Genomic DNA, 458,485 nt, shown 5'->3' with positions numbered 1-458,485 from the left:
CCTCCGGGAGAATCGGCTGCCCGAGGCCCGCACGGTCTTAAAACAGCTCTGGCTGCGCTACCCCCAGTCCCCCGAGGCGAAAGAAGCGAAGGTGCGATTGGAGACGGCGTTAGGCGGGGAGTCTTGGGTCCCGACTGCCGATGATTACGCGATTCGCGCGCAAGCCTTCCTCGGACTTTCAATGCAGGCGGAGGCGGTGGAGGAGCTGCGTCGATTCCTGGCTATGGCTCCTGGCCATCCCCGCCGGTTCGATGCTCGCTTGAAACTTGGGGTGGCGTATGTGCGCCTGAAACAGTACGACCAGGCTCGCGAAACTTTTCGAGGGTTGGTTGCCGATCGGGTGCAGGAGTCCGCAGAGGCGTCGGTGTGGCTGGCCCGGGTATATCTGCGGCAGGGGCAGGGCGAAAAACTGATTGAGTTGGCTCGATCGGTCGCTCAGAGCTCGTTGGCAGGCGACCAACGCGCGATGGTGCATCTCTTTGCCGGAGTGTGGTTGGAGGATCAGGGCAAGTTTGATGACGCCATCGGCATGTTCAGGCAGGTGGCGAAGCTGGGTGACTCGGCGAGTCAGCGGGCGGAGGGGTTGTGGCGTGCCGGGTGGGCGCAATATCGAACGGCTCGATATCGAGACGCAGCGGAGACGTTTCGTGCGGTGGTCGAGCTCCATGTCAATGGGTTTGAGCCGCAGGCCATGTATTGGGCGGCGCGGTCCGATGAACATGGAAAACCTGCCACCGTCGCGGGGCAATATGCCCGGATCTGTCAGCTGCATGCCTATAGTTACTATTGTCAGCTCGCCTCGCGCCGCGCCTCGCTGCCATCGGCATCGACCGCGGTCGCGGCGCCGGGCCGTCCTGTGGACGATGACGCCGAGCGGTTCCCGCAGAATCGTCGTCCAGAAATCGAACAACACCGCTTCTATCAGCGTGGCATGGAGCTGAAGCTGCTTGGCTTCGGCCAGGATGCAGCTCGCGAGTTGGGGGCGCTCACGGAACAATACAGCCGGGATCAGGATGTCTTGCTGGCGTTCTCCACCATGCTCAGTGAAGTGGGCGCCTATCATCCGGCTCTGCGGGTCGCCAAAGTGCATTTTAAAGAGAAGTTGGAGCGGAGCGGTCTCCCGACGGCACCGGCGCTCTGGACTGTGGCCTACCCAACCGGATTGGTGCCGACCATTGCGGCGCAAGGCGTTGCCGCAGTGGATCCCTACCTGGCTGCCGCCATCATCCGCGAAGAAAGTCAGTATGACGAGAAGGCGGTCTCCGTGGTCGGGGCGGTGGGGTTGATGCAGTTGATGCCGGTGACGGCTAATGCGGTGGCACAGCGGTACGGGTTTCCCACTGTCGGGCGGGAAGAGTTGTTCGATCAGGAAACAAATATCCGTCTGGGGGTGCGCTACCTGGGACAGCTACTCGAGCAGTACGGGGGAAACATGGCCCATGCCGTGGCGGCCTATAATGCCGGGCCCATCGCGGTGAATAGTTGGATTGCCGTCCATCGGGGACGGGAGCAAGATGAATTCGTGGAGCTGATCCCCTACCAGGAGACGCGGCTCTATGTGAAACGGGTCTTGCGCAGTTACGGGGAGTATCGTCGGCTGCACAACGGAACCTCGTAACGTCGGCCGTTTTCTTGACAAGGGGAGATGAACTTTCTATATTTCGCCCCCATTCAGCCAGCATAGGACCACCACTTTGTGATGAGGACATAATCATGACTTTAGATCGTCTCGACGCCCTTGAACTTCGCATTCGTGATCTCGTGAAACTGGTGCAGGACCTGAAGCGGAAGAACGCTTCGCTTGAAGATGAACTTCGTCTGGCGCGCGAACGGGTTGCGGTGCGCGATGACGAAAACCGCCGTTGGGAACAGGAACGTCTGGATATCCGGGCACGGATCGAAAAAGTGCTCGGGGAAATTGATCTGCTGGAATGCTTGGATGAACCCAAGGAGGTGGCGTTTGACTAAAACCATCGACGTGGAGATTTACGGCCAACGGTACAGCATCAATGGTGAGGCCGACGAGTCCTACGTGAAGAAATTGGCCGAGATGGTCGACACACAGATGAAGCAGGTGGCGGCCGGTATGCGGTCGGCCACCCCGGCCAAGCTGGCCGTCCTTGCCGCATTCAATCTTGCCCACGAGTTGCTGGAGTCGGAACGGAGGTTCCGCCAGGATGAAGCCGATGCGGACCGTCGTGTCGCATCCCTCATGGAATCCATCGATCAGCAGATGCCGTCTATCTTGTCGCGGTGAGTTTCGCCTTGCTTTCATTGCATTGCTTTGTTATCGTTTCTCGGTTGTCTTGACCTGAGGGTCAGCAAGAGCAGGAGAGGAAAGGACGCTTCGGACAAGGACGGAAATTCTGACGACGGTCTCTGAGCACTAAACATATGGAATCGCTGGTTTTTGTTTTGTTTCTCACTGTGGTCTTCGTTGCGTGGATGGGGCAGGTCACTCAGCCCCGTGTGTGTATGCGTCGGGTGCGACATCATTCGGTGTTGGCGGTTCGCGGGCAGCAGTTCATCAACACCTTGTGGCGTGCCAGGGACGCCGAACAGTCGAGTATTTATGCCGAACGGCTCAGGTTGCTGCGCGCACGCGCGGACCGGCCCAAGGATTCGGGTCGAGGCCGACCACTCCTCCACTTGAATTAGCGAGAGCGATTCCACACTGCTGTTTGAACCGGCTCAGGTAGTCAGGCATTTCCCTTCTCTCGTCGGCATCCCTTCTAGTCTCTCCGCTCCCCCCTCATCACACTGGCTGCGATTATTTGCAGGGTGACAGCGTGCTGTCCCGCTGCCGTAAGGGAGGTGGTTCCCATTTCTCTCAGCGTTGTTGCGTACATTATTGTCGGATTGTTGGGTGCGGCGCTCGGCGCCGGCCTGTTTGAAGTGCTGCGCCGTCGGTCTGCACTTGCCCGCCGGGCAGAGGCAGAGGACCAATCGGCGCAGGTGATTCAGTCTGCTCAGCGTGAAGCGGAGAATCTCCTCAAAGAAGCGAAGTTGGAGGCCAAGGACCTCGTTTTTCAATCGCGAATCGAACTGGAGAAGGAGCAGAAATCTAAACTCGCCGAAGTGGCCAACACCGAACGGCGGGTTGCCCAGCGTGAAGAGGGCCTTGATAGGAAACTGAGTCTGCTCGACAAGCGTGATCAGGATGCGCTGAAGCGGGAGCAGGAACTCCTCAAGCGTGAAGAGGCCTTGGCGCAGAAAGATGCCGCTTGCGCGCAGGCACTTAAGCAGCATCGTGATGCGCTTGAGCGGGTGGCCGGTCTGACGGCTGAAGAGGCGAAACGGCAACTGATTCAGGAGATGGAGAGCCAGGCGCGGTTGGAAGCGGCTGGTCTGGCGAAGCGGTTGCTTGAAGAGGCAAAAGAGAATGCCGAGCGCGAGGCACGCGAGATTATCGCCTGCTCGATTCAGCGGGTGACCCGCGATTATGTCAATGAGGCGACGATCTCCGTTGTGCCTATCGCCAATGATGCCATGAAGGGGCGGATCATCGGCCGAGAAGGCCGGAATATCCGTGCGATCGAAGCGGCCACAGGGATCGACCTTATCATCGATGAGACGCCCGAGGCGGTGATTATCTCGGGCTTTGACCCGCTGCGTCGTGAGATCGCCAAAGTGTCGCTCGAGCGGCTCATGCACGACGGCCGAATCCATCCCACCCGTATCGAGGAAATCGTCGAAAAGGTGAAGACGGACATCGAGAAACTGATGATCGAAGAGGCGGAGAAAGTCATCTTCGAGGTCGGTCTGTCCGATTTCCATCCGGAACTCGTCAAGGTGCTGGGGCGGCTGAAGTATCGAACCAGTTACGGGCAGAACAATCTGTACCATGCCCGTGAAGCGGCTTATATTTGTGGGATCATGGCGTCAGAACTAAAACTCGACGTCAAACTCGCGAAGCGCGGGGCACTGTTGCACGACATCGGCAAAGCCGTCAGTCACGAAGAAGAAGGCCCACATGCCATGCTGGGGGCGGAGATCGCGAAAAAATACGGCGAACATGCCAAGGTCGTGAACGCCATTGCGGCGCATCATGAGCAGGTGGAGCCTATTTGTCCCGAGACCGTGCTCGTCGCGGCGGCGGAAGCGCTGTCGGCTGCGCGGCCTGGGGCTCGTCGCGAGGCACTGGAATCCTATGTGAAACGCTTGGAGAAACTGGAGTCTCTGGCGACCGTTCACAAGGGGGTCCAAAAGGCCTACGCGATTCAAGCCGGGCGAGAGATCCGCGTGATCGTGAAGCAGGAGGATCTCACGGATCCCGAGTGTTTCCAGCTTTCTCGAGATTTGGCCAAGAAGATCGAGCAGGAACTGACCTATCCGGGTCAGATCAAGGTAACGGTCATCCGCGAAAGCCGGTTTGTCGATTTTGCGAAGTGAGTGATTGGGTATGAAAGTCTTGATGATCGGAGACATCATGGGCGAGCCGGGACGACGGTCCGTGGCTCGCCTCCTGCCGAAACTCATTGCCAATCACGCGATCGATGTCGTGGTCGGCAATGGCGAAAACGTCGCCGGCGGATTTGGAATCACGCCCGATCTCGTGGATGACCTGTTCGACCTGGGGGTGTCCGTCATTACCACGGGCAACCATGCGTGGGATAAGAAAGAAATCCTGGACGTGTTTCCCCGCGAACCGCGTCTGTTGCGCCCAGCCAACTATCCGGCCGGGGTGCCGGGGCGAGGCAGTTACGTCTTCACGACGCCGGGCGGCGAGTCGTTGGGCATTCTGCATTTAATGGGGCGGGCCTTCATGCCGACCATCGATTGCCCGTTTCAAGTCGCAAAGCGCGAGGTCGAGCGGCTCAAGACGCAGGTATCGGCCATTGTGGTTGATATGCATGCCGAGGCGAGCTCGGAAAAGATGGCCATGGGCCATTATCTCGATGGACTGGTGACGGTCGTGGCCGGGACCCATACACATGTGCAAACGGCTGACGAGCAAATCCTTCCGAAAGGGACGGCCTACATCACGGACATCGGCATGACGGGGCCTCTGCATTCGGTGATCGGGATCAAGAAGGAATTGGCGATTGAAAAGTTTTTGACCGGAATGCCCAGACGGTTTGAGGTGGCGTCGGGACCTACGGTCTTCTGCGCGCTCCTTGTCGACCTCGATGCGGCGCTGGGCAAGGTCGTGTCGGTAGAACGCATCCGAATGATGGATTGATCTCTTCTCGCGTCATTTCCTGCTGGCGCGGCACCGTATGACCGGGCACAATCTTTCGCTGCCTCTGCTGCTGTCCGTGTCCGATGTGACACGGCTCATTCGAGAATCGCTGGAAGACCAATTTCGGGAGGTCTGGGTCGAAGGCGAAATCTCCAATCTTCGCGCCCCGACGTCGGGGCACCTCTATTTCACGCTAAAGGATGCGCAGAGTCAGCTCCGCGGCGTGCTCTTTCGGTCCGGAGTCGAACGTCTTCGGTTTGCGCTGCAGGAGGGACTGGCCGTCGTTGCCCGCGGGCGCATTTCTGTGTACGAGCCTCGGGGCGAATACCAGCTGATCGTAGACGCGCTTGAACCGAAGGGGCTCGGGGCCTTGCAGTTGGCCTTCGAGCAGCTCAAGGAACGGTTATCGGCCGAAGGGTTGTTCGAAGAGGCAAGGAAGCGGCCGTTGCCGGAATTCCCGAGGACGGTCGGTGTGGTGACCTCGCCCACGGGAGCTGCCATACGCGATATCGTGGCGGTGCTCCGCCGTCGTTGTCCAGTCGTTGATATTCTTGTCGCCCCGGTTCCGGTGCAGGGCGAGGGGGCCGGCGAGCACATCGCGGCGGCGATTCATGCGTTGAACGAGATGCCGCAGGTAGACGTGTTGATTGTCGGGCGCGGCGGAGGGGCCTCGGAAGACCTCTGGGCGTTTAACGAAGAAGCGGTAGTGCGTGCGATTGCGCGGTCAAGGGTACCGGTGGTCTCCGCTGTCGGGCATGAAATCGACGTCACGCTGGCAGACTTTGCGGCTGATTATCGAGCCCCGACCCCTTCTGCGGCGGCAGAGGCGGTGGTGCCTGTTCTCGACGAGATCCTGGCGCGATTGGGTGAATTGGATGGTCGCCTCCGTCGTCTCGTGGACACCGGGATACAGATGCAGCGGCACCGCCTGGATCGGTTGATCGGTGGACTCGGCGAGATGCGGTTTCGAGTGCAGGCGCAAGCGCAGCATCTGGATGATCTGCATGATCGAGTGACCCGCACCTTGACCGAGCGCCTCACGGCGCTGCACCGTGGTGTGGTGGAGCACCGGCATGCCTTACTGTCGCTGGGGCCTCATAACCGGATTCGAGCCTCACTCGTCTTGCTCCCCCAACTGTCTCGGCGGTTGGAGCAAGAAGCTCGTCGCGGGATCGTTTCACGAAGGCAATCAGTGGCGGCGCGTGTCGCCGCGCTGGACGCCCTGAGTCCACTGGCCACCTTGAGCCGGGGATTTAGTGTCATACGGACCGTTCCTGAGGGGAAAATGGTGCGCAAGTCCTCCGACGTGACGGTCGGGCAGACGGTTCAGGCCAGACTTGCGGAGGGACAGCTGGTGTGTGTGGTCAGCGACGTGATCCGACAGTCGGCGTCTTGACCCCACTAGACGCGCGGGCAATAATGCGCGATCGATGACTGAGCAAAGGGAGTGGTTGTGGCTGCAGTAAAATTCGAATATGCCATGGCGAGATTGGAGACGATCGTCGCCGAACTTGAAAAAGGTGATCTGCCACTCGACGATTCGCTGAAAATTTTCGAGGAAGGGATCCGGTTGTCGAAAACGTGTCTCAAGATGTTGGAAGACGCGGAGCGCAAGGTAGAGATCCTGGTCCAGGAAAAGGACGGAAAGAAACGAATTCAGGCCTTTTCCCCCGGTGAGGATGAGACAGAGAGTTCGCAGTAGCAGTCTGATCAATGCGTGGGTCCACAGTGGCCTGCGTCCGCCGTCGCTGAAATTCCATCGCAGCCTATGGTTCAGAAAATCCGCCCAGAGCGAGAACGGCTCGATCGCGTGCTGGTGAATCGAGGACTCGTCGCGAGTCGGGAGGATGCAGCCCGCCTGATTCTGGCCGGTCTGGTCCGGGTGGATGGGACGGTCGTCGATAAGGCGGCGAAACTTACGTTGCCGGATGCGTCCGTAGAGGTGACTGGACCCGGTTCTCCCTATGTGGGACGCGGCGGGGAGAAGCTGGCGGGCGCGCTGGATCAATTTCAGGTCGATCCGAAGGGTATGACCTGTTTTGACGTCGGCTGTTCAACGGGAGGCTTTACGGATTGTCTGCTGCAGCGGGGAGCGAGTCGAGTGTATGCAGTGGATGTGGGATATGGGCAGTTTGAGTGGCGACTTCGTCAGGATCCTCGGGTTGTCCTCATGGAACGGACCAACATCCGCCATCTGCCCCCACACGCGATTCCTGAGCCGATTGATCTGATTGTGATTGACGTGTCGTTCATTTCACTGACGCTGGTGCTGCCCTGTGTTGTGTCATACCTCACGGCCTCTGGCTCCATCATCACGCTGATCAAGCCGCAATTTGAAGTGGGAAAGGGTCTTGTCGGGCGGGGAGGGATTGTGCGGGATGATGGATTACGACAAGGGGCGGCGGAAAAGGTTATTGCTTGTGCCCTGTCCTTGGGATTGGAACTGGCAGGTCGCATGGAATCGCCCATTGAAGGCCGAAAAGGGAATCGGGAGATTCTCGCGTGGTTCCGTCACAAAGCATCATCGGAGAAGGATATGCGAAAAAGGGGCGTCACCGGGGCGGACGAAAGTACTTTGCGGAAGTCGGCGGAAGGTGTAGGCTGATCTTCGACCTGCCGGTTTGGGTGTTGAATGCTGGGTTGATGAAGGGGAGTGAGGAGACGTATGAAAGTCTTGGTCACCGGAGGAGCGGGGTTTATCGGATCACACGTTGTCGATCGGTTGCTGCAAGAGGGCCACGACGTGGTGGTGGTCGATAATCTTGTGACGGGCAAGCGGAAAAACGTGCCGAAAGCGGCGCAGTTCTACAAGTTGGACATCGAAAATCCAAAACTAGAACGGGTGTTCCGTAATGAACGCCCAGCGGTGGTGTTTCACCTGGCCGCGCAGATGAACGTTCGGCGTTCCGTCGAAGATCCGATGTTCGATGCTCAGGTCAATGTGCTTGGTACCCTGAATGTGCTGGAGCAGGCCTCCAAGCATGGTGCACGCAAGGTCATCTTTTCATCCTCCGGCGGCGCGATTTATGGGGAGCAGCTGACCTTTCCTGCCCCGGAAACCCACGTCACCCAACCACTCTCTCCCTATGGGATCAGCAAATTGTGCGGCGAACACTATCTGTTCTATTACCAGCGAATGAGCGGTATCCAAGTGGTCAGCTTGCGTTATGCGAATGTGTATGGGCCCCGGCAGGATCCGGAAGGCGAGGCGGGCGTTGTGGCCATCTTTATTCAGAAGATGTTGCGGGGTGAGCAAGCAGTGGTGAACGGGAACGGCCGCCAGACCAGGGATTTCGTCTATGTTGAGGATGTGGTCGAGTCGAATCTCATGGCGATGGGCCCCGACGTCGAAGGTGTCTACAACGTGGGGACCGGGATCGAGACCTCGGTGAACGACCTCTTTCGAACGATCGTCGATCTGACCAAAGTGGAGTTTCGCGAAGTACATGGGCCGGCCAAGCGGGGCGAGCAGGCCAGGAGCGTGATCGATTCCACAAAACTCCACCGGAACCTTGGGTGGGAGCCGAAGGTCGAATTACGCGAAGGATTGCGGCGAACCGTCGAGTACTTTCGTGACGGACTCGGGTAGTGTGCCGGCCTAATAGCGCGGGACCGACGGATCGACTTGGGTTGACCAGGCGTCCATTCCCCCGATCAAATTTTTCACTTTTGTGAATCCCTGCTGCAGCAGGAATCCCGTGGCGTCCGCACTTCGCATGCCATGATGGCACACGGCGATGATCTCGGCTTCACGATCCAGTTTCCCGAGCGATTGCTGAAGGGTCGCCAAGGGGACCAAGACGGATCCCTCTAGTTTGCAGATCGCATATTCCCATGGCTCACGAACATCGACCAGGACGAGTTTGTCACCTTTATCCAGTCTCGACTTAAGTTCTGTTGGCGTAATTGTGAAGCTCATCGAGGGCACCTCCATCTATATGCTGTGCAGGGATCTTAAGGAGCAGGAAAAGGCGGTGTCAACCCTGGGATGTGCTGATTGTCCTTGTTGCGCTCAAGCCGGTCGCCTCTGGAACCGAAGGAGTTGGTACGGGCCGGCGGGCTGGGTATTATTGGGCGGACGGTCGGCAGATCATGCCCTAGGCAGAGCCCGTTTTTTGACGAAGTGTGCAAATCTTGCCTGGGCGAGATGTGAATTCGGGCACGAAATGACTCAGAGATCACCCATAACCCATTGATTTGCCAACATACTGCGTAGCTGCTGTGTGTCAGGAGGCACGCAATTTGCTTTGGCTGTGGGGGAGATGTGGACGCGGAAAGTTCAGCGATCATCGTGTTGGTGACGACCTCGACACAGGAAGAGGCAGAAAAAATCGGACGGATGCTCATTGAAGCCAAGCTTGCAGCGTGTACGAACATTGTCAGCGGGATCCGTTCAATATTTCGATGGGACAACAATATCAGCGTCGAGAACGAATGCTTGATGCTCATCAAAACAACACAGAAGCGGTTCGCAGAACTTGAATCGGCGGTGCGGCAACAGCATAGTTATTCGGTTCCGGAGATTGTTGCTCTCCCGGTGGTGGCCGGATCAGAGTCTTATTTGAATTGGGTCAGGGGTGAAACTGATAAGTAATTGAATTTGCTAGGCAGACTTTTGGGAAAACAAAGGTTGACCATCGCGGCCGAGATCAGTACACTGCAAAAAGTCAGTCGTCGAAATTCATCGCTGAATCCGTCAAAGGGAGCATCTTATGAGCCAGCAAACGGCCGAAACAAGTGATGCCTATACCGTTGTGGTATTCCGAGGGTCATCCTCGAAGCCACTGCGGTTTAGTTTTCCACGGAAATTCGTACGTAAGCTCCTGATTTTGGCTGCGATTATGATCGTGGCGGATCTGTTAGTCGTCTCCCACTATGTGATTCGAACCGGCGAAGTCTGGCAGTTGTCGGCCTTTCGGGCTGAAGCCATGGGTGCCAGGGAACAAACAGCCGCCTTTTCTGCGGCCATTGATGATTTGAAGAAACGTCTCTCTGCCATGGGCGAGGTGAACCAGCGCCTCCGCGTCATGTTGGGTATTGATGCGAGTAAGCCGGCTGGTGATCTTGCGAATGGACGCGGTGGTGAGGACGGCCCCTTGCCGGACGGCAAAACCGGCATTCAGGGGATCGGAGTCATGGGTTCTGGTGGAGAGAGCCGACAGCAGGTTTCTGAGCTACGGGAAAATAATCAATCCGGCCTCGACTTCTCCACGGAAAGCATCGAAGAGGTCACCCAGCAAGTTCGTGAAAGTTTGGAAGCTCTGACGAAGGAGGCGGCCCAGCAGGAAGAAGCCCTGGAAAATTTGACCCAAGTCGCGGAGCAACGCTCAGCTCAGTGGGCCTCAACCCCGTCAATTTGGCCTGTACGTGGGTGGGTGACCTCGGGGTTTGGTCCACGCGTTTCGCCTTTCACTGAGAAGCCGGCCTGGCATGATGGTCTCGACATCGGGGCTCAGGCAAACTCTCCCGTTCAGGCTCCGGCACTTGGACGGGTGGTCACGGTGGCGTTTGACTCAAAAATGGGGAATATGGTCAAGCTGGACCACGGTTACGGCATTGAGACCGTCTACGGCCACCTGGCGAAATCTCTTGTGAAGGAAGGTCAGCGGGTCAAACGTGGCGATGTGGTCGCACTGGTTGGGAGCACCGGCCTGTCGACGGGTCCTCACCTGCATTATATGGTCAAGAAGAATGGTCAGGCCCTTGATCCAACCAAGTTCATTCTTGATTAAGTGCTACATTTGCTCAGCCTGCAACGAGGCTGGGAGCGTGTGTCCCCTCTGGTTGTAATCCCCTTCTCGCGTATCTGCCATTCCAACTCGCTGGCGATTCTGACTCTTCCTCCTCGCGGTCCATTCTTGCTGCATGAATGTGATCTGTCCGTGCTATAGTTCACACCTTTCCCTTTATTTTCTGTTTAGGCGGGGGACTAGGCATGACTGATCTCGAGATAGCCCGTTCTGTTGATCACAAACACATATTCGAAGTCGCGCAGGCACTGGGTATTCATTCCGAGGACCTCATTCCGTTCGGGTGGTATAAAGCAAAAATTTCTCTCAACTTTGCTGAACGGGTCAAAAATAGACCTTGTGGTCGGTACATCCTCGTCACCGCAATCAATCCCACACCGCTCGGTGAGGGCAAAACGACGACATCGGTGGGATTGAGCATGGCGTTGTGCCGGTTGGGCCATCGCGCGGCCGTCACATTGAGGCAGCCTTCACTGGGACCGGTCTTTGGTGTCAAGGGAGGAGGGACGGGTGGAGGTCATGCTCAGGTCTGGCCCATGGAGGATATCAATCTGCATTTCACGGGTGATGCCCATGCGGTCTCTGCCAGCCACAATCTGCTGTCGGCGTTTGTCGATAACCACCTGTTTCACGGCAATGCGCTCAAACTTGATCCGCAACGAATCAGATGGCCTCGCACGCTGGGTGTGAGCGATCGAGCGCTCCGTGACATCGTGCTGAGTGTGGAAGGGAAACCTCGGCAGGGGCAATTTGTCATCACCGAGGCGTCGGAAATCATGGCAGTATTGGCGCTGGCCGCTGATCATGCCGATCTTCGTCAGCGCCTCGGCAGAATCCTCGTCGGCCTGACTGAGAGCGGCGCCATGACCATGGCCGAAGCATTCGGCTGTGCCGGTTCGATGGCCGTGCTGCTGAAGGACGCGCTGCTACCGAACCTGGTGCAAACCTTGGAAGGTACGCCCGCCTTCGTTCATGCGGGACCCTTCGGTAACATTGCTCATGGCAATTGTTCCGTCGTCTCGGACCGACTGGCCCTGCGTTGTGCAGAGTATGTCATCACCGAAGCGGGGTTCGGCAGCGACCTTGGCGCAGAAAAGTTCTTCAATATCAAGTGCCGTATGTCAGGACTTCGCCCGGATGCAGGCGTGGTCGTGGCAACCTTGCGCGCGCTCAAGTTGCATGGCGGGGGAGGGACGGTCAAGCCCGGATCTCCCTTGCCGACAGGGTTGACGGGACCAAATCAGGAAGCCCTGGAGCGGGGTTTCGCCAATCTCGAGCAGCACATCGCGAATGTACGAGCCCACGGTGTGCCCGTCGTGGTGGCCGTGAATGCGTTCAAGGATGATTCACCCGCTGAATTGAATTGGGTCTGCGAACGGGCGGTGGCTGCCGGGGCCTCGGCGGCTGCGGTGTCGACGCACTACGCCGATGGTGGAAAGGGCGCGGAAGAGCTTGCGCGCGCAGTCGTGAAGGTTGCGGCGCAGGAATCGCAGTTTACACACCTCTACGATGCGACGTGGCCCATCAAGAAGAAGATTGAGACCATTGCCACGACGGTGTACGGTTCGGCCGGTGTGTCCTATTCGCCTCAGGCGGAAAAGGACATAGAATTAGCGGCACGATTGGGATTCGAGCAGTTACCCATCTGCATGGCGAAGACGCCGTTGTCGCTTTCCCATGATCCGGCACTGAAAGGGCGACCATCCGGGTTCACCGTCCCCATCCAGGAATTGCGAATCCTGTCTGGTGCAGGTTTTCTCACAGCCGTCTGTTCTGGCATTCAACTCATGCCGGGTTTGCCGAAAAAGCCGGCAGGTGAGCGCATTGATATGGATCCCCGATCGGGCGAGATCGTCGGGTTGGCGTGATTCAACTTAGCGTTGCTTGAGGAACCGGAAATATTCGGAGTCAGGACTGACCAGGATCGTGGTTTTGTCTTTGAGGGTTTTGCGATACGCTTCCATCGTGCGCGTGAATTCAAAGAAATGTGGGTCTTGACGGTACGCATCCGCGTAAATTTTGAAGGCTTTGGCATCGCCGCCGCCACGAAGCTCTTCTGACTCGCGATAAGCTTCGGCAAGGATAATCTCTCGGTCCTTTTCGGCTTCCGACTTGATCTTTTGCGCCTCTTCGGCGCCTTCCGCGCGATATTGCTTAGCTTGCCGTTCCCGTTCCGCCTGCATCCGTGAGAAGACGGCCTTCTCGTTTTGCTCGGGAAGGTCTGCCCGCTTGATCCGCACATCTTGAATTTCAATGCCGTACGCCGAGGCCTTCTCATTGGCGCGTTGGGTCACCACGGCCATGAGTTGCGCGCGGGCCGACGAGACAATTTCCGCCAGGTCGTGTCGGCCCAGCTCGACGCGCAATTCCGAATAGATGATGTCATGCAGGCGTTGCAGTGCGCCACGCTGGCTTTGGAACGCCTGGTAGACCTTGAGGGGATCCGTGATCCGCCACTTGGCAAAGTTGTCGAGTAACAGAGTCTTTTTGTCCTGCGTGATGACATCCTGGGCGTTGGAATCATAGTCCAGCAGCCGCTTATCGAAATAGGTGACTTCTTCGATGAACGGCACTTTCAGATACAAGCCGCCCTCGGTCACATTTCTGACCGGCTTGCCGAGCTGCACCACAATGGCATTTTGGGTGACGTCGACAATGTAGAAAGGCGACGCGCCTAATACCAGCAAGCCGATGACGATGCCGATAAAGGCCACCGCAAATCCCTGCTTGCTCATGGCGTACGCTCCTGCGTCGCGCCGGCTGGGGCCGGCTTGCTGAGGCGATCCAGTGGGAGATACGGCAGAGCACGCTCTCCACCCTTGCCGTCCATCACGAATTTGTCGATGTGGGGAAGCACGTCTTCCAGTGTCTCGATATAGATCCGCTTACTGATGATGTCTTTCGACTGGTTGTATTCTTTGAGGGTGGCGAGGAAGCGATTGGCTTCTCCCTGGGCGCGATTCAATCGCGCTTGCGCATAGCCCTTAGCTTGATTCACCAATTGCGCCGCCTCTCCCTTGGCCTTGGGAGTGATATCGTTGCGATAGCCCTGGGCCTGGTTGATGAGTTTCTCGCGATCTTCTTTGGCGTTGGTCACGTCCTTGAATGCCGCTGCCACGGCTTCCGGGGGATCGACGTCCTGTAGTTGGACCGCGGCCACCTGTACACCGGTTTTGTACTCATCCAGAATGCGTTGGAGCAGTTCCTGGGTGTCCTGCTGGATTTGCGCCTTGCCCGTGGTGAGCGCTTCATCGATTTTGCTCTTCCCGATGACCTCCCGCATAGAGGCTTCCGCTGATTTCCCGATCGTATCGTCGATATCGGCGACGTTGAACAGGTATTCGCGTGAACTCTTGATCTTATATTGAACGATGAATTCGATGGCCAGAATATTCATGTCGCCGGTCAGCATCAAGGCTTCCTGCGGAATCATCTGCTGACGACCCTGTCGGTCGGTGCGAAACCCGATTTCCACCCGGTGCAACTTCGCCACTTTGGGCTGCAGCACGCTTTCGACCACAGGAATCTTCATATGTGGCCCCGGCTCGACCACACGAACCGGGATGCCGAATCGTTTAACGACCCCCTCTTCATCGGGAGCCACGATAAACGCGCTTTGCCAGATGAGGAAGACGGTGAAGGCGACGAGGAGCAGATTGCGAAAGCCACCGGTGGGGAGCAGGTTGCGTAGCTGACCCTGGGCCTGCTTGAAGGCCTGATCCAAATCGTCGCCCTTTTTACTCCAAGGGTCTTTGGGGTCCCAGACCATAGCGTGGCTCAATTGTGAGGAATGCTACAGATGCCGACGGTCACCTTAACAAAGTGACGACGTGTGAGCAATACTTAAGATGCGCAGAGGGAGAAAGACGCAGGCCGGTATCATGTTCAGCTCGAGGGAGAATCCTGTCGATGCCGTTCAAGTTTCGAAATCCGCGTTTCTAATTTTGTCACTCATGTCACCGCACCGCCGCAGGACGAGCCCGAGCCGGCCGCACAGCCGTAGCAATGGTTGCGGGTGACGATCTCCCGGTGATGGAGCTGTGCCGGATCGAAATCTCGGATGTGCGCGGGAGCGCCGTGAGCGACCGGAAGTTCCAGCATCTGATTAAAATCGCAATCGTAGAGCCTGCCGTCCCAGCCGACCGAGAGGGTGTAGCGACACATGACGCTGGCTGCGGCAGCGGGATTGTAGGCATTCGCCAACCGATCCATGTAGCCCTCGTAGTTGCCGCTCTCCAGCAAGAATTCAAGGAAGCGACTCACCGGCATATTCGTGATCGTATAGAGATGGTTGAATTCCACGCCATGCTTGGCGCGGAGTTCTTTTCGGAATTGCGCCTCGATGGCCTCCTGTTTGGGAGGCAGGAACGCGCCGACTGGATTGTGCACGAGATTCAACAATAACCCGCTGTCCTCACGGCCGTAGCCGAGCCCGTTCAGCAGCCGAAGCGCCTCGATGGATTTGTCGAAGATGCCCTCCCCGCGTTGCGCGTCGGTTTGCGCGGCACGGTAATAGGGGAGAGAAGCGACGACCTCGACACGATGATGCGCGAGAAACTCGGCCAAGTCCGCCTGCGAGGGCAACAGCAGCACCGAGAGGTTGCAGCGATCCATCACGTGGCGATTCAGGGCACGGGCCTGCTCGACCAGCCAGCGAAAGTTGGCATTGAGCTCCGGCGCCCCGCCCGTGATGTCGACGGTCGGAATGTCGGTCTGCGCCAAGGCCGCGATGCAGTGCTCGGCTGTCTCCCGGGACATGCGCTCAGGACGATCCGGCCCTGCGTCCACGTGGCAGTGGCGGCAGGTTTGATTGCAGAGCTTTCCCACGTTGATTTGGAACACCGTGATGCCGGTCGCGTGGAGTGGCGACAGACCACTTTGCCGTAGTTGTTCCTCAAACGGCAGGCAGGTCCCGACCTCCGCGAGCACCTTCAATTGCTCGGCGGAGGAGGCCAGCGGTTTGTGTTGGCCGACGAGCGTCAGTGCCATCAGGGACCATCCCAAGGAAAAAGGAATTCGTTCATAGCCCGCGTTCTCGCCTCAATGTTTCTGCCGCACGCTGAGCAACCTCGAGATGGGGAATCGCAATTCGCAGCAGCCGAAGTCCAGTACCTGCTTGCCTCGACTCTTCATTGCGCGCTGGACGGTGGGTTCGACTCGATAACAGACCTGTTTGCCGTGCCGATGCCCCTCTACCAATCCGGCATCCCGCAGAATGCGAAGGTGGTGCGATACATGCGGCTGCGAACAGCGGAGAACTTCCGTGAGATCCGTGACACATTTTTCGCCCATCAGGAGTGATTCCAAGATGCGGAGACGCGTTTCATCGCCCATGGCCTTCAGGACGGCGGCACACTCGCGCGGGGTCGTGAGGTTGGCGATGGCATGGCGTGGCATCAGCAGCAATTCCCTCCGGGCGAACAACTGACCGCCCCTCCCTCCACCAGGCTCGAGCTTCGGTGATAGATCGTAAAGTGGGGGCGGTAGGCGTCTTGGTTCAGGACGTGAAGGGTTTTGGAACAGATTTCCAAGGGCACTCCACGATAAAACTGGTGATGATCGTCATCTTCGGCGCTGATGACCGGCCCAGTGAGAATGGCATAGGCACCCTGCCAGACGCAGGGCGTCTGCTCCGGAAGGATCGCGCACCAGCGTGGATCGGCTGAATCGAGAGTGGTCGGGGTTGGACCGATGAGGAAGAGCGATCGGAGCGGGGCGGTTCGCAACAGCTGAGCGCGCTCCGCATCGATAGATTGCGGCACACCGCGCCGGTACTGTTGGCCCAGTTCGTCGGTCACGCTGGAGAACGGTCCGCAGAGGGTGGCATACAGCGCCGTGCCCTGGTCGATCACGGCCGGAAATTTGTATCCCGTCAAGGTGACGGAAAGAAAATGTATGCCGTCGATCGATTGCCACGCGGTCGACTTGATCTGGTGCACGGCGCGAAATCCGGCATCCACCATCCCGCCGATGTAGTCCTGGACCTGCAGGGCTCCGGAGAGGCAGTCGCCCCACTTGGCGCTATCATGAACCATGTATTGGGGAACCACTTGGTCTGACACGATATCCGAGATCGTGAAGCGACCGCCGGGTTTTAAGACGCGGTACATCTCGCGGAAGACCTTGCGCTTGTCCGGAGCCAGATTGATGACGCAATTGGAGATGATCAGGTCGATGCTGGCGTCCTCCACTGGCATGGCATCGGCCATGCCTTTGCGAAATTCCGTGTTGAGTTTGGGATAGCCGAGGTTTGCGGCGACGAGGGGGGCATTGCGGCGGGCGATCTCCAACATGGTGTCGGTCATGTCGATGCCGATGACCCGACCAGACGGTCCGACGACGCGCGACGCCTCGAAGCAGTCGATGCCGCCTCCTGAGCCGATATCCAGCACGGTTTCACCGGTCTCCACCGTGTCCAGCCCTGCCGGGGTCCCGCAGCCGTAGGAAATCTTGAGCACTTCCTCTGGGATGAAGGTTTTGAGGTGGCTCATGTCGTAGCTCGTCGGGCAGCACATCTGTTCCCCCGTCGATGCGGCCTTGGCGTAGCGTTCGCTGACTTTCTGGGTAATATCGTCGGTGGGCATACCCCTCTCATGTCTCCCTAGGATGATATGGAACGAACTCTATGTAACATATTTTGTAGGACTTCGGCCAACCGGGGTCACTCGGTCGGCCTTCCCTTGCATCGCTGAGGGTTTCGTGATACCTGAACAACCGTGAGCGCCTTCGGCACTAAGACAGACCGCCAGGATGAACCGGATGCCAAGATTCGGGCCGCCATTGTCTCGGTCTTGGAACGCCATCCCTCCGTGAGCATGGCCATCCTGTTCGGCTCTCTTGCCGCCGGACGAGAGTGCCCGGACAGTGACCTGGACCTCGCCGTGAGCGCAACCGCACCACCACTCACAGTCGATGCCCGCATTGAGCTGATCGACGACCTCGCCGCAGCCTTGGGACGACCTATCGACCTGATCGACCTTAACCAAGCGCATGGGCCACTCCTGCGGCAAGTGCTGACCACCGGTCGATTGATGCTCTGTCGGAACCGCACGGAGTATGCGGAACTCCTGCGGCGGCTGGCCTACGAGGAAGCCGACGTGATGCCGTATTATCGACGAATCTTGGCCACGCGAAGGCAAGCATGGATCGGGACCTCGTAGCGGCTAAACTGGAATCGCTTCGACGCTGTGTCGAACGGATTGCCGGGAAGACGCCGCCTTCTTCTCAGGATCTGGCCCAAAACGCAGATCTGCAAGACATTATCGCGCTCAATCTCCAGCGGGCTGTCCAGCTTTCTGTCGATGTGGCCTCCCATCTCATCGGGGACACCGACATGACGCCGCCCTCGACGATGGCGGAGCACTTCGATGCGCTCAATCGGCTTCAGGTGATCAGTCCTGCCCTGGCGGACCGCATGAAGAAGGCCGTGGGATTCAGGAATCTCGCGGTGTACAGCTATCAGGCCATCGATTGGAATATTGTCTATCAGATCTGCAGTCGCCACCTGGACGATTTCCGGCAGTTTGCCAAAGCCATTTCGATGTGGCACTCCGCTCCCTGACGGTTCGGGCCTCAAAAGAGGGCTGGCCGCGTATTGCGCAGCGATGATCTGTCGCACCGATCGTGATCACGAGGGCAGATTGTCTGAGCTGGCCTCGCCAAGGGCGTTCACGACGCAATAATCGGTCGGATTGTTCATCTGCCGCTAGGTGACGATGCACACAACGAGATCCGGATCTTGCAGATTACTAGGGCTGATTGTTGCTACAAGACCAAAGTCGATGCGGTACTGGCTGGGTGCCGACGGTCGAAGGTGCAATTTTATTGGAGAGATCGCAGGTGTTGAATTGCATGACCCGCACTGACACATAGCCCGTTCCTCCACAGCCTATTGACGGGGCGACAGTCATTGCAGGAAATACTGATCTATCCGGCTCCGCGACAAATGGGCCTCGTATTAGCCAGTAGCATGTAACAAGTCCCACATGGCAATTCCTGATTACCAGTCCGTTATGCTTCCGCTCCTTCGCCTAGCCTCCGATGGGCACGAACACACGTTGCGCGAGGCCGTTGAGGCACTGGCTGAGCAGTTCGAGCTTACGGAGGGAGAGAGGAAGGAACTCTTGCCAAGCGGGTCGCAATTCACGTTCGCGAATCGCGTCGGGTGGGCTCGGACCTATATGAATAAGGCGGCTTTGCTGGAAGCTACCCGTCGCGGATACTTTCGGATCACGCCACGAGGCCGAAGCGTGCTATCGAAAAATCCCCAGGAGATTAGCGTCAGATTCCTCGATCAGTTCCCTGAGTTCATTGAATTCCGGACAAAACACCGGAATTCCGGGCAAGCCACCGAGCAGGTCGAGACCGACAGCCTGCAGACACCGGGAGAACTTCCTGAAAGTGCCTATCAGAAACTGCGAGAGGATCTTTCTTCAGAGTTGCTGAAGACCGCAAAGGAATGTTCCCCGGCGTTCTTCGAGCGTCTGGTCATCGATGTACTCGTAAAAATGGGCTATGGAGGGAGCCGTAAAGAAGCGGGGAGGGCCATCGGTCGCAGTGGTGACGAAGGCATTGACGGAATCATTAATGAAGACCGACTGGGCCTCGATGTGATCTAGATTCAGGCCAAGCGCTGGCAGGCTCCAATCGGCCGCCCCGAGATTCAGAAATTTGCAGGGGCTTTGCAAGGGCACCGTGCCAACAAAGGCATCTTTATCACGACCTCCGGTTTCACTCGGGAAGCTGAAGAGTATGTGGCGAAAATTAATTCAAAGATCGTTCTCATCGATGGTGACCAGTTATCCCAACTCATGATTGATCACAATGTTGGGGTCACGCCAGTCACATCGTATGAAACCAAGAAAATTGACAGTGACTACTTCATTGAAGGTTAAACCGGCGGTATAGACGCGGCGGAGCGACCGTAGAGATCGCCCCGCCATAGTCCTGCTGAAATCGCGGCGGCTACCGCATCGACGCCATCGGCTTCTCGACGATATCGCCTTTCATCGGGCCGAGCGCGCCCAGCAACTCGTTCTTCTCCCGTTCCGGCACCTTGAATTTGTTCAGCGTGGCGACGAGGTCGCCGACCAGCGCATCGAAGTCGCTGCTGCTCACGCCCATGCCGGCGTGGGTGCTTTTCATGTCACGGCCGGTGTAGGTGCAGGGACCGCCGGAGGCCTGACAAATCTGATCGACCAGCATCGATTTGAGGCGGGGAATGTTGGCGTTCGCAAACTTGCCGTTGATGCGGTTGTCGGCGGCCACGCGGCCCACGAAGTCATCCACGACTGCGGTGATAGCGGTTTTACCGCCCAAGCGGTCGTAGAGAGATTTCTCCGTTGCGGCTGTGCCGGCTGGTGCCGAACCCATGCTGTTGCAGGCTGAGACGGTCAACGCAAGGCCGAGAACCATGGCGAGTGCTGCAATGCGATAAGACATGATGTGTCCTCCTGGTTAAGAATCTGAGTGGCGGGCCGCGGTCTTGTCCGCATCAACCGGCCGCTCTGTCTGTCTGTGATTACGAAGGCGGATGGCAATTGGATCTCCCACAAACGAAAAAAAGCGTCGTTGCACCACGGTGGTCCCGGTGCTACAGTTCCGCCAGATTCGGGCAAAGACCGGACATCCAAGCGAACGGGTGGGCTCGTAGAACGTGACGAGGCACCCATGTGTGACACCCAGACCGTGGCTAACGCACCTTCGATTCACGAGCAGGAATGGGCGGGACTCCTCGCGCGTATTGCCGTCGGCGATCAATCCGCACTGTCGGAGCTCTATGATGCCAGCAGCGCGAAGGTCTTTGGCCTGGCGATGAAGATTCTCGGAGATCGTGCGGCCGCAGAAGAAACGACGCTGGATGTGTATACGCAGGTCTGGCGACGGATCGCGACCTATGATGCGAAGCGGGGCACGCCGGGCAGTTGGCTCATGACGCTCGCGAAGCATCGGGCCATCGATCGATTCCGGAGCAGCTACCTGGAGCGGGGCAGGCAGGTGCCGCTGGATGAAGCGGCCGAGTTGCCGGGGCGCGAAGATACGCCGGAGCAATACAGCGCGGGCTTGGAACGGCAACGGCTGGTGCAGGATGCGCTCGCGACCCTCTCTGTCGAACAGCGTCAGGCGGTCGCCCTGGCCTACTATTGGGGCTTGAGCCAGAGCGAAATCGCCGACCAGCTCAAGTTGCCGCTGGGGACGGTAAAGACGCGGATGAGGCTGGGGATGATCAAGTTGCGCGAAGTGCTGGCGCCTCACGGGGAGGGGTTGTTGTCATGACCGATCCTCGGCACGAACAAGACTTGGCCGAACTCGCGGCGCTCTATGCGTTGGAGGCCCTGGGAGACGATGCGCAGCGTCAGTTCGCGCGTTCATTGGAGACGGCCTCGGCCTCCACACGCGAAGAGGTGGCGGCATTTCAAGATGTGGTGCAGGAGCTTGCGTATAGCGGCCCAGCCATCGCACCCCCGGCTTCCCTCAAGGATCGGCTCATGGCCCGCATCGCACAGGAACCGCAGGAGCCGGCTGAAGGCGCAGGCTTTACCTTCGTCCGCAGCAAGGGCCTGGCGTGGCAGGAATTGGCACCGGGCTTGTCGACGAAAGTGCTGTTTCACGATCCCGCGGCTGCACGCACGACCATGTTATTGAGGTTGGCTCCCGGCGGCACACTGATCGGCCACCGTCACCCGCAGGTCGAAGAGTTGTATGTGCTGGAGGGGAGTTGTCTCTGCGCCGGGGAGTTCCTGCAGGTCGGGGATTACCATCGCGCGGAGGCGGGCACCGTCCACCCCGTGACATCGAGTGAGCAGGGCTGCCTGGCTCTGATCATGACCTCATCAAAGAACGAACCGATTCGATAGCGGGCCGATAGCGAATCCATCGCTACGGGCTCTTACCTGCTGGCCTGAAGAACGCCAACCAGTACAGGGCCAGGTTCACCCCCAGCACGAGCAGGCCCAGCAGCATTTGGATCTCGCGCGTCAATGTTTCGGGATAGAGCAGGGGGGGAAGGTAGCGGCCGATGAAGTCGGCCTCCGTGGCCGACTCACCGGCCAGAGCGCGTAATTGGCTTTCCAGCGGCGTCAGCGGACAGATCCATCCGGTGAATTCCACGACCGCGCCCCAGACCGCCGCCGGCAGATGGACCCACGCGATGCGCGGCCATTTCAACAGCAGCAGCCCGCCCGCGATGACGAACAGAACAAAACCCAGGTGCAGCAAGAGGATCAGGTCGGCGCCGACGTGATACCACATTGCCGATAGTGTGCAGCAACCTCGCGATGAACACAATGAGCGGCAGAATGCTTACACCATCCGGAGGGTGGGGCTCTGATCGACTGGCGCTGGATACATCAGGCGGCCATCCTGGACCATCGCGAATGTCGTCAGTTGGTGTGGCTGAACCTGGCCAACTCCCAGGATATGGAAAACTTCCCAGCCGCGTACGACAAGCGCAACGGATATCAATCAGCCGTTGGATATCGTGGGATTGGAGGAGCACGAGAAACTCTTCGTTGGAGCGGGTCGAATGCCCAATGGTCCAGAGACGTCGAGGAGGCGTGGTGAGTTGCTGGCTCATGACTCGTGAGCGAGCATGTCCCGTGTGGAAGGAGGGTTATGAAACGGAAGCATCAATTGCGCAGTCGGTGGCGCAATGGCCCGGTGCGCCCAGACCTTCAACTGTTCGGCATCTTCCAGAATATCGATCGGCACTTCGTAATAGTGTTTGAGGAGCTGCTTGCCGTTCGGGCGAAACGGCTGCATGCCGCACGCGGCATATGTCGGTTGTGTCATCCCATTGGTTTTCAAGTAGAGCCGGCCCTTGTGAATGATGCCAAAGAACGTCTCGCGCTGATAGAGACCATAGCCGCCGAACATCGCTTTGCACATGAGTTGAGGGACTCGGCCGAGCTGATCCAGAACAAAGTCTTTGAAACTGTCGGCACGCATGCGCCACGCACCTTTCGCGGTTCCCCGTCAACCTAGATCGGTCAAGCATAGCGGCTTGACGTTCCAGCGGGAGCGTCGTGAATCGTTGCATCGGCGGGGAGTCAGCGAGCCTGACTCCGCCGCCGTGGCGCACTGTGCAACATTCCGGCATTCATTGCAATGCGTGGAGCGAGTCCCGGAGCTCCCGTACTTCCGTGGCAAACAGCTCCATGTGTTGACTGCGCTGAGGTTGGTCATCCTTGAACTTCCAGGCGCGCTTAAAAATCGCCCAGAGCTCCTTATTGTGCGTGACAAGCAAGTCATAGGCCGGTAGATCACGCTTGTTCTTGTCGACGCAGCAGATCGTGTTGTCAAAGGCATGGAGCTGGTTGTGCAGATCATCAAGAGCCTGATCTTTTCCTTTCCCCTGTCGGCCGGCCTTGGCAGTTGCTTCCATCATATCGGTCAGGTTGATCAAGGTCTCGATGGTCGTACCACCCTTTGCCTTCTCGGTGAAGTCCTTGGCCTGAGGATAGAACAGATAGCTGCACCCGCCGGCCGCAACAATTACGAAGCCTAAGAGGCTGCGAAGAATGAGCTGTCGCATGACCACTCTCCTTTCTCGACGAGATGGGTACACAGGCTGTCGGCACGAGTGTGTCGCCGCACGGTCAGTCGTTCAACTGGCGGTAACCCTAGTGTCATCCCATAGGACACTCGACACCCGAAAACTAGGGGATTCTCCAGTGGGGCGAGAAGCAGGGAACGCGCAGAGTAGGAAAAGCGGTTCACCTACACTCGGAGGACGGGTATGCGTACATTCATGACAGTGGCGATGATCGGTGTCTGTCTGTCGGTTGGCATGATGATCTCGGCCGAAGCCGGCGAAACGAAGGCCAAGATGGAAAAGGCCAAGGGGGCGGTGAAAGGTGAAATCGAAGAGATGAAGGGGGAAACCAAGGCTCTGCATGAGGAGCTCAAGGGGAACGACACGAAAGCAGAACTCGAACGCGCCAAGGGCAAGGTAAAGGGGGCCGGTGAGCGGGCGAAAGGAAAGATGAATGAGTTGAAGGAGAAGGCCAAAGACTAGTCGGCTGTGTGGCGCTCCCGGCCCGCCGTCCTGTTTGGGCGGCGGGCTGCAGGAGGAAGTCGGCGTAGTGCCTATCGAGGCTTTCTTGCGCTGACGATTCGCACGGCGATCGGCAAGGCCACGCCCTGTGGCCCACGATAGTCGTTCACTGCCTTGATGATCCCCTGTTCAGCCTCCACCTGTTGTGCCGGCGTCAATTGCGCGAAGAGATTTTGAATCGGCGCCGCGATATCCATCAGCCCGCGAAAGAATTCTTCACCGGACTCGTAGGCGACCTCGGCGGTAAATTCCTCATCATCCAACGGGGTGAGTCCAGCCCGCTGCAGCATGCCTGCGAGGTCGCCGGGTTTTGCCAGGCGAAAGATTCCCGGTGCTTCAGGATCCGGCGGGGGCAGAGGGGTAATTGATTTGATGATATCCATGGGAATCCGAATGAACGGATTCTTGTCTGGAGAGGACCAGACGGCGGCGGCGACATACCCTCCCGGTTTCAACACGCGGGCGATCTCCCCGGCGGCCTTGGGAATGTCCGGGAGGAACATCAGGCAAAACCGGCTGATGACGGCATCGATCGAGCCGGTCTCGAACGGCAGCGAAGTGACGTCACCGGTGCGAAAGCTGACCTGCTGCAAGCCGAGCGTCTTGGCCTTGCGTGTGGCCACTGCCAGCATGGATTCCGCCAGGTCGATCCCGATGACGGTGCCCTCCGCTCCGACCACTTCACCGGCGAGGATCGCCGGGTAGCCTGTCCCTGATCCAAGGTCCAAGACCCGAAGCCCCGGACGTACGCGGGCATCGGCCACCAGGCGGTGGTTGATGAACGCCATGGTACGGTTGAAGAATTGGTCCCATTTGTCCCAGCCCGGTGCGACGCGGTTCCAATCCTGGCGCTGCGCTTCGATGACGGCTTCCGGCGTGTGTGTTGGCATGTGCAGACTCCTACTCTTGCGCCCGGTGTGGCGTCGGTTACTTCACCCGTTCAAACGAAAACACCTTTGGGACATCCTTCCCCGCCTTGCTGAGCGTCCAGGTCTGGGTAATGTGATCGTGGTCTTTCACGTCGATCACCAGCTGTCTCATGTGCACATCGGTCGGGTTCTTGAGATTCGTGACGTCGACGAAGGCGAAGCTGATGCTCTTGTCTCCTTCTTTGACCGCCGCGGCGCGCATTCGTGGCTGATTGTTGAGCGAGCAATAGTGCGTCAACATCAACTGGTCGCCGTCGCTGTAGTACATGGTTGTCATGGGCGGGCTGTCGGGCGGGGTGAGGGTTTCGGTCAAGGTGGTTCCTCCAGAACTGAGGGCAAAGGCGATCTTGTGCGGCTTCCCTTCGGCGTCGGCACCCTTCCATTCTCCGGCAAGAAACTTTAAGGGGGCGAGGCTGGTGTCGGGAGCCGTGTCGGTGGCTGATGCGGAGAGCGGAGCGAGGAGCAGGGCGAGAGTCACGAGAAGGCGAAGACTTCCATGCGGCATGCAAATCCTCCATCAGGGAAGACGATGAACAATAAATTTCAGTCAAGCATGTCTCCAAGGTCCAGATCAAGACTTTTTCCGTGACTGTTGCAGGACGACACAGATTTCGTCGCGGAGTGAATCACAAATGCACGTATTCTCCGCTATTCATAGTGGCGTGAGTGGGAAACCTCCGACACGATTCTGTTCCGACACAGGTGGGAGCGCCCCGTACGATGATCAGGCGGTGACGAGGTCAGGGGGCGGCCAGGCCGGATGACAGAAGAGCTGTAATATTTCTCCCCCGCCTCCGTCTGTAGTGATGACGGCAGACATCACCACAGACAAAGGAGGATCACATGCTTCATTCTCACTCAGCCGGCACAACCCTATCTCTCCATCGCGGGACCGCCCAACAGCATAGCTGTGAAGAGGCTCATGGAGAGGTGCAGGGGATCCAGCATCGTCATCACCCGCATCACGAGCAGGGGCCGCGGGTGCAGGAGCATGATGCGGTCTCACTCAATCACACCGCACTTATGGCCACCCTGCATTGCTTGACCGGGTGCACCATCGGCGAAGTCGCCGGCATGGTACTGGGCACGGTGCTGGGGTGGGGCAATTGGCCGACCGTCGCCCTGGCCGTTGCGTTGGCTTTTACCTTCGGGTATGCCATGACGTTGTATCCCTTGCGGCGGGCGGGCATGGCTTGGGGAACCGCCATCGGGCTGGCGTTGGCCTCGGATACGTTGTCGATGACCACTATGGAATTGGTCGATAATGCGATCATGCTGGTGATTCCTGGCGCGATGGAGGCCGGCTTGCCTGATCCGCTCTTCTGGGGCAGCTTGACCTTGTCGCTGATCCTGGCCGGTGCAGCCGCGTTTCCGGTGAACCGGTGGCTGATTGCTCGTGGGCGCGGCCACGCGCTGGTGCATGGGCATCATTGCCACTGAAGCGAGTGCGTGAGGCGGCGAATACGTCGCCTCACGTGTGCGCACGGACGCGAGACGGTAAGCGCCCAGCCTCTGCCGCGAGGCGTCTGTTCACATCGATGAAGGAGCAATTCAGCATGGCGAGTGGATCAGACCTGCGCCGCCTGACAATCGTGGCCTTGGCCATGGTCGCGCTGGCGACGGCGGCGTGCAGCCAGTTCGAGCCGCGTGACAAGCGCTTTTACTATCGCGCGTTCTGGAATTTCGCCTTGCGCGAGGACTTAGCCGAACTCGACAGTGAGTTCAACGGCGTCGACTTCGGTCATTCCAATCTGTACGAGAATCTCTTGCTGACCGGCGGCAGGGACGTGGCGGCTATTGAAGAGCGGGCCCGGAAGGAAACCCTCGCGTTCATCGCCACCAAACCGAGGCTGAATCCCAATGAGGAGGCGATCGCGCCGACCTACATGAAGCTGGCCTGGCGCGCGCAAAACACCTTCGACGAAGCCCATGCCCTCCATCGGGCGACCTACGACATCGTGGTGTCGGACGAACCGGATAAGGATCGCGCCATCCGCGAGGTGCTGGAGTATTACCGAAACAGCGCCTATGCGCTCACGTCGAAGCGGCTGGACCATCGCCGCCTGGATCAGTTTCCCTATTCCAAGGCGTTCCGGACGCGCTTCCCGCTGTTCAACGCGACGATCTGGTCGTATCACTATTTGCAGGTCGCTGTGTACGATCCCTTGCAGGCGGCGACGAACCTGGCTGCCAAGACCAAGGCGGTTCGGCCGATTCTGACGACCTATCGGGGCTATCTTGATCAGCCTCCGGTGCAGTGGACCTTCATGCCGCTCGCGGCGGAGTATAGCCCGGCCTTTGCCGCGCGGTATCCGGAGGTGGCAAACATTTTCGACAACCTCCATATGCTGCACGACAACATCAGCGACATCCTCACCAGCGAGCGCCTGCCGACCTGGGAGGCCAAGCGGGAAGAAATTTATCGTGTGGTCGACCACTATTACCTGGCCAGCGCAGATGAGACCAATCCCATGATCGTCAGGAGCGAACAGGAGCATCACCATTGAATCCTGCGGGACGACAGGTGGCCGGGCTGTTGGCCCTGATTCTGCTTCTATGGCAAGCGATGCCCGCGCGGGCGTTGGATCATGACAATCTGGACCCCAATCGTCCTATCGGAATGGAAGATGCCTATGCCGTTCCCAAAGGAGAAATCGGGCTGGAAGGCGGAGTGCGCTTCAACGACCGCCGGGAAGGCCGCACGCAGGTGACGTTTCAACCGCAAATCATCTACGGCGCGTTCGACAACACGCAAATTGAAATTCAGGGGGATCTGTTCACCGATCCACGCTCCATCGTGGGCGCCAACAAGTCCGGGGATCTCCATCTCGGTGTCCTCTACAACTTCAATACCGAGACGCTGACCCTCCCGGCCATGGCCCTGCGTGCGGAGGTCGATCTGCCGACCGGCGTGAACTCGAAGGGAGTGGATACGCAACTCACCGGAATTCTGACCCGGTCGTTCGGCCGCCTGCGGGTGCATCTCAATGCGGGGTACACCGTGCTTGGCTCGCCACAAGGGCAGGAGCGCTCCGGCGCCTATCGGGGCGTCGCGGCCGTCAGTTATCCGTTGGGGTATCCGAACAGCTTCCGCGACACGCTTATCGCCAGTATCTATTCCAGACAATCTGACTTGCGCGGGCAACAGAATCACACCGGAATCGAGGTAGGCATCCGGCATCAACTGACCTCGCGCGTCGTACTCGACGGCGGCCTCGGCACCGAATTCCTCGGGCCTGCCGAGCGGGCGGCGTTGCTGGGGACCGTAGGCCTGTCAGTCGGATTCTAACGAACGGCCCCGTACAATCGGCCCGGTGAAAACGTTGACGTGGTTTGTTCTACAAGTGGATAATGCGCCCGTCGCCAGGAGGCGGGCATGGGACCAGCCGGTCGTTGTGCGGGCAGTATCGTCGCGCTGTGCAGTCTCCTCTTGGCGGTGGCCTGCGGCGATGCCTCGGTGGATGCCTACTGCGAAGCCAACGGCAAGGGCAACCGGGAGACCCTTGAACTCCTCACCCGTCTCCTCGACCAAAAACGCAACCAGACCGGCCTCTATCTCGCACGTGCTCGCTGTTATTATGTGCTCGGCTCCTATGCCCAAGCGCAGCAGGACGCATCGGAGGTCATTCGCCGCCTGCCCGATAGGCCTGAGGCTTATCTGATTCGCGCCAAGGCCGGGAAGATGCTCGGCCGGATTCCGCAGGCGCTGGACGACTATTCGACATCGATTCGCCTCCGTCCGACTGCGGAAGCCTATTATGGCCGCGGATTGACGTACATGCGGGATTATCAGGGGAAGGATCGCGAAGCCCTGGAGGATTTTACCGCCGCCATTCGTCTGGACGGCACACATGTCGGTGCCCACGCATTTCGCGCTCAAATCTACAGCCGCCACGAGCAGTATCAGAACGCCCTCGGGGATTCGGAGCAGGTGCTCAAGCTCGATCCCGCCACGCCGAATGCCTACTGCAACGTCGGATTCGCCCATTACGCATTGGGGCACGACGCACAAGGGCGCAAATTTCTGAACATCTGCTATCAAAAGGATCCGGATCCCCAAACGCGTGGCTATTATGAGACCGAAGTGAACAAGGTTTTGCATGCGCGGAGGCCCAGGAAGAATTTCGGCGGGAGTGACGTCGCCAAAGGCCGGGAGAAGACGCCCTACGATCGGGAAATGGAGCGGCAACAGAACGTCTACGAAAGCCTGCGCAACTCAGGCTTCAACGACCGGGCAGAGGCTTGTCGGATGGATGGATCGAAATGTTGAGTGGTGTGACGTGACTCCGTTCCCTTGCTCACGGAACGCGCGCCCTCAGAAGGGCCTCGTTCGACGTGCGCAGTTGGGAACGCACTCACGCCACCCTTTGGGAGGAAGGGGCAAGTGGAGGGAGCATTAGATTCTGACGCGCGGCTTCGAAAGGCCCTCGTTGACAGCAGTCTTCATCGATCGGTAGGCTAAGAAAAAAACCGGGAGGATTCGTGATGGCACTAATTCTCGCAGTCTTTCTCATCTTTTCCGCAGTCATTCCCGCAGCAGCCGCTGACAACACTCAGGCCACCGCCGCGTTGGTCATTAAGGCCGACGTCTTGTATTGGGAAGAGGGCGAACTGATCGTCAAGGAATTCTCTGGTCACGAAGAACGGCTGAAGGTGACGCCTGAGACCAAAATCGAGGGCGTGGTGGGTGGACGGTTGAAAACCGGCGACAAGATCGTGGCGCAGATTACCGATGACCGTACGGCGATCTCCATCAAGTTGCAGGTTCCCGACGGCCGATAGGAACCTTTCGTCAGCCTCACGTTCGTCCAATGCCGATCATGAATCGGCTCCACATCTATTTCAAGTCACCCGTTTCGGCCTTGCATCACCATAGTGCGAAGCTTCACTGGGACTGGCTTCTACTTAAACATGTCGTAATCGTAGATTGAGTGGTGGTGGCCGATGTATCGGAGTTCCACGTGGTTTGGGCCGAGGAATTTAAAGACGACACGATAGGATCGATCAATGCGAAAGCTCCAGACTTCATGATGTTTGGGGCGGAGCTTCTCTGTATGGAGTGAAGGGTAAAACGGATTCTCCCGGAAGAGATCCGTTTTGGAAGCGGCCTTACGTTGGATCGCCTTTGGAAGCTTGGCAAACAGGGCGTCGAAGGTTGTGGTTGTCGAGAGCTCGAGCATGATCGAGCTATGCAATCAACTCTCGTAGCGATTTGCGTTTGGTGACTCGTCCTGCCTTGTGATCCTTCTCGGATGCATCCAGGGCATCAAGGAACTCCCGGCGATAGAGGCCGATCGAATCACAAAACGACTCAAAGTTCTCTTTCGAGATCTTAAACTGAAAGCTGTCTTTCGTTCGTTTCACCACTTTTGCAGCCAGTGCCATGATGTTCCTCGTTGTGTTCTGATTCTAGCGCCTTCAAAGCCGAGAGACAATCTTAAACACCCAGCCATCCAGTTGCAGGCTATTCAGAGCGCCTATCCAGCAAGCCCGCAGTGAGCCTCTGAGCGAAGCGGAAATGATGCCGGGTTTCTCTGCACTCCGTTAATCGAGTATCGAGAAGGCCCCGATAAAGTACGGCCCCTTTGCAGCCTGAGCCCCACTGATCCGTACTTCGACCACATCCGGCACCCAGACGCCGACCAGCCAGGGATCGGGCGCCAGGTTCGACCAATACCACCAGTGTTGTTGCTCTTCTTGAATCAGAATTGAATCGGTTCCGCCCTCGTCCCCTGCGCATCCTAACAATCGTCTGGATACAGTGGACGAAAATGCTGCTATTTGTGTGAGGCTGGAAGCGGTACCGGATCGGATGCTGCCCCAGTACGTGGTCTCCTTCAGGACGGCGTGAGGCAAGTCGCTGCCGGCATGTGTCTAGGGCCGGACGGCACGGATTGACAGTATGCCCCGAAATACGTAGCCTAAGAGACCATTCGAGTTCCCCTTAGGCCCAGGGCGGTTGCTGCTCGTCAGGAGGCCTTCATGTTCACCCCGCCGTTTCGTATTCTGGTGTCGATCACGGTTCCGGTTGTGGCCTGCCTGCTGGTCTCCTGCGTGTCCCTGGAGTTCGACCGGATGACGGGCACGACCTTTCCTCCGCAACATACGGTGAACGGCCAGCTCGTGACGTTGGAGTCGATCTTCGACGATGCCGGTATCGCGTTGACGGTGGAGCAGGATGAGACGGGGATTCAGCCCCTCAACATCGCCGCCGACGAGTGCATCAGCGATGCCGAACTCTCGACATTGGAAAACGGCCATCGCCACCTGTCGCTGTTTCCCTCATCCGCCTGTCCCTTTGACTTCTGCAATACCTATCACCTCTACGGTGTGGTGGTGAATCACTACGGCGAGGTGCTCGATGCCTGTATCCCTGAATTCATCCTGGGCAAGATGTGGCAGGGTCACACCAGATCGGCCTTCGCTATTTTTTATCGCACGAACACCATCCAGACCAGCGGTCCGGAATACCTGCGTACGACGGCCCATGAGATCGGTCATGCCTTCAATCTCCACCACAGTGACGGAGACGGCACTTCGATCATGACGCAATCCGATGACCTGACGGGCGATCCGGCATATCGCTTTTCTGAGCAAAGCCGGGACCATTTGGCGAACCATCCGGGGCAGTGCAAATTTCCCGGCGCCATCGGGGCTGCGCCCTTCACATGGGTCGTCAACGACCACGCGGCCTGGGCCCATCCCCTGGAAGAACTCACGATCACCGATTGTCAGTGAGGCTGAAGAGCAGCGTATGAACCTCTATCCTGTCGCGTCCCGGTCCAGGAATGTGTTCTTCCTGTGCATGGTCGCGGTCCTGTTGCTGGCGGCGGGGGCATATGATGGTCTGGCGCAGGAGCGTCCCGGTTCGGCCACGCTCGAACTCACTCTTGAGCTTGGCACGTCCGCCTTGAATCTCGGTGAGCCGGTCTATGCCACCGTCCGCCTCGTTAATGCGGGGATGAAGCCGGTGGAGGTCGTTAAACTGCTCGACCCGCAAACCGGCGCGATCCAGATTGAGGTGTCGAGCGCGAATCGGCCGCGGTTCGTGTTTCTGCCGTTGTTCTACTCGGATGCCGTGCATGCCCGGACTGCCCTGGCTCCGGGCCAGGCTGTCGTGGCGGTGTTTCCAATTTTTTACGGCGCCTTGGGGTGGACGTTCGATCGGCCGGGAACCTATCGCGTGACGGCGGAATACCGTCCTCAGAGTGGCACTCAACGGGATCGGATACGGTCGCGCGCGGCAAGCGTGACGGTGGCCGACGAGCATGGAGCGGGTGCTTCCTTGCTGACAGGCTCGTCCGCCGGTGAGGAAGCGGCAAAGTTTCTGCTCTGGCAGCGGGGCGACCAGTTGCAGGCGGGACAGGCGCTGTTGACCGGGTTGCTGACGCAACAGCCCGATTCGCCGCTGGCCGATTATGCGCTGCTGGCGTTCGGGAGAAATCTGAGCCGGAGTTTTCGCAATTATGCCGTCGGAAAGATCCGTGAGGCAGATTGCGAGACGGCGTTGAGCTATTTTCAAAGGGTCCGATCAGAGCGGTTGCCGGTATTCTTGCAGATCCAGCAACGCCTAGATGAAGCCCGGTGTCTGATTAAGTTGTCTCGACCGGACGAGGCTCGAGCGTCGATGGAGCGAGCCGAAGGGTTACGCGCCGATCGTCCTGAATTAGCGCTCTTCTTCCAACAAGCGATACGGTTGGAACCGGCGCTGGGCGATCGCGCCGAGATCCACACACCACCCTGGTAATTCTCACCTCTGAACTCGACGACATTCTTTCTCGCACCCGGCTTGGAACCGTTCAGGCGTCGGAGTATTCTGATCCGGAGATGTCCGCTCAACGCCTCAATAGAACACCGTTCCGGTCTGTAAGTGGCTGGCTGGTGCTCACGGGTCTCTGCATGGCCCTGTCAAGCCTGCCCCTTTCCGTCGGTGCAACCGTCACGACATTCATTGCGGAAGACTATGTCTTCACCGGCCCGGAGCAGCTCGAATCCGGTCGGCAAACGGTGCGGCTCCTCAATCGCGGTCGGGATGTGCATCAGATCCAGTTTCTGGCCCTGCCCTCGGGCAAGAGCATCACCGATGTCGAACGGGCCTTGGCGTCCCGGTCGCCAAGCTTGCCGAATTGGCTACGGCGTCATGGGGGAGTGAATAGTGTTGCTCCCGGCGATGAGGCGTCCGTCAGCATGCAGCTTGAGTCGGGAGACTATCTGCTGCTCTGCGGCATTCCGGACGTCGCGGGTCGTCCCCACGCCATGCGCGGCATGGTACGGGCGCTTCGGGTAGTGGAGGCTGCGCCTTCCGGCGAGCCAGCGCCGCGAGCCGATGCCACTCTGCGTCTGACCGATTTTGCATTTTCGTTGAGTGGCCCGCTGCATGCGGGAGCCCGAACCGTGCAGCTCGTAAATGATGGCCGGCAGGCCCACGAAGCGGTGGTGATTCGTCTCGCAGAGGGCGCATCAGCGCAAGACTTCATTGAACGGTACCGGCCTGGAGGACTGCCCAATTCCGCCGGTCTGGAATCCGGCGGGGCGACCGGCATCGACCCGGGTCGTCAGGCCTCTATGCATCTCGATCTGGAGCCGGGGCGGTACGGGTTGCTGTGTTTTCTGGCAGACCCGGTGACCGGCGCGCCCCATTTTTCCCGCGGCATGTGGATGGACATTGAAGTCAAGATGGTGCTGACTCCCGCGGAGGGGTCGTGACATATCGCGACCTGATGCGTCCGGCGAAGGACGAGAGGAAGTCTACAGGGCGGGTCGGGGCCACTATGAACGAGGCTTCTTCACGGTAATTGGATTTGGCGGCACATGTGCGCAGGGCTTGGACTGGTTCCTCTGAAAACGAGTGATGTGTGATGCGAGATCCTGGCGGGGCGGCGCTGGAAGCCTGGACCGGAACAATCCGTCCTGCAAAGACAGAAGGGCGGCGTCAGCGGCGCTTTCGCAATCGCACCGGTTGTTTGCGCTGAATCCAATCACGAATGAGAGTTCCGATGACAAGAGCCGGTACCGCCAGCAGCCAGAGGTACCAGCTTGCCCAGAGCGCGGGGTCGTGCATGATCATGCCTCCTGTGTGTGTCTGACGAGAAAAGCAAGCCTCATACCGCCTCGCCATATTTCGCGAGAGAAGACCGTACCCTGCTCCACGCCGGTCCAGTTGCGACGATTGCGAGTTCTGACGGAAAGCGGCCGCCTGGCGATCTACGCTAGGCAATTTTTGCCGTCGCAAAAACCTCACAACGCGTGACGCGGTTCCCACAGGTGAGGAGTGAGAGGGACAGCGGTCCTGTGCTGATCAGCGAGACGGGAGCGAGCAATGGACCCGTCAGGTCGCCAGTAGGCTCATGAGGTGGGGGAGGAATGGAAGCAGGGCGACGCCGCAGCAGATCGAGAGTGCCACGATCGAGGTAACCAGATCTTCATCAAGCCCTGTGTTGGTGGCAAAGATCACTGCGGTAACGGCCGACGGCATCGCCGCGATCAGGATGGCGATCGCACGCTCCATGCCTGTGAGGTGTAAGACCTCAGTGACGGCCAGTCCCAAGAAGCAGCCGCCAAGCATCCGCATCGCCACGCCGAGCAGTGCCAGGAGCCAGGTGCGGCGGAGGGCGGTGAAATTGATCGACAGGCCCAGGACCAGGCTTGCCAGGGGTGTCGTCGTCAAGTGAACGGGCGTCAACACCTCACGGAGCCAGGTTGGGAGATGCCACTCCGCCACCGAACACAGGAGACTGATGCCGAGCGCCCATAACGGTGGCGAGGAGATAAATCGAACGAGTGCATATCGAAGGGTGGCCTCCTTGGTCCCGTGCCACACGGCAATGGCATAGAGCACCGTGAGTGTCAGCGTGGTTTGGCCCAAATCGAAAAGGATCGCGTGCGCGAGGCCGCTCTCGCCGAATGTGCCGAGTACCACGGGGTAGGCGAAGTAGACCGAATTAATGCAACCGGTGCCGAGCAGGAATCCACCTTGCGACACGCGCGGCAGGTGGAGGAGGCGCGCCAGCGGCCAGGCGCACAGCAACATGGAGACGGTGACCAGGCAAGCGGCGATGGGCAGTTTCCAGGCGTTGGGAGCCACGACGATGTGATCGAGTGACACGACAATGGTCGCCGGGAGGCTGATCGAAAACACGAACGAGGCGAGCCGTTCCGCATGGGGCTTCCCCAGAAGTCCCGAGGCACGAAGTGTGGCGCCGACCACAAAGATGGCGATGAAGGCTTGGAGCGTGGCGGGCATCGGGCGCAGGGTAGCAGAAAACCGCGCACAAGAGGAGGCGTGTCCGGTGTGGCCCGAGGCCGCCTTTTTCTGTGCGCCGGCGCGGCCGGCCTGGTACGATGGCCCCTTTTATGACGCACAGGCAGCCCTCCCCTCACCCGCGACAAGCGGCGATTGCGTTTATTCTCGTCACGGTCGTCCTCGACATGTTGTCGTTCGGGATCATCATTCCCGTCTTACCGAAACTGGTAGAGGAGTTCTTAGGGGGCGACACGCCGAGTGCGGCCGAAATTTACGGCCTCATGGGCACGGCATGGGCGCTGATGCAGTTTGTCTGTTCGCCGATCCAGGGCTCGCTGTCCGATCGATTCGGTCGACGCCCGGTCGTCCTGCTGTCGAACCTCGGGTTGGGCCTTGATTTCATTCTCATGGCGCTGGCGCCGAATGTGTCCTGGCTCTTCGCCGGACGGGTGATTTCCGGTATCGCCTCATCGAGCTTCAGCACAGCGGGCGCGTACATCGCCGACGTGACGCCTCCAGACAAACGGGCTGCGGCGTTCGGCATGATGGGTGCGTCCTTCGGACTTGGTTTCGTCTTGGGCCCGGCCGTGGGCGGGCTTTTGGGAGCCGTCGATCCACGCTGGCCGTTTTGGGGGGCGGCGGCGACCAGTCTGCTCAATGCGTGCTACGGGTTTCTTGTGTTGCCGGAATCGCTTCCGGTCGAAAAACGGGCTCCCTTCCGGTGGCGCCGGGCCAATCCGGTCGGCGCGTTGATCCTCCTGCGCTCCCATCACGAACTCTTCGGTCTGGCGACGACAAATTTCCTGATGAACTTGGCGCACGCGGTGCTCCCCAGCGTGGCGGTGCTGTATCTGGGGTATCGGTATGGATGGGGGCCGTCGGCGGTGGGGTTCACGTTGGCCGGAGTCGGGGTCTGTGCCATGATCGTTCAGGGAACGTTGGTGCGGCCGATTACGGCGCGTCTGGGAGAACGTAGGACCTTGCTCCTCGGGCTCCTGGCCGGGGCGACCGGGTTTGCGATTTATGGGTTGGCCCCCACCCCGCTCATCTACTGTTTCGGCATTCCGGTGATGGCATTCTGGGGGCTTGCGGCGCCTTCATCGCAAGTGTTCATGACGCGCCGTGTGAGCCCGTCTGAACAGGGACAATTACAGGGCGCGATCGCCAGCCTCACCGGAATCGCCGGGTTGCTTGGGCCCACGCTGTTCACCCAGACCTTTGCGGCCTTCATCGGTCCGCAAGCCGACTGGCACCTGCCCGGTGCGCCCTATCTGCTCTCGACGTTGTTGCTGTTGATCGGGGCGGGAACCGCGTGGCGCGCCACGCGATCCAGCTGAGGGAAGCGGCGGTCTCTAGCAGGCTGCGGAACAACTCGATGATTGCGTCACACGTCGCACACGGGCTGTCTCACGTCAGCATCGCCCGCAGGATGCGCAAAAAAGGCCGCCAGCAAGGCCGCAGCGAACGAAGAGGCGAATCGTACTCGTGCCGTACGGTGAGCCTCTAAGCGATGCGAGAACGCCGCTGGCGGACTTTTTCCGCATTCTGCTACCGGACACCGTGGACGAAGAGTTCCCGGCTGCGATAGATCGCGATGGCCCGTGCATCGGCTTGGTCGGCCTCGGCCTGCTGTCCCAATTGTCGATGGAGGTCGGCAATGAGCGACCAGGCATCAGCCTCACCGGCGGGGTCGCGGATCGATTGCGCGATCAACAGGGCACGTTTCGCCAGCGCGAGACGATCGGTGAGCGAGTCTTTGCCCTCGTCAAGCCTGGCAAGTCGGAGTTTGAGCATCCCTTCGAACGGCAGGTGATGTTCCGCTTCGGCGAGGGCCAGCGCCTCGACGTAATGGGTCCGCGCGTCATTCATATGTCCCAGCAGCCAATGGGCGTCGCCGAGCGCGACTGTGGCGGTGAATTGTTGCTCGACATGCCGCCGGTTGCGGGCCTCTTCTGCCGCCTGCTGCAACGCTGAGAGCCCGGCCTCGGTCTCGCCATCGACCACGTGTAACAGCCCTAGTTGCACCAGCGTATCGTTCCGTCCCCTGGCATTTCGCACACGTGTAAAGAGCGCGGCAGCCTGGGTGAGGGCTTCGCGTGAGACCTCGCGTTGTCCCAGTTGCGCCGCCACGCGCCCCGTGGACAGCAGCGCCTCGGCCTGCGCGGAGCGATCGGCTGTCTGAGCAAACAACGGCACGGCCTCCTGCAGCGAGGCATAGGCTTCTTGGAGCTTGCCCTGGCGCTCTTGGACTCGTGCGATCTTCATCAAAGCCGTGGCAACGCCCTGGGACTGTTTTTTCTCCCGGAACTTCGACAGGGCCAGCTGGTAATAGGTCAAGGTCTCGGGGAAGTGCTCCTGCTGATCGTGGATCTCGCCGATGCGCAGCAATTCATGGCCTGAAAGCTGGTTAGGAGAGGAGGTCGGGGCGCCTGACGCCGGTGACGCAGCGGACGACGAGAGCGCGGACGGCAGGAGCCAGCACAGGAGTAACCACAAACCAATCATGGTGATGTTTCGTTGGGAGGGCGCACAACTCGGGGTATCACACACTTGATGCATCGCCTAACCTTGCATCCACGTCGCATCGGCGTCAAGTGAGACGACGCGCTCGGGTACCGTGGCTTGCCTCGTCCGGTCAGGAGGGGTAAGATTCAAGCTCCCACCATATCGAGAGGAGGTGCTATGTCTATGACACGCGCAACTCCCACACCAATTCCTCTCTCTAGCCCGTCCTATCGAATGTTTGCGGGAGCCGTTAGCCGAGCGGGCCACCGATTGGGGCCAAGGACGTCCGCCCTGCAGGCTTGGTGACTATCACCGACGAAGCCCCGAAACGGGCTGATCTCTTGCGCAGGCCGCGTGAATCGGCTGCACGACCGACACTTGTGACCGGGGGCCGGCTTGGACCGGCGATCAGGTTGGTCTCGACAGCCGGGGGAGGTGGCATATGGGTCCGACCAAGGCAGTCGTCAAACAGCAGGCGCTCTATGACGCCGTGAGCGGGAAATTGATACAGGGTGGTTTTTCGAGTTATCGGGCACTGGCAGAGTATGTGAAGCAGCACTACATTGTGCTGCCTGTGCATGACAATGCCGGCAAGCCCTGGCAGCTTGATGGAAAGCCGATCTATTGTCTGCATGGCGTGCAGTACGAGACGGTGGATGATCGTCGAGTGCATCTGACGCGATGCCCCGATTGCGGCGGCATGGGGGTCAGAACGGAGGAATTCACCGTCGAGTCCGATTGTATTCGATGTGCCGGCTGCGGGCGTGAGTGTGATGCGCGTCTGGAGATGATGGAGACATAAGAGCGCGCTCGCCTGCTCAGTGTCCTGTCCTCGCGCAACGCGGGGTCGCAGAAGGCCCTCATTGGACGTGCGCAGTCGGGGATCACGTCAGTGTGAGGTGGGCGTCTGTCTTTCGGTGAGCAGAAGAAATTCAGCGACAGGAATGAGAACCGGTTATACTCTGCGTCTGCCCTCTTCATGAGGGGAGGCCCGTGGGTCATACTAGAACCGGAAAGGGACGAAGGATATGGCAGGTGCAACGGTGACTCGGCAACGCAAGAACGATCCGCAGCAGAACAAGAAGGCGCCTGCGAAAAAACCGAAGAAGGCTCGCGCTCAGGAGCCTTCCGGCGCGGTGATCGTGCTCTCAGGGGCCACGCCGCTGCGTCGACAGAAAGCGGCGGAGGTGTTGGCCGAAGAACTGCAGCTCCATCTGGCCAGCGTGGATCTTGCGGCGGTCGTCAGCAAACATAGCCGTGAAACGGAAAAGAATGTGAATCGCGTGTTCGACATGGCGAATCGCCATGGATCGATTCTCTTTTTCGACGAAGCGGATGCGTTGTTCGGGACCGGCAGTCGAGTGCAGGATGCGCATGATCGGGTTGCGCAGACCGACGTGTCGTATCTGCTGCAGAGTATCGAGAAACACCAGGGACTCGTTATCGTTGCGACGAACGGCAAGAGCCGGATCGAGGAGGCGTTCTCGCCGGAAAAGCCGGTAATCGTGTTGGGGGGGACCGCAAAAAGAAAGCCGTCGAGGACACCCGCCAAGCCGGCGGTGAAACCCAAGAAGAAGGTGGTGAAAAAGAAATAAGGTGGGGGAATCGTGCTGCCTGTTCGGCTGACGTGACTACGGACCGGCTGTCAGCAGCGCCTTCTTCGCCGTTCGGTCCAGTGATTTGATGGCAGCCTCACGCTGTAAGGCGGCGCCCTTGCTGTCCAGCAGCTCGGTATACCGCACCGTAAATGGCCCTCGGCGTTTCGTGTATTTTGCGCCCCTCCCGCTGGCGTGCGCCCGCATGCGACGATCCAAATCGTTGGTGATGCCGGTGTAGAGGCTCCCGTCGGCACATTCCAAGATATAAACGATCCAGGTCATCTGTGGTCAGGGTGAGGCGTTCCATTCGCCTCGTTTCATGCGATACGGTGGTCGCGGAGCTGGCACGATCATAGCCGAACGCGCGGAGGGACGCGACTACTTGACGGTGGGGTGGAAAATATCCAACCCGAGGCTCGAGAGCAGGGCTGCGAGGAGGAGGGCAGCGGCCAACGCCGCGAGCATAAACTTCCGGTCTTTGCGCGCCGAATCGTGGAAGCGGTACATGCTGGATTTGCGCATAGGATGAGTTGCCATGATCTGTTCAGGTGTTGCCGGTGGCGTCGATGTCAGGCGGCTGATGGCAATGGAGCACGAATCGTGGCGTGCACTATGCCTCGTTGGTGGGGGGAAAGGAATAGGGGATTCCCTGAAAAAGAGGGAAATTGTCCTGAGCCCGTATCGAGGCCTGTGTCGAGGCTGCCTCTTCGTGTTGACAGGTTCGACCATACAGCCGTAGCGTGATGACGCATGTCCGATTCTGTACGCATCGATCGAGAACTCTCAATGGCGAGGGCTGCTTGGGAGCAGGGGCAGGAAGGCAAGGCGCGGGTCTGCGCGAGGCGCGCGGTGGCGTTGGCCGATCGGGCCTGGTTGGCTGCGGCAGGTCACCCGTTGTGGCAGGGAGATACGATGGCACACCTGCAACGGATTCAGCAGGAGGTGGAGTTCCCGCTTCCCGTCAGACAGGCCGCTGAACGATTGACGACATCCGTGACTCGCCGGCACGACACCCCGTTTACCTGCGATCCGGTTAGCGATGCCGGTCTCATCATCGCCCATCTGACCGGGCATCGTCCGAGCGGGTTGCTCTCCTGAGTCCGGCCTCGGCGGTCGCCTCTTCCTTCGCATAGTGCACGCGTACGGTTTGGATCAAACCCTCGTCGTTGACGGTCATCACTTCAGCCGCCAAGAGTCCCTGGACGCTTCGATAATACAGGACCAGGCTGCCCACTCCTGGCAGGACGCGGATGAGGTCAAACTGCAGCTCCGGATAGGCGATGAGTCCCTTCTGAAAATAGGTCTGCAACGCGTCGCGGCCTCGGATCGTACCGGACGCATCCGCGGATAGCGCCGTGACAAAGGGACTGGTAAACTCGACGTCCGATGCATAGTGACGAAGAATGGCATTGAGGTCGTGCCGGTTCCAGGCGGCGATCCAGTCCTCGGCCAGGCTGTGTGCACACTGTTCGTTCATCACGGTGAACCGTTCATCGAGAGCCTATGGTTGGGAGTAGCCTAGGGGAAAGGGGGCTTGGTGAGCAAGCGCCAATCCTCGTCGTGCGGCTGGAAACGGCGTTATGACGGTAAAAGCGCCGGTGCGGCAGCAGACGAGCCTGGCTCCCATTGCCCTCTTCAAGGTCTTGAAAGGGTTGCTGGTCTTACTGGCCGGGTCAGGCTTTCTCCGGTGGATCGATCCCGAGATCGAGACCGTGCTTGCTCCCGTTCTGGACGCGCTGCACTTAAGCATCCACACGCGGTTCCTGCAGGCCCTGGCCCTCACGGTGGATTCGTTGCCGGGCCACAGTCTGTTCCTGATGAGCCTCGTCAGCCTGTCCTACGCGACGCTGCTGTTCGTCGAGGGGTTCGGCCTCTGGAGCGAAACCTCGTGGGCTGCCTATCTGACGGTCATCTCTACGTGTATTCTGCTGCCCGATGAGTTTCAGGAGGTCGTTCGGGACTGGTCGATGTCTGGGTTGGCGGTGCTGGCGGTGAATATCGTCATCGTGGGGTATCTGGTGCGCCGGTTGGCAGAAGAGACGTTGCGCTAAGGCCCGCGGAACCTGACCGCCTCCACTGACAATTTCGCTCTCCCGGGGAATCCCTAGCTGGCATCCTGTCCGAGAGGAGGTATACCACCCCCATTATAAAAGAGGAGGTCACGCCATGGTTGAGGTCAATTCCATGTATCAGGCCCGCATGAGGAGCGATGACATCAAGGCCCAGATCGAGAAGCTTGAAGGGTTGGCTCATGCGACCGTCGTGCATCCAACCTTCGATGCCTTTGATGGGGAGACAGAAGCGATGCTCGCGAGGATTTTCGGCGGTACGCACCAATATGTCGAATCCTACAAGTACGCCATGTTGGGTGAGGCCGAAGCGATCGTGAATTTGCCTGAATCAGCGCAAGAGCCGCAGACGCGGGATATTCCGAAGAAAGGCCTACAGCAGCGCCGCCAGCTCCTGCAAAGCATTCTGACCGAACTACAGGGGCTGGAAGCCCAAGAGGTCGACGTGCTCATGGGAGAAGATCGCGAAGATCCCCCCGGTCCGAGTTAGCAGTGTGTTGACCAACCCTACGTCGGACGTTCCTGGCATGGAGGCGGCGGATCCTTGGACTACCGGCCCCCGCCACGAAGCGTCGCAAGGTAGGCGACGAGGTCGCGAATATCCTCATCGCGCAGGAGTGTTTTCGGGTACATTGCCGTGCCGGGGTGTCCGCGTTTGATGGAGAGAAATCGATCTTCATCGTTCTCGGATTTCAGGGCGGCGGGGTCCCGGAGATTGGCAGGCGGCGCCGGGAGCGCGTCCAACCGTTGAGCCAAGTCCTTCGAGATCGGGGGCCGCCGGTCGAGATGGCCTTCAATGCCATGGCAAATGGCGCAGCCGCCCAGTTCATGGAAGAGTTGCTGCCCCTGTGCCGCATCACCTCGCAGGGGCGTAGCAGGCTCACGTGTGGGAACGGAGCGCGACGCAGTGCCACGGATCACGGCCAGGTATGGAAGCAGCGCACGTATGTCTTCATCCGACAGGGTGCCCTGCGAGAGCGGATACATGGCCGTACGGAGATGCCCGTGACGGATGATCTCGAATCGTTGTGTATCCGTGGTCAATGTCAGTGTGTCCGCCCGTCGTAAGTCAGGGGGGGCAGGAGTGAGTCGCTCAATGTTCTCTCGGATATGCGCGCTGAGTTGAGGGGGCAATTGATCTCTGTGGCCGTCGACTCCATGACAGGTTGAGCAGAGGCCCTTGCCGTTGAAGATGGCTCGGCCCTGTTCCGCCTTATACGGCCGGTCGGCCGTCTGAGGCTGATCCTGAGGGCCAGCCCAGAGAAGGGACCCAGCCAGCATGACGGACGCGAACCCCAGCCCAGCGGCGCATGCCGCGCCGGAGTACTGCGGGTGATGTGAGATGTCGCGGGAGGAAGGCCGCATCGTGGTGTTCCCGTTTTTCGGCCGATTTTCCCCGATGAGTTACATCATAGTCGACTGAGGGGATGCGGCGCCATGCCTATTTCACGAGATGGGGAGTCGACCTGTCGACTGGGCTGTGGGGGGCTGGTGATTCCAGCTGTACGCTCTGTAGAATAGACGTCCGGAGTTGTTCATGATCCGTACCGCCATGAATATGGTCGACCACCGGCATTGTCTCGCGCTGTCCGGTTGTTTTCGCGGCAAGCTTTGTGAGCAGTTGATGAGTAGGCCAGGCCAGCGTGTGCCGAAAGGTGGCCGCATCTACGGGCTCGGGGATGCCGCGCAAAGCGTCTTCTTTCTCCGGTACGGCTTTGTGAAATTGACTTCCCTGACCGAGGACGGGCGCGAACTGATTTTGCGTCTGCATCAGGCCGGCGAAGTCTTCGGCGAACTCTGCCATTGTACCGGTGAGCGCCGGGAGCAGGCCGTCGCAATGGAAGACAGCGAAGTCGTGGAGCTGAATTTCGAGGAATTCATCGCCCATCTGCAGAGCAATCGTCCGGCGTTTCTCCTGTTCTTGTCCAATGTCGCGCAACAATTGTCGGCGGCCTACGATCAGATTCAGACCCTCTCGTTCGGTAATACGATGGAACGGTTGGTGCGGACGCTCGGGCGGTTGGCCGATGAATTCGGCGAGCCGGACGGCGAATGGGTTCGTCTGACGCATTATTTCCGTCAGGATGATCTCGCGCAGATGATCGGCGCGCGTCGCGAGGTCGTCTCAACCCTCCTGAATCAGTTGCGCGAGCAAGGGCTCATCAATTACGCGCGAAAAGACGGACTGCTGCTGCGTCGCGCTGACCTTGATCAATTCCTGGGTTCCGCCGAGAAATCTTCTGCCGGTCTCAAGCACTCCGGCTTCTAGAATCGCGTCATTTTTTCTCCACTGTTATCGCGCTAACTTACAGCGCCGCTCCCGTTCAGTATCCTTGCCCATCGTAGCGACAGCCGGATTCCGGCCGATGCCGGCAGATATCGTCATGTGTCCAGGAGGTGGGCAATGAGTTAGTCCCAAGTTGTGTCCTGAAGCGGGGAGTCGTTGTGCGCCACCAATTTCTAAAAGGAGATCGATCATGCGTGAGATCATTCGTGTGTGTGCTGTGCTGATGGTGACTCTGTTCCCGATTGCCTGTGCGCATAGTGCCGATTCGACTGCTTCATCCGAGTCCAGGGCGGCGACCGCCAATCCCATCAAGGTGGCGGAAACGAAGGCCGTGTTGCGCGACCTCTGGCTGGGCCATATTCTCTCTATCCGGAATGTGGCTGTGGCGACGATGGATCAGAACGCTGCGGCAAGACGCGCGGCGGAAGCAGGGGTGGTGGCCAATGCCGAGCAGATTGCCCAGTCGATTGAGCCGTTCTACGGGAAGCCGGCGGCAGACAAACTCATGACCTTGCTGGCCGGGCACTATCAAGGCATTCGGGAACATCTCGATGCGACCGTGGCCGGGTCCGCGAGCCAACAGGACTCGGCAGTCAAGGCGCTCACCGCGAATGCCGCTGAGATTTCGACGTTCCTCAGCGGGGCCAATCCGAACCTGCCGAAGGACACGCTGATGGGCTTGCTCATGGCCCATGCCGCGCACCACCTCACGCAGTTTCAGCAATTGAAGGAGGGGGACTATGCGCGCGAAGCAGAAACCTGGAAGGGAATGAAGCAGCACATCTACCTGGTGGCCGATGCGCTTACACAGGCATTGGCGGCCCAGTTTCCTGCTCAGTTCTAACACGAAGACGAGGGGGCGGCCGGGATGCCGCCTCCTCTTTGAATTCCCAGGACAATCATTCGTATCAGGCTGCGACAGGAACAGCGCATGTTATGGCTGTCAGCTGCCGATGCACGTGTGCTTGAAAATCGAGCCCGCCCTTGCCTACAGTGCCCAGTCCGAAAGTCGAACATCACCAGAGGAGGACGTATGCGCAGGATCGGAGAATGGGGCACGTGGGTAGGGGCGTGGGTGCTGGCGATCGCACTGAGTGTGGTTCCTGTCGGCGCTCAGGCCGCTGAGTGGGTGCATGAGGGTATGGCCGACGATGGCAAGATGACGTATGGTTTCCGGGTCGGGCCGAGCTTTATGACGCAGAGTTCCGGACTCTCCACGACCGGTCCGGCGCTCAATTTCCAGGGTATGTATGGCATCAACAAATGGTTCCGCTTCGGGATGATGCTGGAGTGGGAAAACCATGGCCTGGATGCGCCACGCAACGGTTCGCTCAATACGATCACCCTGTTGCCGGTGAACCTGGAGTATCGCCCCGGACATTTCGGTGCATTGATTCCCTATGTCACCAGCGGGATCGGCGTGAACATCAACACCAAGGATCAGGCGGATTCGTTTGCTTGGCGGTTCGGCGCGGGACTGGACTATCCCATGACGAGTCTCTTCCAGGGCGCGCCCAAAGGCCTGATGCTCAATATGGAAACCGCCTGGAAGCGGAATTCCGCCGACGGTGACGGCTCCTCGATGGGCTTGCTCTTCGGCGTCCGTCACACCTTCTAATCTCAGACTCGAACGTTCCAACGAGTCCCCGAACAGGAATACGCCAGACCCCGGCGGTCAGCAGCGGCTCAGTCGTTGCTGGCGGCCCGGGTGGCTCCTGTATTCCCTGCCTCCGGCGATCATGCTTGCCACGAACTAGCGCCGCCGATGATCGTGCGCCTGCTCTGCGGAAATAACTGTTGTTCCGTTGATGGGCGGAAGACGCGTGTAGGGCGATGGTGTCCCGTTTTTCGCGAGGGGGAGGGCTGAGTGGTGAGCCACGGCTGCAATCGTTTCGCGATCAGCCGCTGGTGGAACCCTATTGAAGGTATGCGCGGAGCAGGTCTCGCCAGGTCACGATGCCTTCGAGCGCCCCATCCGTGGTGACGACAGGGAGGCAGGACACGCGATGCTCAAGCAGCAGTCGCGCCGCAACCTCCACGGTCGTGTCGGCTGTGACCGTGATTAATTTCCGGCTCATGATCTGATGGGCCCGTTTGTTCAACGTCGCCCGGTCGCGATCGGTTTCAGAGAGCGTTCCGATGTGTGGGCTCACGGCCTTTAGCAGGTCGCGATCTGAAATGATGCCAAGCAAGATCACGCCTTGCACAACCAGCAGGTGATGGAAATGATGTTCATTAAACAGTTCTCGGGCTCGAGCAAGGGAATCGTCCATGGTCACGGTCACGGTTCGTGTCGACATGATGGCACGAATTGTCGGTTCTCCGATGATCTCGGAGGGGGCTCCCGAGAGAGGCCTGTGAGGGGACCGGTCGAAAGCTGGTTGTGCCAAAGACGGACCTCGTGGACGGCCAGAGACCGCGCGCTGCGTTCTGTGTTCCCGCTCTGGTATCCTTATCGGCGGCCGGGAGACCATTCTTGAGGCACAGCGGAGCGGCGCGCACAGGGGCTGGAACGTCGGGTTGAAGAGTCGATTGTGAATGACTCGTGCGCGATGCGATCCACTTGCGGCTGCCTGCCTCCTCGTCCGACTAGAGAGTCCTTGCTGTTTCCTTCCGCCGCGATGTGTTATAAGCTGTCTGTTTCTTTACCGGATACGCTCGCCCTCGTGCGGGTGTATCGTCGAATTAATTCAGACCTTGTCGGATCGAACGATCGTCAGACCGTCAATTCCGAAGGCATGTAGAGGGGGGACCATAGCAGGATGAGCAAGAAGGAAATTGATGCGGCGCGGAGACTGATGAGCCTGATGTTCAAAGCGCATCCTTGGCACGGGGTGTCGATGGGAGACCAGGCTCCTGATCTGGTGACGGCCTATATCGAAATCGTGCCCAGCGATACGGTGAAATATGAGGTGGACAAGGCCACCGGCTTTCTCAAGGTCGACCGTCCTCAGCGGTTTTCAAACTTTTGTCCAGTCTACTACGGCCTCATCCCCCAAACCTTTTGCGGCGAGCGGGTGGCGAAACTGTTCGGCGCGCGCGCCGGTCGGCCGGACATGATCGGCGACGGCGATCCCCTCGATATCTGCGTGCTCACCGAGAAGGCGATTCCCCATAGTGATATTTTACTGACCGCCAGGCCGATCGGCGGGTTCAGCATGGCGGACGGCGGCGAGGCGGACGATAAGATCATCGCGGTCATGCGGGACGATGCCGTCTATGGGACGTTGACCGACCTCAAAGAATGTCCCATGACCCTCCTCGACCGGTTGCAGCATTATTTCCTGACCTATAAACAGGCGCCGGGTTCCACCGCACACAACAAGGTGGAGATTACGAGCATGTATGGCCGCGATGAAGCCATCAAAGTCATTCACGCCAGCCACGACGACTACAAAGAGAAGTTCCCCGAATTGGAATTTATGTGGCCCGCCGGCATGAACAGCTAGCGCTACGCAGAAAGGTTTAGCCCCTCCTCATGAAACACACCACGACGCCATCGCCGACAGAGCCGGCCGCCAAGGGATTTTCTCCCGGGTTTGCCGCGCTCGGATTAGAAGCCTCGCTGTTGACCACCCTTGAAGCCCTGGGCTACGAAGAGCCCACCCCGATTCAACGTGAAGCGATTCCCCCCTTGTTGGAGGGGAGGGACCTGCTGGGGCAGGCCGCCACCGGAACCGGAAAAACAGCGGCGTTTGCCTTGCCGCTCCTGCAGCGAATTGCCCACGGGCCACGGCAGCGCCCCACGGCGCTCGTGTTGGTGCCGACGCGGGAACTGGCGGTGCAGGTCAGCGAAGCGGTGCAGCGGTACGGCAAGGAGCTGCGGATCTCCGTGCTGGCGCTTTACGGTGGCCAGGCGATGGGTCCGCAATTGCAGGCGCTCCGGCGCGGGGTGGAGGTCATTGTCGCGACGCCCGGCCGGGCGTTGGACCACCTCCGTCGCAAGACCTTGAAGCTGGCTGATCTGCAGGTCGTGGTGTTGGATGAGGCAGACGAGATGCTCGATATGGGCTTCGCCGACGACCTCGACGCCATTCTTGAGGAAACCCCGGCGACGAAACAAACTGCGTTGTTTTCGGCGACCATGCCGCCTCGGATTGCATCCATTGCCCGCCGGCATCTGAAAAATCCCGTCGAAGTCACGATTGCACGGGAGCCGGTGAAAGCCGGTGCCGCCCCGCGCGTGCAACAGACCGCCTATGTGGTCGCTCGTCAGCACAAGGTGTCGGCGCTTGCTCGCGTGTTGGACATTGCCATGCCCAAGTCGGCCCTCGTGTTTTGTCGCACCCGCCTGGAGGTCGATGAAGTGACGGCGGCCCTGAATAGCCGCGGGTACCGGTCCGAGGCCATTCATGGGGGTATGAGCCAGGTGCAGCGGGATCGCGTCATGCAAGCATTTCGCTCAGGCCAGACCGAACTCCTTGTGGCGACCGACGTGGCGGCCCGCGGCTTGGATATTCCGTCCGTGTCGCATGTGATCAACTACGATCTGCCCTCCTCGCTGGAGGTGTACGTGCACCGTATCGGGCGCACAGGCCGGGCCGGACGGGAAGGTGCGGCCATGACCATCGTCGAGCCGCGTGAACAACGACTCTTGCGCGCGGTCGAGCAGCACACCAAGGCGCGCATTACGATCGCGGCCGTTCCGTCGCTCGGAGATCTTCTGGCCAAGCGGCTGGAACGCACGAAGTCGTCGATTCAAGAAACTCTGGAAGCGGGTGGACTCGAAGATTTTCGCCGTGTCGTGGACGCGTTGTCTGCGTCAGCCGATCCGGCGGATATCGCGGCGGCGGCTATCAAGTTGGTCTATCGGTCGCATGGCGGTGATCGGGAAGAAGAAGAGATTCCCGCCGTTCAGATGCGAGCGCCCGAGCCCTACCGGACGTCACGCCCGCCTTACGGTTCGGCTCCCCAGTCGGGGGATCGTGGGCGCGCGCCGCGAGGCGGGCCTGGTCGTGGCCGGGCAGCGGGAGCGGTGCGTGTGTATATCGGAGCCGGTCGAGCCATGGGAATCAGGCCGGGTGACCTGGTCGGCGCCATCGCCAATGAAGCCGGGGTACCCTCGCGTCTGATCGGGGCCATCGAAGTCGAAGAGCGGTTTTCCATCGTCGACGTGCAGGAAGAGGCGGCGCGACAGGTCATCGACGCCTTAAGCCGGACCAGGATCAAGGGCCAGAAGGTGGCCGTGCGGTTGTTTCGAGACTGAGGCGGGCCTGAGCATCCAGGGATGCCCAGGCCCTTGTGCTCACTTCGCCTGCACGTGAATCGTGACCGGCACCGGGTTCGTAATCGTGTCGTGAATCGGTGAGAATTTTGCCAACTCCCGCAACTGTTCGGGGCTCGCGTCCGACTGGACGGTGAACGTGACCCGAATGGCTTGATACCCGGGGCGAACTTGGTCGGACAGGCCGAGAAAGCCCTGGAGATCCACATCCCCTTCCAACGTCGATTCCAGCGACTCAATGTGAATGCCGCGCGCGGCGGCATGGTAGACCATGGACGTGGTCAGACAAGCGGCCAGCGCGTGCAGCAGATACTCTGCCGGGTTGGCTCCATGGTCCTCGCCCAAGAGCACGGGCGGCTCGTCCGCATCGAGCACGAACGGCTTGGTGCGCCCGCCGTCCTCCTGCCCTGCGCCGTAGAAGCTCTTGATCGTCGAGCGGTTGTGGCCGCCGTTGATCCACTGGTTCTTCGCGCGGAACCGGAAGTGTGCCAGGCTCGGTTGTTGTTGCACCGCCTGTGCGGTCGCCCCCATTCGGTCGACATCCACGCCGTTCACGGTTCCGGTGATTGTTGTTGGTGACATGGGATTCCTCCTTGGTTGTGAGTGAGTGATGATGGCTTGCCGAATCAACAGCCGGTCGGCATTCCGGCACATCCGTTCCCAATTCATGAGGGCACCCGTTCCAGCGAGAGTCGGCCGAAAATCGCCCCGCAGGGCGGCAGGGCCGTCTGACGCGAGAAGAATGTCCGACGCAGCATCGCCCAGGTCAGCGGCTGTCGACGATTCCACGGCGCCAAGGAGAGGGTGCGGGCCAGCAGGCAGTACCCGACCAGCACCCGTGCCGTCGTGCCGACGAGCTGTATGAGGTGTATCCACTGCAGTGGCGCCCACAATCCGGCCGCGAGCACCATCAAGTACGCCATCCGGACCTGCAGTGGAAACGCCGTTACGTCTCGGACAAGGCGAAACACATGCAGGATCTGGATGAGGCAGAGCGCCATGGCCAACCAGATGCCGGGCGACCATCCCAGCAGTCCGCTTCCCAGCAGTACGACGGTCGCCAGCCAGTACCACCAGCCGATGTCCTGCATCCTGTTCATCCTGTCCCTCCCGCCTTGTGGAAGCATCGTGATCGATGCCAGACCTATCAGCAGGAGTGATGCCAGGGAGTGGTCGGATGGGTTAGGTTGAAAAATCAGCCGGTTATGCCGGAGAGACTTGGAATGCGGGACGCGGGAGTTCGTGTGTTGCGAAATGTCACGAGCTCCGTTGCGAGATTTCGCGACGGGACAACGGTCAGCGAGGTTTGCGGATGCCCAAGGCCTTCATGCGGGAGGCCAAGGTCGAGGGATTGAGCCCGAGGCGTTTCGCCGCGCCCTTCTCGCCGGCGACGATCCATCCGGTCTCCTCCAGGGCGCGCAGGATGTTCGTTCTCTCCAGCGATTCAAATTCTTCGGCAGTGAGAATTCCGGAGGGGTCTTGGCGTCCGCTCGATGCGGGTGGTGCCTCTGATGGGGGCACTTCGGGGAGGGCACGATCCAGGTTCAGCGTGCCGTCGACGGCGGTGATCACGGCACGTTCCATCACGTTCTGCAGCTCACGCACATTGCCGGGCCAGCCGTACCGCATGAGGCGTCCGGCGCAGTCGGCGGTCAAGGGGGCGAGCGTGCGACCCATGGTGCGGGCACAGCGTTGGGCGAAGGCCGAGGCGAGATGCACGATATCGTCACCGCGCTCGCGCAACGGCGGCAGGGTGAGGGGGAAGACGTTCAATCGATAATAGAGATCTGCGCGAAACTGTCCTTCCTTGATGGATGTCGGGAGGTCACGATTGGTGGCGGCCAGGACCCGCACATTCACTTTCTTGGTGTGGGAGCTGCCCACAGGGTCGAATTCGCCTTCTTGCAGGACACGGAGTAACTTGGCTTGAAGGTCCAGCGGCAGTTCCCCGATCTCGTCGAGGAAGATGGTGCCCCGGTCGGCCAGGGCAAACCGGCCCTCCCGTTTCTTGGTCGCGCCGGTGAATGCGCCTGGTTCGTGGCCGAACAATTCGCTCTCCATCAACGTGGCGGGAATCGCCGCGCAATTGACGATCACGAACGGACGCTCGCGTCGCTGGCTGGCTTGGTGAATCGCGCGTGCAACTAACTCCTTGCCGGTGCCGGTTTCGCCGACGATCAAGACCGTGGCGTCCGTCGGCGCGACCTGCGCGATGTCGTCCAGTACCCGGCGAAGGGCCGGACTTTCCCCGATCAGCGTGCCTGGGTGACGTGACTGGAGTTCTTCGCGCAGGAGTTCGGTCTCCACGGTCAACGAGCGGATCTTGTGTTCAGCCTCGATCCGGTCGCGCACGTTGCGGAGGATCACGGTCGTGGCGGTACGGCGGCGCAACTCGAACCGGGAGAGCGTAGCCTCGGCGGGAAAGGAGCCGCCTTCGGGACAACGGGCCGTGAGGCCGCCAGGGATCCAGAGAGACCGTTCTCCTTCAGGGCGGGTGTCCAGTTCGGTGATCAAGTCGCTCACGCGCCGGGCGTCCTCGTCGCTCATGAACCGTCGGAAGTCCTGGCCGATCATCCGGGACCCGCCGCAACGAAACACCCGTTCGGTGGCTGGATTGACGCGGGTGATCCGCAGTTGATCGTCCAACTCGATGATGGCGTCCATCGCGCTTCCAAGGAGGCGCCCCACGGTTTCCTCCCGGTCCCGCACCTCGGCCTCGGCCCGCAGGCGCCGCAGTTCGGCGGCCGCCCGCGCGGCGAAGATCTGAAAGATGGCATGGATGCGCGGTTCTTCGGGAATGGGGCGGCGGTCGATGACGGCCATGTGTCCCAGGATGGCGCCGTTGTGGTCCTTGAGCGGCACGCCCATGTAGCTGACGGCCCCGGCCTGTCGCAACTCCTCTTCCTGCGGATAGATCTCCAGAATGCGGTCGGGGAAATGGACCAGGGTGGCGCTGTCGATCACCCGCTCGCAAGGCGTGCCTGCGATGTCGACTTCGTAATCCTTCACCCACTGGCCGTCCATCCAAAAGGCCAGGGCGCGCAGGCGGCGGGATTCCGGAAAATATTCCGTCACCCAGGCTCCGTGGGTCCCCAAGACGTCAGCGAGATTGCGGACCAGGGCGGCAAAAAAGTCGTGGCCGGTCTCCGTCGCCGTGCCCTGCAAAATGGCGCGCAAGACGGCGTCGGCTTCCAAGGCATGGAGCGGTTGGGCGGCTTCTGGACGCTCGGTCGACATGACGTGGTGCCGTGAGTATGCGACCACGGAGTCGGCGTTTCAAGGGGAGCGGCGGCTTCGTCGGCCTCTTGTTGCCCGACTGGTTTTACGATACCATCCCGCGTAGCCCACATTATTCTTGAGGGTTCGTGACGAAACCGACGAGACGCCACGCGAGACGGGCGCGCGGAGCCCCGAGAGGCCCAGGCATACTTGAAACGGTATGTTGAGGCTGCGAGGGGCGAGCCCGTCCGCCGGCATGCCGCTGAGCCGCATGCCGGCATGTCGCAGCGGCGTGTCGGCGGGTGTAGTAGAAGCCATCGTGAATAATGTAGGCCGGATATGATGTGTCTCTCCCATGCCGTGGCCGGCTGCCTCCGTGACGTGAGGGCCTGTCGGCCGCGTGTACGCCACACCTCATCATCGTCGTGACAAGCTGATCGTTCTCCTGGAAGCCCCCGGCTGCGGACCACTGCGGAGGGGAATTGTATGATGTGCGTAAAGACCGGAAAGATGGGCGGGACGGCGCGGAAGCGGCGCAACTCGTTGTTCGAGGCAAGGAGCCGGAGGAGCCCGGTAGTGCAATGGCCGTGACCCTCTCCCCCTGGAAAGCCGTGCTTCGTGATTGGCAGGTTCGCGCCGTGGCCGATGTGCTGGCACAGCCGCGTGAGGACTATCTCGTGACGGCCACGCCGGCGGCAGGGAAAACTCGCTTTGCGCTACGCATTGCCCATCACTATCTGGCTGCTCGCAGCGCCGGACGGGTGCTGGTGGTCTGTCCGACGAACCATCTGCGGACACAGTGGGCTTCCGCCGCCGGGCAGGTCGGCATTCAGCTCGATCCGGCCTTGTCGAACGAGCAAGCGCTGGAGGCACGGGATTATCACGGCGCGGTCGTGACCTATCAGCAAGTCTGTTTGGCGCCGGATGTGTTTCGCCGGGCCTGTCGGAGCCGCAAGACGCTGGTGATTCTCGACGAGTTACACCATGCCGGGGACGGCAAGGATTGGGGCAAGGCGCTGCGTGAATCATTCGGAGAAGCCGTGTTTCGCCTCGCCCTGTCCGGCACGCCGTTTCGCTCCGACAACAATCCCATTCCCTACGTGCGGTACGAGCAGGGCGAAAGTCAGGCGGATTTTACCTATGGCTACTCCCATTCCATCCGTGACGGGGTGTGCCGGCCGATTCTCTTCCCGAGTTATGAAGGGGAACTGACCTGGCTCTCTGATGGGCGCGAGCATCGAGCCACGTTCGAGGACGGGTTGACCTTCGAGCGTCAGCGCGAACGGCTTAAGACTGCGTTGCTCCAGGAGAGCTGGTTGGGACCGGTGTTGAGCGATGCCCATGCCGAGCTCCAGCGACTCCGCAAGCAGGAGCAGGCGGACGCGGGGGGCTTGATCGTGACGATGAACCAAGACCATGCGCGTCAGGTGGCCGACCTCGTGCAGAAGATTACGGGCACACGCGCGCAGGTGGCCGTCTCCGACGATCCGTCCGCCTCAAAAACCATCGAAACGTTCGCCCATCACAAGCAGCAGCAATGGCTGGTGGCGGTGAACATGGTCAGCGAAGGCGTCGATATTCCCCGCTTGCGTGTCGGAGTCTATGCGACCAACGTCTTAACGGAGATGTATTTCCGCCAGGTGGTCGGGCGGTTCGTGCGCATGCAGGAGAAAGTGCCGAAACCGCAGCGGGCCTGGCTTTACCTGCCCAAGGATGCGACGCTGGTGCATTATGCCAAGCGCATCAAGGTCGAGCGTGATCATGTGCTCGAAGACATCATGCCGGCCGTCCAGCGGACCCTCTTTGGGACCGCCGCGACGTCGTTGAAAGAATATATTCCGTTGAACGGTGTGGCTCGTCTCGATGCCTTGATCGGCGCCGAGGAGGGTGAGCCGTCCGGCGAAGGCAGGGGACAGCCGGAGCCGGCGGTCGCGCTACACGACCAGAAGAACAGCTTGCGGGACAGACATCGCCTGCTGGTCGGAGCCGTGGCGCGAAAGTGCGGAGTGGATCATCGGCAGCTCAATGCGGAGCTGATCAAGCGGACCGGTGGGCGAGTCGATCAGGCCACGATTCCGCAGTTGGAGCGGCGTATTGCCCTCCTCGAAAAATGGCGCGACTCCGGCTTCGATAAGAAGCGGTAAGCGCGAGTAGAGCATCATGAGACGAAGCCGTCACGCGGGCGAGCGATATGTTTGCCGGTGAATGGGCAAGAAAGGGAACCATGGTTGATACCAGAGTAAAGCAGCCGACGAGAAAGCCCGCAAGGAAGCGCGGCACGCAGACCGTGACCCCATCGGTGACGAAACAGGCCGCACCTGTGAGGCGTAGCCGCTCCGCTCGCCCGAAGCGGCCGACCGTGGCAGTGGTGGTGCTCTCCGGCTCGACACCGCTCCGCCGGAACAAAGCAGCGGAATTGGTGGCGGAGGAACTGAAGCTCGACCTGTCGAAAGTGAATCTTTCGTCCCTGGTCAGTCGGCGGGTCGGCGAAACCGAAAAGAATATCAACCGGGTATTCGACGACGCGGAGCGCAGCGGTTCGATCCTGTTTTTCGACGGAGCCGATGCGTTGTTCGGTACGCGACGCGGCGGTGCGAGTCCATACGCGGATGCCGGTGCCGCCCACCTGCTGCAACGCATCGAAGACCATAACGGACTGGTCATTCTGACGACCAACGGGAAAAGCCGGATCGATCAGGCCCTGTCGCGACAGGCGCGAGTGTCGGTGATGGTGGGGATCAAGAAGAAGAAGAAAACGTCAGTCTGACGAGTCGTGCTTCCCAAGGGTCGTTCGAGAAGCGATGTCATCAACACAGGATGGTCAAAAGGGCTGTTCATCAAGGCCGCAGCGAGGTCCACGGCGCGAAGAATAATGAGCGCCACGCTTGTGGACGCCGGCGAGGCGGTGAGCCGGCGGTGTCTTGAAGGTGAAGCGTACTCTGTCCCGTACGTTGAGGGGCCGGGCGATGCGAGAACGCGGCTGACAGGCTTTTTCAGCATCCTGTGAGGATTACTCCGTTTCTTCGCTCGCCTCCAAGCACTTGGTGCATTGCTCCAGATCGGGCACGCCATGCGCACTGCAGAATGGTCGGTGGCACAAGGCGCAGACCATATAGGTCATCTTGATTCGATCGTCGGCTTCGCAGCAGTAACAGTTTTTTGCGGTTCTTGCCTTCGGCATGGGTCCTCTCCTCGAAACCGGTATCGGCCTCAGTGTGTATCGTGATTGTCCGGCGGACCGATCGCCGATCGCGTCGGTGTGGTACGCCGCTTCATCCGTGCCGGTCCTGCTGCACGGAGGGCGTGGAAACGTCAGTCCCTGTGAGAGCGGGCAAGGCACCTAGGCCGAGTTAGCCTGAGGCGCTAAGGGCAGCAAGAGGTGTGATCGTGCTCGCGTCAACTCTCCGGAGATCGCCGGGGCGTTCCGGGGATGCTGCATCGTTATAACACATTTGAAGATTGCCGTGGCGGTTGGGGAGATGCGGCAAAACGAGGTCATCAGGTGCGCGGTGGGAGCCTCGTTGGAGAGGCGTTCTGTAATGCGCGGTGGATGGTTTCGGCTGCCACGCGGTTCCCTTCATCCGTCCAATGGGTATCGTCCGCAAGGTAGGTCGGAATGCCGGCGCGCGCTGCGGCTTTCAAGGCCGGCGTCAAATCGACATACTCTATGCGCGGATCTGATTCCTCCAGCAACTGCTGTACTTGGGTCGGCAGATCGCTGACGCGCCATTGTCGAATCGCTTCCGTCGTCAATGACACATTGTCGAGGTCATGGTAGACGCGGAATTTCTCCGGCACAAACGCCACCAGAAAGCGGATGTCTCGATCGCGGCAGAGTTTTGCCGCCTCGAGGATGGGGAAGAGTGCCTTGTGAAGGGTCCCACCTGACACCGGCTTTATTTCGGTGGATGCGAAAAACACCGTGCTGGCCCGGTGCGTGGCGTCGAGAAATTCGGCCCGGAATTCTGTTAGGGAACTATCCGGCATACATTTGTGATGTGGACGGAATAGAAGCGCCGAGACGTTTCTGGTTAATGATCGAAACCAGAAGTCTTGCCAGAAGTCGTGCCGCCCGTCGTTGATCGAGTGGCGAGTCTTCGTTTCATACGCTTCCGCGTCGGAAAAATCATTGCCTTCAAAAAACGCCCATACGACGGTCTTCGGCTGGAGTGGTAATCCGAACCGCCTGAGGACGGCCAGTTCCTGCTGAGGACCGTATCCTGAATGCCCGAGATTGGCGACAGACTTCCCTTGCAATTCACTCAGCCGCGTCGTGATCAAGTATTCGTCCGGCGTGAAGTAGCCCTCCATGTACGAGTCTCCGATCACGACGATCTCGGCCGAGTCGAGGTCACGGGCATTGCGAAATCCGTTCTGGTCATACCGGATGACAACCTTTCGTGCCGGATCAGGTGGAATGCACAGAGCTCCTCCGATGTTTCCCTGGTACGGCGCTTCATACTGATAATGTGGCTCGTGCCGCCACAAGAGTTCCCTGTCAAACTGCCTCCCCGTCACGCTCAAGGCCGTACCTGATTCGTACGCCCCGAGCAGCGAACGGTAGTCGACCGCACCGACTAGGACGGCTCCTTCGGCGAGCAACCAGCAGAAGACCAATGAGCCTGTCGTCAGAAGGAATCGTGTGCCCGCTTCCGAGAGCGGGATCGACGCGAACATTCCATACAATGCCCAGGCCAGTAAGTAGGCCGAGATCGCATTGTCGAGCAGGTGCCGGATGTTCGTCACCCCCGTGAAGAAAAGTATCCCGTATCCGATAAGGAAGACAAGGAAGGTCAAGATGGCGATGATTCTCCTGTGTGCCTCAGGTCGCATGATGAACTCGAATTGTGGCCGTGTGAGTGATGTGCCGATACCCGGCGAATAATCCGTTGCAGACTGAGAGCGTGCATCATATGAAGACTGCCGCTCCACAAGTGTCCAGTATTACTGGACACTTGCTGGGCTGTCAATGAGATAAGGACTCTGCTTGTCTCCGGCGATGCTGGGGTGGCTACTCGATCAACAGCATCAATGTATCAATCGTGTGGTTTTTCTTGATGACGAGGAGTAAACGCGAGTTGTGAGGAGGGTGCCGACCGTTTGGTGAGTAATGTACGTAAAGTAATACTGGACACAGTTTTGGTGCGAGGGCGTTGTGGCGCAGGAACTCGTCCCTGTCTCGAGGTGCACCGACTGCGGCAGAGAAGGTTTCGGTGGATAGATGCAGAACGGCAGAAGTCGCCGGAGAATCCTCAGCCGCTCGCTAGCCTTCCGCGGCGGCCACTTCCTCCCGCAGCAGAAATTTGATGGAGGGGTTCGATTTGATGCAATAGGCCAGCAGATGTTCGGTGGTAAACAGCATGACACCGCGGCCCTGCTGATCCACAAGACGAACGGTGTCGGAGGGCCAATAGACCGCAGCGATGGCGGCGGGATCACCGACGATCCAGCGGGCCATAGTGTGGGGCATGCGCTCGACGGAGGTTTTGACGCCGTATTCGTGCTCCAGTCGAGACATGACGACGTCGAACTGCAGTTCACCCACCGCGGCCAGCACCGGTTCGCGGCGCACGTGATCCGGTGAGTAGAAAATTTGCATGACCCCTTCCTCTTCCAGCTGCTTCAGACCCTTTTGAAACTGTTTGTGCTTGGAAATGTCCTGAGTCCGCAATAGGCCGAAACATTCCGGCGGAAAGTGCGGAATGGGATCGAAGGTCACCGTTGGGTCGGAGGTCAACGTATCGCCGATGGTGAAGAGGCCCGGATTCACTAAGCCCACCACATCGCCGGGGTAGGCCTCGTCGATCGTTTCGCGGTCGCGGCCGAAGAGCCGATGGGGCCGCGTCATCCGGATCTTGCGGCCTAGTCGAGCGTGATAGACCATCATGTCTTTTTCGAAGCGCCCGGAACAGATGCGGAGGAAGGCCATGCGGTCGCGATGCTGCGGATCCATGTTCGCCTGAATCTTGAACACGAAGCCGGAGAAGGTCTCATCCGTCGGTTGCACCAGGCCTTGGGCGCTGTGTCGGGGGCCCGGAGGTGGCGCGAGTGTCGTGAAGGCATCGAGGAAAGGGCCGACGCCGAAGTTAGTCAGGGCGCTGCCGAAGAACACCGGCGTGAGTTCACCGGCGAGAAACCGGTCACGATCAAAGGAGGTGCCTGCGCCCGTCAGTAGGCCGATTTCTTCTTGCAGCGGACCGTAGGCCTCGCCGAGGGTGTCCGCCAATTTCGGGTTGGGGAAGGCCTCCACGGTCATGGGGGCGCGCCGTTGGTTGTGCGAGGTGCGTTGGAAAAACAACACTTGGCGCTGTTGGAAATCGTAGACGCCCTGAAAGCCGGACCCTTCGCCGATCGGCCAATTGAACGGGACTGCCGTCATGCCCAGCGTGCGCTCGATCTCATCGAGTAGGTCGAAGGGGTGACGTCCGGGCTGGTCCATTTTGTTGATGAAGGTCAGGATCGGAATGCCGCGTTTGCGACAGACGGCGAAGAGTTTCTTCGTCTGAGGTTCGATGCCCTTGGCGCCGTCCAGTACCATGACGGCGCTATCCACCGCCATGAGGGTCCGATAGGTGTCTTCGCTGAAGTCCTGGTGTCCCGGCGTGTCGAGCAAATTGATCCGCGCGCCGTGATAGTCGAACTGCAGCATCGTGGACGTAATCGAAATGCCGCGCGCCTGTTCGAGTTCCATCCAGTCTGATTTGGCTTGGCGTTGGGTGGAGCGGGCCTGCACAGCACCGGCCAGGTGGACCGCCCCGGCATACAGCAGGAGCTTTTCGGTCAGCGTGGTCTTTCCGGCATCCGGATGGGAGATGATGGCAAACGTGCGCCGCCGCAAGACTTCTCGTCGTAGCTCGTCGGACGCAGACTTTTCAACCGGCAGGGACATAGATGGTCTCTTGGTGATGAAGCTGTCGACAGGACAGGGGCGATGTGGCTGCCTATCTTGGCAAATGACAACCCTTTCTTTTATCAGTCGGAGCGGGGCGGGGGCAAGAAGGGGGAGGGGCGTGCAGCCTGATACTCCCGTGCTCGCGCAACGCGCGGTCGCGGACTCCCCTCGTTGGACGCGCGCACTTGGGAGCACCAGGCTGTCCGCCCCAGTAGAGGAATAAGATGAGGGCCGAGAACGCGCACGATTGGCATGTGCTCGTCCCATGCGCACAGCCACAGACCCGCCTGACCCCCCCTTGGATAAGGGGGAGTGGAGGAATGTCGGAAGAAAGGCTACTGAACCGAGCCGGGGAGGCTATTTGCCCAATGGATTGGTCAACGCTCCCTTGGCGCCCTCCTTGATATCCTTGACGTCTCCCTTTACCTGACCGACGCCCTGCTTGGTTTTGTCGAGATCTAATTTCTTCGCGTCTTCTTTTGTTTGCGTCGCATCGGTTTTGAGTTTGCCGGTGGCTTCCGTCAAAGACTTGCCGGTGCCCTTCATCGCTTCTTTGCCTTCAGTGATGAGGCCGTCGGCATGGGCTGATGGCACCAGCGATGAAACAGCGCTTGCACCGAGACTGACGGCAACTGTGAGAGCGACGATCAATGCCTTCTGCATGATGAGCCTCCTTGGTGAGTGGGCACTATACCAGCCTCAGTTGCATCTTTGTTCCACTATTTGGTGCATCCATCGATCCTGGCTTGGCATTTTGGACTATGACTGAGACGGGTTACACAACTCTTGCGTGGGCCTTTTCCATAAGGTGCGCAATGCCGCCTGGAAAAGGAGTGACGAGGCAGTCGCGTGGTCCCTGTGCTCGCGCAACGCGCGGACGCGGACGTCCCTCGTTGGACGCGCGCACTTAGGCCCACACAACCACCTCGCACCTATGATGGCAGGACGACGATGAATGGTGTGGTTGGGAAATATATCGCTCCAGACTAGATACTACACTCTCCATTGAGGGAGGTTGTGTACATTAGGTGTCTGGATGGTTATTATTTCGCGGCAGCTCGGACGGCTTTGCAGAATCAGCACATGAATGAGCCTTGGACGCGCGATCAACTGCTTGTTGTTTTTAACCTGTATTGTAGAATTCCTTTTTCAAAAACCAAGGCGAATAATCCATTGGTCATCGAAGTTGCTCGTCAGATAGGGAGATCAGCCGCAGCGGTAGCGATGAAGCTGGGTAATTTTGGTTCATTCGATTCTGCGTTGCGCGCCAAAGGGATCAAGGGGCTTTCTGGGGCAAGCAGGGCGGACCGTGCTATTTGGGAGGAGTTCAATCAGGACTGGGCGAAGCTCTCGATTGAAAGTGGACTTGCGGCAGATCGCTTCCCAGGCAGTTCATTGGCACTGCCTCCGGAGCGGGATGTAGCGAGTCGGCCTGTCGACGGTTATCTTGCCAAGTGTGCTGATATCGTTAGCGGACCGAGTGAAACGGCCCGCGAAGTCAAAGTTCGGTTGCACCAGAGATTCTTTAGGGAGGCTGTTCTGGCCTCATATGGAGACAGTTGTTGCGTCTGTTCCAATCCGGTTCCTCAGTTGCTCATGGCTGCACATATTGTTCCTTGGGCCGAGAGAGAGGATCTTCGCGTTAATCCAAGGAATGGTTTGTGTCTGTGTTCGCTTCATCATGACGCGTTTGATAATGGACTATGGGCGATCGACGATACTTATCAGATAAAGTTGTCTTCTGCGCTGAGAGCCTACCTGCCAAGCAGAATTCTTGAGGTAAATTTCGTCGAGTTCTCATGTGCCCAGATTCGTATGCCGGACAAGTTCTGGCCAGAGAAGGAGTTCCTCGCCTTCCATCGTTCGAACCTATTTCGTGAATAATCTTGGATCCACTTGTGCGAGCCACAATGGAGAAGACATGACAACAAACGATGAGAGGGCACAGCGTGCCAGGACTGTTCTCGAGCTGTATGCCGTGCAATTTGGTGACCCTTATGATCCACGCGGAACTTTGATCGACGTGCTGACGGATCTTATGCATCTGATCGCCAAGGAGCCTGAGTTAGGGTTGGAATTTGAAAGCAGCTTAAAGATGGCCAGATTTCACTTCGAGGCTGAGGCCGAAGAATGCCTGGATACTTAACGAGATGAAATGGCAGAAACACTATCGAATCTTCATCTTCTAAGATTCTCAGCCATACGCCATACTTATATGACCACTTCTCATCCCCGCGATCCATTGCACGGCATCACGCTGGAGACCATCGTGACCACCTTGGTCGAGCGGCACGGGTGGGCTGAGCTTGGCCGTCGCTTGCCGGTGCGTTGCTTTCTGCATAACCCCAGCATCAAGTCGAGCCTCACGTTTCTGCGCAAGACGCAGTGGGCGCGCGAGCGGGTCGAGGGGATGTATATCGCAGAGCTCCCTTGATCGCCAGCTGTCCGCGCTGTTCAATCCAAACGCCCTACACAAGGAATTCACGGCTCCATGGCTCCGAATGCGACGATTTTCAAAGCAGTCCTCCACCTTGCTGACGTGGATCGCCATTATTACGAAGACCATACGGTCACCCTCGCCCGCCATCCGTCTGAAACCGACGAGCGGATGATGGTCCGTCTGCTGGCCTTTGCACGGCATGCGCATGACGCCTTGTCGTTCGGCCGCGGGTTGAGCAGTGAGGATGAGCCGGCGCTGTGGCAGAAGGATTTGACGGGTCTGATCGAGTTGTGGATCGAGGTGGGCTTGCCCGACGACAGGGCTGTCCGCCAAGCCTGCGGCCGCGCCAAGCAAGTCTGTGTCTATACGTATGGCGGCCGTGCGGCGGACCAATGGTGGAAGCAGCAGGAGGCGGCCCTCGATCGATTGAACAATCTCACGGTCTTGAACCTGTCGCCGGAGGGGAGCCGGGCCCTGGCTGGTCTCGCGCAGCGTCAGATGGACCTGCACTGCACGATACAAGACGGACAGGTGTTGATCGGTGACGGAACGCATGCCGCACAGATCGAACTGACCACGTGGAAAGCGGCGGTCACGGACCGGTAACCCATACAAGATGCCGGGCATTCGGTGCATGCCTCGGACTGGAATCAGACATCATGAAAGAGAAGAAACGCATTCCCACGGACGGAGAGGGCATGGTCTGGAAGAGCCCGTTCGCGGTCTTGAAACAGATCGAGGTGCCGCAGCAGACTCAGCAACGCGGCGCGGTCAATCCTCCCGAAGAGACCTCGCGTAAGCAGACGAACCCTCGTGGACGGGTGGATATCATCCGGCAGACGGCGCATCGCGGCGGGAAGACGGTCACGGTCGTCACGGGTTTTGCCGGTATCGGCCAGGCCGAGAAGGAACAATTGGCCAAGGAGATGCAGAAGGCCTGCGGGGTCGGCGGCACGGTGAAGGACGGGCGGATCGAGATTCAAGGTGATAAACGTGATGACGTCGCGCGCATACTCACCAAGGCCGGATTCCGTCCGGTCTTTGCGGGCGGGTGAGGGGCTATGGCGGAACCGCTCAAAAATCGTTTCGACCCGGAGGTGCCACGCACGATCGCGAGGATGATCAGCGCCGTCTATCCTCGATTCGACGAGAAGGCGTTCGTCCGGTCGGCGTTGGACGGGTATGAGGCTCTCGAACTCATGCCGCGCGGCCGGAAAATCGCGCATGAACTTCGCCGGTTCATGCCGGACGACTATGAGCACGCCATCGAGATTCTTCTGAACTCGCTCGATCAGCACCAGGGGCGAACGGCTGTCCAGGGCATGGGCGGCTTCCTCTTTCTTCCGCACGTCTTCTTCGTGGCCGAATACGGACTGGATCACTTCGAAGCCTCTATGCGCGCACAGTATGTGCTAACGCAACGCTTCACTGCAGAATTCAGCATCCGCCGGTATTTAGAGCGGCACCAGGCGGCCACGTTGGCCCGACTGGCTGAATGGACGACTGATCCCAGCGAGGATGTTCGGCGCCTGGTCTCGGAAGGCACGCGCCCCCGGTTGCCCTGGGCCCCAAGACTTCGCGCGTTCCAGGCTGATCCGCGACCGGTGCTGGCCCTCCTGGAACGACTCAAGGACGATCCATCACTCTATGTGCGTCGCAGCGTGGCCAACAATCTGAATGACATCGGCAAGGACCATCCTGCCCTTCTGGTCGAGACGGCTCAGCGATGGCTCGTGGATGCGACGGAGGAGCGCCGCTGGATCATTCGCCATGCCTTGCGCTCGGCGGTGAAACGCGGGGAGTCCGGCGCGCTGGAGGTCTTGGGATTCGGTCATGTCCCGCGCGTCGCGGTGGAGAAGGTGCGTATCATCCCGCAACGCCCTGCGATCGGATCCTCTGTGACTATTACCTGCGAGATCGCCAACAGGGCGACGGTCGCACAACCGGTGCTGGTGGATTTACGCGTGCACTACGTGAAGGCGAACGGGAGGACGACGCCGAAAGTCTTCAAACTGAAAGCGGTCGAATTGCCGGCGCGGGCGGCGGTGCGGTTGGCCAAGCGACTGTCCCTGTCGCAGCTCACCACGCGCACACATTATCCCGGCCTTCACCGGGTGGAACTCCTCGTCAACGGGCGTCCGCATTCGTTGGGCACCTTCCATCTGATCGCGGCCTCAAGACGGCGTTCGACGTCGGCATGAACGCACGCCGTGCCGTCAGGTCTCTCGCACGATTTCTTCCGTTGACAGCCTGTTCCTAAGGGTCTAGCCTAAGGCCGCCACGTTTCTACTCGTTCGCATGTGTCCCTCGACCGAGGTGATTTCATGCCGCACGTCTCCACCGAACTCATCCCCTGGTTTGATACCGACCTGACAAGCAGGAGGTCTTGCCATGTATACCGACTTCTATGGTCTCATCCGGGAACCCTTCGGCACCACGCCCGACGCCGACAACCTGTTCCTGAGCCCGAGTCATCGCGAGGCCCTCGGCTCGATTTTGTATGGGATCAAAGAACGGAAGGGTGTGATACTGGTCACGGGTGAGGTCGGCGTCGGGAAAACCACGATCCTGCGCCGTTACCTGCAGATCGCCGCACCGTCGCAACAATCGTCACCGCATCCACAACAGACCGTCCACCTCTACAATCCCAACCTGACGTTCGAGCGGCTCCTTGCCACGATCCTTCAGCAATTGGGCATTCAACCGGCCGGTGCGGAGCAGTCGGAGATGCTCAGGCAATTGCATGAGGCAGCCGGGGCCGAGCACGGAAGGGGCGGCACCATCGTCTTGGTCATCGACGAGGCCCAGTGCATGCCCATCGAGACACTGGAAGGCATCCGGATGCTCACCAATCTGGAGACGGCGCATGACAAACTCATCCAGATCGTGCTCACCGGTCAGCCTGAATTGGAAGCGTTGCTGGAGCGGCACGAAGTGCGTCACGTTCGAGAGCGCATCGCGGTTCGCGCCAGGATCTTGCCGCTTACCGAGTCGGAGAGCTTGGCCTATATCCAACACCGGCTCGACCAAGCCAGCCGGGAACAGGTCTCGATTTTCTCGCCTGCGGCGCTCCGCGTGATCGTCCAGGCGGCGCGCGGCATTCCCCGGCGGCTCAATATTCTCTGCGACAACACGCTGATGGCGGGATTTCGCCGGAGGGAGCCCATCATCTCGCGTCAAATCGCCCAGGAGGTCACGGCCGAGATCGATGACGTTCGGAGGGTACCGCTCTGGAAGCGCCGCGAGGCTGCCGTACTGGTGGCGTTGCTGGCTCTCGTCGTTCCGGCTGGTTTCTATCTGGAATGGTTCCCGACCGGGCATCAGGAAGGGCTTGAGCCGCCGGCGAGTGAGAGGCCGACAAGGCAGCAGGATAGGGGACTCGAGCAGCCCGCGCCCGCGTCGCCGGCCCTGCCGCTTGAATCCTTATCGCCGCTTGCGACGGCCCACGCGGAGCTCCCATGGGTCAAGCCGCCTGCACCGCTGCCGCCTCCGCGCCCCGTGCCGGTCCTGCCCGAGCTCGTGCGAGTGAGCGGGGCTCCTCCGGCGTTGCCGGAGAAGGATGCCGCCCAGACTTCCGAGGCCAGTGTCGTCCAGGTTGCCGTGGGCGCCGAGATGATTTCATCGGAGGATGCGGAGTCCGGGGAGACGGCTCGACTGTTGGTGGTCTTGCTGGACGCGGGCCGCGTGGTGCTGGGAAAGGCGCAGGCGTCGATCAACAACCCTCGCCTTGAAGACAAGGGGTTCTCCGGGGCGGTGTTTCACGTCCGGCTGCGCAAGGAATTCCTGGCGAGGACCGGGCATGACCTGCAGGCTCTGAATGCGGCCGCGATGCCGGAGCGGGCCAAGCCGCTGCTGAGCAAACTGGCCGGCCTCATGCAGAAGGCGGTGCAAGAGGTGCAGACAGACATCAACAAGAAGGGCATCGGGTTCAAGGGCTTCATTCCCGCGACGTTCGGGACGCAGGTGGCCGCGATCTTTTCACGGGATACCGGGCTTAAGTTACGACAGATCGGCCCGCCGGAAATTGAACCGAGGAACCCGGAGAATCGGCCGGACGAGCAGGAAACCGAAGCGTTGCTCACCATTCAGAAGAGCCATCCCCGGGTGGGAGACCACGTCATTTCGCAGCGTTTGCCGGATCATAGCGTACGGGTCTTGCTGCCGCTGTTCTACACGAGGGCTTGCTTGAGCTGCCACGGCAAACCCAAGGGAGAGGTCGATATCTCCGGCTACGAAAAGGAAGGCTTCAAGGAAGGCGATCTCGGCGGGGCCATTTCGGTGATCCTTCCCGCTGCTGCCGAAACCGCCATGAGTCAATGAGAGCGCTGAGTCGAACGAACTGATGCCGGCTAGGCGCTCAGCTGCCTCGGATCAATCGTCTGCCCCGTCATGGTCCCTTCCACGCTCGCCAGATAGGACTGCGCAACCTGATCCGCAGGGAGACCGATCGACGGGTCCATGCCTCTGGCGATCAGCGTTTCCGTCACCCAGGGCGGACTCACCACATTCACGCGAAGGCCGCGCGGCACATCGAGCGCAGCGGCGCGGACAAATCCCTCCAGACCCGCATTGGCCATGCTGATCGCGCAGCTGCCTTTCATGGGTTCCCGGCTGAGGACGCCGCTGGTCAGCGTGAACGAACCATGGTTGGTCACGTAGGCCTTGCCGATGCGGACCAGATTCGCCTGGCCCATGAGTTTGTTCTTCAGGCCGATGAAGTAGTCGTCGTACGTCAGATCGTCCAGGCTTCCGAATTTGGCGATCCCCGCCGTGCTCACGACGGCATCGCAGCTGCCGACCGCTGTGAAGAGGCTGGTGATGGAGTCCGGCGACGCCAGATCGACCTGATACGTTCCCTTCTTGTGTCCCACCACCACCACGTCGTGCCGCGTCGAGAGCAGCCTCACGACGGCTGAGCCAATGGTCCCTGTTCCTCCGATTACGATTACTCGCATGCCGTATCTCCCTTGTTCATGTGTCGCGCATGGTAGTCAGTCGGTTGTGCCGGACGCAAGCCTGCGGGTGTCGCTCACTCCGGGCAGTCGATGACATATTGCGGTCTGGTCGACGGATCGATGGCGGATTGAACGTAGCGGCAAGGGGGAATGTCTGCCTGCAATCGCCGCAGGAGCACGGTGATTTTCATATTCGACGGGACCTCGCAGAGCCACACATGCATGCCGGATTCCTGGTCGTCGAAATGCCGTTGTACGGTAAATCCCGGCTTCTCCATGAAATAGGCGGAGAGAAAGCCGTTGATGGCCTGGACGGTCCAGGGATGTTCTGTAATGTATCGGGAGGTGAGTCGAAGTTCCACGACCTGGTTACTCTGCTCTGCATCCATGCGGGCGGCGCTCCTTGCTGGTGATGGAGGGACACTGTAGCAGGTTGTGGAGAACGGTCGCCAGCGGCTTACACACTGAATCCGCGTCAGGCTGCGCCAAGTTTGGCTGGGTGGAACATTGAGACGACCGTGAGGATCTGTGTAAGGTACGGCATGGAGGACTTCACGTCATGCTGACTGCCTACAATCAGGTGCCGATTCCCTCGTTCATGTACGGAACCGCATGGAAAAAGGCCGCGACGACTCAATTGGTGCTGGAGGCCGTGGCCGCCGGGTTTACCGCAATCGATACGGCCAACCAGTTGATCCATTATCAGGAAGCGCTGGTCGGTGAGGCGCTCGTGGAGCTGGCGAAGCAGGGCACGCCTCGTGAGCGGTTGTTCGTGCAGACCAAGTTCACGCCGGTCAACGGCCAGGATCATCGCACGCCCTACGATGCGCAGGCCGATCTCACCACGCAGGTGAGGCAATCGTTCGACAGCTCGCTGGCCCATCTTCACACGGACTATCTCGACTCCTACGTCCTGCACGGTCCGTACTCTCGGCGCGGGTTGGGGGCGGAGGATTGGGAGGTCTGGGCCGCCATCGAAGCGTTGTACGATGCGGGCAAGACCAGAATGATCGGCGTCAGCAACGTGTCCGCCGAACAACTGACACTCCTCTGTGCCAAAGCGAGACATAAGCCGATGGTCGTCCAGAATCGTTGTTATGCCGCGCTGGGTTGGGATCAGGACGTACGGGAGATCTGCCGGAACCACCGGATCGTCTATCAAGGCTTCTCGTTGCTGACCGCCAATCGCGAGATCTTCGCCGATCCGGAGGTGCGGGCCATGGCCGTCAAATATGGCGTCGGGTTGGCGCAGCTGGTGTTCCGGTTCGCCATGCAGATCGGGATGCTGCCGTTGACCGGTACGACCAATCCGCAGCACATGAAGGAAGATCTCGAATCCGACCGATTGACGATTGCCTCGGAAGACCTGCGACGACTTGAGACGATAGGGATATAAGGACCGTTCGCGCCGAAGATCGATGGGGTGAGGCGCGCGACCGGCGGAAGACGAGTCTTCTTGGAAGATGGAAGGCCTGCACCAACTCGAAATCATCATCATGCTGTTGGCGGTAGTGCTCGCGTTGACCACGATCGCGCAGAGGATCGGTATTCCCTACCCGATTGTTCTCGTGCTTGGCGGACTGGTGTTGGGGCTCGTGCCGGGCCTTCCAAGGGTGACGCTCCATCCAGACCTCGTGTTTCTCGTCTTTCTCCCGCCGATCCTGTGGGCGGCTGCCTATTTCACCTCCTTTCGTGAGTTCCGTCGGAACCTCCGACCGATTTCCCTCCTGGCTATCGGATTGGTCTTGGCGACGACCGCTGGCGTGGCAGTGGCGGCGCATACGTTGTTGCCCGGAATCGGCTGGGCGGAAGCGATTGCGCTGGGTGCGATCGTTTCGCCGCCCGACGCTGTGTCCGCGACGGCCATCGGTAAACGGTTACGGATTCCGCGCCGTGTCGTCACCATTCTGGAAGGCGAAAGTTTGGTCAACGATGCCACGGCGTTGGTCTTGTATCGGGCGGCCGTGGGCGCCGCGATGAGCGGATCGTTTGCACTCGGTCATACGCTGTTTGAGTTCGTATTCGCCGCGCTGGCCGGGGTGGTCATCGGGATCGGTGTGGCCTGGATCACGCGGTGGACGCTCTGTGCGATGGAGGAGGGGTTTTCTCAGATCGGTGTGACGCTGCTCGCGCCGTACATCGCCTGGGTGTGCGGGGAGTTGGTGCATGCTTCCGCAGTTCTGGCTTGTGTCGCGGGCGGGCTGTACCTTCGTCAGTCGTTCAGCGGCGCCGTGTCGCCGGCCACGAGATTGCAAGCGCGCGCCGTATGGGATCTGCTGACCTTTCTGCTGAATGGTGTGATCTTTATTCTGATCGGGCTGGAACTGGGCGTGCTCCGCGACGCCATGCCGGCTGGACAGGTTCGTCCGGTCCTGATTGCCGGGCTGGTGATCAGCATGACGACGATTGTGGTGCGGTTTGCGTGGGTCCCTCTGGCGGCTCTCATCCCGCGTTGGCTGAGCGCGAAGCTCCGTGCGCGTGATCCCCTGCCGTCCTGGGCGGGGATCTTTCTGGTGTCCTGGACCGGCATGCGTGGGATTGTGACATTGGCGGCGGCGTTGGCCCTTCCCGTGTCGACCACAGCCGGCTCGCCCTTTCCGTTCCGGGCTGAAATTATCCTGATTAGCTTTACGGTTATCCTCGTCACGCTGGTTGTGCAGGGCCTGTCGTTGCCGCCGATCATCCGGCTGTTACGTTTCCAGGAGGAGGACGACCTCAAGCAGGAAGAAACGTTGGCGCGGGAACATGCGGCAACAGCGGCGCTGGCTCGACTGGATCAGGTGGCGACGGAAACCTGGGCCGTGATGGAGCAGGTGGAGCGTGTCCGTCTGCGGTATCTCCGACGACTGGAACGGCTGAGCAAGGCGAGTCTCCTCGATGAGGACACTGGTCCCGATACCGCCTCGTTCCAACGACTCCAGCATGAGGCCTTCACGGCGGAGCGTCGTGCCCTGATCGGCCTCAGGAACAATGGCACCATCAGCGATGACGTGCTGCATCACCTGGAACAGGAACTTGATGTGGCCTCTCTCCACCTGGGCGTCGGTGAGCGGCGCATGGGGAGGGCCCGCAGCTAGATCACGCGATGCCCGCCTCCGCTCCCGATGCCGATCGCATCGGCCCCAAGCCGTGCCTGTTGTGTTAGTCGCAGCCCTCGCTGTGACGCCTCCGCCTGACCATCCTCTTTCGTGTTAACCCCTCAGAGGACTGTGTTCTGAGCCTACGAATCCTCGATAGTGCGCCTCTGCAAGATATTCGACGGTGTTCATACAGAGGCCGTTCTTCCCGGCAAGCGCCGGGAATGGGGGAAGGAGTCCACGATGTGGGGCATACGGGTGGTGGGAGTGGTGGTGTTGTTGTTGATCTTCGGAGGGGTGTGCGGAATGGCCCAGCCAACCTATGCGGAGGAGGGTGACGTCGGCACCGAGGTTCCGGAGGTGTCATCTGCGTCACGGTGGGTGTTTTCAGTTCGAGGTGGTGTGGTCCAGGGAACGCAAGATCATGTATCCAATGGATCCCCCTCCCTGGGGGGCGCCGGGAGCGTTCAGCTTTTGTACCAATTCAACCCGCATGTTCGTTTTGGCGTGACCGTCGATGGTCAGCAGCAGGCACTCGATGTCAAAGGTGGGAGGGGAAAGTTCGGTGATCTCTTCACGGTGGCGGTGATGCCGACGATGGAAATGCGCCCCTTTCTGACCACCGTTGCCATTCCGTACCTTTCCGTCGGACTCGGCATGAACTTCAATATGTTCTCGGCTGAGTCCGGAGTCCCCGCTCTCGACTACAACAATACCTTCGCCGCCCGCATCGCCGGTGGCGTCGATGTGCCGTTGACGGCGCATTGGAGTCTCAATACGGAAGTGGCGTGGCGGCTGAATAAGGGAGAGTGGACACAGCTCGGACGCAGCGGCCCGTACGATGCGACGGCCGTGCTCGGTCTGATCGGAATTCGTTATCTCTTTTGATCTGCATCGGACGACTTGAAGCCTCTTGCAGTGCCGTGCGTATGGGCTGAGCGGATTTCCGAACACAACGCACCAGGCATTGCTCCACGAGAACCTCCTCCCGTTACTTGACGCGCGACTCTGCTCTCGGTAGGGTCGCGCCATGCCCATTCATCTCACCACGGCACAGCCGTCCAATGCGCCGACCATTGCGAGGCTGGTTGGTGACTTACTACAAGGGATTATGGCCGCCATCGGGACGCAGGCGTTTGCCTTTTCCCTGGTCGAGACGGAAGCGCGGACTCGGGCTTGGTTGGAGGATGGAAGTTATATCGTGCTGCTGGCGTGGGACGACGATGTCGCGGTCGGGTTTCTGACCCTGTCCGAATGTCGTGCGTTGTATGCTGAGGGACGGTTCGGGATCATCCCGGAGTTATATGTCTGTCCGGACCGGCGGTCGCAGGGGGTGGGGCGAGCGTTGATGACGGAGGCCAAGCGGCTTGCCCGCTCGAAAGGCTGGACGAGACTGGAAGTCACCACCCCGCCGTTGCCCCAGTTCGATCGGACCCTCGCGTTTTATGAGCGGCAGGGGTTTTCTGTGTCCGGCGGAAGAAAAATGAAGGTGGATGTGCGATGAAACCAGTTGTGCAGGAGGATCGAACCGGCTGTGGTATTGCGGCGGTCGCGGCGATCGCCGGTGTGTCCTATGCACGTGCCAAGGCAGTGGCTGCCTCGTCAGGGATCTTTGCGCACGAGGTGTCACTCTGGTCCGAGACGGGGCCGGTTCAGCGATTGCTCTCACGGTTTGGCTTGCGTGCCGCACGGACGACGAGGCCGTTTCGCTCGTGGGCCGACCTGCCGGATTGTGCGCTGCTGGCCATCAAATGGCACCTGGAGGGGCGTCGGCCCTGCTGGCATTGGGTCGTGTTTGTGCGTGACCGGGGACGCGCGTGCGTGCTTGATTCCAACGCGTCCTTGCGCACACATCTGCGCCTGGATTTGTGGCGTATGCAGCCGAAGTGGTTTCTCTCCGTCACGCTGTCGCCCCGCGACACGCTTCCCCCGCAGATCCGGCGCCGGGCCGGGTGAGTGCGCTTCCCCCTTCATCCATGGTAAGACAGCAGCACGAGTGCGAATTGCTCGCAGGCATTCACGGGCTCAGTCGAACGATCACATGAACATTGCCATTATAGGAGGCGGACCGGCCGGGCTCATGGCCGCCGAAACAGCGCTGGCCGGGGGCGTGCAGGTCGCGCTCTATGACTCCATGCCCTCCGTGGGCCGTAAATTTCTCCTGGCCGGGAAGGGTGGGTTGAATCTCACCCACTCCAATCCGTCCGACCTGTTTCTCACCAGATATGGCGATCGGCGTGCGCAGGTGGCGCCGTGGTTGGCCGAGTTCGGGGCCGACGCGGTTCGCGCTTGGGCTCAGGGCCTTGGGATCGACACCTACATTGGCTCATCGGGCCGTGTGTTCCCGAGGGATATGAAGGCCGCCCCGCTGTTGCGCGCCTGGCTCCGGCGCCTGCGTCAGGCAGGATTGGCCATTTACGTGCGGCATCGCTGGTGCGGCTGGGACGAACACAAAGCCCTCCGCTTCGACACGCCACAAGGGCCGACCTCCGTACGGGCGGATGCCGTCATCCTCGCGTTAGGAGGGGGCAGTTGGCCGAACCTTGGCTCGGATGGCGCGTGGGTGTCGGTGCTTGGCGCGCGTTCGATTTCCGTCGCCCCGTTGCGACCGGCGAATTGCGGGTTCGATGTGGGGTGGACGGAACATTTTCGTGCCAAGTTTGCGGGGCATCCGGTGAAAACCGTGGGCGTGGTGGCGAAATCACCGACCGGCGCGGTCATGCGTCGCATGGGAGAATTCGTGATCACGGAGACCGGCCTCGAGGGTGGTGTCATTTACGCCGTCGCGCCGTTCCTGAGGGATGAAATCGAAGCAACGGGCAAGGGCACGCTCCGGCTTGATCTGGCTCCTGATCGTGAGCTGCCGCGTCTGATCAAGGATTTGTCCCAGCCGCGCGGCAAAAAAACGATGGCGACCCATTTGCAACGGCGGGCGCATATCGACGGTGTGAAGGCCGGGCTGCTTCGCGAAATCGTGTCGAAGGACGATTTTACGGACCCGACCCGCCTGGCGGCAGCGATTAAATCTCTTCACATCACGGTGACAGCGCCGCGTCCCCTGGCGGAGGCGATCAGCACCGCCGGCGGGGTGGAGTTTAAGGCGCTCGACAAGCGGCTCATGTTGCGTGCGTTGCCGGGGGTGTTCTGCGCGGGAGAGATGGTGGATTGGGAAGCGCCGACGGGCGGGTATCTGCTCACGGCATGTTTAGCCAGCGGTCGGACCGCCGGAGCGGGGGCCGTGGCCTGGCTTGCGGAGCGTGCAGGCCGTGGTCGGTCGTAACGTGGCAGGCGGGGGGGCTGTGGCCCTGATCGTCCCGGGCATCGGTGATTCCGGGCCACGGCATTGGCAAACCCTCTGGATGCGGCACCATCCCCATTGGAGACGGGTGCGGCAGCGCGATTGGGACCATCCGCTGTTGGAGGAGTGGCTGCGGGGTCTCGATGCCGCGATGGTCGAACAGCCTCAGCCCACCGTCCTGATTGCCCACAGCATGGGCTGTCTGCTGGTGGCGCATTGGGCGCAACGCTCCTCACTGCCCGTGCGTGCGGCCTTGCTGGTCGCTCCTCCCGATCCGGCCGAACCGGCGTTTCCCCTCACCGCGCAGGGGTTTCAGACCACACCAACCGTCACACTTCGATTTCCCAGTCTCGTGGTCGCCAGCAGTGATGATCCGTTTGGATCGATAGCGTATGCCCGACGTTGCGCTGAGCAGTGGGGGAGCACATTCGTGAATGTCGGCGCTGCCGGCCATATCAATGCCGAGAGCGGACATGGTGACTGGCCGGCTGGGCTGGTCCTCTTGGACGGCTTGCTGAAGTCGTCGTAACCCGCTCGATCTCAGCGTTCGTCTCTCGTGAAACGTGAAGCGTATCTCGTCCATACGAGATGGTGTGTGGCGAAATACGAGATACGAGCGACGAGATACGGCGCTGCGCGTTAGAGCAGAATGCGCCGGGCGTTCGGGTCGGCGAGCGTCCCCGTTGTGAGATTCCAGTCGATGAGGAAGATGGCGGACTGTTCGCATGACAGGGAGAGGAGTCGCTTGCCCCCTTGTGCCACGACACTTTCGGCCTTCCTGAAATCCAGCGTACGGTCCTGACCGCTTCGATTGCAGACGAACAACGGCAGTCCCGTGTCTTTCGTGCAGCGTTCCCACTCGCCGTTCGGGCCATGTAGGCCAGGTGCCCAGGCAGCTGAAGAAACAAGAACCTTGGCTCGCTGCGCCTTCAGACTCTTGGCAATTCCGGGAGTATAGGCGTCGGCGCAGATGAGGAGGCCGACGCTGCCGAACGGCGCCAGGCAAAACGCGGTCGCCTCTGTGCCCGGGGTGGACCAGGCTTCAGATCTGACGCGCAGGGCATTGATCTTCCTGTGGCTACCCGCAATGCGACCGTCCGGGCCAATCGCAAAGACCGTGTTGTAGAGGTGCCCGGAACGTGGATCTTTTTCCGGGTGCGAGAGGAACAGGGTGACGCGGAGCCGGGCAGCGAGTCGGCAGATCCTGCTCATCCAGTGGTCCGGTTGCGGTTCGATCCACTCCGTCCCAAGTGCATCGGCGAAGGTATAGCCGCTGACCGCCAGTTCCGGGGTGATGATCCACGTGGCCCCTAGGCGGGCGGCGCTGCAGATGGCACTGGTGATGAGGTGACGGTTCCGCGCCAACGCTCCCGGAACCGGAGCCAGGTGCAAAAATGCGAGAGGGAGAATTGGTCCCGCCATCAATCCCATGCCTCCATTCGTCTGTCGAAGTAGTCGTGGGTCTCGGAGTGTAGCATAACCCTCACGTGCGCATGTCCGCTCCTGCCGACTCATGGAACAGGCAGTCAATGTGGAACCCTGTCTCAGCCCCAGCCCAGGCCTGCGACTTGTGTCTGACTCCTTCGCTGCGTACAGTGGAGCGACGGAGTCGCTTGGCATGAATCACACCATCGTCCCGCCCGTACTCAGGCGAATAGGACAATTGCTTCTGTTCATGATGCTGCTGCTGGCGATCGTCTGTGTCTGTGTGGTCCTGGCGCTGCCCTGGCTCGTGAGCCGCCCTGAGAGTACGGCGACATTGCTGCGGGAGATCGAAGCGCGGACGGGACATCGGATTTCCATCGAGCAATCGCATCTTGGGATCTTTCCCTCGCCTAGGCTGACACTGATGCAGCCCCGGCTCTACGACTCCGCTTCCAGCATGTCGCTGGTGATCGCGGAACGGGTGGAGATCGCCCTGCAGTGGCTACCGTTGCTGGAGGGACGCATCGTCGCCAAAGATCTGGTCATCGACCGCCCTCAGGTCACCATTCACCGGTGGCCGGATGGAACGTGGTCCCTGGGCAAGGATGATTCATCTTCGGACACTCCGGATTCCACTCGGCCGTTCGCGCTGTTTCAGGTTGTCCAGAATCTGTTCGTGAGTCACGGAGTCGTGACCCTTATCGATGAATCGGCGCCCGCGCCCGCTCCGCTCCCTATCACTGTGACGCAGGGTGCGTTATCGAGTGACATGATGGGGCGCCGGGCGATGCTGCATCTCTCCGGTGAGATTCCGCAGGCGCGTGGGCAGGCGGCATTTCTGTATGAGGGGCCGTTGACGCAAACCGACGAAGGAGGAAGAGTACAGGCAGAAGGGGATCTGCGGATCCACAGACTGGATGTGCGTCATGCGTTGTCCCACTGGCTGGGCGACGGCAGGGTCTCCGATGGTTTTGCGCAGCCTGCCCAATTGACGGCTCACCTCCGCTGGGTGCCACGGGCGGCGGGGTCTGATCTGCTGGCCGACGACGTGAGGGCAGAGCTCGCGGATGTATCCTTGCAGGGTTCCGGGGCGGTGCTCGATATCGGGACCCCACAGGCACGATTCTCGTCCACGATGTCCGCGCCGCCGGTGACCGTTGCACGCCTCTTGAATGAACTGCCGTCCGCCTGGATCTCGGATCAGTTGCGAGCCCAGTTTACGGACCATGCTGTGGACGGAGTGATCACACTTCAAACCTTGTCGATCGCCGGTGAAATCAAGCCCGGGGCACGGCCGCGCGTCAATGGTCTCGTGGCGATTCGAAACGGCCGGTTCACGCTTGCTCCGCAGTACCCGCCCCTGGAGGCCCTCTCCGTACATATGGGGTTCGATGCCGATCAACTCCGCATGACGGAGCTGCGTGCGCAATGTGGCCCTATCAGGCTGACGGGGCAAGAGTTGCTGATCACCCACTGGGCAACCGATCCGCATATCGACGTGAAAATCTCAGGTGCGGCACCGGTGGCCGGTTTGGCAGAGACGGTGCGCCGTTTGGATGAATTTCCGCTTCTGCGAGACTTGGTGACCGAGCTGGAGCAACCAACCGGGGATGTCGAGGTGATCGCCCATGTGATGGGGCGACCGCTGAGTGGGCAACCGCTCGCGCTGGTTGATGCCGATCTCCGGTTGCAGCGGGGCGGAGGGCGCAGTGCCCTGTTGCCGATGCCGGTGCGGCAGGTGGAGGCGCATGTCACCGCCACGCCGACCCTGGTGGCGATCGAGCATGTTGACGGGTGGATGGGGCCGGCTGCATTCAACATGCAGGGTTCAGTGACGATGGTGGACGGCAAAGCCTATTCCAATGTGACGCTGGCGATGAGCATGGAGGCGTCGGAGGTCCAATCTTGGTTGGCCGAGCGCGCGGAGGAGGAATTGATTCCTGAGCTGGACGGCACCATTCGCCTGCGCGCCGCCGTAACGGGGGTGCTCGGACACCCACGAATCAAAGGCAGCATTGATCTCGGACAGGCCGGGCTACGTGTGCAGAATTGGTTCACCAAGCCGCAGCAGGCTCCCGCCGAGGTAAGTTTTGAAGGGCAGCTCTCGCGAAACAATCGTCTGGAGATTCGACATGTCGGTATCAGGTTTCCTCCGGTCGCGGTTTCAGCATCCGGGGCGATCCATTTGGACGGGGAGGGGAAGTTTTCGGTGCATGTGTCGTCCGGCCGGATCGCCGTTGGCAGGCTGCCCAAAGGCATCGTTCTGGGACCCGTTCGGTCAGGAACGTTGGATGTCACCCTCGATATGGAGGGCCGGATGAACGACCGAGCCTCCTGGCGCACCACAGGCCAGATCACATTCGATGAGGGCACGATCAAGCTGGACGCCTTGGACGAGCCGATTCGCGACGCGTTCGTGACCCTGCGTTTCGATCAAGACCGGATTCATATTGGGCGTATGACGTGTCACGTGGGCGCGAGCGATCTGCGGATCTCCGGCTCGATCGCCCACTGGGCAGACTACCCGAAGGCCCGGCTCGTCGTGGAGTCCTCAGAAATCGATCTCGCCGCCTTTCAGATATCTCGGCCACGCCGGCCGCGAGCCGCCCGCTCTCGATCTTCGAGCCACCTCTGGTCGGACGCGACGCTGCACGCGTTCCTGTTTGCCGATCATGTGTACTACAAGAAGGTCCAGCTCACCGACCTCTCCAGCAAAATCACCTGGGAGCACGGACTTCTGACAGTTGAGCGGATCAGCGGGGACACAAATGAGGGCCAGCTCGCGGGCCAGGTCAAGATTCGCACGAGAAACGGGCAGATTGAGCAGGCCCGCAGCGCCTTCCGCGCCAGCGGCCTTCCGGTCGAGCGGGTCCTGTCGCCGTTCCAGCACAAGCCGGTCCTCTCGGGGTGGGTGACCACATCGGGGAAAGTCCAAGCCGAATTTGAGCGAGGCGTGCTGCTGCCTGCAAGTCTGACGAGTCGCCAACCGCTTCAAGTCCTCGTCCAGGACGGACGACTGTATCAGGTCCCGGTGTTATCTACCCTGCTGTCAGTCTTGAACCTGCCGGCTGTGTTGCAGGGGCAGGTGAATCTCGACGAAGATGGGTTGCCGTTTGCTCGGCTGAAACTGGTGGGTTCGCTGAACAATGGCGTCGTCATGGCAAAGGAATTCCTCCTCGACAGTCCCATCCTCAAGATCAGCGGAACGGGGCGATATGACCTCGTGGCGGATGAGTTTGACATGGTGCTGGCGACAAGTCCCCTCGGTTCGTACTCCGATATGTTGAAGCGCATCCCGCTGTTCGGTCACCTCCTTGCCGGAGACCGCCAGGGGTTCGATACCGCTGTGTTCGAACTGAAGGGGAGCGCCGACCGTCCGGACTTACGTTATCTCCCCACGGAATCGTTGATGACGGGGGTAAAGGGCACCGCACAATTAGCGTTCGATATTTTGGTCAATGCCATCACCCTGCCGCAAAAGGCCTTTTCGATGGTGGAAGAAGAGATCACCGGAGGAGAGGAAGAGGATTTTTGACGTTCAGCCCGTCGAAACTCGTCACGGCGCAGGGGCGGCGCGAATCTCCAGGTCGTTCTTCACCCGCCTCACCCCCGGTACCTGCCGCGCTAATTCAGCGGCCCGCGCCTTGCGTTCGGCCTTGTGCACGGTGCCGGTCAGGGTCACGGTTCCCCCTTCGGTCGTCACGATGATGTCGGACAGACCGCCCTGCTGATCTTCGGCCAACTTCGCTTCGACATTCGTGGAAATCGTCGCGTCTTTCGGCGTATCCGGCAAGGTGGAGGACGCGGGCAACAGGCATCCGGCAGAGAGGTGTACTAGAAGCATCGGGAGCAGCAATCGGTGGAATAGGTGCATGGGATCTCGCTGATATCGGCGTCTTCCTGGAAAATATTCAGGATCTTGGCATAGTGACGGCGCCGGTTTCCATGCCAAGTTTTACGATTGCGCGCCTTCTTCGCAACGGGCATCATGCGGCGGCAGGACTCAACCGATTGTTGACGAGGTGAAATGCCGGAGCCGGTGGTGGACTTGTGCGTGATCGGGGCGGGGGCGGCCGGGCTGGCGGCCGGCATTTTTGCGGCAGAGCACAATCCAGCCATCAGGGTGGAATTGTTGGATGGAGCCAAGAGTGTCGGGGCCAAGATCCTGGTCTCCGGTGGGGGGCGCTGCAATGTCACGCACGATGTGGTCACACCGGATGATTTTTTCGGCACCCGTCACCTCGTGCGCAATGTCTTAGCCGCGTTTTCGGTCCGTGAGACGGTCGAGTGGTTTGCCTCGCTCGGCGTCGAACTGAAATGCGAGGAGACCGGGAAGCTCTTCCCCGTGACCGATAAGGCGCGTACGGTGCTCACTGCGCTGCTGACCCGCGCCCGAGAGCTCGGAGTTGTATTGCGTCCCGGCCATCGCGTGTCGGCCATCACCAGGCTCGATACATCCAATAACGTCATTGGCACAGACCAGTCGTCCCGGTTTGTGATTCGCCACCGGGAGGGTGAGACATTGGCGCGGCGCGTCGTGCTTGCCACCGGGGGCCGATCGTTGCCTCGGACGGGGAGTGACGGGTCAGGATACGGACTGGCGCGCGCGTTGGGACACCGGGTGACCCCGACCGTTCCGGCGCTGGTGGCGTTGGTGTTGGATGACCGTTGTTTCCACGAGAGACTGTCAGGTCTGTCCCACGAGGTGGAAGTGGAGACCGTCGTAGAGGGACGGTCGGTGGATCGGCGGACCGGGAGCCTGCTCTGGACACATTTCGGCATCAGCGGGCCTGTGGTGATGGACGCGAGTCGATTTTGGTCTCTGGCGAGGGAGCGCGGCGCGAAGGTGGAGGTCTGCGGGAACTTTTTGCCCGGCAAGACAGTCGATCAGGCACGCGAATGGTTCTTGGGGAGGGCTGCCGACGCGCCTCGGCGGTCGCTGGTGAAACTCGTGGCTGAAGTAGTGCCGGAGCGTTGTGCCGAGGCGATCTGTCTTCACGTCGGAGCGGACTCGCAGCAGGCCTGTGGGCAGGTGCCACGCGCACTTCGCGATCGTCTGCTCGCGGCATTGACACGGTTCCCGTTTCCGGTGGTGCGGGATCGTGGGTGGAATTTTGCCGAGGTCACTGCCGGCGGAGTGCCGTTGGAAGAGATCAACTTCCGTACGATGGAGTCGAAGGTGGTGCCAGGGCTCTATCTAGTCGGGGAAGTGCTGGACTGCGACGGACGGATCGGCGGATTTAATTTTCAATGGGCCTGGGCGACCGGACGGGTCGCGGGTCGTGCGGCAGCGGCAAGTCTCACTGCGGGCTAGACGAATGTCTATTCAACGGAACTCATAGCCCACACCGAAGATCACGGCTTCATCGGTGGTTTTTCGCCCCGGCGCAGGTTGCGTGTTTAATCGCAGGTCGTATTCCACGTTGAAAAAGAGATTCTTGTACACGGTGATGCGGACACCCTGGTCGGCATTCACCCGGAAGGCGTTACCGGCATTGAGGTCATAAAATGCTTCGTGGCGATGAAACACCTTGACGCGATCCGGCCAGAGGGCGTGCTCCCACCGTACGCTCCATCGTGCGGAAGGGGTTTGTGTATTGGGGCTGTTCGTGAAATGTTCATTCACGTGCGCGAGACCGACGGAGAGCGCTAGGGTGGTGCGGGCCGTTTCGTAGAACTGGTAACCCAAACCGCTACCGATGGTGGAGCGGAGTTGCAGGTTCTGCAGGGTGTCCTTTTCCAGCATGCCGAACGTTTCGATGAAGATCTGCTTGCTGACAAAATAGTTGTGTTTCAGGCTCGCGAGCGAGTTACGGGCCGTGACCTGGTCGCCCGCCTGCCCATAGTTGTATTTCCCTTCGAGCAACAGCCGCTGGCGATAGGCTTGGATCGTCATGCGAGCGGCGCTGTTGAAGGCTTTGGTGCTGCTGTTCCCTGAGGTGCTGTTCCCGCCGACCGTGATGGTGCCCGTCACGCGGAGCGGTTCCAGATTGATCGCGGTAATGTCGGTCAGCGGGACGGGACCTTCCGGACCGAGTTCCCTGGCCTCCTGGAGGTCCTGCGCCCCGTAGAGGAAGTCACGCAGCACGTCGTGAGAGGCACCCGGTACCAGGATTTTGAGCGGGCTTGTCGATGTCAGGCGTTCGACTTTACCCCAATCCAGTTTGATCTCGCCGCCATAATCCGTCTGGAGGGTCAACACCCGCTCCTCCATCTTGACGATCGTGCCCGTCAGCCGGTCCCCGTTCTGCAAATGCACTTCATCGGCCCATGCGAGGCCGGACCAGAGGCTACAGAACAACAGTGCGCCGTGCTGAAGCAGGCGGCGATAGACGTCGTGACGGGACATGGATGTGAATGGGTTCCGGCGGACTCGCGACTCAAGCCGAGAGGCGGAGGGACCGCGGTCTGTTCAAGCAGCACCCTACTGGAGGGCCTCCGGGAGTTGCAAGCGGATGGAGTGAAAAACTGTCGCCTGCCTATTTCGCGATGGTGATACCGGGGACGCCGCTGCGAGGGACTTCGGTCACGGTCATCTGAAACAGTTGCGTCAGCAGCTTGAAGGCTTCACGATTCCACCGGCCCAGCGGGCCTTCCCCATTGACGGCATAGTAGCGTCCATGAGAGCGAACAAAGAGATCCGAGGCCTCGGGCGCTCGGTCTGAGATCAGCAACTCCATCGTGTGGACGGGATTTTCCGCCACAGGAGGCGTCCGAATATCCTTGGCGACGTCATATTCGCGTTCTTCATCGACGGCGCGGCTCAAGAAATTCAGCATGGCGTTGAAACTACGCAATCTGAAATCCCCGCGCATCGGCCATTCCCCGCCGACATGGCCCGGCCGAATATCGAAGGACACATCGTTCGCGGGCCGTTGGTCGGCGGTTTCGTGCAATCGAATCCGTTCCGCCGGCGGCAGGGTAGCGGGATCGTAGTTGGTGATGAGGATGCGACCCGATACCGGCTTGCGGAGGACGTAGGCTCGCTGCTCGGGGAGATAGGTGATCAGGTATTGCTGTTCCAGCGCAGCGAAGCCTTCCGCCGTGACGGATTCAGCGGGAATGGTCCAGGTGCGTTCGAACGTCATCGCTTCCGCATAGAGGCGGTTGGCGTCTTGAATGGCCGACAAATGCAAGACGACTTTGCGGAACATCTCGTAGTCGTCTTTGTCGGAAGGCCTGTTGCGGTAGGCGATTTCCTCGCCCTGGTGTTTCAGTCGGAGTTCCTTGGCCATGAGCCGCAGGAGGAGATCGATGTCGACGCCTTGCCGGAGCAGCAGGGTGAGTTTGCTTTCCTGGAACGGCGCCAGAAGCCGCTTGGTGAATTCTTCTCCTTCGATCGGCGCGATGCTGATGGTGGGGTTCTCCGCGATGGACCCGCCGAACAACGGCATCAGGGTGCGGCCATGTTCGCCGGTGAGGGTCGGGGTCGCCCCGGCAGTGACGCGGAAGTCGAACGTGGCGGCCACGTTGGCCACACCGGTAAAGTGAATCGGCTCGTGATGGTGCGCCCTGGCGATATTGATCAATAACTGTTTGGAGATCGCATCGGTGATGGCCTCGTCATAGGCGAGGACCGCCCGGTTCAAGGTGGGAGGGGACAGGCAACCGGACGAGCTCAGGGCGGCGACGATGCCGAACAGGCTTGCCAGTTGTCTCGTCCTCGTAGGGTTCGACACCGATCACCACTCAAGGGGTACGTCGTAAGCCTTCTAACACACCTGTTCCTGGAAGCCTAGCGGAAAGGCCTGCCTGTCAGTGCCCCGCGGATGGAAGGAAGGAGAGCACGATCGAGAGCGCGATCAAGACAATGATGATCCATTCCAGATACTCCATCCGCTGAGTCGTCGATCGATCAGCCATCTTGCTGTAGATGCTGTCCAGGGTTTGCAGTTTTCGCAGAATGCTGGCGTCCCACGCGTCGAGATGGAAGCGTTGCGAGGCCAGGCGATAGACACGGGCCAGGTATTGATCGCCGAGAAGTTTGAGGGTGTTCGCCACCCGTTCGAAGAGCACCGCACTCTCGACCTGCAGCTGCCCGATGTGGGTCACGGCTCGTTCGTGGGAACCCGGCAACCACAGCTTGCGGCCGGGCCTTCGCGTGAGTGCCTCGTACCCCTCGTCCAGGGCCCTGTCGAGCTGTTGATCCAGCGTGCGCATCTCGAGCAGTTCCACGTTGACGAACTCCAGCACTGCCCGCACGTCTTCCATGCCCTGCCCGAATATGAGGGCCGCATTCCAGTCGATGAGGGCGAGGTCGCCACGACTGAATGCGATGCGGCAGGACGTCGCCTCATGGATCTCCTGGTCCGACAGCGGCGTGGCCTCGCTGCGGAGCACACGGGCGAACAGATGATCGTAGAGGGTGCCGAGCGTGTGGATGTCGGACGGGGTACAACGTTCGATCGCAAACAGCAGATAGTCCTCGACGTCGTTCGACATCGTGGGCCGCTCGACAGCGGGCTGAATATCCCGCACCAGTTGTTCCAATCGCCGGCGAGACTCCGTCCGCAAGGTGTCATTTTCGTAGAGCGCTTCGCTTAATCCCAAGAGGTCTTCGAAGGGGCCTTCCAATGGAATGCGGTAGATGACGGTGACGGCACCGAAGTCGTAGAGCATGACCTCGACCGCGGCTTGCGAGCGATACGGGCCGAACTCCAGGACCTGCCCGTCTTGCATCAGGCGAAGCGGCGCCGGGTGGTAGTCGAAGTATTGCGGCGCACGCGCTTTATGCCGGATGCGGCCGCGCTCTTTGATGGCCGTGATATGCCGTTCCGCTTCGTCGAGGCGAATGGCCAAGCCGATGTCGTAAGCGAATAGGGCGTAACAGGTGCCTTGTTCGATACGCAGTGAGGTGGCGACAGGATTCGGCATCAGCGGCTCTCTTTCGGAACGTCACCTATGATGAGGTGAGTGGAAGCAAGACTGCAAGCCTGTACTCGGCTGACGGTCATCCAGGCATGGCAGGTCGGGCTCGGTCGAGAGGGGCACTGTAGAGGAGAGCGGTTACGGGAATATTAAGTGTTGATCAAGATCGTCGGTGTAGCTGGCAGGGTGCTGCGACGAACGGGTATTCTGACGTACAAGAAAGGCAGGTTATGGTGAAAGCGATTGTGTTCGATTTTGACGGCGTCTTGTTCGACACGGAACCGCTGCATTACGACATGTTCCGGCAGGTGTTGCGCATGGAAGGGATTTCGCTGGCGCCGGACGTCTATTACGCACGGTACGTCGGACTCACCGATCCCGCCTGTTTCCGCGCCGTCCTCGCCGATTACGGCAGATCCCCGGTCTCTTCCGAGACGGTCGCGCGGCTGGTACATCGCAAGACGGAGCTCATGCAGGCATCGCTGCGAGCCCAGTTGCCTGTTGTGCCCGGTGTCAGGGACTGTGTTGACACCGTTGCGTCGCGATACCGCACAGCCGTGGCCTCGGGGGCGTTACGGGAGGAAATCGTCTTGTGTTTGGAATTGGCCGGCATGACATCCATGTTTGAGCATGTGTCGGCCGCACAGGATGTGCACCAAGGGAAGCCTGCTCCCGCGCTCTACCTCCATGCTCTTGCTGCACTGAATCGCCGGTCGGCGCTGCGGGCCGACGAGTGTGTGGCCATCGAAGACACGCCGCACGGCATTGAGGCCGCTCATCAGGCCGGGATGCGGTGCATCGCGGTGGCCACCACCCTGCCGGAGTCTCGTCTCTCGGCAGCTGATGTCGTCGTCCCCTCGTTGCAGACCACGACACTCGAGCGACTGCTGTGCCGGCTGGCGTGATGACGTCCTCTTCCCCTCCGTCTCCCGGTCCATCTTGTTACACAACATTTCTGTGTCGATGAGCTATCCGTAACAGGTCGGCGGTATGATCGCGCCATATCGGCACGAGATATCCGCGGACGATCACCGGGAGGTGTTGATGAGTCGAACGACTGGGATTCCATCCGATACTTCTCTCCATGCAGCGGAACCTCGCCATGAACTTCATCGACAGGCCATTCAGTTTCTCGCCGATCTTCCGGCGTTGCCCTTTTCTCACGATGACATCACTGCCGGCTCCGAGAGCGAGCTTCAAGCGGCGGTCTGCGGCCGTTCCGAGGACGTGGATCTTCCGCGAACGATTCATGCTTCGAACTATGTGAAGAATATCCGGGAGCGGACTGCGGCGGGAGAAAGTCCTCGCATCCTCATCCGCCAGTTACAGGAGTTGCTGACGTCGTCCGACGCGACCGTGTGGGAAAACTCATGGGTCCGTTTTCCGCGGCGCTGCCTCAACCGGACAGCCAATCAACTCTTGGAGCGAGACCTGGCGGCCGATAAACGCGCCCCGCAAGGGCCTCGTCGCGCCGATGCCGACCGGTATCTGCTGGTCGAGCAGGGGGAAGAGTGGGTCCGGCTTCCCATCAGTTATCTCTTGACGCTGGCCTTGGCCGATGTCCTTGGTGAATTCGAACAGCACGTGCCGGCGCTGGCGAGCGAGAGCCGACGTCTGCTGAATCATTTCCTGAACGATAACAGTTCGCCGGAAACCTTTTCTTTCTATGTGTCTCGCATGGAACCGTCCATCGGAATGGGAACAGGGATTGCGAGAGAAACGGCAATTCGCTTTCTGCTGACCCACCTGTTGGTGCTGTATGCGAATAGGCGATTCGGATTGGAGAAGCGCGGGCAATCTGTTCTGGTGTATGCATCGCCTCATCCTCCCTTGCGGCAACGGCGCCTCAATCATCTCGTCTCCGATGCCTTCTATCGAGAACTGTTCATGAACCCCTGCCTCTCCGGATGGGAACGAGGCGAGGAGAAGTCCCGCTATATGGGACTCTGTCATGAAGTGTTGTCACGCAGCCAGCTGAATGCCGTGGTTCGATTGAAAGATGCCGGCATCATCACGCGCAATCTGGTGGTGTTACCGTCGACGTCGAACATCAGTCTGGCCAACAACGGCACGCACCTCAGCCTCGGCAGTCGACGCTTGAGCGAGGTGTTGCGGGCTGGGACCAAACGGTATACGCCCGCGCACGAGAAGGTGGTCGGGGATCTCGTCATCAAAATTGTGGAGCATTTTCTGCCGCTGTTTGTCGGGACCTATAGCGCGGCACCCTACCGCATGAATTTTCGAGATTTCCATCCCGAGCTGGCGCTGGGATTTCTGCCGCACGAACTGGACTTTACCCATTTGCGCATGTTGTGGCGGCGCTGGAAGAAGAAGGCGAAACTGTCGGTCTTTGGTCGGGCCATCACGCCGGTCGGTCCGGTATGGATGGATCGCGCCCTCAGTGCGCTTTTCCACCTTCGCGGAGACTACGTACCGGATTTCCGGCTCATCGACTATCTGGTGTCGCTGCTCTCGACCGATCAAAGTCCGGCGCTCGACGGCCTGCAGGGAAACGACTTCCGGCTCAAACGTGATCTCGGGCAACTCGGCGTGTTCGACGAACGGATGTCGCTCTATCTCTGCTACAAGCTGCGCGCGCAGGCGGTGATGGGATTCTCGGGTTTCGAAGGTCGGCACTACAGTCTGTTTTCGAATCATTTGGAAGATTTTGCCGATGCGGCCAGTCTGCAGGCATTGGTGACGGCGTTGGCGTTTCGGTACGTTGCCACGGGGCAGGTGACTCACGAGGACATTCCTGACGATCCGTTCAGCGAAAGTGAACGGCGGCAGTGCATGTTCGCCTCGGCCATCGGGATCGCGACAGTGAATGTGCGCGAGGCCGGTCCGAACCGGTTTCTGGCGCGTATTGTCGGCCGGACGCAGAAGACGAGAAGCAGCCGACGCTATGCGGGACATCTGCGAGTCCGGCTCGAGGACTATCGGTTGGCGCTCCTGTCGACGATTGAAGAGGATGCGCCGGAACTCGTCGAGGCGTTTCAACTCCGGGAGCATCTGATGCGACTGCGTCAACGACTCCTTGAACCGGATCGGTGCGGCACGGCCGGAAAGTTGGCGAGGGGGATTGTGGAGGTGGCGGGAGTCGATCGTCCGATGCAGCTCTCCGGTGAGGAGTTTGCCCAGTCGGCGGAACGTTATTACCGTGGGCCGTTGCGTGCACAGTATGTGCGGGAAGCCCTGACCTGCGTCGAGGAAGATCTGCGTGCGATCGACCAGGCTGAGGCCGAAACAGATCGACGGTGCAGGGGAATTGCGACCGCGCTGCTTGGCCCCCGTTCGGCTGCCGAGGCGCTCACGGAAGCGGCGCCGGAACTCCTTTCGGGATCGGCAGGTAGTCAAACGCTGCTTCGTTCCCTGGGGCTCTGCCTCCTGGCCATTTCGCGATCCCAGGCGTTGAACAGTCATCGGGACGAACGGTCGTTGGCCTCGTGATGACGCCGCATCAATATATCGACCGCGAGACGGGCGTGGTGCGGACAGAAGAGTTTCTTGGCGATCGATGGCTCAATTGGGCCTATCGCGCCTTGTGGGAAGATGCCGCATGGTTCATGAGGGCCCTGACCTCGCAGCGGATGACGCAAGTGTTGGGGTTCTTCAACTACGACCGGCCGTTTACCGCGACGCAAGAGGCGGTGACACGCTGTGCCAGGACGCTGGGTGTGGACCTGTCCGAGTGCCTGGATGATCCGACGCGACTCAATACGCTGCGCCGGCTGTTCCAGCGGCGGTTGCGGTATTGGCAGGTGCGGCCGATGGATGCCGATCCACGGGCGGTCGTGTCCCCCGCGGATGCCCGGGTGCTGCTCGGGTCCTTCGCCGACGACTCGTCGCTGTTTCTGAAAGGCAAGTTTTTCGACTATGACGAACTGCTCGGCTGCGATCCGGCGCCCTGGCGGGACCTGTTTCGTCGGGGCGATTGGGCGATCTTCCGCCTGACGCCAGACAAATATCACTACAATCACACGCCGGTCGCCGGCCAGGTGCTCGATTGCTATGAAATCTCCGGGCGCTACCATTCCTGCAACCCCGGGCCGGTGGTCGTCGCGGCCACGCCCTACTCCAAAAATAAGCGTGTCGTGACGATCCTCGATACGGAGGTTCCTGGCGGATCGCGTGTGGGAATTGTGGCGATGATCGAGATCGTGGCCCTCATGATCGGACAGATCGATCAATGTTACTCCTCGGTCGCCTATGACGATCCCAAAATGATGCATGTCGGGATGATGCTTGAAAAGGGGCGTCCGAAAAGTCTCTATCGACCGGGTAGCTCGACGGATGTGCTGCTGTTTGAACCTGGCCGTGTCCGCTTCTGCGAAGACCTCGTCCGGAATCGGTTGCGTTCCGGTGTGTACAGTCGCTTCTCGCAAGGATTCGGTCGCGCCTTGGTCGAGACCGATGTGAAGGTGCGTTCGACGATCGGGTGGAGAACGGAAGGATAACAGGATGGCTGTCAATGAACTTGTCGCCGCTGGACTGGTTGCCTTCTACGCCGGATTGTTCTGGTGGGCCTTTCGTGTCTTGCCGGGGGAGGGATGGCAGTTTCTCGCCGCGGTGCCGCTCACCAAACGGCCGGACGGGCAATGGGTCGGTCTCAACCTGACCTACTATGGCGCCTTCACCGCCAGCGCGGTCGTCATCGCGGTGGCGTGGAGCGTGGTGTTGATGGGCAGTGTGGGCCTGTCCCTGACCAGCATCCTTGCGCTGGCCATGATTGTCCTGGGCGTCTGCGTGCCCTCGGCCAAGGGGCTGGCACGCCTTATCGAAGGGAAAACGAATACCTTCACGGTGGGCGGCGCGTCCATGTTCGGCTTGTTCCTGCTCCCGTGGGTCGTCATGGCGATGAATGTCGGACTCGGCGCGTTGGGAGGAGACGCATTGCCCATGACGGCGGTCCTGGCGGTGGTGAGTATTGCCTACGCATTCGGTGAAGGGACCGGACGGCTGGCCTGTTTGAGTTTCGGTTGCTGTTACGGCGCTCCCCTGAAGCAGAGTCCTCCCTGGCTCTCCACCTTGTTTGCTCATCACCATACGGCCTTCGTGGAATCCACCAGAAAGGCGGCTTATGAACGGAACCTGGAAGCGATTCCGCTGATCCCCATTCAAGCGATGACGGCTGCCGTCTGCGTTGCTGCGGGAGTCGTCGGCTTATGGTTGTTCCTGCAGGGGCACATCCTCGCGGCATTTCTCGTCACGGTCCTGGTCACGCAGGTGTGGCGGGTCGTCTCGGAGTATCTGCGCGCCGATTACCGCGGTGGGCGTGCCTTTTCGCACTACCAATGGCTGTCCCTTGTCGGACTTGTTTATGCCGGATTACTGGCGTTGTGGCTTCCGGATAGTCCGTCTGCATTGCCGGATCTGCTGCGCGGGGTTCGCACGCTGTGGCAACCGGGCGTCCTCATCTGTCTGCAGATCTTGTGGGTCGTCATGTTTCTGTTCACCGGCCGGAGTCGGGTGACACAATCGACGCTGTCGATGCAGGTGATACAGGATCAGATTTGATCGTGCGCCGTCACGTCAGATATTCGCACCCTTGTATTGTCGGGCTTGCCTGGTGCCTGTTCATCTGTCCGGTCATGGCCGGTCAGGATGTCCTGCCCCTCGACTATCCCCAATCTCTCGAACGTGACCTTGCGGCACTGTTGTCCCGGCTGTCTGCGCAGGGCGATGAGCCCAAAGCGTTGCTGGAGGGGGCAGAACTTTATATGCAGATCGCCGACGATCTGTTCAGCGATGAGGGCCAGCGGCAATTGGCCTATGAGGCCGGTGCGGCGATGGCCAAGCGTGCGTTATACATCGATCCGCGTCAGGCCCATGCCCATTTTCTGTATGCTGCAACCCTCGGGAGTGCCGAGCGGTTGAAAGGCATCGCCGACGCGGGGCTGGTGCTGAATGACATCAAGCGCCATCTTCGAGAGGCGTTGGCCATCGACCCGACTCACCCGCAAGCGCTCCAGATGATGGGGGGGCTGTATGCCGAGCTGCCGTGGGTGCTTGGTGGGAGTGAGGCAGAGGCCGAGTCCTACCTGCGTCGTGCGATTGAGGCGGATGGGCGCTACACGAACGCGCATCTGATCCTTGCCCGCCTCCTCATGAAGCAGCGCCGGTTTGCCGAGGCGCGCCTGCATCTGCAGGCGGTCATCGATGTGCAACAGCCTCACTATCCCTACAGCTGGATGCGTCTGTTCAAGCCGGAAGCCGAACGCTTGCTGAAGGCTTTGCCTCCCTCCTGAGGCCGTTGCCTCGTCCGTGCCTCTCGCGCCGTACAATCCGGCAACGTTGAAGATCAGGAACAGGCGGCTTTGCGCCGTCATGGCATGGAAGGTGGACGGTCCGTCGGGAGCAGATGGGGAGTGTCTTGTCGCCGAGGCGGATGGGACGGATTGCCCCTCCGGCTCGGCAACGCATGGGGGCCGTCAGGCGAAGTGCCGGAAGAGCCAGAATAGGGTTCCCGACAGCAGGATTGACGCCGGCAGGGTCATAACCCAGGCGAGTGCAAGACTCCGGACCGTCTGCCACTGCAAACCCGAGCGATTGGCGGCCATGGTGCCCGCGACGCCTGAGGACAGCACTTGAGTCGTACTGACCGGTAGGCCGAAGAGGTCTGCCGCGCCGATGGTCGTCATGGCAACCAGCTCCGCACTGGCGCCTTGTCCATAAGAGAGGTGCGTCTTCCCGATCTTTTCCCCGACGGTCACCACGATACGTTTCCATCCGATCATCGTGCCCAACCCCAGCGCGATCGCCACGGAGGCTTTGACCCACACCGGAATGTATTTGGTGGCGTTATCCAGCAGGGATTTGTAGTGGAGCAGGATGTCGCGATCCGCTCGCGCAAAGGCCGGTTCGCGCGTTTTGTCCATCCAACGCAGAGATTCTCCGAGCAGGTACATGTCGTTGCGCACGTTGGAGGTCTGTTCCGTCGGGATTTGGGCGACGGTCGCATAGGAGGCGATCTGTGTGCGAACCATGCCGCTCAAGGCGCGAAGGGCGGGCAAGGTGTCCGGGCGAATTTCGTGCGTGCGGATATAGTCTGCTACCGTTTGCCTGGGGTCGGCCGGGGTCACAGCCGTTTTACTGTACCGCTGGAGAATGGCTTCCGATTTGGTCGATGTCTCCACGAAGGCGGGCGTGTACGACACATCCACGGTGCGATTGAGCGCATACACCGTCGGTACCGTGCCGATCAGGATGAGCATGATCAGGCCCATGCCCTTTTGTCCGTCATTGGAGCCATGGGCAAAGCTGACGCCCGTGCAGGTGAGAATGAGCAGGCCACGGATCCAGAGAGGTGGCGGCGTTTTACCGCGCGGCGGTTTGTACAATTTGTCGACGGGGAGGGCCTTCATGGCAATCAGGAGGAGAAACGCCGCGGCTGAAAATCCGATGAGAGGTGAGAACAACAGAGATTTCCCCACGTTGAGGGCCTGGGTCCAATCGACGCCGCTGGTATTGGTGCTCCCGGCCGCCATCAGCTGGTTGGTGATGCCGACGCCGATGACCGAACCGATCAATGCATGCGAACTGGAGGAGGGCAGCCCCAAATACCATGTGCCCAGGTTCCAGATAATTGCGGCAATCAACAACGCAAACACCATGGCAAACCCTGCTCCGGCGCTCACCTGCAGAATCAACTCGACCGGCAGCAAGGCGACGATGCCGAAGGCCACGGCGCCGGAGGCGAGCATGACGCCGATGAAATTCCAGATGCCGGACCATGCGACGGCAACGTGCGCCGGCAGGGAATGCGTATAAATCACCGTCGCCACCGCATTCGCCGTGTCATGGAATCCGTTGACGAATTCGAAGCCCAACGCGATCAGGAGCGCAAACCCGAGCAGGACGAACGGCCAGACCGACGAGGCGCGGACGTCGGACAGGTCTGAGGTCAACTCACCGGCGACATAGATTCCACCGATGGTTAGGAGCAGCAAGATAAGAAAAAGGCCGATTTGCGAGCTGTTTTCCTCGAACGACGCACTGAGCGGTCGGTCGACGACGGTTTCGATGGTGTCGAGGGGGGGCGGCGTCATGCAAGAATCCTTTCCGCTGAACGGGTGAGAGGTGGGCGCGTAGCCGCAACACTGTGTCAATGCGCCGTTACGCAGGGGTGGACATTGCATCAAGATTCCGTTAACTCTGTCGGGTTCCACCGGAGCTCGCCTCGGGGCGGCTCGATGGTCTATCATCGGACATGATCGGAAGCATCATCATCAGAATGAAGGTGAGTCAAACCGGATGTGTTGTGCTGGCGGGGCTGCTGATCCTGGCTATGAATGCGGCCGGCTGCGGGAGCTCGGCCAAGCTGATGTCCGGTCTGAGTATTGAAGAACTTAAACCGGTGCCGGGCGTCTTGCCCAATGCGAGGTTGATCAGAGGCACGGTCCGCGGCTTTTCAGGCGACCGTGTTGAGGTAGACACCGGGGAACGGATCCCGCGGTATCTGTCGCTCGAAGCCGGTGGAGATGAGGGGCGCGGATTGCAGGTGGGCGGGGTGGTAGAAATCATGGTCAACGATCGTGATGAGATCGTCGCCTATCAGCGGCCGGCCGATCAGTCGCCCACGAAAATTTTTCGCGGCTCGCTGGGACGAGTGTTCAATCCTCAAAAGGAACGCGTCACGATTCGTCTCGATACGGGGCGGGATGTGGGATTCTATGCGCGCACGGTCGCCATGGAGAAACTGGCGGCACTGGAGGTCGGCGAGACGGCCGATTTTGCCGTCGATCGCGCGTACCTGCTTGTCGATGTGGTTTCGCTGGGGAAGCCTCGGGAACTGACGTTCGGGTCTTCATCACGCGCGCCGCAGCGGCGTGTCGAGGGTGCGTTCGTCACGATCGGAGACGGGCGGATGCGGCTACGGATGACGCTCGACGACATTCAGTCCTTTCCGGTCCGGCCGCTCCTGCAGCCGGCGATCGAACAGCTGGATCCCAACGAGTCGGTCGCCATTTTTCTCGACGGGCAAGGACATGTCATTGATATGGTGCGAGTCGGCCGGCGGTGAGCCTGTCAGCGGCGAGTGGGGAGCTTGACGATTCGCGTGATGATCCAATCATTGAGCCGATCGGGAAGCAGGAGGGCGAGATAGGCCCGAATGGCGGCATCCGAGCCGATGAGGTACCGAGTTTTCGGCCACCGAGATCCAAGCGCGTGCGCGACGGCCGCGGTCACGATGCCGGCCGGTTGCGCCTGTTCCCCCGCCGCGGTGGCGGCCTCCTTGATCCGTGTAAACCCCTCCTTGTACATGTTCTTGAGGTCCTGGCTCCAAGTGGCGTCCCAGGTATCGACGTCTTTTCGCGTCTTGCCCCAAATGGGTGTGGCGATGGCGCCGGGCGTAATCAGTGCCACGCGGATCCCCCACGGCTGGACTTCGAGGCGCAAGGCATCGGTAATCGCTTCCAGCGCATGCTTCGAGGCGGCATAGGGAGCCATGAAGGGCATGGAGGCGCGTCCGGCGATCGACCCCATGTTGATGACGCGTCCTCGTCCGGTGCGAATCAACGGGAGAAAGGTTTGCGTGACGGCGATGAGGCCGAACACATTCACCTCGAATTGCCGTCGCCAGTCGGTTAGGGGCAACAGTTCGATCGGCCCCGCGACACCGATGCCGGCGTTGTTGACCAGGCCGGCCAGGCCGCGCTCGCCCACCATGGCCGCAACGGTGTGGCTGGCGGCGGAAATCGAGGCGGGATCGGTCACGTCGAGTCGGATGGGCATGAGGCGAGGACCGGCCTGCTGCTGGAGACGCTCACCGTCGGCGGGATTGCGGATGCCGGCGAAGACGCGATACCCGAGTTTGTCCAACGCGAGGGCGCACGCGGCCCCGATCCCTGTTGAGGCGCCGGTAATGACCACGGAGTCTGATGGGGAAGCGGCTGAGAACCAGTTCGGCATGTCTCGCATTCCTCGTGCTTGGGCGCGTACCCTACCATACTTTACGGCCCGACCCTACAGTCAGATGCATCCAGCTGAGGACATGGCGCAGTCTGTCTTCAGCGCGGGGCAGCGGGCGTGGAGAGGATGAAAGGAGCAGGCATGCAGAGAGCGAAATGGAAACGGGCGCTGCTGGTCATGATAGGGCTAGGCCTGGCTGCCTGCGTGTCTCCCCTCAGCGGCGGATCGGACCGGATAATGGCGACCTCTGCGGGGAAGCTCGTGACCGTGCAACCTCGTGAAATCGACGACGTGTTGTACAACCCCGGCATGGGGTTTGCGGATTTTCATTTCGGCTTCGGCCATCCGCCGCAGGCCGAGGAGTATCCCCATACGACGGTGGCCTATTTTCGCTGGCCATGGGCGGAACTCGAACCGGCGGAAGGTCAGTACAACTTTGCACTGGTCGATCGAGTCATCGAACAGGCCAAGGCCAAGGGTGAAACGCTCGCCATTCGCATCGTCTCCGAGTACAAGACCGGCACGCCGCAGTGGCTGCTCGACAAGGGCGTGGCCAGCGTGAAAGAGTCGGACGGCATTTTCCCCGATTACAACAATCCTGTTTTTCTCGACTATCATGAACGACTGATTCGGGCATTCGGGGAACGGTATGGGCGCTCGCTTGATATTGATCATGTGGATATCGGGTCGGTGGGGTGCTGGGGAGAATGGAATACGGCCTGCTGCGAAGGCGTGGAAGTGCAATGCAAGGCCTATTTCCCGAGCGAAGCGAATCAACTCGCCATTACGGATTGGTACTTCAAATATTTTGCGGGGACTCCGCTCGTGATGCTTCATGGCGGACAATTGCAGTATGCGACTGCGCGAGGGGCAGGTTGGCGAGGTGATTGCTTCGGTGACTATGGTTATTTTTCCCCAGACTGGAACCATATGGAGCATGCATATGCCCCGGTTCTGGAGGTGCAGGCGGTGGCCGACGCATGGAAGCATGGACCGGTGCAGATGGAAGTCTGCGGCTATATTCACGAATGGTACGAGCGGGGGTTCGATCTCGACCGCATCCTGAGCAAGGGGCTGGAGTGGCACGTCTCCGTGCTCAATGCCAAGTCGAAACCGGTCCCTGCGGCCTGGCGGCCGCGCATCAATGAGTTTCTGAAGAAGATCGGGTACCGCTTGGTGCCGGTCGAGATCACGCATCCGGCTGAAGGGCGTGCGGGTGAGCGCCTGCTGCTGCAGTCACGCTGGGAGAACAAGGGGGTGGCGCCTGTCTATCATGCATGGCCCCTGGCCTATCGGTTACGGTCCGAATCGGGTCATGTGGTGGCCCAATGGACGAGTGCGACTGATGTGAAGCAGTGGTTACCTGGTGCGCCGTATGAGGTTCAGGATTCGGTGGTGCTGCCAGGCACCCTGTCCCCCGGGACCTATGCGCTGGATCTTGCCGTGCTTACCGAAGATGGCCGCTCCGCACATGTCGACTTGGCGATCGAGGGCAAGCGGACGGATCGCTGGTATGGGGTGTCGACGCTCACGATTCGCTAGGCGGCTCGCACGGTGACATGCCGGTAAGACCCGACCGGTACGGTAATAGGAATCTGTGGAAATGAGGCTATGCGACCAGCATCTGGGGAATTGGGGCAAGATCGAGCACTGTAATGACTCGATTTCCCGTGCCGCGATATTCGATGTGATCGAAGCTGAGCTTGTTGGCCATGGCGATGCCTCGGCCATGGGTATCGAAAGCACGGTCGGGATCGAAGTCCAGATACTTCTTCCAGTCGAACCCTTTGCCCTGGTCGGTGATTTGTAAGGACAGCTTGGTAGTTTGACGGGCAAAGTGAGCCGTCGCCACCCGTGAGGCATACAGCGGATCGTTCAAGCGGCGAGTGATTTCTTCGTCTAGCGTGTCTTCCTCGAGCAGTTGCGTTTTCTGCGCGTACCCGATGTCCAGGTTGCCATGTTCGACGGCGTTCAAGGTGAGTTCCAGGATGCCGGTGACGACGCGGTTTGGATCAGGATAGGCATGGGCCAGCAGCGTGGCGAGGTTTTTGGCTTCCTCTGGCGATCTGAACGTGAAGGTGGCTGACTCCAGCAATCCCATCGTGGCGGTGGTGCGGCGGAGGTCCTGTCGTATCTCCAAGTAGTTGCTGTGATCACGCACGGCTGCGTCGACGATCGCCAGCAGCGTCGCTTTATCGTAGGGTTTCACTAGGTAGTAGTAGGCGCCGGCTTGCAGCCCCTCAAGTATCTGCTGTTGGGTGCCGGCCGCAGTCTGCATGATCACCGGAATCTGGCTCAGCACCGGGTGCTGCTTCATTCTCGAAAGAACTTCCATGCCGTCCATTTCCGGCATCATACGATCGAGCACGACGGCGCAAAACCGGTCCGGTTCCTGTTCCAAAAGCGCCCATGCGCGAACTCCGCTTGCCGCCGTCACGCAGGTATAGTCTTTCCCGCGAAGATGGTGTCTGAGCAGGTCAAGATTGACGGGTGAATCGTCCACCAGAAGCAACTGGGGAAGCTGTGCCTGCGTCAGCATTCGTGGTGACTCCGGCTGCCGGTTGGTGTGTCTATGCGGTACGGGTGGGTTGCGCATGCCGGCGCATATCTCCGGACCTGCTACCCTTATCGGCTGGGTTTTTAGAATACTTAATGAGGAAACGGGGGAAGGTGCCAAGAAGCGTCCGTCGGGGGTGCCCCGACGGACGTGTCCTGATTGGAGAGGCTATTGCTTCACGATATCAAGCAGTTCCACTTCGAAGACCAGAGTGGCCCCGGGCTTGATTACCGGGGGTGATCCACGGTCACCGTAGGCGATGCCGGAGGGGCAGACCAACTTGCTTTTGCCGCCGACCTTGATCAGTTGCACCGCTTCGGTCCAGCACTTGATCACCTGGTTCAGTGGGAATGTGGCCGGTTCGCCGCGTTTCACGGAGCTATCGAAGACGGTGCCATCAATCAGGGTCCCGTGATAATGCACCTTCACCGTATCCGTGGCTTTCGGGGTCGCTCCCTTGCCTTCCTTGATGGTCGTGATAATGGCACCCGATTCCGTCTTGTGGGCGCCCGGTTCCGCAGCGGCTTTGGTTAGGAACGCCGCCCCGGCTTTCTTTTCGACGTCGGCCAGCGCATTGGCCCGTACCTGCTGCATCTGTTGAATCTTCGGCCCGTACACGTTCAGGTCAACTTTTTGTGATCGCTTCAAGACCCCGTCGGCCAGGCCGGACTTCACGAACTCCAGTTCAGATTCGTTCAACGTGAAGGGCGTGAGTGATTGGCTGATGGCGACACCGAGGGCATACAACGTTTTCTGCTCGTCATTGGCCGGCTCAGGGGCGGCTGCCCAACTGAGTGAGGACATGAGGAGCACAACTGCGGACACGGCACCGGTTACATGGCGCATAGAGGATCCTTTCTGCTGAACAGCATGACTGTGCTCACCATATGCCAGGGACCCTCTGCGGCTCAAGAAAATTCTTGGGCAGGTTGCTGAAAATGGCCGCCTGCTTCGTTCTCAGTCGCGATTCTCGTTGCGACGTACCCCGAGGGTACGCCTCACTCGTGTCGCTCCTTGCGGCCTTGCTGGACGGCCAGTTTGAGCAGCCTGCTCAGATCGCCGGCTTGTCTGTGGGCGTGTTTCATTCAAAGCCTGCCCGGCGCGCGTCGTCTGCTCCCCAGCAGCCTGCCGGCCGGTGTGGCTCAGGAAAGTGTGTCCCTTCCGTGTGGGCTGAGCAGATCCAGTTGCGGACCGATGGGCACGATGCGGGTGGGGTTGATGTCGTCGTGCGTCATGTAGTAGTGCCGCTTGATATGGTCGAAGTTCACGGTGTCCGCGATACCGGGTACCTGATAGAGGTCCCTGAGATAGCCGGAAAGATTCGGGTAGTCGATGATGCGCCGGAGATTGCATTTGAAATGGCCATGGTAGACGGCGTCGAACCGGATCAGCGTGACGAAGAGTCGCCAATCGGATTCGACACATTGTCCGCCGAAGAGGTAGCGGTGTTGGCTGAGTCTCGTCTCCAATTGATCCAGCGCGGCAAAGAGTGATCGAGCCGCCTGCTCGTAGACGCGTTGAGACGTCGCGAATCCCGCCCGGTACACGCCGTTGTTCACCCGCTCATAGAGGAACGTGTTCATCTCGTCGATTTCCGGGCGGAGGGCTGGCGGATAGAGATCCAGCGTACTCGCGGTGAAGCGGTTGAACTCCCCATTGAGCATGCGCATGAGATCGTCGTCAGAATTGCTCACGATTCGCTTCGTGACGGTATCCCACAAGACTGGAACGGTGACGCGCCTCCGGTAATCGGGGTCGGTCAGGCGATAGGCCTCGCGCAGGAAGTGAAATCCATTGATCGGATCGATCGAACGGCCTGCTCCGTCGCGAAGGGCCCAGCCTTGCTCGTCGCGAAGGGGGTCTACCACGGTCATGCCGACGACCGACTCCAACTGTTTGAGTGTGCGGACAATGATCGTGCGATGCGCCCAGGGACAGGCCAGGGAGACATAGAGATGGTAGCGTCCGGCTGCGGCGAGGAATCCCGATCGCCCATCCTTGGTCACCCATTGGCGGAAGGCGTCCTCTTGGCGTTTAAATTCGCCTCCCTCGGTCTGCTCATTCGGAAATTGTGCCTGTCCGGTCATGATGTGGTGCTCCTTGAGCGGCACACCTTAGTCGCAATGGAGCGGGATCGTCAATCGCTGAGTGGTCCGGTGATTCGGGTTTGTATCACAGCCCGGTCAGCAGTGATCGACCGACGGCAGAACACCATCGTGGGGTTGACCATGTAGGTGCACGGAGGAATAGGAAGGGGACAAGCCTAGCGCGTTCCGCAGGTGATGGGAGCGGAGGCAGAAGGGCTGTGGGTGGCGTTTACCAGTGTCGGTGCCACCTTCCATAGTAGGGCCGATAGAAACGTGGCCCCCAGGCATAGGGGCGAGCGTAGAATGGTGAGCCGTAGATCCACGGACGTCCGAGATAAAGGCCGAAGCCCACGGACGGGTATCCATACAGCAAGCCGGGTGCGAGACCGGGGGACACGTAGGTGTATGTGGAAGGCGTAGAGGATTGTTGCGCCATTTGTCGCTGCAGGTCGGCAGTCATGGCGTCCTGTCGGTCGGCCTGCTCCTTCAACTGGCCGACGGTGTTCTGCTGGACCCGGACTTCCGCCTCCAGTTTCGAGATCTTGTCGCGCTGGATCTCGATGAACGCCTGCAAACATCGGGTATGCGCATCACCGGTATAGTTCGAGCATTCCCAGGGGCCTGCGCTGTCTGCCGCGTATACGGGAAGGGCGACAAGCACAGCGCTCAATCCCATGACGATCGGGGTAAGGTGATGCCGAAGGGATTCCAATCGGTGAGTCAGACGACGTACCATACGGCTCCTCCCTGGCGAGCTATTGACAGCGTAACATGGCTCTATCAGTGAAGGCCAGATCCGGCTCGTAGTGAGGGAAACGAATCAGGGTCTTGTTGGTTGACAGAGGTGGCGTAGAATTTGTGCGGTGACAGAGACAAGAGAGACAAAAGGAGAAGGGAATATGGGACAGAAGCAGGTAATTGCCGTGGTCGGGGCGACCGGCATGCAGGGGGGAGGACTCGTGCGGGCTATTCTCGCAGATCCCGCCAGCGGTCTCACGGTGCGCGCGTTGACCAGGGATGTGAATTCGGACAAGGCCAGGGAGTTGGCGGGGCTTGGCGCGGAGGTGGTGGCTGCTGATGTGCAGGACGTCGAGAGTCTAAAACGGGCCTTTGCGGGAGCGGCCGGGGTATTTTGCGTCACGTTCTTTTGGGCGCATATGTCACCGGAACGGGAGTTTGCCGAGGCGGAAGCGATGGCCAAGGCTGCTCAAGCGGCCGGAGTGCAGCATGTCATCTGGTCGACCCTGGAAGATACGCGGCGATGGGTACCGCTTTCCGATAACCGGATGCCGACGCTGCTGGGGAAGTACAAGGTGCCGCATTTTGATGCGAAAGGTGAGGCGGATCAGGTGTTCAAGCAACTCGGAGTGCCGACCACGTTTCTGCTGACCTCTTTCTACTGGGACAATCTTATCCACTTCGGGATGGGGCCGAAGCCGGGTCCGGACGGCATATTGGACTTTACGCTGCCGATGGGGGAGGCCAGGCTGCCGGGTATCGCGGCGGAGGACATCGGGAAGTGCGCGTTGGGGATCTTGAAGAAGCGGGAGGCCTATCTCGGGAAGACGGTCGGCATCGCCGGAGAGCATCTGACCGGCGTGCACATGGCGTCCGCTCTGACCAAGGCGCTCGGGCGAGAGGTGCGGTACCAGGCCGTGCCGCCGGAGGTCTATCGAACCTTTGGATTTCCCGGAGCCGACGATCTCGGGAACATGTTTCAGTTCAAACGCGATTTTAACGCGGTGTTTTGCGCGGCTCGTGAGCCGGCCATCGCCCGCGTGCTCAATCCCGGCTTGCAGACCTTTGCCCAATGGTTGGAAACGAATGCCACACGTATCCCCTTGGCCTAAGGGGCAAGGGACGGGGAGGCTGAAGTTTAATGCTGCGGCTTTGGCTTGGAGGCGTGGCACGAGGACGCAAACGGATTGCACCGTAGCCGGTGAATCTTGATCGTCCGCAGTTTCTCCGCTCCTGCCACGATCCTCGGTTCTTGCGGACGTTCCCCGTTACCGAGTGTCGGAAACGAAGCGAGTGTCGTCAAGATACAGATCGACAGGACGGCCACGACCCAAGCGAAATAGAGTGAGTAACGCATGTCCTAGTCGTAACACAGCCCGCTGCTGAGTCAACGAAATGATCGTTTTTCGTCATTGGTATCTGTTGGGCTCCGGTTCGTGACTGATGTGATCCATACGATTTCGCAATTTGTTTCAGCGATTGCCGTGAACGGTCCCTTGTCGCAGACTGTTCGACGCAAGTCCTGGGTGTCTTATCCCCCCTCATGTCGGAGAAGGAGAATGCCCATGAAACAGTCACCTCTGCTTGTCTCGGCGTTGTTGCTCGCGATGGTCGGTCTCTGTTCGCCCGGTTGGGCCGGTGAAGTGAACGCCAAGATGGAGGAACTGAAGGGAGACACCAAGGCCAAGGTCGAAGCACTGAAGGGTGAGGCGAAAGCCGTGGTGGAGGAGGCCAAGGGCAATAGGGTACAGGCGGAAGTGGAGCGCGCTAAAGGGAAGGGGAAGGCGGCCATGGAGAAAGCCAAGGGCAAGGTTCAGGAACTGAAAGCCAAGATGGAGTAACTCGTTTTACGCAGAGAACGAAGGGGCTTGCGCGGGACTCCGGTTCCTGCGCAAACCGCCGGTGCAAAGGTTCCCCCCCATTGATTCAGGCCCCACGGCATTGCGCAGACTAACGGTCGCCGCTACAATCGCCTCCCATGTTACCAGCCGCCGGGGGTGATCTCACCGATGCGTCGATAGCCGCATGCTTCTATCCTTCGTGATTCTGTATCTTGCCTGTTCGGTCGGGGTTGGGCTTTATGCGGCAACCCGCGTCCACAACACCAAAGATTTTGCCGTTGCCGGGCGCTGTCTCCCGCTTCCTGTGGTGACGGCCACCGTCTTTGCCACCTGGTTCGGGGCCGAAACGGTGCTGGGCATTTCCGCCACCTTCGTCAAGGATGGACTGCGAGCCGTGGTGGCCGATCCGTTCGGCTCAAGCCTGTGTTTGATTCTGGCCGGCCTGTTCTTCGCGCGTCGTCTCTATCGGCTGAATCTGCTCACCATCGGGGACTTTTACCGGTTGCGGTACAACCGGGCGGTCGAGATGCTGTGCACCCTCTGCATCGTGGCGTCCTATCTCGGCTGGGTATCAGCCCAGATCAAAGCCCTCGGCCTCGTGTTCAACGTCGTGACGGACGGCGCCATGAGTCAGCAGGCCGGCATGGTGTTGGGCGCGCTGATCGTGCTGACCTACACCACGTTCGGGGGCATGTTTTCGGTGGCGATTCTTGATTTTGTCCAGATCACGATCATCATGGGCGGCATGTTGTACATCGGGTCCGTGATCAGTGGCCTGGCCGGAGGAGTGGGGACGGTGGTCGCTCATGCGGCGGCGGCAGGGAAGCTCGAGTTCTTCCCTCCGGCCAATCTGGACCTGTGGATTCCGTTTCTGGGGGCGTGGGTCACGATGATGTTCGGGTCCATTCCGCAGCAGGACGTGTTTCAGCGCATCACCTCGGCGCGGGATGAACGAACGGCGGTGCGGGGTTCCGTGCTGGGCGGTACCCTCTACTTTTTCTTTGCGTTCGTGCCGATGTTTCTGGCCTATTCGGCCACGCTCGTCGACCCGTCACAGGTTGCAGGATTGTTGGCGCGGGACTCGCAGCTCATTTTGCCGACCCTCATCGTGCAACATACCCCGATGGTTGCGCAGATTGTATTTTTCGGCGCGCTGCTGTCCGCAATTATGAGTTGCTCGTCGGCGACCTTGCTCGCGCCGTCGGTGGCCTTCAGTGAGAATATCGTGAAAAGTTGCATGCCGACGATCAGCGATCGCGGCTTGTTGCTGGTGATGCGCTCGGTGCTGGTCGGGTTTGCCGGTGTCGTCTTGCTGTTTGCGCTCAATTCTGAAGCCAGTATTTTTAAAATGGTGGAGAGCGCGTACAAAGTGACATTAGTCGCGGCGTTTGTGCCGCTGCTGGCAGGGCTCTATTGGCCGGGTGCGACCACTCAGGGGGCGCTTCTAGGTATAGTGGCCGGTCTGGGAACCTGGTGGTTGCTGGAAACCTCAATCACGCCGGATCACGTCTGGCCTCCACAACTCGTCGGCCTGTTGGTTTCGGCAGCGGGCATGGCGGTCGGGTCTCTGTTGCCGCAATGGATTCCGCATTCTGCCGCCCTGGCCGGATCGGTGAACCAGCCTTCGCTCACGCGCCCTGCGGAGGAGTGATGAACAATGGGGCATTGCAGCAAGGGCAATGACTCATGCGGGCTAGGCGGGAGAGACCGGCTGCAGGATTTCGCGTACCAGCCGGATCAGGTCTTCAGGCGAGAACGGCTTTTGCAAAAAAGTCGTCTGTCCCTGCGACTCGTCTCCCGTGACCGGCGGATTGTCGCTATACCCTGACATGTAGAGGACCTTGAGGTCGGCGAAGTGACTGCGGAGACGCATCGCCAACTCCTTGCCGTTCATGCCGGGCATGACCAGATCGGTGATCAATAAATCCACGTGGAGCGAGGTGCGGCGAATCAGATCCAAGGCCTGGAAGCCGTCTTCCGCTTCATGCACCGTATACCCGTGGGTGCGAAGAATATGCTGCGTCAGCAACCGGACCGAGGGTTCATCTTCCACAAGGAGGATGATTTCCGTTGCCGTCTTGTGGTCGGGTGCGGGGGCGTTGGCCGGAAGTGCGATATGCGGAGGCATGACCTCCGGGAGAAAGACCGTCATGGTCGTCCCGTGCCCCACGGTGCTCTCCACCGAAATCGTCCCGCCGCTTTGATGCACGATGCCGTAGACGGTCGAGAGGCCGAGTCCTGTGCCTCGACCAGGCGGCTTGGTGGTAAAAAACGGCTCAAAGATCTTTGCCTTCGTGGCCGCATCAATGCCGGTTCCCGTGTCGTGGACGCGCAGCCGCACATAGGTTCGGGTGGTGCGTGCTTCGTGGTTGGGACCCCATACCTCTTGAGGAAATACCTGGGACGTGTCGATGGTCAATGTGCCGCCGTGCGGCATGGCATCGCGGGCATTCACGGCCAGGTTGAGCAGCACCTGTTCAAGCTGCACGGCATCGGCCTTGACCCACCGCGGCGTGGGATCGAGCTGCAACACGATCGTGACATGTTCTCCGATGAGGCTCTTGAGCAGTGCCATGAGGTCTCGAATGACTCGGTGTAGATCCAATGACACCGGGTGAAGCATCTGTTTGCGGCTGAAGGCCAGGAGTTGCCCGGTGAGGGCCGCGCAGCGTTCGCCGGCGCGTTGAATTTCCTGGACGAAGTAACGGGCTGAAGAGTTGTGACTGAGCTCCTGAAGCAGCACCGCGCTGTACCCGAGGATGACGGTCATGACGTTGTTGAAATCGTGCGCCACGCCGCCGGCCAATCGTCCCACCGCTTCCATTTTTTGGGCCTGCCTCAGCTGGTCTTCCAGTTCGCGGGCCTCGGTAATGTCCTCTGTGATCCCGCTCAGGCTGTCGACGTCACCCGTTTCGGAACGGTGGATGACCATCCGGTCGTGGATCCATCGGATTTTGCCGTCCGGGCGAACGATGCGATACAGCAGCTGCACATCCCGCCCGCTCGGATTCGTCAACTCGGCATCATAGACTTCCGTCACCATCCGCTGATCATCCGGATGGACACAATCCCGCCAGAGTTTGGGATTGTCGTAGAACCGCGCGGCCGGCAGTCCCCAGATCCGTTCAAACGCCGGATTCACGTAGAGAACTTGAGGCGGTTGGGCACGCGCGAACCAGACTCCCTGGTTGAGGTTGTCGGTGAGATAGTTGAAGCGTTTTTCACTCGAGAGCCGCGCGCCCTCTGTGAGGCGATGCTCACGCACCTCCTGCTGCAGTCTGGCATTGGCCTGTGCCAGATCGGCCGTGCGTTCGGCGATGCGCTGTTCCAAGTCGCTCTGAGCGGTGCGCAGATGCTCTTCAATCACACGGCGTTCGTGAATCTCTTTGGTGATTTCCTGATTGAGCCGTTCCACCGCTTCCGTGCGTGTGGTCAGTGACCGGATCAGGCGGAGCTTTTCCAACTGCAGCCGCATGGAGGAGAGCAGCACCCGATTGAAATTCCACGCCGAGTGGACGGTGGCGATGAGAAACAGGCCACCCATGACTCCCATGATCCCGTGGAATTCGTGCCCGCTGAACAGGAGGTGCCCGAGGGCAGGTACTGTCACCGGTACGGCATAACAGAGGAACAGGGGCAGAGAGACCGAAAGCACGGAGATCGCGCCCGCCGTCATCCCGCCCAACACAAAGAGATGGACGAGCTCATAGGGCAGGGGAATTTCCTGGGCCAGAAAATAGACACTGCTCCCCCAGGCGACGCCGGCCGCGGTGGTACCGACCAGCATCCAGCGGTGCCAGTCTGTGCTGCTCCAGTGGGAGGGAACGGCACGGCGATACTGAAAGATCAGGACGGCCCGCGCGGCGGCGATGACGCACAGGACGAGGACCCACGCCACCAGCGGCGTATGGGGAACGACCGACCACTCCACCGCGGCAAGAATCGCCGCATTGGCGGCGCTCGCCAACACACCGGTCGGCATGTTGCGATAGAGCACGTGCACTTGTTGGGCGTGGAGGTTCGTCGTAGGGTCGGCCTGAGACGGGCGATCCATGGAATGGCCTCGCTCGAAAACAGCGTCACTGCGCACAAGCAACCGGAGAGACGGTTAGAAGAACGCTGCGCATCGTGAGTGACGGTACTCTAGCACGATCAAGGAACGGCGGGGCATCAAAAATTCACCCGGAGGTTGATGGAGCCGACATGTAAGGTCGTGCGGTAGGTGCCGTTGACGGTCGGATTGACGTTGCCGGCGACTGTTCTATGTTCATACAAGATCGCCTGGTACGCGAGGTCGACGCCAAGCCCCTTGGGGCTGAGGGCCTTGTCTGATCCGCCGCAAGGAATGACTCCAAGAAACCGGCCATGCTCCCGACACATGAAGCCGATACCGGTGGATACGGCATGGTTGTCGCCGTCGGGGATGGCAGGGTTGAAGGTCTGGTCGGGAATCGCTTTCTGGGAATGCCAGTACCCGGCGCGCAAGGCGACGTCCCAATCGGGCAGCGGCGCGGGATTCAGCCACTTGTGCTCCGTGCCGATCATCACCGTGTATCCGCTGTTCCAGTTGGCCGGCGTGGCGACGGTCAGGCCGTTCGACAAGTGGGCGTCTAAGTTGCGGACCGATTTCCAACCCGTATAGTCCACATCCAATTCCAGTTTCCATTCCCGCTCTTTGTCGCGGACAGGCCAGAGTGCGATACCGGCTGTGAGTACTTGAGGGACGACAAACGTCGTGCGGGCGTCCGCCACACGGGTGCCGCCAGCCAGCAATTGACCGTCCAGGTGCAGGGTCGCTTGGCTGCGATAGATGAGGCCGATGTTCACGAGCGGGCGTCCGTCTTCGTTGCGCAATGGGGTGTACAGCAGGCTGGCATTAAAGCCGGCCGCCGTATCCCGTCCGTTCAGCTCCATGCCGGTCCCGGCAGGAATGCCGAGTCCCCCGGGCCAGCGAAACTGGCGCTCCACCTGTCCTTCACCAAAGGCTCCCGAAAACGTGTAGATGTCGGCGCCGAGGCCGATGGCCAGATCCGGTATCGGCCGGAAGGCGATGGAGGGGCGAATGTCGATGAGTTCGAAGGCGGCCTTGGTGGTGGCGGTGGAAAAGGGGCTGCTGTCCGACCAACGCGTCAGGGTGCCGAACGGGCTGAAGACGGCCAAGCCGACCGCGGTACTGTCTGATGAGCCGATGCCGAGATCCTTGAGGTTCGCGGTGATGTAAATATTCGACGGCGGCGGAACGGCCACACTGCCACGAAGATCCCCATTGGCTTGCGTGCCTGCAGCATTCTGGAATGAGAAGCCGCCGGCGATGAGGGTGGTGCCGGCAGACAATTGCACGCCGCGGAGTTGCGTCATGCCGGCTGGATTGTAATATCCCGCGGAGGCATCGTCGGCTTGGGCCGTGAACGCGGACGCCTGACCGGTGGCGGAGGCGCTGTGATCGTAAATGCGGAAACTGCCTGCCGAAACAGATGCCGGAAACGCGGTGAGGCCGGCCACGACGACGCCGCAGGCGAGAATCATCAGTCCGGTGCCGAGACGGCGGCATGTGCTTGCAGGTGTGCGGCGGCAGTTGCCTGGCCGCGGCAATTTCGCCGCACACAGGTCGATCGTCGGTGACACAGAGATGGCGTCCTTAATAGGGGAGAGTCTGGTCTTCACCGGGTCTTTCCTCATGTGATAAGTCTGGCAGGCTGTTGAAAAACGCCGCCGCCGGCGTTCTCACGGCGCGCAGAGGCTCCACGTACCGTAGCGAGTACGCATCGCCTCTTCGCTTGTTGCGGCCTTGCTGCACGGCATTTTTGAACAGCCTGCGAATGATGCTGGGTGTGTCCGTGAGAAGCCGAACAGCTATGGACGCCACGTTCTTACGTAGTGTGTCAACGACCTGCTAGGTACAAGGTCGTAGGCAACCGGCCCTGTGGCGCCCATCTAAGAGCACGGCGGGTGCTTTGTCAAGCCTGGCGCCCTGTCCGGCCATGATTCGCACGATGTCTCCGGATGTGATTTCGTCCGGCGGATCGCGTATGCTCGGTCCATGGGGATGTGGTGGTGACGGGCGTCGTGCGTTGGTTCGTACGAGGACTTCTGATCCTGGCGGGCATCGTGCTCCTTGTCGCAGGGAGCGCCCTGACCTATGGCCTCTACCTTTCCACCAGCCTCGCCCTGCCGACGGGCGATGAGCATCCGCCTCGTCTCATTTACGGCGCGCCGTTTCTGCTGAAACCTGATCTGGACGTTGCCGCCTCACATCTGCTCGAACGCCTCAACCGTCTCGGGTACCACCAGGTCGACACGACGGTTCGCTCGCCGGGGGAGTACCGTGTGACGCCGACCGACATCGACATTTACCTGCACGAGTTTCCCGATTTGCATTTGCGCCCCGTTCCGGCCCGCTTGGTGCTCGATCAGGGGCGTGTGGCACGGGTGCTCTCGATTCAGAGCGGTGATGAGTTGTTTCCCGCCTATGTGGAACCGCAACTCATCAGCGGATTGCGCGGTGCTTCCCGACAGGTACGGGAATGGGTGTCGTATGACGATCTGTCGCCACGATTCCTGGACATTCTCTTGGCGATCGAAGATCGACGCTTCTTCAACCATCCGGGCATCGATCCGGTTGCCGTGGTGCGTGCGATCTGGACGAATCTCACACGCGGAACCGTCATTCAGGGCGGGAGTACGATCACCCAGCAGCTGGCGAAAAACCTGTTCTATTCCCCGCAACGGACGTTCGGAAGAAAGCTGAAGGAGTCCATTGCGGCCTTGGTCTTGGAGGCGAAGTATCGCAAACAGGCGATTCTCGAAAGTTATGCCAATGAGATTTATCTCGGGCAAGTCGGCTCGGTCTCCATCTATGGGGTCGGGGAGGCGTCTCACCGGTATTTCGGGAAACGCATGGAGGCGTTGAGTCTGGAGGAGGCCGCGTTGCTGGTGGGCATGATCAAGGGGCCGAATACCTATTCGCCGTTGAGAAACCCCGCCCTGGCCAAACAACGCCGCGATGTCGTCCTGGGGCGATTGCATGAATTGGGCATGATCGACGAGGAGGCCCGGGCGCAAGCCGTCAACGCACCGGTTCGGGTGATGCCGCCGCAGGATACGTTGGCCGATGCGCCCTTCTTCGTCGATTATCTGCTTCGGCAGGTGGAGGAGGCCACCGGCACGCCGCTTCCCGACGGCGTCCGGGCGTACACGACCCTTGATCCCCTGTTGCAGCAGTTGGCCGCGCAGACGTTGGCGCGCGAGTTGATCACGCTCGAAACGGCGTATCCGGCGCTGAAACACCATCCCACACCCGTGCAGGGGGCACTAGTGGCGATTGATCCCGCCACCGGCGGGATTCTGGCCATGGTAGGAAGCCGTGATTATCGCCTGAGCCAGTTCAATCGGGCCGTGCAGGCGAAGCGTCAACCGGGTTCATTGTTCAAGCCGCTGGTCTATCTCGCCGCCTTGGAGGCTCGCCGTGAACTGGCCGGTGGGCAACCGATGACCGCCGCGACGGTGATTGTGGACGAACCGGTTACCCTCGACTCTGGAAACGGCGTCTGGGCGCCGCAAAACTATGATCACAAATTCCACGGGACGGTTTCGCTACGAGCGGCATTGGAACAATCTCTCAACATCCCGGCGGTCAAGATCGCGCAGGCGGTCGGGACCAAACGTATTCTCCATCTCGCTGAGAGTCTGGGAATCCGGAGTCCCTTGGCCGACAATCTGTCCATCGCGCTGGGGACCTCCGGCGTCTCGTTGTTGGAACTCACCTCGGCCTACGGAGCCTTGGCACATGGGGGCTTGATGGTGGCCCCGACGGCTGTGCAGGCGGTGATGACTCCGGAAGGGGATCCGGCCTGGCACCATACGCCGGTTCGGCGTCAGGCGGTGTCGCCCCAGGGAGCCTACGTGATGACGTCGCTCTTGAAAGGAGTGGTCGAACGGGGAACCGCGGCGAAAGCCAAAGCGATGGGGCTGCGCGGGGTCGTGGCGGGCAAGACGGGGACGACGGACGGGTATCGCGATGCCTGGTTCATCGGCTATACGCCGGAGCTGGTGGTGGGGGTGTGGGTGGGCTTCGATGACGAGGAGACCTTGCATTTGACCGGAGCGCAAGCCGCCCTGCCGATGTGGGTGGAATTCATGCGTCGGATCATGCCGGCGACTCCGCGTGATTTCGCCCAGCCGCCGGCGGTGGTGACGCGCGAGATCGATCCCCAGTCTGCGCAACTTGCCACCTCGAAATGTCCGCAGCGGGTGGCGGAGGTGTTTATCGAGGGCACGGAGCCGTCGGTTTACTGCGAAGTGCATGGCAGCGGATTCTGGGAACGGGTGAAACGCGGTTTTGGTTTTTTCTAGGTGTGACCGCGAAGCTGGTGTAGGCTCGCTCCATGTTGGGATGGTTCACAGGTTCATCGGCCACCGCCTGCGACAAGGAGCTCGTGATGATGAAGAAGTCCGGCTTTGTGGAAAGCGACAATATCACCCTGTTGGCCAAGGGCGTCTTGCTCAGAGGGGAAATTCATGTGGAGGGCACCGTGCGCATCGACGGTCGGTTGGAGGGCGACCTGCAGACCGCCGGCACCGTCGTGATCGGGGAAGACGGGGTGGTGCAGGGCACCATCACCGCCGGGATCGTGATCAGCAGCGGGAAGATCAAGGCCACGGTCCGCGCTACGGAACGGTTGCAGCTGCTAAAGACCGGTCTCCTCATCGGCGAGGTGCATACGCCGGCCTTTTCGATGGAAGATGGCGCAAAATTTCAAGGCACGTCGGACATGGGCGTGTCGTCTTGGGGCGAGGATGCGCAGAAACTCCCCCCCAATGTCCGTGATATTGCCTCGCAACGTCCCAAGGCTGTTGCCGCAGTGGGCGACAACGCCTGACGCGCGTGCGTTCGGGCGCGCTGGGCCTATGCCTCGGCGCTTTCCCAAGCCTTCCGTTTTCCTCCTCCTTCTCCTGCGTACACCCGCTCAGGCACGACGGTCGGAAGACCCGCGCGTGACATCCTGAGCGGGTTCTGTTATCAACGGCTGCAATGCGTTTGCCCGGTACACGTTTATGAACCGACGCCAGATATTCGCACTCTGCTTTTTCGGCGTCTTATTGGCGCTGCTGTATCAGATGGCTCTGATGTTCCGCCCCTTCGTGTTTCCGGTCCTCTGGGCGGTCATTCTGGCGCATCTGTGCTTTCCGCTGCATGTTCGTGTGACGGCGTGGTTGGGAGGCAGGGAGTCGCATTCCGCCGCACTGCTCACGCTGGCCGCGCTTGCGTTGGTTGTGGTGCCGCTGGTCGTGCTCAGCGTGATGCTCGTCAAGGAGGCCGGGTCGGCGGAGCGAGCGGTGCGCGAATGGATCGCTTCCGGAGGGGTGCAGCAATTGCCCGATCGCCTGTCGGGCTTGCCGGGCGGGAGCGCGGCCAGGGAATGGCTGGAGCGCGTGACAGGAAGGGAGAGCGATCTGGAGCAGTTCGTCCTTTCCAGCGCCAAGACGTTCAGCAAGTTCGTCGTGGGCGAGTTGAGCGATCTCGTGCGGGACATTTTCATGCTGGTGGCTGATTTTCTGGTCATGGTGTTTACGTTGTTCTTCTTTTTCAAAGACGGCCGGCATTGGCTGATGTCGCTGTATGGCCTGATCCCGCTCGAATCTTCACATAAGGACAAGATCCTCCTTCGCTTGGACCAAACCATTCGTGCCGTGGTGAAGGGGATCGTGTTGACGGCCATCGCCCAAGGCCTGCTCGCCGGCGCGGCCTATGCCGTCCTGGGAGTACCGTTCCCCATGGTGTTAATGGCACTGACTATTTTGCTGGCCCCGCTGCCGTTCGGCGGGACGGCGCTCATCTGGGGGCCGGTTGCGTTGTATCTCCTATGGACCGGGGCGGTGGGGAAGGGGTTAGTGATGCTGGCCTGGGGGATCGGGGTCGTCTCGACGATCGACCAGATTTTGAAACCGTTGTTTATCGGGCAGGGGGCACAGGTTCCCGTATTGTTGCTGACCTTCAGTGTGCTGGGGGGGCTGGCGGCCTACGGCATCCTGGGGTTGTTCCTGGGGCCGATTCTCGTCGGCCTCTTCCTCACCGCCTTGCAGATCTACCGGGACGAGTATCAGCCATCGGCGTCGTCGCTGGTCCAATCTTGACCAGTTTCCTGGCCATGCTCGATCAATCCAGGGGAATGGTGATAGTCATTCCGCCCATCACATCATTGAGCGCGAAGTCGCGCTTGGGGCTCAGCGGATGGCTGTTGTGGCACTTGACGCAGGCAGCTGAAATCGCTCGATCTGAGTAGATGGCCTGAAAGTATTGTTTGCGGCCGCTCGTGACGATGCCGGTGAACGGCCGGTCCGGGTTCTGCGCAAAACTTTCCAAGGCCTTGCGCTCCAAGTCTGTGGCGGGCGCGTTGCGCTGGTAAATCGGCCAGAGGCTGATGAGGCGGTAGCGAATGCCCCGTCCGGACTCCGCGACGAGTTTGCCGGAGTGTTGCAGGAATTGCGCGGGGAGAGGGAGCGCATTTTCGTGTTCCCAATGTTCCGCGGCGGATACGATCCCTTTGGCCTGCATGCGGTTGACCACTTGGTTGGTATAGATCGTCCGGTCGGCATCCAGTACGGCATGCACGAAGTCGGCGACCTTCTCCGGTGCAATCCCTGCCGGGGCAACGTCCTTGGCGTGTAACGAATAGGTTGAGGCGCACAGCAGCAGCAGTGCGAGCCATAACAGCCGTGTGTGGGCGAATGTCAGGATGAGACGCATGGCTCCTCCTTCCGTACCCCGGACTTGTCCGCCGGTAGTGTCATGACACAGGTGGTGCCCTGGCCTTCCGGGCTTTCCAGCCGGATCTCGCCGCCGAATTTTTTGATCAACCTCTGCGCGACGGTCAGGCCGAGGCCAGAGCCTTCTCCCTGTCCTTTGGTCGTATAGAACGGATCGAAGACTTTTCCGAGGTGCTGTTTGGGAATGCCCGGCCCGTTGTCGCGGATTCTGATGGTCACCATGTCATCCTGCTCTTCCGTCGTGAGCCACAAGTCGCCCTGCCCGTTCATGGCCTGAATGGCATTTGTGAGTACATTGATGAAGGCGAGTCGGAGCTGATCCGGGAGCGCGGTGACCGGAGACACCGCCACATAGTGTTTCTGGACGTTGAGGCCGAGACATTCATGAGAGGTCTGCACAATGGCCAGGGCCTGCTCCAGTTGGGCGGTGACATCGACGGGAATGCGCTGGCTCTTGGATTCCCGAGCCGCGACGCCGGTGAAGTCGCGGATAATTGCGGCCATCTTCCGGCCATGGCCGACGATGTCCTGTGCATACCCTTTGGCGCGCGCCAAATCCCCCTCTTCCTGAATGGCCTCGCCGAGACCGAGAATGCCGAACAGCGGATTATTGAGTTCGTGGCCGATGCCGGCGGTCAGGACGTCCAGGCTGCCGGACTTTTCCGCTTGAATCAGCTGATCCTGCAACCGGCTTTCATCGGTGGTGTCGCGCAAGACGAGTCCGAACCGTTTGCCTGCGCCGCTGCGACCTTCGAGCGGGAACCACTCGTAATGGTACAGGTGGGGACCGATACGCAGTTCCCGCCGGAGTGACGGGGGTGCGGGGCTGAGGGCTTGATTCAGCGGGTCTCGTGCTTCCTTGGGCGCCTGATCTCGATCTGCAGGGGGCGGGACTACGGGCATCCCTGCTTCAACCAAGCGCAGGTCTCGACGGAGGGCCTGGCGATGCTCGTCATCGATGGGCAGCACGTCAAACAACGGCCGGGAGGACCAGTCCTCCGCCTGTGCATGCAAGGTGTCCCGCGAGGCCCGGTTCATGTACTGGATCAGGCCTTGCTGGTCGATCATGATGATGGGTGTCGGCACGGCGTCGAGCACCTGGTCCGTCGATTTTTGCAGGTACTGCACTTCCTGGGTTTTTTCTTCGACCTGGGTGCTCAGGCCGGCAAAGGCCGCCTCCAGCTGTGTGTGCATGCGGTTGAATTCAACGGCCAGCTCTTCCAGTTCATCGCCCGTGTGAATGTTGATCGGCTCCTGTAATTCGCCGCGCCCGATCAGGCGGGCGGCTTCCTGCAGCCGACGGACCGGCGTCACGATCCGGCTGGCGGCAAAATATCCCAATGTCGCAAGCAGGCAGAGGGCCACGGAGGCAAGGATCAGCATCCACAGCATGAGATGTCGGATCGGCGCGAAGAGCTCGTCGGAAGACTGCCAGACAAACGTATGCCAGGCGCCGTTCTCCACGGATCCGTTAGTGGCGCGACTGGTTTCAGGCAGCAACGCGAATCCGATGATGGCGGTGCCTTGCCCTCCGTGGCCGTCGCTGTCAGCCGTGACCCAGCCCGGTTCCCGACCGGTGACCTTAGGAATCAGCGCCAGATCCGACAGGCGAACGCCGGTTGGAAGGATCGGGCAACTCAGCACAGTCCCCCGGCTGTCGATCAACATGACATGGCCGGTCTTGCCGAACCGGATGGGATGTGTAGAAGGAGAGAAGAATTCCTTGGCATCGATGACCCGGTGCAGGACCCCCACCACTTCATAGCGGAGACTGTCCATGATTGGCAGCGAAATGCTGAAGACATAGGTCTTGGCCTGCTCATCGAAGTGCAGGTCCTCGATAAAGAGCTGGCCCACCCCCTTGTTGTAGGTGCCCTTCCACCATGGACTGTCCGCATGGGCAAAGCCGGGGGAGGTCGTGAGCGCGGCGAAGAGATTGCCCTGCACGTCCGTGACGAACAGCTTTTTGGTGGCCGCCCGCACCACCTGGGGCAGCAACAAGTCGGATTCACTCTGTGAGCCGGCGTAAAATCCCCGCAGCAGAAGCGCGGTGGAATTTTCGGTGATGGCTCTAACCGCGACGGGGTCTCGGGCGGCCCAACTGGTGCGCTGCTGGGTGATGGCTGCCGGGGACACACGTTTATCGCCGGATTGCAACAGATCGCGGTGTCGCTCCAGTTGTTGGATGATTTCCGGGTGGACGGCGATGCGGGAGGTTCTTGCCACCTCTTCGGCCACGAGCAAATCCAACTTTCTGGCGGCCTCGGTGGCCAGGGCTTGAAAACTTTCGCCGCTGACGACTTGGATTTCCTTGGAACCGCGCAGGAAGGCCATGCCGAGGCCGAGCAGCAAAGGGACCACGCCGACCAGCAGCATGGAGACGATCAGCTTGCGCTGTAGTCCCCACCCAAGCGGGTTGGATGAGGGGGGCTTGGGGTTCGTCACAGGGGTGCGCATGATGTGGTCGGTTGCATCTGTGGAAATTCGATTCGGAACGTCGTGCCGACTCCGACGTCGCTTTCGACGCAAATGTGCCCGTCCATTTTCGAGATGACCGACATCACATTGTACAATCCCAACCCTGTCCCTTTCCCGGGTGGTTTTGTCGTGTACAGCGGTTCGAAGATTTTGGAGAAGGCTTCCTTCGGAATGCCGCACCCGGTATCGCTTACGGAGGCGCTGACCGTGCCGTCCGGTCCGATACGGGTTTCGAGCGTCAACGTGCCGCGGACCTGAATGGCCTGGACCGCGTTCGTGATCAAATTGACGAAGACGTGCAGCAGTTCGTCTGGATTGCCTTTGACGACGGCCTCGTCGACGTATCGCTTTACGACCGTGACATCCTGTAGCGTCACGGCATACCGGGCGATTCTCAAGGCTTCGTCGAGTTTCGTGTTGAGGTTGACCATGACGTCTTCGACGGCGCCCTTGCGTCTGGCGTATCGGGTGAGGTCCCGGCAGATGGCGCTGGTGCGTTTGACTGCCTCGGTGATGTCGCGGGCCTGCTCGTGGACGACGGCGAGGTCCTGCTCGTCTTCGAGATTTTCCGCAAGGCCGAGGATCAACTGCAGCGGATTGTTGATATCGTGTGCGATGCCGGCTGCGAATGAGCCCAGGCCCGCGAGTTTGTCGGCTTGAAACAGTTCGGCCTCCAGTTTCGATTGATGTTGGACGAGCTTCCAGAGCAGTCGAGCCGCTGCTCCGCTCAGGACCTCGGCGGTGGGGCGCTTCAAGGTCTGAATCATCCGCGTCATCGCCGGATCGCCCGTCACGTCCATGATCAGCGTGACGCGCTCGTTCTGGATGAGGTCGGCTGCTTGCGGTTCAACGAGCACATGGAGGTCCCGTGCTCGTTGAAGGCCAGGGGCCGCGGGATCCTTGTCCGTGATGCCGACGATGTCGACGTCGGGGATTTGATGAAGGAGATCCAGGAGCGCGACGCCGCCTTTGCCCGCTCCGATGATGGCTATCCTCGTGGCGTTCGGTGTCATGCCTGCGTTCCGTGTGAGAGTCGGAGGTTCGGTGCGCGGGTAGTCATGTCATGGCGCATTGTGTCGCCGGGGAGGCCATCCCGACCTCCCCGACACCTCATGAGCCATGTCTTCGACGACATGGTCGACGGCTACAATTGGGCCAGTTCCCTTTGCTCCATGGCCCTGGCGACTGCTGTGCGCAGCTTCTCGCCTTCCACCGGTTTCACCAGATAGTCGACTACGCCACTACGCAGGAAGGAAGTGGCCATGTCGGTATCGGGGAAACCGGTCAGGACGATGATCGGGACCCGTGGCCATTCCTGCTGGAAGTAGGCAATCGCCTCGACACCGTTGATCTTCGGCATGCGAATGTCACAGATCAGGACGTCCAACAGCAGCCGGTTTTCCCCGGTGTTGATGGCCTCGATGGCCTTTTCGCCATTCTCGGCCTCAAGCACTTCATAGCCCGCTTTCTGGAGGGTCATGCGAACGACTTTCCGGATGTCCGGTTCGTCATCGACGATGAGCACTCGGCCGTTACATGCAGTCTCACTCATGAAGAAGCCCGATTTGAAGTCTTCCATGATGCCCTCCTTGATGATGTGACGTTCGGTGGTTGCCAAGCCGTACTTGCTGTTGAGGTACAGCAACAGATGTGCCGGAGGGCAGCCATGGAAGAACATTGAAAATACAGGTGGTTAGCAGACAGGACTGACTGGACATTGCCGGCCTGGTGGTTGAGATCCACCAGGCCTGATGAAATGCACCACCGCGCTGGTGACCGGCAGAGCCCAGTGCGGCATGAAGAAAGGCGTGGCTCGGGAAGGAGGGGAGGCGCTCTTCGGCGAGCCGGTCTTACTTGCCTTGGGCTTGTCCGAAGAAATGGAGATCCTTGTCGCCCCGGATGTGTTCCGGGGTGATGACGTAGTGCCCGCCCATGGCGGGTCCCCAGATTTTGTCGGCCGTTGCCTTGTCGCCTCCAGTGAAGATGAAACCCATTCCGCCGGCGACCGCCCCCAACACCGCCACGGCCATCTTGATGCCCCCGTACGGCAAGGTGAGGAAGTAGCTTCCTAAGCCTTGGATCGCTTCCGAGCCGGAGCCGGCTGCAGAGGCCGGTCGCACCGAGACGGTCGCTTGGCAGACGAACGCAATCAGCAGCGCGCACAGGATCGTTTGGACCAGCGGACGGGGGCGGTATGAAACCCTCTGGATCATGAAGAAGCTCCTTTCATTCTACGTAGATGAACGGCATGAAACCGCCGCGCAAGTCGGTAGTGTAGCGGGCTGTGGCCTAAATTGCCATCCGCGACCGCATGACGTGTAGCAGGCGTGAGCATTGCTCCGTGGCCCGGATTGCCTTCGGCTTCCCGGATGCGTTATTCTCCACCCACGATGATTACCGCCGACGCCGTGACGACGTACATCCGACAGGTCTTCCCTGACGCTGCCGTGACCGTGATCGATAAGACCGGGACACAAGACCACCTGATCGTGCGGGTGACGTCGGCGGGTTTTTCCGAGAAGAATCTTCTGGACCGGCATCGAATGGTGTATCAGGCGCTGGCGGCTCCCATGAAAGACGGGCGCATTCACGCGCTGGAGATTACTGCCACGACGCCGGATGAAGTGAAATAAGAGGGAGGGACAGATGGCTGACCCGATTGAAGAAGAGATTCAGCGAGAAATCAAGGCGAACAAAATCTTGATCTACGGCAAGGGTACCAAGGCCATGCCGATGTGTGGGTTCACGCGGGAGACCATGCATTTTTTTGAGAAGTACGGGTACCCCTATGAGCTGATCGATGTGTTGTCCCAACCGGCGAAACGTGAGGCGCTGACCCGGTTGACCAACTGGCCGACCCTCCCGAAGGTGTTCATCGATGGGCAGTTCTACGGTGACACCGATATCCTGGACCCGATGGAAGCCAAGGGTGAGGTCGAGCCCTTGCTGAAAAAGGCGTTCGCCGCGTCATAAGGGAGCCGGCGGAGGAGGGAAGGGCTCTCGTCCATACCCGCTCCGCCTGGTACAGGTGGCGTCCGCCACCTGTCCATCCCCGGAGGGATCCCTACTCACGCAATTCTCCTAACTTCTTGCGCGACCGTCCCCTTGCCGATAGAATCCTGCCTACTGCTCATGGGTAAGGATTTACAAGCAAAACCCCCTCTCTGCGTCGATCTTGATGGCACGCTCATCAAGACGGACCTGCTGTGGGAATCCTTGTTGGTGCTGCTCAAGCAGAATCCGTTCCTCATTGTCCTGCTTCCCTGGTGGTTGTTCAAAGGCAAGGCCTATCTCAAGCATGAAATTGCCCGGAAGGTGACGCTTGACGCCAGCACGTTGCCCTATGACCAGGAACTAATCGAGTTTCTCGCAAACGAACGCCGCGAAGGACGAGAGTTGATTTTGGCCACCGCTAGTCATGTGAGTTATGCCCAGGCGGTGGCGACTCATCTTGGGTTATTCGACGAACGGGTGTTCGGAAGTGACCGCTCTGTCAATCTGAAGGGGGTGCGGAAAGTGGCCCTGCTGGTGGAGCGCTACGGTACCCGCCGGTTTGCCTACGCCGGGAATTCCACGGCAGATTTTCCTGTGTGGGCCGAGGCCAGCGAGGCGATCGTGGTCAATGCGTCGGCCGGCGTCGTCAGCCGTGCCCGTACGCTGACGACGGTCAGCCGCGTGTTCGGTACGCCGGTCAGATGGGTAAAGCAAGTCGCGAAGGCGTTGCGTGTTCACCAGTGGGCAAAGAATGTGCTGGTGTTTGTGCCGGTGATTGCCTCCCATCAACTGACCAATGGTCGGTTGTTGCTGCAGGCGGGTTTGGCCTTTTTCTCTTTCAGTTTGTGTGCCTCCTCGGTGTATATCGTCAACGATTGCCTCGATCTGGAGTCCGATCGCCGGCATCCGCGCAAACGAAACCGCCCGTTTGCTTCCGGTAGTCTCTCGATTCCCTTCGGTCTTGCCCTGGCCGCAGCCTGTCTCCTCGGCGGTGTCCTGCTGGCCTTTGCGCTTCCCCGGTTGTTTCTGCTTGTGCTGGTTGGGTACTTGGCGCTGACAACCGGCTATTCGTTTTATCTCAAGCAATTTGTGCTTTTGGATGTGATTGTCCTGGCGCAGCTCTATACCGTGCGTGTCTACGGCGGCGGGGCTGCGACCGGTGTCCCGCCGTCGCATTGGTTGTTGACGTTCTCGCTGTTCTTGTTTCTGAGCCTGGCGTTGGTGAAGCGGTTCACCGAGTTGCGACTCATGAGCCAAGCCGAAGGAAAGGGGTTGCATGGGCGCGGGTACTGGGTGACGGATCTGGAGCACATTTCGAGTATCGGAACGGCCAGCGGACTCCTGGCGGTGTTGGTGCTGGCGCTCTATATCAGCAGTAAAGAAGTGCTGCTGCTGTACACACATGCCGATGTGTTGTGGCTGGTATGTCCGGTGATGTTGTATTGGATCAGCCGGGTCTGGATGCTGGCCTATCGGAACCGAATGGACGACGATCCCGTGGTGTTTGCCGTGAAGGACCCCAAGAGTTATGCCATGGCAGCGGTCATTGGGGCCATTCTCTTTTTCGCCAAATGACGGCGACGCACCGTTAAATACCCCACCCCCCGCTGAGATGCAGGTTGGCGCCGTTCACATAGCGCGCGTCCTCGCTCAGTAAGTATCGGACGGCGCCGACCGTATCCCCCACGCTTCCGACGTATCCGGCAGGAATCCGTTTGACCACGCCAGCCAGCTCCTCCGGTGGCGCGCTCCCTGAATCAATGAAACCAGGAGAGATGGCGTTGACCGTGATCCCATAGGGTGCGAGCAATTTGGCCAATGTGCGCGTGAGGATCAGGACCCCGGCCTTGGCGATATAATGCCCAGTCACTTCCGGCTGAGCCACCATTTGGTCGGCATTGGCCATGCTGAAGTTGATGATGCGCCCGTGTCTCCGCGCCTTCATTCCCGGCGCGACGGCTTGCCCGAGGTAAAAAATCGGGTGCAGGTTTCCGTTGAACATCTCCTGCCACCCTGCCGTGGTCTCATCAAAGAGGTTCACACGGTGATAGGGGCCGGCTCCGTTGATGAGCGCATCAATTTGTCCCCACTGTGTTTCGACCTGCGAGACCAACCGCTGTGCCGCCTGCGGATCAGCGACGTCGCACTGCACGGCCAGGGCTTGGCCGCCAAGGGCCGCAATCGCGGCGCTGGTCTCCTGGGCGGCCGCGGCGCTGGTGCGGTAACAAATGGCGACAGACCAGCCTTGGCCGGCGAGATCCAATGCAATGGCACGGCCGATGCCTTTGGCTCCGCCGGTGATGAGGGCAACGTGGTTGGGCATGGGAAGCTCCCTTATGTCTGGCGTGTTCGAAGCCGTTTGGCGAGTAATTCCAGGGCGCCAGCGGTTCGCATTGAATAGACGCGCTCTTGTTTGGGGCGTGTCTTATCCGCCGCGCAGTCCTCGATCAGGTGCTGGAGGTCGTCGATGGTATCGACATCGTTCCAGGCCGGCAGTAGCGCGACGTTGAGCCCCTCTGCCTTCGCCTTCTGTTGCGTAAGCGCCGACACCTGATCCGTCGACCAGGGCATGCCCTCGAACAGGTGAGGATGAGGCGTCGTCATCCCGATCAGGTAGTAGCCGCCGTCCTGTGCCGGCCCCAACACCAGATCATGGCGAGAGAGTAATTCGACGGCATCGCGATAGTGGGTCAAGGGCAGCGAGGGAACGTCGGTGCCCACTAAGCAGACCCGCCGGTAGCCACGGGTACACAACGTGTTGAACGCCTGTCGCATCCGCATTCCCAGGTCCTCGCCTTCCTGGTCCAACAGGGTGACACCGTGGCGAGCCTCCATGATTCTGAAAAAGACATGGGCGCTTGACGGGGCGCAGGCCAGGTAGCGATCGACCGGAAGCTTGAATTTGGTGACGGCGGCCTTCGTCCGTTCGAGCGTATCAAGCACAAAACTGCCGTGCAGGGTTGCGGCCTCGTCTTCGGTCAGCGCGGGGCAGAGTCTGGTTTTGACCTGTCCCGGTATCGGGGCTTTCGCAAAGATCACCAGGGCTGCCGAGGCGGGTGGTTGACGGTTCGAGGGTCGTGCAGTCATGGATTTATCTCACCATCCTGTAGACATGTTGAAGTCGATGCGGGCTCACCCCGATCCAGTACAGGAAGCGAAGGGTCCACATCAACAGAATTGTGCGCAGCGGGCCCTGTTGCTCCCAACGGCGAAAGGCGGTTACGACCGTATCATGCAGGGGCGCGACCGCCCCGGCTCGTTTCATCCGACGCGTGAACTCGATATCTTCCATCAAGGGGATCTCGGCAAACCCGCCTATGTCCTCGAAGACCTTGCGCCGCACGAAGATAGCCTGGTCGCCGGTGGCAATGCCGCTGAGGCGGGATCGCACATTCATCAGGCCGGCGACAACGCGTGCCGTGAGGCAGGAAGAGTCAAAGCGCACATTAAATCGTCCGCCGACGCAGGCCTGGTTGGACAAGGCTGTCGAGACGGCCTGCCGGGCATTCGGCGGAAGCTGCGTATCGGCATGCAGGAACAGGAGGACGTCGCAACCGGTGGCGATGGCTCCTGCATTGAGTTGGCGTGCGCGTCCGGTCGGCGCCGTCAGCAGGCGAATGGGGGCCGGGGTGGATGGTGCCGGGCTGTGCTCCAAGGGAGAGGAAACCGGCCCGGCGAATGATTCCACGATCGCACGGGTGGTATCGGTACTGCCTCCGTCGACGATGACGAGGTCGTCGAATCCGAGCGTGGCAGTGCTGGCGAGTGTCTGCCTGATACAGAGGGCTTCGTTCAGAACCGGGATGATGACGGCGATGGTCATCGGGCGGGGAGGACGCGTGTGGGTAGAGGCGCCACCAGGGACCATTCAGGTCATCGGCTTGGTGTCTTTAAACATGAAATACATGACCACCGCGACGGTAGACCAGAAGACGACTTGTTTGTGCCAGAACAGCACCTCGCCATAGTGGAAAAAAGCCAGGCTGATCAGGACAGCGCCTGCCATGAGGGAATAGCGGATCGTCGGGTTTTCCACCACGGCATTCGCCCAGACCGCGATGCCGCCGAAGTAGATTAAGAGGGGCACGACGTTGATTTCGAATCCACCGCTGATCGACAAAAACACGTCGAGGAAGCCGATGAACATCAGGGCCGTGCCCACCATCATCCCGATGACATGGGCTTGCCGATCGGAATGGCTTTCCTCGTCCGGCCCCTCCTGGTTCGAGGGTGGTCTGGACGGACGTGTCGACACTTCGGGAAGATCGCTCGGTGGTGCCATGATCAGGCCTTAAAATGCTTGCTGAGGGTGAGGGCTTGCCGTTGGTATGACGAGCCGAGTGCCGTGCCATAGACCTGTGTCGGCACTGTTAACATCTGATCATACACTACTTTGAAGAAGGTTTGCCCGTCGTGAATGAGGAACGGAACGTCATGGGGGCGCACTTCCAAGACCACCTGGGTCCCTCGCATCTTGCCGTCTCCATAGCCAAACCCGGGATCGAAAAACCCGGCGTAGTGGGTGCGGAGTTCGCCACAGGCCGCTTCATAGGCCACCATTTCGGCAGCATATCCGGGCGGAACCCTGATCCGCTCTTTCGAGGCCAGAATATAAAATTCCTCCGGTTCCAGAAGAAGACTGTCGTGCCGGTGCCGTTTTAATGGCTCCCAAAAGTCGAGCGCCGCATAGTGCCCGACCTTCGCCAGGTCGATGACGTGGCTGTTTTTCTTCGCCCGGTACCCTATCACCGCGTCCTCCCGCGCGCTTCCGGTCAGGTCGATCCGCAAGAACAGGCCGCGCTCGGTGCGGAATTCCTTCTGGGGGAGCGCTTTTGGCGGCGAGGCGTTGCGGTACAGGAGCGGATCGGTACCGTGCAGTTTTTGCAGGGCGCTGTCCGAGACCGTCGCATCGCCACGGACGAAACGGATTTGATTCAACGAGTCGCCGGTGCGGACTTTGATGGCAAATGAACGGGGGACGACTTCCAAATACAGCGGGCCTCGATACCCCGCCCGGATCTCGTCGAAGCCCGCGTTCAAGTCGGTGACCACACGGGTGAAGACATCCAACCGTCCGGTTGTGCTTTTGGGGTTTGCCCGGGCACGAAGCGTGGCAGGAAGGTTCAACTGTTCCAGCAGCGGCACGAGATAGACGTGGCCTTTCTCGAGGATCGCGCCTTGCGACAGGTCCATCTCATACATCACGAGGTCGGATTGGTAGAAGTCGAGCACATTGAGCCGGCTGCTGATGGCCGACAACTCGGGCAGGAAGCTGCTGATCAGCCGGTAGGCCTTCTTGCCCAGACGCAAGTCGAGGCTGGCCGGCTGGATCTGTCGGTTTTCGATCGGGGCGTCTGATGTGATGGCGCCGTTCCCGATCAGCTGGACAATATCTTGATAGGGGAGAATTCCCTTCGAGGCCCGGGCCCGTTTCACAGGTGGTCGCTCCCTCCGTCGCACCCATTCGCCGTCGTGCCCCAGGAAGGGTGTGCGCCGACCATCGGTAACTCGCGCCCGTGCGCGGAGCCGGGTTGGGGGTAGTGATAGGTGTTATTTTCGTAGTTTCTCAGCACCGCGCTGTCTTCATCCAGATTGACCAAGTAATCCCCGGGGAGCAACGGGATTTTTCCTCCGCCGCCGGGAGCATCGATGACAAAATGCGGAACAGCCATGCCGCTCGTATGCCCCTGCAAGGCTTTGATGATCCGGAGGCCGGTTTCGACCGATGTCCGGAAATGGTTCGTCCCCTTCGTGAGATCGGCCTGGTACAAGTAATAGGGTTTGACCCGTGCCAACAACAATTGGTGCATCAGCCGCTTCATGATCTCAGGGTCGTCGTTAACCCCCTTGAGTAACACAGTCTGTGCGCCCAGGGGAACCCCGGCGTCGGCCAACATGCCGCAGGCGCGTTTGACCTCAGGGGTCAGTTCATCAGGGTGATTAAAGTGCAGGTTCATATAGAACGGATGGTACTTCTTGATGATCTCGCAAAGCTTGGGTGTGATGCGTTCGGGCAAGCTGCCCGGGACCCTCGTGCCGATTCGGATCACTTCCAAGTGCGGGATCGTGCGCAGTGATCTCAAAATCCGCTCCAGAAGATGATCAGGCAGCAGGAGCGGATCTCCTCCGGACAGAATGACATCCCGCACCTCCTGGTGTTCCCGCAGATAGGCAATGGCCCGGTCCAGTTCGCCCTTTTTGAGGAATCCCGGTTTGCCCACCAACCGTTTTCTCGTGCAGAAGCGGCAATAAATCGGGCATTGGTTGGTGACCATGAGCAGGACGCGATCGGGGTAACGGTGGACCAGATGCGGGACAGGGCTCATCAGGTCCTCTTCGAGCGGATCGTCCTCCGCATCGGCATCGGCCAGTTCTGCGCGATCGGGGACGACCTGCTTCCAAATCGCGTCCCCTTTCTCTTTGATGGTGCCCAACACGGTAGGTGTAATCCGCATGGGGTAGTCCCCCACGATGTCTTCAATCTCTTTCGGGTCGACCCCGAGCCGCTCAGCCAGATCCTTCGGCTTCACCACACTGTCGGCCAGGATGCGTCTCCAATCCTCCACTGGTCTATCCTTTCGCTGATGCCGAACCGGTATCTGGAGCCGTGGACAGCTGCGTCTGTCCGTGGCATCTCGTGCTCGCTCTGCCACTGGGCGTTTCCGATGCGGGGATCGGCGATCTCCTCACGGTCGTGCCTTGTCGTAGTGGGTGTCTAGGTGAGCGAGAATGTCGTGTGTTTCCGTCAAGATGGTGTCCCCGTCTTTCAAGACCGGTACGTAATATTGCCCCGAGACGTCATAGACTTGGCGGCGCATGGGACGAAAGTCCGGCACAATCACGTCCTCGTACGCGACCTTCAGTTTTTCAAGGCGGTCTCGGACAATCGCACAATCGGGACACCATTGAACATGATACAGCGTCAGGGCCATGGTTACCTACGATGAAAAAACGGGGTTGGTCATGAGCGAATACCTTGGTCTCTTGATTCCATGGTCACCACCCGCTAGGCCGGTATGTCCGGGCCGAGTGCGCAGGGTGCCAAAATGGCATCGACCATGCCATGGATGATTTTTTTGTTAGCGGGGCAGAGCGTCGCGAGGATTCCGCCGAGCTCGGCCTTGTCGCCGACGATAAAATAGTAGGGAGACAGACGTACTCTCCCGGACATCGGCACCACAGCATCGCTTCGCTCGTCAAAATAGGCTGAATCAAACAGGCAGCCTTTGTGAAACTCCTGCAGGACGTAGGGCGTTGTCGGAAATGCCTGGAGGGCCTGCTCCAAGGCCGAGGCCCATTCGACTTGCGGCAGGTCATGGCCGATGGAGACTCCCCGACTGCCCCAGGCCAGTTCCGAAAATCCTGAGGGCTTGATGACCAGTTGCCGTTCCTTCTGAGTGGTCTGCGCCAGACGGCGAAAGTCCGACACCGCGCGTCCACCGATTGTGAGGTGTGGAATGACTGCCGACGGGGGGATCGGGCGGGGGTCGAGAATCCAGGTTCGAGGCAACACCTGCTGTAATCTGGCCAGCAGGTCGGCGGACAGTGCCTGTTCCCAAAACGCGGCAAGCTCCGGGTGGTGAAACAGTCCAAAGGCCAATTTCTCCTCCAGCGCCGGCTTGTAGGGCGGAGTGACGGCGACCAGTCCCTTCTTGGCGGCATACATCATGAGCTCGGATTTGGGGATGTTCTTCAGGTCGAACAGTTCGAAGAAGCGATAGAGGAGTCCGATTCTCCGGGGTTGAGATTCGTGTTGGAGGAACAGGCCATCTTCCGTGAACTGCACGCCGCGGGGCTCGACACAGAAGGCCTGGTACCCGATTTCGCGCAAGCGGCCGGCCATCCATTCCATCTCAGCGCGGTATTCTTTTGCCTCGTCCGAGACCACGATGGCCAGGCAGCCCTCCTGCTCGCCTTGTTGGGTGCGTAGCATGGCGGCAAATCCCTGTAACATGCCGTCGCGCCCGGCGATCAATGGCGAGCGGTCCGGCGGCCTGTCGAGGGACGACGGGTCGAGCCTGAGCAGGTCATCGTACGCCCGGGTCAAGCAGGCCGTAAGCCCGATCCCCCCGGGAACCGAGTCCAGCTCGGTGATGACCATCCCATCGGCGGTCGGGATGACGTCCGGTCGAATGATACCGGGAAGCAGGTTCCGAAAGCGGTTCATCCGGCTGTAGGTGATCAGGGCTTCCGGCTTCCCTTGGTCAAGATAGGCCGCGACCCAGCTCGGTTGTGTGCCCCGAATGCTGTCCTGGTACACACGATTCAGCGCTTTATAGAAGGCCAGCAGGTCCTGCCCGAGTTGCTGGAAAAACGTCACGTCGGACGGGGGCAGGTGAAAGGCCGTCGGGGCCAGGCGAAACCGCAGGGGTTGGGGCGTAGAGCCCGTGGTCGTCGCAGTGTCTCCCGCTTCGACCGGGCCATACACACCGGCATGAACGAGCGCATCGCGGATTGCGAGACAACGTCGGCGGGCTTCGTCGGAGTTCAATGGCTCACGTGAAAGTTGTGCCAGTGCCAATGCAATGTCCTCGATGCTCGCAGCGCACTCGCGGGTGGATTCGAGGTGGGCAAATCGTACCATGGGCTCCGACACCGGTACAAGTCGCCGTGGTGATGGGAGGCGGCTTGCCCTGCTTGGGAGCGGGGCCGAGGGAGGGCATACAGGTCGAACAGTAGGACCCTTCGCGGGTTAGTGCTACAATGCCGCCACAGCGCATGACGAGTCCATTCGTTCAAGCTACCCCCGCGATTCCTTCACGGCCCGTAGGTCAGTCCCTCCTGCAGATCGTGCCAAGCACGGCCTGTCTTCACTGCGACGTTTGTTGCCGGTTTCCCGAGTCGGACAGTTTTCTTCGGCCCTTTTTTACGGCCGACGAAATTCGCTTGGCTGTGGGGGCTGGACTGGCGCCCGAGCGGTTTTCCGACGTGGAGGGTGCGCAGATCGAGGTGGTGCCCAATCCGTCGGGGGAGGGCTATCTGTGCCCGGCATTTGATCCCGCTACTTCGCATTGCCGTATTTATGATCGACGCCCGCTGGACTGTCGGCTCTACCCATTTGCTCTGATGTGGGATGCCTCTCACACCCAGGTCCTGCTCGGTTGGGACACGAAGTGCCCCTATATGCGGGACCTCCCCTCCGCGCCGATTGAGCAGGCGGCGGAGGGCACGGCTCGCTGGATCGAGGAGGATGCCACTCTGGAGATTCTCGCGCGGTATCCCAGGCTCGTCGGACGTTTCCAGGATGATGTGATTGTCCTCCGTCCCTTGGCGCGGGTGACCGAACGTCTTCAGCAGGGGAGGTTGCCGGTACGCATGCAGCCCCTGACCATTGAGGATCGACATCGGCTGGAATCTGCGCTGGCTGAGAGCCCCGGTGCTCAGGAGCTGCCCCTTGCCGCCGCCTCGTTTGCCTTTCATTATATCTGGCGACATCGCCTGACCTATTCCTGGGCCGACCTTCACGGGCATCTGTGTCTGTTTGCTGATTCCCCGGACGGGATCTTCATGGTCCTACCCCCTCTTGGAACGGGCCCGCTGGCAGAGCCAGTGGCCGCGGCGTTCCGCCTGATGCGTGAACGAAATGGTTCTTCCTCAGTCACGAGGATGGCCAACGTCCCCGAAGCCTCCGTGGCGGAACTGCGGGCCGCGGGATATGTCGTGACGGCTCAAGAGCCGGATTACCTGTATGCGGCAGCAGATCTGGCCGATCTCGTCGGAGACGCGTATCGGTCGCCTCGGGCGGCCTGTAATCGGTTCCTGCGTGAACATGACGGGGTGTTCGAACCCTACGACCCACGCGATCGACCAGCGTGCCTGAGTCTGTTCCGTGAATGGAGTGAACAGAAGCAGCGAGCCGGAGAAGATGATTGGGCTAAGGCCCTGCTGGAGGACGCAACAGGCGCCCATGAAGCGGCCTTGTCCGCCTATGATGAATTGGGGCTGACCGGGGCGGTCGTGCGGGTGCAGGGTCGTATACGGGCCTACACGATGGGGTTGTGGTTGAACCAGTCGGTGTTCTGTGTCTTGCTGGAAGTGGCGGATCGGGATATGGTGGGGGCGGGACCGTTCATATTTCGTGAATTCTGTCGCCAAGCTCGCAACAAAGGGGCATGTTGGATCAACACCATGGATGATTCCGGTCTTCCGAGTCTGGCTCGTGCCAAACACTGGTATCGTCCCGCGCGATTGTTGCCGAATTATACTGTGACGGAGCCCCGACGATGACCCCCTCTTCTCCCGCCGCGTCTTCACGCCGGTCCTATCCCTGGCTGCCTGTCCTGATCGTCGGTATGACGATTGTGGCGTTTGTGATCGGGGTCGTCATGCTGCGCTCGATTGAAGTGCGCATGGTGGAGGCGACCGGAGAAAACCTCACCCTTGCCTCGGCTGAGATTGCAGATAAGCTGGACCGGCTCCTCTTCGAGCGGCACGCCGACGTGCGCATGATGGCCAGGGCTGTTTCGGGTCGTGCCGCCGACAAGAAATTCATGAATGAGTACTTGCAGTGGATGAAGGAAACCTACGCACCGGTCTATCTGTGGCTGGGGGTGACCGATGCTCAGGGGCGTATGGTGGCGTCGACGGACTCCTCGACGATCGGTCAGGACTATGGGCGCAGCGGCTGGTTCGATCGTGTGCGTCAAACCGGCGCGGTGCAGGTCGATGAGGTCGAGGTTCACGAATCGAATCATAAGATCGAGTCCATCGCTTTCACGGCCCCTATCATCGCGATAGACGGCCGGTTTCTTGGTGCGGTCACGACGCGCATCGGACTGCCGATGCTGGAAGATGTGCTCATCGAAACGGTGCGTGAAATTCAGCAGACCGAAGGCGCCGTCGGACCCTTCGAGTATCAGTTCTTGACCAAGGCCGGAATGGTGTTTGTGGATTCGGCGTCGACCAGCGTGGAGCGGACCAATCTCCGTGAAATGGGATTGCCCTCGGTGCTGCTGAGTAGCTCGGGTAAGGCCGGGTATGTGGAGGAAATGCATGTGCGCCGGCGCGTACCCGTGGTCACGGGCTATTCGCAGACTAAGGGATATAGCGAGTATTCGGGCTTGCAGTGGACCATTCTCCTGCGCATCGATCGCGACGTCATCCTTCTGCCGATTCGGGCGATGATGTGGAAGCTTGGCATGGCCGGCGTGGTGGTCTGGCTTCCCATGGTGGGGTTGCTGCTTTGGGCCACCGGGCGACTGCGCGATCAGCATCGGCAGGCCCAGCAGGAAAGTGAATGGGCGCGGGCCGCCGAAGCCGCGCTCTTGCAGAGCCAGGAACGCAATCGCGTCATCGTCGACACGGCGCTGGATGCGGTCATTTCCATGGACGCGGGCGGCATCATTACCGATTGGAATGCTCAGGCCGTCAACATCTTTGGGTGGGAACGGGAAGAGGCTCTGGGCCGACGGGTGTCAGAGACGGTGATTCCTAGCCGTGACCGGGAAGCGCATGAACGCGGGTTGCGTCATTTCCTGGATACCGGACAAGGTGCGCTCCTCAATCGACGGATCGAAATGATGGGCAGTCACCGTGATGGCCACGAATTCCCTGTGGAAATTACCATTTCTCCGGCCAGATTGGGCGATGCGTATATCTTCAGCGCGTTCATCCGGGACATCACGGCTCGCAAGCGGACGGAGCGCCAGCTGGCGTCTCAGTATGCCGTCACTCGCGTGTTAGCCGAGTCACGGACGCTGGAGGAGGCCGGCCCAAAAATTCTGCAGGCGATCTGCGAAAGCCTCGAATGGGAATTGGGTATTTTCTGGCGGCTGGACCGGCAGAGCAGTGTGTTGCGTTGCCTGGATGTCTGGCAGTCCCCGGGGCTGAATGCCGAAGAATTTGTGTTGGAAACCTGGCAGCATACCTTCTCGATCGGCCAGGGGCTTCCCGGACGGATTTGGCAGGCAGGGGAGCCCACCTGGATCAAGGATGTGGTGCAAGAGGCGAATTTCCCGCGCGGCGCCGCGGCCTCCCGGGTGGGCCTGCATGGCGCGTTCGGATTTCCCGTCCGGGTCGGCACAGAGGTGGAGGGCGTCATCGAGTTATTCCGGCGGGAAATCAAACAGCCGGACGAGCAGTTGTTGAAGATGGTGGCCGATGTGGGACTCAAGATCGGCCAGTTCGGCGATCGAGCCAGGGCGGAGGAAGCCTTGCGTCGCACGGAGGCCCAGCTTCAGCAGTCGCAGAAGATGGAAGCCGTTGGGCGGTTGGCCGGCGGAGTCGCTCACGACTTCAACAACATGCTGACTGTGATTCGCGGGTACAGCGAGCTGGTGCTCAGCCGTCTTTCGCCCACCGATGGATTCCGAAAAGAGTTAGAAGAGGTGAAGAAGGCAGCGGATCGCGCGTCAGGCCTCACGGGGCAGTTGCTGGCCTTCAGCCGTCGGCAGTTTATTGCGCCGAAGGTGTTGGACCTGAATTCCGTGATCCACAATATGGAGGGCATGCTCAGGCGATTGCTGGGTGAGGACATCGTGGAGCTCTGCACGGTGATGGATCCCGGTTTGGGGCAGGTGAAGGCAGATCCCGGTCAGGTCGAGCAGGTCATCATGAATCTGGCCGTCAACGCGCGCGATGCCATGCCGAACGGGGGCCGCTTGACCGTGGAAACTGCCAACGTGCAATTCGGCCCGCGCCGCAATCGTCCGCCGATGGGCGCCGAGCCCGGTTCCTATATTGCGCTGATTGTGCGCGATACGGGGCATGGGATGGACGAGGACACCCAGTCGCACGTGTTCGAGCCGTTTTTCACCACCAAGGAAAAGGGCAAGGGGACCGGCCTCGGGTTGTCGACGGTCTATGGGATCGTCAAACAGAGCGGGGGGTTTATCGAGGTAGAGAGTAAGCCGGGCCGCGGGGCGACGTTCAAAATTTTCTTCCCCCGCGTGGAGGCCGCGAGTCCGGAAGCCGAATCCGTCGCTGTCGGTGGTGACTCGGTGCGCGGGCGTGAGACCGTGTTGTTGGTGGAGGATGAACCGGGGGTCCGGCGCTTGGTCAATGAGACATTGCGACTCCATGGATATACCGTGCTGGAGGCTCGGCATGGTATCGAGGCCTTGCTCACCGGCGCCAAACATGCAGGGCCGATTCATTTGCTCCTGACGGACGTCGTGATGCCGCAAATGAGCGGCCCTGAGGTTGCTGAGAAGCTGGCCACGGTGCGCCCGGAGGTCAAGGTACTGTACATGTCCGGCTATCCGGACCATCCGGCTTTTTCTAAGGGCGGCATCGATACTGAGCATTCCTTCCTGCAAAAGCCTTTCACGCCGACGACACTGGCTCAAAAGGTTCGAGAAGTGCTGGACGGCTCCAAGGTCGGCTGATGAATGGGAGACCCCGGCGTCGGCATCCCATGGCATCCGGCCGATCGCTTGAACTTCCTGCTCGTTTCCGTTTATCGTGGCGCACCATGCGGTTGACTCAATTCAATGTAGGGGTGTGGCGATGAACGAGGGGCGAACGGCGACGGTTTCGAAGGGGTACGAACAAGGCATCGACCAATACCGGATTGCCCAGGAGCCCTTTTATGCCGACGTGCGGGGTGAGGTGGGCCTGTTTACCATCGCCGCCAAGAGCCGGATGCCGGTCATGCTCAAGGGGCCGACGGGCTGCGGAAAAACGCGATTCGTCCAGCACATGGCCTATCGGTTGGGCCGGCCGTTGATTACCGTGGCTTGCCATGAAGACCTGACTGCTTCCGATCTCGTCGGCCGCTACCTCTTGAAGGGCCAGGAGACGGTGTGGATGGACGGTCCGCTCACGCTTGGAGTGAAGCAGGGGGCCATTGTCTATCTGGACGAGATCGTCGAGGCCCGCAAAGACACCACCGTCATCATCCATCCGTTGAGCGATGACCGGCGGCTCCTGCCGATCGAGAAAAAGGGGCAGGTCATCGAGGCGGTTGATGACTTCATGCTGGTCATCTCATACAACCCCGGCTACCAAAGCATCCTGAAAGATCTGAAACAAAGCACCAAACAGCGCTTTATGGCTATTGAGTTTGATTATCCAATGCCGGCGATCGAGGCTCAGGTTGTGGCGCACGAGGCCGGTGTGGGTGCCGAGATCGCGCAACGGCTTGTGAAGATTGCTGAGAAAGTCCGCAATCTGAAGAATCATGGCCTCGAAGAGGGCGTCAGCACTAGGCTGCTGATCTATGCCGCGACCTTGATCAAGCAGGGTGTTCCAGCTGAGCGCGCTTGCGATGTGGCCCTGGCCCGTCCGATCACCGATGATCCGGACATGTTGCGTAGCATTGTTGAAGTTGTGAAAGCGGTGTTCTAACTCAGGTGCCGGTTGTGGCCCGGCGTCCGCAGGCAGCGTGTGAGCAGCGCAGATTCCCAGCGCCAACGCCGAATTCCATCAGAAGCAGAGATCGTTCGCACCACGCCTGACGGCGCGATCATCGCGGTGCATGTCCAGCCGAAAGCTTCGCGTACAGCATGTGCCGGGATCCATGGTCAGGCGGTGAAGATTCGTGTGGCCGCGCCGCCGTCTGACGGGGCAGCGAACGACGAGTTGTGCCGCTTTCTTGCCCGTCTCTGTGATCTTCCGTCGAGTGCGGTCGTCATTCTGAGCGGAGCGGGGAGCCGGCAGAAACTGGTCCTAGTCAAGGGCCGTTCAGCGGAGCAGGTGCGTGCGCAACTCCAACTGCACTGAGTCTCCAAGCGGAGAGGTCCGGCGGGATCGTGGGTTATGCCGATGGGAGGCCGTATGCACGATGACCTAGAAGCCTGGCGGGCGTGGCTCGTTCGCACATTTAGCCGGATCGGAGCACGAGGCGCTCAAGGTCTCAGCTTCTTCATGATTCTGACTCTGGTTGCTTGCGCTGGCCCGGAGCCGATTCTCAAGCCAACCACGTATCTGCAGCTGCATGGCAAAGATCAGGCAGAACGTGAGGCAGCGGTGTGTGGACTGAAGGCAGAGCGGTCCGGGTTGGACCATGGGACCAACCGCAGCGGGAATGCCGGTGCCGGGGCAACCTTGGGCCTCATCGGAGGGGCGGCGGTGGGAGCCTCTGCCGGGTTGATCGGAGGGCCCACGGGCATTGCCATTGGGGCAGCTGCAGGGGGCGCGGTCGGCACGGTATTGGGCCTGCTGGCGGGCACCTACAAGCCGCTCCAGCCACGGCAGGACTATGCCGCCTTTGTCGAACGGTGCCTGAAGGACAAAGGGTATGAGACCGAAGGGTGGCAATGACCAGGTCGCGCGTGGTTCTGAGGCCCGTCGTGATTAGAAGGTAAAGCAACCTGAATAGTCGGCGATCAGGCATTGCACCCGAATAGAAATCCGTTCCAGCCGCTCCAGTTGTTGCGGCGTGGGCGCCGATCGGTCCAACTCCCGCATCCAGTCGACATCCTGCCGCAATTTCCTTAGCGACCAGCGTGACGTCCCGGGAATGAGTGTCTCCTCGTGAATGGCTTGTTCCACGATGCCGCGAAATGATGCGACTTCATCGGCGAACTCCACCCGTTGGGGGTGAAAGGTATACAGGGTCTCGTCCTGTCCCATCAGCGCGACGAGCTGGTTGAGCCATTCAACGGTGGCGGCCATGCGTTCGTAGTTAAGCGTACTGGCGACATCGCCTGCCGTGTGATAGCGAGGTGAGCGCGCCGCGGACAGAAAGAGAAACGGGATCTGGTGGTTGCGGAACACGTCATAATCGCTGAAGGCCTTGTGCCCGCGATCAGGGATTTCTTCGACAAGATGAATTCCAACCGGGAATACGGTGAGCGATGGCACCGACGTGCGAGTGACGTGTCTGTAGAATTCCGGGCTTTTCTCCGCGCCGGTGGCGAAAATCGCATTCTTGAGCGGTGTCCAGTGCACGCCTCCCATCAGGTCCATGATGATGACAGCTTGAAGATTGTCGGCAGCGCCGATTTCCGGTGGCGGGTGATGAAACAGAAATTGCGAGCCCATTTCCGGCGTACCGAAATACGGGGATTCCTCGCTGTTGAACGCTACGAACAGGATACCGTAGCGGGAGGCCTTGGCCAGGCTGCGGCCTGTTTCGATCAGAATGGCGATGGAGGAGGCGTTGTCGTCGGCTCCGAGGAAGGGATACCCCAGGTGGTCATAATGGGCACCGATCACAATCCAGCGTGTGGTGCCGGTGCCGTCGATCGGTGGAATGATTCCGAGGATGTTGTCGCCCATCCGTTCAGAGATGGTCTGCCGATAGCCGCCGAGGGAGGGGAGCGGTTGCAGTCCGACCGCACGAAACTGTTCCTCGATGTAGTGTGCAGCCTGGCGGTTGCCGATGCTACCCGGTTGGCGTCCGGACAATTCGGGACTGGCCAGGAAGGACACGTGGGCATGGAGTTGCCGAGCGGAGGGGCTGGTGACCGGCAAGGCTCTCGGATCGATGGCGTCCATCGTGCGGAGGCAACCGGTCGCGGTGACGGAGATGAGGGCTAACAACAGCCAGAGGAGAAGGGGTGGCACCAGTGCTTTCTGTCGTCGGCTGTCACTGCGCACGCTTACACCGCGGGATCCGGAGGGGAAGCAGGAGGTGCGTCCTTTGTCGCCATGGGCAGCGCCTTGTGCCGGAGCGCCCGGCCCTTGTCAGGAGTCGGATCAGGGACGAGGCCGTAGCATTGACGCCCTTCGTGGTCCTCGGGCAGGTACTCGGTGATTGGCATGCCTTCTTCGTTCACGAAGAGCAAACAGTGGCAATATTTATAGATCTGCATTTCGTCGCACGCGCACATCCAGCGCCGCAACTTGGATTCGGCCTGTTTGTCGGGGTAGAAGTTGCAGGGGCAGAGTGGCTTGCCTAACTCGTCGATGTGCGCGGCCAATCCCAGAACGACGGCGTTGGTCACCGCCTGATTCGGGTGCATGCTCGTGCCGCTCTTCTCAGCGAAGCCTTTGACATACTTCCACATCTTCTCGAGACTTTCTTTGCTTGGCTCAGCCATTCCGTCCCTCGCGTTCCTTTCGCCCAGGTAAACGTCTGCCGGTCATTGATAGGTCTTGCCCGTGCGGACACAGTTTACAAGCGAAATTGTGTCCTTTACAATCCACGACTTCCCTTACAACGGACTATTCAGCCATGGCGTCTGGGCGCGCGTCCCAACAACTTCTTGATCTGCTTGCCGACCAACTTGGAGGGGACTCTGCTGCGGCAGTGGTGACCACCATCGCCGAATCGTCCGTCAGGCCTGACACGTTGGACGGGGTATTGGTGCTGCTGGAAGAGCTCACGGATGAGGCCCCGAAAGCAGCGAGGGGAGCCATTGACGCCTTGGCGGAGTTGCAACGCCGGGGACTTCTTGCCGAGGTGTTGCCCTGGTTGGATTTGGGAGTGGCTCTTGCCGCGGATTCCGGGGCCTTGGCCCTGCGATTCTTTAAAGAAAGTCCGATCCTGCTGGGTCTGCTCGAACCGCCGCAACGACGAGTCGTGCTGACGGCGGGGCTGGAGCTTGCCGATCGGCAGGCCAACGTGGCGGTGGAGTTTATTCGGATTGCGCCGGACGTCATCAGCGTGCTGTCGCCGGACGACTGGCCCACCTGGCTGGACTTGGCCTGCGAACTGGCGGAGACGGATTTTGCCTTGGCCGTGGAATATATCCGTCAAATTCCCTCCATCGCGCCCGTGTTGACGCCAGAGCTGGTGCGTCCGTGGGTGCGGTTCGGGATGCAATTGATCGTGGAGAACAGTCTCGGTAAGCCGGATTATTTGGGGGCGTTGGAGTTTTTCCGGACAAGTCCCTCCATCCTGCAAGACATCGCTGATCAGGAGCAACGCCATCATGTCATGCGATTGGGCGCGCAGATGGCTGAGCGTTCGCCGGAAGCCGGCATTACGGCCTTGGCAGAGGCCCCGTCGATTCTTCGCGGTTTGCCGAACGACGAATGGCGGGTGCAGGTGTTGCGCTACGGACTGCTGCTGGCCGAGCGTGATGCCGACACGGCCCTGGCCTATTTCCGGCGTTGTCCTGAATTGGTCGCCCTGATCGGATCCGGCGACGGGGCGGTCGAGAAATTCCAGGCCTGGTTCGCTTCCGGCATGGAGGTGTTGGAATTCAGCCTCGACGGGGGACGCGCCTATTTTGCGATGGAATCGGAGAAGGCGTTGGGCGCGCTGTCGCAGGCGATGAGTGGTGTGCCGCTTCGCCAGATCGCGCGGCGTGTCAGCTTGTTTGCGCAGGCGCTCTGTGGTCGGGATGTGCGTATCCACGATCTGCCTCATGCGCTTGAGTCGGTCCAGCCCATGGCTCGCGCCACGGTCAGTGAAGACGGTCGGAGTATCGGACTTCCCTCTATCGTTCGACGTTATCCGACGTATGACGAGAATGTGCGCCTCTATATGGTTATGACTGCGCATGAAGCTGGCCACCTCGAATTCGGTACCTTCGACTTGCCCATCGCCTGCCTGCAGGACCTGACTCAGGAACTTGCGCAACGATATGGGCGCAAGGCCTCACGGGAAGCCCGCAGCCTGGGGGATGTGTTTGCACGATATCCTCAACCCGGTCTGATCCGCGATCTCTGGGCCCTCCTCGAGGATGCCAGGGTGGAGTATTTGCTGCGCGCCGAATATCCGGGATTGAGCCGGGATTTGGCCTTGATTGCCAAAGACGCGGTGAGTGTTCGAGGTCTTGCGCATGGGATGACGGTGCGGGAACTGGTCGTCGACCAGTTGCTGCTCCTCTCCACCACCGAGGCAGATTCCGTTTTGATTCCTGATGCCGTGAAACGTGAGGTCGAGGAGCTCTGGGGACTCTGTCGGACGATCTTTCATGCGCAAGCAAGTGCTGAGGAGGCGGTACGACTCGCCGATCGGCTCTATGTGCGGATGGACGAGTTGCTCAGGGTTCGCCGGGAAACGATTCCCACCCAGGATGAGGCAGAGGTGCCCGAACAGTCGATCCCTGCTCCCAAGTCGTCGGAGGATCTATCCGAGACCTATCGCTCTATGGACAACTGGGACTACCGCGGTGCGATGGATCCCAACCTGGTGAGAGATCGAGCCGACTCGAGTTCTGAGGATCGCGCGGCTTCCGGCCAGGGGGACAGCGAGGGTGGTACCGGCTTGGCCGGCGATTCCGGTGGCTCGTCAGGCGCCGGCACGGCGCGATCGCAGCAGACATCGCAAGAGATGTTGGTTGCTGGGCGACGCCCGCCCAGCATGGTGGAAGAGATGTTGGCGGTGGAGGGCGAGGGGCGCCAACCTCAGGATGAGAAGGCCGGGGCGACCAAGGCGGTGCGATACCATGAATGGGATGCCGCCATTCAGGACTATCGCATGAACTGGTCCCGCGTGTTGGAGCGAGAAGCGGCCGAGGGGGCATCGGAGTTTGTCGAAGCGACCTTGGCGGCTCAGCGCGGACCGGTCCGGCTGTTGAGACGGTATTTTGAGAGTCTGCGTCCCCCCGGACTTCGGCGAATGCCCGGCCAGGTAGACGGTGAAGACTTGGACATGGACGCCCTCGTCGGTCGGCTCGCTGATCTGAAGGCAGGTATTGAACCATCGGAGCGGATGTATGTGCGGCGGGAAAAGCGGGAGCGGGAGGTGGCGGCGGCGTTCCTAGTCGATCTCAGCGGTTCCACCAGCCGACAGGTGGAGCAGGGGAGACGGATCATCGACATTGAAAAGCAGGGGTTGGTGTTGTTGTGCGAGGCGCTCACCGCGATCGGCGACCAATTCGCGGTCTATGGGTATTCGGGACAGGGACGGCATCAGGTGGATTTTGTGGTGATCAAAGGGTTCGATGAGCCGGTGACCGGTCGAGCGGGCGCCAAATTGGGGGGGATCGTTCCGCTTCAGCAGAATCGTGACGGGGCGGCGATCCGCCATGCCACGAGTAAACTGCTCGCCCGCCAGGCGAAGACGCGATTACTGGTCGTCATCAGTGACGGACGGCCGTTGGATGACGGGTACAAGGACGAGTATGCGCTTGAAGACACCCGTGTGGCGCTGCGGGAAGCCCGGGCCTGCGGCATCGAGCCGGTGTGTATCACGATCGACAAGCAGGCGGATCCCTATCTGCGGCGGATGTACGGAGACGTACGGTACGTGGTCATTGATCGTGTGGAGGGGTTGCCGGAGAAGCTGCCGAGGATTTACCATCGGCTGACCGCCTGATCGGTCACCTCAACGGTTTTCAGTATTGGAGCACGCTACGATGTTTGAGCAGTCACCACGACCGACCGTGCCACCCTGGCTGTATAAGCTGTTCACGGGACATCAGTATCCCTATGTCCGGCGGCAGGCCAAGTTTGCGAATCGAGACATCAAGCCCGGCGAGGAACGGCCCGAGCCAACACGGGAGGAGATTGACGCGAAGTTTTGGGAGATTTATCCGCGTTGTACGGCCAAGCTTCTTGAGGAAGTAAAGTCCGGCATGATCGTGGTGTTTCATGAGTTGGGGGAATATCCACCGGGCGGATACCAGGGACTGGTAGATGCGCCGGAAGAGTTCCTCGCGACGACGTATGGAAAGAAGAAAATCAAAGTGAATTTTTATGACGGAGACAATTTTGTCTGCACGATCAATTTCAAGGTCGGCGGCTGGACGGGTCATGAACCGACGTGAAGGGTAAACGGTGGGTGCAAAGGGGACTTTGCGCCTGACGCTTCACGTTTCACGCTTCACGAGGTGGGATGATGGGACGACCAAAGATTACGGTAGTGGGTGCGGGAAACGTCGGGGGAACGGTCGCGCAGCGGTTGGCCGAGAAGGATGCCTACGAGGTCGTGCTCGTCGACATTGTTCCGGGGGTTCCGCAGGGCAAGGCCTTGGATATTACCCAGGCCGGCCCGGTGTGCGGCTACAGCACCAGAGTTGTCGGGACGAACGGCTATGACGAGACTGCGGGGTCGTCCATCGCTGTCATCACCTCGGGGATCCCCCGCAAGCCGGGCATGAGCCGTGATGAACTGCTGGCGACGAATGCCAAGATCGTCAGATCCGTCGTGCAGGAATTGGTGTCGCGTTCGCCGAACATCATTTTGCTCCTGGTCACCAATCCCTTGGACGCCATGGTGCATGTGGCACGTCAGGTCAGCAGGCTGCCGAAATCGCGGGTGCTCGGGATGGCAGGGGTGCTGGACACGGCCCGATTGCGGTCGTTCGTTGCGGAAGAGTTGCATGTGTCCGGGATGGATGTGCAAGCCATGGTGTTGGGCGGCCACGGCGATACGATGGTGCCGTTGGTGCGGCAAACGACGGTGGCCGGTACTCCCATTACCGACCGGCTGCCTCAGGATCGGCTGGCGGCGTTGATCAAGCGCACGCAGGACGGCGGGGCGGAGATCGTGGGACTGCTCAAGACCGGCAGCGCGTTTTATGCACCGTCGGCTGCGGCGGTTGATATGGTCGAAGCGATCATGAACGATCAGAAGCGTGTGCTCCCCTGTGCGATGTTGTGCGAAGGGGAATATGGGTTGAAGGATGTGATTGTCGGTGTGCCGGTGACGTTGGGCCGGTCCGGTGGAGAGTCCATTGTGGAATATGAGCTGACGGCCGAAGAACGGCGCGCCTTGCAGGCCTCAGCCGATGCGGTGCGAGAGCTGTGTGGTGTGGTTGATCGTCTGATGACCGCCTAGCCCACAGGCTTGAGCGCAACAGGGCAGGGCGTGCCGGTTCTTGACAAGCCTCGGCAGCCTGCAGTAGAGAACGTGGTTGGCAGTAAACCGTTACAGTTGGGGGGCGTATGAAATTTCTCGAGGATCCGTATCAGACATTGGGCGCAGGGTTTGCGCTTGCTGTCGGATTGATAGTCGTCTATTTGGGGATGGCGGGAGTGGGAGTGGGTGAGGCCGACTGGTTCGGACTGGTCATTCGCTGGGTTCATTTCCTGGCCGGTATTACCTGGATCGGACTGTTGTATTTCTTCAACCTGATCAATGCTGGCTTTCTCAAGAGCTTGGACGGACCGACGAAGAACATCGTCATCCCGAAGCTGATGCCGGCGGCGCTGAATTGGTTCCGACATGGGGCTACGGTAACCGTGCTTGCCGGCATCGTCCTCTATGGCTACCTCTATGCGAAGGGGGGGACCGGGGCCATGGCGCTAGGCATCGGTGGGCTGCTCGGCATCATCATGATGGGAAATGTGCATGGCGTGATCTGGCCAAATCAGAAGAAAGTGATTGCGGCGGTGGCTGCTGCCGCACAGGGCACACCAGCTCCGCCGGAGATGGCTCAGTGGGGTAAGACCGCGTTGTATGCTTCGCGGATCAACTTCCTGTTGTCGATCCCGATGCTGTTTTTCATGGGCGCTGGGAGCCATCTAAAGTAGCAGGGTGTCCGGATATATATGGGGATTGGTTATCCGAGAGGGTGATCAGTCCCCTTTTTCTTGCTTTCGCTCTTGCCGTGAGTTGCCCGCCGATTCCGGCGAGTCTTTGGGCTGAGTCGTCGTAGGTCCATCAGGCCTAACTGCTTGAGATTGAGGCCTAATCAGGCGAACGTGGCTTGACGGCTCTTGAATCGCAGCCGTATAGTAGCCACCTGCTAATCTGGGGGTGTGACCCCCGAAAGGGAACAACGTGACCCTACCTCAACCACGGGTATTGCAGAAGCTTGATGGGGCGCCATGGGAAATCGACCCCTACCTCAAGACCGGCGGCTACGACGCATGGCGAAAGTGTCTGAAGGACCTGACGCCCGCTGACGTGGTCGGAGAAATCAAAAAGGCCGGTCTGCGTGGGCGGGGTGGCGCCGGTTTCCCAACCGGTATCAAATGGGACAAGGTGCTCAATCATCGGGTGCAGGAGCGCTATTTCGTCTGCAACGCCGGTGAGCATGAGCCAGGGACCTTCAAGGACCGTCATCTCCTGAAACATATCCCACATCAACTGATCGAGGGCTGCCTGATCGCGTCACGAACAGTCAACGCGAAGGCGTCCTATATCTATGTGAACCATGAGTACGAGGAAGAAGAAGCGAATCTGAGGAAAGCCATTGCTCAGGCGCGTGAGCGCGGCCTGTTGGGGAAGAATATTCTGGGCACGGGTGTCGACTTGGATCTAGAGGTGTTCTCCGGTCACGGCAGTTATGTGGCGGGAGAAGAGACGGCGATGTTGGAATCGATGCAAGGGCGTCCTGCGATGCCCCGGCAGAAGCCGCCATTTTATCCCACGGACTTCGGCCTGTATGGGAAGCCGACGCTGGTCAACAATGTCGAAACCTTGTGCAATATCCCTCAGATTTTGAAGAATGGGGCCGCATGGTTCACTCAGGTCGGGACTGAGAAATGTCCCGGCACCATGCTCTTCTCGCTCAGCGGATCGGTCAATCGGCCTGGCGTGTATGAAATGCCGATGGGCGTCACGATTCGGGACCTGATCGAGACGTGCGGCGGGGGCGTTCCGAATGGACGGAAGATCAAGGCCGTGTTTCCTGGAGGCCCGGCGTTCTCAATGGTCACGGCCGACCAACTGGACCTGCCGATGGATTTTGATTCGCTCAAGAAGGCCGGGACCGGGCTCGGTTCGGCTGGAACTATCGTCATTGATGATGCGACCTGCATGGTGGCGGCAACCCTCAAGTATTCGAACTTTTTCAAGGGCGAAAGCTGCGGACAATGTCCTCCTTGCCGAATGGGTACGATCAATCTGGCTACGCTGGTCGAGAAAATTGAGCGAGGTGAAGGTAGCCAAAAGGATCTGGACTCTCTCCTGCAACTCTGCGGATTTGTGAAAGGCACGGGCTATTGTACGCTCATCACCGGCGCCGCAGTGTTGGTGCAGAGTAGTCTCCGGTTGTTCCAGCATGAATTTGAGGAACACATTCGACTGCAGCGCTGTCCGTTTCAGCCTGCGCACACCGGGGCCGGCGCGAAGAGCTAGAGGGGCTGTGGGATGCCGCATGTGAGTTTTCTCCATCCCCAGGGGCGCAGCGGGGAAGTCGACGCCAACCTCACACTGTTGGAAGCGGCCAAAGCGCTCGGTTTCCAACTGAATCATGATTGCGGCGGCAATGCGTCGTGTACGACCTGTCGAGTCGAGGTCCAGGCTGGCGGAGACAACCTGTCTGAAATCGATTTTGACGAACAGGATTTATTGGATCGCGAAGCCCTTTCAGAACCGTGGCATCGGCTTGGGTGCCAAGCGCGGGTGCTGGGTGATGTCGTGGTCAGAGTCCCCGAGACCAAATGGGCTCAACCGACGTCCTCGTCGTCGGGCCAGGGTGAGAAAAGAGGGGTCGGGCTTCCGTAAGTTCCCGCGAGATGGTAGAGTAAGACAACGTGCCGAACACGTAGACCAGAAGGAGGAACAACGATGGTAACGATTACGCAATTGGCCGAGCAGAAAATAAAAGAACTCATGACTGAGGAGAAGGACGTCGTCGGGCTGCGGATTTACGTCCGCGGCGGAGGATGCCACGGCTATCAGTATGGAATGGCATTTGAGTCGAAAATGGCCGATGACGATACGGTTATCGAAAAAGGTGATGTGAAGGTCATCATGGACTCCCAAAGTGCGCCGCTGCTGCAGGGGGCGGAAGTCGATTATGTCGATAGCTTGCAGGGGTCCGGATTCTCCATCAAGAATCCACAAGCGAAGACCACCTGCGGGTGTGGCAGCTCCTTCAGTGCATAAGACTTCCGGTGGCAGAGCCGGAATGTCGTGAGTTGAGTGAACCATCAAGCCGGGAGTGGCTCCCTTCCTAACGGGTAGCCCTCCCGGCTTGTTCGTTGTGTCAATCTGTCGGGGGTATTGCTCGGATGTCACAGGCTACCGTCACGCGCCGGTATCGGTTTTGCGCCGCCCATCGTCTGCATACCGACCAACTATCCGTGGAAGACAACCGGACCATTTTCGGCAAGTGCAACAACCCAAACGGACATGGGCATAACTATGTGGTGTTCGTCTCCGTGAGGGGGGAGATCGATCCCCGCAGTCACCAAGTGGTGGACGTATTGAAACTGGACGCCGTGGTCGAGCGGACCGTGGTGCGGCGTTTCGACCATCAGGACTTAAATCAGGATCCTGAGTTTGCGAGCCAAACGACGACGGGGGAAAACCTGGTCCTGCTGATCTGGAATCTGCTCGTGAACGAGATGCCGGCGGGACGGCTCGTCAAGGTCGGGGTGATCGAGACGCGAGACAACTACTTCGAATATTCCGGGTCCGCAGCGCAGACGCGGGCAGAAGATGGAGTGAGGCATGGCTAAAGTAGTTTCCGGATCCCGCGCCAGACGGTCGAAGGTGGCTGGCGAGGCGTCGGGTCAGGATCCGATTGAAGGGCTGATGACGCAACTCCTCGTGGAGTTGGGAGAAGATCCTGACCGAAACGGACTGCTGAACACACCGAAGCGTGTCGCCAAGGCTATGCGTTTTATGACGCAGGGTTACCGCCAAGATATCGATCACCTACTCAACGGAGCGCTCTTTCCCATCGAGTACGATGAGATGGTGATCGTGAAGGACATCGACTTCTTCAGTATGTGTGAGCATCACCTGCTTCCGTTCTTCGGGAAGTGTCACGTGGGATATCTGCCCAACAAAAAAGTCGTGGGCCTCAGTAAGATCCCACGAGTCGTCGATGCATTTAGCCGGCGGCTGCAAGTGCAGGAACGGTTAACGTTGCAGATCGCCGAAACGCTCAAGAAGAAGTTGAATGCCCATGGGGTGGCGGTAGTGATGGAAGCGCGGCACCTCTGTATGATGATGCGAGGCGTGGAGAAGCAGAATACGGTGGCGGTCAGCAGTTCCATGCTCGGCGTGTTTCGGACCCAGCAGCAGACGCGGGAAGAATTCTTGACGTTGATTCGCGGTAGTAGCGTGAGGGACGGAAATTAGTCGTTCACGCGCCCGGTGTGTTTGGTAGTCCCTCGACGAACCCCCGCAGCAGATCGTTAAAGACCTCAGGTTGTTCCCGATTACTCACGTGTCCGGCGGCTGGAATAACGGCCAGCCGGGCACCGGGGATTTCGCGCGCCATGAGCTCGGCGTCGGCGAGGGGAGTCGTGAAGTCTTCTTGGCCGATCACCACCAGCGTCGGGCAGGTGATGGTCCGGAGATGAGCCAGGGAGTCTGGACGGTCTGCCATGGCCATGAGGTCCACTAGAATGCCGCTCACTGGTGCCTGATGGATCGTCTCGCGCACGTAGGCCACCAATTCTGATTTGTGCTGCAGTGACGTCGTGCCGAGCAATTTCGAAAGCATGGTTTCCGCGACGGCCGTCGCTCCTTTCGTGTAAGCCGTTTGCGCCAGATGATAACGCCCCGTTCGTCCCTCTGCGCTATCGGCCTGGGCGCGGGTGTCGGCCAATATCAACGCCCGCAGTCGATGGCCGTATTTTTTAGAGAACGCTAGGCTGACATACCCGCCCATGGAGAGTCCGACCAGGACGGCTTGAGGAATGGCCAGGTGATCGAGCAGTGCTGAAACGTCATCGGCGTACTGGTCGAGTGAGAATGACCAGAGGGGGGCGTCCGATTCGCCGTGTCCACGGAGGTCGATGGCAATGGTTCTGAATTGCTGTGAGAGCGCGGCCACTTGCGGTGCCCACATGGAGCGATTCAACGGAAAAGCGTGAAGAAAGACCAGAGGGACACCCGTGCCATGGTCGTCGTACGCGAGTCTGATGCCGTTCACGTGAAAAAACATGATGCAATCCTTGCTGAACACGCCGCTCGATCGTTCGTAGCATTGCCGCGTGAGAGAAGCAAGAGCCTGAGTGATAGCAGAGCCTCAATTTGCGGTGATTCCGGTGCGGCGTATAGAATGACTGCGTTGCCGTGATGCGGAGTGAGAATGCAGGCCCACGATTCCACAGGCGATCTCTTTGCTGTCCCTCGGGGCTCGACCCCTGTCGGAAGGGTTCCATTGGCGGAACGCTTACGTCCGCGACACTTCGATGATCTGGTGGGGCAGGATGACGTGGTGGGGCCTGGCCGCCCGCTGAGGCAAGCGATCGAGGAGGATCGACTTTCATCGGTGATTTTCTGGGGGCCGCCGGGTTGCGGGAAAACCACATTGGCCGGGCTGGTGGCGCAGTATACGAAATCGCAGTTCGTGCCGTTTTCAGCAGTGACCGGAGGCATACCGGAGCTACGCGAGATTATCAAAGCCGCAGAGCAGCGGCGAGCCACGGGGCGGGCGACCACGCTCTTCGTGGACGAGATCCACCGGTTCAACAAAGCCCAGCAAGATGCCTTTTTGCCCCATGTCGAACGGGGAACGGTCGTCCTCATCGGGGCCACAACCGAAAATCCCTCCTTTGAACTGATCGCGCCCCTGCTGTCCCGCTCCCTTGTGGTTGTACTCCAGCCGTTGACAGGAGAGGCACTCGGCTCGATTCTCGAACGTGCCATTGCCGATTCGGAACGCGGCCTTGGTTCACTTCGGCTCACCATAGAGCCTGCGGCCCGTGAACGGTTGATTGCCTTCGGCAACGGCGATGCGAGGAGCTTGTTGACCACGCTGGAGTTTGTGGCCGGCCAAGCTCCAGTGAGCCGTGATGGCACGAGGACTATCGATGCCGAGCTCCTGGATACCGCGTTGATGGCTCAGTCACTGCGCTACGACAAGTCGGGCGAAGAGCATTACAATCTCGTGTCGGCCTACATTAAGAGCCTGCGGGATTCAGATCCGGATGGGGCGTTGTATTGGCTTGCGCGGATGCTGGAAGGTGGAGAGAACCCTCGATTCATTGCCCGCCGCATGGTGATTTTCGCGTCGGAGGATATCGGCAATGCCGATCCTCAGGCGCTGGTGATCGCCAATGCCGTCGCGCAGGCCGTAGAGTTCGTGGGACTTCCGGAGGCACAGATCAATCTGGCGCAGGGTACGACCTATCTTGCCTCCCGCCCGAAAGATAACGCGTCCTATGTGGGGTTACAGGAGGCACGTCGTGACGCTCGGCAATATGGCAACCTCGGTGTCCCGCTGCATTTGCGAAATGCCGTGACCTCGCTGATGAAGGACCTCGGGTATGGGAAGGGGTACCGGTATGTCCATGACGATCCGGCGGCCAGCCGCGATCAAGGCCACCTGCCCGATTCTCTGAAAGGCGCGCGCTACTATCGCCCTCGCACACCCTCCTCTGATAAAGAAAGGGGCTAGACAAACCTGTCGTTCCGGTTATACTGGGCGCCGAGGTGCCGATGCCGCGTCAGTCCCATTCAGCCGAGAGTGTCACCGAACGCCGAAAGTATGTCCGCGCGACCCTGGTTGGGTCGGCCCTGGTCTCGCCTCAGAGCGGCGCCAAGGGGTTCACGGCGGTGCTCAACAATGTCAATAAGATCGGCGCCGGACTGCATTCCAAAGAAACCCTGCCGATCGGCGCGAAGATTACGGTCTCGTTGGCGTTTCTTGACCCCCACCTCGTTGAGCAGCAGGAGAAATTGACTGCTACGGTGGCCTGGGCGAAACCGTGGGAGAAGGGGACGTTACTCGGGGTGGTGTGGGATGATCTGGTGACGAAAGAAAAAAACCGCTGGTTGTATTACTATCTTGAGGAGACGTTAAAGTCGGGGAATTAACCCGCCGCCGTCAGTTTCTCCCGCACGTCCTGCAACTCCTGCGACAACGACTCCCAGCGCGCAGTGAGCCGTTCCAGTTCTTTCTTCCAACTTTCTAGTTCTTGCTGGAGCTCTCCCCATCGACCATGTTCCCGATACAGTGCAGGATCGGCCAATTCCTGCTCCCGCGCTTTGACCTTCTGTTCCATGGTCGCGATCTCGGACTCCGCCCGTGAGACCTGCTTCTCGAGGCGTGCCTGCGTTTTGCTCAGGTCGCGCCGTTCACCGCCCTGAGATTTCGGTTGCACTTGCGAGGTCATGGCCTTCGTGGGGCCGGCGGATTTGTCCGCTTTGGCGGCGGCAAGCTCCGCGCTGCTTTCCTTGATCGATTCGAATTCCTGCGCTTTTTTCCACAGATAATATTCGTAGTCACCCAAGTAGTTCTTGGCCTGGCCGTCGTCCACTTCCACGATGAGGGTTGCGACGCGGGCGAGGAACGTCGGATCGTGGGAGATAAAAATGATGGTCCCGGGAAAATCCGTCATGGCGTCGGTCAGCATATCGACCGACGCGGGGTCGAGGTGGTTGGTCGGCTCGTCGAGCAACAGGGTATTGGCCGGTTCCACCAGCATGCGCGCCAGAGCCACGCGGTTGCGTTCGCCGCCGCTGAGGGCCTTGATCGGTTTTTTCTGGTCATCGCCTGAAAATAAAAATGCCCCGGCAATGCCGCGGAGGAAATTCGTTTCCGCCTGGGCCGAGACCTCGGCGAGGGATTCGAGAATCGTGTCGTCCGGGTTCAACGATTCGGCCTGATGCTGGGCGAAATAGTGGAGGGTGACACCGTGTCCGACATGGCGTGAGCCCTTTTCAAACGGCAGTACACCGGCGAGCATCTTGAGAAGCGTGCTTTTGCCGGCGCCATTCTCACCTACCAGCGCGATGCGTTGCCCGCGTTCCACCGCGAAATTCAGGGACTGGTAAATGATCTTTTCGCCGTAACTCTTGGCCACGCCCTTCAGCTCCAACACGTGGCGGCCGCTGGCTGCCGGCAGGGGAAACTTAAAGCGCACGCGCTTGGTGTCGCGTTGCCGCTCAATCAGCTTGACCTTGTCCAGTTGCTTGATGCGCGACTGCACCTGTTTGGCTTTATTCGCCTGGTATCGAAAGCGGTCGATGAAGTTTTGGACGCGAGCCACTTCCTTGCTCTGGCGGTTCGCGGCCGCTTCAATCTGGGCGTCCCTGGCGGCGCGTAGCTCCTGAAACTTCGTGTAATTGCCGCGGTACTCCTGCAGTGTACGATCGCGGAGTTCCCAAATGTGTGTGGCGATGCTATCGAGGAATTTCGTGTCGTGGCTGATCACCAGGAGCGTGAGATTGGAGTCGAGCAGAAACCGTTCAAACCACCGCTGGGTTGGTTTGTCCAAGTGGTTGGTCGGCTCGTCCAGCATGAGCACGTCGGGGTTCGAGAGGAGCAAATGTGCCAGGGCGACCCGCATGCGGTATCCACCGGAGAGATTTTCAATCGGGCGCGAAAAGTCAGCGACGGAAAAACCCAGCCCCATCAGGATGCGTTCGGCCTCATGTTCGGGGTACATGTCCCGGTGCACGGCATCGAGCACAGTCTTCCCGACGATGGTTTCCAATTCTTGCGGGAGATAGCCGACGCGCAGTCGCGGGCGTTTGCGAATGGTGCCCTTGTCGGGAGATTCCTCACCCAAGATCATCCGGAACAGCGTGGTTTTTCCGGCTCCGTTCGGGCCGACAAGACCCACGCGCGCACCGGGACGCAGGTGAGCCGTGGCTCCTTCGAGCAGGACTTTGGTCGAAAATTGCTTATGGACGGACTCAAGCTGAAGCATGGATCAGTATCACTCGGTGTATGGGGTGACGCGTTCGACGAGGAATCCGCTATGGAATGTCAGCGTTCGTGGATGCGCCGGTTGGCGGCCACGCCTTGACTGATGGAGAGTGGATATCCCCGCAGACATTCGGAATGTTGGCCGGACAAGCTTGATTTGGTGGAGCTGGCCGGGATTGAACCGGCGACCTCGTGAATGCCATTCACGCGCGCTCCCAACTGCGCCACAGCCCCACGCAAGCTTGCATCTGTATGTGCACAGGCACCGGAAACACGAGCACGGGTGCAGATGTAACTCTGCAATCTAGCACGGCCGGTTTTTGTCAGTCAAGAAAAGGGTGGGGAGACGGCGATGCGCCGTGCCCTGTTATGCTCGCGCCACGCGCGGCCGTGGAAGGCCCTCGTTGGACGCGCGCAGACAAAAGGGCGCGGCACATGCCATCTTGGGGAGCAGAGATAAGCAGTGAAGCCCCCAAGTGTTTGCGCGTTTGGCGGAAGAGCAGGGATCAGGAGATGGGTTCAAGACATGGCCAGATGTATCTCGTTTCGGAAAGAAAAGAAGTGCGGTTGCGGCGCACGGGCGAAAGCTCCTGCCTGAAAACGTTGCTTGACAAACCGGGAGGCGAATCCTACCATGATGCCCTTCCGGCTCTGATCAGTACGCGGTCAGGGCTTTTTTTTCGAGCGCAGCAAGGTCAGGAAGGAGCAGAGGCAGCGAACAATGGCGAATCTCGTCATCATCGGCTCCCAGTGGGGCGACGAAGGCAAAGGGAAGATTGTCGACATTCTTGCGAAGGATGCCGATATGGTCGTGCGGTACCAGGGTGGGTCCAATGCCGGCCATACCGTCATCAATGCGCGGGATACGTTCATCTTCCATCTCATCCCATCCGGCATTTTGTATCGAGGCACGCGGTGTCTCATCGGGAACGGCGTCGTGGTCGACCCAGGGGCCTTGATCGAAGAAATGGACCATTTGCAAGGGCAGGGCGTGAAGATCGCGAAGAATTTTGCCGTCAGTGACCGTGCGCACTTGATCCTGCCCTATCATAAAGCGATTGATAAAGCGTCCGAGCAGTCGAAGGGCGTGCGTCGCATTGGCACCACCGGGCGCGGCATCGGTCCCTCCTACGGGGATAAAATGGCGCGGATCGGGATTCGAATGGGTGATTTGCTGAACCCTCCGCTGTTCAAGCAGAAGCTCGAAGAAAATCTTGTCGATATCAATTGGTTGTTGGAACAACTCCACAAGGTGGACTGTTTCGAGTTGGAAAAGGTGTATCAGCAGTACATGGGCTATGCCGATCGATTGAAGAGTTACATCATCGATACGACCCTGGTCGTCAATAAAGCGGTGGATGCCGGCAAGACAGTCTTGTTTGAGGGCGCTCAGGGCACCCACTTGGATGTCGATTTCGGTACCTACCCCTACGTGACCTCATCGAGTTCATCGGCTGGCGGCGCCTGCACGGGAACCGGCGTGGGGCCCACGAAAATCGATGCTGTCATGGGGATTACCAAAGCCTACACCACGCGCGTCGGCAGTGGTCCATTTCCGACTGAATTAACTGACGAAGTGGGCGGTTGGTTACAGGAGCGCGGGAAAGAATTCGGTGCGACGACGGGGCGTGCTCGCCGATGCGGCTGGTTCGACAGCGTCATTGTGCGTCATGCCACCAGAGTGAATGGTTTGGCGTCGCTGGCCGTGACCAAGTTGGATGTGTTGGATGGATGCAAGGAGCTCAAGATCTGCACGGGCTATCGCGTGAATGGCAAGCTTCATCGAGAGATGCCGTCAGACTTGCAGGCGTTGACGAATTGCGAACCGGTGTATGAGCGGGTGCGTGGCTGGAGTGCCCCGACCACCGGCGTGACGACCTACAAAAAATTGCCTGCAGAGGCCAAGCGTTATCTCGCGAGGATTGAAGAGTTAGCTGAGTGCCGGATCGATATGATTTCCACCGGCTCGCGGCGTGATGAAACCATCATCCTCAACAATCCGCTTAAGGCCGGTCGCCGTATCCAGTCGAAACGTTCACGATAGGTATTGTATCATTCCGGCGACGGTGACTCGCCGTAGCGAACGGTCATGCGTCAATGGTATGATCCTTCCCGCCACGAGTCCAGACTGATAGTCGTGGCCCGCCGTGTGTTGGAGAGTCGGTAGCTCAGTCGGTAGAGCATCGCCCTTTTAAGGCGAGGGTCCTGGGTTCGAATCCCAGCCGACTCACCATTCAAATCAATGACTTCTGCAGTTTGCCCCACTGCCGCCTTAGTCTCATAGGACAATCCATAGGACAACGGATAGGCTTTTTCGAGTCCTTCCACGGCGGATCTCAGCTTTCGATCCCACTCCGGACCCCCATGTGAATAGTTCGCGGTCATGCCGGGCATGCGATGGCCAAGGAGCGCCTGCCGCACTTCGTAATCCACCCCGATGCGCTGGAGTCTGGTCGCGAACGTATGCCGAAGGTCGTGAAAGTGCAGATCGTGAATTCCGACTCGGCGACAGGTTTCACTCCAATATTCCTTAAATGCCCGCTGGTGCGTCCAATGGCGAAAGACACGGCCATCGGCAAGCGAAGGGATCTCAGCGCCTAAGGCAAGTAAGGCCGTGCGGTTCAACGGTACTTCTTTTGGGGTGCCCTTAATACGGCTTGCGGCGGGGGGGAGACACAGCCAATATCCATCTTCTCGCTTCTTCACCCACGACCGTTCGATCTCCAGAATTTTCCCTTCTCGTAGACCGACGGAGACGGCTACCTGAATAATGCGCCAGAGCTCTTGCCGGCATTCGAGCTTCGTCGGATCGTTCTCCCGCATCTTGCTGATGAGAGCCAGTTCCTCTGGTTCTGCGATTCTGGTTCGTTTTTCTGCGTCAGGTAGTTCGACATGCTTCAACGGGTTTCTGTCCAATTTCTCATAGCGCACGGCCACATTCAGAATCCGATTGAGCACCTGCCATTCACGCCGGACAGTGCCGGCCGTCGCTCCTTCGTCTAATCGTGCCTTCACATATCTGAGACCATCCTCCGGTTTGAGCGACGCGAGCGGCTGATGTCCAAAACGATGACTGCAGGGGAAGTCGTTTCTGACGCAGGCATGGCACGATAGAATGTGATTCTCCAAAATGCCTTTTGGTCGTGTGCGATCGATCCGCTTTTTAACTTCGAAGGCCTGCCAATACAACGGCAACACATCCCGTAGCGTCAGGAGCGAACGCGGTTTCTCGACCTCTTGCGTTTGAATTCTATGAATGAGTTCGATGGCACACTGTTGTGCTTGATCGGGCGAGAGGTCATAGCCGAGTAGGGGACGATACCGTTGCCCCTTCCACCGGAAATAGAGGTCAAAGGCGATCCCTTTGGTCGTGCGTCGCTTGGTAATCGTATAGGCCATGGGTCATCCCCGATATTTTGGGTTCCGATGGTAAACACTGGCAGTGGCGCTGTCCAGTGGGAAAACTGGCCCATTCGTCGCGGTCTCCATCGCTCTCACCTCGCCGTGTTTCACCCATGCCATCAGTTCGTCTTTGAAGAATCTGACTTCCCGTGATCCGGGCATGCGATGCCGGGGGATATCCTTTCGCTGATACAGCGTGGATTTCGACACGCGCAGATAGACCGCTGCTTCGGCCAGGGTCATGATTTCCAACGTCGCGCTGGCTTGCCGTTCCTGATTCATTCTTTTCCCGCTTTCACTGAAACGCCTTTGTACCGTCCGGTTTGGGTTGAGGAGTGAGCCCCCAGTGGTCACGACCCGTGGCCGGGGGAGCAGCGGACTGGCCTTCCTGGTCCCCTCCGTGCCGGTCTCCGCCCCTTCAGGCCTGCCCGCTGCGAGAGCCCCGTGCCGTCTCCTTCGTTACGCCCCACCCTTGGTTTGTGAAGGGTGGGGCTAGAACATAATTTTAGAAGGAGGCGGACATGTCCGTTGAAAGTTCTCTCGGTTCCTCGAACGGTGGACGGCCACTGAACCCGGTTCGAACATACGGTGTCCCTCGGTACCGCGTCACGCTTGTGCGGGAAGGCCGTGCCATTCCGGTTACTGAGTCGGTCCACACGTCGGAAGGCGCCGTGGCCATCCTCCGACCGTTGTTTACCGGTCTGGACCGCGAGCAATTTCTGATCTGCGGTCTCGATGCGAAACATGGTCTGATCGGGATCAATGTTGTCTCCACCGGGTCGCTCAATCTGACCATTGTCCATCCGCGTGAAGTATTTAAACCCCTGATCCTCATGAATGCCGGCGCCTGGCTCTGTGCCCACAATCATCCCTCCGGCGACATCACCCCAAGCCCAGAAGATCGCGTCTTGACCAAACGTCTCCGCGAAGCTGGAGACTTGTTCGGTATTCCATTGCTGGATCATCTCGTCCTGGCCGAAGAACGCTACTATAGCTTCGCCGACCAGGGCTGGCCCGGCGCTTAGCGCAGCAGCCGCAACACCCAGGCCGCTCCTGCGGCCACGAGTGCCAGGCCAATTGCTGCCGTTCCCCAGGCGACCAGGTCAGTAGCCAGCGCATTGCCGATGGTGTGAATCTGTTGCGCCGTCATCCTTAAACTCCTTTGCCGTCACACTGCTCGTGCTGTCATGTGCTGCGAGAAAGGAGGCAGGCTGCTGCCAGCCTGCCTCGATGGGCCTTACCCGCCCACAATCGCCTTCACGCGTTTAAACGCGTAGATGGCCAATGCCACCCCAATCAGGGCCGCCGCCCACAAGAGCAGATCGGCCCGCACCGTGGCCACATCCGCCGACACCGGAAACAACTGCGCCTGCGACAACGCCGGCACGCCCAAGGCGAAGACCAACGCCGTCAGGAACCCGGTGAGTCCCTTCACCCATCCCACACCCTTCATAGAGCACCTCCTTGTGCTATCTGGTGGATTCGTCCACCCGCGCCGCCGGAATACTCGCCGACGGTCGAGTGCCTCAGTGACTCTGAGGCAGAATCAGTTTGATGATCAGCCCCACGGCAAATCCGCCGAGCCAGAAGATCGCCGTGAAATAGGTCATCGCCTCAATCGCCGGCAGGTCCATAGAACACTCCTTCGCCAATCACCCGCATCGCGCCGTCCTCATAGACTTCGGAGACCATCAGGCCATAGCGCCCGGTAATCTGAGCAGCCGTCAGAATCTCGCCGCTGTCCAACAAGTAGCGCCAGCCTTGGCGATTCGCAGACGAACCGGCACCGCCAAGGATTCGCACCGTTCGCTTCGGTGGAACCAGAGTGGCTGCAGAGGGGACAGACGCACCGAAGGGATTCACGAAACTCCCCGGCGCCGATGCGGCGGAAGATGGAGGCAGAGTCGCAGTCCCACTAAGTCCAGCCGACGAAATGCCCTTCGTGCTGTTCAGGGACGACCAAGGACGCCAGGCCATGAGGCCAATGGCGAACAGGCCCGCGGCAATTCCGATGGCGATGCGCGCCGATTTGAAGATCGTATGACTCCGCTTCTCTTCCTGGATCGCCGCCGAGGCATAGCTGGAATAGTAGGCGTAGATTGCCGGTGAGTACGTGCCCACGAAGGCGCGAATCGTCTCGTGATCTTCCGGATTGCCTCGCACCTTGCCCTGATACTTTTTCGAGAGACCCACAAAGGCCAGCTTGCGAAACTTCACCGTCGCTTCGATCAATCGGGTGACGCCCTGCGACATCTGGCGAAAATCCTGACTCATGAGCAGAATATCCACGCCGTAATGCCGATGGGTTTCGAGCCAGCGCAACAGCCCCGGCTCGACCTTCTGCATGGACCGGAACACGGTCTGCGCCTCATCGATAATGACCGCCGACCCAGGCTCGACATGGGGAAACGCTTGCAAGACTTCGACGGAGTCTTTCCAAATCGTAATCTGTTGTTCGAGTGTTTCCAGATCGATGCCCGTAAAGAGTGCGAGCCGATCCAGATAAATCCCATCCACCGAGATATAGAGTCGTCGTCCTTGCCTCACCCAGGGTAAGAACTTCTCGCAGATTGCGTGATAGGACTTCCCGGAGCCCGGCACGCCTTCATACAGTTCGATCATCGACTACGCCTCCAGAGCAGCCAGAGGGTTCCCGCGAAAAGGGCCGTCCATCCATAGGCTAAGATCGACGGTATCGTTTTCATGAACCCCACCGCACAAATGGAATCGTTTGGAGAATGAATCGGGTTCCCATGGCGCTCGCCACAATGGCCAGCGCTTGGCTCATCCCCGTCGCGCCCAGCACCCACGCGTATTGATCGGGAATCACCGGCAGCGTGAGCCCTGCCGTGCCGATTGTGCTCAAGGTGCTGTCCGCCACGGAGAGTACCGAGTCCCAAATGCCCAGGCCCCAATCCGTGAGCGAGAAGAAGAACTCCTGCAGCCAGCAATAAATAAGCGTCAGAATGGCCGTCATGTGGTCTGGCCTCCGACAAAGATGATGCGATAGGCGGCAAAAGACGCAATGGCGATCACGAGCGTGCGGAGCACCGTGAAGAACCAGGCCCACTGGTTGAAGTCCACTTGCTGATTCCCGAACAAGACCGAAGGCAACGCGATCACCGGCAAGGTCGAGGGCCAGGTCAGCGATTTGAGTAAGTTGAGAGCGCTGAGCAAGCCACTACTGGCCCAGACTGTCTGATGGGCTTGCAACACCGTTCCGAACGTCCGGCTCTCGTGTGATCCCCCGGCACAAGAGGTGGTCGCTTGCGTCTCTTCGTGCTGCGTGGTGGAGCCGTCCGGATTCTGGGTCGTGGTGGTGGTCGTCGTGGTGGTTTGTTGCTGCGTATTCTGTTGTGGCGTGGTTCCCGGCGGTGCCACATGATCGGCCACGATGATATCGCCGGCGGGGATGGGCTTCGGCTTCACCGTCGTCGGCATCTCAGTGGGAGTGACCGGTTGTGAAATCGTCGTGTCTGCAGGCTGTGTCGCCCCATTCAGGCCAACCGGATTCGTATGAGATTCGATCGATTTGGGATCGCTGGCCGGCAGGCCTCCGACATAATTCGCCGCTTGTTGAGGCGTGGGCGGGATGAGGGCATCCTGAAGTGGTGGCGCACTTCCGGGAATGCCGACCCGATGACAAACATAGAGCGTCTGGCCGCCAACGGGTGGACCATTGACGAAGAAATTGCCGGGAAAGAAGACGGCGGTACTCACACTTTGAAACGGGCCCACCATCCAATCGTGCTGATACTCCGTATCGATGGCGCAGAGGGGCACATTGGTCGTGCTGAATTGAATGCTGGCGTTCGGATAACTCGCATTGCCCGGTGACGAAGACCCCATACCGGGAAAGGTCTGCGTCCCGGCATTGGTCGTCGTGACTTGCCAGCCCCCGGGGGTTGAGGCGGCAGTTTTGATCGCGGCGAGATCAGGCTGCGAGTAATACATTTGAGCCAGCACTAATCCGCCGGCCACACCTAAGGCTGCCCAGCCGACTGGACCGGCGACGAGCCGAAGCGCAAAGGAACTGGCAGACGGGGCTACAGCCGCCGATGCCACTTGGGTCGCTAAGGCTGAGCGTTGCGCAGCCAGATAGGCAATCCGTTCGGCTTGGGCCACCACACGCGCATATTGCGTGGTCTCAAGAGCGAGAGATTCGGCTGGTGCCAGACAAAACGACACGAACAGGAGCGAGATCAGCCCGAGATAACCCATGAGAGAACATAGTTTCATAACCGTCCGACTCCGAGGCCGGTGAGGAAGGCCAGTAATAAGACCGCGACGAGAATAATCGTGAGATCCACTGGCCTTCCTCCCTCTGCCGTTATTTCAAAACTTCCAATCCATATAGGTCGAAGAAGACCCGTCCGGTCTGTTCGAATTTCCGCACTTCGATCGAGACTTTCGCTTGCTTGCCCTCGGCTTGCTTGCAGGCTTCGATCAAGGGCATCTGATCGTCCGGAATCCCCAATCGAAGCACCCCCGGATCTCGGCCCTTCACATAGAGATCCACCGATCGGTACACTTTCCCCTCCCGACTTCTCCGTTCCACATACCCCTGCACCGCCCCCTCTGCTTTGACTTGCATCCTCGTGCCCTCCTGAATGATGAATTGAACTCGGATCAGCCAAGCGCCTGACCCACACGCCCCGGCCTTCAGACCGGACTTTTGGAATGAAGCAAAATTCCGAATCGCATTCCCGACAGCTCAGATACAGGGCGCCCTGTTCCCACTTGCACCGACAGCCCCTCGCGCCACATCCCGGACACATGCGTTGCCACCCTCCGTCACGAAATTGTAAGGACATAGGGTGTCCCTCTCCTCCGTTCTTTCAGCAGGGCATAATGCTTCTGCTTCCATTTTTTAGTCCCCGCATAGATCAGCTCCGTCAAAAATTGATCGCCTCGACAAGCCACCACCACGGCCAGCATCGAACTGACTGATTGCGCGAGCCAGGCGGCCACGTCATCTAGCCGTTGTTGAATCCGTTCGACCACGAGCCGGCATCGTCTGAAGCCTTCGGTGAGGCCTGCCCACCAGGCGAGGAGGGGAGCCCGATACTTTTCATACGATTCGGCTTCTCTGGTCGTCTCTCGGAAATCCACATAGGAGCGGAGCACGCCGACCAAAAAGGCCCGCCAGTCCTCTGAATCGAGTGTCAGTAACGCTTTCGCGCAGGCTTGGCCTCGATCCTGTTTGAGTTCCATCTCCCAGCGGACTCCGTATGAGGCCGCGTCTTCCCGGCCCTTGGCTTGGAGTTCCAGCCGTTTGTCATAGACCCGCAGCATGCTTTGACTTTCCCGACTGCCGAAGTAGAGTGTCTCGCCGGTCCGGACTCCCTCGCGATGATTCGACGCTTGGATCACTTTGAATTGCTTGGACCGGCTCACGACCTGTCCGGCTTCCACGGCTTGCCGAACCGTTTCGACTGCGACAGTCGCCTCCCGGTCGTCCAGGGCAACATCCACTCGTGTCACATGGCCTTTCTGGGCAAAGATCCACGCCAAGATGGTTTTCAGCTTGGTCTCATCCCACTGGGAAACAATCCCGGCTGAGAGATCCACATGCACTTCCTTCGGACTGCGAGGAGCACCCGTCCCTAGTTTCCCCACGCCCGTCTTGCCCTGCGTCATCAGTCTCGCGACGGGATACCCACGAAACCCTGTCTCACTCTGGAACCAGTCCCCACCAATCGTCTTAATGACCTCGTCCACCTCAGCCTTCGGGAGGGTGAAGGCCAGCCAGTCGATGGTTTGAGTGAATCCTCCTGACACTGTCATTTCTTCCTCCTTGGGGTCCGTGCGATAGACGCCCCCGTCTTACCAAGTCGGGGGCGGGTCCGCTGCGCGCGCCGCCGGCTGGCGCCGCCGGTCGCGCTGCGCGGTCCCTGTTTCTGTGTGGAGAAAGGAGACTGTCCGTGCCCGTTGCCCTGCATCGCTTCCTTCACCCGTTCGAGGTCAAAGCGCACGAACCGGCAGATCCGTTCCACCGGGATCTCGCCCTTGCGGTAGGCACGGCGAATGGACTTCACGCTGATCTGTAAGATGGCCGCGAGTTGATCGATTGTTAACAACAAGGCTTTCATCGCATCTCCTCTCAAGTGGTACCCGCTGCGCACGGTGTCGACCTTACCGAGGCGCACGTGGGTGGTGAAAGAGCCTGTTCGTGGACACTGGGGGACAGAAGGGGACAGGAAGGGACAGTAGTTTCAGGCGACTATGTATCGTGATTCGAGGGGACTCATGAAGTGTCTGGCAGTGATCGGATCATATGCGCCCCCACAGCTTTTGATCTAATGTTCACGGAAGCCGCTCTAGATCAATCAAAGTGACGACCGTGCTTTTCAGCTCGGAAAACCGACTATGAGAAGAGGACTTCAGAATCATTCCGACGAACTACGTACACGCGCGATTCCCCGTCGCGTTTTTATTCAACAATTATCCCTAGGGCCGAAAAACTACCGCTAGGGCCGGATGGCTCTATCTGGAGGCCATTGCTTACTTTGTGATGATGACCATAAACAACTAGGCCCACCGGTTTAGTGCAAAGTCAGTGCGAAAAAAAATGGCCTGCAACGTGGCTGAATGACTAGTAACACGCCATGTGCGACGATCGGGGCACGGGAACTGGTGCAAAAAATAGGCGTGAGAGAGGCAAGAAACGATAGGACAAATCTGGAAGTATGGATCAAAGTAGATTTGATCGAACAGAGCCGTGTGCACCGAGTGGGCGAGTCAGAAGGCAGACCGTCTTTGACCACGGCGAAGGACGAGGTCGCGCAATTCTTCCTGATTATTAAGTAGATCCTAAACAAAATTTGTGATTTGAGGCCTTTTCCCGTCGAATCTGGTGATTTTGTTGAGGGAAAGGGGTATTCTTCGGCGGCCTAATCAGCCATATCGATGGTCATCAAAACCCTATGCTGCTAAATCAGCTCAAACCAAACATCATTGTCAGGGGCGCGATCTTTCCTGAACCGGTTCAAGTAATTGTCGTTGTGCCGATGGGCGAGTCCGTAAAGCTTATCGGGAAAGGGCTTACATCTGGCAAGGTCCACGAACCGATTCTTAATGCTGAACAGCTTGCCGGACTGGAAGCTACCCCTGAGAAGGAGCCGTTCGATGGGGACCCACACAAGTTCAGGCTGGGTATCGAAGCGCTTCGTTTAGAATTAGCCTATGAATACGACCCTTACTTCTCCCTTTCGATCGCTCGGGTAGATCCGCTCCCGCACCAGCTCGAAGCAGTCTACGACTACTTCATAAAGTTGCCGCGCATCCGTTTCCTGCTTGCTGATGATCCAGGGGCAGGGAAAACTATCATGGCTGGCCTCTTGATCAAGGAGTTGAAGATTCGCGGTCTCGTGAAACGCACCCTCATTGTCACTCCGGCGAATCTCTCCTTTCAGTGGCAGCGTGAAATGAAGGACAAGTTCCGGGAGAATTTTGAGATTGTCCGGAGCGATGTCTTACGGGCGAACTACGGCACCAATCCCTGGCAGGAAAAGAATCAAGTCATTACCTCGGTGTCCTGGGTCTCGCGTATCGAAGATGCCAAGGAAAGCCTTCTGCGTAGCCATTGGGATCTCATAATTGTCGATGAAGCGCACAAGATGAGCGCCTATAGTGCCGAGAAGAAGACCCTGGCCTACCAGCTAGGCGAAGCCTTGGCAGACATGACCGATCACTATTTGCTGATGACCGCCACTCCGCACAAGGGAGATCCACAGAACTTTTGTTTGTTCCTCCAGCTCCTTGATCGAGACGTGTATGGGGATGTGAAGAGTCTGGAAGAAGCCATGCGGCGACAGGAGGCTCCTTGCTATCTCCGGCGGGTGAAAGAGGCCTTGGTCACGTTTCCTGATCCAGATACAGGCAGGGTCAAAGCACTCTTTACCAAGCGGCGGGTCCGAACATCGGAGTTCAAGATTGATGATGAGGAATGGGATTTCTACGACGCCTTGACTCGGTATGTAGAGGATCAATCGATCAAAGCGTCAGCCGATGATTCAGCGAGAGGCCGAGCCCTCGGCTTCACTATGGCGCTGTTGCAGCGTCGGTTTGCTTCGAGCGTCTATGCTGTCCGACGAACGTTGGAAAGGATGAAGGAGAAACGCGAGAAGATCCTTGCCGATCCCCAGGGGTATCGGCAGGAACAAATTCTTAAGAATGTGCCTGATGATTTTGACGATCTACCTGAAGAAGAACAGCAGGATATTATCGCCAGCCTTGAGAATGTTGTGGCGTCAGTGGACCCAGCGGCGTTGAAAGAGGAGATTCTCCAACTCACCAAACTCATTGATCAGGCACGTCTGCTGGAACAACGAGAAGTAGAGTCCAAGCTTGTCAGATTGAAAGAGGTGATCGCCGAACGCGGCGTCTTCCAAGACCCGAAGATGAAGCTACTTATCTTCACGGAACACAAAGACACTCTGGACTTCCTCGTCGGCAAGCTCCGCGAGTGGAAGCTCACAGTGACCCAGATTCATGGCGGCATGAAGATTGGGGATCGCGACACACCAGGCTCACGTATATATGCGGAACGGGAGTTTCGGGAGGAGTGTCAGGTTTTGGTGGCGACAGAAGCGGCAGGGGAGGGTATCAACCTCCAATTCTGTTGGCTCATGGTGAACTATGACATTCCCTGGAATCCAGTTCGTCTCGAACAACGGATGGGCCGCATCCATCGGTACGGCCAAGAAAAAGACTGCCTCATATTTAACTTCGTCTCGACCAATACACGTGAGGGGCGAGTCCTTCACAAACTGTTCGAGCGCATAGGGAAGATTGAGGACGATCTCGATCCTAAGCGTACTGGCAAGATTTTTAATGTCCTGGGCGAAATCTTTCCTGCCAATCAGCTAGAACGCATGGTTCGAGATATGTATGCCCATAACCTCACGGAAGAAGTCATCAAAAGCAGAATCATTGAGCAGGTAGATACGGAGCGATTCCGAAAGATCACCAATTCTACGCTCGAAGGCTTGGCAAAACGCGAGTTGAACCTGTCCGCCATCGTAGGCAAATCCGCGGAAGCGAAAGAGCGGCGGCTAGTACCGGAAGTCATCCAGGATTTCTTCCTTCACTCCGCTCCTTTAGCAGGAATCCATCCAAAAGAAACGGCCAAAGGGCAGCAGGCCTTCCGCATTGGGCGGGTTCCCCGGACGCTCTGGCCGATTGGGGAGAAGCTCGAACCGCGATTTGGGAAGCTCGGTCGAGAGTACAAACACGTCGTGTTCGATAAGCGGATGTTGACGGAGGACCCCACACTCGAATGGATCACGCCAGGGCATCCCCTCTTTGAAGTCGTGCGAGATGACGTATGGGATCGAGTCCAGAATGACCTACGTCAGGGGGCAGTATTTTTCGATCTCCACAGCAAAGCACCGGCCCGACTCGATGTGTTTTCAGCCGCTATTCGAGATGGACGAGGAAATGTACTCCACCGACACCTCTTTGTCGTTCAGACGGGTATTGATGGGGCCATGAGCATCCGACAACCCACTATCTTTTTAGATCTCGCCTTGGCTCCGGTGGGTACGGCAGTTCCTGATGATGATGGACTGCCAGGTCGTGATCGAGTCGAACGAGTTCTGGTTGAGGAGGCTTTGCAGCCCTTCCTGAATGCAATCACTGTGCAACGGGCAAAAGAGATCGAGACCATTTCTAAGCACATGGAAATCAGTCTCAATGAGCTGATTCATCGTCAAAACTTACGAATGGGTGATTTGCTGGAAAGTCACAGGACGGGAGATGCGAGCCCGCTACTAGCGGCGAATATCAAGACCACAGAGGATCGTTTAGATGAATTGAACGGTCGTCTAGAGCGCCGAAGAGATGAACTTCAGCAGGAGCGACGGTGCACGATCACCGACATCCATCACCACGGACGAGCATGGGCACTACCTCATCCAGAACGGACCTCCCCTCGTATTGCCCCGATGGTTCGTGATGAAGAAATTGAGCATCTCGCTGTGCAAGCAGTGATCGCGCACGAGGAAGCGCGAGGGTGCAGGGTGGAGAGTGTGGAGGCTGACAATCGCGGCTTTGATCTAATTTCGCGGAAGCCGCATCCTGAAGATCCACAAACAGTCATTGAGGTGCGGTTTATCGAGGTCAAGGGGCGGTCGGTCGTCGGAGAATTGGCGCTGACAACGAATGAATACAAGACAGCGGAACGCCTAAAGAATGACTATTGGCTATATGCCGTCTTTAATTGCGGATCCACACCGGAAATTCATGTGGTCCAAGACCCTGCACGGCTCGGCTGGGAACCGCTAGTGAAAATCGAACACTATCATGTCGCGGCGAAGGAGATTCTCGGCGCTGCAGCGGAAAAGAGTGCCGGTTCATGAGCGCGTTTTCGGTTGCCAATGACCTCACATTGACCAGATTGATCAGCCAGGCGCAGCGGCGCGTCATTTCCTTATCTCCAGCTGTGAGCAATGCTGTAGCTGAAGCTCTGGTGGCGTGCCTGGAACGCCTCGGCTCAGAAGCCGTTTCAATCACCCTCGATGTCGACGCGGAGGTTTATAGGCTGGGTTACGGTGATCGCAAAGCCTTGGCGCTTCTCTACGACGCGACGCGAAAACATGGAAAGCCGCTGACGCGTCATCCGGGGATTCGTGTCGGCCTCCTCATCGTAGATGATGCCATGATGATCTATGCCCCAACGCCCTTGCTGATCGAAGCCGGCCAACGGGAGCCCTTTGCACCGAATGCGGTAAGTCTTGGACCACCGCCCTCTTCTGTTATCCGGGAGCTTGGCCTTGGGGAGAGTGCGGTAAAGGACCAGACCGTTGGCCTCGATATCGCCTCGGCGGGCACAATCCAGCATGTTTCTAATGATCTAGAGCGAAACCCTCCACAGAAGTTCGACATTGCAAGAACAGTACGAATATTCAATGCGCATTTTGAGTTCGCAGAATTCGAAATGGTCGGAACGTCTATCAGCCGAAAAACCGTTCCCATCCCAAGCAAGCTTATGGGGTTTGCCGGTGATGAAAAAACAAAGAATCTCTTGAAGGCATCTTTCCAGGTTGTCGAATCAAGCGACAATCTTTCCGGCAAACACTTAGAGCACGACAAAGCTCTCATCGCCAAAATGTTTCTTAAATCATTACCTGGCTATGGCAATGTGATCCTTCGGGCACGCAAAGCTGAATTTGAAAAGGAAGTGGAGAAACTTCGCAGTGCCGTCACTGCGTTCGGAGTGGAGATCAAGGAGAAGTTACAGACCGCGATGGATCGAAACCGCGAAGCTTTGCGGGAGGCTCTCCTTCCCAGCCTGCTGAAGAATCCTCCGGAAGAGTGGACAATGTCAGATCGGTCAAAGCCCGATAACCAGAGGCTCAGCCAATTACTCGATGATGAGCTATGCCGGGCATTTGGAAGAGCCGACCGATTGGTTGGCAAGATGAATGTCAAACTTGTTTTCAAGGGTGTGACCTATGAGTCTCTGAAGGATCAGCGATTCACTGAGATAGCGAAGAAGGCATTTCCGAGTCTCAAAACACTCCTCGACGAATATAACGCCGCCGAAGGACAACCTGAATGAGACCCTCGTATCCCAAACGCCTTATCGAAGTGGATCTACCAATAAAGCGGATCTCCGCTCACGCGCGCCGGGAAAAGTCCATCCGGCATGGGCATATCTCCACCCTCCACATTTGGTGGGCGCGTCGGCCATTGGCTGCTTGTAGAGCCGTCATCTGTGCGGCGCTCTGGCCTGACCCTGCTGATCCATTCTGTCCCGAGGCATTCAGAGCCTCCGCTCGTGAGCTGATGGGGAATTGGGCCAGGGACCACCTCAAGCTCTGCGCAGAAGAAAGTGGCCCCCATTTCGTAGCAATTCAGAAAGACCCCAATCTCCTGAAAGATAATACGATCCTTCGCCGTGCGATGTTCGATTTCATCGCCGATTTCGCCAACTGGGACAATTCCACCGGCCGCGCATATCTAGAGACCAGCCGTGCCTTGACCCAGGCCGCGCATGAGGCGTTAGGAGGCGAACCCAGAACCCGTCCTCTTGTGGTGGACCCCTTTGCTGGCGGTGGCTCCATTCCCCTCGAAGCCCTGCGCGTAGGGGCGGACGCTTTTGCTAGCGATCTGAACCCTATCCCCGTCCTGCTCAACAAAGTCATCCTCGAATACATCCCCAAGTACGGCCAACGCCTTGCCGATGAAGTTCGCAAATGGGGTGATTGGATTAAGTGTGAAGCCGAAAAGGAACTCGCTGAGTTCTATCCCAAGGACGCGGATGGCGCGACGCCTATTGCCTATATCTGGGCCCGAACGATCCAATGTGAAGGCCCTGGTTGCGGTGCGGAAGTGCCTCTTGTCAGGTCCTTCCTGCTTGGTAAGCGGGACAGCGGTGCTATTGGCCTCAACCTTGAAATCTCACAAAAGCACAAAACTGTAACCTACACCCTCAAGAAGGCAGAGAAACCCGACTCGTTTGAACACGGAACATTGCGTCGAGGGTCAGCAACTTGCCCGATCTGTGGATTTACAGTTCCAGGAGCGAGAGTCAGAAGGCAGGCTGCCGAAAAAAAAGGTGGCGCTAACACTGCTCGGCTTTTAGCTGTTTATTGTAATTCACCCAAAGGTCGTTTCTATCGAGAGCCTAACGAACATGACGCGAAGGCATTCGCAAAATCCCACGACTATGTAAATGAACAGAAACGACAAATGTTGAAGGACGGAACCTCGACGGTGCCCGACGAGGAACTTCCATACTTGCGTAGCATTTTTAATATCAAGTTGATTGGCGTGGATCGTTGGGAACAAATGTTTACCTCTCGTCAGCTCGCCAGCCTATTGACTTTAACTAAGCTCGTGCGTGGGTGCTATGCCAACATTCAAAGCCAGGACGCCGAATTCGCTACGGCTGTTGCGACAACACTGGCGCTAGCCGTCGATCGCCAAGCTGACTATTCCAGTTCCATATGCACATGGGTCCAAAGTGGGGAATTTATCGGTCACACGTTTGCACAAGGGCAGTCCTTGCCGATCAAATGGGATTTTGCTGAAGTAGTCCCATTCGCATCAGGCTCCGGTAGCTGGGATGGAGCTATTGAATGGGTTAGTAGAGTTCTAGACAATATAACTAATTCGCGTCTGCAGCCGGGAACTGCTCTAAGGGCTTCAGCCACAAATCAGCCGTACCCAGATGATTCTGCTCAGCTCGTTGTGACAGATCCTCCTTATTATGATGCGGTGCCCTACGCAGACTTATCTGACTTCTTCTACGTCTGGTTGAATCGGAGCATTGGTTCCCTGCACCCCACTCTTTTTCGGGATCGCACAACTCAGAAAGAGGGTGAGATTGTGCAACTTGCAGAACGGAATCCGAGATATGCTTTTAAAACGCGAGAGTACTTTGAACGATTGATGGCTGAGGCGCTGAGGGACTGTCGCCGGGTTGCTGCGCCGAGCGGACTTTTGGTGATTGTCTTCGCTCACAAAGAAACGGCTGCTTGGGAAACGATGATCCAAGCACTTATATCCTCCGGCTGGATAGCGGTAGCTTCGTGGCCGATTGATACAGAAATGGGAGCTCGGTTACGGGCACGAAACTCAGCCGCTCTCGCTTCGTCCGTACATCTCGTCTGCCGTCCACGAGAGAATCCCGGCGGCTCGGTGTGCATAGACACAGTCGGCGATTGGCGCGACGTGTTGACCGAGCTTCCCAAGCGTATCCATGAATGGATGCCGCGTCTGGCTGATGAAGGTGTCGTCGGCGCGGACGCCATTTTTGCATGCCTCGGACCAGCCTTGGAAATCTTCTCTCGCTATTCTCGCGTGGAGAAGGCCAGTGGCGAGACTGTCACGCTCAAGGAATATCTCGAACAGGTCTGGGCTGCAGTCGCCAAGGAAGCTCTTTCACTGGTGTTTCGAGGCGCTGATGCCAGCGGTTTTGAGGAAGACGCTCGCCTCACGGCGATGTGGCTATGGACTCTTAGAACAGGTGAAGGAAATGGTGTGGCGGCTGATGATCTGGAAGAATCCCAACAGGGAGAGGATGACGACGAAGCAGCAGAGAGAAGTCGAAAAGCGAAAGTCACAGGATTCAGTTTGGAGTATGACGCAGCCAGGAAGATTGCTCAAGGGCTTGGCGCCCACTTGGAAGACCTAGCATCTCTCGTTGAGATCAAAGGAGATACAGCCCGTCTCTTGTCGGTTGCGGAGCGGACGCGCGCGCTGTTTGGGAAGGAAGAAGCTCAAGCGCCATCGACAGCGAGAGGAAGAAAACAGAAACAACTCAAACTAGGCTTTGAATCAGAATTGCAGGAGGCTGAAGAGTTCGGTGGTTGGGGTCAGAAGGGCGTGCCTAGAGTTGGAGACACCGTCCTCGACCGAGTACACCAGGCGATGATCTTGTTCGCAGCTGGTCGAGGAGAAGCGCTTCGACGATTCCTAGTCGATGAAGGGGTAGGGCGCGATGAGCGGTTCTGGAGACTTGCTCAGGCCTTGTCGGCCTTGTATCCGTCAGGTACTGATGAGCGTCGTTGGGTTGAAGGGGTTCAGGCCAGAAAGAAAGGCTTGGGCCTTTGAGTCGGAAGTTTCTACAGGAGGGCGCATGTATCTGAAGCCTTGGTATAAGGTCGTGACTCCGCGAGAGGATCTCCGCGAGGGGCGTCCGCTTGATGCGTCGGAGTTTGCCGTTCACCTCGACCACGTCCGCGAGGGACGAGCCCCTGGCGACTATCAAGATCCTGTTCGGTTTTTTGAACGGACGTTTCTTGCCAAGAATCTCGGCACCCTCGCAGCAGGAGTAGTTCGTCGTCTTTCCGGCATTAAAGTTGAGACATCTCCTGTCTATAACCTCACAACACAATTTGGAGGTGGAAAAACACATGCGCTCACACTGCTCTACCATCTAGCCAGGGGAGGACGCGCAGCCTCTTCTTGGAAAAGTGTGCCCAGCATTCTTGAGGCAGCGGGAGTTAAAACTGCGCCCGAAGCGGCTGTAGCTGTTTTTGTCGGGACTGAATTCGATGCGATTACAGGGCGTGGGGCCAAGAATGGAGAACCCGTCAGGCACACGCCTTGGGGCGAGATTGCGTTTCAGCTGGCCGGAACCGACGGATTTGCAGTTGTTGCGAAGCATGACGAACAACGAACTGCACCATCAGCTGAAGTCATTCGGCAGTTTCTTCCCAAGGATCGGCCAGCTCTTATCCTGCTCGATGAGTTGCTCAACTTCATGGGTCGTAATCGGAAGAGCGGCCTGACCGCACAGCTCTATGCTTTTGTTCAAAACCTGTCAGAAGAAGCCAGAGCTCAGGATCGAGTCGTGCTTGCTGTATCTCTTCCTTCACTTCTAGACGAAATGACGCCCGATGATGAGGCCGATTTCGACCGGTTTCAAAAACTCTTGGACCGGCTCGGGAAGGCGATGATCATGTCGGCTGAATCGGAAACGTCTGAGATTATTCGGCGCCGGCTCTTCGAATGGGGTGGGATCCCAGACGAGGGCCGTAAAACAGCCGGAGAATATGCTGAATGGGTTCTGGCTCATCGCAATCAAGTGCCTCAATGGTTTCCTGTCGATAAAGCAAAGGAGATATTTGCGGACACCTACCCGTTTCACCCCACATTGCTGTCGGTCTTTGAGCGCAAGTGGCAAGCCCTCCCGCGCTTTCAACAAACGCGAGGCATTCTTCGTCTGTTGGCTCTCTGGGTTTCTCATGCGTATCAGGCTGGATTCAAGGGTGCACACAAAGACCCGCTGATTGGAATGGGCACTGCGCCATTGGATGACCCGATGTTCCGGTCAGCGGTCTTTGAACAACTGGGGGGAGCGCAACTTGAAGGGGCGGTAACGACGGATATCTGTGGAGCTAAGGGCTCCCACTCTCTTCGACTCGACAAGGAGGCGGTTGATACGATTCGCAAGGCTCGTTTGCACCAAAAGGTCTCCACCGTGGTTTTTTTCGAGTCCAATGGGGGACAGACAAAAACCGAGGCAACGTTGCCAGAAATTCGTCTAGCGGTGGCAGAACCCGACCTCGACATTGGCAATATCGAAACCGCGCTCGAAACCCTAACGGATACCTGTTACTTCCTTTCAGCAGAAAAGAATAGGTACCGATTCAGTCTCTCACCGAACCTGAACAAGCTCCTCTCTGACCGTCGTGCCAGCATCCAACCGTCCAGAGTTGAGGATCGCATTCGTGCTGAAGTGCAGAAGATCTTTCGCGAGGGAAACGGGGTAGATAGGATCTTCTTTCCAGACAAGAGTAGCCTCATCACTGATCGTGCTGTCCTAGCATTAGTTGTTCTTCCACCCGATCGTGCCATCTCGGATCAAGGGACTCGCACATTCATAGACACTGCCACACGTGAGCACGGAACGTCATCTCGGACATTTAAGAGTGCCCTACTCTGGGCGGTCCCGGAAGGCCCAAATGCGCTGCGCGATGATGCTCGGAAAGTCCTGGCGTGGGAAGATTTGGAGGATGAACAAAGCGAGCTTCGCCTCGATGAGGGCCAATCCAGGCAGCTATCTGAGAACCTCAAGAAAGCTCAGCGCGATATCAAGGAAACTGTTTGGCGCACCTACAAGAATGTGATGCTCCTGGGGAAAGATAATGATTGGAAGACCGTAGACTTTGGATTGGTCCACTCCAGTGCGGCAGATACACTCGTGACGCTCATCCTTAAACGGCTTCGACAGGATGGAGACATTGCGGACGGGGTCAGCCCCAACTTCTTAACAAGAAATTGGTCGCCAGCGTTCAAGGAATGGAGTACCAAATCAATTCGCGATGCTTTCTTTGCTTCCCCGCAGTTCCCCAGGCTTTTAAATGGCGAGGTGATTAAAGACACAATCGTTCGAGGGGTCGAAAATGGCATGCTTGCGTATGTGGGAAAGAAGACCGACGGATCGTACTTCCCATTCCATTGGCAAGCATCACTTGGTTCACAAGATATTGAGATATCCGACGATATGTATGTCATCCAACAGGAATTGGCAGAAGCGTACAAGGCGGGAAAAACCGCACCGTCATCTCCCACTCCAACTTCACCCGCTCCTGGTGCGCCTAGTACGGGGCTGTCGTCAATCACTGGATCAACACCAGCCGGCCCAGATTCAACTGGCGCAACTTTATCGAACATCACCTGGAGCGGGGAGATCCCTTCACAAAAATGGATGAACTTTTACACCAAGGTGCTTTCAAAGTTTGCTGCAGGAATGGATTTAAAGCTGACACTGAAAGTCGAGGTCAACTCAGCCACCGGCATACCAACTCAGAAGGTGGAAGAGACCAAAGTCGCTCTTCGCGAATTAGGCTTGTCAGACAAGGTTGACGCTGACTGAGATGCTGGTAAGAAAAAGCTATAGCGTCGTATTTCTATTTGCGCCCATGGCCAGCGCCGTTTTTGTCTAGGATCCACTTAAACTGTTATGTCACTCAAGCATATCCTTTCTAGTCGTCCTCCGCGCGAAACGAGCGGTTCTTCCGCTGCCAACCGGTTCGACTTTCAGAAGGATTGGGTTGTCTGCGAAATATTGGAGCTTCACCGCAGTAAAGAGGACTATTCAATCCTATGCGACTATCATGAAGATGTTGTAATCCTTGATAAAGAAACAGATCCCCAGTTCGCAGAATTCTGTCAAATAAAAACTAGTACAGGAAAGAACTGGAACACAAAGCAGCTCATAAGCAGGCCGTCAAAAGGAACCGGGACATCCATCCTGGGGAGACTATATTCGAATTATCTAATGGCTCCTGGGAACACATCAGGGCTACATTTTATCTCTAATGCGCAGTTTGACGTCGAGTTAAAAAATGGCAAAGGGAGCCTAAGTTGCACTTCCATCGGGTGTGGTGAACTTTCTGAAGCCGAATTAACTAAGATAAATACTGCATTGGGAACAGAGAAGGGTGTGACATGCGAGTTTCCCGCACCCCCTCCATTATTTCTTAAGGTTACTCCTCTCAGCGTGCAAGACCATAGCGCACACACAAAGGGGAAGGTCGCTGAGTTCCTCGAAGAGTTGTTTCCTGGCCGACAAGGAGCCGTGACGGCCGTCTACCGGGTTCTCTTTGATGAAGTAAAAAAGAAGACGGATAGTGAAGGCTCATTCACAGATTGGCAGGCCCTAAAGAAAAAAAAATCCATCGCACGATCCACCATTGCTGAAATGCTTGAGAAATCAAGCGCCGGAGCTAATCCGGTACATCTGTGGGCAGAAGCTTGCCAGGCTTTGGTAGCGGAGAGCCTCTCACCTTTAGCTATACGAGCGATAGGTAGGGAATGGCAAACCTATATTGTGCAGCGAATGGATCCCACGAATGAGGTTCTCCTGAGGTTGCGGCAGAAGATTGTATGCACCGTTAAGCGTCTCACCCATGAGAAGCCACATATGAAGTTAAAGACCCTTATTTCTAAAGTGATTGCACAGATAGGACCATCTTATTTAGAAGCACCATACAATGCAGACTATATTAAGGCCATGACAATCTTGGAGGCTTATGAGCTCATTTCGTCGGCTCATCAGGAATATGAGGAAAAAACATAATGCACGGCTTCGGATTGGACGAGATCATCCTTCTGTCACACAGGGAAAGGCGAGCGAGGAAAGTCAAATTCCACCCAAACGTGACGTTGATAAAGGGGCAGAATGACACGGGCAAGTCCTCAGTAATTAAGAGCATATTTTGGGCATTTGGAGCCAACCCAGCCACGGTCCACCCATTATGGAAACAGGCAGATATTAGTTCGGTTATCCGCTTCCGCACTAACGAGACTCGATACTCTCTCTATCGTTATGGCTCTCATTTTAGCTTGTTCTCTCATACCGACGAATTATTGGGATCATTCCAAAGCATCTCAAACGAATTGGGTCCACATATTGCTGAGTTATTCGACTTCAAGTTGATGCTCACCGAGCAAAGTGGCGACAGTAAGGTCCCGCCACCGGCATTTATGTTTCTTCCTTTCTACATTGATCAAGATCACGGTTGGAGCAAGAACTGGGCGTCATTTGAGAAGCTACAACAATTTAAGAACTGGCGCCAAGACTTGGTCTATTACCACACGGGCATCCGCCCAAATAAATGGTATGTGGTCAATTCTCAAAAGAAGAGTCTAGAAGCTGAAAAAGAAAAGCCTTTGGATCGGGAACGGATCCTTGGTGAAGTGATGCGGTCTATGGAAAGTAGGATGGTAAATGTGAATTTCGATGTTGACGTCCGATCTTATAAGCGAGAGATCGACCGCCTCATCTCGAAATGCGAGACGCTGCGTAAGCTAGAGCAAAAGTATAAAAGTAAATTGATCGACCTAGAGTCAGATAGGATCCGACTAGAGGCCCAACGAGATATAGTGGCCCAGGCGCGGAATGAATTGGATGCCGACTATGAATACGCAGCCGATTTGGACGAAGATCATATCGACTGTCCGACCTGCGGTGCTGGCTATTCAAATTCCCTAGCAGATAGATTTGCGATTGCGCAGGATCAGGATAGATGCATAGGCTTACTACAGCAACTCTCGCAGGCTCATGCCGATCTAATGAAAAAGCTGGAACAACATCGGCTAACTCTTGCTGAGACTAGTAAGGAATTGGCAAGCGTAAACAGCATCTTAACCAAGAAGCAGGGAAAGATAACGTTAAAGACCCTAATCGAAAATGAAGGTAAGAAGGAAGTATCGTCAGTGCTGCGGTCAGATCTTAAAGATACGCAGCATCAGATAGCTCAAATCGATGAACGACTGCGGGAATTGCAGGCCATTATTAAGAAGTTGGATGACAAAGAAAGAAGGATGGCTACAGTTCAGGAATATCGTTCATGGATGCGACAATATTTGCAGCATCTTAACGTTCGAACATTGCCGGAAAAAGCCTATGCCGCTATTGATTCGAGTATAAAAGAAACTGGGAGCGACCAACCTCGAGCTCTGCTCGCGTATTTCCTAAGTATTCTTCAGCTGGTGAGATCTAGGGGCAATACTCCTAACTTTCCTATCGTAATAGATGCACCAAATCAGCAAGAACAGGACGAGAATAATATTCGCCGGATGCTCGAACTCCTCAAGGGAAAGAGGCCCCTTAACTCACAGCTAGTCTTGGGCTTGGTGGATGATTATGGCATTGATTTTGGGGGCACTGTCGTCGAAATGTCCGAACCACATCGTGCGCTTAGGCTCGAGGAGTATGAGGATCTGGCTTTCGAGATGAGATCGTACACGAATGCTAGTTTGTTGGGATAAGCTTATAACCACGACCGTGGCGAATAAACTTCCAGCTAATGAAATTGCTTCCATCGCTCAAATGTCTTCGTACTGCTCACCTGTGAGGAGATCGATTATACGAACATCTCTATCCGCGTTTACCCTATCAATAGCGCTAATCACTACGCGGCCAGCACGGTTACACTAATTGAGAGCGCCAGGTTGAATGTCCCTCTTTCAAAAAACCCCGTTGGTGCCCTGAACCCGCCTTCCATTAACAATAAAAATAGTATCCGCTCATACTCCTAATTTTAAACTGCTAAATGTGCAGATAGCCGTATGATTGGAGAGGCAGCGAGGTATGGAAGGACGCGTGTCCTATATAGGACATGGCAAGTGTAACCCATTTAAATACATGTCACTCTTCGGACAGATCCTCGCTAGTAACCCGTTGTTTACCCTCAATTTTATCGGCCATTTTAAAGCGGGGGGATCAAGCTGTGAAAGCTAAAACGTATAGCTCGAAAAAGATCGTCTTCCACTTTTTCGTGAATCTCGTTAGGTAGACCAAAACCTTTTGAATGCCTATTCAGACTGTGTGCGTGGGTACAACTTTCACCAGCCACACAATTCCCTTTTCCCAATCACGTTAATAAATCATGCGCCACCGGCTCGTCGATCCTCATAGGAATAGAATCGGACAGCGTTGACTGCAATTCCGACCGCTGCCATCCTGTTTTCTGCTCCCAATTTGACATATATATGTTCCAAGTGTTTGTGCACCGTGCGGCGGCTGATATTCAGAATCAAGCCAATTTCCGGATTCGTTTTCCCTCGTGCTACCCAGCCTAGAATTTCTGATTCACGTACGCTCAGTCCTAACTCCTTGAGAGCAACAAGTGAAGGCACCGTTCTGTATTCCTCCAGTATCAAGTCATAGTGTGGTCCTTGTGCAATAAGCCGGATACTAAGATGCCCCGAGTCGCCCTCGATAATAAGAGGTTGAATAGCCAGAGGAACATCGTCCGACCTCTCCATTAATTTCTTATGATACACGACCCAATCACGTAACCGCACAGGAAGCCAATGATCACCGGGTTGTGTCTGAAGGCCATAGTCTTTTAATAGCGCTCGTGCATTGGGGCTCGAAAAGCGAATCCCTCCGCGCTCTGTCACAGAAATCTTGGCCCGAGCTAAGCCCTCTATAGATTTGTGGAAGACATCTAACTCATTCTGCATCTGTGTGACAGTCAGAGCGTTCGTCAATGCCTGCTGGATGTGGGGATGTATCGCATTAAAGAGAGCTTTAGCGGAATCAGAAAATTCTTTATCGTTGCGATGGCGGCTAATGGATAGCATCCTTTTGTTCACTCTAAGCCCCATGAACAGTAAATAGGACATTTTGAGGGGCTTGTAGAATTCATTATACAGAACAGTGGTGCGAAATTGACGGATAGATGAAAAGTCCGAGAAGGTGTGAGCGGACTTTTCTTTTGTGTTAAGGAAGTGATTTACCAACCGATGTTCATGAAGATTCTGCTGAAGTACTTCAGCATAGTGTATGGGATCAGGGCAGTAAGGGAGTTGATCAGACTTGTAAGTAACGGTCTGATCTTCTGCCACAAACTCATTGTAGGATGTGAACTCGCCTTCCGTAACCGTTGGCAGGGCGGAAATGAGGTGAGTCGTAAACTGGTCATGAGTACGTAGTTGATACAGGTCACGCAAAAAAATCGACAGTGTACGCACCTCTTTTACTGTGAGTCGCCTCATTAACTGATGACTCCTACCTGACGCAGGTCGACGTCAATCGTCTACCACTCATCACAAACACACTAATCTAAATCCACTCTAGCATCCGGGATGCCCCGCCTCTGTTCGTTGACATACGTAATATGGCATAGGACAGCTCATGTACGCCAGTTGGCGTATTTAGCTCATTGCGCATGCCTGTTATTAAGGGGGCTGAGGAAAAATTTACAGTCAGTCGATGATTGGAATTCAAGGGACTGTAGATTCACTTGTATCGCGTGGTATTGAGGCCTCGTGTGCCATTAACCACTCTTAAATTGGAGGACTGTATGTTGACTTATTATCGTTTTTTTATGTTTGTCGTCGTAGCTTTTTGCATTGTTTGGACAAGTTCTGCTGGGAGGGCGTCACAGGAACTACCAGTAAAGAAAAAACTTGATGGGCAGATCTGGTTGAAAGAATCAGAGGCTCCCCCTTCGAGGTTACGCGGTGACAACAATCAATTAGAACCCAATGGGGGGCCTTGGTTTCGCTTGGATACACCTAAATTGAACGGAACGACTTTCTTTGAAAGAGATCTCGGTAGGTGGAAAGATCCGTTAACGCTTCCCCAGTCTCGTACCGAGTGCTCCAATTGGGCAAGCGGTGATATACCATTTGATGGACAGTGGCGAACCTGTGTCGGCTGGACGGTCCAATGGAGGTGGATGTATTCAACCCTGAGGGTTCAAGTTTCTACGGCTAAACAGGAAGACATTAGTAAAGCTCTAGACGAATGTCTCGCGACTGCGGGAGTTGCGGGTGCTCTAACTGCTATCGCCACAGGTGGCTCTGCTGGGTTGAGCGCGTTTGGAGCCTCGCTACAAGCATGCCTGATATCGAAGATTCCTAGTCTTGTAAGTGTCACCCCTTCATTGCCGGGCGGTTGGGGAGATTGGGAATAATAGAACTGCGATAATTTTTAGGCCAAGGGAGCACGGACCAAGGTTGGGTCGGTGCTCCCTACTGGACTATCTTCCGAAAATCCTCGTGCTCTTCATCGAGGAATACTGCAATGGCACTCGGTTTCATTTGGGGCTGGGCTACCAGCCACCAAATGAGTTTGGGTGCGGGCCCGCGTCCCGGCCTCCGTCTAGTGCAGCACGCAGGTCATTTTTTAGAATCATCGGAAGTTATTAAACGCATGATTAAGCGAAAAAACGGGGAACCCTTCGCAAAATCAACTTGCTATAGAAATACTACTTAGCAAGCTTTTAAGGCGAGGGTCCTGGGTTCGAATCCCAGCCGACTCACCATTTTAATTCAAAGACTTACTAGACATTCAGATTTCGAAAATCCTCAAAAAAAGCCCCTGAGCAAATAGTCTACTTAAAATGAAAGCGCCCACAATCTCCGGTGATTAGTATCAGATCCGCTTTGTCCCCATCGCTTTGGACTTTTGGAACCGTTCTTCGTAGACAACGCACATTTCAAATGGGGGAATTTCCACGTTTAGGCAAACGGCGTTCACCATCCCTAAGAGTCGCCCGCGTGCCAGCTTACTGACCTGAGATAAAATGCGGTAGCGCAACATCCTCTAAGCGCCACACTTATCCCTCACATTTAATGATGAGGCCAAAGAAAAAACGCTCTGGAAGCGATCTTGACGACCGATTCTCAAAGTGGTTATCTTCAGCGGGATTAGGCTTAAGTTGAAACGTCCTACTCACGGTGCCCGCATCACTTGTTCGTCTAATCAAGCTCGTCGGGAAAGGAATACCTTGTTCTCAGGGTTCTTATCCGCTGCAAGCGAAACCGACGCTCTCGCGTGCCGCCACATCGTCAGACTTGGCCGCCGATTTACGCTGAGCTTCCATTGTCGCTAGACTCGTCGTTAGAGCATCGTCATCCGTTTGGCCTCCCCGGTCGACGGAGCGCAGCAAGGCATTCACTACGATTTCTTGAACATACGCCATCGAAAACCCCTCCGATTGTCTCGCGACCTCTTGGACGGCTGCCATCGAGAACTGCCCTCTGGCCACTTTCACCAACAATTCCAAGCGCTGCTCGTATCGGGGCAATGGAAATCTCCAAATTCGGTCAAACCGACTAGGCCGGTGCAGCAGCGCCGGATCTAATTTCTGAGGCTCGTTCGAGGTGGCGATCACTAAAACCCCTTTAAATTCTCTTAGTCCATCCAAAAGATTCAGCAGATGAGCCAAAGAGATGCGATTCGAGCTAATGAGTTTGTCTAGGTCTTCTAGTATCACCACTGCCGGTGACTGTTGATTAGCAAGATTCAAAGCCCGTTCGACATGGTAATCTTCGACATCATACCGTCCGTCTACGGTCACGAAAGTGGCCGAGGTATGTGTGGTCAGTGCTCTGATAGTGGCGGTCTTGCCGCATCCCGGAGGTCCGGTAAAGAGGAATCCACGCCGATGGGGAAGGCCGAGTTGTTGATAGGTCTGCTCACTCCTAAAGAAACCTTCGACACTCGTCCGAATATCCTCCACCATGCCGGGTGGTAGCAGTAGGTCGTCCCAGGGGGCCGATCTCACGTCCACGTCATCGCCATTGATTACCGTGATTCGTCCAGGCCTTCCTTTCATTCTGACGTTACGCGCATAGTGGGCTAAGGACTGATGGAGGCTTCGTAAGGCCCGATTCGACTGGGTGGCGACGGTAAATACATCGGTCCATGAATACCTTGCCGACAGCGAGCTTGCGAGAATATGGATGGGAAAGTCTGCCCATTCGAATTCCAGCAAACCCCTCCAACCGCTTCCATTGAGATCTAATTTCACATCCCAGGGATTCCCCGCCGGCGTTGCATGCGCCACAAAAGGAGCGTCAAACAGCTCATCATCCGATAGGTGCCGGATTAATTCTCGGCGACTAATAGCTTGTGGGCAGTGATCCCTTAAGTAGTCTGGAAGAAAACACAAGAATAGTTGTGCGGCGATCGCTTCTGTATACCGATAGACTTTCCACCCCTTCTGATAAGGGTGGGCTAACAGAAATGCCTGTGCCTGTTCATTCTCCAATAAAGTCTCGCGCATGCTTTCTCCCTTCATAATGTACTGTGCAAGGAATCTCGCATGAAGTTGTGACAGGATAAGTCACATGTAAGCCGAACATTGGCCGTCAGAGCTAGAGTTCATTTATGGCAAGCACGCAAGTCATAGCAGACTGTTGCAAGGAACTACTCAACGCCGCCACCGCTTAAATAGGAGGACCTATTGGCCTTGTGATTTTCTCTTTGCCTTTCACAACCTGCTCCATGCCTCCTCTAATTGAATGCATCTCTCGTGAGCCTCCATAGTGGGCAATACCTTCATCAGATATTCTGGTGTAAAGTAATCCCAGTCGGAAGGGTCCTCTCCCTCCGCGATAAGCCGTGCTTTAATATCCTCTACAAAGGTGTCATCTATGACGAAGCTTTTGCCTCGCCAGTTTCTATAGATCAACGGTTTCATCCAGGCCTCCGTTGTGATGAAGATTACAACTGCATTCCTTGGGTGTACGTCTGTCTGCTATGGTCTAACACCGCAGCGTAACAACACGGTTCGGCGTAGTTTATCAATCGCGATTAAACGTATGAGAGGGTCATCAATGGTATTCGCCTCTTCGAATTCTTTTTTGGCTTCATTGAACTCTTTTCGGCAACTGATCTGCTCTTGTATTACCTGCGCGAGTGATTTGTTTAAGGTTACTTGCATGAGTGAGTCAGCAGGGATCACAATCTGCAAAATAAGTGGCAATAGCCATTCCATCCAGGGTTCCCTTCCTGACACTTGGGCGTTCTACCACCTCATATCAGGCTGAGTGACTGCGGTACGTCATCCAGAGTGTCAATAATGTTGAATGGCCGCACTCTACCACCCCAGTGTGACAGGCAATGTCACTAGGCGGCCCGCTCTGTCTTAGATGGAGAGAAAGGATTTCGGAAGGGATAGCTTAGCAGTAATTCTTCCGTGCCCGCGCAAGACGCGCCTTCACGACCTCAATCAGTGCTTGAGGTTCCAGAACTTTAGCATCTTCCGCCCAAGAGAGAACCCAAGAGGCCACTTCATCCATACCTCCTGTGAGAAAGTTCACCACGACAGAGCCATCCTCAAGGATGTCCACCGTTTGACTAGGATGCCAACGACGTTCCTTTACCAAATAGGCAACATTCGAAGTGAACTGAACACGGATGCGCTGAGCCGGCTCATCAATTAACCCGAATACCTTTCCATACATGGCATCAAGGTCGACCTCGTCGGGCAGACGGAAGCACTCTTCAAGAACTTTAGCCGACGCCATCCGTTCCACTGCAAACATACGAAGAGCCTTCGCTCGATGCGAATAGCCAACCACGTACAGCCCCGACTGGTGAAGCACTAGACGATAGGGATCGACACGATGCTCTACGGACTCGTCGTGATCTGGTCTCGCGTGAATCAATACGATTGTACGCTGAAGGAGCAAAGCCTTTTGCAATTGGTTAATGACCGTCTTCTTTCCAGCATAGTCCCGTAACGGTCCTACTCGCGGTAAAAACACTTGGTGGATACGCGCCAGGTGATTGAGAACTTTGTACGACAAACCCGCTTCTACTTTTGCAATGAGTCGGTCAAGATCATCCGTAAACGGGGTGCCTCGGAGATAATCCAGATGGCTTTTCGCACAATAGATCGCCATGAGTTCATAGGGAGAGACAGTAATGGGCGGAATCCCTTTATATCCCAGCGGTAGCTGCCAAGTCTTTTGCCCTTCCCCCTCTGACTGTTCGAGTGGGTGTCCTTGCTCGTGAATTTGATCAAGATCCCGGTACACCTGCCGTCTGGTAATACCAAACTCTTGCGACATATCTTTGACCGTCATAGCTCGACTTGCAAGCGCTCGTAATATACGGGCGAGCCGTTCAGCCTGACTGTAAGCTTTGGAGGGCCGACCTTTTTTGGGTGGTGCGTGGCTTCGCACGTCTTTCATGCCACTGTGACCTCCATAAGATTTCTCACGTTCTACTAGTAACAATGAAGGGGCAAAGTAAGAGTCGAACGTAAAGCCAGCTGGCACTTCAACACGGTCTCGACCACCCATAGATGTTGCCAGGACCGCATTTTCTGGAGGATTATATTGGCAACTCCTGGAATAGGCTCCCGGACTAGGGAGATGCACTGTGAATCAAATAATAGAAGCTGAACGGGATCAAGGGAGATCTTCTCACCGTTCGAATGGGCCCAGGATCGTCGAGGAGCAATTACTCCCATCGCTAATTGGCTTTACGGCCACATTCTCGGAAGTGATGCGGGACGCGATCGCTAAAGAGAAGGTCCTGCGCGAATGTGTGATACCAAGTCCTGATGGGCTAGAACTCTGCTTGGATACTTTTCAAAATCAATCCTGATCTTTCCTTCAAAAAGAAGGAAAAATTCTTCTCATCAAGAAGGTCTAGACCCTCGTGTTCCACTGGAATCAAGTGCCGCGTAACGTATAACTTAGGATCCTCCACGCTCAGTAGCCATTGCTTAAATGGTTTTGCCTGTTTCTCTCCCCGATTAGTAGCTGAATCAAGAAGTTGATAATTACGAACCGTATCAATGTCATGCTGCTGAACTCCAAGAGTTTCCATTTTCCCCATTAGCCTACTTCGTGGATGTATATGGTCTACATCATTTACTCGTATTTGACGTGCCTTTTTGTACATGAGGTATAGGACGAAATCCTGGTCCAATCGATCGAGATCGTCAGCATCAAGTCCACCATCTTTAAAGAAAGTAAGGGGGTATTCTTTGTACACTTTGAATATTGCATCAGTAGGAAATGGTTTTCCCTTTGTGCCTTGGATGGCTTCCAGAATTCTCGCCACACCGGTTCTATAAGCTATCCAACCAGCCCCCCTACTCTTAAAGGCACCGTTAAGAAGGGAATAATGAATCCAACGATATAAACCGGAAGTGTTCGTAGAATTAGATTTTGTGTCGAATCGATTAAACCATTCACTAAGCTTCGTTAGGTCAGCCGTCTGGTGATAGAGATGGTACGCAATGAAATAAAGTGGAATAGCAGATCTACGTCCCCCGGAGAAGAATTCATATAGTCCAGTCGCATGTAAGAACTGCTCCACCAACTTCAGGACGCACACGATACGCTCTTCGTTGCCTATAACAAATAGCGCATCCTCTTCACCGACCTCGGAGAACTCTCTCCTTGAATCGTCCTGTAGAATGAATAGCAGCCGAATTAACTCATCCTGACCCAAGCCAATCTGGGAATATTTTGATTGGCTATCCAGGAATGACTCCATCTTATAATTGAATCCTTTTAGCCTGGCAGCAATAAGATCGTACGCGCTTAACCTCGTTCCACCCTCATTCAACCTCCTAAATAATTCAACCACTCGAAGACGACGGTTTCTTTCTGCTTGCTCTCCCAATAAGTCGACCTTGCAAATTCCAACAGCGCTTTCAATAAAGATTCCCTGGTAAAATTCAGAAATGGTCTTGCGAATCCTTGTTTCCACCTGCTCATTGAGTTTTTCTTCCGAATTTTTATGGGCGATTATTTCTCTCGAAACGGCATCAGCATCATTCGCGCTCCGTAACCTCTCATACAAAGATGGCACTGAATACCAAACCTTCTGACGCTGAAGACCATCCTCATCCTTGGATTGCTTTGGTAACTGGGCTGATTGCGCAGTGAACCGGAGATCATAATCGGCGTTAAGACCGTCGCTCGCCAAATCTATATACAGAAGCTTTCCCTCTAAGGTCCCCTTCAAGCCGATGAAAAAAGCTTGAAGACGCTGTTGGCCGTCAATGACGAAAGAGCGATCCCTCTCGATGTGATCTGAGCGCTCCGTTGATTTGACCGGAGTCCCGTCGGAAGTGAATTCTCGACTTTCAAAAAGTGGTTTGTCATTTTTACGCTCTTGAAGCACCATAATTCCCCCAAATGCATTCCTCTTTATAGCGGAGTCGAATAGAAGTGCAATTTGGTCTTCAGTCCAAACAAGGCGACGTTGTATGACTGGCAACACAAATTCATCGTTATTTATTTCCAAAACAACGTCAGAAATCGTCTCACTTTTCCACTTGGACATTGTCTGTCTCCTTTATGCCAGATAGAAGGCAATATGAAAAAGTCGAGCCTGGAAGCCTTCAGTAGCATGCCCTCAGAACTTTGTCTACAGCATTGCAGTGTAGGACTAGCCCGAAAAAGTACGTCGCTCTAAATCCAATATTCGCGCTGAGAAGAAAGTCGGCTCGGTCGGGTTGTACTACGGGTGGGCTCAGACAGTATGTCGATAAGAAAACTAGTCATATGCCGCGGCGAACACATTTTGAGCGTTCGTGTAGGAACCGCAGAGACTAATACATTCATTTTGTCGGTGAGGTGATCGTCCTTGCAGACCAGAGTGGGTAGCCGAGCATGGCCATTGCCTGTAATCCGCGTCCTATATCGGACAGCCTATCTGTAAGCCATTGTAAAACGGTGTAGCAAATTGGAATGTTTCAGCGTGCAAACCATTGATTTTACTTGTCGCCTGGGGCCCTTTTAAGGCGAGGGTCCTGGGTTCGAATCCCAGCCGACTCACCACCATAAATCAATCGCTTACGAGACAATCTGCCTCTTCGGCCCACTCCCGATAGCTCTTGCCGCGCTGAATGTGTGCATGCTCACACGTCCTGACTGCTGGTGTCGTTGTAAGCTCCCCTGCAGGTGCCGCTAAGACAATCCTGGGCGTGGTTGTTGTGCGGCCAGATAGGTGGGCTCGCCTGCGTGATCGATCAACACGTGTTTTCAGTGTGCCGCCCTGCTTCAGAATCCAGGCGCCCGCTCGCGTCACGGCTTCGCGGTTTTCCAGCAAAGCGTCAGGAATCATGCAGGTAGGTCGGCCCGCTTCGTCTCCGTTCGCCTCGGGTCCTCACGCGCTCTGTCGGGGACTTCTTCGTCCGCCTCCATCAGGAACCACAAATCATTCATATGCGAAGTTCTCAGCGGGAGGCTTGCAGAAGCGAGCCGCTGTTCCCGAAACGCTTAGCCTGGCTGGTGTTGCACACGCAGTCTGTTGACCTCGACTCTCGAAGCCGACTCATTGTGAGCCTCCAACGAACTAGGGATGATACGAGCTCTCACTCACACACAATGTTGCTAGGTTGTCTCAACAGGCTGGTACTTGTTTCCACCAAAGGGAGGCTCGTTATGGCGGGGAAAACTACATGTGTATCCGGGGTCGTGGAGATGTTGAAGGAAGATCATGAGAACGTGAAGCGTCTGTTTGAAGAATTCGAAGCCGCCGATGGTCAGGCGCAAGGCGCGATCGCCGCGCGGGCGATTTCCGAGTTGGACATTCACGCCGAGCTTGAAGAGAAGGTGATCTATCCGGCGATCCGCAACGCTATTGATGACAGCGACATGATGAATGAAGCCGTGGAGGAGCACCATCTTGTGCATGTGCTGATCGCTGAGTTGAAGAAGCTCAAACCGAAGGACGAAAAGTTTCACGCCAAATTTTGTGTATTGACTGAGCTCGTGAAGCACCACATTGAGGAGGAAGAAGGTGAGATGCTGCCGGAGGCCGAACGCAGGGATATTGATTGGGAGGCGCTTGAGGTGGCGGTTGCGAAACGGAAGGACGCCCTGATCATGAAATCAGCGGGGAAAAAGAAGATGAGAGCGAAAGGCACCGGCAAGTCTTCACGACGGACATGAACAGCACAGAGAAACTGGGCATTGGGTGCTCATGGACAATGCATTGCTCTATGACCGGCTGCAATTTGCCGTCACGGCCACGTTTCACTATCTCTATCCGCAACTCACTATGGGCCTCGCGCTGTTATTGTTGTATCTGCGCAGTAGGGACCTTCTGAGTGGCGGCGATCATTTTCACGATGCGGCGCACTTCTGGACGGGCATCTTTGCGTTGACCTTTGCCTTCGGCGTGGTCACGGGCATTCCACTGGAATTTCAATTCGGGACCAACTGGGCTGCCTTCTCCGATTATGCCGGGGGTGTCATCGGGCAGATGCTGGCGATGGAAGGGGTGTTTGCGTTTTTCCTGGAGTCCTCATTCCTCGGCGTTCTCTTGTTCGGAGCCACGCGAGTCAGTCGGCGCGTGCTCTGGTTGACTACCCTCATGTTGTTCGTGGGTGCCTGGCTCTCAGGCTATTTCATCCTGGCGACGAGTGCCTGGATGCAGCATCCGGTGGTCTACCGGGTCACCGCCGATGGTCGTGTGACTGTCGAACAGCTGTGGGATCTGCTCACGAATCCTTGGCTCGTCTGGCAGTTCTCACATAACATGACCGCGTCGGTGTTGACCGCCGCGTCGGTCATGGCGGCCGTCGGTGCGTTCTACCAGCTTGCGGGGCAGTATCTCGCTCACGCCAGGACCTATCTTCGAACCGCCGTCATCGCGGGGGCGTTGGCGTCGGTGCTCGTGATCACGCCGACCGGTCATGAGAGCGCGCGACAGGTCTTTGAATTTCAACCGATCAAGGGAGCCGCGTTTGAGGGACTGTTCCGCAGTGAGCGTGGGGCGGACATCGTGTTGCTCGGGCAACCCAATGTAGAGACGATGACGATCGATAATCCGTTGGTGCTTCCCTCGGCCCTGAGTGTGCTGTTGTATGCCGATTTGTATGCCAAGGTTCAGGGGTTGGATGCGTTTCCGCGACACGAGTGGCCGGGGCAGATTGCGCTGCTTTACTACGCATACCACATCATGGTCGGACTTGGGACCTGGTTGGTCGTGGTGATGGGGGCGGCTCTCTTCTGGTTGGGCCGTGGAAGGTTGTGGACGTCTCGGTGGCTGCTTTGGCTCCTATTGCGCACTGCGCCCGTTTCCTATGTCGCCACGACCGCCGGTTGGATGACGGCCGAATTGGGGCGCCAGCCTTGGCTGGTGTACGGTCTGTTTCGCACGGCGGAGGGACTCTCGCCTCTTGTGCAATCGGGCAATGCCCTCTTCACGTTGCTCAGCTTCCTTGGACTCTATCTCGGTTTGGGCTTGCTGTTCGTCATGTTATTCATTGAGTTGATCCGGCGTGGTCCGACGGGACCAATGCACGCCTCAGTACAAGCAGGAAGCTAGTCGTGGAAACTCTGTGGTATGCCATCCTCATCTCTGTACTCACGGTGTATGTCGTATTGGATGGGTATGATGTTGGCGTCGCGATGCTCGTGCCCTTCGTGGCCCAACCGAGTCGGAACGAGGCATGGTGCGAGCCACGATTGGGCCTGTGTGGACAGGGAATGAGGTGTGGCTGATCGGGGGAAGCGCGCTGTTGTTCTTGGCTTTTCCAAAGGCCTACGCGGCCGGCTTCAGCGGGTTCTATTTGGCCCTGATGATTCTGTTATGGCTCTTGATCGGGCGTGGCCTGGCGTTCGAATTGCGAGGGCATGTGGAGCATCAGCTCTGGCGCGCCGGCTGGGACGCGATCTTTTCCGTTTCCGGTCTGCTGTTGGCCTTGTTGTTGGGGCTGCTTGTAGGGAATGTGAGTCGCGGTGTGCCGTTGAACGCGGAGGGCTATTTCTTTCTTCCCCTTTGGACAGACTCTCGCCCCGGCGTACATCCCGGCATGCTCGACTGGTTCACCTTGCTGAGCGGCCTGACGATGGTCCTGCTGCTCGGATTACACGGGGCCACGTATCTTGCGATGAAGACGATCGGCCCGCTCCGGGAGAAGAGCCGGAGTGTGGTTGGGACCGTCTCAGCGCTTGCAGCCGTATCGCTGTCGGCGTTGTATGTGGCTTGGCCATTCGTCCAACCAGCGGTGCGTGAGAATTATGTGACCAATCCTGCCGGGTGCGTCTGGCCTGCAACGAGTGTGGCCGCGCTGGTGCTAGTTCTCTTGTTTCATGTGCGACACCGACAGGTGGCCGCGTTCGTCTCCTCCTGCCTTCTGATCGCCTCGTTCCTTATCACACTCGCCTGGGGGACCTACCCGAATCTGCTGATGGCGATCGATCCTGCCAACAGTGTGACCATTGCCGGCGCTGCCGCGGAACGAGGCGCACTTCAAGTTGCCCTGTGGTGGGCGCTTCCGGGACTGACACTCGTGATGTGCTACCAATGGCTGATCCGTCGTCTGTTCGCCGGCCCGGTGGCGTCGGCATCTCATCATTCGCATGGGGCATGAATCAGTATCGGCGGAAGCGGCACGGGGTGAGGCGTCGCACCAGGGGAGCGCCCGGGCGTGCGAGAAGAGCAGGGCGTTTATGGTCGAGGAGACGTGCGGGTAAGTTCCGTTCGTATGTGATCCGCGAGCGCCCGGGCCGCCAGTTCATGCCCGCGCTCATTCCAGTGGCCGCCGTCTGCCGCATACACATCTTCGCCTCGGTCTGCCGCCGCCTGAACCACGGGGGCCACGTCTTCCCAATACGTAATACCGTGGTGCGTGGAGATGTCGCGGAACGCTTGATTGTACGGTTCGGCCTGCGCACAGTTAAACGCCATGATCGGGCGCGTGCCGACGCGTGCCCGCACCCGCCCCATCAACTCATCTGTGATGCGCACCGAGCGGGCAAACCCGGGGTGACGCAGGCCCTCGGCTTCAATATCCACCTCGACCGTGTCTCGCGTGCTAATGGCGCGGAGTCGGTCGAGCCTGGTGACGATGAAGTACAAAAAACGGCTGTGATGGTTGATCCAATCCCGGACCTGAATGGAGGATTCCTTCGGCGACAACAGCTGAATCGTCCCGTCGCGCCAGTAGGGCCGGACCCAGCCGTTGTTGTTGAGGCGGCTGAGGCGTTCGAGTTCATTATCGTTATTGATGAAGTCATTGACGCAGTATTGCCAGAGGATCACATCGGGTCGAATGGTGTCGAAGTACCGATCAAGGATGAGAAACTCCTGCAGCGTGCCGTACCCACCGGCTCCATAGGCGAAGACTTCGACGTCAAGCAGAGAGGACAGGAGTGCATGATAAGTCCGATCGTCAGAGACGGCGGTGGCATGGGTGAAAGAATCACCGATGACCAGCATCTTGGGGCGACGGGCGTTCACATCCCCATAACGGCGAAATCCGTACTGGGCTTGGGAACGCCGGACCTGGTAGAGCGCGCCGCCGTAGGTTTTCTCCACCAACGCTTCTTGATAGTGCTCGGTGGCCTTCCATCCCAAGTCTGAGTCCAGCGTAATCGGGCCAACTCTGCCGCCGGCGTTGCTTTCAAAGAAGGGGATCCCGTCCCGCAGGAGATGCACGGAGCGAATCACCACTTCCCCCAGCGCCAGGAGTAAGCCCAGGAGCAGAAGCATGAAGACGCCTGCCGCGGTCACCATCGCGAGTCTCTTGCTCATGGTACTCCTACGGCAGTGCGCAAGATGGCCCTCGATGTCATAGACTTGTTACGCTCCACATGGGGATTGGGTGAGGCGGCGTCAGGCACGTTCTCACGTTCTGCGTACAAATAGTATCAGGTAATTCCTGAGAGGCAATGAAATTGCCGGAGTCTGGGAGGCGTGGCGGCCCTCGCCGGCTCGCGTCCGTCGATCCCTCGGTGCTGTCTCGTACCTGACGGTGTTCAACATTTCAACTCTGTACCACATCCGGTCAACGGGCGGCGACGGCGCTTTTAGGGTTGAGGACGGGGCTGGAGACGTGCAAGATAGGATTACATCCTAGCGGTCGTTGCTCTGCTCGGTCACGCTCGTACCGACTCCTTGACCATCATCCCCATGGTACTCCCAACGTGGATGTGACACCGCATGGCCGGTGACGGCCGTGCACACGAAAGGAAGGACACGTCATGCTGAAACAGTTTCCCAAGCACTGGAGCTTGCGCGGTTGGACGGCGGCGGTATTGTTGGCGGCGGGGCTCACGGCCGGCTGTATGCATCACCCCGGCGGCATTGCTCCTTCGACGAAGCCGTTGGCTCCTGGCGGATATACCGAACTTGGGAAAGTGCGTGGGCAGGACTGTGTCTATTATCTGCTGGGATTCATTCCCGTCACCGGCGGGAATGAACTGCGCAATGCCGTTGAAGATGCGTTGCGCATCAAACCATTGGCCGACGCGATCGTCGAGGTGACGGTCGACGGCTACTTCCAATATTTTATCCTGTTCTCACGAGCCTGTACTCAGGTGCAAGGGATTGCAGTCGAGACGAAGTAATCCCCAGGCCGGCCGAGGGTGAATGTGGGAGCAAGGATCGGAGTGTGGTGTCCGGCGGGAGTCGTTAGTATATCGGCAGGAACGCCATGGGACAGGGACGACCGACAACGAACATGTCTCCTCCGGCAGAACGGCCCGGCCCGCCCGCCTTGTCGTGGGAGCGGTGCTGGGCGGCGCTGTTGGCCCGTGACTGCGCCATGGATGGACGCGTCTATTACTCGGTACGGACAACCGGCGTGTATTGTCGGCCATCCTGTCCCTCACGTCGGCCGCGGCCTGAGCATGTCCAGTTTTATGCGAGCGGCGAGGAAGCGGAACAGGCGGGATTCCGGCCCTGCCGACGCTGCCGACCCGAGCTGCCTTCTGCAGTCGAGCCGCATCTGGAGAGCATGGTGGAGATCTGCCGACTGATTGAGCAGTCCGACCACATGCCGTCTCTCGCTGAGCTGGCCAGGCGAGCGCGGTTGAGTGCTTCCCATTTTCATCGGCTGTTCACGTCGGTGGTCGGGCTGACGCCGAGGGCCTATGCCGCGGCACAGCGGGCGAAACGCCTGCGGTTGGAATTGGAGCGGGGGCGCCCGGTGACTGCAGCCATGTTTGACGCCGGCTTTGAGTCCAGCGGCCGGTTCTATGCCGTGTCTCATGCACTGCTGGGCATGACTCCTTCCCGATACCGTGCCGGCGGCACGCAGACCGATCTGTGGTTTGCCGTGGGCCACTGTTCGCTGGGCGCCATCGTGGTCGCCCAAAGTCTGCGGGGGGTCTGTGCCATTCTTCTGGGTGATGATCCGGAGCACCTGGTGCGGGATCTTCAGGCTCGTTTTCCCCGTGCGCACCTGATCGGCGGGGATGCCGCGTTCGAACGGGTGGTGTCGATTGTCGTGGGGTTTATCGAAGAGCCGCAGCGTGGGCTGAGCCTCCCGCTAGACATCCGGGGCACGGTCTTTCAGCAACTGGTTTGGAATGCGCTGCAGCGAATCCCTGTCGGATCGACGGCGACCTATCGTGAGATCGCCCGTCGCATCGGCAGGCCGGCGTCGGTGCGAGCGGTCGGGAAGGCCTGCGGGGCGAATCCTCTGGCCGTTGCGATCCCCTGTCATCGAGTCATCCGTCAGGACGGTGACCCGGCGGGGTATCGCTGGGGCGTCGAACGGAAACGTGTCTTGCTTGCCCGGGAAGCCGAGCGCAGCGGGCAGGTGGCCGGATCTTGCTCCACATCTGCAGATCAGCCACCAGACGGCCTTGCCTGAGGCCGGCTGCCTCCGTTTCAGCATGTGATGTCATCTGGTCATGGTGCAGTTGCACCATGGCTGGATTGATTCCACCACCGTTTTCCCCTCACCGCCGCCCGCAGAAGCCGAATTGCTTAGTAACCTGTTGAATTGGTGAGCCTGTTTTGCTCAATCCCTGAGGCGTCGTCCTTGCATTCTGTTATCGCACGTATACACGAGCCGGGAGGAAGGGAGGGCATCATGGGAATGGCGCGGCCGTTCGGGCAGGAGATGAGCGAGAAGGTGTGCCTTGGGCGAGTCTTGGTGGTAGACGACGAAGACTCCATCCGCACACTGCTCCGCAAGACGTTGACACAGGCGGGATATGATGTAGAGGAAGCAGAGGACGGCGGGCGGGCGGTCGAGGTCTTAGGCAGCGGCGACAACCCGCTAATGCTCGATGCTATTATTTGCGATATCCGCATGCCGCGGATCAATGGGGTGGAGGCCATTGGATATTTTCGTGCCCAGTATCCTTCTCTCCCGGTCATTGTGTTGACCGGCTACCATGATGAACGCCTGGCCCAGTTGCTACGAGAACAGGGCGTGGTGCTGTGGCTGGAGAAGCCGGCGGAGCGGGAGCAGATCCTCTCGTCGGTCGCGCAAGCCATTGCCGGGCGTCGATTTAGTTTTTATCCATGATCCCGGCCCCCTCCTTCCTGTTTGATTTTCGATGGGCGGCTTTCTAGAATCCTTCCGAACAACCGCTATTGTTGGCTCAGGAGGATCAGCAGTTATGTGTGACGTGATGGTGCGATTCATTCCCCGCTCTTTGCTTCACTCCCTCGCAGTCGCCGGTGTGGTGGGACTGTGTCTTACGGGGCTTCTCCCGGCCCCGCTCAATGCCGCACGAGGCGGGACAAGCCCTGGCGGTGGGAAGACCGAGGTGTTGCCGGTCCAAAAGGCCGCCCCGGCGGTCGTCATCATTGATGGGGCAGGGAATGAAGCGGAGCTGCGTCGACAGTTGCGGAGCAAGAACGGGGTGGCCGAACTCGGCGCCTCCACACCAAAAATGCTGTTCTCGCAGGCCCCCACCGGCTCGTTCGGCTTTATTCTGCCACGGCTTCTCGGCATGGCTCTGGTGACGCAGAGTCCGGATCTGGCGGTCGACCGCACGGCTCCCGTCGGCAATGCCTACGAAATCCATAAACTGGCCGACGGCAGCGGCATGTTGGTGGGATTTATGGAGAAGGAAACGCTGACCCAGGTGGCGCCGAGCCAACGGCCGAAGACCGTCCGTATCGCCCTGCATTCCAATCCGTCGGAGAAAGCGCCGCATATAGTCGCCGTGCCGCTGGTGAAGTTGGCGGCAGACCGGATGCCGAGTCGTTTGGATCCGAAGAATCCCGACGGCACCGTGGTATTTGAAATGGACCTGCAGGGCACGTCCACCCATGCCTCGACACAGGGTGGACAGTAGGACATCGCCGTAGCTGGGAGGCGGTCGCGTCTTCGCCGCCTCCCCGGTCACGCTCCTCGAAGCGGCTCGTGGTCCGTGTTATTCCCCGACGTTGACGGTAATGCTGTCCGTCGCAGACCCGGTATCCTTGTGGTCGTGATCGGCGATCTTAACCGTGATCGTATGCTCTCCCTTGGGCACGTGAGTAAAGGTACCCTTGAATCCCTTCTGATAGGCCCCATCCAGGTAGACGTGTGCGTGGTTGCCCGCCGGGGCGTTCAAGATTTCATATTTGATGTCAAACGTCCCGGCCACCGTTTCGCCGTTGCGCGGAGACAGGATGTTGATGGTGGTGGCACTTTCGGCGGCGCACCAGGAACTCACCGCGAGTGTCATGCCCACAGCCAAGCTGCAGGAGAGGAACAGCGCACGCGTCATACAACACCTCCTATTGACGAGAAAATTATTCAGCATGTTGGTCTCCAAGTCGTCGTCGCTGCGGATCCGGCTCGTTCTGGCTCTTCACCCGTTGTCGTAATGTCTGTTGCCAGCTTGCGGAGAGAAGGGGACAGCCGCTCAGGTGTTCAGCCGCGGTCCTGTTGTCCCGTTCGTGGTGCATGATGTGGTTGGCCGTGGCGATCGTCCATTCCGGAAACGGGCGTTCCATCAGGCGCAGGGCGGCATTCATTTCCACCATGCCCTCCTGCAGGACCCGGAAATACCAGCCCGTCAAACCTGTTTGTTCGACCAGGAGGGCCAGGTCTTTGCGCTGCCAGCGACGAGCCAGTTTCCAACAGGGTTGCCGCGGTTGTGAAATCTGAAGGACGGCCGAGCCCACTGAAAAGACATCCCCGATGCAGACGTCTTCTTCCGTGAGTCCTTGGAGCGTGAAGTTTTCTCCGAAGGCTCCGCCGGTGAGTTGATGCGGCGGCAGAGTTCCGTGCCAATGGAACCAATGTTCTGATGGATAGGCACAGACGGCCTTGTCCAGGCCTCCGTGGTGGATGAGATCCGCCTGACCGTCTCCCTCAAGATGATGGCGATATAGCCGGACCGGTCCGGACACGGTGTGCTTGAAGATCCCGGTGGTCCAGGCCTTCTGCGCCGGATCGTCGGGGCCTTCGTGGCCGCGTTGCTCTGGCAATCCCACCTGAATAGACCAGATGAGGCCGGTTGTGTGTTGCATGAGTGGATTCCTGTGAAACGGCCGGGGTGGTCGATCGACCCGCCTGCGGCAACCTAGTGCCCAGCCGGACCATGCGTCAAAGTGTTTGTTCTGATTAGAATCATCACTTCTAATTATGATAAGAGGTGGTATGGAATTTCGCCACCTCCGGTACTTCCTGGCCGTAGCCGATGCCCTGCATTTCACCAAGGCGGCCGAGGGGTTGCCGGTGTCCCAGCCGGCCCTGTCCGCTCAGATCAAACAACTGGAACAGGAAGTCGGGGTGCCGCTGTTCGATCGCGTGGGTCGCTCGGTTCAGTTGACGCGGGCAGGCGCGATCTTCCGCGAACATGCCCGGCGGGCCCTGCGGGAGATGGAGCTGGCCCAGGTGGCGATCGCCGAGGAGGAAGGCCTGCAGCGAGGGACGCTGACGGTGGGTGTCGTCCAGACCGTCAACGCCTATTTGGTCCCCGAAATCGTGAGTCGATTCTCGACGCTCCATCCGCGGGTGTTGCTCAAATTCGATGAATTGTCCGGTCCGGATATCGAAGATCGGATCAAGCACGGGACCGTAGACCTAGGCATCGGGTTTGTTCCGGCCGGGTCCGATCGCATTGAGAGTCAGCCGCTCTTTGAGGAAGACTTTGTGCTGATTGCCTCGTCCCGACACCGTCTGGCCTCACGCCGCCGGTTGCCGCTGGCCGTCTTGGCGGATGAGCCGCTGGTGCTCCTGCCGAATCTCTACTGCACCCGTCGGCTGTTGGATGCCAGTTTTGAACAAGTCGGGATCCGTCCCAGGGTGACCGTCGAAATGAACTCGATCGATGGCATTCTGGCGACGGTGCGGACGAGCCGGTTGGCGACCCTGCTGCCGCGACTGTCGCTGGGTTTGAAGGGGAATGCGGCACTCCGGAGCATCTCGTTGATGAATCCCACACCCCGGCGCGCGGTCGGATTGTTGTGGAGAAAGGGCGGGTATCGAAGCGGCGCGGCCAAAGCCCTGATGGATCACGTGCGGCTGGTCGTCGAGGAGCATTGGCCTGTGTAAACGGGGTCGAGGTGCCATGGCTGTGGACCGCCCGGTGGATAGGGTATGATGGGACGGGCATAGGCCAGGGGCTTCCAATTCCGGTGACGGAGGCCGAGCCGATGGTCGTGGCGGGAGACACTGTTAGGGCAGAACCTCTGCCGCACGATCGGCATGTCAGGGGACGGAAGGACGCAAAGCAATGGCTGAATCCGTGCGATTTGCGACGCTGCTGAAGCGCTGGTTGATCGGACTCTCCGCAGCCTGTCTGGTTGCGGTCGGGGCCTATGTGTTGATGACCAGGTCCGGGGAGGCGCAACCGCGTCAGGCGGAGAAACGCCCGTCACCGGCCGCGCGCAATACGCCGGTCGTGGCGGCCACGGCGAAAACCGGCGACCTCAATATTTATCTGAACGGCCTGGGGTCGGTCATTCCCATGAATACGGTCACGGTGAAGAGTCGCGTGGACGGGCAGCTGATGCGCGTGCTCTTCAAGGAAGGGCAACTCGTCCGGAGCGGCGAATTGCTGGCGCAGATCGACCCGCGTCCCTTTGAAGTACAGCTGATTCAGGCGGAAGGGCAAATGGCCCGCGATCAGGCGCAGATGAAAAATGCGCAGTTGGATTTGGAGCGATACCGGGATCTGTTCAAACAGAACTTCATTCCCAAGCAACAGCTGGATACGCAAGAAGCGATGGTGCGCCAGTATGAGGGGATCGTCAGGGCAGACCAGGGGCAAATCGATAACGCGAAACTGCAGCTGACGTATTCGAGTATCACGGCGCCGATCAACGGGCGAGTGGGGTTGCGCCTCGTCGACCCGGGCAATATCGTGCACGCGAACGATCCCAATGGGTTGCTGGTGATCACGCAGTTGCAGCCCATCACGGTGGTGTTCGCGTTGGCGGAGGATCATCTTCCGGCGGTCTTTCAACGGCTCAAGGCCGGCACGCCCCTGGTCGTGGAGGCCTTTGATCGCGAGCAAAAGCGCAAGCTGGCGACCGGGACCTTGCTGACCGTGGACAATCAAATCGATCCGACGACCGGCACCGTGCGCTTGAAGGCGGTCTTTGCGAACGAAGACGGGGCGCTCTTCCCTAACCAGTTTGTGAATGCGCGACTCCTGCTGGATACCAAACAAGGGGCCGTGGTGGTTCCATCCGCCGCCGTGCAGCGCGGACCGAAGGGGACCTTCGTGTATGTGGTCAACGAGGCCGAACACACCGTCAGCGTGCGCGCGATCACCGTGGGCGTGACACAGGGAGAAGAAGCCGCGATTGAGACCGGGCTGGCCTCGGGCGAGGTCGTCGTGATTGACGGCACTGAAAAGTTGCGCGAAGGCAGCAAGGTTGACCTGCGGCCTGCGGCGGGCGCGGTTCCGGCAGGCCAGGAGGGGCCGGCGCCCGGAGGGGAACGGCGCCCGGAAGGGAATCGAACGTGAACCCCTCGCGGCTCTTCATCGTCCGGCCGGTGGCGACGGTCTTGACGATGATCGCCATTCTCTTGGCCGGCGCCCTCGCGTACCGCCAGTTGCCCGTCTCCGCCCTGCCGCAAGTCGATTATCCCACCATCCAGGTGTTGACGTTCTACCCCGGCGCCGGGCCGGACGTCATGACCTCTTCGATTACCGCGCCGCTGGAGCGCCAGTTCGGGCAGATGCCCGGCTTGAACCAGATGACGTCCAGCAGTTCGGGCGGGAGCTCGATTGTCACGCTGCAATTCAGTCTGGACATCGAGCTGGATATTGCCGAGCAGGAGGTGCAGGCGGCGATGAACGCCGCGGCCGCGTTTCTGCCGCGTGATCTTCCGGCGCCGCCGGTCTACAACAAGGTGAATCCGGCGGATGCGCCGATTCTGACGCTGGCCCTGACTTCGGCCACGCTGCCGCTTCCTCAAGTGCGGGATCTGGCGGAAACCCGTTTCGCACAGAAAATTTCACAGTTGTCCGGTGTTGGGCTGGTGAGCATCAGCGGAGGGCAGCGTCCCGCCGTGCGCATCCAGGCGAATCCGCGCGCGCTGGCCGCCTATGGGCTGACCCTGGAGGACCTGCGTACGGTGGTGGCGACGGCGAACGTGAATCAGGCGAAGGGCGGGTTCGACGGGCCTCGGCGTGCCTCGATCATCAATGCCACGGATCAATTGTTTGCCAGCAAGGACTATCGGGCGCTGATCGTGGCCTATCGCAATGGAGCGCCGGTTCGTCTGTCGGAGGTCGCGGAGGTCATCGACGACGTCGAGAATTCCAAACAAGCCGCCTGGATGAACGAGATTCCGGCGGTGATCGTCAATATCCAGCGTCAGCCGGGCACGAACGTGATTGAAGTCGTCGACCGGGTGAAGGACTTATTGCCGCAGCTGCAGGGGACCTTGCCCTCTTCGGTGCTGGTGTCGGTGCTGACCGATCGGACGACCTCAATTCGCGCGACGGTCCGTGACGTGCAGGTGGAACTGGTTCTAGCCGTGGCGCTCGTGATTCTGGTGATTTTTGTGTTTCTGCGCACGCTGCCCGCGACGGTGATTCCGGCCGTGGCCGTGCCGCTGTCCCTCGTCGGGACCTTCGGCGTGATGCATCTGTTGGGATTCAGTTTGAACAATCTGACGTTGATGGCGCTAACGATCTCTACCGGCTTCGTCGTGGACGATGCCATCGTCATGATCGAGAATATCGCGCGTTATATCGAGCGAGGGGAGTCACCGTTTCAGGCCGCGCTCAAGGGCTCGCAGCAGATCGCCTTCACTATTTTGTCGCTCACTGTGTCCCTGATCGCGGTGCTGATCCCTCTGTTGTTCATGGGTGATGTGGTCGGGCGTCTGTTCCGCGAGTTCGCCGTGACACTGAGCATTACCATCCTGATTTCGGCGGTCGTCTCTCTGACCCTGACCCCGATGATGTGTGCGAGGCTCTTGCGAGAGCGGCGCGAAGCACACCTTGGTCCGGTGGCGAGGGCTTCCCAGCGGATGTTGGAACGCATCATCGCCGGCTATGGGCGCAGCTTGCAATGGGTGTTGCGCCGGCAGCGCGCCACGTTGCTGGTGACGGGTGCGACGGTGGCCGTGACGGTGGCGTTGTACGTCCTGATCCCCAAGGGTTTCTTCCCGCTTCAGGATACCGGCGTCATTCTCGGCATCACGGAGGGACCGCAGTCTGTCTCATTCAACGCGATGAGCGAACGGCAGCAGGTGATGGCGCGAGCGATTCTAGAAGAGCCGGCCGTGGAAAGTCTTACGTCCTTCATCGGCGTCGACGGAACCAATACGACGCTGAACAGCGGGCGTATGTATATCAACCTCAGACCGCTCCAGGAACGGTCGGGTAGTGCCGGCGACATCATCCGGCGACTCGAGGCGCGCGTCGCCGCGGTGGAGGGGCTGACGCTGCATTTGCAGCCTGTGCAGGATCTCACTGTGGAAGACCGGGTCAGCCGGACCCAGTTCCAATACACGTTGGAAGACGCCGATCCGGAGGAGTTGAACCGCTGGGCGCCAAAACTGCTGGAGAGTCTGCAACAGCGGCCTGAGTTGCGCGATGTGAGCAGCGATCAGCTCACGCAAGGACTCGCGTCCCTGGTGGAAATCGATCGGAATACCGCCTCCCGCATGGGGATTACCCCCCAGGTCGTCACCGACACCTTGTACGATGCGTTCGGGCAGCGGCAAGTGTCGACCATGTTCACGCAGCTGAATCAGTATCGCGTGATTCTTGAGGTGATGCCGGAGTTTCAGAAGGGCCCGGAGGCGTTGCAGGCGTTGGAAGTGCGAGGCAGCGGAGGATCCGTGCCGTTGAACGTCTTCACCCGGGTGACGGAAACCACGGTGCCGCTTGTGATCAGCCGGCAGGGACAGTTTCCTGCGGTCACGATCTCGTTCAACCTTGCGCCCGGTGGCTCGCTCGGCGAGGCGGTGGCGGCGATCCGGCAGGTGACGCAGGAGTTGGGGTTGCCGGCCAGCATCCGCGGGAATTTTCAGGGCGCCGCACAGGCGTTTCAAAGCTCCCTGGAGCATGAGCCGCTGCTCATTCTGGCGGCGCTGATCACCGTGTACATCGTCCTCGGCATTTTATACGAGAGCTACATTCATCCTCTCACGATTCTCTCGACGCTGCCTTCCGCCGGCGTCGGCGCGCTCTTGGCTCTGTTATTGTTTCGGATGGATTTCAGCATCATCGCGCTGATCGGCATCATCCTGTTGATCGGCATCGTGAAGAAGAATGCGATCATGATGATCGATTTTGCATTGGAGGCCGAACGCGTTGAAGGCAAGCCGCCGGAGCAAGCCATTTATGAGGCCGGGCTCTTGCGGTTTCGCCCCATCATGATGACCACCATGGCCGCGCTCTTCGGGGCCCTGCCGCTGGCGATGGGGTCTGGGGTCGGATCGGAACTGCGACGTCCGCTGGGCATCGCGATCGTCGGCGGGTTGATCTTGAGCCAGCTCCTGACCCTCTATACGACGCCGGTGGTGTACCTGGCGTTGGATCGGTTGGCGGCGCGTTTCCGCCGCAGCCCTGAGCGGGGCCTCGTGGGCAATGCGTTGCCGATAGGTCGTCCATGAACATCTCGGCGCCCTTTGTCCGACGTCCGGTTGCCACGACGTTACTGACCCTCGGGGCGACGTTCATCGGGATCGTGGCGTTTCCGTTCCTTCCGGTTGCCGCGTTACCCCAGGTTGAATTCCCGACGATCAACGTGTCGGCCTCGTTGCCGGGGGCCAGTCCTGAGACGATGGCTTCGTCGGTGGCGGCTCCGCTGGAGCGGCAGTTCACCCGGATTGCGGGAGTGACGGAGATGACCTCCTCCAGCACGATGGGCGGGACCAACGTCACGCTCCAGTTCGAACTGAGCCGCGATATCGACGGCGCCGCGCGCGACGTGCAAGCGGCGATCAATGCCTCCCGTGTGGACCTTCCGCCGAATCTGCCCAGCGCTCCTCGCTACAGCATCGTGAACCCGGCCGACGGTCCCATCCTGATTCTTGCCATCACCTCCGAACTGGTCACCCGCGGCCAAATGTACGACGCGGCCTCCAGCATCTTGCAGCAGAAGCTGTCGCAGGTCGAAGGCGTCGGCCAAGTCGCCGTGGGCGGTGGGTCGCTGCCCGCGATTCGGGTCGATCTCAATCCGACGGCGCTGAATAAGTACGGCATCGGCCTGGGGGACGTCCGTGAGGTGCTGACCAGTACGAACGTGAATCGTCCGAAGGGGCAGCTGACCGCCGCCGACCGCACCTGGCAGATTCTGACCAACGATCAACTGCACCAGGCGGAGGAGTATTTGCCGTTGATCGTGGCCTATCGCAACGGGCGGGCGGTGCATCTGTCCGATGTGGCGTCGGTGGAATCGTCGGTCGAGGATTTGCGGACCATGGGCGTGGCGAACGGAATCCCGGCGGTGTTGGTGATCGTCTACCGGCAGCCTGATGCCAACATCATCGACACGGTGGATCGACTTCGCGCACGGTTGCCGCAGTTGGAAGCATCGCTGCCGGGCAGCATGTCGTTGTCGATCGTCATGGACCGGACTCCCGTCATTCGCGCCTCTCTTCACGATGTGGAGCGAACCCTGGCCATCTCCGTAGCCCTGGTAATTCTAGTGGTGTTCGTGTTTCTCCGAAATGTGCGTGCCACCCTGATCCCGGCGGTGGCGGTCCCGGTGTCGCTGATTTCCACGTTCGGCGTGATGTATCTCCTCAACTACAGCCTCGACAACCTGTCCCTGATGGCATTGACGATCGCCACCGGCTTTGTAGTCGACGATGCGATCGTGGTGCTTGAAAACATCACGCGTTATCGTGAGCAGGGCGTGCCGGCCATGGAGGCGGCCTTACGAGGTGCGAAGGACATCGCGTTTACGGTGGTGTCGATGACCCTCTCCTTGGTAGCGGTGTTCATTCCGGTGTTTCTGATGGGCGGGATGATGGGCCGCTTGTTTCGTGAGTTTGCCGTGACGCTCTCGGTGGCGATCGGGGTGTCATTGGTGGTGTCGCTGACGACGATTCCCATGTTGTGCGCGCGGGTGTTAAAGCCGGAGGCGGACGCCGGCCATGGGTGGTGGTATCGCCTGAGCGAGCGGGGCTTCGATGCGATGTCGCGAGGGTATGCGGCGAGTCTGGCCTGGGTGCTCCGGCATCCCCGTACGATGCTCGTGGTGACTTTGGCAACGATGGCTCTCACGATCTATCTGTACATTCTCGTGCCGAAAGGGTTCTTTCCGCAGCAGGACACAGGACGCCTCTTCGGCAACATCCGCGCCGCGCAGGATATTTCATTCCAAGCCATGCGCGACAAGCTGACCGAGGTGGTGGGAATCATCAAGAGTGATCCGGCGGTGGCGAGCATCACGGGATTCACCGGCGGCGGGAGTCATTCCGGCACGACGAATACCGGTCGGATGTTCATCGCGTTGAAGCCGCTCGAAGAGCGGGGCATGAGTTCCGAGGAGGTGATTGCCCGGTTGCGCCCCAAGTTGGCAAAGGTTCCGGGTGCGCCGACGTATCTGCAGGCGATACAAGATTTGCGCATCGGCGGGCGGGCGAGCAGCGCGCAATATCAATATACCCTCCAGAGCGTGGACTTGGACGAACTCAACACCTGGGCACCCAAAGTCGAGAGCAAGTTGCGGACGTTGCCGGAAATCGTGGACGTAAATAGCGATCAGCAGGACCGTGGCCAGCAGTCATTGGTCGTGTTCGACCGGAGCACGGCGTCGCGACTCGGCCTGACGCCTCAATTGATCGACGACACGCTCTACGATGCATTCGGCCAGCGGCAGGTGTCGATCATGTATACGCCGCTCAATCAATACCATGTTGTGATGGAGGTCGCCCCGCAGTACTGGCAGAACCCTGCCGCGCTCCATGAAATTTATGTGCGCTCGCCCAGCGGGGCGCAGGTGCCGTTGAGTGCGGTGACCCGGTATGAGCCGGCCAATGCCATCTTGTCCGTCAATCACCAGGGGCAGTTCCCCGCAGTGACCGTGTCGTTCAATATGGCGGCGGGCGCGTCGCTCGGCGAGGCCGTGGCGGCGATCGATCAAGCGATGCATGACATCGGTCTGCCTACTAGCGTGCGCGGCACCTTCCAGGGAACCGCCAAAGCATTTCAGTCGTCCGCGGAAAATCAGCCGTGGTTGATTCTGGCGGCCCTCGTCACGGTCTACATTGTGTTGGGGATTCTGTACGAGAGCTACATCCATCCGCTCACGATTCTTTCGACCCTTCCGTCGGCCGGCGTCGGGGCGTTGCTCGCATTGCTGTTGTTCAAGACCGAACTGAGCATGATCGCCTTGATCGGGATCATGCTCTTGATCGGCATTGTGAAAAAAAATGCCATCATGATGATCGATTTTGCCTTGCAGAGCGAACGCATGGGGGAGGGCAAGACTCCCCAGGCGGCGATTTACGAAGCCTGTTTGCTCCGGTTCCGTCCGATTATGATGACCACGGCGGCAGCCCTGTTGGGCGCGCTCCCGTTGGCACTGGGCACGGGGGTGGGGTCGGAATTGCGGCGTCCGTTGGGCATTGCGATCGTCGGAGGCCTCCTTGTGAGTCAGGTCCTGACCCTGTACACGACGCCTGTTGTCTACCTGTTCCTCGATCGCCTGCGGTTGCGCTGGGTGCGAGCCAGGGCCGCTTCCCTCCATCCTGCCGCCTGAGGGACCGACAATCCCGCTCCCGCGACGTCCATCCTCACAATCAAGGCCTCGCCTGGCCGATCAGGAATTCGATCATTCTCTTTTCCCCTGGGAGGTACTAGGCTGGCGCCCTCAGTGTCACCAGTGCCGGGCATCGCAGGCCGCCGAGCACGACACGTCGGCCGCACCGATTGATCCAGAGAAACGACGACATGAGCGCCTCACCCTCGATCGATCTGGAACGCTTGTTTCATGAGCATCAGCGCGATCTCCTAGCCATGCTACGGCGCATGGTCGGATGCCAGGAAACGGCAGCTGATCTGGCCCAGGAAGCCTACATTCGTCTTGCCGATGTTCCCACCTCACACATCATCGTTTCCCCCCGCGCCTTCTTGTTTCGGACCGCGACTAATCTGGCCCTGGACCATTTTCGAAAGCAAAAGTTCCGCGGCCAGCGGCAGACGTCGCTGGAAGAGGCCGAACAGGTTCCCACCGAGTCACGACCCGTCGATGCCCAGGCCTATGACAAGCAGTTGGTGGCCACGCTGGAGAAGGCGCTGTCCACGCTCCCGGATCGCACGCGAACTGTCTTTGCTATGCGGAGGGTGTACGGGTATTCCTACCAGGAAATTGCGACGCAACTGGGGATGTCGGAACGTGCGGTCGAGAAACATCTCGTGAGAGCCATGATCTGCTGTCAGGACGCGTTGCCGTCCGAAGACCTGCCTGCGTGACGGGAGAAGGGGGAAAAGAGCGAGCTGACACGTCGAAGAGAAGAGCCTATAGTGCACCGATCGCTCTCACGTCCCCGGTTTTCCGATCTGTCATGGGCCACATGCGACCTGAAGACAACCGTTCGCCGTTTGGAGCCGGGCCCCTACCGCCCGATCCTGAAGTCATGAAAGAAGCGACCGTCTGGTTTATTCGCGAGGCCGCCGCCGGTTTTTCTCAGGCCGACCGCCGACGCTTGGACGAATGGTGCGCCCAAAGTCCGGCGCATGCGCGCGCCTATCAGCGGGTTCGGGCGCTGTGGCACGCACCAGAATTGCAACGCGCCGCGTTCGAGCGCATGCCGCGCGGTGCGGTCGATGCGGCACGGCGGTCGGCCGGCCTTGTCTGGCGCCGGGGAAGCATGGCGGCCGCAGCCGTCTTCCTGCTCGTCGGGATGGCGCTCTGGAGCGATGCGATCTTGATGTGGATCCATTCCGACTATTCGACGGATGTCGGAGAGCAGCGTGTCGTGACACTTCCTGATCAATCAACCGTCAGGTTGAATACCGACAGCGCGATCGCGGTTCGGTATGCGCCCGATCGGCGGCACGTGGACTTGTTGCGAGGAGAGGCCTTCTTTGCCGTTCAACCGAATGCAGAGCGGCCGTTTACCGTTGAGAGTCGCGGGGTGGCCACGACGGCCGTCGGGACGGAATTTGTGGTTCAGGATCGTCACACGAATGTGCAAGTCACCGTGCTGAACGGTTCGGTGCTGGTTGCCGACGGGAGGAGACGATCGGATCCCGCCGTTCGATTGGCCGCAGGCGATCAGGTGTCCGTCGGCCCGAATGGTGCCGGGGCGATCGATCGCGTGGACACGACTGCTGTGGCCGCCTGGATGCACGGTCGCCTGGTGTTCGTCCGCACACCCCTGTCCGATGTCGTGCATGATCTGGCCCGGTACCATCACGGGTATATCCTCATCTGGAATCCCGCCCTGCGCTCGCTCCCGGTCACCGGCATCTATAACCTTGCCGATCCGTCCCACGTCATCACCACGCTGGCGGATACGCTGCCCATTCATATGGTTCGACTCACGGACCATCTGATCGTAATTCGCTAGCCCGCGTGTGTCCGCAGGTCGCGGCCGCTTCACCGTCTTGACGGTGTGCACAGGCGTGACGCGTGCGCTTCAGCGCGTCGTGAACCTCAGAGGCTTACTGTGCCGTTGCGCGGCCATGCCTGACGCGTGCTCATCAGCGCTGGCCTCCCTTTCAGCGTTTCTCTGCCTGCCGCGAAAAATTCCGTTCCCTCTTGACCCTGCCGGGGGGATTTTCTCTTTGCCATACGTCCAGGCACAGGGAGAACACCACCATTGAGGAGCAGGGAGCCCCTCTCCTCGAAGTCCACCGACGGAGGTTTGAATGCGGAACAGTTCCTGTTACTCAGGTGCGTCTATGCGTTCATGGGGAGGATGCTCTGAGGCCTTCTGGACCATGAATCTGCGCATCCTGCTCCTTCTCGTTATGCTGGCATTCACTTCGGCGGGTGTCGGTCACGCCAACGCGCAGGGCGATGATACGAATGCCGGCCCGGAACCCAGACAAAAAATCCACTATCAGATTGCGCCACAACCCCTGAACACGGCATTGCGCGACTTTGCTTTGACGTCCGGTCTGCAGGTCAGCTTTCCCGACGATGTGACGTTGGGACGGATGTCACGCGAGGTCGCCGGGCTCTATACGCCGGAAGAGGCCTTGTCGGAATTATTGGCTGGAAGCGGACTCTCATTCCGTTTTACCAGCGTCGATACGGTGACGCTGGAGCGGGCAGGCCGTTCCATTCTTTCACCGGCACCGGCTGGAAAGAGTCACAGCCCCGCCGCGAACGCGAGTCGTGTCCCATCATCGGAATCCCCGGTCGCCGTCAAGCCCGTGGTCGTCCCTGAAATTGTGGTGAAAGACGTGCACGAACGGAACGAGCCGGATCAGGAATCCGTCAAGGACATCGCGGGAGCGGTGAATGTCGTCACTCGCGAGGAGATCCAGCGAGCTCGGCCGAAAAACGCAGACGAAATGTTGCGACGCGTTCCCGGTGTCAACGTGCTGGACGAATACGGCCAGGGGTTGCGGCCCAATATCGGCATCCGGGGCATGGATCCCCGGCGCAGCAAAAATATTCTGTTGATGATGGACGATATTCCCCTACAGCCGGCCCTCTTTGGAGATGCCTCGACGTATTACATGGTCCCGATCGAACGGATCGACCATATCGAGGTGATCAAAGGCGGAGCCACGGTGCTCTATTCACCCAATACCCAGGGTGGCCTCATTAATTTCATTCAGAAGCGGATTCCCACCACACCGATGTTCTCCACCACGAATACGTTCGGCAGTTTCAATTTGCTTCAGTCTGACACTCAGTACGGGGGCCATTGGGGAAATTTCGGCGCGCAGCTCGGCTACCTCCGGCGCCAATCAGACGGTTTCAGAGACCGAAGCAAATCGCAGTTGGATGATTTCACGATGCGATTCGAAGCCAACCCTGATGATCGGACCCGCATGACGACGAACATCTCCTGGTACGACGAAACGACGCAGACACCCGGAAGCATTACGCCCAGTCAATACCGGAACGACCGCACATTGGCGGGCAAACCGAATGATGAATTCAAAGGTCAGCGTGGAGCCATCGACGTGACGGCAAGCCGGGAGATCGATGCCCACAACACGGCCAAGATCATCGTCTACGGCAACGTGTTCGAACGAAATTGGTATATCCAGGACCAAGCTGCTAACGGCACGCTGCTCTCCACCAGCACGAACTTTTTGCGCAAGTTCAATGTCTTCGGCGTCATGCCGCAACATCAGTTCAAATTCTCACTGTTTGGATTGGATCAACAGATCACCTCCGGCGTTCGGTATCACGCCGAGCGTCTGACCGACATCACCGGAATCGGGACAGCCGGTTCAAAGATCAGTCGCACGACCAACAACGCCGATCTGGAATCGGTGGCCTATGCCGCCTATACGGAAACGGCCATTCGCCTGACCGAAGCCTTCACCATTTCCCCGGGCATCCGGTGGGAGCAGGTCAATCAGAGTCGTGAGACGATGAACGCGGTCCCACCGGCGGGAGGGAACTTCAAGGGTTACAAAACGACGCAAGGCCTGATTTACGGGACAGGGGTGAAGTATCAACTCACCCCTGACAGCATGCTGTTCGGTCATGTCCACACGACATTCCGGCCACCGACCTTCGCCAATGCGGTCGATCCAACGAGCGGGACCACGCAAGACCTCTCAGCAGAGCGCGCGTTGAGTTCAGATGTCGGCATCCGGTCCATCCTCGTGCCTGGTGTGAGTGCCGAAGTTGCGTTGTTTCGCACCGAATTCAGCAATCAGATTGTCCAGCAAGGCAGCCGGTTCGTGAACGCCGGCAAGACACTCATGGAGGGAATCGAGAGCACCGTCAGCCTCGATTGGGGCGAAATGGTTCGCCCGCTGCAAGGCTTTGTCACCAGGGGCAGCATCACACTCTTACGGCCGAAATCGCTGTTCGGTGCGACGGATGGGAAAGACCTTCCCTATGCCCCGCGCATGACCTTCTACGGATTGGTGGGATATTACCACCCAACCGGTGCGTCGATTGAAGCCGATGCCATGTATATCGCGCAGCAATTTACCGACGGCGCAAATACCCAGACAGAAAATGCCCTGGGAACGAACGGCGCCATCCCTTCCTATACGATCTGGAACCTCCGGTTCAATTATGCCCCGCCGAAGGCGAAGTGGGCCATCTTCGCCGGTGTGCGTAATCTGACGGATGAGTCATTTATTGCACAACGGACCACCGGCAGTTTCATTGGGATTCAGCCCGGTGAAATCCGGAATTTCTACGGCGGTGTCTCATGGAGATTCTAAAAAGAAGCTGTGGTGTACGGCCGACATTGAGAAAGGAGTCACGCTGATGAATCGCAACATCGTCAATCGTGGATTGTGGGGCATCCTATTGATGGCAGGGTTGTTGGAAGCTATTCCGGCGGAGGCCCATTTCGTCTGGGTGGAGACGGAAGCCACGGCACCCGCTGAACAGGGACAGCCAGTGAAGGTGTACTTCGGTGAATATGCCGAATTCTTACGGGAAGAGCGTGGGGGGCGGCTCGATTCGATCGATGGCGTCACACTGCGCGTGCAAGATCCGAAGCGCGGGAAGACCGACGTCCAGCTGACGAAGCAGATCAACCACTTTGCGGGTGCCCTCTCATCCTGTGTGCCAGGGCGGAACGCGGTGGTGGTGGAACAGGCGAAAGCGCCGGTGCAGGATCTGCGCAAGCATGACCTGGGCATCGTCAAGCCGATGTTCTACGCCAGGACCTATTTCGTCTGTCTGGAAGAGGGCCGGGTCAATGAGCACGAACGGGATCACTCGACACCACTGGCGCTGGACCTGATCCCGCTGACGACAGGGCTGAATCTTGCCTCCGGCCGCGTGACCCCAGGGCCCGGCGGCGAGATCGTGGTGAAGGCGCTCTTTAATGGCCAACGTCTCCCGGGGACGCAAGTGTTGGTACATGCGCCGAATGGTTGGGACAAGGAGCTCAAAACGGATGCCGATGGCATCGTGTCCTTCACGCCGCTCTGGCCCGGTCGATATGTGCTGGAGATGATTCATGTCGAAAAGACACCAGGGGAGTTCGAGGGGACGACCTATGAGGCATTACGCCATCGCAGCACCTTGGCGCTGCAGGTGCGGGCCGAGCGCCCCGCGGAGCAATAACATGAGTCGCGGTGCATCTGAACGGATCATGAGACTGGCCCATCGTTGGCTTGGCATGGGGGCGTTGGGCTTTCTCTTGCTCTCCGTCGTCACCGGCCTGTTGTGGGCGGATGCGAAATTTCTCTATTGGGATGACCATTATAAGGAGAAGGTTCGGCCGCTGCCTGGCCCGTCGCTGGAAACGGCTACGCTGCCGGTGGATCGAGCGATCGTCCTGGCCAAGGAGGCCGTGGGCGGGCGGGCATTGGTTGAACAGGTGCTGCTGCGGTCGGATTTCGGCCGCCTGTTCTATGAACTCAAATTGCGGGTTGATGGGGTGTCCACCACGCTCTTGTTCGATGCCAAGACCGGCGAGCGTCTCTCGCCGATTTCACCGGACCTGGCGCCGGTGATTGCGCAGCAGTATGTGCGGACGCCGGCAACGGTGACGGGTGTGGAACTTGAGCGGTACACGCCCCGCAAGAAGAAACGGGCTCAGGATGCAGTGCGGGTACGCTTCGACGATGCGGATGCCACGGAGATCGTTCTGGACCGGCAGACGGGGGAGATCCTCGAGGACGAAGGTCGATGGCGGCGGGTGCATTTTGCCGTGATGCAACTGCACCAGCTGAACTTCTTCGGGTTTGAGAAGACCTTGCTCAACATTCCGGGTGTGCCCATTTTCCTGATGAGCCTGTCGGGCGGCGCCTTATGGCTGCTTCATCGTGCCCGGGTTCGCCGGTCGCGCGCGGCGATGCTCGCTCGGGATCAGTCGTTGTTCACGGCCCATTCAGCGGGCGAACCAAAGGAGGTTTCTCGCCTGTCTTGATCGTCGGCCGGCTGACGGTACGGTGGCGTTTTCTTCCGCCGGTTGTTTAGAATGTCTCCTCTGGGGTGGGGATGACGATTCGTACCATCAAGGGCCGTATTGTACTCGCCATCGTGTTGGTGGGTTGTATTCCGTTGTTGATCGGGCTGGTCCTCGCCTACATGTCCGGCATGCAGTCGCTGCGTGACGTCATCGGCGGCAACCTGCAAGCCGTGGCGATCCAGGCCGCTGACCGGGTGACGATGCTGGTGCAAAGCGAGATCCAGGCCGTTCGGCTGTTGGGGTCCGCACCATTGCGAGTCCGCCAGCCAGTTGAGGCGGCCAACGCCTCCTATCCGCAAGACCCTGCAGACACCCAGCGCATCATCCAGACCCGTACGCAGGTCTGGGAGAAGGGGAAGGGAGCCGCCGCGCAACTCCTCCATCGAGATCTCTCGCGGTTTCTTCTCGATACCAAAGTCAGAAGCGGCGACAAACTCGTCGGGTTGCTGATTGTCGACCAATACGGAGCGCTGGTTGCTTCGAGTTCAGAGCCCGATCATTACTCATTCAGCGGGGAGCCCTGGTGGGAAGCGGTGCGTGCGGGAGGCATCGACCATGTCTACCTGAGCGGAATGATGCCCGCGCAAGTGGGCTCATTTCGAACGCCGGAAGAAACGTTTGATATCGCCGTTCCCATCCTCGATGACCGGCATCACACCGTGATCGGTGCCGTCAAAGCCTCTTACCGTTTCGATACCCTCTTCGGCATGATCAATCAGATCCGCATCGGGCAGACCGGTCATGCCATGCTGTTCAATGCGGCAGGGGAGCCGCTCGTCTGCCCCATTCTTCCCCGTCAAGCGCATCGCATTCCCGGGCAACTGATGACCATGATCGTGTCAGCCGGGCCCGGATGGGGGATTGCGGATGACGACGGCCATGGCGGGACAGACACGGTGGTGGGATTTGCGCCTGTCACCGGCCTGATGTTGCCCGATAACACCTGGCACATCTTTGTGCGGCAGCAACCCGTGGAGAGTTATGCTCCGATCCGCGATCAGCTGAGAAATCTCGCGGCGATCGGTCTGGTCATGGTCGGGCTTCTCTGGGCGATGGGGCGCTATGTGGCGACCAGAATTGCCCGACCGATTCAGGTGCTGAAGACCGGCGTCGAGGCGATCAGTCGCGGCACCTACGATGGACCGCTCGATGTCAAAACCGGCGATGAATTTGAGGAGCTGGCCGTCGCGGTGCACCGCATGGCCGACCGGTTGCAGGCGTCGCGCGCCGAATTGGAATCCTTAAACGCCGAATTGACGCACCGGGTGGAGGAGAAAACGGCGGAAATTACGCGGCAGATGAGGAAACTGGAGTTGTCCGAACGGCTGGCGACGCTGGGCAAGGTCGCCAGCGGCATCGCGCATGAAATCAACAATCCGCTGAGCATCATTTTGAACCGGATTGAATGTATGGAGGCCGACGCCGCCCAGTCGAACATTTCGGCGGAGGTCGCCCGCGATCTGCTCACGATTCGCTCACAAGCGGAACGCATCTCCCGCGTGACACGGAGTATTTTGACCTTCTCCCGAGGGACTGTGTCGATGCTGAAGCCGCTGGATCTCAACTGCGTGGCGCGTACCTGCGTGGCCATGGCGGGGGAACGAGTGGCGGCGCTCTCCGTCCGCATCAAGGCGGAATTGGCTTCGGAGTTGCCCCCGGTGATGGGAGACCGCGACCGGTTGGAAACGGTGTTGCTGAATGTGCTCAATAATGCCATCGACGCCGTGATCGCTTGTGGAGATCACGGGGTGGTGACCGTGCGTACCGCCTGGATGCAGCTCAATGGGGACGAGTGGGTACGGGTCAGCGTGTCGGATAACGGACCGGGTGTGCCGGCCGCGATCGTGGACCGTATCTTCGATCCTTTTTTTACCACCAAACCGGCCGGCCAGGGGACGGGCTTGGGGTTGTTCTTGAGTTATGGAATTGTCTCGGACCATCGCGGACGCATCGAGGTGCGCAACGACACGGTCGGCGCCGTCTTCGATGTGTATTTGCCGGCGGTGGGGCTCGGCGAGAGCATGCGTGAAGGAGTACCATGGGGATTGCAGGAAAAATCCTGATCGTCGATGACGAGCAGGATGCGCTCGATAATTGTCGCCGGATTCTCAGTCGTGGGCCGTACGATTGTCTGACCGAGTGTAATTCCACTCGCGCCCTCGATGTGATTCAGCGCGAGCGGCCCGGGCTGATTCTCACGGATTTGCGCATGCCCGATCTCGACGGGATTGAAGTGTTGGCTGCGGCCAAACGCTTTGATCCGTCGGTACAGGTCGTGCTGTTGACGGCGCATGCCACGGTGCAGACGGCAGTCACCTCCATGCGGTATGGCGCGTTTGATTACATCACCAAGCCGTTTACGAGTACCGACCTCCTGCAAGTGGCCCGGCGTGCATTCGGCGAGGATGGGGGGGGAGTTCCGACGGCAGCGGGAGCGGGTGAAGTGGCGGCCTTGCGTGATCAGAGCCGCACCGGAAAGCGGACGGGCCTGTCGCGAGTCATCGGGGAAAGCCCTGCGATGGAGTCGGTGTTCAGTTTGATCGACAAGGTCGCGCCCACCCATTCCAATGTGCTTGTTTATGGGGAAAGTGGAACAGGCAAAGAACTTGTTGCGCGCGCGATCCACGACGCCAGTTTGCGGGCAGACCGACCCTTCATCCCGGTGGACTGCGTCTCGTTGCCCGATACGCTCCTGGAATCGGAACTGTTCGGCCATGAGAAGGGCGCCTTTACCGGCGCACATGTCTCGAAGCCGGGATTGTTCGAAGTGGCGGCGGGCGGGACGGTGTTTCTGGACGAGGTCAGCGGGATGAGCCAGACCTTACAGTCGCGATTGTTGCGGGTGTTGCAGGAGCGGCAGATGCGGCGGGTCGGCGGCATCCGATTTTTGGATGTCGATGTGCGGGTGATCGCGGCGTCGAACCAGGATCTTGAAGCGGCATGCCGACGCGGAGAGTTCCGCGAGGACCTGTATTACCGTTTGAATGTCATTCCCATCGTCTTGCCGCCGTTGCGGAGGAGGGAGGGTGATATTCCAATGCTCGCGCGTGAATTTCTCCGGCGATTCATGAAGCAGCAGGGCTCAGCTCCGGGCGTTGCCCCGGATCTGGACCCCACAGCCACGGAGTTGTTGTGCGGGTATGCCTGGCCGGGGAATGTGCGCGAGTTACAAAACGTCATTGAACGGGCGGCCGTGCTGGCCGATGGCCCGCTGATTACAGCCGCGCATTTGCCCGAACGCTTGCGCCAGGTTGTCGCCGATGAGGCGGTGTTGGGAGAGGCCGGTTCTTTTAAACATGCGAAGCAGGCGGCAGTCACCACGTTCGAGCGGAGTTTTTTGATCGATCTCCTCAAGCGACATGACGGCCACATGGGCCGGGCTGCGCGGGAGGCCGGGGTTGATCGGAAGACCATCGAGCGGATGGTCAAGAAACACGGGCTGCGCGAACGCTCCTGATCCGTTTCCTGTCACGACTCACCGTGGGGATTCACGGTGCCTGATTTGGCTCTTATCCTCTGCTTCTCGATGGGGCGTCAATGTCCCATTGGGGCAAAAGTTTCGGACAGTCCGATAGCCCCTTTTAATTCAATGGATTTTCGCTGATTTCGTTTTGTCGATGGGGCGACGGCGCCCCATTTCTTTTTCCGTTCTCCCTGCCACTGTCTGAAATTTCCAACAAAGTTTGAGTTTCCAGTCTCGAGCAATCTGGAACGAGAGTTGCTCTAAGTACCGCCGTCTTTTTGTGCGCATGGCTATTCGATGGGTGCACCATCGTGCTCTTGTCGCGGATCAAGGGTGTGGGAACCGAAGGACCGGCCTCCTGGTGTTTCCACTCCATGAGGTGCAGGCCTTCACGGGCCTGCACCGTGCGCGACGCGAGGTTGATGGCAGAGAGTGGGGTGCGGAGGTTGTATGGTTTCAAGAGGAGGTAGGTCTAATGAGATCGGTACGTAGCGGGCCTAAAAAAGTCAGTCAGCGCAGGGCCCAAGCGGCCTGGAAGCTCCTGTTGGGAGTCATGCTTCCATCGGTCTGTGCCGGGGCGTTCCAAGTGGCCTCGGCAGCGGCGCCGGAGCTGCATGCGGCTGCCCATAATCAACCGGCATGGGCTGAGCAGTTGAAGGGACAGACCATTGTCGAGGATGCGCAGGAAGGTCATGTCGAGCGCACCGCGATGATGGAGCGCCAGCACCAACGCATTATGGACAAGATCAACGAGCAGTTGGTCCATGATGCCGAAGTGCAGCGGACGGGCGGCCAGTACAACAACGTCAACATGCTGCACCAGTACGGCGCCGGCAACCAAGATTTGTTGTTGATGTCGAACAGCGGGGCCGAGCCCGTCTCGTCAATGGGCGGGAAGTGTCCGGCCAGTGCGCCGGTCCGCTCCTACGACGTGTCGGCGATCAATGTGGAAATCACCTTGAACATGTGGCTCGATTTCTATCCAGGCTACATGTACACGCTGACCGAGAACATTGAGAAGGTCCGCGCCGAAGAGACGAAGAATAAAGAGGCGCGGGACAAGGAAGGCTACGATCCGGGCGGCGTCACCAACGGATTGCAGAATCAGTTCATTCAGCCCCTGGTCCTTCGTGGCAATCAAGGTGATTGCGTGAAGTTGACGCTCCGCAATCAGCTGGAGGGTGATGAAGAAGTCAGCCTGAACATTCATGGTTCCAGCATGGTCATGTCGGCTACGGGACAGCCGGCCACGACCACCAATCCCGATAGCATTGCGGCCAAGGGCAAAGCCGTGGAGATGGAATGGTACATCCCCCCGACTCAGCAGGAGGGTAGCCGCCAATTCCATTCCTATAGCAACGATCGTGAGTTGACCGTGATGGGCCTCTTTGGGTCCTTCGTGATCGAGCCAAAAGGGTCTGAGTACCTCGAACCGTTGGGAACGGGCGATCCCCAACCGACCAAGAGCGGCTGGCAGGCAATCATCAAGAACGGCAGCGGCCCTGACTTCCGGGAATTCGTGCTGTTCTATCATGAAGTCGGCGACGAAGCGTTCCGTCCATTGAACAAGAAGGGCGACTTCATCCCGCAGCGCGATCCGCTTACCGACGTGTATCGTCCGGTGGCCCGCGCGTTGAACTACCGTAGCGAGCCGTTCGGCGTCGACAATATGCAGACGCAGCACGAATACTTCGGCTTCGAAGATGAGTCCATGGCGTACAGCGCCTATACATTCGGCGATCCGGCCACGACCATTCCGCGCAGCTACCTCGGTGACCCGGCCAAGTTCCGGCTGGTCCACGGTGGTTCCGAAGTGTTCCACTCGCACCATCCGCACGGCGGATCGATTCGTTGGCCGCGGAGTCCGCGCGCTATCGACGAAATGCCATTGTGGCATGCGGCCAAGAACGGTCCCGTGAAATATCCCGTGATCCGGACGAAGTCCGATCGCGTCGACGTGGAAGTTATCGGTCCGTCCGAGACCATGGATCTGGAAACGGAGTGCGGATCCGGTCTCTGCCAACAGTTGGCCGGAGACTTCCTGTTTCACTGTCACGTGGCGCATCACTACATCGCGGGCATGTGGGGATACTGGCGTGTGTACAACACCATTCAGCAGGGTGCGAATCACAATGACGTGATGCCGGATCTGCTGGAGTTGCCGGACCGCAAGGGCCGCATCAAGGTGGGTGTCACGTCGGACGAGCTGATCGGCAAGACCGTCGATTGGTTCGGCAAGCAGTTCAAGATCATCGAGAAGGGCAAGACTGATTGGAAGGCCGACCCGGCCATCGTGACCATCAAGGACTGGGTCGACATGCAGTTCCCGCCGCAGGGGCTTCCAGGCCACAAGAAGGATGAGCGCGATCAGACCCGCTCCTATGATGCCAGCGTGTTGAACTGGAGCTGGCAGGGTACTCGCGCCATGACCGAGCCGGAGAATACGGTGCCGAATCCACGCTACCAGTCGGCCCATCCGGGCGAGCGGCTGCCGATCGTGTTCGAGCCGTTGACCGGGAAAGTCTCCTGGCCACACTTGAAGCCGCACTTCGGTCGTCGCGTGCCGTTCTCAAAGAGCCACAATCCGTCCCCCTGGTTGGAGATGATCCATCTCGATGAGGACGGCCAGCCGAGTTCCTATCCCGCCAAGCCTGGTGAGAACGGACGCTGGAGCCTGTGTCCCGAGAATGCCGGCTCGAAGAAATACAACGTGCACTTCATCCATACGCCGATGATGCTTGCCGACAAACAAGGCGACACCCCGGCCATCATGGATGAGGGCGGGTTGATTTATGTGTTGCATGAAGAGGAAGCGGCCATTCGGAAGAACAACGATCTCAAGTTCCCGTTGGTCGTGCGGTCGAATATCTACGATTGCGTCGATTGGATGTTGACTAGCGAATGGGACGACGACGATTTCGGCAATTTCCACGCGTCGAAGGTCAACACCCATTGGCACTTCCTGCAGTTCGACAACCAGTCGTCGGACGGCGTGATCACCGGCTTCTCGAACGAACAGTCGGTGCGTCCGTTCACCATGCTGGAAAAGAAGACGGACAAGGGCTTGCCCTTGCCCTTGAACACGATCTTCACGAAGGCGGGGAAGAAGGGCGATCGCGTGATCACCCTGAAGAACGCCGCACAGTATCATCCGGGCATCGAGATTCTCATCGGTGCGGATAACGTCGGCGGGAATGAGGTGGGACGGATCCAGTCGATCAAGGGCAACGAGATCACACTCGTTCGGCCGTTGAAGAACGATCATCCCGTAAAAGATATCGTGACGGTGGAATTTGTCCGGCAGCGTTTCTGGGTGGATTCCGATGTCGGCACCGTGTTCTGGCACGACCATGCGTTGGGCCGGATTACCTGGGGCCACGGCGGATTCGGCACGATGATTGTTGAGCCGGTCGGATCGACCTATCACAATCCGAAGACCGGAGCGCCGATTCGGAGCGGTCCGTTGGCGGACATCCGCACCGCGGAGCCGGTGGGCTACGGGGTGAACGGCAGCTTCCGTGAGTTGCTGGTGCAGTTGAACGACAGTGTGCCGCACACGATCAATATCGTGACGGCGGGCAATCCTCCTGGGCAGCCGGTGGAAGTGGCCCTGGAAGCAGGAAAGACGATCTCGTTCCCGATTCCAGACCACATCAAGATGACGCCCATGCCGTTCCTGAACGGCGGGACCCATACGACGGGTGGCAGTCTCAACTTCAGGGCGGAGCCGATCAGCGGTCGCCTGAAGGCGAATCCGGACCCGTCAAAACTCTTCAGCAGCACCGTGCACGGCGATCCGTACACACCCATGGTGCGAGCCTATTTGGGGGATACCGTGGTGTTCCGGTTGCTGCAGACGATGACCAACGAAAGCATGGTCTGGACCCTGTCCGGTCATACCTATCTGACCGAGCGGTATGCCGGCGATGCCAACCGGAAGAACTCCATCCATGTCGGTATCGCGGAACGATACGACCTGGTCGTGCCGCAAGCCGGCGGACCACGATTGCAGGCGGGTGACTACATCCACTTCAATGGTCGTTCATCCAAGTTCTCGGAAGGCGCTTGGGGTATCTTGCGCGTCCTCGATAAGGACGTAACGGATCTGCAGAAGTTGCCTGCCGGATACAGCGGCCGCAACGAAATTCCTCAGGCCCCGGCGGTCTGTCCTGCCGATGCGCCGGTGAAGAATTTCAATGTGTCGGCCATCGATTTCCCGTCGATGAAGTTGAACCCGAAGGCCCCGGATGCCATCGAGGTCGACTTCGAGCGGACCATCCAGATGGTCAATCCTGATGCCAAGATCTACGTCTTGGATGAGGATGTCGCGACGGTGGCGTCCGGCCTTCAGCCGATGCCGCTGACGTTGCGCGCGAACGTCGGGGACTGTCTCAAGGTGAAGTTGAGCAACAAGATGAAGCAGGGCCGTGCATCCTTCTCGGCGCTGGGCCTGGCCTTTGATCCAAAGGATTCCCTGGGAGCGAACGTCGGCAACAATCCGGGCGAGCAAACGGTCGCCCCGGGGGAGAGCCGCGTCTATACCTACTATGCCGATCCGTTCATCGGGGAGACCGCGTCTCTCGTGTGGGATTGGGGGAATGTCATGACCAATCCGCGCAACGGCCTCTACGGGGGTATCGTGATCGGACCCAAGGGGGCGACCTATCGCGATCCGAAGACCGGCGCGGATATTTCCACGAAGAACAGCTGGGTCGCCGATGTCATTGTGGATCGGACGATTCAGGGCTACGAACATCGCCAGAACTACCGCGATGTGGCGCTGTTCTTCCAGGATGAAGACAACATCATCGGAACGAGCTTCATGCCCTACGTGCAAAACACGGCGGGACTGACGGCCGTGAACTACCGTTCGGAACCCTATAAGTTCCGAGAAGCCAGCGGATGCACGCTGGGCAAGGTGTTCCAGCCATGTTCGGTGGACAAGCCGGAGAGCATTGCCACGCCGCTCATCGAAGCGCATGCGGGAGATCCCGTGCGCATCCATGTGTTCGGTGCCAGCAATGAACAAAATGGCATGTTCAGTGTGGAAAAACATGAATGGCCGATTGAGCCGTTCATGCGCGGCGCCGATCAGATCAGCGTCGTGGAGTTCTCAGCGTCGGAATCGCTGGATGCCTTTATCCCTGCCGCAGGCGGAAGTTTCCGTCTGCCGGGTGATTATGTGTGGAGCAACCAGCGGTTGCCCTATGCCCAATCTGGGCAATGGGGGCTATTGAAGGTGTTGCCTGTGGACGATCAACGAATCCTCCCGTTGAGTCAGCAGGCGCCTTCGATCAAGCGGGCGGGGTCCGAGGCGGGAGATCCCATTGTCTCTCGCGCGTCGAATCCCATCCAATAGGGTGAGGACGGCGGCTTTCCCTCACGGGGAGGCCGCCGAAGGATGCAGCGCCGGTCCTAATCACCAGACTGCGGGAGAGCCCAGGTGCTCTCCCGCAGTTGTTTTTTGACCAGGGAAATATCGGAACGGTTTGATCGTGGGCTGGGAGCATTGAGACAGCCATGCTGTCGGACCGGGCATGAAGGCTGGTCGTTATCTGCCGCGTACCTGTGCCACCAGGTTTTCCAGCATCTTCAAATCCATGGCGCCCGGTACCAACTCCGTGCCGACGATAAACGCCGGTGTGCCGCTGATACCGAGGGTCTTCGCGAGACTACGGTTGCGATCGATCACCGTTTGCCACTCTGGTCTATTGAGATCTCTGTCGAGCCGCTCGATATCCAATCCCGTCGATTTGGCGATGCGAAACACATGGTCTTTGGTAAGATCCTCTTTCGTGGCCAGCAGGGCTTCATGAAAAGCCTGGTGTTTCCCTTGCAGATGTGAGGCCAACGCTGCTTTGGCGGCCAGTTCGGACGTCTCGCCGAGAATCGGGAAGTCTTTATAGACGACCCGAATGCCGGCATCCCGTTGTTGGAGCTCAGTCAGCGCGGAAGCCGCTCGTTTGCAATACCCACAGCGATAATCGAAAAATTCCACGACTGTGATGTCACCGGTTCGATTTCCGCTGATGGGGGAGTTCGGATCGTTGAGTAACTCCTGCTGGTGGGTCGCAATTGCGGCTTTCTGCCGTTGTTGCTCCTCAGCCGCCCGTTTGTTTTCCAACGCCTGCAGGGATTGTTCGATGACTTCAGGATGGGTGCGGATGTAGCGTTCAATGAACTGTTCCAGCATTGGTCCTGTCAGGGGATCGGTGATCGGTTCAGCCGGCCAGGCGTTCACGGGAACCAAGGACCACCATGAAGCAAAGAAGAACACAGCCAGAACGACAACGCGATCGGTGCCCGGTTTCATGAGGCCTCCCGTTGAATCAATGTGGAGCACGTCGTGGAGTGCCGTGCTGTAGCCGGGCATTATACAAGAATTGCGGTCGGGGGGTGCTGCCGATCCCTAGAATGGCGCGGTCAGTTCGCCGGGTCAGTGGGCAGCTTGGTGATCTTGACGAGCTTGTTGTCCTCGTTGATCTCGAACGTGACATGGTCGCCGACAGTCAGGCCGTGCAGGACGCGAGCGTCACGCACGGGAAGGGCGCGCGATTCCCCGGAAGGGAACAGAATGGTGAGCGTCAGGGTCTCCTGGTCGATCGAGACAACCGTGCCGCCAAGCAGGGCGGCTTCCGCGGCCGGGGCCGCAACCGCGAGTCCCGTCGGCATCATACAGGGGAAGACGAGGATGATGACGCCAAGTACCAGAGGGAGCATCAGGTACCATACCGCGTTCACGGTTGAATCGGACCTAGCCGTTTACCTTGGGTGGCAAGGGCAGAAGACCTAGGTCCAGTCTGCTGTGAGATGTGATTGGAGGGCACGAGGCGAGGATTTTACGGTTGCGCTGATCTTGTGGTCGATCTATGGTGAAAGGAGCAGAAAGGACGCTCATGCCCAAAGCCGATCGCGATGCCTCTGCGTTGCTCACCGTCAACGCCGGATCTTCCAGCGTGAAATGGGCGCTGTTTCGAGTGGCCACACCGCCGATCCGGACTGAAACGGGCCACATCGAGCGGATCGGGTTGCCGGACGGGATCGTGACTGTGACGGACCCCGCCACTGGTCGGCAAGCGCGTCGCGTCGCGCAGGTGCCGAGTCATACGGAGGCCGCACGGCTGTTGATTGAACATCTCACGGAGAGCGGCAAGGGCGCGGGGATCCAGGCCATCGGTCACCGGGTGGTCCACGGGGGAAATCGCTATGCCGATCCCAATGTGGTGTCGGGGGAGATGCTCGAAGAGTTACGGCGGCTGAGTCCCTACGATCCGGAGCATCTCCCGGCGGAACTCGCGTTGATTGAGGCGTTGGCCGGTCGGTATCCGCAGGCGCCCCAGGTGGCCTGCTTCGACACGGGGTTCCATCAACATCTGCCGCCGGTTGCGCGATTGATGGCGATCCCGCGCCGGTATGAGAAGCAGGGAGTGAGGCGATACGGATTCCACGGCCTGTCCTACGCCTATCTCATGGAGGAACTGGAACGGGTGGCCGGCCGGGAAGCCGCTCGCGGCCGGGTGATCCTCGCTCATCTGGGCAATGGCGCCAGCATGGCCGCCGTGCGGGATAGCGTCAGTATCGACACCACCATGGGTTTCACGCCGACCTCCGGTCTCCCGATGAGCACAAGATCCGGTGATCTCGACCCGGGCCTCGTGTCCTATTTGGCCAGGACTGAAGGTCTGACGGCGGACCAATTCCACCATATGGTGAATGCCCAGTCTGGGCTATTGGGGATCTCGGAATTGAGCCCTGATCTCCGCGATCTTCTTGCGCAGGAAGGCCGCGATGCGCGTGCGGCTGACGCGGTGGCCCTGTTGTGTTATCAGGGGAAAAAGTATCTCGGGGCCTATGCCGCGGCGTTGGGCGGTTTGGATCAACTCGTCTTCAGCGGCGGCATCGGCGAACATGCGGCCGTCGTACGGGCGCGGATGTGCGAGGGCCTAGAGTTTCTCGGTATCCATCTGGATCGGGCACGCAACGACACGAATGCCCCGATTATTTCGAGCGGCCAAAGCCGCGTGACGGTGCGCGTGATCCGGACCGATGAAGAGAGTCAGATTGCCCGCTCACTCTGCCGGCTGTTGGCGCTGCACGCCAACCAGTGATCGCGTATGAGGAGCCGGCGGTCGCATAGCAGTCATTCATCACGCATGACTTGAACTTGAATGAGGGAACGCATGAACCAGACGACGCCGGTCAGTCAGCCACTCAGCCCCGAGATGGTGGAGCGAATCCATGCCTATTGGCGTGCGGCGAACTATCTATCCGTCGGCCAGATCTATCTGTATGACAATCCCCTCTTAAAGCAGCCGTTGAAGCGGGAGCATATCAAGCCACGCCTGCTCGGCCATTGGGGGACGACGCCGGGTCTGAATTTTATCTATGTCCATCTCAATCGCATCATCAAGGAACGGAACCTCTCGGTTCTGTATGTTGCGGGTCCCGGGCACGGCGGTCCCGGTCTCGTGGCGAATGTGTATCTCGAGGGGACGTATAGCGAGGTCTATCCAAACATTTCGCAGGATGAGGCCGGGCTGCAGCGGCTGTTCAAACAGTTTTCCTTCCCCGGCGGCATTCCGAGCCATGTCGCGCCCGAAACGCCCGGTTCGATACACGAAGGCGGCGAGTTGGGGTATTCCCTGGCCCATGCCTATGGCGCGGCCTTCGACCACCCGGAGTTGCTCGTGGCCTGCGTGATCGGCGACGGGGAAGCGGAAACCGGACCGCTGGCCGGGAGCTGGCACGGAAACAAGTTTCTGAATCCCGTGCATGACGGCGCCGTGCTGCCCATTCTCCATTTGAACGGGTACAAGATCGCCGGGCCGACCGTCTTGTCACGCATGCCGCCGGATGAACTGGAGTCGCTGTTGATCGGCTACGGCCACCAACCGTTTTTTGTCGAAGGCGACGATCCGGCGACCATGCATCGACTGATGGCCTCCACCTTAGATGAAATCGTGGCGACCATCGGGCGTATTCAACAGGAGGCTCGCACGAAGGGATTTACGACCCGCCCACGCTGGCCGATGATCGTGTTGCGGTCGCCGAAGGGCTGGACCGGTCCCAAAGTAGTGGACGGCAAGCAGACGGAGGGGAGCTTCCGCTCTCATCAAGTGCCGATGGGCGACATGGCCAAGCCTGGGCATGTCGAGCAGCTGGAAGCGTGGTTGAAGAGTTACAAGCCGGAGGAACTATTCGACGCCTCGGGCAAGCTGGTGCCGGAACTGGCCTCGCTCGCGCCGACCGGGGAGCGGCGCATGGGCGCGATTGCTTGCGCGAACGGCGGCAGCATTCTGCGGGATCTCCACTTGCCCGACTTTCGGCAATATGCGGTGCCGGTGGGGAAGCCCGGCGCGGACGAGGCCGAAGCGACCAGGGTGCAGGGGCTGTTTCTGCGCGATGTGCTGAAGCAGAATGCTCACAACTTCCGGATCTTCGGACCGGATGAGACGGCCTCGAACCGATGGGGCGCCGTGTTCGAGGTGTCCGACCGTTGCTCGATGGAGCAGATTCTCCAGAGCGACGAACATGTGGCGCATGACGGGCGCGTGATGGAGATCCTGAGTGAGCACCTGTGCCAGGGCTGGCTCGAAGGGTATCTGCTGACCGGCCGCCACGGGTTCATGAACTGTTACGAAGCGTTTATCCATATCGTCGATTCCATGTTCAATCAACATGCGAAGTGGTTGAAGACCTCGCTCGCGATTCCCTGGCGTCGGCCGATCGCCTCGCTCAACTATCTGCTCACGTCGCATGTGTGGCGGCAGGACCACAATGGATTTAGCCATCAGGATCCGGGCTTCATCGACCATGTGGTGAATAAGAAGGCCGAGGTCATTCGTGTCTACCTGCCGCCGGATGCGAATACGCTGCTCTCGATCACCGATCGGTGCCTACGAAGTCGCGATTGCGTCAATGTGGTGGTGGCGGGTAAACAGCCGGCGCCGCAGTGGCTGGATATGGAGTCCGCCATTCTGCACTGCACCGCCGGTATCGGCATTTGGGAATGGGCGAGTAACGATCGGGGGAGTGATCCCGATGTGGTGATGGCCTGTTGCGGGGATGTGCCGACCATGGAAACCTTGGCGGCGGTGGAGATTCTGCGCATCGCCCAGCCCAACCTCAAGGTGCGAGTCGTGAATGTGGTCGATCTGATGAAGCTGCAGCCGGCCAGCGAACATCCCCATGGGTTGTCGGATAAGGAATTCGATGCCCTGTTTACGACCGACAAGCCGATCATCTTTGCGTTCCACGGCTATCCCTGGTTGATCCATCGGCTGACCTACCGGCGGACGAATCATCACAATCTGCATGTTCGTGGTTACAAGGAAGAGGGCACGACGACCACGCCGTTCGACATGGTGGTCCTGAACGATCTCGACCGGTTCCATCTCGTGTCCGATGTGGTGGATCGTGTGCCGCAACTCGGTGCCCGCGCTGCCTATCTCAAGCAGGAAATGCGCGACAAGCGCATGCAGCACAAGCAGTATATCGAGCTGCACGGGGCCGACATGCCCGAGATCAGAAACTGGAAATGGAGCGGAAAGCGCTGACACCATGGCGGAACCAACGGTGGTCGTGCTCTTCGATGTCGACAACACGCTGCTGGACAATGACCGGATCGCGGCCGACCTCACGCAACATTTAGATGAGGAAATCGGGACCAGGGGAGAGCGGCAGTACTGGGCGATCTTTGAAGAATTGCGGGAACAGCTGGGGTACGTGGACTATCTCGGCGCCCTTCAGCGGTATCGGCAGGCCTATCCGCGCGACCCGCATCTGCTCACGCTCTCACGGTTTCTGCTCAACTATCCCTTCGCCGAACGGTTGTTTCCGCAGGCTTGCGCGGTGGTGCGGCACGCGGCGGAGTGGAGCAGGCCGGTCATCCTGTCGGACGGCGACGTGGTGTTTCAGCCGCGCAAGATCGATCGATCCGGATTGTATGAGGCGGTGGAGGGCAATGTCCTGATCTATATCCACAAGGAGCGGGAACTGGATGATGTCGAGCAGCGCTATCCCGCCGACCACTATGTCCTGGTCGACGACAAGTTACGCATTCTCACGGCGGTGAAGGCCTATTGGGGAGAACGGGTCACGACGGTGTTTCCGCGCCAGGGCCACTACGCCACCGACCCGGATGTGTTGGGGACCTTTCCGTCCGCTGACCTGTCGATCGATCGCATCGGGGACCTGTTGAATATCAATCAAGCGGCGCTGCTCGACGCGGCGCGACGGCGCTGAGTTGCTCTCGAGCCCGTATGTTTGACATCGGAGCAGCCGACGCGTAGCGTAACGATTCCACCCCCAACAGAGCAGGTCATCCATGGCCCCCGAGCATACACACGAAGCCATCTGGTCCACTCCGCTCGATCGGCGTCAGCTGTTGAAACGGCTGGGCCTGGCCGGCTCTCTTATGGCCCTCGGCAGTCCAGGCTCTCTGGCCGAATCCTTGGCCGCTGGTGTTACTCTGTCCGGAACGACAACCGGCGAGATCCCGCTCCGCCCGCTCGGGAAGACCGGCGTAAAGGTGTCGGCGATGTGTTTCGGCGGCGCGCATTGGGGACGTAATCCCGACGAAGCCGAAGCCATTCGCATTTTGCACGAAGCCATCGATGCCGGCATGACGTTCCTCGACAACGCCTGGGAATACCACGGCGGGCGCAGCGAGGAACTGATGGGGAAGGGCCTGCAGGGAAAGCGGCAGCAGGTCTTCCTTATGACCAAGGTCTGCTCCCACGGTCGCGACAAGAAGGTCGCTATGCAGCAACTGGAAGATTCGCTACGCCGCTTGAAGACCGACTATCTCGATCTCTGGCAGATTCACGAAGTGGTGTACGAAGACGATCCCGATCGGCACTTCGTCCCGCACGGGGCGGTCGATGCGTTGCTGGAGGCGAAACAGCAGGGAAAAGTGCGGTTCGTCGGCTTCACCGGCCACAAGCATCCCAACATCCACCTCAAGATGCTGTCACACGACTTTCCGTTCGATACCTGCCAGATGCCGTTGAACGTGTTTGACGGCACCTACCGCAGTTTCGAACATGAGGTGTTGCCGGTGTTGGCACAGCGCGGAATCGCCGCTCTCGGCATGAAAAGCCTGACCGGTAACGCGGAGCCGATTAAGCAGGGGATCGTCACGCCCCAAGAGGCCATTCGGTATGTGTTGAGTTTGCCGATCGCGTCGTTAGTGAGCGGGATCGATTCGCCGCAGGTCCTCAAGCAGAACCTCGACATTGTCCGTCGCTTCACTCCCATGACGCTGGCCGAAATGGAAGGGTTGCGCGCGCGCGTGGCCTTGTATGCGATGGACGGCCGGTTTGAACTGTTCAAGTCCACCAATCGCTACGACGGCGGCATCGGCCGCCAGCAGCACGGACTCTCCTAGGAGCAGGCCTCATCTCATCCGCTCACCGCCAGTCGACCGCCCCGAAGCCCGATGCCCCCAAGAGCACATACATCAAGCTGACCGTGCTGACGGTCTGGTCGCGGTACTCGACGTTCGGATCGCCAGATCATGGTGAAGAGCACATTGATCCAAGATGCACGTGCTGAGTCACTAGGGAGGCCCCTAGTCGGCGGATCGGTGGGCCTTCACCAATGTGACCTGGCCGGTTGTCCCCCTCGCCCATCTGGCGAATTGATGGGTCAGGCCCCGCACCTGGCCGAGGTAGGTGGTCACGTCATGGTCGCCGCATTTCTGGTGAGGCGTGAGACGGAATCCCCTGGCGGCAAAATCCCGTCCGGCCCCGGCTCCGCACAGATGGATCAGCGCGGCGAGGTCCTGCCTCTGCCGTGCGCCGGCGGGCGTCCCACGGCGAACCGCGAGAGCCGAGTTGATGTCGCGATCGAGAGAGGCCGCCGTCAGTTCGATCGCATGGCTCGGCAAGACGCGACTGTAGAGGCTGTTGAACCAGCAGGAGCGCAGATCGTGCCAAGGACCGTCCTGCACCACAGCATGATCGTGGACGCAATAGCGTTTAGCCGCACGGAACGTTCCGTCGGTCATCTGGTACATTCCCACCGCGCTGGAGGCGGGACGGTACCACTCGAACGGATTCCATGACCAACGCCACCGCCAATAGGTTCGCGCGACGGGATTTCCAGCACCTTCCACCTGCGCCAGCGCCGCGAGGAGCTCAGGCGCAACGGACGGGGTGGCATGCTCACGGAACAGCGAACCATACTGTCGCCAGGTTTCGTGCGGGCTCTTGTCTAACGTGTTGTCCAGCGGGAAAAAGACTTCGGTCGGTTTCTGGACCGCGTGGTAGATCCAGTTTGCCCCGAGCCAACAGCCAATGAGCAATCCCACGGTGATCACGATGCGGAGAACGGGGTGCGTGTGTCCTACGGCACGGAGGAAGGCGCGAAGGTTTCGCCAGCGAGAGGAAACGAAATGGCGGGCTGCCGAAAAGGTGACACGGCGGCGAGCGTGGCTTCTGCGGTGTGAGACATGGCTCGTATGGTGAGCAGATCGAGACGCCATGCCTTCACTATAACTGAAATCGATTCGCGATCCGCGCCTTATTCGAGGACGCACTGGGCGGCATCTGGTCGGCAACGCGTGGCCTGCCAACGTCATGGCCACCTGAGATGTCACTCAGCGCGTGTCAGCGGCCGCGGGGACCACCGCCCCCGTAAGCACGTCCGTTGCCGCTCATCTGTCCACTGGATGAACGCGGTGCCATGCTGACAGGCGGGCCCTGGCGCGAGGGCAGTGAGGGACTCTGAATGTTGGGCGGGCTGGGGCGCCAGAAGTGGTTGGGATGCAGTTGATAGGGCGGCGGCTGCGGCCGGTATTGTGGGGCCACCGGAACGGATCGAGGTGTCGGAATCACCACCACATCCCCGACCTTGGCCGGCTGTCCCTGGCTGTTAAGCAGCGGCGGAGCCTGGTGCGGGTGCAGGTGTGGGAGGGGCGGCACCAGCAGTGAGGGGCGCGGCGGCGAGGGGATCGGCGCTTGGGCCGGTGGAGTGCTGTTGCCGTACGCCGTGATCGTCCGTTGCGCAAGCGGGAGGCGGCGATGGCCTGGATAGAGGCGTTGCGCTTGGAGCAGGAGGCCGTTGATGCCCGGTGCCCCGAACCAAGGATAAGAATAAAAGCCTACGGTGGGATAGGTCCAACTTGTCCAGGCCTGTGACAGGAGGGCGTTGGCCTGGAGTTGGTTGAGCATATCCTGCCGCTCGTCGGTGTATTGCTGCACGTCGGAAGGAGTCGCGGCGGAGGCTAGGGCACGGTTGGTGTCGTCGAGTTGGGCCTGGAGTCGATCGGTCTCTTCCCGAAGTGCGAGCAGTTCATGGCGGGCCTGCTCATTCTCCCGGAGGGCTGCGATGGCCTGGGTGACATCCTGGGGATCGATTTCCGCCGTGAGATCGACCCGAACGACGACGTGGTCTTGCTCCAGCCTGGTGGAAACCGTCTGATCGAGCACTTTCACGATGCCCGCCGTGAAGCTACGGATATCATCCCGCGTGACGTTCATATCATGCACTTCCGTAATGCGTTCGACGTACGTCGCCACCTGCTCAAGCGCGTCCTGCTTCGCGGATTCCGTCGCCAGGCGGATGGCATCGGCGCGGTTGTCGTGATCACCCATGCGGTATTCGCCGCCGGCGGTGATGGTGCGTGTATCGGCTGAACGCATCGGAGGATCAGCGGCCACGGCTGGTGGTGGTCGATCAGAAACGGCCTCTGTCTCGAAATGTCGCTGCGTGAGTTGCCGGCGGTACTTCTCCGGTACCGCGTCCAGTTCGTTGGTGAAGGTCTGGACGCCCTCGTCGTTCGTGTAACTATAAATGGTGGTGGACGCGAGGGTCGGAACCGCGGGGAATATAGAGGCGGAGCACCAGAGTGCGAGTAGTGCGGCACTGGTCAGCCCTGTGCGGGAGCGGAACATGATACAGCCTCCCGTGTGTTAACCAACTCAGGATAACACAAGGCGGAGCACCGATACTGCGGGGTGCGGCTTAGATATGTTGGGGGAATCAACAAGCAGGTTTGTCGGGTGTACGGTCGTTCGGTAGCGGTGGGATCGTCGTGGGCGAGGCTGGCCGTGTCTGGTGAAGTGGCCTTGGGGCTTGGTGCCGGTGTCTCGCAGGTTGGTCTGTACCCGTTCTCCTGTCGATCATGACTGCATTAGAGGCGCCTCAGCTTTGGGCCTTGATCGAAAGCGGGTTGGTCTACCGCAACCGCCTTGCCCCCGACCGACGGGTCACCTGGCTGCGATTGATATGTGTTTGGAGTACAATCGTCAATTCTGCCAAGACCAACCACCGAACACATTGCCGAGAGGCTCTGATGGACCTGGAGAATAAGTCCGACGCCGAAATTCTGGCCATTGCCGATCCGATCATGGACAATCTGATGGAGGCCTCGACGGCCATCGACCATGCCCGCCATGTTCGGGATTTTACCGACCGACTGAAAGCGATCGTGACGAAGGACTATCTTGAGCGAGTATGCCGGCAGTATCAGACGGAAAAAGGTACGTTCGGGGCACGAACACCGGTCGCGGTCTTTCGCCGTCCTGGGTCTATCGCGATTGTGTGGCGGCAGCAATTCACCGACTCGCCCGGCGATTATGTCGCGGAGATGGTTCTCGTGCAGCAGGGCTCTCGTTATCTCGTCGACCATGTGTTCGTGCTGTGAAAAATGTCGCTCTCGTTTTTGCAGACGTTCATCTTGCGCATCCCTTCTCTTGCACTTCATTGACCGCATGTGTTGATAGTGATAGCATCCTGCTATCATGTTGGTCCTGTAATTTGGAGGCCGTTATGGCTCAGGTCCTTGTGCGGCATCTTGATAGCAATGTCATTGGCCGGTTGAAGAAGCGGGCGAAGGAGCATGGCCGCTCTTTGCAGTCCGAAGTAAAGACGATCTTGGAAGAAGCGGTGCCGGACTATGAAGCGGCTTGGAAGCGAATCGAGAGATTCCGTGAGCGACTCAGGAAGTCCGGAAAGACATTTAATGATAGCGCTGACCTTATCCGGGAAGACCGCGACCGGTGAGCGGCTATGTCGTGGATGCCAGTGTCGCGATTAAATGGTTCATCCCTGAAATCCATTCTGATGCCGCGCTCCTCGTGACTCGCCTTCATGAACACCTTCATGTTCCCGCTTTCATGGTGTTGGAACTCGGCAGCGTTATCGCCAAGAAGATTAGGCGAAAAGAACTCACTCGTGCGGAGGGTAGCACTATCCTCAAGGAGTTACGGCATCTTCCGCTCCAGCGACATGCCGACGAGCGACTGTTTCCGGCTGCCTACGAACTCGCATTGGATACGCAGCAGAGTTTGTACGACTGCCTGTACCTTGCTCTTGCGGAAGTCGTTGAGGGACGCTTGATCACGGCCGACCGAAAATTCTATAGGGCGTTAGCTGCTCACCCGTTTCATGATTGTCTCGTGTGGGTGGAGGATCTGGAGTGACAGACCAGGCCCATCCCTTCACTCCTAGTCCGCCCTGTTTCCCTGGTCACAGGAAAGCGAGGGACTCACGCGGCCTGCGTCCCATTTCCAAAACATACAGAAGTCGGTGCGATGAGATTCGTGAAAGATATCCCGGTAGCAGACTGTCCCATGGTAATAGAGCGCTGACTTGGCCGTCTGTATGGCCGTGACCTCCTCGGCAGTCAACGGCGCCTCGCGGACCGTTTCCTTTCGCGGGACCTTGCCCACGAACCACTTGCGTTTGTCCGGTTGCGAATCGTCCGGGGGACAGGTCACCCGCTCGAAGTTTTTGATCAGCGGGTAGTCGGCTACGGTGATGAAGGCCTGGATGGCATCGTTGTAGGCCGGCGTTCGCCCGGTGTTGTGGATTGTCTCCCTCACCCGGGGCGACACGCCTTCCTTCAGTGCCGGTGGCTCGAGCGCGCGGACGTTGACGTAGGCACGCAGCTCGAGTTTGGCTTCTTGCTGCGAGATGTATTCCTGCCATGTCGGATACCCCACGAGCGCGCCGATGATCGCAATGATCACCACAGAGGCGAACACGGCCAGCCTAATGTGAAAGTTGCGTTCGTCGGTGGGACTGGAATCGGTCGAGGGGTGAGGTACGAGAATGTCCGGAGAGGAAGGGCTACGCGGTTGATCAGTATCCATGCTCAACCTCCTCGTTCCAAGACTGTAGCGTAGCGATTCTGGAACGTGGGATCAAGCGAGGCAAGGGATCAATCTTCACAAAGGGACTCGGGCCTTCAAGGGGACACAGGTCTCAACCTTCCAGCATCCCAAACGTTCACCTCGTACTTTGCTCAGGAAGCTGAATCGCGTATCGTTGAGAGTCATGGGAAACAAGGCATCCTTGCGTGGCATGTCGGTGCTCGTGGCGGGGGCGGGGCTCGCCGGGCTGACTGCCGCGTGTGAACTGCAACGGCGCGGCGCGCGGGTGACGGTGGTGGAGGCGCGCGACCGCCTGGGCGGCCGGGTGTGGACGATGCGGGAGGGATTTGCTGAGGGCCAACATGCCGAAGCCGGGGGCGATCTGATCGATCCCGATCAAGAGGCGATTCGGGGGCTGGCGAAAGACATGGGGCTGACCCTGTCGCCGATCCTTCGAGGCGGGTTTGCGTTTGTCGGCTCAGGTACCCGTGGTTCCAGGGTCGAGTCGTCGTCGAGGGCTGGGAGCGTCTGGGAGGAATTGGCACAAGCGGCGGAGCCATGGGTACGAGCCCATCGATTGAACGAGCGCCGGTGGGATGGTCCGATTGCGCGGCAGCTCGCTGACCAATCTGTTGCGGACTGGCTCGACTCTATCCGAGCTCACCGGCAGTTACGCGCCCGATTGAATGATTTGAGAGGATTCTTTCTGGCCGACCCTGAAAATCTGTCGTTACTTGCCCTCGTCGATCAATTGGCCACGGAGTCACCCGGAGCGCATCACTTCTATCGCATCAAGGGCGGTAATGATCGTCTCGCCACCGCCCTCGCGGAGAGACTGCAAGAGCCGGTTCGATTCAAGACCAGGGTGCGCGCCGTAGCGCAGCGTCGAGGCAAGGTGCAGGTGACCGTGCACAGAAAGGACGGGCAGGCTCACATGATCGCCGATGCGCTGGTACTGGCGCTGCCCGCCACTATGGTGCGACGGCTCGTCTTGACACCGCCATTGCCTCCTCCCCAATGGAAAGCCCTTGGAGATCTACAATACGGACCGGCAACCAAGAGCCTTTTGCAGTTCGATCGGCGATTCTGGCGGCGCCCCGATCGGACACTCGCCTACGGCACCGATCTGCCGATCGGGGCGATCTGGGATGGCAACGAGGAACAGCGAGGAGAACGCGGCATCCTGACGATGCTTGCAGGCGGGTCGACGAGTCGTGATACGAAGCAACTCCTGAGCAAGGGAGGGGCCGAGGCGATGGCGGAGCGGCTGACGTGGTTGGGGGCGAAGAAGGCCGTTCTGTGCGCGTCGCGCCATGTGTCATGGGAAGACGATCCATTCGTGCGTGGCGGGTACGCGGTGTTCCGCCCGGGATATGATCCGGAGCAACGGGCCTGGCTGTCCCGTCCGCATGGACGGATTCTGTTCGCCGGCGAACAGACCAGCCTGCGTTGGCAAGGCTACATGAACGGGGCCGTCGAAAGCGGGCTGCGAGCGGCGTTGGAGGTGGAGATGTTGTTTCGACGCTTAAAATCGCAGGCCCAATGACACCAACGCAAAGTTGTACCAACCGAAGGCATACCGGTCGTTGTCCACTCCGCCTTCGAACACACGGTATCCAGCGGTCATGAACCAGTGGTTAGTGAGGTCATAACGAACTTTGATGGCCGCATCGATCGCCCGCCCTTGCGTGCTGACGAGTCCGTCGAAGTCCAGCAGGGCCGTCCAGCGCGGCGCGATGTCGTATTCCAGACTCGTGCTGAGCAGCGGCACAAATCCCACGTTGCTGTCGGACGCCACCATGCCCTGCTGGCGTAGCTCGACCCGCGCGTCTCGAATGAAGGCCGTGGCCCCGATGCGCCAGCGCCAGCGTTCCGACTCATGCACGAGATACCGATAGGTCAGCCGGTAGGAATCGAACTTGTACTCGGAATCGACCGGGACGCCAGGGGCAAAGGTGCCGCCCGCGAAACGCACAGGGAAACCGAACGAACCGGTGCCGGAGAAGCCGAGTGGCGCATAGACGAACCGGAGCGAATGCCGATGGTTCATATTCCACGTGAGCTCCACACGCCGTTGCGCGTCAGGGCCGTTGCCTTGAATGTCGGTCAAGCCGAATCGGGTTCCGGCGCTGCTGTCGGGAATCTGTATCTGATTGCGCGATTGCCATACGGCGCCTGTTTCAAATTCCAGGGAGAAGCGATGGTCGCGGGACGTCACGCTTTCGGCTGATACGAGAGCGGGCAGCGCGACGATGGCTATGACGGAGAGCCGGATCAGAACCCTGGTCACAGGGGTAGCACCGCTTCTGCATCTGTGCAAGAGTCTCTGTATGATCACCGGCCATTCCCTTTCTTGTCGGCTTGCTTGGTGAGAAATTCTTCCCGGAGCATGCCGTAGAGTTCAACGTCGATGCGTTGGCCGAAACGAAGATAATGCTCACGCAAGCGGCCTTCATGGGTCATGCCCACCTTCTGTAACACTCGCCCGGAAGCCGGATTAGTATGGAAATGCGGCGCGTAGATTCGGTGCAGCTTCAGGCTGTTGAAACCGTACCCCACGAGAGCCGTAACGGCTTCCGTCCCATAACCTCGATTCCAGTAAGGCCTGCCCAACCAATAGCTTAACCGTCCCTGTTCATGAGCTACGACGAGTTCCATGCCGATGGCGCCGATCACCTGTCCGCTCTCTGCAAGGGTGATCGCGAAGGTTACGCCTCTGCCTGCCGCCTGCTCCTCCACACGTTCGGTGATCCAGCTCAGGGCCGCCTGCCGATCCATCGGATGGGGGAGAAAGGTTCCGGCGGCCACGGCTCTGGTGCCGGCCAGATGATGCATGGCCTCCGCATCGGTCGTCTGAAAAGGCCGAAGGAGCAACCGCTCGGTTCTGATCATGTGGTCGGATGTCATCGATGGATCTCATCATATCGCCGGGGTCGTACACAACTGTCGGCTTTCGCCGCGTTTCTTGACGCCTCTTCCGTTCGCGGGTAGGGTGGCGCCAGGGTTCTACTTACGGGGATACCATGGACCTTGCGCAAGTGTTGATCGCGATTGTCGGGATGGGGGCGTCGGTCACGACGTATTGCCTCATGCGATTTCCCCATATGCGCCGTGACCGGTTCAGACAGTATGGGGCATTTTCAATCGCCTGGTCCTGCTTCGGCGCACTCGTCGTGTTGTGTTTCTGCCTGCTCCTGCTCATTGCTCAAAGTGCCTGGCAGTCCCACTGAGTCGCAGCTGATTACTTTTCGTCGCACCCACGCACACGATACATCTGCCGTTTCTGTCAGGCTCCTGCCTGTTCGATGGCGACGGATTGCTCGGTCTCGCGGTTATCGTCGAACCAGAGTGCTGGGCCAGGTCGTCGACCAAGTGCCTGCGCGTCTTGGCCTGTTCATGATCGGCTGCCTCTTCCCGTTTAGTCGACTCCGTGGCCGAGCTCGCGCACTCCAGCAAAGAAGGCTATTGATTGATGATGTGTAAAGGAGCGTGAGGGGGACGGTGGAGCACCGGACCCAGGGAACGCTGCCCATGTGCAGGATTTGAGAGAGCCGTCAAAACATTTCGCTCTCACGATTACTTGCTACGGCTACCCAAGAATGTGACGACATGACCTCGCAGGCTGCTGCGAAGCGGCGAAAGGTGAGGTCTTCGGCTGGCTGTGTGAGTTTGGTTTTTCTTGAGTTGGTGGCCATCAAGAAGCAGGAGGCGGAATAGAGCCGCTCTAATATTAAGCGGCGGCAGAGCAGTTCGTACCGTGTGCTATAGGACACTCCTCGATACCGGCGAATTGCTGTTGGCGCCTTGGTATATGTTTCGCCTCGGAATTCCGGATCCACCTGAAAGTACGGTTCCTTGTTGCCGACTGGTGTTTTTACATTGTCTCGATCTTCCAATAAGAAGAGATAGCCAAGAAATGGAGGAGGGGGCTGCCCAAAGCGGCCTTCTCGGAATGCCGTCCAGATGTCTTTTGCGCTGCCTACGGCTTCTTCTGCCCGATTGGATCTGCTTTTCTTTATTCCGCCGCCGCGCGTCCCAATAGCTTTGGACCGCGGCCTGTAACCGCTTCTCAATGTCCAAGTACGGCCTCCATCATGCGAGGGCTTATCCCATAGATCTCACCAGCCATGAGGGTCGCTCGATCTCTATCGCGATGACGGAAGGCCTCCCTCAATTCATCGGACTGTGTACTGGACAAGGTTTTGGGATCCGGGACTCGAATCCGGCGCAGGTACTGTGCCTGAAAACGCAGATAGCCACCTCGCATGCGGACTCCGTACGATTCGACAAAAAACTGGCAGAATTTGGACAGGAGGACCCCCCCAAGTACTTCCAGGTCCCACTCCTCCGACTCAATGAAGTACAAATTGTGATGAGGATAGGTTTCCCCTTCGTCCAAGACGGGTTCCAGGCGGTTCTTAATATCCGGGATAAAGAGTTTGCGTGTGTGTGTCAGGGAGGGATTGACGCGGTCGATCGTCTTGTACCAGCCGATGACAGACTTCTCCGCCGTGTGACGGCGTTTCAACTCTGTTGCGTGCTGCTCGTAGTAGGCGCGAAGTTTGGGATAGTCGATCAGATCGACAAGGCCATTCTCGTCCCAAGGGCTCACGAGATAGTGTCCAGACCAGTGTAGAGTTCCTCCAGCCAGATCTTTCGCAACTGCGAGTTTCAGCAACCGGGAGGACTCCACAAGCGCGTCATTGGTCGTAATGTAGATACGGTCGTTTCCTGTGGCGACCCCGATCCCTACTTTGGCACTCATTTCGAGGGCAGGAAACCGCTCTTCCAGTTGTCGAAGAAGTGCCAATTGTTCCGGGGAGTGGCAGGGCCAGGGAACCGGGCCCTTGAACCATGTGTTTACCACGGCCTTGTGAATGCCAGCGGGGAGCGCGAGGCTACCTTCTCCCTGCAGTGCGGTCGCTAATTGTAGCGGCTGAATGGTCTCAGCCTCCTGCCCTGCACTGGCAACAATGGTTGAGCGTTGAGTTTTGCGTCGAATGACCGTAATAGCAGGATAGGCATCCACCTCGTCATCAAATGCGTTGGCATGATGCATACTCACGAGCATGTCGACACTGTAAGCTGAGCTGATCAGCTTCCTGAGTTCGGCTCCGTATTGATTGCGCATCCATCGATCAGCGCAGATAAATGCACAGGTGCCGTGGTTCTTCAGTTGTCGAAGCGCTGCCTCGAAAAATGCAACGTAGAGATCAGCGCGCCCGCGCATCGTGGGATAAGCATTGCGGTAAACCGAGGCTGTTTCCTCAGGGATGTCTTCGAGGCGTACGTATGGAGGGTTCCCTACGATGAAATCGGCCGGTTCATGTCCGGCCTCCAGAAGGTAATCACGAGTGAAGACCCAGGTATCGGCCAGGGTGCTGGCCAATGACGGTTGGGCCCCATGGCGCACCAGAATATTGCGGATCAGGGCACGAGAGCGAGCGGCGCTTGTCTCATTCAGCTCATAGGCGACTAATGATTTCCGGCACTCTGCTAGAGGAAGACCAAGGTTTCGACAAGACTGTAGCAAGCGTTCGACCATGGGCACGAGAAATGCTCCCTCACCGCAAGCGGGTTCGATAGCCAGCGCATCCACCAAATTCCTGTCAGGACAATAGCCGCTTAGGTCGAGGAGTAGCTCGACGACCCAACGTTTGGTGTAGACCACGCCTTTGGGGCCGATGGGGGTAGCGGAGGCAGGCTGGTGTGTCGGTGCAATGAGCTGGAGTTGAATGCCCTGCGTTGTTTCGGGTGGACTCAGTTGATGATGTGCCACTAGGGCCTCATGGTGCTTTCGAGGTCTCGGCGGAAAGAAGCTCGTGATATTAGCTCGTTCGCAGTCATCGATCAATACTGGTTTGGTGTAGCTCCCCTTCCCGTCTCCACCCTCGCAACCATACGGTCAAAGGATTACAATCCAGTCGATGCCGATCTGTCGCATGGCTCTTACCATCTGACCGAGGAGTGCTGCCGATGTTGAAACCCGAACCGGCCGGTGGGCCGACCCCGCAGTTGTTCTTCCAGACGGCCAATGCCTATCAGCGGTCGCAGGCCCTCAAGGCCGCGATCGATCTGGATCTCTTTACCGCTATCGGGCTGGGACACGACCAAGTGCCGACATTGGCCGAGCGCTGCGGGGCAGCTACGCGCGGCGTGCGCATTCTCGCGGACTATCTCACGATCCAAGGCTTCCTCACCAAAGAAGGTGACCGGTACAAGCTGACGCCTGACAGTGCCCTATTTCTCGATCGGCGGTCGCCCGCCTACATGGGGTCCGTGTTGGGGTTTCTGCATGCGCCGAAGTTCATCGCGGCTTTCGAGAATCTCACCGAAGCGGTGCGGAAGGGTGGAACGGTGGCCGGCGAGGCGGGGACGGTATCTCCCGAGCATCCCCTCTGGGTTGATTTTGCTCGTTCGATGATTCCGATGATGGCCAAGCCGGCGGAGGAGATCGGCATGTTCGTGCGGCAGTCGCAGCCGAACGTGAAAAAGGTCCTGGATATCGCGGCGGGGCACGGACTCTTTGGAATAGAGATCGCGGCCCGTTGCCCGGAGGCCGAGGTGACGGCCTTGGACTGGCCCAACGTGTTGACGGTGGCTCGCGAGCTGGCCCACAAGTCCGGCATCGAGTCGCGTTACCATACCATCGCGGGCGATGCGTTTCAGCAGGAGTTCGGCGAGGGCTACGATCTTGTCCTGCTCACCAACTTTCTCCACCATTTTTCGATGCAGACCTGCGAGTCGTTGTTGCGCAAGATCCATCGATCGCTGGCGCCCGGTGGACGGGTCATCACGCTGGAGTTCGTGCCGCATGACGATCGGGTCACCCCGCCGCCGGTGGCGGAGTTCAGCTTGATCATGCTGGCGACGACGCCGGAAGGAGATGCCTACACCTTCCGGGAGTATGAGCAGATGTTCGCGGCGGCGGGGTTTGCCAGAACGGAGTTGCATCCCGTGGCCGGCTCGATCGAACAGGTGCTGGTGTCGATGCGCTAACCCGGGTCGGGCTGATTGACAATGGGCTTGTGCGACTCCTAAGCGAGAGCTCAGTGGTGCGTGTCTCGGTGGGCTATGCAACCTAAACTTCGGTCCCCGCGTGAGCGGCTGGGGGGCTATGTCATCCTGCCGCGGCTGATCGACAAGGTCCGGCTCCATGCGCAGGGATTCTTGCCTGAACCGTATGTGCCGTTCCTCCTTCGTCCCGGCTTACCTTTGGATGGACGGTTTCTCGCGTTCACCGGGTTGCAGCCGGAGGCCCTTCGGGAGGCGGTGCTCTTGAAGAACGATGACAGGGACATCCTGGCCTGGGTGACGCAGGAGGCGGTGCGCCACGGTCCTCAGGACATCGAGGGGTGGAGTCACGCGTTGGAACAACTCCGGCCGGACCGAGTGTTGGCCAGATTCTTGGGCAGGCTCAGCCCCGAGCTGGCGAAGCAGGTGGATTTCACGCAGCACCCCCTGTTCGATGTGATCGATATGGATGAAGGACGCAAACCGATCCCCACCGGTTTCTGATGTGCCCAGCCCGTCTCGATCTGCCGACCGCGTCCGAGAACTAGGGCTTTCCAGAGGTGCCTTCTTCCCACCGGCAGTGTTCAATGGTCCTAGGCATCTGCGGCCGACCATCGCATGGTGCTGATCACGTACGTGTCGTTGGTTACCCCCTCTTTATTCAGCCGACGCGCGTGAGTGCGGCGCTGGGTGCGAAGAGGGCGAGTTGGACGAGGTCAACGGCTACCAGGCCAAGAGGAGGCTGCCATGTTTCTGAAGTGGGCTGCCATTTTTTTCGTCATTGCCATGGCTGCCGGAGCGATGGGATTCGGCGGCGTCGCGCAAGGTGCCACGGAAATTGCACAGATTCTCTTTTACATCTTCCTCGCGATTTGTGGAACGTTCATCGTGGCAGGCATTCTCCTCGCGGAGAAACTGACCTCGTGAGCGGTGGGGTAGCGTTACAGGCGGTGAAGGCGCTACCGGACGGTAGAGACCTCTGGTCAAAACCCCCGGCCGCCTCCACCGCCGAAGCCTCCACCGGATGATCCGCCTCCACTGAATCCTGATCCGCCTGAGCTGCGCGGTGCCGAAGTCATCGTCGAACCGGTGCGCGACGCCATGTCACTCATGCGGCTGGTGAAACCGCGTGCATTGAATTGGGCGAGGTCACTTCCTTGGTACCAGGCCGGAGCGGTCATCACGATGGATTCGAACGCACGGGCCCAGTTTGTCTCCACGCCCAGCGCCATCGCATAGGGCAGAAACTTTTCGAACAGCTCCGGTGTTTTGATCACCCGCTCGAACCGATCCGCCTCGACTCTCGTCAGAAATTCCTCGAAGCCCAGTACGCCTTCCAGGGCGCGTGTTCCTTTCACCGTTCTGGCCGGCATGATGCGGCCGAAGCCGGCCACGATCACTCCTGAGAGGAGGCCGGCGGTAAAGAAGGCCGGCGGGGCAAGTCCCCAGTTGTCGGCCACGGCAGCAAGCGCGAAGGTGAGCCCCAATGCCAGCAAGCCTCCGGCCAGGTAATAATTCTGTTTCACGCGGTCTGGCCGTTGCCCATAGTAAGCGCGGCCTTGGAGCGAGTCGAAGACGGCATCACGAATTCCCGGCAGGGAACGATAAAATCTGTTTTCCAAACTGCTGAGCGAAACCTCGTCGCCGCCTTCATCCTTGTACAGGGCTTCCAGGAGGAGGCGCTCGTGCTTCGGAAGTCCGGCCCAGTCCTGCTGAGGCTTGATGCGGTGGAAGACGTAATCTGTGCTTGTCCAAAGGCCGAAGAGCTGTTCGGTCTTCTGTTCCTTGATGCGGAGGTATCCGCGCACGGCGAGATTCACCACGGTGGCGGTAATGTCCCGCACGTCGGGGCTCTCATCCGCCAGAGTGCCGACTTCCGCCGGGGTCAGGTTGTCGGGTGGCTCATAGGCGACCACGATGGGCCGCAGGCGCGGGTCTCGTCCTCTGGTCCACCAGAGCCGCAGCATCACGGCCAGTACGAGCGGTGGAATGAGCAACGGCCAATTCGCTCCAAGGAACTGCTGTGCCTGGTCCACCGGCGTGGGCGCAGCGACGAGGCCCTTGTCCCATCCGACCACCGCGGTGAGGCCCTCACGGAATCCAAGTTGTCGGGGCATCGTCATCGTGATGCGTGATCCGTCGATGGAGATCGTCGCCGCCTCCTCTCTCGCTCCGTACGCGCCGGTGAAAGCGAGGGCGCGCACGCCGGCCGCATTTGGCGGAAGCAGGATGCGAGCGGATGCCTGCTCGATCGGGACGTCCCACTCATCACCGGTGACATTCCAGTAGAGTTCGTCGTGATCGTCGAAGAACTTCAGCCCGTTGCGGACCCGGTATTTCAACACAAACGTGCGGGTGGTATCCGTCGCGCCCGGAATCCAAATGCGAACGTTTCGGTAATGCCGCTCGCGGCTGCTCTCATATTTGAGCGCGGTTCCCTGCTCATCGGTGACCGAAACCAGGTCGAGCTGCAGCTGGTAATTGAAGCCTTGCGGCGTCCGGTATTCCACGGGGATCAGGCGCTCGATGCCGTTCCAGGATCCTTCGAATCTGGGGCTGACCGTTTCCGTGACGAGCAGGGTGCCGCTCGGGAGCACCTGGAGGTCGACGTCGAAGCGGCTGAGTACGAACGATCGTGCCTCAGCAAAGGGGAGATGCCCGAGTATGAGGAGGCAGAGGACGACCAGGTGTAGGAGTATCGAGAAAAGAGGTGTGGCTGGTCTACCGCTCACGGACGTGCCGCAGTGGCGAACCACGTTAGAATTGCACCCGTGGCGGTTCGCGTTGGACGGTGTCCGTCAATTCGAAGAACTGCCGCCCCACGAAGCCGAACCATTGCGCGATGAAGTTGGTGGGAATCTCGAGACGTTTGGCGTTGTAGTCGCGCACCACCGCATTGTAATAGCGGCGGGCGTTCTGCACCGCGTCTTCAATCTGGTTCAGGCTGCCTTGCAATTGCGTGAAGGCCTCGACGGCCCGCAGTTGCGGATAGGCTTCCGCCAGCGCAAAGAGTGATCGCAACGACTGGGTGAGTTGGTTTTCGGCCGCGGCTTTGGCTTCAGGCCCCTGCGCCGCCATGGCCTTCGCCCGGGCGTTGATCACCGCTTCAAGGGCGCCCTTCTCGTGGGCGGCGTAGGCTTTCACGGTTTCGACGAGGTTCGGGATCAGGTCGTACCGTCGTTTCAGCTGAACATCGATATCGGCCCAGGCGCTTTCGCACGCGGCGCGGAGCCGCACCAGGCCGTTGTACATCCCGATGACGATTAGCACAAACAGCACGAGCACGGCGACGACGATCCAGCCCATTAGTGTCTCCTTGCGGATTTGGGTGAAGGTACGTACGGAGCTTGGCTGATGATAGCCTGCCCCTGAAAATCTGTAAAGCTGTCGAGGAGTCCCTGCCTTGCGAGGCACACCACGCACCAGCAGTCGTTGGCCTCAGATGCGACTCGGTAGTGTGGCCGCGCGTGACTTTCTGTGCTTGCCCAGGTATTCTCCCCGCGACGTGACCGGGGAATCGCCATCAAGAAGCCTGGAGTCGGAGAGTTGTCAATTCAAGGAGGCGTATATGTGGCGTTGTAAGAGACAAGCCGGGCCGGGAGTGATCATGCTGCTCCTCTGTCTGCTTGGAGAGTTTCAGGTTATTCCGGCTGCTGTATCGGCGGAGGAAACGGCGGTCGAACTCAACAGTCCGGATGTTGTGCGCCAGTTGCTTGAACAGCAGGTGGGGAAGCGGGTAAAGGTCAAGCTGCTGTCCGGGCAGGATGTCGACAGGAAGGTGGCGAAGGTCGGCACACAGGCGATCACGCTCAGCGAGTTGTTCGGGATGGAATTGTTTGATGCGACCGTACGACTCATCAGGTGGCCGCGGTGATCGTGCGCCGCGCGAAGTAGTCGTGGCACAGGTGGATCACTCACCGACGATCCATCTATACCCCATCCCGAGTCCACCAACGCTGAGATGCCCCGCCCAATCCTACGCAGGACCGTCGACCTATCCGGCTTTCCGGATCTCGTGGTCATCTATCTCGGCATGAGGGTCAACCACTGGACGGGACTCAAGACCCTGTTCGGCTTTGGTCCGAAGATTGCGCGGTCTGTCGAGGCCCAACCGGACGGGTTGTTGCTTCATGAACCGCTGCTCTGGTCGATGCTGCCGCCACATGTCGGGATGCGGCAATATTGGCGTGACTTCGATGCGCTGGAGCGTTGGGCGCGTTCCGATCCTCATCGCCAGTGGTGGCAGCAGTTTCTTCGTGATACCGGGGGAACAGGATTTTGGCACGAAGCCTATTTCATGCGCGGCGGGATGGAGGCGGTGTACAACGACATCCTGGTGGAGATCGGGTTCCTGCGATTCGCTCCAGCGCAGGCGGCCAAAGGTCCCCTGTTCACCGCCAGAAGTCGAGCGGGCCGAACCGGTGAATCGGCATTGCCAGCGGCGGTGACGGAAGAGGATCTAGACCGGTGATTGCAGGAAGCCTATAGTTTCCTGCAAACGTTGGGTTTATGCGTCAGGCGTAATAAGTTTGTAATATGCGCTAAATAGAATATTGTCAACTTATTGAATTTGGCGCATAATTGCCTTTCTGAATAGTGGCATGACCATGAATGACTTAGCGCGCGATCCAAGACAGATTGGAAATCTGGTGCGACGTGCCCGGAAGAGGCAGGGGCTCAGCCAAGCCGCGCTTGGCGAGAAGGCGGGCATGCGGCAGGAGACGATCTCTCTGATCGAAACGGGGCATCCGGCAGCAAAACTGCAGACCATTCTGAGCGTGCTGGCGGCGCTTGATCTCGAGCTCCGGATCGTGCCGCGATCGAAGGCCCGGGCTGCGGACCTTGAGGAGATATTCTGATGCCGCGCCGCCGGGCCCATGCGCCGTTGCGCGTACTGCTGAATAACCGGCCGGTGGGCCGGTTGACCAAGGCAGCCACTGGGGCCATCGACTTCCTGTATGAACCTGCATGGCTCGAATGGGAGCATGCGATACCAGTGTCGTTGTCGCTTCCTTTACGAGAGGACGCGTACCGGGGTGCGGCGGTTGCGGCGGTATTCGACAATCTGCTGCCGGATTCCGATGTGCTGCGCCGGCGCGTTGCCGAAAAGGTGGGGGCGGGCGGAACAGATCTCTACAGCCTGTTGGCGGCCATCGGGCGCGATTGCGTGGGGGCGCTGCAATTCATTGGGGCAGATGATGCGTCAGATGAAGGCGATAGGGACGCGATCACAGGCGAAACGATTAACGATTCGGCGATAGAGAAACTCCTACAGGGGCTGTCGCAGGCTCCACTGGGCCTGAGCTGTGATGAAGATTTCCGGATCTCCGTGGCCGGGGCACAGGAAAAGACAGCGCTGCTCCGCCACAAGGGGCGGTGGTGGAAACCTTCTGGCACCACGCCGACCACGCATATTCTTAAAAAACAGATCGGCCGACTTCCGGACGGAATCGATCTGTCCAATAGTGTCGAGAATGAATTTTACTGCCTGAAGCTTGCCGGGGCATTCGGGCTGCCGGTCAACAAGGCGGAGGTCCATGACTTCAATGAGACCCGGGCACTGGTCATCGAACGGTTCGACCGGCGGTGGACCGCGGACAAACGTCTGCTCCGCCTGCCACAGGAGGATTTCTGCCAGGCGCTTTCAGTGCCGCCGACGAGAAAGTATCAGAGTGAAGGCGGGCCGGGACTGGTCAAGATTCTTGATGTGCTGAAGGGCAGCGACAATCCGGCTGCGGACCGGCAGACGGTGTTCAAGGCGCAGATTTTCTTCTGGCTGATCGGGGCCACGGACGGACACGCGAAGAATTTCAGCATGTTCCTCGGTCCTGGCGGCAGCTATCGTCTGACGCCGCTCTATGATGTGCTGACCGCCCAGCCAAGCCTTGATGCGGGACAGGTGCAACGTAAGCAGATGAAACTCTCAATGTCGGTCGGCACGAACCGTCACTACCGGATAGACGAAATCCAGGGCCGGCACTTTGTGCAGACCGCAACAGCGGCCGGGCTCCCGAAATCGGCGATTGCCGCGGCTCTCGAAGAAATCGCGGACGCGGCGCTGAAGGCGCTGCAGAAAGTTGAGGCTGGCCTGCCGAAGGATTTCCCAGCCCCTATTCATGCTTCCGTGAGCAAGGGTGTGAAGGAGCGCCTGAAGGTCCTTGCCGCTCTACAGTAGAAGGAACGCGATCGAAGGAATAGTTGCTGTGTTGAATAGGATGTCGAGCTAGGAAGATCGTGGGAAGACTGGTTGGCAGTTTTCTCGCAGCAGCGGTACTGGCGCTCTCCGCTTTTGCGCCGGCAACGACCAGCGCCGCGGATGTCGGTTTCTGCGCGACGCCCGCCAAAATGACTGAAGTGCTGAAAGCGGAAGGGCAACGCTCCCTCGCCTTCGGCAACCAGCGCATCCTGTTCGAGGAACAGCCCGACGGCGCCTGAATAAGCCTGTGTCATGAGCGCGTTTCGCTGATCGCACTGCCGCCATCACGCAGGCTTTTCAGACAGGACAATCTTCACCGAGATTTCGAGCGCGAACCGCCCGCGTCCGCGTGGCACGAGGCGCACGTCGGGGCATTTCTGTTCCAGCCGTTTGCGCAATAGAATCAATCGCGTTTCGAAGTTATCTTTCCACTCCGGCAGGCCCAGCCAACTATCCATCCGCAACTCGCGATTCGTGAACTCCACTCGTTGTTCGTCCTGATGTTGTTTCAGAATCCGCCAGAGAATGCGTCCCGGGACGTTCTTGATCAAGTATTCGCCGTCGACGAAGATGCAGTCATCCGCATGATAGAAGCAGAACGAGCGGTGCGAGGAGACTGAACGAATCGGGGTCGGAGCCGCGACAGGGGCGTCCACAGGAAGGTGCTCGTCTGCCTCGTGCGCTGACTGCTCGATTCCGGCGGCCAGATGACCGGCCACAATGGCCATCAACGCTTCTTCGCGAATCAGTAACGTCAGTGGTTCCAAGGTTTCAGCGACCAACACACCCAGGCAGCGATTCCGGATCATCAGCGGGACCGCGATCTGCGTCGAGGCATTCGACAGACCGGGCAGGGGAATCTCGCGACAGACGGCATCGGGACCGGAGACCGCTTCGGCGCGATCATGGACCGCGCGGGCATAGCGCAACGTGTGGTCGAGCCCGGAGAGCCGCAGCGGCAGTTTCGCCGTTGCGACCGTCCCGATGAGGCCCTCCCCGAAACCTACCTCGGAGCCGACCCCGTTCTCCCGGTAACCGCGGCTTGCAATGGTCTGGAGTGTGCGGCGCTTCTCATCCACCAGCAGTAGCATCGTGTGGTGCAGGCCGAAGAACTCATCCAGGCAGTGGAGCGCGGTCTCCAACAATTCGCCGAGGCATTCGGTCCGGTTCAGCCGTTCGGCGATGACCCGCAACGCGTGTAGGTCCGGCTCAATGAACAGGGACGGAGGTCGTTCGTCGCGCGGCGGGGTGGGGAGTGAGGTGATGCCCTCGACTCGCTCGATGCGGCGCACGGCATAGATATCGGCGGCCCGGAGACGAAACACGTCGGACATGCCGGCATGGGAGGCAATGGCCTGCAGTTGCAACGACATGGCGTGAAACAAGGGGCCCGAGGATTCCGATCGCTCATACTTCAGGGACAGCCGGTAGGCCTGTATGGCGCGCGGGTCCAGGACCATCACGCAGGCGAAGGGATGTTCGGCGATGTTCTTGCGGGTCTTGTTGAAGAACTGAAACGAGATCGCCACATGCTCGGGATCGACGTAATGGACCTGACTGACGTAACTGATGTTGGGGTGCCGTCTTTCGCGCAGGTCGCGATGGTGGCCGGAATGATACCTTCGAAGCAGGCCCAGAGGTCTTTGAGCGTCAGCGTGGCGCGCTCCATGCGTCAGACCTTTTCGCCGGCGCCTGGGCCGGGTGTTTGGGCGAAGACACCGGTCACGTGCACTCCCACTGAAACGGCGGGCTCCATGATGATGGCGTCGGCCTGCTCGGCCGGAACCCCGACTGCGATGAGTTCCCCAAGAAACGCCCGACGCCACTGCCGTTGTCGGGCATAGTCCTCTGGGGTTGCCGGACGAATGTGCGTGACGTTGCCCTTGAGTTGGCAGGTCACGTGGTCGGTAGGCCGTGAGCAGGTGATGGCGATGAGCCCGTTCTCGCGGAGGTTGGCGAGGGTCTGTGCCGACGCGGATTCCGTGAGCAACAGGGTCACCGCCTGACGCTCGTCATCCACCCAGATGCCCCAGCCCCTGGTGCATTCCGGCAGAAGATCCGCATCGCGAGTGCCGACATTGACGGAGACACCGGTGCGGAGCAATTCGACGATGGCAGGGGGGATCATCGCAGGCGCCGTGGCAGCAGGTTAGGAAAAATTTAGGGACACCATAGCATATTCTTAGGAAGGAAGTCGGCGCCTTCCGTGGTACACCTTCCTTCGCGAGGGAGACGGTGTTGGACGTAATTCACGATCAAGGAGGATGACCATGAAGGCACATATATTGGCTTTGCTCTGTGTGCTCGCGTTGGCCGCAACGAACCCAACCGGACAGACGCTGGCGGCGCAGCCGGGGCAGTTCACCATGACCGCGACGGACTATGGCTTTATGGGTCCGGAGCAGGTGCCCTCCGGTCTGACCGCCATCGAGGTGCTGAACCAGGGCGCTGAAGTCCACCATGCTCAACTGGTCCGGTTAGCACCGGGCAAGACGCCGGCCGACTTTGCCGCAGCGATGAAGGCCGATCCTGAGCATCCACCCACCTGGGCAACCTTCGTCGGGGGACCGAACGCCGTGGTACCCGGCGATCGCGCAACCGCGGTGATGGAATTGCAGCCGGGGCAGCACCTGGTGCTCTGTCTGATTCCCAACAAGACCGGAGTCGCGCATGTGGCGTTGGGCATGGTCAAGCCTTTCATGGTGACGGAGGCGGTCGGGACACGCATGACCGAAACGAAGCCCGACGTGGTGATCACCGCCCGGGATTTTCAGTTCGTGTTGTCCAAGCCCATCACCGCAGGGTCGCACACCATTCAACTGGTGAACGAAGGCACGCAGGCCCACGAGGTCGTGTTGGTGAAACTGGCACCGGCCGCGAAGGCCAAGGACTTCATCGCGGCGTTCGAGCCTGGGGCAGCCGGGCCTCCGCCGGGGCGGCCGCTGGGGGGCATTGTTGGGATTGAGCGAGGAGCCCGGGGCATCTTCACGGCGCAGTTCGATCCAGGTCAGTATGCCTTGATCTGTTTCTTCACCGATTCGAAGACCGGCGCGCCGCATTTTGCGCAGGGCATGACGTGGGAGTTCGATGTGCGGTGACGATCCACTGGGTGAACGGCTGGGCCACGTCGAGACAGTTGCATAGGAGCCCGGATGGCGCCGTATACTATGCCCATGCATGAGACGATTTCAGGCAACCTTGGGTCGGCGGTCACCGATCACGGAGCCGCCTTGCTGCAGGTGGCGGAAGAGATCGCCGCGCACCACGATTTGCCGTCGCTCTTTCAGGGCCTGGCGCAATGCCTGCCTGAGGTGGCGCCGTTCGATTTCGTTGGGCTGGTGCTGCATGATGCCGCGAAACACGTGATGAAGGTCCATGTGCTGGAAACGGCGGAGGCGCGGCGGGTGACGCGATCTCTCGACGGCCTCGAGATCCCGATGAAGGACTCGGCCAGCGCATGGGTGTGGGAGCAGCAACAGCCGATCCTGATTCCGTCGCTTGCGGAGGAGACGCGGTTTCACGTCGGAATGGACGCCTTGCGCGGAATCGGCGTCCAATCCGTCTGCTTCTTTCCGCTGACGACCGCCATGCGCCGGTTGGGCGCCATCGGGTTCGGCAGCGTGAAACCCTTTGCCTTCGACGAAGGCAGCGTGACGTTCCTGCATCAGGTGGCCAAGCTGGTGGCTGTGGCGGTGGATAATGTGCTGCATCACCAGGATCTGGCGCACGATCGCGACCGGTTGCGCCTGCTACTCGAAGTCAACAATGCGGTGGTCTCGCATCTGGATTTGGACCAATTGTTCCCCGCCGTCAGCGCCTGCTTGCGCCGGGTCATTCAGCATGACGGATCGAGTCTGCTCTTGTGCGATGAGGCAACCGGCCGCTGGCGTATCCATGTGCTGGATTTCGACCGGAATGAAAGCTTCATCGAGGAAGGGCGCATCGAGGAAAGTACACAGTCGCCGTCCTGCCTCGCGATTACGACGGGCAAAGTGGCCCTGTTCGGAGAGCGAGAACTGCTGGCCATGGCGGGTACGTCGCCCTGTGCGCAGGATCTGCTCGATCGCGGCCTCAAGTCGTTCTGTTCCATACCGCTCCTTTCGCGCAACCATGCTTTGGGGGCGTTGAACGTCGGTCGGCGCAGGGACGCCGGGTTCGATCCGGACGATGTGCAGTTGCTGGGGCAGGTCGCACAACAAATTGCCATCGCCGTCGAGAACGCCTTGGCGTTTCGCGAGATCGCAGCACTGAAAGATACACTGGCCAAGGAAAAGGTGTACCTCGAAGAGGAAATTCAAACCGCCTACAACTTTGAGGAGATCGTCGGGGACAGCCGCGCGCTGAAACAGGTGTTGAAACAGGTGCAGACTGTCGCCGCGACCGATTCCACCGTGTTGATTCTCGGGGAGACGGGGAGTGGCAAGGAACTGATTGCGCGCGCCCTCCACAATCTGAGCGACCGCCGCGAACGGACCTTCGTGAAGCTCAATTGTGCCGCGATTCCCACCGGTCTGTTGGAAAGCGAACTCTTCGGGCATGAAAAGGGCGCTTTCACCGGAGCCATCGCCACGAAAATCGGGCGATTCGAATTGGCCGATCGCGGCACCATTTTTCTCGATGAAGTGGGCGAGATTCCGCTGGAATTGCAGGTCAAACTGCTGCGCGTGCTCCAGGAACAGGAATTCGAGCGGTTGGGGAGCACCAGGACGATGCGGGTCAATGTCCGGGTGATCGCCGCCACGAATCGAGACCTGGGGCAGATGGTGGATGAACAGAAGTTTCGTAGCGATCTCTATTACCGATTGAAGGTCTTCCCCGTGACCGTGCCACCGCTTCGGGAACGAGTCGAGGATATTCCTGTACTGGTCCGGCACTTCGTCCAGAAGTTCGCGTCGCGTATGAAAAAACGAATTGAATCCGTCCCGGCCGACGCCATGCGGGTGCTGCAGGCCTATGGGTGGCCCGGCAACGTACGCGAGCTGGAAAACTTCGTCGAGCGGGCTGTGATCCTGTCATCCGGGTCGGAGCTTTTCGTGCCGGCTGCGGAGTTGAAACGCCCGGCGTTACCGCCCAACGGGTCTGCCACCACGCTGGAAGAGGCGGAGCGCGACCATATCCTCAAGGCCCTTCGGGAGACGAACTGGGTCATCGGCGGATCGTCCGGCGCTGCCGCCCGCTTAGGGATGAAACGCACTACGCTCCAGTCCAAGATGCAGAAGCTCGGCATTGCCCGGCCGGTGTAACTCCCGCTCCCGCAGCGACGACAGCTGGGAACTTCCCCAGGATGCTCCGGCACATGGTCCGCGCTAGAGTCTGCAGATGGACCCGAAGCGAATGCGTGTGGTGATCATCGGAGGCGGATTCGGCGGATTGGCTGCGGCCGAAGCCCTGCGAAAAGCCGACCTCGACATTACGCTTATCGACCGCACCAACCATCATCTCTTTCAGCCGTTGCTGTACCAAGTGGCAACGGCCGCGCTCTCCCCCGGTGATATCGCCTGGCCCCTGCGGACCATCTTCCGGTCTCAGTCGAACATTCGTGTGGTGATGGGGGAAGTGCAGGGGATCGATCGTGCGGCCAGGCAGGTCCAGGTTACGGACTACCCACCTGTTTCCTATGATGCCCTGATCGTCGCGGTCGGCTCCCGACACGCGCACTTCAGCCGTCCCGAGTGGGAGGACCATGCTCCAGGGCTCAAGACCCTCGTTGACGCGGTTGCGTTGCGCACGCGGATGTTGCTGGCCTTCGAGGAGGCGGAACGCCGGGCCGCCACGTCAACCGGTACGACTCCGTTGACCTTCGTGATTGTGGGCGGCGGACCGACCGGAGTGGAACTCGCTGGGGCCATGGCGGAGATCGGCCGAAACGCCATGCTCCCGGACTTTCCCTTTCTGCAACGACAAGCGGTCAGGATTCTGCTGGTAGAGGCGGGATCCAGGGTCCTTTCGGGCTTTCCTCCCGATTTGTCTGCGAACGCACAGTCTGCGCTGGAGTCGATGGGCGTCACGGTGCTCCTCAATCAGAGGGTGCGTGACGTCGGCCCGAAGGGCGTGTCGCTCGACGGACAATTCATCGAGACCGGCCACGTCATCTGGGCTGCCGGCAACCGCGCCTCTCCACTCTTGTCCTCGCTCAACGTTCCCCTGGATCCAGCCGGCCGGGTGTTTGTGCGGCCGGATCTGACGGTTCCGGATGATGAATGGCTGTTCGTGATCGGCGATGCCGCAGCGGTGCAGGACGCGCAAGGCCATGTCCTGTCCGGGCTGGCTCCGCTTGCCATGCAGGAGGGGCGGTATGTGGCGGCGGTGATTGCAGCGCGGACAATGTCGGGCCGGCGGGCGGCCTTTCGTTATGTCGATCGAGGGACCTTGGCCACCATCGGCCGGGCCAAGGCTGTGGCGCAATTCGGATCGGTGCATGTGTCCGGTCTCTGGGCCTGGCTGCTCTGGTGCACCGTCCACATCTTCTTTTTGATCGGCTTCCGCAATCGCTTCCGCGTCGTCTCCGAGTGGATCTGGTACTACGTGACATTCAAACCAGGCGCTCGCCTGATCGATTAGTCCCACGAGACACCCCACGTCTAATTTCTCTGGTGCCTGAACTCGTTCGTCCATGGGGCGACGATATTTCGGCAGGTGCCGACGGACAGGCAGTCAGCATTCGGCACCAGCGGCCAGGCTGCATGGTCTTGTCCCTGTCTCTGCTCGCTAATCCCCTCAGACAACAGGGAATCCTGTGCCTGTGACAGGACCGCAGCGGGTGGAATGAACCCTGCTTACCACCCGCTTGCGTCGTGATGAGAAATGAGCCAAGGGGAGGGGCAAATGGAATCGGTGAGTGGCTTATTGGAGCAGCATGGAGCGTGGGTGTTATTCGGTGGGGTGCTGGCCGAGCAACTCGGGTTGCCGTTTCCGGCATTGCCGCTGCTGGTCGCGGCCGGTGTGCTGGTGGGGACCGGCCACCTCTCCTGGTCGGGCGCCCTGGTCGCCGCGCTCTCAGCCACGCTATTGGCGGATGTCATCTGGTTTTTCGCCGGGCGGTGGCGCGGGCGGCCCGTGCTCACGCTGTTGTGCCGGATCGCCTTGGAGCCGGACGCCTGCGTGCGGCGGACGGAAGACGTGTTTCGCAGGCATGGCGTGCAGTCCTTGCTGGTGGCGAAGTTCATCCCGGGTTTGAGCACGATCGCCCCACCGTTGGCCGGGATCGTGGGACTGGGGCTCCCCTTGTTCCTGCTCTACGATGCGCTGGGCGCTGTCGCGTGGGCCGGGTCGGGATTGGGTTTCGGCCTGCTCTTCAGCGGACAGGTAGAGCAAGCCCTGGCCTATTCGGAACAGGTAGTCCCTGCGCTCCTGCTCGCTGCGGGTATCCTATTGCCGGCCTACATCGGTTGGAAGGCCTGGCATGTTCGCCGGCAACTTCAGGCGGTTCAGAGGATGACGGTGGCGGAACTGCTGGACAAACTGTCGGCCCCCGAGCCCCCGCTGCTCATTGATGTGCGACCACGACCGACCGTCGAGGCAGAGCCTGGGATTCCCGACGCTTTGCACATGTCCTTGGATGAATTGGCGCATCGGCATGGAGAGCTACCCCGCTCACGCGATCTGGTGCTGTATTGTGCCTGCCCGGCTGATGCCGCGAGTGCGCAAGGAGTCTTGCTGTTGCGACGCAAAGGATTCTCGCGAGTGTGGCCGCTTGCCGGTGGTCTCGATGCCTGGCGGGCGAGCCGGGACGGGATGGAGCCGGTGGGATTAATGCAGGTGAACAGGCTGGCGATCTGACGGCGGGAGACGATCCCGCGTCAGCCATGCAGGGAGGGCCACCATGGAATTCAGAATACCTACGGCAGAACAGGCGCATTGGGGATTACGCGCCATGAAAACGGTCGCACTGGCGGACGGCGCGCTCGATGAATCTGAACGGCATATGCTGGAGGCGGTGCAGCGGGCGTTCGGCACCAACTTTCAAGTGGACGGGCTCGACACGATTGCGCCGGAGGAATTGTCGGTAGGGTTGCCCGACCAGCAGATCCGGAACCAGCTGGTGAACGGGCTCATCGTGATGTCGTTGATCGATCAGGAGGTGAATCCCGTAGAGTCCGAGTTGGTCGAGCGGTTTGCATCGGCGCTTCAGGTCACTGTTCCTGAGGTGGGCAATCTACGCCATGTGGTGAAGCGGGAGATGTTTCACTTACGCCTCGATCTGGTCCGGCGCTTCTGGTTGCGCGAGAAGGTGGCGGAGATTTGGAATCAGGAAGGGTTGCGAGGGTTGGCGAAATTTGTCGGCGGGCTGGCCGGAACCTACGAGAACGCCGAATTGGCGGCCCGGTACCAAGCATTGGCGGAGTATCCTGCGGGATCGCTGGGGCGGAGTTATTGGGATTATTGCCGCAGCAACGGGTTCGCGCTCCCGGGCGAGCGGAACGGCGCTCCCGAGGCGATTCTCTTCCATGATTGCGCCCACATCCTTTCCGGGTATGGCACGGATCCGCATGGAGAAGTGCAAGTCGCCTGTTTCAGCGCGGGCTTTCAGCGGCGCGATCCGTTTCTCTTCGTGTTTTTTGTGCTGTTGCAGTTCCATTTGGGGATTCGCATGACCCCGATCACCAAGGCTCGCACGGGATTCTTCGATCCGGAATTAGCCTTGATTGCCATACGGCGCGGCGCGGCCATGACCGTGGATCTCAATCATGGGTGGGACTATTGGCCGGTCATGCGGGAACCGGTTGAAGTGCTTCGGCAGCGGTACAACATTGTGCCGATGGAGGCATTTTGCCATCAGTCCGATGTGGCTGGTACTCAGAGGGCCAAGCGATGACCGTGCCGTTATTTCGGCAGGTGCCGACGGAAAGGCAGCCGGCATTCGGCACAGGTTCCAATCGAAGCCTGGTCTCGAGGAGATGTGGCGTGAATTGTCTCGAAGTGGCCGTGGGTTAGCTGAAGCGGCGGAGATGGGCCCGACAGGAATGCCGTTTGCTGTGTACCGGGTAGCATGGTTCGGTAAGCGACATGAGTGAGTCGCCTGGTTCATCTGTATCGGTGGGAGGAATGGTCATGAATCGTCGTGGGTGGATTGGATCGTCGCTGCTGATGCTGACGGTGATCGGAGTCGGGGTGGGGTTGGGGGTGTGGAAATACGGCAGCATCCAGGACCAAGCCGCCGCATCAGCCAACCAGCCGGAGCCGATGGAAGTCGTCACCCTTGCGGTGGCGAAGGCGGTGGATCACCACCAAACGTCCACCTCGATCGGGACGGTATTGGCCCTCCGCTCCATTACTTTGCGCAATGAATTAGCCGGGACCGTGAGTCAGGTGCGGTTCACTCCGGGCCAGGTTGTCGAGGCCGGCACGGTCTTGGTTGCGCTCGATGTGTCAGTGGAGGAAGCCGACCTTCGAGCACAGCAGGCCCAAGCGGTGTTGGCGCGCACGGTCCTCGACCGGCGTCGAGCGCTGACTCAGGACCTGGCTGCGGCACAGGAAGAGGTCGACCGTGCCAGGGCGGATCTTGATGTCGCGCAGGCTCAAATCGCCCGCACGAAAGCCTTGATCGCCCGCAAGACCATTCGCGCACCGTTTCGTGCCCGGGTCGGCCTGGCCGATGTCCATCCCGGACAGTATCTGAATGAAGGCACGCAACTGACGACCCTGCAGGGCATTGATGATGCCGTGCATGTCGACTTTGCGGTGCCGCAGCATGTGGCGGCCGGGTTGCGGCACGGTGATCTGGTGGATGTGTATCCGGCCGGTGAGGCTTCGGCTGTTCAAGCCAAGATCGTGGCGCTGGACGCCCGTATCGATCCCGCGACGCGCAATGCCATGGTCCGCGCCAGGATCGATCGGTCTCCCGCGATGCCTGTGCCCGGCGCCGCGGTGCGAATCAAGGTGCGGGTGGGGGCGCCACGTAGCGCAGTGGCCATTCCGGTCAATGCGTTGCGGAAGGGGCCAGGCGGTGACCAGGTGTTCGTGATCGGGCCTGACGGACAGGGCAAACCACGCGCGCACCTCCGTCAAGTGGAGAGCGGCGCCATGTCGGGGGATGACATCATCGTGTATGCAGGATTGGCCGCCGGCGAGCAGGTGGCGGCCTCGGGTGCGTTCAAATTACGTGACAGTGTGCTCGTCGTGGCCGCCGGCGATCCCGTCGCCACGTCCGATTCCACCCGTTCGCCGGAACAACCGTGAGTCAGAGAGGCTCGACCATGCGTTCGTTTACCGATGTCTTCATCAAGCACCCGGTGTTGGCCGTGGTGATCAACCTGGTCATCGTGCTCGTCGGCTGGCGCGCACTGACCACGCTCCCGGTGCAGCAATATCCCAAGATCGAAAGCTCGTCGATCATCATCACCACGGTCTATTACGGGGCCAGTGCCGAGACGGTGCGGGGGTTTCTGACCACGCCGATCGAACGGGTGGTGTCGGCCATCAGCGGCGTCGACTATTTGGAGTCCACCAGCCGTGCCGGGATGAGTACCGTGACGGTTCATCTGAAGCTCAATCATAGCAGCACGGCGGCGCTGGCCGAAGTGACGGCGCGGCTTCAACAGGTCCGGTCGGAGCTGCCGTCTGAGGCGGAGCCACCTGCGGTCGAGGTGCAACGGGCGGATCGTCCCTATGCCTCGTTTTATCTGAGCTTCACGTCACCGGAGCGCACCGTCCCGGCCTTGACCGACTGGCTGCTGCGGTCGCTCCAGCCGCAATTCGCCACCCTGACCGGTGTGCAACGCGTGACCATCGAAGGCGGGCGCCAGATCGCCATGCGTGTCTGGATCGATCCGGACCGTCTCGCGGCGTACAACCTCTCGCCCGGCGACGTGCAAGCGGCGTTGCGGCGGAACAACTACCTGGCTGCCGTCGGTCGGACGAAGGGCAACCTCGTGCAGGTCAATCTCCTGGCAAACACGGATCTGCGGAGTACTGAAGAGTTCGAAGACCTCATCGTCACGGATCGCGGCGGGGCCATCGTGCGGCTGAGAGATGTCGCGCGAGTGGAGAACGGGGCTGAGGAAGCCGAGATGGTCGCCAAGTACAACCGCACGGAAGGGGTGTATCTCGGCATCTGGCCACTGGTGGGTTCGAATGAGATCGAGGTCGCCCACCGGCTGCGGGAGGAGATGGACCGGATTCGTCCCACCCTGCCGAAGGACATCGATATGCAGTTGGTGTGGGACGGCACCATGTTCATGCGGAGCGCCTTGGCGGAAATCACCAAGACGCTCGGTGAAACGATTCTGATCGTGGCCACGGTGGTCTTTCTGTTCATGGGTTCGGTGCGGACGGCCTTGGTGCCGCTGGTGGCCATGCCGGTGTCGTTGGTCGGCGCGGCGATCTTCATGTATGCGTTCGGCTTCAGCCTGAATCTGTTGACGATTCTCGCCATTGTGTTGTCGGTGGGCTTGGTGGTGGACGATGCCATCGTGGTCGTGGAGAACGTCGAGCGGCACGTGCGCGAAGGAAAGTCCCGCATGCAGGCCGCGTTGCTGGGGTCGCGCGAGCTCGTCGGCCCCATTATCGCCATGACGATCACGCTGGCCGCTGTCTACGCTCCGATCGGGTTTCAAGGAGGCCTGACCGGGTCGTTGTTCTTGGAGTTTGCGATGACGCTGGCCGCCGCCGTGGTCCTGTCCGGCGTGGTGGCGATCACGCTTTCGCCGGTGATGAGTTCGTACTTTGTCCATCCTGAAGGCAAGGAAGGGCGATTGACCAAGTTGGTGAATCGGGTCTTCGATGCCACGCGCGCGGGGTACGGTCGCTTGCTTGACGGTGCGTTGGAGATGCGTTGGACGATCGTCGTCGCGGCCTTGTTGGTGATGCTGGCCGCCTGGCCGCTGTACCAGTTCTCGCGGCAGGAGTTGGCGCCGGTGGAAGATCAGAGTCACATCAGCCTGTTTCTCGAAGCGGCGCCGGATTCGACGGTGGCCGCCACGAATCGGGATTCCTTGAAGGTCATCGAGGCGCTTCGAGCGTTTCCCGAGGCGCGCTTTACCTGGTCGCTGACGTCATCCTGGGGCGGGTTCGGCGGATTGGTGGCGAAAGATTGGCGCGAACGGACACGTTCAACCGAGCTGATGTACGGCGAGGTGTATGGCGCCGTGTCGCAAATCCCCGGGCTGCGGGTGTTCCCGCGGCTCGATCCGCCGCTGCCGACGCCAGGACAGTATGATGTCGAACTGATCCTGGAAAGTCAGTTGCCTGCCGAGCAGTTGCTGGAAACCACAGGGGCCGTGCTGGGGGCCGGTTGGCAGAGCGGAAAATTCCTTTACGTCGATACGGACCTCAAGATCGATTTGCCCGAGGCTCGGGTCGTGATCGATCGGGAACGGCTGGCCGACTTAGGATTCGATCTGGCCCGTGTCGGTCAGGAGTTGGGCACGTTGCTCGGCGGCGCCTATGTGAACCGGTTCAATTTCTATGACCGGAGCTACAAGGTCATCCCGCAGATCGGCGACAAGGATCGGGCGACACTCGACCCGCTGCTTGACTTGAAGATCAAGACGCCCGGCGGGCAGTTGGTCCCGGTCTCGACGTTTACGCGCATTGAGACCAGCACGGCTCCACGAACCTTGAATCGTTTTCAGCAACGCAATGCAGTTCGCATCTTCGGCGGCGTGAAACCGGGAGTAACGAAGGACGAAGCGTTGCGCGTGCTGGAAACAGCTGCCGCGGCCGCCGCCGGTTCTCGCGCGACGCTTGATTATGCCGGCGAATCGCGCCAGATCAGGCATGAGGGGTCGGCGCTGATCGTGACGCTGGGCTTTGCAGTCGTGCTGATTTATCTGGTGCTCGCCGCGCAGTTCAAGAGTTTTCGCGATCCGCTGATTGTGCTGCTGGGCTCGGTGCCGTTGGCCATCTCCGGGGCGCTGGTGTTCAGTTTTTTGGATCTGACCACGATCAACATCTATTCGCAAGTCGGCTTGATTACGCTGGTGGGGTTGATCGCGAAGAACGGCATTCTCATCGTGGAATTCGCAAACACGTTGCAAGCGCGCGGCCTGTCCAAGACGGCAGCATTGCGTGAAGCGGCCATGACGAGACTGCGGCCGGTGTTGATGACCTCGGCGGCGACGGTGTTCGGCCATCTGCCGTTGGTGTTGGTGTCGGGGCCAGGTGCGGCGGCGCGGAACAGTATCGGGATGGTCCTGGTCACAGGCATGACGGTCGGGACGCTGTTTACGCTGTTTGTCGTGCCGGTGTTCTATTCGTTGATCGCGACGCGACATCAGCCGGTGGAGGAGCTTGAAGCCGCGGAGGAGCCTAGCTTGCAGCTTGCCGGTGCAAAGGGGTGAATGGAGAACCATGCTGAAGATTACGTCGGAGCAGACAGGAGATTCCGCTCGTCTGACCCTGGAGGGAAGTTTGAGCGGGCCTTGGGTGACGGAACTGGAACGGGTGTGGCAAACCGTGCGGCAATCCGGGATGTTCGCCCCCGTCGTGGAATTGGTCGGCATCACGTTCATTTCGGAGGAGGGCAAGGCCCTGTTGGCCAGGATGTGGCGGGAAGGCGCGGCCTTGATCGCCCATGGCTGCTGCACCAGGCACATCGTGGGTGAAATCACCGGGACGGGACCGGTCGGGGCGTCCGGCCAGTGTGATCCCGCATAGGATTGGTAGATCATGCGTATTGTCGCCTTCATCATCGGGCTCGTTGTGTTGACCGGCTGTGCGGTCGGCCCCGACTACTCACGTCCGGACCTGCAGGTGCCGAACGGTTTTCGAATGGCGGTCTCGGCTCAGGAAACGGAGTCCTTCGCCAATCTTCCCTGGTGGGACCTGTTGCAGGATGAGGAACTGCGCCGCCTCATTCGCATCGCACTCGCGGAGAACAAGGACCTGCAGCGGGCGGTGGCGTCCGTCGAGGAATTCCAATCGCGCCTGTTCATTTCAAAAATGGATTTTGCCCCGAAGGCCGATGTCACGGCCAATGCGCCCTCCTTCGGTCGCAAGGCGAACTTTCTATTTCCAGGGTTCCCCAATCCATTCAACTACTATCTGCAGGGAAATTTGTCCTGGGAGATGGATATCTGGGGACGGGTTCGCCGCTCGAATGAAGCCGCGAGGGGAGACCTGTTAGCCAGGGAAGAAGCCCGGCGCGCGGTGGTGCTGCAACTCGTGAGTGGTGTGGCGGAGGCCTATTTTGAGTTGCTGCAGTTCGATATGCAGCTCGGCGTCGCACAACGCACGCTGAAGTCCTGGGAGGAATCGGTCCGGATTGCCGAGGCCCGATTGCGGCAGGGCATGATTTCGCGCATCGACGCGGATCAATTCGAGGCGGAACGGGCCAACGCTGCGGCTCGGGCGGCGGAGTTGACCAGACAGATGGTACAGAAGGAGAACCAGCTGAGCCTTTTGCTTGGGCGGCCGCCGGGGCAGGTGGCGCGGGGACGTTCCCTGACGGAGCAGGTGTTGCCGCCGGAAGTCCCTGCGGGGCTTCCATCGGAATTACTCCAGCGCCGACCGGACCTGGTACAGGCCGAACAGGAGTTGGCTGCGGCCACGGCAAGGATCGGTGTGGCCAAGGCGGATCGATTTCCGAAGCTGAGTATCACGGGCATTCTTGGTGTGGCCAGTCCGCAATTGTCACGACTGGTTGCCAACGAGACGGCGTTCGGAGTCGTCGGGCCGGGTGTGGCGGGGCCGTTGCTGAATGCGCAAATTCTTGGCTTTCAGCAGGATGCAGCCGAGGCCCAGAGCCGGGAGGTGCTGGCGCGATACGAACAGGCGGTGCTGGTCGCGTTTCGTGAAGTGGAGGATGCCCTGGTCGCGGTGCGTACGGCGCGGGAACAGCGGGACGCGCAGGCGCAACAGGTCGACGCCTTACGGTCGGCCTTGCGGCTGGCGAATCTTCGCTACAAGGGCGGGCTGGCCAATTACCTTGATGTGCTGGTTGCGCAACGCAATTTGTTTGAGGCGGAACTGGCTCTGACCGGCACCCACCGGTTGCAACTGGTGTCCGTGGTTCAACTCTACAAAGCGCTGGGTGGCGGATGGTCACCGCTGGACATGGCGCAACAGCAGCCGGGACAGGCGCCGAGAACGCGAGGACCAGCAGTCCCAGCGACCGGTGCGGTACCACCTGGTCGTGGATGACCGGCTCGTTGGTCCGGCTGCCTCCTCCCAGCCTTTCGCCTCGTTGGATCATCCTTCTCGCTTCCCCGTCTGGAACGTTGACAGTCTGCCCATCAGGCAGTAGGGTCTGTCGCTGATGAAGGGGCGAGCGAACCGGTCATGAGACCAGCGAGTCGAGCGTACGACGGAAGCCAAGGGATGGCAGAGGCAGACAAGGAACGGCCGGGACCCATCACGACCTTGCTGGCAGAGGATCACCGACGACTGGACGGGCTGTTGTGCTCGTCGGCAGCCACTGCCGATCAGATTGATCAGACAACCTACGATCAATTTCGCGCAGGACTGCTCAGGCACATCGGCATGGAAGAAAAGCTGTTGTTGCCTGCGGTGCAGCGCTGGCGTGGCGGGGCCCCGTTGCCGGTGGCGGCAAAGCTACGGCTCGACCATGGTGCGCTGGCGACTTTGCTCATGCCCACCCCGACGCCTCAGATCCTGGCGACGATTCGCCGGATCCTCTCGGACCACAATCGATTGGAAGAAGGTCCCGAGGGACTCTACTCCCTCTGCGACCAGTTGCCGACTGCAGAGATGGAACCGCTGCTGGCTGCCCTGCAGGCCGCGCCGCTTCCGATCGTCATGCGGCATTCCGACAGCCCGGCGGTGAGGAAAACCCTAGAGGGTGCGTTGGCTCGGGCGGGGTATCGCCTGGAACCGATCGCTGCGCTTGACGTGATTGAGCCACGATGACAGTGCGGAAGGGGCCGACACGATGACGATCCGCCACCCGCGACGGCTCCCGCTGCTCGCACTCGGCATGATGGCCTTGCTGACGGGGGTCTGGGCCGGACTCGCCCGTCTCGGCTGGAATGTTCCGCTCCCTCGTCCGGACTTCTCGTCTTTGCATGGGCCGCTGATGGTCTCAGGCTTTCTCGGGACATTGATCAGTCTGGAGCGCGCGGTGGCTCTCGGCCAACCTTGGGCCTATGCGGCGCCGCTACTCACTGGTCTTGGCGCTCTGGTCTTGGTCGCAGGCGGTCCACTGGTCGCGGCACAACTGTTGATGCTGGGCGGCAGTGCAGGTCTGGTTGTGATCTTCGCGGCCATCATCCGTCGGCATCCGGCACTGTACACATCGACGATGGGCGTTGGTGCCGTCGTGTGGCTGTTAGGCAATCTGCTCTGGTTTCTCGGTCGGCCCGTCTTTCTGGTCGTCTTCTGGTGGGCGGCCTTTCTACTCATCACCATTGCCGGTGAACGGTTGGAGCTGGCCCGGTTGCAGCAGGTGCCGAGAGGGGCTCAGGCGGTGTTTCTGTTCCTGGTGGGACTTCTTCTGAGTGGGCTGCTCCTGTTGGAAGGGTCGTTCGACGCCGGGGTTCGTCTGGCCGGTGCGGGGTTTATCGGCCTGGCCCTGTGGTTAGGTCGTCATGACATTGCCAGGAGAACGGTCCGGCAAACCGGGCTGACGCGCTTCATCGCCGTCTGCCTGCTCAGTGGCTACGCCTGGTTAGGCATAAGCGGGTTGGCGGCCTTGATCTATGGCGGTGTGCCGGTGGGCCCACAGTACGACGTCATCTTGCACGCGTTTTTTCTGGGCTTCGTGTTCGCGATGATCTTTGCCCATGCGCCGATCATCTTTCCGTCGGTGCTCGGCGCGCGGATGGCGTATCGTCCGTTGTTTTATGCGCATGTGGTGCTGTTGCACACGACGTTGCTGATGCGGCTGGCCGGTGACGCGGCCGGGTGGGGTGCGGGACGTCAGATCGGCGGGTTGCTGAATGCCGTCACGCTGGTGCTGTTTCTTGCGAATACGGTCACGGCGTTGGGGAGCCTGCCGGAGCGGCCCGGTACCACGACTCGCGCGCCGACCTGATGCGGACGATGGTGAAAGATGGTGAAAATGGTGTCGTGCCCAGCACAAGGGAGCGTTGGATGACCACAGAGAAGTACGGAACAGGAGCAGACCCTCGGGTGACGGAGGCCCTGCGTCAAGTGGTGGATCCCGAGTTGGGGATCAACATTGTCGACCTGGGGTTGGTCTATGGCAGCGAGGTGCGTGATGGTCAGGTGCATGTCACCATGACGATGACCACCCCTGCCTGCCCGATGGAAGAGCTATTGATGGAGATGGTGCATTCGGCGATCTTGCGCGAGTTGTCTGAGGCGCGCTCGGTCGACGTCGATCTGGTATGGGACCCACCTTGGAAGCCGGACATGATGAGCCAGGCAGCGAAGGCCCAACTCGGCCGGACATGAGGCGAATCCCGTGACTGCGGGCAGGGACCCGGCTGTACCTGTCCGCGAGGGGCCTTGTCATGAGCGAGGAGTCACCCACATCTCTCCGTGCGGTGGTCGAGGAGCTGTACCGGACCCAGTCGCGGCAGGTCCTCGCCACGCTGATCCGTCTGCTCGGCGATTTCGACGCGGCGGAAGAAGCGCTGCACGAAGCCTTTACTGTGGCTGTGGAGCAGTGGGAGCGGGAGGGGATTCCCGCGAATCCACGGGCCTGGCTCGTGTCCACCGGCCGCTTTAAAGCCATTGATGGCATGCGCCGCCGCGCTCGCTTCGACGCATCCCTGGAAGAACTCGCCCGTCAACTTGAAACCGCTTCGGTCAGCCTCGATGCCGAGTTGTTCGACGGACAATCGGTGGAGGACGACCGGCTGCGGCTGATCTTTACCTGCTGCCATCCCGCCCTGACGCCGGAGGCGCAGATCGCCATGACCATGCGGGAAGTCTGCGGGCTGACGACCGAAGAAATCGCGCGGGCATTTTTGACCAAACCGGCGACCATCGCGCAACGAATTGTCCGGGCCAAGGCCAAGATTCGTGATGCCCACATCCCCTATGAAGTGCCGCCACAAGAGGAGTTGCCCGGGCGAGTGGACGCGGTCCTGCGCGTCGTCTACCTCGTGTTCAACGAAGGCTATTCCGCCTCGTCCGGGGACGCCGTCACCCGCCATGATCTGTCCGGAGAAGCCATTCGTCTCGCTCGTGTCCTCGTGCAACTCCTCCCAGACCCGGAAACGATCGGATTGCTGGCGCTCCTGCTGTTGCAGGATTCGCGGCGCGACGCGCGCGTCTCGGAATCCGGTGACGTGATTCTGCTCGAAGATCAGGATCGAACACGTTGGAACAGGGATTACATCACGGAGGGGGCGGCACTCGTGCAGCGGGCTTTCTCGATGGGGGAGGTCGGCCCCTATGCGATTCAATCGGCGATCGCCTCTATCCATGCGCAGGCGGCCAGCGCGGCTGCGACCGACTGGTGCCGCATCGTCGATCTCTACGATTTGCTGCTCAAAGCTGAACCATCGCCGGTGGTGGAACTGAATCGTGCGGTCGCCGTTGCGATGCTTCATGGACCGGAAGCGGGGCTGAGGTTGATCGATGATCTGTTTGCGAGGGGGGAGCTGAAGACCTATCACCTGGCCCATGCGGCGCACGCGGACCTCTGTCGCCGGTTGGGACGGACCGAAGAAGCGATTCGTGCATATAAGCAGGCGCTCAGCCTCACCCAGCAGGAGCCAGAACGGCGATTTCTTGAGCGCCGGCTGCTGGAAGTCTCTGGCCAGGGCTCCTAAGCAGGCGATCGCTTGCCTAACCAGTTGAACAATCGAGGAATCAGGTGGTGTATCGAAAAATAATCGAGCCTTGTCGATTTTGGACGAAGTCGACGACTATCTTGTGAACCGGGCGAGCGGGCTCAGGGGAATCACGAGTCGACTATCGGAGGGGGAGGATGCCATGGCGAAGATGACACGCTCGCAAACGGCCAAGACGGGCACGATGCCGGCGACGCATGTACCCGGGGTAGGGCATCACCGATTATGTGGCGGTCCTTTCGATCAGTCAGTCAGTCGGTCGGCCGGTTGGGCGGAGGCGAAGGCGCAGCTACTCGGCGGCTCGATGTGCAAACCGAAGACTGAGGTGCCGGGCATGGGCTCCTTCGCCATTTGCGGGGACATGGAAGGCAATGTGTTTGGGCTGTGGGAGCCGCTGCAACGTAACACCTAGGACGGTCTCCAGGTGTTATCCGGAAGAGGGAGGATAGGATGAAATACCTCTGTTTGGTCTACATGGAAGAAAAGCACCTGCACGCGATGCCGCAGGCCGAGCGCGTCGCGTTGTCCGACGAGTCGATGGCCTATTGCGAGGCTCTGACTAAGCAGGGTGAGATGTTGTCTGCCTCGCCATTGCATCCGGTGGAAATGGCCACGACGGTTCGGGTCCGCAACGGGAAGGTGACGACCACCGACGGGCCCTTCGCCGAAACAAAGGAACAATTGGCCGGTTATCTGTTGATCGATGTTCGAGACCTGAACGATGCGTTGCGTGTGGCGGCGAAGTTTCCCGGCGCGCGGTACGGCAGCATCGAAGTCCGGCCTATCAAAGAAGGCGGTTGCGCCTAATCACTGGTCGGCCTCACGACACATGGAGCTTACGATGAAATTCATCCTGTTGGTGCATCACGATGAAACGGCGTTTGAGACATTCAGCGAGGAAAAGAAACGTTCGCTACTGTCCGACTCCATCGGCCTCTGTCATCAGTTGGATACACAGGGCCAGTACGTTCATGCTTCTCCGGTCCACCCGGCGGCAAGCGCAACCTTAGTCAGGGTGCGAGACGGCAAGCCCATCGTCACGGACGGGCCGTTCATCGAAACACGAGAACAGATGGCGGGGTACTTCTTGATTGACGCGAAGGATCGCGAGGAAGCGGTGGCCATCGCCGCCCGGGTGCCTGGAGCCACCATCGGGACGGTCGAAGTCCGGCCGGTGCGGGAGGTGGAGGGGTTGCCATAAGACGGGAAGCGTGAAGAACTGCTCGCTTACCGCCTCACGCGAGGTACGAGTTCGTAGAGGAAGGAGTCAGATATGAGTCGAGTACGAGTCTTGGTGGGGACGAAGAAGGGCGGGTTCATCTTGTCATCGGATGGGTCCCGAACGCAGTGGGAAGTGCAGGGGCCATTGTGGGGCGGATGGGAAATCTATCACCTGACCGGCTCGCCTGCCGATCCCAATCGGCTGTACGCCTCGCAGACGAGCAGCTGGTTCGGGCAGGTGATCCAGCGATCAGATGACGGAGGGAAGACCTGGAACCCTCCCGGTACGAAGCCGGAAGATCTCGTGGGGCCGGACGGCATGCCGAAGGGCGAGAGCAACATGTTTCTCTACGACCAGTCCGCGGAAACCGGCAAGCCGTTGACGACCCACCAGCATTACGACGGCACGCAACGTCCCTGGGAATTCAAACGCGTCTGGCATTTGGAGCCCTCGCCGACGGAACCGGACACGGTGTTTGCCGGTGTCGAGGACGCGGCCCTGTTCAAATCGACGGACGGCGGACGGACCTGGAAGGAGCTAGCAGGATTACGTAGCGCAAAGGGGAAACTGTGGCAACCAGGCGCCGGTGGCATGTGTCTTCACACGGTCCTGCTGGATCAGCGGCAACCGAACCGCATGTTCGTGGCCATCTCGGCAGCCGGCACATTTCGGACTGAGGATGGGGGCCAGACCTGGCGGCCCACGAATAAGGGGTTGTTGTCCCAATACGAGTTGCCGGATCCGGATGCGGAGGTCGGCCATTGCGTGCACCGCATCACCATGCACCCTTCTCGCCCCAACGTGTTATTCATGCAGAAACATTGGGATGTCATGCGGAGCGATGACGGTGGCGACTCCTGGCATGAGATCAGCGGCAATCTACCGACCGATTTCGGCTTTCCCATCACGGTCCATGCGCACGAACCGGAGACGATCTACGTCGTGCCGATCAAGAGCGACTCCGAACATTATCCGCCGGACGGGAAGCTGCGGGTCTATCGCAGTCGGACCGGAGGACACGAATGGGAAGCGCTGACCAAGGGGTTGCCCCAGGAACATTGCTACGTGAACATTTTGCGAGATGCCATGGCGGTCGATATCTGCGATCCCTGCGGGATTTATTTCGGTACGACCGGTGGGCAAGTCTATGCGTCGGCCGACGGGGGCGACAGCTGGACGGCGATTGTGAGCAATTTGCCGGGGGTCCTCTCCGTAGAGGTACAGGTGTTGTCGTGAAGCGTGAAGAAAACCCCCTCGCAGCTTTCTATTTGCGAGATACGAACGATGCTTCACGAACGACGTGACCGCAAGCGACACGTTACGAGATACGCAGCAGAGGAGCGCGAATGGCTGATGGCAAATGGCCAGCGAGGAGTAAGAGCTTATAGCCGATCGCGTATAGCACGGAACGCTGATGGCTGATCGCTGAAAGCTGTTCGCTATTCGTGCGAGCGACGCGTTACGAGACACGAACGACGTCTGGAGGCGACCAATGGTACGCGTGATCTTGCCGCAACATTTGCGAACGCTGGCCAAGGTTGACGGTGAAGTGTCGCTGGAGGTGGTTGGGCCAGTGACGCAGGGTGCCGTGCTTGATGCGCTGGAGGCGCGGTATCCTGTGCTGCGGGGCACAATTCGTGACCATGCCAGCAAGCGCCGACGGCCGTTCATTCGATTCTTCGCCTGCGAAGAAGACTTTTCGCACGAGCCGGCTGACGCGTTGTTACCTGAGGCTGTTGCCACGGGCAACGAGGCGTTGCTGATTGTCGGCGCGATGGCGGGGGGATAGCAGGTTGTTGAACATGGCTGTCAGCCCTGTTCTCAGTCGCGACGTTCCGACGTACCCAGAGGGTACGGCTCATTGGCATGGCTCGCCGTGGACCTGCTGAGCAGCCGTTTGAACAGCCTGCATCGTTGCTCCGTATCTCGTTGGTCAGGGGAGGTGAGGCCCTGGTTTAAAAATCCCAGGCATAGGAAGACTTGAGACAGAGAAGGAGGCCAGTGATGAAATTTATGATTCTGGTCAAGGCGACAAGGAATTCCGAGGCAGGGTTGATGCCGAGCCAGGAATTGCTCACCGCGATGATGCAATACAATCAAGCGTTGGTCGACGCCGGTATCATGCTGGCGGGCGAAGGGTTGCATCCGAGCAGCAGGGGCGCCCGTGTCCGATTCTCCGGTTCCAAGCGAGTCGTGACAAGCGGCCCCTTCGCCGAAACGAACGAGGTCGTGGCCGGATACTGGTTGTGGCAATGCCGCTCAATGGAGGAAGCGATCGAATGGGTGAAGCGCTGCCCCAATCCCATGCCCGGCGAGGATTCCGACATCGAGATTCGTCCGCTGTTCGAAGCAGAGGATTTCGGAACGGAGTTCACGCCCGAACTCAGGCAGCAAGAAGAACGGATGCGTGACCAGATTGACGCGCGCCGTTAGCCGGAATGTCGGCGGGCGAGAGTTTCAAAACAGGAGGCCGGTATGATCAGCAAGATTTTCGTGAATCTACCCGTGAAGGACCTGGAGAAGTCCATGTCCTTCTTCAGGACGGTCGGATTTTCTTTCAACCCACAGTTCACCGATGCGACCGCGGCCTGTATGGTCATCAATGAGGATATCTTCGCGATGCTGTTGACTCACGGCAAGGTCAAGGAGTTTACGAACAAGCAGATCGCCGATGCTCACAAGACCACCGAAGTGCTCACCGCTCTGGCCGTCGATAGCAAGGCGACGGTGAATGCCATGGCGGACAAGGCGCTCCAAGCCGGAGGCAAAGAGGCCTACCAGCCTAAGGACCATGGGTTCATGTTCGTCCGGAGTTTCGAAGACCCGGATGGACACATTTGGGAGCTGTTCTGGATGGATCCTGCTCACGTACAGGCGCAATAGCCAGTCTGGAGAGCGTTCCTAAAGGAGAAAGGGGCCATGGCTAGGAATTGCCCCGAGATAAAGGCGCGACGTCATTCCAGTGGAATTCGCACTGGCCGGTTACTCGTACCGAGCGTTGAACGCGGGTACAAACGATGAATGTTCGCGACGTGCATCATGCAGGAAAGCCAGACCGATGCGACCGGCTTTCGGTAAACACATCGGCGGTCAGGTGGGCCGCCGCTTACCATAAGGAGGTTTCCATGCGACGTTCATATGCCACGATGCTGTGCCTGTGTGCCGTGTTGGTAGCGGTTCCTGCCCTGGCCAAAGAGCAGAAGGCCGGAAAGAAGATGGACGAACAGGCGATGATGGAGCTCTGGAAGCAGATGGCCACGCCGGGGGAACAGCACAAGTTACTGGCCGGGCTGGCCGGCAGTTGGACGACGAAGACCAAGGAATGGATGGAGCCCGGTAAGCCGGCGATGGAATCGGACGGGACCGCAGAAATCAAAACTCTGATGGACGGCCGGTTCATTTACCAGGAGTATCACGGGCAGATGATGGGGCAGCCTTTCTCCGGCATCGGCATCGACGGGTACGACAATATGAAAAAGAAGTATGTCACCGCCTGGATGGATAGTATGGGCACGGGCATCTTTATCATGGAAGGCACCGCAGGCGGCGACGGCAAGACGATCACCCTGAAGGGCTCGCACCCGGAGCCGGGCGGAGGACAGATGCACCATCGCGCGGTCTGGAAGATCGTCGACAACAATAACCAGGTCTTCGAGATGTACGGTGCGCATCACGGCCAGAAGGAATCGAAGGTGCTGGAAATCGTCTACAGCAGGAAACCGTAAGACCTTGTCGGCCCTGGGCGACCAACAGCGCGGTGATTGACCATACCCAAACCGATGGTCACGTCCGATCAGGACGGTCGCGGACCGGTAGACCTGTTCGGGCCGGCTGGTTGGCGGCTGCTCGACTTCGCGGTGACGAAATGTCTGATGAGGCATAGATCATTGACCGGCAAAGGAGGACACCATGCAACGTGTGATCGGATCGCTCATGATGGCGCTCATGCTGACCACCCTGAGTGGGTGCAGCTACCTGTTTTATCCGCGTGCCGGCGACTACGCGGTGCAGGCGAAGGGGGGCAACGGGGTAGAGACCATGGCGAATCTGACCAGCATGATGGAGGCGACCGCATCGAAAGCAAAGGGCGGCAAGGGTGTCGATTCGGCCTTTGACGATCTCCACAATCAATTCCATGCTCTGGATGATTCGTTTTGTGGGGTGACGGATGCGCAAAGCAAGACTCCGGCGTATGCGCTGGCGGTGACGCACAAGAAGGAGCTCGGTGCGATTTTCCGGCGGCTCTGGAAGTTTAAGGATGATCAGCCTCAGCGCGATCAGCACTTGGATCTACTGATGGCCGAGTTGAAGGAACTGCGCGAGACGCTCCACGCCATCAAGTAGGTTCCGCCGAGGGATGACGGTGGCGGAGAAGGCTTGTTGTCTCATCGTGAAGGGACGGCTGTCCTTCCGCCTCCGTCTCCCGCGATGCCTTGGCCTCACCGCAGCACCTCTTCCATTCGCCAGCCGCTGTGCCAGTGCGACACACCCGGGTCGTGTTTCCGCGCGCCTGATGTGACGTGGGCGGAGCGACCCAACAGGCTGTGACTCCGTTGCTTACCTGGCAGCCAACCAGTAAGATGGACTCGCGTTCATATGAGCACGCCCACCAATTGAGATTTTTTATGGAGTACGCATGATCAGGCGACTGCGATGGTCCGCTCTAGCGCCGATGTTGTGCGGGTGGTTCGCGTTGGCACTTGTGCCTGGTTGCAAGCAGGAGGCCGGTTCCGCTCCGCCACTTCAGGTGCCGGAGGTGGGGGTCGTGGTCGCGACCGCTCAGGATGTGCCTGACGAGCCAGAGTTCATCGGCCAGGCAGAGTCGTCGCGTCCCGTGGAAATTCGATCCCAGGTCACCGGCATTTTGAAACAGTGGTTTTTTAAGGAAGGGCGCGACGTCAAAAAGGGCGATCGGCTTTATCAAATCGATCCTGTTCCGTTCCACGCCGCGATGCTGAGTGCCAAGGCCAAAGTGGCGCAATCGGAAGCCCGGTTGGTGCAGGCCAAGCAGAATCTGGCGCGCGTGAAGCCGCTGTTAGCGGAGCAGGCGGTGAGTACGAAAGACGTGGATGACGCGGTGGCCGAAGAGTTGGCGGCCAAGGCCGCTCTGGAAGGGGCCAAAGCCGAACTCGTCAAAGCCAAATTCGATCTCGACAATACGCTGATCATCGCGCCGATCAATGGGATGATCGAACGGACTCGTGTGTATGAAGGCCGATTGGTGTCGGCGCAAACGGATCTGTTGACCATGATCCATCAAGTCGATCCCATGTATGTCATCGTGAGTGCGCCGGAGAGTTTTTTGCTGAAACGGAAGCGCGATACCGATGCCAAACGGATTCAGCATCCCGGCGTGTACCAGTTGCGCGGCGTGCTGACGTTTGTCGACGGCACCACGTACCAGCATGAAGGGGTCTTGGATCTGCTCGATGTGGGATTGAAAACCGATACGGGCTCACGACAGGCACGGGTGGTATTTCCCAACCCGGATCGGGTGTTGCTGCCGGGGCAGTTCGTGCGGGTACGGTTCAAGGGCACGCTCAAGACCGGGGCGATTCTGGTGCCGCAACGTGCGGTACAACAGGGCGCCAAGGGCTCCATCGTATTTGTGGTGGGCAAGGACGATAAGGTCGAGATGCGGGAGATTGTGGCGACCAGTTGGCAGGGCAACCAATGGATTGTGGAGGAGGGATTGCATGTCGGCGATCGCATCATTGTGGAGGGCCTGCATAAAATAGCGCCCGGGGCTCCGGTGAAGCCCGTACCGGTTCCCGCCGCCGGCGCAGCGACCGTTCCGACTGCCGCCCCGACGCAGCCGGAGAGCGCCTCGTGATTTCACATTTCTTTATCGACCGCCCGATTTTCGCTTCGGTCTTGTCGATCGTCATCATGGTGCTCGGCTTGGTCGCTTTACAGGCATTGCCGGTCGCCCAATTTCCAGAAATCACCCCACCGGTCGTTCAGATCGAAGCCGACTACCCCGGCGCCAATGCGGAAATCGTGGCTGATTCGGTGGCGCGCCCCATTGAGGTGCAACTGCCCGGTATCGACAATCTGCTCTACTACGATTCGACCAGTACGAACGACGGACATATGTCGATCAAGTTGACCTTTGAGATCGGCACGGATGTCGATATCGCGCAGGTGCAAACGCAGAACCGCGTGAAACTTGCGGAGCCGCAGTTGCCGCCCGAGGTCGTCCGGCAGGGCATCAGTATCAACAAGGTGTCGCCGGACCTGTTGGCCGTCGTCGCGTTGAGTTCGACCGATCCGACGCACGACACAGTCTATCTCTCCAATTATGCGATTCTGCGCGTCCTCGACAACCTGAAGCGCCTCCGAGGCGTGGGCAACGCGGTGGTATTCGGTTCACAGAACTACTCCATGCGGCTGATTCTGGATCCGATCCGCATGGCTCAGCTCAGTTTGACACCGACGGATATCGCCAATGTCGTGCGTGAACAAAACCGGGATTTTCCTGCGGGCACCATCGGCCGGGAGCCGGCATTGAAGGGGACGGAGCTCACGATCCCCGTCATCACTCAAGGCCGGCTGACTGAAGTCAAAGATTTCGAGGAGATGATCGTTCGCGCGATGCCGAACGGATCGATGGTCCGGCTGAAGGATGTCGCGCGTGTGGAGTTGGGAGCGCAATCCTACACCCTCGAAGGCCGTTGGAACGGTCAGCCGAACGTGTTCTTGCTCACCTTTCTCTCCCCCGGGGCCAATGCGCTGGAAACCGTGAAACGAGTGCGGGCGGAGTTGTCAGAGGTGTCCAAGGGGTTTCCGACCGGCGTCTCGTATGACATTCCCTATGACACCACTCGCTTTATCGATGTCTCCATCAAAGAAGTGGTCAAGACGTTGGCCGAAGCGATGGTCCTGGTCATCCTCGTGGTCTATCTGTTTTTGCAGAGCTGGCGGGCGACGTTGATTCCAGGCGTAGCGGTACCGGTGTCTCTGATCGGGACGTTCGCCGGCATGCAGGCGCTCGGCTTTTCGATCAATACCCTCACCCTGTTCGGTATGGTGCTGGCGATCGGTATCGTGGTGGACGACGCGATCGTCGTCGTAGAGAATTGCGAACGGCACATGACGCAAGGCAAGCTGTCGGCAAAGAATGCTGCCAAGCGGGCGATGGAAGAAGTGACGGGGCCGGTGATCGCCATTGTATTGGTGTTGTGCGCCGTGTTCGTCCCAGTCGGATTTCTGGGCGGGATCACTGGAGAACTCTACAAGCAGTTTGCCATCACCATTTCCATCGCTGTCATCATCTCCGGCTTCGTCGCGCTGACCTTGAGCCCCGCGTTGTGCGCGCTGGTGCTCAAGCCGGGCGAGGAATCTCATCGCGGATTGTTCGGCCGGTTCAACCGGATCTTCGCCTGGATGCAGGGGCGATATACCTCGACCGTCACCCTGACTCTGTCGCGGCGGCTGCTCTCGATGGCGCTCTTCGGCGTTCTGCTCGTGGGCGTGTTCATGCTGTTCAAAATCACGCCGAACAGCTTTTTGCCGGAGGAAGATCAGGGGTATTTCATCACGATCGTGCAACTTCCCGACGGGGCGTCGAAGCAACGTACGGATGCCGTGTTGAGCAAGATCGAAAGCTATTTCCTCGCGAGTCCTGCGATTCATTCGACGGATGCACTCTCGGGGCAAAACTTCGTATTCAACACTCGAGGGTCCAATGCCGCGACGATGTTTGTGCCGCTCAAACACTGGGATGAACGGACGGCGCCGCAACACCACGTCAAATCGCTGATCGGGGCCGCGTATGGGGAATTTGCCAAGATTCCAGAAGCATTGATTCTTGCCTTCAACGCCCCGTCGATCCGGGGGCTGGGCGCCACGGGCGGGTTTTCGGTGCAGCTCCAAGATCCGAGCGGAGGTGATTTTAATAAGTTCTCCGCGGTGGCTCAGGAGTTCGTGTCCAAGGCCAGGCAGAATCCGGCGATCGGCGCCATCGGGACCAGCTTTCGCGTAAGCGCCCCGAGGATTTTCGCCAAGGTGAACCGTGAACGCGCCAAGGCGTTAGGCGTGCCGATTTCCGAAGTGTTCGACACGTTGCAGGCCTATTTCGGGAATCTCTACATCAACGATTTTGTCAAATTCGGCCGGGTATTTCGGGTGCAGACCGAGGCGGAAGCGCAGTATCGGTCAACGCCGGACGATATTTCCAAGATTTATGTGCGGGCGGTCGGTGCGCAGGGACCCACGATGATTCCCTTGGATACGGTGGTGAGTACGGAGTTCAGCAGCGGTCCCGATCCCGTGACGCATTTCAACGGATACAACACGGCGCTGGTCCTTGGCGCCGCCGCGCCGGGAGTCAGTTCGGGGCAGGTGTTGGATGCGCTCGATACGTTGGCGAAAGAGGTCTTGGTGCCGAAGGGGTATGGCATCGACTGGAGCGGCATTTCCTATCAAGAGCGAATGGTCGGGAACCAGTCCTTCTACGCCTTCGGGTTTGGATTGTTGATGGTGTTCCTAGTGCTGGCTGCCCAATATGAGAGCTGGGTAGTGCCGTTTGCAGTCATTCTGGCAGTCCCTATCGGATTGTTCGGCGCGCTGAGTGCGGTGTGGCTCAAGGGGATGACGAATGATATCTATTTCCAGATCGGCCTGGTGACGTTGATCGGACTCTCGGCCAAGAATGCAATCCTGATCGTGGAGTTTGCGAACAAACGGTATGAGGAAGGGCATCCGTTGTTGGATGCGACGATCGAGGCGGCGAAACTGCGCTTCCGCCCGATCGTGATGACGTCGATGGCGTTTATTTTGGGGGTGGTGCCGCTGGTGGTCGCGACTGGAGCGGGTGCCGCCAGTCGTAACTCGATCGGCACGGGCGTGTTTGGCGGCATGGTGGCTGCGACGTTTTTGGCCATTTTCTTTGTGCCGTTGTTCTTTGTCTTGATCCGCTCGTTGAGTAGCCGTGGAACGAATCCTGGCTCTCCGTCTTCACCGCAAATGCACGATGGACCGGAAAAGGAGCGCGACTATCAGCATGCGTAGATTGGCGTTGGTGCTGGGTGCAGGGTTATTGGCCGGGTGTGCCGTCGGTCCGGATTTCACCAGACCTGAGGCGACGACGCCGGATGCCTTCCGTATGGCGGAGTCGGGTGGCGATGTGGCGTCGATTGCCAATACGCCCTGGTGGGAATTGCTCAAGGATCAGGAGCTGCAGAAGCTCATTCGCACAGCACTGGAGGAAAACAAAGATTTGAAACGTGCGGCGGCGGCCGTAGAGGAGTTTCAGGCTCGCATATTTGTTGCGAGGACCGACTTCGCCCCGCAGATGAACGTGACCGCCAATGCCCCGCTGTTTGGCCGCAAGACCAATTTTCTCTTTCCGGGATTTCCCAACCCCTTCAACTACTACCTGCAAGGAAATCTTTCATGGGAGATCGATATTTGGGGCCGCATCCGGAGGTCGAATGAAGCGGCTCGTGGAGACTTGCTTGCGCGTGAGGAAAATCGACGAGCCATCGTGCTCCAGTTGGTGAGCGGTGTGGCGGAGGCCTATTTCGATCTGTTGCAGTTCGACATGCAACTCGACATTGCCCGGCGTACGCTCAAGTCTTGGGAGGAGTCGGTTAGGATCGCTCAGGCACGTCTGCGGCAGGGGATGATCTCAAAGCTCGACGCAGACCAATTTGAAGCCGAACGGGCCAATGCCGCGGCAAAGGCGGCGGAGTTTGAGCGACAGAAAGTGCAGAAGGAGAACCAACTGAGTGTATTGCTGGGCCGGAATCCCGGACGGATTGCCCGCGGGCACTCGTTAACGGATCAAGTGATGCCTCCTGATGTTCCGCCTGGGCTTCCTTCCGAGCTCCTCCAGCGGCGCCCTGATATTTTGCAGGCAGAGCAGGACCTTGCTGCCGCAACGGCTCGTATCGGAATGGCCAAAGCCGACCGGTTCCCGAAGCTGAGCATCACCGGAATTTTGGGGGTAGCCAGTCCGCACCTTTCGCGCCTCGTGGCCAATGAAACCGCCTTTGGGGTGGCTGGGCCAGGGCTGGCCGGACCACTCTTAAACGCGCAGATTCTGGGTTTTCAACAGGAAGCTGCCGAAGCCCAAGCCAGGCAGGCTGTGGCGCAGTATGAGCAGGCCGTGTTGGTGGCGTTTAAGGAGGTCGAAGATTCGCTGGTCGCGGTCCGGACGGTTCGCGAGCAACGGACAGCGCAATTGCAACAAGTCGACGCACTCAGGTCGGCCCTGAGTTTGGCGAATCTCCGGTACAAAGGAGGATTGGCAAATTATCTGGATGTCTTGATTGCTCAGCGCAATTTGTTTGAAGCTGAACTCGCTCTTATGGGAACTCATCGATTGCATCTAGTGTCGATCATTCAGTTGTATAAGGCACTCGGGGGAGGCTGGTCGCCCGAGGGCCAGACGCCGGTTGAGCTGTCACGGCCGGTATCGGACATTCGTAACGAGACTCGATAGGCAAGCTGCATATCTCCACTCTCCCGCAATTTCTCCCGCACGTTGTCGGCTCGTGTTCTCGGGTGTCCCGTTATCACAGAGGGTTGCGATGTCAGTCGCACTGCTCGCTGAGGCTACCGGACCGGTGGTTTGTGCAGACCGTCGACTCTTTTGTGTCGATGAAAGGGTGCGGGAGGCGTGAGCATCATGGACAGGGTTCCGCCAAGGGCGACCATGAGGATGACTGTAATGCCGCTGTGAATCCAGGAGGCAGTGCTTTGCAGTCGCAATGCGACGTTGAGGAGGTTGCAGGTCCAGAGGGTTGCCGCTACCCAGGCGAGATGCTCGACCCGGTCTGAATTGACCCGGATTCCAGATGCCAAAAAGCCAAGCGCTCCCGAGAGTAGGTTCGCCAAGTAGGCGGTCCACGGACTGCTTTGAAGTGTTACTCCGATCGAGGCCATGCCGATCCCGGCTGCAAAGGTCAGCCCATACACAATCCCTGCGTCTCGTAGAATCGCCCAGGGCCGAGAGGTCATTTCAGGGGGTCCTGCTGGATTTCGTTAACCGGATGAGGTGTTTCCAACTGCTTGAGGATAAAAAAGAGGAGAGTCTGTGGGATACCATCAGGCCGTTGAGCTTGCGAACCTACACGCTGGGCTGTTTTGGGTCGGGAACTTGTCACTGAAACCTCCTTGTATATGCAGGAGCAAGCCGTTGACAGAACAGTGGGCGATCCACCTGCGTGCTGGATGATCGCCTGTCTGTGCTGATGTGGGTGGAGTCGTTGAACACCGAGTTATCCCGTTACGGCCTTTTTTTCTGAGTGGAGATGGGTGAAGGGGATGCAGTGCGCGACGATTTTCGATCGTGCATCCAACGGCTCAATCGTCTGGACAAGGCGTAGACCAGGTTATCGATTGCAAGTACCACGGCACCGATTATGAATAGCCCTAGGATGAGGGCCAGCTCTACATCAATTGACATGGTAGTCGTTCCACAAATTCGGTGATGACATGGTTGTGAGACCTCACCAGGCCGTTCGCGGTTGCCCTAGGCCGCCAGCTGGTCGAGACCGTCGGTGCTTAACGGGAGGCTTTCAGCGTTCGCACGCTGGGCGATGGCGGTCGATGCACCCATCTGCGTTTCCTTGGCCAGCCGGTTTTGCTGCAACACACGTTCATAAATATTTCCGCAGTTCATGCAGCGCCATGCTTTGAGCCACATTGGGCCGGATGAATCCTCCATATCCAACAAAAAGTCTTCGATCATGCATCCTTCGCAGCGAGAACAGTTCGTCATAGGTTCCTCCGTTGTTCAGTGCCTACGTGTAAGCTTAGATTCCGATGCTTCTGCCCGGTAGACCGGAACGAAGTACCTCCTTGGAGGGACCCTGCTCAGGGCGGCTCCGAGCTGCCACGACTGTTTCCTTCCTTTCCGAATGACTTCGTGACAGCTGGATTCCTTCGCGCGAGTCGGAGAGAGTTGCGTATTGTAGGGACTACCTGATGACAGGGGACGAGGCATAGGAGGGGTACTGTTAAACCGGTGATGCTCGTTGTCTTGGAGCATCAGTCATTCTGCCGCGCGAATGATGAGTTCTGATCGCGCATCCTGAACGTGCAGCTCCAGGAGGGGAGTAGTTTCGAGGAGTTGACTGAGCAGAACGTATTCATCAGCGTCCATGATGAGCGGTTCCACGGCGAATCGCGCTCCTTGTACCCACAGTACTCTCGCTAGACGAACCGAAAGGGGACGGCGATCATTGTGTTGATGCAGCTGAAGGGCGAGATAGTCGCCGTCGATGAGTCTGTGGAAGGTTGTGCGCTGCAAGGCGCTGCGTTCCAGATAATAAATCTGCGCCAGGTCCGCGAAGCCGGTAGCCACATCAGAGAGTGTGCAATGGACAACGAATTTCACCGTCTGCGGTCGTCTCACCTTCCCCCTCCCCACCTAACTGAGTGCTCGCACGCATATCGTGGCCGAAGGTATCGCGCTTCTGACTCGTCGGATAGTCTGCGAAGGAGGTAGGTCTAGCGAGGGGACAGCGGTTGAGAAAGCCACTGGAAGGAGAGATCGCGACGAGTCGGCTCAAGGTTTCATGACGGATCTGAGAGTACGGGCACGCTGCTCGTGGGTCTGGTAGTCGGGAAGAGGTGGGTAAGGTCGGGAGTGTTTGCGTGTCGAGTGCCGAGGTGCGGTTTCAGCCGTGGAGCTCACAATCCTGGGATGGTGTAAATGCGAAGTTGCGCGGTGCAGGAGGACTGACGGGCGTACCGCGACAACTCATTCCTTTCCGGAAATCCAGTTAGCGAAATGTGAGCAGGCTGCTCAGGCCTTCGTTTTTCGGTCTGTACGAGTGGGTTTGGAGCAAGCGTGTGTGGACGGATCCGTCTAGAACTTCGGTATTCGTGCCGGTTTGCATGACTGGTCGATAGAATCGTGAGTGAATCCACTTTCGGAGCCCAACAAAAGACTCACCGAACGAATCGTGAACCGGACTGAGCGCATCTATTTCCCCTTGCAGCGCGTGTCTATCAATTGCCAGGCCGTTCATCCTTGAAATGTGTAGCATCCACGCCAGGGGTATATCCGCTAATCCACGCTCAGGATAGGTTCCCCCGAGATCTCCATGTGCTCCGGCGAACCATCGCTGCTCAATGAGTTGGCCTGTTCTTGCAGGAGAGGTCCATAGGGTCGCGTTGTAGTCTGCCCGGTGTTCATCAATGGCGAGCGCGTGGTAGGCCCGCTGCACGATGGGGCTTAGCTCGGTATCGTGAAAGTTGTAACGAGGCTCATTCAGCCATTTGAGTGCATTTGTGGGGATTCCCAGCGGGCCCACGGTGTCCCAAAGTCCGAGAAATGTGATGGAAACACCTTGGAATCCGCGGCGTCTCGACGCGGCGGCCCTGGAACTCTCGGTGCTGGGGTGCGCGCTGCGATAGCGTCGATATGCATCGTCAATGACATAGCCTGAGGGATTGAGAATCATTTGATCAAGGCAGTCAGTCAAATCAGGCGTCTCCGTAGTGTTGCCTGCGGCCAGGTTCGCGGTTTTACGAGTGAACTTGACCAAGTCTTGGTTCAGAAGGGTACCCGAAGGAAGGCCTACGGTTGCGAGCATGCCCACAAGGGACCTTGTGGTATAAGCCCCTCGACTGAATCCGTAGAGGAAGAGCTCATCGCCCGGTTCGTAGGTTGCGGCCAGATAGGCATAGCTCAGGAGGATGGTTCTGTCGAGCCCATAGCCGAACGATCCGTCTCGGAATCGATGAAACCACGCCATGCCGGTGCCGGACTCATACCACCTCTGTTGCTCGAGCCCCTTCTCTGTCCGCGGAAGAATCGATCGGTAGAGGTGGTACACGTTCGTCTCCCGATGCGAGGGGCATTCGGGGCAGGAACGGCGAGGTGTCTTGGCAGCACGTACTGCAGAAGGCCAGACGCCAGGGTCTGGAGGACGGTCCCATTCGCCATCGAAACACAGAACTATACGCTTAGACACACCGACACACTCTCTCCGGCGGCGATGAGGCCTTCCTACGAACGGCTCGTCTCGGTTCAGGGGAAGGCAAGGTGGAGCCCGTAGATTGCGGACCGAGTGATGAGCAAACACGATGCCAAGATTGTGACGGTGTGCGGAAAAATATTTGAGATGAGAATAACCAGGTCGTGAGCCATGAGGACGCAAAATGTGCGGTGAGAAAAGCCGGGCGCTCAACAATCGGATGCCAGAATCTGTATCGGAATTGATACGGGCTCGTATCCGAACGTATACGGCGATTGCACACATTCGGACATCAACCCGTACTCGCTCTCGCCTGTAGCGCCGGAGTTTCGGATGATGCTGTGTTAGGAGTTCTGAGCGCCCTGTGGGCATGCAGCGAGGTGAGCGTATTCTGATTGTGAGAGGACTTGTGGTGCGTTACCGGCGGGTACCCTTCATAATCAGGTCCCGATCTGCCTCAATCTGGGTCGCCAGTTGCTGTAAGGCTTGACTGGTAGCCTCTGCGATAGGGTCTTGGTCGGAGGCGGTGCCCCATCGCACTGACGACCCCAGGGCCTCTCCTTCCGCAGCGTAGGTTTTGATCGGTGCTTGCCCAGGGAATGAGACGTCGGATTCTAAGTGCACACGGTAGAGATAGCGGTCCGGAGCACGTAGGGTCAGCCAAGCCTTGACGACGAGGCGCAGATCACCAGGTTCAGATCCGATGCTCGTGAACGTCTGGCGCTGAGTGAAGTAGTGAGTGATGGTGTGTCGAAGCTCTTTCGCCGGCCATTCGAGTAGGGGAATTCCCGGCATATGATCCGCACCTTCTATGGCCAGAAACGGTACCTCAAGTTGTGCGCTCGCTGGAATGGGTGCGGTACTGGTGCCATTCGCGGGAATCGACAACTGAATTTTGTGGACGCATCCGGTTCCGATGAGGCAGGCGGTGAGCAACAGAACGGTCAGGCGATGTTTTGATGTCAGCATTGTGCGAGCGTGCCGTTTGTCATCGTTCGCGTGCAGCCGGGGTTGGGCTGAGCAGATCAAGATCGCGAATGGCCCGTGCAGCTTGTTCGCGATAGGTTCGTTCGGTCGCGCCGGTATACGTATCGATGACGCGTTGGTACGTGGCGCGAGATTGAGCGTACTGCTTTTTGATCGAGAGATATTGCCCCAGCGCCAGCCAATTTTGGGCGGCCGTTTCGTTGGCGGTGCGGAGGTCCGTCCATTCGCGATCGACCTGATTGGTCCCGGGGCGGTTGACTCGCTTCGTGATGATCTCCCCCAATTGCGCGGAGAGCTGTTCAATGGCTTCGTTTTCCCGGACCGCGGCGGCCACGCGATCGTGCGTCAAGTGATCGTAGAAGGCTTCGACATGGTCCTTGACGGTGTCGGCGCGTTTCTCATGGATGTCATGGGAGCAATGCGTGAGCATGAGGCACAGAATGAACAGTCCCACGCTCCGATAGATCACAGGTATGCGGATGCAAATCGCCATTGCTGCCTCCTGATTGGTCCCAAGATTCCTGTGGGAGATCGGTACCGTGATCCTACCTGAGCGGAAGCGGAAAGGCGAGTCGAAGCGTCATGCTAGGCGGCGGGTTTAAAGAAGAGCACGGCCAGCGGCGGCAACGTCATAACTAAGGAATGGGTATGGCCGTGGGCGGGAACCGGTTCAGTCGACAGACCGCCGAGATTTCCCATTCCACTTCCGCCGTACGCCGAGGCATCACTGTTTAACAACTCTTTCCAGTACCCACCCTTCGGGACGCCGACGCGATACTGCTGGCGCGGCACAGGCGTGAAATTGCAGACGATGGCAATGCTGTGCAGAGACGATCGGTCATGGCGCAGGAGGCTGATGGCGCCGGTATCCGCATCCTGACAGTCGATCCATTCAAACCCGCGAGGGTCGAAGTCACACTCATGCAGGGCCGGCTCGGTACGGTAGAGGCGATTCAGGTCGGCAACCCACCGTTGCACGCCTTGATGAGGCGGATATTGGAGCAGGTTCCAGTCAATGCTGTCGTCATGGGCCCACTCCCGCCACTGGCCGATCTCGCCTCCCATGAAGAGCAGTTTCTTGGCCGCCTGCGCGTACATGTAGCCAAAGAGCACACGGAGGTTCGCGAATTTCTGCCAGTCGTCCCCGGGCATCTTTCCCAGGAGGGAGCCTTTCCCGTGCACGACTTCGTCATGGGAGAGAGGAAGCAAAAAGTTCTCTTGAAAGGCGTAGAGCATGCGGAAGGTCAGATTCCGGTGATGGTGCTTGCGATAGACGGGATCGAGTGCCATGTATTCAAGGGTATCGTGCATCCAGCCCATATCCCACTTCATGCCGAACCCCAGTCCGCCAGCATATGTCGGCCGCGAAACTGACGGCCAGGAGGTGGACTCTTCCGCATAGGTCTGCACGTCCGGGTGCCGGCGATAGACTTCCTCATTGAGTTGACGAAGAAAGCTAATCGCCTCCAAATTTTCCCGCCCGCCCTGGCGGTTGGGGATCCATTCGCCTTCTTTGCGCGAGTAGTCCAGATACAGCATCGAGGCAACGGCATCCACCCGGAGTCCGTCCGCGTGATACTGCTCCAGCCAGAAGAGGGCGCTGCTGATGAGGAAGCTGCGCACTTCATTGCGGCTATAGTTGAACACGGCAGTGCCCCAATCGGGATGGAGTCCCTGGCGTGGGTCAGCATGTTCGAAGAGATAACTCCCGTCGAACCGGCTGAGGCCGTGCTCGTCCGTCGGAAAGTGCGACGGTACCCAGTCCAGAATGACGCCGATATTGCGTTGATGTAATTGGTCGATCAAGTACATCAAATCCTGCGGCGTGCCATAGTTGGCGGAGGGGGCAAAATAGCCCGTGGTTTGGTAGCCCCAGGATCCGAAGAAGGGATGATCCATGAGCGGCAGGAATTCCACATGGGTGAACCCCAATTGTTGTACATACTCGATCAACTTCGGGGCAGCTTCACGATAGCTGAGGGAGCGATTGCCGTCACCGGGGACGCGCATCCAGGAGCCGAGATGGACTTCGTAAATGCTGATGGGGGCATCGAGTGCATTGTGCCGGACGCGGGATTGCATCCAGTCCTGATCATGCCACGTGTAACCCAGGTCCCAGACCACGGAGGCGGATTTCGGCGGAACTTCATTCAGGCGGGCAAATGGGTCGGTTTTGATGAGTACTGCCCCGTGGTTTCGCGAGCGAATATGAAATTTGTATAAGGTGCCGCGGCCCACTCCAGGGACGAACCCTTCCCAAATGCCGGATGATTGGCAGGGGTGGAGTGGATGGCGGGTCGGGTCCCAATGGTTGAACGTTCCAAACACCGACACCTGCTCGGCTTCCGGGGCCCACACGGCGAAATACGTTCCCTCTACGCCGTCGAAGGTTGCGGGGTGCGCCCCGAGTTTGTCGTACAGGTGAAAATGGGTGCCTTCGTTGAAGAGATAGAGATCATCCGAGGTGAGAAGGCTGCGACGGTCCCGGAAGGTGTCCTGTTGAGGCGAGGCCGAAGTGAACGGCTGAATAACCTGGTTCTGTTGGGAGTGATCCATAGGGGCAGAGTACTTCGGCTGAGGGCAGGGCGTCAATTGGCGGCAAACGTTGTCCGTCTCCACTCTTTCATGAACGCCCACAAAAGAGAACTTGCAAGGGGCTAGTGACACCTCTCAAGCAAGTATGATATGAATCAACCCGCCAATACAGGTCTCTCTTCGTCCCCATCGTCTAGCCTGGCCTAGGACATTGCCCTTTCAAGGCAGTAACACGGGTTCAAATCCCGTTGGGGACACCACACTTCTCCAGGTTGCTTGTTGGCAGACTGTTTCGGAGGACGGCCGTCTCTCCGATATGGCAGTCTGCACCAAATATACGTGATATGACGGCTTCATGGAGGATGGTGCCTGTCGTGGGAGAGGACCCGTCAACGGTTTGCCGGTAGGCTGAGTCCGCTATCGGGTCTCGACTACGAAGCAGTGTGCGCCCCGCCTCATGATCCGACGTCCTTGTGAGACAACGACGTACGGAGTGTCTGTGTGACCAGTCTCGGCTCTCGCTGGCGGCGGTACCGATCGACCCCTTTTCATGGTGGCTGGACAGCATGGTCGTGGCATGCCCTCAGTGCGGTAAGCCTTCTCGGCACGGCCGCGCTCGATGTCTTGACTCCCCTCACACCTGTGGGCGGCGCGGGATACGTGCTGGCCGTGCTGGCTGCCGGCATGATTCCTTCCTCCGGAGCTCCATGGGTTGTGGCGATCGCGGCAACCGGATTCGCCGGGCTGGGCGCTGATTGGTCCTCGATCGGCGGAGTGGCATGGACCCAATTCTTCAGTTGCGGCATCTCCGTTGGCGCCGTCTGGCTGGCGGCCTGGATCGTGGCCCAGTGGCAGGCCACGTCCAGAAGCCGGGCCTATGCCTTGTCTTCGCGGTTACAGTCGTTGCTCACCAATAGCCACACCATTATCTTCGTCAAAGATCTCGACGGTCGGTTCTTAGAGGTCAGCGATCAGTTTGCGGGCTTGCTCGGGCTGCCGGCTGATGCGGTGATCGGGAAGACCGATCATGATTTTTTTCCCGCCGAGTTTGCGGACTCGTATCGACAGCATGATGCGGAAGTTGTGACGGCCGGGACAGCGATGAATTTTGAGGAAGCGGCACTGGTCCATGGCAGCCTCCGCTGGTATGTCGCCCGTAAGTTTCCCTTCCGCGACGAGACCGGTCGAATCATTGCTGTCGGTGGGGTGGCGACGGATATGACCGCGCGATTGCTGGCTGAGGCGGATCGCCATGAAGCGCAAGAGCGTTTGGATCTGGTGGTCGGCGCGACCCAGACGGGCATTTGGGATTGGGATCTACAAACCAATCGGATGTATTACTCCTCCCTGTGGAAAGCCACGTTAGGCTATGAGGAAGAGGAGATTTCGGATTCGCCCGGCGAGTGGGAGTCCCGTCTGCATCCCGAGGACCATGCGCGCATCATGGCGCTTGTCGACGACTATCTCTCCGGTCGAAGTGCCTCGTATGAATTGGAGCACCGGTTGCGTCACAAAGACGGGGCGTATCGATGGGTCTACACGGTTGCGGTGTTGCAGCGAGATGCGGATGGGCGTCCCCGGAGGATGACGGGGTCGCATGTGGACATTACGACGCGTAAGCAGGCAGAGCAGGCCCTAGCTCAGAGCGAAGGCACGCTTCGCAGTTTTTTCGACAGTGGTGTGTTGATGATGGGAATCGTGGAAGTCGTCGACGGCGATATCCTGCACATTTCCGATAATCGGCGAGTGGCGTCATTTTTCGGTACGACACCGGAACGGATGCAAGGACGACGGGCTTCGGAAATGGGAGTGCCCGCAGAGGTCATCCAGCTCTGGATTCGGCACTACGAGGAGAGTGCCTGCACAAGCCAACCGGTTCGGTTTACCTATGTGCATCGGGACCCGTGCTCCGGGAGCGAGCTGTACTTATCCGCGACGGTCTGCTGGATCGGTGCCGGTTCCGTGGGACCGTCTCGGTACTCCTATCTCGTCGAGGACGTGAGTGAGTCCCGGCGGCTTGAAGTGACGCTGCGAGACACTGCCGAGCGGTATCGAGGCGTGGTGGCGGCGCTTGCTGAAGGCGTATTGGTGCATGACGTGCAGGGGCGGATTATCGCCTGCAACCCTAGTGCGGAACGTATCCTAGGCCTGACGGCTGATCAACTCATGGGGCGAACACCGGTTGATCCTGGCTGGCAGGCGATTCATCCGGATGGGAGGCCGTTTGAAGACGACCAGCGGCCTCCGTCGGTGACGCTTCGCACCGGTCGTCCTTGTACTGAGGTCGTGATGGGCTTGTGTCGGCCGACGGGTGAATTACGATGGGTGTCCATCAATACACAGGCCCTAACGGAGCCTGGGCGAGAGCGACCCTATGGTGTGGTGGGGTCGTTCCACGACATCACAGAGCGCCGGCGAGCCGAGCAGGCCTTGTTGGAGGCCCAGAGTGAATTAGAGCGTCGGGTGCAGGAGCGCACCGCGCGGATTCAGGAGCTGGAGTCCCAGCGCTCTCAGACTGAAAAGTTCGCGGCGCTCGGCCATTTAGCGGCCGGTATCGCGCATGAAGTGAACAATCCCTTGGCCGGCATCACCAATGCCTTTCACCTCGTGAAACAGGGAATCGATCGCGACCATCGACATTATCGATTCGTGGAGCTCATCGACCGCGAAATCCATCGACTGACCGCCATCGTGAAGAAGATGTACACCTTATACCAGGGAGTACCGGCGGGTAAGCGTGAGGCGACCGATATTGCGGCGCTTCTGCAGGATCTGACCGTCTTGCTTGGCCACAAGTTGGCGTCCAAGCGTGTTCGTTTGCGGACGGCAGTGGAGATCGTGCGGGAATGTGTCGACGTACCCCGGTCCGACCTCCTTCAGGTGTTGCTCAATCTTGTCCAAAACGCCATCGATGCCTCCAGCCCCGATAGCGAGGTCCTGTTGCGCGTGGTTGAGGAGGACGGCCAGCTTCGCTGGACGGTGACTGATCAGGGTACCGGTATCCCGCCACATATCCTGCCGCGCGTCTTCGAACCATTTTTCACGACGAAGATCGGTTCCAGTTGGCAGGGGCTGGGGCTCGGCCTATCCGTCTCTCGCGGATTGGTGGAGGCCATGGGGGGCAGGATCGACATTCAAACAACCGTTCAATGTGGCTCGACCGTTACCGTTGTGCATCCGCTGACAGCCGGCGATGGTATTGAGCGAGGTGGTGCCTCACCTCCGATGCGAAAGGGACAGCAAGATGATGACTATGCAGCGACGCATTCTCATTGCTGATGACGAGGAGGCGTTTCGGGAGACGACCGCGGCGCTTCTGGCCGAGGCAGGGTACGCGTGTAGCTCGGCCAGAGACGCGGTGGAAGCCGAGCGTTTGTTGGAGAAGGGCGTCGACCTCCTGCTTACCGATGTGCGTATGCCGGGAAATTCCCAGTTAGAGCTGTTGGAGACGGTGTCCAGACGTCATCCGGATTTACCGGTGGTCGTGGTCACGGGATATCCGACGGTGGGGACAGCGATCGAATCGTTTCGACTGGCCATCGTGGATTACCTGATCAAGCCGGTTGATCTGGATGAACTGAAGGGGGCAGTGGAGCGAGGCTTGCGACGCCGGATGATGACGCGGACTGTGAAGGAAGCCGCCACCGAAACAGCCAAAGTGGCCAGCATCTTCGACCAATTAGGCCGCTCGATCCATCAAAGCGCGCGGCATGGCGAACATCTGGAGTGGAGCATGCAGGAATACATGGCTCAGGCGATGGGCCATATTGCGCACTTGTCGGCGTTGATCGGACGGACTATGGAGGTCTCCCGCACGTCGTACCCTCAGGAGCCTACGGATATCTGTGCGTTCATGAAGTGTCCGCGCCTCGAGCGATATGAGGCTGCGATTGAAGAGGCCGTCGAGGTCATGGAGCGCACACGAAGCTCGTTCAAATCGAAGGAGATCGGGGCTCTACGGCAGCGATTGGAGGCCCTGTTGCGAGAAGGTCGCCGCTGAGTGATGCGGGCCGAGCAGCACCCCGGAACTATCGAGCGCGAGGAGGGGCCTATTAGATCCCAAGGGTGCCTGTTGGTATGGCATCTGATATGGACAAGGCAATGCTGGAGCGCACGGTACTTCGGCTCTGCGGCGGCTCGATCCGCCTTGGTCTGTCCACGAAACCGCTGTGTGACAGTAGCATGACGGAGATTAATTAGTGAGTTGGACGCGGTAGTGGAACCGCTTCTCTCGTCATATGCTCGATCAGCCTATTGGTATGCTCCGCTTTTCCTTGAGACGTCAAATGGTAAATGTTTCCGGTGAAGCGGTCATCGGGATATTGAAAGTCCGATGGGGTTCCGAGAATGGGAATGCCCAGTTGGCGCACCTTGTTGACAATGGCCTGGACCGTCTTCTGCATGTGCGGTGAAGAGAGATCGAGCTTAGCCTTCATGGTCGGTGGCCAGGTGATATAGACCTGGATGCCGCGAGCCTGCGCAGTCACAAAGAAATTCTGCAGGGTGTTCCAGAAATAGGCCGGCTCCACGAAGTCACGATCGAGCAAGTAGGGATTGCCGGCATATTGCAGGGGGTGCTCCGGCGCGCTCACGATGGCATCGCCACGCGTGCTCAGGTTCAGGAATGAGAACATTTTGTCAGGGTGATGATCCCGTCTATTCCAGGCCGTCCGTACCCGATCCAGGATTTCCTCAGGTGCCTTTAGCGCCCTGGTCCGAACACGGTCGAGGTGTTCCCCTAAAAGCTTGGTTAGAACGCCGACTGCGACACGCTGTGGAAGGACGGATCGCAAAAATTTGAGTTTCTCCGTGACGTCTAGTTGCCAGAAGTAGTCGGGGGACCAGCTCATGACCTGATTGGTGAACCAGTCGGTGTAGGGAGTCGCGGCGCGGTAATGTTCAAATTCCAGAGGGAGCACCACGATGTCTCCCCGCGTGAGGTAGGGGACCATTTCGGCCACTAGGAGATGAACAGGCCGACCGATATGAAGGCCAAGGTTGAGCGCGGGAATGCCGAGCTTTTTCTCAACTTCCTGAGAGTCGATTCCAAAAAATGCGCTCGAGCCAGCTGAGAAAATGATCTTGTTCTGATGCTGCCGCTGCGCGAGCAGCTCCTGCTTCACTACCTGAGCATCATGCAGCCAATATTCGGCTGCGACGCGCGCCCCCATTTGATAGAAAAAGGCTCCAGTATACGCAATCGTCCCAAGCGCAAATATGAGCGCAATCGTTCCCAAGTATCTCGTCGGCAAGGATCGTGTCATGCGCCCTCAGAAATTTTCATAAATGAATCCGCTGGTCTGCGACGTGATCGACGCTAGCCACACCAGGAACAATAGTCCCCCTACTACCAATGCCCGTCGCAGCGAAAACAGCGATTCCGAATTCTTCGGGGAGGGGTGCATCCACTCGGACGCATTTGGAAACCTTAGCACGATGAGTCCGGAAACAACCAGCCAGAATGTCTGTAACAGAGGCGTTGAGAACAACATATTGGCCGGATAAATGGTCCAATGCCCAACCCGTATCACGAATCCCATGTCATGGTCGAAAAATCGCGCTAAGGCATCGAGCTGCGGGGCAGGCAGTTCCAGGTATCGAAGCGCTTCCCGAAATCCGTTTTCCCAGAGTCCGTTCAGGCCGGAGAGAGAGGTTGTGAGTCTGATTGCTGCGGACACGCTGTCGGCCCGGAACCAGGCCCAAGCGAAGGCGACGGATAGAAAGGTAATGCCCCACCCGATGGTGGGAGGACAGGGAAGCGCCAACCTTCGCCAGCCATGATTGACGAGGAGATAGGCGCCATGAAGCGTTCCCCATATCACGAACGTCCAACTGGCTCCATGCCACAGTCCGCATAACATCATTGTGAGCAGGAGATTGAAGTACTGACGTGTGGGGCCCTGCCGGTTTCCGCCTAACGGAATATATACATAGTCTCGAAGGAAGCGGGAAAGGGTCATGTGCCATCGCTTCCAAAAATCGGTGATGCTCGTGGCTTTGTAGGGGGAATTGAAGTTCTCGGGTAAAGAGATCCCGAACAATTGCGCAATCCCGATGGCCATATCGGTGTACCCGGAGAAGTCGAAGTACAGCTGGAACGTATACGCCAGAATGCCGCCCCAGGCTTCGACCATGCCTGGGTCTCTGGCGATCGTGTCTGCCGCGAAGAGGGGGGTGGCGTATCCGGCCAATGTGTCGGCCAGCACGACTTTCTTGAATAACCCAATGGTAAAGCGGGTTGCGCCTGCCGCCAATGCCTCGTGCGAGAGCATGCGCATGCTCTGTGCGATTTGAGGGACCACTTCTGCATGTCGAACAATCGGCCCGGCCAAAAGTTTCGGAAAGAACGAACACACGAAACAATAGTCCAGGAAGTTGAATGTCTTGACCTGCCCGCGATACACATCCGTCAGATACGCGATCTGTTGAAAGGTCAGAAATGAGATGCCGATGGGAAGGTACGTCGTGAGGACCGGATAGGTGGTATGGAGGAGGGCATTGACGTTCTCCACAACGAATGCCGAATATTTGCAATAGGCAAGTAGGGAAAGATTCACGGTAATTCCCAAGGCGAGAAAGAACGTCTGCTTCGGCCCGGGCTGCCCTGCCTGCCGCCGCAGCAGCAGTGCGATGAGAAAATTTATGCAGATCGAACCCATCAGGATTTCTGCATCGGACAAGCCTCGCCAGCCGCAAAATGCGAGGGATAGACTAACGAGTCCCGCGACCGCCAGACGGAAGTGGCCGGCCTTGGTGAGCAGGAAATGGACGGCGACAGCAAGCGGCAGAAACAGGGCAAGAAAATAGAACGAATGTAATGGCATAGGGCTTGTTGAAGAGCCTCGTAATAACGCTTCGCCCGAAGCCGTCGCTTGGCGATTCGACTTCGGCGCTCGGACAGTTCCCGAGCGGAATAGATGATGCCGATTAAGGCGTGTTTGGGCAGAGCATCGTAAACATCGAGACGCTGTGCACTGAACGTCTGCGGAAAATCAGTTTAGTGGTCTGGGGATTATCAGTTTGGAGGAGGTTTACTTTCACAACACTATACAGAACTGAGATTGCCTCCCGCAACCCACCGCTTCCATCTGTGCCACAAGAAAAATCATCCGCACTTATGGCCGTTGGCTGGTCAATATCGGTCAGAGCGAGCCCTGTCGGTGGTGATCATGCCGATCAGGATGGACTGCGTCAGCCGAGAAAAAAGAGCCTGGCGAGGCACCCTATTGTGTCGTAGACCGGAGGGTGCGAATGAGCGTTGAAACAGGAAATCCGAGCTGCCTGGCTTGCTCAAGGTAGTGTTGATAGGTGGTTTCGTCCAGGTGAGGAGTGCGGGAAAGAATCCAGAGATACCGGCGGTCTGGCGTCCCGACCATTGCGGTACGGTAGTCTGGATCCAGTGCAAGAATCCAGTAGTTGCCGTCACGCGAGGAGCCAAAAAGTCGTGCAAAGAAATTATCAAAGACCACCGTCAGGCGCGCATTCGTCTGTGGATCAAGAACCCATGCCACACCGTCGATTTCGTCATGCCCTCCGGTATCAGTGACGCATTCATTGTGCACGCCGATGGCACCATCGGCACGTACTGTGTATGTGGCCTTCGAGTCCACGCAATGTCTCTGAAACCACATCGGCAGCCGTGCAATTTCGTGCCAAGGTCCGGCATATCGAGCCAGATCGACTGAGGCGACCGTCGGCAACGTGTCCTTTGGACTTACTCCGGCACAGGCGGATAGGACCAGGCATAGTGCCGTGGCGGCAAACAGGATACGCATTCTGGCATGACGATTGGCGACCTGCATTGTGCGCTCCATAACCTCAAGACACTGAGCAGTGTACACTGGCCATGCATGAGAGGGAAGGATTCATGGGCGCCATCGGCCAAATCTTTCTCAGATCATAGGGCTGCATTTTTGAGTTGTATTGTCTTGAGTCAATACATCCAGCTACACCACTCCTCTGTGCTTGCGTATTGAAGCTAGGGCAGGCTCGCCATAAGGTGACTCATCAATCTAAGTATATTCTTGGCCTACCAAAGGTTTTGTCAGCGCCCATCCTCCGGGGAATATTCCACTCTGCGACCTTCGAATAATATCGCGCTTGTTCGCGCACGTGAAGCAATTCATTCCGGTGCATCGTTCATTTGCATAAAGGAGGGAGCGCATGGCCGTTGGAAGCAGTCCCAAGCAGAATGGTGACAAGTCAGTGGCGGTGAGCGTCCGCCTAAAATCGATCGGAGATGCCGACCAGCCGATTCTGGCGAACTATTCCCAGACGAGTCTCGCACAAGGACTGGCCTACATTGATTTCGGATTTCTCGAGCCGGGGCTGATCGCTGCGGTGACGCAACGTGCCCAAAGGGGCGAAACGATGCCAAAGCAGGTGGTGGCAACCAGAACCGTTCGAGTCGCCTTACCTTTTGATGCAGTGATTCGTTTGCATCAACAACTCCAGCAGATAGTCGCTACCCTCCAGCCCCTCAAATCGAAACTGTCCTGACCGGTCACTCGCCATTCCGTCATGGATGTCTCAGCTGCCCATATCGATTCTTGTTCGACCACGTCATCTCGGCCGGATACCGGTTTGTTGTGTCTGCTTTTGGTCGCACGCTTTCATGATGTGCCGGTCGACGGCGGCCAGATTCAGCATCAATTCGGGCTGTCTGGTCACAGCTTGACGGTGAACGCCTTGGTGCGTGCCGCGAAACACGTCGGCCTGAAAGCCGGTCTTGTGACCACCTCGTGGGACGAACTGGCGGCGACGCCATTTCCGGCGATTGCTCAACGAACCGACGGGACGCATGTCGTCCTGGCAAAAGTGCAGGGAGAAAAAGTGCTGTTGCAGGATCCGCTGAAAGAGCGGCCGCATATTCTCTCGAAGGAAGAGTTCGTCGCGATCTGGAGCGGGAGCCTATTACTCTGTACGAAACGTGCAGGCCTACGTATAGAAGATCTTCCGTTCGGCATTATGTGGTTTATCCCCGCCGTGCTCAAGTATCGTCGTCTGTTGGGGGAAGTCGTTCTCGCTTCGTTTTTTATCCAAGTGTTTGCGTTGCTGACTCCGCTGTTCACGCAAGTGGTCATCGATAAAGTGCTCGTGCACAAAGGGTTCACGACACTCCATGTCATGGCGATGGGTATGTTGGCTCTCGCCCTGTTCGATGCGCTGCTCGGCGGATTGCGCACGTACTTGTTTGCCCACACCACTAATCGGATCGATGTAGGGCTGGGAGCGCAACTATTCCGCCATCTCCTGGCTCTGCCGCTGGCTTACTTCGAGGCCCGGCGGGTCGGCGATACGGTGGCGCGGATACGCGAACTCGAACAGATCCGCCAGTTTCTCACCAGTAACTCGGTGACGGTGGTCTTGGACGTGGTGTTTACGGTCGTGTTTTTGGGTGTGATGTGGATCTATAACCCCACACTCACATTGGTGGTGATGGCCTCGCTGCCATTTTTTGCCCTGCTCTCGGTGCTCATTACGCCGACCATTCGTGCTCGGCTCCATGAAAAATTCAACCGCGGTGCGGAGAACCAGGCATTTCTAGTGGAAGCGGTGAGCGGTATTCAAACGGTGAAGGCGCTCGCCGTCGAACCGCCGCTACAGCGTCGATGGGATGAACAATTAGCCAGTTATGTCCAGGCGAGTTTCCGTGCCACCAGCCTCATGACGGTGGCTGGGCAAGTGGCGGCCTGTATTCAGAAATCGACCACCATTGCCATTATGTGGGTGGGCGCCTACCAAGTCATCGACGGCGGGTTAAGCATCGGGGAGTTAATTGCCTTCAACATGCTTTCGGGGCAAGTCACCGGACCATTGTTGCGTATGGTGAACCTCTGGCAGGAATTTCAGCAAGTCGGTATCTCGATCCAACGACTGGGCGACGTTCTGAATGCCAAGCCGGAACCTACCTACAATCCCAACCGCACGGCCCTTCCGCAGATTGCCGGCCAGATTGTATTTGAGGATGTGGGGTTTCGGTATCGTGTCGATGGGCCGCCGGTGCTTCAGCACGTCTCCCTTTCGCTGCAACCAGGGCAGATCGTCGGCGTAGTGGGGCGATCAGGGTCTGGGAAAAGCACGATTGCCAAGCTGATGCAACGTCTGTATGTGCCGGAGCGCGGTCGCGTGCTAGTGGACGGCGTAGATCTCGCGCAGATAGACCCCGCCTGGTTGCGGCGCCATGTCGGAGTTGTGCTGCAAGAGAACTTTCTGTTTAACCGCTCGGTGCGGGACAACATCGCATTGACGGACCCTGGGCTCCCGATGGAGCGTGTGATGCACGCCGCGAAACTCGCCGGCGCCCATGAGTTCATTCTTGAACTTCCGGACGGATACGATACGGTCGTTGGAGAGCATGGTTGCGCGCTCTCGGGCGGGCAGCGGCAACGCATTGCCATCGCCCGCGCCTTAGTGGCGAACCCCCGCATTCTCATCTTCGATGAAGCGACGAGTGCCTTGGACTACGAGTCCGAAGCGATCATCCAGCGAAATATGGCCCAGATTTGTAAAGGGCGTACGGTCGTCATCATTGCCCATCGGCTCAGCACGGTTCGTCCTGCCCACAAGATTTACGTCATTGATCGAGGGCAACTAGTTGAGCAAGGCACGCATGATGAATTGCTCATGCGCAATGGGATGTATACGCGACTCCACCAGCATCAGGAAGGGCGTGCGGCGTGATGATGAAAGTCCTTCTACGAAACCTGGCCGGGAGGCGGGCGATGGGGCGAGTTGAGTCGGGGCAGACGGCACGGGCTGGAACCTCCGGACAAGCGATCGAGTTCCTACCTGCGATCCTTGAAATTCAGGATGCACCACCGTCGCCGATCGGACGGGCGATCCTCTGGACCATCATGCTGGCATTTGCGTCAGCCGTGACATGGTCTTCGCTAAGTCAGGTCGATATCGTGGCGGTGGCGCCGGGGAAAATCATTCCCAGCGGCTATTCCAAAACTATCCAGCCGTTTGAGACGGGCGTGATCGCCGCTATTCATGTACAAGATGGTCAAGTGGTCACACAGGGAGAAGTTCTGATCGAACTCGATGCCACTCAAAATAGTGCCGACCGTGATCGAGCTACTAACGAATATCGAGCTGCTCTGGTCGAGGCTGCTCGCTTGCATGCTTTGATAACTGGACAAAGCACCTTCAACGCGCCTAGCGATGCCGATCCAGAATTCGTGTTGCTGCAGCAGCAACTCTTGCGGGATCAGACGGCGGAATATGCCGCTCGGGTAGATGCCGCACGACATCTTATCGGTCAGCGTCAAGCGGCTGTGGAGGCGACGAAAGACAATCTCCGACGCCTTGAGGCCACTGTTCCGATGGAAAATGAGAGGGCAGCAGCCTACCGAGCATTACTGGAACAACAGTATGTGTCGAAGATGGACTATCTCCAGTTTGAGCAACAACGCATCGATAAGGCGCAGGAATGGGCCGGGCAGAAGAGCAGGTTGCGTCAGGACCAAGCGGCCTTGGCTGAGGCAGAACAGAACTACCAGGTGCTCATCTCGGAATTTCAGCAGAGTAAGCAAACCGAGCTTTCGGCCATGGAGATGAAGGCCGCGTCGCTGATCCAAGAGGTCCGGAAAACCGGACAAAAAACGGAGCTCCAGAAACTGGTCTCTCCGATCAACGGCGTTGTCCAACAATTGGCGGTGCACACGGTCGGCGGCGTTGTAACTCCTGCCCAGCCGCTGCTGATGGTCGTGCCTCAGGATCATCCAGTTGAGGTCGAGGCGCAGTTGGAAAATAGGGACATCGGATTCGTGAGGGAAGGGCAGCCTGTAGAACTGAAGATCGAAACGTTTCCGTTTACCTTGTATGGGACGATTCCAGGAAAGGTGTTGACCGTCTCGGATGATGCGGTACCGTTAGATAAGGACAGAGGCGGTCTGGTGTATGCGAGCCGGGTGAGTATGGATCGAGCCACGATGCAGGTGGAAGGGAAGCAGATTCATCTGACTCCCGGTATGGCCGTGACGGTGGAGATCAAGACCGGACAGCGGCGGGTGGTCGAATTTTTGCTGAGCCCCCTATTGAAGTCGATGAAAGAGAGTTTGCGGGAGCGGTAGGGGCCTACTGAGGCGTAGATAGCGCAATGAATCTTCAGGAAGAGGGTTGTCTATGAAACAAAGCAGAAGAATCTTCGGCATGCTGGTTCTTGTTGGCCTGCTGTCGGCAGCCATATCGAGTTTCTGTAGTGCAGGACTTTTTGATAAAGACGAGACAGTTGGAGAGCGGTTTCGAAAAGCCATTAAGAAGATCAAGCAGAGTTGTGAGAGCCGGAAGCTGGTGCCAGGGGAAGTGTGTGGAGAGGTGGCCAAGCTCAAGCCGACTGATCCATTGGCGACAGAAGAGGGGCGTTTCGCCCATTCAATTAAAATTCCGAATCCCCTGCCGGAGGATAGCGGCTATAGACCGGGGATGACATCGGAGCAGTATTTCGATCATTTGTGCAAAACCGAAGCGGGGGAGTTCATCTACAAGACAGTGGACAATGTGGAAGGCATCTTCATGATGCGGCCAAGGAAAGAGGCCACAGATTGGGAGCTTGAGCATCTGTATGCGCTGGAGGATCCGTACGGTTATGTCACAGAAGGTAGCGCCGAAACTGGACGAGAATTACTCGTTAGGTCAGGAGCTTATGTGTTTCTTGAAGAACGGTCTCTCGTTGTGACGGATGGCACAGTTTATCGACGATACACCGCGAAGTATAAAGGTAACAAGAAGATACTAGTTGGGGAGGACACTGCAGTGCTTGGGAGCCGATACGGTTACGTTTGGCGAGGGATTGTGCGACCACATGACCGTGAACTGGGTATTGCAGGCGGAGAGTTAGTTGTTCTCGATACCCAGAGCAATGAAGTAGTGGCGGTTCGTCGTGGCTTCCTCCGAAGCGGAGATGTGCGCAATCGCCTGACAGGAGTTTGGTGGCCAGGGGCGTACACTTGTCCGAGAGGAAGACCTGGAAGGACTGATTTCTATACCTATGATCTACTCGGGGAAGTATTACTACCGGCTAGGTTTAATGTAGAGATGAAGGGACATCAGAATGTCGCAAAGTAACATTTCAAATTGGCTCCGGTTCGCGTTGCAACAGATGGCAGCGGAGAGCTATTTGAACAATGTCGATTTAAGTAGCCCCGAACAGGTGGCTAGACGTTTGCTGCTTGGCAATAATGCCGAAGGCTTTCCCGAAGCAGGCTTTACTCGCTTTACCGGAACGCTTAGCCATGGGCAAGCTCATGATTTTGTGCAGCGGTTTCAGATCATCGATCATCACGCCAATGATGCTACAGGGTTTTCGGCGACGTTGATGAAGGATCAGACCACCGGCGAATACACGCTCTCTTTCAGGAGTACGGAAGCTCAACATCAAGATGCCGGCGGTGATTGGGAACGAGACGGTTTGCCTGGCGCCGATGGGGAGATTGCGGGAACCGGGTTTGCGCTGGCGCAGTTGGTGAGCATGGAAAAGTATTATCGGGAACTCAAGGCCGACCCTGCCAAACTGCCACCGGGAGTCATGCTCAATGTCACGGGGTATTCATTAGGCGGCCATTTGGCGACGGTGTTTACGGAACTCCATGCTAATGAGGTTCAAGCCACCTATACGTTTAATGGGGCAGGGCGTGGGCGAATCGTTGGCGGCACGGCTGGTCTCCCTGAGGGGGAACGGATCCGAGAAATGCTTCAGCTTGCCGAAACGCAGCTTGACGCCATCGATTCCACCTGGTTTGTCAGTGGGAACATGGGGAGCGTGTATACGGATCAGCGATATCGAGATGTTCGGCAATCCATCGTCTTGGGTTTCAGCACTACCAATTCGTTTCTTCCGCCTGGTGAGATTGGGACAGGGCCTGGCTTTGATCGCATCACGCAGTTAGTTGGGGCAGCGACTCATAACGATCAATTGTTTGTGGCTAATTCAGGCATCCATGCGACGCCGACCACGATCTTTATAGAAGGTCAGCCGAACGTCGAAATTGGCAGCGTGGGAACCACGCACAGTATCACGCTCCTAGTGGACTCGCTGGCGCTGATGGATTTGTTTCAGACGGTTGATAGGAGTTTGCAGAGAAGCACTATCGAGGAGATCTTTTCGGCCTCCTCTAGTCAATCTGCATCAGGATTTGTCGGAGTGTCGGGTGTCGCGGAAGGAAATTCTCTCGAACAAGCGCTGGACTCTCTTGGATATATTCTCGTTCCGAATTACACCCCGACATTATATGGCCGGGAAGCGAATGATTTTGGCAACCTCACGTTCAGGAACTCCTTCTACGCTAATGTCCAAGCGGTCAAGGTCGCGGCGGAAATGCAGGCGTATCAAATCGTCAGCTTTGTCAGTAAGAGCAGTAGCGAAATTCTTGCCGTTGCTCGACAAGCGGACACCGATGGACTTGCCTACCGGTATGCGCTTCGTGAGCTGAATCCCTTTGCCGTGAAGGGCGTCGACTATCTTGCCCTTCACAACCAGGATCAGTCGCTCGATTTATATGAGGCGAGTACCGGTACCGGTGTGTGGACTCAGATGGCACTCAGCGACCGAGCCGAATTGTTGGCCGAAAAATTGCGTTTCAACCAGGCAGACGGGCTCGCGGCAAGCCAGACCTTGTTTGTTGATGAGACCAGCTTCTTTGACAATCAACGTGGGGCAACGGCGACAGAGGCCGTGATCTTTGGAGATGCTGAGGGGCGGGAATATATCGGAAGACGTGGAAGCGACCATATCTATGGTGGGACTGGAGAGGACACGATTCGCGGGGCTGGTGGGGAAGACTATCTCGAAGGTGGTGAAGATAACGATAGACTGTTTGGCGAAGCTGATAACGATATTTTACTAGGGCAGCGAGGCGGAGATTTTCTTGACGGAGGTCGTGGTGCTGATCGCATGACTGGAGGTGCCGGAGACGATACCTATATTGTCGATAATTTGGGCGACAAAGTCGTTGAGATGGAAAATGGTGGGCTTGACGAGGTTCTTGCTTCGGCCAATTTCTCACTTGGCGCACACGTGGAGAACCTAGCCCTGACTGGAATGGGAAATACTTCAGGGACAGGCAACAATCTGGATAACAGAATCACAGGCAATAGCGGTAACAATCGGCTGACTGGCATGGGCGGCAACGACCTCCTCGAAGGCGGCATCGGCTTTGACACGTACATCTATCATTCCGGCGACGGGATGGATCAGATCGAAGATAGTGATGCGCTAGGGCAAATCATTTTCGACGGTCGTGTGTTGCAGGGCGGTGTTCGCCGTTCCGGGGATGCCACGAATACGTATACCAGTCTCGATGGCCACACCACCTATGTCATGTCGGGGTCAGATCTGCTGATCAATGGTGTTCTCGTCGTCAACGAGAATTTCCAGAGCGGTCAGATGGGAATTCAGTTGCGGGACATGGCAGGGATGCCGCGCGACACGGGAGTTCCGACAGGACCTTTTGCTGACACCTATATAGGCGATGCAGATCCGGAAGAGTGGGTTCCCGGAGGCTTAGGGGCAATAGAGGTTCATGCAGACGGTGGCAACGATGTGCTTCATGGAGACCATGCGCCTGTACTTGGTGCGTTTGACGATCTGTTGGATGGCGGAACCGGTCATGACGTGTTCTTCGGCGGTTATGGGAATGATTATTTGATCGGCGGATATGGTGATGATTATGCCTTGGTGACCGATGGAGATCTGTTTTTGGGTGGCGATGGTGACGACTATGCCGTGGGGACGGCAAATTATTTGAGCTTCACGGAACCAATGATTGGAAGTGGGGCGCACTATGCCGACGGCGGGGCGGGTCACGACACGTTGATGGGAGAGATGGGGGCGGATGTGCTGTTGGGCGGTGATGGGGATGATGTGCTTCGGGGAGAAAATCGGCCCACGGGTTGGATCGGACTGGTGCATGACAATTCCATATGGAACCGAACAGCACAAGCTGGGGTCATTTCGTTGACTGGTGGCGACGACTATCTTGATGGAGGGGCGGGCAACGATTTGCTTGTCGGCGATGGCGGCAATGACATTCTCCTTGGCGGAGCCGGTGACGATCGGCTGTATGGTGAGTCGGATTTCACTCAAACGATAGCAGGCGATGATTGGCTTGATGGGGGCGAGGGTAACGACTCGTTGTTCGGAGGCGCTGGATCGGACATGCTCTCCGGAGGTGATGGGGATGACCTCTTAATCGGTGACTTTTCCGGCGACCCAGGGGCCGACGATATTCTTGACGGGGGTGCCGGAGCAGACGAGCTCCAGGGGGGTGGCGGCGACGATATTCTGTACGGTGGAAGCGGGGTGGATCGGCTCGCCGGATTTGGAGGAAATGATTTCCTCGATGGCGGCGCTGACGATGATGAGTTGCAGGGTGGTCTTGGAGATGACGCGCTCTGGGGCGGTGTTGGCAATGATCGCCTGATTGGCCAGGAGGGCGACGACACGCTGTTTGGGGACGCAGGGGATGACGAACTCCAAGGAGATCTCGGCAGCGATACACTTTTCGGCGGTGATGGGGCCGACGCGCTCTTTGGTCAAGATGGGGATGATGTGCTCTCCGGCGAAGCCGGCGACGATTTGCTGAACGGGGGATTCGGGCATGATCAGCTTGATGGAGGTGACGGGATCGACGATGTGCAGGGGCGGGAGGGAGATGACGCGCTGGCCGGGGGGGCAGGGAACGATTTTCTGTACGGCGATGGGAACAATCCTACCCTTCTGAGTCTTGCAGGCGGAAACGATACGTTGGATGGGGAAGAGGGAGATGATGAGCTATGGGCTGGTGCAGGGCAGGACCAGCTGTTTGGTGGAGAGGGTTCAGATCAGCTTGTTGGAGATGCTGGTGACGACCTTCTCTATGGTGAAGCCGGCAATGATCTGCTCTTCGGAGATTCCCCGTTCTTTCTTAGCCAGGTAGGCGCGGACGTGTTGGACGGCGGGGAGGGGAATGATGTGCTGCAAGGCGGCGGTGGAGATGATGAACTTCAGGGCGGGAGCGGAGATGATCTTCTGATTGGGGGCAGCGGGCTCGATACGTATCGATTTTATCTGGGGGACGGCGCTGATACGATTCAAGATGATGGGGTGGTAAGCAATCGACTCATCTTCGGTGCAGGAATTACTGCCGAATCACTGAGTTTGGATGTGGCACCGGCAGACACGCTAGTTTTGCGCGTGGGTAATGAAGATTTAATTGAGATCACCGGCTTTGGATTAAATGCTCCGGCCGAGTTTCACACCATCCGTCAGTTCGAATTTGCCAATGGGACGGTGTTGACGAGTGGTGAGCTGCTGGCCCGCGGATTTCAGTTATCCTCCCCTGTCACTGGAGGAACGTTGCATGGAACGAGCTTTGCCGACCACATGCAAGGGAGCCAGGCTGAGGATTTGCTGTATGGGCGTGGCGGCAACGATGTGTTGATCGGTGGGTTGGGCGATGATGTCTTAGAAGGTAATGAGGGTGATGATGAATTAGATGGTGGCGCTGGGAATGACCGACTGTATGGAAACGAAGGATACAACGTGTTGCGTGGTGGCGAGGGCAATGACAGTTTGGATTCGGCTGGTGTTGCCGACCAGCTGTTCGGTGGTGCCGGGGATGATGCGTACCACCTGCGGTCTATGGGCCAAATCATCACCGAGGAAGCGGATGCAGGCCGCGACACGATTTACCTCACTCCGACTGAGTCGCTCACATTTCAGGCGCCCGACAACGTCGAGAATGTGAGCATTGAAGACGATGTGTATCTGAGTCCCACGACTCAGGTGAATTTAATCGGAAACGCTTTGGATAATGAGCTATCTGGCTCCCATCGACTCGATGGACAGGCGGGCAACGACACGTTAATCGGGACTGGCGACAATACATTTGTGTTCGGCGCTGGGTACGGACAGGATGTCGTGCGGACTGAGATGCAGATGTATGCCCATTCGGGACTCGATCAAGTGCAGTTTCTGGAGGGCGTGGCGCCGACCAATCTGAGCCTCGAGAGGCAGGCAAATGATCTTGTCGTGAAGATCAATGGGACTGCCGACGAATTACGCGTGCAGTCCTACTACGAGACTTCTGCCGACATGGTTGATCAATTCCTTTTTTCGGATGGAACTATCTGGACATCTGGCGAGATTGATGCCCGCGTACGAACCTTTATCGGCGTCGGGACTGACGAATCAATCTATGGTTCCAGTGGTGACGATACCATTCGAGGCATGGGGGGGAATGATCAGATCCGAGCCAGCGACGGGAATGATGTTCTTGACGGAGGCGCCGGAAATGATTTTCTGGAGGGCCATGTTGGCAATGACGTCTATCTCTTTGGCCGAGGGTACGGGCAAGACTCCATCGACGATCAAGGTGATTCATCCGATGTCGACACATTGCAACTCTTGGAAGGGATTGCTCCCGGCGACGTGACATTACGTGCAACCCCAGATTTCGGCGGCAATGCGATTTTGACAATCAACAACACCGCCGATCAAATCAGTCTCGGCGGATTTTTTGAGTTCTCATCACTCCGCATTGACCGCATCACATTCGCAGATGGGACCACTTGGGATTACAACGCCATGCTGGCCCACACGGCAGGCGTGAATCTAATAGGCACCGAAGAGACGGACTATCTGTACGGAAATCTGACGGACGATACACTGTCCGGGGTGGGAGGAGACGACACTCTCTTGGGCGGCGCAGGAAATGACACTCTGGACGGGGGGACGGGCGAAGATCTTATGACCGGAGGAACCGGAAATGATCTGTATGTGGTCGATAATCTCAGCGACGTGGTGACAGAGCAAGCCGGACAAGGTGCGGATACGGTGCAGACGAGCCTGACCTACGTACTGGGTGCCAATGTAGAAAATCTGACCCTCATTGGAAGCGCCGCCATCAATGGTACCGGCAACTCTCTGAATAATGTTTTAATCGGAAATAGTGCGGTGAATGTCCTGACTGGTGGGGCTGGAAACGACACTTACGTGGTAGGGGTTGGCGACATCATTGTAGAGGGAGCGAGTGCCGGGACCGATACTGTGAAGTCTGATATCAGTTGGACGTTGGGCGCGAATCTCGAAAATCTCACCTTGATGGGTGTGGCGGCTGTCAACGGGACCGGTAATAGTCTGGCCAACACCCTGATCGGTAACAGCGCCACCAACACTCTCAATGGCGGGGCTGGGGCAGATACGCTTATCGGAGCGCAGGGAGATGATTTGTATATAGTAGACAATGCCGGCGATAGGGTCACGGAATTAGCCGGGGACGGCATAGATACGGTTCAAAGCTCTGTGACGTTTACACTGAGTGCCAATGTAGAAAACCTTACGCTGACAGGCACCTCCGCGATTAACGGGGCAGGAAATGGACTAGACAACGTGTTGGTCGGAAATAGCGCAGCCAACCGGTTAACCGGTGGTACGGGAAATGATACCTATGTCCTTGGTGCGGGTGATACTGTCGTCGAGGCGGTGAATGCGGGGATTGATACCGTTCAAAGTTCCGTGACGCATACGCTCGCTACCAATGTTGAAAACCTCACCCTCATAGGCACAGGCGCGATCAACGGTACGGGTAACGGGCTCAATAACATTCTGGTAGGCAATAATGCCGCCAACACAATGACCGGCGGTGCCGGGGATGACACCTATGTGGTTGGGGCGGGGGACACGGTTGTCGAGGCCTTGAATGCCGGCATTGATAGGGTGCAAAGCTCGGTGACCTGGACTTTAGGTGCGAATGTCGAAAATCTTACTCTTACCGGAACAGCCGCGATCGATGGAACGGGCAATACTCTAGCCAACTCTTTGATCGGCAACGCCGGCAACAACGTTTTGATGGGGGGCGGCGGCAACGATACATTGTCGGGTGGAAAAGGGAATGACGTGCTTAATGGTGGGACGGGCGATGACGTGTTTCTGCTGGCCCGTGGAGATGGCCAGGACACGATTACAGATGCCAGTGGGACCGGGGATCGCTTGAGTTTTGCGTCCGGGGTCAACCCCCTGGATCTCATGCTGAGTCAGAGTGCCAATGATTTGCGTATTGCAGTGTATAGTTCGACGGATCAGGTGACAATTGCCAACTGGTATGCCGGTGAAGCCGACCAAATTGAAACGGTTCAAGCCGGCAATGGTCAACAATTGATGAGCACTCAGGTGAATCAACTCATTCAGGCAATGGCGGGATTTACTCAACAGACCGGGCTAAGTTGGGATCAAGCCATCGCCCAGCGGCCACAAGACGTGCAACAGATTCTTGCCGCAAACTGGCACTAGGAAGATATGTCGCCTGCCGCCAGGGGGGCGACATCTATTTCGCTCAGAGTACTTGCTCCCAGCGCCGCCTCCTCCTCAGACCCTCGCCCGCCTGAGCTGCGACTAATAAAAACATTTATATAGCATAGGGTTGTGTGCAGCTAGTCCGTCTATACGAAGGAGGTACGGCCTCTGTGGAATGGCTGAAGCACGTTGCGATGGTACAGTCAGAACATCCGAGTGAACTAAGAGATCAGCATCCACACACTACCACTATTTCGCTTGTGAGGAGGCTTAGGATGTCGCAACGAACTATTCTTTATGCTGCGCTCTGGATGTTGATGGTTGGGGGGATTGAAGGCTGCACGACGATCAAGCCTGGGTCGTCCACCACGCTTCCGAGTAGCGCATTTTTTCAGGCTGATCCCGGGGAATTGAAACCGCTACAGGTGATTGCCCATGCCCAGGATATACGAATGAAGAATTGCCACAAGGGGCCTGCTTGTGAAGATGCGTACTATACCCGTGCGTTGGTGGCACTATTCGAGAATCGGGCGGATGCCATTACGGTCTTTCAGGAGTTGCGCACGGCCATGCCGAACAGTCGGTATGAGGGGGCGACGACGGGTTGGCTAAATTTGCTCCAGGATGTGTCGGTCTCCTCTTCTCATCATAGGGCGCTGATGGTTCAGCTCAAGCACGAAGTGTTGCATCATCTGCTGGAACGGCCCGATCTCACGGCGGCGCGGGCCATCAAGGATCATGAGCGTCGAGTGGCCGAACTTGCCCGGTAGCCCCTTCCGCCGCTGCCCACCAGTTGATCGGCCGGCAGGTCCCTCCTGCCGGCCGCGTTGTTTCCACGGAAGTTGGCCCCTCACCGTGTGTCCCTTCGTCCAGTCTTGTAATTGGAAAATCTCTGTTGACCGCCCTCCCAACTAGTTCCCGGCCCGTCCGCTGTGCAGTTGAGTTTGGTGGCATGCACGGTTACACTTTACTGAAGCGTGGGGATTAATTGCTCACACGCGTTGCTCGGGTGGGAGGTCTGTATGCGTCTATTTGCCACGGCGGTCGTGATGTCTGCGCTTCTACTCTCCGCGACCTGGGGCGTTGCGACCGAGGAACCACAGTCTGTCGCAGCTAGCCAGCAAGCAGTACCCACTGTCATTCAAGGTAAGGATGGCGCGCCGATGGTGTTGATTCCGGCTGGCGCGTTTACGATGGGAAGCAACGAAGGTCTACCTGCTGAACGACCGGAACATGTCGTAACCCTTAATGCCTATGCGATCGATCGATACGAAGTGTCAATGCGCCTCTATCGAAAGTTCCTTCAGGAGGCGCAACGTGATGCTCCGCCGACCTGGGACGATGAGGCGGCAGAGACGGTGGGGGATCGTCCAGCGGTTGGAGTCAGTTGGGCTGATGCGTCAGCCTACTGTACCTGGGCCGGGAAGAGGCTGCCCACGGAAGCTGAGTGGGAAAAGGGAGCGCGGGGAACGGATGGACGAAGATACCCCTGGGGCCCTATGCAGCCGTTTGTGGACATTGCCAACTACAATCGCGGAGTGTGGGTGAATGAAGCGGTCACTCTTGTCAGCGTGGCCGGCGGTGTCGAAGGCATGAGTGTTCGTCATGGTCTGAAGGAGGGGGGACGAAGCCCCTACGGCCTCCACCACATGGCTGGCAATGCGGCGGAATGGGTCGCCGACTGGTATGATCGCGAATATTATGCGAAGAGCCCCGATAAGAATCCCGCTGGTCCGGCAAAAGGAGAGAAAAAGGTGATTCGTGGCGGCTCCTGGTCTGATCTTCCGGTGGCGCTCCGAGCATCAGCCCGTGTTTCTGCGGAGCCGGATTTTCAGGATCGTACGATCGGGTTTCGTTGCGCAATGGATGCTGCTCAGTAGCCAACGGCCATCTTGCCACTTGAGCCGCCTGACATCTGGTTGCCCGGCTCAAATATCCCGTAGTATGGTAGGTGCAACACGCGTGTAAGGGGCGTTTATCCTGGGTATGCTCGGTCCAACCTCTTCCCCATCAGTTCCACCCTCGAATCAAAAGAACAAGGCTGTTGCCGCGTTAGTGGCCGGATTTGTCCTGCTGGTTGCCTTGGCCGGGATTCAAAATTCACCGACGTCGTCGCTCGTCCCGCCGGTGGTTCCCCGGATTGACCCCAATATGATGCCATTGGTGACCGGCGAGGAGTCGATTCAGGAACTCTTCGTGCGTGCCGGGTGTACGGTCTGTCATCAGATTCCGGGGATCGCCGGAGCGAACGGAAAGGTAGGCCCACCTCTGTGGCTGGGCAAGACGGGCCCAAGCCGTCTGACCGACCCGCAATACCGGGGGCAGGCGCAGACGGTTCGGGAATATATCGTGGAGTCGATTGTGTCGCCGGGAACCTATGTGGTCCCGGGTTTTCCCCCAGATACCATGCCGACGTGGTATGGAAGAAAGTTGAGCGCCGGGGCGTTGAACAAGATCGCCTCGTACCTGGAGCAGGTGATGGGAGAATCGCCGCCGGAGGCTCGTTAATCGGGGGTGGCCCGCACGGCCTCGTGAGAGAGTAGTCCTCATGTGAGGGCTGGCGCGGCCCTCAGGCCGTCAGTTTCAACGCTTCTTGCCCGCCGCTTGGCCCATTTGTCCCTGGATCTGGAATCCTTTTTCATCACGGTCATTCTTGTCCAGCAGTGCAGCGACCGCATCGTCGCCTTTCAGCCCTGCCAGCTTGATCTTGAGGCGCAGGTTATTCGCGCTGTCGGCGTTGATCAGCGCCTGTTCAATGCTGATCTTACCCGCCTTGTAGAGTTGCAGCAGCACGTGGTCGAACGTTTGGCAGCCTTCATCAATGCCCTGCTCCATGGCTTCCTTTAGCGTGTCAATCTCTGAGCGCTTGATGAGGTCCTTGATGCGCGGCGTATCCAGCATAATTTCCAATGCGGGGACCCGGCGGCCGTCAAGGGATGGGATCAGCCGCTGGGAAATGATAGCCCTGAGGTTCAGGGAGAGTTGCAAATAGATTTGTGCATGTCGTTCCACCGGGAAGAAGTTCATGATGCGCTCGATGGATTGATTGGCATTATTGGAGTGCAGGGTTCCGAGGCAGAGATGTCCGGTTTCTGCAAACGTAATTGCGGCTTCCATGGTTTCCGTGTCTCGGATTTCACCGATGAGGATCACGTCCGGAGCTTGCCGCAGTGTGTTCTTCAGCGCGTTGCCGAACGAATGGGTATCGAAACCGACTTCGCGCTGGGTCACGATTGATTTCTTGTGGTGATGGACGAACTCAATCGGGTCTTCCACACTGATGATATGGCCCGCATGCACGGTGTTTCGGTGATCGATCATTGCCGCCAAGGTTGTGGACTTTCCCGACCCCGTAGCGCCGACGACGAGAACCAGCCCTCGTTTGGTCATGGCGATATCTTTGACGATGGGCGGCAGATCCAATTGCTCGACCGTCATGATTTCCGCCTTGATGTGCCGAAATACCAGCCCGACATTGCCCTTCTGTCGGAAGATATTCACGCGGAAACGTCCCAGGTCCTTGTAATAGAGGGCCAGGTTCATCTCCATTTTCTCCTCGAACTCGCCCCGTTGCTGCCCTCGCATGAGGGCAAGCGCCAACGATTCCAACTGTTCATTGGTGAAGGGCGGCGCATCAGTTCGATGCGTCGAGCCATGGATGCGGTATATGGGGGGCGCATCGACGGTCAGATACAGGTCGGAGGATTCTTGCTTGACCATGACTTCGAGGAGTGTGCGAACTTCCATGTAATGCCTCTTGTTCGACTGGCTGAAAGCGGTGACCGATACAGCGCCGGGTTAGGCGGCTCCTGCCGCGCTGAACAGATTGGGATTCATGCTGCGCGACTGGGCTTCGGCTTTTGTGACCAAGCCGCGTGTGGCCAGGTCGATCAGGGCCATGTCCATGGTCTGCATGCCGTCCTTCTGGCTGGCCTGCATGATGCCGGGAATCTGATGGAGTTTGCCCTCGCGAATGAGGTTTCGCACGGCTGTGGTCCCCACCATGATTTCCACCGCGGCGATGCGGCCGCCGCTCTTTTTCTTGAGCAAGGTTTGCGTCAACACCGCTTCCAGCGTTTCCGACAGCTGTGCACGGACCTGCGCCTGCTGGTTCGGTGGGAAGGCGTCGATGATGCGGTCGATGGTTTTCGGAGCACTGGAGGTGTGGAGGGTTGCGAATACCAGGTGCCCGGTTTCGGCGGCGGTTAAGGCCAACTGAATCGTATCCAGATCCCGCATTTCGCCGACGAGGATGATATCGGGATCTTCGCGGAGAGCGGCACGGAGCGCGTTGGCAAACGACAGCGTGTGTACGCCCAATTCTCGCTGGTTCACCAGGCATTTCTTGGATTTGTGCACAAACTCCACTGGGTCTTCGATCGTGAGAATGTGACCCTCAAAGGTGTTGTTGAGATAGTCGATCATGCCGGCGAGCGTGGTGGATTTACCTGAGCCGGTTGGCCCGGTGACCAGGATTAGCCCCTTTTCCCGATCGCAGAGCTGCCGGAGAATGGGGGGCATTCCGAGCTTTTCGAGCGGCAGAATCTCGGTGGGAATGGTTCGGAAGACGGCGCCCAACCCGCGGCCTTGGACGAACACGTTCACCCGGAAACGGGCGATGTCACCGAGGTCGAACGAGAAATCGCATTCCCGGTGTTCTTCGAAATTCTTGCGTTGTGCATCGCTCATCATGTCATAGATGAGCGCGTGGGTCTCATCCTGTGTCAGGGGAGGATGGTCGAGTTTCTTCAGATCCCCGTGTAAGCGAATCATCGGTGGCTCGCCGGCGCTAATGTGACAGTCCGAGGCTCCCTGCTGGACGCCAAAGGTCAACAGTTTGGAGATATCAATCATCGGAGTGCTCCATATGATGAGTTAGGAAACGGTGTGAAGAAACGAACGTAGGAATGAATCCACAATCATGGCTCGTTGAACTGTTTCGATCATGCCATAGGAAGGGTGGAAATCAAGAAAATATCCACAAGAGACGGGGCTGAAACAGGCGTGTTCCAGCCCATCCACAGAGTCTGAGGTCCGCTTAGATTAGGTTGATGGCGCGTCCGGCTTGTTCAAGGATCACGAGTGCGCGATCGATCTGTTCCGGGGTGTGATCGGCAGTGATAGTGAGGCGAATTCGGCTGGTCGTGGGGGGAACTGTCGGTGGGCGAATCGCTGGGGCGTACACCCCATGAGCAAAGAGCGACTGGGCCATGGTCATGGCGCGATCGGGGTCGCCGACGATGATTGGAAGGATCGGGCTTTGCGAGGCGGCGAGGTCAAAGCCAAGCCGAAGGAGCCCTTGTGCCAGGCGTGCGCGATTCTCCCACAACCGGAGGCGTCGTTCCGGTTCTTGCTCGATGATCTGAAGTGCGGCAGCGGCGGCCGCGGCGCTCCCCGGATTCGGCGCGGTCGTGTAAGTAAAACTTCGGCAGGTATTCACCAGGTAGGCAATGAAGGACGCGGAACCGGTCAGATAGCCTCCTGAACTGCCCAGGGCTTTGCTCAAGGTTCCCATGTGGAAGGGAACACGGGATTCAACCTCGCAATATTCCAAGGTGCCCCGCCCCGTGCGGCCCAAGATGCCGGTGCCGTGTGCGTCGTCGACATAGATCATCGCGTCGTACCGTTCGGCCAGCTGTGCGATGTCCTGCATCGGTGCGATGTCTCCGTCCATACTGAAGAGTCCGTCGGTAACGATGAGGGTGGGGGTGCCTGCCGGACGACGGGCAAGCAGTCGCTCTAGGTGATGCATGTCACCATGGTGGTAGACGCGAAACATGGCTCCGCTTAGGCGACAGCCGTCGATCAGGCTGGCATGGCACAGACGGTCGGCGAGAATAAGCCCATTCTTTCCGATCAGGGCGGGGATGGCTCCGATATTTGTGAGATACCCGGCCGCGAAGGTGAGGGCTGCCTCGGTGCCTTTAAACCGGGCGAGGGCTGCTTCAAGTGTGTGATGGGGCATCAGGCTGCCGCAGACGAGTCGGGCCGCGCCGGATCCGGCGCCGTATTGCCGTGTGGCGGCGATTGCCGCCTCTACGACGGTTGGGTGGGTAGCCAGGCCGAGGTAATTGTTCGAGGACAGCAGGATGACTTCCCGCCCCTCTAGCACAGCCGTCGGTCCTGTCGCAGAGTCAATGGTGCGAAGCCGGCGTAGGAGGTGGTGGTCCTGGAGTTTTTGCAGATGCTGTTCGAACATCAGATGGTGCGCCTCCGGCAGGGGCCTAAGATTTGACAAGCCTGACTCCTCCCTAGTATAAGGCGGTCGGTTCTGAGAAACGACCGCTTCTTATTTCTAACCAAGACGACCGGCTGGCAATGAGTTATCGCATCAGAGTTCCTGCGAAAGATGATCCGCTTGACGAAGCGCATTTGATCAGTGGCGTCGATCGCTTTCTTCATGTGTTGCAGGAACAGCGGCGTGCGCTGTTGGTCGGGGTGGGAGTCGTGCTGGTCGCGGGCGCCGTGGTCGCGGGCGTGATCTGGTACGACTACCAATCAACCCTGAAAGCCAGAGAGCTCGACCAGGAAGCGACGCTTCACTATCTCAATCGGCCGGCGGACGATCCGAAAAAAAGCCAAGAGCAACTGGCGCAGGCCATTAACCTCTATCAGCAAGTGATCGATCAATATCCGCGGAGTCCAGTGGCGCCCGTAGCCTTGTTCCACCTCGGAAATGCGCAGGTCCTCGCGAATCAGGTCGATGCGGGCATCGAAACCTATAAGCGGTTCATGCTGCTCTATAGCTCCAATACCTCTCTCTTGGGGCTCGTCCAACAACGGCTGGCCTATGCCTATCTGGCGAAGGGAGATCGCGATCAGGCGGTGAAGGCCTTCACCGGAATTCTTGAAATTCCTGGGGCATTGAACAAAGACCATGTCCTGTTTGAGTTAGCGAAGATTGAAGAGTCACAGTCAAGGCCGGAGGGCGCCATTGCCCACTACCAGGACTTGATGAAGAATTACCCCAACTCGCCTTTCACCAGTGAAGCGGCGGTCCGGGTGAAGGTGTTGGAGGTAAAGAAGGCCCCTGAGAGTCCAGCGGCTGCTGCTCCACCAGCTCCTGCAGCCAGCGCGCCTGCTCCAAAACCTGAGCCGTCGGCCAAGGCCAAACCGGGGAAATCTTCCGCCCCAGCTGCGAAGAAGAAGCAGCAAGAGTAGTCCTGTCTCCCTGAATTTCCTCTGTTAGAGCAAGTGATCAGCCGGGACTGCCTCAGTTGGCTATGACGAGGCGGCTTCCTGCCTTAATGGTGGGGCCGGTGAGGTTGTTATTAGACTTGAGAGTCTTCACCGAGATGTTAAATCGCTTGGCGATCTTCTCCAGTGAGTCGCCGACACGGACGCGGTACCAATGCCCGGAGTCAGGCTCGCTCTTTACATGTCGACCCTTCACCGGAACCGGAAGTGGAGGGAATTTGTGGGTCGGGGCCCGGTCCAGCATCTGTTCAACCTTTTCCCGAGTGCCGATCGGTACTTTTAGGCGATACTCAGGGTCATCCGGAGGCGTGGCATCGCGTCGCAATTCGGGATTCAGCACTTTGAGTTCCTGATACGAAATCCCCGTCACATTGGCAATCGCTTTAAAGTGAATGGGCCGACGTACGATCACTTCCTCAAACTGATGGGGGCGGACGTCGTTCTGAGGAAACCCGTACCGATCCGGGTTCTTGGCGATGATGGTGGCTGCCATAAACCGCGGCACGTACTCCTTCGTTTCGCGGCGGATGAGGCGTGTCTTGGCGATGTCAGAGAAGCTCTCGGCCTGCGCCGTATGGAGGGCTCGCATGACCTTGCCTTCTCCGGCATTGTACGCGGCCATCGCCAGAGGCCAGGTTCCAAACAAATCGTAGAGGTCACGCAGATAGCGTGCGGCTGCTACGGTCGACTTCACAGGATCCCGCCGTTCGTCTACGTAGCTATCGACGCGCAACCCATAGACTTTCGCCGTTCCCTTCATGAACTGCCACGGCCCGGCTGCTCGGGCGCGGGAATAGGCATGGGGGTTGAAGCCGCTTTCTACCAACGACAAATAGATCAGATCACTCGGCAGCTGGAATTCCGTGAAAATGCTGTCGACGAGCGGGCGATAGTGGCTGAGCCGGATGAGCCACTGTTCGAATCGGTTGCGGATCGCGACGTTGAAAAACCGAATATGGCCCTGCACGGAAGGATCCAGAACGATCGGCACATTGTATTCTGGGGCGCTCTCTGATTCCTGTGCTTGTTCGGCCGCCGCTTCCTGAATGACCTCGGCCGGTGGGGTCAGTAAGTCTGTAAATCTGGCGGTATTGCCGGTCAGCGGTTTGAATTGCAGCAGGGCCTCGGCCGGCGGGACCTCGGTTGACGGTTCGCTGGCGACCGCCGTCGACGATTCGGCGGCCTCCACTTCTGCGGCGGTCGCACGATCCTCTTCGTCCAGCAAGTATTCCGGTTCCTGCACGATGGACTGGGTGTCAGGTTGGGCGATTTCAGCACCCTCTGCAGGAGTGATTTCAGTGCCTTCTGTCGGAGCGGGGGCATCGCTCTGAGGCGTGGTAGGCAATTCTGCTCCGGCGATAGCCGTCCATGATAAGGACAGAAGGCACATCGAGAGAAGCGGAAGCGAGCGAATACCAGCGCCAAAGGAACGTGCTTGCATAGAGACACCCACCAGATTGTTCGGGGAATGTGCGGTTCTTGACTCTCGGATGGTAGCCTATCGAGGAGGTTATGGCTTGTCAAGAAATTGAACGAGTTCGAGTGTAGATTCTGCTCGCCACCATCTCTGGCGCGTCGTCGGAATTTGGTCGGATGTTGATCAAGAATTCGCAGTGACGACGATCGCGTCGATCTCGTGAACATGCTGAAAAGATAAGCATCTTCAAGGTTCCTTACCTTGACACCCAGGGGGGGCTATGGTAGCGTACGCCCCTTCTAAATCCCTGACATTGTTCGTTCCGTACAGCGAGGAGGATCGTCCCATGCTCAAACGGTATCTGCTGGCTCCCGGACCCACCCCCGTTCCGCCGGAGGTGCTGCTGGCCATGGCCAGGCCGATGATTCATCACCGGGCTCCCGAGTTCGATAAATTGTTTGCCGAGGTTCGTGAGGATCTCAAGTGGTTGTTCCAAACCCGGAACGATGTATTGATTCTCGCGGCATCCGGCACGGGTGGCATGGAAGGATCGGTCTCGAATTTCTTGTCCCCCGGGGATAAAGCCCTCACGATCAACGGCGGCAAGTTCGGGGAACGGTGGACGAAGCTCTGCAAGACCTTCGGAGCCCAGGTCACTGAGTTAAAGGTCGAATGGGGACGGGCGATCGACCCGCAAGCTGTGGCGGACGCCCTGAAGAAAGACCCCTCGATTAAGGCTGTGTACGTCCAAGCGAGCGAAACCTCCACGGCTGTCGCCCACGATGTCAAAACCCTCGCTGAAATCGTGAAGCAGTATGAAGACACCATCCTCGTGGTCGATGCGATTACGGCCCTGGGAGTGCTCGATCTCAAGACGGATGCCTGGGGACTCGATGTCGTGATCACGGGATCGCAGAAGGCGTTGATGCTGCCTCCGGGATTGGCCTTTGCCAGCGTGAGCGACAAGGCTTGGCGTCTGGCCGATAAGGCGAAGAATGCCGCGTTCTATTTCAATTTTAAGCGGGAACGGGAAAACCAACAGAAGAGCACGACTGCCTATACGCCGGCTGTGTCGCTCATTCTGGGCCTCAAGGAAGTGATGAACATCCTGAAGGCTGAAGGGTTGGAAGCCGTGTTTGCCCGCCATGCCATGTTGGCGACGGCCATGCGAGAAGGCGTCAAGGCTGCGGGACTTTCCATTTTCCCTCAGGAACGGCCAAGTGACGCGTTAACCGCCATTTCGGCGCCGGAGGGTGTGGACGGTCAGGCAGTCTACAAGAATTTGCGCACGCAGTACGGGATGACGGCGGCGGGTGGCCAGGATCACCTCAAGGGAAAGATCTTCCGTATTTCACACATGGGCTATATCGACAGTTTTGACGTGATCACGGCCTTGGCAGCGGTGGAAATGGTCATCAAAGGCTTAGGATATCCCGTGAAATTGGGGAGCGGGGTGGCCAGGGCTCAAGAGATTATTATGGGGAAGTCGTAGGTCATACAGTCACCTTCAGGTAAGGCGTCACGATAATGAAAATCTTGGTCAGCGACAGTTTGTCAAAGCAGGGAGTCGAGGTACTGGAAAAGGCCGGCTTTACGGTGGTGGTGAAAACCAAGCTGCCGAAAGAGGAACTGCTGAAGGAAATCAAGGATGCGGACGGACTGATCGTCCGCTCCGGGACGAAAGTCACGGCAGAAGTAATCGCGGCCGCTGAGCGTCTGAAGGTTGTCGGACGAGCTGGGTCCGGACTGGACAATGTCGATACCCCTGCCGCAACCCGGCGTGGGATCGTGGTCATGAATACCCCTGGTGGTAACACGGTGACCACCGCCGAGCATACGATGGCCATGATTTTCTCGATGTCGCGCCGCATCCCGCAAGCCACCGCTTCGACTAAGAGCGGCAAGTGGGAAAAAGAGAAATTCATGGGCGTCGAATTATGCAACAAGGTTCTAGGCATCGTCGGGGTCGGCCAGATCGGCGGCTATCTCACGAAGCTTGCTCAGGGCGTCGGGATGCAGGTGTTGGCCTATGATCCCTACCTGGCTCCCGAACGGGCCGAGAAGATGGGCGTGACCATCGTCGACCTGGATGAACTTTTCCGCAGAGCCGATGTGATCTCGGTGCATACTCCGCTCACTCCCGAAACTAAATCGCTCATCAATGCACAGGCTATTGCCAAGATGAAGCCGGGCGTCATGATCGCCAATTGCGCCCGCGGCGGAATCGTGCATGAGGGCGATCTCTGTGAAGCGCTGAAATCAAAGAAAGTTGCGGCGGCGGCATTCGACGTGTTCGATGACGAACCGGTGAAGGCGGATAATCCACTGCTGGCGTTGGACAACTTTATTTGTTCGCCGCACATCGGGGCCTCCACGACCGAAGCGCAGGAGAATGTGGCGGTCGGAATTGCCGAGCAAATCGTCGAATACTTCACCAAAGGGATTGCCAAAGGTGCGGTCAACATTCCTTCCGTGTCTCCGGAGTTGTTGCCGCAGCTGCAACCGTATCTCTCACTCGGCGAGCGGGTTGGCCTGTTGCAGTCACAATTGCTCGAAGGTGGTCTGGAGCGATTGACCGTCGAATACAGCGGGGATGTGGCCGCGTTGAATGTCGCACCGTTGACGATTGCGGTGTTGAAGGGCCTCTTGACCCCCATTCTGGAAGATCCCGTCAACTACGTGAACGCGCCTGTGGTCGCCAAGGAACGCGGCATCGAAGTCAAAGAGGTGAAGATCAGCGATGCCGGCGATTTCACCAGCGTCATTCGCGTGCGCGTTGAGGGCGGAAAGAAATCCCACCAAGTTGCGGGCACGCTGTATCATCGGAAGGACCCGCGCATTATCGAAATTGATCAATTCAAGGTCGAGGTGGTTCCCGACAACCATTTGCTGTTGATCCTGAACGAAGATCGTCCTGGTGTGATCGGCACGGTCGGGCATATTCTTGGCGATCACAACATCAATATCGCGCGCATGCAGTGTTCGCGGGAGGAGCGTGGCGGAAACGCTCTGTTGATTTTCGGTCTTGATGCACAGCTTCCGAAATCCGTCCTCGATCAGATTACTAACAGCAAGCACATCCTTTCCGTGAAGGTCGCCGACCTGTCGAAAGGGTTGTAACGTGCTCAGCAGTCGATCATGGGCTCCCGTTCGTTGAAGGCCTCTTCTTCCTCCACTTCCCTGGTGGCTGGTCGGGAACGGTCGCTTATTCCGGTTGGAATGAGCACCATTCTGCCGGACGCCGCGCGTCGAATTCGTCGTCTTGAGGAAACGCTGCTTGCGGTGCTGACCAGCGGCGGCTACGACGAGATCATCCTGCCGATGTTCGAGTATTTCGATGTGCTCTCACCTGGCCTCGAGCCGGAACTCATCGAAAAATGTTATCAACTGGTCGATCGGACCACCGGCCGCCTGATGCTGCTGCGACCGGACGCAACGGCGCAGATTGCGAGAACCGTGGCGATGGGCATGATGGGGGATCGGCTGCCACTGAGGCTCTGTTATCGAACCTCGGTGTTCCGGTATGAACGGGAACATGCGGGGCGCGATCGTGAAATTTTTCAGGTCGGAGCTGAACTCATTGGGGTCGATGGGGTAGCTGGTGATGTAGAGGTGTTGACCCTTCTCCTGGAATGTTTGAACCAGGTAGGGCTTTCCTCGTTCAAGGTTGCGGTCGGACATGTCGGCTTCTTCACGGCGTTGTTAGTCCGTTCGGGCCTGTCGCCCGAGGGACAGAAGCGTGTGGAGTTGGCAGCTGCGCGGAAAGACATGCCGCTGCTTGAGGAATTGTTGGTGCGGGACGGTGTGCCCAAACCGACCGCACAGGTGATTCTTGAGGTGCTGGAGTTGTGCGGTGGTCCGGAGGTGTTGGCGCGGGGGCGAAAGCTGGTCGGGCGTGACCGCACCCTGCTCGCACCGCTTGATCGATTGGCTCAGGTCTATGAACGGCTTGACCCTACCAGACGGTCGTCCGTGCTGCTCGACCTTGGGGAATTCCGGGGCTTTGAATACTACGACGGGATTGTATTTGATGTGTTCGCTCCAGGCATCGGCGCGGAATTAGGCGGTGGCGGTCGTTACGATCACTTGATGGGTCGATTCGGTCGTACTGCTGCATCCACAGGATTTGCGCTTGATGTCGATCGGGTCTTTCGGGCCATCGATCCCTCCGCTGAGCTTGTGCCGCCTGCCTCGACGGAATCTGAAGCGAGGCGCTTGAAGCGGACTGCCGCTTCTGCTGGGCGGCAGGGGAGGCGAGCATGAAATCTCTTTCCGCCGTTGACCTCACCGCCCCCAGACTCCCCCCGCAAAATATCGAGGCGGAACAATCCGTGCTCGGTGCGATCTTGCTGGACAATACGGCCATGGCTAAGGCCATGGAGGTACTGACGGATCAGGAGTTCTACCGGACTGCGCATCGCAAGATCTACCAGGCCATGCTGGAGTTAAGCGATCGTGGCGAAGTCATCGATCAGATTACGTTGACGGAATGTCTGAAAGGACGTTCGGAACTCGACGCGGTGGGAGGCTCGGCGTATCTCGCGGAACTGGTGCAAGTCGTCCCGACGGCAGCGAACATCCGCTATCACAGCAAGATCGTTCGCGACAAGGCATTGTTGCGGGGCTTGATTGAAACTTCGACGGAAGTGATCACGCGAGGGTATGACGGCACCGCCGCCGTCGATGAACTCCTCGATTTCGCCGAACGCTCTGTCTTTGGTCTTGCCCAAGGCAAGCTGGATCGTTCGTTCACGCAGGTGAATCAGATCATCAAGGAAAGCCTTGATGTCGTCGATAAGTTGTCCAAGCGGAAAGAGCGTGTCACCGGCGTCCCGACTGGGTACATCGACTTGGATGATCTGACCGCGGGATTGCAGCCGTCGGATTTAATTATCGTGGCAGGACGGCCAAGCATGGGAAAGACCAGTCTGGCGCTTGGCATGGCCCAGCATGCGGCACTTCATGCCGGAACCGTGGTCGGCATTTTCAGTCTCGAAATGTCGAAACCGCAGCTCGTCCTTCGTATGTTGAGCTCTGAGGCTCGTGTTGATTCGCACTCGCTGCGGACCGGCAGACTGCAAAAGGAAGATTGGTGGCGGCTGGCCGAAGCGGCCGGCAAGCTCGAACAGGCACCGATCTTCATCGACGATTCCGGTGCCGTGACGGTGCAGCAGATGCGGGGAAAGGCCAGGCGGCTGAAGGCCGAGCGAGGCCTCGACTTGCTGATCGTCGATTATCTCCAGCTGATGCAGGGCAAAAGCGATTCCGAGTCGCGGCAGCAGGAAATTTCGGATATCTCACGCTCCTTGAAGAGTCTCGCCAAGGAACTGAATGTGCCCGTGATCGCCTTGTCTCAGTTGAGTCGTGCAGTGGAGGCCAGAAAACCGCCGGTGCCGATGTTGGCCGACTTGCGTGAGAGCGGTGCCATCGAGCAGGACGCTGACGTGGTGATGTTCATCTATCGCGAAGAAGTCTACGAACCGGCCACGGAACGGAAGGGGATCGCCGACATTTTGGTGAGTAAACATCGTAACGGTCCGATCGGCAAGCGCGAGCTTTTCTTCCATGACCGATTCGCCAAGTTTGAGAATCTCGAGACTCGAGAGGTCGTTTGACGCGTTCTTTTCAGGGTCGGTATAATTCTCCATCGTTCCTGGTTCTCCTGGCAGTATCCCTGCAAGTCGAGCGGATCTATTGTGCAACCAACGTGTGAAGAACGCCGACAGCCGTGTACCCCTGGGAGGGGCCTGAGCGTGAGAGCGATGGTCGTGCTGTTGGCCACCATGTCGTGCGTGACTGCAGCATGCCAGACTACTTCGCCGGCTCGGCCTGCTCCCCCAGTCGCTCCGGTTGCGTCACCAATTGTTCCCCGCATCGCGCCTTCCTCCTCGGATTCTCGTGCGTCCTATCATTTTCTGCTCGGCTATCAAGCTGAGTTGGAGCAAGAGACGGAGCAGGCTATCAAGGAGTACCAGCTCGCACTGCAGACAGACCCCTCGTCCAACTATCTCAAGGCCAGATTGGCCATATTGAATTTTACGGCAGGTGACGTGCCGGCAGCCGTGCGCTTTGCCGATGACGTTGCCGAGGCTCCTGGGTTGGATGCGCAGGTGCTCGGCCAGCTCGGCGGGATGTATGCCGCGGCAGGGAAGCCGGACAAGGCGCTGCGCTTGTTCAATCGCGCGATCGAGCAAGAGCCACAACGCAGCGAGCATTTCTTTGCCAAGGGGCTGCTGCTGGCGAATCAAAAACAATATGCGGAAGCCGAGAACACGATTCATTCGGGAATCAAGGTCAGCCCGGACTCCGCCGTCGGCTACTATTACCTCGGTCGCATCGGCGTCGAAGCCAGGGATTTCGATAAGGCCACGACTCATTTCGAGCAGGCGGTGACGCTGAATCCCGCGTTTGAGCCCGCGTATGTCGCCCTGGGATCCGTGTATGAAGCCAAGCAAGATCGCGACAAGGCCATTGATATCTACCGCCGCTATTTGCAGGGGGTGAATCCGAAGAACCGCGAAATCCGGCACCATCTCATTCGCCTGCAAGTGTCGGCCAAGCAGTATGATGAGGCGTTACGAGAGCTGCAGGAGATTTTGGCGGAGGATCCCGCGGATCTTGACGCGCAGCTCAGAATGGGGCTGGTCTACGGCGAGCAGAAGAATTATCCCAAAGCCATTCAACAATTGACCCAGATTCTCACCGTGCGTCCAAGCGAGCTCAAGGTTCGAGACTATTTAGGATACCTCTACGAAGAAACCAAGGATTATCCCAATGCGATTGCGGCCTATCGCCACAATCTCACGCTGGAGCCCTCGTATTTCGAGGGACATTTGCATTTGGGAGTGCTGCTGTATCGGACAAAGCAATATGCCGAGGCCATCCAACATTTGCAGGAAGCCAGTCGGTTGAATCCCAAGCAGCCGGAAGCCCACATCGTTCTTGGGTTGTCGCATTTCCAAGTAGAGGAATATGAACCGTCCCTCCAAGCCTTCCTGGAGGGGATACGCCACAACCCCGATAACGCGGACCTGCATTTCAACGCCGGCACAGCCTACGATAAATTGAATCGATTCGAGGACGTGGTGAAGTCGATGGAAACCACGCTGGCATTAGACCCTCACCATGCCGACGCGTTGAATTACCTTGGTTACAGTTATGCAGAACGCGGCGTGAAGATTGAGGAAGCGATCTCGTTGACGAAACAGGCCGTCGCACTCAGGCCGACCAATGGTTATTATGTGGATAGTCTGGCCTGGGCGTTCTTTAAGAAGGGGCTGTTGAACGAAGCGCTGTCGGAGATGAAACGAGCCGTGGCGTTAGTCGGCGACGACCCGGTGATTTATGAGCACTTGGGCGAAATTTACTTGAAACAGCAGCACCTCTCCGATGGTCGAGAGGCACTGCTCCATTCTCTTGAACTGGACCCCTCCAATGATAAGCTGATGCAACGATTTCGCGATCTCGGCTTGGGTGATCCCTCTAAGGAAGAACGAATCCGCCAGGCCATTCGGCGAGTCACTGAGAGAAAAGCCGCTGTCCCGACCCCGTAGTTCCTGTCTGTCCCCTCCTGACCGTAGACCCGTTTTCCTTCATCCCAGTCATCTGTTTCGCACTCCGCCCAGGAGTTCCTCTCCATCCCCTCGATTGTGAAATAACAAGTTCAGCAGGCCTTGTACGAGACCGCCTTGAGGCGTCTGCCGCACCGCGACTGTTCGATGTAGTCAATTTTTGGCACTTTCTTTGGTTCGCTTAAGAGTTCTCTATCCATTTTTCCTGCGGCCGATTTGCCTAAAGGAAGAAAATGCCAATGTTGACAGCGAGTTAGGCGTGCATCCCCTGCTGTCGCGCATCGTGGCATAAGGTCTGCTTATGCCAGGCCTCACGTTAGGGTGCCATGTCAACACGGGAGTCTGTTGCGGGAACCACGGTATTGGTGATGAAACGCCATGGCGCTGCCATCGAAGCAAACAGGATTCACGCTGATTGAACTCATGGTCGTGGTGGTCATCGTGGGTATCTTGGCAGCATTCGCGATACCAAACTTTCTTCGATACAGGGCGCAGGCCATGCAGGCCGAGGCGCGCTCGAATCTGGCGGGCATCTTTGTGGCAGAGACGTCGTTTTTCAGTGAACGAAAAGAGTTTGGGAACTTTACGGATATCGGGTTCGGGATCGCTGAGGGTGGGACGAACCGATACACCTATCGAACTGGGTTGGGAATTGGGGCTGGGATGGGAGCGAACGGGGGGACGTTGTGCGGACCTTTCGGCAGTTGCGACACGATCCGGACAGAAACTCCGACTGTAGGAACGATTACCTACACCGGTGTCGCGGGCGTCGCCACCACTTCCTCTTCAGGATTTACTGCGACCGCTGCGGCTGATTTGGATGCGGACCCAACTCACGATGGCTGGTATGTCAATGATGCTAAGCAGGGTCTCACGGCCGCTGACCCGAACGATGTGACAAGCTAGTGGTGGCACCAAAACTTGTCATCTAGTGACGGAAAAGGGAACCGGATGTCGGCAGGCGAAACGGAACAAGGCTTAGCGATGGGCGTAACTATCTGGAATATGAAACGAAAGAGGAGAAACTACAGGAAGGAGGTGTTGGGCATAGAAGCTGCTATACCCAAGATCTGCTGAGCGTGAAGACGCTGTTCCGGACAAAGAGACGGACATGAAGCATGTGTCGGATGAAGTGGTAACAATAGGAAAGGGAGGCATTATGTTGAAGCAAGTGAAGGGTCAAAAAGGTTTTACGCTGATTGAGTTGATGATCGTGGTGGCGATTATCGGAATCCTGGCGGCCATCGCCATTCCGAACTTCTTGCGCTATCAAGCCAAGTCGCGCCAGTCGGAAGCCAAGACCAACCTGGGCGCGATTTTCGTGGCCGAGACGGCGTACCTCAGCGAAAACTCGCGCTACGGCAGCTTCTCTGAAATCGGCTACGCTCTGGCCGGTGCGACCAATCGATACACCTACCGAAGCCCGTTGGCTGGTGGTAACGCGGCGTCCGGAGGCAATGCTTTCCCTGCTGCCAACTATGACCAGATTTCCTGCGGTGCTCCTGCGGGGTGCACGCCGGCGACCGATGCGTCTCCCGCGGTTCCGTCAAACGCCAGCACCACGGCGGGTGCGGTCGGTTTCACCGCGTCAGCGGTGGCGAGCATCGACAACGACGCCACGATCGATGGGTGGTCGGTCAACGATATCAAGGGTGGCTTGACCCAAGCTGTTCCTGACGACGTGATCAGCTAACGATCACTCGTAAGGGTTCTGAGAGACGGGGGAGGAGCAGCGTTCCTCCCCCGTTTTTATTTAAGTAACCTTGCGGGGCCAATTCGCTGAATCGCTGGATTGGGATCGTATCGGTTTGTCTCACGACGTCGCAGCCAATTTCACTTTCACTTTGCCAAATCGCGGCTCTCTGATAAAGCAGGAGAAAGTGATGATCGCGTCTCCGCAGCACGTATCCATGAACATCCGGTCCTCCATTCCGTTGATCGTGACGAGCGCGCTCGTCATCTTCTCTCCCCTCCAGGAGGGAGGCACCACGCACGTCGCGCAGATGATCATCCGTCTCGCGATTCTCGCGTGGCTCGGAGGTGCGATGGCGTTGAGTATTCGGCAAGGGCGTCTGGTGTTGCCTGTCCTGTCGGTCAGGTATGTTGTGATAGCGTTTCTCGGTTTCGCGGTGGTCGCCACCATCTTCTCGCCCTATGCTCATCCCAGCCGACAGTGGCTCCTCATGATCATCGGCTATGCACTGTTTTTCTATTTGCTTGTCTGTTCTGTGGACCGATGGGAGCATGTTCATGTGCTGACGGTGGTTATCGTGATGATGGGAGTCGGCGAGGCGGCCTTGGCCATCCTACAGGGCCTCGTCTGGAATGTTGTGAGGCCCAGCGGGACATTCTTTAACCCCAATTTCCTCGCGGGCTATCTCGCGGTGGGTTGGGCGATTGTCCTGAGCGGGGCAGTCTATGGGTATCGCCGCGGAAAGGCTCCTTCCTGGATGTCTGCGTCGCCAGCGTTGTGGTGGTTCGGCATCGTCGCCTCGTTGTGCAGCCTGTTCCTCGCGGTGCTGTTGACCCAATCGCGTGGGGGCATGATCGTCTTGCTGGTGTCGACGGCGTTCATTCTGACCGTGCGATATGGCTGGAAACTGGCCGGCAGTTGCCTGGTCTTGTTGGTGTTGGCTGGGCTGCTCGTCCCCACGCCGCTCCGGGAGCGGGTATGGGTCGAACATCAGCAGAATCCCGTTTCGTACGCCCGATGGCAAATGTGGCAGGGTGCGCTGACTCAAATGGCCGATCATCCGTTCGGAATCGGATTGGGACTCTATCAATATACCTACCCTCTGTACGCATTTCCGGTTGAAGGAGAAATTGTGCGATATGGAAAAGTTGCGCAGACGCCGCATAACGACTACCTACAAATGGGGGTCGAAATGGGAGTCGGCGCGATGGTGGTGTTTGCCGTTGGTGTGTTCATGCTGGGGCGAGAGCTCAGGCGGGCACTCCAAGCGCGACTGTCCCGTCTGCAACGAAGCCTCATCTTGGGCCTTGGGGGCGGAGCAATCGCCCTTCTCGTTCATGCTGCGCTCGATTCCAGTTTGCGCGAGTCAGCTCTGGCGATCCTGCTCGTGCTCTGCGCCGGTCTCGTTGTGTCTGTAGGACGACTCACCAAGCACCGTACGGCAGTCGTGTATGTCCTTCCGATTCGATGGCGATGGGCATGGGGGATGGGAGTTGCCAGCCTCCTGCTGGTAGTCGGCCTGGAAGTCATTCGCCCCGGCCTGGCCTGGATGACCTTTGATTCTGCCTCACGTCGAGCCATGGCGGGGGAGACGGCCGCGGCCATCCAAGGATTGCAAAAGGCCATTGCGTGGGACCCGGGAAAGTCTCTGTATCATCACGGTCTCGGGTCGGTCTATGCGAGAGCGTTCGAAACATCTCGTGCACAGGAATCGTTCCGACTCGCGGAGACAGAGTTCAAGACGGCGATCGAATTGAATCCACTGGACAGTCGGTTGCTGGGGCTTCTGGCACAATTGTACGTGTCGGCGGCACAGTCGCCTTCAGGCCCCGCAGATTCTGTTGAACAGCGGAAGGATTGGTTGCGGGCTGCACTGCGCGCGTATGAGGGCGCCGTTCAACTCGCGCCCTATGCCGCATCCTACCGCTACGAACAGGCCAGGCTGCATTGGATGCTGGGGGAACGCGTGGAGGCCGAGCAGCAAGCAAAGGAGGTAAAGGGGTTGGAGCCGAATTTCCTCCCAGCCCGCGCGCTCCTTGCCAGATTGTGGATGGATCAGGGACAGGTCGACGACGCCAAACATGAATTGCAGGAGATTCAATCGCGGCAAGATCGATACAAACAATGGAACAAAACCAGTATCGACCAAACCTTCTTGAATGTGGATGTCGCTCCATTGCGCGCGGCGGTGTATGAAAAGGACGTGGCTGGATGAATCCGACATCATCTCGATCCGCTGCGAAGCGGATCGCCGGGCAGATCCTGTGCGGGGTGGCCTTGCTGGCCGGGGCGTCAGGACTACTCCACGTTCTCGATCAGGAGCGGACCGCTGTCGCACGGGCTGAACAATTGGCGTATCTCCCGAAGGGAGACTATTTGAAATTGGCCGTTCTCGGGTATCGGCAAGTCGTCGCAGACCTGATTTGGCTGCAGGCAGTCCAGCATATCGGCGCGAAGCGCGATACACAGCTGGGATATACCTGGACGTACCATGCGGTGGATGTCTTGACGGATTTGGATCCGACGTTCGTCCCACCCTATCAGGCTACCGGCTTGTTTCTGGGTGTCTTAGTTGGTCGGCACGAAGAAGGTGTGGCGATTTTGGGCAAGGGCATGCAGCACAATCCGGGAAGTTGGCAACTGCCGTTTCTGGCAGGCTACATCTCATACTACGAGCGGTGCGATCCGGCGGCAGGAGGAGAATTTTTCCGGATGGCGGCGCGCGTGCCCGGCGCGCCTGCGTATCTTCCGCAATTGGCCGCACGTATGACGGTTGAAAGCGGGAACCCCGCTGCGGCGCTTGAATTTCTGGATCGCTTTTCGCGAAGCGTGGCAGATGAGCGGGTGCGGGAGGCGTTGTTCCGGCGGATGAAGGAAATTGTGCAGGAACAGGATCTGCGCCTTCTCGAAGAGAGTATCAGTCGGTACCGTGCCCGCTATGGGCAGGCGCCGGGGAAACTGGAAGATCTCATGTTGCGCGGTATTATCACCAGACTGCCGGTGGACCCGTTGGGCGGACAGTATGAACTCAATAACCTGACCGGAGCCGTCACCGCCTCCTCCACACGTGAGCGGCTGCGGATTCACGAGAAAGTGGCGTGTCGATTAGGGGGGGCGGCGCAGCCTTGGAAAGGGACCGGTTCGATGGAGACTCCGCTGCCGATCGTGCAGTGAGGATGGAGGATCGCCGTGGACGATATCGTCACAGAACACTTGAGCAAAAGCTACGCATCCGGTTGGCCTGGGCGACCGCCGTTCGTCGCACTGGATAGCTTGTCTCTCGTCGTTCGTCGGGGAGAAATTTTCGGCTTCCTGGGGCCAAACGGGGCGGGAAAGACAACCACGTTAAAAATTCTGCTGGGGCTGGTTCGCGCGACAAGCGGACAGGCGTACCTGCTGGGACAACCGGCAGGTGATGTGGCCACGCGGCGCCGGATCGGGTTTTTGCCTGAGTCTCCCTATTTCTATGACTATCTGACTGCCGAGGAGTTTCTCGGGTTTTATGGACAATTGGCCGGTTTGGATCGAACCGCCATCAACCAGCGGGTCACGGATCTGTTGGGACTCGTCGGGCTTACGGAGGCACGTTCCCGGCAGTTGCGAAAATTCTCCAAAGGCATGTTGCAGCGTGTTGGCTTGGCGCAGGCGCTGATCCACGACCCGGAATTGATCATCCTTGATGAGCCGATGACCGGACTGGACCCTGTTGGACGCAAGCAGGTCCGCGATTTGATTTTGAGTCTGCGCGATTGCGGAAAGACCGTCTTTTTCAGCACGCACATACTGCATGACGTGGAGATGATCTGTGATCGGGTTGGCATTGTCATGAAAGGCCGTCTCGTCGCCAGCGGCCGTGTCGAGGAACTTGTCCGACAAGACCATACCCAGTCCGTTGAGGTGGTTTGCCAGCAACTCAAGGTCGAGGGGAACGCCTTCATTCACTCGCTGGCCACCCGTGTGTTGCAGCAAGGGCAACAGTGTCTGATTGTCTTGCCGAGTCCTGACGCAGTCGATGCGATCGTCGGGGAAATTCGTCGGCAGGGAGGACGATTGCTGTCGGTGACTCCTCATAAAGCGTCGCTGGAGGATCTGTTTTTTCAGGAGGCCACTCAACAGGCCTCGCGGCCGTTGCCGCATATGACCAGTGGGAGGGCGTCCTGATGGGTGCGATCGGCGTCATTGCCTTGAATGCGTTTCGCGAAAGCTTGCGAGACAAGATTCTCTACAACCTGGTGTTGTTCGCTGGCCTGCTGATCGGATTGTCCGTGTTGTTGGCGGATTTGTCGATTACCGAACACCATAAGGTGATAGCCGATATGGGCTTGGCGGCCATCAACCTGATCGGCGTCATCATCGCGATTTTCGTCGGCATCAGCTTGGTCAACAAAGAAATCGAGCGGCGTACGATCTACACGATCATGGCGAGGCCGATCAGTCGGGCCTTCTTCATCATGGGGAAGTACGTTGGCCTGGCGTTCACATTGTTCGTAAACATGGCCATCATGTTGGCCGTGTTTCTGCTGACCCTGTGGCTTTACCATGTGCCGATTCAGCCATCTATTTTTCAGGCGGTCCTGCTGATCTTTGTGGAGATCTTAGTGGTGACGGCCATTGCGCTCTTCTTTTCGACGTTCACGTCGACGACGCTGAGCGCCATCTTCACGCTGGGCCTGTATGTGATCGGCCATCTGACGGCTGACTTGCGGACGATGGTGGCCAATAGTGACGGCGGGCCGATCAAGTTTCTCGTAGACCTGCTCTATTACCTCTGTCCCAACCTCGAAATGTTGAATATCAAGGGACAGGCCGCGGTGGGGATTGTTGCCGCTCCGGAGTATGTGATGCTGGCGTCGCTGTATGGGGTGATGTACGCCGGGATGTTGTTGACCGGTGCCTGTCTGGTGTTCCAGCAGCGGGATTTCTGACAGGAGCGAGGTGTCTCCTTGCTGGCATAGGAGAACGTTGAGCAAGCACTCCAATAGACTGCACTCCATGAGTCGGTAGAAAGCAACGAATCGTATGCAGGCACCATCGATCTTGGCGACACATGAGCCCAAAGCGGCGCGGGAGGTGAATTGGGAGCACCTTTGGGATCTCGTGGTGATCTTGACGCAAAAGGAAATCAGATCGCGCTACAAAAATAGCGCGCTGGGCTATGTCTGGTCTGTGGCAAACCCTTTGTTGTTTGCAATTATTTACTACATCGTGTTTGGGCAGATCATGAAAGTCCCAGTCGAGAATTATGCCCTATTTTTAATGGCGGGGCTCCTGCCTTGGCATTGGTTGGCCAATTCGCTCAGTGCCGCGCCTAACATCTTTCTTGCCAACGCGACCCTGATTAAAAAGGTTCGATTTCCTCGACATGTCCTGGTCGTGTCGTATGTGTTGAACGAGGGGATTCACTTCGTGCTCTCAATTCCCGTGATCATAGGGTTTCTGCTGGTGAATGGGATGAGCCCCTCTTGGAGCTGGCTGACCGGCATTCCGCTTCTGCTTGTGGCAGAATTCCTGATCGTCTATGGACTTGCCGTGACGCTGGCATCTCTGAACCTATTTTTTCGGGATTTGGAGCGACTGACAGCATTGCTCATTACGGTGTTGTTTTTTTTGACGCCGATTACCTACTCGAGTGCGATGGCACCCGCACCCTATCGCACACTCTTGTATGCCAATCCAGTTGCGGCATTGATTGAGAGTTGGCGCGAAATGTTTCTGCACGGACAGCTTAGTTGGCTATGGATCGGATCCTGTTATCTCAGTGCGGTGGCCACACTTCTAGTCGGCAGCTTCGTATATTGGAGAATGGCCCCCAAGTTCGCCGAGGTGATATGACGGCGATCTGCTTTGACCACGTTTCGAAGTGGTATCCGAGGTATCAATCCTTATCGCATGGGATCAAATCCTCTTTGTTGCACTTGCCCGAGACGCTTCGTTCCCTAAAGCGCGAGAGAATCAGGGTTTTGGAAGATGTGTCGTTTCGTATCGATAAAGGAGAAACGGTCGGTCTCATCGGTCCCAACGGTGCAGGTAAGAGTACAACCCTCGCGTTGATGGCCGGCGTCGTGGAGGCCGAGGCGGGGCAGGTCGTTGTCGGCAGCCGTGTCTCGCCTCTGCTTGAGCTCGGAGCTGGTTTTCACTTTGATTTGACGGGGTCTGAAAACATCATTTTGCACGGTGTTCTGCTTGGCCTGACACGTCGAGAAGTCTTTTCGAAAATGAAGGCCATCATAACCTTCAGTGAGCTTGAAGCGTCCATCGATCAGCCGCTGCGCACCTATTCCAGCGGAATGATCGCGCGGTTGGGTTTTGCCATCGCCTGCCATCTGGATCCCGAGATTCTCCTGATCGATGAAATTCTGTCGGTCGGGGATTTTTCATTCCAGCTCAAATGCAACGCCAAGATCGATGAATTTAAACGGCAACAAGTCACCATGGTGCTCGTGTCGCACTCGATGGCACATGTGCAGAGACTCTGCGATCGAGTCATTTGGTTAGAGAAGGGGCGGATAATGGGCGAGGGCGCTCCAAGCGTGATCTTGGCAGAATACGAAAAATCGGCGCAGTTACGGCATGGTGAAGACCGATCCTCCGCTGCCTGAGCCGTTCGCGCGACCCGAGAGAAACGCATGCGGACACCGAGCGTAATCATCTCTCTCTTCAGGTGCCAACGCCAAACATCACTCCAAAAGATTGCGAGCCGAGGATAGAGGGAACATGGATTCAACAACGCGCAAAGGTCAGAGCATGGGGTTCCGCAATTCTTCGGGGCACCTCCCGCATCCGTACGTTCGCGAGTACTACGAGTCCTGTCTTGGGCCTGTCCCTTATAGCCGTTATGAGGGGAAATGGCTGCAATTTTTTGGTTTGGTTGCGGATCACATCGTGAAGCAGATTGGACCCAAGAAAGTCTTGGACGCGGGGTGTGCAAAAGGATTCCTCGTTGAGGCGCTTCGAGATCGAGGGGTCGAAGCCTATGGAATTGATCTGTCCGAGTATGCGATCAGTCAAGTGCGACGAGACATCAAGCGCTATTGCCGAGTGGCTTCGTTGGTCGATCCGATTGCTGAGCGGTTTGATTTGATCGTGTGCATTGAAGTGCTCGAACACATTCCGGAAGAGACCGCGCGGCAAGTCATTGCCAACCTCTGCCGAAGTACGGACGACATTCTGTTCTCCTCGACTCCCGATGACTTCGCTGAGGTCACCCACGTGAATGTGCGGCCACGGTCGTACTGGAATGCGTTATTCGCCGAGCAAGGCTTCGACTTCGATGTTGAGTTTGATGCGTCCCGTATCGCTCCACATGCGATGCGGTTTGTGAAACGGTCCGTGCGATGTTGTGTCATCGATGCGCTGCTGACACAGCGCGAGCAGTTACGGCAGACATTCGAGCGCACTGATGAAGAGCAGAGGAAGGTGATTCAAGCGTTGGAGCGGCGTTTAGAAAAAATCGAACAATCGATCGGCTGGAAGGCCGTGGTGCATCTCAAGCGACTTCGCGAGAGACTCTGCCCCCTTCATAGTGTGCGGCAGTCAGTCTATTTGTCGCTGCGGTCAGGGCTTCTTGCGCTCATGAACGGGACGTGGCGTTCGCTGTTGAGTGGTGCGCGGAATAGAGAGCAGCTTGCTCAGGCTCACCCGGGGACAGGATCGACCATCGATGCTGATCCGGCACTGGTAACGCCGGCGACCATTCCAATCGCTCCGGAATCAGCGTTGGCCCACTCGCTCCTCGATGGGCTGAAGGGCCTGGAAATAGGGCCGGCGGCACACAATCCGTTCGGATTGAATACCAGAAATGTTGAGTTGCCTGCGGCGCACGAGTTTTATGCCGGAGAGCAGCGGCGACTCTCCGGACTCGAACCTCCGCAGGTCGATCTATGGGCAGCCGCCGACAACATTCCTGTCCCAGACCAGAGTGAAGGATTTATTCTCACCAGCCATATTCTCGAACATCTGCCAAACGTGGTCGGGGCGTTGATGGAATGGGACCGCATCGTCATCGATGGTGGATATGTGTTCATGATCGTCCCTCACAAGTGGGCGTTTGCCCCCGATGCGACCCGAGAACTCACGTCCTTTGAGCACTTCATCGATGACTATGTCCAGAAAGCGTCGATTGAGAGTCACCCAATCGATGGAGTACCTGGTGGAAAAATGGGGCACTATCACACCTTCACGCCTGACTCGGTACTGCAGGTTGTTGAGTGGATGTGTCGCAACAAGCTCTGTGATTGGAAGCTGGTCGCGCGAGAAGATATTGATACCAAAGTGGGGAACGGATTCACCCTGGTGTTTATGGTACTCCACCGAGATCGAGCAGGTTGTTGTGCCGAGGAGACGGTCTCGTGAGCAAGGTGCTCCTCATTAGCAACGATGTGATCGGCAAGCAGATGGCCGGACCTGGTATCAGAACCTGGGAGTTGGCGAAACTGCTTGCGGCTGAACATTCCGTGACCCTGTTGACTCCCACCAAAACCGATCTGCAACATCCGGGACTGTCCGCTCTGGTATCGACGCAGGATTGTGTGAGACGGAATGCCGATACTCATGATGTCGTGATCGGACAGGGACAAATACTCAGTCGCTATCCCTTTCTATTTGGTCATTCGATTGTAAAAGTCATCGACCTCTACGACCCATCGCCCATTGGTTATTTAGAGACGACTCCGCCTACGACGATCAGTGGCCAGTTAGAAAGTCACCATGCATTGGTCCGAGAGCATTACAACTATTTGCGTGCCGGTGATGTGTTTCTGTGTGCAAGCCAACGGCAATGGGATTTTTGGGTCGGCATGCTGATGGCAGCCGGAAGAATCAATCCAGTTGTCTATCAGGACGACCGGATGCTCAGACGTCTATTGATTGTGGCGCCGTTTGGTGTGCCGGCTCAGGTGCCTGTGCATCGGCGACGGGTCTTAAAAGGTGTGTGGCCGGGAATCGAGGCGGACGATGTCGTCCTGCTGTGGGGCGGAGGACTGTGGGAATGGTTTGATCCAATGATGGCTGTCAAAGCGATGAGTCTCGTTGGCCGCAAACGTACTGACATCAAGCTTTTCTTCATGGGAGTCAAACGACCCAATGCCGCGGTGACGACGTCTCATACCGCTGAACAGACCATCGCGTTAGCCGATCAGTTGGGACTGACGAATCATCTGGTATTTTTCAACGATTGGGTCGCCTACGAAGACAGAGAAAACTTTCTGCTGGAAGCTGATCTGGGACTCAATGTCCATCGAGATAACCTCGAGACTCGGTTTTCATTTCGCACTCGCATGATGGATTATATATGGGCCGGACTTCCCATCATTAGTACGGAAGGGGATCCGTTGAGCGATCTGGTGAAGGAAAAGCAACTTGGGCTGACCGTGCCGTGTGGAGATGCCGAGGCACTTGCCCAGGCTATTCTGCAGGCCGCGGACGTACCGGCGATCAGGCAAACGTGGAAACACAATTGTCTGGAGACGGCGCGAGGATTTTCCTGGGATCGCGTATTTGAACCGGTTGTCGCATGGTGCCGCTCACCAATACAGGCGAAGGATAAAGAATATACGGACCTCTGGAGTTCCTGTGTGCAAGCCTCTAGAAACTGGCCAAGGCACGCGTGGCAGTATTACCTCCAGCGAGCCATCCACCACTACCGTGTGACTGGAATGAGAGGCCTTGCCTCACGTGTCATATCATGGTCGTGCGGGAAATGAGCGAACGCGTTCGTGGCTGACGTTTGCCAATGTGTTGAGGCGGGAGTGTCACGGTGCGGTATGCCTCCACCATGATCCTGTCTAGTGCTCTTCCATTCCGCAATTCGTAGTGTCCCCGCAGCGAGTCGCTCACGCCCACGCAGAAACATCGAAAAACCTATCCTTGCCGGGGAACTCCGGTACTATTTGAGGAGTCGGGTCTGTCCGCGCAACTGCTTGACACTTCGAGGCCACAGGCGCCACGCGTGCCATGACCGTTACCTACTTCTCAAAAAGCTCGAGCATCGGCCCGAGTAGTCGTTATCGCGTCTTTCAGTTCCTGCCTCAGTTTCAGGCCGAGGGGATCGACTGTCGCGTGGAGCCCCTGTTCGGGGAAACCTACTTTTCCATTCTAGAGGTACGGTCTCGCGCGCTGCAGACCTGTCTGAAGATTCCGTATGTGCTCGCCAGATTCCTCAAACGGCTGGGGACTGTGCTGATGCTCAACAGGCAGGACCTGGTCGTCATTGAAGGGCCGCTATTCCCCTACGCGCCTCCGGTCGTGGAACGAGTGCTGCGTTGGCTGGGACAGCGGGTTGTGGTCGAGATGGACGATGCGATTTACCTCACCCATGGGCATGAGGCCAAGATTCCTGCGCTCCTAAAGATCGCCACCGGTGTCATTGTCGGCAATGATCGTCTGGCTGCCTATGCCAGGCAGTGCTCATCGTATGTGTCTGTGGTGCCGACCGTCGTGGATACGGACCGCTTCGTCCCGCTCGCCAGTCAGGCTGCGACCTCGCCTTGTCATGCTGACGAGGCCATCACGATTGTATGGATGGGGTTGGCCTACAACCTGAAGTACCTGCATGTGCTCGTTCCGGCACTTCGCACGCTTCAGTCTCAGTATCACGTGAGACTTCGAGTGGTCTGTTCTCATGCGCCGAAATTAGCCGGTATTGACGTCGAGTTCCGAGCATGGGATTTCAGCCGTGAGGTGACGGATCTTCAAGATGCCACGATCGGTGTCATGCCGTTGGAAGATACCGAATGGGCGCGAGGCAAGTGCGGGCTGAAGCTGCTCCAGTATCTCGCCGTCGGTTTACCGGCGGTGGCCTCCCCCGTCGGCGTCAACAGCGACATCATCGTGAACGGGGAGAACGGATTTTTCGCGTCGACCGAAGACGAGTGGTACGAGCGACTGCACGCGCTCTGCGGCCGGCCGCACCTGCGGGCACGCATGGGAGCTGCCGGCCGGCGGACGGTGGAATCACGATATTCCCTGGCTCTGTGGGGGCCTCGGCTCGCCGATGTGTATCGTGCGTTCGCGGCGGGTAAGCCCAATCAAGCGACGCCGCATCCCGCGCAAAGCCCGGTTTCGAGCCACCGCCATTCGACGAGGGCACGATGATTCTGCTCACCCTGACGTTCGTAGTCGCCGTGCTGCTGGCGATGTATGGAGTGCCGATCGCGCGCCGGGCTGCGCTGAAGTTCGGTATTGTCGACAATCCCGATGGCCGGCTCAAGCACCAGCGGGAGCCGGTTCCGTACCTAGGCGGGTTGGCGATCTATCTCGCCTTTCTCGTCAGTCTGGCCTTTACCTTCGAGTTTCGACAAGACGTCCTCGGTATCGTGCTGTCGGGGACCCTGATTGTCATGCTGGGGTTGATTGACGATTTCGGCGTGCTTTCGCCGGGCACGAAACTGGTGGGACAGTTCCTGGCCGTGTTCGTGCTGATCAAGAGCGGCATACGGATTGAGATCGCGTCCCTCCCCGATTGGGTCGATCTCGTGCTGACGGTGCTGTGGATGATCGGCATCATCAATGCCTTCAACCTGCTGGATATTATGGATGGGCTGTCGGCCGGTGTGGGGATCATCAGTGCCGCGTTTCTCTGTGTCGTGGCGGTGCTCAATGGTGATCAGACCATCGCCTTCATGCTCGCCGCGCTCATGGGCAGCCTCCTGGGCTTTCTTCGGTACAACTGGCGCCCGGCGTCGATTTATATGGGTGATTCCGGGGCAATGTTCGTCGGGCTGATGCTTGGAGCGTTGTCGATGATCGGCAAGTACACCGAAGGCCACTCCGTGTCGCTGCTGACTCCGGTGCTGATTCTGGGCATGCCGATTTTCGACACGCTCTTTGTCATGTATATCCGTTTCCTCCGCGGCCTGCCGATATTTCTCGGCAGCCCCGATCACATGGCGATTCGCTTGCGACACTGGGGACTGTCGGTGCCTCAAGTCGTGCTGGTGAGTTATCTCGGCGCAGCCGTGCTGGGCGGCATCGGGCTGCTTGTCATGGCCGTGCCTCAGGATCTTGCCCTGGGGTTAAGCGGACTGACGGTCATGGGGCTGGCCGTCGCGGCCGTGGCGTTGACGCGTGTGAATGTGTCCAGCGGAGTCGTCGCCGTGAGCCGTGAGGCGGTCCCGGCACGTTCGACAGAAAGGACCGGCGCAGTATGATTCTGATTGTCGGGGCCGGATTGGCGGGATTGAGCGCGGCCTATCACCTGCGGGGCATGCGCTACAAGATTTTGGAGCGGGAGCGCGAGGTCGGCGGTTTGTGCCGTTCTTACGTCAAAGAAGGATTCACTTTTGACTATACCGGTCATCTGCTTCATTTTCGTCAGACGGCGATCAAGGCGTTGGTGGAAAGCTTGTTGCCGGGCCAGTTACAGCGACATGCCCGCAAGTCCTTCGTGTACTCGCATGATACCTACACCGAGTATCCGTTCCAGGTGAATACTCACGGCCTTCCGCCTGAGGTCGTGCGCGAGTGCCTCCTGGGATTTATCGCCACGTTGACGGACCCCTCGTCTAAGGCGTCGGTGGAAGGTCGGTCCTTCAAACAGTGGATTGTCGAGAGTCTGGGCGAGGGGATCGCGAAGCATTTCATGGTGCCGTTTAATGAGAAGCTCTGGCAGGTGTCTCTCGATGAGCTTACCTCCGACTGGGTGTCCTGGCTTGTGCCGAAGCCGGACGTGAAGGATGTCGTCAACGGTGCCTTGGGAATCAAAGACAAGGCGTTCGGGTACAACCCATCGTTTCAATATCCGGTGAGCGGCGGTATCAGAGTCTTGCCTCAGGCCTTCCTGCCCTCGGTGGAGCATCTGTCCTATGATTCCGAATTGATGGAGATCGAGACGGGACGGCGGCGGGCGGTGTTTCGTAGTGCGCAAGGAGAACGCACCGAGGAGTACGAGCGGATCATCTCGACGATTCCGCTGCCGGATCTGATCCGTCGATGTGTCGATCTTCCGTCGTCCATGCGGGAGCTGGCGCAATCGCTGCGCTGGGTGTCGGTCTACAATGTGAACCTGGCGGTGGCGCGAGAACAGATCTCCGACAAGCATTGGATCTATTTCCCTGAACACCGCTATCCCTTCTATCGCGCCGGGTTTCCCATGAACTTCTCCCCGGCCATGGGGCGCCCCGGTTGTAGTTCCCTGTATGTGGAGATCTCGCATCAGCCGACGGAGCGGGAGTCGGAGGTTTCGCTGATCGAACGGGTTCGGTATGGATTGGAGCAGGCTGGGGTGTTACGGCCGACGGACGAGTTGGTCATGTCGGACGTGAAGGATTTGTATTACGCCTATGTCCTGTTCGACCGGTACCGTGGGCGGGCGGTCAAGGAGTTGCTGGGGGAACTGGAGCGTAGAGGGATTTCGTCGATCGGGCGATATGGATTGTGGGAGCATACATCGATGGAGGACGCCATCGCCCAGGGGCAGCAGGTCGCCGAGCGGTTACGGATGAGAGCCGCCGCCTGAGCGGGAGAATATTATGGATGTCGTCTGTCACGTCATCACCAAGCTGGAGCTTGGGGGGGCGCAGGAAGTCGCGATGCGGGTGGTGTCCAGCCTGGATCGCCGGCGATTCCGCCCCGTGTTGATCGCAGGGCCGGACGGGTTGTTGACCGAAGAGGCGCATGCACTGCAAGGCGTGGAACTGCGGCTGATTCCTTCTCTTGCCCGGGAGATTCATCCGCTGCAGGATTTGCGTGCTCTGTGGGAGCTTGTGGCGACGTTCCGACGGCTTCGGCCAAAGATTGTCCACACCCACAGTTCAAAAGCTGGTATCCTAGGGCGCATCGCTGCCTGGTTGGCCGGAGTCCCCTGTATTCTGCATACGATACACGGGTACGGCGTGACGCCCGCCCAGCCGTATTGGCTACAACGACTGTTGATCGGGCTTGAATGGATGGTCGGGCGCGTGACCACCCATTGGATTGCGGTGTCGCAGGCCGACCGGCGTCAGGGTATCGAGTGGGAGCTGTTCACCGCCTCCAAGGTGTCGGTCGTCAGGCCCGGCATTGATCCGGAGGTATTTGCCGCGCGGATCGAGGCGGCGGAACGCGACCGCCTCCGGGCGGCATTGGGCGTAGGCCCTGAGGACCTGCTCGTAGGGACGGTCTCATGCTTGAAACCGCAAAAATCGCCCGAAGATTTTATTCGTGTGGCCGCTCTGGTGTGTCAGCGTATGCCTGCGGCCAAATGTATCCTCGTCGGCGACGGCGAGTTACGGCCCCGCATCGAAGCGATGATTCAAGCCGAGGGGTTGCAGGAGAAGGTGACCCTGCTTGGTTGGCGCCGCGATGTTCCGGCGCTCCTCAAGGCGCTCGACGTCTTTGTATTAACCTCTCAATGGGAGGGGTTGCCCTGCGCGATCTTGGAAGCGAGAGCCAGCCGGGTGCCGATCGTGGCGACCCGAGTGGGCGGTGCCGCCGAAGCGATCGTTGAAGGTATCCAGGGAACGCTCTGTCCGGCCGGCGATGTCCGGGCCCTCGCAGGGCGAGTCTGTCAGATTCTGGGAGATGCACGGCTTCGCGCGGATCTCCGGAATGGGAGCGAAGAGTTGCCGGAAGAGTTTACGATCCAGGAAACCGTCAAGCAGTACCAGTCGCTGTACACGTATCTCTTACATAGCCGGCGACCTGCCGGCAATACGATGAAGTTGCAGCCCAATCGATTGTCATGAGTGGACCGAGGGAGACGATGAACATTCCGCTGCTTGATCTGAAAGCCCAATACCAATCCATGCGTGGTGAAATCCTGGCCGCGATTGAAGCGACCTGTGATGAGCAGGGCTTTATCCTGGGGCCGCGGGTGGTGGCACTCGAAGAGGCAGTGGCGGCTTATGTCGGCAGCACGCATGCGGTGGGCGTGGCGTCCGGGAGCGATGCCTTGTTGCTCGCGTTGATGGCCTTGGGCGTCAAGGCCGGCGATGAGGTGATCACGGTGCCCTTCACTTTCTTTGCGACGGCCGGGGCGATTTCCCGCTTAGGTGCTAAGCCGGTCTTTATTGATATCCGTCCAGATGATTTCAATATGGACCCGCAGTTGTTGGAGCGGGCCATCACCAAACGGACAAAGGCGATTATCCCAGTACATCTCTTCGGTCAATGTGCAGACATGGGGGCGATCAACGAGATTGCGAGACGACACAAGATCGGTGTGATCGAAGATGCCTGCCAGGCCATTGGCGCTGCGCAGAAGGGACGGCGAGCCGGGGTGTTGGGCGATGTGGCCTGTTTCAGCTTCTTCCCGTCGAAAAATCTGGGTGGATTTGGTGATGCTGGAATGGTGACCACGAACGACAAGGCTCTTGCGGAATCCATCGCCATGCTACGGGTCCATGGCAGCCGCGTACGCTACGTGCACGAAGCGATCGGGATCAATAGTCGATTAGACGCGTTACAGGCCGCGGTGTTGCTGGTGAAATTGAAGCGGCTGGATCAATGGGCAGAGGGTAGGCGACGGAACGCCGCGCGCTATGTGCAACTGTTCACCGACACCCAATTGACCGATCGCCTCACGTTACCCGTGGTGGGGCAGGACAACTTTCACGTTTTTAATCAATTCACTCTTCGTGTGCAGAAGCGCGATGAGCTGCGGAGCTTTTTGAAGGATCAGGGTGTGGGCACAGAAGTGTACTATCCACTGCCGCTGCACCTGCAAAACTGCTATCGTGACCTGGGATATTCAAAAGGCGCGTTCCCGCAATCGGAGCGCGCGGCTGAAGAGGTCCTTGCCCTTCCGATCTATGCGGAGCTGAGCGATGAGCAGCTGCACTATGTTGTCCAGATGATCGCGTCGTTCTATCGCAAACGGTAGCCTCCGCCTCGCCATCCGGGGCGCGGGATGTTTCCACGCTCGACTTCTCCGCCATCTCCATCTTCCGTCAGAGTTCCTTTGGGTCTGTCTGCAAGAGGGCATGCCCTCGCAAACTGGCCTTCGCCTCCGTCGGTCCACCCACGCCTGCTGCAGAATTTCTCGGTGTGCCAGTCCTTGTCGCAGCCTCAGCGCCGGTCATTGAATCAACGACACGTGGGTTATTGAGGTTCGGTTCAAGGCTGAACAACCAGGAGGTGTTGATGTACATCGACACCTGGATCTCCAGGTAGGGCGTTCAACGGGTGATTCGTGGCACGGTGTCTCCGGTCGTCGATGACGGGGGCGTTGTGCTCGGGGCGGTGTTGGTGATTCACGAGAACACCGCAGGTGGGCCGGCACTCAGCCGGCCCATCGTGCAGGATGACGCGATCTGGAGAATGGAATCAACGCTTGGGCGGCCGCAAGGGATTATGAATTTGTGCTCCTGGTGCAAGCGTGTGCCGGATCAATCCGGCGAGTGGTACGACCTGGCGACGTTCATTGCCGAGCGTTCAGCGATGCAGTTTAACGGCGGGCTCTGTCCGGACTGCATGCACCAGTGTTTCCCTTGTGAGCGAAGACACATCTAAGGATGTGTACGACACGTGGTATGGGCGCGGCAGCTGCCCTGCATGAATTTTCGAGAAGGCTTCAACAATCCCTGCGAATAGACTATAGTAGCACTGCACAGTTGCAGACTACTTGTGACAAACCCTAGCAGCCAGACACCCTCATCTTCACGTCCATTGCGAATCGCGCTGATCGGCGCAGGCCGCCACGCGCAGCATCACGCCCGCGCGATTGTGCGGTGCCCCAGTGTGCAGCTGGTTGCCGTCGCAGATCCTTCCGATGTGGCACAAGCTGCCATGCGCGACATCGTGCCGGGTATCGGGTGTTTTCGAACCCCAGAAGAGTTGTTCGCGTCTGAGCGGCTGGACGTCGTCCACATTATTACGCCCCCCGCGTCCCATGCTCCCCTTGCGCGCATGGCGATCAAGGCCGGTTGTCACATTTATGTCGAGAAACCTTTTACCGAATCGGTGGAAGACGCGCAGCAGGTTTTGGATGAGGCGAATGCCAAGGGGCTCCGCGTCTGCGCCGGCCATCAATTGCTCTACGAGCCTCCGACCCGGGTGCTGACCCAGTATCTTCCGTCCATTGGTCGGGTCGTGCATGTGGAAAGTTACTTCTCCTTCCGGACCGTGCGTCACGCGCCGGGCGGCCGCAAAGTACTTCGCGCCGATCATCAGTTACTCGACATCCTGCCGCACCCGGTCTACTTGCTGCTTCAAGTATTGGAGCAGGCGGGGGAGGGGCGAACGGAGCTGTTGTCGCTGGAAGTCAGCCAGGCCGGAACGGTGCACGCGCTGGTGCGGCGCGGCGGCGTGACCGGCACGTTGATCGTGACTCTGGAAGGGCGGCCGGTCGAGAGTTATCTTCGTGTGATCGGTCGCAACGGCTCATTGTTCGCCGACTATGTCCGGAGCACCACGCAGCGGGCTATTGGACCTGGCTCGTCCGGCATCGATAAGTTGTTTGCCCCTTACCGGCAGGCCTGGCAGCTGTTGACCGGCACCACCTCAGCGATGGCAAGCCGCTTTCTGAAGCGTCAACGGAGTTACCCCGGCCTTGCCGAACTCTTTACCGCGTTTTACGAGTCGGCACGGCACGGCAGTCCCTCCCCCCTGTCACCCGAGAGTTTGTTAGAGACCGTTCGGATTTGCGAGCGAGTGGCAAAGGCGCTCAAGGTGGGGGAGGCCAGAGCCTTGGCTGCAGCGGCTCCGAAACCGGTCGAAAGTCGTGGCGTGTTGGTCACGGGTGGAACGGGGTTCCTGGGTAAAGAAATTGTCCGGGCCTTGCTGTCACGCGGCCGTTCCGTTCGTGTGGTGGCGCGTCGAGAGCCGTCTCCGTGGGAGCGCATCCCAGGGACTGAATACGTGGTCGCTGATGTGGCGACGGGGGCGAGCGCCGATCTCTTCAAGGGGGTGGATACCGTCATCCATGCTGCGGCGGAAACCGCAGGCGGCTGGCCGGAACATCAGCGGAATTCGCTCGATGCGACGGAACACATGATCCGTGGAGCGGCCGGGGCAGGTATCACACACTTCGTGCATGTGAGCAGTTTAGCCGTGTTAGCGCAAGGTACGGGGCAGCCGATTCCCGATAATCATCCACTGGAGCCGAATAGCAAGGGATCCGGGCCGTATGTGTGGGGCAAGCTGGAATCGGAACGTCTGGCGGTCCAGCTCGGGAAGGACCTGGGCATCTCCGTGAAGGTGATTCGCCCCGGGGCGCTGGTCGACTACCGGGACTTTGATCCGCCTGGCCGGCTCGGCAAGCGATTGGGGAACATCTTCGTGGCCGTCGGGTCGTCAGGTGATCGCCTTGGAGTCGTTGATGTCGGGTTTGCCGGCCGCTGCCTCGCTTGGATGACGGATGCTTGGGACCAGGTGACGAGTCCGCTTAATCTGCTCGACCCCGTCTCACCGACCAAGCAGGAACTCTTGGATCGTCTTCGGCGAGCCAATCCAGATTTGTCGGTCTTCTGGTTACCTAGGTTTGTCCTCGTGCCGTTGTCATGGCTTGCGACGCTGGCGCAAAAAGTCCTACGCCCGGGGAAGCCGGCGATCGATGTGGCGAAAGTCTTCAGTGTCCTCCCCTATGACACCTCCGGCATTGCGAAGCTCGCTCCCTTTGTCGATTCCAACATACCTCAGCGATAGTTGATTGTTTTTCTGTCTCACCCGCTCCTGAGTGGCCGGCCCTGTGTGGGGAAAGAAGCTCACTCGCCTGGAGAGCCGAGTGCTAACTCATTGAAACAGTGATAGAACTCCCGGTCGATGAAAAAGATCGTCTTCCGGGGTTGATTTGGGGCGTCGGAGGGGGTAAGTCTTAATGGGCAAACAGCGTCTGCGAACAGTAACGTCCTCACCACCCACGAGTTACCCATCATGAGTATTCGATTGAATGCCCGAGCACTTACCATCGGTCTGGCTTTCCTGGGCTTCCTCTCAGCTTGCGCGGAGGATCACCGTTGGCGGTCGGCGATGACAGAGGGCACCAACGCCATGCGTTCCGGAGATTACACGCATGCGGAAGAATTGTTTGTCGCGGCCCGTAAAGAGGCCGAAGTCTTGGACCCACAGGGTAAACGCTTGGCTGAAACCCTGAGCCAATTAGGCGAGGTGAACCGTGAACTGGGCCGCTATCCTCGTGCCGAAGCGCTGTTTCAGGAGGCCTTGGCGATCCGCGAACGTGTCTACGGTCCGGCCCATGCGGAGACGGCGGCGAGTTTGACCGATCTGGGCGAGCTCTATCGGCTCCAGGGGCTGTACACGCAGGCTGAGGCGCTCCATCAACGTGCCCGAGAAATTCGGGAGAAGGTGTTCGGCGCGGATCATAGTAAGACGGCGGAAAGTCTGAACAACATTGCCGTGGTGTATCAGGACCAGCATCGATTCTCCGATGCGGAGCCGGTGTTGCAGCGGGCGCTGGAGATTCTCGAAAAGCAGCTGGGGCCGGAGCACAGTCTAACGGCCATCACAAGAGATAACCTGGCCAAACTGTATCAGGCCCAGGGACAACATGCCCGGGCGATGCCCTTGTACCAGCGCACGCTGACCATTCATGAAAAGGCATTCGGGCCGAATCATCCTATTGTGGCCAGGAATCTTGAGAATCTGGCTGACACCTATCGGGCGCAAAACCAATACCCCCAGGCCGAGGTGCTGTATCAGCGGGCCGTGAGCATTTTCCGGAAATCGATCGGGAATGAGCATGTGGATACGGCGGAGGCCATGAGCCGCTTGGGGCAGCTGTATGAGCTGCAAGGACTCTACTCCCAGGCCGAGCCGTTGTTTCAGCAGGCCATCGCGATCCGCGAGAAACAGCAGGGGGCCGATAATCCTCAAGTGGCCGGCGAGCTGAAAAATCTCGCCTCCCTCTACCAGTCACAGAACAAGCTCGACCAATCGGAAGACCTGTATAAGCAGGCACTGGGGATCTACGAGCAATCGGTGGGGTATGATCGCGATGCCTATGTGAAGACCTTAAAGAATTATGCCTCGCTTCTGAGGCGGAGGCAGCGATCCGGCGAGGCCGAGCGTTTGGAAGAGCGCGCGAAAAGTGTGTTGAAGCGTCTGTCGCTGGAGAGCCAAAGCCAGGGGAAAACGGCAGCAGAGGTTCCTCTTGCCCCGGTTGTGCCGGTTCCGTAGTCCGCTCCCGTTTGGCCTTTCCGCTCCCACGGACGATCCACCGCGGCAGACTCCCGCACTGCCGCTAGCCCGTGCCGTACGCACCGGGTCAGTCCGCTGTTCCATCCAGCTACCGACACCCTGCATAAGTAGCTATTGTGACGCCACCTCGGATTTCCTACACTAGGGCCGCCAATCAGGTTGCTTCAATCCAGAGGGACATTCATGAAGAGAGCGCTGATCGCGATCGTTGCCATGGCCTTGTTGTCCGGCGTGGCCTGTGCCAGCAAGCCGCCGAAGAAGCAGTTCCAGCTGCTCGCCGGGGAGTTTGTCTCTCCGGTTCGGATCACGAAGCCGGTTGATCAACAGAGTGCGGTGATTGGTCTCACCATTAAGAGCCCAGCCTGGGTGCCCAATACGGAAGACCGACTCTATCTCGTCAAGATCGAGAAAGACCGTGACCTCTTTGAAGGGACGAAGTTGATCCCGACGAGCATCGTGGTTCCTCCACCCGGCAGCGGTGGCGGCGGGACGGTGTACATACAAAATGTCCCGCCCGGGCGCTATGCGGCGGTGGCATTCAGCACGTCGGAGAAAGGCTTCGGCAAGGTGCGCGAAGTCACGCTGTTTCTCCTGCCGAAGTCGGTCGTGGCGCAAAGCGACACGACCGTGTCGCCCGGGTCGATCGCGTTCATGGGGGAGTATGAAGTGGGGGCTTCAACGATGGTGCTGCAGGAGAAGGCCGCCGACGAGGTGCAGGAGCATTACTTCGAGGCCTTCTGGGGGAAGCCGCTGGCCCAAGTCATCGCTGATCTCCAAGTCCTGGGGACGCCGGCCTACTTCGCCGTGCACACGGTTGGCCTCAGGCGTGGGAGTCGGGATGCCGAAGCTGAATCCCGCTTTCTTGCGGCTGCCAAGCGCGATCTTGAACCATCCTGGACGCCGGTGATTGATCGGTACCGTCCTCCGTCGCGGTAAGGGCGAGGTTTGAGTATACCTCTGTGTGGTTTTTACCGGGTCCCATCCTGGCCCTCACTTCTTCTGTTAACAGAACGTTTATCTTCTTCGGATCTGGGTGTGATGTCCTCCTTGTATCCTGGTCTTGACATGGTCAGTGCCAACATAGGAGGGAGATCATGCAACTCGTACACCGAGGTTTTCAGATCCATCGGTCTCGTCCACGCCGTCAAGATGTCCTGTCGCTTCGCACCGCGCCCATGCTCGCCACCGGTACATGCCGGGAGTGTTGGAAAGAGATTCCGTTCGTGCAATCGCGTCGGCGATCGCAGGCAACCCTCTGTCCCACTTGTATTGACGAACGCATCGACAGCCTTGCTGCCGACGCGTTGTAGACGGCGGCAGTCGCAATAGCTGATCGGTGTCAGCAGGGATGTTGTTCGGCTTCCCGTCTCATTCTCTTGCCCTATGCTCGGATCTCCGCACTCAAGCACATTGTGTGTCGTCTTTTCCGCACATCCCGTCGTTCAATGGATGTGCGGCGTGATCCAGCGGCGACAGAGATTCCCCTTTCTGCGTTCGCTCCTCCTGCCTGGTGGAGCGAATCTCTTCCGCGTCAAGTGAGAATGTCAGAAGAGGCAGATGTGCTCCCGTGCCCGGTGCCCATCGGGTGCTGAAATCGAACGAGTGGGAGGGCTGTCCCGCTCCGGCTCAGAAGAGGGGAACAGCCCGGGAGAGAGGTGCGGAGAGGTGGACGCAGCTCAACTCCCAATACCCATTGACGTCGTCAGCGCGCTCTGTGCCTGATGAATGTCGGTCATGTCCTGCTGTGCAACAACGCACGATCTTCACACTCTGTCTTGCAAGGGATACACAACGTGGCATCGGGTTGCGCGCGAAGGCGAGGCAAGGGAATGTCCGCTCGACAGAGGTGACAGACACCGTAGGAGGCATCGTCTATACGATGAAGCGCACGTTCGACCTGTTGGAGCTTGAGATGGGCACGTTGTGCCATGAGATCGTCGAATAGGACGTCCCGCTCGGCTGCGGCCAAGTCCAGCACGTCGGCTGCGGGTTCGTTCGTCGTCTGGTCAGGGCGTCGAGCGCTTGTCTGAAGCAACAGCCTGTCGCGATCTTGCAGTAGCTGCCGACGGATGGATCGAAAGGCCTGGCGACGGGAGCGCAATCGGCCTGTCCCTGTTCTCTCCATGACAACCTCCTCCGTACGCTGAGTCGAAGTGCTCTCTCGTAGACTACAGCAGGGAAGCGACAAGGACATATGCGGGAGGTTAAGTTGGAGTTAACACAATGTGGTGGAACGTCGAAAGGGAATGGCGGGGCCGTTGGCGTTATGTGACCAGTGTGTTCATCAAGCACTGTTGGGCCGAGCGAGGGGACCTGCGTCCCGGCGTCTGCCGCCGATAGGTGCCATCTCGGTGAAGTATCCAGGCGTGGGTATTGTCTTCGAGGTAGGGGCGCAGCCCTTCGTCGATCACTCGTTGTCGCTGGGTCTTCTCCAAAACGGGGAACGCGACTTCGATCCGTCGAAAGAAATTGCGGTCCATCCAGTCGGCGCTGGAGAGGAAGACCCGGTCGTCGCCGTCGTTCAAAAAGTAAAAGATCCGGCTGTGCTCAAGAAACCGGCCGATGATCGAACGCACCCGGATATGTTCCGACAGCCCGGCGATGCCGGGCCGTAGGGCGCACGGGCCACGGACGATCAGATCGATTTTCACACCGGCTTGGGAGGCTTTGTACAATGCGCGAATGATCTGGGGCTCCAGGAGCGCGTTCATCTTCGCGATGATGTGAGCCGGTTTGCCCTGTTTTGCCCGGTCGGTTTCACGCCCGATCCATTTGAGGAGCGTAGTATGCAATGTAAACGGCGACTGCAGCAAATGTTTGAGGCGGCCCGGTTGCCCTAGGGACGTGAGTTGTTGGAAGACCGTGCGGACATCACGTCCGATCGCCGCATCGCAGGTGAGCAGGCCGAAATCGGTATAGAGTTTTGCGTTGCGGGCGTGGTAGTTGCCCGTTCCCAGATGGGTGTAGCTGCGCAGGAGCCGGCCTTCCCGCCGGAGCACCAGACTCATCTTGGCATGTGTTTTGAGGCCTACGACCCCATACACCACATGGGCGCCGGCTTCTTCCAAATCGTGCGCCAGTTCGATGTTGGCTTCCTCGTCGAATCGGGCTCGTAACTCGATCACGACGGTGACTTCTTTCCCGCCGCGTGCAGCATCCACCAGCGATTGCACAATGGCTGAATCGGCTCCTGTCCGATACAACGTTTGTTTGATCGTGAGCACGTGTGGATCCGTAGCTGCCTGGCGGAGAAACTCCGTTACCGGAGTGAATGACTGATAGGGATGATGCAGCAGGATGTCTCCCTGCCGAATGGCGTCGAACCAGTCCTCGCTGGGTACCGGCGTTGTGGGCACGCTGGGTGTGAAGGGGGTGAACTTCAGGTCGGGTCGGTCGACGAGGTCCGGCACGGCCATCAGCCGATGCAAGTTCACCGGCCCGTGGCATTGGTAGACGTCGCGCGCCTCCAGATGAAACTGTTCGCGAAGAAAATAGACCAGATCAGCAGGGCAGTTGTCCGCCACCTCCAGCCGTACTTCGTCGCCAAAGCGCCGATCCGGCAATTGCCCCTCCAGTGCACGCCGAAGATCATCGACATCTTCCTCGTCGACGAAGAGATTGCTGTTTCTCGTCACCCGAAACTGGTAGCAACCCGTGACTTGCATGCCCGGAAAGAGCTGGTGGACGAAGGCGTGGATGACCGACGACAGGAACGCAAAATCATGCGGCCAGGCGGCGTTGCGCACGGGCAGGTGAATCACGCGCGGGAGTGAGCGCGGGACCTGTACGATCGCGGTGCCGTTCGGGCGACCGAAGGCATCGGTGCCCTCGAGTGTGACCAGAAAATTCAGACTCTTGTTGAGGAGTTTCGGAAACGGGTGCGCGGGATCGAGGCCGACCGGACTCAGGAGCGGCAGTAACTCCCGAGAAAAGAACCGGCGCATCCAGCGGATGTGCGACGGCATCCAGTCGGCCCGCTTGAGAAACCGGATACGTTCTTCGGCGAGCTTCGGGATCAGCGAGTGATTCAGGACATGATATTGCTCATGCACCAACTGGTGAGTGAGGACAGCGATGCGACTCAGGAGTTCAGATGGGGTGAGGCCGTCGGCGCCTCGCTGCTCGGCCCCGTGCGTCACCTGCTCCTTGAGTCCGGCTACGCGCACTTCGAAAAACTCATCCAGATTGGAACTGACGATGCAGAGGTATTTCAACCGCTCCAGCAGAGGCACTTTCGGATCTTTCGCGAGATCGAGGACCCGACGGTTGAATTCCAGGAGGCTCAGCTCGCGATTGATGAACCATTCGGGACGCGACAGATCGCTGGTCATGGGTCGGCTGCCGGCCGGTGAAGCAGCCGGGCCTGATGTTTGTGGGTCTGCAGTGGTGCGTCGCGGTGCCATCATGAGTGAGCGCGCAGTCTACAGCAGTCGGGCGACTTGGTAGCTCAAGAAACGGTTAACTCTTTCCGGTCGCCGTCTGATGTGTCGTCGGGCGTTTCGTGTTATTGCACACATCCGATACGTGCGGTGGAGACCACGAAGTTGTCGAAGTAGCGCTGTTGCACCTTGTTGAATGGAACCGAAGTCCAATACTGTTCCAGGTACACGGCGTTGATGCCAAAGTCTTGATACGTGCCGACCCAGTTCAGGCCGGTTCGCTGTGCCTCCAGGCGATCGTCAATCCAATACTCAAACACGCCGTCGCTCGCATTGGCTTGGTTCAGCTTCATATGCACCTCGATGCAAAACCATTTGCTGATATTGGTCGCATTGAACAGCGGCGTCTCGCCGCCGGCGGCGCCAAGCCATCGCAAGCGAGGAAAATCGTTGTAGGTGGTGGTACGCAAGGTGCCAAACTCATCGGTGCCGGATGCGGGATCAAGGTACAGCCGTTCGGGATCGGAGCCGGGCAGGCCGCCGCTCCACAGGTGACCGATGGCAGCTTGTGCAAACCGGTCGCTCGACAGGATCGTCGCCCGTGTGAGTTTATCGGCCCCGCCGCCGATCCAACCAGGTTGCAGTCGAAGGTCGAACCGCCAGTAAATCTCGCGGTAGTGAGCGGTTCCGGCATCCACCGGTTTCATGTACGCGATGGGCGTCTTGCCGAACGCCAGATGGAGCGAGCCTCCGTGTGGATCGCCGGGCAGGTACTCCGCCCGCATGCCGATGGACGCCCCTGCTCCTGCTCCGGCTTCACGAACAAATCGGCCATGCCGGATGTCGTATTCGAAATAGCTGCTGAGACGGTCGACTTCAAAGTCGTCGCACCAGATCCATTGGGAATGGCGGCTCTGCCAGTCGGCGCACAGGGCCTGAGCCGGTTCGACTGCGTGAGCGGGATGGGGCTCCCCGAGGAGCCAGGCGGCGGCGAAGATCGCCGCCGCGAGACCCCATCGAGGCAAGGTTGCCATGACTAGTTGGTCACCGCACCTTCGGAGGCGGATGAGACGTGGCGGGCATATTTGCCCATCACGCCGGATACGTAGCTGGGTGCCGGGTGTTTGACCTTCTTGAGGCGGGCGGCGAGTTCCTTCTGCGTCACGTTGATATCCAGCCGCCGTTTCGCAATGTCGAACGTGATGATATCACCGGTTTTGACAGCTCCGATCGGTCCACCCTTGATGGCTTCCGGGGCCACGTGTCCGGCCATCAGGCCGTGGGTGGCTCCGGAGAACCGTCCGTCGGTGAGCAGCGCGACTGAATCTCCGAGTCCGGCACCGACGATTGCGGCGGTGACACCCAACATCTCCCGCATACCGGGACCGCCGGATGGACCTTCGTACCGAATCACGACGACATCGCCGGCCTTGATCTTTCCCGCCTGCACGGCCTTGAAGGCATCTTCCTCGCGCTCGTAGACCTTGGCCGGTCCGCTGAAATGCATGATGGAGTGTCCGGCCACTTTGACCACGCATCCATCCGGAGCCAGGTTGCCCTTCAGGATCACCAGGCCGCCGGTCGGCTTGATCGGCTGTGTGAGCGGTCGCAAGACCTGTTGGTTCGGCTGCTCCGAGGCGGATTTGGCCTCTTCCCCGATCGTGCGCCCGCTGACGGTGATCTGGTCCGGGTGCAAGATTTTAGCATCGACCAACCGTTTGGCTACGAGGGTAGTGCCTCCGGCCGCATAGAGGTCCGCAGCCGTGAAGCGGCCGCCTGGCTTCAGGTCGGCCAGCAGGGGTACCTTCCGATTGATCTTGTCGAAATCGTCGATGGTGAGCCGCACGCCCATTTCGCGCGCCACGGCCAGCAGGTGCAAGACCGCATTCGTCGACCCGCCGGTCGTCGCCACCGCGGCGATGGCATTTTCGATGGAGCGGCGCGTGATGATCTGTTTAGGGCGAATGTCCTTCTTGAGCAGGTCCATGACCAGCTTGCCGCATTCGAACGCCACATCATCTTTGCGTTGGTCCATGGCCGGCACGCCGTTTCGTCCCATCGGTGAGATCCCGAGGAACTCGAACGCAATGGCCATCGTGTTGGCGGTGAACTGTCCGCCGCAAGCGCCGGGTCCCGGGCAGGCATGGTCTTCCAGGTCTTTCAGCTCGGCGTTCGTCATTTTCCCGGAGGCATGCTTGCCGACTGCCTCGAAGACGTCCTGAATGGTCACGTCGTGTCCCTGGAACTGTCCCGGCATGATGGACCCGCCGTAGAGCATAAGCGAGGGTAGGTTCAAGCGGCAGAGTGCCATGACGGTGCCGGGAATGGTCTTATCGCACCCCGAGAGGGCGACGACGCCGTCGAACAGGTGTCCGCGCGCGACGAGCTCGATGGAGTCGGCGATGACCTCCCGGCTGATGAGCGAGGCCTTCATGCCCTCGGTCCCCATGGAAATGCCGTCCGACACCGCGATCGTGTTGTATTCGATCGGTGTACCGCCGGCTGCGCGGATGCCTGCCTTGACCCGTTCCGATAACCGGCGCAGGTGAAAGTTGCAAGGCATGACTTCAATCCACGTGTTCGCGACGCCGATCAGCGGGCGTTCGAGGTCGGCATCGGTGAAGCCGACGGCTTTCAGCATGGCGCGGGCCGGTGCGCGGCCCGGTCCGTCGAGCAGATTGTGGCTTTTGTGTCGAGGGTCGGTCGTCATGGAAACTCCTTCAGTTACGGGACGGGAACTACGCTTCAGCAAGCGTGCGTGTGCAGGTTGATCGCAAACTTTCGCATAGATGGCCCGAGGGGGTCAATCTGCGGCGGCAGCAATCACCTCAGCGTCTGTGAAGGGGAGTGAGGGGAGATCGGTGATGGCATGAAATGGGAAAAGGGGGCAGGGCAGCGTTGAAGGGAGCTGCCCTGCCGGCGTGAATCAGTGTTTCTCTTTCTTGCCCTTCTTCTCGTGTTTCTCGTGCTTCGCTTCCTTGTCGATGACGGCGCCCGTGGCTGCGTCGATATCCACTTCCGTCATTGCGCCATCGGCTCCGAGCACTTCAACTTCCCAGACAGTCTTGTCGTGCTTTTTCTCAAGTTCAGCTTCGACCGCGGTGCCTGGGGCTGCGTCCAGAGCGGTCTTGATCGCCTGGTCGATGGTCACTTTGGCATCTTTCACCAAGTCGGCGACGTCGCATTTCTCGTCCTTGCCCTTGTGACCCTTGTCGCTCCACGCGGGAGTCGTCGTGAGACACAGGGTTGCAATCATGAGCGCGGGGACTGTCACGTGCTTGATCATGTGTGACCTCCGATTCAGTGCAGGTGAAATGCGGGTTATTGAGGCTTCGCCTCACCGTGGGGATTGGCGCCGTGCGGATTCGCCCCGTGGGGGTTGCCGCCATGGGGGGCCTTGCCGTGGGGGGCGCCCATGCCCTTGTGTTGCTGCATCATCTTCTCATGCTCCGCCTGTTCCTTGGCACGCTGTTCGGGAGTCAGGAGGGCAAGGGCCTCACGCCTGGTCTTGATCGAAAGCACGCGGAGTCCGATTTGCACATCCGCACTCTGTTTCAACTTGGCTTCGATGGCTCCGATATCTGATTTTTCATTTTCCGTCAGCGCTTTCACTTCCCGTTCAGCGACCTGAATATCGGCTTCCATCTTGATGCGGTTCTTGTCGAGGTTGAGCTGGAGGTCTTTGAGCTTCGCCACCTGGTCAGCGCTCAGCCCGATGTCTTTCTCGTGCTTCAGCAGATGCCGGATGAGGTGGCCGGCGCCCCCGTGCATCATCATCTCCATCATCGCGGCACCCATGCCGTGGCGATCTTTCTCGTAACCGCCGCCGTGCCCGCCGCCGTATCCGCCTTCGGGATTCGCCCAGGCAGGGGAGATCGTCAGTGCGCAGGCGATGGCCGAAGCGGTGGCAAATGTGAACAGTTTCGTCGTCATTCGTTCCTCCTTGAGTTGAAAGCGATTAATGTCCGGTCAACCCGCGTAACAGCCCTTGGTCTCCGGTGAGGGCATTCACCATAAATTGAACGGCCAGCGCGGCGAGCAACAGGCCCATCAGCCGGGCGATGATCTTCTCGGCGATGGGATTGAGCCACTTCGCGCTGCGTGCGCCGATCGCTAATATACTGTAACTCGCCAATCCGATCAGTACAAGGCATCCCAACAATACGGCGCGCAGCATCCAGGTGGTGGCCTGCGTTTCCAGCAGAATCACCGTCGAGATGGCAGCCGGTCCTGCGAGCATGGGAATGGCAAGCGGAGTGATGGCGATGTCGTCTTTGCTGGTACCGGCGGCGGTCTCTGCCGCGGTCTCTTGGACCGTGGATCGTTGCGCGCGCAACATGTCGAGTGAGACCAACAAGAGGATGAGACCTCCGGCGATCTGAACCGCCGGCAAGGTGATTCCCAGCAGCCTGAGGACGGTTTGGCCGAAGAGGGCGAATCCGCTCAACAATCCGACGGTCACGAGACAGGCGACACGCGCCGTGCGGAGCCGCTGGGCCACGGAATCGCGCGGGGTCATGGCGAGAAAGGCCGGGACCACGGCGATAGGATCCACAATCACGAAGAGTGAGCTGAACGCGAGGAGCGCGTATTCGACCATCGTCATGGAAGGTCGGCCTCCGTGCTGCTGCTCAGGATGAACTGCGTCTGGATGCAGCGAGGATGTCGGCTCGCGGATCGCTGTGGCGACTGCGGCTCAGTTGTTCGTAGAGCGCGCGTTCCTCATCGGAGACGGCGGCGGGCATGATGATTTTCAGCTTGAGGAACAGATCGCCCGGTTCGCCGGTGGCGGTGGGCAACCCTTTGCCTTTTAAGCGCAGTTTACTATCGGCTTTGCTGCCTGGGGGAATCTTGACCTTCACCGGTTCGGTCAGCGTCGGGGCCATGACTTCGGCGCCGAGTGCGGCTTCCCAGGGCCAGACCGGGAGCGTGACCTGAATATCCGAGCCCTTCTGTCGGAAGATGCCGCTGGTCTGCACATGGACCCGCAGGTACAAATCGCCCGGCCTGCCTCCATTGACGCCCGGTTGGCCCTTGCCCGCGATGCGTACGCGGGTTTCGTTCTCGACGCCTGCGGGGATTCTCACTTCGATCGTGCGCTTTTCCGCCTGGGTGCCGGCCCCCCCGCACACGACACAGGGCCGCCCTCGCACGATCGCGCTGCCGCCGCACGCTTTGCACGTGACTCGCTCCGTCAGATCAATCCGACGGGTGACGCCGGTCAAGACGTCGCGGATGCTGAGGTGCACGTCGGTTTCCAGATCCTCTCCGTCAACGGCAAACCCCGCGGTTCCGCCTCCACCTCCACGACCCCGGCCGCCGAAAAACGTCTCGAAAATGTCGCCGAAGTCGCCGCTGAATCCGCCGGCTGAACCGCCGCGCCCCGCTTGGGCCCCTGCTTGCTGGCGGGCTTTCTCGTAGGCCTCGGCCTGTTCCCAATTCTGGCCGTACTGATCGTATTTTTTCCGCTTGTCTGGATCCGACAGCACCTCATGCGCTTCGTTCAGTTCCTTGAATTTCTTCTCCATCTCCGTTTTCTTGACGCCGGTGTGGAGATCGGGATGGATCTCGCGCGCTCGACGACGAAAGGCCTTCTTGATGTCGTCGGCGGAGGCGTCGCGTGGGATGCCGAGGATTTCGTAGTAGCCGCGTTGTGCTGTCGCCATCAGGGGTCGGTTCCTATCAGGACATTTCGTGGAGCAAAGGCAAAGAGTGCAATCCTTTCAGGAGCTTACGAGGTCTCCAGGCGTATTGCAAGTAAACGAGCGGTTTTTCTCTGCCGCCGCCGGTGTCTGTATAACAGAGATAAGAGAGCCCGGGGCACAGTCAAGTGGGCAGGTCGGGCAGCTCGATCCGGCGTTGGTCGATGAACAGATGCAGGTTGTTGAGGGGGAAAAAGAAGGGGACTGATACGCCTGTGGTGATTTCGTTGGTCCGATCTGTACGAGCCACCAGCTTGAGATGGCCGACCCGGCAATGGATCAGCAGATCGGCACCGAGATCCTCGATCAGTTCCACCAGCGCCTCTATTCGCAGGGATTGTAGCGTCTCCTGAAGTGAAATGTCTTCCGGGCGGATTCCAAGAATGATTGGCGACGTCTGTGACGGCAGGGCCGGTAGGAGACGTGCAGGTAACGGGAAGGTCATGTCACCACCTTCGAACATGGTCTCTGTCCCGTTGCTCTTCAGGGTTCCTTCCCAGAGATTCATCGGGGGCGTACCAATGAACGAGGCCACAAAGGGATCAGCTGGGGCCGTGTAGGTTTGCTGGGGATCATCTGCTTGATGAATGCGCCCGCCTTCGATGACGACGATACGGTCGCCCAGTGTCATCGCTTCGACCTGGTCGTGGGTGACATAGATCATGGTGGCGCGCAGACGTTGCTGCAATTTCTTCAATTCAATGCGTGTCGACGTGCGCAGTTGCGCATCCAGGTTCGACAGCGGCTCATCAAAGAGGAACAATTTCGGTTTCCGCACGATGGCCCGGCCCATGGCGACGCGCTGCCGTTGGCCGCCAGAGAGATCTTTGGGTTTGCGGTCCAGGAGCGGCTGGATGTCGAGCAACTGTGCGGCTTCGGCGATGCGGGTTTCAATCGTCTCTCGCGGGACGCGGCGCATCTTCAGCGCAAAGGAGAGGTTCTCACGAACGGAGAGGTGCGGGTAGAGCGCGTACTGCTGAAACACCATGGCAATGTCACGCTCCGCAGGCGGCAGGTGATCGACGTCTCTTCCGTCGATGAGCACCTGGCCGGACGTCTGACTGTCGAGCCCGGCGATGATGCGCAACAAGGTCGATTTTCCGCAGCCGGACGGGCCGAGCAGAATCGTGAAGCTCCCATCCGGAATCTGTAGCGAAATGTCCCGCAGCACGAGCTGCTCCCGAAATGATTTTGAAACGGCGCGCAATTCCAGTTCAGCCACAGAGACTCCTGCAAAATAGCAGTGTTCACAGAATGTTCAAAAAGGCTATCCAGCAAGGCCGCACGAAGCACGTCGACTGAGGCGTACCCTTGCGGTACGTCGCAGGGAGGCGTGCGAAGGAGAACGCTGCTGGCAGCCCTTTTTCAACATTCTGCTAACCTTTCACGGCGCCGGCGGATAGTCCGCTGACGATCCATCGTTGGCACAACAGCACGACCACAATCAACGGCAGGGTCGCCACCACGGACGCTGCGGCCAGTTCACCCCACGGCATCGTGAATTCGCCTTGGAAGAGTGCGATGCCCACGGGAAGGGTCTGTTGCTCCGGTTGAGTGAGAATGAGCAGCGCGAAGAAAAATTCATTCCAGGCATAGATCAGAATCAAAATCGCTGCGGTGAAAATTCCCGGCGTCGCCAGCGGAAGCGTGATGCGAAACAGGGTGCCCCAAGGTCCACAGCCGTCGACGCGGGCGGCATCTTCCAGCTCGGGCGGCAATTCCTTGAAGAAACTGGCAAGGATCCAAATCGCCAATGGCAGAGTCAGCGCGACGTAGGGCAACACGACACCCCAGCGGTGGTTGAGTCCACCCAGGCTGTCGAGGAGGCGCCAGATCGGGCCGGCAATCGCCATTTGAGGGAACATCGACACGCAGAGCAAGACCGCGAGCACGCCGCGCTTGCCCGGGATGGTTAGGCGCGCCAGGGCATAGGCGGCAGGGATGGCGAGCAGGAGCGCCAAGATGGTGGTCGAGCCGGCGACCACCAGGCTATTGAAGGCGTAGTCGAACAGCCGGTGGTCGAACAGGGCTGCGCGGTAAAAGCCCAGGTTGCCAGACGGCCACCAGGTTGGCGGAATCGCCTCGATGGCGGTTTGAGATTTGAAGGAGGTCAACACGAACCACAGAAACGGTAGGAGGCTGAGTCCCACCGAGACGAGGATGCCCAGGCCGAGTAGCATCCGGCGATTCATGGTCGCTTCCTCTCAAGGAGGCTCGACCCGATGGCGCGGAGATAGAGCAATGACAGGGCAAGAACCATCAGAAAGACAGCCACCGACACGGCCGAGCCATACCCGATTCGGCCTTCTGTGAAGAGGGTCTGATAGCCATAGAACTGCAGCACTTGGGTCGCATCGCCGGGACCACCCTGCGTCATGACAAAGACCAGGTCGAAGACGCGAAAGGCGTCCATCGTCCGAAACAGCAGCGCGAGCAACAGGGCCGGCTTGAGCAGCGGCAGCGTGATGTGCCGGAAGCGTTGCCAGGCGCCGGCGCCGTCCACTCTCGCGGCGTCGTACAGATCGTCGGGAATGAGCTGAAGTCCTGCCAGGATCAACAGGGCGGCGAACGACGAGGTTTTCCAGACATCTGCCAGGACGACGATCCCGAAGGCGGTGGTCGGATAGGCCAGCCAGGGGAGGTAGTCGGTGACGCGATCGCCGAACAGCAACAGATTGGCAAAGCCGTACTGGTCGTTGAAGATATAGCGCCAGAGTTGGGAGGCGACCACCGTGGGAATCGCCCAGGGAATCAGAATCGCGGCCCGGACGAGCCCGCGTCCGCGAAATGGTTCGTGTATCACCAACGCAATCATCAGCCCGCATGCCAGTTCGAGCACTGTCGAGAGCAGGACGAATCCCAGGGTGACCAGCAAGGCCTGACGCGCCACCGGATCTCGAAGGAGCGCGAGGTAGTTGTCCGGGCCGACGAACTGACTGCCGAGTTGCGGCACGCCGATGAAGATATGGTGCAGGCTGAGCCAGAACGAGTCTACGACCGGATACAGTGCAAACGTGACGGTCAGCAGCAACGCCGGCGCCACCATCGACCAGGCGGCTAGCCGTTCACGAGACGTCGTGAGCCGCGGGTTGCGGGTCATGGCTGAGGCCTCGTTAGGGCGAGCAGTCGATCGATCTGTGCATCGGTGCGTGCGGCCTCCTGTCGGAGATCCAGATGCTCCACGGCTAAGGCGCGGCTGAAATAGCGCTGTAGCAGATGCGACAACGCGGGATAAATCGGGGACCGTGGGCGTGGCGTCGCTGCCTGCAGGACTGTCAGGTGGTTGTGGAGTTGCGGTGAGTGGGCGAGGAGGTCCGGATCGGAAAACAGCGCCGTTCGCGACGGGGCGATGCCTGCCTCCAGGGCAAACCGCTTCTGCATGGCTTCGCTGGACAAGAATTCGATGAGTGCCCAGGCCTCTTCCGGATGTTGTGAGGCGGCACTGATGCCGTAGAGCCAGCCACCCAGCGCCGCGGCGGTATGGCCATGAGTAGATCCCGGCAGCGGCGCCACTCCCACCTGTCCGGCGACGGTGGAGCGGGTACGGTTGTTCGCGAGTTCCCAGGCATAGGGCCAGTTTCGATGAAAGATCGCATGGCCTTGGAGAAACAGGGCGAGCGATTCCGGTTCCTGATAGGTGAGCGCGGCGCGTGGTGTGATTTGGCCGATGAGCCGATTGCGCACAAATTGTATCGCTTCAAGCGCCGGTGCCGCCGACAAGGTCGAGTGGGTCCCGTCTGCGGTCAGCAGGCTGCCCCCATGGGCTTCAATCATCTCCAGTATGTTACAGACCAACCCTTCATATTGTTTGAATTGAGCTACGTACCCCTGAAGGGTCGGGAAGGTCGTGCGTTCCCCGGCCAAGATGGTTTCCGCCTGACGGATAAGTGCTTCCCAGGTGGCGGGTGGGGTGAATCCATATTTCTTCAGCAGATCCTGGCGGTAGTAGAGCAGCCCTGCATCAATCCGGCTGGGAACTCCGTAGAGATGCTGCTCATACCGACCAACCTCCGTGGTAGCGGGCAGAAACGCTTCCCGCATCGTCGGCAAAAACTTGTCGTCGAGCGGCCTTGCCCATCGAGCTGCCGCGAATTCCGGGACCCAGATCACATCCATGAAAAACACGTCGACGGTCGTGTCCCCATTTTTCAATTTTTGGGTCAGCAGGTCGTGGTAGGCGGTTGAGGAATGCGGAGCGAGTTCGCGCACCACTGAAATGTGAGGGTGGGCTGCAGTGAATCGTGCCAGGGCGTCGTCCCAGACGTGGGGATGGTCTGGTTTCCAGGAGACGAAGCGGAGGGTGACGGGTGCCGGCTGTCCCTTGGGCAGCGCCGCAGGTTCGTCGGCAATCGAATCGTTGCGTGGTGGACCGAAGAGGACGAAGCAGACTAGGAGAAGCGCCGCACGGCGTTGACGTTGGTGGCCGGCACACAACGGATGGCGTGGTACGGACTGAAGACGTGAGAAGGTGAAAAAGGCGCGCACAATGCGACGCATGACAGCTCTAGCTTATACACAGTCCATCCGGTCTGTGCAAAGGCACAGGGCTTCAGCTGCAGGCGAGCTGCGTCTGACTACGACTTCCGGGACGTGCCCGGATGTTGCACTGTGCGTAGATCCGAACGGCAGACACAGTTCAGGGCGAGCGCGTCCTGGTGTCTTGACTGGATGAGATCTTCTCCTAGGATCACCGGCTGAAACCTGAGCGTCAGGTATCGGGCCTCTTGTGCCGGGTGCACATTCTCTACCCTTCCTGAAGTCTCAACCCTACACCGGTTGCCCAAGCGGCAGCGGAGGTATATGTAAATCCAGATGAGATAGCACGATTTCCTCACACACGTCTGTTTGGCATGATCACTGCTCTTGATGTGTCAGGCTGGGACGGTGGTTCGTGTCAGGAGATGCCCGGTGAGCCGTCTTGCGATTGCCGAAAATGGTATTCCCCTTAGCCGGACGTGGGAGGTCATATGAAACGAGGTCTGCGCCAATACTTCTCTTTGCCTGTGGGGGTTCTACCTCGAATGCTGTTGATCCTGGCCTTGCTGCTGATTGGAAGCGAGATGATGCTTTCCGAAGCTGAAGCCCTACAAGCCAGTCCGACCAGTTTGACCTTTGAGGCGGTGCAGGGTGGCCCTAATCCATCCAGTAAGACGGTGAAGGTCTACAAGAGCAGCAGTCGAAAGGTCAGTTGGAGCGGGAAGGATAACGCCGGTTGGCTGAGTCTCTCTCCTACATCTGGCACTTTGGGAAGTTCCACGCAGGTGACGGTGTCCGTCAATATCAGCGGGCTGGTTGCCGGAACCTATTCCGGGACGGTGACGATCACGACCAGCAGGGGAAGTACTGTGGCGATTCCCGTGACACTCAAGCTCTCAGCTGCGACTTCTACAAGCACCACCGGCACGACGGCCGCTCTGGCATGGAATGCCAATGCCGAAAGCGACTTAGCCGGATACAAAGTCTATTCCGGGACCTCTTCCGGCCGGTATGGGGCCCCGGTTGATGTGGGGAAGGTCACGTCCTATCAGTTTTCAAACCTGAAACTCGGAACAACCTACTACTTTGCCGTGACGGCGTATGATGTGAACGGAAATGAGAGTCTGCCGTCCAGTGAGGTGAGCAAGAGTATTTATTGACGATTCCGTGGCTGCGTTCGCATGGTCCCCTAATGAACTCCCGCTCAACAGGCGTCTTTGTATCGGCCGCTCCTCCATCCTTCCGACATTCTTCCCGCCAATAGGACACGTTGCCGAGCGGTGCGCGGCCTCGTCATCGAGACTGTGGGCCGAATGCCGGCACCGATTCTTGCTCGGCGTCATGGCTCAGTAGGTTGGCGCAATTTACCCCTCCAGCACCGGCCTCGGGAAAGGAGGCCGGTGACTCATCGCCGCCCTATCGATGGCATAATGACGCGCCTATCGTAGAAAAACCATGGTCGATCGGTCAGGGCCGAAATACTGTTTGGTTTTCGATTCGAAGAGGATTATCGTTTGCCCGCCTGTCCAGTTCCGTTGGAAAACGTAGGTAGTGTCACTTCTTTCTTGCTGTCAGTGAGGCGACGCATGCCTCCGGTGGGCATGCGGTCGATCACTTCCCAAAAAGGAGGTCCGCATGTCTACCGTCCTTCAACCACCCACGCAAAGCGCCCCGGCTCCCACCGATATCAACGACTGGAACAACACGGCGATGAACGTCATCGCCAGCGCCTTGGGCATGGTCCCCGAAGTGGGATCCCTGCTCAGCGGCTTGGTCTATATCTTATGGCCGAGCGATCAAGAAGACGTCTGGGACGAGATCAAGGATCAGGTACAAGCGCTCGTCCAGCAGGATCTCACACAGTTGGTTGAGAATTTGGAGGCCCAAACGTTGAAAGGTCTCAAGGGCTCGATCCAAGATTACCAGGATGCGATCACGACCAAGGACCCGTCGAACATCTCGCAGAATTGGACCAGTGCGAAGCTCAATTTCGTTCAACAGATGCCGCAGTTTCAGACGCAGGGGTACGAGGTGGCGCTGCTTCCCTATTACGCCCAAGCGGTGAATCTGTATCTCGCGCTGCTCAGAGACGGTGTGCTGCATGGTACAGATTGGGGATGGACCGATGCCGATGTGGCCGTGGCGACGAAGGAAATGAATCAGTTCATCCAAGACGCGTGTCAGTGGGTGGATACCACGTTCGGAAGGGAATATGGACGACGCACGAGTGAGTTCGGCGCCGCGCAAGATGCCTACGTACAATTCTGCAATTCCGGCAACGATCCGATCAATTATTCCTTAGGCTATCACTACAATGTGACGGCGTGGAACGACCAGAATAATTTCCTCACATGGATGACGCTCAAGGTGCTGGACTTTCGGAATCTGTGGCCCTTTTGCACTTCAGGGCAGGCTGATGCGGTGCTGCATCGTGAAATCTACAGCGCGGTCTGTGGATCGTCGGACTACTCGCCGATACCGGTCCGGCCCTGGTGGCGTCTCAATCCGCCGGCACCGATCCAACCGCTCTCTACGATAGAAGTGTTTGCCGGGGATCGAATCGACGGCGTCCGCCTGGCCTATCCTCCCGGTGGCGGTCCAGGTGGGCAAACCCAGGTCGTCGGTGGCGCGCTCACCGGCGATACTCACGCCACGCTTGCCATCGGCGCCAATCCGTTGGTTGCCGTATCGGTGTCGTTCGGTGACATTGTAGGTGCCCTGCAATTTGATTTCTTGGACGGCACATTCCGTAACATCGGCAGGGACAATCCGCCGAGCAAGCACACGTGGTACCTCCCGGCACCCCACGGCGAGATCATCTCCAGCATTTATATCCACGGCACCAGTGAGTTTTATCAGAGTGCCGATCTGATCATTATTGGGTACCAGTATCAGCAGAAGACCACGGCCGACCTGACCGCATTGCGGCACCTCTACATCGTCTCGCCATCTGAGATCGATCTCCCGCACTTGGCTGCGCGCTGTGTGACGAAACCGGTGTCGATCGAGACGCTGACCGAGACGGCCAAGCGGGAGGGATGGGACACCCAGCGGCAACAGTACCGCGCTGCGCGGAAGCCACGTGCATCCGCTGCAAAAGCTTCGCGACGGTCTTAGGGCGACGCAGCGAGGGATGAGTCGATGCCGAAGAACATCATCGTCTGTACCGACGGCACGTGGAATCATCCCGCTGCCGACGACGTGGCGTTGCAAGATTTCACGCCAGCCGATACGAACGTCTACAAGCTGTTCGCACTGTTGGCCGGCGAGATGCAGGTACGCTCACCTACGACGCGGGTCAAACGGCTTCAAGGTCAGGTCGCATTGTACGACGACGGTGTCGGCGCCGTTGGTATCTGGGCCGTGCGGGTGGTGGAAGGAGCCACTGGAGCAGGTCTCGAGCTCAAGCTGCGCGATTGTTATCAATTCGTGAGCGAACAATATGAAGCCGGTGATCGCCTGTACCTGTTTGGATTCAGCCGGGGTGCCTTCACAGCCAGGAGTCTTGGGGGGATGCTGACGCGTTGCGGGATTCCAGCTACGTCCTGTTTCAACGACGCCTGTGCGAGTCATGCCTTCGACGTGTACCGTCGCAACAGTGCTGCGGTGACGGCTCAATTTTGGAAGGATTATCGGAGTCAGGATGTGGCGATTGAAGTGATCGGTGTGTGGGATACGGTTGGAGCGCTCGGGATTCCCATTTCGCTGTTTAGCCCGCTGGACCACCTGTTGTTTCGATTCTACGACACCGCCTTACATCCGAATGTGCGGTTCGGGTATCACGCCCTGGCGATCGATGAAAAACGGGAAAGTTTCACGCCGACTCTGTGGGATGCCCGCGAAGGGATCGAACAGGTCTGGTTTGCCGGAGTGCATGCCGATATCGGCGGCGGGTACAACGAGACCGGGCTCTCCGACCTCACGCTCGCCTGGATGCTCACGAAGGTGCAGGCCCATGGCCTCCTGTTCGGCGACCGCGCTTTCGCCCCGAATGGCGCACCAGCGGTCAGCGGCGATCCGTTGATGATGCCGATGCACGACTCCTTCAAGCCCCCCTTTGTTACCGCCCGTCCCGCGGTTCGAGCCATCCCTCCGTCAGGGGCGATCCATCTCAGCGTTCAACAGCGCTGCGACAAGGCCCAACTGCCCTATCGCCCCGCCAACCTGCCGCCAGAACCGCGCAAGTATGTGGCGTAAAAGTACAACGGAAGCTGAAATGCGCCGAGGTTCGAACGGGATGGACAAATCTACCGTCACCGTGGTGCGGCCGTCTTGGCCTTCGCCATCATCTTGCAGTAGGTGCAGGTGCCGGCGGTGGTCGGTTGTCCGCAGGAGTCGCAGGGGACGAGGGTACGCTGGTCCTTGTCCGCCATAGACTCGGCTGGCTCATCGGGCTTGGCTTGTTTGTCGAGAAAGCCCCAGTAGAAGCGTTGCTTGGTCCCGGGCGACTCCGTTTCCAGCCGATTGAGTACTTCCTTGTACAGGATCATCTTGGAGCCCTTGGCCATGGGGCATTCCTCGACGATGTAGTCGAGACGATTTACCACGGCATAGGCCGCAATTTCCCGCTCGGACAGACGACACAGGGGCTTGACCTTCTTGGCAAACCCTTCCACTGAGGCCGGCAGGGTCGGACTCTGCTTATCCAGATAGTCATTCTGCCAGTGCAGCACATTGCCTAGAAGCCGTGCTGCTTCATCATCGAGATTGTGGCCTGTGGCCATCACATCGTATTCCTGTTCGATCGCTGCGCGATTAAACTGATAACGCTTGATAGTTCCGCAGGTTGAGCAGGTCGGACGATGCAGAATCGTCGCCAACTCCCGAATGCCGGCTCCGGCCTCCTGCTCGACCACATGCACCAGGAGTTTCGCGCCATACGACGCGGCGACGGTGTCGGCATAGTGCCGGACTTTCCGGTGCGATTCTTCGGAGTAGCTGCCGATGCCGAGATTGACGTAGAGCGCATCGGCGCGATAGCCGAGCGTGAGGAGGATATGCCACAGCGCCAGGCTATCTTTGCCGCCGGACACCGCCACGAGAATGCGGTCTTCGGGCGACAACATCTTAAACGATTTAATCGCACGGGCGACCTGTTCATGGACAAACGTAATGAAGCAGGCTTTACAGAAGGCGGCGTTGTGGCGCGGGAGGCCGATCACCGCTCGTGTACTGGTCGGGCATTTGGTGCAGTTCATGGGTACAACAGTGTTGAGTTGGATGGAACGAGAGACCGAACACTCATAACTCAGCACTTATGACTCAGACTGAGCCGCCGGAGATGACCGGCCGGATTTCAACCTGATCGACGTCGGCCAGCCACTCATCTTCGGTCACGAGTTCATCGCCCCGGATGACCAGATGCGCTTCCATGACGAGGTTGAGTTCGCGCAACAGATCCTTGGTGCGCTTGGGCCCTTTGATTTCGATTTCGCGGTTTGGGTGACTTAATCGCACGAGCATGCGCGATGATACGGCTGACTCGCGCGGGATTGCAATCAGATCATGTTTTCTGCGGGCGATCAAACTACGCGAGGTGTCGCCGCGTGAGGCAGCACAGGGCACGCTGGGGCCGCAACGCCACTGATCTGCTGTGGGGCTTACTTGATGCCCTGGATGATCTGGTAGATCAGCAAGCCGACTACGCCGAGGAACAACATCGCAGACGCCACTGCTAAGCGTTTGTATTTCTGGTTGTTGACGTCCAGCGCGCTGAATGAAGAGTGTTTCCAATCGAGGTTCTGACCGTTCACGACGTCCTCCTGCGTTCTACCGTCCTGGTAGTCTCTGCCTCCCCATCCCGGTCCTCGGAATGAATGCGTCTCTCCTCATACACGTGAGTGGATGGCCATCCCGTTTCGTATGGCCCTAGTAATTCACCCTGGTGGTATACGCCCGCATGCCTGAAGATTGCAAGGGAAGCTACTAGACAAAATTCAGGTAGTGACCGGAATTTATCCAATCGGCTTGGCGAAAGGTGGCGGGTGACACGCTAATTTTACCGTGCCAATCGGCGGTGACGTGCCGGGCGAGGTTGCGGAGCCGGCCTTGGCTCGGCCTGCGGGAGTGGATGGGATAAGCCTGATCGACTGCGGAGCAGATTGGGGAGAACTTGCTTATTGCACCATTGCTTGTGGTGAGCCTCGGAGGTTTGTGATGTGCGGAATCGCACGGGTCCTATTTCGTCTACAGGATGGCTTCCCTCAGGCATTTGGCGGCTTCCTCCGGTGAGACAGGATTGATGTAGAATCCCGTACCCCACTCGAATCCGGCGACCTGAGTCAGTTTGGGAATGATCTCAAGATGCCAGTGATAAAAGTCTCCGGTCTTTTCATGCAGGGGAGAGCTGTGCAGGATAAAGTTATACGCCGGGTGCGCAAGGACCGTATCCATCCGCCGTAGCGATTCCCCGAGAATCGGGGCGAGAAATTCGAACTGGGTGCGTTGGCATTCCTCGAAGTATCCCGCATGGCGTTTCGGAAGGATCCACATTTCAAAGGGAAATCGCGCGGCGTAGGGCGTGATGCAGAGGAATTCCGGATTTTCCAGAACGACCCGTGCTCCCTCCGAAGACTCCTGTCGCAGGATATCGCAATAAATGCAGCGTTCCTTCTGCTGGAAGTGTTGCCGGCAGCCGTTGATTTCGTCCAACACGCTGGTCGGGACGACGGGAAGGGCGATCAGTTGTGAATGGCTGTGCTCCAGTGTGGCGCCCGCTGCTGCCCCATGGTTTTTAAAGATCAGGATGTAACGCAACCGCAAATCTTTTTTGAGATCCAAGATGCGGTCGCGGTATGCCCAGAGCACGTCCTCCACGCGCTTGGTCGGCAGGTCGGCAAGGTGTTCCTTGTGGGTGGGGGTTTCGATGATGACTTCGTGGGCACCGATACCGTTCATGCGATCATACAGCCCGAGCCCTTCGCGACCCATGTCTCCCTCGACATGCAGGGCGGGGAATTTGTTGGGGATGACGCGCACGGTCCAATTGGGGCCGTCCGGCTCGGACGCATGCGGCCGGTAGGCGAGGATTTCCCGCGGAGTGAGACGTTCCTGGCCAGGACAAAACGGGCAGAGGGCGGCTGACGGCAGGGGTGCGGAGGGCATGTGCACATCTTGCGGGCGCCCACTTCGCTCGGTTGAGATGATCACCCACCGACCGACAATCGGGTCTCTGCGTAACTCAGGCATGTCGTCTCCTCAGGTTCACTATGATGAGTGTGCGTTTCGACGCGTGTCTGTCGCGTAAGACCGGCGGCACAGTCACTCGACTATTCCATCAACAGATTGTCTAGACGCGCCACATGGTCGAGGCAAAGTCGTCGTCCGGTCGATTGAAGGTCGCCGGGCCATGATGGGGATATCGTCCGATTTCCATTCCATGCTCCGATACGGTGAGCGTCAATCGTAATTCCGTGCCGACCTCGATCTCCAGGTCTTTGAACGGCACGCCCAGTTCCAAAATCTTCCGTCGGCAGATCGTACTATACGACCCGACGTCGCGGTAGACGCCGGACTCGTCTGCCCGTGCAAGCAGAAACGTCTCGGTACCGACGGCCGATAGGGGAAATGACAGGCGATATTGCTGGATTCCCGACCCGATGTACAAGTCTGCCGTGCACTGCTCCTGGCGTGGGGCCGATGCGTCATCAAGATCCAGCCGAAGGTAGAGGTGCTCGCGGTCGAACCCAAAAAAAATCGCGGAGAACAGCCCTTCGGATTTCCACATCGCTCCCAGCGGAGGTGTGGGATTGATGCTGCCCGCCCCGCGCCATTCGAAAAAATTCGAGGCCATGCCGTCCAATGTTGGGGTGATGAAGGCTAATGGTTGGTGCACCAGGTCCAACCCTTGCGGGGTGCGGGCCTCAACCAGCGGCTGATTCAAAATTTCCGGAGGGGTCATGCCGGCATAGGTCCAGACATTCCGCAGGTGAGTGCGGAATAGACGGTCGAATTCCTGTTTGTAGTCCGTGTCGAAGTCGTCGCCGTACCACCAGAACCAGTCGCTCCCTTCCGCGGCATACAGCTCGTCCCAGGCGGCGCGTGCTCGATCGGGAGGGAGAGAGGGAGTCAGCTCGACCAGCCGGGCCCGCGTATGCTGCAGTAGGTCCCAACCGCGATTGTCTTCCTGGTGGCCGATCCAGATCTTGAAGTCCTGATTGATCCAGGAGCCGGAATGGAGCTGGTCCAGGTGTTGGCTCGGCGGGGCGGTTTCCAGAGCGCGCGCGACGGTGTTCAAGCGGACCCGGATACCCTGGCCGATGTGCAGGCCATCCCCTTCAAACGCCTGAAACAGCAGCGAGAGGAATCGTTCGCCTCCATCATGGTAATGCTCCCAGGGATTTTCCCCGTCGAGAATCACTCCGATGATGCCGTGCTCCAGCGGAATATCGAAGGCCAGGCTGCGAATCCGGCGCAGCACATCGTCGGCGGCGGATTCGGGTGTGGTCTTGTGGTAGATGAAGCCGAAGGCATCCGAGATTTCGCGGTCGCGAAACAGCATTGAGAGGGGCTGTGCATCTGTGCCGACCCGGTAGGGTTGGTAGAGGTGGTAGTGGCGGTTCCACGCTTGACCTGCCATCTGCAGCGAGCGGTAGAGAATGCCTTCGTCCGTCGCCAGCCAGCGGATGCCCGCTTTGCTCACCATCGGCAACACTTCCGGGCAAACCGATCCTTCCGACGGCCAGAGCCCGACCGGGGCTCGACCGAACGTGTGAGTATGATATTCGACGGCCCTCCGGACTTGGGCTTCCGCATCGGCCGGCGCATGGAACCGTGCCGGGAGGGGAAGGTCCGGTCTGGCGCGGCGGGTGAATTCCGAATCGATGACCAGGGGAAGAATCGGATGAAAGAACGGGGTGGTGGTCAGTTCGATCTGTTCCCGGTCCTGCAGCGCGCGATACATCGGGACGATTTGCCTGATGGCCGTTTGTTGCAGCGCCAGCACTTCCTGCTTGTCCTCTTCCGTGAATCCACGATTTTTCGCGCGCAGTTCAGCCAGGCGCGGGAATCGCTCCAGGCTGCCGTATCCGAACCAGGCCAGGTTGTGCCATACCTGCAGGTCGAGGAAGTCCTGGGTGGAAAATTGCTTCGCCAGACGCTCTAAGTCTTGCCCATGGACATCGAGGCCGCGTTTCACCAGGAGTTCCTGGTAGCGGGGAAAGGGTCGGACCATCGTGGCCCAGTTGGCTGAAAAGAAGTGGCGGATGAGAAATGCTTTCTCCGTCGGCGTGAGGTCGGTCGCCGGACGCTGGGCATATTCGAGGAAGAGATCTCGTACCCGACCGGCGGAGAACTCTTCCAGTTGCAGGAGGAGTGACGGGGTGAAGTTGAAGGTCGAGCGCGCCTGCGGAAAGCGATCGAGCAGGAACGCCATATCGTAATAGGCCTTCGTCGCATGCAGGCGGACCCAGGGCATACTCGCAGACCCCGTGAGCGGGTCCGTGTAGTACGGCTGGTGCATATGCCAGAGAAAGCAGAGCTGAATGGTTTTCATCGGGAAGTTTCTTGCAGACTCACGGGCAGTATGTCATAGGGGTAGGAGGGTTGCAACGAAACGGCAGGATCCCAAAGTTTCGGCGCAGGGCCTCCCGCGAACAATGGTTGTGCCAAAACGAATCAGCCTCTGACTGAGAGAACACCTGACAATGGCTTCTGATCAGATCCTCTCAACCGGTCTCCGGACAGGGAGCCTCGTGACGCCGCTTTCCATCTTACAGCATTGGGGCCCGGTGCTCCTCTATGCGGGGCTCATTTTTTTCGGCTCGTCCCTGTCGAGCCCGCCCGAAGCCATCTCCTCGGTCCTGCAAAAGTTTTCCGACAAGATCCTCCACTTCTGCGAATATGCGGTGCTGGGGGGATTGCTCTACCGTGCCTGCCGACACGCCTCGGGGGAATGGCTGTCGCGGCATGCGCTGCCGGCGGCGGCACTTGGCGCAGCCTTCTACGGCCTCAGTGATGAGACACATCAATTGTTTGTGCCGTTTCGCGAAGCGGATCTTTTCGATCTCGTTGCTGATACGGTGGGCGGCACCGTGGGGGCGTGGGGGTGGTCGTTGCTGGAACGATATAGGCGGGCGAGCGCTGTGCAGCAATCACGTGCCTAGCACGATCATTTCATCATCCAGTCCCTTCCGCAATGTGTCCTGTTTTCGGATGCTCTTGCCTGCATGCGTATGAGACGCCAGCCCTACGCGTCCTGCCTCCTCGATGGTGCCACATCTGACGCATCGACGCACACGAATCCACACATGGCCTCCGGCATCGACCGTGTCAAAATACAGGTCGGCAACAAGGTGTCCTTGACAGTGTGAACAGGTCAGGGCGGTGAGCTTCGTCGCAGAGGAGGCGGCGATATCCCCTCGCCTGGCTTTGCGTGAGTGAGGTGTGGCGACATGGGGACCTCCTGCTCGTCAAGGGTGGTGGGTGGAGCGCGACCGAATGGACGCAAACAGGATGCCTGCGAGGGAGGAGCGAGCGGAGCGTTGCTGGGTGAGATAGTGACAAACTATCGGCACGAGTGGCGGCAATTTTTTCCGCCTGTGCGGTCGACGACAGATGCCTACCAGGCATAGGCTTCCGGAGCTGCGCCGCCGGGCCCGGGGAACATCTGCTCTAACTCCTGACGTTGTTCTGTGCTGAGCGAAAGGTCCAGGCTTGTGACGGCGCTGGTCAGCTGTTCCATGGTGCGCGGGCCGATGATCGGCGACGTGACCGCCGGTTGATGCAGCAGCCAGGCCAGCGCCACAGCTGCGGGTGCCCATTGGTGTCGCCGGCAGAACTGCTCATAGGCCTCGAGTGTTGGTCGGTGCGTCGCCATGTCCTGGCGTACGTCCTCGTCGGCCCGGCGCCCGGTCGTGGGTGCGTCCAGGACGCCGCCGAGCAACCCTCGCGCAAGGGGGCTCCAGGGGATGATGCCGATCCCATAGGCTTGGCAGGCAGGCAATACCTCCAGCTCAACGGTTCGTTCGAGAAGATTATAAAGGCTCTGTTCGGAGATGAGGCCAAGGAAGTGCCGCGATTTGGCCAGTTCCTGCGCCTGCGCGATGTGCCACCCGGCGAAATTGCTGCTCCCGATGTACAGGACCTTGCCCTCTCGACACAGCTGTTCCATCACTTGCCAGATTTCCTCCCAGGGGCACTCACGATCGATGTGGTGCATCTGATACAAGTCGAGGTGATCCGTGCGGAGCCGCCGAAGGCTCTCTTCGCAGGCGCGTTTGATGTGCAGGGCCGAGAGTCGCGAGTGGTTCGGCCAGTCGCCCATGCGCCCGTAGACCTTAGTGGCCAACACGACTTTCTCGCGCCGCCCGCCGCCTTGGGCGAGCCAGCGTCCGACGATCTGTTCGGTGACCCCTTCGCCGACTTTCCATCCGTAGACATTGGCGCTGTCAAAAAAGTTGATGCCGAGTTCGAGCGCTCGATCCATGATCTGAAAACTCTCGGGTTCAGATGTGTGCGGACCGAAGTTCATCGTGCCGAGGCACAACCGACTGACGCGCAGACCGGAGCGGCCCAGGTGAACATACTGCATAGAGCCTCCTTGCTGAATGCGTCAGCATAGCGGCTTGGGTGAAGGCTGACAACCGTTCGAGTTGTGTCCTGAGAGCGCGTGGCGTGGTGGCAGCTGCAGCAGGTGAGTTTCTGCTGGCAGTTCGGAAGGGTTTGGTTATAATGCCGATCGTATGACGACAACACAACCAGCCGCACCAGCGGCACCGCTCGCGCCTCCGGATTCCACACGCATCGCCAAGACCGTCGCGACCCAGTTGCCGTTTCGCGGTGAACTGGCCGGGCTGAGTCCATTGGCCGGCGATGCCTCCAATCGCCGGTATTTCCGGATCGCTCTGAAGGGCAGCCCCTCCGCATTGATTCTGATGCAGTTGGCCGATCCGGAAGGGTTCAAGAAATCAGAAGAAGCCGTCAGTGGAGCCTCGGCCCAGATTGCCGAACTGCCGTTCACCAATGTCCTGACCCATCTGCAGCGTACCGGCGTCACAGTACCACAGTTACATTATTATGATCGGGAGGCCGGGCTGTTGTATTTGGAGGACTTCGGCGACCTGACGCTGGCTGAAGCCTGTCGTGGTGCCGAGCCCGCCAGGCTGGACGCGCTCTATCGCCAGGCGATCGATCAATTGGTGCTGTTGCAAGTGAAGGGCACGACCCCGCCGGCACCGGGCTGTATCGCGTTTCACCGGCGCTTCGACGTGCCGCTGTTGATGTGGGAGTTCGATCACTTCCTAGAGTATGGAATCACGGCCCGTATCGGCCGGCCGATGAAGGCTGAGGACGACGCGGCGATTCGTGCCGAATTCCAGCGCATTGCCGAGTTGTTGGCCGGACAGCCGCAGGTGTTGGTCCATCGTGATTATCACTCGCGTAATCTCATGGTGGACGGCGCGCGCATCGGCATCATCGATTTTCAGGATGCGCTCATGGGCCCGGCGACATACGATCTGGCGTCGTTGCTCAAGGATGCATACATCGAGTTGGACGAAACGCTGGTGGATGCGCTCATCGAGCATTTTCTTGATGGTTTGGCCGCGCAAGGGGTGAAGATCGCCGATCGCCCCGCGTTTCGTCGTCTCTTCGATTTCACCAGTATCCAACGCAATCTCAAAGCCGCCGGCCGGTTTGTCTACATCGACCAGGTCAAACATAATCCAAAATTTCTTGCCGATATTCCGCGGGTCTTGGGATATGTCAGGCGTAATCTCTCGAAGTATCCCGAGTTGGCGACATTGCGTCGACACCTGGTGCCCTACGTGGCTGAACTGCAGTAGCGCTCAACTGCGAGTGATGAGTGTTGAGTTATGAGTCTGGAGTTGCGCTCCAAGAATTGTGAATTCCACACTCAGCATTCAACACTCACCACTCAAGACTTTTTATGAAGGCCATGATCCTCGCCGCGGGCCTCGGCACTCGTTTACGGCCGCTCACCGATGTCACGCCGAAGCCGCTCCTCCCGGTCGCCGGGACGCCGATGATTGTCTGGAATTTGCTCCTGCTGAAGCGCCACGGCATCCGGGACGTCGTCATCAACCTCCATCATCTCGGCACGATGATTTCGCAAGCGCTGGGGGACGGCGCAGCGCTCGGTATGCACCTCATCTATTCCTACGAGCCGGTGATCTTGGGTACCGGCGGCGGGATCAAGCAGGCAGAACCGCATTTCAAAGGCGAGCCGGTGTTGGTGCTGAACGGCGATACGCTGTTTGAGCTGGATCTCGGCGCCGTGATGGCCTTCCACCGTGAGCATGCAGCGGCGGCGACGTTGGTGTTGCGGCAGGATCCTGACGCGGCCCGTTGGGGCTTAGTCGAGGTGGCGGATCGTGCCGAGGTCGTCCGGATCACGGGCCGCGGACTCTCGGCGCCAACCGTCACGGCGGCACGTATGTTTGCGGGTATCCACATTCTCCATCCACGTCTCCTGCGGTACCTGCCGGTCGCTAAAGAATGTTCGATCATCGACGCCTACGTCAAAGGCATTCAAGACGGGGAGCGGATCGTGGGATTCGATTTCGACGGATTCTGGAGTGATGTCGGAACGCCGGAACGGTATGCGCAAGTTGAGCGGGATGCGGCGGCGGGGCGGATCAGTCTGGCGGCTCGCTCAGCCGGGGATTAAGCCGAGAATCTTGATGAAAGCAATTGCAGAGATTTCCGGACTAGATGTCCGGACTGCGCGATGGTGTGCGTCTGTACAGGATGGTCAAAACGGCCTTCCAGCAAGGCCGCAGCACTGTCAGGAGGCGAGGCGTCAGTGTCTTGCGAGAACGAAGCTGGCCGGCTGTTTCAGCGTCCGCCCTGGTTACTCGTCGGGAGTGGCTTTGCGCTGCTTGATCAGGCGTGCAAGGTAGGTGCGTTGCAAGTCGAGGAATTCCGCCGCTTTCGTTTGATTGCCCGCCGCCTTTTCCAGCGCCCGGTCGATGATATAGGCGCTATGGGCTTCCATGGATTCATGGTAGGTCAGGTTCAGGTAGGGCAGGGCAGGGTCTCCCGCTCTCATTGATCCCGCGTCTTCGCTGGAGAGTCCCAGAAATTCCGGCTCAATCACATCCCCAGGGCTGAGCACAACGGCGCGTGATAACACGTTGTCGAGCTCACGAATGTTGCCGGGCCAGGAGTAGTGAGTGAGGGCGGCCCTGGCTGCCGCGCTCAGCATCACGCCGGGGCGTTTGGCCTCGTAGGCATGCCGCTTAAGGAAAAATTCCGCGAGTCCCACGATATCTTCACTGCGTTCCCGCAACGGCGGCAGCGTAAAGCTAACGACATTGAGCCGGAAGAACAGATCCTCCCTGAATTGCCCCGCCTTCACGGCCTGTCGTAAATCCTTGTTCGTTGCGGCCACAAACCGGATGTTGACTGAGATGGACCGTGTGCCGCCGACGCGCTGGAATTCCTTGTCCTGGAGCACGCGCAGGAGTTTGGCCTGCAAGGGTAACGGCATGTCACCGATCTCGTCCAAGAACACGGTCCCGCCGTCGGCCATTTCAAGCTTGCCCTTTTGAAGGCGGTCGGCACTCGTGAATGCGCCTCGCTCGTGGCCGAAGAGTTCGTTCTCCAGCAATGTTTCCGTGAGCGCCACACAATTGATGACGACCATCGGCATGCTTTGGCGCGGGCTCCATTGGTGGATGGATCGTGCAAAGAGTTCCTTGCCGGTACCGCTTTCTCCGAGCAGGAGAATGCTGGCATCCGATTTGGCTGCACGCTGGGCCGATTCGATGATGCTCCTGATCTTCGCACTGTCTCCCACGATGGTGGCATAGCGGTTTTGGATGTCCGATTTGAGCGCGGCCACCTGCCGCTTCAGCGAGTCCCGTTCCAGCGCCTTCTGAATGACGATCAGGAGATGGTCTTTCTCCAGCGGCTTTGTCAGAAAGTCGTAGGCCCCATGGCGCATGGCTTCGACGGCGTCGGGAATCGTGCCCGCGGCCGTCATGACGATGACCGGAATGTCCTCGCATTGCTTGTTCTGGGCCATGCGCTTGAGCACATCCATGCCTTTGAGCCGAGGCAAGTAGAGGTCCAGCAGGACCAGGTTGGGAGATTCCTGTTCGATGAGCTCGAGGCCACGTTGGCCATCAGAGGCCGTCAGGGTTTTATACCCGCCGGCGTCGAGGCGATCCTGCAACATCGTCACGATGTCCTGATCGTCATCGACTATGAGTACTTTGGCCTTCGTCATCGTGCCACGCTCGACGGAACTGACGGTCGCTTGCTAGCTAGCCTTCCATGACATTCATGACCAGTCCGGTCAGCGGTTTGGGAAAGAAATAGGTCGATTTATGGGGCATGCGCTCACCTGCCGAGGCGACGGCCTTCACTTCCGCAACCTTGGTTGGATTTAAGAGTAACGCAGCTGTGCCGGTTCCCTGTCGCACCCAATTCAAGGCTTCGTGGTCGTCTTTCGAATAGAGCATCGCTTCCTGCGCCTGCTGCGTGGGGCAGAGGGTGGAGACGACATGCTGCTGAAGCAGGGAGACGTCGAGGCGATCACGCGGTGAGGTCGATGCTGTGGGGCGATGCGCGGCCCTCAGGGTCAACAGGTAATACTGTGGATCATTCTTGAGGGCGAGGCCGAACATCGGTACGGACTGGCCGCGGCTACGCAGGGTTTCGATGAATTGTCCTCGCACCTGGGCCTCATTGCCGGCTTGAAACGGCAGGGCGGTGACTTCGAACACCGGATCCAAGGTACGCAGCAATTCTGCGGGCGCGGGCATCGACGTGGTCAATACCCGATGCGTCGGCAACACCGTCAACCCCTTGTCCTCGAGGCTGGCAAACAGCATCAGGACACTGTCGTACGGCTGCGGTGACGTCGGGGCCCCGGCCTGTTGCCGCCTGGCGCGGCGATAGTTCAGCGCCGTTTCGTAGCGATGGTGGCCGTCGGCGATGAACAGCTGTTTCGTGTGCATGATCTCGACGACCTTCGCGAGTACATTGGGGTCGGTCACGCTCCAGAGTCGCTGCCGGAAGCCCACGTCGTCCTGAAAATCGATCCGGGGTTTGTCCGTGGCGATGGCCTGTTCGATCAGGGCGAGCACGTCATTCTGCGGATCGGAATACAGCGAGATAATGGCGCTGAAGTTGGCGCGGCAGGCTTCCAAGAGATTGAGCCGATCCGTTTTCGCCGCCGCGCGCGTGTTTTCATGCGGGTAGATCTTCCCCGATCCGAATTCTTCGAGCTCGACCGTCGACAGAAATCCCTTGAACACCTTCGTGGGCGTGCCGGGAGCTGAATAGGGCGGCTGGTATTCGATCGTGTGGTAATAGATCGCGGGCTGGGAATCCTTGCGCAGAGCCCCGGTCTTCAACCAGTCTTTCAGCGCTCCCGCTGCACGGGTGTATTTGTTGTTGGTGGCCGTGTCTCCAGCCTGCTCGTAGCCGAGTTCCAGGCGAATGACGTTGTTGGGGTGGCGATCGTGCAACGTTTTCTGCAAGGCGTTGTCGATGATGTCATAGGGCGGTGCGACCACCTGGCGGACGTCGCCGACCGTCGCTGGGTTATAGAGGGTGCCGTGAAAGGGGATGATGTGTGCCATACGGGTTCCTATCCTTTTCTCGCGTGAACGCGGTACAAACAACAGGCTGTCGAGCGTAGGGGTGTCCACATCCTCTTGCCATCCGCCAGCGGCGAATGGACACCAGCGCCGAACGGCTTGTACGGTCAGCAGAGCGTGAGCGTTGTGAATCCAGCCGGCGGCAACTCAGCGGTCGCGAGTCACCATGTAATCGGCGGCGATGGACAGGGCGCGCTTGGCGGTGTTGTCGTGGAACAGCTCGAGATCGCGTTTGGCGGCGGCGACAAATGCGTGTGCCCGTTCCATGGCGTAGGCGATGGACCCATACTCCTGCATCAAGGCCACGATGCGGCGGAGTTCCTCGTCGGTCAAGGTCCTGGTTTCCATGCGGTCTTTAATCAGCTGCCGATCCGGCTCGGAGCAGTGTTGCAAGAGGTGCAACAACGGCAGTGTCGCTTTGCCTTGTCGAAGGTCCTGCCCAAGTGTTTTGCCCAGATGCTCACCGTTGGCGGTATAGTCCAGCGTGTCGTCCGCCAGTTGGAATGCGATGCCCAGCCGCTGCCCGAACCGGAACAGCGCCTCCTGTAACTCTTCCGTGGCTCCGGCGACGATCGCGCCGATCTTGCAGGATGCGGCAATCAACCCGGCGGTCTTGTGCTCGATGATGCGAAGATATTCGGGCTCCGGCATCAGCGGATTGCCGTTGTAATAGAGTTGCAAGACCTCGCCCTCGGCCATTTTCCGACAGGCTTCCGACAATGCTTCGTTGATGCCCTGGTTGCGGAAATCGACGATCTGGCAGATCGCGCGGGAATAGAGATAGTCACCGACCAGAATGCTGATTTGATTGCCCCAGACTTTGCTCGCGGTACGGCGGCCTCGTCGCAGGTCGGCGTCATCGACGACGTCGTCGTGCAACAGAGTGGCGGTGTGGATGAATTCAACCAGGCTACCGAGTGCTTGATGGTCCTGCCCGGCGTATCCGCAGAGGTGAGCACTGAGGAGCACAAAGAGGGGGCGGACCCGTTTGCCGCCGCTGTTCAGAATATGCGCGGCGACTGTGTTGACCAAGGCGACGCTGGAGTCGAGGTTCTTCCGGATCTGGTCCTCGACCCCCTCGAGCTCTTCACGATACACATCCCAGACATCAGCCATGCTGTGGAGTGTCAGGGTGGTCGGTCCGTTCGACATGGGGCGGATAGTAGGGCAGGAAACTCCATTAAGTCAAGCACTGGTCGGCCTCCGTCCGAGGCAGATTGCCTTGCCGTTCTCTTGACAGTTTCACGGCCCATCCAGTAAGGTGACCCCTCGCTTATTTCCCCATTATGATGGTAGCAGTCACCGTGGTCGTGCGACAGCTTCAACGTCCCCGAGAGGGGAGTCTGTTCCCCGGTTAATTGCCTGCCTTTTTGACGAGAATACGTGCCATGAATGTACCAGGGCTTCCTCCCAAACAAGGGCTCTATGATCCGCAGCACGAGAAGGACGCGTGTGGAGTCGGGTTTGTCGTCGATATCAAGGGCCAGCGTTCGCATCGGATCGTCGAGCAGGGCCTGCAAGTACTGGAGGCGTTGACCCATCGCGGGGCGCAAGGTTGCGATCCTTGCACCGGTGATGGCGCCGGCATCCTGCTTCAAGTGCCGCATGAGTTCTTCAAGCGTGCCGCCAAGGACAGCGGCATCAAGTTGCCCGGTGCGGGCGAGTACGGCGTGGGCATGGTCTTTCTGCCGCCTGATGCCGATGCCCGGACGCAATGTGAAACGCTCTTCGCGCGCACGATCAAGGATGCGGGCGCCAAGCTGCTCGGCTGGCGAGATGTACCGGTCAAGAGCGACGCCATTGGACCGGTTGCGCGCAGCACTGAGCCGTTCATGCGGCAGGTCTTCATTGCGCGCGGGATCTTCACCGACGAAGAATTTGAGCGTCGGTTGTACGTCATCCGGAAGTGCGTGGAACGGGCGGTGCGTGAGTCCGCCATCGATGGGCGGGAATACTTCTATATTTCAAGCCTCTCCAGCAGCACCATTGTCTACAAAGGATTGCTGCTCCCACATCAGATTCCACAGTATTACCAGGATCTGACCGACAGCAGCCTCACGAGCGCCATGGCCCTCGTCCACTCGCGGTTCAGCACGAATACGTTTCCCACCTGGCCATTGGCCCATCCCTATCGCTACATTTGCCACAATGGAGAGATCAACACACTGAAGGGCAATGTGAACTGGATGCGCGCGCGGCAGGGACGGTTGAATTCCGAGCTGTTCGGCGAAGACATGAAGAAGTTGTTTCCGATCGTCTATGAAAATCAGAGCGATTCGGCCAGCCTGGACAATGCGTTGGAATTTCTGGTGCTCGGCGGGCGGTCGTTGCCGCATGCGATGATGATGTTGATCCCCGAGCCCTGGGTCGCCAATCCTCAAATGGACCTCGATCGCCGTGGGTTCTACGAATACCACGCCGCCATGCAGGAGCCCTGGGATGGTCCTGCGGCTGTCTGCTTCACCGACGGGAAGTTGATCGGGGCCACGCTGGACCGGAATGGCCTGCGTCCCTGTCGATACCAGGTGACGACCGACGGGTTGGTCGTGCTGGCGTCCGAGGCGGGTGTGTTGCCGATGGACCCGCAGCGTATTCGTCAAAAAGGCCGTTTGATGCCTGGCCGTATGTTCCTCGTGGACACCGTGCAGGGGCGCATCATCGACGATGAAGAGGTCAAGGCCGATATCGTTCGCCGCAAGCCGTATCGGTCCTGGGTGACCGAGCATCGCATTTCGCTGGATGAGTTGCCCGATCCCATCAACGTGCCGCAGCCCGATCATCCCACGATCCGGCAGCGTCAGCAGGCCTTTGGCTATACCATCGAAGAACTCAAGATGGTCATCACCCCCATGGTGGTGGAAGGGCAGGAAGCCATCTCCTCGATGGGCACCGATACGCCGCTCGCGGTGTTGTCGGAACGGCCGCAACTGTTGTTCAAATACTTCAAGCAACTTTTTGCACAAGTCACGAATCCGCCGATCGATCCGATCCGCGAAGAACTCGTGATGTCGCTCACCACCAGCATCGGCCCTAAGCCGAACCTGATGGACGAGCATCCGGAATCGGCCCGCCGCATCCGGGTGAAGCAGCCGATTTTGACGAATGCCGATCTGCACAAGATCCGCGAGATCGCCGATCCCCATTTCAAAAGCAAAACCTTGAAGATGTTGTTCCGCGTGGCGGAAGGGCCGGAAGGGCTGGGGGCGGCAGTCGATGACTTGTGCAAGCAGGCATCGCAGGCCATTCGCGAAGGCTACAAATTTCTGATCCTCAGCGACCGTGGGGTGAATGCCGAATGGGCGCCCATCCCGAGTCTCCTTGGTGTGGCGGCAGTCCATCACCATCTGGTCCGGGAATGCACGAGAACCGAAGTCGGTCTGACGGTGGAAACCGGCGAGCCGCGAGACGTCCACCATTTCGCCTGCTTGATCGGCTTCGGCGCAGGGACGGTGAACCCCTATTTGGTGTTCGAATCGCTGGTGGACTTGGAGCGTGACGGCTATTTCCCGGAAGGGCTGGATGCCGCGACCGCGGAAGGCAAGTTCATCAAAGCCATCAACAAAGGCCTGCTCAAGATTTTCTCAAAGATGGGTATCTCCACTGTGCAGTCGTACTGCGGCGCGCAGATTTTTGAGGCGATCGGCCTCAATCATGAATTGATCGACCGCTATTTCACTGGCACCCCGTCTCGGATCGAAGGCATTGGGATTCGGGAGATCGGGGAAGAAACGTTGCGCCGCCATCGTGTGGCCTACGAGCCTGTACCGATCCGGCAATTGGATTTCGGCGGCGAGATTCACTATCGCATTCAAGGCGAGCACCACAATTGGAATCCCGATACGATCTACAAGTTGCAGCACGCGACCAGGAATAACGATCCGAAAACGTTTGCCGAGTTTTCCCAACTGGTCAATGACGAAAGCAAACGTCGCTCGAACCTGCGTGGCCTTCTGGAGTTCAAGTTTCTCCCTGAGCCGATTGCGCTCGACGAAGTGGAGCCCGCCAAAGAAATCGTCAAACGTTTCACGACCGGCGCCATGTCGTTCGGGTCCATCAGTAAGGAAGCGCACGAGACGTTGGCGATCGCGATGAATCGGTTGGGGGCGAAGAGCAACACCGGCGAGGGAGGCGAAGATCCGGAACGATTCGAGCCCCTTCCGAACGGCGACTCCCGCAACAGCTACATCAAGCAGGTGGCCTCGGCGCGGTTCGGTGTGACGAGCCATTATCTGGTGAACGCCAAAGAGCTGCAAATCAAGATGGCGCAGGGTGCGAAACCGGGCGAAGGTGGCCAGCTGCCCGGGCACAAGGTGGATGAGAACATCGCGCGGTTGCGGTACTCCACGCCGGGCGTGCAGCTCATTTCACCCCCGCCGCACCACGACATCTATTCCATCGAAGACCTCGCACAGCTCATCTTCGACTTGAAGAATGCCAATGCCGATGCGGCCGTCTCAGTGAAACTGGTCTCTGAAGTCGGAGTCGGCACGGTTGCCGCCGGGGTCGCGAAAGCTCATGCGGACAAGGTGCTCATCAGCGGCGATTCAGGCGGGACCGGAGCCTCCCCGCTCTCCTCCATCAAGTACGCCGGTGTGCCCTGGGAGCTGGGTTTGGCGGAAACCCATCAAACGCTGGTCCTCAACGATTTGCGCGGCAGGATCCGTGTGGAAACAGACGGCCAGATGAAGACCGGACGCGATGTGGCCATTGCGGCTCTTTTGGGCGCAGAGGAATACGGATTTGCGACGGCCCCGCTCATCATCGAAGGCTGCATCATGATGCGGAAGTGCCACCTCAACACCTGCCCTGTCGGCATTGCGACCCAGGACCCGGTGTTGCGCAAGAAGTTCACCGGCCAACCGGAACATGTCGTCAATTTCTTCTTCTTTATCGCCGAAGAGTTGCGGCAGATCATGGCGAAGTTGGGATTCCGCACCGTCAATGAAATGGTTGGGCGTGTCGACAAACTCAAGATTCATAAGGCCGTGGAACATTGGAAAGCCAAGGGGCTGGATCTAGCGCCGCTGCTGAAGATGCCCGAAGTCGGTCCTGAGGTGCCGCGGTATTGCGTGCAAAAGCAGGATCACGGCATCGCCGAAATTCTGGACCGTACGCTCATCGAGCAATGTGCACCGGCAATCGAACGTGGGGAGAAGGTCTCGCTTGAATTGCCGATCCGGAATTTGAACCGGACCGTGGGCACGATGTTGTCGAGCCAGGTGTCGAAGAAGTACGGTCAGGATGGGTTGCCTGCCGACACAATCAGCATCAAGTTCAATGGATCAGCCGGTCAGTCGTTTGGGGCGTTCCTCTCTCGCGGCATCACGCTGATTCTGGAGGGTGAATCCAACGACTATATCGGGAAAGGTTTGTCGGGCGGCAAGATCATCGTCTTCCCGCCGAAGAGCGCGATTTACACGCCCGAAGAAACGATCCTCGTCGGCAACACCTCGCTGTATGGCGGCACGCAGGGCGAAGCCTATTTTTATGGTATGGCCGGTGAGCGGTTCGCAGTGCGGAACAGCGGCGTGCGCGCCGTCGTCGAAGGAACCGGCGACCACGGGTGCGAATATATGACCGGTGGCGTGGTAGCCGTCTTGGGCCGGACCGGCAGGAATTTCGCCGCGGGCATGTCGGGCGGGGTCGCGTTCGTGCTGAACGAGTTGGATAAATTCCAATCACGGTGCAACTTGGGCATGGTGGAGTTGGAGCCGGTCGCGAGCGACGAGGATAAGCGGCTGCTGCACGACATGATCACGTCGCACTTCCTCTATACCGGCAGCCGGAATGCCAAGCGTATTCTGGACGGCTGGGAAGCGATTCTGACGAAGTTCGTGAAGGTGATGCCGATCGATTACAAGCGTGTGCTGGCTGAGCGGAAGGCCGCTGCAGCCAAAGTGCAAAAATAGATGGCGCGCGTCGAGTGACGCGCACGTGTGAGCAATCCAGTCGATAGCCGAGCGACGAAGGACGAGAGACGAATTAGCGATGGGTGATCCAAAGGGCTTCTTGAAATACGCGCGTGAGGGACCGAAGCGGAAACCGGTCGAGTTGCGCGTGCTCGACTGGAAAGAAATGTACGAGCCCATCTCGGAGGAGAAGCTCAAAGTCCAAGGCGCGCGTTGCATGGACTGTGGCGTCCCCTTTTGCCAGGGCAATACCGGCTGTCCCGTCGTCAATTTGATTCCCGAATGGAACGATCTCGTCTATCGCGGCCGCTGGAAAGATGCGCTGAAGGCGTTGCACACCACAAACAATTTTCCTGAATTCACTGGCCGTCTCTGTCCCGCGCCCTGCGAAGGCGCCTGCGTGCTGGGCATCAACAGTGATCCGGTCTCGATCCGTATTCTGGAGTGGAACATCATCGACCGTGGCTTCAACGAAGGCCTGGTTGAGCCGGCATTGCCGGTCAGAAAAACAGGGAAGGCAGTCGCCATCATCGGATCAGGTCCGGCCGGTCTGGCCGCTGCGCAGCAACTCGCGCGAGCCGGTCATAGCGTCACCGTGTTCGAAAAGGCGGATCGGATCGGCGGCTTGTTGCGGTACGGCATCCCTGATTTCAAGATGGAAAAGTGGGTCATCGATCGGCGGCTGGAGCAGATGAAAGCCGAGGGTGTGGAATTCAGAACCGGTGTGACGGCGGGTGTCGATATCACCGGTGACCAGTTGCGCAACCAATTCGATGCGGTGGGGCTGACCATGGGTGCGGAACTGGCGCGCGATCTGCCGGTTCCGGGGCGTGAGCTTAAGGGCATCCATTTCGCCATGGAATATCTCACGCAGCAGAACAAGCGAACGGCAGGGATCTCCGTCTCCGAAGAACCGATTACCGCCAAGGGCAAGCGGGTGGTGATCATCGGCGGCGGCGACACCGGGTCCGACTGTTTGGGAACTGCTCATCGACAGGGCTGCAGCGAGGCGCATCAGTTCGAAGTCTTGCCGGAGCCGCCTCCGACCCGAGCCGGTTCGACGCCATGGCCGCTCTGGCCGATGCAGCTTCGTACGTCGCATGCGCACGAAGAAGGGTGCGATCGTCAATGGAGCGTGTCCACCACCAAGTTTACCGGCCACAACGGTCATGTGACCAAACTGCATGCCAACCGGGTCAAGTTTGAGGGCGGTAAGTTCGTGCCGATGCCGAATACGGACTTCGAGCTGGATGCGGATCTCGTGCTGCTCGCCATGGGTTTCACGGGCCCAGTCAGAAACGGCTTTCTCGACAGCCTCGGTGTCAACTACGATGCGCGCGGCTGTGTGACCGTCAACGAAAACTTCATGACCAACCTCGATGGCGTCTTTGCCGGCGGTGACACGAAGCGCGGCGCTTCCCTTATCGTCTGGGCCATCGCCGAAGGGCGCAAGATGGCGGCAGGGATCAATCAGTACCTCCTGGCAGGTAAGACGGCAAAGTCGGGTCGGTAACTCGACACCCATTCCTCAGTTCGCTTCGCGTCACTCCTCATCACGCCACTCGCTGTGCGACAACCTTCCGAACCCTGTTGCCACTAGTCTGCCGGGTTGATCGTTCGCACGCCCTCAGTTCGGGAAGCACGACCCCCTAGCTGTCTGACGCGCTTCCTCGCAATTCGCACAGTGCGCTTCGTGCGAATTCGCTCATTTTTATGACCGACCACACGTAAAATCGCCGGATTCTCGCTGAGTCCTAATGGCATGTGGCTTGCTAAAAGGGAGGTATCGCAAGCGTGAGATGCCAGCCAAGAAGGAGTCACACAATGGTGAAGATGATCAAGAAAGTCGGTGACCGGGAGTTGGCCTGGGTGATGTTGGCGGTTGCAGCGGTTGCTCTCTGGAGCACCTGGGGCTTGAACAACTAAATGCCGAAGAGGGGTTGGCTGTAGCCCTATCGGTTGCGTGCGCAGATGTTTCTCCCGCGCGCTTCGGTACCAGCTCCTCCGTAGTTGCGTCATTCAGGACCTATCCTCCTGCCCGTTCAATCAATTCCTTCAAGACCACCGCCTGATTGTGTGCTGTATCTGCCGCGCCGAAGACTAGCGTGACTGTCTGCTTGCGCGCCAATCTGGCCAGATCTTCAATGGCGCGGTGCTGTTCAGGCTGCTGTAATTCCTTACGATAGCGAACGCAGAACTCTGACCACTTCTGGGGATCATGGTCGAACCACTTACGAAGCTCGGTGCTCGGGCCCAGATCTTTTCGCCACGCATCAAGCCTCAGCAGTTCTTTCTTGCAACCTCGTGGCCACACGCGGTCTACAAGAATCCGGAGGCCATCACTTGGATTCGGTTCGCTGTATGCACGTTTGATCTGAACCATGGTGAGTCCGAATCGATTCCTTGTTTCCGCTGGAAGGACTGACGGAGGTTCGCCTGTCGTATCTCAGGGGGAATTGTACTGCAAGTGTGTTCAGAATGTACCTCACGCGTTGGTAGTTCTCAGGCGAATGGGTTCGGCTGCCGCGGTGAGTTGGACTGTGCCTACGTGGCTGCCAGTATCCCCGCTCGAACGCCTGTATCGCTATGGTGTGTTCCGGCAAGCCAGATGCCAAGGGAAAATTCGTGCTGCTCCATGATCCACGCGGCATGAGCTTTCGTGTACTGCCGGTTCCGAGCGACTTCGCACCAGCTGAACCGTGCGAAATGCAGGGGATCCGTGGCTGGATATCGCCGGGAATCCTGACAGCGTGCGCTGGAGGCTTCTCCACAATGATGCCGACTTCAGGACCACATATTGCAGTGCATGTTTGGAGTGATGAGCACCCATGAGACCCACAATCGTCTGTGGGCTGTTTGATGGAGGTGTGTGATGGGGCCTCAGTCTACATCAGCGAATGAGGACGTGGTCGATAATCAGATTTTAGTCTTGTTGCAGCACCACCGGCGGCTGACGTTTCTCACGCTGGCGGATGCCCTCCCGATTTACACCTGGCAATCCTTGTTTGCGGCCTTGAACCGCCTGCGTCACCGGGAACAGGTCGAGCTGGTGGCACTCCCCGCAGACTACGAACTGCTGTGGCAGCCGAATCGAGATCGTCCGCGTGCATTGTCGGGACGCGCCTAACGGGTGTGACGATGCGAGGAGCACACGAGGGGTTTGCAAGATGGATAGTCCTCGCGGCTATCACGGTGTTGCCCGCCTGTTCGCATGCAGGGAGTGAGCTTGACCTCACGGCCTACGATCGTGCTCAGGACCAGAACAAGATTGCCGCCTTCTACAGCCAGGAGGCGGTGAGGCTTCGCCTCATGGCTCGGGATTTGGATCATCGAGCCCTGGTGTATGAACGGCTCTTCGGCCAGGAGTCGGATTGGGTCTCGGGCACACGCTTGCTGGCTCGGTCCTATGAGGATGCGGCACGGGATCATGAACGCACAGCCGAACAACACCTGTCGTTGATACGTGGAGGGCGAGCCTCCCAGCCGGAACAGCCAACACTCCGCTAACCCGTCAGGTGGGAGTCTGGAGGGTGTCATGCGGCAATGGATGGGGATCCTCTTGATCATAGCGTCGATGGCGGCCTGGCAGGGCTGCGGCAACACGGTGCATCCAGGACAGCGTGGACTTCGCTGGTATCCCTTAACGGAAGGGTTGACTACGGAGACCTTGAAGAGTGGCTTCTATTGGCGTGCCCCGTGGAACGACATTTTTATCTATGACGTTCGTCTGCAGAGTTACACCGAAACAGTGGATGCTCTGAGTTCGGATGATCTGTTGGTTCAGTTGAAGACTGCCATCATCATGCGGCCGATTATCGACGAAGTGTATTTTCTGGCACAGGAAATCGGCCCTGATTTTTATCCCAGAGTCGTGAAGCCGGAGTTGTTGGCGGCCGTGCGCAGCGTGGTGTCGAATTACCCAATGGTCTCGGTGCCGGAGAAAAGTGCGGAGATCGCCAGCAAAGTGCAGGCCGTCGTGGTGGAAAAGCTCAAGGGGCGTCACCTCGAGGTGCACAGTGTGGCGCTGGCCGACATCGAATTGGCCAAGATCGTTCTGGAGGCGGTGGAACGGAAACAGGCCAAGGAGCAGGAAAAGGAACAGAAGGAATTTGAGCTGGTGATTGCGGAGAAAGATGCGGAGATTGCGAGGCGCCGCGCCCGTGGGGAAGGCGATGCAGTCCGGATCAGGTCTGAGGGTGAGGCGGAGGGGACGAAGATTCGCGCAATGGGGCAAGCCAGGGCACAGGAGACGATCACCAAAACACTGACGCCGGAGTATCTGCGATACAAATTGTACGACAGTCCGAACGCCAAAATGGTGTTAGTGCCGGACAACCTGCAGGTGCCGATTCTGCTGAATCCAAACGACGGACGAGGGACAGGTGGCCTTGGGACGACGATGCATGCCGAGGAGCCGCTGACGGGGGTGGGCCGATAGCAGACCATGCCGGCGTGAGCGAAGGAGGAGAACGATGTCGTGCAGTCGATGCCAGGGGCTGATGGTGGCCGAGACGCTCTTCAATCCGAGTGAAGGTGTGACCCACACCTGGGTTCCGGTCATCCGGTGTTTGAATTGCGGCAATCTGGAGGATGCGCTGATCCGGTTGGCGCGGTGCCTTCCGGACCATTTCCGTCGCAGCACGAAGCCTGGTCCTCAGCGACGAGGGGTGTGGGTGTCAGGTATGCGGGAGCAGGGCGGGTGCTGACTCAGGCAGAGGATCCGTCAGCGCATTCCGGCCGCGACCGACCGATGGTATCGACGGAGGAGAGACAACAGGACGAAGGAGGCGCCATGGAAGGGTATGGGAAACGCGTGCTCGTTGCGGATGGTGAGGTGAGTGTGCGTCGGTTGGTCACATTGGTGCTCGAACAGGCCGGGTATATCGTGCATGAGGCAGCAGATGGGTTTGAGGCCTTGGGAGAGATGAAAAAACGACGCTTCGATGTGGTGGTCGCAGACTACCGGATGCCTCGCCTCGACGGGGAACAGTTCCTGATCCTTAGCCGCCTTATGTGGCCGCAGACTCCCACCATTCTTTTGTCTGCGGAATTACACAATGTGCCCAGCAGACTCAGCCTGTATGGACCCTGCACGTTCTTGGCAAAGCCGTTCGATTCGCAGCGCCTCCTGGGCGTGGTGCGGGGGGCGCTGGAGCTGACCTGCGGCTGTCCCGACCAAGATGTCGTTCCGCTCAACAGCGCAGGCGGCAGCGTGTCATTGTCTCCTTCCTAGCGGCCTCGATGTACTGTGGCCAGTGCGGGGAGGTGCCGACTGTATCCAGCGCCGGCGGAGCCTCTGCGCTGCCGCATTATCCCCATGGCGACAAATGTGGTATCGTGGCGGCGATTGTGTCGATGTGGTTCGTCTGCGGTGTCCTGTCGCGGGCGTGACAGATCTTTGGGAGTCAGTATGAAGAAATCATCAGCGTCGAAGAAGAGCGCCCCTCGTCGGACGCCACAAAGAGGGCCTGCGGTGACCGGGCGGAATCAGGGGCCTGGCCCAGCGCAGGATATTCAGGTGCGCATCGCGGCCCGGGCGCATGAGTTGTATGAACAGCGAGGATGTCTGGACGGCTATCACCTGCGTGACTGGTTGGAAGCGGAACGAGAAATTCTCGGGCATCCGGTGGACAAGGATAAGTCCTCCGAACGCATCTAAATCCTCCGGGTTCGACTCCGACGTCCTTCCTGACCGCCGCAAGGTGCGGATGTCGGCCTGCCGGTTATTTCATCGTCTGCTCCAGCTGGTCGACCATTCCTTTGATTGCATCGAATCCGGATTGCCAGAAGGCTTGGGAGTTCATATCGACTCCGACTTCGGCAAGGATCGCTTGCGGAGCCTTCGATCCGCCTGCCGCGAGCAGATCCAAATATTTCGGAACGAACGCACTCCCTTGTTCCTGGTACATGCGATAGAGCGCCAGCACGAGCAAGTTGCCGAAGCTGTAGGCATAACAATAAAAGGGGCTGGCGTAGAGGTGTGGAATCGTCAGCCATTCCCACTGGAACTCCCTCGGGACCCGCAGCGATTTGCCGAATTGCTGCCGTAGTAGCGTCATGTAGGTGGCTGCGAGATCGGTCGTGGTGGCGCCTTGAGCCACCATATCGTGGGCGGTTCTTTCGAAGGCGACGAAATAGGCCTGCCGCATGACCGTGGCGTAGATGTCATCCAATTGATTGACCAGCAGACTCTGCTTCACCGCCCGGCTGCTTTCGGAGGCCATGAGGGCATCGGACAGGATCCGTTCACCGAAGACCGACGCCGTTTCCGCGAGCGGCAGGGTGGAGTGGAAGGTGAACACCGTGTGCTGCTCGGCCATCATGGCGTGGACGGCATGTCCCAACTCGTGGGCCATGGTGGCGATGTCGCGCGCCTCGCCGGTGAAATTCAACATGACATACGGCGTGAGATTGGGGGTGACGCTGTAACAATAGGCTCCGCCCATCTTGCCCGGTTTGGTGCGGGCATCAATGTGACGGTCGGCAAAGACCCGCTGTGCCAGTTCCGCGAGGCGGGGCGAGAACCCGTAGTAAGCATCCAGCACCATCCTCACCGCATCCGCGTACCGGTAGGTCTTTTGTTCAGCCCGGTGCGGTGCATAGATATGGTACCGGTTCATTGTGGGGATCTTGCACAGTTTGGCTTTCAGCCCGAAATATCGCTGGAAGATCGGCGCATTCTTCATGCAGACGGCCAGCAACGCCTCCACGGCAGCATCGGGAATGTCATTGCTGAGGTTTCGTGAGGCCAACGGGGTCTTATAATGCCGCAGTTGGAGATTCTCCGCCTTCCAGTCGTTGACCAGAGCTTTGTAGATTTCCCCGAGCAGGTCCTGCTGGGCCTCGTAGACCCGATACATTTCCCGGTACGCGGCCTCCCGTACCAATGCCTTCGGACTTCGTAAGTACGCCGAGAGGGCTTCGCGGTTCAGCGTCTTTTTCTTGCCTCCGACACGCAGGGTAAAGGTAAACCCGTTCGTGACGACGTCATACAGCTGATGCACCGCGCTCTGTCCGGTAATGTTCTTGATATTGATAATTTTTTCTTCGGGTTCAGACAGCGTATGCGGTTTGAAGCGTCGAATCGTTTCCAGGTGGTAGCGGAAGTCGCCGCTGTTCGCCATGAGCCGCTCGGCGTTCTTGTCGTCCACGCTCTGCCACCACAAATCGAAGAACAGGAGGTGATTCTGGAGGGCCGTGAGCTGTTCTTCCACCTTGGTCTTAAAGGATCGGGCTTGCAGGTGTTTGGTGTCTTCGGAAAACCACAGGTACGCATACGCACTGAGCCGGCCGGACTCCCGGGCGATCTGTTCCGAGAGAGTCAAGAGATTGAGAAACGTCTGCTCCGGTATCGTGGCCGCGAGTTCGGTGCGAGCCGACTCGAATCGCGTGACTTTCGCGCTCAGGTCTTTCAGGTAGCGGTCGAACTGTTTCACCGGGTCGGAGACGAGGTCGGCGAGTTCCCAATGGTCGGCAAACTCACGGGAGGTGGTCGCACGACGTGTGATGCGGGAGGGGGCGGTCTTACGCGAAACGGCCATGGTCGAGGCTCCTACAAAGTGAGTGATGCATGGAATCATACCATCCCCGCCGGGTTCGGGCGTGTAGATTCTTTGAGGACTGACCGGTTCGGTCGCGATGCCCCGTTGACAGCCGTGGCTCGGGTGTTACAATCCGCCCCATGGTGGGGACATGACCGAACAAGAAATCAGTCGTGCGATTCAATATGTCACCGCGACGACGTCTTATGGGCGGGACACGGTGGGCGAAATTCTGCGGACCGGCCTGTCGGAGTTGTCGCTTCTCTCCGCGCAATCGAGTCGGCGCTTCGAGCGTGAGGATTTGCTGGGATACCTGTGTCAGTGGACCATGAAACGCACGGGCCACCCGGAGCCATTGGTGCGCGAAGTATTAGATGGCGCGGGACGCTGGCTGGATGAGGTGGCGACGACCTTGGCCGAGCAGGGGCAGGCGGAGGCATCAACCGGGGACGACGACGAAGCCGGAACGGCATCGGCCTAAGTGTCGCGTGGACGACGTCCGTCGTTCGTGAAGCGTCTCACGTGAAGCGTAAGAACGGACGGGCCAGTCTGCGGCATGGGTGGGATGCAATAAGTGGTCACGCAGGGAGTGACGTCTTCAACGCTTCGAGATTCTTGGTGACCATCGCATCGCCGTTTTTGGTGGAGACCTCGATGCCTTGGTCCGATACCTGACGGCATTCATCGATCCGGTTCAGCTTCAGCAGCGACTGTGCCAGGGCATAATACGCGGCGGAGTAGGTCGGTTTGACTGTGACACATTGCCGTAGGGCCTTCGCAGCTTCCTCGAAGTTGGCATCTTCCATGTAGGCTTTTCCCAGCCCGAACCAGGCGACATCGTCGTCCGGCTCCATCGCCAGGACCCGTTTCAGCGGTTCAATTCTTGGATTCGGCATCGGTTCCTCCCTAGAGGCGACGATAGCAGCGTTCTCTGCGCGTTGTCTACGCTCTTCGCTGCATGATAGTCTGAGCTCGGGCTTCGTATCTCGCGACCAGCAAGAAGATTGAGCTGATCGTGACCTCCAGGTACAAGGCACGCGTCACGTTTCACCATTCACGAGCGTTTTCTGACATGGGAAGAACCGGTCTCGTTTACGATCCTCGTTATCTCGAACATGACATGGGCTCGGGCCATCCGGAGTCGCCCAACCGGCTTCGTGCGATCATGCAGCGGTTGGAACAGAGCGGGTTGGCCGCCAAGCTGACCAGAATCGAACCGCGGAAAGCCGAAGATGAGTGGGTGACGCTGGTGCATACTCCCGGTTATGTCGCCCGTCTGAAGCAGGAGGCTCCGACCAGCGGACGGGTGTCCCTAGACGCGGATACCTCGATGTCCCCAGGGTCTCTGACGGCTGCGTACCTGGCCGCAGGCGGGGTCTTGGCCGGGGTGGATGCCATAATGGCCGACGAGGTGCAGCATGTCTTTTGCGCCGTGCGACCGCCGGGGCACCATGCCGAAGCCGGGCGAGCCATGGGCTTCTGCCTTTTCAATAACGTCGCCATCGCGGCCAAGTATGCGCAGAAACGCCACGGTCTGGAGCGGATCCTGATCGTTGATTGGGATGTGCATCACGGCAACGGGACTCAACATAGCTTTGAACGTGATCCGTCGGTGTTGTTTTTCAGTACGCACCAGTATCCGCATTACCCCGGAACCGGTCGCGTGACGGAATCCGGCATCGAGGGTGGAGAGGGCTTCACGATCAACGTGCCGATGGAAGCGGGTGAGGGTGACGATGACTATCGGGCGGTGTTTCAGAAAGTCCTCGTCCCCGCCGCCGATGCCTTCAAACCGGAATTCGTTATTGTGTCCGCCGGGTTCGACGCCCATCGGGACGATCCACTGGCGAGCATGGGCTTGACGGAGGAAGGGTATGCGGAGCTGACGGCCATCGTGGCCGGCATCGCCAAGCAGCACTGTCGGGGGCGGTTGCTGTCCTCGTTGGAAGGAGGATACAACCTCACGGCGCTGGCTGCTTCGGTGGAGCGGCATGTGCAGGCGTTGGTGGAGTCATGACACGCTGGCTCAAATGGGGGCTGGGGGTGGCCGTGTTTGCCGGGGCCGTCTATCTCTACTACACGGAGGTGAAGCCGGTGGTGATTTTCGGGCTTCGTCCCGAATATGCGCATGCGATACCATTCCAGAAGATTCCGGAGGGTTTGACCAGCTTAAAGGCCGAGTCGTGCGGGCAATGTCACCGCGAGATTTATGAGGAGTGGAAAACTAGTATCCATGCCCATGCGTATGAGGATCCCTTTTTCCAAGCCTACTGGAAGAAAGATAAGCACATTTGGATATGTTTGAATTGCCATACTCCGCTGGAGAATCAGCAACCGACATTGGTGAAGGAAATTCCACGTGGACGTGTGGAGAAGGCGGCGCAGGAGCCGAATCCCCACTTTGATGCCGCGTTGCAAAAGGAGTCGATCACCTGTGCGGCCTGTCATGTGCGGGACGGGGTGATTCTGGGGCCGTTTGACGATTCGGCCGCGCCACATCCGACGAAATTCGATCCGAGTTTCCGCAACGCGCAATTCTGTTCGCGCTGCCACAATGTCGTGTCGGGGCCGGCGCAGTTTTACAATGTGGGGCCCTGCGGCACGTACGCAGAATACGAAGGCAAATATTTCATGCAGGAGCGGGGCTTCATCTGCCAGAGTTGTCACATGCCGGAAGTCGACCGTCCGGTGGCTGAGAACGGGCCGATCAGGCGGGGTCGCCGGCATCTCTGGCGTGGCGGGCATGATCCCGACATGGTCAAGCGGGCCGTGGCGATTCAGGTGAAGGTCGATCCCCCTGCGCCGAAACCGGGCCAGCAGCTGACCGTCGCGTTAACCCTCACGAATGCCGGCGCCGGCCATAAAATTCCCACTGGTGATCCCGATCGCCACTTTACAGTCGAATTCGCAGTCAAGGATGGGCAGCAGGTCCTGGCTGAGAAACGTCATACCATGGGACGCTGGATTATGTGGCAACCGGCCATCGTGGAGTTGTACGATAACCGACTGCTCCCGTTGGCCAGCCGGGAGTATGCGTTCGCGTACCGAATGCCGGAGGCCTCGAAGGGGTTGACGTTGCAGGCCCGTGTTCGATACCACATTTTGACCGATGGGCAGCACGAGATGCTGAAAACCAAGTATGGCCTGATGGCGGACGATCCCTATGCCTTCACCGTGTATGAGCGGGAAGTGCCGCTGAACGGCGCGCTCGCGTCGGCCCTTGCCGATCCGTTGCCCGAACCGCCGGCCATGGCCTGTATGAGTCCATCAAACGCACCACAAGGGTAAGTATCCACCGACCGAGATCGAGGAACCCATGCAACACCCACTACTCATCAATTGTGAAACGCTTCAGACACGGTTAGGCCAGCCCGGCCTCGTCATCCTTGATGTGCGGGGACGTTCGACCTACGAATTCGGAGGCCATATCCCAGGCGCCGTGCATTCCACGTGGCATGACTATAGCGATCCTGACGCGGTTGCGAAGGGACTGTTGGATCCGAACCTGAAACGCATCGAGGCGAGGTTGCAGGCGCTGGGTATCAGTCAGGACAGCGAGGTCGTGATTTACTCGAATCCGTTCGATAACTGGGGCGACGAAGGCCGTATGTTCTGGATGCTGGAGTACTTAGGGCACAAGAACCTCAAGGTGCTGGACGGCGGGTGGGTGAAATGGATTGAGGAGCGCCGCCCGTTTGAGCATGGAGCGGTCCGTCCCAAGCCGGGCAACTTTACCGTGTCGCCAGTTGACTCGGCCATCATTCTGAAGGATGAACTCAAGGCGATCGTGCGCAAGCCGCATCCGACAACGACCATTGTGGATGCCCGGAGCCTGGAGGAATACTTGGGGAAGGAAGTGTCGGGCATTCCGCGCCCCGGTCATATTCCCGGTGCCGTCCATGTGGCCTGGAGCGGATTCCTCAATCCGGATGCGACCGTGAAGGATCTGGCGGCAATTCATGCGCAATTGGATCTGAAAGGCCTGAATCCGGAGCATGAAACCGTCTGTTACTGCACGGGCGGGGTGCGCTCGGGCTGGCTCTACTTCGTGTTGCGTCTAGCGGGGTATGGGCGTCTGCGCAACTATCCCGGTTCCTGGTGGGAATGGAGTCGGGATTTTGCGTGTCCCGTGGAGAAGGATCTCCTTGCATTGCAGAAACTGCTCGGCTTGTCGGAGTCGCAGGTGCCGACCGGCATGCGTCCATCTTGACAGGATATCAAGCCCTCTTTATGCTGAAAAAGTGCCATGTTGGTCTCATGCAGTGCACATACTTACAGAGGAGGCGTTTCATGCAAACTGCGAAGTGGCGGGGAGTCGTGGTGGCCGGGATCATGATGGCGCTGGTCAGCGCGCCGATGGTGTCCAGCGTGGCCTTCGCGGCAGGAAATAAGCATCAGGCCGAAGCCGTCGAGCACGCCAAGGAAGCGGTGGCGCACGGAAAGCAGGGGCATGCGGATGCACTGGTGAAACATGCGGAAGCGGCGTTGAAGCATGCCGAAGGCGCGATGGCCGAAACCAAAAATCCTCATGTCGGCGAAGCCATCAAGGGCCTGAAAGATGGGATCGAGCACGGCAAGGCCGGGCATGCGGATGTGGCGACCAAAGCGGTCGAGAACGCGCTGCCCCATTTGTCGGAAGGTATGTAAGCGGTTCTTGCGCGTCCCACACGGGTGCGATAAAACGGGCAGGGGCATCCCTGCCCGTTTTTGTTTGTGCGGAAAGGCGAGCTCATGCGGATTGGCTATCTTCAATTTGATCCGACGTTCGGCGAAGTCGCGCGCAATCTCGATCGGGTGACGGCGCATCTTGAGCAGGTCGAGGCCGACTTGATCGTCTTGCCGGAACTGTTCGCCACCGGATACCAGTTTGTCTCACAGGCAGAGGTGATGGACCTGGCCGAGCCGGTGCCTGACGGACAGACAACGATCAGGCTGGCGGAGATTGCCGCCCGTCGCGGGATGACGATTGTCGCCGGATTGGCGGAGCGGGCCGGCACGCGTTGCTTCAATTCGGCGGTGGTGGTCGGGCCGAAGGGATTCCTCGGCTGCTATCGGAAGACGCACCTCTTTTTTGAGGAAACGCTGTTCTTCACTCCCGGCGATAGCGGGTTTCGCGTGTGGGACATCGGTCCGGCAAAAATCGGCGTCATGATCTGTTTCGATTGGTATTATCCGGAGTCGGCGCGCACGCTCGCATTACAAGGCGCGGAGATCATCGCGCATCCGTCGAATCTGGTCTTGCCCAATTGCCCGGATTCCATGGTGACCCGCTGTTTGGAGAATCGTGTGTTCAGCGTGACGGCGAACCGCGTCGGCCGCGAGGCGCGAGGCGGGAAGGATCCATTGACGTTTATCGGGCTGAGCGAGGTCGTCAGTCCGCGCGGTCGGATCCTGCATCGGGCTCCGCGGGAGGGTGAAGAATTGGCCTTCGTCGACATCGATCCGGCGGAGGCTCGGAGCAAGGCATTGAATGCTTATAACGATCTCTTGCGTGACCGCCGGCCCTCTCTGTACGGCGCATGATGGCATGTCTTCTCTGTTTCATGAGGTAACTTGCGTCGCTCGAACCCTCACGGTAGGATGACTCATGACCACTCCACTCGGTAAAGGCATTTTGCTCGTCGCCGCGCCGGCATTGAATGATCCGAATTTCAGGCAGGCGGTGGTGCTGCTCTGTGAGCATGGGCCGGAAGGAGCGTTGGGCGTGATCGTCAATCGGCCGACCGCCATGTCCATCTCCGAAGCGTTGCCTCAAGTCCCGATTCTCGAAGGACAACCGCATGTGCTGTATTCCGGCGGGCCGGTGCAAACCAACCAGGTGATGATGCTCTATCGTATCAACGACACGCCTGAAAATTCACACCAGGTCTTCGATGGCGTCTGCCTCGGCGGCGATTTGGAGATCATGGAACGGATTCTGATGGAGCAGCCGGGCAAGGAATCGTTCCGGGCCTACCTTGGGTATTCAGGATGGGGACCGGGCCAACTGGAGACGGAAATGCAGAATGGTTCGTGGATCACCTTGCCTGCGGATCCCTCACTGGTCTTCGACAAAGACCCCACCCGTATTTGGCCGGAGATCTTCGTGACCCTCGACGAGGCGTCTCGGCACTATGCTGATATGCCGTTCGATCCCTCCTCCAACTGAGACGCAGGAGCTCATAGCGAATCGCTGATAGCCTATGGTTGGCCCTCGCAAGAGGGGGCCGACATTCAGGCCTCGCCAAGAGCCATCAACCATTGGCTCTTCGGCCTCCATTCGCGTCCGCCAGCACCTTTGCCAAGAATCTTCCGGTATGCGACAGAGGCACTTTCGCCACCTGTTCCGGCCGTCCTTCCGCGACGATCTGCCCACCCGCCGCGCCACCTTCCGGACCGAGGTCGATGACCCAATCCGCGGTTTTGATCACATCCAGATTGTGTTCCACCACCACCAGCGTGTTTCCCGCATCCACCAGTTTGTGGAGCACGGCCAGCAACTTCTTAATGTCGTCGAGATGCAGGCCCGTCGTCGGTTCATCCAGAATGTAGAGCTGGTTGTGCGCCGATGGATCTTTGAGTTCAGCGGCGATTTTCAGCCGTTGTGCTTCCCCCCCGGAGAGCGTATTCGCCGCCTGGCCAAGCCGGAGATAGCCCAGTCCGATCGATGAGAGCAGGTAGAGTTTCTCGGTCAGCTTAGGCGAACCCGAGAAGAAGGCTTGCGCATCGGTGACCGTGAGGTTCAGCACATCGTGGATGGTCTTGCCGCGATACGTAATGGCAAGCACCTCCGACTTGAAGCGCCGACCGTTGCACTCCTCGCAGGTCGCGTAGATATCCTCGAAGAAATACATCTCCAGCTTTTCGTACCCGTTCCCCTCACAACGTTCGCATCGGCCCCCAGCCGTGTTGAAGGAAAAGTGCCCTGGGGTGAGGCCCTGTCGCAGGGCAGCCCGTTCGGCGGCGAACAGCTGGCGAATCTCGTCGAAGGCCTTGAGGTAGGTGATGGGATTCGAGCGGGGAGTGCGGCCGATCGGTTGCTGGTCGATGAGGCGGACGCCTTTCAGATGCTCCAGACCCTTGATCGCTTGGAATGTTCCCATGGGAAGCGACTCGATGCGGAAGGCCCTGGCGGCGGCGCGATACAGCGTTTCCTCGATGAGCGTACTTTTGCCGGATCCGGAAACGCCGGTGACACAGACCAGCATGTGCAGGGGAATTCTGAGCAGCAGGTTCTTCAGATTGTGCTCGGCGGCACCGGCAATGCTGAGCACCTTGCCGTTGCCGGACCGGCGTGTCTTCGGGAGCGGGATGCGCTCGTCGCCTCGCAGGTAGCGGGCGGTGAGGGCGGTCGGGTCGGCGAGAAACTGTTCGCGTGGCGCCGCACAGACAACCTGTCCTCCCTGCTCGCCTGAGGCGGGCCCCATTTCCACAATATGGTCGGCGGCCTGAATCATCAGTGGATCGTGTTCCACGACCACGACGGTATTCCCCTCGTTGGCCAGATCGCGAAGGATGCCGGCCAGGGTGTCGGTGTCGCGTGCATGGAGCCCGATCGTAGGTTCGTCAAGCACATAGAGCGTCCCGACGAGACGCGACCCCAGTTGATTCGCCAAGGCGATCCGCTGCGCTTCCCCGCCGGAGAGGGTTTTGGTTTGCCGGGAGAGCGTCAGGTAGCCGAGCCCCACACGCAGCATGAAGTTGAGTTTGGCCCGGAGTTGGCGGAGGATGTCCTTGGCCACTTCCGCATCGAACGCCGGCAGAGCCAGGCGGGCAAACCAGGCCGCCGCGGCATCGATGGTGAGGTCGTTGAGCTGGATGAAGTCATGACCGGCCACCTTCACGAACCGCGCGGCCGGTTTCAGGCGGCTGCCCTCGCACATGGGGCAGGTGGCGGGGCTGCGATAGCGGCTGAGCAGCACGCGCACGTGGAGCTTGTAGCGCTTGGTTTCCAGATAGTCGAAATATTGCCGGACGCCTTCCACCTGGTCGCTGCCCTCCCAAATCAGCTGCTGCACGTCGCTGGGCAGTTCCTGAAACGGCGCGGTCAAATCGACATTCAGCTTTTTCATGGCGAGCAACAGCTGCTTCTGCCACCAGTCCGATCCCGGCTTGCTCCAGGGCTCGATGGCGCCGTCGGCCAACGACTTGCTGCGATCGGGGATGACGAGGTCCCGGTCATAACGAAGGATGTTCCCGAAGCCTTTGCATTCGGGGCAGGCGCCGAGGGGATGGTTGAACGAGAACAGCAGGGGGCGCAACGGCTCAAACATGCGTCCGCACCCCTGGCAGCGAAAATGGGTGCTGTAGGTCCGGAGTCCCTGACCGATGACCAGGATCTCACAGATCCCTTCCGCTTCCTGAAACGCAACCTCGATGGCCTCGATCAGGCGATGGCGATTGTCGGGACGGAGCACCAGGCGGTCCACGATAACCTGAATGCCGGACGGGCGAGTGTCAGGCAGGGTTGACTGGTCATGGAGATCCACGGTCTCGTCGCCGCACCGCAATCGCGTAAAGCCGCGTTTCATGAGCGCGTCCATCAATGACCGGTCATGGCCGGGCCCCAAGTCTTTCACGGGGAACAGGATCATCGCCCGGGCTTCGGGGAATTGCGCGAGGACTTCTTCGGCCAGGGAGCCGGGATGATAACCACGGGCTTCCTGCCGGCAGTCGGGACAGACAGGTTTCCCGATTTTGGCGAAGAGGAGCCGCAGCAGATCGGCGACCTCGGTGGCCGTGCCGACGGTGGAGCGGGCGGTGCGGATAGGATTCTTCTGCTCGATGGCAATCGCCGGGCGAATGTTGAGCAAGCGGTCGACGTCGGGGCGGTTCACCTTGTCGAGAAACATGCGCGCATAGGTCGAGAGCGATTCCACATATCGCCACTGTCCTTCGGCGAAGAGCGTGTCGAAAGCCAGCGAAGATTTTCCCGATCCCGAAAGCCCGGTGATCGCGGTGACTTTGTTGTGCGGGATGCGGAGCGAGATGTTTTTGAGATTGTTCTGACGTGCCCCTTCAATGATCAGTTCGTCGGTTGATCGAGTCGGGGGAATACGGGGTGCCACGCTGAAGCGCTCCTCTCGAAGAATGACCGACCATGGTAGCAAGTGCGTGGGGCGACCGCAACGATGGGCGTTCGCGGAGGAGGAGCGCCTGTGATCCTGTGCACCGGATTCGTATAATGACGCTCCCGAAAAGGAGGCGGCATGGTCGATCGTGATGCGTATCTTGCGCGAATTGGATATGAGGGGGCGCTGACTCCGTCCATCGAGACCCTACGGGGCCTGCACCGGGCCCATGTGATGACCGTGCCGTTCGAAAATCTGGATATTCATCTCGGGCGGGCAATCTCGCTGGACCCTGCCGACCTGTTTCGGAAGATCGTCCTTGATCGACGCGGCGGATACTGTTTTGAGCTCAACGGACTGTTTGCCTTGCTCCTGGAGGATGTGGGGTTTGCCGTCACGAGACTGGCTGCCCGCGTGTCGTCCGGGGCAGAAGGCGTGCGGCCGAGAAGCCATCAATTGTTGATGGTCACAGTGGGAAAGGCCGCGTGGATCGTGGACGTTGGCTTCGGAGGTCATGGATTACTTGAACCTTTGAAGATGGTGCTCGGAGAGGAGGGGCGGCAGGGGCATGAGTGCTTTAGGCTGGTGGCCGGCGAACGAGATGAGTATCTCCTGCAAGGCGAGCGTGAGGGGGCCTGGGTAGATCTCTATTCCTTTGGGCTCGATGCCTGCCTCCCGGTGGACTACACCTTCGCCAGCTATTACCACTCACATTCACCGGATTCCCTGTTTATGCAGAAACGCATCTGCACCATGCCGACGCCGGAGGGAAGAAAGACGTTGACGGATATGGTGCTGAAGGTGCGAGGAGGAGGTGACACGCAGGAACGTCAGATAAGCGATGAAGAGTACAAGCAGCTGCTGCAGCAGCATTTCGGATTGATCATTAACGATCGCTTGAAGTTTTGAGATGGTGGCTTTCTACCGACCATACGGGGAGCCTTGGAGTGGGCCACTGTAGTCGCACCTCGTTTCGTACACACCCTCCGACCTCGTTTGGTAGGTTGAGCAACGGCGGCCGTTCTCATCCGAGGAATGTCCGATCGGCGTCCTCATCGGCTGAGAGAAGAGGATACAGCCACTTACCGAGCCGAACAGCACCGTCAGCATGACGGCGCTGATCATGACCTTGCGGCTGCGTGCAGTTGCCGGTCCGTCCTGTCTTGATTTCATTCGACGATTATTCAGGAATCCACGGCATCGAGGCAAGCTTCCCCAGACGTGCGCGAGGCGCAGCTGTGCGTCTGACTCCAGTAATTGTGTGTAGCTCAAGGAAACGTCGGGGAATGGGAGCCAGGGCCCGCACTGCAGGTCATGACGCAACCGTGACGTCATGCATCGAGGCGGAGAAATGATGGCAGGAGTGGATTTCCCCCGCATTTGTGTTGGATTAGCGGGACCCATGGAACTACACTGGCCGCGAATCGTATGCAGCCTAACAATGGCGTCAACTCGGACCTCCCAAAGCCGCGCTGTCTCGCTCTGCAGATTGGGACGGCCGATTACGCGAAGCGTTGGACACCCTAATCTCGCAGAGGAGCAACCGTATGTCGCAATACTGGATAGTTGGTGCAATGTGGGACGGTCATGATGACCAGTCCGAAATTTTCATCCGTCGGGGGTATTGGTTTCTGGGTTGGTCAGATAAAGACCAACCCGCCCAAGCTACTCTCCGCGACCAGATTCAACCTGGTGATCGCATCGCTATCAAACGCATGTTGGGTCAAGGCTCTTCGAATATAGAGATTCGCGCGCTTGGAACAGTGAACGAAATTGACCTCGGGGACAAGCGCGTTTACATCCACTGGGCCGTTTCAGGGCTACAGCGTCAAGTTCCCTCGAAATGTTGTTTCGCCTCAATTCACGGTCCATTCCCGGCTGGCGATGACTGGACACGCTTGGTGTTTCAACTTTAACCACGCCGCCCAACACCGTGCTCCATAAAACCGGCCAAAGGTGCACTTTGGTCCGTAGGCTGAGCTTCGACGTGGGTCAGCGCTTTAACAGCACGATTTCTTAGGCATGAATCCGGGACGCGAACTTGAGCAAGAAATTACGAGGGGCCTGACGGAGCTGCGGGCTCTTCTAGCGACCTGTTCTACCTGCTCTGTAGTAGGATGGTGCTTCTCTTACTACATGCATACTGCTCATAGTGCTGATTCCGCGGCTCGCCTTTCGTCTCCTGCCAAGCAGATTCCTTTTCTCCTAGCGGTTCTGCTCTCCGGACAGGAGCCAGAAAGCCCCATTGACTTTAGCAAGGAGCAATGGGAAAAGGCCAAGTCCATTCTTGACAGACTGTTTTCCTCCTACATGTACCTGTACATGCCCCCCAAGGAGGAACTTGGAACGCTAGCCCCAGAGTGGCATCGAGTGCGAGAAGTGTCGATGCTGGCTTTTCTTCACTATTTCAACACGGGTTTTTTAGCGTCCATCCATCAACTTGTTGAGCGCATAAGAATCTACTTGACGCCGTTCGACCTCGAACTCTCAGCGGCCCTGGGTATCAGTGCTAGTCAAGCACTCGCTATCTGTGAGTGGATAGCCGATCAACTTCAAAAGGCGCTCGACGATCTTCAATCATCGGTGCACGCAGAGCACGAGGAACGAATTAAACTTCTCGACAAGGCGGAGAAGCAGGGGTGGTCGCTCGATGATTTGACGGAGGCGGCCCGCGATCCATCCTATCTCGGAAAGGCAGAGAAGCTGCTTTCAGAGATAAAGGGCCTGGGACTTCTATCACTTCTTGACCTAGAGGCTGCCTTTCCAGGAATAGCGGGTACTTTCTGGGGCCAATTTTCGGTAGCACGCGGAGAGGCCCCCGAGATTCGTTACCCCACAGAGCAAAGCATCTATGAAGTACGACCATTGATTAGAATTAGCGACACAGAGGCTTTCTGCCCATTAGTTAACGCGTTGTTTACAGCCCTGCTTCTTGTGGGGGAGCGAACTCTCCTGCAGAGTCCGGCTCGCGACAAGTTCCTTCGCTCGCGGGACAAAGCGCTGGAAGATGAGTCTCTCACAAAGATAAGAGCCTTTCTGAGTCCGGGGGCGTCTATCTGGTCCGAGGTATATGAGACGCCAGACTGCCAATACGAGCATGACATTGTCGCGGTCGACGACGGCTTGTACCTCCTCATTGAGGCGAAAGCCGCACCGCCCCTCGAACCCTTCCGGGATCCGGATAAAGCGTTCGTCCGCCTTCGAGACGCGTTCAGAGCCGACACGGGAATTCAGAAGGCTTATGAACAAGGTAATCGTATCGTTCGGAGACTGAAGAACGGTGATGTCGTGCCGATCTACGACGCGCGGGGACGCGAGCTTGGGCATCTGACGCCGGACCAGTCAAAGCTCCCTATTGGGGTCTGTGTGACTCGGGACAACTTCGGGGCGCTTGCTACAAACCTGGCTCTTCTGCTCGAGAAGGATAGGGGTGACTCTTACCCCTGGGTAGTCAACATTATCGATCTCGGTAACCTTGCGGAAGCTTGGTCTTACTTCGGTTGGGGGCCAGCGGAGCTTAGGAAATATTTAGAGCAACGCATCCTGCTTCACGGAAAGGCATTTTCAGATGATGAGCTCGATTTTGTCGGGTATTTTATGAGGCATGGCAGCTTGGATTCTGCCATCAAGGCTCGCGCTGATCTGCTGCAGCTCAATCCTGAGTATTCAAGCGTCTTTGACGACCTCCACAGGCATTTGCACGCGGGAGGTCCACCAGTGAGGCTTAAGCAGACGGAGCCCGTGCTGATCGACCTCAAGCGCTCGCTCATCTCAGATGAAACCGTTTATGTTGACGTCGGAGGACGTGCTCTTGCCAGCAAGAAAATCGGTCGGAACGAGCCATGTCTATGCGGATCGGGGAAGAAGTACAAGCGATGCTGTGGAGCAGGTCACTAGAAAACCTATGCGCCGCCCAACCAGTATTGCTGCGAACGTGCAACAGTGACGGTTCGTTCGCTGTCGCACATTCCTAAACCGTAACGTTAGGTGCCTCAATTTTGGCAAGAGTCATCGCGGGAACCTGCCGACTTGCAGGTATTGGCAAATTATTGAGAGTTGAATGCCAAAAGGTGCTCAAGTCTGGTTGTGCAGGTTGTAAGCAAAATTAGTTGTGTCAGCGAAGACCTCCTAGGATGGAAATTTCTGACAGGGCCAAGAAAATTCAGTCTGTGACCTACTCCGTCACACCTCTTTAGTCCTCTCTCCTCGTTCATCCACCATGAAGGAGGGGAACCATCTTCACCAGACGTACTTTGTTCAAACTTTTAGCGGTGGTTGGCGTTGACTCGCTTTGGCCAACTCAGGGGCGGGCTCAAACGCGCCACCCAACCACCTCAGGCTCATATTCCTCAGTTCTGGTTCCTCAGACTTCTTCGGACATTCTGGGCACAATTAGGGACTCGCCTTCGATTGTGCCCGCCGTCGAACAGTGGGTCATGGCGATGAATCAGATGTGAGGGTGCTGATACCGATTTGGGATGCGGATGGGAGTTGTCGCGGGTTCTATGAACAAGTCACGTGCGAGAACGCTGAGGTCATGTGGACACCCTATCCCTTGCCGTACGGGTTCGCACTGCTTTCGCCCCATCGCGCTGATCGGTTGGTCCTATCTGCGGAGACCGGGAGAACGTCATCTGCAGCGGTGATCTTGGCTGAACGGCCTTGGGATGTCGTGCTGCTGGCAGAAGCCGGAATCGAAGAGGCCGTGTATGTGGCACCACTTGACCCGGCAGAATACCGTAGGTGCCTCAACCTGTATTTGCAGCGAGTGCAATCTGCAATCTGGCCCATCCGGCAAGACGACATCACCGTAGAGTTTTTTCGCTATCTGATTGAAGAGTGTAGCCAGTCCGTCGGGCAGCTACACTTCGCGATCTTGCCTCCTGGGCTGAGGTTGCCTGAGGTGATCAGGCGGGAAGGTCTCGACTCCCTGCGCGCCCGGCTCGCCGGAGCGAAACCATTGAGGGAATTGCTCGGGGCCTAACCAGCAGGCGTCTACGCACAGGCCTTGACGATGGCCGAGGAGAACCGGCGAAAGTCGTCGAGGTGTGTGGTGATAATGGTGTTGAGGATATCCAGGTTCAGGCGGGCGTATTCGTGGACGGCCACATTCCGGAAGCCGACCATTCGCTGCAGCCGGCTCGCTAACTCAGCCGGGAGCAGCCCCGCTTTCTCTAGTAATGCAAATGCCTCTCTGCTTTCCTGCGGAAGACCCAACCCCTTCCCTCTGACGACATACATCGCGAGGTCAATGGCAGTTTCGCATGCGCGCTGCAGATTGAGCACAATGGCATCCTGCTTGGTTTGATTCCCTGACAGATTCTGTGGATCTCCGCCGTACTTTTCGGTGATCCGGCGCAGGCATCGTTCGATGCTTGCGGCTTTGTTCAAGATCACATCATCAGCCATAGATCAGCCCGCGCTCTTTGATGTCCCTGAGGATGTCCCGGCGTTCCTCGTTTAGCCGTGCATAGTCTGAGTAGGCGTACATTTCAAATTCTGCCCGTGCCGGCTCGTCTTTGCTGTCGAGGCATTGGCCTGTGGCGATGACTTGGGCGCGCATGACTGTGGAGGCTGCCCGAAGATCCAGAAGATCCACATCGCGATGGAGTTGAATGGCGAGATCCTGCGCGATCTGGAAGAGTGTCTCTGCCGAGATCGGGGCACGCGCGAGGACGGCCAGGTCGATATCGCTCGACCGGCTGGCGTCACCACGAGCCTGTGAGCCGAATTGGTAAATGGCGATGAGTTCCGGGATGCGCTTGGCCAGAAACTCTGTCATTGCGGCGGGAGTCATGATGGTTCGCCTGCACTAATATGCGCCAAGCTGGGTTTCACCGGCTGGAGGCGAGTATACGTGACGAGTCTCAAAATGTCGAAGCAGTCGCACTGTGCCGCCCTTGACGATTACCGTGCCAGGAATCTTACGAGGGTGACGCAGGCCATGGAGAGGACGAGCGCGCCTGCCATCGAGAACCAGAACCCGATGCGGTCCACGCCGTAGATCATGCAGCCCACATAGACCCGCCAGGGGGCACGAACCAGAGCAGCTTCTTGGCGTAGGTGACGAGATGCTCATTGCCGCCGTTGAGGTAAATCAGGATAAACGTCGCGCCGGTCATCGCGGGGAAGTTGCCGGCGAAGGCGGCGAGATAACCCGGGTCTGAGTCTATGACTACTGTGGCTGGAGGCGGATCTGCACCAGATCTTGGGTCACTACGACGAAACTCTTCGGGATTTTGTCGGCATGTGCGTCCACGACCTGTCCCACGAGCGTCGCCTTTGTGGCAGCAGCCAAGCCATGTAGCCGAAGGAGGAGCACGCCATGAGAAGCATGTCCCTGCCGAAAGACGAGCTCACCAAAATCTTTGTCTGCGGTCACGAGAATCGCTTCGCGTTCTTGTGCGATTTGCAGGATCCGCTCATCCGTCAGGCCTGGGACCATCTCCGCAACAGCCCACACGCTGTGTTTGTTGTGACGGAGCTGCGCAATGACGGCGCTGTCGATTCCTTCGTCAATGACGAAATTCACGAGGCGAGCGGCGTGCGATACACCACGTCTGCCCTGAGGGCTTCGGCGGCGAAGGCGAGGGCAGCGTAGACGGCTTCGCGAGTCAGGCGAGGATGCGCGGCGAGGAGTTGGTCGATTGTTTCGCCGGCTGCGAGTTTTTCAATGATGAGTTCAACAGTAATCCGCGTTCCGGCCACAATGGGCTTCCCCATCATGATGCTCGGATCTGAGATGATCTGTGGTGTGGTGCTCATTGAAATGCCTCGTTTTGCCAGCGTATGAAATGGGCCGTGAAGGTGCAACCGGATCGGGGAAGTGTCGTGGCGGCGAGATTTGGGGACGGCTCTTGCGTTATGTAGCATCGGCCTCCTGAGGAGTGAGGACTCGATTGAATGGCTTGGATGCCGATCGGCAGGCGGCAAAGGTTGTCCCGAGAAGATACTCTTTTCACCATCGCGAACTACGGAGCGTTAAGGGGCCCGCCATAGTCGCACCTCGTCTCGTACACACCCTCCGACCGAGTTTGATAGGTCGAACAACGTCGGCCGTTCTCATCCGAAGAATGTCCGATCGGCGTCCTCATCGGCGTAAACAAGAGAGAGCATCCAGTCACCGAGCCGAACAGGACGAATAGCATGACGTAACGGATCATTGCGATAGGTCTGCGAGTATCTGCCGGTCCGGACTGTCTTGATTTCATTCGTCGATTATTCAAGAATCTCGCGCAGTGAATCAAGCTTGCCCACTGTTGTGCGCGACGTGCCGATATGCGCGGTCTGAAGCCATTCCTGCGGCACAGGGAGAAGCCGGATGGATCGGCACCAAGGTCCGAAGCTGAAGGTCATGACGCCGCTGCGGCAGTTCTGCTAGTTGCGCCCGCCTTTTTCCAGCCGCACTGATTGCACCGACCAGTCGAGCTGCTTCAACGGGGCATTGCGACCATCGACGGCTTCAAGATGGATCGTGATGGCCTGTTGTGAGGCCAGGCGATCGGCCAACGAGTGGAGCGGGCGCGTCACGTCGATCAGCAGGGTCGGCAGGCGTCGTGGAGCCGATTCCACTGATCGGTCCCCCACGATGCCCGTCGAGCCCAGCATAACCGGCTCAGCTCCTTCGATGATTGCGGCCGCCCGCAGCTTGAACGGTTGTCCCCCGGCCACCGTCATGCGCTCCAACACCAAACGGACATGTGGGGCCTGTTGCCACCCGGTCGGTAAGTCGACGGAGAACCGGTGCGGTCCTACTTCCGCCTGAACCGCCAGTGCGGCCAGGATCACGATGCCCGCAAGCCAGGAGATGCGTGTCATGGTTACCGTTCCTCGCGTTCCACCTCTGCGACGGACAGCGAGACGTCCTTCGCCCGAACCGGGATGACTTTCCGCGCCTCGGGTTTCGCTCCCCGCTCGACCAGGGCCAGACGCACGGGACCAACGGTACCGCTCAGGGCTTCGAGTTTGGCGGTGGTGAGCCTGACGGCGATGTTTCGTGCATTCTTCGATACATGCCGGCGCTCCCGATCGTTCAACACGACCGGCACGGTCCCGAGGTAGCCCTTGCTGCCGGGGCCTTCATCGGCTTTGGCCGCTTCGGGAGTCGCATAGAGTCGATACACCGCGCTCTTTTCCGTGGGAACGGCGAGGTCGTTCAGGTGCAGTCTCGCGCGGCCTCCCTGCTCGACGACTTTCATCATCTTAGCACGCGTGGGCCCGGCAAACTTCAGGGTCCGGCTGATACGCCAGTCGGTCTTGATCGGGAACCAATCGAGGAGGCAGGGGAGTTGCTCCAAGAATTTCGAGGGCCCATACGTATAGCGCAATTGGGTGTCGTGGTTCAGGACCTGTGAGGCCTTGATCGACCGCCACACCTTGTTTTCATCGAAGAAATTCCAGGTCAGGTTCAAGAAGGCCGTTGCCGTGGGGTTCGTGTGGATGGACGAGGCCTTGTTCCAGTCGGACCACATCTTATCCACGTTGGCATGGTGCGCGTAGAAGACAGGATCTTTCCCAGCTGAATCGAAGAAGCCCATGTCGCCGCCGACATCGACGTGGACCGCGCCGTGGGGTGTTCCCTCTGGAATGCCGCTGCCGCTTGCCGTGCCGCCGAACTCCGTGAAGGTGTCTGCTGTGAGGGCGGCCTCCATCACGTCTTCCCCGACATCCTCTTCCGGGATTTCGTCTGTCGGATCCATGCCGCGGGTACCGTTCCATAGCGGGTTACTGTTGTCGTTCGGATCGGTGTAGGCGCCTGGGAGCTTGCGATGACTTGGGGTATCCCAGTCCCAGTAGGGCAGGCGGAAATTCATGTCGCCGATCAGCTTTCCGAGAATGCGCTCGTGGAAGTACAAATACGCGCGATGCCAGGCAAAGAATTGCCAGGTGAAATGGACCTGCGTGCCCTCGCCGCAATACCAGCAATGGACGTTAGCCTGTCGGAGGAATCCGCGCGGGTCATTGGGGGCGCTGGTATCGAGTGCGCGCATAGCCTTGTAGGCATCCTTGAGTTGTGTGATCTCCGCCGCACTCAATGTGCTGGCGGGACGGCGCGGGAGGATCATGCGACAATCCTTGCGCCAAGGTTTCGCGGTGCCGGGATTGCCCGGGGGTTCGCACACGGCCAGCACCGACTCCGGCAACGTCAGGCCACCGAACATGCCTGCACCCAGCGCCCCGACACCCAATCCCATTCGTTGAAGAAATGACCTCCGCGACGGCATGGTCGCCCACATGCGGTCGTCCAGATTCGACACGACCTACCTCCTTGTGTGTGGCGTCGGCTGTGAAAGCTCTGCGCCGTTCCGAGCGCGACGCCATGGTTGGATGGGAGGATGATTCATCAATAACCATGCCATACGTAGGCGACGCATCTGGCCGGCGGATGTTCGGTGTTTCGTGAAATCATCCCTGCCGATCCCATCAGTCTCGTATCCGATGCGATACGGTGGGGACTGAATGGATACAGCTCGTGGCGGAAATGTGTCGACCAATCTGATGTGTGCGAACGCGTATTCGTCCGGTGAGCTCAGCGAGTGAAAAGCAGGGGGGCGTCTCCTCGCGGTAGTATCTAGCACTGAGGGAGTCGGTCTATTGGAAAAGTATCCTGTGATCGCCGGTGGCGAGGGCGAACGGCCTTGTGTCGTGCCATTCCTAGGCAATGGACCGGCAGGTTCTGAAGCGTCCCGTGAACTGAGTCCGACATATACCGGATTGAGAGGCTACCGCGCCGATAGCCTCACCAGCCCGGGTAGCCCATGAAGAAGACCATCGAATCGGCCAGGGAATCGCTAGAATCTGACGCAGTAGCGGTCTGGAACGTTGCCGGCTAGCGATAGGTATTGAGCAGGTTGTTGTCCTACCGCGCCAGGAATTTCACGAGGGCGACGCAGGCCATGTAGAGGACGAGCGAGCCCGCCATCGAGAGCCAAAACCCGATGCGTTCGACGCCGTAGATCATGCAGCCGACATAGACCAGCCAGGGTGGCACAAACCAGAGCAGATTCTTGGCGTAGGTGACGAGATGGTCGTTGCCGCCGTTGAGGTAAATCAGGATAAACGTCGCACCGGTCATCGCCGGGAAGGTGCTGGCGAAGGCGGCGAGAAACGACCGGCCTTGCGAGCCGAGGTAGGTTGAGATACTGACGATTGTGCCGCCCAATAGGAAGTACAGTCCGTACTTCGCCCACTCACCCATGTGTAATCTCCATCAGGTTCCCCGAAAGGCGTCCCGCGCCTCCGCTTCGATCTCATGGCCCAGACCCGTGTACCGTGGTGAAAAGTGGAACACGACCAGCTCGCGCACGCCGGCCTTCTTCGCCATGATGCCGGCCTGCCTGGCCGTGAGGTGGTACCGGTCCCGTGCCTTCTCCGCATCCCGGTCCAGATACGGGGCCTCACAGTAGAAGATGTCGGCGCCTCGTGCAAGCTCCACGATCTTGCGTTCGTTCTCTTCATCGTAACGGGCATCCACGACATAGGTGATTTTCTGGCCGCGAGTGATGGTGATGAATCGCTCGCGGACCTCACCGAGGACAAACTCGCGCTGCTCTTTGTGGTGCTCATGGTAGAGCGTGGCCACGAATCGAAAGTCATCCGGCTTGCCCTGCCAGAGATACTGCTTCACGTCTTTCAGCCAATAACCCACCGGAAGTCCGGCTGCATGGAGTCGCTCCTTGTTGACGTTCACATGAAACTGTTCCTGCAAGGCATAGGCATAGGAGGGGATGCGGTGGTTGAGAGCGGTTGCGTGCACGGTGAACATGGGGTCATGGAGCACGCTAAAGGACTCGCCCACAGTGCGGTCGCCGGTGGGTGAACGTGGTTCATCGCGGCGTTGAAAGCCATCGGCCGCATGAAAGGTCGTCGCGCGGATGCCGTCAGTGTGGAATTCTTGCACCGTGATCGTGAGCGGGTAGCCGTCCACGAGGTTCCACGTGTAGCCATGAAGCTTTCCTTCGACATTGGCGATCAGGCCTGGTGGACCATACAGGCGTAGGGTTTTGCCACGCCCGAGGGCGACGCGCAGTAGGGCGTCGAATCCGATGAAATGGTCCATATGTGTGTGGGAGATAAAAATATCATTTGCACGCAGCAGGCGCCTCGGGCCCAGCGCATCGTTATGGCCCAGGTCGAATAATAAGGCGCGCTTTGCCCACCGCACCTCGACGAAGAGGCCGGGGTCGCCGAAGACGTCGTTCACGAGGATGCTGGAGAAGGAAGGGTTCACGTCGTCACCTGGTGCCGTTCATGGCTGGGTTTGCTTCTTCGTGTACGGTGCGTCACGCCCTCGTGGAACCGTCGTTATCCTAGTACGGTTCGCATGACGACATACAGCAGGATAACCTCCACGGCATGGGCGATGATCGGCGTATAGAGGTTGTGCTGTCTGCAGTGCAGGACGCCCCACACGAGGCCGTCCCAGATGGCGATCCAGTGCAGGTGACGAAAGGTGGCCACCAGAAAGGGATCGAACGCAAACAGCACCGCGCTGATCGGAACGGCAAGAGGAACAGGCAGCCCGAGGGCCTGCAACCGGCCCAGCAGGAAACCGCGAAAGTTCAACTCGACCATAGTCGCGATGAAGAGAATGAACCAGGGCACCATGAGGAGGAGGGGAATTTTCGCGTGGGGCGTGTCGATGAGAAATCGAGAGTCCTCCCCGAGCAGCGGAACCAGATAGAGGATCACTAGGAGATTGACCGTGCCCAGTACCAGCCCGGTGGCCGTGCCCCAGCGGAGTCCTTGCGGGATGAGCGTGGGCATCAGGCCGAGTCGTCCGGCCGGCGTGCCGTTCATGCGGCTCCAGGTCAGGAGCGCGGCATAGGCGCAGACTTGGGGGAGAAACTGATAGAGGGGCTCTTGCCGGAGCTCGGCTGGGGAGACGTAATACAGGAGCGTCGCGACGAGGGGGAGCAGCGCGAGGACTGTCCCCCGTTCCTCGGTCTGAGTGGCATGGCTCGTGGACACCGCCCCAGACCCGGCCATCGGCTGGTTATTCGAGGCGCAAGTTGTAGCGATCAAGCGTGGTGGCTTTATTCCGCGCCAGGTTCGACAGCGACTTGTTGTAGTCGACGGTGGCCCGGAGTTCATTGCCTTGCGCGGTGGCTAGGTCTCGCTGAAAGTCGAGCACGAAGCGGGTGGTGCTGAGGCCGACCTTCAATCGTTCCTGTTCGGCCTGCAACTGCTTCTCGGCCATGATGCGGGCCGACCGGGTCGTTTCGATCCGCTTGAAGTCGGTGTGCACTCGGCGAACGGCTTCCCGCACGCCGACGATCACCTGTTGGCGGACACTCTGAAGCGACGACTGGGCGTTCCGTGATTCCAGCTGCCGTTTGTTATAGGTGCTGTAGGCGGAGCGGTTGCCGATCGGATAACTCAGGACCAGACCGGCGCCGTAGTTATAGAAGTCGCCGCCAAAATTTCGTCTCGTCGAGTCACCGTAGTCGGCGCCCAGGCCCGAGAGTCCCATCGTGCCCTGTACCGACAGCGTGGGGAGCAGTTGATTCTTGGCAAACTTCACGTTGAGCTCGCTGGTCTCCACGTTTTTCCCGGCTTGCAGGATTTCCGGACGGCGTTCCATGGCGATATCGATGGTTTCCTGGAGGCTGATCGGCTCCAGACTGGTAATCGGTGGATCGGTCGGGATTAAGCGGAGGTCTTGCCGGAGTTCTTCTTCGACCGGGTTCAAAAGGCGGCGCAACTGATCTTCTTGATCGCGAATGGATTTTTCGGCCACGAGAATCTGTTCGACCCGTGAGGCCACGGCTGCCTCTGCCTGCAGAACGTCGACGATCGACATGACGCCGGCCTTGGCCTTCGCGCGATTGCTGGCCAGCAGTTCCTCTGCCGCCTTGAGCGCCGCCTGGGCGACCTTCAGGTTCTCATTCGCAAAGACCATTTCCCAAAACGTCTGTTCGACGGAGGCAATAACCGTGAGGACGCGATCGAGGAACACGTGTTGCTCGACGTTGGCGTTGTTTTGCGCGATGGTGATGAACGTCCTGTTGATGTCGGTGCCGAAGTTTTTCAGTAGTGGTTGCGTGACGGTCAGGGCGAGGCCCCCTGTCCAGGCCGGGTTGAAGAGAAACGTATTGGGTCCGCTGACATAACTGCGTTGCGGGCTGTAGTTGAGGTCGTAATTGGCACCGCTTGCAAGATTTTGCGTAATGTCGGCGGTCACGGTGGAGGTGTTCTGGTCGAACTTGGTGATGTCCTGCAGATTCGCGCCGGTGAAGCCCAGAATCGGCCGGTTCAGCGGCGCCACCTGTCTGTTGTATTGGCCGTTGAGGCTGACGGTCGGATCGAACTTCGCTTGCTCAATGATGATATCTGCCAGGCGGCTTTCCTTGGTTTGTCGGCCGATATGGATATCGAGGTTATTCTGAAGTGCTTTCAGGACGGCGTCCGCCAGCGACATGGCCTCACGACGTTCGGTTGGGACCGGTTTGGTCACTTCCAGGCCGAATGATGCGCTCGCCGTCCAGAGGAACAACGCGGTTGCGCTGCCGATGCACAGGCATCCCCGGAGGAATGAATTCGCCATAACAAACTCCTTGATGCAAGGTCTGGGTTGAGCCATACTAAATTCGTACCGATGCTGGCGTGGTATCACAAACGGAGACCACTGTCCATGCTCGGACGTGCGGAGGGATATGAATCGCGGCATTCAAATCCTGGGGATCGTCTCGTTGGCGATGCTGTTGTGGAACGCCCCGGCGTCGGCCCAATCCGTGTCCGGCGTACGTGGGTTTAACGGGGGCGTGGCGCCCCTGTTTGGTCTCGTGGGGCCCGGTAATCTCTATATCGACAACCAGGGAACTCAGGGCTTTATGTACACGCCCGGGAATAACTTCGAGTCATACAACTTTAGAAATCCCACCACGGGGCAGGCGTGGAGCGGCGCCATCATGACGCTGGGGCCACAACTGTCTGTGGGACTCATTCAGGGCGCTAATCAGGCCGGCTCTCCTGTGGTGTTTCCTCCCGTGCCGCGCGATGTTGGGCCGCTCCCATTGATTCAGTCCGGACTTCTCGACGACATTCCCTAACGGGTTGTTCCCGAGGCCATCATCCTCTTTCCCGCGTTACTGCCTCCGTGTTTGCTACTCTCCCCCAACCGACCTGCGACCGTCGTTGTGGCAATGTTTTTCGTGTCGGATGGAGCCGTCTCCTGTGGCGGTTTGGTGTGTCGAGGCAAGCTTGTCACAGCCGCTGATGATCGAAGGAGAGCTTATCAACAGAATCCACAGCTCGTAGCCGCTCTCCGAGAGACTGCACGCTGTCGGTTGATGGCGATTAAGATATTGATATTATAGATCCTTATTGGTCATTCGCTCAGCGCTCCTTCCAAACAACGCTGCACCGGTATGGCGATTGCTTTGCCCTGGGAGCGTGCGCCTGATGCGAGGCGACTGCGGGTCAGACGACAAAAAGATCGCAGCCATGTCAAAGATGTCAATTGAATCGCATAGGCAGAACAGAAAGAATGCCGATCGTACGGCAGTCGACGCGGAGTTGTACCCGGTTCAGGCAGTGCACGCTCGTCACTGACCGTTCACGAATAAAGGAGATCGCGCGTATGAGAATTGCCCAGGTATCGCCGCTTTGGGAGAGCGTCCCTCCGAAGTTGTACGGAGGAACGGAACGCATCGTCTCCTACCTGACGGAAGAACTCGTCCGGCAAGGGCACGAAGTGACGCTGTTCGCCAGTGGTGATTCCGTGACGCGGGCCAAGTTGGAGGCCCCCTGCCAGCAGGCGCTCCGGCTCAATACCGGTATTTTCAACCGCGAGGCGCCGCTCATTCAGATGATGGAGCAGGTGTTTGCCGCTGCCGACCAATTCGACCTGATTCACTCCCACCTCGATTTTTTGGCATTTTCTCTGTCCCGCCGCTGCCGTGTCCCCACCGTGACGACGCTCCATGGCCGGTTGGATTTGCCTGAACTCGTTCCTGTCTTTCGTGATTTTGCCGAATTGCCGCTCGTGTCCATCTCGAACTCCCAGCGCAAGCCGTTGCCCTGGTGTAACTGGGCCAATACCGTCTATCACGGGTTACCGCATGATCTGTACACGTTCCATCCGGAGCCAGGGAAGTATTTGGCGTTCCTGGGGCGAGTGTCCCCGGAAAAGTGTCCGGACCAAGCGATCGAGTTGGCCAAACGGGTGGGCATCCCCATGAAGATGGCGGCGAAGGTGGATCCTGCGGACCGCGCCTATTTCGAGCGGGTCGTGGAGCCACTCCTCGACCATCCCTTGATCGAGTTTGTCGGAGAGATCACAGACCGCGAAAAGAGCGATTTCATCGGGAATGCCATCGGGCTGATCTGTCCCTATGACTGGCCGGAACCGTTCGGCCTCGTGTTGATCGAGAGTCTGGCTTGTGGTACACCGGTCCTTGCCTACCGCCGGGGTTCCATCCCGGAAATCATTGGTCATGGGGAGACGGGCTTCATCAGCGAGAATCTCGATGAAATGGTGAGCCAGGTCGGGAAGCTCGGCTCCATCGACCGGCATCGATGCCGGCAGGTGTTCGACGAGCGATTCACCGCTCAACGCATGACCAACGACTACGTGAAGATCTACCAACAACTCATCGCTGATGCCGCTGCGCTCCCGGGGAAACCGAGGCCGCAGCATGCTTCGAACCTCTAGTCAGCGCGATCTCAACCTCGCGGAAGGACCAGCATGGCAGACGAGTCGCAGTCCACTCCTGAATCAAATGTCACCGGATGGCGGTTATTGGGGACCCGGGATTTCGGGTGCCTCTGGGCAGGCCAAGTCATCTCCCAGATCGGCGACGGCCTGAACAAGGTCGCCCTCTTGTGGTTCGTCTATGAACTGACCGGATCGGCTCTCAAGATGACCGCGATCGGTCTGCTGCAGACCATTCCGCCGCTGGTGTTCGGCCCGCTCATCGGTGTCTATCTCGATCAGCTCCCGAAGAAAACCGTCATGATCGTCGTCGATTTGTTACGAACATTGATGGTCTTATTGATACCGCTCTTTTATACGCTCGATATGCTCACGCTTGAGCGATTGTATGTCCTCGTGTTTCTCATCTCGATCGTCTCGACGGTCTTTGGACCGGCGCTGGCGTCGGCCGTGCCCCTCATCGTGCAACGCTCTCAACTCACGACGGCGAATGCGTTTATCCAGAGCACGACCAACATCGGTGTATTGCTGGGACCGGCCATGAGCGGCTTGGGTATTGCGCTGATCGGCGCACAAAACGTGTTGTACGTGGATGCCGCAACCTTCTTGGCCTCAGCGTTGTTCCTCTTCCCGATCCGAGTACGTGAGACCCGCACCGCGAAGGGGCTCGATGTGCTGTCCACTCCTGTGATGCAGGATATGATGGTGGGATTCCGGTTCGTGTTCTTGCAGCATCGAGTCGTATTTGCCTTGATGATCACGGCGGTCTTGTACAACCTTGCCATCAGCGCATTCGTGTTCCTCCTTCCGGTGGTCGCCAAGGAACTGCTGCAGGTGGGCCCGATGGAGCTTGGTTGGTTGTGGTCCGCTCTCGGGATCGGAATGTTGGCTGCCTCCATCTGGTTGGCCCGTACCCCGCAGGGCACTTTCCAGGACCGGATCGGCAAGATCGGCCGGTCGTTGACCATCGGCGGGGTTGCGGTCTGCACCCTCGGGTTGATTCAAACGCCGGTATTGTTCAGCACGTTCCTGTTGATTGTGATCATTGGCGGCAGCACGTCGCTCTTCTACCCGGTCGTGTGGGCCATGCTTCAGGAAGTGACGCCTGAGCATTTGCTCGGACGTGTGTTCACCACATTCAGTGTCGGCAGCATGGCCTCTGCCATGGTGGGTATGGCTGGGTTCGGTTGGGCGGCTGATGCCTTGGGACCGGCCGTGAGTCTGATTGGAATAGGACTGCTATTGTTGGTTACTGCCATGGTCACGGTGCAGGTGAGTCGCCGTGGCCTCATGGTGAGTCCGGCTGTTGCCTAATCTCCCCTCTACATCTTTCCTGTAAGACTCTCGCGGCAGCCTCCAGACCTGCCTGCCCTGATGCTGCCGCCGCGTCCCTTGTCTGGCTTTCGTCAGTGTTGCTTTCTGCTTCTCCCTCGCGTATGTCTTTTCCTTCCGGAGAGCTGTCGTGTTTCGGGGCGATGGTTCCGGGGGCGCTGGTGACCGGCCACCGGGGCCCGGTGCATTTCCATTCATGAGGGGCATATGCCTATGCGGACGATACAGACCGTTTGTGCGATAGGGGTGTTCACGTTTGTCGCGACATCTGGATTGTGGGGAATCGGCTCGACCTTGCGGGCGGAGCAGGCCCCGGAGGGTAAACCTGAGGTTCCCGCAGTGCCGAAACCGAAAGAGCCTGAGGCGAAGGCGAAGGACCCTGACACGAAGCCGCGAGAGGCAGATGCCAAACCGAAGGATCAGGAAGGCAAGCCGCCGGAGCAAAAGGCAAAGGATTCCGACAGCAAAGTGAAAGAGGTGGAGTCTAAAAGCAAGGATGCGGACAGCAAACCCAAAGAGTCAGAGCCGAAAGCGAAGGCCAAGGAGCCCGAGCATAAGGCAAAAGACACTGAGCAGAAAACCAAGGAGGCTGAACCGAAGGCGAAAGAGGCTGAAGCAAAACCGAAGGACACCGATGCCGTAGCGGAGCATCCCTGTCCCTCAGTGCCTCACACGGCAGAGGCGAAACCGGCTGACGCTCCGCCTCCTGCAGGCGACGCTGCGTCGGGCGACCGTCCGAAGGCTGCCGAACCGGAACCTAAGAAACCGGTGCGTTCATCGATGGTGACCGCCAAGCTTGCGCTCATGGCTGATCCACACCTGTTCCCGTACGACATCGAAGTGGACGCCAAGGACAAGGATCTCGTGTTGCTTGGCAAGGTGGGGCAAGAATCGGACAAGCGCGTGGCGACCGATATCGTACGTTGTCTGGAAGGCGTGCATGCCGTAGAAAATCGTCTCAAGGTCGAGCCGGATGCGGCGCATGGTTTGGTCGGGGAACGTGACAAGATCATCACACAGCTGGTGAAAGAACGGTTTGAGAAGAGCAAAACCTTGCAATCGGTCAAATTCGATGTGAAAACAGAGGACGGCATCGTCACCCTAGCCGGGGCGACGCGTTTTCAAATCATCGTGCTCGAAGCGGCTCAGGCGGCTCGCCAGATTCCCGGTGTGCGCGCGGTGAATACGGATGCGGTGCGATTGGTCGCGGGAGAATGAACAGGTTTCATGAGGCCGAGGCCACAGGAGGTTCGACACGCAGTCTGCTGACGCCATAGCCACACCGCGCGCAAGCGGAACAGGGCCAGGACGCCCGAACGTGAAGTGGTCGCCGCACTTGCTGACGCGCGACTTCACGCTGGTCTGGTGGGGCCAGATGGTCTCGCAGATCGGCGATGGGGTGTCGAAACTCGCGCTGCTCTGGTTTGTCTACTCCATCACCGGTTCTCCCCTCAAGACGACGATGATCGGGCTGCTGCAGACCCTGCCGCCCATCTTGTTCGGTCCGTTCATCGGTGTGATCGTCGACCGTGTTCCCAAGAAACTTCTGCTGGTCAGCAGCGATCTGATCCGTGCGATCGTGCTGGGCGTGTTGCCCTGTCTCTTGCCGGTGGATTCCTTCAGTATCGAGCGGCTGTATCTCATGGTGTTTGTCCATGCAGTCGCGTCGGCGGTCTTTGGCCCGGCTTTGACGGCCGCGATTCCCTCATTGGTGCCGCGCCATGAATTCACCGCGGCCAACGCCTTGCTCCAGACGACGACCAGTATCGGCATCATCCTCGGACCGGCGCTGAGCGGGGTGGGGATCGCGACCATGAGTTCGCAGGAGGTGCTGTGCGTCAATGCGGTGAGTTATGTGATCTCGGCGGCGTGTTTCTTGTTCATCCGGTTTCCTCAGACGGTGACGCAGCCGGCGAGTGATGGCTCGTTGTCCGGAACGTTTCAGGAGGTGCTGGACGGCTTTCATTACGTGCTTCGCCGGCAGCGAGTGATCCTGATGTTGATCGGGGCTGCGTCGATGTATACCTTTTCCACCAGTGCCTTTAGCACCCTCTTCCCGGTGTTCGGGAAAAAATTGCTGGACCTTGGACCGATCGAGGTCGGCTATCTGTGGTCGGCATTCGGCGTCGGCCTGCTCCTGGTGTCACTGGGCCTGGTGTCTCTGTCGGCCTGGTCATTGCCCAAACGTATTCAACTGATGGGGATGTCCAGTTTCGTCAGCGGCCTGGCATTGCTCGGATTGGTCGTGACCTCGAATCGATTGGCGGCGGCGGCATTGATGGTGATCATCGGAATGGGGGCCGGGACGCTCACGCCGGTAGCCTGGGGGGTCCTGCAGGAGATTGCTCCAGCTTCCCTATTGGGGCGGGTGTTGGCGATTTACAATCTTGGGGCGATGACCTCGGCCATTGCGGGGATGACGATCTTCGGGTGGGTGACGCAAGAGTTCGGCGAGCGACCCAGTGTGTTCGGAATAGGCGTCGGATTGTTTCTTTCCGCGATGGTGTCGATACGAGTGGGGCGTTGGGTACAGACCAATTGGGCTGAAACGACAGTCCCTGCGGAAGGGGAGACTCCGGCGGTGGTGATGGTCACGCAGCCGACCAGCCATTCGAGTGCATCCGTGTAAAGATCGTGCGGCGCCGCTTTTCTCCAGGCGACCCAGGAGAACACTCAACGGACTTCGTCGCGGAAGGTGATGCCAGATGTTGCAAGGGCGACTGTGGTGTGTCGCGTCGGTGATTGCGGGATGACGGGAGGACGACGTGGAAGAAATTATCAGTGTCAATGATCAGTTCTATATCCTGGCCAGTTCATCGATGGCGGATGATCGCACCCGTGTGCTCAAGCATGGGGAAACATTCGGCGTGTTCGACCGGTATGGCGACATTCAGCCGGTGGGCCGAGGCACTCAGGGTGTCTTTCACCAGGGCACCCGGTTTCTTTCGCGTCAGGAAGTGTTTCTGAATAATGATCGGCCGATGCTGTTGAGTTCAACGGTCAAAGAAGATAACGCGCTCCTGGCCGTGGATCTCACCAATCCGGACCTGTATCGGGACGGCCGGATCGCCATCCCGCGCGGCAGTGTCCACGTGTTTCGCTCCCGCTTTCTCTGGAACGGCGTGAGCTACGAGCGATTTCGGTTGTCGAACTATAGCCTCGCACCGGTGAAAATGACCTTGTCGATCCGCTTTGAGGCCGACTTCGCGGATATCTTCGAGGTTCGAGGCAAGAAGCGCGAACGGAAGGGGCGGATGCTGCCGAATGTGTTGCGGAAGGATTTGCTGGTCTTGCGGTATGAAGGCCTCGATGAGGTGACGCGGGAGGCGCGGATTCAGTTTTCTCCGGAGCCGTTGGAGATCTCGGCCTCACAGGCGACCTTCGGGATTGAACTGGAGCCGAAGGGAGAAATCGCCGTGGCCGTGATGATGGCGTGCGATGTCGCGGACTGCCATCGGCCGCTCTTGTCCTATGACGCCGCGATGGCCGAAGCCGGGTTGGCTTTCGGGGCAGAGCCGTCCGAGGATTGTTCCATCCAGACGTCGAATGCCCAGTTCAATGAGTGGTGGAATCGTTCGGTATTGGATGTCCGGATGATGGTGACGGACACGAATGAAGGGCCCTATCCCTACGCCGGTGTGCCCTGGTTCAGCACGCCGTTCGGGCGGGACGGCGTCATCACGGCGCTGGAGTGTTTATGGATCAGGCCTGAGTTGTCGCGAGGGGTGCTGGCCTACTTGGCGTCGACGCAAGCCAAGGAAGTGAATCCGGCGCAAGATGCCGAGCCGGGAAAGATCCTGCACGAAACCCGCAAAGGGGAGATGGCGGCCCTCCATGAAATTCCGTTCGGGCTCTATTACGGGAGCGTCGATTCGACCCCACTGTTTGTGATGTTGGCCGGCGCCTATTACGAGCGTACGGCGGATTTGGCCTTCATTCAATCCATCTGGCCGAACCTCGAAGCGGCGCTGACCTGGATGGATACGTTCGGCGATCCTGACCGCGACGGATTCGTGGAGTATGTACGGAAGTCTCCCACCGGGTTGGACAATCAGGGATGGAAGGACTCGCACGATTCGATTTCGCATGCGGATGGATCATTGGCCGAGGGGCCGATCGCTTTGTGTGAGGTGCAAGGGTACGTGTATGACGCGAAGGTGCAGGCTTCGAAGCTCGCAGAGGCGTTGGGGTATGTCGATCGTGCCAGCCAGCTCAGGAGGCAGGCGCGATCACTGAAGGAGCGGTTCGACGACGCGTTCTGGTGTGAGGAATCCTCCACCTACGCCCTGGCGCTGGACGGACGGAAGCGGCCCTGCCAGGTGAAAACGTCGAATGCGGGCCATTGTCTGTATACGGGCATCGCCACCGAGGAGCATGCGCGACGTGTGGCCGAGACGCTGATGTCGGATGAATTATTCAGCGGGTGGGGCGTCAGGACGTTGGCCGATTCGGAACGACGGTACAATCCCATGTCCTACCATAACGGATCAATCTGGCCCCATGATAACGCGATGATCGCCGTCGGGCTCGCGCGTTACGGGCTCAAGTCGGGCGTGGAAAAAATCATGACCGGAATGTTCGAGGTCAGTCTAGTCCTCGACTTTCACCGGTTGCCGGAACTCTTCTGTGGATTTGTCCGCAGGCCAGGCCAGGGCCTCACGCGGTACCCGGTGGCCTGTAACCCTCAGGCTTGGGCGGCCGGGTCGGCGTTTATGGTGCTGCAGGCCTGCCTGGGCTTGTCGATCATCGCCTCGGAGCACAAGATTGTGTTCAACTATCCCATCCTGCCTGAATTCATCGACAAAATGCAGATCAAGAATCTGAAAGTCGGAAGCGCGTCGGTGGATCTTCTCCTGCGCCGCCATGACCTGGATGTCGGCATTACCGTCAATCGCCGTGTCGGACAAGTCGAAGTGGTGTCCGTGAAATAGCGACTCGCCTCCAGGAGCACGTGGCTGATCGCTTATGGGGCTTCTGCGAGGTGCCATACCAGGCTGAGGACATATCGGGCGACTGCAGTGAGGATCTCCGCATTCACGGTATCCGCCGTGTCGGTGGGCTGATGGAAGTGTGTGTGGATTCCGCCGCTGACCACGGTGATTGTCGGCACACCGGCCTCCTTGAATGGAACGTGATCGCCACCTGGAAAGAATCCGAAGAGATCGAGTCGGTCTGCCAGTCCCACCCGTTGCCCGGCCTGTTGCGCGGCAGGCTTCTCAATGCCAGTGAGCCCGATCGTCAATCGTCCGTTTCCCACGGCTGCGTGGTCGATGTTCACCATCGCGATAGTGGAACGTAGCGGCACGACTGGTTGGCCGACATAGAACTTCGATCCCAGCAGCCCCTGTTCTTCCCCGCTGAAGGAGATCAACACAATCGCCCGTTTGAGTTTCGCCGGTATCGTGTCGAGTACACGTCCCACCTCCAGAAGCACCGCAGTGCCGGACGCGTTGTCGTCGGCTCCGGCGAACAGTAGCCCGCCTTGTTTTCCAAAATGATCGCGATGGGCGCCGATGACGATCGCTTCTTCTGGCTGTGCCGGCCCGTTCCCCGGCAGGATGGAGATCACGTTGTAGAGCAGGCTGTCCTGCTCTGTGCTGTGCCAACGCATCGTCACGGTCGTATCCGTCACCGTCGATTGGGGGGTGATGCCCTCATTCAATGTCTCCTGCAGCCTGCGCAGGCGATCGTCGTCAACCGATCGCTCGGTGCCGAGTAGGGCCATCGCGCGTGCGGTGCTGATCCATGCGCCTGGGATCGTGCGGCGGGCATCGGCCAGCCCATAAAAGGCGCTTGGTCGCCCGGTGACGCCACGGCGCGTCTCATAGGCGTTCAGTATCGGGCCGGTGGCGGTGAGGTAGCCGAGCGCGCCATGCGCGTGAGCCGTGTGGACCTTGTCCGCATGCGAAATGTGGCGGGGGTAGCGCTCTGGCTTGCCGCGCAGAAAGAGAACGATCTTTCCCCGGACGTCGATGCCGGCATATTCATCCCATCCACCAGCCTGGTCGGAGATCCCGTACCCGACAAACACCACCGTCGCCTGCAGGTCCGCCGACGGCGAATCGAGGACGGGGAGATAGTCGGTGCCGATTTGGTCAGGCGGAGCATCTTGCGCGAATGTTATCTGCAACGTGGCGCCTGGCTCGATGATCGTGCTGCGTACGGCGGTGGATTGCAGGCGAGTGTGATCGGGATTATCGCTGGCTTTGGTGGGAGATTCAGGGGGAGAAGGCCGTTGTTGGTGCAGGTCGAGCAATCGTTGTCGGACGAACTGGGCAGAAGCCAGATCGTCGGGAGTGCCGGTCTGGCGCCCGCTGTAGGCCGGGCCGCTCAGCGTCCGGATATCCTCCAGCATGCGGTCACTGGAAATCAGATTCAAGGCGTGGGAGAGAGGGGTGGGGGATTCCGGCAGGTTCTCGGCGAAAGCCGGCAGGGCGGCAAGTGCGAACAAGAGGCCGGTCATCAGTCCGAGGACAAAATTGGAGAGTTGCTCTGATGGAGCGAGGGCGGCGGTCTGCCTGGCTACAGGTGTGAGATCGACTCGCATCAGACAGAAGTGGCGTTGGCTTTCTGGGCTGACCAGCGTTGATACCAGCGCCAGAGTGGTCGTTGGAGGAATTGTGGAAGTGGATAGCCGAGGCCGCGGACATAGCCATCATCACGATCCAGGACGGCGAATGCCCACCGATATTTTTCCTGAAATGCAGCGCAGCGCGTCCGAATTTCCTCATCGCTGAGCGGAATGCGCTGACGAAGAGTCGCACCGATTACTTCATCTGAGTCTGTGACACGAACAATCGACTCGATAAGGGCGGGCGTGAGCCGGAGGTGCCGCATGAAGGACTGGTCTAACGCAGAGGGGTAGGCATAGGCGCCCAGGGTGTCGGCCTGGAAGGCGCGCACCTTGTCGATGAGGCGCGGCAACCAGATCATCCCTGCCACCTCGGCGTTCCATCGTCGAGGCGGCTGTTGTTGAAGGTCCATGCGTCTTCCTAAATGGGGCCCTAGAGGAAGGATGATTGAGGCACTATAGCACAAGCGAAAGTGCCCGTTGCACAGAGCAAAGGGCTCAAGGTACTATCGGTCCCGGGGCGTGCTTTTTAATGATGGCATCCGACTCAGGTTGAGCAAACAACCTCGTGAGCGGCTCGACTGATAGGGCAGAGGTAGGGACAATGGCAGAGCAGGGCAAGGGGCTGTACGACCATCAGTATGCGCGGTTTCGGGAGAATCAGGACACGCATCAGGGCTATGAATTTCAACACGGGCCTGCCGGGAGTGTTCCTCCCCCCGTGGTCACATTCATGGATTCAATAAAGTGGTGGACGCTGCGAGGGTGGCGACGGAAGAAAATTCTGGCTGAACGTGATCGATATCAGCAGGACATTCTTCAGGTCAAGTCGGCCCAGCACAAATCGTGAGCTCCACCTGACGGAAGGGTACTCCTGTGCACCATACAACAGAAGAGCCGATGAGGCAGAGCAATAGGGCATTCAGCGGTCGGTGGTTCTCGACGAGACAGGTGTTGAGATATGTCGGTTATTTCGGCCTGGTCTTGCTCGCCGGGTGGTCGACGGGCGCGGCCGGTACGGCCTGGGCCGTGCCGAAAGAAACCTCGACGGAAAAGGCTGAGCATTTGCGCCAACAGGCGAATCCTCAGCTGTTCAACCATTGGACATTCGATAAGGATCAGGTCGGTTCGGTGCCCAGTGGGTTCATCGCCGTGGCCTCTGGCGATCAACAACATGGCGGCTGGAAAGTTGAGGCTCAGGCAGCTGTTCCCTCATCGCCCAATATGCTGGTTGGGACGTCAGGCTGCGAGAGTTGTCGCGCCATCCTGGTTGCGCAGGGGTTTCAGTATGAATATCCGGAACTGGTCGTGCGCATTCAACAACCGACGGACGGCGGATCGGGCCAGGTCGGCGTCGTGTTCGGCATGAAGGACCCGCAGAATTATTACGCGACGATCGTGGATATCTCGCAAAAAATGATTCAAGTCGTACGTGTGATCGAGGGGAAGGAATCGGTCATTGGCCGGGCTCCGATCAAATCCAAGCCGGTCGACTGGCATACCCTTCGGGTGCAGCGCAATACGATCATCAGTAAGGACTTCGTGGAAACATTTTTTGACGGAAGCCTGGCCTTATCTGTTGAAGATCAGGCACTTGGAGTGGGGCAGGTGGGAGTGCTGGTGCTGGGACAGGCGTCCGCCCGATTCGACAATTTTAACGCATCCCCGTTGTACTCAAGCCGTCCCCTCTCGGCTCCAGCGGCCTACTGAGTTTCAGCAGGAGTGGGGGCGCGGGCTGCGCGGATCAGGCGCCGCGTAATTTCACGCTTGCCTTTCCCATTTCTGTGGCGTACAGTGAAGGTGCTTCATTGCGAAGAGCCTTGGCGATGAAGTATTCAAAGAATTACAGGGCTCGATTCGATGTTGTTTTGGGTTCTTCCCGGGAATTTCGGAAGCCAGAGCTAAGATTGCCGCTGTGTTTGCATCTTCGGCCCATTCCTTCCTCGTTTCTTTCTCGAGTCCCAGACAACACCATTTTATTCTCAAAGGAGGAACCCCATGGGTTCGAAGATCTACGTTGGCGGCTTGCCATATTCAACCACCGAGCAACAGCTGAGTGACCTGTTCGCGGTGCACGGGGCGGTGACGTCGGCGCGCATCATTACGGACAAGTTTACGGGGCAGTCACGGGGGTTCGGCTTCGTCGAAATGTCTGGAGATTCTGAGGCACAAGCGGCAATCAACGCATTGAACGGGACGCAGTTCGGTGGCCGCACCTTGACGGTCAACGAAGCCCGTCCGCAGGAGCCGCGCTCCGGTGGCGGCGGACGTGGCATGGGCGGGGGCCGGCACTAAACTGCGATCGTTGGTATATACCTATTCAGGGGCCGCCGGCACGGCGGCCCCTGCGTTTTCCTCACCGTATTGTCCTCTCTTTGGTCTGCAGGGCCATCCAGGTTGTCTGCCCCTGTTATCCCAAGATAGAGATTTAGGAGTTGTGTTACATGGTGTCGTTTGCCGAATTGTCTCTTACGTCGTTTCTTGCTGACCGTTTACAGCAGGCCGGGTTTACCGCGCCCACTCCCATTCAAGGTGCCGCTATTCCGCTGGCGTTGGAGGGGCGTGATCTACTGGCCCAGGCCAAGACGGGGAGCGGAAAAACACTGGCGTTCCTCATCCCGTTGATTGAACGGGCTGTGAAAGAAAATTGGAGGCCAGCGGGCCATGCGTCCGCGCAGGCCGGGTCGTCGCGATTGCCGCGGGCATTGGTGCTGGCGCCCACCCGTGAGCTGGCCCTTCAGATTGAGATGGAACTCCGCAAATATGCGCCGCCGTCGGTGACCTCGTTGGCCGTCTATGGCGGTGTTCCAATTGAAAGGCATTACCGCGCCCTCCGCCAGCCGCCCTTGATCGTGATCGGCACGCCGGGGCGCCTGCTGGATGTGGCCGGGACGCGGCATTTGGATCTGCGTGGCATCGAGTATGTCGTGATGGACGAAGCCGATCAGATGCTGGATCGCGGGTTCTTGCGCGACATTCAACGCATTCTCCAACTGCTGCCCGCGCAGCGACAGACCATGTTGTTTTCGGCGACCTTTTCGCCGGAGATACTCTCGCTTGCAGAATCGATGCTGAAGAACCCTGTCCGGACGGCAGTGGATCCCGGCGTGAACAGTCCGACCAAGATCACCCATGCCTATTACGTCGTGCCGAGCGAGGCCTCGCGGGTGCAGCTGATTTATACGTTGCTGCAATCATCCGAAGCCGGTGATCAATCGATGGTGTTTTGTGATCAGAAGTACAAGGTGAAACGGCTGGCCGCCCGTCTTGGCGGCGAGCCGGCTTCCGTCGGCGCGATTACGGGAAATCACTCGCAGGCACAGCGCGAGCGGACCCTCACGGCCTTCCGCTCCGGACGGTTGCGGTCATTAGTGGCAACCGATGTCGCGGCCCGTGGATTGGATGTCCCGACCGTCTCCCAGGTCATTCATTACGAATTGCCGGGCAATCCCACGTCCTACGTGCATCGTACCGGACGGACGGGTCGAGCTGAACGGTCCGGGGCGACCCTCTTGATTCTCTCGCCGCAGGAAGAGCATGAATATTTGGCTATGGTGCGACGCTTGCGCATCCAAACAAAGCGCTTGGCTTTGCCCACCCTGGCCGCCTTACCTCCTCCAGCCCACGAGCCGGAGGCGCATCATCAAGTAAGGCGTGATGGCAGGGGACGTGATGGTCGGCCGCGCCGTGCCGGGGATCGTCCCAATGCACTGCCGCAGGATTCTCGAGGCGGGCAGGGCCGTCGGGGCTGGCGTTCCAACCGACCGACCGCACCGCGCCACGGCAACAGTTGAGGAACCGCATGGCAGTGCAGGGCATGTGTGCCCTGCCGGTCCTGCCTGATCGAAGAGGGGGGCGTAGATGAAAGGGATACGGAATTTGTTGATGGGCGTGCTGATCGCCGGCTCTTCGGCGTTCGGCGAGGCGGCCTTTGCACAAAACGATCTCGTCATCGCCGACGGGATGAAAGTGTCGCTGGAGTATATCCTGACACTTCCTGACAAGAGCGTGGCTGATTCCAATGTCGGCCAGGAGCCGATTACGTTCGTGCAGGGGGCGCATGAAATCGTTCCCGGCCTCGAAAAAGCGCTCGAAGGGATGAAGGCAGGGCAGAAACGGCGCATCGACGTCTCGGCGCAAGACGCCTACGGGGCCTATAACAATAAACTGAAGCAAAGTGTCGACAAGGACAAATTGCCTAAGGATGTAAAAGTCGGGGACATTTTGCAGGCGTCGGACAACCGGCTGGTGAAGGTCCTAGAGGTCAATGATAAGAAGGTCCTGATCGACCTGAATCATCCGTTGGCCGGAAAAACGTTGACGTTCGATGTTACGGTGCTCAAGGTTGAAAAGGGTGACGCGGCGGACGCCACCGAAAAGAAAGCTCACTAACCACCACGATGTCCCTCGATGGGCGTGGCAGGCGGCGTTTGCTCCCACGGTCTCTCGTTCAATCAGGTCAATTGTCAGTCGCCGTGTCCGTCAGCGACACGGCGACACCCTGTGCCTCGCCCCACACCCACAATCGATATTCGGAGAACGTTGAGATGATGACCTATCCACGCAGCCCGAAAGTACTTCTCGGCGGCATTGCCCACCTGGCGCGATTGATCGACAAGATCAAGCTCCGTCATGCGGGACAGATTCAAGACTACAATTACCTCACCGTCGGGTTCGACAAGTACCTCCTGGATTTCCTGCAGATCGCCCCGAAGGCCTTCGAGCAGCGTGTGTTGGCCGGCGGAAGCGATGATGAGCTGTTGGCCTGGGTCAAGACGAATAGTCGTGCCCTGTCCGATCAGGACATCGCGCAATGGTCGCAAGGCCTGCTGGCAAGCGGTCCGAAGGACGATGCCACTCGGCAGCGTTACCAGGGCCGCTTGCAGGAGGTGGCAACGAAGCGCGGTGTGCCGGTAGCATCCCTTCCGCCTGCCTCGACGTGGGTTGATGCCATTGAACTGGACGAAGGCCGGATGTAACGCTGCGTTCAGGGTGACAGGTCATGGTTATCGGACCTCAGTCCAGCCGTTGGATTGGGATTTAAAGATGACCGTGCGTGTTGATGTGCGGACCACCATGGCGTTCTGTCCCCCGTCGATGGACAACACACGTTCCTGCGGTGTCCAGGCAATGTCAAAAAACCCTCCGGTGTAAGTGGAAAATCCCAGGGCGCGTTCGTTGGTGATCGCGACCGCCACGTGTCCGAGGCCGCGTAGTTGAGACACCGTTTCGTTTGGACCGAGCGCCATGCTCGTCCAGTGGCCGCGTGTTTCTTGAAATCCAAGCACCTGTTGATTGGTGTGAGCCACGATCAGAAACGGTTGAAGCTGGTAGCGTCCCACGCGTTCTTCGACTCCTAAGCGCACGTCCCGCCATTGCCTCAGTCCGCCAGAAAATCCCAGCAAGCGATGTGACGTGTGGACGAACCCCGTGTGCCCGCGGGAGCCGGAGGTCACGATGGATTCTCCTGGTTGCAAAGACTCCTCGACGCCGCCACCTGCCGCCGACCAGGCGATGACTTTCTCGGAGGTGGGCGTCACGGTGACCTGTCCGCCTCCGCCTTGACTGGTCGACCTCGTCGGGGCCAGCAGCAGGCTTGCGGCAGACAGGGTGAGGATGATGAAAGCCGCTCCCAGTGGTCGACGCATGATGGCCTGTCACTCCTCTCCTGTCGAACCTATCACAGCCCTGTTCACAAACGAAGGATCAATTCTTCGCGGCCATGACGGTTGTGTCAGATGTATACAGCAATGATAGGATTCCTGGTGTCATCATGGCGGACAGATGCGTCACACTCCGTACGGAAGGGATAGGGGGCTGATGAGTATTCGGCTGGCCATCCTCTCGTGTGTGCTGACGCTTGGCCTGGTTCTGCCGCTGCTGGGTGTATGGTGGGCGGGCAAGTCTGTTGCGCCGTATCTTGAATGGCCGCCGACCACGCGGTCTGTCGTGCACGCGCCGTTCTCCTGGCCGGTATCCATCGGATTGCTGCTGCTCATTACCGGTCTCCTCGCCCCGTTTGCGCTGCGTGTCCTGCACACGACGTCTCGCGAGCGGCCAGCCGCCGTCACGGTCTTTCCCTGGTGGGGGTGGGGAGCGGCCATCTGGACACTGGTGCTGTGGGGGATGGCTTGGACCAGGTTCGAGTGGATGCAACCGTTTCAAGCCCACACCTTCTTCCCACTCTGGTGCGGCTATATTGTGCTGGTGAACGCATTGACGTTCCGCCGCGTGGGCCGATGCATGTTGCTGAATCGTCCTCGATATTTCTTCCTGCTGTTTCCGCTCAGCGCCGGCTTCTGGTGGTGTTTCGAATACCTGAATCGATTCGTTCAGAACTGGTACTACCTCGGTGCAGGCGAGCTCAGCGCCGGAGCGTATCTGTTGCGGGCGACCGTGTCCTTTTCGACGGTGCTGCCCGCTGTGCTCGGCACGGCCGAATGGCTGAGGTCGTATCCTCGCTGCTCGGCGGGGCTGGACCGATTTGTGCGGATCCGATTCCTGCATCGAAAGATGTGGGGCTGGGTGCTGCTCTGTCTCGCGGCTGGTGGGCTGGTTGGGATCGGTCTGTGGCCCGAGTATCTCTTCCCCCTGGTATGGGTGGCACCGCTTCTGCTGATTGTCGCGTTACGGATGATTCGTCAGGAGGCGACGATTTTCAGCGACACTGCGCATGGGGATTGGCGAACGCTCTGGGTCGTTGCGCTTGCGGCGCTGATTTGTGGATGGTTCTGGGAGATGTGGAACTTCTACAGTCTGGCCCATTGGGAATATGCGGTGCCCTTCGTGCAAGGCGTCACGCTGTTCCACATGCCGCTGCTCGGGTATGCAGGGTATCTGCCGTTTGGGTTGGAGTGCCTGGCGGTTGCCGAGTTGTGCTTACCGAGGACGAGTGCCGGCGGCCTGGCTGATTATGGCGCGGAGGCGGCAGTGGCCGATTTGGCGCAGCGGAAGCCGACAGTGGCTGAACGTTGATCGGCTGGCGCGCCGCTGCGGGTGGCTGTTCGGAGCATGATGGGGCGGCTTTTCCACGATCCGCCGCGGAGACTCTTGTAGCGTCCGCTGGTCGGACCAGGGGGGTTCCGTTTCGGCATGTAGGCATAGTAATCGAACCCGAACCAGTCGTTGACCCACTCGGCGACGTTCCCTGCCATGTGATGGACGCCATAGTAGCTTTTTCCCGCCTCTCCGCTGCTCACCGGCGCGAGAATCGGAATCTCGTGCACATGATGTTGTCCGAACATAGCCAGTGAACTGTCGGGGAGCGTGTCTCCCCACGGAAACCGATTGCCGTCTGGGCCACGCGCGGCCTTTTCCCATTCGGCTTCGGTCGGCAGGCGCTTCCCCTGAGAGCGGCAGAGCCCGTCCGCCTCTTTCCATGTCACATACAGCGCCGGCCACTGGGCCAGGGTCTCATCGCTGACGGAGTGCACGGTGATGACGTGCCAGATCAGGTGCTGGAGTTCTTTTGAAGGGTGCAGTTTCCGGCTCTGGAGATAAATGAGATATTCGCTGAGGCTGACTTCGTCTCGGTCGATCTCATAGGCATCCAGCCACACGCGATGCTGCGGCAGTTCTGTATCGTCGAACTGCGTCCCCATCCCGTATGGATCGTCATCCACGCGCATGCTCCCCAAGAGAAACGGTCCTTCGGGAATGCGAATCGTCGGCGACGCAATCGTGATCTTGGCGATCGATGTCAGATGTTTGGCCAGTTCTTGCGTGGGTGGGGGCGTCGAATTGCGAGCGGCAAATGAAAAGTCTGGGTGGAGCCAGGCCAGGGCGAAGGTCAGGAGCAGCAGGTTGAGACAACGGGGAATCACGGTGACTCCCGTTAGGCGGACCGGCGCGGGCATTAGGATTTACTCGGCGGGGTGGCGACGGATTTCCCGATTTCGGCAATGAGCCGACGCTCGATTTCCGCGATCTCCTCTGCATCGACCGCGAGCACACGTCCACCCTGTACCACACGTTCAAAATCGGCTTTCACGCTCAAGCGGGTGACATTGGAGGGCAGCGCCTGGAGGGAGACCACGTACTGGTTGCGCGACCCCGCGGTTTCCAACGAGCTCGGGGTCGAAATCTTCCGTTCCGTGACGAAGACGGCCCGTTGATCGGTTTTCACTGTGACTCTCACCCGGTAGCCATTGCGGGCCAATGCCTCTTCAGCCGCTTTACCGACGGCCATCAGGGGGCGAGGGAGATCCTCAACCTGCGCGCCCTTTTCTTCCACCCGGATACTGTCTGTGAGTTGGGCGGCTTTGGCGGCGGTGCGCTGAATTTCGCCCGACAGTTTTTTTGATTCGGCGAGTTGGGCGTCGAGTCTGGTGCCGAGTGCTTTGGCTTCCGTTTGCAACGTCTTCGCCTCCACCTGGGCATGTTCGGCTTGCTTCTTGGCGTCGCGTAGCTCCTGGTTCAGCAGATCGATCTGCTGCTGCATGACCTTGTTCCCGTCCTGCAGCGAATTGAGGAGTGACTCCTGCTTGGCCAGTTGCTTGCGCAGACTTTCATTTTCCTGGCGAAACGGAGACTCGTCCGGAGCGCAACCGGCGCACCACGAGAGGACCGCGAGGCCGAGTAGAGGAGCGAGCGATCGCTGGGGGGCTTTGATCATAGTTTGAGGTATGACAGTCAGACCATTACCAGAGTTTGGCCCCCCCTGTCCATCTTCATTCACATTCTCGCCGGTTTGACCCATCGCGAACGGAGCGGCTATTCTGTGTCATGGCGATCTGGTCTGTAGGGGTTCTTCTCATGAGTCTGATGCTGGTGCAACACGCACGCGTGTCGGCCGCGAGCATGCCTGAGTTGCCGGAGTCCGTACCTGTCGAAGACTATGCGCTGTACGATCTCGCCGTCGAGGACAAATTTCTGACATCCCGGACGAAATTGGTGGTCATCGAGCGGATGACAGTGACGCACCTGCAGCCGGACGAGCCGCGTCTGCCCACCGCAGCCTGGTTTGCCGAACAGGATCTCTTCGACAATCGGTTGCCGCAGGATCTCATTCGCGATTTTGTCGCGAAGACCCAACAGCATTCCCGACTCGAGACGCGATTCGGATTTGGCGTGCGTTACCGGTTTGTCTCCGGCGAGGGCGGACCGGATGCTGAAACGGCTCTGCCGGCGGTGCCGGTTGCGCAGCGGGTGCAGGAGGAACGGGGTGTTCCTGACATCATCGATCGGCTGGCGTTTTCACGCGTGGGGTATACCGTGCGGGGAGATCAGGCGTTGTTGTATGTCGCCAACCCGCGCCCCGATGGAACCGGGGCGGGGTTTCTCCTTTGGTTCATCCGGCGTCAGAAAATCTGGGAGCTCTATGACACGGAGGTGGTGTGGGTGTCGCGTCCCGAGCAGAAGGGATCTTTCGGAAGAGAATGACTCGGGGTCTGGCGCGTCGATCTTGATGGCCGGTTGTGAGGAGCGTGCATGATTCGCAAAACATTTTCTGTTCCCCCGCTGGGTTGTAATTGTTCCATCATCGGAGATCCCATCACCAAACAGGCGCTGGTGGTCGATCCGGGTGGTGCGCCCGAACGTATTCTGCGTGAGGTCCAGGCCTTGGGTTTGACGGTCGTGAGCATTGTGCATACACACGCACACTTCGATCACTTTTTGGCATCGGGTGCCATGAAGCAAGCCACCGGCGCGGCGCTCTGTCTGCATCCGGATGACCGGCCTCTATGGGACATGCTGGAGACACAGTGCCGCATGTTTGGTGTGCCCTATGTGCCTGCCCCGCCGCCGGATCATTGGCTTACCGATGAGGAGCGCGTGACGATCGGACAACTGGAGGGGGTGGCATTGCATACTCCCGGCCACACGCCCGGTTCCATGTGTTTTCATTTTCCGACCGCGAAGCTTCTCGTGGCAGGGGACACGTTATTTCGCGGCAGCATCGGCAGGACGGATCTGTGGGGCGGCAATTTTGAGGCCATCGAACAGTCGATCCGGGAGCGACTGTATACGCTCGATGAGCGGACCGCTGTGGTTACCGGGCATGGAGCCGAAACTGAAATTGGTTTGGAACGAGAGAGAAATGTGTTTGTGCGAGCCTAACAGCAGGCAGCGATGTGTCAGGATAGCCAGAGAGGGCCGGTAGGCGTCGAAGAGCGGACGGACTAGTCCCGTCAGAGATGTCCGGTGAGTGGGCCTCCATGTCCAGGAGAGGAGGGAGCCATGATTTCGATCGCAGGGCGGTGGTTGCTTGGCGCACTGTGTGTCCTGGTGCCGGTCGTCTCCTCGGGCGATCTCTCGGCGCTTGCCGATGAGGGGGGCACATCTCCCCAGGTGACGATCAGCGAGGTCCGGGTCGGTTTATCCGATCATGGTCCCGTGGTGTTGCTCTCGGCAGATGGGAAGACCATCCCCGTATTCGTCGATCATACGGTGGCCGCCTCAATTCAAGCGGCGCTGACCGGTGAACGGCTGCCCCGTCCCCTCTCTCATGATTTGATGCATACCATTCTCGAAGCACTCGGCGGGCGGGTTATCCGGACCGTCATTACGTTGAAGTCCGGCACCTTCTACGGAAGCTTGACCGTGGCCTTTCAAGGGCAGGAGAAGGTGTTCGATAGCCGTTCGTCGGACTCCATTGCCCTGGCCATTCACTTTCATGCGCCGATTCTCGTGGGCCGCGATTTGCTGGAGTCGGCTGGTACCCCGTCTCATGAACCGAAACCGCAGACGCTCTAGCCCAGATTGACCCCGAGGGGTTCCTCGCGTCTGTCTCGCATGGTGACGGCGAGGTTTCGCGACGAACCGGCATGGATCATTGGGGCTACGCGTCGCGTTGTGGCGCATGTCTGGAACAGTTGGGTCGCCGGCCGTGGCACCGTATGGTGAAGAAACAGGCAGTGCTGGTCTTTTGACCGGTTCTGTCCTATCGTACGGGTGATACGCAGAAGCCGAAAGCACGCTGGCGTGGAGGCCGCCTCACGATGAAAAATCAACGTAAGCATGAGCGTGTGCGCGTGCAGTTTCGCAGCCACTTCTCGATGAAGGGAAAGATGCTGGCCGGAGATGGGGATTTGACTGACCTGTCTCCAGGGGGGTGTAGAATTCTCAGCTCGGTTCCCGTCACCGTTGGCGCCGAAGTGGAGTTGTGTATTTTCCCAGGAGATAGCGCCAACCCGATTCTCATCGACGCGGCCACGGTACGCTGGTGCCAGCCGAATGAATTTGGTCTGTCCATCACGAAAATCCGGGTGCCGGTCCAACGCCAATTGACCGATGTCTGGCGCAAATTGGCGAAGCCCGCCTAGCCCGCATTGTTCATGAACACTTCTGCTGCACTCGCCCACCCGCTGTTCCGACAAGCCCGCGGCCGGCGGGCTCGCCCCTTCGGCCCCTCGACGTACTGCACGAGTATGCCTCGGGTCCTCACGGCTCCGCGCGCCGGTCTCACGACGCGGCTTGGCGAGTTCGCGACGAACCGTCATGAATAATCCGGGCTAGTGGCGCTCCTGCCCGTGTCGCATCACTCCCGTGTCTCACGTCGTACGTCCGGGTGCCTCCGTGACATCACGCGTACGTGTTCCAGCCTGATGCCCGTCGCGGCGAGGTAGCTCGCGAACAGGCAGGATGGGAGGAGGACTCGTCGGTGTGTCGGTGCGGGAGAAGCCGTCCTGAGCAGGGTGGGCGAGGTCAGATCTTCATGGCGTCGCGCACCTCGGCCATTGTCTGAGAGGAGACGGCCGTAGCGCGTCGGCGCCCGTCTTCGACGATGTCATCCAGACGTCCCGGTTGTTGCGTCAACGCCGCACGTACGTCCCACATCGGGGCGAGGCGCTCCACCACACGGTCAGCAACGAGTTTCTTGCAATCGATACATCCGATGGCCGCCTTGCGGCAATCCTGGTTGACCTGTTCGATGACCGGCAGCGGCGAAAAGATCTTGTGAAAATCATAGACCGGACAGACATCCGGATTACCCGGATCGTGCCGGCGCACACGTGCCGGGTCGGTGATCATGGTTTTGATCTTCTGACGCACCACCGGTTCCGTATCGGAGAGGTTGATGGCGTTGCCGTAGCTCTTGCTCATCTTGCGCCCGTCGGTGCCCAGCACCTTCGGAAACTTGGTCAGGTGTTCTTGGGGTTCGGGAAACACGGGCCGGTAGAGGCCGTTGAACCGTCGGGCGAGTTCGCGGGTGAGTTCGAGATGCGGCAATTGGTCCTTGCCGACCGGAACGAAATCCGGCTTGTAGAGAAGAATGTCGGCTGCCTGCAGGACCGGGTAGCCGAGAAAACCATAGGTGCTGAGGTCGCGCTCTTTGATTTCTTCCTGCTTTTCTTTGTAAGTAGGATTGCGCTCCAGCCACGACACGGGAATCATCATAGAAAACAGCAGATGGAGGACTGCGTGGTCCGGTACCTGCGATTGAATGAAGACGGTGGCGCGTTGAGGATCGATGCCGGCTGCCAGCCAATCAATCAGCATTTCTCGCACGTATTCACGAATCCGGCTGGTATCGGCGTAATTGGACGACAAGGCATGCCAGTCCGCCACAAAGAAAAAGCAGTCGTATTGCTCCTGTAATGCGTTCCAGTTTTCCAGCGCTCCCAACCAGTTACCGAGATGCAGCAGGCCGCTGGCCTGCATTCCGCTAAGTACCCGATTTCGAGTCGTCGTCATACCGTTACTCCCGTGTGCGTGCGCTGGTCCGATAAGGAAGCACGCCCTATCACTGTGCCCTGTGCTGTTGGCCTCGTTAGTCCAGGGGGACGAACTTGCCCTGTTTTACTTGGATGAGAAAGACGTGGCGATTGAGGGTGCCGTCGGGATTGAACCCGCTGGGGCCGCTCAGGGTCGGCAGGTCATGCTGCATCATCAGATAGTCGCGTACCGCTTCTCCGGTCGTCGCGCCGCGGCGGATGGCTTCCACGGTCAATCGAGCGGCATCATAGCCTTGAGCGGCAAACAGCGAGGGCGTGGCCTGAAATCGCTTGCGATATCGTTCCACAAATTCCTGCACGACGGGACTGCTGCTCTCGGCGAAAAATCCGTCGGCAAAGACACCTCCCTCGACGCTTCGATCGGCGACGCGCGCAAAGTCAGGTTGGTTCCATCCGTTGCTCCCGAGAAGCGGTACCGCGATATCGTAGAACGCCAATTGAGCGGCCAGCAGTCCCACATCCAGCGAACGTCCAGGGATGAAGACCGCATCGAACCCTGGTGAATACAGCAGGCGTTTGCCTTTCTTGCCTCCCTGCCTGATTCCGGTTTTTGCCGGGTCGTTGTCGACTTGCACTTCCACACCGTACTTCTTCAGATCTTCAGCCTTGAGCTTGCCGATCACGGCGCGAAAATCGTTGTCGCCTTCTTTGTAGGGCTCGCTGGCGATCAGTTCACCGTCCTGTTGCCGGACTTCTTGCGCGAACAGGCGGGCCAAGTCGCGGCCGTATGGAGTATCAGGGTAAAGGATGGCGAAGCGTTTGAACTGTTGCTCTTTGAGTGCATACTCCGCCACGCGTTTGGCCTGGTGTCCGTACGTGAGTGCTGTGCTGAAAACGTAGGTGCCGAATCGTCGAAGGTTTGGGACGGTCGCGCTCGGGGTGATGAGCGGGATGTGCGTGCGTTCGGCCATCTCCGCCATCACGGGAAGGTTTTTCGACAACAAGGGTCCGATCACGGCGAGCGGCCGATCGTCGGAGAGGACGTTGGAGAGTTCATCGAGGAAGGCCGCACGGTCGGATTCGGTATCCTTCACGATCAGTCCGATCGAGGGGCTGTCACCACCATCCTTCGGGCGTTCCAGCGCGAGCTGAATGCCGTTCAAGACCTCGGTGCCGAACGGCGCCAATTTGCCGGACATGGGAAAGATCGCGGCAATAGAATAGGGGTGCGATTTGAATTTGGTCCGGACCGCAGCCTGGAGATCGGCGGCTTTTGCCGCATAGGGATGGTTGGGGAAGCGGCTCAGAAAGAGGCGTAGATCCCGCTCCACTAAATGATCCTCCCCGGACGCGGTGTGGAGTTCGATCAACTTGATGGAGGCCAAGTCCCCCGGAAACATTTTGGGATAGGCATCCCGTACACGCACGAGCGTCGGGATATCGAGTTTCTCATTGACCAGTTCACGAATCTGGCTGTCCGTTTCCTGCGCCTGATCCCCAGTATCCAGCGGGAGCTCATCCAGCCAGGCTTGAATGGCCCGGAGAAAGTCTTTTTTCTGCACCTGAAATTCGCCGGTGAGTCGTAGGGCATCCCGCTTGACGGTCGGGTCGGTCGATAGGCTGCGGACTTCCGAGAGGAGGGGAAGCGCCAAATCCAGATTGCCGGCCCGCGCGTGCGTTTTTGCGAGGAGGAGTTTGGCGCGATCCACGAGTTCGGAGTTGGGAAATTCGCCGAGCAATTGATTGACGTAGCGGATCGTCTCGGCCTGTTCCTTCATGCCGAACATAGCGGCAGCCATTAAAAGATAGGCATCATCAAGCAGGTCCGGCGCCGGCCCGCTTTCGATGAATCGACGGAGCATGACGGCGGCGGCTTCAGGCTGTTCCGCGTCGATGAGGCGTTTGGCCTGGTCTAACGCCGATTGTGCGGTAGCTGCCGGGGATTTTGCCGGAGCAGGACGGGAAGGCGCGGGAGTCTTCGAGGCAGCGGCAGCCTGGTTAATCGTGCCAAAACTGACGAGGAGCGCCACCGCGAGGGCGACACTGCACACGCGGAGATGCGGGGCGCAGAATACTGATCGAGAAACCATTGACTCCTGTGCATGGCGAACGCTCTCGCCGCAATGGAGGCTACTATAGGAAACAGGTGCGGGGGTGTCAAGGTAACTTGATGACGTTGCGTTGTGTTCGTCGGGAGCCTTAGTTATAGTCGAGTCAACACGTGTTCCGTCATCGCCAACGAGGGCCTGTTCGATGAGCGGTGATGCCGCAGACAAGGCTCTGCCGGGGCCGGATTCACTCCCGCTGGATTCAGTGATCGAACGATACTGGAACCATCTGCGGATCGCCTGCGGCTTATCCCGCAACACCGTTCTGGCTTACCAGCGGGATATCGCGACTTTTCAGCGCTACCTCCGCGATCAGGAACTATCTGATGCGCGAACGGTGTCTCCGCCGTTCCTCTCAGGATTTCTCGATCATTTGCATCGATCCGGCCTTGCGTCGTCTTCCCGCGCCCGCGCGCTCGCGGCCATTCGCAGCCTGTTCCGGTTTCTCAAGCAGGAGGGGATGGTCTCGGTCAACCCGACGGTGAGTCTCCGCAGCACGTCACGGGCACGCCGGTTGCCGAAGACGTTGAGCGTGGAAGAGGTGGACCGTCTTCTGTCGATGCCGGCTGGCCGGTCGCCGGAGGATCAGCGCGATCGCGCGATGGTGGAGGTGTTGTATGCCGCCGGCCTGCGCGTGTCAGAACTTATTGCGTTGAAGCTCGATCAGTGCAACCTGGAGGTGGGGTATCTTGGAATTACGGGCAAGGGAGATAAACAGCGCGTGGTGCCGATCGGTCGGCTGGCAGTAGCGGAACTGCAGGCCTATCTGCTGCATGTGCGGCCGGTGTTGTTGAAGCAGCGATCTTCTCGCGTTGTTTTTGTGACTCGCCGTGGCACACCGCTCACGCGGCAGGGGTTCTGGAAACTGCTCCGCACCCGTGCGCAGCGAGCCGGCCTCGCGCGGATGCCGTCACCGCACATGCTTCGACATTCGTTTGCGACACATCTCTTGCAGCGGGGCGCCGACTTGCGATCGGTGCAGGCGATGTTGGGGCACGCCGACATTGCGACGACGCAAATTTATACGCATGTCGATGCGGCACAGTTGAAAAAAGTCCACAGTGCGTGTTTCCCACGCAACAGGGCTGCTCGTACCGTTGCTCCAGGCAGTGCGCGAGAGCCGATCACCCGCACGGATGAATCCGAGGAAGGAGTGGTTGGAAAATCCTGCAAGAACAATGCATGATTCTTGGTTGACACTGCTTGGTGGAGTTGATAGCATCCAAAAAATCTGCCGAGAGCAAGAAAAATCGGGCGGATAGCTCAATTGGGAGAGCGCTGCCCTTACAAGGCAGAGGTCACAGGTTCGATCCCTGTTCCGCCTACCAAAAGAAATACAGGGAATTCGTGGCAAGGCATTGCCTTATCCATTAGTAGTGATGTACAAGAGTACGCGCTACCGTATTTAGACAGCTTGATTCTGAAGATCTGAATTCTTTTCTTCCGCCATCTTGGGTTGTGTGGGGCCGTCGTTCAGCCTGGTTAGGACGCCAGATTGTCAATCTGGAAGTCGCGGGTTCAAATCCCGTCGGCCCCGCCATTCCCCCAGCTTTTGGTACAATCCATGCTACCGTTTTCATGCGACGCCATGTGAAGGGAAAGGTCTAGGCTCATGTTCCAATCAGGCGTGATGGGGTTGGTAGGTTCGCTGGGAGCGGTGTCGAAAATCGTGCTCCTGCTTCTCTTTATCGCCTCGATTCTTTCCTGGGGGGTGATCCTCTACAAGTGGCGCAGTTTCAAGGCCGCTGATCGGGAAGATCAGCGGTTTTTCAGTGCGTTCTCGAAGATTCGGGACCTTGATGAACTGTATCGCCAATCGAAGCGCGCGGAGGGCAGCCCCAGTGCGCGCGTGTTTCAAGGCATCATGGATCGCGTTTTGACGGTGTCCGGCGATGGTGTGGTGACTGCCTCTCACGGACCCGGCGTATCGAAAGAGTCGGCTCCTGTCATCGATCATCAGTATATGGATAAGACGGTGTCGTACCTGGTGCAAAATCAGGTGTCGCATCTGGAATCGTATCTGCCGGTCTTGGCCACCACAGGGAACATCACGCCTTTTATCGGTTTGCTGGGAACCGTGTTGGGCATCATCGACTCCTTCCGCGAGATCGGCATGCAGGGCACGGCCAGTATCGCGGCTGTGGCGCCGGGCGTCTCGGAAGCCTTGGTCGCGACGGCGGCCGGGTTGTTCACCGCCATTCCCGCGGTCATTTTCTATAATTATTTTCTGACGCGCATTCGCAAGACGGTGTTCCGGATTGAGTCATTCACAGTTGAGGCCATGCGTTCGTTGCAGACTCGCTTGAAGCAGACGACGGTCGGGGTTCAGTAATGACCTCGGAGACCCGTCACCGTCGGTTCATGGCAGAGATCAACGTGATCCCGCTGGTCGACGTGGTGTTGGTGCTGCTCGTCATCTTCATGGTGACCGCCCCCATGTTGTATCGCGGGATGGACATCAATCTTCCCAAGTCCGCCAGCAATACGATTAAGCCGGAAGCCAGAGCCGTTTTGTCCATTGAGCGGGATCAGCGTTTGTATTTGGATAAGGATGCGGTGAGCGTGGTGCAGTTGGAGCGTAAACTCCGGGCGTTGAAGGATCAAAGTCCGGATGTGTCGCTCTATCTACGCGCCGACCGGGATGTGCCGTACGGGATTGTCGTGCAGGTGATGGATAGTGTGAAAAAAGCCGGGATTGAAAAACTCGGCATGGTGACCGAGCCCACGGGGGCCGAGCACGTAAACGAGTCGGTCGCGACTCCCGCGCAGTCACGCAAGAAGTAGTGGTGCCGGACCTGCGCGCCAGACGGTCGTATCGCAAGTCATGACGTTCCAAGCCCTGCCAAGACATACCGCGCTGTCCCTAATCGGAGATATGGGTGAGGCCGGAGGTGACCGTCTTCGTAAGACGCTGGTGGTCTCGTTGCTGCTGCACCTCTGCCTCCTGTCCGTGATCATGGGGGCGAAGTTCTTTAAGAAAACAGAACGTCCGCTCTCGGCTGTCGAAGTCTCTCTGGTGACGTTGCCCCCTGTGGAGGCAAAGCCCGAGCCCAAGGTGGAGAAAGTAGAGAAGGCGCTGCCGAAGCCTGCGCCCAAGCCGGTGCAGTCGGCGCCGATGCCCGTGCCTCCCAAGCCGGTGCACACTCCGACGCAGACTCCTCCGGCGCCCGTGCCGTCCCCGGTTCAGGCGGCTCCGGTCGCCAAGCCGGCCCCCCCGGCACCTGCACCGCCCCCGGTTCCTGTTCCCAAGTTGGAAGCTCCGGTCCTGGCGGCGCCGCAGCCGATTCCACATGCGGCTAAGTCGCCCTCTTCGGCCCCGGTAACGAATCGAGCCGATGTACTTCGGGACGTCATGAAGGACGTGGAGTTGCCGTTAAATGCTCCCAAGTATGGTGACATCGCGCCTATGAAGCCGGCCGAAGTCAAGAAGTCCGCGCAGCCAAAGCTTGGAGCACCGGAGCGGTCCGACGTCGATGCCATGTTAAAAAAATTGAACGTGCCTGATTTAGCGGCTCCGCAAGTGTCGACTCCGCAGGAACCGCCAAAACCGCCGGTCACACCGACGAAACGTACCTCGCTGTCCGAAGAAATGACCAGCGACCTCGATCGCGAGCTGCAGGATCTGAAGAAACTTCAGGCTCCGCCGCCGGTCAAGGCCACCGAGCCGATGCGGGAGGTGAAGCCGATGTTTCGCGAGCCTCAACCGACCGTGACGGCGCCGCCGGTGATGGCCAGCATTCCTCGCACGAAGCCCACGCCGATGTTGCGGGTGCCGGGCGTATCCGGATCGAATCCATATCTCGCCAGAGTGCAGGCGAGGATCAGCGGGTTCTGGACCGCGCCGCCGGTCGATATCTCTGGCAAGGCGTTGACGGTGACGGTGCGGTTCCGCTTGGAGCGGGATGGTCGGGTCGGGTCGGTCGTGATTGAGCAGTCGTCGGGCAATGACTATTATGATATGGCCGCACAGCGAGCTGTCCAAAGTGCGATTCCGTTGCCGCCCTTCCCGCCGGATCTGACGGACTCTTATTTTGATGCCCACTTTACTTTTGCCGTAGGCGAGGCTGCAGGATGAATCGTGTGATCATCGGGCTTATGATTGTCCTCTGCGTCGTGGTCGGAGCCGGAGTCCTCGGGATTCTGGATTCCCGCGCGACCGATGTCTTCCTTGAAGCGACCAGGCCGGACTTCCAAAAGATTCCCATCGGGGTGTTCGGATTTCAAAACGGCGGCGGTCCGGAATGGCTTGGCGGTCGCATCGAGGAGGTATTGAAGGCCGACCTGCAACGGTCGTTGGTGTTTTCGCTCGTGGACTTGCCCGGGATTGGCGTGAAGGCGCGTGAGGTCTCCACGACCGACAAGGCGATTTTCAAACAAGCGGCAGAGAACGGCGTGTCCGTTCTGGTTTGGGGGAAGTCCGGGCAGAAGAACGGCGCCAAGGACAGTGAATTGTTGATGGATGGGTTTGTGTACGATAGCGGCAGCGATGAGGTGGTCGGCGGAAAGCGCTATGTCGGGTCCACCTCGGTAGTCCGTTTGATGGCGCATCGATTTGCCGATGAGTTGGTGTTTCGTTATACCGGAGAGCCGGGGATCGCCAGAACCAAGATCGTGTATGTGGCGGAGCACGGCAACGCGCGCGAATTGTTTGTGATGGACTACGATGGGTATGAGCCGAAACAGATCACGGCGGATGGCTTTCTGAACCTCATGCCTCGCTGGTCGCCGGATCGCCGCTTCATCGTGTTCACTGCGTATCGGAGCCGAAACACTCAAGACATCGATATTCTGGAACTCGCGACCGGTAAACGCTGGACGCTGGTATCCATGCCGGGATTGAATATTACCCCGACCTTGTCACCGGACGGGAATTTCCTGGCGTTTGCCAGCAGTCAGGACGGCAATTCCGAGATTTACAAGCTTGATACGCGAACCAAAGCCTCGCAGCGGCTCACCGTGAATCAGGGGGGCGATCTTTCCCCTTCGTGGTCACCGACCGGTCGGGAAATCGCGTTTACCTCCGATCGCGGCGGGGCGCCACAGATCTTTATCATGAGTGCCGACGGGTCCAACGTGCGCCGGTTGACATATGAAGGAGATTACAACGCCGCCCCGGCTTGGTCGCCGCGCGGTAACTGGATTGCCTACGTCTGTCGAACGGCTCAACGGCTCTATAAGGTCTGTATCGTCTCTCCTGACGGGCAGAAGCGAGTGCAAGTGACGACGGGGCCGGGTATCGATGATTCCCCATCCTGGTCGCCCGATGGCCGGCATCTGACCTTCAGTTCGACCGTCGATGGGAAGAGCCATATCTATATGGTCGACACCGACGGAAAAAATCTGGAACGCATTACGTTCGGCGGGACGCACAATAGCTCACCGTCCTGGTCTCCGGCTCTCTAGAGATAGTCATCACGTCATTGACAGGGTTTATCAGCATATTAACCATTCACCAGCGATGAGGAGTCACGATATGAGGATACGGGTAGCGACAATGGGCCTGACAATGGTTGTCGGGATGCTGTTGGGCATGCAGACAGGGTGTTCCAAGAAGTCCATTCAGTCCGGCGGGGATGCACAGTCATCAGAGCGCGGGATGGCCAAGTCGGGGGCCCCGGCTCAGTCTCAGGCCCAGCTCCCGCCGCCGTCGGGGTTGGATGCTCCCAGCGCCACCTTCCCTGACCTGTCCCTTTCAAGCAAACCGGAAGATCCCGAGACCGGTGGCTTGCGCGGATTCGATTCCGTTTCCGGCGGGAAGGCCCCGTCCGAAGAGCGGCTCGGTGGAGGCGGCACCATGTTGGCCAAGGTCGAGCCCTCGGAGAGCACGGCGCGCCAGATCGAAGAAATTCGTCGCGAGCAGGCCAAGGAGCAGGCGGCGTCGGCGGAAGCGGGATTGCGCGATGTGTTTTTCGGCTATGACAGTTGGACGATCACGGAGGAAGGGCGGCAGTCGCTGACACAGGATGCTCAGTGGATCAAGGCGAATGCCGGAGCGTTGGTCAAGATTGAAGGCCATTGTGACGAACGCGGCACGCTGGCGTACAACTTGGTGTTAGGTGAAAAGCGCGCCAAAGCCGTCCGGAATTATCTGGTGGAACTCGGTGTCGGCGCCAACCGGTTGTCGGTGGTGTCGTACGGTAAAGAGCGGCCGTTCTGCAACGAGCGTAGCGAAAGCTGCTATCAGCAGAATCGTCGCGGACATGTGGTGGTCCGGTCGAAATAACTGTTCCAATCATGGATGATGTGACATGATTCTCCGGAACAGACGCCGGTCAAGGGAGACCTGTCATGGACAGTGGATGGCCTCAACGGAGTGAGATGGCAAAGAACGCCTCAATTGCGAGCCTCGTGACCACCGGCCGGTCGGCCATGCCGTCACGACTCGGCCTGCTGGCATTGGCCGCAACGGGGTTTGCCCTGTTGTCGGGATGTGTCGCGCAGCAGGCTGATCTCAAACAGACCGAACGGGAACTCCAGCGTCGCATCAAGCAACAAACCGAAGAACAGGCTCAGACCAGGGCCCGTCAAAACCAGGAAATCATCTCGTTGCGCGAGCAGGACATTCCATCCTTGCGCGGCGACCTCGATAAGGCCATGCACCGTTCGCAGGTGCTGGAGTCGCGGCAGGATGATCTGTTGTCCAAACTGGCTTCCCAGGAGTCGAAGTTCGAGCGACGTATCGGCGACAGCGAGAAGCGTTCGCTCGAGGAAAGCAAACGACTCGGTTGGGTGGAAAAGCAGCTCGTCGATCAAGATGCGTTGATCAAAGGCGAGCGCGATCGCACCCGCGTCGAACTCGCGGCGGTCACATCCCGCCTTGATCAAGTGACGAGTCACATCGATGCCATCCAGAAGAATGTGCTCGATGCGATGCAGAAGACCACGACCGTGCTGGCGCAGAAGGTGGATTCACGGTTGGATGACCAGCAGAAACTGCTGCATGGGTTGGAGACTCGCTCGCAGAACATCTCGCAGCTCGATGCGCAGAACAAGGTACTGGCGGATCAGGTGACGAAGTTCAATCAGGCGCTCATCGAGTTCAAGCAGGTGTTGAATGGATTGGGCGAACGCGTCGTGCAGCAGGATCAGGCGGTGAAGCATCTTGCCGCGTCGCTCGAGCAGGATACGGCGGCCTTGGGTAAACGAACCGATGCCCTGGCTGGAAAAATCGAGGCAGACAACCGGGTGACGGCCGAGCACTTCAATGAGGTGAATCGGAGCGTGGCGTCCGTGGCGAAGGCCTTGGAGAATGCGGGTGGCAAGTTTGTGTCCCGAGAAGATGACCACGAGCGGCGTCTCGAGGAGACCACCCGTGAGTTGACACATGTGCAGGCGCAGATTCAGACAATCGACAAGAATCTCGAAAACCAGCACGCGTTTCTCAAGCAGGTTGAACAACATTTGGTGGCATTGCGTACGAACGCTGCGCAGCGGGCCGAACAGCCTCCGGTCGTCGCTGAGGCCGCGCCCCTTCCTCAAGCGGCCTCGGTGCCGGTTCCATCACCATCCCCGGCCCCCGCACCGGCACAGGACGTGGCTCCTTCATCGGCCGCTGCCGTCACCCCGCGTGCAGAGAATCGAAGTGCGGCGTTGATGGCGGATCGGGAGTCCTATGAGCGAACGTTGACTCGTTTCAAAGATGGTGATCTGGACGGGGCCCGACAGGGGTTTGCCGAGTTTCTTGTCCAGCATCCCCACTCGGATCTCGCGCCAAATGCCCGGTTCTGGCTGGGCGAGTCCTACTATGGCAAAAAGGACTATTCGCGCGCCATCGATGCCTACGATCAGGTGCAACTGAATCATCCCGCCAGTGAAAAGGTTCCGGCAGCCCTGTTGAAAAAAGGTTATGCCTATTTGGCGTTGAAGGATCGAAAAAAAGCGGCGTCGGCGCTCAAACAAGTCATCGACCTATACCCGAGGTCCCCGGAAGCGAATAAGGCCATGGACAAATTGAATCAACTAAAGGAGTCGCATTGACGATGAAGCTCCGATTGATACGGGCGCTCCAAATGGGGGCCGGACTGGCCTGCGGGCTGGTGGTCGCGGGTTGTGCCAAACATGCAGATTTCTTGGAGATTCGTGAGCAGGTGTCCCTTATTGCCAGGACCCAGGATCAGGAACAAAAGCGGTTCGAGGCGATGCAACGACGGCTGGAATCGCTGGAGCGTGTGCGTGAGCCGGAGGGCGGGAAACTACGGCTCGACGAGGCCCTGGCCCGGCTTCAAAAGCTCGAGGGGCGTCTGGCAAAAATCGAAGAGACGCAAATCGCGCAAGCGGCCTCTATCCGCTCTGATCTCGCACTTTCCGAAGCCAGTCGTCAGGCCCGTGCGTCAAAGCCATCGGGCCCCGTCGATGCTCCAGCCATTGTGCCCGGTGTCCCCTCGATCACCCCGACCTCGGCGTTCAATCTGGCCTACAACGACTATCTCAACGGAAAGTTTGATCTCGCGGTGAGCGGCTTTCAGCATTTCATCAGAGATTTTCCCTCCACGTCCCTCACGCCCAATGCCCATTACTGGTTGGGGGAGTCGTATTACGGCCAGAAGGATTACATTCGGGCGATGCAGTCCTTTGAGCACGTGGTGAATGAGTATGCGGGAAACGAGAAGGTGCCCGCGGCTCTCTTCAAGCTCGGCCTGTCGGCCGCTGAAACCGGCGATACTGCCAAGTCTAGGAAGTATCTCAAGCGGGTGATCGAAGAATATTCGACGTCCGACGAAGCCAAGCTTGCGAAGACCAAGATGGCCGAAATTCGATGACCTTGTGCCTGCGGTCCGCTCTCCTCTCCACTGAGCCATCCTCCTATCAACCTTCAGGGGGCCTGTCTTCCCATGGATATAGCGAGTAGTGCGGGGAAGATTCAGGTCTTACCTGGCGATGTCATCGGCCGTATTGCGGCGGGTGAGGTCGTCGAACGCCCGGCTGCCGTGGTGAAGGAACTCCTCGAAAACAGCCTGGATGCCGGCAGTTCCACGATTACCGTCGAAATCAAAGACGGGGGCCTTGGGCTGATTCGAGTCAGCGACGACGGGGAAGGAATGTCTCGACGTGACGCGTCCCTGGCCTTCGAGCGACATGCCACCAGTAAATTGCAGTCGGACGCACAACTTAGCGCTATTCGCACGATGGGGTTCCGCGGGGAAGCGTTGCCGAGCATTGCAGCCGTCTCCAACGTCCGCCTGCGAACGGTAGCCAGGAACGAGCCGGTTGGGACACAGCTCTGGCTTGCCGGGGGTACGATCGCGCGGGTGGAGGATAGTCCTGCGATTCCCGGCACGTCGATCGAGGTGTCGGACCTGTTCTTCAATACGCCGGCGCGCCGGAAATTTCTCAAATCCACCACGACCGAGTTTTCCCATATCAGCCATGTGGTCCAGCAGGCGGGGCTCGCCTGGCCGCAGGTCCATCTCCGCCTCGTCCATAATGGATACGAAGTGTTTGTGCTTCCCGGGGTGTCGTCGGCTCGTGATCGCGTGCTGCAGGTGTATCGCGCGGCTTTCGGGGATCGAGCCCTGGCCGTTGATGTCGAACGTGACGGCCTGTCTCTCAGGGGCTTCATCGTCGATCCGGTCCGGGCTCGTGCCGGCAGGACGCCGCAAGAGCTATTCGTCAACCGCCGGCCGATCAAGAACAGCACGATCCAACATGCCATCATCGATGGATACAGTTCGTTTCTTGCCAAGGGTCATGCGCCGCTGTTTGTCCTGTTCTTGGATGTCGAGCCGCAGCGGGTCGACGTGAATGTGCATCCGACCAAACGCGAAGTCCGGTTTGCCGATACGGAACACATTCACCAGATGGTACGCTCCGCGGTTCGTCAGACTCTGGGACGGGCGCAGGTTCAGGTGTCCTTGGCGGGATCCGCCCATGCTCGATTGAGTGATGATGCGGCCAGGACCCCTTCCGGGTTGACGAGTCAGGCTGTGCTGCCAGAGGGTGACTCGTTTGAGCCGGGCCACCAGCCGCAGGCCACGGCGGCACTACAGGTTTCCCCTCCCAGCCAAACGTCTTTCGTGGGGGAAGGAGCTGCGGCCTATGCCGTGGATGAGATTCGGGAAATTGTGCCGCTCGGTCAAATGAACAAGACCTTCCTGATTGCACAAGTGGGGGATGAGCTTCAGGTGGTCGATCAACATACGGCCCACGAGCGGGTGTTGTTTGAACGCCTGCTGCGAGCCTGGCACGGGCGTGCGCTGCCGTCTCAGCCACTGTTGCTGCCGGAACCGCTGGAACTGCCGGTGCAGCAAGCCCTAATTCTGCAGCGGCATCTCCCGGAATTGGAGCGGCTTGGCCTGCTCATTGAGCCGTTTGGTCCCACCTCGTTTCTCATCCGTGGTCTGCCGGTCATGTTGGGCCATCCCGATGTCGCTGCGCTTGTCCAAGATTTGATCGAGGACTTGGAGCAGTGGGATTCCATTTCCTCCCTTGAACTCAAGGTCAAGCCGATTCTGGCATCGCTGGCTTGTCACGGGGCGGTCCGAGCGGGACGGACCATGGCGCTGCCCGAAATCAAGCAGTTGCTGCAGGACTGGGTTGCGGAGGGACTGATCATGACCTGTCCGCACGGCCGTCGCGTGGCGTTCCGTCTGTCGAGCGACGAATTGGCACGCTTGTTCGATCGTGCATAGAAGAGGGGCGTACGCGTATGGTCCGGCTGACGGAATCAATCATGGCATTGCGGCCGTTGGTGGTGCTGGTCGGGCCGACCGCGGTGGGGAAAAGTGAGATCGGGCTTCGGCTGGCCCGCGGCTTGGACACGGAGCTGCTGACGGCTGATTCGCGCCAAGTCTATCGCGGGATGGATATTGCCACCGATAAGCCCGCGATGGAACAGCGGCAGGGCGTGCCGCATCGCCTCATCGATCTGGTCGATCCCGACGAGCCGTTTAATGCCGGTCAGTATCGCACGCTCGCCTTGCAGGAGATCGAGCGTCTGTACGGCGAACGGCGGGTGCCGCTGATTGTCGGCGGCACGGGGCTCTACGTGCGAACCTTGATTCACGGATTGTGTGACGCCCCGCGTGCGGATCAGGCGTTTCGTGCCGCGCTGCTTCGGGAGGCCGAGGCGCGCGGGCGGTATTTCCTCCATGAGGAATTGACGCGAGTTGATCCGGAATCGGCTGCCCGCCTGCATCCTCATGATGAGGTGAAACTTGTGCGAGCGCTTGAGGTGTACCATCTCTCCGGACGGCGCTTATCCGAGATGCAGCAGCGACATGGGTTTGCGGAGCAGCCGTTCTCCGTCTTGATGATCGGGTTACATCGCGATCGCCCGCAGCTGTATCGCCGCATTGACGCGAGGGTCGAGGTGATGTTCGAGCGCGGAGTCGTGGAGGAAACTGCGAACCTGCTCGCCCAAGGCTATCAACGGGAGCTGGGCGCGATGAAGGGATTGGGGTATCAGCAGGTCGCGGGGTATTTGTCCGGCGAGTATGACCGGGCTGAGGCGCTCCGCTTGCTTCAACGAGATACCAGGCATTTTGCGAAACGCCAGCTCACCTGGTTTCGGAAAGAGCCGGGGCTGCAGTGGCGGTCGCTCAGCGAGCAGGACAGTCCGGAGGACGTGGCCGGCCGTTTATTAGAGACGGTTCAGTCGTTCTTGCGGGACTTATCATATCGACGTTCGGTGGAGATGCCGGCGTCGCTCACTATGGAAACGGGATCGACCTCATGACGACATCGAAGAAGACCGTGCAGGCCGCCATCGGCATCATCGGCGGAAGTGGATTGTACAACATCGACGGGCTGGAGCGAGTCCGCGAGGTGCGCGTGCGTACCCCGTTTGGGGCGCCCTCAGATGCCATTATCCTCGGAGTGTTGGGTGGTGCGCGAGTCGCATTTCTCTCGCGGCACGGCAGAGGACACCGGATCAATCCCGGAAGCATCAATTACCGCGCCAACATCTATGCGCTGAAATCCCTGGGCGTGAAGCAGGTGATTTCGGTCAGCGCGGTCGGGAGTATGAAAGAGGCTATTCGGCCAGGGGACGTCGTCCTGCCGGATCAATTCATTGATCTCACCAAGCGCCGGATCTCGACCTTTTTCGATGAGGGCATTGTGGCGCACGTCGGATTCGGCGAACCGGTGTGCGCATCGGTGGCCGATGCGTTGGAGGCGGCGGGACGAGCGGCCGGGGCGCGCCTGCATCGCGGAGGCACCTATGTGTGTATGGAGGGGCCTCAATTCTCGACCAAGGCGGAATCCCGGTTGTATCGCCAGTGGGGGGTGGACGTCATCGGGATGACCAACATGCCGGAAGCCAAACTCGCTCGGGAGGCCGAACTCTGTTATGCCACCGTGGCGCTGGCGACAGACTATGACTGCTGGCATGAGACGGAAGAAGCGGTGACCGTGGAGGCGATTCTCGCGACTCTCCACAAGAACGTTGCGCTGGCCAAGCAGGTGTTGAAGACCGTGGTGCCCAAGTTGGCTCCCGATCGTGCCTGTGTCTGTCATCAGGCGCTGGGGAATGCCATTGTGACGGCTCCGGATCACATGTCGGCTTCGGCCAAACGACGATTGAATCTCTTGATTGCTCCCTATGTGCGGACGCGGAAAGGAAAACGGTGAAGCATGGGAAAATTGCTCGTAGTGGGATCAGTGGCATTGGATACGGTGAAAACCCCGTTCGGTGAGGTGACTGAGGTGCTCGGTGGTTCGGCGACCTACTTTTCGACCGCGGCGAGTTATTTCACGTCGGTCGACCTCATTGCCGTCGTGGGAGAAGATTTTCCCGAACAGCATGTCGCCTTTCTCAAGAGCCGCAAGATCGATTTGATGGGATTGGAACGGCGACCTGGCGCGACCTTCCGCTGGAAGGGGGCCTATTCGCACCAGCTCAATGAAGCCCAGACGCTTGATACTCGGCTAAATGTGTTCGAGACCTTCCGACCGAAAATTCCTGCTCAGTACAGTTCGCCGGATGTGCTCTTTCTGGGAAACATCGACCCGAATCTCCAGCTGGATGTGTTGCAACAGGTGAAGCGTCCGGCGCTCGTGGCCTGTGACACGATGAACTTCTGGATCAACGGCAAGCGTGACGCGCTGTGGAATGTGCTGCAGCATATCGACGTGCTGATCATCAACGACGGCGAGGCCCGGGCCTTGGGTGAAGATTCCAATCTCGTGAAGGTCGCCAAGAAAATTCTCGCGCGCGGACCGAAACATCTGATCGTCAAGCGCGGCGAATACGGGGTGCTAATGTTCAACGACAAGCAGGTGTTCGGTGCGCCGGCGTTTCCATTGGATGACGTTCGGGATCCGACCGGGGCCGGCGATACGTTCGCGGGTGGATTTCTAGGGTATCTGGCGGCCACGGGAAATCGTTCCTCCGAAGCCATGCGGCAGGCGATCATTTTCGGAAGCGTCATGGCCTCATTTACCGTAGAAGCCTTTAGCCTTGACCGATTGAGGATCCTAGATTACAAAGAGATTGAGGCGCGGTTTAAAGAGTTCAAGCGCCTTACTCATTTTGAGGATATCGGAGCATGAGAGCGACTGATCGGGAGCGAGGATTCCTGGTGTACGGTGCCTGTGGTTCACGGGGACTGTGCTGGATCCTTCTCTTCCTGGCGAGTGTGGCGACGAGTGGGTGCGCCAACGAAGAGAACGTGCGCAAGTCGAAGGGGTTCTACCAGGAAGGCGTGGCTCGGCTGAGTTCGGATCAACAGCAGGCCTACGTATCCTTTCAGAAGGCTGTGAAGCTGAACCCCGACAACAAAGAAGCCCACTACGGCCTGGGGCATATCTACGCGGCACAAGGGCGGCTCAAACCGGCCGAAGAATCGTTCCGCGAGGCCATTCGGATCGATGGAGATTACTCGGAAGCGAACACCTATCTCGGTCAGGTCCTGGCCAGCCAGGATCGCTGGAAGGATGCCATTGCCGCCTACCGCCAGGCGCTGAGCAACCCGCTCTACCCCACGCCGGATCTGGCGAGGTTTCATCTCGGGAAGGCGTTGATGCATGAGGGCGATCTACAGGGGGCCATGGAAGTGTTGGAAGACGCGGCGACGGTGACGCCGCCTAATGTCCCTCCCGCCATGCTGCAATTGGAATTGGCGCGTGTGTATCACAAGTTGGGGTTTGATGTGCGGGCCCGTGAAGCCCTCTCGAAGGTCTCGACATTGGACAAGGGCGGCGAACAGGCGGCGGCCGCGCAGGAACTCCTCGGTAAGCTCAAACCATAGGCGGACATCATGGAATCAGTGGGTGAATTTTTTCGGCAGGTACGCGAGACGAAAGGTCTGACGGTTGACGAAGTCGCCTCGAAGACCCGCATCCGCACGGATTTCGTCAAAGCGCTCGAAGAGGGAAATTTCGCCAAGTTGCCCGATCAGGTGTTCGCCCGCGGCTTCGTCCGGTCTTACGCGCGATCGCTGGGCTTGGACGAAGAAGATGCCATTCACCGATTTGTGCAGTCTGCCGGGGCCTTTTATGACAAGCAGGGTGAGCGCGAACGGTTGCGACAACGTCAGGTTGAGGAGGAACGCCGTCGCAAGGCGAATCGCAAAGCGGTGGGGATTGCCATCACCGTGGCGATCGCCACGCTGGTGTTTTTGTTGAGCCGTGAGCAATCGTCCACGTTGATGCGGAGAACCGGGTCGGATGTGCCGCCACCGAGCAAGAAAAGTGCGCCGTTTTCCAAGGATGCGCGCGAATCCGCTGCCCGCCCGGCCATGGAACTTCCTCCCCCGATTGTGCCGGCTGCAAAGCCGATGGAACCGGCGCCGGCTCCCCCCGTAGCAAAAGCTACACAGGACAAAGTGGTACCGTCGACGGTTGCACCTGCTCCCGTGGCGCGAGCCCCAGTACAGGTAGAACCAGTTCCGGCTCAGCCATCCGCTTCCATGGGGGCAGACGGACCTCTGGCCGGGTTGTCGGTCGATGGTCCTGTAGGATCCGATGGTCCGTTGGTTCTTGATCTTGACGCGACGGAGCTGAGCTGGGTGGTGGTCCAAGTGGATTCAGGCAGCCCACAGGAAGCGCTGTTGCGTCCAGGTCAAAAGGCGCAGTGGAAGGCGCAGGATCAGTTCACTGTCACCCTTGGGAATGCTGGTGGCGTTCGTGCCGAGTTGAACGGCAAGCCGCAAAAACCGTTTGGCCCAAGCGGAAAGGTTGTTCGGGATGTCGTGATTAAGCGGTAAGCAGACCGGCGAGGGTCATGCGCCTTGCCGGCCGCTGTCTCGGGCCTGTGAGCATGGGATTCCCTGCCTCCTCTATTTCCTCGCCACATATTCCGCCTCATCAAGCCATGTGTCCTTGGGTGGCGCCCCTCTCGCTGCGTTGAGGCGAGCAGGAGATTCTGGGGCGCAAAGGTGTCACGGTCGGAAGCGGCCACGCGCGTGTTTCCGTCTGGATGTGTCAAAAATCCAGGAATTCGCGCATCGTCGTTACGCATTCGCACTGGCATGCTGCTTGAGTCTCTCCGGCGTGAGCATGGGAGGACAAAGGGATGGCTGAGGCAGCCTTCGGCTTGACAAGACAGAAAACCCGTTGCTATAGTTCGCCTGCTTTATCGGCCTTGTCATCCGTTTTTTGTCCATGCTACTTCGGCCCAGAGAGTCGTTGTTCACGCGGTGGGTTCAACACAAAGGAGGAGTTCTGATGGGGTATTTTTCTAAGTTCGTTGGAGTGTGTGCAGCCGTCACCTTGTTGTCCGTGGCGGTGGTGGGCGCTGAAGAAAAGGATCCGCTGAAGCCCCGTGTTGCGCCGGATCAAATGGCGGACGCGAAGGCGATGAAGAACCCGGTTGCTTCGACCCCGGAAAGCATTGCCAAGGGTAAGGCACTGTACGAGGGCAAGGGCACCTGCTTCAACTGCCACGGCAAAGAGGGCAAGGGCGATGGCCCTGCCGGCGCGATTCTCAACCCGAGCCCGCGTAACTTCACCAACTGCAAGTTCCACAAGAAACGGAAAGACGGCGAGCTGTTCTGGGTGATCAAGAACGGCAGCCCGGGCACCGGCATGGTCTCGTTGGTCCCTGCGGCGATCACCGAAGAAGAAGCGTGGACGATCATCAACTACGAGCGCAGCTTCTGCAAGGGCGGCGACGAGTAGTTTCGAGTTCAGCCGAACGGCTGAATGCTGAGGGGCGGCGGGGACATCCTCGCCGCCCCTTTTCTTTTGTGTGAGAAGCGTCGGGATGTTTCCGGCTGAGTGTGTATGGGGGGAGCCTACGCGAGAGGGGTATTCCCATTGCCTGGACGTGCAAGGGAGTTCCTCTCACTCCTGTTCTGAGCGGGGGAGCGCGGGGGAGAATAATCAGTCGGCCACGGGGATGATGGGTGGCTTCGTGAGGATGGAATCCAGATCTTTCCCGGCAGTGCGTGGCGCCGACAGGATTTGCGGTTGCTGTTCCTGTTTGAAGGAGCTCCGAGCTGCGGCTGGTACCTTGCGAGTGATGTAGGCCATCACTTCCCCGATCGTCACCTCGCCATTGCGGTTGACATCGGCTTCGCCGCGAAGGCCTCTCAAGAGATAATAGGTGAACAGGCCGTGATGCAGGGTGTCTGACTCCAGGCTCTTGCCAAATCCCGTGGTCGCAATCATTTGTAGGACCGAACCTGATGCTCCGGTCCATTTCGGTGGCGCCATTTTCGTGCGCCCCTCGGCGCCGTTTTTCAACACTGTCCCGTCGAACACAAAGACGACCTGCTTGGCTTTCAATCTTCCCAGCGCGGATTGCAACTCTTTCAGGGGATAGAGTCGAGAGGGTGATCCCAGGGAGCCGTCGTAGGGAATCAGGAACGTTTCTCCAGCGGGGCTCACCAGCGCCTGTCCCGCAAAATAGACGACGACCAGCGAGTCCTTGGTCGTTTTTGCCGGAAGCCAATCAAGCAACGCTTCTTCGATGTCGGGGCGGAGAGCGCTCCAATCCCGCAAGAGGCGCACGTTGTTCTGCGGAAGACCACCAAGAGTTTGAAAATAGGCGGCGACCGTTTCGGCATCAAGCGCCGCATACTTCCGCGCCGCGATTTCCTGTTCCCGATAACTACTGAGTCCGATGGCGAGAAGATAGTCGCCGGGGCGCTGCGCTCCCGTTGTGGCGGCAGGAATGTGGTCCACGTCCTCAGGCAGGGAGGCCGTGGGTTGAATGGAGACGGGCAGTGTTTGTGGCGGGGCAGCCGGTAGACCTGAGCCGGTGACGAGGGCGACCTGCAATTCTGCCTGCTGAAGCACCGGGGATTGGGGCATGGTCGCAATGAATTCCAGCGACTTGGATCCGCCCGGCGCAAGGGGGCCGATTGCCAGGGTCGTGGCCGGAAATTGGGTGAGTAGCGGCTGCGGACCTGTCAGTCGAACGGCACTGTCCGGAACCGTCTGTGCCCCGGTGTTGACGACGTCGACGCGCACACGCAGGCGTTCGCCGCTTTCGAGCATCAGATTCCCGTTTTCATCCAGCAGCGTGGCTTTGAAAGAGAGGGGGGAGGGCGGAGTCGAGGTCGCACTCGCGCTCGCCGGAGTGGACATCACCGCCGTTTTCAAAGGCACATCGGTCTGAGTGATCGAGCTTCCGGCTGCAGATGGTTGAGTGCCCGGGGCGAGCAACACTCGGGATTCTTGCATGAATTGGGAGGCCAGCAGGGTCGAAGTGTCCTGCAGGAACGGATCGATCACATAGTCGCATCGCTGCTGGGTCAACTCCAGTTGCAACCGTTCCTTCCTGGTGACTTGCAGGGGACGTTCACCCAGAGGCGCGCCGGCCGCGTCGAAAAATTCCGCCAACACATCCAAACTGAGTTCGGCGGGGGCGCGGTCATAGAGCGCGTCCGTCTGGATTTTAAACCGAGGGTCTAACATCCGCATCCGAATCGTCACATCCGGCTTGGACCCGGCCTCAGCACTCCCTGGGAGTATGACGCTACGAAACGTTTGATGGGCGGCTTGGATCAACGTGTCTTCCACGGTCGGTCCGATGGAGAACAGGTGAATGCGGCCGCAACTGTCGAGGTATTCCGTTCGGGCCTTGGATAATGACGGGTCCACGTCGATTTGCGCGGTGAGTGGGATCGGTGGCCCGAGATCCGGAAGCGCCTGACGAGAAAATCGCGATTTGATGGTGTCGCAACCGGAGAACGCCAGCAGCTGAATGAGCACCATTCCCAGAGCACTTGCGCGATGTATGTTCAAACCAGGGCCTCCTCCAGGCAGATGACGAGGGGGAAACCGTACAGGAATGACGTGGGCATTGCAACCGAGCGCGTCACCGGCTTGCGGCCCTCACGAGGCTCGTTTATCCTACCGCCGCGCGTGTTGGAGTAGGGGCAGGAAGGACTGTTGACCCCCATGGTCGTGCTGGGCCTGTCGAACATGAGAGATGCCGCCGCAGCACTCGTCTGCGACGGTCGAATTGTAGCGGCCGCGGAGGAGGAACGGTTTGTTCGGCAGAAGCACGTCACGGCGTTGCCGGTCGAAGCGATACGGTATTGCCTGCGGGAAGGCGGTTTGGCGCTTCGTGACGTCGACGCGATCGTCGTGCCGTGGAAATACTGGCAGATCGGGCGGCGTGTCCGGCTGGCCGTAACGGCTATGATGTGTTCCACCCAACTCTTTCGCGTCAAAGGCACGCGATCGCTCGAGCGCGCGAGTCAGGAGTGGATGGAACTATTCCGGCTTCGCGAGGAGCTGACACGCCGGGTCGACGCGGGCGCGATTCGACCGGTCTTTCTGGATCACCACCTCTGCCATGCAGCCAGTTCGTTTCTCGTGTCCCCGTTCGAACAATCCGCCATTCTTGTCGTGGATGGCGCCTCCGAATCCGACACCACCTTGATGGCAGCAGGCGCCGGTCGTCAGATCACCGTGCTGGATCGCACACCTTTGCCCCATTCTCTCGGACAGTTCTATGCGGCGATGACAGCCTTTCTCGGTTTTCGCCCGGATCAGGATGAGTACATCGTCATGGGACTTGCGTCGTCCGGCGAACCGGCATTTGCGTCTGCTCTGCGGCGAGAAGTCCTACGCCGGCTTCCCCGGGGGCGGTTCGAGTTGAATACGAGATTGCTCGATTTTCATCTCGCGCGGGCCGGTGTATTCGTGGCGGAGTTCGTCGGCCTGTTTGGTGCTCCTCGACGCGCCACGGACGAGATCACTCAACGGCATCGGGATCTGGCGGCCAGCGCGCAATTGGTTCTGGAGGAGACGCTGCTGCATTTAGGACGACATCTGCGTTCACTGACCAGAGCCGATTCGCTCTGCCTTGCGGGTGGGGTCGCATATAACTGCGTGGCGAATGGGCGCCTGCGAGCCGAATTGGGGTTCCGCGATGTGTATGTCCCGCCGGCTGCGGGGGATTCCGGTGCGGCACTCGGGGCTGCCTTGTGGTGGTCGTTCAGGCGAGGCCGAGGGACGACCAGGCCCGTGCTGCCCGATGCCTATCTGGGGCCGCAGTTTGATGAAACTGCCTGTCGAGCGGTTTTGACGAGCGCCGGACTCAGGGCCGAGACGCTGACAGATGGGCGACTGTATGAGCGGGTCGCCGAAGAACTGGCCCTCGGCAGACTGGTGTTCTGGTATCAGGGGCGGATGGAATGGGGACCACGCGCGTTGGGGAACCGCAGCCTGCTTGCCGACCCGCGACGGGAAGACATGCGGGAATTGATCAACAGCAAAGTGAAGTGTCGTGAGGCCTTTCGTCCGTTTGCGCCTTCCGTCCTGGCCGAACGGGCACCGGATTTTTTTGACCTGCCCGCCCCCTCGCCGTTTATGCAGTTCACGGTGCGGGTTAAACCATCGGCGAAAGGCCTGCTCCCTGCCGTGACCCATGTCGATGGCACGGCCAGGGTGCAAACGGTGACCTGTGAGGCCAATCCAAGATTCTACGCACTACTGGCCGCGTTCGGGCGCCGAACCGGAATCCCGGTCCTGCTGAACACGTCGTTTAACGTGCAGGAACCTATCGTCTGCAGTCCGGATGAGGCGGTGCGGTGTTTTCTGCGCACCAGGGTGGAGTGGCTCGTGCTTGGAAATCTGCTGGTGGGCCGGCCGATGGAAACCTCGCCGCAGAATCATGAATGTTGAGGCGGGTGCGTCCATGGGCCTGTCCTCGTCTCGCGGAATCGTGATTCTGCTCGACCTGCTCCTTGTCGCCTTCATCATCAATCTTGTGCTGCAGCCCTTGCTGGAACCGGATCTAGGCTGGCATCTACGGGCCGGTTTGGATGTGGTCGCCCATGGGTGGCGGTTGCCCGATACCGATCCCTATTCCCACACCATGCCGGATTGGCATTGGGTGGAGCATGCCTGGTTGACGGATGGGTTGCTCGCTCTGATCTATCAGGGCATGGGTGCGTTCGGCGGGGTCGGGCTGATTGTCTTTTTCGGTGGGGTCGCGGGGCTTGCCTGGTGGACGGCATCAGGAATTGCGCGGGTACCGAGGACGTACCGACTGGCGGCTATGGTCGGCAGTCTCTGGGTAGCCCTTCCTTTTCTCGGCGCCCGCACGCAACTGCTCAGTCTCCTCGGGGTGGCAGTGCTGCTGCGAGTGTGGGCGTGCATTCAGCAAGGCCACCGGCAGTGGGTGTGGACGCTCCCTCCGTTGTTGCTCTGTTGGGCCAATCTGCATGGCGGGTTTACGGCCGGCCTGTTCCTGATGACCCTGTTGTTGTCTCTGTCGTTGCTGCTCACGATGTGTGTGGAGCGGCGGTTCTGTCGCGCCGCATTGGATGAGCCGGTACTCAGTTGGAGCGATCTTGGTTACTGCGCGATCGCGCTGGGGTTGGCGGCGGCCGCGACCGCGGTGAATCCCTATGGGTGGGGGCTTTATGTAGAGATCTACGATTCGCTGACCGATCGGTTCATGCTGGAGACGCTGCGGGAATGGCAGCCGGTGTCTTTAGAGGGGTGGGCTGGTCGGGCCTATGGCTTGTATCTCGCCGTTCTTCTCTGTCTGGTGGCCGGATGGTACCGACGGGTGGAGCCTGTTCGCTGGGTGATGTTGCTGCTTGTCCTCGGGTTATCGTTGCGGCATTGGCGCAATGTGACGCTGTTTCTCGTGGTCAGTCTCCCGCTGGTGGCAGAGCTTCTCGCAGCGGTTGCCGCCTCCTGCCTTCGCCGGGCACCCCTGCTCAAGGAACGCACGACCCCAGTGTTGCTTGTGCTGACCGGCGCAACCGCGACGGCCTTGTATGGACAGGGACTCGAACATCTCGACCATGTCTGGCAGTCCGGCCGCGCGCCGGAGCGCTATTTTGAACAGACTGAGTATCCGATCGAAGCGGTGCGGTGGATCCGGAGTCACCGGCACGAACTCGGCACGAGGTTGTACAATGACTACGGGTTTGGCGGCTTTCTTCTGTGGCATCTTCCCGAGGAGCGCATCTTCATCGACGGCCGAATGCCGGCTTGGCGCATCCACGATCGGCGGATCTTTCAGGACTATGTGGAATTGAATCGTGACGATGCGCCGCAGTTGGCCGTGTTGGATCGGTATGGTGTGGATTGGGGGCTGATTCAACGTGGCACTGGACTGGCAAAAGTGTTGGAAGGCCATCAGGCCTGGCAGACGGTCTACACCGATCCCAAGGTGGTGATTGTGCGTCGGCGCTCGTGATCGGGATGATGGTGTGGGACGACGTTGAACAGCCTTGCAGGATGCGTAAAAGGGCCGTTCAGCAAGGCCGCAGCGGGGTTCGCGACGCGACGAAGAAGGAGCGCCACGACTGCGGACGGGCGCGGGTCGGTGAGCGCCCAGTGTCCCAGGGTCGACTCGTACTCTTGCGGTACGGTGAGCCGCTGAGGCGGCCGTGTCTCGCGAGTCCGCTTCTGGCGGACTTTTTCCGCATCCTGTTAGGAGTGTGTCGGTTCGATTGTTGCTAGGTCCGGCTCTACACCGCCGGGTGTGGGACGGCAGCGGGGCTGGTAGAGGCCTTGAGCCTCGCGCCTTCGGATCGCGAGAAGTTCCCTGAGCATGACGGAGCCGTCCCGCCATGGACGGACTTTCGAGCCTGGTTGGTCGGCCCAATTGATCGGCACTTCGGCAATTCGGTAGTTCCGCCGGCTGGCGATGTGAAGCAATTCCAGGTCGAAGGCGTAGCCATCGACACAGGAGACTGAAAACAGGTCCTGAGCGATCGGTTGCCGGAACAGCTTGAATCCACATTGGGTATCGGCAAATTGGGGCTCACCCAGGCGGCGCACCACATGGTTGAAGATGCTGCCGAGGAGACTGCGATGCCATCGCGCCTGCACGGTGAAGGCCGGGTTGTGAGATGCCAGGGCCCGCGAGCCAATGGCGAGGTCCGCGCCTGCCGCGATGGCCGCCTCTAATCGACCCAATTCTTGAATAGGGGTTGCCCCGTCCGCATCCGCAAACAATTGCAGCTCGCCGCGCGCCGCCTGCATGCCGCGTCGAACCGCAGCGCCTTTGCCCCTGTTGCACGTGAGTTGGATCAGCCGTACGTGTGGACAGCGGTGAGCGGTCTGTTCAACTGCCGGTGCGGTACCATCGTCACTGCCGTCGTCGACTACGAGAATCTCATAGGGACGCGATTGCCGGTCCAGATAGGTGAGGACCTGCCGTAGAAACAGCGGAAGGCGTCGAGCCTCGTTGTAGGCAGGAATGATGATGGAAAGGTACGGCGCCTGAGTCGAGCACGGTGTCACGGTGAGACAGCCTCGTGTCGGAGTGTGACGCGATCGATCCGCCACAGCGACGAATCGTGGGCCACGGTAGCTGAGCGACGGCAGAAATGCAAGCCATGGGTGCCCGGCTCTTGACTTGGATATGGAGCGGAGTGGATCGTATCGTTCATGGCGCTGGCAGCGTGCCATGCAAAGTGAATCGGGCCAGGGAGGGTGTCATGAGGCGAAGCAGAACGTGGTCTGTGGCGCTGCTGGTCCCACTCATGCTGGCGGGGTGCGCGACTGCCACTCCTCCAAGCCGGCTGGATCGGTATGTCGTGACGACAGCGACTGCTGAGGAAGGCGTGTCGAGGTTGCCGGCCTCGCGTCCGGTCCGAACGGTGCTTGTGGTCCTGGGTGACCACTCGGATCCTGAGTCGGCACCGGGTTTGCCGGAAGACGCGCAGGCACGAGTGGCGGAGATGCTGTCTGCACAGATCAATCGTGGGTATCCGATCGTCATTGAGCGGGTGGTCACCCTCGGGGATGTTCTTGCAGCCGGGACGGCTCCGGACTGGAGGGCGTTCGCGAAGCAGCAGGGCGTGGACTACCTGGTAGTCGCGGTTCTGTCGAGCACCGAGCAGGAGTACCCGGTCTCCCTCTTCCTGGGGTGGACGACGCATCGGCAGCCGGGACTTCGGCGAGACAACTGGTCGTTGGCCGAAGCGGCCTTGGTCGATGGACGCACGGGACGACAGCTGGTTCAGGCCGAGGGGCGCGCCATGGCCACGCTGGATCGGCCCACTGCGCCGGGTATTTCGCAATGGTATCCGGTGATTTATCTCAGACCGCAGGACCCGGAGCGGCGCATTTGGCCGCCGACGTATGAGGGGGCCCCGTTGACACTGCGAGTGGTTGCGATGGAACAAGCCGCGATGCGACTGGCCGGGAATCTGCAACGTGCCTGGATTGAACAGCGGGAACGTGAGTCATTACACGGAGAAGTGGCCTCGCGATGACGGCCGGCGCTGCGTTTTCCTCTTTGAAGGCGATTCTGTGATTAGTGTAGAATGACGCGTTCGACGATAGCGCGGAGGATGGTCCCTCAATTTCCGGTCTCCAGAGGAGAACACATGGCGTATCGACATCAGCGCAGCAAGGTGCTGTCCGTAGTCGCAGCGACCACCATGGTCGCTGCCACGTTTTTGTCGGGTGGAGTGCAATTCGGGTCTCAGGCCGAGGCGGCTGGTGTACCTCCGGCATTTGCCCAGGGTTTTTCAGAGATCGTAAAGGCGGTGACGCCGGCAGTCGTGAATATTGCGGTGACCGGCGGGGGTGAGGGCCGTCGCGAAGGCCGCCGCCAACTCCCGCCAGGCGGTCCTTTCGGTGGCCCGCCTCCGGGGCCTGGTGATGAGCCTCCCGGTATGGAACCCCCCGGTGGCCCTGGCGGCCCTCCCGGTGGTGGCCCGCATCGTCCGGAGCAGAGCGCAGGCTCTGGCGTTATCCTCGACCCCAATGGGTATATCGTTACCAATAATCACGTCGTGGAGGGTGCGACCCAGATTACGGTGACGCTCTCGGATCGCCGGGAGTTCCCAGCCAAGATCATCGGCACCGATCCGAAGACGGATCTTGCCATTATCAAGATTGAGGCGAAAGATCTCGCCTCGATGAAGTGGGCGGATTACGAGGAACTGCACGTTGGCGATTTGGTCCTTGCGGTGGGAAGTCCCTTTGGACTCAGCTCCACCGTGACGTTGGGCATCATCAGCGCATTGGGCCGCGGTAACGTCGGTATTGCGGACTATGAAGACTTTATTCAGACGGACGCCGCCATCAACCCCGGCAATTCAGGTGGCGCTTTGGTCAACATGGAAGGCAAGTTGATCGGGATTAACACCGCGATCTTCTCCCGCACCGGCGGGTCCGAAGGAATCGGGTTTGCCATTCCCAGCAGCATTGCGACCGACATCGTCGAGAGTCTGACGAAGACAGGCAAAGTGGTGCGCGGATGGATGGGCGTGGCGATTCAGGAGATCACCCCGGCGCTGGCCAAGTCCTTCAAGTTGCCGGACCAGCGGAAGGGCGTCCTGATCAGCGACGTGAATGAGAACGGTCCCTCCCACACGGCCGGCATGCGGCGTGGAGATGTGGTCATCTCTTTCAACGGCAAGGAAGTGCAGAGTGTCAGTCAGCTGCGCAACCTGGTCGCGCGTATGGCCGTCGGGAAGGAAGCGGATATCAAGATTTTGCGCGAAGGCAAGGAGCAAGTCCTCAAGGTCAAGGTGGCTGAGCGCCCGTCGGATGAAGTGCTCGCAAAGCGCGAGCCTGGTCCTGCTGCGCCTCCGACTGAGACCGTGAAGCCGCCCGACAATGTGCTGGCGGCGTTGCGCGTTCAGATGTTGGATGCGGCCATGCAAAGCCAGCTGAACATTCCCGCCAAGACTACCGGCGTGGTGGTGAGCTCTGTGGAGGCAGGGAGCCCTGCAGAGGCGGCAGGGCTGCAGCGTGGCGACGTGATCCAGGAGGTGAATCACGAGGTTGTGAAGAACCTTGAGGATTACCAGAAGGCGTCGGCCAAGGTGAAAAAAGACGAAATGGTTGTGCTCCTGCTGAGTCGGCAAGGGAACAATCTGTTCGTAGCCGTCAACCCGAAGTAAGGCATTGATGAGGGTGTAATCCGGCGAGCGGGCCGGGACAAGATTCTGGTTCCCGCTCGCCGGATTACGGTCACATCAATTTTGTAAATACGCATGGCTGACGGGTTCAAGTTTCAAGAGTGGCTGCAAGATACGGTCTTCAAGCCGCTTGAAGATAAAAAAATGCCGGTCATGGAGCACTTGGTTGAGCTCCAAGTCCGGTTGACCCGTGCGGTCATCGTCACGGCCATTATTTTTGTCGGCACGTTCTTTTATGCCGACACGCTGGTGAAGTGGATCCGGATCCCGCTTCAAAACATGTTCGTGCCGGGGTCCCTTTCCTGGATTCCAACCGACCTTCCCACAGTTCCATTCGTCTTTCTCGCACCAGCCGAAGCCCTCTGGCAGAATGTCAAGGTCGCGGGGTTATTTGCGCTGGTGCTGGGCACGCCCTACATTTTGCTGGAGTTTTGGCATTTCGTGGTTCCCGGCTTGCACGCGCAAGAACGGCGATTCGTCGGCCCGTTTGTGATCCTCAGCACGTTGGCCTTTTATCTCGGGCTGTTGTTCTCCTTCTTCTTCGTCTTGCCCTTTGCGTTGAACTTTTTGATTTCGTATGGTGTCAATGCCGGATTCATTCCGCAACTCTCGATTGCGCAATACGTCGGCTTCGCACTGTGGTTTCTGCTGGTCTTCGGGCTAATTTTCGAAGTGCCGCTGGTAATTACCTTGTTGGCCAAGCTTGGGTGGGTGGACGCTCCGCTCTTGAAGCGGTATCGCAAGTGGGCCTTCTTGACGGCGTTTATCTTTGCGGCGATTCTCACGCCGACGCCGGACCCATTCAATCAATGCCTGATGGCCTTGCCCATGTATATTTTCTATGAAGTCGGGATCGTCAGCGCAGGGATCTTCAACAAGAAGAAGACCGAGGCGCAGGCCCAGGCGCTTGTCCCGGCGGTAGCCGCCGCAGGACCCGGCGTCGGGAAGCCGAGTCCCTCGCTCCCCGCCGGCGGGGGAGACAGTGAGTATGTCGGTGTGCCGACCGGTGGCCGTCGACACTAGTTCGAGCCGGGAACGAGGAAGGCGACGAAGGCTTGCTTTCGTCCCATGCAGCAAGATGTACGTTGTACGAGGAGTCTAGGATGCCACGCGAGTTAAATGTCATTTCACAGCCCGGTTCCAGCAGCGGCGGAGATGCCTGTACCTATATGTGGGCCTGTGCCATTTGCGACGAAAATGAAACCTGCCAGAAGGATAAGGAAGGTCACAGCCGGTGGCTCGTCGCCAAACGAATGGAACGGATTGAATACAAAGTGCTCGTCATGAGCAATAAGGGAGGCGTGGGTAAGAGCACCTGCACCACCAATCTTGCCGTCAGTCTGGCGTTAAAGGGGTGGCATGTGGGCATCTGTGACATGGATATCCATGGCCCCAATATCCCGAAGATGGTAGGGGCCGAAGGGCAAAAGCTGAAGATCAGCACGTCAGGCGGGATCATTCCGTTTCAGGCCTACAATATGAAAATCGCCTCGATGTCGTTTCTTTTGCAAAACTCCGATGATCCGATTATCTGGCGGGATGCCTACAAATACGAATTCATCAATCAATTGCTGGGTGGAGTGGAGTGGCAGGATCTCAATTTCCTCCTGATTGATCTCCCTCCGGGTACCGGAAACGAATCGGTGACCACCATCGATCTGCTTGGTGGGGTCAGCGGAGCCGTGATCATCACGACGCCTCAAGAGGTGGCGTTGCTCGACTCCCGTAAGTCGGTGACCTTCTGCAAGGATAGTGAAGTGCCGATCATCGGGATCGTCGAAAACATGAGTGGGCTCGAATGTCCACACTGCCATAAGGAAGTGAATGTCTTTCGGAAAGGCGGTGGTGAAGCTTCTGCGTCGGATATGGGCGTCCCGTTCCTTGGCCGGATTCCGTTGGATCCTGATGTGGTGACACAAAGTGATGCGGGGGAGCCGTTTGCGCTGTTCAATTCTGACTCGGCGACCGCTCAGGCCTATCATGATATTGCCAACCAGGTTGAGGCGTTCTGCAAGAAGAGTGGCTCGCTCATCAAGCTGGCGCCACGCCAGCAACATTGATCGGATGGTGATGTGGTGAAAGCTCCCGATGCCTTGACTGGATTGACTCCGCTTCACGAAGCCCAGCGGATCGTGTTGGATGCCGCTGCTCCGTTAGGCCTTGAAAAAGTGTCGATTCTCGACGCGCTGGGCCGCGTGCTCGGCGAGGATGTGATTGCCGAACGCCATAATCCACCGTGGGACAATTCCGCGATGGACGGATTCGCAGTGCGCGCGGAGGATATCGCCCAGGACCATGCGATCAGCAAGCCTGTCACGTTGACCGTTATCGAAGATGTCCCGGCTGGAAAAATGCCGACGCAGTCTGTCGGGAAGGGGCAGGCTATCCGGATCATGACCGGTGCGCCCATCCCGAAGGGCGCCGATACGGTGGTCAAGGTCGAAGATACCGAGCATACACCTGAATCGGTGCGTGTGTTCAAGCCGGAAACTCGCGGGGCCAACATCCGTCCGCAGGGCGAAGATGTCAAGCAGGGCGACTGCATTATTCCCAAAGGCACAAGGATCCGGTCCGGTGAAGCGGGGATGTTGGCCATCCTGGCGAAATCGTTCGTGCTGGTGTACCAGCGTCCACGGGTAGCAATTTTGTCGACGGGGGATGAGTTGGCCGACTTGGACGAACGATTCAGTGAAGAGAAGATCATCAATTCGAATAGTTATGGAATCGCGGCGGCCGTCCAAGAAGCCGGCGGAGTGCCGATTCTTCTCGGTATTGCGCGGGATACGCCGGCCGCCTTGAAGGAAAAGATCTCCCACGGGTTGAACGCCGATATTCTAGTGCTGTCCGGCGGAGTGTCGATGGGGGACTACGATTTTACGAAGGCCGTCTTCCGGGATCTCGGCGCCGAGATGAATTTTTGGAAGTTGGCCATCCGCCCGGGGCAGCCGCTCGCGTTCGGAAAAATTCAAGGGAAGCTGGCGTTCGGGTTGCCTGGAAATCCGGTCTCCTCCATGGTGACCTTTGAGCAACTGGTGCGTCCTGCCATGCTCAAGTTGTCCGGGGCCAGCAGCTACGGGCGCCCGATGCTGCAGGCGGAGTTTCAGGAAAAGTTTTCGAAAAGAAATGACCGTCGACACTTCCTGCGCGGGGTCTTATGGCGTGAAGGCGGTGTGTTCAAGGTTCGGACCACCGGTGATCAGGGATCCGGGATTCTCACCTCGATGGTCAAAGCCAACTGCCTGATCGATATTCCCGTCGACGTGGAACGCATACATCCCGGTGATTCAGTGACGGTGCAGCTTCTCAGTGGTTCGGCCTGGTTGGAACAGGCTGCTCCGGCTCCTACCACGGGCCATCGTCCCTCCTGCTGTTGAGCCGCGAAAGGAACACGGTGATGTCGGTACCTATCCTGTCTTTTGTCGGCCGGTCGAACAGCGGGAAGACGACGCTCATCGAGCGCGTGATCCCGCTGTTGGTGCGGGCGGGATATAAGGTGGCGACCGTGAAACATGCCGGCCATGGATTTGATCTGGACACGGAAGGCAAAGACAGCTGGCGGCACAAACAGGCCGGTGCGAGCAGTGTCGTGATCATTTCCAAGAGCAGCCTGGCCATGTTTGCCGATGTCTCGGATCACATGAATGTCGAGGATGTGCGCGAACATTACCTGGACGCTTCTTACGATTTGATTTTGGCCGAGGGGTGGCGCAGCGAGGGTTATCCGAAGATCGTGGTGGTCCGTGATCAGATCGGAGAAGTCCCCGTTTCGCAGGACGGCCTGTTGGCTATCGTTTCCAACAAGCCGGTTGAGACGTCGGTGCCCTTGCTTGATCCCGATGACGTGACCGGAGTGGCGGAATTGATCATCCGGCATTTTCCCAAACCTCGACGGGATGATGCGTAAGACCCCTGCCATTGTGTTCGGAGCGATCTTGGCCGGCGCATTGGCTATAGGGGGAGTTGCGGTTCCGCTGACCAACCATCCGAAGTTCTGCGCCAGCTGCCATACCATTCAGCCCGCCTACGAACGTTGGCTGCAGTCTTCCCATAAAGAGGTGGAGTGTGTCGCCTGCCACGTCCGGCCTGGAGTTGTCGGCTGGTTGCAGGATAAGGCCTGGCACGGCACGAGAGATGTCGCTATTTATCTCTTCGGGACACCGACGGAACCGCATAATTTGCAGGCGCATATCGATTCCGCGGTCTGTCTCGGGTGCCACCGTAACATCCTGCGTGTGTCGGAGATTGCGACGCGTGATCTGCCGGCTCCGGTCAACGATGTCGGGCTGATCATGAGTCACCGCAAGCATATGGCGGCCTTCGACCAGCGCAAGCAGGGTGAGGGATGTACGACCTGTCATGGAGCGGTGGTGCATGAGAAACCCATCAAGGGGTATCCGATCGTGATCCCGCGCGGGCATGTGTCGGCAGACAGTCGGCCTTGGAAGCCGGAACATCCTGAAGGCTCGGTGTTGCATAAACGGGCTCAGGCGGACTGCTTCCGTTGTCACGACAACAAGACCGAATACGAAGGTCGCGTACTGAGCCGAAAGTGCGAGACGTGCCATCTGCCTGAGAAGCTCACGGAATTCCTGTCCTTTTAACCCACGGACCCATCTGCGCCATGTCAGTCTCGGTGGTCGAAGTACGTAATCTTCGCAAACAGTTCGGCGCCTTTACCGCGGTGGACGGCATTTCATTCGAGATCGGACACGGCGAGATTCTCGGGTTGTTGGGGCCGAATGGTGCGGGGAAAACCACGACCTTTCAAATGATGTTGGGGCTTGTGACGCCCACATCGGGCTCGATCAAGATGTTCGGCCTCGACTTGCAGTCGCATCGAGAGGCGATTCTGCAGCAGGTCAATTTCTCCTCCACCTACATCTCGCTGCCCTATTCCCTGACGGTGGAGGAAAACCTTCGCGTCATCGGCCGGCTGTATGGCTTGCCTGATGTCGCCGGCCTCGTCGACGATATGATACAAAAGCTAGACATGAACGAGTGGCGGCATAAGCTGACCCGCAAACTCTCGTCCGGACAAATGACGCGGTTGACGTTGGCGAAGGCGTTATTGACCAAGCCCAAGGTCTTGTTCCTCGATGAACCGACGGCGAGTCTGGACCCGGATGTTGCGCACAAGATCCGGGAAGTTCTGCTGGAGGAGCGGCAGGCCACCGGGCTCAGCATTCTCTATACTTCGCACAACATGCGAGAGATGGAAGAGATGTCAGATCGTATTATTTTTTTGCAGCGGGGGAAAATCGTTGCGGAGGGCAAGGCCAGGGATATTGTGGCCCGGTTCGGACAATCGGACCTGGAAGAGGTATTTCTCAAACTTGCCCGCGAACAGTAGTCGGAGATCGGGCGAGGTCGACGTGAACAGGGAGTAAGCGCAGTCATGGTTGATACAGGGGTGTCGTTCGGCGTGGGCCTTCTCATGGGCGGACTCGGATTGATGTTCGCATGGGGGCTCCTCTGGTTTGTCGTAGGCGCCATTGGGCTGGCTCGGGGGACTTCGGGGTGGGCCATCTTCATGAGCAGTGTCAGCAGCACGACGATTGCCGCGTTGTCGTTAACCGGGGTGTTCTGGGCGATCGATGCCGCACGGCTGGGTAGTTCGGCCTTGCATCTGGGGCTGGCTGGATTTCCGATGGCCTTGCTCGTGGCGGCGGCTTGCCGTTTGGAGGATGGACGGCGGATCGGCCCGGCGTTTGTTGAGGGAAGTGTGTTGATGTTCCAGCAACTCCTCGGCCCGCATCAGGAAGAGGCCGGCGGGTGCGGACATTGTCATGAGCAGCCGGTTGAGGAACACCCCTGTCAGCAGAAACCCTGTTTTGAGCAGTCGTGTCACGAGAAGCCTTGCGAAGGGAAACCCTAGCTACCGATGACCTACCATCGCATCGCCGCCCTCGTCGTTCGCCATCTCTATCTGTATCGGCGCAGCTTGCCGCGAGTGATGGAGATTATCTACTGGCCGTTTTTGGATTTGGTGGTCTGGGGATTCATTACGGTCTACCTCGCGACCTTTCAAGGGCAGATGCCGGCCGTGGTGACGTTTCTGCTCGGAGCACTCATTCTGTGGGACGTATTGTTTCGGTCGCAGCAGGGCATTACGATTTCATTTCTCGAAGAACTGTGGGCCCGCAATTTGATGAATCTCTTTGCCAGTCCCCTCACCCCCAGCGAGTTTCTGGCCGCGACCATGGTCATGAGTCTATTCAAGGTGACCGCGGTGTCGATGGTCATGTCCCTCTGTGCCTGGTTGTTTTACGGCTACAATGTCTTCATCATTGGAATTTGGTTGATGCCATTCATCATGAATCTGGTCTTGACGGGATGGATTATCGGGGTCTTCACGACCTCACTGATCATGCGTTTCGGGCAGGAGGCGGAGGTGTTGGCGTGGAGCATGGTTTTCCTCTTTCAACCGATCTCCTGCGTGTTTTATCCGATGGATGTGTTGCCGGTGTGGTTGAGGGGTGTGGCCTGGATGAACCCGGCCGCACATGTCTTTGAAGGCATGCGGGGTCTGCTCGCGACGCACGTGGCGCCGCTGACCAGTCTCAGCTTGGCGAGCGGCCTGAATCTGTTCTATCTCGGGGCCGTCATTCTTTGGTTTCATCATACCTTCAATGTGTGTAAAGAACGGGGTTCATTGGTGCGCGTGGGTGAATAGTTGAACCGGCTCTGCCGGTACCAAGGGAATGGCATGAAGATCGTATCTGGACAAGTCGGATCATCACAGTTGTCGGGTGGGCTGGAGGCGTTCTCGTTTCACAAGACGCCGGTGCTGGTGATTGAGAACTTCTGGTCGGCAGAGGAGCGTAGCCAATTCCGTCAGGCGATGGAGCGGGCCAATTGGAATCAATTGCAGAACATGACCTATGTCCGACAGGACTTTCCAAACTCGGGTAATTGGGCCAAGGCAGAAATCGCGCAGCCGCAGGGACGCTTGTTGCTGAGTCGACTGGAGATGCCCTGCATCCAGCAGTACATCGAGTCGTTTCCGAACATCACGCGGCGTCACCTTGGATTCAGCTATTACTCCTACGGAGCAGGCGATTGCTTGCTGACGCATGACGATACGGATCAGGGGCATTCGACCGGTGGAAAGCCCGCGCCTCGTCGACGGCTCGCGCTCGTCAGTTATTTTCACGAGCAGTGGGAATGTGATTGGGGCGGCGAATTGATGATCTACGAGGCGATAGGTGCATCACAGGACGGGAAGCCGGAATTGGCTATCACGCACTGTATCGTTCCGAAACCGGGATCCCTCGTCATGTTTACGGTGCCGCGTTTTCATCGGGTCTGCCGTGTCGATCAAACGGCTGGTCACCACAAGCGACTCTCCATCGCCGGTTGGTTTATGACCGAACATGCCTAGTCGTCGAGTTACGGACACGGGAATATTGTCTACGGCCGTCACCCTGCCGCGGCTGTCAATCCGGTGTCACACGTCGGACAGCTTCAAACCGCGTGCGCCATTCCAACAGCGGACGAACGACTCCCGGCCACCGGCCATGGAAGTCGCCCCGTGCTGAGTCTCCGTCGCCGCTGTCATCCACACGAAATCCGATGACCCGTGGTGCATGGGCATGGAGACGGAAGGGATCTTCGGTCATCATGAGGGATGCGACGGTCATCATCCCTTCTGCGAGAAAATTGCCGGGAATCCTGGCCGTGGACACATATCGGCCGACTCCTCGTGGAGTTCGCTGCCAGGCCGGGTCTCGATCATGGGCGATAAACACGGTGACGTCTTCTTCGTTGTAGAGATTGAAGACCGGGACGAAGATATGTCCGGCCTTCAACACATCAAACTCGACTTCGAGATCAATCGGCTTCCGGATGTCGAATCGGTCGGCAATCCGCCCGGCCTCGGTTTTGACGCGGACCGCCCGCAGGCGCACGATGTCATTGCCCGGGGCCTGTGCCGAGTCCGGCCATTCGACTGACGGCTGGATGTGGCCGGCATGCAAGTAGTGGTTCACGACGTCATGCGCCGCGCCGGCCTGGACGATCTCCCCCTTGTTCAGTAGAATGGCGCGGGAGCACATTCGCG

413 protein-coding genes, 5 tRNA genes and 6 pseudogenes (1 of these 424 cut by a window edge) are annotated in these 458,485 nt (G+C 58.8%); 269 read left to right on the top strand and 155 right to left on the bottom strand.

Annotated elements, in window-relative coordinates; all coding sequences use genetic code 11:
- The 10 genes from KJA79_RS13770 to KJA79_RS13725 all read left to right on the top strand — a co-directional run.
- Positions 1-1,618: the 3' portion of a lytic transglycosylase domain-containing protein gene (locus KJA79_RS13770; RefSeq protein ID WP_213042625.1), read on the top strand. It extends 620 nt beyond the left edge of the window; only the last 1,618 of its 2,238 coding nucleotides appear in the window; the start codon falls outside the window, past its left edge; its stop codon occupies positions 1,616-1,618.
- A 95-nt stretch (positions 1,619-1,713) separates the two neighbouring features.
- The gene (locus KJA79_RS13765; RefSeq protein ID WP_213042624.1) at positions 1,714-1,968 is read left to right on the top strand and encodes a cell division protein ZapB; all 255 of its coding nucleotides are present in this window, start codon (positions 1,714-1,716) and stop codon (positions 1,966-1,968) included.
- Positions 1,961-2,257 (top strand): cell division protein ZapA, encoded by a 297-nt coding sequence (locus KJA79_RS13760; RefSeq protein WP_213042623.1) that lies wholly within the window; start codon positions 1,961-1,963, stop codon positions 2,255-2,257. Before KJA79_RS13765 ends, KJA79_RS13760 begins: the two co-directional genes overlap by 8 nt.
- Positions 2,258-2,475: 218 nt before the next feature.
- Positions 2,476-2,658: a hypothetical protein gene (locus KJA79_RS13755; RefSeq protein ID WP_213042622.1), complete on the top strand. Its 183-nt coding sequence runs from the start codon at positions 2,476-2,478 to the stop codon at positions 2,656-2,658.
- 156 nt (positions 2,659-2,814) lie between these two features.
- Positions 2,815-4,392 carry a ribonuclease Y gene (gene rny / locus KJA79_RS13750; RefSeq protein WP_213042621.1) on the top strand — a complete coding sequence of 526 codons (1,578 nt, stop codon included), beginning with the start codon at positions 2,815-2,817 and terminating at the stop codon, positions 4,390-4,392.
- 10 nt (positions 4,393-4,402) lie between these two features.
- Positions 4,403-5,182, top strand: coding sequence for a TIGR00282 family metallophosphoesterase (locus KJA79_RS13745; RefSeq protein ID WP_213042620.1), 780 nt, complete (start codon positions 4,403-4,405; stop codon positions 5,180-5,182).
- Positions 5,183-5,219: 37 nt separating this feature from the next.
- Complete coding sequence (xseA, locus tag KJA79_RS13740) at positions 5,220-6,578, top strand: exodeoxyribonuclease VII large subunit (protein ID WP_213042619.1); 1,359 nt, start codon at positions 5,220-5,222, stop codon at positions 6,576-6,578.
- Positions 6,579-6,635: 57 nt separating this feature from the next.
- Positions 6,636-6,884, top strand: coding sequence for an exodeoxyribonuclease VII small subunit (gene xseB, locus KJA79_RS13735; protein ID WP_213042618.1), 249 nt, complete (start codon positions 6,636-6,638; stop codon positions 6,882-6,884).
- A gap of 66 nt (positions 6,885-6,950) precedes the next feature.
- Positions 6,951-7,787, top strand: coding sequence for a TlyA family RNA methyltransferase (locus tag KJA79_RS13730; RefSeq protein WP_213042617.1), 837 nt, complete (start codon positions 6,951-6,953; stop codon positions 7,785-7,787).
- Between the two features lie 60 nt (positions 7,788-7,847).
- On the top strand, positions 7,848-8,771 hold the full coding sequence (locus KJA79_RS13725) for an SDR family oxidoreductase (RefSeq protein ID WP_213042616.1): 924 nt from the start codon (positions 7,848-7,850) through the stop codon (positions 8,769-8,771).
- A gap of 9 nt (positions 8,772-8,780) precedes the next feature.
- On the opposite strand, the gene KJA79_RS13720 is transcribed toward KJA79_RS13725, so the two are convergent.
- Entirely contained in the window at positions 8,781-9,101 is a 321-nt protein-coding gene (locus tag KJA79_RS13720) for a rhodanese-like domain-containing protein (protein WP_213042615.1), read from the bottom strand.
- 345 nt (positions 9,102-9,446) lie between these two features.
- Between KJA79_RS13720 and cutA the strand changes: the two genes are divergently transcribed.
- The 3 genes from cutA to KJA79_RS13705 all read left to right on the top strand — a co-directional run bounded on the left by cutA (position 9,447) and on the right by KJA79_RS13705 (position 12,800).
- Positions 9,447-9,776 carry a divalent-cation tolerance protein CutA gene (gene cutA, locus KJA79_RS13715; protein ID WP_213042614.1) on the top strand — a complete coding sequence of 110 codons (330 nt, stop codon included), beginning with the start codon at positions 9,447-9,449 and terminating at the stop codon, positions 9,774-9,776.
- A 118-nt stretch (positions 9,777-9,894) separates the two neighbouring features.
- A complete protein-coding gene (locus tag KJA79_RS13710) occupies positions 9,895-10,914 on the top strand; it encodes a M23 family metallopeptidase (RefSeq protein ID WP_213042613.1) in 1,020 nt (339 codons plus the stop codon).
- Positions 10,915-11,117: 203 nt separating this feature from the next.
- Positions 11,118-12,800, top strand: a complete 1,683-nt coding sequence (locus KJA79_RS13705; protein ID WP_213042612.1) for a formate--tetrahydrofolate ligase — start codon at positions 11,118-11,120, stop codon at positions 12,798-12,800.
- 6 nt (positions 12,801-12,806) lie between these two features.
- Here KJA79_RS13705 and hflC read toward each other — a convergent pair whose 3' ends face one another.
- From hflC to KJA79_RS13680, 5 genes are all read right to left on the bottom strand, one after another.
- Positions 12,807-13,667, bottom strand: a complete 861-nt coding sequence (hflC, locus tag KJA79_RS13700; protein WP_213042611.1) for a protease modulator HflC — start codon at positions 13,665-13,667, stop codon at positions 12,807-12,809.
- On the bottom strand, positions 13,664-14,701 hold the full coding sequence (gene hflK, locus KJA79_RS13695; protein WP_213042610.1) for an FtsH protease activity modulator HflK: 1,038 nt from the start codon (positions 14,699-14,701) through the stop codon (positions 13,664-13,666). The genes hflC and hflK overlap by 4 nt, the downstream gene beginning before the upstream one ends.
- Positions 14,702-14,883: 182 nt before the next feature.
- Positions 14,884-15,921 (bottom strand): arsenosugar biosynthesis radical SAM (seleno)protein ArsS, encoded by a 1,038-nt coding sequence (gene arsS / locus KJA79_RS13690; RefSeq protein WP_213042609.1) that lies wholly within the window; start codon positions 15,919-15,921, stop codon positions 14,884-14,886.
- A gap of 51 nt (positions 15,922-15,972) precedes the next feature.
- Positions 15,973-16,329 carry an ArsR/SmtB family transcription factor gene (locus tag KJA79_RS13685; RefSeq protein WP_213042608.1) on the bottom strand — a complete coding sequence of 119 codons (357 nt, stop codon included), beginning with the start codon at positions 16,327-16,329 and terminating at the stop codon, positions 15,973-15,975.
- A complete protein-coding gene (locus KJA79_RS13680; protein WP_213042607.1) occupies positions 16,329-17,516 on the bottom strand; it encodes a methyltransferase domain-containing protein in 1,188 nt (395 codons plus the stop codon). The genes KJA79_RS13685 and KJA79_RS13680 overlap by 1 nt, the downstream gene beginning before the upstream one ends.
- Positions 17,517-17,648: 132 nt before the next feature.
- Here KJA79_RS13680 and mntA (KJA79_RS13675) point away from each other — a divergent pair, with 132 nt between their 5' ends.
- From mntA (KJA79_RS13675) to KJA79_RS13665, 3 genes and pseudogenes are all read left to right on the top strand, one after another.
- Positions 17,649-18,092 (top strand): type VII toxin-antitoxin system MntA family adenylyltransferase antitoxin, encoded by a 444-nt coding sequence (gene mntA, locus KJA79_RS13675; protein WP_213042606.1) that lies wholly within the window; start codon positions 17,649-17,651, stop codon positions 18,090-18,092.
- Complete coding sequence (gene hepT, locus KJA79_RS13670) at positions 18,074-18,493, top strand: type VII toxin-antitoxin system HepT family RNase toxin (RefSeq protein ID WP_213042605.1); 420 nt, start codon at positions 18,074-18,076, stop codon at positions 18,491-18,493. Before mntA (KJA79_RS13675) ends, hepT (KJA79_RS13670) begins: the two co-directional genes overlap by 19 nt.
- A gap of 424 nt (positions 18,494-18,917) precedes the next feature.
- Positions 18,918-19,826, top strand: a pseudogene (locus KJA79_RS13665) (restriction endonuclease).
- Between the two features lie 70 nt (positions 19,827-19,896).
- On the opposite strand, the gene KJA79_RS13655 reads toward KJA79_RS13665, so the two are convergent.
- Positions 19,897-20,373: a group I truncated hemoglobin gene (locus KJA79_RS13655; protein ID WP_213042603.1), complete on the bottom strand. Its 477-nt coding sequence runs from the start codon at positions 20,371-20,373 to the stop codon at positions 19,897-19,899.
- Between the two features lie 246 nt (positions 20,374-20,619).
- Here KJA79_RS13655 and KJA79_RS13650 point away from each other — a divergent pair, with 246 nt between their 5' ends.
- Positions 20,620-21,207 (top strand): sigma-70 family RNA polymerase sigma factor, encoded by a 588-nt coding sequence (locus KJA79_RS13650; protein ID WP_213042602.1) that lies wholly within the window; start codon positions 20,620-20,622, stop codon positions 21,205-21,207.
- The gene (locus tag KJA79_RS13645; RefSeq protein WP_213042601.1) at positions 21,204-21,788 is read left to right on the top strand and encodes a cupin domain-containing protein; all 585 of its coding nucleotides are present in this window, start codon (positions 21,204-21,206) and stop codon (positions 21,786-21,788) included. The genes KJA79_RS13650 and KJA79_RS13645 overlap by 4 nt, the downstream gene beginning before the upstream one ends.
- A 22-nt stretch (positions 21,789-21,810) precedes the next feature.
- On the opposite strand, the gene KJA79_RS13640 is transcribed toward KJA79_RS13645, so the two are convergent.
- The 3 genes from KJA79_RS13640 to KJA79_RS13630 form a co-directional block, all read right to left on the bottom strand.
- Positions 21,811-22,182 (bottom strand): DUF2784 domain-containing protein, encoded by a 372-nt coding sequence (locus tag KJA79_RS13640; RefSeq protein WP_213042600.1) that lies wholly within the window; start codon positions 22,180-22,182, stop codon positions 21,811-21,813.
- 321 nt (positions 22,183-22,503) lie between these two features.
- Positions 22,504-22,878 (bottom strand): TfoX/Sxy family protein, encoded by a 375-nt coding sequence (locus KJA79_RS13635; protein WP_213042599.1) that lies wholly within the window; start codon positions 22,876-22,878, stop codon positions 22,504-22,506.
- 151 nt (positions 22,879-23,029) lie between these two features.
- Positions 23,030-23,464: a hypothetical protein gene (locus tag KJA79_RS13630; protein ID WP_213042598.1), complete on the bottom strand. Its 435-nt coding sequence runs from the start codon at positions 23,462-23,464 to the stop codon at positions 23,030-23,032.
- A 204-nt stretch (positions 23,465-23,668) separates the two neighbouring features.
- On the opposite strand from KJA79_RS13630, the gene KJA79_RS13625 reads away from it, so the two are divergent.
- Positions 23,669-23,947 (top strand): hypothetical protein, encoded by a 279-nt coding sequence (locus tag KJA79_RS13625; protein WP_213042597.1) that lies wholly within the window; start codon positions 23,669-23,671, stop codon positions 23,945-23,947.
- Positions 23,948-24,018: 71 nt separating this feature from the next.
- On the opposite strand, the gene KJA79_RS13620 is transcribed toward KJA79_RS13625, so the two are convergent.
- Both KJA79_RS13620 and KJA79_RS13615 read right to left on the bottom strand, forming a co-directional pair.
- Entirely contained in the window at positions 24,019-24,876 is an 858-nt protein-coding gene (locus tag KJA79_RS13620; RefSeq protein ID WP_213042596.1) for a class I SAM-dependent methyltransferase, read from the bottom strand.
- Between the two features lie 37 nt (positions 24,877-24,913).
- A complete protein-coding gene (locus KJA79_RS13615) occupies positions 24,914-25,420 on the bottom strand; it encodes a hypothetical protein (RefSeq protein ID WP_213042595.1) in 507 nt (168 codons plus the stop codon).
- A 338-nt stretch (positions 25,421-25,758) separates the two neighbouring features.
- Here KJA79_RS13615 and KJA79_RS13610 point away from each other — a divergent pair, with 338 nt between their 5' ends.
- From KJA79_RS13610 to KJA79_RS13590, 5 genes are all read left to right on the top strand, one after another.
- Positions 25,759-26,355 carry a DUF4396 domain-containing protein gene (locus tag KJA79_RS13610; protein ID WP_213042594.1) on the top strand — a complete coding sequence of 199 codons (597 nt, stop codon included), beginning with the start codon at positions 25,759-25,761 and terminating at the stop codon, positions 26,353-26,355.
- A gap of 116 nt (positions 26,356-26,471) precedes the next feature.
- Positions 26,472-27,422 (top strand): hypothetical protein, encoded by a 951-nt coding sequence (locus KJA79_RS13605; RefSeq protein WP_213042593.1) that lies wholly within the window; start codon positions 26,472-26,474, stop codon positions 27,420-27,422.
- A complete protein-coding gene (locus KJA79_RS13600; protein WP_213042592.1) occupies positions 27,419-28,204 on the top strand; it encodes a transporter in 786 nt (261 codons plus the stop codon). The genes KJA79_RS13605 and KJA79_RS13600 overlap by 4 nt, the downstream gene beginning before the upstream one ends.
- A gap of 87 nt (positions 28,205-28,291) precedes the next feature.
- Positions 28,292-29,185 (top strand): tetratricopeptide repeat protein, encoded by an 894-nt coding sequence (locus KJA79_RS13595; protein ID WP_213042591.1) that lies wholly within the window; start codon positions 28,292-28,294, stop codon positions 29,183-29,185.
- Positions 29,186-29,400: 215 nt separating this feature from the next.
- Positions 29,401-29,697, top strand: a complete 297-nt coding sequence (locus KJA79_RS13590; protein ID WP_213042590.1) for a hypothetical protein — start codon at positions 29,401-29,403, stop codon at positions 29,695-29,697.
- Between the two features lie 119 nt (positions 29,698-29,816).
- Here KJA79_RS13590 and KJA79_RS13585 read toward each other — a convergent pair whose 3' ends face one another.
- The 3 genes from KJA79_RS13585 to KJA79_RS13575 form a co-directional block, all read right to left on the bottom strand.
- Complete coding sequence (locus KJA79_RS13585; RefSeq protein WP_213042589.1) at positions 29,817-30,095, bottom strand: type II toxin-antitoxin system RelE family toxin; 279 nt, start codon at positions 30,093-30,095, stop codon at positions 29,817-29,819.
- Between the two features lie 7 nt (positions 30,096-30,102).
- Positions 30,103-30,300, bottom strand: a complete 198-nt coding sequence (locus KJA79_RS13580; RefSeq protein ID WP_213042588.1) for a hypothetical protein — start codon at positions 30,298-30,300, stop codon at positions 30,103-30,105.
- A 159-nt stretch (positions 30,301-30,459) separates the two neighbouring features.
- Positions 30,460-30,663 (bottom strand): hypothetical protein, encoded by a 204-nt coding sequence (locus KJA79_RS13575; protein WP_213042587.1) that lies wholly within the window; start codon positions 30,661-30,663, stop codon positions 30,460-30,462.
- Positions 30,664-30,897: 234 nt separating this feature from the next.
- On the opposite strand from KJA79_RS13575, the gene KJA79_RS13570 reads away from it, so the two are divergent.
- The 3 genes from KJA79_RS13570 to KJA79_RS13560 all read left to right on the top strand — a co-directional run bounded on the left by KJA79_RS13570 (position 30,898) and on the right by KJA79_RS13560 (position 33,621).
- Positions 30,898-31,653, top strand: coding sequence for a zinc metalloprotease (locus KJA79_RS13570; protein ID WP_213042586.1), 756 nt, complete (start codon positions 30,898-30,900; stop codon positions 31,651-31,653).
- Between the two features lie 16 nt (positions 31,654-31,669).
- Positions 31,670-32,662: a tetratricopeptide repeat protein gene (locus KJA79_RS13565; RefSeq protein ID WP_213042585.1), complete on the top strand. Its 993-nt coding sequence runs from the start codon at positions 31,670-31,672 to the stop codon at positions 32,660-32,662.
- Positions 32,663-32,814: 152 nt separating this feature from the next.
- Positions 32,815-33,621, top strand: a complete 807-nt coding sequence (locus KJA79_RS13560) for a hypothetical protein (protein WP_213042584.1) — start codon at positions 32,815-32,817, stop codon at positions 33,619-33,621.
- 226 nt (positions 33,622-33,847) lie between these two features.
- Here the strand turns inward: KJA79_RS13560 and KJA79_RS23025 are convergent, their stop codons facing one another.
- Together KJA79_RS23025 and KJA79_RS13555 are read right to left on the bottom strand one after the other, a co-directional pair.
- The gene (locus tag KJA79_RS23025; protein ID WP_281412689.1) at positions 33,848-33,976 is read right to left on the bottom strand and encodes a hypothetical protein; all 129 of its coding nucleotides are present in this window, start codon (positions 33,974-33,976) and stop codon (positions 33,848-33,850) included.
- A 267-nt stretch (positions 33,977-34,243) separates the two neighbouring features.
- Positions 34,244-35,158: an AEC family transporter gene (locus KJA79_RS13555; RefSeq protein WP_213042583.1), complete on the bottom strand. Its 915-nt coding sequence runs from the start codon at positions 35,156-35,158 to the stop codon at positions 34,244-34,246.
- A gap of 110 nt (positions 35,159-35,268) precedes the next feature.
- On the opposite strand from KJA79_RS13555, the gene KJA79_RS13550 reads away from it, so the two are divergent.
- Positions 35,269-36,495: a TCR/Tet family MFS transporter gene (locus KJA79_RS13550; protein ID WP_246507649.1), complete on the top strand. Its 1,227-nt coding sequence runs from the start codon at positions 35,269-35,271 to the stop codon at positions 36,493-36,495.
- A 211-nt stretch (positions 36,496-36,706) separates the two neighbouring features.
- Here the strand turns inward: KJA79_RS13550 and KJA79_RS13545 are convergent, their stop codons facing one another.
- On the bottom strand, positions 36,707-37,663 hold the full coding sequence (locus KJA79_RS13545; protein ID WP_213042581.1) for a tetratricopeptide repeat protein: 957 nt from the start codon (positions 37,661-37,663) through the stop codon (positions 36,707-36,709).
- A 442-nt stretch (positions 37,664-38,105) separates the two neighbouring features.
- Between KJA79_RS13545 and KJA79_RS13540 the strand changes: the two genes are divergently transcribed.
- Together KJA79_RS13540 and KJA79_RS13535 are read left to right on the top strand one after the other, a co-directional pair.
- Positions 38,106-38,465 carry a hypothetical protein gene (locus tag KJA79_RS13540; RefSeq protein WP_213042580.1) on the top strand — a complete coding sequence of 120 codons (360 nt, stop codon included), beginning with the start codon at positions 38,106-38,108 and terminating at the stop codon, positions 38,463-38,465.
- A gap of 226 nt (positions 38,466-38,691) precedes the next feature.
- Entirely contained in the window at positions 38,692-39,258 is a 567-nt protein-coding gene (locus KJA79_RS13535) for an AAA family ATPase (protein ID WP_213042579.1), read from the top strand.
- Between the two features lie 36 nt (positions 39,259-39,294).
- Here the strand turns inward: KJA79_RS13535 and KJA79_RS13530 are convergent, their stop codons facing one another.
- The gene (locus tag KJA79_RS13530) at positions 39,295-39,543 is read right to left on the bottom strand and encodes a GIY-YIG nuclease family protein (protein ID WP_213042578.1); all 249 of its coding nucleotides are present in this window, start codon (positions 39,541-39,543) and stop codon (positions 39,295-39,297) included.
- A gap of 96 nt (positions 39,544-39,639) precedes the next feature.
- Entirely contained in the window at positions 39,640-39,798 is a 159-nt protein-coding gene (locus KJA79_RS13525) for a hypothetical protein (protein WP_213042577.1), read from the bottom strand.
- Between the two features lie 213 nt (positions 39,799-40,011).
- Here KJA79_RS13525 and KJA79_RS13520 point away from each other — a divergent pair, with 213 nt between their 5' ends.
- Positions 40,012-40,359, top strand: a complete 348-nt coding sequence (locus KJA79_RS13520; protein ID WP_213042576.1) for a hypothetical protein — start codon at positions 40,012-40,014, stop codon at positions 40,357-40,359.
- On the opposite strand, the gene KJA79_RS13515 is transcribed toward KJA79_RS13520, so the two are convergent.
- Positions 40,313-40,738: a nuclear transport factor 2 family protein gene (locus KJA79_RS13515; RefSeq protein ID WP_213042575.1), complete on the bottom strand. Its 426-nt coding sequence runs from the start codon at positions 40,736-40,738 to the stop codon at positions 40,313-40,315. The two genes, KJA79_RS13520 and KJA79_RS13515, sit on opposite strands and share 47 nt — an antisense overlap.
- Before the next feature lie 103 nt (positions 40,739-40,841).
- On the opposite strand from KJA79_RS13515, the gene KJA79_RS13510 reads away from it, so the two are divergent.
- Both KJA79_RS13510 and KJA79_RS13505 read left to right on the top strand, forming a co-directional pair.
- Positions 40,842-41,312 (top strand): DUF2127 domain-containing protein, encoded by a 471-nt coding sequence (locus KJA79_RS13510; RefSeq protein ID WP_213042574.1) that lies wholly within the window; start codon positions 40,842-40,844, stop codon positions 41,310-41,312.
- Positions 41,313-41,427: 115 nt separating this feature from the next.
- Entirely contained in the window at positions 41,428-41,820 is a 393-nt protein-coding gene (locus KJA79_RS13505; protein WP_213042573.1) for a hypothetical protein, read from the top strand.
- A gap of 59 nt (positions 41,821-41,879) precedes the next feature.
- Here KJA79_RS13505 and KJA79_RS13500 read toward each other — a convergent pair whose 3' ends face one another.
- The gene (locus KJA79_RS13500; RefSeq protein ID WP_213042572.1) at positions 41,880-42,695 is read right to left on the bottom strand and encodes a cytochrome c; all 816 of its coding nucleotides are present in this window, start codon (positions 42,693-42,695) and stop codon (positions 41,880-41,882) included.
- Between the two features lie 172 nt (positions 42,696-42,867).
- Between KJA79_RS13500 and KJA79_RS13495 the strand changes: the two genes are divergently transcribed.
- The 3 genes from KJA79_RS13495 (at position 42,868) to KJA79_RS13485 (ending at position 45,235) form a co-directional block, all read left to right on the top strand.
- Entirely contained in the window at positions 42,868-43,599 is a 732-nt protein-coding gene (locus KJA79_RS13495; protein ID WP_213042571.1) for a Crp/Fnr family transcriptional regulator, read from the top strand.
- Between the two features lie 208 nt (positions 43,600-43,807).
- Positions 43,808-44,461, top strand: a complete 654-nt coding sequence (locus KJA79_RS13490; RefSeq protein WP_213042570.1) for a hypothetical protein — start codon at positions 43,808-43,810, stop codon at positions 44,459-44,461.
- A 189-nt stretch (positions 44,462-44,650) separates the two neighbouring features.
- Positions 44,651-45,235 carry an outer membrane beta-barrel protein gene (locus tag KJA79_RS13485; RefSeq protein WP_213042569.1) on the top strand — a complete coding sequence of 195 codons (585 nt, stop codon included), beginning with the start codon at positions 44,651-44,653 and terminating at the stop codon, positions 45,233-45,235.
- A gap of 298 nt (positions 45,236-45,533) precedes the next feature.
- Here the strand turns inward: KJA79_RS13485 and KJA79_RS13480 are convergent, their stop codons facing one another.
- Positions 45,534-45,917 (bottom strand): CBS domain-containing protein, encoded by a 384-nt coding sequence (locus KJA79_RS13480; protein WP_246507647.1) that lies wholly within the window; start codon positions 45,915-45,917, stop codon positions 45,534-45,536.
- Between the two features lie 462 nt (positions 45,918-46,379).
- Between KJA79_RS13480 and KJA79_RS13475 the strand changes: the two genes are divergently transcribed.
- On the top strand, positions 46,380-47,066 hold the full coding sequence (locus KJA79_RS13475) for an inorganic pyrophosphatase (protein ID WP_213042567.1): 687 nt from the start codon (positions 46,380-46,382) through the stop codon (positions 47,064-47,066).
- A gap of 29 nt (positions 47,067-47,095) precedes the next feature.
- Positions 47,096-48,823, top strand: coding sequence for a DEAD/DEAH box helicase (locus KJA79_RS13470; RefSeq protein WP_213042566.1), 1,728 nt, complete (start codon positions 47,096-47,098; stop codon positions 48,821-48,823).
- 39 nt (positions 48,824-48,862) lie between these two features.
- On the opposite strand, the gene KJA79_RS13465 is transcribed toward KJA79_RS13470, so the two are convergent.
- The 3 genes from KJA79_RS13465 to KJA79_RS23020 all read right to left on the bottom strand — a co-directional run bounded on the left by KJA79_RS13465 (position 48,863) and on the right by KJA79_RS23020 (position 52,078).
- On the bottom strand, positions 48,863-49,423 hold the full coding sequence (locus tag KJA79_RS13465; RefSeq protein ID WP_213042565.1) for an OsmC family protein: 561 nt from the start codon (positions 49,421-49,423) through the stop codon (positions 48,863-48,865).
- An 83-nt stretch (positions 49,424-49,506) separates the two neighbouring features.
- Positions 49,507-49,941: a hypothetical protein gene (locus KJA79_RS13460; protein ID WP_213042564.1), complete on the bottom strand. Its 435-nt coding sequence runs from the start codon at positions 49,939-49,941 to the stop codon at positions 49,507-49,509.
- Between the two features lie 196 nt (positions 49,942-50,137).
- Positions 50,138-52,078, bottom strand: a complete 1,941-nt coding sequence (locus tag KJA79_RS23020; protein WP_213042563.1) for a sigma-54 interaction domain-containing protein — start codon at positions 52,076-52,078, stop codon at positions 50,138-50,140.
- A 473-nt stretch (positions 52,079-52,551) separates the two neighbouring features.
- Here KJA79_RS23020 and KJA79_RS13450 point away from each other — a divergent pair, with 473 nt between their 5' ends.
- Both KJA79_RS13450 and KJA79_RS13445 read left to right on the top strand, forming a co-directional pair.
- Positions 52,552-54,204, top strand: a complete 1,653-nt coding sequence (locus tag KJA79_RS13450; RefSeq protein ID WP_213042562.1) for a DEAD/DEAH box helicase — start codon at positions 52,552-52,554, stop codon at positions 54,202-54,204.
- 80 nt (positions 54,205-54,284) lie between these two features.
- Complete coding sequence (locus KJA79_RS13445) at positions 54,285-54,827, top strand: AAA family ATPase (RefSeq protein WP_213042561.1); 543 nt, start codon at positions 54,285-54,287, stop codon at positions 54,825-54,827.
- Positions 54,828-55,070: 243 nt separating this feature from the next.
- Here KJA79_RS13445 and KJA79_RS13440 read toward each other — a convergent pair whose 3' ends face one another.
- Entirely contained in the window at positions 55,071-55,241 is a 171-nt protein-coding gene (locus KJA79_RS13440) for a hypothetical protein (RefSeq protein WP_213042560.1), read from the bottom strand.
- On the opposite strand from KJA79_RS13440, the gene KJA79_RS13435 reads away from it, so the two are divergent.
- Positions 55,240-55,404: a hypothetical protein gene (locus KJA79_RS13435; protein WP_213042559.1), complete on the top strand. Its 165-nt coding sequence runs from the start codon at positions 55,240-55,242 to the stop codon at positions 55,402-55,404. The two genes, KJA79_RS13440 and KJA79_RS13435, sit on opposite strands and share 2 nt — an antisense overlap.
- A 154-nt stretch (positions 55,405-55,558) precedes the next feature.
- Here the strand turns inward: KJA79_RS13435 and KJA79_RS13430 are convergent, their stop codons facing one another.
- The 3 genes from KJA79_RS13430 to KJA79_RS13420 form a co-directional block, all read right to left on the bottom strand.
- Positions 55,559-56,893 (bottom strand): alginate O-acetyltransferase AlgX-related protein, encoded by a 1,335-nt coding sequence (locus KJA79_RS13430; protein WP_213042558.1) that lies wholly within the window; start codon positions 56,891-56,893, stop codon positions 55,559-55,561.
- Positions 56,894-57,323: 430 nt separating this feature from the next.
- On the bottom strand, positions 57,324-58,949 hold the full coding sequence (locus KJA79_RS13425; RefSeq protein ID WP_213042557.1) for a peptide chain release factor 3: 1,626 nt from the start codon (positions 58,947-58,949) through the stop codon (positions 57,324-57,326).
- Positions 58,950-59,309: 360 nt separating this feature from the next.
- On the bottom strand, positions 59,310-59,615 hold the full coding sequence (locus KJA79_RS13420) for a hypothetical protein (protein ID WP_213042556.1): 306 nt from the start codon (positions 59,613-59,615) through the stop codon (positions 59,310-59,312).
- A gap of 420 nt (positions 59,616-60,035) precedes the next feature.
- Between KJA79_RS13420 and KJA79_RS13415 the strand changes: the two genes are divergently transcribed.
- From KJA79_RS13415 to KJA79_RS13385, 7 genes are all read left to right on the top strand, one after another.
- Positions 60,036-60,836 (top strand): HNH endonuclease, encoded by an 801-nt coding sequence (locus KJA79_RS13415; protein WP_213042555.1) that lies wholly within the window; start codon positions 60,036-60,038, stop codon positions 60,834-60,836.
- A 37-nt stretch (positions 60,837-60,873) separates the two neighbouring features.
- Positions 60,874-61,098 carry a hypothetical protein gene (locus tag KJA79_RS13410; protein WP_213042554.1) on the top strand — a complete coding sequence of 75 codons (225 nt, stop codon included), beginning with the start codon at positions 60,874-60,876 and terminating at the stop codon, positions 61,096-61,098.
- Between the two features lie 69 nt (positions 61,099-61,167).
- Entirely contained in the window at positions 61,168-61,386 is a 219-nt protein-coding gene (locus KJA79_RS13405; RefSeq protein WP_213042553.1) for a VF530 family protein, read from the top strand.
- 57 nt (positions 61,387-61,443) lie between these two features.
- Positions 61,444-61,998 carry a YaeQ family protein gene (locus tag KJA79_RS13400; RefSeq protein ID WP_213042552.1) on the top strand — a complete coding sequence of 185 codons (555 nt, stop codon included), beginning with the start codon at positions 61,444-61,446 and terminating at the stop codon, positions 61,996-61,998.
- Between the two features lie 53 nt (positions 61,999-62,051).
- On the top strand, positions 62,052-62,447 hold the full coding sequence (locus KJA79_RS13395) for a translation initiation factor (RefSeq protein WP_213042551.1): 396 nt from the start codon (positions 62,052-62,054) through the stop codon (positions 62,445-62,447).
- Positions 62,448-62,453: 6 nt separating this feature from the next.
- Positions 62,454-63,593: a DNA alkylation repair protein gene (locus KJA79_RS13390; protein ID WP_213042550.1), complete on the top strand. Its 1,140-nt coding sequence runs from the start codon at positions 62,454-62,456 to the stop codon at positions 63,591-63,593.
- 190 nt (positions 63,594-63,783) lie between these two features.
- Entirely contained in the window at positions 63,784-65,712 is a 1,929-nt protein-coding gene (locus KJA79_RS13385; protein ID WP_213042549.1) for an AAA family ATPase, read from the top strand.
- Between the two features lie 29 nt (positions 65,713-65,741).
- Here KJA79_RS13385 and KJA79_RS13380 read toward each other — a convergent pair whose 3' ends face one another.
- Together KJA79_RS13380 and KJA79_RS13375 are read right to left on the bottom strand one after the other, a co-directional pair.
- Positions 65,742-66,347 carry a short chain dehydrogenase gene (locus tag KJA79_RS13380; RefSeq protein ID WP_213042548.1) on the bottom strand — a complete coding sequence of 202 codons (606 nt, stop codon included), beginning with the start codon at positions 66,345-66,347 and terminating at the stop codon, positions 65,742-65,744.
- A gap of 74 nt (positions 66,348-66,421) precedes the next feature.
- A complete protein-coding gene (locus tag KJA79_RS13375; protein ID WP_213042547.1) occupies positions 66,422-66,736 on the bottom strand; it encodes a hypothetical protein in 315 nt (104 codons plus the stop codon).
- Between the two features lie 170 nt (positions 66,737-66,906).
- Here KJA79_RS13375 and KJA79_RS13370 point away from each other — a divergent pair, with 170 nt between their 5' ends.
- The 7 genes from KJA79_RS13370 (at position 66,907) to KJA79_RS13340 (ending at position 73,251) form a co-directional block, all read left to right on the top strand.
- A complete protein-coding gene (locus tag KJA79_RS13370; RefSeq protein ID WP_213042546.1) occupies positions 66,907-67,743 on the top strand; it encodes an aldo/keto reductase family protein in 837 nt (278 codons plus the stop codon).
- Between the two features lie 67 nt (positions 67,744-67,810).
- On the top strand, positions 67,811-69,424 hold the full coding sequence (locus KJA79_RS13365; RefSeq protein ID WP_213042545.1) for a Na+/H+ antiporter: 1,614 nt from the start codon (positions 67,811-67,813) through the stop codon (positions 69,422-69,424).
- A 243-nt stretch (positions 69,425-69,667) separates the two neighbouring features.
- Positions 69,668-70,312: an outer membrane beta-barrel protein gene (locus KJA79_RS13360; protein WP_213042544.1), complete on the top strand. Its 645-nt coding sequence runs from the start codon at positions 69,668-69,670 to the stop codon at positions 70,310-70,312.
- A gap of 142 nt (positions 70,313-70,454) precedes the next feature.
- On the top strand, positions 70,455-70,928 hold the full coding sequence (locus tag KJA79_RS13355) for a GNAT family N-acetyltransferase (protein ID WP_213042543.1): 474 nt from the start codon (positions 70,455-70,457) through the stop codon (positions 70,926-70,928).
- Positions 70,925-71,380 carry a hypothetical protein gene (locus tag KJA79_RS13350; protein WP_213042542.1) on the top strand — a complete coding sequence of 152 codons (456 nt, stop codon included), beginning with the start codon at positions 70,925-70,927 and terminating at the stop codon, positions 71,378-71,380. Before KJA79_RS13355 ends, KJA79_RS13350 begins: the two co-directional genes overlap by 4 nt.
- A gap of 85 nt (positions 71,381-71,465) precedes the next feature.
- A complete protein-coding gene (locus KJA79_RS13345) occupies positions 71,466-72,704 on the top strand; it encodes a TIGR03862 family flavoprotein (RefSeq protein WP_213042541.1) in 1,239 nt (412 codons plus the stop codon).
- The gene (locus KJA79_RS13340; RefSeq protein WP_213042540.1) at positions 72,691-73,251 is read left to right on the top strand and encodes an RBBP9/YdeN family alpha/beta hydrolase; all 561 of its coding nucleotides are present in this window, start codon (positions 72,691-72,693) and stop codon (positions 73,249-73,251) included. Before KJA79_RS13345 ends, KJA79_RS13340 begins: the two co-directional genes overlap by 14 nt.
- Before the next feature lie 110 nt (positions 73,252-73,361).
- Here KJA79_RS13340 and KJA79_RS13335 read toward each other — a convergent pair whose 3' ends face one another.
- Positions 73,362-74,144 (bottom strand): carbon-nitrogen hydrolase family protein, encoded by a 783-nt coding sequence (locus KJA79_RS13335; protein ID WP_213042539.1) that lies wholly within the window; start codon positions 74,142-74,144, stop codon positions 73,362-73,364.
- Between the two features lie 196 nt (positions 74,145-74,340).
- On the opposite strand from KJA79_RS13335, the gene KJA79_RS13330 reads away from it, so the two are divergent.
- Complete coding sequence (locus KJA79_RS13330; RefSeq protein WP_213042538.1) at positions 74,341-77,682, top strand: YhdP family protein; 3,342 nt, start codon at positions 74,341-74,343, stop codon at positions 77,680-77,682.
- A 21-nt stretch (positions 77,683-77,703) separates the two neighbouring features.
- On the opposite strand, the gene KJA79_RS13325 is transcribed toward KJA79_RS13330, so the two are convergent.
- Positions 77,704-78,021: a BON domain-containing protein gene (locus KJA79_RS13325; RefSeq protein ID WP_213042537.1), complete on the bottom strand. Its 318-nt coding sequence runs from the start codon at positions 78,019-78,021 to the stop codon at positions 77,704-77,706.
- Between the two features lie 153 nt (positions 78,022-78,174).
- On the opposite strand from KJA79_RS13325, the gene KJA79_RS13320 reads away from it, so the two are divergent.
- Positions 78,175-79,461: a BaiN/RdsA family NAD(P)/FAD-dependent oxidoreductase gene (locus KJA79_RS13320; RefSeq protein WP_213042536.1), complete on the top strand. Its 1,287-nt coding sequence runs from the start codon at positions 78,175-78,177 to the stop codon at positions 79,459-79,461.
- Between the two features lie 12 nt (positions 79,462-79,473).
- On the opposite strand, the gene KJA79_RS13315 is transcribed toward KJA79_RS13320, so the two are convergent.
- From KJA79_RS13315 to KJA79_RS13305, 3 genes are all read right to left on the bottom strand, one after another.
- Positions 79,474-80,496, bottom strand: coding sequence for a DUF481 domain-containing protein (locus tag KJA79_RS13315; RefSeq protein ID WP_213042535.1), 1,023 nt, complete (start codon positions 80,494-80,496; stop codon positions 79,474-79,476).
- A gap of 130 nt (positions 80,497-80,626) precedes the next feature.
- Entirely contained in the window at positions 80,627-81,826 is a 1,200-nt protein-coding gene (locus KJA79_RS13310) for a hypothetical protein (protein WP_213042534.1), read from the bottom strand.
- 76 nt (positions 81,827-81,902) lie between these two features.
- Positions 81,903-83,021 (bottom strand): RMD1 family protein, encoded by a 1,119-nt coding sequence (locus tag KJA79_RS13305; protein ID WP_213042533.1) that lies wholly within the window; start codon positions 83,019-83,021, stop codon positions 81,903-81,905.
- Between the two features lie 224 nt (positions 83,022-83,245).
- On the opposite strand from KJA79_RS13305, the gene KJA79_RS13300 reads away from it, so the two are divergent.
- The 5 genes from KJA79_RS13300 to KJA79_RS13280 all read left to right on the top strand — a co-directional run bounded on the left by KJA79_RS13300 (position 83,246) and on the right by KJA79_RS13280 (position 89,263).
- A complete protein-coding gene (locus tag KJA79_RS13300) occupies positions 83,246-83,920 on the top strand; it encodes an HAD family hydrolase (protein ID WP_213042532.1) in 675 nt (224 codons plus the stop codon).
- 139 nt (positions 83,921-84,059) lie between these two features.
- Positions 84,060-86,465, top strand: a complete 2,406-nt coding sequence (locus tag KJA79_RS13295) for a hypothetical protein (protein WP_213042531.1) — start codon at positions 84,060-84,062, stop codon at positions 86,463-86,465.
- Positions 86,465-87,472, top strand: a complete 1,008-nt coding sequence (locus KJA79_RS13290) for a phosphatidylserine decarboxylase (protein WP_213042530.1) — start codon at positions 86,465-86,467, stop codon at positions 87,470-87,472. Before KJA79_RS13295 ends, KJA79_RS13290 begins: the two co-directional genes overlap by 1 nt.
- A 4-nt stretch (positions 87,473-87,476) precedes the next feature.
- A complete protein-coding gene (locus KJA79_RS13285; protein WP_213042529.1) occupies positions 87,477-88,532 on the top strand; it encodes a prolipoprotein diacylglyceryl transferase family protein in 1,056 nt (351 codons plus the stop codon).
- A 2-nt stretch (positions 88,533-88,534) separates the two neighbouring features.
- Positions 88,535-89,263 (top strand): tetratricopeptide repeat protein, encoded by a 729-nt coding sequence (locus KJA79_RS13280; protein WP_213042528.1) that lies wholly within the window; start codon positions 88,535-88,537, stop codon positions 89,261-89,263.
- A 183-nt stretch (positions 89,264-89,446) separates the two neighbouring features.
- Here KJA79_RS13280 and KJA79_RS13275 read toward each other — a convergent pair whose 3' ends face one another.
- Positions 89,447-91,063 carry an inorganic phosphate transporter gene (locus KJA79_RS13275; RefSeq protein ID WP_213042527.1) on the bottom strand — a complete coding sequence of 539 codons (1,617 nt, stop codon included), beginning with the start codon at positions 91,061-91,063 and terminating at the stop codon, positions 89,447-89,449.
- A gap of 185 nt (positions 91,064-91,248) precedes the next feature.
- Here KJA79_RS13275 and KJA79_RS13270 point away from each other — a divergent pair, with 185 nt between their 5' ends.
- A complete protein-coding gene (locus KJA79_RS13270; protein WP_213042526.1) occupies positions 91,249-92,037 on the top strand; it encodes a hypothetical protein in 789 nt (262 codons plus the stop codon).
- A 5-nt stretch (positions 92,038-92,042) separates the two neighbouring features.
- Here the strand turns inward: KJA79_RS13270 and KJA79_RS13265 are convergent, their stop codons facing one another.
- Positions 92,043-92,927 carry an SDR family oxidoreductase gene (locus KJA79_RS13265; protein WP_213042525.1) on the bottom strand — a complete coding sequence of 295 codons (885 nt, stop codon included), beginning with the start codon at positions 92,925-92,927 and terminating at the stop codon, positions 92,043-92,045.
- Between the two features lie 141 nt (positions 92,928-93,068).
- Here KJA79_RS13265 and KJA79_RS13260 point away from each other — a divergent pair, with 141 nt between their 5' ends.
- Positions 93,069-94,469, top strand: a complete 1,401-nt coding sequence (locus KJA79_RS13260; RefSeq protein WP_213042524.1) for a DUF4832 domain-containing protein — start codon at positions 93,069-93,071, stop codon at positions 94,467-94,469.
- A gap of 67 nt (positions 94,470-94,536) precedes the next feature.
- Here the strand turns inward: KJA79_RS13260 and KJA79_RS13255 are convergent, their stop codons facing one another.
- The 4 genes from KJA79_RS13255 to KJA79_RS13240 form a co-directional block, all read right to left on the bottom strand.
- On the bottom strand, positions 94,537-95,466 hold the full coding sequence (locus KJA79_RS13255) for an ATP-binding response regulator (protein ID WP_213042523.1): 930 nt from the start codon (positions 95,464-95,466) through the stop codon (positions 94,537-94,539).
- A 186-nt stretch (positions 95,467-95,652) separates the two neighbouring features.
- Positions 95,653-96,330, bottom strand: a complete 678-nt coding sequence (locus KJA79_RS23015; protein ID WP_213042522.1) for an FKBP-type peptidyl-prolyl cis-trans isomerase — start codon at positions 96,328-96,330, stop codon at positions 95,653-95,655.
- Positions 96,331-96,626: 296 nt separating this feature from the next.
- Positions 96,627-97,571, bottom strand: coding sequence for a glutathione S-transferase family protein (locus KJA79_RS13245; protein WP_213042521.1), 945 nt, complete (start codon positions 97,569-97,571; stop codon positions 96,627-96,629).
- A 229-nt stretch (positions 97,572-97,800) separates the two neighbouring features.
- Positions 97,801-98,307, bottom strand: a complete 507-nt coding sequence (locus KJA79_RS13240) for a hypothetical protein (RefSeq protein WP_213042520.1) — start codon at positions 98,305-98,307, stop codon at positions 97,801-97,803.
- A 163-nt stretch (positions 98,308-98,470) separates the two neighbouring features.
- Here KJA79_RS13240 and KJA79_RS13235 point away from each other — a divergent pair, with 163 nt between their 5' ends.
- Entirely contained in the window at positions 98,471-99,421 is a 951-nt protein-coding gene (locus tag KJA79_RS13235) for an NmrA/HSCARG family protein (protein WP_213042519.1), read from the top strand.
- A gap of 26 nt (positions 99,422-99,447) precedes the next feature.
- Here the strand turns inward: KJA79_RS13235 and KJA79_RS13230 are convergent, their stop codons facing one another.
- Positions 99,448-99,666 (bottom strand): hypothetical protein, encoded by a 219-nt coding sequence (locus KJA79_RS13230; RefSeq protein ID WP_213042518.1) that lies wholly within the window; start codon positions 99,664-99,666, stop codon positions 99,448-99,450.
- A gap of 208 nt (positions 99,667-99,874) precedes the next feature.
- On the opposite strand from KJA79_RS13230, the gene KJA79_RS13225 reads away from it, so the two are divergent.
- Positions 99,875-100,150: a hypothetical protein gene (locus tag KJA79_RS13225; RefSeq protein WP_213042517.1), complete on the top strand. Its 276-nt coding sequence runs from the start codon at positions 99,875-99,877 to the stop codon at positions 100,148-100,150.
- Positions 100,151-100,334: 184 nt separating this feature from the next.
- Positions 100,335-101,801 (top strand): high affinity choline transporter 1, encoded by a 1,467-nt coding sequence (locus KJA79_RS13220; protein ID WP_213042516.1) that lies wholly within the window; start codon positions 100,335-100,337, stop codon positions 101,799-101,801.
- A gap of 42 nt (positions 101,802-101,843) precedes the next feature.
- Here KJA79_RS13220 and KJA79_RS13215 read toward each other — a convergent pair whose 3' ends face one another.
- The gene (locus tag KJA79_RS13215) at positions 101,844-104,204 is read right to left on the bottom strand and encodes a hybrid sensor histidine kinase/response regulator (protein WP_213042515.1); all 2,361 of its coding nucleotides are present in this window, start codon (positions 104,202-104,204) and stop codon (positions 101,844-101,846) included.
- Positions 104,205-104,320: 116 nt separating this feature from the next.
- Positions 104,321-105,829: an OmpP1/FadL family transporter gene (locus KJA79_RS13210; RefSeq protein WP_246507645.1), complete on the bottom strand. Its 1,509-nt coding sequence runs from the start codon at positions 105,827-105,829 to the stop codon at positions 104,321-104,323.
- 375 nt (positions 105,830-106,204) lie between these two features.
- On the opposite strand from KJA79_RS13210, the gene KJA79_RS13205 reads away from it, so the two are divergent.
- From KJA79_RS13205 to KJA79_RS13195, 3 genes are all read left to right on the top strand, one after another.
- A complete protein-coding gene (locus tag KJA79_RS13205) occupies positions 106,205-108,502 on the top strand; it encodes a PBP1A family penicillin-binding protein (RefSeq protein ID WP_213042514.1) in 2,298 nt (765 codons plus the stop codon).
- An 86-nt stretch (positions 108,503-108,588) separates the two neighbouring features.
- Positions 108,589-109,029, top strand: a complete 441-nt coding sequence (locus tag KJA79_RS13200) for a bactofilin family protein (protein ID WP_213042513.1) — start codon at positions 108,589-108,591, stop codon at positions 109,027-109,029.
- Between the two features lie 175 nt (positions 109,030-109,204).
- Complete coding sequence (locus tag KJA79_RS13195) at positions 109,205-110,284, top strand: AI-2E family transporter (RefSeq protein ID WP_213042512.1); 1,080 nt, start codon at positions 109,205-109,207, stop codon at positions 110,282-110,284.
- 22 nt (positions 110,285-110,306) lie between these two features.
- Here the strand turns inward: KJA79_RS13195 and KJA79_RS13190 are convergent, their stop codons facing one another.
- The 5 genes from KJA79_RS13190 to KJA79_RS13170 all read right to left on the bottom strand — a co-directional run bounded on the left by KJA79_RS13190 (position 110,307) and on the right by KJA79_RS13170 (position 115,608).
- Positions 110,307-110,897 carry a Tll0287-like domain-containing protein gene (locus tag KJA79_RS13190; protein ID WP_213042511.1) on the bottom strand — a complete coding sequence of 197 codons (591 nt, stop codon included), beginning with the start codon at positions 110,895-110,897 and terminating at the stop codon, positions 110,307-110,309.
- A complete protein-coding gene (locus KJA79_RS13185) occupies positions 110,882-113,374 on the bottom strand; it encodes an ATP-binding protein (protein WP_213042510.1) in 2,493 nt (830 codons plus the stop codon). Before KJA79_RS13185 ends, KJA79_RS13190 begins: the two co-directional genes overlap by 16 nt.
- Positions 113,359-114,408 carry a sensor histidine kinase gene (locus KJA79_RS13180; protein ID WP_213042509.1) on the bottom strand — a complete coding sequence of 350 codons (1,050 nt, stop codon included), beginning with the start codon at positions 114,406-114,408 and terminating at the stop codon, positions 113,359-113,361. Before KJA79_RS13180 ends, KJA79_RS13185 begins: the two co-directional genes overlap by 16 nt.
- Before the next feature lie 131 nt (positions 114,409-114,539).
- Positions 114,540-114,974, bottom strand: a complete 435-nt coding sequence (locus KJA79_RS13175; protein ID WP_213042508.1) for a response regulator — start codon at positions 114,972-114,974, stop codon at positions 114,540-114,542.
- A 271-nt stretch (positions 114,975-115,245) separates the two neighbouring features.
- A complete protein-coding gene (locus tag KJA79_RS13170; protein WP_213042507.1) occupies positions 115,246-115,608 on the bottom strand; it encodes a hypothetical protein in 363 nt (120 codons plus the stop codon).
- Between the two features lie 177 nt (positions 115,609-115,785).
- Between KJA79_RS13170 and KJA79_RS13165 the strand changes: the two genes are divergently transcribed.
- The 3 genes from KJA79_RS13165 (at position 115,786) to KJA79_RS13155 (ending at position 117,964) form a co-directional block, all read left to right on the top strand.
- Positions 115,786-116,028 carry a BolA/IbaG family iron-sulfur metabolism protein gene (locus tag KJA79_RS13165; protein ID WP_213042506.1) on the top strand — a complete coding sequence of 81 codons (243 nt, stop codon included), beginning with the start codon at positions 115,786-115,788 and terminating at the stop codon, positions 116,026-116,028.
- Positions 116,029-116,041: 13 nt separating this feature from the next.
- Positions 116,042-116,368 (top strand): glutaredoxin family protein, encoded by a 327-nt coding sequence (locus tag KJA79_RS13160; protein WP_213042505.1) that lies wholly within the window; start codon positions 116,042-116,044, stop codon positions 116,366-116,368.
- A 159-nt stretch (positions 116,369-116,527) separates the two neighbouring features.
- A complete protein-coding gene (locus KJA79_RS13155; RefSeq protein WP_246507643.1) occupies positions 116,528-117,964 on the top strand; it encodes a UbiA family prenyltransferase in 1,437 nt (478 codons plus the stop codon).
- Between the two features lie 13 nt (positions 117,965-117,977).
- Here the strand turns inward: KJA79_RS13155 and KJA79_RS13150 are convergent, their stop codons facing one another.
- The 8 genes from KJA79_RS13150 to KJA79_RS13115 all read right to left on the bottom strand — a co-directional run bounded on the left by KJA79_RS13150 (position 117,978) and on the right by KJA79_RS13115 (position 124,973).
- Positions 117,978-118,712 carry an SDR family NAD(P)-dependent oxidoreductase gene (locus tag KJA79_RS13150; RefSeq protein ID WP_213042503.1) on the bottom strand — a complete coding sequence of 245 codons (735 nt, stop codon included), beginning with the start codon at positions 118,710-118,712 and terminating at the stop codon, positions 117,978-117,980.
- An 11-nt stretch (positions 118,713-118,723) separates the two neighbouring features.
- Entirely contained in the window at positions 118,724-119,476 is a 753-nt protein-coding gene (locus tag KJA79_RS13145) for a TIGR04282 family arsenosugar biosynthesis glycosyltransferase (protein WP_213042502.1), read from the bottom strand.
- A 4-nt stretch (positions 119,477-119,480) separates the two neighbouring features.
- Positions 119,481-120,212, bottom strand: a complete 732-nt coding sequence (locus tag KJA79_RS13140) for a TIGR04283 family arsenosugar biosynthesis glycosyltransferase (RefSeq protein ID WP_213042501.1) — start codon at positions 120,210-120,212, stop codon at positions 119,481-119,483.
- 45 nt (positions 120,213-120,257) lie between these two features.
- On the bottom strand, positions 120,258-120,671 hold the full coding sequence (locus tag KJA79_RS13135; protein ID WP_213042500.1) for a hypothetical protein: 414 nt from the start codon (positions 120,669-120,671) through the stop codon (positions 120,258-120,260).
- A 2-nt stretch (positions 120,672-120,673) separates the two neighbouring features.
- Positions 120,674-121,825 (bottom strand): 2'-deoxycytidine 5'-triphosphate deaminase, encoded by a 1,152-nt coding sequence (locus KJA79_RS13130; protein WP_213042499.1) that lies wholly within the window; start codon positions 121,823-121,825, stop codon positions 120,674-120,676.
- Positions 121,822-122,955 (bottom strand): KamA family radical SAM protein, encoded by a 1,134-nt coding sequence (locus KJA79_RS13125; RefSeq protein WP_213042498.1) that lies wholly within the window; start codon positions 122,953-122,955, stop codon positions 121,822-121,824. The genes KJA79_RS13130 and KJA79_RS13125 overlap by 4 nt, the downstream gene beginning before the upstream one ends.
- 120 nt (positions 122,956-123,075) lie before the next feature.
- Complete coding sequence (locus tag KJA79_RS13120) at positions 123,076-123,321, bottom strand: glutathione S-transferase N-terminal domain-containing protein (protein ID WP_213042497.1); 246 nt, start codon at positions 123,319-123,321, stop codon at positions 123,076-123,078.
- Positions 123,322-123,395: 74 nt separating this feature from the next.
- Positions 123,396-124,973, bottom strand: a complete 1,578-nt coding sequence (locus KJA79_RS13115) for a hypothetical protein (protein WP_213042496.1) — start codon at positions 124,971-124,973, stop codon at positions 123,396-123,398.
- A gap of 134 nt (positions 124,974-125,107) precedes the next feature.
- On the opposite strand from KJA79_RS13115, the gene KJA79_RS13110 reads away from it, so the two are divergent.
- From KJA79_RS13110 to KJA79_RS13090, 5 genes are all read left to right on the top strand, one after another.
- On the top strand, positions 125,108-126,616 hold the full coding sequence (locus KJA79_RS13110; protein WP_213042495.1) for a phosphatidylglycerol lysyltransferase domain-containing protein: 1,509 nt from the start codon (positions 125,108-125,110) through the stop codon (positions 126,614-126,616).
- The gene (locus KJA79_RS13105) at positions 126,613-129,714 is read left to right on the top strand and encodes a PAS domain S-box protein (protein WP_213042494.1); all 3,102 of its coding nucleotides are present in this window, start codon (positions 126,613-126,615) and stop codon (positions 129,712-129,714) included. The genes KJA79_RS13110 and KJA79_RS13105 overlap by 4 nt, the downstream gene beginning before the upstream one ends.
- Before the next feature lie 121 nt (positions 129,715-129,835).
- The gene (locus KJA79_RS13100; RefSeq protein WP_213042884.1) at positions 129,836-130,675 is read left to right on the top strand and encodes a CbbQ/NirQ/NorQ/GpvN family protein; all 840 of its coding nucleotides are present in this window, start codon (positions 129,836-129,838) and stop codon (positions 130,673-130,675) included.
- A 39-nt stretch (positions 130,676-130,714) separates the two neighbouring features.
- A complete protein-coding gene (locus KJA79_RS13095; protein ID WP_246507641.1) occupies positions 130,715-131,050 on the top strand; it encodes a DUF167 domain-containing protein in 336 nt (111 codons plus the stop codon).
- A 54-nt stretch (positions 131,051-131,104) separates the two neighbouring features.
- Positions 131,105-131,590, top strand: a complete 486-nt coding sequence (locus tag KJA79_RS13090) for a hypothetical protein (protein ID WP_213042493.1) — start codon at positions 131,105-131,107, stop codon at positions 131,588-131,590.
- 33 nt (positions 131,591-131,623) lie between these two features.
- Here the strand turns inward: KJA79_RS13090 and KJA79_RS13085 are convergent, their stop codons facing one another.
- Entirely contained in the window at positions 131,624-132,838 is a 1,215-nt protein-coding gene (locus KJA79_RS13085; RefSeq protein WP_213042492.1) for a M28 family metallopeptidase, read from the bottom strand.
- A 35-nt stretch (positions 132,839-132,873) separates the two neighbouring features.
- Entirely contained in the window at positions 132,874-133,314 is a 441-nt protein-coding gene (locus tag KJA79_RS13080; protein WP_213042491.1) for a ferredoxin-thioredoxin reductase catalytic domain-containing protein, read from the bottom strand.
- Between the two features lie 134 nt (positions 133,315-133,448).
- Between KJA79_RS13080 and KJA79_RS13075 the strand changes: the two genes are divergently transcribed.
- The 9 genes from KJA79_RS13075 to folE all read left to right on the top strand — a co-directional run bounded on the left by KJA79_RS13075 (position 133,449) and on the right by folE (position 142,151).
- On the top strand, positions 133,449-136,484 hold the full coding sequence (locus KJA79_RS13075) for a nitric oxide reductase activation protein NorD (protein WP_213042490.1): 3,036 nt from the start codon (positions 133,449-133,451) through the stop codon (positions 136,482-136,484).
- A gap of 40 nt (positions 136,485-136,524) precedes the next feature.
- A complete protein-coding gene (locus KJA79_RS13070) occupies positions 136,525-136,935 on the top strand; it encodes a hypothetical protein (protein WP_213042489.1) in 411 nt (136 codons plus the stop codon).
- A gap of 71 nt (positions 136,936-137,006) precedes the next feature.
- Complete coding sequence (gene mdh / locus KJA79_RS13065) at positions 137,007-137,948, top strand: malate dehydrogenase (RefSeq protein ID WP_213042882.1); 942 nt, start codon at positions 137,007-137,009, stop codon at positions 137,946-137,948.
- A gap of 107 nt (positions 137,949-138,055) precedes the next feature.
- The gene (locus KJA79_RS13060; RefSeq protein WP_246507636.1) at positions 138,056-138,643 is read left to right on the top strand and encodes a urate hydroxylase PuuD; all 588 of its coding nucleotides are present in this window, start codon (positions 138,056-138,058) and stop codon (positions 138,641-138,643) included.
- Between the two features lie 250 nt (positions 138,644-138,893).
- Positions 138,894-140,195, top strand: coding sequence for an NADH-quinone oxidoreductase subunit NuoF (gene nuoF, locus KJA79_RS13055; protein WP_213042488.1), 1,302 nt, complete (start codon positions 138,894-138,896; stop codon positions 140,193-140,195).
- 12 nt (positions 140,196-140,207) lie between these two features.
- Positions 140,208-140,564, top strand: a complete 357-nt coding sequence (locus KJA79_RS13050; protein WP_213042487.1) for a 2Fe-2S iron-sulfur cluster-binding protein — start codon at positions 140,208-140,210, stop codon at positions 140,562-140,564.
- A gap of 63 nt (positions 140,565-140,627) precedes the next feature.
- Complete coding sequence (gene erpA, locus KJA79_RS13045; RefSeq protein ID WP_013250062.1) at positions 140,628-140,948, top strand: iron-sulfur cluster insertion protein ErpA; 321 nt, start codon at positions 140,628-140,630, stop codon at positions 140,946-140,948.
- Between the two features lie 125 nt (positions 140,949-141,073).
- Positions 141,074-141,523 carry a 6-carboxytetrahydropterin synthase gene (locus tag KJA79_RS13040; RefSeq protein WP_213042486.1) on the top strand — a complete coding sequence of 150 codons (450 nt, stop codon included), beginning with the start codon at positions 141,074-141,076 and terminating at the stop codon, positions 141,521-141,523.
- Positions 141,516-142,151, top strand: coding sequence for a GTP cyclohydrolase I FolE (folE, locus tag KJA79_RS13035; RefSeq protein ID WP_213042485.1), 636 nt, complete (start codon positions 141,516-141,518; stop codon positions 142,149-142,151). Before KJA79_RS13040 ends, folE begins: the two co-directional genes overlap by 8 nt.
- Positions 142,152-142,155: 4 nt before the next feature.
- Here folE and KJA79_RS13030 read toward each other — a convergent pair whose 3' ends face one another.
- Positions 142,156-142,962 (bottom strand): alpha/beta fold hydrolase, encoded by an 807-nt coding sequence (locus KJA79_RS13030; protein ID WP_213042484.1) that lies wholly within the window; start codon positions 142,960-142,962, stop codon positions 142,156-142,158.
- 219 nt (positions 142,963-143,181) lie between these two features.
- On the opposite strand from KJA79_RS13030, the gene KJA79_RS13025 reads away from it, so the two are divergent.
- Both KJA79_RS13025 and KJA79_RS13020 read left to right on the top strand, forming a co-directional pair.
- On the top strand, positions 143,182-144,420 hold the full coding sequence (locus KJA79_RS13025; protein WP_246507633.1) for a replication-associated recombination protein A: 1,239 nt from the start codon (positions 143,182-143,184) through the stop codon (positions 144,418-144,420).
- Between the two features lie 41 nt (positions 144,421-144,461).
- Complete coding sequence (locus KJA79_RS13020; RefSeq protein ID WP_213042482.1) at positions 144,462-144,839, top strand: PilZ domain-containing protein; 378 nt, start codon at positions 144,462-144,464, stop codon at positions 144,837-144,839.
- On the opposite strand, the gene KJA79_RS13015 is transcribed toward KJA79_RS13020, so the two are convergent.
- Entirely contained in the window at positions 144,836-146,677 is a 1,842-nt protein-coding gene (locus KJA79_RS13015) for an ABC-F family ATP-binding cassette domain-containing protein (protein ID WP_213042481.1), read from the bottom strand. The two genes, KJA79_RS13020 and KJA79_RS13015, sit on opposite strands and share 4 nt — an antisense overlap.
- Positions 146,678-146,834: 157 nt before the next feature.
- Positions 146,835-146,910, bottom strand: a tRNA-Ala gene (locus tag KJA79_RS13010).
- 487 nt (positions 146,911-147,397) lie between these two features.
- Here KJA79_RS13010 and KJA79_RS13005 point away from each other — a divergent pair.
- Together KJA79_RS13005 and KJA79_RS13000 are read left to right on the top strand one after the other, a co-directional pair.
- Entirely contained in the window at positions 147,398-148,720 is a 1,323-nt protein-coding gene (locus KJA79_RS13005; RefSeq protein ID WP_213042480.1) for an adenylosuccinate synthase, read from the top strand.
- A 113-nt stretch (positions 148,721-148,833) separates the two neighbouring features.
- Positions 148,834-148,909 (top strand) — tRNA-Lys (locus KJA79_RS13000).
- Positions 148,910-149,100: 191 nt separating this feature from the next.
- On the opposite strand, the pseudogene KJA79_RS23340 reads toward KJA79_RS13000, so the two are convergent.
- Both KJA79_RS23340 and KJA79_RS12990 read right to left on the bottom strand, forming a co-directional pair.
- Positions 149,101-149,499, bottom strand: a pseudogene (locus KJA79_RS23340) (tyrosine-type recombinase/integrase); the annotation flags it as partial.
- A 579-nt stretch (positions 149,500-150,078) separates the two neighbouring features.
- Entirely contained in the window at positions 150,079-150,360 is a 282-nt protein-coding gene (locus tag KJA79_RS12990; RefSeq protein WP_213042479.1) for a helix-turn-helix transcriptional regulator, read from the bottom strand.
- A 239-nt stretch (positions 150,361-150,599) separates the two neighbouring features.
- Between KJA79_RS12990 and KJA79_RS12985 the strand changes: the two genes are divergently transcribed.
- Positions 150,600-151,103, top strand: a complete 504-nt coding sequence (locus KJA79_RS12985) for a JAB domain-containing protein (RefSeq protein ID WP_213042478.1) — start codon at positions 150,600-150,602, stop codon at positions 151,101-151,103.
- Here the strand turns inward: KJA79_RS12985 and KJA79_RS23010 are convergent.
- From KJA79_RS23010 to KJA79_RS12950, 8 genes are all read right to left on the bottom strand, one after another.
- Positions 151,100-151,228, bottom strand: coding sequence for a hypothetical protein (locus KJA79_RS23010; protein ID WP_281412688.1), 129 nt, complete (start codon positions 151,226-151,228; stop codon positions 151,100-151,102). The two genes, KJA79_RS12985 and KJA79_RS23010, sit on opposite strands and share 4 nt — an antisense overlap.
- Positions 151,229-151,315: 87 nt before the next feature.
- The gene (locus KJA79_RS12980; protein WP_213042477.1) at positions 151,316-151,531 is read right to left on the bottom strand and encodes a hypothetical protein; all 216 of its coding nucleotides are present in this window, start codon (positions 151,529-151,531) and stop codon (positions 151,316-151,318) included.
- A gap of 161 nt (positions 151,532-151,692) precedes the next feature.
- Positions 151,693-152,700, bottom strand: a complete 1,008-nt coding sequence (locus tag KJA79_RS12975; protein WP_213042476.1) for a zonular occludens toxin domain-containing protein — start codon at positions 152,698-152,700, stop codon at positions 151,693-151,695.
- 79 nt (positions 152,701-152,779) lie between these two features.
- Entirely contained in the window at positions 152,780-153,055 is a 276-nt protein-coding gene (locus KJA79_RS12970; RefSeq protein WP_213042475.1) for a DUF2523 family protein, read from the bottom strand.
- Positions 153,052-154,299, bottom strand: a complete 1,248-nt coding sequence (locus tag KJA79_RS12965) for a hypothetical protein (protein ID WP_213042474.1) — start codon at positions 154,297-154,299, stop codon at positions 153,052-153,054. Before KJA79_RS12965 ends, KJA79_RS12970 begins: the two co-directional genes overlap by 4 nt.
- A gap of 109 nt (positions 154,300-154,408) precedes the next feature.
- A complete protein-coding gene (locus KJA79_RS12960) occupies positions 154,409-154,672 on the bottom strand; it encodes a hypothetical protein (protein WP_080877170.1) in 264 nt (87 codons plus the stop codon).
- 200 nt (positions 154,673-154,872) lie between these two features.
- The gene (locus tag KJA79_RS12955; protein ID WP_213042473.1) at positions 154,873-155,865 is read right to left on the bottom strand and encodes a replication initiation factor domain-containing protein; all 993 of its coding nucleotides are present in this window, start codon (positions 155,863-155,865) and stop codon (positions 154,873-154,875) included.
- Positions 155,862-156,170, bottom strand: coding sequence for a helix-turn-helix domain-containing protein (locus tag KJA79_RS12950; protein ID WP_213042472.1), 309 nt, complete (start codon positions 156,168-156,170; stop codon positions 155,862-155,864). The genes KJA79_RS12955 and KJA79_RS12950 overlap by 4 nt, the downstream gene beginning before the upstream one ends.
- A gap of 834 nt (positions 156,171-157,004) precedes the next feature.
- Between KJA79_RS12950 and KJA79_RS12945 the strand changes: the two genes are divergently transcribed.
- The 6 genes from KJA79_RS12945 to KJA79_RS12920 all read left to right on the top strand — a co-directional run bounded on the left by KJA79_RS12945 (position 157,005) and on the right by KJA79_RS12920 (position 170,310).
- Positions 157,005-160,439, top strand: coding sequence for a helicase-related protein (locus tag KJA79_RS12945; RefSeq protein ID WP_213042471.1), 3,435 nt, complete (start codon positions 157,005-157,007; stop codon positions 160,437-160,439).
- Positions 160,436-161,641, top strand: a complete 1,206-nt coding sequence (locus tag KJA79_RS12940) for a hypothetical protein (protein ID WP_213042470.1) — start codon at positions 160,436-160,438, stop codon at positions 161,639-161,641. Before KJA79_RS12945 ends, KJA79_RS12940 begins: the two co-directional genes overlap by 4 nt.
- Positions 161,638-164,640 (top strand): DUF1156 domain-containing protein, encoded by a 3,003-nt coding sequence (locus tag KJA79_RS12935; protein WP_213042469.1) that lies wholly within the window; start codon positions 161,638-161,640, stop codon positions 164,638-164,640. The genes KJA79_RS12940 and KJA79_RS12935 overlap by 4 nt, the downstream gene beginning before the upstream one ends.
- A 25-nt stretch (positions 164,641-164,665) precedes the next feature.
- Positions 164,666-167,410, top strand: a complete 2,745-nt coding sequence (locus KJA79_RS12930; protein ID WP_213042468.1) for an ATP-binding protein — start codon at positions 164,666-164,668, stop codon at positions 167,408-167,410.
- Between the two features lie 87 nt (positions 167,411-167,497).
- On the top strand, positions 167,498-168,616 hold the full coding sequence (locus KJA79_RS12925) for a DUF4297 domain-containing protein (RefSeq protein ID WP_213042467.1): 1,119 nt from the start codon (positions 167,498-167,500) through the stop codon (positions 168,614-168,616).
- Between the two features lie 80 nt (positions 168,617-168,696).
- Positions 168,697-170,310, top strand: coding sequence for a hypothetical protein (locus tag KJA79_RS12920; protein WP_213042466.1), 1,614 nt, complete (start codon positions 168,697-168,699; stop codon positions 170,308-170,310).
- A 618-nt stretch (positions 170,311-170,928) separates the two neighbouring features.
- Here the strand turns inward: KJA79_RS12920 and KJA79_RS12915 are convergent.
- Positions 170,929-172,044, bottom strand: a complete 1,116-nt coding sequence (locus KJA79_RS12915) for a response regulator transcription factor (RefSeq protein ID WP_213042465.1) — start codon at positions 172,042-172,044, stop codon at positions 170,929-170,931.
- Between the two features lie 308 nt (positions 172,045-172,352).
- Between KJA79_RS12915 and KJA79_RS12910 the strand changes: the two genes are divergently transcribed.
- A complete protein-coding gene (locus KJA79_RS12910; protein ID WP_213042464.1) occupies positions 172,353-172,967 on the top strand; it encodes a hypothetical protein in 615 nt (204 codons plus the stop codon).
- A gap of 831 nt (positions 172,968-173,798) precedes the next feature.
- On the opposite strand, the gene KJA79_RS12905 is transcribed toward KJA79_RS12910, so the two are convergent.
- The 5 genes from KJA79_RS12905 to KJA79_RS12885 form a co-directional block, all read right to left on the bottom strand.
- Complete coding sequence (locus KJA79_RS12905) at positions 173,799-175,064, bottom strand: ATP-binding protein (RefSeq protein ID WP_213042463.1); 1,266 nt, start codon at positions 175,062-175,064, stop codon at positions 173,799-173,801.
- Between the two features lie 207 nt (positions 175,065-175,271).
- Positions 175,272-175,481: a hypothetical protein gene (locus KJA79_RS12900; RefSeq protein WP_213042462.1), complete on the bottom strand. Its 210-nt coding sequence runs from the start codon at positions 175,479-175,481 to the stop codon at positions 175,272-175,274.
- Positions 175,482-175,538: 57 nt separating this feature from the next.
- Entirely contained in the window at positions 175,539-175,778 is a 240-nt protein-coding gene (locus tag KJA79_RS12895; RefSeq protein WP_213042461.1) for a hypothetical protein, read from the bottom strand.
- A gap of 184 nt (positions 175,779-175,962) precedes the next feature.
- Entirely contained in the window at positions 175,963-176,979 is a 1,017-nt protein-coding gene (locus KJA79_RS12890) for a helix-turn-helix transcriptional regulator (protein ID WP_213042460.1), read from the bottom strand.
- Between the two features lie 379 nt (positions 176,980-177,358).
- On the bottom strand, positions 177,359-179,092 hold the full coding sequence (locus tag KJA79_RS12885) for a DUF262 domain-containing protein (RefSeq protein WP_213042459.1): 1,734 nt from the start codon (positions 179,090-179,092) through the stop codon (positions 177,359-177,361).
- Positions 179,093-180,234: 1,142 nt separating this feature from the next.
- On the opposite strand from KJA79_RS12885, the gene KJA79_RS12880 reads away from it, so the two are divergent.
- From KJA79_RS12880 to cydB, 3 genes and pseudogenes are all read left to right on the top strand, one after another.
- A complete protein-coding gene (locus tag KJA79_RS12880; RefSeq protein WP_213042458.1) occupies positions 180,235-180,705 on the top strand; it encodes a hemerythrin domain-containing protein in 471 nt (156 codons plus the stop codon).
- Positions 180,706-180,736: 31 nt separating this feature from the next.
- The gene (locus KJA79_RS12875) at positions 180,737-182,086 is read left to right on the top strand and encodes a cytochrome ubiquinol oxidase subunit I (protein ID WP_213042457.1); all 1,350 of its coding nucleotides are present in this window, start codon (positions 180,737-180,739) and stop codon (positions 182,084-182,086) included.
- Positions 182,087-182,198: 112 nt separating this feature from the next.
- Positions 182,199-183,134 (top strand): annotated as a pseudogene (gene cydB / locus KJA79_RS12870) (cytochrome d ubiquinol oxidase subunit II); the annotation flags it as partial.
- A 77-nt stretch (positions 183,135-183,211) separates the two neighbouring features.
- Here cydB and KJA79_RS12865 read toward each other — a convergent pair.
- Complete coding sequence (locus KJA79_RS12865) at positions 183,212-184,297, bottom strand: SGNH/GDSL hydrolase family protein (RefSeq protein ID WP_213042455.1); 1,086 nt, start codon at positions 184,295-184,297, stop codon at positions 183,212-183,214.
- 449 nt (positions 184,298-184,746) lie between these two features.
- On the opposite strand from KJA79_RS12865, the gene KJA79_RS12860 reads away from it, so the two are divergent.
- From KJA79_RS12860 to KJA79_RS12845, 4 genes are all read left to right on the top strand, one after another.
- Positions 184,747-185,112, top strand: a complete 366-nt coding sequence (locus KJA79_RS12860) for a hypothetical protein (protein WP_213042454.1) — start codon at positions 184,747-184,749, stop codon at positions 185,110-185,112.
- A gap of 113 nt (positions 185,113-185,225) precedes the next feature.
- Complete coding sequence (ada, locus tag KJA79_RS12855) at positions 185,226-186,362, top strand: bifunctional DNA-binding transcriptional regulator/O6-methylguanine-DNA methyltransferase Ada (RefSeq protein WP_213042880.1); 1,137 nt, start codon at positions 185,226-185,228, stop codon at positions 186,360-186,362.
- A gap of 222 nt (positions 186,363-186,584) precedes the next feature.
- Positions 186,585-187,025, top strand: a complete 441-nt coding sequence (locus tag KJA79_RS12850) for a response regulator (RefSeq protein ID WP_213042453.1) — start codon at positions 186,585-186,587, stop codon at positions 187,023-187,025.
- A 94-nt stretch (positions 187,026-187,119) separates the two neighbouring features.
- The gene (locus KJA79_RS12845; RefSeq protein ID WP_213042452.1) at positions 187,120-187,803 is read left to right on the top strand and encodes a hypothetical protein; all 684 of its coding nucleotides are present in this window, start codon (positions 187,120-187,122) and stop codon (positions 187,801-187,803) included.
- 78 nt (positions 187,804-187,881) lie between these two features.
- On the opposite strand, the gene KJA79_RS12840 is transcribed toward KJA79_RS12845, so the two are convergent.
- The gene (locus tag KJA79_RS12840; RefSeq protein WP_213042451.1) at positions 187,882-188,220 is read right to left on the bottom strand and encodes a hypothetical protein; all 339 of its coding nucleotides are present in this window, start codon (positions 188,218-188,220) and stop codon (positions 187,882-187,884) included.
- A 25-nt stretch (positions 188,221-188,245) separates the two neighbouring features.
- Positions 188,246-188,968, bottom strand: coding sequence for an MOSC domain-containing protein (locus KJA79_RS12835; protein WP_213042450.1), 723 nt, complete (start codon positions 188,966-188,968; stop codon positions 188,246-188,248).
- Positions 188,969-189,098: 130 nt separating this feature from the next.
- Here KJA79_RS12835 and cynR point away from each other — a divergent pair, with 130 nt between their 5' ends.
- From cynR to KJA79_RS12775, 12 genes are all read left to right on the top strand, one after another.
- Positions 189,099-189,995, top strand: coding sequence for a transcriptional regulator CynR (gene cynR / locus KJA79_RS12830; RefSeq protein ID WP_213042449.1), 897 nt, complete (start codon positions 189,099-189,101; stop codon positions 189,993-189,995).
- A 181-nt stretch (positions 189,996-190,176) separates the two neighbouring features.
- The gene (locus KJA79_RS12825; protein WP_213042448.1) at positions 190,177-191,415 is read left to right on the top strand and encodes an MdtA/MuxA family multidrug efflux RND transporter periplasmic adaptor subunit; all 1,239 of its coding nucleotides are present in this window, start codon (positions 190,177-190,179) and stop codon (positions 191,413-191,415) included.
- Complete coding sequence (locus tag KJA79_RS12820; protein WP_213042447.1) at positions 191,412-194,525, top strand: multidrug efflux RND transporter permease subunit; 3,114 nt, start codon at positions 191,412-191,414, stop codon at positions 194,523-194,525. The genes KJA79_RS12825 and KJA79_RS12820 overlap by 4 nt, the downstream gene beginning before the upstream one ends.
- Positions 194,522-197,623, top strand: coding sequence for a multidrug efflux RND transporter permease subunit (locus KJA79_RS12815; protein ID WP_213042446.1), 3,102 nt, complete (start codon positions 194,522-194,524; stop codon positions 197,621-197,623). The genes KJA79_RS12820 and KJA79_RS12815 overlap by 4 nt, the downstream gene beginning before the upstream one ends.
- Before the next feature lie 191 nt (positions 197,624-197,814).
- Positions 197,815-198,336, top strand: coding sequence for an RNA polymerase sigma factor (locus tag KJA79_RS12810; protein WP_213042445.1), 522 nt, complete (start codon positions 197,815-197,817; stop codon positions 198,334-198,336).
- Between the two features lie 164 nt (positions 198,337-198,500).
- Positions 198,501-199,436 carry a FecR family protein gene (locus tag KJA79_RS12805; protein WP_213042444.1) on the top strand — a complete coding sequence of 312 codons (936 nt, stop codon included), beginning with the start codon at positions 198,501-198,503 and terminating at the stop codon, positions 199,434-199,436.
- A gap of 373 nt (positions 199,437-199,809) precedes the next feature.
- The gene (locus KJA79_RS12800) at positions 199,810-202,236 is read left to right on the top strand and encodes a TonB-dependent receptor domain-containing protein (protein WP_213042443.1); all 2,427 of its coding nucleotides are present in this window, start codon (positions 199,810-199,812) and stop codon (positions 202,234-202,236) included.
- A gap of 46 nt (positions 202,237-202,282) precedes the next feature.
- Positions 202,283-203,092, top strand: coding sequence for a DUF4198 domain-containing protein (locus KJA79_RS12795; RefSeq protein ID WP_213042442.1), 810 nt, complete (start codon positions 202,283-202,285; stop codon positions 203,090-203,092).
- A 1-nt stretch (position 203,093) separates the two neighbouring features.
- On the top strand, positions 203,094-203,900 hold the full coding sequence (locus KJA79_RS12790) for a PepSY domain-containing protein (protein WP_213042441.1): 807 nt from the start codon (positions 203,094-203,096) through the stop codon (positions 203,898-203,900).
- A 71-nt stretch (positions 203,901-203,971) separates the two neighbouring features.
- On the top strand, positions 203,972-206,005 hold the full coding sequence (locus tag KJA79_RS12785) for a sensor histidine kinase (protein ID WP_213042440.1): 2,034 nt from the start codon (positions 203,972-203,974) through the stop codon (positions 206,003-206,005).
- Positions 205,981-207,399, top strand: coding sequence for a sigma-54-dependent transcriptional regulator (locus KJA79_RS12780; RefSeq protein WP_213042439.1), 1,419 nt, complete (start codon positions 205,981-205,983; stop codon positions 207,397-207,399). Before KJA79_RS12785 ends, KJA79_RS12780 begins: the two co-directional genes overlap by 25 nt.
- A gap of 481 nt (positions 207,400-207,880) precedes the next feature.
- Positions 207,881-212,764, top strand: coding sequence for a multicopper oxidase domain-containing protein (locus tag KJA79_RS12775; RefSeq protein ID WP_213042438.1), 4,884 nt, complete (start codon positions 207,881-207,883; stop codon positions 212,762-212,764).
- A gap of 192 nt (positions 212,765-212,956) precedes the next feature.
- Here the strand turns inward: KJA79_RS12775 and KJA79_RS12770 are convergent, their stop codons facing one another.
- Both KJA79_RS12770 and KJA79_RS12765 read right to left on the bottom strand, forming a co-directional pair.
- Positions 212,957-213,718, bottom strand: coding sequence for a DsbA family protein (locus KJA79_RS12770; RefSeq protein WP_213042437.1), 762 nt, complete (start codon positions 213,716-213,718; stop codon positions 212,957-212,959).
- Positions 213,719-213,828: 110 nt separating this feature from the next.
- A complete protein-coding gene (locus KJA79_RS12765; RefSeq protein WP_213042436.1) occupies positions 213,829-214,146 on the bottom strand; it encodes a hypothetical protein in 318 nt (105 codons plus the stop codon).
- A 155-nt stretch (positions 214,147-214,301) separates the two neighbouring features.
- Here KJA79_RS12765 and KJA79_RS12760 point away from each other — a divergent pair, with 155 nt between their 5' ends.
- The 4 genes from KJA79_RS12760 to KJA79_RS12745 all read left to right on the top strand — a co-directional run bounded on the left by KJA79_RS12760 (position 214,302) and on the right by KJA79_RS12745 (position 219,793).
- Positions 214,302-215,513, top strand: coding sequence for an acetate/propionate family kinase (locus KJA79_RS12760; RefSeq protein WP_213042435.1), 1,212 nt, complete (start codon positions 214,302-214,304; stop codon positions 215,511-215,513).
- A 72-nt stretch (positions 215,514-215,585) separates the two neighbouring features.
- Positions 215,586-217,961, top strand: coding sequence for a phosphoketolase family protein (locus KJA79_RS12755; RefSeq protein WP_213042434.1), 2,376 nt, complete (start codon positions 215,586-215,588; stop codon positions 217,959-217,961).
- A gap of 4 nt (positions 217,962-217,965) precedes the next feature.
- The gene (locus KJA79_RS12750) at positions 217,966-218,649 is read left to right on the top strand and encodes an HAD family hydrolase (RefSeq protein ID WP_213042433.1); all 684 of its coding nucleotides are present in this window, start codon (positions 217,966-217,968) and stop codon (positions 218,647-218,649) included.
- 82 nt (positions 218,650-218,731) lie between these two features.
- Positions 218,732-219,793 carry an aldo/keto reductase gene (locus KJA79_RS12745; RefSeq protein WP_213042432.1) on the top strand — a complete coding sequence of 354 codons (1,062 nt, stop codon included), beginning with the start codon at positions 218,732-218,734 and terminating at the stop codon, positions 219,791-219,793.
- A gap of 183 nt (positions 219,794-219,976) precedes the next feature.
- Here KJA79_RS12745 and KJA79_RS12740 read toward each other — a convergent pair whose 3' ends face one another.
- Together KJA79_RS12740 and KJA79_RS12735 are read right to left on the bottom strand one after the other, a co-directional pair.
- Positions 219,977-220,717 (bottom strand): transglycosylase SLT domain-containing protein, encoded by a 741-nt coding sequence (locus KJA79_RS12740; protein WP_246507627.1) that lies wholly within the window; start codon positions 220,715-220,717, stop codon positions 219,977-219,979.
- Between the two features lie 298 nt (positions 220,718-221,015).
- Positions 221,016-222,302, bottom strand: a complete 1,287-nt coding sequence (locus KJA79_RS12735) for a hypothetical protein (RefSeq protein ID WP_213042430.1) — start codon at positions 222,300-222,302, stop codon at positions 221,016-221,018.
- A 401-nt stretch (positions 222,303-222,703) separates the two neighbouring features.
- Between KJA79_RS12735 and KJA79_RS12730 the strand changes: the two genes are divergently transcribed.
- The 3 genes from KJA79_RS12730 to KJA79_RS12720 all read left to right on the top strand — a co-directional run bounded on the left by KJA79_RS12730 (position 222,704) and on the right by KJA79_RS12720 (position 223,832).
- Entirely contained in the window at positions 222,704-223,054 is a 351-nt protein-coding gene (locus KJA79_RS12730) for a hypothetical protein (RefSeq protein WP_343224256.1), read from the top strand.
- A 125-nt stretch (positions 223,055-223,179) separates the two neighbouring features.
- Positions 223,180-223,413 (top strand): FitA-like ribbon-helix-helix domain-containing protein, encoded by a 234-nt coding sequence (locus KJA79_RS12725; RefSeq protein WP_213042428.1) that lies wholly within the window; start codon positions 223,180-223,182, stop codon positions 223,411-223,413.
- Positions 223,410-223,832: a type II toxin-antitoxin system VapC family toxin gene (locus tag KJA79_RS12720; protein ID WP_213042427.1), complete on the top strand. Its 423-nt coding sequence runs from the start codon at positions 223,410-223,412 to the stop codon at positions 223,830-223,832. The genes KJA79_RS12725 and KJA79_RS12720 overlap by 4 nt, the downstream gene beginning before the upstream one ends.
- A gap of 24 nt (positions 223,833-223,856) precedes the next feature.
- Here KJA79_RS12720 and KJA79_RS12715 read toward each other — a convergent pair whose 3' ends face one another.
- Complete coding sequence (locus KJA79_RS12715; RefSeq protein WP_213042426.1) at positions 223,857-224,504, bottom strand: hypothetical protein; 648 nt, start codon at positions 224,502-224,504, stop codon at positions 223,857-223,859.
- 184 nt (positions 224,505-224,688) lie between these two features.
- Here KJA79_RS12715 and KJA79_RS12710 point away from each other — a divergent pair, with 184 nt between their 5' ends.
- Positions 224,689-226,050 (top strand): flavin monoamine oxidase family protein, encoded by a 1,362-nt coding sequence (locus KJA79_RS12710; protein WP_213042425.1) that lies wholly within the window; start codon positions 224,689-224,691, stop codon positions 226,048-226,050.
- Here the strand turns inward: KJA79_RS12710 and KJA79_RS12705 are convergent.
- Together KJA79_RS12705 and KJA79_RS12700 are read right to left on the bottom strand one after the other, a co-directional pair.
- Positions 226,030-226,794 carry a hypothetical protein gene (locus KJA79_RS12705; RefSeq protein ID WP_213042424.1) on the bottom strand — a complete coding sequence of 255 codons (765 nt, stop codon included), beginning with the start codon at positions 226,792-226,794 and terminating at the stop codon, positions 226,030-226,032. The genes KJA79_RS12710 and KJA79_RS12705 overlap by 21 nt on opposite strands.
- A gap of 44 nt (positions 226,795-226,838) precedes the next feature.
- Positions 226,839-227,411, bottom strand: a complete 573-nt coding sequence (locus KJA79_RS12700; protein ID WP_213042423.1) for a GNAT family N-acetyltransferase — start codon at positions 227,409-227,411, stop codon at positions 226,839-226,841.
- 116 nt (positions 227,412-227,527) lie between these two features.
- Between KJA79_RS12700 and KJA79_RS12695 the strand changes: the two genes are divergently transcribed.
- Positions 227,528-227,734, top strand: a complete 207-nt coding sequence (locus tag KJA79_RS12695) for a hypothetical protein (protein ID WP_213042422.1) — start codon at positions 227,528-227,530, stop codon at positions 227,732-227,734.
- A 507-nt stretch (positions 227,735-228,241) separates the two neighbouring features.
- Here the strand turns inward: KJA79_RS12695 and KJA79_RS23175 are convergent.
- Both KJA79_RS23175 and KJA79_RS12685 read right to left on the bottom strand, forming a co-directional pair.
- Positions 228,242-228,577 (bottom strand): annotated as a pseudogene (locus tag KJA79_RS23175) (PaeR7I family type II restriction endonuclease); the annotation flags it as partial.
- The gene (locus tag KJA79_RS12685; RefSeq protein ID WP_213042420.1) at positions 228,574-230,283 is read right to left on the bottom strand and encodes an Eco57I restriction-modification methylase domain-containing protein; all 1,710 of its coding nucleotides are present in this window, start codon (positions 230,281-230,283) and stop codon (positions 228,574-228,576) included. The gene KJA79_RS12685 and the pseudogene KJA79_RS23175, both read right to left, overlap by 4 nt.
- A 197-nt stretch (positions 230,284-230,480) precedes the next feature.
- Here KJA79_RS12685 and KJA79_RS12680 point away from each other — a divergent pair, with 197 nt between their 5' ends.
- The 3 genes from KJA79_RS12680 to KJA79_RS12670 all read left to right on the top strand — a co-directional run bounded on the left by KJA79_RS12680 (position 230,481) and on the right by KJA79_RS12670 (position 232,445).
- Positions 230,481-231,503, top strand: a complete 1,023-nt coding sequence (locus KJA79_RS12680) for a class I SAM-dependent methyltransferase (RefSeq protein WP_213042419.1) — start codon at positions 230,481-230,483, stop codon at positions 231,501-231,503.
- A gap of 75 nt (positions 231,504-231,578) precedes the next feature.
- A complete protein-coding gene (locus KJA79_RS12675) occupies positions 231,579-232,022 on the top strand; it encodes a DUF5069 domain-containing protein (protein ID WP_213042418.1) in 444 nt (147 codons plus the stop codon).
- A 243-nt stretch (positions 232,023-232,265) separates the two neighbouring features.
- On the top strand, positions 232,266-232,445 hold the full coding sequence (locus KJA79_RS12670) for a DUF1328 domain-containing protein (protein ID WP_213042417.1): 180 nt from the start codon (positions 232,266-232,268) through the stop codon (positions 232,443-232,445).
- A 56-nt stretch (positions 232,446-232,501) separates the two neighbouring features.
- On the opposite strand, the gene KJA79_RS12665 is transcribed toward KJA79_RS12670, so the two are convergent.
- Positions 232,502-234,250 (bottom strand): DUF2207 domain-containing protein, encoded by a 1,749-nt coding sequence (locus tag KJA79_RS12665; protein ID WP_213042416.1) that lies wholly within the window; start codon positions 234,248-234,250, stop codon positions 232,502-232,504.
- Positions 234,251-234,275: 25 nt separating this feature from the next.
- On the bottom strand, positions 234,276-234,824 hold the full coding sequence (locus KJA79_RS12660; RefSeq protein ID WP_213042415.1) for a LemA family protein: 549 nt from the start codon (positions 234,822-234,824) through the stop codon (positions 234,276-234,278).
- A gap of 262 nt (positions 234,825-235,086) precedes the next feature.
- Here KJA79_RS12660 and KJA79_RS12655 point away from each other — a divergent pair, with 262 nt between their 5' ends.
- The 5 genes from KJA79_RS12655 (at position 235,087) to KJA79_RS12635 (ending at position 237,953) form a co-directional block, all read left to right on the top strand.
- Positions 235,087-235,392: a hypothetical protein gene (locus KJA79_RS12655; RefSeq protein ID WP_213042414.1), complete on the top strand. Its 306-nt coding sequence runs from the start codon at positions 235,087-235,089 to the stop codon at positions 235,390-235,392.
- An 87-nt stretch (positions 235,393-235,479) separates the two neighbouring features.
- Positions 235,480-235,989, top strand: a complete 510-nt coding sequence (locus KJA79_RS12650) for a monooxygenase family protein (RefSeq protein WP_213042413.1) — start codon at positions 235,480-235,482, stop codon at positions 235,987-235,989.
- A gap of 136 nt (positions 235,990-236,125) precedes the next feature.
- Complete coding sequence (locus KJA79_RS12645) at positions 236,126-236,377, top strand: helix-turn-helix domain-containing protein (RefSeq protein ID WP_213042412.1); 252 nt, start codon at positions 236,126-236,128, stop codon at positions 236,375-236,377.
- Positions 236,377-237,693, top strand: a complete 1,317-nt coding sequence (locus KJA79_RS12640) for a type II toxin-antitoxin system HipA family toxin (RefSeq protein WP_213042411.1) — start codon at positions 236,377-236,379, stop codon at positions 237,691-237,693. Before KJA79_RS12645 ends, KJA79_RS12640 begins: the two co-directional genes overlap by 1 nt.
- A gap of 59 nt (positions 237,694-237,752) precedes the next feature.
- Positions 237,753-237,953 carry a hypothetical protein gene (locus KJA79_RS12635; protein ID WP_213042410.1) on the top strand — a complete coding sequence of 67 codons (201 nt, stop codon included), beginning with the start codon at positions 237,753-237,755 and terminating at the stop codon, positions 237,951-237,953.
- A gap of 45 nt (positions 237,954-237,998) precedes the next feature.
- Here KJA79_RS12635 and KJA79_RS12630 read toward each other — a convergent pair whose 3' ends face one another.
- Positions 237,999-239,243 carry a GAF domain-containing protein gene (locus KJA79_RS12630; protein WP_213042409.1) on the bottom strand — a complete coding sequence of 415 codons (1,245 nt, stop codon included), beginning with the start codon at positions 239,241-239,243 and terminating at the stop codon, positions 237,999-238,001.
- Between the two features lie 143 nt (positions 239,244-239,386).
- Positions 239,387-239,842 (bottom strand): pyridoxamine 5'-phosphate oxidase family protein, encoded by a 456-nt coding sequence (locus tag KJA79_RS12625; protein ID WP_213042408.1) that lies wholly within the window; start codon positions 239,840-239,842, stop codon positions 239,387-239,389.
- A gap of 142 nt (positions 239,843-239,984) precedes the next feature.
- Between KJA79_RS12625 and KJA79_RS12620 the strand changes: the two genes are divergently transcribed.
- The 25 genes from KJA79_RS12620 (at position 239,985) to KJA79_RS12500 (ending at position 268,045) form a co-directional block, all read left to right on the top strand.
- Positions 239,985-240,812: a hypothetical protein gene (locus KJA79_RS12620; RefSeq protein WP_213042407.1), complete on the top strand. Its 828-nt coding sequence runs from the start codon at positions 239,985-239,987 to the stop codon at positions 240,810-240,812.
- 54 nt (positions 240,813-240,866) lie between these two features.
- Entirely contained in the window at positions 240,867-242,957 is a 2,091-nt protein-coding gene (locus KJA79_RS12615) for a sigma 54-interacting transcriptional regulator (RefSeq protein ID WP_246507625.1), read from the top strand.
- Positions 242,958-243,033: 76 nt separating this feature from the next.
- The gene (locus KJA79_RS12610; protein ID WP_213042406.1) at positions 243,034-244,275 is read left to right on the top strand and encodes an NAD(P)/FAD-dependent oxidoreductase; all 1,242 of its coding nucleotides are present in this window, start codon (positions 243,034-243,036) and stop codon (positions 244,273-244,275) included.
- Positions 244,276-244,539: 264 nt separating this feature from the next.
- Positions 244,540-245,493: a VTT domain-containing protein gene (locus KJA79_RS12605; protein WP_213042405.1), complete on the top strand. Its 954-nt coding sequence runs from the start codon at positions 244,540-244,542 to the stop codon at positions 245,491-245,493.
- Between the two features lie 43 nt (positions 245,494-245,536).
- Positions 245,537-246,529, top strand: a complete 993-nt coding sequence (locus tag KJA79_RS12600) for a hypothetical protein (RefSeq protein ID WP_213042404.1) — start codon at positions 245,537-245,539, stop codon at positions 246,527-246,529.
- 236 nt (positions 246,530-246,765) lie between these two features.
- The gene (locus KJA79_RS12595) at positions 246,766-247,893 is read left to right on the top strand and encodes an efflux RND transporter periplasmic adaptor subunit (protein WP_213042403.1); all 1,128 of its coding nucleotides are present in this window, start codon (positions 246,766-246,768) and stop codon (positions 247,891-247,893) included.
- Between the two features lie 17 nt (positions 247,894-247,910).
- Positions 247,911-250,994, top strand: a complete 3,084-nt coding sequence (locus tag KJA79_RS12590) for an efflux RND transporter permease subunit (RefSeq protein WP_213042402.1) — start codon at positions 247,911-247,913, stop codon at positions 250,992-250,994.
- A 10-nt stretch (positions 250,995-251,004) separates the two neighbouring features.
- Positions 251,005-251,310, top strand: coding sequence for a hypothetical protein (locus tag KJA79_RS12585; protein ID WP_213042401.1), 306 nt, complete (start codon positions 251,005-251,007; stop codon positions 251,308-251,310).
- Positions 251,311-251,322: 12 nt separating this feature from the next.
- On the top strand, positions 251,323-252,795 hold the full coding sequence (locus KJA79_RS12580) for an efflux transporter outer membrane subunit (protein ID WP_213042400.1): 1,473 nt from the start codon (positions 251,323-251,325) through the stop codon (positions 252,793-252,795).
- Between the two features lie 177 nt (positions 252,796-252,972).
- Positions 252,973-253,521, top strand: a complete 549-nt coding sequence (locus KJA79_RS12575; protein WP_213042399.1) for a hemerythrin domain-containing protein — start codon at positions 252,973-252,975, stop codon at positions 253,519-253,521.
- Positions 253,522-253,543: 22 nt separating this feature from the next.
- The gene (locus tag KJA79_RS12570; RefSeq protein ID WP_213042398.1) at positions 253,544-254,644 is read left to right on the top strand and encodes a hypothetical protein; all 1,101 of its coding nucleotides are present in this window, start codon (positions 253,544-253,546) and stop codon (positions 254,642-254,644) included.
- Between the two features lie 59 nt (positions 254,645-254,703).
- On the top strand, positions 254,704-255,027 hold the full coding sequence (locus KJA79_RS12565; RefSeq protein WP_213042397.1) for a metal-sulfur cluster assembly factor: 324 nt from the start codon (positions 254,704-254,706) through the stop codon (positions 255,025-255,027).
- Between the two features lie 59 nt (positions 255,028-255,086).
- Positions 255,087-256,355, top strand: coding sequence for an RNA polymerase sigma factor (locus tag KJA79_RS12560; RefSeq protein WP_213042396.1), 1,269 nt, complete (start codon positions 255,087-255,089; stop codon positions 256,353-256,355).
- Between the two features lie 163 nt (positions 256,356-256,518).
- Entirely contained in the window at positions 256,519-256,788 is a 270-nt protein-coding gene (locus KJA79_RS12555) for a VOC family protein (protein WP_213042395.1), read from the top strand.
- Positions 256,789-256,826: 38 nt separating this feature from the next.
- Positions 256,827-257,183: a YciI family protein gene (locus KJA79_RS12550; protein WP_213042394.1), complete on the top strand. Its 357-nt coding sequence runs from the start codon at positions 256,827-256,829 to the stop codon at positions 257,181-257,183.
- Between the two features lie 34 nt (positions 257,184-257,217).
- A complete protein-coding gene (locus KJA79_RS12545) occupies positions 257,218-257,577 on the top strand; it encodes a YciI family protein (RefSeq protein ID WP_213042393.1) in 360 nt (119 codons plus the stop codon).
- Positions 257,578-257,649: 72 nt separating this feature from the next.
- On the top strand, positions 257,650-258,834 hold the full coding sequence (locus KJA79_RS12540) for a WD40/YVTN/BNR-like repeat-containing protein (RefSeq protein ID WP_213042392.1): 1,185 nt from the start codon (positions 257,650-257,652) through the stop codon (positions 258,832-258,834).
- A gap of 256 nt (positions 258,835-259,090) precedes the next feature.
- Positions 259,091-259,387 (top strand): MoaD/ThiS family protein, encoded by a 297-nt coding sequence (locus KJA79_RS12535; protein ID WP_213042391.1) that lies wholly within the window; start codon positions 259,091-259,093, stop codon positions 259,385-259,387.
- A gap of 215 nt (positions 259,388-259,602) precedes the next feature.
- Positions 259,603-260,031 (top strand): YciI family protein, encoded by a 429-nt coding sequence (locus KJA79_RS12530; RefSeq protein WP_213042390.1) that lies wholly within the window; start codon positions 259,603-259,605, stop codon positions 260,029-260,031.
- Between the two features lie 42 nt (positions 260,032-260,073).
- Complete coding sequence (locus KJA79_RS12525) at positions 260,074-260,481, top strand: VOC family protein (RefSeq protein ID WP_213042389.1); 408 nt, start codon at positions 260,074-260,076, stop codon at positions 260,479-260,481.
- 242 nt (positions 260,482-260,723) lie between these two features.
- Entirely contained in the window at positions 260,724-261,323 is a 600-nt protein-coding gene (locus KJA79_RS12520) for a DUF1579 domain-containing protein (protein ID WP_213042388.1), read from the top strand.
- Positions 261,324-261,507: 184 nt separating this feature from the next.
- Positions 261,508-261,942, top strand: a complete 435-nt coding sequence (locus KJA79_RS12515; protein WP_213042387.1) for a hypothetical protein — start codon at positions 261,508-261,510, stop codon at positions 261,940-261,942.
- A gap of 292 nt (positions 261,943-262,234) precedes the next feature.
- A complete protein-coding gene (locus KJA79_RS12510; protein ID WP_213042386.1) occupies positions 262,235-263,431 on the top strand; it encodes an efflux RND transporter periplasmic adaptor subunit in 1,197 nt (398 codons plus the stop codon).
- Complete coding sequence (locus KJA79_RS12505) at positions 263,428-266,610, top strand: multidrug efflux RND transporter permease subunit (RefSeq protein ID WP_213042385.1); 3,183 nt, start codon at positions 263,428-263,430, stop codon at positions 266,608-266,610. Before KJA79_RS12510 ends, KJA79_RS12505 begins: the two co-directional genes overlap by 4 nt.
- Positions 266,603-268,045 carry an efflux transporter outer membrane subunit gene (locus KJA79_RS12500; RefSeq protein WP_213042384.1) on the top strand — a complete coding sequence of 481 codons (1,443 nt, stop codon included), beginning with the start codon at positions 266,603-266,605 and terminating at the stop codon, positions 268,043-268,045. Before KJA79_RS12505 ends, KJA79_RS12500 begins: the two co-directional genes overlap by 8 nt.
- A 113-nt stretch (positions 268,046-268,158) precedes the next feature.
- On the opposite strand, the gene KJA79_RS12495 is transcribed toward KJA79_RS12500, so the two are convergent.
- The 7 genes from KJA79_RS12495 to glgB form a co-directional block, all read right to left on the bottom strand.
- Positions 268,159-268,563 (bottom strand): hypothetical protein, encoded by a 405-nt coding sequence (locus tag KJA79_RS12495; protein WP_213042383.1) that lies wholly within the window; start codon positions 268,561-268,563, stop codon positions 268,159-268,161.
- A 514-nt stretch (positions 268,564-269,077) separates the two neighbouring features.
- A complete protein-coding gene (locus tag KJA79_RS12490; protein WP_213042382.1) occupies positions 269,078-269,296 on the bottom strand; it encodes a hypothetical protein in 219 nt (72 codons plus the stop codon).
- A gap of 303 nt (positions 269,297-269,599) precedes the next feature.
- Complete coding sequence (locus KJA79_RS12485) at positions 269,600-269,911, bottom strand: hypothetical protein (RefSeq protein WP_213042381.1); 312 nt, start codon at positions 269,909-269,911, stop codon at positions 269,600-269,602.
- 421 nt (positions 269,912-270,332) lie between these two features.
- Complete coding sequence (locus KJA79_RS12480; RefSeq protein ID WP_246507623.1) at positions 270,333-271,817, bottom strand: DUF2235 domain-containing protein; 1,485 nt, start codon at positions 271,815-271,817, stop codon at positions 270,333-270,335.
- Between the two features lie 132 nt (positions 271,818-271,949).
- Positions 271,950-272,501, bottom strand: a complete 552-nt coding sequence (locus KJA79_RS12475) for a hypothetical protein (RefSeq protein ID WP_213042379.1) — start codon at positions 272,499-272,501, stop codon at positions 271,950-271,952.
- 19 nt (positions 272,502-272,520) lie between these two features.
- Positions 272,521-273,012 carry a hypothetical protein gene (locus KJA79_RS12470; RefSeq protein ID WP_213042378.1) on the bottom strand — a complete coding sequence of 164 codons (492 nt, stop codon included), beginning with the start codon at positions 273,010-273,012 and terminating at the stop codon, positions 272,521-272,523.
- Between the two features lie 92 nt (positions 273,013-273,104).
- On the bottom strand, positions 273,105-275,075 hold the full coding sequence (gene glgB, locus KJA79_RS12465; RefSeq protein ID WP_246507621.1) for a 1,4-alpha-glucan branching protein GlgB: 1,971 nt from the start codon (positions 275,073-275,075) through the stop codon (positions 273,105-273,107).
- Positions 275,076-275,236: 161 nt separating this feature from the next.
- On the opposite strand from glgB, the gene KJA79_RS12460 reads away from it, so the two are divergent.
- The 3 genes from KJA79_RS12460 to KJA79_RS12450 all read left to right on the top strand — a co-directional run bounded on the left by KJA79_RS12460 (position 275,237) and on the right by KJA79_RS12450 (position 279,054).
- Positions 275,237-275,314 (top strand) — tRNA-Glu (locus tag KJA79_RS12460).
- Positions 275,315-275,555: 241 nt separating this feature from the next.
- Positions 275,556-278,333 (top strand): PAS domain S-box protein, encoded by a 2,778-nt coding sequence (locus KJA79_RS12455; RefSeq protein ID WP_213042376.1) that lies wholly within the window; start codon positions 275,556-275,558, stop codon positions 278,331-278,333.
- Positions 278,299-279,054 (top strand): response regulator, encoded by a 756-nt coding sequence (locus KJA79_RS12450; RefSeq protein WP_213042374.1) that lies wholly within the window; start codon positions 278,299-278,301, stop codon positions 279,052-279,054. Before KJA79_RS12455 ends, KJA79_RS12450 begins: the two co-directional genes overlap by 35 nt.
- A 196-nt stretch (positions 279,055-279,250) precedes the next feature.
- On the opposite strand, the gene KJA79_RS12445 is transcribed toward KJA79_RS12450, so the two are convergent.
- The 3 genes from KJA79_RS12445 to KJA79_RS12435 form a co-directional block, all read right to left on the bottom strand.
- A complete protein-coding gene (locus KJA79_RS12445) occupies positions 279,251-280,318 on the bottom strand; it encodes a hypothetical protein (protein WP_213042372.1) in 1,068 nt (355 codons plus the stop codon).
- A gap of 6 nt (positions 280,319-280,324) precedes the next feature.
- Positions 280,325-281,878 (bottom strand): MBOAT family O-acyltransferase, encoded by a 1,554-nt coding sequence (locus KJA79_RS12440; protein ID WP_213042371.1) that lies wholly within the window; start codon positions 281,876-281,878, stop codon positions 280,325-280,327.
- A 399-nt stretch (positions 281,879-282,277) separates the two neighbouring features.
- Positions 282,278-282,856 (bottom strand): lipocalin family protein, encoded by a 579-nt coding sequence (locus KJA79_RS12435; RefSeq protein WP_213042370.1) that lies wholly within the window; start codon positions 282,854-282,856, stop codon positions 282,278-282,280.
- A gap of 361 nt (positions 282,857-283,217) precedes the next feature.
- Between KJA79_RS12435 and KJA79_RS12430 the strand changes: the two genes are divergently transcribed.
- The 8 genes from KJA79_RS12430 to KJA79_RS12395 all read left to right on the top strand — a co-directional run bounded on the left by KJA79_RS12430 (position 283,218) and on the right by KJA79_RS12395 (position 297,837).
- Positions 283,218-283,553: a hypothetical protein gene (locus tag KJA79_RS12430; protein WP_213042369.1), complete on the top strand. Its 336-nt coding sequence runs from the start codon at positions 283,218-283,220 to the stop codon at positions 283,551-283,553.
- A gap of 21 nt (positions 283,554-283,574) precedes the next feature.
- Complete coding sequence (locus KJA79_RS12425; RefSeq protein WP_213042368.1) at positions 283,575-285,737, top strand: type I secretion system permease/ATPase; 2,163 nt, start codon at positions 283,575-283,577, stop codon at positions 285,735-285,737.
- Positions 285,737-287,131 carry an HlyD family type I secretion periplasmic adaptor subunit gene (locus KJA79_RS12420; protein ID WP_213042367.1) on the top strand — a complete coding sequence of 465 codons (1,395 nt, stop codon included), beginning with the start codon at positions 285,737-285,739 and terminating at the stop codon, positions 287,129-287,131. The genes KJA79_RS12425 and KJA79_RS12420 overlap by 1 nt, the downstream gene beginning before the upstream one ends.
- A 52-nt stretch (positions 287,132-287,183) precedes the next feature.
- Positions 287,184-288,125 (top strand): hypothetical protein, encoded by a 942-nt coding sequence (locus KJA79_RS12415; RefSeq protein WP_213042366.1) that lies wholly within the window; start codon positions 287,184-287,186, stop codon positions 288,123-288,125.
- A complete protein-coding gene (locus tag KJA79_RS12410) occupies positions 288,112-295,326 on the top strand; it encodes a calcium-binding protein (RefSeq protein ID WP_213042365.1) in 7,215 nt (2,404 codons plus the stop codon). Before KJA79_RS12415 ends, KJA79_RS12410 begins: the two co-directional genes overlap by 14 nt.
- 278 nt (positions 295,327-295,604) lie before the next feature.
- On the top strand, positions 295,605-296,099 hold the full coding sequence (locus tag KJA79_RS12405) for a hypothetical protein (protein WP_213042364.1): 495 nt from the start codon (positions 295,605-295,607) through the stop codon (positions 296,097-296,099).
- Between the two features lie 252 nt (positions 296,100-296,351).
- A complete protein-coding gene (locus KJA79_RS12400; protein WP_213042363.1) occupies positions 296,352-297,209 on the top strand; it encodes a formylglycine-generating enzyme family protein in 858 nt (285 codons plus the stop codon).
- A gap of 106 nt (positions 297,210-297,315) precedes the next feature.
- Positions 297,316-297,837 (top strand): c-type cytochrome, encoded by a 522-nt coding sequence (locus tag KJA79_RS12395; RefSeq protein ID WP_213042362.1) that lies wholly within the window; start codon positions 297,316-297,318, stop codon positions 297,835-297,837.
- 75 nt (positions 297,838-297,912) lie between these two features.
- Here the strand turns inward: KJA79_RS12395 and KJA79_RS12390 are convergent, their stop codons facing one another.
- The 3 genes from KJA79_RS12390 to bioF form a co-directional block, all read right to left on the bottom strand.
- Positions 297,913-299,076: a PilT/PilU family type 4a pilus ATPase gene (locus tag KJA79_RS12390; protein WP_213042361.1), complete on the bottom strand. Its 1,164-nt coding sequence runs from the start codon at positions 299,074-299,076 to the stop codon at positions 297,913-297,915.
- A 51-nt stretch (positions 299,077-299,127) separates the two neighbouring features.
- Positions 299,128-300,180: a type IV pilus twitching motility protein PilT gene (locus tag KJA79_RS12385; RefSeq protein WP_213042877.1), complete on the bottom strand. Its 1,053-nt coding sequence runs from the start codon at positions 300,178-300,180 to the stop codon at positions 299,128-299,130.
- A gap of 187 nt (positions 300,181-300,367) precedes the next feature.
- Positions 300,368-301,567, bottom strand: coding sequence for an 8-amino-7-oxononanoate synthase (bioF, locus tag KJA79_RS12380; protein ID WP_213042360.1), 1,200 nt, complete (start codon positions 301,565-301,567; stop codon positions 300,368-300,370).
- A gap of 80 nt (positions 301,568-301,647) precedes the next feature.
- Between bioF and KJA79_RS12375 the strand changes: the two genes are divergently transcribed.
- Positions 301,648-302,490: a tetratricopeptide repeat protein gene (locus tag KJA79_RS12375; RefSeq protein WP_213042359.1), complete on the top strand. Its 843-nt coding sequence runs from the start codon at positions 301,648-301,650 to the stop codon at positions 302,488-302,490.
- 52 nt (positions 302,491-302,542) lie between these two features.
- On the opposite strand, the gene KJA79_RS12370 is transcribed toward KJA79_RS12375, so the two are convergent.
- Positions 302,543-303,769: a lytic transglycosylase domain-containing protein gene (locus KJA79_RS12370; RefSeq protein ID WP_213042358.1), complete on the bottom strand. Its 1,227-nt coding sequence runs from the start codon at positions 303,767-303,769 to the stop codon at positions 302,543-302,545.
- Between the two features lie 520 nt (positions 303,770-304,289).
- Between KJA79_RS12370 and KJA79_RS12365 the strand changes: the two genes are divergently transcribed.
- From KJA79_RS12365 to KJA79_RS12245, 25 genes and pseudogenes are all read left to right on the top strand, one after another.
- The gene (locus KJA79_RS12365) at positions 304,290-305,435 is read left to right on the top strand and encodes a pyridoxal-phosphate-dependent aminotransferase family protein (protein WP_213042357.1); all 1,146 of its coding nucleotides are present in this window, start codon (positions 304,290-304,292) and stop codon (positions 305,433-305,435) included.
- A gap of 35 nt (positions 305,436-305,470) precedes the next feature.
- Positions 305,471-307,063 carry a phosphoglycerate dehydrogenase gene (serA, locus tag KJA79_RS12360; RefSeq protein WP_213042356.1) on the top strand — a complete coding sequence of 531 codons (1,593 nt, stop codon included), beginning with the start codon at positions 305,471-305,473 and terminating at the stop codon, positions 307,061-307,063.
- 99 nt (positions 307,064-307,162) lie between these two features.
- Entirely contained in the window at positions 307,163-308,206 is a 1,044-nt protein-coding gene (gene hisZ, locus KJA79_RS12355; protein ID WP_213042355.1) for an ATP phosphoribosyltransferase regulatory subunit, read from the top strand.
- A complete protein-coding gene (gene dnaB, locus KJA79_RS12350; protein WP_213042354.1) occupies positions 308,203-309,558 on the top strand; it encodes a replicative DNA helicase in 1,356 nt (451 codons plus the stop codon). The genes hisZ and dnaB overlap by 4 nt, the downstream gene beginning before the upstream one ends.
- Before the next feature lie 177 nt (positions 309,559-309,735).
- Positions 309,736-311,496 carry a tetratricopeptide repeat protein gene (locus tag KJA79_RS12345; protein WP_213042353.1) on the top strand — a complete coding sequence of 587 codons (1,761 nt, stop codon included), beginning with the start codon at positions 309,736-309,738 and terminating at the stop codon, positions 311,494-311,496.
- Positions 311,497-311,892: 396 nt separating this feature from the next.
- Positions 311,893-312,420, top strand: a complete 528-nt coding sequence (locus tag KJA79_RS23005; RefSeq protein WP_213042352.1) for a type IV pilin protein — start codon at positions 311,893-311,895, stop codon at positions 312,418-312,420.
- Positions 312,421-312,685: 265 nt separating this feature from the next.
- A pseudogene (locus tag KJA79_RS23335) lies at positions 312,686-312,776 on the top strand (prepilin-type N-terminal cleavage/methylation domain-containing protein); the annotation flags it as partial.
- 621 nt (positions 312,777-313,397) lie between these two features.
- Positions 313,398-315,422 carry an O-antigen ligase family protein gene (locus KJA79_RS12330; protein WP_213042351.1) on the top strand — a complete coding sequence of 675 codons (2,025 nt, stop codon included), beginning with the start codon at positions 313,398-313,400 and terminating at the stop codon, positions 315,420-315,422.
- Entirely contained in the window at positions 315,419-316,381 is a 963-nt protein-coding gene (locus KJA79_RS12325) for a hypothetical protein (protein WP_213042350.1), read from the top strand. The genes KJA79_RS12330 and KJA79_RS12325 overlap by 4 nt, the downstream gene beginning before the upstream one ends.
- A gap of 15 nt (positions 316,382-316,396) precedes the next feature.
- Positions 316,397-317,368 (top strand): ABC transporter ATP-binding protein, encoded by a 972-nt coding sequence (locus KJA79_RS12320; RefSeq protein WP_213042349.1) that lies wholly within the window; start codon positions 316,397-316,399, stop codon positions 317,366-317,368.
- Positions 317,368-318,132 (top strand): ABC transporter permease, encoded by a 765-nt coding sequence (locus KJA79_RS12315; protein ID WP_213042348.1) that lies wholly within the window; start codon positions 317,368-317,370, stop codon positions 318,130-318,132. The genes KJA79_RS12320 and KJA79_RS12315 overlap by 1 nt, the downstream gene beginning before the upstream one ends.
- A 94-nt stretch (positions 318,133-318,226) precedes the next feature.
- Positions 318,227-319,039, top strand: coding sequence for an ABC transporter permease (locus KJA79_RS12310; RefSeq protein ID WP_213042347.1), 813 nt, complete (start codon positions 318,227-318,229; stop codon positions 319,037-319,039).
- On the top strand, positions 318,943-319,806 hold the full coding sequence (locus tag KJA79_RS12305) for an ABC transporter ATP-binding protein (RefSeq protein ID WP_213042346.1): 864 nt from the start codon (positions 318,943-318,945) through the stop codon (positions 319,804-319,806). The genes KJA79_RS12310 and KJA79_RS12305 overlap by 97 nt, the downstream gene beginning before the upstream one ends.
- A 115-nt stretch (positions 319,807-319,921) precedes the next feature.
- Positions 319,922-321,559 carry a methyltransferase domain-containing protein gene (locus KJA79_RS12300; RefSeq protein ID WP_213042345.1) on the top strand — a complete coding sequence of 546 codons (1,638 nt, stop codon included), beginning with the start codon at positions 319,922-319,924 and terminating at the stop codon, positions 321,557-321,559.
- A complete protein-coding gene (locus tag KJA79_RS12295; protein ID WP_213042344.1) occupies positions 321,556-322,908 on the top strand; it encodes a glycosyltransferase in 1,353 nt (450 codons plus the stop codon). Before KJA79_RS12300 ends, KJA79_RS12295 begins: the two co-directional genes overlap by 4 nt.
- 250 nt (positions 322,909-323,158) lie before the next feature.
- Entirely contained in the window at positions 323,159-324,298 is a 1,140-nt protein-coding gene (locus tag KJA79_RS12290) for a glycosyltransferase family 4 protein (protein WP_213042343.1), read from the top strand.
- Positions 324,295-325,353: an MraY family glycosyltransferase gene (locus KJA79_RS12285; RefSeq protein ID WP_213042342.1), complete on the top strand. Its 1,059-nt coding sequence runs from the start codon at positions 324,295-324,297 to the stop codon at positions 325,351-325,353. Before KJA79_RS12290 ends, KJA79_RS12285 begins: the two co-directional genes overlap by 4 nt.
- Complete coding sequence (locus KJA79_RS12280; RefSeq protein ID WP_213042341.1) at positions 325,350-326,660, top strand: protoporphyrinogen/coproporphyrinogen oxidase; 1,311 nt, start codon at positions 325,350-325,352, stop codon at positions 326,658-326,660. The genes KJA79_RS12285 and KJA79_RS12280 overlap by 4 nt, the downstream gene beginning before the upstream one ends.
- Positions 326,661-326,673: 13 nt before the next feature.
- Entirely contained in the window at positions 326,674-327,867 is a 1,194-nt protein-coding gene (locus KJA79_RS12275) for a glycosyltransferase family 4 protein (RefSeq protein ID WP_213042340.1), read from the top strand.
- Positions 327,868-327,884: 17 nt separating this feature from the next.
- Entirely contained in the window at positions 327,885-329,003 is a 1,119-nt protein-coding gene (locus tag KJA79_RS12270) for a DegT/DnrJ/EryC1/StrS family aminotransferase (protein ID WP_213042339.1), read from the top strand.
- Positions 329,004-329,305: 302 nt separating this feature from the next.
- Entirely contained in the window at positions 329,306-329,632 is a 327-nt protein-coding gene (locus KJA79_RS12265; RefSeq protein WP_213042338.1) for a hypothetical protein, read from the top strand.
- A gap of 156 nt (positions 329,633-329,788) precedes the next feature.
- On the top strand, positions 329,789-331,765 hold the full coding sequence (locus KJA79_RS12260; RefSeq protein WP_213042337.1) for a Gfo/Idh/MocA family oxidoreductase: 1,977 nt from the start codon (positions 329,789-329,791) through the stop codon (positions 331,763-331,765).
- A gap of 228 nt (positions 331,766-331,993) precedes the next feature.
- The gene (locus KJA79_RS12255) at positions 331,994-333,256 is read left to right on the top strand and encodes a tetratricopeptide repeat protein (protein WP_213042336.1); all 1,263 of its coding nucleotides are present in this window, start codon (positions 331,994-331,996) and stop codon (positions 333,254-333,256) included.
- 204 nt (positions 333,257-333,460) lie between these two features.
- Entirely contained in the window at positions 333,461-334,213 is a 753-nt protein-coding gene (locus KJA79_RS12250) for a hypothetical protein (protein WP_213042335.1), read from the top strand.
- 158 nt (positions 334,214-334,371) lie between these two features.
- Positions 334,372-334,587, top strand: a complete 216-nt coding sequence (locus tag KJA79_RS12245; RefSeq protein ID WP_213042334.1) for a hypothetical protein — start codon at positions 334,372-334,374, stop codon at positions 334,585-334,587.
- Between the two features lie 422 nt (positions 334,588-335,009).
- Here the strand turns inward: KJA79_RS12245 and KJA79_RS12240 are convergent, their stop codons facing one another.
- The 12 genes from KJA79_RS12240 to KJA79_RS12185 all read right to left on the bottom strand — a co-directional run bounded on the left by KJA79_RS12240 (position 335,010) and on the right by KJA79_RS12185 (position 347,855).
- Positions 335,010-335,402, bottom strand: coding sequence for a TraR/DksA family transcriptional regulator (locus tag KJA79_RS12240; RefSeq protein WP_213042333.1), 393 nt, complete (start codon positions 335,400-335,402; stop codon positions 335,010-335,012).
- A gap of 139 nt (positions 335,403-335,541) precedes the next feature.
- Positions 335,542-337,608, bottom strand: a complete 2,067-nt coding sequence (ppk1, locus tag KJA79_RS12235; RefSeq protein ID WP_246507619.1) for a polyphosphate kinase 1 — start codon at positions 337,606-337,608, stop codon at positions 335,542-335,544.
- 173 nt (positions 337,609-337,781) lie between these two features.
- The gene (locus KJA79_RS12230) at positions 337,782-338,690 is read right to left on the bottom strand and encodes a hypothetical protein (protein ID WP_213042332.1); all 909 of its coding nucleotides are present in this window, start codon (positions 338,688-338,690) and stop codon (positions 337,782-337,784) included.
- 2 nt (positions 338,691-338,692) lie between these two features.
- Positions 338,693-340,366: a dihydroxy-acid dehydratase gene (gene ilvD / locus KJA79_RS12225; RefSeq protein WP_213042331.1), complete on the bottom strand. Its 1,674-nt coding sequence runs from the start codon at positions 340,364-340,366 to the stop codon at positions 338,693-338,695.
- Between the two features lie 216 nt (positions 340,367-340,582).
- Entirely contained in the window at positions 340,583-340,942 is a 360-nt protein-coding gene (locus KJA79_RS12220) for a PepSY domain-containing protein (RefSeq protein ID WP_213042330.1), read from the bottom strand.
- Between the two features lie 35 nt (positions 340,943-340,977).
- Positions 340,978-341,589: a Spy/CpxP family protein refolding chaperone gene (locus KJA79_RS12215; protein ID WP_213042329.1), complete on the bottom strand. Its 612-nt coding sequence runs from the start codon at positions 341,587-341,589 to the stop codon at positions 340,978-340,980.
- A gap of 25 nt (positions 341,590-341,614) precedes the next feature.
- The gene (locus tag KJA79_RS12210) at positions 341,615-342,262 is read right to left on the bottom strand and encodes a MarC family protein (protein ID WP_213042328.1); all 648 of its coding nucleotides are present in this window, start codon (positions 342,260-342,262) and stop codon (positions 341,615-341,617) included.
- A 25-nt stretch (positions 342,263-342,287) separates the two neighbouring features.
- Complete coding sequence (locus KJA79_RS12205; RefSeq protein ID WP_213042327.1) at positions 342,288-343,322, bottom strand: DnaJ C-terminal domain-containing protein; 1,035 nt, start codon at positions 343,320-343,322, stop codon at positions 342,288-342,290.
- A 160-nt stretch (positions 343,323-343,482) separates the two neighbouring features.
- Positions 343,483-344,580, bottom strand: coding sequence for an ABC transporter ATP-binding protein (locus KJA79_RS12200; protein WP_213042326.1), 1,098 nt, complete (start codon positions 344,578-344,580; stop codon positions 343,483-343,485).
- Between the two features lie 154 nt (positions 344,581-344,734).
- Positions 344,735-345,550 carry a carbohydrate ABC transporter permease gene (locus tag KJA79_RS12195; RefSeq protein ID WP_213042325.1) on the bottom strand — a complete coding sequence of 272 codons (816 nt, stop codon included), beginning with the start codon at positions 345,548-345,550 and terminating at the stop codon, positions 344,735-344,737.
- Positions 345,547-346,458, bottom strand: coding sequence for a carbohydrate ABC transporter permease (locus KJA79_RS12190; protein WP_213042324.1), 912 nt, complete (start codon positions 346,456-346,458; stop codon positions 345,547-345,549). Before KJA79_RS12190 ends, KJA79_RS12195 begins: the two co-directional genes overlap by 4 nt.
- Entirely contained in the window at positions 346,455-347,855 is a 1,401-nt protein-coding gene (locus KJA79_RS12185) for an ABC transporter substrate-binding protein (protein ID WP_246507616.1), read from the bottom strand. Before KJA79_RS12185 ends, KJA79_RS12190 begins: the two co-directional genes overlap by 4 nt.
- Before the next feature lie 470 nt (positions 347,856-348,325).
- On the opposite strand from KJA79_RS12185, the gene KJA79_RS12180 reads away from it, so the two are divergent.
- From KJA79_RS12180 to KJA79_RS12170, 3 genes are all read left to right on the top strand, one after another.
- Entirely contained in the window at positions 348,326-348,994 is a 669-nt protein-coding gene (locus tag KJA79_RS12180) for a BACON domain-containing protein (RefSeq protein ID WP_213042323.1), read from the top strand.
- Between the two features lie 475 nt (positions 348,995-349,469).
- Entirely contained in the window at positions 349,470-350,951 is a 1,482-nt protein-coding gene (locus KJA79_RS12175) for an insecticidal delta-endotoxin Cry8Ea1 family protein (RefSeq protein ID WP_213042322.1), read from the top strand.
- Between the two features lie 24 nt (positions 350,952-350,975).
- Positions 350,976-352,031, top strand: coding sequence for a DUF2235 domain-containing protein (locus KJA79_RS12170; RefSeq protein ID WP_213042321.1), 1,056 nt, complete (start codon positions 350,976-350,978; stop codon positions 352,029-352,031).
- A gap of 56 nt (positions 352,032-352,087) precedes the next feature.
- On the opposite strand, the gene KJA79_RS12165 is transcribed toward KJA79_RS12170, so the two are convergent.
- From KJA79_RS12165 to KJA79_RS12145, 5 genes are all read right to left on the bottom strand, one after another.
- Positions 352,088-353,032, bottom strand: a complete 945-nt coding sequence (locus KJA79_RS12165) for a PP-loop family protein (RefSeq protein ID WP_213042320.1) — start codon at positions 353,030-353,032, stop codon at positions 352,088-352,090.
- 64 nt (positions 353,033-353,096) lie between these two features.
- A complete protein-coding gene (locus KJA79_RS12160; protein ID WP_213042319.1) occupies positions 353,097-353,297 on the bottom strand; it encodes a MoaD/ThiS family protein in 201 nt (66 codons plus the stop codon).
- Between the two features lie 137 nt (positions 353,298-353,434).
- Complete coding sequence (locus KJA79_RS12155) at positions 353,435-353,587, bottom strand: hypothetical protein (RefSeq protein ID WP_213042318.1); 153 nt, start codon at positions 353,585-353,587, stop codon at positions 353,435-353,437.
- 433 nt (positions 353,588-354,020) lie between these two features.
- Positions 354,021-355,022: a galactose-1-phosphate uridylyltransferase gene (galT, locus tag KJA79_RS12150; RefSeq protein ID WP_213042317.1), complete on the bottom strand. Its 1,002-nt coding sequence runs from the start codon at positions 355,020-355,022 to the stop codon at positions 354,021-354,023.
- A gap of 100 nt (positions 355,023-355,122) precedes the next feature.
- On the bottom strand, positions 355,123-357,327 hold the full coding sequence (locus tag KJA79_RS12145) for a glycoside hydrolase family 57 protein (RefSeq protein WP_213042316.1): 2,205 nt from the start codon (positions 357,325-357,327) through the stop codon (positions 355,123-355,125).
- A gap of 199 nt (positions 357,328-357,526) precedes the next feature.
- On the opposite strand from KJA79_RS12145, the gene KJA79_RS12140 reads away from it, so the two are divergent.
- Entirely contained in the window at positions 357,527-357,937 is a 411-nt protein-coding gene (locus tag KJA79_RS12140) for a VanZ family protein (RefSeq protein WP_213042315.1), read from the top strand.
- A gap of 455 nt (positions 357,938-358,392) precedes the next feature.
- Here the strand turns inward: KJA79_RS12140 and KJA79_RS12135 are convergent, their stop codons facing one another.
- The gene (locus KJA79_RS12135; RefSeq protein WP_213042314.1) at positions 358,393-359,364 is read right to left on the bottom strand and encodes an aldo/keto reductase; all 972 of its coding nucleotides are present in this window, start codon (positions 359,362-359,364) and stop codon (positions 358,393-358,395) included.
- 151 nt (positions 359,365-359,515) lie between these two features.
- On the opposite strand from KJA79_RS12135, the gene KJA79_RS12130 reads away from it, so the two are divergent.
- Together KJA79_RS12130 and KJA79_RS12125 are read left to right on the top strand one after the other, a co-directional pair.
- Positions 359,516-360,616: an aminoglycoside phosphotransferase family protein gene (locus KJA79_RS12130; RefSeq protein ID WP_213042313.1), complete on the top strand. Its 1,101-nt coding sequence runs from the start codon at positions 359,516-359,518 to the stop codon at positions 360,614-360,616.
- A gap of 104 nt (positions 360,617-360,720) precedes the next feature.
- Positions 360,721-361,461 (top strand): nucleotidyltransferase family protein, encoded by a 741-nt coding sequence (locus tag KJA79_RS12125; RefSeq protein WP_213042312.1) that lies wholly within the window; start codon positions 360,721-360,723, stop codon positions 361,459-361,461.
- A 183-nt stretch (positions 361,462-361,644) separates the two neighbouring features.
- Here KJA79_RS12125 and KJA79_RS12120 read toward each other — a convergent pair whose 3' ends face one another.
- From KJA79_RS12120 to KJA79_RS12110, 3 genes are all read right to left on the bottom strand, one after another.
- Positions 361,645-363,024 carry a sigma-54-dependent transcriptional regulator gene (locus KJA79_RS12120; protein WP_213042311.1) on the bottom strand — a complete coding sequence of 460 codons (1,380 nt, stop codon included), beginning with the start codon at positions 363,022-363,024 and terminating at the stop codon, positions 361,645-361,647.
- A gap of 37 nt (positions 363,025-363,061) precedes the next feature.
- Complete coding sequence (locus tag KJA79_RS12115; protein WP_213042310.1) at positions 363,062-364,384, bottom strand: DUF1015 domain-containing protein; 1,323 nt, start codon at positions 364,382-364,384, stop codon at positions 363,062-363,064.
- A gap of 165 nt (positions 364,385-364,549) precedes the next feature.
- Positions 364,550-365,554, bottom strand: a complete 1,005-nt coding sequence (locus KJA79_RS12110; protein WP_213042309.1) for a polyprenyl synthetase family protein — start codon at positions 365,552-365,554, stop codon at positions 364,550-364,552.
- A gap of 236 nt (positions 365,555-365,790) precedes the next feature.
- Here KJA79_RS12110 and gltB point away from each other — a divergent pair, with 236 nt between their 5' ends.
- Together gltB and KJA79_RS12100 are read left to right on the top strand one after the other, a co-directional pair.
- Positions 365,791-370,311, top strand: coding sequence for a glutamate synthase large subunit (gene gltB / locus KJA79_RS12105; RefSeq protein WP_213042308.1), 4,521 nt, complete (start codon positions 365,791-365,793; stop codon positions 370,309-370,311).
- A 79-nt stretch (positions 370,312-370,390) separates the two neighbouring features.
- Entirely contained in the window at positions 370,391-371,824 is a 1,434-nt protein-coding gene (locus tag KJA79_RS12100) for a glutamate synthase subunit beta (protein WP_213042307.1), read from the top strand.
- Between the two features lie 513 nt (positions 371,825-372,337).
- Here the strand turns inward: KJA79_RS12100 and KJA79_RS12095 are convergent.
- Positions 372,338-372,694, bottom strand: coding sequence for a DUF488 domain-containing protein (locus KJA79_RS12095; protein ID WP_213042306.1), 357 nt, complete (start codon positions 372,692-372,694; stop codon positions 372,338-372,340).
- Between the two features lie 489 nt (positions 372,695-373,183).
- Between KJA79_RS12095 and KJA79_RS12090 the strand changes: the two genes are divergently transcribed.
- The 6 genes from KJA79_RS12090 (at position 373,184) to KJA79_RS12065 (ending at position 375,970) form a co-directional block, all read left to right on the top strand.
- Positions 373,184-373,438, top strand: a complete 255-nt coding sequence (locus tag KJA79_RS12090; RefSeq protein WP_213042305.1) for a hypothetical protein — start codon at positions 373,184-373,186, stop codon at positions 373,436-373,438.
- An 11-nt stretch (positions 373,439-373,449) separates the two neighbouring features.
- Positions 373,450-373,818, top strand: a complete 369-nt coding sequence (locus KJA79_RS12085; RefSeq protein WP_213042304.1) for a hypothetical protein — start codon at positions 373,450-373,452, stop codon at positions 373,816-373,818.
- A 28-nt stretch (positions 373,819-373,846) separates the two neighbouring features.
- Positions 373,847-374,749, top strand: coding sequence for a prohibitin family protein (locus KJA79_RS12080; protein ID WP_213042303.1), 903 nt, complete (start codon positions 373,847-373,849; stop codon positions 374,747-374,749).
- A 34-nt stretch (positions 374,750-374,783) separates the two neighbouring features.
- Entirely contained in the window at positions 374,784-375,017 is a 234-nt protein-coding gene (locus KJA79_RS12075; protein ID WP_213042302.1) for a hypothetical protein, read from the top strand.
- 86 nt (positions 375,018-375,103) lie between these two features.
- The gene (locus KJA79_RS12070) at positions 375,104-375,544 is read left to right on the top strand and encodes a response regulator (RefSeq protein ID WP_213042301.1); all 441 of its coding nucleotides are present in this window, start codon (positions 375,104-375,106) and stop codon (positions 375,542-375,544) included.
- Between the two features lie 177 nt (positions 375,545-375,721).
- Positions 375,722-375,970: a DUF2934 domain-containing protein gene (locus KJA79_RS12065; RefSeq protein WP_213042300.1), complete on the top strand. Its 249-nt coding sequence runs from the start codon at positions 375,722-375,724 to the stop codon at positions 375,968-375,970.
- Positions 375,971-376,034: 64 nt separating this feature from the next.
- On the opposite strand, the gene KJA79_RS12060 is transcribed toward KJA79_RS12065, so the two are convergent.
- Positions 376,035-377,852 carry a M3 family oligoendopeptidase gene (locus KJA79_RS12060; RefSeq protein WP_213042299.1) on the bottom strand — a complete coding sequence of 606 codons (1,818 nt, stop codon included), beginning with the start codon at positions 377,850-377,852 and terminating at the stop codon, positions 376,035-376,037.
- Between the two features lie 151 nt (positions 377,853-378,003).
- Here KJA79_RS12060 and KJA79_RS12055 point away from each other — a divergent pair, with 151 nt between their 5' ends.
- On the top strand, positions 378,004-378,333 hold the full coding sequence (locus KJA79_RS12055) for a hypothetical protein (protein WP_213042298.1): 330 nt from the start codon (positions 378,004-378,006) through the stop codon (positions 378,331-378,333).
- 97 nt (positions 378,334-378,430) lie between these two features.
- On the opposite strand, the gene KJA79_RS12050 is transcribed toward KJA79_RS12055, so the two are convergent.
- The gene (locus KJA79_RS12050) at positions 378,431-378,748 is read right to left on the bottom strand and encodes a tetratricopeptide repeat protein (protein WP_213042297.1); all 318 of its coding nucleotides are present in this window, start codon (positions 378,746-378,748) and stop codon (positions 378,431-378,433) included.
- A 176-nt stretch (positions 378,749-378,924) separates the two neighbouring features.
- Between KJA79_RS12050 and KJA79_RS12045 the strand changes: the two genes are divergently transcribed.
- From KJA79_RS12045 to KJA79_RS12020, 6 genes are all read left to right on the top strand, one after another.
- Positions 378,925-379,869: a histone deacetylase family protein gene (locus tag KJA79_RS12045; RefSeq protein ID WP_213042296.1), complete on the top strand. Its 945-nt coding sequence runs from the start codon at positions 378,925-378,927 to the stop codon at positions 379,867-379,869.
- The gene (locus tag KJA79_RS12040; protein ID WP_213042295.1) at positions 379,866-381,140 is read left to right on the top strand and encodes a hypothetical protein; all 1,275 of its coding nucleotides are present in this window, start codon (positions 379,866-379,868) and stop codon (positions 381,138-381,140) included. Before KJA79_RS12045 ends, KJA79_RS12040 begins: the two co-directional genes overlap by 4 nt.
- A gap of 28 nt (positions 381,141-381,168) precedes the next feature.
- A complete protein-coding gene (locus tag KJA79_RS12035) occupies positions 381,169-382,062 on the top strand; it encodes a sulfurtransferase (RefSeq protein WP_213042294.1) in 894 nt (297 codons plus the stop codon).
- Positions 382,063-382,142: 80 nt separating this feature from the next.
- Positions 382,143-382,499, top strand: coding sequence for a small metal-binding protein SmbP (smbP, locus tag KJA79_RS12030; RefSeq protein WP_213042293.1), 357 nt, complete (start codon positions 382,143-382,145; stop codon positions 382,497-382,499).
- Between the two features lie 84 nt (positions 382,500-382,583).
- Positions 382,584-383,375 (top strand): nitrilase-related carbon-nitrogen hydrolase, encoded by a 792-nt coding sequence (locus KJA79_RS12025; RefSeq protein WP_213042292.1) that lies wholly within the window; start codon positions 382,584-382,586, stop codon positions 383,373-383,375.
- A gap of 64 nt (positions 383,376-383,439) precedes the next feature.
- Entirely contained in the window at positions 383,440-384,000 is a 561-nt protein-coding gene (locus KJA79_RS12020; RefSeq protein ID WP_213042291.1) for a YqgE/AlgH family protein, read from the top strand.
- Positions 384,001-384,085: 85 nt separating this feature from the next.
- Here the strand turns inward: KJA79_RS12020 and uvrA are convergent, their stop codons facing one another.
- Positions 384,086-386,899, bottom strand: a complete 2,814-nt coding sequence (uvrA, locus tag KJA79_RS12015; RefSeq protein ID WP_213042290.1) for an excinuclease ABC subunit UvrA — start codon at positions 386,897-386,899, stop codon at positions 384,086-384,088.
- A gap of 141 nt (positions 386,900-387,040) precedes the next feature.
- Here uvrA and KJA79_RS12010 point away from each other — a divergent pair, with 141 nt between their 5' ends.
- From KJA79_RS12010 to KJA79_RS11995, 4 genes are all read left to right on the top strand, one after another.
- Positions 387,041-387,811 carry an arylamine N-acetyltransferase family protein gene (locus KJA79_RS12010; RefSeq protein WP_213042289.1) on the top strand — a complete coding sequence of 257 codons (771 nt, stop codon included), beginning with the start codon at positions 387,041-387,043 and terminating at the stop codon, positions 387,809-387,811.
- A gap of 638 nt (positions 387,812-388,449) precedes the next feature.
- Complete coding sequence (locus KJA79_RS12005) at positions 388,450-388,818, top strand: hypothetical protein (RefSeq protein WP_213042288.1); 369 nt, start codon at positions 388,450-388,452, stop codon at positions 388,816-388,818.
- Positions 388,819-389,212: 394 nt separating this feature from the next.
- A complete protein-coding gene (locus KJA79_RS12000; RefSeq protein WP_213042287.1) occupies positions 389,213-390,799 on the top strand; it encodes a YecA family protein in 1,587 nt (528 codons plus the stop codon).
- Between the two features lie 640 nt (positions 390,800-391,439).
- Entirely contained in the window at positions 391,440-391,886 is a 447-nt protein-coding gene (locus KJA79_RS11995; RefSeq protein ID WP_213042286.1) for a hypothetical protein, read from the top strand.
- Positions 391,887-391,897: 11 nt separating this feature from the next.
- Here the strand turns inward: KJA79_RS11995 and hepT (KJA79_RS11990) are convergent, their stop codons facing one another.
- The 10 genes from hepT (KJA79_RS11990) to KJA79_RS11945 all read right to left on the bottom strand — a co-directional run bounded on the left by hepT (KJA79_RS11990) (position 391,898) and on the right by KJA79_RS11945 (position 400,448).
- Positions 391,898-392,311, bottom strand: coding sequence for a type VII toxin-antitoxin system HepT family RNase toxin (gene hepT / locus KJA79_RS11990; RefSeq protein WP_213042285.1), 414 nt, complete (start codon positions 392,309-392,311; stop codon positions 391,898-391,900).
- Positions 392,304-392,699: a type VII toxin-antitoxin system MntA family adenylyltransferase antitoxin gene (gene mntA / locus KJA79_RS11985; RefSeq protein ID WP_213042284.1), complete on the bottom strand. Its 396-nt coding sequence runs from the start codon at positions 392,697-392,699 to the stop codon at positions 392,304-392,306. The genes hepT (KJA79_RS11990) and mntA (KJA79_RS11985) overlap by 8 nt, the downstream gene beginning before the upstream one ends.
- Before the next feature lie 378 nt (positions 392,700-393,077).
- A complete protein-coding gene (locus KJA79_RS11980; RefSeq protein WP_213042283.1) occupies positions 393,078-393,434 on the bottom strand; it encodes a DUF5615 family PIN-like protein in 357 nt (118 codons plus the stop codon).
- Positions 393,431-393,667 carry a DUF433 domain-containing protein gene (locus KJA79_RS11975; protein WP_213042282.1) on the bottom strand — a complete coding sequence of 79 codons (237 nt, stop codon included), beginning with the start codon at positions 393,665-393,667 and terminating at the stop codon, positions 393,431-393,433. The genes KJA79_RS11980 and KJA79_RS11975 overlap by 4 nt, the downstream gene beginning before the upstream one ends.
- 612 nt (positions 393,668-394,279) lie before the next feature.
- Entirely contained in the window at positions 394,280-394,720 is a 441-nt protein-coding gene (locus tag KJA79_RS11970; protein WP_213042281.1) for a hypothetical protein, read from the bottom strand.
- 2 nt (positions 394,721-394,722) lie between these two features.
- Positions 394,723-396,159 (bottom strand): tyrosinase family protein, encoded by a 1,437-nt coding sequence (locus KJA79_RS11965; RefSeq protein ID WP_213042280.1) that lies wholly within the window; start codon positions 396,157-396,159, stop codon positions 394,723-394,725.
- A gap of 602 nt (positions 396,160-396,761) precedes the next feature.
- A complete protein-coding gene (locus tag KJA79_RS11960; RefSeq protein WP_213042279.1) occupies positions 396,762-397,100 on the bottom strand; it encodes a DUF3147 domain-containing protein in 339 nt (112 codons plus the stop codon).
- A 12-nt stretch (positions 397,101-397,112) separates the two neighbouring features.
- Positions 397,113-398,132: a ribonuclease Z gene (locus KJA79_RS11955; RefSeq protein ID WP_213042278.1), complete on the bottom strand. Its 1,020-nt coding sequence runs from the start codon at positions 398,130-398,132 to the stop codon at positions 397,113-397,115.
- Positions 398,133-398,206: 74 nt separating this feature from the next.
- Positions 398,207-398,890 (bottom strand): CPBP family intramembrane glutamic endopeptidase, encoded by a 684-nt coding sequence (locus KJA79_RS11950; protein WP_213042277.1) that lies wholly within the window; start codon positions 398,888-398,890, stop codon positions 398,207-398,209.
- Positions 398,891-398,897: 7 nt separating this feature from the next.
- The gene (locus tag KJA79_RS11945) at positions 398,898-400,448 is read right to left on the bottom strand and encodes a TolC family protein (RefSeq protein WP_213042276.1); all 1,551 of its coding nucleotides are present in this window, start codon (positions 400,446-400,448) and stop codon (positions 398,898-398,900) included.
- Between the two features lie 109 nt (positions 400,449-400,557).
- Here KJA79_RS11945 and KJA79_RS11940 point away from each other — a divergent pair, with 109 nt between their 5' ends.
- The 6 genes from KJA79_RS11940 to KJA79_RS11915 all read left to right on the top strand — a co-directional run bounded on the left by KJA79_RS11940 (position 400,558) and on the right by KJA79_RS11915 (position 408,820).
- Positions 400,558-400,953 (top strand): hypothetical protein, encoded by a 396-nt coding sequence (locus KJA79_RS11940; protein ID WP_213042275.1) that lies wholly within the window; start codon positions 400,558-400,560, stop codon positions 400,951-400,953.
- Between the two features lie 530 nt (positions 400,954-401,483).
- Positions 401,484-402,557, top strand: a complete 1,074-nt coding sequence (locus KJA79_RS11935; RefSeq protein WP_213042274.1) for a glycosyltransferase family 4 protein — start codon at positions 401,484-401,486, stop codon at positions 402,555-402,557.
- A 33-nt stretch (positions 402,558-402,590) separates the two neighbouring features.
- Positions 402,591-403,871, top strand: a complete 1,281-nt coding sequence (locus KJA79_RS11930; protein ID WP_213042273.1) for an MFS transporter — start codon at positions 402,591-402,593, stop codon at positions 403,869-403,871.
- A gap of 231 nt (positions 403,872-404,102) precedes the next feature.
- Positions 404,103-405,107 carry a BON domain-containing protein gene (locus tag KJA79_RS11925; protein ID WP_213042272.1) on the top strand — a complete coding sequence of 335 codons (1,005 nt, stop codon included), beginning with the start codon at positions 404,103-404,105 and terminating at the stop codon, positions 405,105-405,107.
- Positions 405,108-405,207: 100 nt separating this feature from the next.
- Positions 405,208-406,518, top strand: coding sequence for an MFS transporter (locus tag KJA79_RS11920; protein WP_246507614.1), 1,311 nt, complete (start codon positions 405,208-405,210; stop codon positions 406,516-406,518).
- 136 nt (positions 406,519-406,654) lie between these two features.
- The gene (locus tag KJA79_RS11915) at positions 406,655-408,820 is read left to right on the top strand and encodes an amylo-alpha-1,6-glucosidase (RefSeq protein WP_213042271.1); all 2,166 of its coding nucleotides are present in this window, start codon (positions 406,655-406,657) and stop codon (positions 408,818-408,820) included.
- Between the two features lie 32 nt (positions 408,821-408,852).
- Here KJA79_RS11915 and KJA79_RS11910 read toward each other — a convergent pair whose 3' ends face one another.
- Both KJA79_RS11910 and KJA79_RS11905 read right to left on the bottom strand, forming a co-directional pair.
- A complete protein-coding gene (locus KJA79_RS11910) occupies positions 408,853-410,436 on the bottom strand; it encodes a M28 family peptidase (protein WP_213042270.1) in 1,584 nt (527 codons plus the stop codon).
- Positions 410,436-410,873, bottom strand: coding sequence for a DUF5069 domain-containing protein (locus KJA79_RS11905; protein ID WP_213042269.1), 438 nt, complete (start codon positions 410,871-410,873; stop codon positions 410,436-410,438). Before KJA79_RS11905 ends, KJA79_RS11910 begins: the two co-directional genes overlap by 1 nt.
- A 191-nt stretch (positions 410,874-411,064) precedes the next feature.
- Here KJA79_RS11905 and KJA79_RS11900 point away from each other — a divergent pair, with 191 nt between their 5' ends.
- From KJA79_RS11900 to KJA79_RS11875, 6 genes are all read left to right on the top strand, one after another.
- On the top strand, positions 411,065-411,310 hold the full coding sequence (locus KJA79_RS11900; protein ID WP_213042268.1) for a hypothetical protein: 246 nt from the start codon (positions 411,065-411,067) through the stop codon (positions 411,308-411,310).
- 50 nt (positions 411,311-411,360) lie between these two features.
- Positions 411,361-412,170 carry a hypothetical protein gene (locus tag KJA79_RS11895; protein ID WP_213042267.1) on the top strand — a complete coding sequence of 270 codons (810 nt, stop codon included), beginning with the start codon at positions 411,361-411,363 and terminating at the stop codon, positions 412,168-412,170.
- 288 nt (positions 412,171-412,458) lie between these two features.
- A complete protein-coding gene (locus KJA79_RS11890) occupies positions 412,459-412,755 on the top strand; it encodes an RNA-binding regulator (RefSeq protein ID WP_213042266.1) in 297 nt (98 codons plus the stop codon).
- A gap of 149 nt (positions 412,756-412,904) precedes the next feature.
- Positions 412,905-414,254: a DEAD/DEAH box helicase gene (locus KJA79_RS11885; protein WP_213042265.1), complete on the top strand. Its 1,350-nt coding sequence runs from the start codon at positions 412,905-412,907 to the stop codon at positions 414,252-414,254.
- 67 nt (positions 414,255-414,321) lie between these two features.
- The gene (locus tag KJA79_RS11880; protein WP_213042264.1) at positions 414,322-414,852 is read left to right on the top strand and encodes an FKBP-type peptidyl-prolyl cis-trans isomerase; all 531 of its coding nucleotides are present in this window, start codon (positions 414,322-414,324) and stop codon (positions 414,850-414,852) included.
- Between the two features lie 155 nt (positions 414,853-415,007).
- Complete coding sequence (locus KJA79_RS11875) at positions 415,008-415,439, top strand: DUF5069 domain-containing protein (protein WP_213042263.1); 432 nt, start codon at positions 415,008-415,010, stop codon at positions 415,437-415,439.
- A 27-nt stretch (positions 415,440-415,466) separates the two neighbouring features.
- Here the strand turns inward: KJA79_RS11875 and KJA79_RS11870 are convergent, their stop codons facing one another.
- Positions 415,467-416,108 carry a hypothetical protein gene (locus KJA79_RS11870; RefSeq protein WP_213042262.1) on the bottom strand — a complete coding sequence of 214 codons (642 nt, stop codon included), beginning with the start codon at positions 416,106-416,108 and terminating at the stop codon, positions 415,467-415,469.
- 172 nt (positions 416,109-416,280) lie between these two features.
- Here KJA79_RS11870 and KJA79_RS11865 point away from each other — a divergent pair, with 172 nt between their 5' ends.
- Positions 416,281-417,435 (top strand): hypothetical protein, encoded by a 1,155-nt coding sequence (locus KJA79_RS11865; RefSeq protein ID WP_213042261.1) that lies wholly within the window; start codon positions 416,281-416,283, stop codon positions 417,433-417,435.
- On the opposite strand, the gene KJA79_RS11860 is transcribed toward KJA79_RS11865, so the two are convergent.
- Together KJA79_RS11860 and KJA79_RS11855 are read right to left on the bottom strand one after the other, a co-directional pair.
- Positions 417,372-418,283 carry a formylglycine-generating enzyme family protein gene (locus tag KJA79_RS11860; RefSeq protein ID WP_213042260.1) on the bottom strand — a complete coding sequence of 304 codons (912 nt, stop codon included), beginning with the start codon at positions 418,281-418,283 and terminating at the stop codon, positions 417,372-417,374. The two genes, KJA79_RS11865 and KJA79_RS11860, sit on opposite strands and share 64 nt — an antisense overlap.
- A 32-nt stretch (positions 418,284-418,315) precedes the next feature.
- Complete coding sequence (locus tag KJA79_RS11855; protein WP_213042259.1) at positions 418,316-419,074, bottom strand: hypothetical protein; 759 nt, start codon at positions 419,072-419,074, stop codon at positions 418,316-418,318.
- Between the two features lie 140 nt (positions 419,075-419,214).
- Here KJA79_RS11855 and KJA79_RS11850 point away from each other — a divergent pair, with 140 nt between their 5' ends.
- The 4 genes from KJA79_RS11850 (at position 419,215) to KJA79_RS11835 (ending at position 421,724) form a co-directional block, all read left to right on the top strand.
- Positions 419,215-419,841 (top strand): hypothetical protein, encoded by a 627-nt coding sequence (locus tag KJA79_RS11850; protein WP_213042258.1) that lies wholly within the window; start codon positions 419,215-419,217, stop codon positions 419,839-419,841.
- Positions 419,842-419,889: 48 nt separating this feature from the next.
- Positions 419,890-420,519, top strand: coding sequence for an MBL fold metallo-hydrolase (locus tag KJA79_RS11845; protein ID WP_213042257.1), 630 nt, complete (start codon positions 419,890-419,892; stop codon positions 420,517-420,519).
- 120 nt (positions 420,520-420,639) lie between these two features.
- Positions 420,640-421,155, top strand: a complete 516-nt coding sequence (locus tag KJA79_RS11840) for a bifunctional nuclease family protein (protein WP_213042256.1) — start codon at positions 420,640-420,642, stop codon at positions 421,153-421,155.
- A 245-nt stretch (positions 421,156-421,400) separates the two neighbouring features.
- Complete coding sequence (locus KJA79_RS11835; protein WP_213042255.1) at positions 421,401-421,724, top strand: PilZ domain-containing protein; 324 nt, start codon at positions 421,401-421,403, stop codon at positions 421,722-421,724.
- A gap of 382 nt (positions 421,725-422,106) precedes the next feature.
- Here the strand turns inward: KJA79_RS11835 and trpS are convergent, their stop codons facing one another.
- Both trpS and KJA79_RS11825 read right to left on the bottom strand, forming a co-directional pair.
- Positions 422,107-423,096: a tryptophan--tRNA ligase gene (trpS, locus tag KJA79_RS11830; protein ID WP_213042254.1), complete on the bottom strand. Its 990-nt coding sequence runs from the start codon at positions 423,094-423,096 to the stop codon at positions 422,107-422,109.
- 76 nt (positions 423,097-423,172) lie between these two features.
- A complete protein-coding gene (locus tag KJA79_RS11825; RefSeq protein WP_213042253.1) occupies positions 423,173-425,167 on the bottom strand; it encodes a penicillin-binding protein activator in 1,995 nt (664 codons plus the stop codon).
- Between the two features lie 163 nt (positions 425,168-425,330).
- Between KJA79_RS11825 and xerD the strand changes: the two genes are divergently transcribed.
- The 17 genes from xerD (at position 425,331) to KJA79_RS11740 (ending at position 441,244) form a co-directional block, all read left to right on the top strand.
- Positions 425,331-426,371 (top strand): site-specific tyrosine recombinase XerD, encoded by a 1,041-nt coding sequence (xerD, locus tag KJA79_RS11820; RefSeq protein ID WP_213042252.1) that lies wholly within the window; start codon positions 425,331-425,333, stop codon positions 426,369-426,371.
- A gap of 66 nt (positions 426,372-426,437) precedes the next feature.
- Positions 426,438-426,513, top strand: a tRNA-Val gene (locus KJA79_RS11815).
- Positions 426,514-426,647: 134 nt separating this feature from the next.
- Positions 426,648-426,725: transfer RNA gene (locus KJA79_RS11810), tRNA-Asp, on the top strand.
- A 72-nt stretch (positions 426,726-426,797) separates the two neighbouring features.
- Positions 426,798-427,517 (top strand): MotA/TolQ/ExbB proton channel family protein, encoded by a 720-nt coding sequence (locus KJA79_RS22995; RefSeq protein WP_281412683.1) that lies wholly within the window; start codon positions 426,798-426,800, stop codon positions 427,515-427,517.
- 29 nt (positions 427,518-427,546) lie between these two features.
- Complete coding sequence (locus tag KJA79_RS11800; RefSeq protein ID WP_246507611.1) at positions 427,547-427,969, top strand: biopolymer transporter ExbD; 423 nt, start codon at positions 427,547-427,549, stop codon at positions 427,967-427,969.
- A gap of 91 nt (positions 427,970-428,060) precedes the next feature.
- Positions 428,061-429,260, top strand: a complete 1,200-nt coding sequence (locus tag KJA79_RS11795; protein ID WP_213042250.1) for a TonB family protein — start codon at positions 428,061-428,063, stop codon at positions 429,258-429,260.
- On the top strand, positions 429,257-430,588 hold the full coding sequence (gene tolB, locus KJA79_RS11790; RefSeq protein ID WP_213042249.1) for a Tol-Pal system beta propeller repeat protein TolB: 1,332 nt from the start codon (positions 429,257-429,259) through the stop codon (positions 430,586-430,588). The genes KJA79_RS11795 and tolB overlap by 4 nt, the downstream gene beginning before the upstream one ends.
- Positions 430,589-430,658: 70 nt before the next feature.
- A complete protein-coding gene (gene pal, locus KJA79_RS11785; RefSeq protein ID WP_213042248.1) occupies positions 430,659-431,408 on the top strand; it encodes a peptidoglycan-associated lipoprotein Pal in 750 nt (249 codons plus the stop codon).
- A gap of 65 nt (positions 431,409-431,473) precedes the next feature.
- Positions 431,474-433,162 (top strand): tol-pal system protein YbgF, encoded by a 1,689-nt coding sequence (ybgF, locus tag KJA79_RS11780; RefSeq protein ID WP_213042247.1) that lies wholly within the window; start codon positions 431,474-431,476, stop codon positions 433,160-433,162.
- Between the two features lie 2 nt (positions 433,163-433,164).
- Positions 433,165-433,944, top strand: coding sequence for a tol-pal system protein YbgF (gene ybgF / locus KJA79_RS11775; RefSeq protein ID WP_213042246.1), 780 nt, complete (start codon positions 433,165-433,167; stop codon positions 433,942-433,944).
- 72 nt (positions 433,945-434,016) lie between these two features.
- Positions 434,017-435,813, top strand: a complete 1,797-nt coding sequence (gene mutL, locus KJA79_RS11770; RefSeq protein ID WP_213042245.1) for a DNA mismatch repair endonuclease MutL — start codon at positions 434,017-434,019, stop codon at positions 435,811-435,813.
- A 41-nt stretch (positions 435,814-435,854) separates the two neighbouring features.
- Entirely contained in the window at positions 435,855-436,859 is a 1,005-nt protein-coding gene (miaA, locus tag KJA79_RS11765; RefSeq protein WP_246507609.1) for a tRNA (adenosine(37)-N6)-dimethylallyltransferase MiaA, read from the top strand.
- 17 nt (positions 436,860-436,876) lie between these two features.
- A complete protein-coding gene (mtnP, locus tag KJA79_RS11760) occupies positions 436,877-437,755 on the top strand; it encodes an S-methyl-5'-thioadenosine phosphorylase (protein WP_343224255.1) in 879 nt (292 codons plus the stop codon).
- Between the two features lie 3 nt (positions 437,756-437,758).
- Entirely contained in the window at positions 437,759-438,676 is a 918-nt protein-coding gene (locus KJA79_RS11755; RefSeq protein ID WP_213042242.1) for a PfkB family carbohydrate kinase, read from the top strand.
- Positions 438,673-439,374, top strand: coding sequence for a tetratricopeptide repeat protein (locus KJA79_RS11750; RefSeq protein ID WP_213042241.1), 702 nt, complete (start codon positions 438,673-438,675; stop codon positions 439,372-439,374). The genes KJA79_RS11755 and KJA79_RS11750 overlap by 4 nt, the downstream gene beginning before the upstream one ends.
- 9 nt (positions 439,375-439,383) lie before the next feature.
- Positions 439,384-440,331, top strand: a complete 948-nt coding sequence (locus KJA79_RS11745; protein ID WP_213042240.1) for a helix-turn-helix domain-containing protein — start codon at positions 439,384-439,386, stop codon at positions 440,329-440,331.
- A gap of 460 nt (positions 440,332-440,791) precedes the next feature.
- Positions 440,792-441,244 (top strand): c-type cytochrome, encoded by a 453-nt coding sequence (locus tag KJA79_RS11740; RefSeq protein ID WP_213042239.1) that lies wholly within the window; start codon positions 440,792-440,794, stop codon positions 441,242-441,244.
- A 204-nt stretch (positions 441,245-441,448) separates the two neighbouring features.
- Here the strand turns inward: KJA79_RS11740 and KJA79_RS11735 are convergent, their stop codons facing one another.
- The gene (locus KJA79_RS11735; RefSeq protein ID WP_213042238.1) at positions 441,449-443,317 is read right to left on the bottom strand and encodes a hypothetical protein; all 1,869 of its coding nucleotides are present in this window, start codon (positions 443,315-443,317) and stop codon (positions 441,449-441,451) included.
- 156 nt (positions 443,318-443,473) lie between these two features.
- On the opposite strand from KJA79_RS11735, the gene KJA79_RS11730 reads away from it, so the two are divergent.
- Together KJA79_RS11730 and KJA79_RS11725 are read left to right on the top strand one after the other, a co-directional pair.
- On the top strand, positions 443,474-445,207 hold the full coding sequence (locus KJA79_RS11730; protein WP_213042237.1) for a carbamoyltransferase family protein: 1,734 nt from the start codon (positions 443,474-443,476) through the stop codon (positions 445,205-445,207).
- Positions 445,197-446,738: a hypothetical protein gene (locus KJA79_RS11725; RefSeq protein ID WP_213042236.1), complete on the top strand. Its 1,542-nt coding sequence runs from the start codon at positions 445,197-445,199 to the stop codon at positions 446,736-446,738. The genes KJA79_RS11730 and KJA79_RS11725 overlap by 11 nt, the downstream gene beginning before the upstream one ends.
- 236 nt (positions 446,739-446,974) lie before the next feature.
- Here the strand turns inward: KJA79_RS11725 and KJA79_RS11720 are convergent, their stop codons facing one another.
- Complete coding sequence (locus tag KJA79_RS11720; RefSeq protein WP_213042235.1) at positions 446,975-447,790, bottom strand: dolichyl-phosphate beta-glucosyltransferase; 816 nt, start codon at positions 447,788-447,790, stop codon at positions 446,975-446,977.
- A gap of 197 nt (positions 447,791-447,987) precedes the next feature.
- Between KJA79_RS11720 and KJA79_RS11715 the strand changes: the two genes are divergently transcribed.
- The 11 genes from KJA79_RS11715 (at position 447,988) to KJA79_RS11665 (ending at position 457,807) form a co-directional block, all read left to right on the top strand.
- Positions 447,988-448,767, top strand: coding sequence for a hypothetical protein (locus KJA79_RS11715; protein WP_213042234.1), 780 nt, complete (start codon positions 447,988-447,990; stop codon positions 448,765-448,767).
- A gap of 114 nt (positions 448,768-448,881) precedes the next feature.
- Positions 448,882-450,408 (top strand): Do family serine endopeptidase, encoded by a 1,527-nt coding sequence (locus tag KJA79_RS11710; RefSeq protein ID WP_213042233.1) that lies wholly within the window; start codon positions 448,882-448,884, stop codon positions 450,406-450,408.
- 93 nt (positions 450,409-450,501) lie between these two features.
- Entirely contained in the window at positions 450,502-451,449 is a 948-nt protein-coding gene (gene tatC / locus KJA79_RS11705) for a twin-arginine translocase subunit TatC (protein ID WP_213042232.1), read from the top strand.
- An 80-nt stretch (positions 451,450-451,529) separates the two neighbouring features.
- Positions 451,530-452,486 carry an Mrp/NBP35 family ATP-binding protein gene (locus KJA79_RS11700; protein WP_213042231.1) on the top strand — a complete coding sequence of 319 codons (957 nt, stop codon included), beginning with the start codon at positions 451,530-451,532 and terminating at the stop codon, positions 452,484-452,486.
- Between the two features lie 15 nt (positions 452,487-452,501).
- On the top strand, positions 452,502-453,800 hold the full coding sequence (locus tag KJA79_RS11695) for a molybdopterin molybdotransferase MoeA (protein WP_213042230.1): 1,299 nt from the start codon (positions 452,502-452,504) through the stop codon (positions 453,798-453,800).
- A 20-nt stretch (positions 453,801-453,820) separates the two neighbouring features.
- A complete protein-coding gene (gene mobB / locus KJA79_RS11690) occupies positions 453,821-454,330 on the top strand; it encodes a molybdopterin-guanine dinucleotide biosynthesis protein B (protein ID WP_213042229.1) in 510 nt (169 codons plus the stop codon).
- Positions 454,320-455,027 carry a cytochrome c3 family protein gene (locus KJA79_RS11685; RefSeq protein ID WP_246507607.1) on the top strand — a complete coding sequence of 236 codons (708 nt, stop codon included), beginning with the start codon at positions 454,320-454,322 and terminating at the stop codon, positions 455,025-455,027. Before mobB ends, KJA79_RS11685 begins: the two co-directional genes overlap by 11 nt.
- A gap of 20 nt (positions 455,028-455,047) precedes the next feature.
- Complete coding sequence (locus KJA79_RS11680) at positions 455,048-455,776, top strand: ABC transporter ATP-binding protein (protein ID WP_213042228.1); 729 nt, start codon at positions 455,048-455,050, stop codon at positions 455,774-455,776.
- A gap of 45 nt (positions 455,777-455,821) precedes the next feature.
- On the top strand, positions 455,822-456,301 hold the full coding sequence (locus tag KJA79_RS11675; protein WP_213042227.1) for a hypothetical protein: 480 nt from the start codon (positions 455,822-455,824) through the stop codon (positions 456,299-456,301).
- Between the two features lie 6 nt (positions 456,302-456,307).
- The gene (locus KJA79_RS11670) at positions 456,308-457,099 is read left to right on the top strand and encodes an ABC transporter permease (protein ID WP_213042226.1); all 792 of its coding nucleotides are present in this window, start codon (positions 456,308-456,310) and stop codon (positions 457,097-457,099) included.
- Between the two features lie 33 nt (positions 457,100-457,132).
- The gene (locus KJA79_RS11665; RefSeq protein ID WP_213042225.1) at positions 457,133-457,807 is read left to right on the top strand and encodes a 2OG-Fe(II) oxygenase; all 675 of its coding nucleotides are present in this window, start codon (positions 457,133-457,135) and stop codon (positions 457,805-457,807) included.
- A gap of 55 nt (positions 457,808-457,862) precedes the next feature.
- On the opposite strand, the pseudogene KJA79_RS11660 reads toward KJA79_RS11665, so the two are convergent.
- Positions 457,863-458,485: pseudogene (locus KJA79_RS11660) on the bottom strand (ABC transporter ATP-binding protein); the annotation flags it as partial.

The sequence above is a fragment of the Nitrospira defluvii genome (assembly GCF_905220995.1).
GTDB lineage: Bacteria > Nitrospirota > Nitrospiria > Nitrospirales > Nitrospiraceae > Nitrospira_A > Nitrospira_A defluvii_C.
Note: the sequence above shows the minus strand (reverse complement) of the source record. Positions and strands in the feature narration are given on the sequence as shown.

What these genes read in the sequence shown, in the direction of transcription:
- KJA79_RS13765 (WP_213042624.1), top strand. Translation starts at nt 1,714, where the DNA reads ATGACTTTAGATCGTCTCGACGCCCTTGAACTTCGCATTCGTGATCTC.
- KJA79_RS13755 (WP_213042622.1), top strand. Translation starts at nt 2,476, where the DNA reads ATGCGTCGGGTGCGACATCATTCGGTGTTGGCGGTTCGCGGGCAGCAG.
- KJA79_RS13745 (WP_213042620.1), top strand. Translation starts at nt 4,403, where the DNA reads ATGAAAGTCTTGATGATCGGAGACATCATGGGCGAGCCGGGACGACGG.
- xseA (WP_213042619.1), top strand. Translation starts at nt 5,220, where the DNA reads ATGACCGGGCACAATCTTTCGCTGCCTCTGCTGCTGTCCGTGTCCGAT.
- KJA79_RS13730 (WP_213042617.1), top strand. Translation starts at nt 6,951, where the DNA reads ATGGTTCAGAAAATCCGCCCAGAGCGAGAACGGCTCGATCGCGTGCTG.
- KJA79_RS13725 (WP_213042616.1), top strand. Translation starts at nt 7,848, where the DNA reads ATGAAAGTCTTGGTCACCGGAGGAGCGGGGTTTATCGGATCACACGTT.
- KJA79_RS13720 (WP_213042615.1), bottom strand. Translation starts at nt 9,101, where the DNA reads ATGAGCTTCACAATTACGCCAACAGAACTTAAGTCGAGACTGGATAAA.
- KJA79_RS13710 (WP_213042613.1), top strand. Translation starts at nt 9,895, where the DNA reads ATGAGCCAGCAAACGGCCGAAACAAGTGATGCCTATACCGTTGTGGTA.
- KJA79_RS13705 (WP_213042612.1), top strand. Translation starts at nt 11,118, where the DNA reads ATGACTGATCTCGAGATAGCCCGTTCTGTTGATCACAAACACATATTC.
- hflC (WP_213042611.1), bottom strand. Translation starts at nt 13,667, where the DNA reads ATGAGCAAGCAGGGATTTGCGGTGGCCTTTATCGGCATCGTCATCGGC.
- hflK (WP_213042610.1), bottom strand. Translation starts at nt 14,701, where the DNA reads ATGGTCTGGGACCCCAAAGACCCTTGGAGTAAAAAGGGCGACGATTTG.
- arsS (WP_213042609.1), bottom strand. Translation starts at nt 15,921, where the DNA reads ATGGCACTGACGCTCGTCGGCCAACACAAACCGCTGGCCTCCTCCGCC.
- KJA79_RS13685 (WP_213042608.1), bottom strand. Translation starts at nt 16,329, where the DNA reads ATGCCACGCCATGCCATCGCCAACCTCACGACCCCGCGCGAGTGTGCC.
- KJA79_RS13680 (WP_213042607.1), bottom strand. Translation starts at nt 17,516, where the DNA reads ATGCCCACCGACGATATTACCCAGAAAGTCAGCGAACGCTACGCCAAG.
- hepT (WP_213042605.1), top strand. Translation starts at nt 18,074, where the DNA reads ATGGATCGGGACCTCGTAGCGGCTAAACTGGAATCGCTTCGACGCTGT.
- KJA79_RS13655 (WP_213042603.1), bottom strand. Translation starts at nt 20,373, where the DNA reads ATGTCTTATCGCATTGCAGCACTCGCCATGGTTCTCGGCCTTGCGTTG.
- KJA79_RS13645 (WP_213042601.1), top strand. Translation starts at nt 21,204, where the DNA reads ATGACCGATCCTCGGCACGAACAAGACTTGGCCGAACTCGCGGCGCTC.
- KJA79_RS13640 (WP_213042600.1), bottom strand. Translation starts at nt 22,182, where the DNA reads ATGTGGTATCACGTCGGCGCCGACCTGATCCTCTTGCTGCACCTGGGT.
- KJA79_RS13635 (WP_213042599.1), bottom strand. Translation starts at nt 22,878, where the DNA reads ATGCGTGCCGACAGTTTCAAAGACTTTGTTCTGGATCAGCTCGGCCGA.
- KJA79_RS13630 (WP_213042598.1), bottom strand. Translation starts at nt 23,464, where the DNA reads ATGCGACAGCTCATTCTTCGCAGCCTCTTAGGCTTCGTAATTGTTGCG.
- KJA79_RS13625 (WP_213042597.1), top strand. Translation starts at nt 23,669, where the DNA reads ATGCGTACATTCATGACAGTGGCGATGATCGGTGTCTGTCTGTCGGTT.
- KJA79_RS13620 (WP_213042596.1), bottom strand. Translation starts at nt 24,876, where the DNA reads ATGCCAACACACACGCCGGAAGCCGTCATCGAAGCGCAGCGCCAGGAT.
- KJA79_RS13615 (WP_213042595.1), bottom strand. Translation starts at nt 25,420, where the DNA reads ATGCCGCATGGAAGTCTTCGCCTTCTCGTGACTCTCGCCCTGCTCCTC.
- KJA79_RS13610 (WP_213042594.1), top strand. Translation starts at nt 25,759, where the DNA reads ATGCTTCATTCTCACTCAGCCGGCACAACCCTATCTCTCCATCGCGGG.
- KJA79_RS13605 (WP_213042593.1), top strand. Translation starts at nt 26,472, where the DNA reads ATGGCGAGTGGATCAGACCTGCGCCGCCTGACAATCGTGGCCTTGGCC.
- KJA79_RS13595 (WP_213042591.1), top strand. Translation starts at nt 28,292, where the DNA reads ATGGGACCAGCCGGTCGTTGTGCGGGCAGTATCGTCGCGCTGTGCAGT.
- KJA79_RS13590 (WP_213042590.1), top strand. Translation starts at nt 29,401, where the DNA reads ATGGCACTAATTCTCGCAGTCTTTCTCATCTTTTCCGCAGTCATTCCC.
- KJA79_RS13585 (WP_213042589.1), bottom strand. Translation starts at nt 30,095, where the DNA reads ATGCTCGAGCTCTCGACAACCACAACCTTCGACGCCCTGTTTGCCAAG.
- KJA79_RS13580 (WP_213042588.1), bottom strand. Translation starts at nt 30,300, where the DNA reads ATGGCACTGGCTGCAAAAGTGGTGAAACGAACGAAAGACAGCTTTCAG.
- KJA79_RS13570 (WP_213042586.1), top strand. Translation starts at nt 30,898, where the DNA reads ATGTTCACCCCGCCGTTTCGTATTCTGGTGTCGATCACGGTTCCGGTT.
- KJA79_RS13565 (WP_213042585.1), top strand. Translation starts at nt 31,670, where the DNA reads ATGAACCTCTATCCTGTCGCGTCCCGGTCCAGGAATGTGTTCTTCCTG.
- KJA79_RS13560 (WP_213042584.1), top strand. Translation starts at nt 32,815, where the DNA reads ATGGCCCTGTCAAGCCTGCCCCTTTCCGTCGGTGCAACCGTCACGACA.
- KJA79_RS23025 (WP_281412689.1), bottom strand. Translation starts at nt 33,976, where the DNA reads ATGCACGACCCCGCGCTCTGGGCAAGCTGGTACCTCTGGCTGCTGGCG.
- KJA79_RS13555 (WP_213042583.1), bottom strand. Translation starts at nt 35,158, where the DNA reads ATGCCCGCCACGCTCCAAGCCTTCATCGCCATCTTTGTGGTCGGCGCC.
- KJA79_RS13550 (WP_246507649.1), top strand. Translation starts at nt 35,269, where the DNA reads ATGACGCACAGGCAGCCCTCCCCTCACCCGCGACAAGCGGCGATTGCG.
- KJA79_RS13545 (WP_213042581.1), bottom strand. Translation starts at nt 37,663, where the DNA reads ATGATTGGTTTGTGGTTACTCCTGTGCTGGCTCCTGCCGTCCGCGCTC.
- KJA79_RS13540 (WP_213042580.1), top strand. Translation starts at nt 38,106, where the DNA reads ATGGGTCCGACCAAGGCAGTCGTCAAACAGCAGGCGCTCTATGACGCC.
- KJA79_RS13535 (WP_213042579.1), top strand. Translation starts at nt 38,692, where the DNA reads ATGGCAGGTGCAACGGTGACTCGGCAACGCAAGAACGATCCGCAGCAG.
- KJA79_RS13530 (WP_213042578.1), bottom strand. Translation starts at nt 39,543, where the DNA reads ATGACCTGGATCGTTTATATCTTGGAATGTGCCGACGGGAGCCTCTAC.
- KJA79_RS13525 (WP_213042577.1), bottom strand. Translation starts at nt 39,798, where the DNA reads ATGGCAACTCATCCTATGCGCAAATCCAGCATGTACCGCTTCCACGAT.
- KJA79_RS13520 (WP_213042576.1), top strand. Translation starts at nt 40,012, where the DNA reads ATGTCCGATTCTGTACGCATCGATCGAGAACTCTCAATGGCGAGGGCT.
- KJA79_RS13515 (WP_213042575.1), bottom strand. Translation starts at nt 40,738, where the DNA reads ATGAACGAACAGTGTGCACACAGCCTGGCCGAGGACTGGATCGCCGCC.
- KJA79_RS13510 (WP_213042574.1), top strand. Translation starts at nt 40,842, where the DNA reads ATGACGGTAAAAGCGCCGGTGCGGCAGCAGACGAGCCTGGCTCCCATT.
- KJA79_RS13505 (WP_213042573.1), top strand. Translation starts at nt 41,428, where the DNA reads ATGGTTGAGGTCAATTCCATGTATCAGGCCCGCATGAGGAGCGATGAC.
- KJA79_RS13500 (WP_213042572.1), bottom strand. Translation starts at nt 42,695, where the DNA reads ATGCGGCCTTCCTCCCGCGACATCTCACATCACCCGCAGTACTCCGGC.
- KJA79_RS13495 (WP_213042571.1), top strand. Translation starts at nt 42,868, where the DNA reads ATGATCCGTACCGCCATGAATATGGTCGACCACCGGCATTGTCTCGCG.
- KJA79_RS13490 (WP_213042570.1), top strand. Translation starts at nt 43,808, where the DNA reads ATGCGTGAGATCATTCGTGTGTGTGCTGTGCTGATGGTGACTCTGTTC.
- KJA79_RS13485 (WP_213042569.1), top strand. Translation starts at nt 44,651, where the DNA reads ATGCGCAGGATCGGAGAATGGGGCACGTGGGTAGGGGCGTGGGTGCTG.
- KJA79_RS13480 (WP_246507647.1), bottom strand. Translation starts at nt 45,917, where the DNA reads ATGTCGACACGAACCGTGACCGTGACCATGGACGATTCCCTTGCTCGA.
- KJA79_RS13475 (WP_213042567.1), top strand. Translation starts at nt 46,380, where the DNA reads ATGAGCAAGAAGGAAATTGATGCGGCGCGGAGACTGATGAGCCTGATG.
- KJA79_RS13470 (WP_213042566.1), top strand. Translation starts at nt 47,096, where the DNA reads ATGAAACACACCACGACGCCATCGCCGACAGAGCCGGCCGCCAAGGGA.
- KJA79_RS13465 (WP_213042565.1), bottom strand. Translation starts at nt 49,423, where the DNA reads ATGTCACCAACAACAATCACCGGAACCGTGAACGGCGTGGATGTCGAC.
- KJA79_RS13460 (WP_213042564.1), bottom strand. Translation starts at nt 49,941, where the DNA reads ATGAACAGGATGCAGGACATCGGCTGGTGGTACTGGCTGGCGACCGTC.
- KJA79_RS23020 (WP_213042563.1), bottom strand. Translation starts at nt 52,078, where the DNA reads ATGTCGACCGAGCGTCCAGAAGCCGCCCAACCGCTCCATGCCTTGGAA.
- KJA79_RS13445 (WP_213042561.1), top strand. Translation starts at nt 54,285, where the DNA reads ATGGTTGATACCAGAGTAAAGCAGCCGACGAGAAAGCCCGCAAGGAAG.
- KJA79_RS13435 (WP_213042559.1), top strand. Translation starts at nt 55,240, where the DNA reads ATGGGTCCTCTCCTCGAAACCGGTATCGGCCTCAGTGTGTATCGTGAT.
- KJA79_RS13440 (WP_213042560.1), bottom strand. Translation starts at nt 55,241, where the DNA reads ATGCCGAAGGCAAGAACCGCAAAAAACTGTTACTGCTGCGAAGCCGAC.
- KJA79_RS13430 (WP_213042558.1), bottom strand. Translation starts at nt 56,893, where the DNA reads ATGCGACCTGAGGCACACAGGAGAATCATCGCCATCTTGACCTTCCTT.
- KJA79_RS13425 (WP_213042557.1), bottom strand. Translation starts at nt 58,949, where the DNA reads ATGTCCCTGCCGGTTGAAAAGTCTGCGTCCGACGAGCTACGACGAGAA.
- KJA79_RS13420 (WP_213042556.1), bottom strand. Translation starts at nt 59,615, where the DNA reads ATGCAGAAGGCATTGATCGTCGCTCTCACAGTTGCCGTCAGTCTCGGT.
- KJA79_RS13415 (WP_213042555.1), top strand. Translation starts at nt 60,036, where the DNA reads ATGAATGAGCCTTGGACGCGCGATCAACTGCTTGTTGTTTTTAACCTG.
- KJA79_RS13410 (WP_213042554.1), top strand. Translation starts at nt 60,874, where the DNA reads ATGACAACAAACGATGAGAGGGCACAGCGTGCCAGGACTGTTCTCGAG.
- KJA79_RS13405 (WP_213042553.1), top strand. Translation starts at nt 61,168, where the DNA reads ATGACCACTTCTCATCCCCGCGATCCATTGCACGGCATCACGCTGGAG.
- KJA79_RS13400 (WP_213042552.1), top strand. Translation starts at nt 61,444, where the DNA reads ATGGCTCCGAATGCGACGATTTTCAAAGCAGTCCTCCACCTTGCTGAC.
- KJA79_RS13395 (WP_213042551.1), top strand. Translation starts at nt 62,052, where the DNA reads ATGAAAGAGAAGAAACGCATTCCCACGGACGGAGAGGGCATGGTCTGG.
- KJA79_RS13390 (WP_213042550.1), top strand. Translation starts at nt 62,454, where the DNA reads ATGGCGGAACCGCTCAAAAATCGTTTCGACCCGGAGGTGCCACGCACG.
- KJA79_RS13385 (WP_213042549.1), top strand. Translation starts at nt 63,784, where the DNA reads ATGTATACCGACTTCTATGGTCTCATCCGGGAACCCTTCGGCACCACG.
- KJA79_RS13380 (WP_213042548.1), bottom strand. Translation starts at nt 66,347, where the DNA reads ATGCGAGTAATCGTAATCGGAGGAACAGGGACCATTGGCTCAGCCGTC.
- KJA79_RS13375 (WP_213042547.1), bottom strand. Translation starts at nt 66,736, where the DNA reads ATGGATGCAGAGCAGAGTAACCAGGTCGTGGAACTTCGACTCACCTCC.
- KJA79_RS13370 (WP_213042546.1), top strand. Translation starts at nt 66,907, where the DNA reads ATGCTGACTGCCTACAATCAGGTGCCGATTCCCTCGTTCATGTACGGA.
- KJA79_RS13365 (WP_213042545.1), top strand. Translation starts at nt 67,811, where the DNA reads ATGGAAGGCCTGCACCAACTCGAAATCATCATCATGCTGTTGGCGGTA.
- KJA79_RS13360 (WP_213042544.1), top strand. Translation starts at nt 69,668, where the DNA reads ATGTGGGGCATACGGGTGGTGGGAGTGGTGGTGTTGTTGTTGATCTTC.
- KJA79_RS13355 (WP_213042543.1), top strand. Translation starts at nt 70,455, where the DNA reads ATGCCCATTCATCTCACCACGGCACAGCCGTCCAATGCGCCGACCATT.
- KJA79_RS13350 (WP_213042542.1), top strand. Translation starts at nt 70,925, where the DNA reads ATGAAACCAGTTGTGCAGGAGGATCGAACCGGCTGTGGTATTGCGGCG.
- KJA79_RS13345 (WP_213042541.1), top strand. Translation starts at nt 71,466, where the DNA reads ATGAACATTGCCATTATAGGAGGCGGACCGGCCGGGCTCATGGCCGCC.
- KJA79_RS13335 (WP_213042539.1), bottom strand. Translation starts at nt 74,144, where the DNA reads ATGGCGGGACCAATTCTCCCTCTCGCATTTTTGCACCTGGCTCCGGTT.
- KJA79_RS13330 (WP_213042538.1), top strand. Translation starts at nt 74,341, where the DNA reads ATGAATCACACCATCGTCCCGCCCGTACTCAGGCGAATAGGACAATTG.
- KJA79_RS13325 (WP_213042537.1), bottom strand. Translation starts at nt 78,021, where the DNA reads ATGCACCTATTCCACCGATTGCTGCTCCCGATGCTTCTAGTACACCTC.
- KJA79_RS13320 (WP_213042536.1), top strand. Translation starts at nt 78,175, where the DNA reads ATGCCGGAGCCGGTGGTGGACTTGTGCGTGATCGGGGCGGGGGCGGCC.
- KJA79_RS13315 (WP_213042535.1), bottom strand. Translation starts at nt 80,496, where the DNA reads ATGTCCCGTCACGACGTCTATCGCCGCCTGCTTCAGCACGGCGCACTG.
- KJA79_RS13305 (WP_213042533.1), bottom strand. Translation starts at nt 83,021, where the DNA reads ATGCCGAATCCTGTCGCCACCTCACTGCGTATCGAACAAGGCACCTGT.
- KJA79_RS13300 (WP_213042532.1), top strand. Translation starts at nt 83,246, where the DNA reads ATGGTGAAAGCGATTGTGTTCGATTTTGACGGCGTCTTGTTCGACACG.
- KJA79_RS13295 (WP_213042531.1), top strand. Translation starts at nt 84,060, where the DNA reads ATGAGTCGAACGACTGGGATTCCATCCGATACTTCTCTCCATGCAGCG.
- KJA79_RS13290 (WP_213042530.1), top strand. Translation starts at nt 86,465, where the DNA reads ATGACGCCGCATCAATATATCGACCGCGAGACGGGCGTGGTGCGGACA.
- KJA79_RS13285 (WP_213042529.1), top strand. Translation starts at nt 87,477, where the DNA reads ATGGCTGTCAATGAACTTGTCGCCGCTGGACTGGTTGCCTTCTACGCC.
- KJA79_RS13275 (WP_213042527.1), bottom strand. Translation starts at nt 91,063, where the DNA reads ATGACGCCGCCCCCCCTCGACACCATCGAAACCGTCGTCGACCGACCG.
- KJA79_RS13270 (WP_213042526.1), top strand. Translation starts at nt 91,249, where the DNA reads ATGAAGGTGAGTCAAACCGGATGTGTTGTGCTGGCGGGGCTGCTGATC.
- KJA79_RS13265 (WP_213042525.1), bottom strand. Translation starts at nt 92,927, where the DNA reads ATGCCGAACTGGTTCTCAGCCGCTTCCCCATCAGACTCCGTGGTCATT.
- KJA79_RS13260 (WP_213042524.1), top strand. Translation starts at nt 93,069, where the DNA reads ATGCAGAGAGCGAAATGGAAACGGGCGCTGCTGGTCATGATAGGGCTA.
- KJA79_RS13255 (WP_213042523.1), bottom strand. Translation starts at nt 95,466, where the DNA reads ATGCTGACGCAGGCACAGCTTCCCCAGTTGCTTCTGGTGGACGATTCA.
- KJA79_RS23015 (WP_213042522.1), bottom strand. Translation starts at nt 96,330, where the DNA reads ATGCGCCATGTAACCGGTGCCGTGTCCGCAGTTGTGCTCCTCATGTCC.
- KJA79_RS13245 (WP_213042521.1), bottom strand. Translation starts at nt 97,571, where the DNA reads ATGACCGGACAGGCACAATTTCCGAATGAGCAGACCGAGGGAGGCGAA.
- KJA79_RS13240 (WP_213042520.1), bottom strand. Translation starts at nt 98,307, where the DNA reads ATGGTACGTCGTCTGACTCACCGATTGGAATCCCTTCGGCATCACCTT.
- KJA79_RS13235 (WP_213042519.1), top strand. Translation starts at nt 98,471, where the DNA reads ATGGGACAGAAGCAGGTAATTGCCGTGGTCGGGGCGACCGGCATGCAG.
- KJA79_RS13230 (WP_213042518.1), bottom strand. Translation starts at nt 99,666, where the DNA reads ATGCGTTACTCACTCTATTTCGCTTGGGTCGTGGCCGTCCTGTCGATC.
- KJA79_RS13225 (WP_213042517.1), top strand. Translation starts at nt 99,875, where the DNA reads ATGAAACAGTCACCTCTGCTTGTCTCGGCGTTGTTGCTCGCGATGGTC.
- KJA79_RS13220 (WP_213042516.1), top strand. Translation starts at nt 100,335, where the DNA reads ATGCTTCTATCCTTCGTGATTCTGTATCTTGCCTGTTCGGTCGGGGTT.
- KJA79_RS13215 (WP_213042515.1), bottom strand. Translation starts at nt 104,204, where the DNA reads ATGGATCGCCCGTCTCAGGCCGACCCTACGACGAACCTCCACGCCCAA.
- KJA79_RS13210 (WP_246507645.1), bottom strand. Translation starts at nt 105,829, where the DNA reads ATGAGGAAAGACCCGGTGAAGACCAGACTCTCCCCTATTAAGGACGCC.
- KJA79_RS13200 (WP_213042513.1), top strand. Translation starts at nt 108,589, where the DNA reads ATGATGAAGAAGTCCGGCTTTGTGGAAAGCGACAATATCACCCTGTTG.
- KJA79_RS13195 (WP_213042512.1), top strand. Translation starts at nt 109,205, where the DNA reads ATGAACCGACGCCAGATATTCGCACTCTGCTTTTTCGGCGTCTTATTG.
- KJA79_RS13190 (WP_213042511.1), bottom strand. Translation starts at nt 110,897, where the DNA reads ATGCGTCTCATCCTGACATTCGCCCACACACGGCTGTTATGGCTCGCA.
- KJA79_RS13185 (WP_213042510.1), bottom strand. Translation starts at nt 113,374, where the DNA reads ATGCGCACCCCTGTGACGAACCCCAAGCCCCCCTCATCCAACCCGCTT.
- KJA79_RS13180 (WP_213042509.1), bottom strand. Translation starts at nt 114,408, where the DNA reads ATGACACCGAACGCCACGAGGATAGCCATCATCGGAGCGGGCAAAGGC.
- KJA79_RS13175 (WP_213042508.1), bottom strand. Translation starts at nt 114,974, where the DNA reads ATGGAAGACTTCAAATCGGGCTTCTTCATGAGTGAGACTGCATGTAAC.
- KJA79_RS13170 (WP_213042507.1), bottom strand. Translation starts at nt 115,608, where the DNA reads ATGATCCAGAGGGTTTCATACCGCCCCCGTCCGCTGGTCCAAACGATC.
- KJA79_RS13165 (WP_213042506.1), top strand. Translation starts at nt 115,786, where the DNA reads ATGATTACCGCCGACGCCGTGACGACGTACATCCGACAGGTCTTCCCT.
- KJA79_RS13160 (WP_213042505.1), top strand. Translation starts at nt 116,042, where the DNA reads ATGGCTGACCCGATTGAAGAAGAGATTCAGCGAGAAATCAAGGCGAAC.
- KJA79_RS13155 (WP_246507643.1), top strand. Translation starts at nt 116,528, where the DNA reads ATGGGTAAGGATTTACAAGCAAAACCCCCTCTCTGCGTCGATCTTGAT.
- KJA79_RS13150 (WP_213042503.1), bottom strand. Translation starts at nt 118,712, where the DNA reads ATGCCCAACCACGTTGCCCTCATCACCGGCGGAGCCAAAGGCATCGGC.
- KJA79_RS13145 (WP_213042502.1), bottom strand. Translation starts at nt 119,476, where the DNA reads ATGACTGCACGACCCTCGAACCGTCAACCACCCGCCTCGGCAGCCCTG.
- KJA79_RS13140 (WP_213042501.1), bottom strand. Translation starts at nt 120,212, where the DNA reads ATGACCATCGCCGTCATCATCCCGGTTCTGAACGAAGCCCTCTGTATC.
- KJA79_RS13135 (WP_213042500.1), bottom strand. Translation starts at nt 120,671, where the DNA reads ATGGCACCACCGAGCGATCTTCCCGAAGTGTCGACACGTCCGTCCAGA.
- KJA79_RS13120 (WP_213042497.1), bottom strand. Translation starts at nt 123,321, where the DNA reads ATGGCCCTGACGCTGTATCATGTTCAATGGTGTCCCGATTGTGCGATT.
- KJA79_RS13115 (WP_213042496.1), bottom strand. Translation starts at nt 124,973, where the DNA reads ATGGTACGATTTGCCCACCTCGAATCCACCCGCGAGTGCGCTGCGAGC.
- KJA79_RS13110 (WP_213042495.1), top strand. Translation starts at nt 125,108, where the DNA reads ATGACGAGTCCATTCGTTCAAGCTACCCCCGCGATTCCTTCACGGCCC.
- KJA79_RS13105 (WP_213042494.1), top strand. Translation starts at nt 126,613, where the DNA reads ATGACCCCCTCTTCTCCCGCCGCGTCTTCACGCCGGTCCTATCCCTGG.
- KJA79_RS13100 (WP_213042884.1), top strand. Translation starts at nt 129,836, where the DNA reads ATGAACGAGGGGCGAACGGCGACGGTTTCGAAGGGGTACGAACAAGGC.
- KJA79_RS13090 (WP_213042493.1), top strand. Translation starts at nt 131,105, where the DNA reads ATGCACGATGACCTAGAAGCCTGGCGGGCGTGGCTCGTTCGCACATTT.
- KJA79_RS13080 (WP_213042491.1), bottom strand. Translation starts at nt 133,314, where the DNA reads ATGGCTGAGCCAAGCAAAGAAAGTCTCGAGAAGATGTGGAAGTATGTC.
- KJA79_RS13075 (WP_213042490.1), top strand. Translation starts at nt 133,449, where the DNA reads ATGGCGTCTGGGCGCGCGTCCCAACAACTTCTTGATCTGCTTGCCGAC.
- KJA79_RS13070 (WP_213042489.1), top strand. Translation starts at nt 136,525, where the DNA reads ATGTTTGAGCAGTCACCACGACCGACCGTGCCACCCTGGCTGTATAAG.
- mdh (WP_213042882.1), top strand. Translation starts at nt 137,007, where the DNA reads ATGGGACGACCAAAGATTACGGTAGTGGGTGCGGGAAACGTCGGGGGA.
- KJA79_RS13060 (WP_246507636.1), top strand. Translation starts at nt 138,056, where the DNA reads ATGAAATTTCTCGAGGATCCGTATCAGACATTGGGCGCAGGGTTTGCG.
- KJA79_RS13050 (WP_213042487.1), top strand. Translation starts at nt 140,208, where the DNA reads ATGCCGCATGTGAGTTTTCTCCATCCCCAGGGGCGCAGCGGGGAAGTC.
- erpA (WP_013250062.1), top strand. Translation starts at nt 140,628, where the DNA reads ATGGTAACGATTACGCAATTGGCCGAGCAGAAAATAAAAGAACTCATG.
- KJA79_RS13040 (WP_213042486.1), top strand. Translation starts at nt 141,074, where the DNA reads ATGTCACAGGCTACCGTCACGCGCCGGTATCGGTTTTGCGCCGCCCAT.
- folE (WP_213042485.1), top strand. Translation starts at nt 141,516, where the DNA reads ATGGCTAAAGTAGTTTCCGGATCCCGCGCCAGACGGTCGAAGGTGGCT.
- KJA79_RS13030 (WP_213042484.1), bottom strand. Translation starts at nt 142,962, where the DNA reads ATGTTTTTTCACGTGAACGGCATCAGACTCGCGTACGACGACCATGGC.
- KJA79_RS13020 (WP_213042482.1), top strand. Translation starts at nt 144,462, where the DNA reads ATGCCGCGTCAGTCCCATTCAGCCGAGAGTGTCACCGAACGCCGAAAG.
- KJA79_RS13015 (WP_213042481.1), bottom strand. Translation starts at nt 146,677, where the DNA reads ATGCTTCAGCTTGAGTCCGTCCATAAGCAATTTTCGACCAAAGTCCTG.
- KJA79_RS13005 (WP_213042480.1), top strand. Translation starts at nt 147,398, where the DNA reads ATGGCGAATCTCGTCATCATCGGCTCCCAGTGGGGCGACGAAGGCAAA.
- KJA79_RS12990 (WP_213042479.1), bottom strand. Translation starts at nt 150,360, where the DNA reads ATGAATCAGGAACGGCAAGCCAGCGCGACGTTGGAAATCATGACCCTG.
- KJA79_RS12985 (WP_213042478.1), top strand. Translation starts at nt 150,600, where the DNA reads ATGTCCGTTGAAAGTTCTCTCGGTTCCTCGAACGGTGGACGGCCACTG.
- KJA79_RS23010 (WP_281412688.1), bottom strand. Translation starts at nt 151,228, where the DNA reads ATGACGGCGCAACAGATTCACACCATCGGCAATGCGCTGGCTACTGAC.
- KJA79_RS12980 (WP_213042477.1), bottom strand. Translation starts at nt 151,531, where the DNA reads ATGAAGGGTGTGGGATGGGTGAAGGGACTCACCGGGTTCCTGACGGCG.
- KJA79_RS12975 (WP_213042476.1), bottom strand. Translation starts at nt 152,700, where the DNA reads ATGATCGAACTGTATGAAGGCGTGCCGGGCTCCGGGAAGTCCTATCAC.
- KJA79_RS12970 (WP_213042475.1), bottom strand. Translation starts at nt 153,055, where the DNA reads ATGACGGCCATTCTGACGCTTATTTATTGCTGGCTGCAGGAGTTCTTC.
- KJA79_RS12965 (WP_213042474.1), bottom strand. Translation starts at nt 154,299, where the DNA reads ATGGGTTATCTCGGGCTGATCTCGCTCCTGTTCGTGTCGTTTTGTCTG.
- KJA79_RS12960 (WP_080877170.1), bottom strand. Translation starts at nt 154,672, where the DNA reads ATGCAAGTCAAAGCAGAGGGGGCGGTGCAGGGGTATGTGGAACGGAGA.
- KJA79_RS12955 (WP_213042473.1), bottom strand. Translation starts at nt 155,865, where the DNA reads ATGACAGTGTCAGGAGGATTCACTCAAACCATCGACTGGCTGGCCTTC.
- KJA79_RS12950 (WP_213042472.1), bottom strand. Translation starts at nt 156,170, where the DNA reads ATGAAAGCCTTGTTGTTAACAATCGATCAACTCGCGGCCATCTTACAG.
- KJA79_RS12945 (WP_213042471.1), top strand. Translation starts at nt 157,005, where the DNA reads ATGCTGCTAAATCAGCTCAAACCAAACATCATTGTCAGGGGCGCGATC.
- KJA79_RS12940 (WP_213042470.1), top strand. Translation starts at nt 160,436, where the DNA reads ATGAGCGCGTTTTCGGTTGCCAATGACCTCACATTGACCAGATTGATC.
- KJA79_RS12935 (WP_213042469.1), top strand. Translation starts at nt 161,638, where the DNA reads ATGAGACCCTCGTATCCCAAACGCCTTATCGAAGTGGATCTACCAATA.
- KJA79_RS12930 (WP_213042468.1), top strand. Translation starts at nt 164,666, where the DNA reads ATGTATCTGAAGCCTTGGTATAAGGTCGTGACTCCGCGAGAGGATCTC.
- KJA79_RS12925 (WP_213042467.1), top strand. Translation starts at nt 167,498, where the DNA reads ATGTCACTCAAGCATATCCTTTCTAGTCGTCCTCCGCGCGAAACGAGC.
- KJA79_RS12915 (WP_213042465.1), bottom strand. Translation starts at nt 172,044, where the DNA reads ATGAGGCGACTCACAGTAAAAGAGGTGCGTACACTGTCGATTTTTTTG.
- KJA79_RS12910 (WP_213042464.1), top strand. Translation starts at nt 172,353, where the DNA reads ATGTTGACTTATTATCGTTTTTTTATGTTTGTCGTCGTAGCTTTTTGC.
- KJA79_RS12905 (WP_213042463.1), bottom strand. Translation starts at nt 175,064, where the DNA reads ATGCGCGAGACTTTATTGGAGAATGAACAGGCACAGGCATTTCTGTTA.
- KJA79_RS12900 (WP_213042462.1), bottom strand. Translation starts at nt 175,481, where the DNA reads ATGAAACCGTTGATCTATAGAAACTGGCGAGGCAAAAGCTTCGTCATA.
- KJA79_RS12895 (WP_213042461.1), bottom strand. Translation starts at nt 175,778, where the DNA reads ATGGAATGGCTATTGCCACTTATTTTGCAGATTGTGATCCCTGCTGAC.
- KJA79_RS12890 (WP_213042460.1), bottom strand. Translation starts at nt 176,979, where the DNA reads ATGAAAGACGTGCGAAGCCACGCACCACCCAAAAAAGGTCGGCCCTCC.
- KJA79_RS12885 (WP_213042459.1), bottom strand. Translation starts at nt 179,092, where the DNA reads ATGTCCAAGTGGAAAAGTGAGACGATTTCTGACGTTGTTTTGGAAATA.
- KJA79_RS12880 (WP_213042458.1), top strand. Translation starts at nt 180,235, where the DNA reads ATGTTGAAGGAAGATCATGAGAACGTGAAGCGTCTGTTTGAAGAATTC.
- KJA79_RS12875 (WP_213042457.1), top strand. Translation starts at nt 180,737, where the DNA reads ATGGACAATGCATTGCTCTATGACCGGCTGCAATTTGCCGTCACGGCC.
- KJA79_RS12865 (WP_213042455.1), bottom strand. Translation starts at nt 184,297, where the DNA reads ATGAGCAAGAGACTCGCGATGGTGACCGCGGCAGGCGTCTTCATGCTT.
- KJA79_RS12860 (WP_213042454.1), top strand. Translation starts at nt 184,747, where the DNA reads ATGCTGAAACAGTTTCCCAAGCACTGGAGCTTGCGCGGTTGGACGGCG.
- ada (WP_213042880.1), top strand. Translation starts at nt 185,226, where the DNA reads ATGTCTCCTCCGGCAGAACGGCCCGGCCCGCCCGCCTTGTCGTGGGAG.
- KJA79_RS12850 (WP_213042453.1), top strand. Translation starts at nt 186,585, where the DNA reads ATGGGAATGGCGCGGCCGTTCGGGCAGGAGATGAGCGAGAAGGTGTGC.
- KJA79_RS12845 (WP_213042452.1), top strand. Translation starts at nt 187,120, where the DNA reads ATGTGTGACGTGATGGTGCGATTCATTCCCCGCTCTTTGCTTCACTCC.
- KJA79_RS12840 (WP_213042451.1), bottom strand. Translation starts at nt 188,220, where the DNA reads ATGACGCGTGCGCTGTTCCTCTCCTGCAGCTTGGCTGTGGGCATGACA.
- KJA79_RS12835 (WP_213042450.1), bottom strand. Translation starts at nt 188,968, where the DNA reads ATGCAACACACAACCGGCCTCATCTGGTCTATTCAGGTGGGATTGCCA.
- cynR (WP_213042449.1), top strand. Translation starts at nt 189,099, where the DNA reads ATGGAATTTCGCCACCTCCGGTACTTCCTGGCCGTAGCCGATGCCCTG.
- KJA79_RS12825 (WP_213042448.1), top strand. Translation starts at nt 190,177, where the DNA reads ATGGCTGAATCCGTGCGATTTGCGACGCTGCTGAAGCGCTGGTTGATC.
- KJA79_RS12815 (WP_213042446.1), top strand. Translation starts at nt 194,522, where the DNA reads ATGAACATCTCGGCGCCCTTTGTCCGACGTCCGGTTGCCACGACGTTA.
- KJA79_RS12810 (WP_213042445.1), top strand. Translation starts at nt 197,815, where the DNA reads ATGAGCGCCTCACCCTCGATCGATCTGGAACGCTTGTTTCATGAGCAT.
- KJA79_RS12805 (WP_213042444.1), top strand. Translation starts at nt 198,501, where the DNA reads ATGAAAGAAGCGACCGTCTGGTTTATTCGCGAGGCCGCCGCCGGTTTT.
- KJA79_RS12800 (WP_213042443.1), top strand. Translation starts at nt 199,810, where the DNA reads ATGAATCTGCGCATCCTGCTCCTTCTCGTTATGCTGGCATTCACTTCG.
- KJA79_RS12795 (WP_213042442.1), top strand. Translation starts at nt 202,283, where the DNA reads ATGAATCGCAACATCGTCAATCGTGGATTGTGGGGCATCCTATTGATG.
- KJA79_RS12790 (WP_213042441.1), top strand. Translation starts at nt 203,094, where the DNA reads ATGAGTCGCGGTGCATCTGAACGGATCATGAGACTGGCCCATCGTTGG.
- KJA79_RS12785 (WP_213042440.1), top strand. Translation starts at nt 203,972, where the DNA reads ATGACGATTCGTACCATCAAGGGCCGTATTGTACTCGCCATCGTGTTG.
- KJA79_RS12780 (WP_213042439.1), top strand. Translation starts at nt 205,981, where the DNA reads ATGGGGATTGCAGGAAAAATCCTGATCGTCGATGACGAGCAGGATGCG.
- KJA79_RS12775 (WP_213042438.1), top strand. Translation starts at nt 207,881, where the DNA reads ATGAGATCGGTACGTAGCGGGCCTAAAAAAGTCAGTCAGCGCAGGGCC.
- KJA79_RS12770 (WP_213042437.1), bottom strand. Translation starts at nt 213,718, where the DNA reads ATGAAACCGGGCACCGATCGCGTTGTCGTTCTGGCTGTGTTCTTCTTT.
- KJA79_RS12760 (WP_213042435.1), top strand. Translation starts at nt 214,302, where the DNA reads ATGCCCAAAGCCGATCGCGATGCCTCTGCGTTGCTCACCGTCAACGCC.
- KJA79_RS12755 (WP_213042434.1), top strand. Translation starts at nt 215,586, where the DNA reads ATGAACCAGACGACGCCGGTCAGTCAGCCACTCAGCCCCGAGATGGTG.
- KJA79_RS12750 (WP_213042433.1), top strand. Translation starts at nt 217,966, where the DNA reads ATGGCGGAACCAACGGTGGTCGTGCTCTTCGATGTCGACAACACGCTG.
- KJA79_RS12745 (WP_213042432.1), top strand. Translation starts at nt 218,732, where the DNA reads ATGGCCCCCGAGCATACACACGAAGCCATCTGGTCCACTCCGCTCGAT.
- KJA79_RS12735 (WP_213042430.1), bottom strand. Translation starts at nt 222,302, where the DNA reads ATGTTCCGCTCCCGCACAGGGCTGACCAGTGCCGCACTACTCGCACTC.
- KJA79_RS12730 (WP_343224256.1), top strand. Translation starts at nt 222,704, where the DNA reads ATGGACCTGGAGAATAAGTCCGACGCCGAAATTCTGGCCATTGCCGAT.
- KJA79_RS12725 (WP_213042428.1), top strand. Translation starts at nt 223,180, where the DNA reads ATGGCTCAGGTCCTTGTGCGGCATCTTGATAGCAATGTCATTGGCCGG.
- KJA79_RS12715 (WP_213042426.1), bottom strand. Translation starts at nt 224,504, where the DNA reads ATGGATACTGATCAACCGCGTAGCCCTTCCTCTCCGGACATTCTCGTA.
- KJA79_RS12710 (WP_213042425.1), top strand. Translation starts at nt 224,689, where the DNA reads ATGGGAAACAAGGCATCCTTGCGTGGCATGTCGGTGCTCGTGGCGGGG.
- KJA79_RS12700 (WP_213042423.1), bottom strand. Translation starts at nt 227,411, where the DNA reads ATGACATCCGACCACATGATCAGAACCGAGCGGTTGCTCCTTCGGCCT.
- KJA79_RS12695 (WP_213042422.1), top strand. Translation starts at nt 227,528, where the DNA reads ATGGACCTTGCGCAAGTGTTGATCGCGATTGTCGGGATGGGGGCGTCG.
- KJA79_RS12680 (WP_213042419.1), top strand. Translation starts at nt 230,481, where the DNA reads ATGTTGAAACCCGAACCGGCCGGTGGGCCGACCCCGCAGTTGTTCTTC.
- KJA79_RS12675 (WP_213042418.1), top strand. Translation starts at nt 231,579, where the DNA reads ATGCAACCTAAACTTCGGTCCCCGCGTGAGCGGCTGGGGGGCTATGTC.
- KJA79_RS12670 (WP_213042417.1), top strand. Translation starts at nt 232,266, where the DNA reads ATGTTTCTGAAGTGGGCTGCCATTTTTTTCGTCATTGCCATGGCTGCC.
- KJA79_RS12660 (WP_213042415.1), bottom strand. Translation starts at nt 234,824, where the DNA reads ATGGGCTGGATCGTCGTCGCCGTGCTCGTGCTGTTTGTGCTAATCGTC.
- KJA79_RS12655 (WP_213042414.1), top strand. Translation starts at nt 235,087, where the DNA reads ATGTGGCGTTGTAAGAGACAAGCCGGGCCGGGAGTGATCATGCTGCTC.
- KJA79_RS12650 (WP_213042413.1), top strand. Translation starts at nt 235,480, where the DNA reads ATGCCCCGCCCAATCCTACGCAGGACCGTCGACCTATCCGGCTTTCCG.
- KJA79_RS12645 (WP_213042412.1), top strand. Translation starts at nt 236,126, where the DNA reads ATGAATGACTTAGCGCGCGATCCAAGACAGATTGGAAATCTGGTGCGA.
- KJA79_RS12640 (WP_213042411.1), top strand. Translation starts at nt 236,377, where the DNA reads ATGCCGCGCCGCCGGGCCCATGCGCCGTTGCGCGTACTGCTGAATAAC.
- KJA79_RS12625 (WP_213042408.1), bottom strand. Translation starts at nt 239,842, where the DNA reads ATGATCCCCCCTGCCATCGTCGAATTGCTCCGCACCGGTGTCTCCGTC.
- KJA79_RS12620 (WP_213042407.1), top strand. Translation starts at nt 239,985, where the DNA reads ATGAAGGCACATATATTGGCTTTGCTCTGTGTGCTCGCGTTGGCCGCA.
- KJA79_RS12615 (WP_246507625.1), top strand. Translation starts at nt 240,867, where the DNA reads ATGGCGCCGTATACTATGCCCATGCATGAGACGATTTCAGGCAACCTT.
- KJA79_RS12610 (WP_213042406.1), top strand. Translation starts at nt 243,034, where the DNA reads ATGGACCCGAAGCGAATGCGTGTGGTGATCATCGGAGGCGGATTCGGC.
- KJA79_RS12605 (WP_213042405.1), top strand. Translation starts at nt 244,540, where the DNA reads ATGGAATCGGTGAGTGGCTTATTGGAGCAGCATGGAGCGTGGGTGTTA.
- KJA79_RS12600 (WP_213042404.1), top strand. Translation starts at nt 245,537, where the DNA reads ATGGAATTCAGAATACCTACGGCAGAACAGGCGCATTGGGGATTACGC.
- KJA79_RS12595 (WP_213042403.1), top strand. Translation starts at nt 246,766, where the DNA reads ATGAATCGTCGTGGGTGGATTGGATCGTCGCTGCTGATGCTGACGGTG.
- KJA79_RS12590 (WP_213042402.1), top strand. Translation starts at nt 247,911, where the DNA reads ATGCGTTCGTTTACCGATGTCTTCATCAAGCACCCGGTGTTGGCCGTG.
- KJA79_RS12585 (WP_213042401.1), top strand. Translation starts at nt 251,005, where the DNA reads ATGCTGAAGATTACGTCGGAGCAGACAGGAGATTCCGCTCGTCTGACC.
- KJA79_RS12580 (WP_213042400.1), top strand. Translation starts at nt 251,323, where the DNA reads ATGCGTATTGTCGCCTTCATCATCGGGCTCGTTGTGTTGACCGGCTGT.
- KJA79_RS12575 (WP_213042399.1), top strand. Translation starts at nt 252,973, where the DNA reads ATGGCAGAGGCAGACAAGGAACGGCCGGGACCCATCACGACCTTGCTG.
- KJA79_RS12570 (WP_213042398.1), top strand. Translation starts at nt 253,544, where the DNA reads ATGACGATCCGCCACCCGCGACGGCTCCCGCTGCTCGCACTCGGCATG.
- KJA79_RS12565 (WP_213042397.1), top strand. Translation starts at nt 254,704, where the DNA reads ATGACCACAGAGAAGTACGGAACAGGAGCAGACCCTCGGGTGACGGAG.
- KJA79_RS12560 (WP_213042396.1), top strand. Translation starts at nt 255,087, where the DNA reads ATGAGCGAGGAGTCACCCACATCTCTCCGTGCGGTGGTCGAGGAGCTG.
- KJA79_RS12555 (WP_213042395.1), top strand. Translation starts at nt 256,519, where the DNA reads ATGGCGAAGATGACACGCTCGCAAACGGCCAAGACGGGCACGATGCCG.
- KJA79_RS12550 (WP_213042394.1), top strand. Translation starts at nt 256,827, where the DNA reads ATGAAATACCTCTGTTTGGTCTACATGGAAGAAAAGCACCTGCACGCG.
- KJA79_RS12545 (WP_213042393.1), top strand. Translation starts at nt 257,218, where the DNA reads ATGAAATTCATCCTGTTGGTGCATCACGATGAAACGGCGTTTGAGACA.
- KJA79_RS12540 (WP_213042392.1), top strand. Translation starts at nt 257,650, where the DNA reads ATGAGTCGAGTACGAGTCTTGGTGGGGACGAAGAAGGGCGGGTTCATC.
- KJA79_RS12535 (WP_213042391.1), top strand. Translation starts at nt 259,091, where the DNA reads ATGGTACGCGTGATCTTGCCGCAACATTTGCGAACGCTGGCCAAGGTT.
- KJA79_RS12530 (WP_213042390.1), top strand. Translation starts at nt 259,603, where the DNA reads ATGAAATTTATGATTCTGGTCAAGGCGACAAGGAATTCCGAGGCAGGG.
- KJA79_RS12525 (WP_213042389.1), top strand. Translation starts at nt 260,074, where the DNA reads ATGATCAGCAAGATTTTCGTGAATCTACCCGTGAAGGACCTGGAGAAG.
- KJA79_RS12520 (WP_213042388.1), top strand. Translation starts at nt 260,724, where the DNA reads ATGCGACGTTCATATGCCACGATGCTGTGCCTGTGTGCCGTGTTGGTA.
- KJA79_RS12515 (WP_213042387.1), top strand. Translation starts at nt 261,508, where the DNA reads ATGCAACGTGTGATCGGATCGCTCATGATGGCGCTCATGCTGACCACC.
- KJA79_RS12510 (WP_213042386.1), top strand. Translation starts at nt 262,235, where the DNA reads ATGATCAGGCGACTGCGATGGTCCGCTCTAGCGCCGATGTTGTGCGGG.
- KJA79_RS12500 (WP_213042384.1), top strand. Translation starts at nt 266,603, where the DNA reads ATGCGTAGATTGGCGTTGGTGCTGGGTGCAGGGTTATTGGCCGGGTGT.
- KJA79_RS12495 (WP_213042383.1), bottom strand. Translation starts at nt 268,563, where the DNA reads ATGACCTCTCGGCCCTGGGCGATTCTACGAGACGCAGGGATTGTGTAT.
- KJA79_RS12490 (WP_213042382.1), bottom strand. Translation starts at nt 269,296, where the DNA reads ATGATCGAAGACTTTTTGTTGGATATGGAGGATTCATCCGGCCCAATG.
- KJA79_RS12480 (WP_246507623.1), bottom strand. Translation starts at nt 271,817, where the DNA reads ATGTGTGCAATCGCCGTATACGTTCGGATACGAGCCCGTATCAATTCC.
- KJA79_RS12475 (WP_213042379.1), bottom strand. Translation starts at nt 272,501, where the DNA reads ATGCTGACATCAAAACATCGCCTGACCGTTCTGTTGCTCACCGCCTGC.
- KJA79_RS12470 (WP_213042378.1), bottom strand. Translation starts at nt 273,012, where the DNA reads ATGGCGATTTGCATCCGCATACCTGTGATCTATCGGAGCGTGGGACTG.
- glgB (WP_246507621.1), bottom strand. Translation starts at nt 275,075, where the DNA reads ATGGATCACTCCCAACAGAACCAGGTTATTCAGCCGTTCACTTCGGCC.
- KJA79_RS12450 (WP_213042374.1), top strand. Translation starts at nt 278,299, where the DNA reads ATGATGACTATGCAGCGACGCATTCTCATTGCTGATGACGAGGAGGCG.
- KJA79_RS12445 (WP_213042372.1), bottom strand. Translation starts at nt 280,318, where the DNA reads ATGACACGATCCTTGCCGACGAGATACTTGGGAACGATTGCGCTCATA.
- KJA79_RS12440 (WP_213042371.1), bottom strand. Translation starts at nt 281,878, where the DNA reads ATGCCATTACATTCGTTCTATTTTCTTGCCCTGTTTCTGCCGCTTGCT.
- KJA79_RS12435 (WP_213042370.1), bottom strand. Translation starts at nt 282,856, where the DNA reads ATGCAGGTCGCCAATCGTCATGCCAGAATGCGTATCCTGTTTGCCGCC.
- KJA79_RS12430 (WP_213042369.1), top strand. Translation starts at nt 283,218, where the DNA reads ATGGCCGTTGGAAGCAGTCCCAAGCAGAATGGTGACAAGTCAGTGGCG.
- KJA79_RS12425 (WP_213042368.1), top strand. Translation starts at nt 283,575, where the DNA reads ATGGATGTCTCAGCTGCCCATATCGATTCTTGTTCGACCACGTCATCT.
- KJA79_RS12420 (WP_213042367.1), top strand. Translation starts at nt 285,737, where the DNA reads ATGATGAAAGTCCTTCTACGAAACCTGGCCGGGAGGCGGGCGATGGGG.
- KJA79_RS12415 (WP_213042366.1), top strand. Translation starts at nt 287,184, where the DNA reads ATGAAACAAAGCAGAAGAATCTTCGGCATGCTGGTTCTTGTTGGCCTG.
- KJA79_RS12410 (WP_213042365.1), top strand. Translation starts at nt 288,112, where the DNA reads ATGTCGCAAAGTAACATTTCAAATTGGCTCCGGTTCGCGTTGCAACAG.
- KJA79_RS12405 (WP_213042364.1), top strand. Translation starts at nt 295,605, where the DNA reads ATGTCGCAACGAACTATTCTTTATGCTGCGCTCTGGATGTTGATGGTT.
- KJA79_RS12400 (WP_213042363.1), top strand. Translation starts at nt 296,352, where the DNA reads ATGCGTCTATTTGCCACGGCGGTCGTGATGTCTGCGCTTCTACTCTCC.
- KJA79_RS12395 (WP_213042362.1), top strand. Translation starts at nt 297,316, where the DNA reads ATGCTCGGTCCAACCTCTTCCCCATCAGTTCCACCCTCGAATCAAAAG.
- KJA79_RS12390 (WP_213042361.1), bottom strand. Translation starts at nt 299,076, where the DNA reads ATGGAAGTTCGCACACTCCTCGAAGTCATGGTCAAGCAAGAATCCTCC.
- KJA79_RS12375 (WP_213042359.1), top strand. Translation starts at nt 301,648, where the DNA reads ATGAGTTATCGCATCAGAGTTCCTGCGAAAGATGATCCGCTTGACGAA.
- KJA79_RS12365 (WP_213042357.1), top strand. Translation starts at nt 304,290, where the DNA reads ATGCTCAAACGGTATCTGCTGGCTCCCGGACCCACCCCCGTTCCGCCG.
- serA (WP_213042356.1), top strand. Translation starts at nt 305,471, where the DNA reads ATGAAAATCTTGGTCAGCGACAGTTTGTCAAAGCAGGGAGTCGAGGTA.
- hisZ (WP_213042355.1), top strand. Translation starts at nt 307,163, where the DNA reads ATGAGCACCATTCTGCCGGACGCCGCGCGTCGAATTCGTCGTCTTGAG.
- dnaB (WP_213042354.1), top strand. Translation starts at nt 308,203, where the DNA reads ATGAAATCTCTTTCCGCCGTTGACCTCACCGCCCCCAGACTCCCCCCG.
- KJA79_RS23005 (WP_213042352.1), top strand. Translation starts at nt 311,893, where the DNA reads ATGGCGCTGCCATCGAAGCAAACAGGATTCACGCTGATTGAACTCATG.
- KJA79_RS12330 (WP_213042351.1), top strand. Translation starts at nt 313,398, where the DNA reads ATGATCGCGTCTCCGCAGCACGTATCCATGAACATCCGGTCCTCCATT.
- KJA79_RS12325 (WP_213042350.1), top strand. Translation starts at nt 315,419, where the DNA reads ATGAATCCGACATCATCTCGATCCGCTGCGAAGCGGATCGCCGGGCAG.
- KJA79_RS12315 (WP_213042348.1), top strand. Translation starts at nt 317,368, where the DNA reads ATGGGTGCGATCGGCGTCATTGCCTTGAATGCGTTTCGCGAAAGCTTG.
- KJA79_RS12310 (WP_213042347.1), top strand. Translation starts at nt 318,227, where the DNA reads ATGCAGGCACCATCGATCTTGGCGACACATGAGCCCAAAGCGGCGCGG.
- KJA79_RS12305 (WP_213042346.1), top strand. Translation starts at nt 318,943, where the DNA reads ATGGATCGGATCCTGTTATCTCAGTGCGGTGGCCACACTTCTAGTCGG.
- KJA79_RS12300 (WP_213042345.1), top strand. Translation starts at nt 319,922, where the DNA reads ATGGATTCAACAACGCGCAAAGGTCAGAGCATGGGGTTCCGCAATTCT.
- KJA79_RS12290 (WP_213042343.1), top strand. Translation starts at nt 323,159, where the DNA reads ATGACCGTTACCTACTTCTCAAAAAGCTCGAGCATCGGCCCGAGTAGT.
- KJA79_RS12285 (WP_213042342.1), top strand. Translation starts at nt 324,295, where the DNA reads ATGATTCTGCTCACCCTGACGTTCGTAGTCGCCGTGCTGCTGGCGATG.
- KJA79_RS12280 (WP_213042341.1), top strand. Translation starts at nt 325,350, where the DNA reads ATGATTCTGATTGTCGGGGCCGGATTGGCGGGATTGAGCGCGGCCTAT.
- KJA79_RS12275 (WP_213042340.1), top strand. Translation starts at nt 326,674, where the DNA reads ATGGATGTCGTCTGTCACGTCATCACCAAGCTGGAGCTTGGGGGGGCG.
- KJA79_RS12270 (WP_213042339.1), top strand. Translation starts at nt 327,885, where the DNA reads ATGAACATTCCGCTGCTTGATCTGAAAGCCCAATACCAATCCATGCGT.
- KJA79_RS12255 (WP_213042336.1), top strand. Translation starts at nt 331,994, where the DNA reads ATGAGTATTCGATTGAATGCCCGAGCACTTACCATCGGTCTGGCTTTC.
- KJA79_RS12250 (WP_213042335.1), top strand. Translation starts at nt 333,461, where the DNA reads ATGAAGAGAGCGCTGATCGCGATCGTTGCCATGGCCTTGTTGTCCGGC.
- KJA79_RS12245 (WP_213042334.1), top strand. Translation starts at nt 334,372, where the DNA reads ATGCAACTCGTACACCGAGGTTTTCAGATCCATCGGTCTCGTCCACGC.
- KJA79_RS12240 (WP_213042333.1), bottom strand. Translation starts at nt 335,402, where the DNA reads ATGGAGAGAACAGGGACAGGCCGATTGCGCTCCCGTCGCCAGGCCTTT.
- ppk1 (WP_246507619.1), bottom strand. Translation starts at nt 337,608, where the DNA reads ATGACCAGCGATCTGTCGCGTCCCGAATGGTTCATCAATCGCGAGCTG.
- KJA79_RS12230 (WP_213042332.1), bottom strand. Translation starts at nt 338,690, where the DNA reads ATGGCAACCTTGCCTCGATGGGGTCTCGCGGCGGCGATCTTCGCCGCC.
- ilvD (WP_213042331.1), bottom strand. Translation starts at nt 340,366, where the DNA reads ATGACGACCGACCCTCGACACAAAAGCCACAATCTGCTCGACGGACCG.
- KJA79_RS12220 (WP_213042330.1), bottom strand. Translation starts at nt 340,942, where the DNA reads ATGATCAAGCACGTGACAGTCCCCGCGCTCATGATTGCAACCCTGTGT.
- KJA79_RS12215 (WP_213042329.1), bottom strand. Translation starts at nt 341,589, where the DNA reads ATGACGACGAAACTGTTCACATTTGCCACCGCTTCGGCCATCGCCTGC.
- KJA79_RS12210 (WP_213042328.1), bottom strand. Translation starts at nt 342,262, where the DNA reads ATGACGATGGTCGAATACGCGCTCCTCGCGTTCAGCTCACTCTTCGTG.
- KJA79_RS12205 (WP_213042327.1), bottom strand. Translation starts at nt 343,322, where the DNA reads ATGGCGACAGCACAACGCGGCTACTACGAAATCCTCGGCATCCCACGC.
- KJA79_RS12195 (WP_213042325.1), bottom strand. Translation starts at nt 345,550, where the DNA reads ATGAATCGCCGGATGCTACTCGGCCTGGGCATCCTCGTCTCGGTGGGA.
- KJA79_RS12190 (WP_213042324.1), bottom strand. Translation starts at nt 346,458, where the DNA reads ATGACCCGCAACCCGCGGCTCACGACGTCTCGTGAACGGCTAGCCGCC.
- KJA79_RS12185 (WP_246507616.1), bottom strand. Translation starts at nt 347,855, where the DNA reads ATGCGTCGCATTGTGCGCGCCTTTTTCACCTTCTCACGTCTTCAGTCC.
- KJA79_RS12180 (WP_213042323.1), top strand. Translation starts at nt 348,326, where the DNA reads ATGAAACGAGGTCTGCGCCAATACTTCTCTTTGCCTGTGGGGGTTCTA.
- KJA79_RS12175 (WP_213042322.1), top strand. Translation starts at nt 349,470, where the DNA reads ATGTCTACCGTCCTTCAACCACCCACGCAAAGCGCCCCGGCTCCCACC.
- KJA79_RS12170 (WP_213042321.1), top strand. Translation starts at nt 350,976, where the DNA reads ATGCCGAAGAACATCATCGTCTGTACCGACGGCACGTGGAATCATCCC.
- KJA79_RS12165 (WP_213042320.1), bottom strand. Translation starts at nt 353,032, where the DNA reads ATGAACTGCACCAAATGCCCGACCAGTACACGAGCGGTGATCGGCCTC.
- KJA79_RS12160 (WP_213042319.1), bottom strand. Translation starts at nt 353,297, where the DNA reads ATGCTCGTGCGATTAAGTCACCCAAACCGCGAAATCGAAATCAAAGGG.
- galT (WP_213042317.1), bottom strand. Translation starts at nt 355,022, where the DNA reads ATGCCTGAGTTACGCAGAGACCCGATTGTCGGTCGGTGGGTGATCATC.
- KJA79_RS12145 (WP_213042316.1), bottom strand. Translation starts at nt 357,327, where the DNA reads ATGAAAACCATTCAGCTCTGCTTTCTCTGGCATATGCACCAGCCGTAC.
- KJA79_RS12135 (WP_213042314.1), bottom strand. Translation starts at nt 359,364, where the DNA reads ATGCAGTATGTTCACCTGGGCCGCTCCGGTCTGCGCGTCAGTCGGTTG.
- KJA79_RS12130 (WP_213042313.1), top strand. Translation starts at nt 359,516, where the DNA reads ATGACGACAACACAACCAGCCGCACCAGCGGCACCGCTCGCGCCTCCG.
- KJA79_RS12125 (WP_213042312.1), top strand. Translation starts at nt 360,721, where the DNA reads ATGAAGGCCATGATCCTCGCCGCGGGCCTCGGCACTCGTTTACGGCCG.
- KJA79_RS12120 (WP_213042311.1), bottom strand. Translation starts at nt 363,024, where the DNA reads ATGACGAAGGCCAAAGTACTCATAGTCGATGACGATCAGGACATCGTG.
- KJA79_RS12115 (WP_213042310.1), bottom strand. Translation starts at nt 364,384, where the DNA reads ATGGCACACATCATCCCCTTTCACGGCACCCTCTATAACCCAGCGACG.
- KJA79_RS12110 (WP_213042309.1), bottom strand. Translation starts at nt 365,554, where the DNA reads ATGTCGAACGGACCGACCACCCTGACACTCCACAGCATGGCTGATGTC.
- gltB (WP_213042308.1), top strand. Translation starts at nt 365,791, where the DNA reads ATGAATGTACCAGGGCTTCCTCCCAAACAAGGGCTCTATGATCCGCAG.
- KJA79_RS12100 (WP_213042307.1), top strand. Translation starts at nt 370,391, where the DNA reads ATGGGTGATCCAAAGGGCTTCTTGAAATACGCGCGTGAGGGACCGAAG.
- KJA79_RS12095 (WP_213042306.1), bottom strand. Translation starts at nt 372,694, where the DNA reads ATGGTTCAGATCAAACGTGCATACAGCGAACCGAATCCAAGTGATGGC.
- KJA79_RS12090 (WP_213042305.1), top strand. Translation starts at nt 373,184, where the DNA reads ATGGGGCCTCAGTCTACATCAGCGAATGAGGACGTGGTCGATAATCAG.
- KJA79_RS12085 (WP_213042304.1), top strand. Translation starts at nt 373,450, where the DNA reads ATGCGAGGAGCACACGAGGGGTTTGCAAGATGGATAGTCCTCGCGGCT.
- KJA79_RS12080 (WP_213042303.1), top strand. Translation starts at nt 373,847, where the DNA reads ATGCGGCAATGGATGGGGATCCTCTTGATCATAGCGTCGATGGCGGCC.
- KJA79_RS12075 (WP_213042302.1), top strand. Translation starts at nt 374,784, where the DNA reads ATGTCGTGCAGTCGATGCCAGGGGCTGATGGTGGCCGAGACGCTCTTC.
- KJA79_RS12070 (WP_213042301.1), top strand. Translation starts at nt 375,104, where the DNA reads ATGGAAGGGTATGGGAAACGCGTGCTCGTTGCGGATGGTGAGGTGAGT.
- KJA79_RS12065 (WP_213042300.1), top strand. Translation starts at nt 375,722, where the DNA reads ATGAAGAAATCATCAGCGTCGAAGAAGAGCGCCCCTCGTCGGACGCCA.
- KJA79_RS12060 (WP_213042299.1), bottom strand. Translation starts at nt 377,852, where the DNA reads ATGGCCGTTTCGCGTAAGACCGCCCCCTCCCGCATCACACGTCGTGCG.
- KJA79_RS12055 (WP_213042298.1), top strand. Translation starts at nt 378,004, where the DNA reads ATGACCGAACAAGAAATCAGTCGTGCGATTCAATATGTCACCGCGACG.
- KJA79_RS12050 (WP_213042297.1), bottom strand. Translation starts at nt 378,748, where the DNA reads ATGCCGAATCCAAGAATTGAACCGCTGAAACGGGTCCTGGCGATGGAG.
- KJA79_RS12045 (WP_213042296.1), top strand. Translation starts at nt 378,925, where the DNA reads ATGGGAAGAACCGGTCTCGTTTACGATCCTCGTTATCTCGAACATGAC.
- KJA79_RS12040 (WP_213042295.1), top strand. Translation starts at nt 379,866, where the DNA reads ATGACACGCTGGCTCAAATGGGGGCTGGGGGTGGCCGTGTTTGCCGGG.
- KJA79_RS12035 (WP_213042294.1), top strand. Translation starts at nt 381,169, where the DNA reads ATGCAACACCCACTACTCATCAATTGTGAAACGCTTCAGACACGGTTA.
- smbP (WP_213042293.1), top strand. Translation starts at nt 382,143, where the DNA reads ATGCAAACTGCGAAGTGGCGGGGAGTCGTGGTGGCCGGGATCATGATG.
- KJA79_RS12025 (WP_213042292.1), top strand. Translation starts at nt 382,584, where the DNA reads ATGCGGATTGGCTATCTTCAATTTGATCCGACGTTCGGCGAAGTCGCG.
- KJA79_RS12020 (WP_213042291.1), top strand. Translation starts at nt 383,440, where the DNA reads ATGACCACTCCACTCGGTAAAGGCATTTTGCTCGTCGCCGCGCCGGCA.
- KJA79_RS12010 (WP_213042289.1), top strand. Translation starts at nt 387,041, where the DNA reads ATGGTCGATCGTGATGCGTATCTTGCGCGAATTGGATATGAGGGGGCG.
- KJA79_RS12005 (WP_213042288.1), top strand. Translation starts at nt 388,450, where the DNA reads ATGTCGCAATACTGGATAGTTGGTGCAATGTGGGACGGTCATGATGAC.
- KJA79_RS12000 (WP_213042287.1), top strand. Translation starts at nt 389,213, where the DNA reads ATGTACCTGTACATGCCCCCCAAGGAGGAACTTGGAACGCTAGCCCCA.
- KJA79_RS11995 (WP_213042286.1), top strand. Translation starts at nt 391,440, where the DNA reads ATGTGGACACCCTATCCCTTGCCGTACGGGTTCGCACTGCTTTCGCCC.
- hepT (WP_213042285.1), bottom strand. Translation starts at nt 392,311, where the DNA reads ATGGCTGATGATGTGATCTTGAACAAAGCCGCAAGCATCGAACGATGC.
- mntA (WP_213042284.1), bottom strand. Translation starts at nt 392,699, where the DNA reads ATGACTCCCGCCGCAATGACAGAGTTTCTGGCCAAGCGCATCCCGGAA.
- KJA79_RS11975 (WP_213042282.1), bottom strand. Translation starts at nt 393,667, where the DNA reads ATGAGCACCACACCACAGATCATCTCAGATCCGAGCATCATGATGGGG.
- KJA79_RS11970 (WP_213042281.1), bottom strand. Translation starts at nt 394,720, where the DNA reads ATGACACGCATCTCCTGGCTTGCGGGCATCGTGATCCTGGCCGCACTG.
- KJA79_RS11960 (WP_213042279.1), bottom strand. Translation starts at nt 397,100, where the DNA reads ATGGGTGAGTGGGCGAAGTACGGACTGTACTTCCTATTGGGCGGCACA.
- KJA79_RS11950 (WP_213042277.1), bottom strand. Translation starts at nt 398,890, where the DNA reads ATGGCCGGGTCTGGGGCGGTGTCCACGAGCCATGCCACTCAGACCGAG.
- KJA79_RS11945 (WP_213042276.1), bottom strand. Translation starts at nt 400,448, where the DNA reads ATGGCGAATTCATTCCTCCGGGGATGCCTGTGCATCGGCAGCGCAACC.
- KJA79_RS11940 (WP_213042275.1), top strand. Translation starts at nt 400,558, where the DNA reads ATGAATCGCGGCATTCAAATCCTGGGGATCGTCTCGTTGGCGATGCTG.
- KJA79_RS11935 (WP_213042274.1), top strand. Translation starts at nt 401,484, where the DNA reads ATGAGAATTGCCCAGGTATCGCCGCTTTGGGAGAGCGTCCCTCCGAAG.
- KJA79_RS11930 (WP_213042273.1), top strand. Translation starts at nt 402,591, where the DNA reads ATGGCAGACGAGTCGCAGTCCACTCCTGAATCAAATGTCACCGGATGG.
- KJA79_RS11925 (WP_213042272.1), top strand. Translation starts at nt 404,103, where the DNA reads ATGCGGACGATACAGACCGTTTGTGCGATAGGGGTGTTCACGTTTGTC.
- KJA79_RS11910 (WP_213042270.1), bottom strand. Translation starts at nt 410,436, where the DNA reads ATGCGAGTCGATCTCACACCTGTAGCCAGGCAGACCGCCGCCCTCGCT.
- KJA79_RS11905 (WP_213042269.1), bottom strand. Translation starts at nt 410,873, where the DNA reads ATGGACCTTCAACAACAGCCGCCTCGACGATGGAACGCCGAGGTGGCA.
- KJA79_RS11900 (WP_213042268.1), top strand. Translation starts at nt 411,065, where the DNA reads ATGGCAGAGCAGGGCAAGGGGCTGTACGACCATCAGTATGCGCGGTTT.
- KJA79_RS11895 (WP_213042267.1), top strand. Translation starts at nt 411,361, where the DNA reads ATGAGGCAGAGCAATAGGGCATTCAGCGGTCGGTGGTTCTCGACGAGA.
- KJA79_RS11890 (WP_213042266.1), top strand. Translation starts at nt 412,459, where the DNA reads ATGGGTTCGAAGATCTACGTTGGCGGCTTGCCATATTCAACCACCGAG.
- KJA79_RS11885 (WP_213042265.1), top strand. Translation starts at nt 412,905, where the DNA reads ATGGTGTCGTTTGCCGAATTGTCTCTTACGTCGTTTCTTGCTGACCGT.
- KJA79_RS11880 (WP_213042264.1), top strand. Translation starts at nt 414,322, where the DNA reads ATGAAAGGGATACGGAATTTGTTGATGGGCGTGCTGATCGCCGGCTCT.
- KJA79_RS11875 (WP_213042263.1), top strand. Translation starts at nt 415,008, where the DNA reads ATGATGACCTATCCACGCAGCCCGAAAGTACTTCTCGGCGGCATTGCC.
- KJA79_RS11870 (WP_213042262.1), bottom strand. Translation starts at nt 416,108, where the DNA reads ATGCGTCGACCACTGGGAGCGGCTTTCATCATCCTCACCCTGTCTGCC.
- KJA79_RS11865 (WP_213042261.1), top strand. Translation starts at nt 416,281, where the DNA reads ATGAGTATTCGGCTGGCCATCCTCTCGTGTGTGCTGACGCTTGGCCTG.
- KJA79_RS11855 (WP_213042259.1), bottom strand. Translation starts at nt 419,074, where the DNA reads ATGATCAAAGCCCCCCAGCGATCGCTCGCTCCTCTACTCGGCCTCGCG.
- KJA79_RS11850 (WP_213042258.1), top strand. Translation starts at nt 419,215, where the DNA reads ATGAGTCTGATGCTGGTGCAACACGCACGCGTGTCGGCCGCGAGCATG.
- KJA79_RS11845 (WP_213042257.1), top strand. Translation starts at nt 419,890, where the DNA reads ATGATTCGCAAAACATTTTCTGTTCCCCCGCTGGGTTGTAATTGTTCC.
- KJA79_RS11840 (WP_213042256.1), top strand. Translation starts at nt 420,640, where the DNA reads ATGATTTCGATCGCAGGGCGGTGGTTGCTTGGCGCACTGTGTGTCCTG.
- KJA79_RS11835 (WP_213042255.1), top strand. Translation starts at nt 421,401, where the DNA reads ATGAAAAATCAACGTAAGCATGAGCGTGTGCGCGTGCAGTTTCGCAGC.
- trpS (WP_213042254.1), bottom strand. Translation starts at nt 423,096, where the DNA reads ATGACGACGACTCGAAATCGGGTACTTAGCGGAATGCAGGCCAGCGGC.
- KJA79_RS11825 (WP_213042253.1), bottom strand. Translation starts at nt 425,167, where the DNA reads ATGGTTTCTCGATCAGTATTCTGCGCCCCGCATCTCCGCGTGTGCAGT.
- xerD (WP_213042252.1), top strand. Translation starts at nt 425,331, where the DNA reads ATGAGCGGTGATGCCGCAGACAAGGCTCTGCCGGGGCCGGATTCACTC.
- KJA79_RS22995 (WP_281412683.1), top strand. Translation starts at nt 426,798, where the DNA reads ATGTTCCAATCAGGCGTGATGGGGTTGGTAGGTTCGCTGGGAGCGGTG.
- KJA79_RS11800 (WP_246507611.1), top strand. Translation starts at nt 427,547, where the DNA reads ATGGCAGAGATCAACGTGATCCCGCTGGTCGACGTGGTGTTGGTGCTG.
- KJA79_RS11795 (WP_213042250.1), top strand. Translation starts at nt 428,061, where the DNA reads ATGGGTGAGGCCGGAGGTGACCGTCTTCGTAAGACGCTGGTGGTCTCG.
- tolB (WP_213042249.1), top strand. Translation starts at nt 429,257, where the DNA reads ATGAATCGTGTGATCATCGGGCTTATGATTGTCCTCTGCGTCGTGGTC.
- pal (WP_213042248.1), top strand. Translation starts at nt 430,659, where the DNA reads ATGAGGATACGGGTAGCGACAATGGGCCTGACAATGGTTGTCGGGATG.
- ybgF (WP_213042247.1), top strand. Translation starts at nt 431,474, where the DNA reads ATGGACAGTGGATGGCCTCAACGGAGTGAGATGGCAAAGAACGCCTCA.
- ybgF (WP_213042246.1), top strand. Translation starts at nt 433,165, where the DNA reads ATGAAGCTCCGATTGATACGGGCGCTCCAAATGGGGGCCGGACTGGCC.
- mutL (WP_213042245.1), top strand. Translation starts at nt 434,017, where the DNA reads ATGGATATAGCGAGTAGTGCGGGGAAGATTCAGGTCTTACCTGGCGAT.
- miaA (WP_246507609.1), top strand. Translation starts at nt 435,855, where the DNA reads ATGGCATTGCGGCCGTTGGTGGTGCTGGTCGGGCCGACCGCGGTGGGG.
- KJA79_RS11755 (WP_213042242.1), top strand. Translation starts at nt 437,759, where the DNA reads ATGGGAAAATTGCTCGTAGTGGGATCAGTGGCATTGGATACGGTGAAA.
- KJA79_RS11750 (WP_213042241.1), top strand. Translation starts at nt 438,673, where the DNA reads ATGAGAGCGACTGATCGGGAGCGAGGATTCCTGGTGTACGGTGCCTGT.
- KJA79_RS11745 (WP_213042240.1), top strand. Translation starts at nt 439,384, where the DNA reads ATGGAATCAGTGGGTGAATTTTTTCGGCAGGTACGCGAGACGAAAGGT.
- KJA79_RS11740 (WP_213042239.1), top strand. Translation starts at nt 440,792, where the DNA reads ATGGGGTATTTTTCTAAGTTCGTTGGAGTGTGTGCAGCCGTCACCTTG.
- KJA79_RS11730 (WP_213042237.1), top strand. Translation starts at nt 443,474, where the DNA reads ATGGTCGTGCTGGGCCTGTCGAACATGAGAGATGCCGCCGCAGCACTC.
- KJA79_RS11725 (WP_213042236.1), top strand. Translation starts at nt 445,197, where the DNA reads ATGAATGTTGAGGCGGGTGCGTCCATGGGCCTGTCCTCGTCTCGCGGA.
- KJA79_RS11715 (WP_213042234.1), top strand. Translation starts at nt 447,988, where the DNA reads ATGAGGCGAAGCAGAACGTGGTCTGTGGCGCTGCTGGTCCCACTCATG.
- KJA79_RS11710 (WP_213042233.1), top strand. Translation starts at nt 448,882, where the DNA reads ATGGCGTATCGACATCAGCGCAGCAAGGTGCTGTCCGTAGTCGCAGCG.
- tatC (WP_213042232.1), top strand. Translation starts at nt 450,502, where the DNA reads ATGGCTGACGGGTTCAAGTTTCAAGAGTGGCTGCAAGATACGGTCTTC.
- KJA79_RS11700 (WP_213042231.1), top strand. Translation starts at nt 451,530, where the DNA reads ATGCCACGCGAGTTAAATGTCATTTCACAGCCCGGTTCCAGCAGCGGC.
- mobB (WP_213042229.1), top strand. Translation starts at nt 453,821, where the DNA reads ATGTCGGTACCTATCCTGTCTTTTGTCGGCCGGTCGAACAGCGGGAAG.
- KJA79_RS11685 (WP_246507607.1), top strand. Translation starts at nt 454,320, where the DNA reads ATGATGCGTAAGACCCCTGCCATTGTGTTCGGAGCGATCTTGGCCGGC.
- KJA79_RS11680 (WP_213042228.1), top strand. Translation starts at nt 455,048, where the DNA reads ATGTCAGTCTCGGTGGTCGAAGTACGTAATCTTCGCAAACAGTTCGGC.
- KJA79_RS11675 (WP_213042227.1), top strand. Translation starts at nt 455,822, where the DNA reads ATGGTTGATACAGGGGTGTCGTTCGGCGTGGGCCTTCTCATGGGCGGA.
- KJA79_RS11670 (WP_213042226.1), top strand. Translation starts at nt 456,308, where the DNA reads ATGACCTACCATCGCATCGCCGCCCTCGTCGTTCGCCATCTCTATCTG.
- KJA79_RS11665 (WP_213042225.1), top strand. Translation starts at nt 457,133, where the DNA reads ATGAAGATCGTATCTGGACAAGTCGGATCATCACAGTTGTCGGGTGGG.